The following is a 461,373-nucleotide window of genomic DNA, read 5'->3' on the forward strand; positions in this document are numbered from 1 at the left end:
ATAGCCGCGCTCGGTATCCAGCGGTACCCGCTTGCCCGTCAGCGCTTGAGTGAGCGCGGCCGAGTGAGCACCGCAGGCAATCAGCACGCGCCGCGCGGCCAATGTGCCTTCGCCGGTGTGCAGCACTACACCGTGACCGCTGACGGTGCCCCCGGTGACCCGTTGTTGATGGAAGCGAACCCCTGCGGCCTTCGCGGCGTGGACCATCGCTTGTACCACTGCGAAGGGGTCAACCACATGCGCGGTTGCCGGGAAGAACAGCCCACCCGCGATATGCTCACTCAGCTGAGGCGCAGCGGCCTGTACGGCCTTGGCGCTCCACCCGTCCACGGGTACATTCTGTGCGCGCATGCGTGCTGACAGGCTATCCATATCGTCGCGGGCTTGCGGCTGCTCATACACCAGCAGCGAGCCCTCGTGCCGAAGCAATGCCGGTTGGCCGATACTCGCCAGCAGGCGCTGCCATGCGGCCAGGCTGCCTTCATTCAGCGCGCGTAGCCCAGCGACCGTACGGCCGAACGGCGCGGGGCGCAGGTTGAGCAACAGTCGTACCAGCCAAGGGGTAGCCTGCGGCAGGTAGCGCCAGTCCAGCCGCAGGGGGCCCATCGGGTCCAGTAGCATCCCTGGCAGGCGCTTGAGGATCGTGGCGTCGGCGATCGGGAACACCTGCTCGGTCGCCAGGTGCCCCGCATTGCCATAAGAGGCGCCACGGCCTGGCGCCTGCGTATCCACCACGTCTACCTTCAGCCCCTGACGGGCCAGCTTCAAGGCACAGGCAACACCGACCACTCCGGCCCCTACAACAATGATGTCCACCTGGCTTGGCGAAGACACGGTATTGGATAATCCCATGGGCTCGGTACCGGTCACGCGAGGTTGTGCTGGGCGGTCCAGCTGGCGTACCAACGGGCGAACAGGCGGTACTGGCTCTCGGCGTAGTGGCGCTGGGCGTCACTCAAAGCATCGGTTTCGTTGAAGTGAAGGCGGTATTCCAGGTCGCCATTGAGCACCATCAAATGCTTGTAATAAAGCACCAGGTCAGTGCCTTCATCGAAGGAGGACAGCACGGCGAGCGCCGCCTCCAGTTCTGTGGCCAATTGCCGAGCCTTGGCGTCGCCCTCAGCGGCCTGTTTGCTCAGCGAAACCAGCTGCAGCACCTGGCGGGGCAAGGCATTGCCGATCCCCGTAATGGCGCCAGTGGCATTGCAGTTGACGAAACCATGCACCACTTGAGTATCGACGCCGACCATCAGGGTTACGCTTTCATCCCGGGAGGTAATGTGCTCGGCGGCATAGCGCAGGTCTGCCGCGCCGCCGAACTCCTTGAAGCCGATCAGGTTGGGGTGCGCCTGGCGCAGCTCGAAAAACAGGTCCGCGCGGGTGGCAAAGCCATAGTAGGGGCTGTTATAGATCACTGCCGGCAAGTCGGGAGCCGCTTGCAGCACCGCTGCAAAGTGGGCCCTCTGGGCAGCGGCGGAAGACCCGCGTGACAATACCCGCGGGATCACCATCAAACCCTGGGCCCCCACTTTCGCCGCATGCTCGGCATGGGAGACCGCTTCGCGGGAGTTCACTGCGCCGGTGCCGACGATGGTCGGCACACCGGCGGCGGTCAGCCGGGCCACGCCTTCCTGGCGCTGAGCTTCGGTGAGCAAAGGCCAGTCCCCCATGGAGCCGCAGTACACCACTGCGCTCATGCCGATATCGACAAGCTCCCGGCCCTTGGCGACCAAGGCGTCGAAATCCGGTGTGCGCGACGGCGTGCAAGGAGTCATCAGGGCAGGGATGCAACCACTAAAGATCGACGGGTTCATGCGGGTTCTCCGGAAGGTGCGGCAAGGTAAAGGTATGAAGCGCTCAGATGCCCCAGGCGAAAGGGTCCTGCTCGTCGATCAATAGCGTACTGTCGGCGGTAAGGTAAGCCTGGCCGGTAATAAAGGGGCGGATGCGTTCGCCGTCCCACTCGTAACGTGCCTCGAAGCGGCTGCCGGTAATGCTGGCCTGTACCCAGGTTTCCCCGGCGGCCAGCTTGCCGTCCGCCGCCAGGCAGGCCAGCTTGGCGCTGGTGCCTGTGCCACAGGGAGAGCGGTCGTAGGCTTTGCCGGGGCACATCACGAAGTTGCGGCTATGGGCACGAGCGTCATCGGCGAACAGCTCCACATGGTCGATAAGGGCACCGCCTTCGCCGTGGATGCCTTGGGCGTCGAGCGCCTGGAGCAGTGCCCAGGTGTACGCCGTGAGTGCTTCGACGTTGTTCAGCTCAAGGCGCTGACCATGATCGGCCACCAGGAAGAACCAGTTGCCGCCCCAGGCGATATCACCATAAACCTCGCCATGGCCGGGCAGCGTCACCGCGATGTGCTGTCGATAGCGCCAGGCCGGGACGTTGCGCACGGTAACAGCGCCGCCCTCGTGCAGCGTCGCCTCTACCAGGCCCACTGGAGTGTCGATCCGGTGCACGCCTGGCCCGATCCGGCCCAGGTGATACAACGACGCGACCAGGCCGATGGTGCCGTGACCGCACATGTTCAAATAGCCGGCGTTGTTGAAAAAGATCACGCCGCACGTAGCGCCCGGCGTTACCGGCTCGCAATACAGCGCGCCAACCAGCACGTCGTTGCCGCGAGGTTCCAACAGGCACGCACGCCGCCAGTGATCATGCTGCTCACGAAGGGCGTCACGTTTTTCCGCCATACTGGCACCAGGCAGTTCAGGGAAGCCGCTCATTACCAGCCGCGTAGGCTCGCCGCCGGTGTGGGAGTCGATGACATGAAGGCGGTGCATGGAAGCTCCGGATTGGCAAAGAGGTGCCTAAGGGTGCGCGTACGCGAGGGCGAATGGCTTGATGCGTTTACGCCATCGAAATGACGATTTCAGCACAATCGCTCGGGCGAGCGCGGGCTTGGCCATGGACAATCCGCATCGAAGGGCCGCAAGCTGTCGCTTTGGATACCATTCAGTCAGGCCAAGCCATGACCCCCGGTTCGCTCGCGACGTTGTTTCAACCCGGTACCTCAAAGGGCCTCGATAACATGGACGCATTGCTGGTGGCCGTGGCGCCCTTGCTGCCGTTACTGGATGTAGTGCCCAATGCGGCCATCTTTTTGAAGGATACCGATGCGCGCTATGTGCTCGCGAACCGCGCTCTGGTGGAACGCTGCGGGCACAAGCACGCTGAACAACTGCTCGGCAAAACCAGTGCCGAGGTATTTCCCGCGCAACTGGGGCCCGGTTATACGGAACAGGACAGGAAAGTACTGCAGCAAGGGCTGGTATTGGAGGACCAACTGGAGCTGCATTTATATGGCTCGCGGGAACCTGGCTGGTGCCTCACGCATAAATGGCCCCTGTATGCTCGCAGCGGCGAAATTCTCGGCCTGGCCGGTATTTCTCTGGACCTGCAGTCCGCCAGCGAAACCCACCCGGCCTACCAACGGTTGGCCGCCGTTGATGCCTATATTCGTGAACACTTTGACCGACCGGTGACACTCGCAGCGCTTACCGAAATCGCTGGTATTTCTATCGCGCAGCTGGAACGTTACTGCAAGCGGGTGTTCCATCTCACGCCGCGGCAAATGATTCAGAAAGTACGCCTGGAGCACGCACACCGCTTGCTCGGTACGGGCCTGCCCATCATCGAGGTAGCGTTGCGCTGCGGTTACACCGACCACAGTGCCTTCACTCGGCAGTTCAAACTGCTCACTGGTTTCACGCCCCGGCAGTACCGGGAGACGAAAGGCAAGTGAACCTTCGGCAAAGCTCCGTTCGTCTGTTGCCTGCACGGAATGCATACTCAAAAAGTGAATTTCAACGGAAGCGATCGGGTCAAGAACTATGAATGCTGGACATTTGTAGGGGTTACTATCATGACTATCGAAGCCGATACACTTGAGCAACTCACCCGTACCTTGCAACAACATGGCATGAAGCTGGTGTCTGATATTCACTTCACCAGGGCACCGTACCGCCATAATCACCGCTGGGTTTGCATCGTCGAATAACGCCGTCGCATTAGTTTGCGCTACGGGTTAAATCTTGACCTTCAGGTCTTTGACCGAGTGCGCACGTTGTTCGTCCAGCGAATTGTAATAGGTATTCTGGGTGGTGCTGAGGCTGTTGTGACGAAGGTCTGCTTGTAGGTCTTTCATGTCGCGATGCTTGGCGTCAAAGGTTGCTGAAGTGTGGCGCAGCCAATGCAGCGAAGCCGAACGTAACTGATCGATCTCGTCGTCGCTCCAGCCCTCGGCCTTCATTCGTAGCAACGAACGATCGAATACCTCTTGCAACAGCCCACGAATATGCCTGTCCGACAACCCAGCGCGGCCCTTGAGCGTACTGATCAGCGGCAGCTTTTCATGGGGTGAGGGCAGGGGAGAAAGCTGACGATAATGCCGGTATCGCACCAAGTACGTTTGAACATAGTCATCCCGCACGCTGATTTTCGCCGCCTTGTTACCTTTACCTACTACATGTAGCCACCAGTGCCCGCGGCTATCGCGGCGAAAATCCCCCATCGTGGGCGCCCAGTTATCCCGGCCAACCAGATCCGAAATACGCAAGTACATGGCATAGAGTGTAGCAACAATGAACAAGGTGCGTTCATGCGCAGGGTTTTCCTGTGCCATGGTTTCCGCTGTTTCGATAACGAAGTTCCACTGCAGCTGAGTAAGCGAGCGTGACGCGACATCCACGGTATTGCGCTGCTTGTAGATAGACTTCTGTTTGACGGCACGGAACGGATTGACTTCAGTAAGGCCTTCGTCGATTGCATGCTGGAAGAAACTGCCGCACACCGCAAATACTTGAGCGACCGAGCCCTGGCTCATCTTGTAGACCGCAGGAGGGAGGTCGGCCATGCTTTCCGCTGCGATCTTGCGCTCACGTTTGGCGATGGTGACGCTGAACGGGCGCCAGGCCGGGTTGGCGGTATAGGTATCGGAGGCAAGCGCCTTGCGGCCACCCTGGCGAATGAAGCGGGATTTCACCACCGGGCCGACCCAGGCCGCAGGCGGGTTGAGGCAGAACTCCATAAATGCCTCGGCATCGCGCCGGCGTAGTTCCAGCAGGGGCTTGCCGGCGACGAGGAGGGCCCATAACAACAAACGTTCCACATGGGTACGATAAGATGTGAACGTTGCTTCGTTGCCCGCATAGGATTTAAGGAAGCCCCGAACCGCCTGATAACTTTCAACAGGGCGGGTTTGTTCATCGCACTGATGGAGGAACGCAAGTACCGGTGCGCGCTCGCCCGTCATGTTCATGAAGTGCAAATCAAGAAAGCGATCATAGGTATCGAACAGAGGTAACGGGCGGGCTGCCATATGGCGGTGTCTCAAAGGCGATAAAACGTGGAACAGGGTGCCTTGAAAACGAACAAAATGCAATATCCGGGTCTGGTAGTTATCGGATATTACATTCGTGGCAGGGGCTCTTTCGGACGCCCTAGTTGGCTTGTAAATCGCTCTCGTGTCAAGAGTAAGCGGCAATAACTCCTTGAAACGCCACTAGTCTCGTTTTGACGCATTTAGTGAGAAATATGGCAGACATGTACTTCCAAGGAACCTCCAGCGGCCTTTTTTATCCCTTCGGGCCAGCCTTAAGGTACTAGTGCTTACCGAATGCTCGGCTATGCAATCAAAAATCAATCGACTCAGCGTACATTCGAGTGCGTTGGAGCCAGCGTGCCGTGCACATCTCAACACTTGCCGCTGCGCCGTGATTAACACGTTGCCTGTGCAGTGCACGGTATGCAATGTTTCGCACGTTTGAAGCACGCTGCAGACCGGACAGCTTGGCGACCGTGGCAGGTTGCGTGAGGTCGTGCTTCAAAGATGAACGTGTGCGCTCAATCAGTGGCGAGCGGTGAGCGGTGAGCGACAGCACCTGGTAGCACGATCTGCCGCAGCCAGGAGAGTTCGGTACTATGCGGAAGGTACCGTGAGGTTGGCCAGGCTCCAGCTGTTGAGGCAGGAGTTGGGCAACGGAGCATGAGCCGTAATCGGCCTCGTTCCAGGCGTCTCACTGAGGGTGCGATATTGTAATATCAGGTTACCGATAATGCACATTATGTTAAATCATATGTCAGAGCGGTTCTAAGTACGCCAGGATCGTCGATGATGTCGGCTGTGCCCTGCACCACCAAGTGCGCACTGCATCCAGACACAATTGCGACCCGGGATGGGATTTGCCTTGGCTGCACCGGGGACCGCGCCTACCCATACAAGCCCCGAGCCAAGACCCAGATCGCTGTCGATCATCGTCATGGATCGATTGGGTGCCGCTTCGTCCCCCAGGCGAAGCTTTGCATCGCGTACGGACACCGCGCCGGAGGAAGCAGTCGGGCTCAGGGCGCCTAGTCCTGCCGCTAAATGTTCTTGTCCAGGAAGTCATGAATAACAGGGATGATTTCCTTGGCATGCGTTTCAAGCGCGAAATGGCCGGTGTCATATAAACGAATATCCGCCTTGGGCAGATCACGCTTCCAGGCCTCGGCGCCGGCTGGAAGGAAAAACGGATCGTTCTTTCCCCAAACTGCCAGGAGCGGTGGATGATATTGGCGGAAATACGTCTGGAAGATTGGGTACATCGCCACGTTCGACGCGTAATCCAAAATAAGGTCGAGCTGGATCTCGGCATTTCCAGGCTGCGATATATGCAGCCCTTCAAGCGTGTACCCATCAGGCGATACCGAACTCTTGTCGACCACCCCTTCAAGGTATTGCCACTTGATCGAGGCCGGAGTCGGAAAGTCGCTTAGGGCCTCCCGATTGCGTTGCGTCGGCTCCAGCCAGTACTTTTGGATAGGTGCCCAGCTATCACCCAAGCCCTCCTCGTAAGCGTTGCCATTTTGAGAAATGATTGCACTCACCCGCTCAGGATGCGCAACAGCCAAACGCCATCCCACTGGCGCACCGTAGTCGTGAACCATGAGCGCATATTTTTCCAGCTTTAGCTGCTCGGTAAATTGCCCGATCGTTTGTGCCAGTTGCGCAAAAGTGTAGGCGTATTCGCCCCGTGGAGGGGCTTCGGTGAACCCAAACGCGGGTAGGTCAGGGGCGATCACATGATAGTGGTGAGACAGCGCAGGTATAAGGTCACGGAACATGAATGACGAGGCGGCGAAACCATGGAGCAACAGAACGGTAGGTGCCTTGGGGTTGCCTGCCTCACGATAGAACACTTTCACATCACTGACCTGTTCGTACCGGTAATGAACCGTGCTATCAAGAGTGGCAGCTTGGGCACCGCCGGCAGGAACTGCCGACACTGCTGCGGCCGGGATCGATTTGGAGGGTTTCATAGTGACACCTCTGTAACCGCTTAATGTGTTTTTGAAGGTTACCCAGCATTGTGGTAACCTGTCAAACGTAATTTAAGGGGTTACATTAGAATGAATTCCACCAGCATGCCCGATGCACTCTTTTTGGCTGACAACGTTGCCCTCGACTTCATCAACAGTGAGTACGGCGTGGGTGACCAATCCCACGATTGCTTTACCGATGATCTGAGCGTCATCCGCTGGCTCAGGCTCGCGGGTTTAACGCCGGAGAACGATGAGGACGAAGCACCGAAAGGACTCATGCGCAAAGCCCGCGACCTTCGCGAATCTCTGAGGAGTGTGGTGCATGCAGCCATAAAGCACTCCCCAGCAGACCTAACCCTCATCAACGATGTGCTTGAGGCAGGTCGTCCAATAAGCAAATTGAAATGGGATGGCGAGGCGAGGGAATTTCGAATCGTCTGCCACCCCAGGGACGGGAGTCCGATCAGCTTACTGTGGCCTGTGGCTAACGCTGTGGTGCATCTGGTCACGAGCGATAAGTTTGAATTCGTACGCCACTGCGAGGCACACGATTGCGTTCTGCTGTTCCATGACTTGAGTAAGTCCCATCGGCGACGCTGGTGCGATATGGCCACCTGCGGGAACCGTATGAAGGTGGCAGCGTTTCGATCCAGGAAAAATCCTCGATCGAGCGGATCGCAATAGCCGGAAGAGCCGCCAGAGCGCCCTCCTCCTCTGAGTAGAGCATTTCAACCGAGTTGCTATACCCTGAGGCTTTCAGGTCGACAAACCACTGGGAATGTTGCACCGTTTTATTCGCAGAGGGATTACCAGATGCTACTGCCAGATTTCGAAAAGCTTTTTCACGCTGCGATCCGGATTACCAGCGTCCCGGAGGTCATGGCGGCCCTGGCGTCGGTCACTGCGGGCACGTCAGGCGACTACGACGGTGTACCCAAGGTTGTCGTCAAACAAGACAGTATTGCCATCCGCGCCGGGGGCGGCGTGTATGCAATATCTGGTGAACGCCAGGCCATTGAGCTGCTTATCAAAACCATGGTCGCCCTTGATACCAGTGGTAAGGAGGAGCGCTTCAATGTCTTTCGTGAAGCTGCTACACAGCTGTGGCATGCGAAACGATACTTGCTGACATACGAGTACCAGAAGGCCAACCTGGCCAAGCTCGCCGAGAATCCCGAACTGCGACAACGCGCCGTAGCCAACCTGGACAGAATCGCGATAGTGAACGGTGAATCGCCTCAAGGCGAAGAGTGGCGCGCGCTGCTTCGAGGCGATTTTCAGGAAATGTTCGACCTTGTAATGAGCCATGGCGAACACGGTAGCGACCTTCGTCGCTATTCGCCTGTTACAGGATTTATCACAGAGGAAGAACGCGGTGAGATCCATGCCAGGATCATGGGGCGAGCGCTGCCGCCATCAGCTGGTTGAGCCAAGTGGCGGCGTACACGAGGTAGCACCCCTACCCCGCATTACTCACCGACCGCTAGTAGCACAGGAACGTCGCAATATGCCTTTACACCGTCCGAGCCGTTTTTTGCTGGCTTGTGTGCTTCCGTCAGTTTGCTTGGCCGATACCTTTGAAATTGACCCTCACAGCGAGAGCCTTTATCGGCAGGCAGTGCCGCATCTACAAGAGGCGGACAGAAGCCTCGGGGCTGTGGATCTCAAAACACCAGCCCCCGAAATACAGGCAACAAATCGCTCGTTGGGTGCGATGGCCAGCGCGGAGCTACAGATCGCCGCTCCCTTGCTTGAACAGGCCGCAGCGCTGGAACATCCGATTGCCCAATACCGCCTCGCTCTGATCTATCTGGGGTACTTCCCTCAAGGCAACCAGGAGAAGGCCTGTACATTGCTGGAAAAAAGCCTGAGCCACGGCTTTGCTCCTCCGGCTGTGGCGATTGAGTCAGCATGTTATGCCTACGCCGACACGCCTGAATATCAGGCTGCTTTAGAAGCCATGCAAGTACCTGCGCCATCCTATGAACGCTACTTTCCACAACCTGCCATGAATCTGGCTTGCCGTCGTGAGGAGGCTTCCGGGGCAGGGTTTCAATGGGCAACCAGCCGTGACTATCAAGCAGAAATCCTCTGGCTGCTTGGGGCGCATAATCGCGCGCAGCGCTCGGAATATGCGCAAAAGGCTGTCGATATCAATGGTTGCTACAAAGCCCAGCGTTGGCTTGGGAAGCCGAAGTCATCAGCGGGATAAAACTTGTGAGAACGCTATCGTGTTGACTCACTGAAATACCTGTCCAGCTGACCTCTTGAGCTCAACCAAAGCGAGAGGGCTATTTTCTTCCCGGCGGCGACGCTTTCATTCCATATTTTTATTGGAATCATGGTCGTCGGCATCGGCTCAATCCTTATGGTTGTATGGCGCATGGCAAGCCTACCGGTCGACGTTTTGCGCCAACACTCATGAACTCAATCAACCCTGGTTATCCAAACCACGGCCGATGACTGACGGTGAGATAAACATGATCGAGCGCTCTCAAGTGAATGTCGCCAGCGGGACCGATTTGCCACCTACTTCAACCCCACCGCTCAGCCCAGGGCGCACAAACCTGAACCCGAGCGACGAGCCGGGTATCGACGAGCTTCCGGACAACGAGGGTGAGGCGCCGGATGACGTATCGCCTACGCCCTATGAAGAGGGGGTACCCGATATGGACCCGGACAATGCCGAACTGGATGACCAACCGAATCCGCGCTGACCACAAGCATACGTAGCAGCAGGGCTTGCCCGCGACCTGGCGTTGGCCGCCAAACCGGTCGCGGCCAGGGCTTAGCGACCTTCACCGGTTCCCACCTTTATGGCGCTTGCACCGCTCGGAGCAATAACGCACATCGTCCCAGCAGCGCGCCCATTTCTTGCGCCATGAGAAAGGGCGGTTGCAGGCAGCGCAGTCCTTGGTAGGTAATTCGCTTTTTTTCATAAGCATGAGTGGCTCAAGCAGGCAGTGCTCATTCCACAACCCCCTCATCCTTCAACCGCTGAATCGCGCTGTTGCTCATCCCCAGTTCGGCAAGCACCGCCTGAGTGTGCTGCCCAAGGTTTGGCCCTTGCCAGTTTACGGTTCCGGGGGTCTCCGAGAGCTTTGGAACGATCCCTGGCATTTTGACTGCAGCGCCATCTGGCAATTGAGTGTCCAGAATCATGCCGCGTGCCTGGTAGTGAGGGTCGGCGACGATATCGGCAACGGAATAGATGCGGCCCGCGGGTACCTCGGCTTTTTCCAGTGCCTCAAGCACACGTTCGATTGGCAGTTTGGAGCTCCATTCACTGATGGCCCGGTCAAGCAAGTCACTTTCGGCAGCCCTGCCGTCGTTATGGGCAAATGCGGGGTGCTGCGCCAAATCGACTCGGCCGATCGCAATCATCAGGCGTTTGAAGATAGGATCGCTGTTGCCGGCGATGACCACATAGGCGCCGTCAGCAGTTGGATAGGTATTGGACGGCGCAATGCCCGGCAAGGCGCCGCCGCTGCGTTCGCGGACGTGGCCGAGCATCGCGTATTCGGGTACGAGGCTTTCCATCACATTGAACACGCTCTCGGCCAGGGAGACGTCGACGACTTGACCATCACCCTGCCCTGTCTTCACTCGAAGCAGCGACATCAGCGCCCCCATCACCGCATGCATCGAGGCCAGTGAGTCGCCGAGGCTCACACCCATCCGAGCCGGCGGTGAATCCGGGCTCCCGGTGGTGTAACGGATGCCTCCCATGGCCTCGCCAATCGCACCAAAGCCTGGGCGATCGCGGTATGGGCCGGACTGCCCATAACCTGAAATACGCACCAAGGTCAGCTTCGGATTGAGCGCGTGCAGCACGTCCCAGCCCAGGCCCAGCTTTTCCAATGCACCGGGACGTAAGTTTTCTATAAGCACATCGGCGCTTTCGGCCAATTGCTTGACGATCTTGATCCCTTCAGCGGACTTGAGGTTCAGCGCCAGGGACTTTTTGTTCCGGGACTGGAGATACCACCAAAGGGATGTGCCGTTGTGCAGTTTTCGCCACTTACGAAGAGGGTCGCCCTGCTCCGGGGTTTCAATCTTGATCACCTCGGCGCCAAACTCGGCCATGATCCGTGCCGCGAAGGGTGCAGCAATGAGCGTTCCGACCTCAATGACGCGGATTCCGCTAAGAGCAGTCATGGTGCAGCCTCAATGTTTCCTGGAATTTGCACCAAGACTAGAAGCTAACGAGAGCGAAATTCCAACCTCGGATGAAAAAGGCGCCAGACACCTCACCTAGGTACCGAAATCCGGCCATTCCCCAATGGCCAGGAAGGCGACCTGCGGCACCAACACAATCGCTAGCATCGTATCGACATCCACAAGGCCCAGCCCGCCCAACCCTGCGCCTACGCACACAGCCGTTGCGGTCCCTACGCCGGTCCATAGCTTGGACAGTTTCCTCATGTGGCACCTCTCGTCGCGTACACTGTATGGATAAACAGTATACGGGTATCGCGAGCAGGTCAATGGGCTGCAGAGGGGCTTTGTACGAGCGGTATTCAGCGCCCTGCCGGCACGGGAAAACGACTATTCACTCGGCATCCGCGCGCAACATCCTTAAGATACCGGCCTTGATTTGTTACCGTCGTGCCCATGAAAACTCTGATTGCTGTACTAGCTTTGTTCCTTTCTACGGCCCTGCCCGCCCTCGCCTCCCCGCCTGCGACCTTTACCGAGGCCAAGGTTGTGGCTAAGCAGCAGGTCTACCTTGACCAGGCCAACAGCGCCATGGGTGAGCTTTACTGCGGGTGCCAATGGTCATGGACGGGCAAGTCCGGCGGCCGCATTCACCCCGAATCATGCGGCCTTCAGGCCAGGAAGCAGGAAAGCCGTGAAACCCGCGTGGAGTGGGAACACATCGTGCCGGCGTGGACGTTCGGTCACCAACGTCAGTGCTGGCAGAATGGCGGTCGAGAGCATTGTATCGACGACGACCCGGTGTTCCGTGCGATGGAGGCGGATCTGTTCAACCTTTACCCGTCAGTAGGCGAAGTCAACGGCGACCGCAGCAATTTCAACTACGGGATGGCGTCAGGGGTTGCGCCCCAGTACGGCCAATGCAAAACCAAGGTTGATTTTGATGGGCGGGTCGCCGAGCCACGCGATGAGGTCAAAGGGCTGGTCGCCCGCACTACTTTTTATATGTTCGATCGTTACAACCTGAGCATGTCGAGGCAGCAGCAACAACTGCTCATGGCGTGGGATAAGCAGTTCCCCGTGACGCCATGGGAGCGGGAGCGCAACACGCGTATTGCCGCCATCATGGGCCACCCGAATGCCTTCGTGACGGGCGAGCGGTCCTGGACCGAAGGCTACAAGCCGGTTGGCGACGGGGTGGTGGTTCCGCTCACTCGCCCCACAGCCAAGCCAGCACCTGCGGCTGATGCCAGCGGGCCCGAAACCACCGGGATGGTTATCGGGAACAGGAACAGCCATGTGTACCATCTTCCCAGCGGGTGCCCGAGCTATGGCAAGGTGGCGCCGAAGAATCAGGTTGCGTTCAAATCCGCAGCTGAGGCGCAAGCAGCCGGGTTCCACAAGGCCGCAGATTGCCGTTAGCTTTCACGCACAGGGCAACCTAGCTTCCAAAATGCGCAAACTTCCCACTGAAGCGCTTGGCCAGTGGGTTGGCGAGGTCGCCGTGTTTGCTGGTACCCAAGCCCAGCTCGACCAGGGCTTCGGCTAGCTTGACAGCGGCTGCCACGCCATCGACTACCGGGAGCCCTACCCGCTCGCTTACCCTGGCCGCCAGGTCCGCCATACCGCCGCAACCCAGAACAATCGCCCCGGCGCCTTCGTGGTCCCGGGCGTGCAGGGCATGTTCGGCCACTCGTTCCACCAGACCTTCCGGGCCTAGCGCCTCCAGTTCCAGCACAGCGATATCCACACAGCGCACCGAGGTACAGTGCTGGCCCATGCCGTAGTTGCGTAACAAGTGCTCGGCGATGATGCGCGTGCGGGTCAGCGTGGTGACCACGGCGAAACGCGTGCATATCAGACTTGCAACGTGGAAGGCGGCTTCGGCTATGCCAATCACCGGCCCCCGCGCCAGCTCACGCGCGGCCAACAGGCCCGGGTCGCCGAAGCAGGCGATGATATGGGCGTCATATCCAGCGGCCACGCCCTTGCGTACTTCCTCCAATACGCCCACGGCTGCAATGGCTTCGTCGAAGTGCCCTTCGATGGATTCGGGCCCATCGGCCGGGCGGCAGGCAATGATGTCAGTGCCCGGGCGGGCGACCGCTCCTGCGGCACGGGCAATGCTGGCCGTCATGCGTTCGTTGGTGTTGGGGTTGATAACCTGGATTCTCATGATGGCTTGTGACTCAGCGCTTGAAGAGGCTTTTGAAATCCGGCTCGATCACAGGGCTTTCCTCGACCTGCAGGCTGGCGCGGATGCTTGCAAGGTGCTTGCTCATCCACTTCGCAGCAGCCCTGCCTTCCCCTCGCTCCACTAGCTGGAGCAACTCGAGATGGTCCCCACATTCACAACCCACGCTACGACGCGATCCATAGACGGCGATGATCAACGAAGCGCGGGTGGTCAGGTGGGCGATCTGCTCGGTGAGCACCTGGTTGTCGGCCAGGGCCACCAACTGCACATGGAAGCGCGCCGACAACTGGATGGCTTTGCTGTGCAGGCCGGCGCGTTGTGCACAATGCTCTTCCTCCACAAGGGCGCGCAATCCCGTAAGTTGCGCAGCACTGGCTTGGGCTGCCACTGCGGGCATGAGCGCCGGCTCGATGACCTCGCGCGCCGCGAACACATCCTGCGCCTCCTTGGCGCTGGGTTGCGCGACTTCGGCACCACGGTTCGGGCGTAGCGTGACCAGACGTTCAAGTGCCAGGCGTTGCAATACCTTACGAATGCCAGTACGGCTGACCTCGAACACCTCCGCCAAGGCGTCTTCGGGCAGCCGGGTTCGCGGCAACAACCGGTGCTCCACGATCGCCTCGAGGATGTCCTGATAGATCTGCTCGTCACGGCTCAAGGCAGGGCTGCTGACAGCGGGGCCGGCGAGGAAAAGGTGAGCGTTCATAGGTGCGCTTGGCGAGAGTGTGATGAGGATCGTATACAAACGGTTCGACGCTGACTAGCTCTGTAACCTCCCATCAACGCGCCCAGCTCTTTGCACTGACTGCGTGCGCAAGCGCCCTTTAACCGCGCACAGCTAGCTTTAGATCCTCATTCCGGCCTCCATCGAAAGGTGCCATTTCAGGCCAGAGCCCTCGGATTTTCCGGCCACGGCGTTATGTGGCATGCATTCTGCCTCCCTGAATCGTATACAAAAATGTCAGCTTCCGTACGCAGTCTCCGGAGCGGCACTCACCCAGGGAGAGGCACGCAATGACCCCAGACCTTCCGAAAGGCTATAGCCCCCGCTTGTGCAACCAGGACCTGCGCCCGATACCGCAGACCTGGACCTGGTACAACATCTTTGCGTTCTGGATGAGCGACGTGCACAGCGTGGGCGGCTATGTGTTCGCCGCCAGCCTGTTCGCCCTGGGCCTGGCCAGCTGGCAGGTGCTGATCGCGCTGCTGATAGGCATAGGCATCATTCAGGTGATTGCCAACCTGTTGGCCAAGCCCAGCCAGCAAGCCGCAGTGCCGTACCCTGTCATTTGCCGCCTGGCATTCGGGGTGTTCGGGGCGAATATCCCCGCCGTGATTCGCGGGCTGATCGCCGTGGCCTGGTATGGCGTGCAGACCTACCTGGCCTCGAGCGCGCTGATCATCGTGGTACTGCGGTTCTTCCCGTCCATGGAGAGCTTTGCCCAAGCCCAGTTCGCAGGGCTGTCGTACCTCGGCTGGATGGGTTTCCTCACACTGTGGATGATACAGGCGGCAGTGTTCTGGACCGGCATGGATTCCATCAGGCGCTTCATCGACTGGGCCGGGCCGGTGGTCTACGCGGTGATGTTCCTGCTCGCCGGTTGGATTGTATGGAAAGCCGGTTGGAGCAACATCAGCTTTACCTTGTCGGAAAAGAGCCTGAGCGGTTGGGAGGCGTTTGGCCAGGTGGTGATGGCTACCGCGCTGGTGGTGTCGTATTTCTCGGGGCCGACCCTGAACTTCGGCGACTTCAGCCGTTATTGCCGAAGCATGGCGGATGTAAAACGCGGGAATTTCTGGGGCCTGCCGGTGAATTTCCTGGCGTTCTCGCTGGTAACCGTCGTGATCGTCTCCGGCACCCTCCCCGTCTTCGGCGAAATGCTTCATGACCCCATCGCCACGGTTGGGCGTATCGACAGCAGCGTAGCGGCACTGCTTGGGGCGTTTGCCTTTGTCACCGCAACCATTGGCATCAACATCGTCGCCAACTTCGTGTCCCCGGCCTTTGATTTCGCCAACTGCGCACCCAGCAAAATCAGCTGGCGTACAGGCGGCATGATCGCCGCGGTGGCGTCGATCTTCATCACGCCCTGGAACCTGTTCAACAACCCGGAGGTAATCCATTACACCCTGGACGTGCTGGCGGCATTCATCGGGCCGCTGTTCGGGATTTTGCTGGTGGATTACTACGTGATCAAAAAGCAGCAAATCGACGTGGATGCATTGTTCAACGACGCTCCCACGGGCCGTTACTGGTACACCAATGGCTTTAACCCGGTAGCGATCAAGGCGCTGTTGGCGGCTACCGTTATCGGGCTGGTGTTTGCCTTTGCGCCGTGGTTCAAGCCGATCGCCAACTTCGCCTGGTTCACCGGTTGTTTCCTCGGTGGCGTGTGCTACCTGGGGCTGGCACGGCGCGAGGTGAAACACCTGGTACCGGCAATGACGTGAACGCCGTTTGTTTGCAGCTTCCTGTAAGCGGGGTGCTGTACAGGGAGGGAGCGCTTCGGGTTGATGGCAGAAGGCTATCCACCGATAATCGCGTTCCTTTCAACCCCGCAAGGATCCGCTGTGAAAAAACTGTACCTGGCCTTCCCGATTTGTGCATTGCTGTTGCAAGGTTGCGGCATGACCATGCCCCGCTATGAACCTAGCTACCAGAATGTTCAGCAGCTCAAGCAAAACGCCCCGATGCAGCCTGTCCGCGAAACGGAGGTGGACGCTGATCCCGGCCAGGACTCGTTGGTGGTTCGCCTGAACCCGATCTCCTCCCCGGAGGGCAGCGTTGCTCTGCATATCCAGGCCGCCATCAACGATGAGCTACGCCGCGCCGGCCTGCTGGACCCACGCGCAGACCGCCAACTAGAGGTGCACGTAGTAAAGAGCCAACTGGATTCAGGGGTAGCAAACGGTGCCGGCGAATTGACCGCACACTTCACCCTGCGCAGGGGCAATCAGGTGCTGTATTCGGCAACCAAGGATGCGCACCAAAGCTGGGATAGCAGCTTCTTCGGCGCCATTGCCATTCCTGCTGCGGCAAACAACTACAACCCTATGGTTCAGAAGCTGCTTATGAGCCTCTACAGCGACCCGCTGTTCCTGCAAGCACTGAAGTAACCAAGAAGGCTGTTCGGAAAGAGAAAAAGAGCCGCCAACGCGCGGCTCTTTTATCAGCCTTACGCGCGAGGTACCCGGGGCGCCAGAGCGGAATACTTCATGCGATTGCTCTCCACCCAGTTCTTGAGCAGCGCGTTGACTTGCCGGTCAAAGGTGTCGGTAACAGCGGCCTTGGGGGTGTTACCGGCCAGAGGGAGGAACCAGATGCCCAGCCAGGTATTCACGGCATCGTGATTGCTGGCTTTGCCCGACGCTTGGCCATGGTCGTCCACCGCTTCCAGGCTCACGGTGTACTGGTCAGTGGCCAGGGCCGGGATGATCGTGAAGGTAAGGCCGCTGATCACCGCCAATACCATCTGGCCACCGCTTGGCGCGTGATTGTAGACCTTCAGCCGAAGGCTGTAATCGCCCGGCTGCTTGTCGAATTCATCGAAAGTCACTCTGCCGAACAGGCCTGATTCGCTTAACACCCGCTTGAGCTCGGGCTTGAGCATGTCCCGGGCTTGCGGCACTTCAGTGGCCTTGGCGTTCCCGGGATCGCCCTGATAGAAATCGAAATCCACATAAACGTTTGGCTTGTTGGCGTAGCTGGCCATCGACGGCAGGTCTACGGGTGCCACTTCATCCTTGGTGAAGCTGGCGCATCCCCCAAGGCTCACTGCCATGGCCAGGCCTATGGCTTTTACGAACTGCATATCAACTTCCTTGCGTGATAATAACAAGCGCTTCGCTTGAAAGCGGTCGGCAGTCTACAGCGACGCAAATCATTTCAAAAGGCCACCATTCATTATTGTTTCAACTTTGACACAACACCCACGCCTGACTATACCCACCTCTCCTTTACAACATCGGCGCAAAGCCGGGGGTGGGTCATGGTACGGTTCAATCACACTGGCCAGCCCCATGCCCTACCCGTTCCCCCAGCCTTGGCGTGGGCCGTGACGCTCGCCGTGGGCAGCCTGGCAGCGTCGCCTTCCTTCGGCGCCTGCGGCAGCAGCGGCAGCACGATAATCAGCGGCGCCAGCACCGGCCCTTGTGCGCTCGTCGCCGGCAGCACGCTCAGGATCACCAACAGCGGCAAGCTCAGCAGCAGCGCTGGCCCGGCCATCACTGCAGACGGCGTAAGCGGCACCCTGGAAATCGTCAATGGCGGCATGCTCTCGGGCACACCCGGTATTTCACTGACCAACAGCACCCTGGAAGGCGGCATCACCAACTTCTTCAGCGCCACCCTGGCCGTTGCCAGCAATAGCGGCACCGCGATAGTGATCAAGGACACCCGCTTGAGTAACGGCCTGGACAATCACGGCACCATCACGTCCGGTAATGCCGCGGGCAGTGGCCTTGATATTCAAGACAGCATTGTTGGCTCGCTGCGCAACATCGGCAATATCAATGCCGCAGAGTACGGGCTGCGCTTGCGAGACAGCACCATCAACGGCAGGTGGTCCAACAGCGGCGGGGTGAAAAGTGGTGGAACCGGCGTGGCGATGGACAGCAGCATTGTCCATGGGGAGGTGATCAACACCGGGGATCTCACGGCTGGTCGGCATGGCATGACCCTGACCGGGTCGAGGGTGGACGGTGATGTGCGCGCCTGGGGCATCATCAGTAGCGGCGCGGACGCCCTGCGAGTGGTCGACAGCTATATCGGTCGGGACCTGATCACCCGAGGCACTCTTACCGCCGATAGTCATGGCGTGCGGCTCTCCGGAGGGCGGTTGGCTGGGGACCTGGTGAACCAGGCCGTAATTACTGCGGCCAGTGGCATCACTCTCAGCAGCAGCCTGACGCGAGGTAATGTGGTCAACGAGAGCGCTATTAACGCCTCCAGCGAAGGGCTGGCGCTCTACACGGCTACGGTGAAAGGCACGCTGCAAAATATCGGGGACATTTCCCTTGAAGAGGGTGTAGGCCAGGGCAACGGCGCTTCCCAGGCCGCGCTGGGCGTTCACGCCACTTCGGTCATCGGCGGGATTTACAACAGCGGCAGCATCAGCAGCGCCGATCGACTGGCAATACAGGTGGACACGGCCATCATCACCCACCGCGGCATCAAGAATTCCGGCGGTACTGTTAGTGGGCGCACTGGGCTGTTTATCGACAACTCAAGCGTTAGCGGCGGATTTAGCAACACAGGCACCATTTTCGGCGTGGGCGACCTTGGCCAGGCCAACGGCGTGCGCGTTCGGGACAGCCACGTCACGGGCAATTTCACCAACGCGGGGGTCATCAATAGCGTCAACGGTTCTGCGATTCGCTTCGATAACAGCGCCATGGTTGGCACTATTACCAACAGCCGCCAGCTCGTCGGCAGCAACGGCCTGCGCCTGCAAGGCACCAACGTAGACGGCAGCATCAACAACAGTGGGGATATTCGCGCCAGCGTCTTGGGCATCGCACTATTCGATAGCGATCTTAGCGGCGACCTGATCAACACGGGCACGATTACCGGTACAGGCATGGGCATACGCTTGAGCGACAGCACCGTGCGGGGCACCCTTCGCAATGGCGGCGCGGTCGCCGGGCAGTACGGCATCAGCCTGCGCAATACCAGGATTACTGGCGGGATCGACATCAGCGGCAGTGTACTGGCCCACGCGGTGAGCGGTTATGCAGTGGACATCGACAAAAACTCGAGCGTGCCGCAGCTACGCATCAGCGGCGATGACACCGCGCGGTTCAGCGGCGCCGTGCGCACGGTGGCCACGCCCGTGCTCATCACCAGCGGCAGCACCTTTACGTTGCAGGACGGCAACCGCTTCGAAGTGCCGACCTTCGAGAACCGGGGCACCGTGGCCGTCGCCGCAGAGGGGCCGAACCGGGATGACCCGGGCCTGCCGCCCCATGCAGCGGTGGCAACCATTCAAGGCAACTACCTGCAAACCAGCGCCGCGACCTTCAGTACCCAGGTGGCTGACGGCGCCCGCTATGGCCAGCTTGTGGTCAGCGGCACTGCGACCCTGCCGCATTTGGCCAAGGTATACGTGGACGTAGCCAACCCCACGCAGTCTTTGAGCGTCAGCAAGCTGGATAACGTGATCTCCGCCGGTACACTGGCGTCGGACGGCACCTACACGGTCACCAGCAACTCCCAATTGTTCAACTTCAGCGGTGTGAAAGACGCCAATACACTGGACCTCAAGCTCGCCGCCAAAAGCAGCACCGGCGCCAGCGACGCCCTGCGCAGCACAGGCGCCGGTAACAAGGCTTCGGGCGCCGCGCGAGTGCTGGATAGGCAGTTTGCCCAAGGTAGCAGCAGCCCGCTCACTAACTACTTTGTCACCGCCACCTCCCAGGCCGAAGTGGCCCGTGCGGTGTCTCAAAGCCTGCCGCTGACCAACGCCTTGCCGGCCAGCCAGTTCATGGTTGAACAGATCACCGATACGCTGCACGAGCGGATGAGCGAGGCGCCGCTGTCGGCGGCCGGTTTCGTTCAGCCGGCAAGCGGTGTCTGGATCAAAAGCTTCGGGGCGCGAATGGCTGATAATCAGGGCGGCGCCAGTAACGGCCTTGCCACTAACGTAGGCGGCACGCTGTTTGGCGCCGAGGCGACCCTCTCCCGCACTACCCGTATGGGCGTGGCCTTTGCCTATGGCGACAGCCAGGCCAGCGATCTGGGCGCGAGCCGCGGCCGCAACAATCAGCTGGAGCTGTACCAGCTCAGCGCCTACGGTAGCCATCTGCTCGACGACGTAACCGAACTTAGCGTGCACGCCGGCATGGGCCATAACCAGAGCGACGGCAGCCGAACGCTGAGCTTTGGCGGCAGCAACAGCCAGGCCAGTGCCAAGGTTGAGAGCCAGATCTTCACCGGCGGCGCGGCCCTGACTCGGCGCTGGGCGCTCAGCGAAGCCACCACCCTCACCCCGTCCCTGAGCGCCGATTACACGCGGGTAAACGAAGACGGCTACCGCGAAAGCGGCGCCACCAGCCTCGCGCCGCTGCTGTTGGAGGTAAAAGCCCGCACCACCGATCAGCTTCTGCTGGGCTTCGATACCCGGCTCAGCCACAGCATTAGCCCTGGTACGCAGATCAAGGGCAAGCTGGGCGTGGCCTACGACGTCATGGACGAAGGCAACGTGGTTACCGCCGCCTTCGCCGGCGCGCCGGGGCAAACCTTTCGCACTCCTGGTAGCGACCTCGGGCCGTGGGTGCTGCGCGGCGGCCTGGAATGCAGCTCGGTAGGCCGCACGGGTATCAGCCTGTCGTTTACCATGGACATGCAAACACGCGCCGGCTACACCGAGCAGGTTGGTCAGGTGCGGTTGGAGGTGCCGTTTTAGCCATTAACAGGTTTTCAGTAATCTAACAACGACGGCTTCAACGGCAAGCCGTCGGCGTGCCCACCTCCCCTACTTCAACCGGGCATTCTCGGCGTGACGTTCAGCCTTCACGGTTTCAGGGGTGGTGCGGTTTTCGATGGCTTGCTGCTTGGTCTGCTCGTCACCGCCTACAACGTGGTCCACGTCGTTCATCAGCGCTTCGAAGCCTTGCCGTGCAACTTCGGTCTTGTCGTTCTTCTTCGACTTGCCTATCTCGCTGCTGGCCATACCCGCGTTTTTGTGAAACTCGCTGTCCGTGGCGCCAGGCAGCAACGCGGTTACGGTCACGCCGGTGCCGCGGAGCTCCTGGCGCAGTGATTCGGCGAAGGAAAAACCAAAGGCCTTCGACGGTCCATACACGGTTTCATAAGGCGTTGGTTGCGTCGCAGAAATGGACGAAGTGATCAGAATACGGCCCGACTTATTGGCCACCATGTGCGTCGCCACCCGCTTGGCCATGTGGACGGTGCCAGTGATGTTGATGGCGATAAGCTTGAAGTCATCCTCAAGCGTGTTATCAAGGAAGGCGCCGCCCTGGCCAATCCCGACATTCAACGCCGCGGCGTCCAGTGGCCGGTCCAGCGATACCACATGGTTCCATAGCCCTTCAACGCCTTCGTAGGTGGAGGCATCCGCCTGGTAGGGATAGCACTGCGCACCCATCGAACGGAGTTCCTCGGCGGCCTGGTTCACTTTGTCGCTGGAACCGGAAATAACCAGGTCGAAGCCGTTTTGCGCGAACTGCTTGGCCAGTTCAAAGCCGATGCCAGATGAACCTCCGGTAACCAAAGCCAAGGGGCGGCTGGATGTCATGCATTCTCTCCTCGATAGGTAAACATTGCCCTTGCCGCGCTGCGGTCGCGACAAGGGGGCTATTTATCTGAAAGGCATACCCGCAAATTGATCCATGAACTTGCCCTCCGTCTTTAACAGCCGAGCGCTTGCGCGGCCTCGGTCAGCGAATCCACCACCACATCCCAGGCTTGCTCAGGGCCAAGGTCGGTAGCCTGCTGTGCGCCATGCTCGGCGGGGCGCCGCACAAACACGGTTTTCATACCAAGGGCGCAGGCTGCCGCCAGGTCACCGTTGTGCGCGGCGACCATACCTGCCTGCCCGGGCGCCACACCTACCGCTTTCACTGACTTGAGATAGGCCTGGGGTTGAGGCTTGTAGGTACCCGCGATTTCGGCACCCACAATCACGTCCCAAGGCAGGCCCGCAAACCTGGCCAGCCTGAGCATTCCGGCGATATGCCCGTTTGAAAGCGCGCCAATGGCAAATCGGCGCTTGAGCCGGCTCAGCCCCTCCACAGCATCCGGCCACGGGTCGAGTTGTTCCCATGCCGTGTTCAGTTCGTCCAGCTCAGTGCCACCGATAGCCCCAAAATCGGCACCGTGGCGTGCCAGCACCGTTTCGAGGCTCTCACGATTAAGTACATCAAGCGTCACGAAGGGCCGTTCACCGGAACGCACGCGTTGCATGGAAGGCTGATAGAGCGCGCGCCACTGATCGGCGAACTCCAGCGGATCAACCTTCAAACCGTGACGCCGCAAAAATGGATCGGATGCTCGCGCAACTCCGTTTCGCCAGTCCACGACCGTGCCGAATACATCAAAGCCTAGGAAACGCACTTCTTCGAGTTCTGCCATCACATGCTCCACGGTGTGTGATTGCTGGGGGTTATCCGCTTGAACGGAACGCCGCAGGCAGGGATCTGAATGTCTTCAGCGAAGCGCCTTGGCACTGTGAGCGAAGGCATCGCCCAGCCGATCCCGGGAGCAGCCGTATGTTCCACCTTATGTTCAGCGCACCATGCCTGTATGTGATCCTGCGCTTCATTTCGCCCATGCCTTGGCCAGTACCGGCCAGGCTTGCCGCTGCGCTATTACTGCTGCTTGCCTCCCAGTATCACCTGTACGCCAGGTTTTCTTCTGGCAGTGTGTTCTCGCCCGAATTCCCTAGGCCGGTAGTGATGTTCTTCAACTGGGCATTTGGCGCCATTCTGCTGATCGCGGTGCTGCAGGTCCTGGTCGACGCCGGGGCATTGCTCACCATGCTGATGCGCCGGCAATGGCTGACTATCCCCTCCACGCTTCGCTACGCCCTGGGTACGGCGGCGCTGTTGCTCGCTGGGGTTGGCGTGCACCAGGCCGTGCGGGTGCCGCCGGTAAAGGATATCGAGGTGGCCATCGAGGGCCTGCCCATGCAGTTTGATGGCTACAGGCTGCTGCAACTGACCGACATGCACATCAGTCGGCTGTTCGACGAGCCGTGGGCACGCGCGGTGGTGGAGCGCTCGAATGCGCTGGGTGTAGACCTGATCGTGATCACGGGCGACCTGATCGACGGCCCGCTCGCGGCGCGCGTACGCGATGTGGAACCACTGCGCAGCCTTCATGCCCCCGATGGGGTTTATGTCATCCCCGGCAACCACGAGTACTTTTTCGACAATGAAGCGTGGATGCGCTACTTCGTCTCGCTAGGCATGAAGCGCCTTGAAAACAGCCATGCGCTGATCGAGCGTGATGGCGCGCACCTCGTATTGGCCGGTGTCACGGACCTCAGCGCACCCCGCGCCGGGCTACCTGGCCCTGACCTCGGGCGGGCCCTCGCTGGAGTGCCACACGCGGCTCCGATCATCCTGCTCGACCATCAGCCGCGCAATGCGCGACTCGCCGCGAGCCAAGGCGTGGCACTGCAGCTGTCCGGCCATACCCATGGCGGCATGATCCGCCCACTTGACCGGATTATCGCCAATGCGAACGAAGGCTTCGTTTCCGGGTTTTATCAGGTAGCCGGCATGCAGCTCTACGTTAACAACGGCACAGCCCTCTGGCCCGGCTTCGCCCTGCGCCTGGGCGTGCCTTCGGAGCTCACGCGTATCACGCTGCGGCGCGCAGCGGGCCCCGCCTGAAGATCACACCACGGCTGTGCCGCGCATCCCTGAAGGCCCGACGCCGAATTTCGAGCGATATTCACCGGGGGCCAGCCCGGTGATTTTCCTGAAGGTCGCGCGAAACGCCGCGGGGTCCTGGTAGCCCACGCGCCAGGCGATGTGGTCGACCGTTTCCTTGGTCAGTTCGAGCAATTCGCGCGCCTTCCCTACTCTCAAGTGCTGGCAATACTGCGTGGGGCTCAACCCGGTCGCGGCCCGGAAACGCCGCAGGAACGTACGCTGCTCAAGGCCTGCGCGTTGTGCCATGGCATCCACGCACGCCTGCGTGGCTCCGCTGCTTTGCAGCCAGTGCTGGACCTTCAACACTGCTGCGTCACCGTGAGTGAACACAGGCGCAAAGTTGCTGCCGCACTGTTGCGAGCTGGCGCTGTGTTCGATGACCAGAAAGCGCGCGGTGCTTGCCGCAATGCTAGGGCCCAGCAGGCGCTCGACCACGCGCAGGCCCAGTTCGGCCCAGGCCATCAAGCCAGCCGTGGTAATGACGTCGCCATCGTCTACGATGGGTTTATCCGCATCGACCCTTACCTTGGGATAGCGCTCGCTCAAAAGCCCTGCCTGGGTCCAATGGGTGGTGGCTGCCCTGCCGTCAAGCAAGCCGGTCTGGGCAAGTACGAACGCGCCAAGGCATACCGTGCCCACGGTGGCCCCAGCTGCATGTTGCGCCAGCACCCAGCGTGACAACCCCTCCATTGCCTCGGTTCCGGGAAGCCCTGTGAGCGAGGGTGGTATCAACACCGCGATCAGCGGCCCAGGCTTAACCCAAGCAAAGCTCTGGAATACGCATTGAGGCTGGTCGTCAGGGCCTGCCCGCCAGTGGCTGACGCGCAGCCTGGGCAGGTGCGGTGCAGCCTGTTGCTCCACCATGCGGTTGGCCACTTCAAACAGGTCGGTAAGCCCGTGAATGGCGGCGCTTTGTGAACCGGGGTACATCAGCAGCCCGATGTCTGCGATTGCCCGTTCTACGCTCATTGTCAGTTTTCCCTCGCATTATGTCGCTGCGGCCAATCCCCAACGGCATAGGAACCTTCAATACTGGTATCCCACACAGCACACTCTCAAGAAGGAAACCGCCATGGCCAAATCAGCGCTTATCGTAGTTGATATTCAGAACGACTACTTCCCGGGCGGCAAATGGCCGTTGGTCGGCGTGGAGGCGGCCGCCGATAATGCCGCAAGAATCATCGAAGCCACCCGCGCCGCAGGGGCTCCGGTGATCCACATTCGCCACGAATTCACCAGCGAAGCCGCGCCTTTTTTCACGCCGAACTCCGAAGGCGCCAAGCTGCACGCGAAGGTGCTCAACCAGCCGCAGGAGCCTGTGGTGCTCAAGCATTTCGTTAACTCGTTCCGCGAAACCGAGCTCAAGCAGCTGCTTGATGAACTGGCCGTCGAGGCACTGGTGGTGGTCGGCGCAATGAGCCACATGTGCGTCGACGGAATCACCCGGGCTGCTGCCGACCTGGGTTATGCCGTGTCGGTGGTCCATGACGCCTGCGCCAGCCGCGACCTGGAATTCAACGGCACCACCGTTCCCGCTGCCCAGGTGCATGCCGCGTTCATGGCGGCATTGGGATTTGCCTATGCCACGGTGATTTCCACGGAGGAATATCTGGGCAAGGCCTGAGGCAACGCTCCGCTGCGTTGCTATGGTTAGGGAGCTATCCCCGTAAGTGCCTTCCTAACCTTTTTAAAGGAGTCATGATGAACATCGACTTGAGCGGCAAACGCGCGCTGGTCACCGCTTCCACCGGCGGTATCGGCTATTCCATCGCCAAAGGGCTCGCGCAAGCGGGCGCGACCTTGGTGCTCAACGGCCGCAGCGATAAATCGGTCAACGAGGCGGTGACCCGACTGCAGGCGGACGTCCCCGGCGTTTCGGTATCCGGCGTGGCGGCCGACCTGAGCAACGCCGAGGGCGCGGTTACCCTGGTCAGCGCCGTCGGCGCCATTGACGTGCTGGTCAACAACGCCGGTATCTACGGCATGCAGGATTTTTTCGAGACAGGCGACGACGTTTGGGACCAGTACTGGGCCACTAACGTAATGTCCGGCGTGCGCCTGAGCCGCGCCCTGCTCCCCGCGATGGTTGAGAAAGGCTGGGGCCGGGTGGTGTTCATCTCCTCAGAGTCGGGGCTCAACATTCCCGTGGACATGATTCACTACGGCCTCTCCAAAACGGCCCAGCTCGCCCTTTCACGGGGGTTGGCCAAACGCGTGGCGGGCAGTGGCGTGACCGTCAACAGCGTATTGCCAGGGCCCACCTTGTCCGACGGCGTGGCCGGGATGCTGCAGGCCGAGGTCGAACGTACCGGCAAGCCGGTGGAGGAAGTAGCGGCTGATTTCGTCAAGGAACACCGCCCTACCTCGATCATTCAGCGCGTGGCAACCACTGAGGAGGTGGCCAACATGGTGGTGTATGTGTGCTCGTCCCAGGCCAGCGCCACCACCGGCGCGGCGCTGCGGGTAGATGGGGGCGTAGTGGACGATATCGTCTGAAGCGGGAAGGTCGACGTTCAAGACGGTGGTATCCAGGCACGGGTGCCATCCGTTTTACGCATAACAGGTATCAAGAGAGCTTCGATACTTTCATATTAGGATATTCCAAGAAGTACCTTCAGAATTTGTTTTTAGACAGATACGATCCAGACACATAGCAACTCACAACGTGAGACCGGATCGCTCATGCCCCTTACCCAAAGCTCTTCACATACGCTTACACGGACCAACCGGCGCTGGGCCGCACCGGATTTTGCCTTGCGCCTCCTCAGCCCCCTCGCCCTTTTGTTGGTTTGGGAAATCGCCTCGCGTGCCGGCTTGATCCCCAGCCGCGTGATCGCCGCGCCCAGCCAGATTGGCGATACATTGTGGGAGCTGCTGCGCAGCGGCGAGCTGCAACACCACCTGCTGATTTCGCTCAGGCGCGCAGTCACTGGCTTGAGCATCGGTGTGGTGATCGGCGCGAGTATCGCCTTGATCACCGGGCTTTCCAGGCGCGGTGAAGTGATCCTCGATTCCCCCATGCAGATGCTGCGCACCATCCCCTCGCTGGCGCTGGTGCCGCTGTTCATTCTGTGGTTCGGTATTGGCGAATTCACCAAGGTGGCGCTCATCGTGATGGGTACCACCTTCCCCATTTACCTGAACCTGTTCGCGGGTATCCGCAATATCGACCCCAAATTGATCGAAGCAGGCAACACGCTGGGCCTCAATCGTCGCGAAATGATCTGGCATGTGATCCTGCCCGGCGCCCTGCCCTCCTTCTTCGTGGGCCTGCGCTACTCACTGGGCATCTCATGGTTGGCGCTGGTGTTCGTGGAGCAGATCAACACCACCGCCGGCATTGGCTATCTGGCCAGCGACGCCCGGGACTTCATGCGCACCGATGTCATCGTCATCTGCCTGTTGATCTACAGCCTGCTGGGCCTGGTCATTGACAGCCTGATCCGCACCCTCGAACGCTATGCGCTGGTGTGGCGCCCCTCCTTTGTAAGGACCTGACCGATGAATGCTCACAGCAAGCTTGAGCGCGCACCGGCGGTAAGCCTGCGCGGCGTGGTCCGCCAGTTCGGCGACAACCGGGTGATCGACGGGCTGGACCTGGACATCGCCCCTGGCGAGTTCGTGGCCCTGCTTGGTGCCAGCGGCTCGGGTAAAACCACATTGCTGCGGTCGCTGGCCGGGCTGGACCCTATCGAAGGCGGCGAGCTGATCGCCCCTGCCGCCCGTGCAGCCGTGTTCCAGGAACCTCGGTTGATGCCGTGGAAGCGGGCGTGGAAAAACGTGACGCTGGGCCTGCGAGCGGATAACGCCAAGGCGCGTGCGATCCAGGCCCTCAATGAGGTAGGGCTTGGCCATCGGCTGCAGGCCTACCCTGCCACCCTGTCGGGCGGCGAATCCCAGCGCGTGGCCCTGGCACGTAGCCTGGTGCGCGAGCCCGAACTGCTGTTGCTTGACGAGCCCTTCGCTGCGCTGGACGCGCTGACCCGCATACGCATGCATCGGCTGATCATTGAATTGTGGCAGGCCCATACGCCAGCGGTACTGCTGGTGACCCATGACGTGGACGAAGCCATTTTGCTTGCGGACCGTATCATCGTGCTGCACAACGGCCGCATCGCTGATGCCCTCCCCGTAAAACTGGCACGCCCTCGCGACAACGGGCAGGCGGGTTTCAATGCCCTCCGTACACGGCTGCTGGAACTGCTGGGTGTGGAGCAGGACGACCCCGGCCATGACCACAACCCCTTTATCAACCCCGGCTACCCGCTGAGCGCCATCGCTATTTAGCTGCGGTTACATAGCATCACCGTATCACCGAAGACCGACCCCTTTCCTGGTGGAGGCCGTACACAACGACCCCGACATCAGGACGCTCGCATGGCCCTACCTCTACACGCTTCCACCCCCGTGTCGTACCTCAGCGCGGATGTACTGGTCATCGGCGGCGGCCTGGAAGGCACCTGGGCGGCTGTGGCCGCTGCCCGTGAAGGCGCGCGCGTGGTGCTGGCCGAAAAGGGCTATTGCGGCACCAGCGGCGTCACCGCCACGGCGGGCCCAGGGCATTGGTGGGTACGCGCTGAACAACGCCAGGCGGCCATCGAAAAGCGCGTAGCGAGCGCCGCCGGGCTTGGGGATGCCAGCTGGATGGCGCGGATTCTCGACACCACCTGGCGCACCCTGCCCACTCTCGACCGGCTGTACCGCTTCCCTCGCAACGAGCAAGGTGACAAACAATACCGCGCCCTGCGTGGCCCGGAGTACCTGCGCGCCATGCGCCAACTGGCGGTGGAGCATGGCGTTACCCTGCTGGATCACAGCCCTGCACTGGAACTGCTCAAAAACGACCACGGTGAGCTGGCCGGGGCCCGTGGCTGGCAACGGCAACGCGGCGGTGAATGGCAGGTAGTGGCCCCTGCGGTAGTGCTGGCCACGGGCGGATGCGCGTTCCATTCGCGCCTGCTGGGCAGCCGCAACAACACCGGGGATGGTTACCTCATGGGCGTAGAAGCCGGCGCCGAGCTGTCTGGGATGGAGTTTTCCAACTATTACTGCGTTGCCCCGGCCAATAGCACCATGACCCGCTCGATGATCTACACCTTCGGGCGCTATTTCGACGCGCGTGGCGAGGAACTGCCCATCGGCTCCGGCCCTGGGTTCAATGACTCCCTGGCCCGGGCGCTGCTGAGGGGGCGCGTGTACTGCCGGCTGGACCGCATTCCCCCAGACATTCGCGCGCGGCTGCCCTATGTACAGCCGAACGTGATGCTACCGTTCGACCGCCAAGGCCTGGACCCCTACCGCCAGGCGTTCGAGGTCACCCTCCACGGCGAAGGCACCATTCGCGGCGTGGGCGGCCTGCGCCTGATGGACAACCAATGCCAGACCCACGTGCCAGGGCTGTTCGCTGCCGGCGATGCGGCCAGCCGTGAAGCGGTCACCGGCGCGATTTCCGGCGGCGGCGCAGTCAATTCTTCGTGGGCGCTGTCCAGCGGGCAGTGGGCTGGGCAAGGCGCTGCACACTATGCCATCGCCCACCGTTCGCCTGCCCGGAAGAACCATGGCACAGCACAGCAGGTGCCAGCATGATCGAACTTATCCTCAGCGACCGCTGCACCGGTTGCATCGCTGCGTAGCGGCCTGCCCCAGCGACGTGATCGCCGCCGGAGCCCAGGGCAAGGCGGTGATCGCACGCCAGGCGCAGTGCCAAACCTGCTTCATGTGCGAGCTGTACTGCCCCAGCGATGCCATCTACGTGCACCCCGACTGCGAACAGCCCGTGGCCGTCAATCCGGATGAAGTCCGCGCCAGCGGCTTGCTCGGCCAATACCGCCGCGATTCCGGCTGGGGCGAATGGGCCAGCGACCCGCGCTTCGCCAATCAGCACTGGCGCATGGAAGAAATCTTCGCCCTTGCCCGCCAGCCCACCTCAGCGACCCAGCCCTGACAAGGAACCCTGCCATGTTCAACCGTACCCTGATGACCGCCCTGCTCGGCTGCACGCTACTGCTGGGCAACACTGCTCAGGCGAACGACCTCGAACCCCTGCGCGTCGCCAATCAAAAGTCCTCGCTCAAGCTACTGCTCAATGCCGCTGGCGAGCTGGATAACGTGCCCTATCGCATTGAGTTCTCGGAATTCGCAGCAGCCGCGCCCTTGGGTGAAGCGCTGAACGCGGGCGCAGTAGACATCGGCGCCCTTGGCGATGCGCCCTATGTGTTCGCGCTTGGGGCTGGCGCACCGCTCAAGGTGGTCAGCATCACCCACGCCGAGGGGCGTTTCAGCACGTCCATCCTGGTACCCAAGGATTCGCCGCTGCACACCGTGGCCGACCTGAGGGGCAAGCGCATCGTCACCAACCGCGGTTCGATCGGGCATTACCTGGTGATCCGCGCGCTGCAGGACGCCGGGCTTAAAACCTCGGACGTGACCTTCGTCAACCTGCTGCCCACCGATGCGCGCAGCGCGCTGGAAAGCGGTAACGCCGATGCCTGGTCTACCTGGGACCCGTACACCACCATTGCCATTACCCAGAACGGGGCACGCATTCTGCGCAAAGGAGACGACCTGCTCACCAACCATCTGTATATGGCAGCTACCAGCCAGGCCATCACCGAAAAGCGCCCGCAGCTGGACGACTTCGTGCAGCGGGTCGACCGCGCATGGGAATGGGTGAACACGCACCCTCGTGAATACGCTCAGGCCCAGGCCAAGGTCACTGGCCTGCCGCTAGACGTGCACCTGGCCTCGGCCAATGCCACGAAATTCGAACCCGTGGCGATCACTGATGCAGTGGTTGCCAACCTGCAGAAAACTGCAGACATCTACCGAGACGAAGGCGTTCTCAACCACCCTGTGGACGTGTCCAAAGGGTTTGACGAGAGCTTCAACGCTGTCCGGCAGCTGTCCAGCAAAACCGTCGCCACTACCACCCCCTGAGCGCGAGCAGCAAATTTTTACCTCTTCGTCCTCAAGGAGCTTCAACATGACCACATCTGTGAACCAGCAACTGGCCGACCTGCACGCCGAACGCCTGCGCACCTGGGAGCCAGCCGCCCTCAAGGTCAATATTGACCAACGCCAGCGCCTGGTTAACGAGGCGCTGGGCAAAACCTTTGTAAAAGCGGGCGACACCCTCGAACCCTTCGAACTGCTACCCGTGGAAGGCGGCACACTCTCCCTGGACCAACTGATCGCCGATGGCCCGGCGGTGCTGGTGTTCTTCCGCTTCGCCGGTTGCCCCGCGTGCAACATCGCCGTGCCTTATTACGATCGCCATCTACGCCCCGCCTTGCACGCACGGGGGGTTCCCCTCGTCGCGGTCAGCCCGCAGGTACCCGAGCGCCTGGTCGGCATCAAAGAGAAGCACGGGCTCGCGCTTCAGGTGGCAAGCGACAAGGGCAATACCCTTGCACGGCGGCTGGGCATCCTCTACAGCTTCGACGAGCCCTCGCGCCAGGCCGCGCTATCCAAGGGCCGGGCCATTGGTGAGGTGACCGGCACCGGTACCTGGGAATTGCCCCAACCCACCGTGGTGGTGATTGGCGCCGACCGCAAGGTGCATTTTGCCCAGGTGAGCCCGGACTGGCTCAACCGTACCGAAGCCGAGCCCATCATCGAGGCCGTGGACGCTGCATTGAGCACACGCCGCCCGCAGGCCCTGACCGCTTGATGCGTTAACCCCTTCTGCGGCGCCGGCCGACCGGCGCCCATTGAAACCACTGCATAAGGATGCGGCCCTACATGCGTTCGCAAGGATTCGTTCGTCCCGAAAACCGTCTGCCCTTTGCCTTGTCATTGCTGTGCCTGGCCATGCCGATGGACAGCTGGGCTGAAGACAACCCTGACAAGGACCCCGTACTGAGCACCGTGTCGGTCATCTCCACTGGCACCCGTAGCCAAACCTGACCGTTGCCGAAAGCCCTTCCCCCATCGACATCATCAGTGGCGATGAAATTCGTAAAACCGGCAAGGCCAGCCTGCGTGAAGCCCTGGGCCGGATCGTGCCGTCGTTCAGCGCACCGGCCCAGGCCGGCGGAGGCACCTCGTCGTCGGTGCGCCCGGTATCGATCCGCGGCCTGAGCGGGGATCACCTGCTGGTATTGGTGAACGGCAAGCGCCGGCACAACACCGCCGTTTACAACAACTTCGCGCGGATCGCCAGCGGCAGCGTGCCGGTGGACCTGGACCTGATCCCCATCTCCGCGATCGAGCGCATCGAGCTGCTGCGTGATGGCGCCTCGGCGCAGTACGGTTCCGACGCCATCGCCGGGGTACTCAACATCATCCTCAAACGCCAGGACAGCGGCGGCAGTGCCAGCTACACCACCGGCCAGCAAGAAGACAAACCCGGCGACCTGAATCAGACCGGCCTCAACGGCGGCTTTGCCCTGGGGGAGAACGGCGGCTTTCTCAATACTTCGCTCGATATTCGCCTGCAGGGGCCTTCCTATGCCGCCGGCGATGCCGAGGGCCCCTGGTATTACCCGGTGGTCAATGGCCAATCGGTGCCCTTCGGTACTGCAGGCGCCACCGCCGACCCTCGAGAAACCACGGTGGACCGCTTGCTCGAAAAGGGCTACGGCCGCTCCAACCGGGACGAGGTGTACAACTTCGCCTACAACGCCGAGCTGCCGATTCATGACCAGCTGTCGCTGTATTCGTTCTCTACCTACAGCGACCGCAAGATTGTGGACACCCGCGGCAGCTTCCGCGCCACCAGCCTGTCCTCTATCCCTGAGATCTACCCGGATGGCTTCCATGCCCAGCGGCTGATCGACGAAAAGGACTTCCAGTTCGCCTTTGGTGGCAAGGGGTACGTGGCAGGTTGGGGCTACGATCTGAGCACCACTTATGGCAAGGATGATGTGCGCCTGGGGGCGCAGAACACGCTGAACTCATCACTGGGCCCGAGCAGCAAAACCTCGTTCTACCTCGGGGCGCTGGAATTCGAACAGTGGACCACCAACCTGGACTTCACCCGGCCGTTCGAGCTTGGCCTGCCCAAACCGGTGCAGCTGTCCACGGGTGTAGAGCACCGCTGGGAGAAGTACAGCCAAGGCGCCGGCGAGCCGGATTCCTACCGGGACGGCGGTTATGTGTACCCGGTTGGCAGCCCCCGCGCGGGGCAACGGCCCACCGCCGGCCTGCAATCCTTTACCGGAACGTCAGTGGCGGATGCGGGCTCCCTGGACCGGGACAGCTACGCGTTCTATGTGGATGCGGGCACTAACCTCACCGACCGCCTGTACACCAGCGCGGCGTTCCGGGTGGAGCATTACGACGACAGCTCGGGCAACACCGCCAGCGGCAAGCTCGCCACCCGCTATGAGCTGGCCCCGGGCCTGGCGCTGCGGGGCACCCTCAACACCGGGTTCCGCGCCCCCTCGCTCGCGCAGCAAACCTTTTCAGTGACCCAGAACACCAGCGTACGGCTGGCAGACGGCAGTACCCAAACGTTGTTGGCGCGATACCTGCCGCCCAGCACTGCGGCGGCGCAGGCTTTGGGCGCCAAGGACCTCGAACCGGAAAAGTCCACCAACATCAGCCTGGGGGTGTCCTGGGAACCCACGCGGGACGCGCGGATCACCCTCGACGCCTACCGCATCGAGATCAAGGACCGCATCGTCAAGAGCGAGATCATCCGCGACACCGGCACTTCCACGGCGGTGCGCAGTGCGCTGCAGTCTCTGGGTATCAACGACCTTTACTCCGCGCAGTACAACATGAACGGGGTGGACACCCGCACCGAAGGCGTGGACCTGGTGAGCGAACTGCACCAGGACTACGGCCGCCTGGGCAAGGTGCGCTGGTCGGCGCTGTACAGCTACAACCACACCACTATCCGTGACATCAAGCAGAACGGCACGGTGAACGGGTTGCTGGGCAGCGACTACGTGATTTTCGGCCACCAGGCGCAGACCGACCTCACCGAGGGCAGCCCGCGCGACAAGCTGATCCTGGGCAGCAACTGGCGCCTGGGGGACTTCATCACCGACCTTCAGCTCACCCGCTACGGCAAGTACACCGAAGCCGGCACCACCGCTGCGGCCGACCGGCAGTTCGGTGCCAAGTGGATAACAGACCTGGACGTGACCTATCTGGTGACGGACAGCCTGTCGGTGTCCCTGGGCGCCAATAACCTGTTTGGCATTCGCCCAGACAAGCAACAGGCCAACGCGGTACTGACCGGCTTGGGCGCGGCCAATCCCAGCGAAATCAACAACCCCGACGAATACGGCAGTTTCAGCCCCTATGGGCTTAACGGCGCGTTCTATTACGCGCGTGTTTCCTACGACTGGTAATAACAAGAGGACGTCACCATGCCTTCACCCAACGTAGTCGCACTCACCGGCAGCCTGCAGGTAACCCCCCTGGAGCCCACCCTTGGGGCGGAAATCACCGGCATTGACCTGAGCAAACCGCTGTCCCCGCTCCAGCGGGACGAAGTGCATGGCCTGCTGCTCAAGCACAAGGTCATTTTCTTCCGGGACCAGCACATCACCAGTGAACAGCAGATCGCCTTCGCCCGGCAGTTCGGCGAGCTGTACGTTCACCCCACCACCCAGCAGGAAGACCAGGCCAGGCCCCAGGCACACCTGATCACCGCAAGCCAGGCGAAGGAAGCCTATGGCGATTCGCGCAAGGGCCGCTGGCACACAGATACCAGCTGGATGCTCAAGCCGACCTATGGTGCGGTGCTGCGCGCCGTATCCCTGCCCGCGCTGGGAGGCGACACGGTATGGGCGGATGCCGGCCTGGTGTATCGCGGCCTGCCGGAGGAGCTCAAGGCGCGTATCGACAACCTGTACGTGACCCATAACTTCAAGCCGGCGCTGGACAAAGTGGGGCACAACTATCCGATCCTCGCCCACCCCTTGGTGCGCACTCACCCCGAAACCGGCGAAGACGCGCTGTTCATCAACTTTTCCATGTCGCCCCAGGTGATCGGCTGGTCCGTGGAGGATAGCCGCGCCCTGGTGGCCGAGCTGCTCAAGGCGTTCAGCCATCCGGAACACCAGGTGCGCTTCAAATGGACCCCCGGTACCGTCGCCTTCTGGGACAACCGCGCCCTGCTGCATTACCCCGTGTACAACTACGGCGACTTCGACCGGGTGATGGAGCGGGTGCTGATCGCCGATGACGATATTCCGCACCGGGTACGTGCCCCGGGCGCTTCCTTTTCTTCACAGGTATGAACCCATGACCCAACGCCAGCTTCACTTCGGTGCCATCCTCACCGGTGTCGGTTCCCGCCAGAACGAATGGTTGCACCCGGACATTCCAGGAAACGCGAGCATTGATATCGACTGGTACAAGCAACAGGCCCAGGCGGCCGAGGCGGCGAAGTTCGACTTCGTGTTCATCGTGGACAGCCCCTACATCACGCCAGCCTCTGCGCCACACTTTCTCAACCGGCTGGAGCCGCTCACGCTGCTCTCGGCGCTGGCAGGGGCCACTGAGCGGATTGGCCTGGCGGCCGCCGTCGCCGAAGGCATCTTCGCCGGGGTGGATAATTTCGAGGACGCCAAGGAGTACTACCGCGACATCAAGCGGCGCGTTGCCCAGGCCGGCCGCAACCCCGACGAGGTACTGTTGATCCCCGGCATTTCCCCACTCATTGCCGACACGGACGAACAGGCACTGGCCCTTCAGGCAGAGCGCGAAGGCACGCTCGACCTTGCCAAGGCGCTGGTTCAACTCGGCCGGCCTTTCAATTATCACGATTTCAGCCAATACAACCTGGATGGGCCCTTCCCCGACCTGGGCGAACTTGGCAGCAACGGCTACCGTGGCCATGCCGAACGGATCAAACGGGTGGCCCGCGAGCAGCAGCTCACGGTGCGACAGGCGGCTGTGCGTTTCGGCCAACCCTTCTCCACGTTCGTGGGCTCGGCAGTCACAGTTGCGAACGAGATCGAGCGCTGGTTCCGCGAGGAGGCAGTGGACGGCTTCAACATCCATGTGGGCCCTCCTGACGAATTTGCTCGATTCACTGAGGAGGTACTGCCCATCCTGCGCGACCGTGGATTGTTCAGGCAGCGCTACGAAGCGCGGACGTTGCGAGGGCATCTGGGGTTACCAGTGCGATCGAATCGCTACGCCCCGGTACTTGAAGAGGTCACGTACGCATAGGCCATGCGCCAGATCCGGCGGGTTGCCCTGCAGCCCGCTTGCGCCTGCCTCAGTGTTTCGAGATCGGAATCAGTGAAGCCCCCTTCCCGCGAATTGTCCTGCCCTCTGCACGTAGTAGAGTGCCTGCAAGCCAGCCACCGACCTCTCCGGCGGCAGAACGCCCTCTCAGGTAAGGACATCACCATGCAGCCCATCCACAAATACCTCGCCCCTGCCTTGAGCTTCAATGGCGGCTACGTCGATACCGTAGGCTTCATTGCGCTGCAGGGCTTGTTCACTGCACACGTGACCGGGAACTTCGTGACGCTGGGTGTGAGCATTGTGCACGGCACGTCCGGGGCGGTCGGAAAGCTGTTGGCGTTGCCTGTGTTCATCGCCGTGGTCGGGCTCACCCATGTGGCTGCCCTGCAGCTGCACAAGCGAAACCTGGCTTCATTGCACCTGTTACTGGTCGCTCATGTGATCCTGCTGGGGTTGTTCGCCGCGTTCGGAATCGCATTCGGCCCCTTCAGCAATGCGGACAGCGCCCTTGCGCTGGTGACCGGGATGACCGGCGTGGCGGCGATGGCGATACAGAACACACTGTCTCGTCAGCACCTCAAAACGGCGCCGCCCACAACGCTCATGACCGGGAATGTCACCCAGGTTGCAATCGACGTATTTGCTTTGATCGGGCTCAAGGATGAACAGGAACGCCAGGCCATTCGCTCACGCCTGAAATCCATAGGCGCGAACCTTCTGGGGTTCACCCTCGGCTGCATCAGCGCGGCACTCATGTACCTTGCGGTCGGGTTGTGGAGCCTGGTGCTGCCGGTTGCGGTGGCCGCATGGGCGAGTATTGCGGCCTATGGAGGTTCGAAGCCCGCGCTATAACTTCATCTCACGGCGTGCCAGGATCGGCCAATGGCGCCGGTTGATCCACACGCTCGGCCAAGGCATCGGCGAAGTCGTCATCGAGCGCGTCGATATCGTCTTCGGCATCGTCGAGATCGTTGAGAGGCGACTCGTCTGCAAGCAGCGGCCAAGGGTTGCCAGGCACGGGAAACCCGCGCGGAGGAAGGATGGAATGTTCCGTGTTCATGGTGGGGGCTCCGGATCGGGACAACTGTCCTGTATTAGTCCACGTTTTGAGCCGGGCGTTGCGTGCCCTCCTGAATGGACGGCCCTTTGGCCACCCCGAGCACTCGGTTGATCTCGCAAACCACCTGCCTCGTGGCGTCTTCTATCTGCCCTTCATTGCGACACAGCACCCAGCCGTGGGCTGCGATCGCGCGCTCGAACGCCTCGGTAGCGGCAATATGCTCTTTGAGGTGATAAAGCACCGTGCTTCCCAGGCCGCGCGAGCGCGCCGCTGCCCGTGCCCATGAAATCTCGGGGGCGGTCACCACGCCCACATGCAGGTCTGGCACCTGTACGTGTCGCTCGAGGTTCAGCCCGAGGATGTCCGCAAACGGCACCAACCGGCGAAACGCCGCATCAGACGGGTACCAGCGGTCGATCAGGATAATACTGTTCTGTGGCTGCCTGGGCAGCACGTGCCGGGAAATCCAGGCACGGCTGTCGGCAAAGCGTTCACACACCTGCCATTCAAGTTCGCGAGCGGGATGCCTTGCAAGCCGGTTCACCAGGGCCATGGTTTCGGCCCGGTAGGGGTCGCTTTTGCGCTCGCATATCCGCACAACCTTCTTGCCTTCAGCCCGCAGTGCCTGGGTTACCGCTTCAAGCAAGGTGGTTTTGCCGGCACCTTTGGGCCCATCCAGAGAGACAAACAGCGGGCGATTCATTCAACCTTTCCTCTGGACAGCAATGGACGGGCCCGCCGCACAAAGCCGACGCTTCAGGCGACCGCTTCCCGGCTACTGCTGGCCACGTTGGTATGGCGCAAGGTGGGCAACAGGAACGCGATGGCCAGCACGCACGCAGCCACCAGCATCACGAAACCGCCATCCCAGCCGAAGTGGTCCACGGTATACCCCATAGCGGCGCTGGCCGCTACCGAGCCACCCAGGTAGCCAAACAGCCCGGTGAACCCTGCAGCCGTACCGGCGGCTTTCTTGGGTGCCAGTTCCAGCGCCTGCAGCCCCACCAGCATCACCGGGCCGTAGATCAAAAACCCGATGGAGAACAGCGCCGCCATGTCCACAACCGGGTTACCAGGCGGGTTGAGCCAGTACACCAGGGTGGCGATGGTCACCAGTGCCATGAACACCACGCCGGTCAAGCCACGGTTGCCGCGGAAGATCTTGTCACTCATCCAGCCGCACAGGAGCGTGCCGGGAATGCCCGCCCATTCATAGAAGAAGTAAGCCCAGGAGGTGGTGTCTACCGTGAAGTGCTTGGCCTCCTTGAGGTAGGTGGGTGCCCAGTCCAGCACCCCGTAGCGCAGCAGGTACACGAATACGTTGGCCAGCGCGATGTACCACAGCATTTTGTTGCGCAGCACGTACTTCACGAAAATCTCTTTCGCGCTGAATTCCTCCTCGTGGCTGGCATCGTAGCCTTCGGGGTAGTCGTTCTTGTACGCCTCGATGGGTGGCAAGCCCACCGACTGGGGCGTGTCTCGCATGGTCGCGAAGGCAAACACCGCCACCAGCACCGCCACGGCCGCGGGCACGTAGAACGCAGCATGCCAGTCGTTGGTCCAGCCCAGGCCCAGCAGGAAAAGCGGCCCGATCAGGCCACCGCCCACGTTATGCGCCACGTTCCAGGTAGACACCACACCGCCGCGCTCTTTCTGCGACCACCAGTGCACCATGGTGCGGCCGCTGGGTGGCCAGCCCATGCCCTGGGCCCAGCCGTTGATAAACAGCAGCACAAACATGATGGTCACGCTGGACGTGGCCCAGTGCGCGAACCCGAAAAGGAACATCACCGCCGCCGACAGCAACAACCCGAACGGCAGGAAATAGCGCGGGTTGGAGCGATCGGACACCAGCCCCATCAGGAATTTGGAGAGGCCATAGGCGATGGCGATGGCGGAAATGGCCAGCCCCAGCTGCCCTCGTGTGTAGCCCTGCTCCTCGATCAGATAAGGCATGGCCAGCGAGAAGTTCTTGCGCAGCAGGTAATACCCGGCATACCCAAAGAAAATACCGGCGAAGATCTGCCAGCGAAGGCGGCGGTAGGTGCTGTCGACGCGGTCATCGGGTAACGGCGTGCGGTGCGCTGCGGGGCGGAAGAATGCAAACATCGTGTCTCTCCAGCTGTTTTTATTGTATGCGAAAGCGAATATTACATTTTCATTACAGAAAAACCCAAAGCTTTTTCATGGCTCGGAATGTTGGAAAGTGAACCATTTCTAACCTTTGGATCACCGGATCAAGGAGCTGCAAGCGGTTCTCAGACTGCACGATCACAGCCCAGGGCTGTCACTTTCTGAACGACTCATACCCTCTCAGGAGACCCCTCCATGGCTGAACATCATGTGCTGATAGCCGGCGCCAGTGGCGTGATCGGGAGTGCCGTACTTGCCGCTTTCGAACAGGAAGGATGGCAGGTCACTACTGTGGGGCGCGGGGAGCCGCCTGCGTCCCACGCGCATATCAAGGCTGACTTGCTGGCAGGCGGCTCGCTGAACAACGCCAGGCCGATGCTGAAAAGCGTTACCCACGTGTTTTACAGCGCGCTGAAGCCCAACCCGGACCCAGGTGCAGAGGCCGACGAAAACGCGGCGATGTTCGAGAACCTTATCGAGGGCGTGCTGATGGCCGGCGCTGCATTGGAAAGGGTGACGTTTGTTCAGGGCGGCAAGGTCTATGGCGCCCATCTTGGCGTGTACAAAACCCCGGCGCGCGAAGACGACAGCCGCCACTTCCCGCCCAACCTGTACTTCCGCCACGAAGACTTCGCCAGGTCGCTGGAAGCTAAAGGCATCAAGTGGACCGCCCTTCGCCCGGACATCGTGATAGGCCACTCACAAGGTTCTGCGATGAACCTGGGCAACCTGATCGGCCTTTATGGGGCACTGTGCAAAAAAACCGGCACCGCCATGCAGTTCCCCGGGCCGGAGCGGGCCTACCGGCATGCCTTGGTAAACCTCACCGCTGCCGAGTTGATCGGAGAAGCTGCTGTGTGGGTAGTCAAAAACAACGCAGACGGGGCCTTCAATATCACCAATGGCGACGTGATGCGCTGGAGCCATGTGTGGCCCAAGCTCGCGGCCTGGTTCGGGCTGGAGGTGGGCGAGCCTCAGCCGATTTCGCTCCAACAGCGCCTTGAAGCGTTGCAGCCGGTGTGGAAGCAGTTGGCAGAAGAGGAGCACCTGGCTCAGCCAGCCGCCGACAAGATCGCGCTGGGCGCCTTTGGCGACTTTATTTTCCATGTGGAAACGGACGCTATCTTCGATGTCACCAAGGCCCGCCAGGCTGGCTTCAGTGCGATGACGCTTCGCTCCGACGAGGTGCTGCTCAAGCATCTAGAGGGCATGCGGGAACGTCGGCTTATTCCTTGACCGCCTAGACACACGTTTTCCCCGGGAGCACAGCGCCATGAAGCAGATCCACGCAGGCGTATTGAACGTAGCGTACCTTGAATTCGGCCCTGCAGAGGGGCCGGCCGTGGTGCTGCTGCACGGCTTTCCCTACGACGTGCGCGCCTATGGCGAGGTAGCGGCTACGCTGGCCACGGCGGGGTGCCGATGCATCGTGCCGTGGCTACGGGGGTACGGCGACACGCGCTTCATTTCCCCGGCCACCCCCCGCTCCGGCGAGCAGGCGGCGCTGGGTGCAGACCTGCTGGCATTGCTCGACGCGCTCAATCTGAAGCAGGCGGTGCTGGCGGGCTACGACTGGGGCGGCCGGGCCGCCTGCGTGGTGGCCGCACTCTGGCCGGCGCGGGTGGCTGGCCTGGTGAGCTGCGAGCCTGGCTACAACATCCAGAACATCGCCCAGGCAGGCGAGCCTTCAGCCCCGGAGGTGGAACAACGCTTGTGGTACCAGTATTACCTTCACAGCGACCGGGGTTATGCCGGGCTGGACGCGAACCGGGATGCCTTCTGCCGGCTGCTGTGGCAGCTGTGGTCACCTACCTGGTGCTTCACGGACGGGCAATTCGAAGCCACCGCCCAGGCCTTCCGCAACCCGGACTTCGTCGAGGTGGTCACCCACTCTTATCGGCACCGCTTCGGCCTGGTGGAGGGCGATCCACAGTACGCGCCTATCGAGCAACAACTGGCGCAGCAACCCGCTATCGCCGCACCTACCGTCATATTAACGGGCGCCCGTGACGGCGTTACCGCAGCTCAGAATGAGCACCAGGCGTTCAGCCGGTTCAACGGCCGGGTTCGTCGGCTGATGCTCGAAGGCGTCGGCCACAATGTGCCGCAGGAAGCGCCTGTTCAGTTCGCCCAGGCCGTGTTGAGCCTCATCCAATCCTGACGCCGCCATATGGCTGGCGTTGCCTCGACGCTAGCCGACGGGTGCGCCTAAAATACGGCCTTTAACGTTTCAGCTCTAAGTAAGGATTCGGATGTCTGTTCTTGAAACACCCACCCCACCCGCCTCCACACGTACCGTCGCTCAGGTGGAAGCCGCCATGGCGTTGGGCAGCTTTGCCATCGGCACCGGTGAATTCGCGATCATGGGCCTTATGCCCGACATTGCCAGCAACCTGCAGTTGAGCGAGCCCCAGGTCGGCCATGCCATCAGCGCGTATGCCTTGGGGGTAATGGTCGGCGCGCCGGCGTTGGCTATCCTGGGCGCCAAGCTGCTACGTAAGCATATGCTGCTGCTGTTGATGGCCCTGTATGCGATTGGCAACCTGGCTACAGCGTTCGCGCCCTCCTTCGCTGGGCTGGTTGCCTTTCGTTTCATCAGTGGCTTGCCCCACGGGGCCTACTTTGGCATTGCTGCCGTAGTAGCTTCCAGCATGGTGCCCAGCAACCAGCGGGCCGGTGCTGTCGCGAGAGTGATGATGGGGCTCACCCTGGCCATGCTGCTGGGTAACCCGATCGCTACGGTGCTGGGGCAATTCTTCGGGTGGCGCGCCGCCTTTGTGCTAGTGGGGTTGATTGCACTAAGCACCATCGTGCTGGTGTGGCATTTCGTGCCGCAGCGGGACGATGAGCAGCGCAGCGACCCGCGCAAAGAGCTCCAGGCCTTCAAGCTGCCACAGGTATGGATGGCGTTGTCGATTGCCGCTATTGGCTTTGCTGGCATGTTCTGCGTGTTCAGCTACCTGGCGCCGACCATGCTCGAGGTCACCGGTGTGTCATCCCAGTGGATTCCATTCGGCCTCGCGGCGTTCGGGCTGGGCGGCATCATCGGTAATATTGCCGGCGGCAAGCTCTTCGATCGCATGCAATTCCGCGCGGTAGGCGTTGTGCTGGTGTGGTCCATCGCCGTGTTGCTGTTCTTTACCTTTGCCGCCCACGCGCTGTGGTCGGTGCTGCTGGGTATCGGCCTGGTGGGCACCATGATCGCCATGGCGGCGCCATTGCAGATCCGCCTGATGGACATCGCCCACGAAGCACCCAGCCTCGCTGCGGCCTCCAACCATGCGGCGTTCAACCTGGCCAATGCACTCGGGCCGTGGTTCGGGGGCATGGCGATCACGGCCGGCATGGGCTGGACCAGCACGGGCTATATCGGCGCGGCCACAGCCCTGGCCGGCCTGGGCCTTTATTTCATCGCGCGACGGATGAAAGGCGGGCGTTGAAATTTGCCCTTAGAGCCCGTCCGTAAACGCCCCGAGACGTTCCAGATAGGCGTGGTTCGTCTCGGTACCATCCTGGCGAGCCTTGAATCGGGCCCACACTTCGGGCTCGAACCGGCTGATGGACACAATATTCTTTTGCGACAGCAGGATGGTGAAGCCGATCTCCCTCCCGCTCAGCTCCATGTCTTCAACCACGGCAGAGTAGTCGGTGGTATAGGTGACCTTGAGCGTGTCCTTGTCTCGGTATCCGCTCATTGTCGGCACTATCTCGAAGTCCTCATCCATCAGGCCTGCTTCATGCAGGTCTCCGACCGACGACACGCGGCCAACGTAAACCTTCCTGTCTTCCATCGAAAACATGTACAGGCTGTCTCCATCACTGATCGAACCCAGCAGGTGCTTGGTGAGCGGAGGGAGCGGCACCAATGAATTAAGGACCAGCGCTTTGGCCTTCGCGGGCCCTATCCGGTACCTGACCATAAGCAGGAAGGGGAACACCCGAGGGAACAGCCAGGCGAAAAAGAAGGACAGGACAGACGCCTGGCCAAAGAACACCCAGAGCGATGCGCCTGCCTCGTCAGCGATACCATAGCGCACCAGAAACGCCCTGATGTACTTGGCATAGTCTGCATAGTCGGGTGTGACGTACTGAAAATAGGCGTGCTTGCTGGCGTACAACAACGCGAAGCTGACGATGGCAGCGATGGCAAACAGGAAAAGGCCGGTTTTGGCGATCAGCATATAAAGCAGCTGGCCATCGTAGCGGCTAAGAGTAGCCTGGTGGTAGATGCTACCGTGGCAGTAGATGTAACCGCTGACAAGGATCGGAAGAATGAGCAGTAGGCCCATCAGCCATTAGCCACAATCTTCTTGGCCTTTTTGCTGGCTGCGATGAAATGCTCGTTGCTGAGGATTTCTTTCGAGTCGATCGACATTCCCCCGCGAGGGCTGACCCGCAGGGTCTGCAGATCACGCAGCGCGTCGAGCAACTTTCTCTCTCGCTTACTGGGCTTCCAAAGCAGTCCAAGCATCTTTGTTCCTCACGGTGGGAGGCCATGGCGGTAAAAACCGGGCGGCGCCATGACGTTCTGGTCCGGGGCACTATACCACATTGCCGTGCCCGCGAAATGTGCCCTACGGCGCTTCAGGCCACAGGCCGCAGCGGCAGGCTGGTGCCCGTGAGATCCAGGCCCGCCGCGGTCGCGGGCTTATCATCAGCGCCCTTTCCGCTGGCAACCTCCAGGGCGGCGAGCTGATCCAGGGACAGGCTCAGCGCCGTGGCGCCCAGGTTGTTCCGGCACTGGTCAAGGTTGCGGGGGCCTATCAGAGGGATCGTGCCGCGGGTCAACACCCAGGCAATCGCCACCTGATCAGGCGTGACCTGCAGGTCGCTTGCGATGGCCAGCACCGCGTCAACGGTGGCGGTGCGCTTCTCGCTGTTTTCGGCCTGGAATACCTTGCCGCCCAATGCCTCGGCCCGGCCGGTTTCGCCTTTGCGGTATTTGCCGGTCAGTACCCCGCCACCGAGGGGCGACCAGGTAACCGGCGCAATGTTCAGGGCCTGGCATGCTTGGAGCACATCGGCTTCCGGCTCACGGTGGACCAGGCTGTATTCGAATTGCGCCGCAGCGATCGGAAGTGCGCGGGTCAATTCGGCGAGGGTAGCCGCGCGCGCGAGCCGCCATGCGGAGAAGTTCGATAGGCCCGCGTAGATGATCTTGCCTGCCCGGCTCAGATCATCCAGCCCCCGCACGATTTCTTCCGTCGGCGTGAGCGCGTCTGGGTTATGGACCCACAGCAGATCGATACGATCGGTGTTCAGTCGCTTCAGGCTCGCCTCTACCGAAGCGATCATCGCGCGGCGGCTATTGCCGGTCGATAGCCGCCCCGGCGTTGGCTGCGCCCCATAGGTGTATTTGCTGGCCAGCAGAAACCGTTCGCGGCGGCCTTCCAGCGCTTTGCCCAGGTACTCCTCGGACTGGCCGAACTGATAGACATCAGCGGTATCGAGAAAATTACCTCCTGCGTCCTCATAAGCCTCGAGGATCCGCAGGCTCTCTTCGAACGTTGCGCCATGGCCCCACTGCGTGCCGAAGTTGGCCGTGCCCAGCGCGAGCTCCGAAACCCGCACCCCGGTATTGCCCAGTAGCGTGTAGCGCATGGCGTTCCCCTGCGAAGCGTAATTGAGAGTTTTTGATGATAGGCATAATCCTAACGATCGTAAAGCGGTTGCTCGATGGGACCCATGAGCGCTTGAAGGCAAGAATCGCGTAACTTCCTTTATTGGATTAAGCCTGTAATATTACGAGCACCATTCATCCCGACGCGCTCGGACACCGGGTGAGGTTTCTACGTCATGGACGCCAAAGTCACCGCTGCCGTACAGCAGCCGGATACCCCCATCACCCGTGCCACGCGCAACAAGGTCCTGCGGCTGGGGCTGCTTGCCGTGGGAATTGTCATTGTCGGGTACACCGCGCACTGGTGGCTGAGCGCGCGCTTTGTCGAGGGCACCGACGACGCCTATGTCGGTGCCGAGGTCACGGTGATCAGCGCCAAGGTTGCGGGCTATATCAGCGAGGTCGCGGTGAGTGATAACCAGTTTGTGAAGGCTGGCGACCTGCTGGTGCGCATTGATGTGCGGGACTATCGCACTGCCCTGGCCAAGGCCGACGGGGCTGTCGCTGCCCAGCAGGCTACCTTGGTCAACCTCGATGCCACCGAGCAATTGCAGCAGGCCTTCATTCGCCAAGCCTTGGCGCAGCTTGACGCGAGCGCCGCCGAAACGCAGCGCGCGGGAAATGATCACACCCGCTACCAGAACCTGGTACGTACCCAGGCGGTGTCCGTGGAAAACGCTCAGCGCGTGGAGGCCACCTGGAAGACCGCGCGCGCCGACAACGCCCGTGCCGAAGCGGGACTGTTAGCGGCAAGGCGTCAACTGGACGTGATAGAAAGCCAGCGAGGCCTGGCGCGAGCGGCCATGCAGCAAGCCCAGGCGGAGCGGGATCAGGCGCAACTCAACCTTGGCTATACCGAGCTGCGCGCACCGGTGGACGGCTATGTCGGCAACCGCCGTGCCCGGCTTGGCGCGTATGCGGCGCCGGGTAGCCAGCTTGTATCCGTGGTGCCCGCGCAGGGCCTGTGGGTTGACGCGAACTTCAAGGAAGACCAGCTCGCACAGATGCACGTTGGCCAGCCAGTGAGTATCCGCGCCGATATCCTTCCCGGCCGCGAGTTCCACGGCCACCTTGAAAGTCTGGCGCCTGCCACCGGCGCCCAGTTCAGCGTATTGCCTCCAGAGAACGCCACCGGCAACTTCACCAAGATCGTCCAGCGGGTACCCGTGAGGGTCCGGCTGGACAGCCGGGACGCGATATTCGGCGCCTTGCGCCCTGGGCTGTCGGTGGAAGCGCGCGTCGACACCCATCCAGCCGAAGTACCCGAGGCTAACCCATTGGCCACCCAGCGATGACTGCCCCGGCGCCTCTGAGCACCGGGAAGAAAGTTGCCGCATTCGCGAGCATGTGCGTGGGGATGTTCATTGCCCTCCTCGACATCCAGATCGTTTCAGCCTCGCTCAAGGACATCGGTGGCGGCCTGTCCGCGGGTGCCGATGACACAGCCTGGGTGCAGACCGCCTATCTCATAGCAGAGATCATAGTAATCCCCATGTCTGGCTGGCTGTCGCGGGTGATGAGCACGCGTTGGCTATTTGCCGTCTCGGCGGCGGGTTTCACCCTGACCAGCCTGTTGTGCGCGCTGGCGTGGAACATCCAGAGCATGATCGCATTCCGGGCACTGCAGGGGTTCCTCGGTGGTTCGATGATCCCGTTGGTGTTCACAACGGCATTCATGTATTTCACCGGCAAACAGCGAGTGATCGCCGCCTCTACCATCGGCGCCATTGCCTCGCTGGCGCCCACGCTGGGCCCAGCGGTGGGAGGCTGGATCACTGACATCTCCTCATGGCACTGGCTGTTTTACATCAACCTGGTGCCGGGTCTGTTCGTCACCCTCACGGTGCCTTTGCTGGTAAGGGTCGATCAGCCCGAGCCAGGTTTGCTCAAGGGCGCCGACTATCTGGGCATGGGATTGATGGCAATGTTTCTGGGCTGCCTGGAATACACCCTGGAAGAAGGCCCCCGCTGGAACTGGTTCAGCGACAGCACCATCGCTGTTACGGGCTGGGTCAGCGCCATCAGCGGCTGCCTGTTCATCTGGCGTTGCCTGGTGATCAGCGCGCCGATTGTCGATATGCGCGCTTTGCGTGACCGCAACTTCGCCTTGGGCTGCCTGTTTTCGTTTGTTACCGGGATTGGTATTTTCGCCACGATTTATCTCACGCCGTTGTTCCTGGGCCGCGTACGCGGCTACGGCTCACTGGATATCGGGCTGGCGGTGTTTTCCACAGGGGTTTTCCAGTTACTGGCGATACCGGTGTATGCCCTGCTGGCCAATCGTATCGACCTGCGCTGGATTCTCATGCTCGGGCTGGCGCTGTTTGCGCTGTCCATGTGGGATTTCTCGCCCATCACACACGACTGGGGCGCCAAAGAGCTTTTGCTGCCCCAGGCCATTCGAGGGTTTGCTCAGCAGCTCGCCGTTCCACCGGTAGTAACGCTCACGCTGGGAGCGCTTGCCCCGGACCGGCTGAAATTCGCTTCCGGCCTGTTCAACCTGATGCGCAACCTGGGCGGCGCGCTCGGGATTGCTGCCTGCGCCACGGTGCTCAACGATCGTACCAACCTGCATTTTCTACGCCTGGCCGAGCACCTCAATGTCCGCAACGAGTCGATGAACCGCTGGCTTGATCAGTTGACCGTTCAAGCGCAGGCCCTGGGGTTCAACCCTCTGGATGCCAGTGACTTCGCACTGCGCCAGCTATGGGCGATAACGTGGCGGGAAGCGCAAACGCTCACCTTTGCGGATGCGTTTCTGATGATCATGGTGTGCTTCTTGATCGCCATTGTGCTTGTGCCTTTAATGCGTAAGGTGCAGCCGCCGAAGCAGCCTTCCGCCGACGCCCACTGACCGGGCTCCTTTAGTTGGCAGCAGCCCGCCCCGTTCCTCTTTCAACCTTGCGCAAGCTCTGTCACAAGCCCCGGTGTTATGCTCCCGTCCTTTTCAGGGCCAACCCCCCCCTTGCCCGCGTGTTCCCGTGCCTGTTACGGGCCTGGCCAGCTGAAATCGAGCGAACCTTGCCCCCGCTGTTGTGGCCTACACCACAGGCAACAAGCCTTCGAATAACTGTTTTATGTACCTGGATAGAGTCGCTGATGAACAAGACTGTCGAGTACCGCGCTGCGTCTGACTTTCTTGTCGGAGAGGGCGAAATGTGTGGCCTGATCCGAGGCAAGGACTGGTCCGCCACGCCGCTCGGCCCGATCGACTCCTGGCCACAAAGCCTGAAGACCACAGTGAGCCTTTGCCTGGCGTCCAATTTCCCCATCAATATCATGTGGGGGCCCGAGCACATCCAGATCTACAACGACGGATACCGGGCGATCTGCGGCGCGTCGCACCCGCAGGCATTGGGCGAACCCTATACCGTGACCTGGGCCTCTGCCTGGCCTGCAATCGGCCAGCCGTTCGCCAACGCCTTGGCGGGCAACACCTCGTACTTGGAAAACCAGCGCATGTTCCTGTCGCGCAATGGGTACCTGGAAGAAACGTTTTTCACCTTTTCCACCAGCCCGATACGGGACGAAACCGGTGGCATCGGGGGCCTGTTCCACCCGGTGACCGAAACCACCCCGACCATGCTTAGCGAACGCCGAACGCGCGCTTTGCGGGAGCTTCATGCGGCCTTGGCAGATATCCGCGCCACCGCGCTGATCCCCAACGCATCGCTCGCGGCGTTGCAGCCTTATGCGTTCGATCTGCCTTTTCTGGCGTTCTACCAACTGAACACCGAAGGCAGCGGTTATAGCCTGGTTGCACACAATGGCGTCGGCCCGGGCCACGGCCTGCCGGCTCAGCTATTACCTGACACCCTGCAGCCCTTTGCCGTCTCGGCGGCCATGGGCTCGACGCACCCGTGCCCGGTCTCTGACCTTTTCCCCATGTTTACTGGCACCACCTGTGGGCCTTATGACCAGGTACCGGACAACGGTTTCCTGCTCCCGCTGTGGGTACCGGGCGATGCATTGCCGGTCGCCGTCGTGCTGGCCGGTGCCAGCGCACGGTTACCGCTCACCAAGGCGTACGAAGACCTCTATTCGCTGCTGACCGTTACGCTGAGCGCGGGCTACGCGAATGCGCGGTTCTACGAGGAGGAACGTGAGCGGGCCGAAGCCCTGGCGGCCCTGGACAAGGCCAAGACGACGTTCTTCTCCAACGTCAGCCATGAGTTCCGTACCCCTCTCACGTTGATGCTGGGCCCACTTGAAGATGCCCTGCTTCACCCTGAAGACCTGCCGCCCCACCAATTGGAGCGCTTGACCCTTGCTCACCGCAGCGCGTTGCGGCTGTTGAAGCTGGTCAATTCCCTGCTGGATTTCGCCAGGCTGGAATCCGGCCGCGCCGGGGCAACGTTCCGGGAGGTCGACCTGGGCGCTTTCACCGCCGAGCTTGTGAGCAATTTCGAGTCAGCGTGCGAGCGCGCGGGTATCGACCTGCACATCAGCATTCCCGCTGTGCCGGTACCGGCCTTCATCGATCAGGAGATGTGGGAAAAGATCACCCTGAACCTGCTGTCCAACGCGTTCAAATACACGCTGAGCGGCGCGATCCATGTGAGCGTTACCTCCATGGCAGGCTCGGCGGTGCTCACCGTGCGCGACACCGGCGTGGGCATTGCCGCCGAAGACCAGCCTCTGGTGTTCAAGCGCTTTCATCGGATCGAACACCAGGTTGGCCGAACCTTCGAAGGCACTGGAATCGGCCTGGCTTTGGTCGATGAGCTGGTCAAGCTGCACGGTGGCACCCTTGGGCTGGAAAGCGCCATCGGGGTGGGCTCTACCTTCACCGTAAGAATTGCGCTGGGTTCAAGCCACCTTCCTTCGGAGCGGATAGGCGCAGAGCCCAGCTTGTCGTCCACCGGCATTCGGGCACAAGCCTATGTGGAAGAAGCCCTTCGCTGGCTACCTGACGCCAGCCCCGGCGAACAGCATGCGCCTGCTGCGCCCAATGCCGATGCATCACGCCCGCGGATACTGCTGGCAGACGACAACGCCGACATGCGCGGCTATATCGCGAGCATCCTGGGTGGTGCGTCCTACGAGATCGAAGCGGTCGACAACGGGCTCAAGGCGCTGGAAGCCGCCAGGGCCCGGGTGCCTGACCTGATCCTCAGCGATGTAATGATGCCCGGCCTGGATGGCTTTGCCTTGCTGCAGGCCGTGCGCAACGATCCGGCCTTGAGCAATGTGGTGTTTATCCTGCTGTCGGCGCGCGCTGGCGAAGAAGCGCGCGTGGAGGGGCTGAAGGCGGGCGCCGACGACTACCTGGTGAAACCGTTCAACGCCCGCGAGCTGAGAGCGCGCATCGATGGTGCGATACGCCTGGGCCAGCAGCGCGTGGAAGCGCACCGACGTGAACAGGCGCTGCACGACAAAGCCAGCCGCGAGCGCGAGGCACTGGTGGTGCAGTTTCACCAGATGCAGAAAACCGAAACCATCGGGCAGCTCACCGGCGGTGTGGCGCACGACTTCAACAACCTCCTCACGCCGATCTTCGCCAGCCTGGAAATGCTCAAGCGGCGCTTCAACGATGATGATCGCGCCGTGCGGATCGCCTCGGCGGGGCTGGAATCGGCCGAGCGGGCCAAGGTGTTGGTCAGCCGGTTGCTTGCCTTTGCGCGCAAACAAAACCTGGACGTGCGCCCGGTCGATCTCAAGCAGCTGATCCTCGGCATGCAGGACTTGCTCAAGCGCTCGATCGAGCAGGATATCGCGCTCGAGTTCAGCCTTGGCTCGCCCAGCCGGCTTGCCCTGGCCGACGCCAACCAGATGGAACTGGCGCTGCTCAACCTGTGCCTCAACGCCCGGGACGCCATGCCTAACGGCGGCACGCTGTCCATAACGCTGTCGGAAGTCCAACTGCCACAGCAAGTGAACACCCTTCCTGGCAGTGATGATTACCTGCAGATCCTGATCAGTGATAACGGCGCAGGGATGGACGAACAGACGCTGGCCAGGGCCATCGAGCCGTTTTTCACCACCAAGGGCGCCAAGGGTACCGGGCTGGGTTTATCCATGGTGCACGGCGTGGTAGCGCAACTGGGGGGGCAGTTGCTGATTGAAAGCCAACCGGGCCAGGGCACACAGGTTCGCGTGCTGCTTGCGGCAAGCGAGGCGCCGGCAGCGGTCCAGGCCCCCGCAGCACTAGGCACCGAAGGGGCTGCTGGAAAAGCCACGATACTGGTAGTGGACGACGAAGCGTTGGTGCGTATGACGGTCGCCGAAATGTTGGGCGATGAGGGTTACATCATCCACGAAGCCGACTCCGGTGAACGCGCCTTCGAGCTCGTGCGCCAAGGCCTGTCGCCCGACCTACTGATCACCGACTTCAAGATGCCAGGCATGAACGGTTCAGAGCTGGCAAACAAAGTGCGGTCGGTTGCGAACCAGGTTGCCGTGCTGGTGATAACCGGCTACGCGGAGCTGGAGCTGGAATGGCCAACGCTGCCCAAACCCTTTGCGTACGCGGCCCTGCTGGAACGGGTACGCGAGCAGCTCGGCCAGAAGAGCGCAAAGGCTTAAGCATAGTCATTTTCAGTCTTTGGTATATACCAAGAGGCACCGTATAAAGGCAGCACTTCACGAGCTACGCAAGGCTGCCGTTCGATGTCTTCGCTGAAAATCATGCTGGAATATTTCCACCCCTGGCCTAATTCGGCGGGTTTCTACGTCGCCCGGGAGCGCGGCTGGTATGCCGAGGCGGGCCTGGACGTGGAACTTCGGGTACCGGACCCCGAGCGCGGCGACAGCCTGCAGTATCTGCTGGAGGGCCAGGTGGACCTGGCAGTGTTCCCCAGCAATCGCCTGCTGGTACGGCGCGATCAAGGGCAACCGCTCATAGGTGTAGCGGCAATCAACCATGACGGATTGGAAGCCATCCAGACCCTCACCGATTTCGCCATCGAGCGGCCGCAGGACCTGATGGGCAAACGCTTGGCCATGAACCCTACCCCACGGGGCCTGGCGATGGTCCGCCACCTTGTGCGCCAGGACGGCGGCGACCCGGACGCGCTGATAATCGTGGATGCTGGCACCCGCGAGCTGCGCCCCGAGGAACTCGCCGCCGGTGTGGCGGATGCAAGCTTTGGCGGTTATTGGGCCTGGGAAGCGCTGATGGACAGCCCCATCCTCGCCGAGCGGCGGCAGGTGTGGCCGGTGAGCCAATGGGGAGCCCCGCGCTATCACAGTTATCAGCTTGGCGCCCAAGAGCAATGGATTGAGCGCAACCCTGAGGCGCTGCGCGCGTTCCTGGCCGCTACCGAGCGTGGTTTCAGGGCCGTGGCCGAGCAACCGCTGCGGGGGTTGGCCGCTTACGAACGGGTGATTCCGTACTTCCCGGCGCGGTTGATCGAACAATCGCTGGCCCACGTTGCGCCTACCTGGCTGCATGAAGGCCGCTGGGGAGAACAACGGCAGGCGCTGATCGAGCCCTACGCGCTGTGGCTACATCAGCATGGGATTCTCGGCAATGCGGCCGTATGGGCCGATGCCTTTACCAATGACTTCCTGGCGGAGCCGCAGCCATGAGCCAAGTGGTGCACAGCCACGGCATGGCGGGAGAGCTCGTTGCACCCGCCTGGCCGATGCTCGCCGAAGCTCAGGTAAAAGAGGTATTGCTTGACTTCCCTCAGCTGGGCGAGCTTCAGGCACTTCATTGGCATAGCCCGCGGCCGTTCTCGGCTGCGGCGTTGGCCACCACGGATACCGGCGAGTGGTTCATCAAGCGCCACCACCCCAGCGTACGGACGGTAGCCGGGCTGGAGGAAGAGCACCGGTTCATCGCTCACCTCCGGCAACACGGGTGCCCGACACCTCAGGTTCAACGCGCCACAAACCAGCACAGCGCTATCGAGCGCCACGGCTGGACGTATGAAATCCACGCCCGTGCCCAAGGTGGCGATCGCTATCGCGACGCCCAATCCTGGGAGCCGTTCCAGCATCCCGCCCATGCCGAGGCTGCGGGTTATGCGCTGGCGCAGTTGCACCGGGCCGCGGAAGGTTATGAAGGTGAAGAGCGGACCGCCAGCATGTTGGTGAGCCGGCCCTGCTGGCTGGGCAGCGCAGACCCGTTGGGCACTGTCGAAGCCCAGGCCAGCTGCCTGCCGGGGCTGGCGCGCTACCTCGCCAGCCGTGACTGGCACCGTGAATTGGCCGCGCTGTTGCCCTTGCAGCAGGCCGCGCGTGAACACCTTCAGGCACAGCCGCCCTTGTGGACGCATAACGACTGGCATGCCTCCAACCTGCTGTGGGCCGAAAGCCCCGGGGCACACGAGGTGGCGAGCGTATTGGACTTTGGCCTGTGCGACCGCACGTTCGCCCTCTACGATCTGGCGACTGCCCTGGAGCGTAACGCTATTCCATGGCTCGGGCTTGATCAGGGCATAACGGTGCAGGCCGATCTCGCCACGGTTGACCGGTTGCTCGCCGGCTACGCCCGGTCGCGGCCACTGACCGCCGCTTCAATAGATGCGCTCATTACACTGCTGCCGATGGTGCATGTGGATTTTGCACTGTCCGAGGTCGCGTATTTCGAAGGCGTACTTAACGATCGCAGCAACGCAGATGTGGCCTGGGAGGGTTACCTGTTGCGCCACGCGCACTGGTTTGCCGCAGAAGGTCAACGGCTATTGGCCCACTTGCACCTGCGCCGCGGAGACTGGCAATGACCCAAGGCACTCCTGACCTGTTGATCAGCGCGGCCGAGCTTTACGCGCGCATGGGCGCCCCTGGCCTGGTCATTCTCGATGCAACCGTGGACCTTCAAGCGCCCCGCTTCGATGGCGACTATCGCACGCGCAGCGGCTATGAGGGGTGGGAACAGGCCCATCTACCTGGCGCACTCCATGCCGACCTACTCGAGGCGCTGAGTGATCCTGACGCCGGCTACAGCTTCGCCATGCCTGCCGCAGAGGCGTTTGCCGAGCAGCTGAAGCGGCTAGGCGTAGGCCCGCACAGCACACTGGTGCTGTACGACAGTGCCGATGGTTTCTGGGCGGCGCGGTTGTGGTGGATGTTGCGCAGCGTCGGCCTCCCTGCATTTATCCTCGACGGCGGTTTGCCGCTATGGCGGCATGCCGGCCTGCCCCTGCACAGTGGGCCAGTAGATAGCGTACCGGCCTCCGAGGCACCGCCCGTACAGCCTGACCCACGAGCCTGGGCTAGCCAGGAGGAAGTGCTGGACATCAGCCAGGGCCGTGCGCCGGGCCAGCTGCTGTGCGCGCTGTCGTCGGGGGTATTCGATGGTAGTGCAATCACGCGCTATGCCCGCCGCGGGCACATCCCCGGCAGCCTCAATCGCCCGGCCCGTGACCTCTACCAGGCCGACCACCGTTATCAGCCGGCCGCCGCATTGCGAGCTGCGCTGGGTGAAGCCTTGCTGGCTGACAACGCTCGGCTCGTTTTGTACTGCGGCGGGGGCATTTCCGCTGCCGCCACCGCAGTGGCACTTACGCTTTTAGGGCGCGACAACGTTGCCCTGTACGACGGCTCCCTCCAGCAATGGAGTGCCAACCCCGCCTTGCCAATGTCCACCGGAGCAGCTCCGGCCTGACTGCCTGCCACAGGCACGCGTACACTCCGCACCCTCGCTCGCCCCTGCAAACGGGGCAGGCGCGCGCGCACCGGAACGACTTGATCATGGAGCTGCCTTGATGTTGCATCACCTACCCTTCCCGGCCCGTTTGCTGTTGACCGGTATCGCCCTGGCCTCGGCCGGCGTGGCGGCAGACGATTCCACCACGCTTGGCACCGTGACGGTGGTCGGCGACGCGGCAGATGGTTACCAGGCACCCACTGCCTCGGTGGCGGGCGGCGATGACGCGGCACTGCTAGACACTCCAGCCTCCGTGTCGGTGTTCAATACCCGGCTTCTGCAAGACCAGCACGCCCGCCTGCTCAGTGACGTACTGCGTAACGACGCCGCTGCCGGCCAAAGTTATGCGCCAGTGGGCTACTACGAAAACTTTGTGCTGAGGGGGTTCTCGCTGAACGCGGCCAGCAGCTACAAGGTGAACGGCTTCACCATCGCCGGTGAGCAGAACGTCGCCCTTGAAAACAAGGAGCAGGTCGAGGTGCTCAAGGGCCTGGCCGGCCTGCAGAGTGGCGTGAGCGATCCGGGTGGCATCATCAATTACGTGACCAAGCGGCCGCGTGACGTGCGCTCGGTCACCGTTGCCACCAACCAGGACGGCGAACGCTCCCTGGCGGTAGACGTGAGCAGTTGGTTCGGCGCCGAGCAGCAGTTCGGGGTACGCGCCAACCTGGCTCATGAGGATCTGCGTTCTTACGTTGACCATGCCGATGGCGAACGGGATTTCGCCTCGCTGGCCGTGGATTGGGCCATCGACCCGCGTTCCACCTTGCAACTGGACGTTGAATATCAGGCCCAGGAGCAGCGTTCGGTTCCCGGCTATCAACTACTGGGCGGTACCGACGTTCCCCATGGCGTAAACCCCCACGACCTGCTGGCTGATCAAGGCTGGGCGAAGCCTGTTCGCATGGACTCGCTCAACGCCAACGGCCGCTATACCTACCTGCTGAGCGATGACTGGACCGCGCGTTTTGGCCTGGCCCATAGCCAAGTGGTGATCGACGACTACAGCGCCTTCCCATGGGGCTGCTACGGGGCGGCCAGCTGTGCGAACGATGCGGTGCCCAATTACTTCAGCCGCGAGGGCGATTACGACATTTACGACTTCCGCAGCCCCAACGACACCCGGCGGATCGACGAAGCCCAAGCGTCACTTTCCGGCCGCTTCAACACTGGCAGCCTGCTCCACGAGCTGGAACTGGGCCTCAGCGCCCAGCGGCGCACCCTGGACAGCCATGAAGAAATCAACGAATGGGTAGGCAGCGGCAACCTGTACACCGGCGCCGTCAGCGTGAGCCCGTACAGCGGGAGCCTGGGCCCCAGCTATCGACACCTGGACAGTCGCCAGTATGGCTTCTCGGTGAATGACCGCGTTCACTTCGGCGAGCATTGGCAACTGGCGCTCGGCGGGCGTGAAGTGCTGCTCGACGAGAAAACCTTCAACAGCGACGGCGATACCACTCGCCATACCCGTGAGTGGAAATTGCTCCCCAACCTGGCGGTGATCTATCAGCCCTGGGCCAATACCTCCTTCTATGCCCGCTACAGCAAGGGCCTCTCGCTGGGCCGCGAGGCCGATTGGTACACCACCAATGCGGGCGAAACCCTCGCACCGACCGTGTCACGCCAGGTGGAACTGGGCGTGAAGCAGGACTGGCAGCGTTTGAGCCTGACTGCGGCGGTATTCCAGATGCACCAGGGCTACCAGTATTCCCAGGCCAACAGCGACGGCACACTCACCTTCGTGCAGCAGGGCGAGCAGAAAAATACCGGTGTGGAACTGACAGCCAGCGGGCGCGCCACCGAGCAGCTGCAACTGACCGCCAGCGTGGCGGCGATCCGCGCCCGCGTAAGCGGCAGCGGCACTGATGCCTACGATGGCCACCAGGCGATCAACGTACCCAAAGTTCGCGCAAGCTTCTACGGGGATTACAGCGTGCCGGGCATCGAAGGCCTGGCCTTGCTGGGCGGTGTGCAATACAGCGGCAGCAAATATGCAAACCGCGCCGGTACGGTGAAGGTCGGCGATTATGCCGTGTTCAACGCAGGCAGCCGCTTTACCACGCATATCGACGGCTATGAAACTGTGTTCAGGCTGAGCGTGGACAACCTGTTCAACAAGGCATACTGGCGCGACGTTGGCGAATACATGGGTGACGGCTACCTGTTCCCCGGCGCGCCGCGTACTGCGCGCTTGTCCGCCACGGTCAATTTTTAAGGAAAACGGACATGTCCAACCTCGAAATACTCGCAGTGGTGGTCAACGTGCTCGGCGTATGGCTTACGGCTCGGCGCACGCCGTGGTGCTGGCCGGTGAACGTGATCGCGGTGTTGCTGTACGTGTGGATCTTCTATGACGTGAAGCTGTACTCGGACATGCTGCTGCAGATGGTCTTCGTGTTCATGCAGGGCTATGGTTGGTGGCGCTGGCGCTCGGGGCAGGTGGATGAAGGCCGTGTGCATGTAGACCGGTTGCCGGCGTCCACCGCACTGGCAAGCCTTGCCATTGGCGGGGTGATTGCGCTGGCGCTGGGCGCGGGCATGGCGCACTTTACCGACGCCGAGGTGCCCTGGCTGGACGCCACCCTCACCGCGTACAGCCTGGTGGCCAGCTATTGGGCAGCGCGCAAATACGTAGCCAACTGGTGGCTGTGGATCGCCTTGGACGCGGTATACACCGGGCTGTATTACCATAAGGATCTGCCGCTCACCGCCGCGCTCTACGCTGGTTTCATCGTGCTCGCGGTGTATGGCTTGCGGGCGTGGCAGCAAGACCTTGCCGCCCACCCAAGCGCTACCCAACCGGCGCAAGCCCTGCCATGACCATCAAACCCGCCAACGCGCAATACCTGCGCATTCATCACGCGCTTGCCGCCGACCTCGGTGCCGGCCGCCTGCTCGCTGGCGAGCGTTTTCCTACGGAGCGCGAACTGGCCGAGCGCTTCGGCTGCACGCGGGTAACGCTGCGCCAGGCGCTGCAGCGGCTGGAGGCCGAGGGGGTGATCTACCGGGGCCATCGCCGGGGCTGGTTCGTCTCGCCCGCGCCCATAGCCTATGACCCCACGCGGGTGACCGGCTTCATGGATTACGTCAGCGCCCAGGGCCGTGAACCACGCACTGAAAGCCTGCTGGCCGACCGTCGCCAGGCCGAGCCTGGGCTGGCGGCGCGCATGGGGCTGGACGCCGGCGCCTGGGTCTATCACCTGGAGCGGCGACGCTGGGTGGATGGTCGCCCTGTGTTGTTGGAAACCAACGTGCTGACAGAAGCCTGGTGCCCAGGATTGCTCGATATGCCGTTGGGCAGTTCACTCACCGAAACGCTTCGCCACCGTTACCAGCGGGTACAGGCCCGTAGTGAAATCACCCTCAAACCGTGCCTGCTCGATGAGGCACAGGGCCAGCTGCTGCAACTGGCAAGCGGCTCCGGTGGCCTGATGCTCGAACGTTTGTGCCGCGACGCCAACGGCACAGCGGTGGAATACGATCGCGAATACTGGCGGCCGGACGCGGTGGAAATACGCCTGGAAGTGGGCCCCGCCCAGAGCTGAAGCCCTTAGGCCGGTTGCCCGAGAATAGCCTTCAGCAGCCCGGGAAACCGGGCTTCCATCTCTTCGCTCCTGAGCGAATTCATATGGGTGGTGCCCACATTGCGGGTGTGCACCAGCCCCGCCTCACGCAGCACGCGAAAGTGATGAGACACACTGGATTTGGGCCGGCCGCCATCCAGTTCACCGCACGAAGCCTGCGCCACGACCGACAGGCAGCGAACGATTTCCATGCGCACGGGGTCACTTAAGGCGTACAGCACGCGCTCGAGGACGAAGGTTTCGGGTTCCGGGTGTTTGTAAGGTCTCATGGCGCCGATGATACCGAGGGGCTTCAATTAACGCCATATTTCGAATACTATCGAACAATCGCACCAACGACTCAGGAGTCACTGCATGGCAACGCTGTTCGAACCCTACTCCCTCAAGGACGTTACGCTGCGCAACCGAATCGCTATTCCGCCGATGTGCCAATACAGTGCCGAGGACGGCGTAATCAACGAATGGCACCACGTGCACCTGGCCAGCATGGCCCGCGGCGGTGCAGGCCTGGTGGTGGTGGAAGCCACGGCGGTCGCGCCGGAAGGCCGGATCACCCCCGGCTGTGCAGGCATCTGGAACGATGAACAGGCCCAGGCCTTCGTGCCGGCCGTGCAGGCGATCAAGGCCGCAGGCTCGGTGCCGGGGATTCAGATCGCCCACGCCGGCCGCAAGGCAAGCGCCAACCGCCCGTGGGAAGGCGACGATCACATGGCCGCTTCCGACCCTCGTGCGTGGGAAACCATCGCGCCGTCGGCCATCGCGTTCGGTGCCAACCTGCCAAAAGTACCTCGCGCGATGACCCTCGAAGACATCGCCCGCGTGAAACAGGATTTCGTCGACGCTGCCCGCCGCGCCCGTGATGTTGGCTTTGAGTGGATCGAACTGCACTTCGCCCACGGGTACCTGGGCCAGAGCTTCTTCTCCGAACACTCCAACCAGCGCACCGACGCCTACGGCGGCAGCTTCGAGAACCGCAGCCGGTTCCTGCTGGAAACCCTCGCCGCCGTTCGTGAGGTGTGGCCGGAAAACCTGCCGCTCACTGCCCGTTTCGGCGTGATCGAGTACGACGGCCGCGACGAGCAAACCCTCGAAGAGTCGATCGAACTGGCTCGCCGCTTCAAGGCCGGCGGGCTCGACCTGCTGAGCGTTAGCGTCGGCTTCACCATCCCCGACACCAACATCCCGTGGGGCCCGGCCTTCATGGGCCCGGTGGCTGAACGTGTACGTCGCGAGGCTGGCTTGCCAGTGACGTCGGCCTGGGGCTTCGGCGCGCCGCAACTGGCCGAAGAAGCAGTCAAAGCGGGCCAGCTGGATCTGGTGTCCATCGGCCGCGCACACCTTGCCGACCCCCATTGGGCCTATTTCGCCGCCAAGGAACTGGGCGTGGACAACGCCTCGTGGACACTCCCTGCGCCTTACGCCCACTGGCTGGAGCGCTATCGCTAAGTAATACCTTCAGGTGTACCACCCGCGCCAGGTTCGCCTGGCGCTTGTCTCGTTCGCATTCGCGGTATGATTGCGCGTCCTTTCTTGCGCCCGAGCCCCATGTTCAGCATTAGCCACCTCGTAACCCCTCCTCCGGAATCTTTCGCCAGCCAGGTACAACAGTTGGCGATCGATAACCTCACCACCCTTGGCAGCGTGGCGATGGTCCCCAGTAACCCGCTGTATCCCCTGTATCAATATGGCCTGGGTCTTGAGGTGCATCACTACCTGCAAGCGATGGACGCAGGCACCGATCTGCAAGTCGAGTTGCTGCTGGCGCTCGATGCGCAGAGCCCCGACCAGGTGCTGGGCTTTGCCCTGTTACTACCGGCCACAGGCGCGCCCGATGCCTGCACCCTGCTCTATCTGGCTGTTGATTCAGGGCATCGCCGCAAGGGCATCGGCCGAGCGTTGATAAGTGCCGTGGTGCAGCGCTACCCACACACCGAAGCTGCCTGCCTGGTGTCCACTTTAAGCTGGTTCAAGGCCCAAGGCTGGTACGCTGTAGGTACCAGTGGGCCGCAGGTGGTGGTCAATACCCACCCGGTGCGTACTGAGGGGCATGTTAAGCGGCTGGATGTGGCGCCGCTTTACCGAACGCTCGAGGTGCAGCAGATTCATGCCTATTTGCTCAAACAGCATGGCCGCAGGGCCATGGCGGATGCCGAAAAGCAAAGGGATTACCGGCTTGATCAGCTGGAGCGTCAGGTAAAGCAACATGTGGAGGCTGGGCCGCAATAGCGTCGATCGGTGCTCTCATGCCCCGGTGGTGGCCAATGCTTGCGCCAATGCCGTGCTTGCCCGCTGTGCCGCCGCTGCATCACCTGCCTCGCCCAGCAGCTGTGTAACTTCGTGCAACTGCGCCTCGCTCAGGCCTACTCGCAGGCTGGCGCTCATGTGCGCGCGCAACTGCGATTCAACGCCCGGCGTCGCAGCCAGCGCGCCCACCGTGGCCAGCTCGCGGCTGCGCCAGTCGAGGTTGTCCCGCTCGAAGATGTCGCCGAACAGGTGAGCCTGAAGGAACCGGTTAATCACCGGTGCAAACTCAAATAACGGGCCCTTCACCGGGCTGCCGGAGATCGTGGTCTGGTTGGCCGTGCCCGCTGCCAGCAAAGCCTCACCCGTAGGCATACCTCGGCCCGGCTCGCGCCCCGGTTCATCGTGCACGCCTCGCTGCTGGCGAGCTTCTATGACCTTCATCATCTCTCCGAGGGCGTTGAGGCTGCGTGGGAAACCTACGTAGGCATACAGTTGCACCAGCACCTCCCGAGCCTCGCTCACGCTCAGCCCGGCATCCAGCCCCTGGTTCAATGCCATGTTCAACCTTGCTAGATCACCGACTGCCATGCTGGCGGCGATCAGGGGAATTGCTTGCTGCCGCGCTGAAAGGGTTTGCGCTACGGGTGCGTCCGGCAAGCGCCCTGGCGCCACTTTCGGTGCCACACCCTCGCCAAGGTATTGCGCCTCGGTCACCTGCTCGGCCCAGGTCACCACGCTGCCTTCCTCGGCTTCGGCAATGGCAATGTGGGTCATTCCACTGGTGGGCGTGGCGCCGTGCCAATGGCGCACGTGAGGCGGAATCCACACCACGTCCCCGGGGCGGATCTCCTGGCGAGCGCTGCCCGCTTGCTGTACGTAGCCGATACCCGCGGTGACGATCAGTGTTTGCCCCAGCGGGTGGGTATGCCACGCCGTACGCGCGCCAGGTTCGAAGGTGACCGTGGCGCCGCTTACGCGCGCCGGCTCATCCGCCTTGAAGGGGCCGTCTACCTGCACCGTGCCGGTAAAATAGTCCTGCGAGCCCCGCACCGGGGGTTGCGAACCCGCAGCAGAGATACGAATGCTTGCAGCGTCCCGGCCCGAGGCCTCTGCGGTCATCAGCGAAAGCGCCATGAGTGGGGCAATCAGTGGCTTCATCTAGCGTGCTCCTGGCCTGAAAGGAAAACGGGCGTTACCCATTCAATGAGCACAGGCTAGGTGAGAGACTTGGAGGGGACTAGACCGCTAGATCAACATGGACTTATGAGCAGTGCTCATCAAGGCATGGCGTCTGCCGCAGCCTTTGGGGGCGGTGAACCGCCCTCAGGCGTGCCAGCAGCGGTACCAGCCGTCCTGCTCGCTCACACGCAGGTCGATCTGGTAAAGCTCGGAGAGCCGTGCACTGGTAAGCACCTCGGCCTTCGGGCCGTCCGCCACGATTTGCCCCTTGGCCAACAGCACCACCCGTTCGATTTCCGGGATGATCTCGTCCAGGTGATGGGTGGTGATGATCATTGCATGTTCCGGCCCGCAGAAGCGCCGAAGCAGGTTGAGCATGCCTAGGCTGGCACCCATGTCCAGGCCATTGGCCGGCTCGTCGAGGATCAGTGCGCGCGGTTGATGAACCAGTGCCCGCGCCAGCAGCAGCCTACGCTTCTGCCCGGTAGACAGCCGTTGGAACATGGTGGATTCGTGCCCGGCCATCTCCACCGTGGCCAGCAACGCCCGCGCCTGATCACGCTGCGCCTCGCTTGCCTGAAGGTGCCCATGGGCGCCGATGGCGCCGAAGAAGCCCGAGGTCACCACATCCAGCGCTGGCGTGTGCGGGGTGTAATCGTCCTGCAGGTCCTGGGACACGAAGCCCAGCCGGCTGCGCAGGTCCCACAGGTTCACGTTCTGGCTGCCGAACAGCTTCAGGTGGCTGCCTTCCCTGTCCAGCGGGTACAGCTCCCGGGTGATCAGCTTGAGCAACGTGCTCTTGCCCGCGCCGTTGGGGCCAAGAATGGCCACTTTTTCTCCAGCGCCAATGTGCAAGGAAAAGCCATCCAGCACGCGGGTCTGCTGCTGAAAGGCGGTGACGTTGTGGAAGTCGATCATCTAAGGCTCGCGTCACGGAAACTGTCGGGACACAGACCTTAGAGGGGAAGGCGGTGTTGGCTCAAGGAAAGTTTTTCCAGGCAGGATGGAATTCAGGTCAGCTTTCAGGGCCGGTATTGATAGCTTCATGCTGACGTGGATACTTCCTGCCGCGATCACCGTTCACTTTCCAAACGCCTGAACTGATTATTTCGCCCACGCGATTCCATCGCTTCGCTGCCCTGCGCAGAATCGGCCGCTTGCGTGCAAACAACAAGAGAAGCCCATGGAAACGAGCATTGAACAACAGGTGTTGACGGCCGCCCGGCAATTGGTCGAAGCGTTTGGCGGTAACGACACCGAGGCGTATTTTGCGGCGTTCAGCGAGGACGCTACCTTCCTGTTCCACACCACCCCCGGCGTGCTGGAAAGCCGCGCGGCCTATCGCGCGTTGTGGGACAGCTGGCAGCAGGACGGTTTTCGTGTGTTGAGCTGCGAATCCCGCGAGCCCCGCGTGAGCGTTCAAGGCGACGTTGCGATATTCATGCACGAAGTCGCCACTCGGCTGAGCGTGGGGGGTGAAGAGGTGGAGTCGCTGGAGCGCGAAACCATCGTGTTCCGCCAGCTTGCCCCCCAAGGCCCTTGGCTGGCCTGCCACGAGCACCTGTCGGCGATGCCTGTGGCGTAATGGCTAGCCGCAAGCGCGGCCCCCCGCAGACGAACGGCAGGCGCGGCCCAGTTGGAGCCACCCGCTCTGCGACGGCACTTCCAACACCCGGGGCCACGCTCGCACCGAAAGCTATCTCAGGGCGCCATCTAGCCTGGCAATGATTGGCCGATACCGCTTCATGCCTACTTCTGGAGTGTGCCGCATGTCGCTTCGTAAAATCGGGATCGCGCCCCGGGCTGCCTTCGGGTTTGCCACCATCGCATTGTTCATGGCCGTGCTTGGCCTGCTCAGCCTGCGTTCCATGTCGCAGCTCAACGACAACACACATGAGCTGGCGGACAACTCGCTGGCTTCGACACGCCTGCTCGGCGACCTCACCGACACCGTAGGCCGCTACCGCACCATGTCGTACTTTGTGCTGGTTAACCGCGCCAAGGCTGACGTGGAAAGATCCAGCACCCGCATCAGCGAACTGACCGCCCAAGGCCAACGGCTGATCGACAAGTACGCCGCGCTGGTGGTCGCAGGTGAAGAACAGCAAGACTTCGACAAACTCAAACAGCTGCATGGGCAATACATTGCGGCACTGGATCGCTTGCGCCAGGCTTCACTGGCGGGCCGCGAAAGCGAAATCGCGCCATTGATCTCCGGTGAGCTCAAAACCGTTTCTGACCAGATCACTCCAGTGCTGAAACAGCTGACCGACCTCAACCAGCGAAACGGGGACCAGGCCGTTGAAATATCGCAAGGCAAATACGAAGCCGCGCGTTTGCTGGTGTCGTTGATGCTTGCCGCCGCCTTCGCGCTGACCATCGTGCTTGCCCTTGTGCTTACTCGCAGCATCGTGCGCCCGTTGCAGGGTGCCGTGGCGTTGGCAGAAAAAGTTGCCGCGGGCGACCTCACCCAAGCCATCAGGCCAGAAGGCCGCGACGAAGTTTCACGCTTGCAGGCCGCGCTGGCCCAGATGCAGGACAACCTGCGCGGTACCCTTTCACGCATCAGCGGGTCGGCGACACAGCTGGCCTCTGCCGCCGAAGAACTCAACGCCGTGACTGAAGAAGGCTCGCGCGGGCTGCAGCAGCAGAACGACGAAATCGAGCAGGCCGCCACCGCCGTGAATGAAATGACTGCGGCGGTCGAAGAAGTCGCCACCAATGCGGTATCTACCTCCACCGCTTCGCAACAATCCAGCGGTGCCGCCGTGGACGGCCAACAACGGGTGAGCCAGACGGTCGAGGCTATTGTGCAGATGAACCAGGACGTGGAGGCCACTTCCGAGCAGCTTCGTGAGCTGGCCGAGCGCACCCGGGACATTGGCAAGGTGCTGGATGTGATTCGCGCCATTGCCGAACAAACCAACCTGCTGGCCCTGAACGCTGCCATTGAAGCGGCCCGTGCAGGTGAAGCCGGACGCGGGTTTGCGGTGGTAGCCGATGAAGTACGCGCATTGGCACACCGCACTCAGGAATCCACCCGCGAGATCGAAGCCATGGTCAGTGGCATTCAACATGGCAGCGGCCAGGCGGTTGCGTCCATGCACACCAGCAGCGAACGCGCCCGCCTCACGTTGGAAGCGGCCCGCAGCGCTGGCACGGCCCTGGAGGAAATTACACGCAGCATCAGCGAGATCTCCGAGCGCAACCTGGTAATCGCCAGCGCCGCCGAAGAGCAAGCCCAGGTAGCGCGGGAGGTAGATCGCAATCTGGTGAACATCCGCGACCTGTCGCTGCAGTCTGCTGCCGGCGCCAACCAGACCAGCGCTGCCAGTCACGAACTGTCGCGCCTTGCGGCCGAACTGAACGAGATGGTGGGGCATTTCAAGGTGTAGTTTGTGCCGGCTCCCAGTGCTCATTACCGCACTGGCCGCAGGCCGGCCAGCCTTCCACGTCCGCGGTGGCCGTATAGCCGCAGCGGTTACAGGCCAGTAGCTCGGTTTGCGCTGGCGGCTGGGCATCGGGCAACGGCGGCAGCAACGACAGCCCAGGCCTGGGCTGCACGTACCGCAACAAGGTAAAACGGCCGGTAGACTCAAGGTACACCCGGCGCAGTTGGCCCAGCTGCTCCACACCTTGAGCGCGCAGTTCGGAATGCACCCGGTCCAGGCTGAGGCCGGCCTTGTTGAGTTCGTCCATCAGCAAACGGCCGTCGGCCAGCAACAGTGTGACATCCCCCTGCACCCGCACCTCGACGGCGCGCCATCTGAACGAGGCCGTGGATAGTCCGCGCTGGAACACCAAGGCACACACTAGCAATACGACTGCGGGCAGCACGCCTTGACTGGGCGTTTGCAGCGGTGCGCCGATGGCGGCGCCGAGGGTGAGCATTACGGTCAGCTCCGAGATGCTCAGCTGCGCGGCCATGCGTTTGCCCAGCAGCCGCATCACGATGAACAGCGCGACGTACACCACCAGTGCCCGGCCCACTACCTCCAGCAGGAACAACCAGGGCGCGTTGCCTACCAACAGGCGATGCAGGGTCGCGGCCGCATCGGCGCTCATTGGGTAAGTACCTGCGCGGCCGGCTCCCATTCCCTGGCGCTACAGCGTGGGCAAACAGCGGGTGGGTTGTCATCCTGGCGATAGCCGCAGGATGAACAGCATCGGGTGTGTTCCACGGCCGCCTCGCGCCGCAGTACTTCATCGATACTTGGCAGGATGCACAGGCCGGGCTCTGGCTGGTCGGCACGCACCAGGGTCAGCTTGCCGGAGGGCTCCAGCCAGGCTCGGCTCACCTGCCCCAGGTGCTGCACCTGGAAGTCGCGCAACAGGGCATACAGCTTTTCCCGGGACAAGCCCGCCTGCTTAAGAGCGGGCAGCACCAGCGCCCCTTGGCTCACGACCAGGTCGGGGCCACCCGACACCGCCCTGGCAACCCGTGCATTCTTCATGCTTAGCGCAACCACGGCCCGCTGGATGGAGATCAGTACCGCGATGATTACCAGCGGCGGCAGCAGGCCGCGTTCCTGGGCTTGCAAGGGGATGCCGACCGCGCCAGCCAGGGTGACCACGATCGACAGCTCAAACAGCGTGTACTGCGAGACCACCCTGCGGCCAAGCAGGCGCATGCAGTACATCAGCATCCAGTACAACACCGCCGCTCGGCCGCAGATCTCGAGCAACATCCACGGGCTGGCCTCACCGAACAAAAACCTATGCCACTCCACGGTCCATTGCCTCCAGTACGTATCTGGAGTGTATGAGCTGCTATCGGATGGCCGGGTTCGTTTTATATCGGCCGCTTAGCCCTTGCTGAGCCAGCGAGCGCACCATTGGGTGACCCGCGGCATGATTACGAACACCACAAGCCCCACAATGCACGCCGTGATCAACATGTTGCTCGGCAGCGTGCCGCCCAGTTCGGGATAGCGCTGGAACAATGGCCGCCACAGCATGGGAATAACGATGGACAGTGGCAGGATCACGGCATAGCTGATCACTGCCTGCTTCCATTTCGGGGGCTGCGGGCCAGCGCCGCGAACCGGGGTAAACCAGAATTCCGCGTCGCTGTGCACCAGGGGGTGGTCGCCATCCTCCAGCAGTGGCAGCACTTCTGCGACCAGCCCCTGCCGTTCGCCAGAGTCGATCCAGGTTTGCAGTTGCTCGGCGCTGGCGAAGCGCAGCACGGACGTGAACACCTGGCTATCGGCGGCGGGCCGTATCACGTTTACACCCAGGTGCCCCGGTTGCCCCCGCGCCGCTTTCACTGTGCGTTTGAGCCAGGCCTCGTACGCAGGTTGCTGGCCAGGCCGGACCTTGTGGTTGATTACCAGCGTAACCACACTGTTGGGGCCGGCTGGCCCCGGCACTGCAGGCGCTTGCAGTGGCTCGGCAGAGGGCTCTTGCAGAGGCAAGGGTTGGTCGACCATGAGGGCGTTTCCTGATACGTGAAAACCACCAGTGTGAAACTCTGGCCCTCTGCAGGATTGTACGGGCGTGCTGCCTTTGGCTTTCTACCCGGCCGGTTTCAGCCGACGCTGAATGATCTCGAACAAGGGGCTGCCTGGGCGGGCCAAGGGATCCGGCGCGCCGGCCTCGATCGCTTTCCAATAGGCCCAGGGCACGGGCCGGGTACCCAGCTCGTAATCCATCCCGTCCCAAGCGTCCTCCCGGAAAGCGTAGAAGGCCCAGTGCAACCCGGACTGTTCCGCAACCTCCAGCACATCGGTGAGGTACCCCCCACACCCCGGCCACCTTCGCAGGCATCCGAATTCGCCCAGCACCAACTGCTGCGGTGGTACCCCAACGCGCCGGGCCCAGCCGGTGAAACTGCCCAGGTAATCCGCCACCCGTGCCTTGCCCCAGAATTGCTGGTGCTCGGCGAACGGTGCCAGCCCTGGGTAGGCATGCAATGGCCGGTTGAACATGGACGGGTCGCTGGTGGCCTTCCACGGTTCGTACATGTGAACGCTATACAACACGTTGGGGTCAGCCAGGGGCACTGGCCAATAGCCGAAACTGTCGGCGGCGGCATACCACCCGGCGTCGACCATGATGGGTGTGTGCGGGTCTACTTCGCGTATGGCCTTCACCACCTGCGCATAGAAGGCCGGCAGATCGCGGCCGGTGCCTTGCCTGGTGGCGTACCAGGCATGCCCGTCTGCCTGGGGCGCGTGTTCGGCCAGCCCGCCCTGACGCTCCGGCGCGGGCTCATTGATCAGGTTGTATCCCGCGACAGCAGGGTGATCGCGTAACGCGCGCGCCAGATCTTGCCAGAACGTGGTGGCGGCGCGCCAGTTGCGGGTAGCGGCCCATAAACGGTCGTCAAAGCGCCCGCCGTTGTTCTGGGACCAGCGCATCAAGGGCAGCGAGAGCGGCGCGATCACCACCCTCAGCCCGGCCTGGTGAGCGCGGTCGAGCGTACCGATGAGGGTTTGCAGGTCGGCGTTGGTGAGGCCCTTGTAGCCATCCGCGTTGCCCATAAGGAAATCCACCTGCCCTGCCGGCCACTTGTCGTAGGCCAGGCGCACCCAGGTGGCGCCTGTGGCGGAAAGGGCCTCGAAATAGCCCTGCCCGGGCGGCAATCGGTTGAAGCTGTTGGCGCCTCGCTGGGGCGTTGCCCAGAAGGCCATGAGGTCGGCGGCCCAGAGGCCGGGGCTGGTGGGCCACAGCAGGGCGATGGCCAGAAAGATCGCTTTGCGCACGGGAATGCCTGTCGAAGGGATGCAGGGGCGCTGACTGTACAAAACACCTGAGGCCAGGGATGCAGGACGCCGCTGAAACGCTTGTGGGAAAGAGGGAAATATCTCCCCTGGGCAACGCGGAACCCAAACCATCGACCAACGGCGGCTTGACGGACCTTGCGGAATGCGGTTTCCTGAAACCGGTTTCAACCTGTCCTGAACAAACACAAAAGGATGACAGGCCTGTGAATGGTTCTTCTCCCGCACGCCGTGTAACCATGCACGACGTCGCTCGCCACGCTGGCGTTTCCAAGGCAAGCGTCTCCCGGTTCATCGGCGAGGACCGCGGCTTGCTGTCCGAGGGCATTGCCCAGCGGATCGAAGCCGCGATTGCCAGCCTCGGCTACCGCCCCAACCAGATGGCCCGCGGCCTCAAACGTGGGCGCACCCGCCTCATCGGCATGTTGATGGCCGATATCCGCAACCCCTATTCCATCGCGGTGATGCACGGTGTGGAAACCGCCTGCCGACAACACGGCTACAGCCTTGTGGTGTGCAACACCGACCGCGACCCGGACCAGGAAGCGCGACAGCTCGAAGCGCTGCATGCCTACAACATTGAAGGGCTGATCGTTAACACCCTTGGGCGCCATCCCGAGCAACTTCGAGCGTTGCAGAGCGACATGCCCATCGTGCTGGTGGACCGCAAGCTGGAGGCCCTCGGTACCGACCTGGTAGGGCTCGATAACGCCGGCGCCGTGAACATGGCTCTTGAGCACCTGTTGGAGCAGGGTTATCGGGACCTCGCGCTGGTCATGGAACCGGCGGAAGGTGCCAGCTCGCGCAGCGAACGCCGCGCCGCCTTCGATGCTGTCGTTTCCAGTTCGGCAGGGGTGCGCGGCCACGTGATGCAAACCGGCCCCGACCTGCAAGGCGCCCTCGCCCGCTTTCTTGGCGCCGGTGACCACGGGCCCAAGGCGGTGTTTTGCGCCAATGGCGTAGCCGCGCTCGCCACCACGTTTGCCCTGCGCGAAGCCGGGGCCCGGCTGTTCGAGGATGTGGGGCTTATTGCCCTGGATGACCTGGACTGGTACCCCTTGGTAGGCAGCGGGATTACCGCCCTTGCACAGCCCACGGATGCCATCGGCCGTACCGCCTTTGACTGCCTGGTACGCCGGCTGCGGGGCGATCCGGGGCCCAATAGGCAGATTGACCTTCCTGCACAGTTGGTCGTGCGTGGATCCACCCCCCGGCAACGCAGCTAAACTCAACGAACAAGGCGCGCCGCGGGTGGGAACGAGTACCCGGCCAACGCGTCGTACTACGAAATGAAACCGGTTTCAGAGGATAACAATAATGCATCAGCCCGTTTCCATCAGCCTGTCCAGCTTCGGCGCGGAATACGTTCGCAGTCGCGGGCAGGCGCCCTGTTTCGAACTGCTTTCCCACGCCGGTGCCACCCATGTAGAGCTGCGAGAGGAGCTGCTGGAGGCCAACCCGGACCTGCCCGCCTATGCCAGCCTTGCGGCCGAGCTAGGGCTGACGCTGGTGTACTCCTCGCCGCTCGAGGTATGGCAGCCAGACACCAACTACCCCAACCCCGCCCTTACCGAGGTGTTGGTGGCCGCGCAGCGCGCCGGCGCGATCTGGCTCAAGACCTCTTTAGGCCATTTCACGCCCAATGCAGACCTCAAGGCGCTGGCTGCGCTGCTCAAGGATTCCCCGGTGCGGTTACTGGTCGAAAACGACCAGACCGCCCAGGGCGGCCGGATTGAACCGCTGGTTCAGTTCTTTGCTGCGGCCCGGGTACGCGGCGTTCCGGTGGGGATGACCTTCGACATTGGCAACTGGCAATGGCAGGCACAATCAGCCCTCGGGGCCGCAGGCCAGCTAGGCCAGTACGTGGAGTACCTGCATTGCAAGGCAGTGCGCCTGAGCCCTGCGGGCAAGTTGGTGGCGGTGCCGCCAGAGGCACGCGACCTGTCGAGTTGGGCCAGCCTGCTGCGGCGTTTCCCGGCCGGCATCGTACGTGCTATCGAATACCCCCTGCAGGGCGATGACCTTGCCGGCGTTGTGAAACAGCGGGTCAGTGAACTGGCAGCGCTGGGCACTCAGCGGGAGGCCACCCATGCCTGACTACGACATCCTCGGTTTCGGCGAAACCATGGCCATGTTCGTGGCCGATGAATATGGCGACCTGGCTAAGGTCGGGCGTTTTCACAAGCGCATCGCCGGTGCTGACAGTAACGTTGCCATTGGCCTGGCGCGCCTGGGGCTGAACGTGGCCTGGCTCAGCCGCACGGGAGCGGATTCCTTCGGCCGCTTTGTCGTGGATAGCCTGGTGGCCGAAGGCCTGGACTGCCGCTTCGTGCGCACCGACCCACATCGCCCTACCGGCTTCCAGCTCAAATCCAGCGAAGCCGACGGCCGCGACCCCGCCGTCGAGTATTTCCGCCGTGGGTCGGCGGCCAGCGCCATGAGCATGGCAGACGTAGACCCCTCTTTACTGCAGGCGCGGCACCTGCACGCCACCGGCATTCCTCCGGCCTTGTCGGCCGACGCGCACGAACTTTCGGGCTACCTGATTGCACAGATGCGTGAACGCGGGCGCAGCGTGTCGTTCGACCCTAACCTGCGGCCATCGCTGTGGCCCAACGAGCGCACCATGATCGACAGCATCAACCACCTCGCCTGCCAGGCCCACTGGGTGCTCCCGGGGTTGGCCGAGGGCCGCCTGCTGACAGGGCGTGAAAACCCTCCCGACATCGCTGCCTGGTACCTGGACCATGGTGTGGAGGCCGTGGCCATCAAGCTGGGCCCCGAAGGCGCCTATTACCGTACTGCCCAGGCCGAGGGCATGGTGGCAGGGTTCCCGGTAGCACGCGTGGTGGACACCGTGGGTGCTGGCGACGGGTTCGCCGTGGGCGTGATCAGCGCGCTGCTCGAGGGCCAGGGTTTTGCCCAGGCCGTGCGCCGTGGCAACTGGATCGGCAGCCTGGCCGTTCAAAGCCCCGGCGATATGGAAGGCCTGCCCAGGCTGGAGCAGCTACAGGCTGCGCGGGCGCAACTGCAAGGCTAGTCGCTGGAATACACCGACCTACAACAATAAGTGGAGTGTGATCATGAGTGCATTGAAACTGGCCAGCCGTCGCTGGTGGTACCTGATGCCGGTGGTGTTCATCACCTACAGCCTGGCGTATCTGGACCGCGCCAACTATGGCTTTGCCGCCGCGTCAGGGATGGCCGAAGACCTGCACATCACACCCGGCATGTCATCGCTGCTGGGCGCGCTGTTCTTCCTCGGGTATTTTTTCTTCCAGGTGCCCGGCGCGATTTATGCCGAAAAGCGCAGCGTGAAGAAATTGATCTTTGCCAGCCTGATTCTCTGGGGCGGGCTTGCCAGCCTGACGGGTGTGGTCACCGACGCCTATTGGCTGATCGCCATTCGCTTCCTTCTCGGCGTAGTCGAAGCCGTGGTGATGCCCGCCATGCTGGTGTACCTGTGCCACTGGTTCACCCGTGCCGAACGGTCCCGCGCCAATACCTTCCTGATCCTCGGCAACCCGGTAACCATGCTGTGGATGTCGGTCGTATCCGGCTATCTGGTGCAGCACTACTCCTGGCGCTGGATGTTCATCATCGAAGGCCTGCCAGCGGTGATCTGGGCCTTCATATGGTGGAAGCTCGCCGATGAGCGCCCGGCTCAGGCCAAGTGGCTGAGCGTGCCGCAGCGCGAAGCCCTGGAAAGCGCCCTGGAAGCCGAACAGCAAGGCTTCAAGCCGGTCAAGAACTACGCCGAGGCGTTCCGTTCGCCCAAGGTGATCCTGCTGTCAGTGCAGTACTTCTGCTGGAGCATCGGGGTCTACGGGTTCGTGATCTGGCTACCGTCCATCCTCAAGAAAGGCCAGGAAATGGACATGGTTCAGGCCGGCTGGCTGTCGGCCCTGCCTTATCTTGCCGCTGTCATCGCGATGATCCTGTGCTCATGGGGCTCGGACAAGCTGCAGAAGCGCAAGCACTTCGTGTGGCCGCCCCTGCTGCTCGCCGCCCTGGCGTTCTATGGGTCTTACGCGCTGGGCAGCACGCATTTCTGGTGGTCCTATGCACTGCTCACTTTCGCCGGGGCCTGCATGTACGCGCCCTACGGGCCGTTCTTTGCCATCGTGCCCGAGATTCTCCCAGGCAATGTAGCCGGTGGCGCGATGGCGTTGATCAACAGCATGGGCGCCCTGGGTTCGTTCGCCGGCTCCTGGATTGTCGGCTACCTCAATGGCAGCACGGGTAGCCCTTCGGCGTCGTACCTGTTCATGAGCGCGGCCCTGGCGATCTCGGCAGTGCTCACGCTGTGCCTGCGTACCCGCGATGTAAAAACCCGGCCCACCCGCGTGGCCGCTCGAACTGCTCACGTGTAAGAAGGCAACCTGATGAACAAGCATGTCGTGGTTTACAAGCAGCTGTCCGCGCCCCTGATGGAACGATTGCGGGCCGCTGCCAGGGTCACCGTGATCGATGATGTGAAGGGGGCAGGCTATGCCGCCCTGCGTGACGCCCTGCCCACCGCCCATGGGCTACTCGGTGCCAGCCTGAGAATTGATGGTGAGCTGCTTGATCTGGCACCCCAGCTGGAGGTGATTTCCAGCGTGTCCGTGGGCATCGACAACTACGATGTGGCGGCACTCACTTGCCGGGGCATCCAGCTTACCCATACGCCGGACGTGCTGACCGAAACCACCGCCGACACCGGTTTTGCGCTGTTGATGGCCACGGCGCGGCGTGTGGTCGAGCTGGCGCGCTGGGTACGCGACGGGCAATGGCGGGCCAGCCTGGGGCCGGCGCACTTCGGCACCGACGTGCATGGAAAAACCCTGGGCATTGTGGGCATGGGGCGTATTGGCCAGGCCTTGGCACAGCGCGGGCACTTCGGCTTCAACATGCCCGTGCTGTATCACAGCCACCGGCCGCGCCCTGAAGTTGATCGCCGCTTTGGTGCCCGGCACTGTTCCCTGGACGATTTGCTGCGCGGCGCGGATTTCGTATGCCTGACCTTGCCGCTGACCGACGCAACCCGGGGGCTGATTGGCGAGCGAGAATTGGGGCTGATGAAGCCGGGCGCGATTCTGATCAACATTGCCCGGGGCCCCGTGGTGGATGAGCCCGCGCTGATCGCCGCACTGGAGCAGGGCCAACTGCGTGGGGCCGGGCTGGACGTCTTCAGTCAGGAACCTGTCAGCCCTGACTCACCCTTGTTGCGGATGGACAATGTGGTCGCTACCCCACATATCGGGTCGGCCACTGACGAAACCCGGGAGGCCATGGCCGCATGTGCCGTCGATAACCTTCTGGCGGTATTGTCAGGGCAACCGGCGCTCAACCCCGCCAACCAGCCGCAGCGCTGAACGCAAGGCCCGCAGTTTGGCCAGGGGAGCGCTGGCTGCTAAAGTAGCGCGCCCCACCGGCCTTGCGTTGGCCGGCCTTCTTGCCTGCGGAACACCCCCTTGCCATGACTGCCTTGGTTGTACTTCGTTTTTTTCACTATTTCGCGGTGCTGAGCCTGTTCGGTGTCAGCGTATTCAGGCCCCTGCTCCTGGCAGGTACGCCGCAGCTGCCCGCCCTTCGCCAGCGCATGGACCCGGTCCTGTGCCTGGTGGCGTTACTGGCATTTCTCAGCGCAGTGGGTTGGCTGCTCGCGGCCAGCGCCGGCATGGCGGGCGACTGGCACAGCGGCATTCAACCCGCCACGCTGCGCACGGTATTGTTCGAGACCGCCTTTGGCCGCATATGGGCCGCACATGTAATCATCTGCCTGCTGCAATTGATCTGGTGGCGGTTGCCAGGCCAACGCTCGCCGTTGCCCGCGATTGCGCTGTCTGTGCTGGCTATCGCCACGCTTGCTCCGGTGGGCCACACCGGGATGTTGAGCGGCGTTGCGGGCACACTGCTCGCGCTCAACCAGCTGCTGCACCTGGCCGCCACGGGCGGATGGGTCGGGGCGTTGTTGTTACTGGGCTGGATTGCCGTGCAGCCCCGGGGCTTGCGGCCGGGCGCGCTGGCACTTGATTTTGGCCGCTACGGCCTGCCGATGGTTGGGGTGATCGCCATTACCGGCCTGCTCAACCTCTGGGCAATCACCGGCACACTCCTGCCGGGGGCAAGCCCCTTTGCCACGGTGTTATGGATCAAGCTGGCGGCGGTCGCAGGGATGTTGGCGCTTGCGCTGTGGCACCGTGCGCATGCCCTGCGAGCGCGCGAAGCGAACCTGAGGCTCACGCTGGGGCTCGAATGGCTATGTGGGCTGGTGGCGCTGCTGGCAGTGGCCTGGCTCGGAACGCTACCGCCGTCCCTCTGAAAACTGAACTCACGAGGCACCCATGAAGATCGGCCTGATCGCGGACACCCATGGCTTGTTACGCCCGGAAGCCCTGGCGGCGCTGCAGGGCTGCGATCACCTGATTCATGCCGGGGACATTGGCAAGCCGGAGATTCTCGATCGGCTGCGTGCCATTGCCCCGCTCAGCGTGGTGCGTGGCAACAACGACCGGGGCTTGCCCTGGGCCGATGCCCTCGCGGATCACTTGTTGCTCGACCTTGGTGGGCTGCGGATCTACCTCACCCATGAACTGGCCGACGTGCCCTCGCCGGTGCCCGGTGCGGCCAACGTGGTAGTGACCGGCCACTCCCACAAGCCGCTGATCGCGCACAGGGACGGCGCCTTGCACATCAACCCGGGCAGTGCGGGGCCGCGGCGGTTCAAGCTGCCGGTTTCGGTCGCGCTGCTTGAGCCGACCCCAGCGGGGCCGCACGCCCGGCTCGTCCCTCTGGGCTGAAGGTCATACCGCGCAGATGTTGCTGAAGCCCGGCCATCTCCGCCAGCAACCCCTGGAGCGTCGCTTCGCCACGTTCCATGGCCTCACAGCGATCGACCAGCGCTGCAGCGCCCACGATACGTGCCCCGCCCTTCACCCGGTGTACCACGTCGTCGAGTTCCGGCGAGGCTGTGGTGAGGCCCTGCAGCCGCTGGTAATCCTGTGCAAGCGCTTGTAAAAGGCTGTCTCGTAACCGGCGAGCCGAGGTCACGCAGCCTCCGGCCAGGCTTAGCAGTGCCTCCGGGCTGTCATGAGCGCGCGCCGTGGGCCCCGTGACGGTCGCTGGCAATGCTGGCGCAAGCGCGGCCGCCAGCGCTTCCAGCCCCAGGGGTTTGCCTAGACACTCGTCGATGCCGGCTTCACGGCAGCGGTCGCGCTGGTCACCGCTGGTATCCGCAGTGCACGCTAGCAGGCGGCAGCGCCGTAACCCCTTGCGCTGTTCCTCCAGGCGAATGGCACGCGCCAGGTCGTAGCCATCCATCCCCGGCATTTCACAATCACAGATCACCGCGTCGAAGCCTCGATGGCTGCACCATTCCCGCAGGCCGTTCGCGCCGTCCTCCGCCACGGTCACGCGGTGGCCCAGGTAACTGAGCTGTTGAGCGAGCAGCAAACGATTGGGCTCGTGGTCGTCCACCACCAACACGCTGATGGGCGCCTGCGTACTGGCGGCCAGGGTGCTGGGCGGGGCTGGCGTTTCAACATTGCAACGCGGCAGCCGAAGGCAGGCTTCCACTCGGCTGCCCTCGCCTTCCCGGCTGGACAACTCCAGCCCGCCCCCCATCATCCGGCACAGATGATGGCTGATGGACAACCCCAGCCCGGCCCCTGTGCGGCCCGACAACTGATGGTTGCCGGCCTGTTGGTAAGGTTGGCAGAGGCGGCGCAGGTCCGATTTGGGAATACCGATGCCGGTATCCTGCACCACCAGCCTTATAACGAGCTCGTTGTGTGCGGGCTCTGCCGTCAGATGTACATTCACCCGCCCCTGACGGGTAAACTTGATGGCGTTGCTGAGCAGGTTGCCCAGCACCTGCTGAAAACGCAGGGGGTCAAGTACTACGCCCCATCTCGTATCCTGCTGAACGGTAAGCTCCAGCTGCAGGGATTTCTCCCGCGCCCGTGCCTGGTAAAGCTGCACGGCCTGACGCGTCAGTGCATCCACTTCCACGGGCCGGGGATTGAGGTTCAGGTGCCCGGACTCGATACGGCTGATGTCCAGGATATCGTTGAGCAGCTCCAGCAGGCCGCTCGCGGACTCGGACGCCACCCTCAGCGCCAGCATATCCAGCTCGCCGGTCTCGGCTTTACGCCGTGCCAGTTCCAGCATCCCCAGAACCGCGTTCATCGGCGTGCGTATCTCGTGGCTGGCCGTGGCCAGGAAGCGGGACTTGGCCCGATTGGCCGAGTCGGCCTCTTCCTTGGCGGCCTGCAAGGCATCATACAGACGCTGGCGCTCGGTAATGTCGATCCACCCGCCGATCAGGCCCATGATGTTGCCGCTGCTGTCGCGGTACGGGAGGATCCAGTGGAACACGGTGAGTTCGCGGCCATCACGCAGGCGGAGCTGCCGATCTTCGACGATAGGCTGCCCGTCGGCGATCACCTGGAGGTACAGCGCTTCGTATTCGGCCGCCTGGTCGTGGGCCAGGGGTATGCGCGTGACCCTTTGCCCGATCACCGCGCCGCGCTCTACCCCGAGTGCGAGCAAATAACTGGCATTACAGTCCAGCAGGCATCCTCCACGGCTGCGTACGTACACCGGATGCGGGGTGCCGTCGATCATCACGCGCACGAATTCCAGCTGATCGGTTAGTGCCTGCTCGGCGGCCCTGCGCCGGCGTACCTGTCGCCGCAACAGGCGAATCCACACCACGGCCAGCAGCAGCATCGCTCCCGCCACGGCAAAGGCCGGGACCAGCCACCTCGCCTGCGTGGGCCACTCTGGTTCCACGTGAATTTCACTGCGCCAACGGCGGGCCATGGTGTCTAGTACTGCGGGCTCGAAGCTTAGTAATGCCTGGTCAAGTATGGCCGGCAAGGCCTGTTGCCCATAGGCCACTGCAAACCCGTACCGCCGCGGCGGCAGCGGCAACACGCTGCCGATGCGCCAGGATTTCTCTGGGCTGCCCGCCAGCATGGCGCGTGCCTGTTCGTAAGGCAGCACCGCCGCCCGAGCATGGCCCGCCGTGATCGAATCCAGGGCATCGCGGGCCGTGGCGGTTTCTTCCCACCGGACATTCGGCCAGCGGGCTGCCAACGTAGGGGTCGACGCCAGGGAGGCCGGTACAGTAACGACCTGCCCCTCCCAATCGGCCAGCCCCTCGGCGCGCTGCGACCTGCCGTTGCTTACCAGCACCGGTACGGTACTCAGCCATGCCCGGGTGAGGCGCAGGCTACCCTGCGCCTCCGCGTCCGAGGCCATGGCGGCGGCGAGGTCCACTTCTCCGTGCTCCAGCGCCGCCACCAGGGCAGCATGGGATGTTAGCGGAACAGGCTCGAACGCAAGCCCGGTGCGCTGGCCGATACGCGCCAGGAGGTCCGCAGCCAGGCCACTGAATTGGCCTTGGGCGTTTTGAAAGCTCAGCGGCGCGAATTCACGCAGATAACCAACCCGCACGCGTGGGTGAGCGTCCATCCAGCGCCGGGCCTCGGCGGTCCACGTCAGCGTGGACGCTTCACTGAGCCGCGCCGCGCCGCGGCCCCAGGTGTCAGTGACCTCCTTGCGCCACACGGCAGGGGCGCTGGCAAGGCACGCGTTGACCAGCCCGGCCAGGCGCGTGTCGCTGGCGCGCAGAAGGAAGGCAACGCCGCTTGGCCGCGGTGGCAGGAAACTGACTTGTTCGCGCCCGGACAACGGGCTTTGCGCCAGCTGCGCCGCGACCGCTGGAGCATTGCCCAGCGCCGCGTTTACCTGCCCCACCGCAACCGCCGCCAGGCCGTTGAGCAGCGAAGGCACCGCTGCCGGTTGATAGTCAGGCGCCAGCTCGGCCAGCTCCGCTTCACTCACGTAGCCCTCGGGGATGGCAATGGTCCCGCCGCGCTGCTCGGGGAGGCGGTCGGCGCGCCGCACTAGCACGGGCTCGTCCGCGGCATACGGCCGGCTGCGGACAAGCCCCGGCAGGTCGGCTTCTTCGGCGTAGGCGGAGGTCAGCATGTCGACGTCGCCGGCTCGCAGCGCTGCCACTGCGGCGCTGCGCTCGGCATAGGCCTGGATGCGCACCTCAAGGTGCAACTGTTCGGACAGCAGACGTATGTACTCGGCACTGACGCCCTCATAGTGCTGACCATTGCCGAGCTGATCGAAGGGCGGGGTGTCGGGCCGCGTAACCCCAACCTTTAACACCCGCCTGCGCCAGAGCCAGCGCCTGTCTTCATCCGGCAGTTCAAGCCGGGCGATGGCTTCGGTGCCCGCGGCCAGCCGGGAATGCAACGCCGGCTGTTCGGCGCACGCCAGCGGAACGGCCAGGCAGGCCACGAGTGCGAGGCCAAGCAGTACTGCCCGCCGGGTCGAGTGGCGCCTTGAGATCAACACAATTGATGCCTCCGGGCGATTTCCGCCAGTGCAACGACTGAAGGAACACCCAGCTTTTCCATCAAGCGGTATTTGTAGCTGCTTACGGTCTTGGCGCTCAGGGCAAGGTGCTGGCCGATCAAGCGGTTGGTGTATCCCCGTGCGAGGTGATGAAGCACGAGGATTTCCCGGTCGCTGAGTTCGGCAAGGCACTCGCGCTCGGTGCGCAGCGAATCCTGGCGCCGCACGCTGCTGTAGGTAACGTCGGGGAAGTAGCTGTAACCCTCCCGCAGGGCCCGCACGGCCTTGCGCAGCTCGGCAAGCTCGTTGTTCTTGGCCACGAACCCGCAGGCGCCGGCCTTCATGCAGCGAAGGGAATAGAATTCCGCCGGCAGAGAGCTCAGCACCAGGACCTTGGTGGGCAAGCGCAGGCTGCGCAACCGCTGGATCACCGTAAGGCCATCCAGCAACGGCATGGAGATATCGACGATTGCAAGGTCTGGCAGCGCCTCCCGCGCAATCTGCAGGGCCTGGCGGCCGTTGTCGGTTTCGCCCACGATGTCCACGCCATCCTGCGCCAGCAACAGGCTGACACTGGCCCGTATGAAAGGATGGTCGTCGACGATGATTGCCCGGTACATGGGACACCTCCTTGGCTATAACCGCCTATCGCGTGACGGGATAGGGATTATTCGGCAGTAGCCTTAAGGAGTCTGTAGGACGCGTCCGAGCTGGTTGTAGGAAAGGTGGAAGAGGTGTAAGCGTCCGGCCAAGTCACCTACCGAACTCCGGCATTAGGGGTTGGTGGAGTCTGCCTCGGCGAAATACACGAAGGTATCGGCGCCGGCGGCGCCCCAGAGTTTGTCCGCGCCCTGCCCTCCCGCGATAAGGTCATGTCCGGCACTGCCCTTGAGCTCGTTTGCAGCATCATTGCCAATCAGGTAGTCATTGCCCCCGCCGCTGAATGCCTTCTCGATGTTCACCCCGGTTTCGTCCCGGTAGCTCATCACGGTGTAGCCGGTGGAGGCCTCGGCGTACTCATTGGGGAAACCGAGTTCGAGGTCGTAATTCACCGGGTGAGAAAGGTCCAAGTTGTGGCCAAGTTCATGCACCAATACTTGCCCGCCATAAGTGTTGACGGTTGCCTGAGCATTGTCCTGGTCGTTAGCGCTCACGTGATACCAGGAATCGCCATCATGCGAACCCCCTGCAGGGTAATAACCAAAGGCAGTTGCACCGAGGTCAGCCGAGAAGTTAGCAAGCGACAGATGGCCCTCGCCACCGCTGGGCGCTTCCTTGAAGGTCACATTTACAACGTCTGCCCATGAACGCATGGCCAGTTGAGCCTGCGCTTCCTGATTGGCTGAAAAGGCGCTGAAGTGCCCCAGCGTGGTGTCATAGTTGGCGGGTTGTACCTGAGTGAAACTGTATGTCAGCGCCACTGTACCGTTATTGTTGGGATCGGTGATGCTATAGCCAGAGTCGCTGATTTCCGCGGCCGCCTCGTCCACGGTATGCGCTGGCGGATCTACCCAATGGCTGCGGGTGCGGCGCCCTGCGGGCTGAGGCCTGCTGCCGATAAAGCGTGATGGGCGCCTTTGATTTCAAGCGCACACCAGCTATACCCAGAAGCTTACCTACCGAGCGCAGGGTTGCCCTATGCATAGCCTCCACCCTGGCCAGAATGGGCAGTCGGCCACGTTACCTCATCGTCCCCACCCGCTCCCGCCCCTGTGCCGGCTAAGCCTGGCGATTGTACTGGCGGCGGCCGGCTTACCCGCCGAAAACGCCCGAGCAGAGGCCTGTGAACGACGCACTACCGTACTCGATGGTGTAAGCCATGTGGCGTGCGTGCTCAATGCCGACGAGCAGCTGCAGGTTACCCGCAAGGGCACGCTAAGCGTACCGGGCGGCGCTGCGTTGTCGCTAGGCGAAGGCGCCACGGCCAGACAGGTGCTCAACAGCGGGGTGATTTCCGGTGACGATGGGGTGGTGGTGGGGAATGCCGGGCTGAGCGGCACGTTGTTCAACACCACGTTGGGTGAGATCAAGGGCAGCCACTCTGCTGTGACCGTATCAAACAGCACCCTCGGTGCATTTGCCAATGCGGGCAGTCTCTCCATCGCCGGCACCCTCGAGGGCAACGCCTCGGCGGTGTCAATCGTTGACAGCACCATCAACCATAACCTCAATAATTCCGGAACTGTGACGGTAAAGGACGACGCTGGGTATACGGGGATGTACCTCTCCGGCGACCTCATCAAGGGCGATTTCAAGAACAGTGGCACAATTGATGGCCATTACTATGGGTTGGTTATCGAAAAAACCACGGTCCAGGGGTCTTTCAACAACAGCGGCACCGTGACCGCTGGCTCTGCCTTGCTTATTGACACTGCAGAGTTCGGCGGTAATTTCATCAATAGCGGCCAGATAGACAATACCTTCATTCTCAACCACGTCACCATCGGCGGCAGTTTCATCAATACCGGGGTTATTGATGCCCTGGACTACGCCTACATCAGGGACAGCCATATCGCTGGCGACCTTATCAACACCGGCTCCCTTAGGGCCGGTTCCGGTGCGGGCGTGAGTGCAAACATCAGCGGGAGCCTCATCAACACCGGGTCAATATGGGCTGGCGCTCTCAGCTTTATGATCTCAGGTGCTATCAAGGGCGGAATCTACAACTATGGACTTATCGAGGGCGGCGGCGATGGCGGCAGCGGGGCTGTTGTCACCGCGCACGCGCCAGTGCTAGTCAATGCAGGGGCTGTCACCGGTTTTACCAATGGAATGGGGATCGGCAATGGCGCGCATATAGGTAAACTGATCAACAGCGGCACCATCAGCGGCTATATAACTTCCCTGGGAGTCAGCGAAGACGCGGCTCTGGGTTCGGTTCATATTGTCGGCGACCATGCCCGCTTTGATGGCTGGGTCGATGCGCCGAACGTGCCGTTTTACGTGGACAAAGGTGCAACCTATCGGCTGCTGGCCGAGGATGACCTGACGGTCAAATCATTCAGCAACCACGGTACAGTGGTGCTGGGGGCGCCTAACGACAGTCGCCCAGGCCCTTCGACCATTACCGGCGACTTCAAACAGGTGGCGGGTGGCGCACTGCATACGGAAGTCGTCGATACAACGCACTACGGTCAGCTGGTTGTCTCTGGTACGGCTACCCTTCCCACCCATGCGCGCATCGATGTCGACCTCACCCAGGCCACCCTCCCGCTTGAGGCAAGCCGGCTGCAGGACGTACTCAGCGCGGGTACGCTGGTATCAGACGGGACCTTCACTGTCAGCAGCAACTCCACCCTGTTCAACTTCGGGGCGATAAAGGACGGCAACACCCTGGACCTCACACTGGCGGCAAAAACCACTAACGGTGTGCAAGGTGTTGCGCAGGCCGCGGGCATGGGCCATGCGGCAGCCGCCGCGCGGGTAATCGACCAGCAACTGGCCAAGGGTAGCGCCAGCGCCCTCACCCCTTACTTTGTGTCCGCAACCAGCACGGCCGAAGTGGCCAGCGCCCTGACCCAAACCCTGCCGTTGGGCAATGCCAGCCTGCGGGCCAGCCAGGCGGCGATTAGGGAGATCACCGAGGCGCTGCAAGATCGCCTCGTTCCGGTTGCCAGCCAAACCCTAAGCCTTCAGGCGGCCCCTACCCTGTGGTCCAAGCCCTTCACTAGCCTGGCCAACGGGCGTTCAGGCAACGGTAACAGCGGCAGCAGCGGGCAAATGATCGGCATGGACACCCACGTCTCGCCCACGCACCGGGTGGGCCTGGCATTCGCCTATGCCAACGGCACTACCCAGGGCGATGCCTTGGGCAGCGGCCAGAACAGCCAGCTGGACCTGTGGCAGTTCACCGGCTACAGCGCCTACACCCTGGCCCCGGAGACCGAGTTCATGCTGTATGCCGGCGCCGGCCACAACCGCGTACAGGGCGAGCGCAGTTTGGCGCTGTCCGGCGTGAGCGGCGATGCCAAAGCTGATTTCGATAGCCTGGTGGCCACCGTCGGTGCCAGCCTCGGCCATGCTTATACCCTCAGCGAACGTACCCGCGTGGTCCCCTCGCTGCGGCTGGACTACAGCCACATTCGTGACGAAGGCTACCGCGAGCAGGGGTCGAGCAGCATCGCGCCGCTGCTGCTGACCGTAGATGGCCGGGAGACGGACCAGCTGATCGCAGGGCTGGACGGGCGGCTGGAGCACCAGTTCAGCCCAAATAGCACCCGCCTGCGGGTTGATCTGGGCGTGGGCATGGATTTGCTCAACGACCCCAACTACGTCACCGCACGCTTTGCCGGCGCCCCCAGCCAGCGGTTTGAAACCCGCAGTGAGCAGGCCAGCCAATGGCTGGTGCATGGCGGGCTGAGCCTGGTCACCCCGCTAACGGCGAGCGGCGCGGAGCTGACAGTCAATTACAGCACCCAGGTGCGAAGCGACTACACCGATGCAGCAGCAACGGTGGCGGTGAAGGTACCGTTCTGACAGGAGGCGCTATGAGACAGTAACGGAGCTATCTACTCCGTCAAGACCGACGAAGGCCTCCTTTCGATAGCACCGATCTTCTTCGGTCACCCCTGGTCACTTTCCTATGCGAGATCAGAAAGGCAATTTCCTGGGCCCCATGGAAATGAGCATTGCGCTTATGGTTTCCGGATTCAATTCGTGGGGAGGGACCCAAGAAAGCAAAAACTGGCCAGTAGACCCTTTGACTGTACCGGCATTGCCAAACATAAAACGTTGGGGAGACGCCCCAGCCGACCGCTTCGAGCTGCTGCTTAACGGAAGAGGTTCCGCGAATTCCCTGAAGAGGGGCGCTCAAGGGAGCATTGGCAGTTGCGTTGTGGTCTATGGGACAGGCCCCGAAGGATGTTTCCTCATGTTGGACACTGCCGTACCTGCCCTGCCCCCCGACCTTCATTACGTCGACGATAGCCAGCCGGGTATCCGCCGACGCAAGCTCAGGGGCAAGTTCGTGTATTTCAGCCCTGATGGAACGCGCATCACCGACCCTGAAGAAATCCGCCGGATCAATGCGCTGGTGATACCGCCCGCTTACCAGGATGTATGGATTTGCCCCGACGCTCGTGGCCATTTGCAAGCGACCGGTCGGGATGCAAGGGGGCGCAAGCAGTACCGGTATCACGCGCGCTGGCGCGAATTGCGCGACGAGAACAAGTACAACCGCATGCTTGCCTTCGGCAAAAGCCTCCCTCGGGTGCGGCGCCAGTTGGAGGAGCATCTGGCAACGCCGGGATTGTCGCGCAACAAGGTCATGGCGGCCGTGATTTCGCTGCTGGACGCGACCCTGATCCGGGTCGGCAATAGCCAATATGCCCGGGACAACCAGTCCTACGGCCTGACCACGCTGCTGAACGAGCACGTGGAGGTGAAAGGCAGCGCTATTGCCTTCCAGTTCCGCGGCAAGAGCGGCGTGGAGCACCAGGTGAGCCTGAAAGACAAGCGCCTGGCGCGGATCATCAAGCGTTGCATGGACCTGCCTGGCCAGCACCTGTTCCAGTACCTGGACGACAATGGCGAGCGCCACCACATCAGCTCTCACGACGTGAACGAATACCTGCGCGGGCTGCATGGCAGCGATTTCACCGCCAAGGATTACCGCACCTGGGCCGGCAGCGCACTGGCGCTGGCCATGCTTCGCGAGCTGCACTGGCAACCCGAGCCGGACGCCAAGCGGCATATCGTGGAAATGGTCAAACACGTGGCGCGCCAGCTTGGCAACACCCCTGCGGTTTGCCGCCGTTGCTACATACACCCCGCAGTGCTCGAGCGCTTTGTGTTGGGCGAACTCGCGAAGCTGCCCAAGCCCAGGCAGCGTAAAGGCCTGAGGCTTGAAGAAGTTGCGCTGGCGACTTTCCTGGAAAACCTCGCCGAGGTAGCCGACGCGCAGGTGCAGCAGGCGAGCTGAGCCTCCACCACCGATCGCGAGCGACCTGCGGGTCAGGACGCTCGCGATCACACACCGTACTGCTACTGCGTAGGCGCCGGCCCCTTGCCGGGATCATTCTTGTCGATCGGGCGCGGGGCTTCGCCTTGCTGATTCAACTGCTTGTGCTTCTCCCCTACATCGCCGGCCTGCTCGGGCTTGTGATCGAGGTCTTCGCGTTGCGATTGCTTGTTCATGGTCATGCTCCGGACGGTTCATGCATTGGGCAACAGCACATGCGCAATGTTTCCTCTGAACTCATCGCCCTGGCCGCCAGTCCGCATAAGAGTGACGTTTATGAGGCAAACCCGGATGCACATCTCGCTCGAAAAACAAGTAGCACTCGTGACGGGCGCCAGTTCGGGCCTGGGCTACGCCGCCGCCAAGGCACTGGCCGCAGCAGGTGCGGCCGTAGTGATCAACTACAATAGCCACGCCGAACCTGCCGAGGACCTGGCGCAGGCTATCCGTGACCAGGGTGGCCAGGCCATTGCCGCGGGCGGCGACGTGAGCGATGAGGCGGACGTGGAAAAGCTGTTCGCGACCGCAGTAGACACATTTGGGGCGCTGGACATTCTTGTGGCCAACTCCGGCCTGCAGAAGGACGCACCGATTGCCGAAATGAGGCTGGAAGACTGGCGCAAGGTCATCGATGTGAACCTGACCGGCCAGTTCCTGTGCGCGCGCGCCGCGCTGCGGCAATTCGCCCGCCAGGGCCCGCGGCCGTGGGTATCCCGCGCGAACGGCAAGATCATCCACATGAGCTCCGTGCACCAGGTGATCCCCTGGGCGGGCCACGCCAACTATGCCGCGTCCAAGGGTGGGGTAGACCTGCTCATGCGCACCATCGCTCAGGAAGTTGGCGAACTGCGCGTGCGCGTCAACGGCATTGCGCCTGGGGCCATTCGCACCGCAATCAACGAAAAGGCCACCGAGGGCGACGCCGAGGCCAACCTGCTGAAGCTCATTCCGTACGGCCGCGTGGGCGACCCCGACGACGTTGCCAATGCGATCGTATGGCTGGCTTCAGACCTGTCCGACTACGTACATGGCGCGACGCTGTTCATCGACGGCGGCATGAGCCTGTATCCAGAGTTCCGGAACAATGGATGACGCGCGCAAGATCGCCCAGGTCCCCATTCAGCGCCACGGCGTGATTGGCAACATGCGGGCGCTGGCCCTGGTGGCCGACACCGGCAGCATCGATTACATGTGCTGGCCGGAATTCGACAGCCCTTCGCTGTTCAGCGCCCTTCTGGACACGCCCGCAGCGGGAATTTTCGAACTGGCGCCCCGTTTGCCGGACGCGCGGCGCCTGCAGATTTACCTGCCTGGCAGCAACATCCTGCAAACCCGATGGCTCAGCCGCGACGCCGTAGTGGAGGTCACCGACCTGATTCCCGTGGTCCCTGATGCAGATGCGTTGCCGCTGCTGGTGCGGCGAGTAACGGTGGTCCAGGGAGCGGCAACCATTCGAATGCGCTGCAGGGTGCGTCACGACTACAGCCGCGCTGATACCCTCGCCACCGCTGACGAGCGTGGCATAGTGTTCAGCGCCGAGAACCAACCGCCCGTCCGCATCAGCGGATCGGTGCCCTTGCGGCTAGCGGAACAGACTGCCGTCGCTGAATTCCAGCTGCACGCCGGTGAAAGCGCCGAGTTCGTGTTCGGTGGTGCGGACGATGAACGCGTGGCCCCGGGGCATGCCGATCGCCTGCTAGTGGAAACCCTGGCCTTCTGGCGGCACTGGTTGCGCAAGAACACCTATCGGGGCCGTTGGCGCGAGAGCGTCGAGCGTTCTGCACTGGTGCTCAAGCTACTGACGTCTCGCAAACATGGCGGCATTCTTGCGGCGGGCACCTTCGGCCTGCCTGAGTTGCCTGGCGGCGAACGGAACTGGGATTACCGCTATTGCTGGATCCGCGACGCGTCGTTCACTGTGTATGCGTTCATGCGGCTGGGCTTCAGCGATGAGGCCAATGCGTTCGTTCGTTGGGTTCGCGCACGGGTCAGTTCCTGCTCCAAAGACCCGGAGCCCTTGCGCATCGTGTACGGCATTGCCGGAGAGAAGGAGTTTCCCGAGCACAACCTTGATCACCTGGCGGGCCACCTTGGCTCCCGCCCGGTCCGCATTGGCAATCAGGCCTACGAACAGAAGCAGCTCGACATTTATGGCGAGCTGATGGATGCGGTGTACCTGGCCAACAAGTATGGAGAGGCCATTTCCCATGAAGGCTGGGAAAATTGCCAAAGGCTTATCAACCAGCTCTGCGAAGCCTGGCACGATACTGACGTGGGTATCTGGGAGATGCGCGGCCCGCCGCAGCACTTCCTGCACTCACGGCTGATGTGCTGGGTGGCGCTGGACCGCGCCATTCGCCTGGCCTACAAGCGCTCCCTGCCCGCCCCGTTCGAGCGCTGGGACGCCGCCCGCCAGGCTATCCATCACGATATCTGGGACAACTTCTGGAATGCCGAAGCGGGGCATTTCGTGCAGCGCCTGGGCAGCACCGAAGTGGATGCCGCGATGTTGCTGATGCCGCTGTTTCGTTTTGTGGGCGCCACAGACCCGCGTTGGCTGGCCACCTTGAACGTGATCGAGCGTGACCTGGTGCGCGACGGCATGGTGTATCGCTACCGTAATACTGAAGGCACCGATGGCCTGAGCGGCGATGAAGGCGCGTTCACTGCGTGCTCGTTCTGGTACATCGAATGCCTGGCACGGGCGGGCCAGCTGGACAAGGCTCACCTGGAATTCGAACAGCTGCTGCGTTATGCAAACCCTCTTGGCCTTTATGCCGAGGAATTCGACCGTAATGGCCGCCATCTGGGTAATACCCCGCAGGCACTGAGCCACTTGGCGCTGATCAGCGCCGCCACCTTCCTGGACCGCAAACTCAGCGGCGACAGCAGTAATTGGCAACCGTAAAGAGGAACCAGACGATGCAAAGCGAACTTGAAAAAGTAGTACTCACCCGTCTCCTTCACGCTCACCCGCAAGGGCTGGGCAAGGAAATACTCGATGATCATCGGGGCGCCGAGCAGGTTGAACTGTGCATCAAGAACCTGCGCGAACGCGGGCTGATCCACAGCCCAGAGGAAGGCAAACTGGTGTATCCGGTGAAGCTGAGCTCAGCGGGCGTAGAGGCTGCCAAGGCCTTCGAACCGCAGTAGCGTGGCCCAGGAGGCGCCCGTGCACAGCCGGGCGCCCCCGTGAAAGCAGAAAACCAAGGGTTTTTATCAAGTTTTCATCGTTTTCACTGCCTGCCCGGCTAGGCGCCACAGCGGGTTACAGGCGATACTTGGCATCCGTTTTTACCAATCCTCTTGTAGTCCTTTTCTTAATAGGACGAAGGATAAATACGGAATTAAATTGTCCAATCCGCGTCTCTAGAGTTAAGGCGTGTGTATGCACGTCACCAAGGCCGGATATTTAGCAAGGAATCAAGGAGCATTAAATGCTGATACTCACCCGCAAGGTCGGCGAAAGCATCGTCATCAATGACGATATCAAGATCACCATCCTTGGCGTGAAAGGAATGCAGGTTCGCATCGGCATCGACGCGCCAAAGGATGTACAAGTTCACCGTGAAGAGATCTTCAAGCGCATCCAGGCCGGCACTCCGGCGCCGGAAAAAGCAGGGCAATAACGTTTAGCCTTCGCTTATCGTTTCTCGCACATGCCGGGCTCTGCCCGGCTGGGCCACCTTCTTCCTCCCGGACCCTTCATGCGTAATCGCGGTGCCCTGATCCTTTCATTGTGGTTGCTCAGTGTACCGGCATGGGCGGTTCAACCCGGGGACCCGATCACCCCGTGGACACTGCTCGATCAATTCGACCGGCCCTTTACCCTTGATGCCGATACCCATGTGTTGTTGGTGGCGCGCAGCATGGCCGCAGCGCGCCTGGTGAACGCGGCGCTGGATGCAGCGCCATCCGGGTATCTGGAAGGCCGGCATACTGCCTATATCGCTGATATCGAACATATGCCCACAGTGGCCCGAGCCTTTGCGATCCCTGCCATGCGCTCGGCGCGCTATCGCATTTTGCTGGACGGGGACGGCCGGGTGGCGCCTCGGTATGAAGGTGCCCGCGAAGGGGTGCAGTGGCTGGACGTGCGGGATGGCACCCTGCAGGCGCAGCAGCAGTTCAATGATGCGGCGCAGTTACGCCAGGCGCTGGAGCACCTGAACCAATAGCCGGTAGCCCGAAGCGGTTAACCGAAGCGCGCGAACAGTTGAGCCACAAACATCCGGATGGCCTGCTCAGGCCCGTACACTTGGCCAAGGTACTGATCAGCGGCTCGCACATGCTGACGCAGCCTGTGTTTCACCCCCCCGCTGCCCAACACCGCTACCAAGGTAGATTTGCCCGCGTCCTTGCCCACATCCTTGCCCAGGGCAGCATCGGGTAGGCCGCGGTCATGGAGGTCATCGAGCAGCTGGAACGCCTGGCCAAGCTCCATCGCGAACGCACCCAGCGCCCTGCGTACCGTGTGGGAGGCCCCCGCTCCTATCGCCGCCATCTGCAGGGTGGCATCGAACAGCACTGCGGTTTTCAGCTCATTGGTGCGCGCGATGGCGTCGGCGGTGCGAGCTTGCCGCCCCTCGCGCAGGTCTTCGTACTGCCCTTTCACCAGCCCTTGGCTACCCACGGCCCGGGACAGTTCCACTACCAGGGCTGCGCGGCGGTCCGCTTCCAGGTCCACGGCGCCAAGCAGCCCGAACGCACGGCTTAGCAAGGCGATGGCTGCGAGAATAGCCACGTCTTCGCCGAAGGTCAGGTGCAGGGTGGGCCGGCCCCGGCGCAAGCGTGCGTCGTCCATGCACGGCAAGTCATCGAGCACCAGCGAGGCGGCGTGCACCATTTCTACCGCGCAGGCCATGTCCAGCATTGCCGGGCGGGTTTCCCCCAGGCCTTGCGCAGCCAGCAACAATAGCAAAGGGCGCACGCGCTTGCCCGGTGCCAGTGTGCTCTCGCGCATGGCCATGGCAAGGAGCTCCTGATGGCTGCCAGGTTCCGGCAGCAGCGCTTGCAAGCGGTCTTCCACCGACAGGCGCAGCGGCCCCCAGGCGCAGGTTGGGCGGTCATCAAGCACGGCGAGGGGGGTGGGCGTCATCCGGGGCAATCCTTTATGGCTGTAAACGGCTATGTTTAAACGCAGGGGCCGCGCAGGCACCACGCCTTTGCCGGGCCCGGGGCGGCTGGCATTAAACGCCGCCCGCCCAGCTCAGCGCCCCGAGGGCAAGGCCGGCACTAAATTTCGAGGTTGACGCGCACGCTGGGGAACGCCTTGCCACCGGCGCTGCCTTAACAGCGCGCGGACGCTATACCAACCCTCTACAAAATAGCCGACCCTGCATAACTGACAGTGGATTTTCAGGAATACTCCCGGAGCCGCGATGAATCATGTGGATCTGCTTGACCGAAAGAACGATCACCTGGAGATCGTGCTGGATCCGGCACGCGCGAAAAGCAGTGGGCGTACGGGCTTCGAACATTGGCACTTCGAGCATTGCGCCTTGCCTGAACTGGCTCTGGATGCCGTGGACCTGAGCACATCATTCCTGGGTAAGCCGCTGCGTGCCCCCGTGTTGATCAGCTCTATGACAGGCGGCGCCAGCCGTGCCCGGGAGATCAACCATCACCTGGCCGAAGCCGCGCAAACGCTGGGGCTTGCCATGGCGGTGGGCTCTCAGCGGGTAGCGCTGGAGACCGGGGCGGACCGAGGGCTTACCCGGGAATTGCGCCAGCGCGCCCCGGACATCCTGCTGCTGGCCAACCTGGGCGGCGCGCAACTGCGTACGCCCGCAGGGCTGGACCTGGCGCGCCGGGCCGTGGACATGATCGCCGCCGATGCCCTGATCATCCACCTCAACCCCCTCCAGGAGGCGGTTCAGCCCGGCGGCGACAGCGATTGGCGTGGTGTGGCCGATGCCATCGCGCAGGCCGTTGTCCGGCTTGAAGTGCCGGTGATCGTCAAGGAAGTAGGCAGCGGGCTCAGTGCGGCGGTGGCCGTACGCCTGGCCGAGGCGGGGGTCGCGGCGCTGGACATCGCTGGTATGGGCGGTACGCACTGGGCGGCAGTGGAGGCGGAACGCGCGACCACGGCCGCTGAAAAAGAGATCGCAGCCGCCTTCAGTCAGTGGGGTATACCCACCTCGGACGCCCTGCGCGCCGTACGCCAACGCCTGCCGCAAATACCCTTGATCGCCTCGGGCGGCATCCGTAACGGGATCGACATGGCCAAGGCAATCGCACTAGGTGCGGACCTGGCGGGCCAGGCGGCGGCGGTACTGCGCAGCGCCACCGACTCGCCAGAGGCCGTAGTTGCGCACTTCCAGGTTGCCTTGCGCCAACTGCAGATCGCGTGTTTCTGCACAGGCTCTGCCAACCTCGCACAGCTCAGGCAGGCGACGCTGGTACGGGAGGCGCCCGCTCCGTGACTCATTTCGGCGTGGTTGCGCCACCCTTGTTCAGCCATTTCCAAGCGTTGCAAGCCCTGGCCGGGCGGCTTATCGACCTTGGCCATCGGGTGACCTTCTTCCAACAACTGGAAGCAGGCGCCTTGCTGCGCGACAACCGCATCGCCTTCCATCCACTGGGGCTCGATAGCCATCCGCCCGGCAGCCTGGGCCTGGTGCTGCGCCATGCTGCTCGCCCCGCCGGGCTGGCCGTACGCCGGGTGATCCGCGACATGGCGGCCAGCACCGACATGCTCTGCGCCGAGCTTCCCGAAGCGCTCACAGCGTTGCGCGTGGATGCGTTGATCTGCGATCAGATGGAAGCCGCCGGCGGGCTGGTGGCTGAGGCGTTGGGGTTGCCGTTTGTATCGGTTGCCTGTGCCCTGCCGGTCAACCGCGAGCCTGGCATGCCCCTGCCGGTCATGCCGTTTCCATGGGAGGACGACCCGCGCATGCTCAAGGTGTATGGCACCTCTGCGCGCATCTATGACGCGCTGATGGCGCCCCACGGCCGAGTACTGGAAAAACGTGCCAAGGCCTTTGGGCTACCGCCTCGGCGTGGGCTGCACGAGTACTTGTCCAACCTGGCCCAGCTCAGCCAGACCCTGCCTGGCCTGGACTTTCCCCGTCGGGCCTTGCCGGCCTGCTTCCATCACGTTGGCCCGCTGCGCACCCCCTCTCGCCTGCTCGCCGACGATCAACCCTGGCCGGTGGAGCGCGAGCGCCCTTTCGTCTTCGCGTCCCTGGGTACCCTGCAAGGCCATCGGTACGGCTTGTTCCGGCGCATCGCAAAGGCCTGCAAGGCAGTCGACGTTCAATTGCTGATCGCCCATTGCGGTGGCCTCGATGCAGCCCAGAGTGAGCGACTGAAGCGGCTGGGCGCCACCTGGGTCACCGACTTTGCCAACCAACCCCAGGTACTGCGCCAGGCAAACGCCGTGATCAGCCATGCCGGCCTGAATACCGTCATGGACGCCGTGGTGGCGCGAACGCCTATTCTCGCCCTGCCCGTGGCGTTCGATCAGCCGGGGGTGGCCGCGCGTGTGCAGCATGCGGGCCTTGGGTTGCATGCCTGGCACCGTAGCCGCTGGCAAACGATCGCGCAGCGGCTGGACGTGTTGCTGAGCGAAGGCGAATTCAGCGGCCGGCTGGCTACCCTTGACCACGAGCTGCAACTGGCCGGCGGTGCGCAACGCGCGGCGGCGATCATCGAACAGGCGGTAACCCGGCGCCGCCCCGTGTATGCCGAGCCCGTACCATGAAGCGCACCTGGGATCTGATACTGGTGGGCGCGGGCCTGGCCAATGGGCTGATCGCCTGGCGCCTGCGAATGGCCCGCCCCGAGCTGTCGGTGCTGACCATCGAACAGGCGGCAACCCTGGGCGATGCCCACACCTGGTCATTCCATGAAAGCGACCTTTGTGCCGATCAGCTCCGCTGGGTCGGTCCGCTGGTAAGCCATCGCTGGCCGGGGTATCAGGTCCGCTTCCCCAATTTGCAGCGTACGTTTGCGAGTGCCTACTGCAGCATCAGTGGTGAACACTTTGCCCGCACGATTACCGCAGCCCTGGGCCGCAACCTGATGTTGGGCGCCACGGTGCAGCGGCTCACCCCGGACACCGTACAACTGGGCAGTGGCGAGACCCTGCATGCGGGTGCCGTTATCGATGGCAGGGGGCTGGAAGCTTCCGGCCACCTGCGCTTGGGGTACCAGCGTTTTCTGGGGCAGGAGGTACGGCTGGCAACCCCCCACGGGCTGGCGCTGCCCACCGTGATGGATGCCAGCGTGGCCCAGCATGACGGTTATCGCTTCGTGTACGTGCTACCGCTGGCCGAAGACCGGTTGCTGATCGAGGACACCTATTACACCGACGGAGGCCAGTTCGAGCCGATGCGTTTGCGTGAACGGGTGAGCGCGTATGCGCAAGCGCAGGGCTGGACGATCACCGAGGTTATACGCGAGGAGCAAGGCAGCCTGCCCATTGTTCTGGCCGGGCGCTTCGAAGCGTTCTATGCCCAAGGCAACGGCGTGGCGCGCAGCGGCCTGCGGGCGGGGCTGTTTCACCCGGTCACCGGTTATTCCCTGCCCGAAGCGGTGCGCCTGGCCGACCTGATCGCCGCCACGCCCTCCTTTGACAGCGACGCCCTTCAAGCCGTGCTCTACCGCTATCGGCGGGCACTGTGGCGGCGCCAGCGTTTCTTCCGGCTGCTTAACCGCATGTTGTTCCTGGCGGGAACGCCCCACAACCGCTGGCGCGTATTGGAACGCTTCCACCGCCTGGCGCCCGGGCTGATCCAACGCTTTTATGCAGGCACGCCCACGCTGGCCGACAAGGCACGCTTGCTCCTGGGCAAACCGCCCGTCCCCGTGGGGCCTGCGGTAAAGGCCATGCTCGATTACGCTCCACCTGTACAGGAAGAACCATGACAGACACCCCAGTGACGGTGGTGACAGGCGCAGGTTTCGGTGGCCTGGCGCTTGCGATCCGCCTTCAGGCCGCAGGCCGGCAAACCGTGCTGCTCGAGGCCCGGGACAAGCCGGGCGGCCGCGCCTACGTGTATGAAGACGAAGGCTTTGTATTCGATGCCGGGCCCACGGTGATCACCGACCCCACCGCAATTGAAGAGTTGTTTCAGGTGGCGGGCCGACGCATGGCCGACTACGTGGAGTTGCTGCCGGTCACGCCGTTTTATCGGCTGTGCTGGGAGGACGGCAGCCGCTTCGACTACGCCAATGATCAGGACGCCCTGGAGCGACAGATCCATGGGTTCAACCCGGCGGATGTCGAAGGCTACCGGCGTTTCCTCAAGTATTCCCGAGCGGTGTTCGAGGAGGGCTACCTCAAGTTGGGTAGTGTGCCTTTTCTGTCATTCCGCGACATGTTGCGGGCCGGCCCCAGCCTGGCTCGGCTGCAAGCCTGGCGCAGCGTTTACGGCATGGTGTCGAAATTCATCAAGGATGAGCGCCTGCGCCAGGCGTTTTCGTTCCATGCCCTGCTGGTGGGTGGCAACCCGTTCGCTGCCTCGTCCATCTACACCCTGATCCACGCGCTGGAGCGCGAGTGGGGCGTGTGGTTTCCTCGCGGCGGCACCGGCGCCCTTGTACAGGGGCTGGTGCGGCTGTACCAGGACCTCGGTGGCCGGTTGGAACTGAACGCGAAAGTAAGCGCCATCGACACCCACCACGGGCGGGTGAGTGGCGTTCGCCTGGCGGATGGCCGCTCCATTCCCGCCGTCGCCCTGGCCTCCAATGCGGACGTGGTGAATACCTACAAACAGCTGTTGGCCGCGCATCCCCGCGGCCAGCGCCACGGCAAGGCCCTGGCGGGCAAGCGGGCAAGCAACTCACTGTTCGTGCTGTATTTCGGCCTTGATCGGCTGCAGCCCGGGCTCGCGCACCATACCGTGTGTTTCGGCCAAAGGTACCAGGGCCTGATACAGGACATCTTTCATGGCAAGCACTTGGCGGACGACTTCTCGCTGTACTTGCATGCCCCTTGCGTAACAGACCCGTCCCTCGCCCCGCCGGGCTGCAGCGCCCACTACGTGCTCGCGCCGGTGCCCCACTTGGGCAATGCCCCCCTGGATTGGGCGCAGGAAGGCCCGCGGTTGAGAGAACGCATCTTCGATTACCTTGAAGAACGCTACATGCCGGGCCTGCGCAGCCAACTGGTCACCAGCCGCATGTTCACCCCCGAGGATTTCCGCGACCAGCTGGGCGCGCACCTGGGCTCGGCCTTCTCGCTCGAGCCCTTGTTACGGCAAAGCGCGTGGTTCCGCCCACACAATCGTGACGATGAAATCCCCAACCTTTACCTGGTAGGCGCCGGCACCCACCCCGGGGCTGGCGTTCCCGGTGTGATCGGCTCGGCCAAGGCCACCGCCCGGCTGATGCTCGAGGACCTGGCACCATGAACCAGCCGTTGCTCGATCATGCCAGCGAGACCATGCGCCAGGGTTCCAAGAGCTTTGCAGCCGCGTCCAGGCTGTTCGACCCGCACACACGCCGAAGCGCGCTGCTGCTGTATACCTGGTGCCGCCACTGTGACGACGTGATCGACGGTCAGGTGCTGGGGCACGATGGCCTGCCGCCGCCACCGGGTGAAGCCCTGGCGCGCCTGGAGCAACTGCGGGAAACCACCGCGGCGGCCTACCGTGGCGAGCCCGTGAGCGACCCGGCGTTCGCGGCGTTTCAAGCCGTAGCACGCGAGCACGGTATCGAAGCCCGCCACGCCTTCGCGCACCTGGATGGCTTCGCCATGGACGTGGAAGGCCGGCGCTACGAAACTTTGGAAGAGACGCTCGAATACTGCTACCACGTCGCCGGGGTGGTGGGGCTGATGATGGCGCAGGTGATGGGCGTGACCTCCCCAGCCGTTCTTCAGCGGGCCTGCGACCTTGGGCTTGCGTTTCAGTTGACCAATATCGCCCGCGACATCGTGGAGGACGCTGGCGTGGGGCGGTGCTACCTGCCACACGCCTGGCTGGAAGAACTGGGGATACCGGAGGCCGAGCTTGCCGCGCCGGCGTATCGCCCGGCCCTGGCCATCCTGGCGAATCGACTGGTCGAAGCTGCCGAACCTTACTATGCCTCCGCAGTGGCCGGCATCGGTGCGCTACCGCCGCGCTGCGCCTGGGCAGTGGCCACGGCGTTGGAAGTGTACCGGGCCATCGGCCTGAAGGTACGCGCCGCGGGCCCGGCTGCCTGGGACAAGCGCCAGGGGACGAGCAAGAGCGAGAAACTGATGTTGCTGGGCAAGGCACTGTACACCGCAGGCCGCGCGCGCTTCACCCACCACCCGGCCCGGCCACAGGGGCTATGGGCGGCCCCAGCCTAGTGATGTTCTGTGATATCCCCGCCTGGCGCGCGTGGGATCTGCCGCCGGTGGGAAGCGGCGGGGCCGGCCATCCGGCGATAGCCCTCCCATTCCCGGGCTCCGCCTTCGGCTTCCCCCGGTCCCACCGGGTTCATCCTGATGCCTCAAGGAGCTTGCTCACCTGTGGGAAGCGGGCGAAGCTCGCGAATCGGCCTGGAGATCGGAAGGCCGGAGTTTGCGTAACCGCTGCTTCAGCTTGGCAACAGGCGGGGCATACAGAAAGCCGAACGACACGCACCCTTCCTTGCCGCCTACCGCATGGTGCAGCCGGTGTGCTTGGTACAGGCGCTTGAGGTAACCGCGCCGAGGCAGGTAGTTCATGGGCCAGCGGCGATGCACCAGCCCGTCGTGGGCGATGAAGTACAGGGCGCCGTAGGCGGTCATGCCGGCACCGATCCACTGCAGCGGATAAGCACCGCTCGTTCCGTAGGCGATCAAACCGATGGCGATCCCGGCGAACACCACTGCATACAGGTCGTTGCGCTCGAACCAGCCAGTGCGCGGCTGGTGGTGGGATTGATGCCAGCCCCACCCCCACCCATGCATGATGTATTTATGAGCAAGGATGGACACCCCTTCCATTGCCACCACGGTCATCAACACTATCAGCGCTTCAAGCATTCGCGAGCTCCTCGACAGCCGTTGGGCAACCCTTGGGCCCTGGGGTTCCCCCGGCTGGCCGGAACGTCAAAGCCAGCCTTGCTGCAGCGACTCGATCGCCATGGGCCGGGCGAAGTGGTACCCCTGCGCCTGGCCGGTGCCCATTTCGCGAAGCAGGTTCAGGGAGGCGGCATCCTCCACGCCTTCCGCCACGACGGACAGCCCCAGCGATTCGGCCATGCGCACGATCGCCCGCACGATCGCCCGGCTGCGGCTGCTGGAGGTGAGTTCAAGGATGAACGACTTGTCGATCTTCAGGCCCGTGAAGCGGAACTGATGCACATAGCTGAGCGAGGAGAACCCCGCGCCGAAATCATCCAGCACCACCGACATGCCTTGGTCCGCCAGCTTTTGCATGCTCTGGCGCGCCAGCTCTGGTTCGGCCACCAGAGCGCCTTCAGTGAGCTCCAGGCATACCCGTCCAGGGCTCACGCCGTAGTACCCCAGCAGTTCGAGCACTTCATCGGCAAATTCCGGGCGGGTGATGCTGTAGCTGGAGCAGTTCACGTGAACCGGCGGCCAGTGACCGTTTTCCGGCCGCGCTAGGATGGTTGCCACGCAGCGCAACATGTACAGGTCCAGCCGGCCGATCAGCCTCAGGCCCTCCAGTGCCGGGAGAAACGCCCCGGGCGCCAGCACCTGGCCGTCGGGCTGGCGCCAGCGGATCAAGGCCTCCAGCGCCACCAGCCTGCCGCTGGCCACATCGACGATAGGCTGGAAATACGGCACCAGCTCCTCATTGCCCTTGAGCGCATTGCGTAGCGCACCTTCGCGCTCTACCTGGTCGGAAAATTCGCGTCGCAGCTCCTGGTTGAACACCGCGTAGCTGTCCCGCCCGCCGTTTTTCACCCGATACATCGCGGTATCGGCGTCCCGCAGCAGGTCGGCAGGTTCCTGGTGGAACTGCTCATCGGCGCTCACGATGCCAATGCTGCACGAAGAAAACACCGCCTGGCCGTCGATATGGAACGGCAAGTCGAAGGCGGCAAGGATGCGCTCGGCGATACCGACCGCCACATCCACCGGCGCCTCGGGCGCGAGCACCGCAAACTCGTCACCGCCCAGCCGGGCCAGCAGGTCAGTGTCACGCAGGCAGCTGCGCAAGCGCGCCGCGGCTTCCATCAGCAACAGGTCGCCAAAATGATGACCCCGGCTGTCGTTGATCAGCTTGAAACGGTCAAGGTCCAGGAACATCACTACCAATTGCCGGCCTTGCCCACGGAAGTCCTGCCACGCCTGGCCCAAACGGTCCTGGAGGTGGCTGCGGTTCGGCAGGCCGGTCAATGCGTCATGGGCGTTCTCGTGCTGCAACTTGGCGTTGGCCAGGTCCAGTTCGCGGGTGCGATCCTGCACCCGGGCTTCGAGCTTGAGGTTGGCGGCGTGCACGGCTTCGGCGGCGCTGCGCCGGGCGAGCGCGGTGTCGATATGCCGAGACACGAACGTGAGCAGCTCCTGGTCGCGCAAGGTGTAGCGGATCTGCGGGATGTAGCTTTGCACCACCAGCACGCCACGCACCTGCTCGTCATCGAACAGCGGAATGCCCAGCCAGGATTGGGAGCGCACCGGGTCATTGTTGTTCTGAATCTCGCCGGCTTCCATCAGCCGGCTGGCGTCATCGAAGTCGATGAGGCACGGGCGCCGCTGGCGGATCACGTACTCGGTCAACCCCCGACGGCCACGCCGAGGCTGCGGGCGAACGGACAGCACTTCGTCAATGTAGTACGGGAAGGTCACTTCATCCTGAGCGATGTCGTACAACGCAATGTAAAAGTTTCGGGCGTACAGCAGCTCACCCACAATGGCGTGCAGGCGTGAGAACAGCTCGGCCATGTCGCCTTGTTGGCTCGACAGTTCGGCGATCTGGAACAAGGCGCTTTGCAGGTGTTCGGCACGCTCGCGCTCCGTCACTTGCTGGCGCAAGGCATCGTTGAGCTGCGACAGCTCTCGCGTACGCTCGGCCACCGTGCGCTCCAGGTGAGCGCGGTGGAGGATGCGGTCAAGGGCCATGGCCACGTGGCGCGCCACCACCAAAAACAGCGCACGGTCCTCCTGGCTGTACACCCGCTCCACGTCATACACCTGCATGGCGATCATGCCGAAGACCTGGTCCGACGCGTTCTTGAGCGGCGCGCCCATCCAGAACTCCGGCTTGTGGCCCACGCAATGGAAGCGATTCTGCGCGCTGGCAAGGGCGATGCCGGCGGCGTCGATGAGCATTGGCTGGCCCGATGTCAATACATTGCCGGTCAGGGACAGCCGCTCGGGATCGAGGTATTCGTTGGCGTCGGCCTCCACGGCTTCCGTGTCAGTGGTGTCCACGTAGTAGGGATAGGTGACTTGCCCCGAGCGCTGGTCGTACAGCGCCAGGTAGAAGTTCTCCGCGTCGATCAGGTCTGCCAGCTGGCGGTGCACGCCCACCATGAAGCTGGCCCGGTCATGCGTGGAACTGGCCAGGTTGGTAATGCCATACAACACGCGCTGGGTATGCTGAGCGCGTATCAGCGCATCACTTTGCAGGCGCAGGCCCAGGCGCATGGCCAGGTCGATGAATTGCGGGTTGTCGCGGTCACTTTCGCTTACCAGCAGCCAGCCCAGAACGCTCTCGCCACGGCCGGTGGCCCAGCGATGCAGGCGTTCACGCTGGCAGTAGCCGTCAAGCTGAGCCTCGTCCAGCGCACCAGGCCAGCTTGCGGGCGCGTCGCCACGCCCAGCGAGCAGCAACTGCTCCCCAGCCCGATAGAATGCCCATGCCCTGTCCCGGGCTTGCTCCCTTGCCTCATCCAGCAAACGGGTGAGGCTTGGCAACGTCGAATCCTGCGAACTCATGCATGCTCCAAGCTGTACCCACGGGGTCCATCATCCTGTCACGCGTGCCGCTATGGCCAGGGGCCATCACTTTTTTCAGTGCTGATACTACATGCATAAAACGTGCGCCCGCTAGCGGGACCGCACGTTCAAGGCCTTACAAGCGACAAGTGCGCTTATTGAAGCGCTTCCCGCTCGCGCTGTTCATGGGACTTGATCACCCGCGCCCGGCTGTTGGCAAGGTGAACGCGCATGGCCGCGCGGGCGGCGTCGTAGTCGCACCGGGCAATCGCGTTGTAGATGTGTTCATGCTCGCCCACCAGCCGGCTATGCGCCTGTTGCCGATCCAGCCGAGCGATCGCCACGGTATTGAGCCGCGCCCTGGGGAACATGCTGGTGCCGAAGTGCGTGACGATTTCCACAAAATAGCGATTATTGGTGGCGTTGGCGATCTGCAGATGGAACTGGAAGTCCGACACCAGCGAGCTGCCGGTATCACTGGCACGTTCAAAACGCTCCAGCGCCTCGCCCAAGGCTGCCAGTTGCGCGTCGGTACGCCGCAGGGCGGCAATACCGGCGGCTTCCACTTCGAAACTCATGCGCACATCCAGGATGGCCACCACGTCCTGCAGGGTCACAATGGTGGAAGGGTCCAGCCTGGGGCTGGCGCTGCCTGACGCATTGAGCACGAAGGTACCGATGCCACGCCGCGTTTCGACCAGCCCTGCCACTTGCAGCCGGGACAGTGCCTCGCGGACCACCGAGCGGCTCACGCCTCCGGTCTCCATCAATTCCACTTCACTGGGGAGCTTGTCCCCCGGTTTGAGCGCGCCCTCGCCAATACGCCGGGAAAAGTCATCGACCAGTGCCTGGGCAAGGTTGCGCGGGCGGCGGGGCAAGCCGGGGGAAACAGGAAGGTCGGTCGCCAAGGCGTTCTGCTTATATGAAAACAAGATGGCCACATCATATAGGAACGTATGGGCCTGTTGCCAAAGTTGGACAACAGGCCCTTCCCGCCCTCTCATCAGTCCTTCTTGTGGCCTGGGAGTACCGCGCCAAGCACTTGGCGTGCCGTCTGCACCAGGATGCCGGCTTCGTCAGGGTCACCCTTGAGCAACGCCGAGGCAAACTTCTTCGCCTGCTCGAGTTTGATATGGGGCGGCAACGGCGGTACGTTGGGGTCGGTCTTGAATTCGATTACCACCGGCCGGTCACTGGCCAGCGCTTCTTCCCAGGCACCGGCCACCTGTTCGTCACTGTTGACGAAAATACCCTTCAGGCCAATGGATTCGGCAAATCGGTAATACGGCACGTCCGGAATGTTCTGGGAGGCCTCGAACTTGGGGTCGCCTTCCATCACGCGCTGTTCCCAGGTGACCTGGTTCAGGTCCTCGTTATTGAAGACCGCGCAGATCCACCGGCCGTTGGCCCATTGGCGCCAGTACTTGGCCACGGTGATCAATTCGGCCATGTTGTTCATCTGCATGGCGCCATCGCCCACCAGGGCAATCACCGGCTTTTCGGGCCAGGCGAACTTGGCGGCAATGGCGTAAGGCACCGCGGCACCCATGGATGCCAGGCCGCCGGACAGCGAGCACTGCATACCCCGGCGGATCTTCAGATCACGGGCGAACCAGTTGGCGCAGGACCCGGAATCACTGGTGATGATGGCCTCGTCGGGCAGGCGCGGCGACAACTCGTACACCACGCGCTGCGGGTTGATCGGGTTGGCATGCACCAGCGCACGCTTGGTGAGGGTGTCCTCCCAATCGGCGCGCCAGCCTTCGACGCGCTTGCGCCACGCGCTGCGGTCCTTGTCCAGCAGCAAGGGGATCAGCGCTGTGAGCGTTTGCGCCGCATCCCCGGTGAGGTTCACCTCCATGGGGTAGCGCAGGCTGAGCATGTCGGGGGCGAGGTCGATCTGCACCCCACGGGCGTGGCCTTCCTTGGGCAGGAACTCGGAATAAGGGAAGCCTGAGCCGATCATCAACAAGGTGTCGCATTCCATCATCAGCTTGTAGCTCGGTTCGGTCCCTAGCAGGCCGATGGAGCCGGTAACCCAAGGGAGGTCATCCGGGAGCACTGCCTTACCCAGCAGGGCCTTGGCCACGCCCGCGCCAAGCAGTTCGGCGACCTGGGTCACCTCATGGGCCGCGCCCAAGGCACCGGCCCCTACCAGGATGGCCACGCGTTCGCCGCTGTTCAGCACATCCGCGGCGCGTTGCAGGTCGTGCTCGTACGGCACCACCCTCGGTTGGCTGTAGCCCACCCCGGAGTGCACCGTGCCATGGGCCCGCGCGGGCTCGCTATAGGGTTCTTCCTGGAGGTCGTTGGGCAGCACCAGGGCAGTCACCCGGCGCTCTCCCACGGCAGTGCGGATGGCGCGATCCACAAGGTGGCGCACCTGCGAGGGGGCACTGGCCTGTTGAACGAACGCCCCTGCCACGTCCTTGAACATGGATACCAGGTCCAGCTCCTGCTGGTAATGCCCCCCCAGCGCGGTACGTGCCTGCTGGCCGACGATGGCTAGCACGGGCATATGGTCCAGCCGTGCGTCGTACAGGCCGGTGATCAAATGGCTGGCGCCGGGCCCGGAGGTTGCGATGCACACGCCCAGTTCGCCAGTGAACTTGGCGTGCGCACTGGCCATGAATGCGGCCATTTCCTCATGCCGGGCTTGAACGAACTCGATTTTGCCGTTGGCCCGCGCCAGCGCGCCGAAGACACCGTTGATACCGTCACCGGGGTAGCCGAATATCCGCCTTACCCCCCACTGGTACAGCCGTTCCACGAGAAAATCACCGACGGTCATGCTGGCCATGAAAACCTCTCTTTCACCCGGTACGTTTGGGTTCTAGACCGTTGCGGCGTGCGCGGTGGTTCCATTTTTTTCCGAAAGCCTTCGGCATTGGCTAGAATCGCCGCCCTTTTCATTGCCCGAGCCCCGCCCATGGAAGCCAACGCCCTCCTCCAATTGCGCCAGTGCCTGCAGGCCGCCCTCGCTGCGCGGCCGGTCGAGGCCCAGCGATTGCTGCATGGGCGCGGGCGCCGCTTTCCGGGGTTGGAACAGGTGACTGTGGACTGGCTCGAAGGTGTGCTGCAGGTCACGCTGTTCAAGGCGCTGGAGGGTAACGGCCGCGATTGCCTGCTGGCCCTGCTGGAGGAAATAGCGGCGTCTGCCGAATGGTTGGCGGCAGGGCTGGACGGGCTGTTATTGCAGGAGCGTTACCTGGACGGCAGCCCATCCACATGGGTTGCCGGCGGCGCCACTGGCCCCCGGCTGATTCATGAAGACGGGCTGGCTTACTGGATCGACCCCGGGAAGGCGCAGAACAGCGGTTTCTTCCTGGACATGCGCGAGGGCCATCGCTGGGTACGCAGCCACGCGGCCGGCAAGCGTGTACTCAACCTGTTTGCCTATACCTGCGCATTTTCCGTGGCAGCCATCGCGGGCGGCGCAAACAGTGTGGTGAACCTGGACATGTCCAGCCCGGCGCTCGCACGCGGCCGGGACAACCACCGGGCCAACGGCCATGCCTTGGACGCCGTCAGTTTCCTGCCCCACGACCTGTTCAAATCCTGGGGGAAGGTGGCACGGCAAGGCCCCTACGACCTGATCATCATGGACCCACCTTCTTTCCAGCGCGGGAGTTTCATCCTCACCCGCGACTACCCCAAAGTCATGCGCAAGCTCGAGGGGCTGTTGACGCCCAACGGGGAGGTACTGGCGTGCCTGAACGACCCGGCGCTGCCTGCCTCGTTCTTGCTCGATGCCATGGCCACAGAAGCACCGGCGCTGGAATTCGTCGAGCGCCTGGTAAACCCCGAAGCGTTCGCCGACATCGACCCGCAGGCCGGGCTCAAGGTGCTGGTGTTCCGCCGGCGCGATTGTTGATCAAAGTGCAAAGCACGCTATTCATTTTCTGCAGGGGCGGCCGATACAGCTGGCACAAGCGACACGCTTATCCATTTCCCAGTTATCAGGCCTGCCAGCCCCCTTATGAGCTTTCCACCGATCAACCGGCTATTGCCCCAGCGCTGCATCCAGCGGGGTATCTTCCTGCTTCCGCTGGGGATACTGCTGGTTGCGGTGGTGCTGGCCTGGTGCATAGGGCACCTTGACGTACGCCACGCCAAGCGCGAGATGCGCGCCGACGTGCGGCTACGGCTGGGTGCGGTCAGTGCCCAGGCCCAAAGCCAGGTGCGCTCGGCGTTCAGCGAAACCGAGGGGCTGGCGCAGCTGATTGGCATTGACGGTGACATCAGCCCTCAACGCTTCGCCGGCATGGTGCGGCAGGTGACCGGCGTGCTGCCTTACCTTAGCCATATCGCCCTCGCCCCGCAGGATGTGGTACGCGATGTTTACCCGCGGGAGGGCAACGAAGACGTGATCGGCCTGGATTTCCGTACCGTGGCCGATCAGTTCAAACTGCTGGAGCAATCTCGCCAGGCACGCCAGAGCGTGCTCGCCGGGCCGCTGGAGCTTCACCAGGGCGGGCAGGCGCTGGTGTATCGTCGCCCGGTATTCACCACCGGCCATCTGGGCAAAATCCAGTACTGGGGCACACTGTCGGTGGTGGCGCGGGTGGACGGCTTGCTCGAAGCCGCTGGCATCACAACCCAGGCAGAGTTGGACATTGCCTTGCGGGGCCAGGACGGCCTGGGCAAGGACGGCGCCATGATCTGGGGTGACCCTGCGCTGTTCCAAGGCCACAACGTATTTGCCGACATCGAAGTACCCGGTGGCCAGTGGCGGATCGCTGCCAGGCCCCGGGGCGGATGGCCATCGGTGGGCCTGCTGGATTCACGCCTGTTCACTCTTTGCCTGGGCGCCGGCCTATTGCTGTCGTTGTTCTGCGCCCAGCTTGCGCGTGGCCACTTGTTGTTGAGCCGCCGCAACCATGACCTCAAGCGGGAAGTCAGCGAGCGTCAGCAGGCCGAAGCCGAGCTGGCCCGCATCGCTCACTTCGACAACGTGACCCACCTGCCCAACCGCGTGCTGTTCAGGCAGCGGCTCGATCACGCCGTGGATGCCGGGGCCGAGAACGGCGGCTTTGCGGTGCTGCTGCTGGACATCGACGGGTTCAAGGTGATCAACGATACCTTGGGCCATGCCCTGGGCGACCTGCTGTTGTATCAGGCCACTCAGCGCCTGGCTCAGCACATCCGGCCCAACGACACCCTCGCCCGGTTGGGCGGTGACGAGTTCGGCTTCATTCTCCAACACCTGGGGGATCCGGCCCAGGCCGCGCCCATCGTGCAGCGGCTGGTCAACGCGATGCAGCAACCGTTCGATCTGGACAGCAATGCCGCACTCGTCTCGGCCAGCGTGGGTGTGGCGCTGTATCCGCTGGATGGTCTCAGCGCAGCTGACTTGCTGCGCCATGCCGACACGGCGATGTACAGCGCCAAGGAAGCCGGCCGCAACGACTATCACTTCTACCAGCCAGCGATGACGTCGGTGATCCACGAGCGCGTGGTGCTGGAACATGCCCTGCGGCGGGCCTTGACCCACGAAGAATTCGAGGTGTGGTACCAGCCCAAGGTGTGCTTGCGCACCGGTGCCATTGCCGGCGCCGAGGCATTGCTGCGCTGGCGCGACCCGGTGCAGGGCATGGTCTTCCCGGATGTGTTCATACCCGTGGCCGAGCGCACCGGGCTGATCATTCCCATTGGCGTGTGGGTGCTCGGCGAAGTGTGCCGCCAGCAGCGGGCCTGGCGCGAGCAGGGCGTTTTCGAGGGCCAGGTCGCGATCAACGTGGCGGCTCCGCAGATTGACCGCAGCGATTTCGTGGCCAGCGTTCGCGCAGCCCTGGAGCACAACCGGCTACCGGCCGCCGCGCTGGAAGTGGAGGTCACCGAAAGCCTGCTGATGGAAAGCCAGGAACGGGCGTGCGAGGTACTGGCCCAGCTGCAAGCGCTGGGCGTGCGCACCGCCATCGACGATTTCGGCACGGGGCATTCGTCACTCGCCTACCTCAAGCTGTTACCGGTAAACCATCTGAAAATCGACCGTGCATTCATTCGCGACCTGCCAAGCGATCGTACCTACGCAGCGATTACCGAAGCGATCATTGCGCTGGGCGATGCCTTGCAGTTCAGCGTAACGGCGGAAGGTGTGGAAACCGCCGAACAGATGGAATTTTTGCGCCAGGCGGGCTGCGCCTATGGGCAAGGCTATTACTTCGGCCGCCCCATGCCCGCAGAAGCCTTCGCGGCCTGGGTGGCCCAGCGGCTGCAAAGCGCCGCGCTTACCCGCTGACAGGCGCTGTGGGACCAGGCGCCAGCCTGGGTTTCACCCGGCTGCCACACCCCACTGCAAAAAAGTATCAGTGTGCGTGCTTGCCCGGCGTTGTTTCCTGAACGAGGCGGGAGTGTAATCGTTGCCAGGCATACGCCCCCGCTTCCTTGCGGACAAAAAAAACAATAACCGGCCCCGGCATGCCTGGGGCCAGAGGAGAGCACGATGCGCACTTCGGTTCACGCTTCGGTATCTGGCATGGCACCCGCCTTGATCGCTACCTGCTGCCTTGCCCTGATCGGGCCAGCCATGGCGGCAGACACGCTGACCATCGCTACGGTCAACAACAGCGACATGATCCGCATGCAGCGGCTGTCCAAAAGCTTTGAAGAGCAGCACCCCGAGATCAAGCTGAACTGGGTGGTGCTGGAAGAAAATGTGTTGCGGCAGCGCCTCACTACCGACATCGCTACTCAGGGCGGGCAGTTCGATGTGCTGACCATTGGCATGTACGAAGCCTCACTCTGGGGCGCGAAGAACTGGCTGGCGCCCATGAAAGACCTACCCGCCGCCTACAAGCTCGACGATGTATTCCCTTCGGTGCGCGAAGGGCTTTCCGTCAACGGAACCCTCTACGCCCTGCCGTTCTACGCTGAAAGCTCCATCACCTATTACCGTACCGACCTGTTCAAGGCCGCTGGCCTGACTATGCCCGAGAAGCCAACCTGGGACCAGATCGGCGAGTTTGCCAGCAAGCTCACCGACAAGAGCAAGGACCAGTACGGCCTGTGCCTTCGCGGCAAGCCAGGCTGGGGTGAAAACATGGCGCTGATCACTACCCTGGCCAACGGCTACGGCGGTACCTGGTTCAACAGCCAGTGGGCGCCCCAGTTCACCAGTACCGCCTGGAAAGACGCGCTCAACTTCTACGTCACCAACATGAAGAAGTCCGGCCCTCCCGGCGCCTCGAGCAACGGCTTCAACGAAAACCTGGCGCTGTTCAACAGTGGCAAGTGCGCCATCTGGGTCGACGCAAGCGTGGCCGGCTCCTTCGTGACCGACAAATCCCAGAGCAAGGTGGCAGACAGCGTGGGCTTCACCTTCGCGCCGCACCAGACCACCGAGAAAGGCACGTCGTGGTTGTATTCCTGGGCGCTGGCCATCCCTGCCAGTTCGAAGAAACAGGAAGCCGCCCGCACCTTCGCCACCTGGGCCACGTCCGAGGACTACGCCAAGCTGGTGGCCGAGAAAGACGGCATTGCCAACGTCCCGCCGGGCACGCGGGCTTCCACCTACAGCGATGCCTACATGCAAGCGGCGCCGTTCGCCAAGGTAACGCTTGAGTCGCTGAAGATGGCCGACCCGGCCAGCTCAAGCGACAAGCCCTACGTGGGCATCCAACTGGTGACTATTCCTGAGTTCCAGGCCACCGGCACCGCGGTGGGCAAGATCTTCTCAGGCGCCCTCACCGGCCAGACCAGCGTGGATCAGGCGTTGGCCGCCGCCCAGGCCAGCACCGAGCGCGACATGAAACGCGCCGGCTATCCGAAGTAACCATTACCTTCCCACGGGGGCCCTGCCACAGGGCGTCTGGCCCCCCGGGTTCAACAAGGTACGCGATCATGACTGCATCTACCCTCAAGGCCGACCTGGCAACCCCTCGCCAGCCCAACCGTCGCCTGTTCCGCAACCCCGGCTGGTTCCTCGTCAGCCCCTCGGTCATCCTCTTGCTGCTGTGGATGATCGTGCCCCTGGCGATGACCGTGTATTTTTCGCTTATCCGCTACAACCTGCTGTACCCCGGCGAAAACGCCTTCGTAGGGCTGGAGAACTTCAGCTTCTTCCTCACCGACAGTGGCTTTCTGCCTGGCGCCTGGAACACCGTGGTGCTGGTGGGCAGTGTGCTGCTGATCAGCGTGGTGGGCGGCGTGCTGATCGCTGCCCTGCTCGAAGCCAGCGACTTCATCGGCCGTGGTGTGGTGAGGGTGATGCTCATCTCGCCGTTCTTCATCATGCCCACCGTGGGCGCGCTGGTGTTCAAGAACCTCATTTTCCACCCGGTGTCGGGCATTCTCGCCGCGGTGTGGAAATTCTTCGGCGCCGAGCCGGTGGACTGGCTCGCGAACTACCCGCTGCTGTCCATCATCATCATTGTGGCGTGGCAATGGCTACCTTTCGCGATCCTCATCCTGATGACCGCCATGCAGTCGCTGGACCAGGAGCAGAAAGAAGCCGCACGGCTGGACGGCGCCGGCCCCCTGGCGATCTTCTGGCACCTCACCCTGCCCCACCTGGCGCGGCCAGTGGCCGTAGTGGTGATGATCGAGACCATCTTCCTGCTGTCGGTGTTCGCCGAGATCTTCACCACCACCAACGGCGGCCCGGGCTTTGCGTCCACCAACCTGGCGTACCTGATTTACAACCAGGCCCTGGTGCAATTTGACGTGGGCATGGCGTCGGCCGGCGGCCTGATTGCCGTGCTGATTGCCAACATCGCCGCCATCGTGCTGGTTCGCATGATCGGCAAGAACCTGACCGACAAGGGCTGAGGCCACCACCATGACTACCCTCAAACAAACCCGTCGGCTGCAAAGCATCGCCTTGGGCTCGCTGTCCTGGCTGATCGCGGCGGTGATCTTCTTCCCGATCTTCTGGATGGTGCTCACCAGCTTCAAGACCGAGCTGGACGCCTTCGCCACGCCGCCGCAGCTGTTCTTCACGCCAACGCTGGAGAACTACCTGCACATTCAGGAGCGAAGCGATTACTTCCACTTCGCCTGGAACTCCGTGGTGATTTCCTTCAGCGCGACCCTTCTGTGCATGCTGATCGCGGTGCCGGCGGCCTACTCCATGGCCTTCTACGAAACCAAGCGCACCCGCAAGACCCTGTTGTGGATGCTCTCCACCAAAATGCTGCCACCGGTAGGTGTACTGATGCCCATCTACCTGCTCGCCAAAGGCGCTGGGCTGTTGGACACCCAGCTGGGGCTGGTGATCATCTACACATTGGTGAACCTGCCGATCGTGGTGTGGATGGTGTACACCTACTTCAAGGACATCCCCAAGGACATCCTCGAAGCCGCCCGCCTGGACGGCGCCACGCTGTTGCAGGAAATGGCCCGGGTGCTGCTGCCCATCGCCAAGGGCGGGCTGGCCTCTACCGTGCTGCTGTCGCTGATCCTGTGCTGGAACGAGGCGTTCTGGTCGCTCAACCTCACCAGCTCTCAGGCGGCGCCGCTTACCGCGCTGATCGCCTCTTACTCCAGCCCCGAAGGCCTGTTCTGGGCCAAGTTGTCCGCGGTTTCCACCCTGGCCTGCGCGCCCATCCTGATTTTCGGCTGGATCAGCCAGAAACAACTCGTGCGCGGCCTGTCGTTCGGCGCAGTCAAATAACAAGAAGGAGCCTGTCATGGCGACGTTGAAAGTACGCAATCTGAAAAAAGGCTTCGAAGACCTGCAAATCATCAAGGGCATCGACCTGGAGGTGCGCGACCGCGAGTTCGTGGTGTTCGTGGGCCCATCGGGATGCGGTAAATCCACCCTGCTGCGGCTGATCGCCGGGCTGGAGGACGTGAGCAGCGGGCAGATTGAACTGGACGGGCGCGACATCACCGAGGTCACCCCGGCCAAGCGCGACCTGGCCATGGTATTCCAGACCTACGCGCTGTACCCGCACATGAGCGTGCGCAAGAACCTCTCCTTTGCCCTGGACCTGGCCGGCCAACCCAAGCAGGACATCGACCGCAAGGTAAACGAAGCCGCGCGGATCCTGGAGCTGCAGCCATTGCTGGAGCGCAAGCCCAAGCAGCTGTCCGGGGGCCAGCGCCAGCGCGTGGCCATCGGCCGTGCGATCGTGCGCAACCCGAAGATCTTCCTGTTCGACGAACCGCTTTCCAACCTCGATGCCGCCCTGCGGGTACAGATGCGCCTGGAGTTGTCGCGCCTGCACAAGGAACTGCAGGCCACCATGATCTACGTGACCCACGATCAGGTAGAAGCCATGACCCTGGCCGACAAGGTGGTGGTACTCAATGCAGGGCGCGTGGAACAGGTAGGTTCGCCGCTGGAGCTCTATCACCATCCGGCAAACCTGTTCGTGGCGGGCTTTTTGGGTACGCCGAAAATGGGCTTCCTCAAGGGCCAGGTTAGCCAGGTGTTCAACGACGGTTGTGAAGTGCTGCTCGATGCCGGCACCCGTATCACCCTGCCGCGCACAGGCCCGGGCCTGGCCGAAGGCAGCCCGGTGACCGTGGGCATCCGGCCGGAGCACCTTGAGCTGGCCCAACCCGGCCAATGCCAACTCAGCGTGGTGGCTGACGTGAGCGAGCGCCTGGGCAGTGATACCTATTGCCACGTGCGCACCGATGCCAGTGAGCCCTTGACCCTGCGCATTCGTGGCGACCTCAGCAGCCAATATGGCCAGCGGCTGAGCCTGCACCTCGATGCCCAGTATTGCCACCTGTTCGACGCCAACGGCCTGGCCGTGGCGAACCCTATGCGCGCGGCCGCCTGACGTTCGGAGCCTTCATGACCACTACCCCTCTCACGCTGCGCCTGGATGCATTGGACGACCTCCCTGACGAGGTGAAACGCCCGTCCTACCAACCCGAACTGCTGGTGCAAGGCATCGTTCACATTGGCGTGGGCGGCTTCCACCGCGCGCACCAGGCGTTTTATACCGATGCACTGATGAATCAGGGCAAGGCCCTGGACTGGGCCATCTGCGGCGCCGGGCTGCGGGCCGAGGACCGCAAGGCCCGCGACGACCTTGCCGGGCAGGACTACTTCTTTACCTTGTTCGAGCTGGGGGACACCGACGACACCGAAGTGCGCGTGGTCGGTTCGATTCGAGACATGTTGCTGGCTGAAGAATCGTCGGAGGCGCTGATCGAGCGATTGGCCAGCCCGAACATTCGTATCGTATCGCTCACGATCACCGAAGGCGGTTACTGCATCGACGACAGCACCGGCGAGTTCATGGCCCACTTGCCGCTGATCCAGCATGACCTTGCGCACCCTGATGCACCCAAGGCTGTATTCGGCTTCCTCTGTGCAGCGTTGCAACGGCGGCGCGCGGTGGGCATTCGCCCGTTCACGGTGATGTCCTGCGATAACCTGCCGCATAACGGCCAGGTCGCCCGCAAGGCCTTGCTCGCCTTTGCCCGCTTGGCGGGGGACAACTATGGTGCTGGGCTCGCACAGTGGATCGAGCAGCAAGTGGCCTTCCCCAATGCGATGGTGGACCGCATCACGCCGATGACCAGCGCCGCGCACCGGCAGCAGTTGCTGGAGCGCCACGGTATCGACGACGCATGGCCGGTGGTGTGCGAGCCCTTCGTGCAATGGGTGCTGGAAGACAACTTCTGCGACGGCCGCCCGGCCTGGGAAGACGTGGGCGTGCAGTTCACCGAAGACGTGACGCCCTACGAGGAAATGAAGATCAAGCTGCTTAATGGCAGCCACCTGGCACTGACCTACCTGGGCTTTTTGCGCGGCTACCGCTTCGTTCACGACACCATGAACGACCCGCTGTTTGTGCAGTACATCCGCGACTACATGAACCTGGACGTCACACCACAACTGGCGCCCGTGCCTGGCATCAACCTTACGGACTACAAAAACACGTTGATAGAACGCTTCTCCAACCAGGCCATTGCCGACCAGCTGGAACGGGTGTGCTCCGACGGCTCTTCGAAATTTCCCAAGTTCACCGTACCCACCATCAACACACTGATCCGCGACGGGGGGGCTTTGAACCGCGCGGCACTGGTGGTGGCTGCCTGGGCGCTGTACCTGCGGGGCGTGGACGAGAAAGGCCAACGTTATGCCATTCCCGACCCTCGCGCCGAATTCTGCCAAGGCCTGGTAGCAGAAGATGACGGCCTGGCCGAGCGCTTGTTGGGCGTGGTGGAAATCTTTGGCCAGCAGATCCCGGCATCGCCGGAATTCGTCGCAGCATTCGAGGCCCAACTGCACCAGTTGCGTACCTACGGCGTGGAAGGCGCGTTGCGCGCATTGGTGACCCTGTGAGGAGAGCGGCATGTTTCTAGGGATTGATTGCGGGACCCAAGGCACCAAGGCATTGGTGCTCGACGCCGCGAGCGGGCAAGTGCTTGGGCGCGGCGCGGCCGAGCATACGCTGGTGAATGAGCCCAACGGCCGCCGCGAGCAGGACCCGGCAGAATGGGTGCAGGCATTGATCACCGCCTGCCGCCAGGCGCTCGCCGAATCGGGCGTGCCAGGAGAGGCAATCCAGGGGGTGGGGGTGTCGGGCCAGCAACACGGTTTGGTGCTGCTGGATGAAAAGGGCGAGGTGCTGCGCCCGGCCAAGCTATGGTGCGACACCGAAAGCACCCCTGAAAACGACCGCTTGCTGGCCGAACTAGGCGGTAGCCAGGGTTCGCTGGAGCGGCTGGGGTTGGCGATCGCGCCGGGCTATACCGTGTCCAAGCTGCTATGGACGCGGGAGCAATTCCCTGGCGTGTTCGAACGGGTCCGCAGCGTGCTCCTGCCCCATGACTATCTCAACTTCTGGTTGAGCGGCCAGCGCTGCAGCGAATACGGTGATGCGTCGGGTACCGGCTATTTCAATGTACGTGAACGCGCGTGGGACTACGCGCTGCTGGACCGCATCGACCCCAGCGGCCGCCTGCGGTCGGCGCTTCCCACACTGGTCGAGGCGCGTCAGGCCATCGGGCCGGTGAGGCCTGAAGTGGCCGCGCAGTTAGGCATCAATCCCAAGGCGGTGGTGGCCAGCGGCGGCGGGGACAACATGATGGCGGCCATTGGCACCGGGAACATCCAACCGGGGCTGTTCACCATGAGCCTGGGCTCCTCGGGGACGGTATACGGCTTTACCGAAACCCCGGTGGTGTGCGAAGAGCCCGCCGTGGCGACGTTCTGTTCGTCCTCGGGCGGCTGGCTGCCGTTGATCTGCACCATGAACCTCACCAACGTCACCAGTGCCGTGCGCGGCTTGTTCGGCCTGGACCTGGCGGCGTTCAATCAACAAGTCGCCCAGGCGCCGATCGGCGCGGACGGGGTGTTGATGCTGCCGTTCCTCAACGGTGAACGGGTGCCTGCCCTGCCCCATGCCACCGGCGCGCTATTGGGCTTGACTGCCACTAACCTGAACCCGGGGAACCTGTGCCGCGCGGCTGTCGAAGGCACCACCTTCGGCCTGCGCTACGGCCTGGACCTGCTGCGTGCCGCGGGCATGCACAGCGCTGACATCCGCCTGGCCGGCGGCGGCGCGAAAAGCGCCGTGTGGCGGCAACTGGTGGCCGACGTAATGGCAACTCCGGTGATTTGTACCGTAGAGCCCGAGGCGGCCGCCCTGGGCGCGGCGATCCAGGCCGCCTGGTGTGCGGGCGCGGGGGAACTGCAAGCACTGTGCGAACGTTGTGTGCAGTTGGATGCCACTACCCGCTGCGAGCCGCACCCAGAGCACGTGGCGGCGTATCAACCCGTTTACGAACGCTACCGCCAGCACATACTTTCGTTGGCAACATAGGGCTTGCAGGCTTCGCCTGATGCCCAGCCCCTGCATCCGGCGAAGCCCTCGAAACTCCTTCAACTAACAGCCAAGTAGCAAACTCCATCCGATATTTACTTAATCGACTTCAGGCTCTATTCTCTAGTTACACACTTCATCAGCCGGAGCCGAAAACCATGTCACGACTTGCCGAATTCCGCGCTGCCGAGAAAGCCCTACAAGAGCAACTCGCGCAGCTCGAGGTAATGAAAAACGATGCAGGGCTTAAACGGGAAATCGAATTCGAGCAGAAATTGCTCGGCCTGATGAAGGATTATGACAAGAGCCTGCGAGATATTATCGCCCTGCTGGATCCGGCCAAGTCATCCTCTTCTCGCGCTGCCGCTCCGGCTGCCGCCCCAAAAACTCGCCGGGCGCGCGTGGTGAAGGTTTATGAAAACCCGCACTCGGGTGAACTTATCGAAACCAAGGGTGGCAACCATCGTGGCTTGCGCGCCTGGAAAGACCAATACGGCGCCGACACTGTTGAAGGCTGGGTGCGCCGCTGAACGGTATTATGCTTCACGCTTTTTTCACAGGGCTACGCGCAGGATGAAGGTCGCTGAAGGAACAGCGCCCCATATGCCCGCTTCGGCGGGCTTCTTCTTTTCTGCCCCATGGCAGCCGTTGTATGGCCTTGCGCCCCGCGTCGTACCCCCTCTCGCAGAACCGCCTCATGGCTTGCATGTATCAGGAGTAACTTCATGACACTCACCACCCTCGACACCGTTTCGGGCGTTACCGCGCAGCCGGACGCCGCTACCCAGGGCTTCGTGTTCAATCACACCATGCTCCGTGTAAAGGACATCACTCGCTCGCTGGATTTCTATACCCGTGTACTGGGGTTCAGCCTAGTGGAAAAACGGGACTTCCCCGACGCTCAGTTCAGCCTCTACTTTCTTGCGCTGGTCGAGCGCGACAGCATTCCGCAAGACGATGCCGAGCGTAATCGCTGGATGAAGTCGATCCCCGGCGTACTTGAACTAACCCACAATCACGGTAGTGAAAACGACGCCAGCTTTGCCTATCACAACGGCAATAGCGACCCACGCGGCTTCGGTCATATCTGTGTGTCGGTGCCAGACATTCACGCCGCTTGCGAGCGTTTCGAACAACTGGGCGTGACCTTCCAGAAACGCTTGAGCGATGGCCGCATGAAGAGCCTTGCGTTTATCAAAGACCCGGACGATTACTGGGTGGAAATCATTCAACCCACGCCATTGGCCAGCGAATAAGCGATTAGCGCCGGGGGCTGTGCTCGAACAGCCCTAACTGTTCTCCGGTCAAATCGCTGAAGTCTTCCCCTATAAACGGCAAGATGGCGTCGGCCACAGGCTGTAACTGGCGGCTGATGTAATGTTCGTAATCGAGCGGCGCCTTTCGCGCTTCCAGTGGTTCCGGCCCTTGGGTGGTCATGACATAACTGATCCAGCCGCCCCGTTGGTATTGCGCCGGGCGGCCGTGGGCATGGTTGTAGGCATCGGCCAGGCGGGCTGCCCGAACATGGGGCGGCACGTTACGGACATAATCGGCCAAGGGTCGCCGCAAGCGCTTGCGGTAAACCAGCAGCGGGTCCAGCGCCCCGGCGCGGGTCCGCTGAACGTACTCCCGAACATAGTTCTGGCAAGGTTCGCCCGTGAACACCTTCAGGTACAACGCCTGCTGAAACTCCCGGGCAAGCGGTGACCAGTCGGTGCGTACGGTTTCCAACCCTTTGAACACCATATGCGGGCCTTCGCCGTCGGCTTCCACCAAGCCTGCGTAGCGTTTCTTGCTGCCTTCCTCCGCGCCACGAATGGTGGGCATCAGGAAGCGTTTGAAATGCGTCTCGAATTGCAACTCCAAGGCGCTGGTCAGGCCGAGCGTGCCCGCCAGATGCTCCCGCCACCAGTGATTGACGTGCGCTACCAGACGCGAGCCGATGGCGCGGGCTTCGTCCTCGGTGTGTTCGCGCTTGAGCCATACGAAGGTGGAATCGGTATCCCCGTAGATCACGGTATACCCTTGGGCTTCGATCAGCTCCCGGGTTTGCCGCATGATTTGCTGGCCGCGCAGGGTGATGGAGGATGCCAGCCGAGGGTCGAAAAAGCGGCAACCAGGCGAGCCGAGCACGCCGTAGAAGGCATTCATGATGATCTTCAACGCCTGGGCCAGCGGCACGTTGCCGTCGCGTTTGGCCTGCTCGCGGCCTTTCCATACTCGATCGACGATGGTGGGCAGTGCGTGGCAGTCGCGGGAGAACCAAGCGTCGCGAAAACCCTCGACCGCCTTTTCCGGAGCGGCCAAACCCTCGATCAACCCTACCGGGTCAATCAGGAACGTGCGGATGATCGAGGGGTACAGGCTTTTGTAATCCAGCACCAGTACCGAGGCGTACAACCCGGGCCGTGAATCCATCACGAAGCCACCGGGGCTGGCCTGCGGCATACGCTCGCCCCGGTTGGGGGCCACACGGCCAAGCCGATGCATGGCGGGCAGGTAAAGGTGGTCGAACGCCGCCACGGATCCCCCGTTGCGGTCGACCGGCAGGCCGGTGACGCAGGCACGCTCCAGCATGAAGGCCAGCAGCTGGGTGTGGTCGAAAATCCGCGTGACCAGTTCGCAATCGCGCAGGTTGTACCGCGCGAGCGCCGGCTTGTCCTCGGTAAACATGCGTTCGATGGAGGCCAGGCGCTGGTACACGTTATCGATAGCCTTGCCCTCGCCCAGCAAGGTCTGCGCAACGTGCTCGAGGCTGAACGATTCGAACCGCCAGAACGCCGAGCGAAGGCCCTCGATGCCGTCGATGATCAGGCGCCCCGCCGCCGATGCGAAGTAATGCGCATGTTCCGGATGCTCCCGCCAGCTCATGGCCTGACCACCGCGCCCGGGTAGCAGCGGTACGCCATAGCGCCGGCTGTGCTCGTTCAGGATGCGCAGGTCGAACTGCACCAGGTTCCAGCCGATGATGCCGTCCGGGTCATGGTCGGCGAACCAGCCATTCAAGGCAGTGAGCAGCGCAGGCGTATCGGGAAAGTACTCAAGGTGGAAATCCGCCTCGGCCGGTTGCAAGGGGCGCGCACCCAGCATCATCACCACACGCTGGCCGCAGCCCTCCAGGCCTATACAGAACAGGTTGCCGTGCCGGTCCGTTTCGATGTCCAGCGACACCATCTTCAGCTGCGGGCGGTAGGCCGGCGCCGGGCGCACATCACCCCGCCAGGTGTCGTCGCCCGAGGCATGCGCCATAAAGGAGACCGGGGCGGTTATGAAGCGCTCCATCAGGTACCGGTCAGCGGGGCGCACGTCTGCTTCATACACATCGACCCCGCACTGGCGCAGCCGCTGCGCTAGGTCCAGCAATTGCCGGTAGTGCAAGCAGTACAAGCCAGCTACCGGCCGGTGACGAAAGTCCTTCAGAGACAACGCGCGGATCGACACCCCCGCTTCGCCTGAGATCAATTGCTCAGCGCGTGCCTGTTGGGCCTGCGGCAGGAAGGCTACTTGCGGCTGACACGGCAAGCGCAGGCACAACGGGCCGTCATCGGTGGCCAGCCAAAGGGTAACCTCGGTGCCCTCGGCCGTATCGGCCCAATGGCGGGTGAGGATGAAACCATGGCGCAGGGGCAACGCGAAGTCCTCGCAAGGGGGCTGGCAAGTTTACCCGCCCTTCCCCGCTGCCGACAGGTCAGGGTGAAATGGGGTCACTGGCCGGAAAGGTTTCGTCTACTGCATGGTCGACCTTGTCGTGCCCCTTGCCTTCCTCACGGGTTTTCACCCCCGTGCTACCACATTCGCAACCGGCCATGGCGCAGGGCTCGCCGTCCAGGTGATCGACCGAACAGGCCACGCAGCAGTACCACTGCCCTTTTACTTCAACCCCTTCGGTGTGCTCGGCGGTGCAGTCGCAGCCGGAACAGTTACATGTCTTGTCTGCCATTTCAGTCTCCAGGCGCTGGGTGTAAGGCGGTGAGCCTTTTCGTTACGGCCTCAAGGTTATGAATGGCGCGGCGCAGGGGAAGTTTCCAATAATGCAAAAAGCGATGCCCCTTTTCAGGGGCATCGCCTGGGCTTGCAACGGTGTTACTCAGTAGCGCTGGTACTGCGAACCGAATTCCTTGCGGTTGTCGGCGACCAGTACGGCTTTGTCCTTGGCGGCCGGTTGTGCCTGGCTGGCGACAACCTTGGCGGCAGCGGCGGTGGCGGTAGCAGTGTGAGCGATCATCGAAGGCTGCTGAGGCACGGCATAGGCACTGGCGGCGGAAAAGGCTGATACGGCGAGGGCAAGGGCGATGGCACGTTTCATGGTGAAGCTCCTTCAGGGGGTGGGTAACTGTGTGTGGAGTAACCTTAACCGCCCTCGCCGCCGCCGGGAAAATCAACGCGCGCATAGTAAACATCAGCGTGGATGATACATCGGTGCTACAAGCTGAATTGTCGTACCTGCCGTTCCAGCGCCTGCGCCAGCCGCTCGATTTCCTCGGCACTGCGCGATGCGCCGGCGATACCGTGGTTCGCGTGCTGCGCCATCTGTGCGATACGCTCCACGTTGCGCGCCACGTCCTGGCTGGCGGCCGATTGCTGTTGCAGGGCAACCGATATCTGATCTACGGCCGCGATGATCTTTCCTGAACCGCCGCGAATATGGTCAATGGCCTGATTGGCTGTCTGCGCCAGGCGCAAGCCGTCGTTCACCTGCTCTACGCCAACCTCCATCTTGCTGACCGCCTCATGCGCACTGCTCTGGATCTTCTGGATCATGTCGCCAATTTCCTGAGTGGACTTGCCGGTACGCTGCGCGAGCAGGCGTACCTCGTCCGCCACTACCGCAAAACCACGGCCCTGTTCGCCGGCCCGGGCCGCCTCGATGGCGGCGTTGAGGGCCAGCAGGTTGGTTTGCTCGGAAATGGCCGTAATCACATTCACGATGGAGGTGATCTGCTCGATCTGCCGGCCCAGTTCGGCCACCTGGTCGGCGGACGTCTGCACCGTTCCGGCGATCTGCCCCATGCTTTGCAGCGTTTGCTGGATAACCGCCCCGCCCTCGTGAGATTGCTGTCCGGAGTCGGCGGAGATGTCCCTGGCCTCGGTGGCGCTGCTGGCCACATGGCTGATGCTGACGGTCAATTGTTCAACGGTTGCCGCCATGGTAGCGGCCGAGCTGGACTGGTCCTGCGCGGCATTGGACAGGTCATTGGAGGTGGAAGCGATGTTGCGCGCTGCCACCACCAGGTTCTGGCTGCCTGACAGAATTTCATGAATCATCTCCCGCAACCGCTGCTGCATGGCCGCGAAAGCGGTGTAAAGCTGGCCGATCTCGTCGCTGGAACGATCATCGATACGTTGGTCCAGGCGCCCGGCGGCAATGCTTCGGGCAACTTCGATCGCACCGCTGATACGGCGGCGAATGGAAGCCGATAGGCCCGCCGCAATGCCCAGCGCCAGCAAGGCGGCCAGCAGCCCGCCGACGATAAGGCTGCCCAGCGCAAAACGTTCCGCGCCCTGCAGGGCCTCACTGCGCGTGCCAAGCAACTTTTGCTCATCGGCACGAATGTCCGCCAGCAACGCGCGCATGCCGTCCATGTGCGTCTTGTCCTGGCGGGCAATAATCCGTTCGGTCAGGGCGCTCAGTGGCTGGGTGCCACCGTTTACCTGCCGGCGCAGGGCCAGGGTGCCTTCGATGTCCTGGTTCAGCCAGGCTTGCTGAACACCGCGCAGGTCGTCCAGTCGCTTCTGTTGGGTGGGATTGTCGGAGGTGAGCTTCTTCAGTTCGGTCCAGGCCTGTTCGAAGGTCTGCCGGCCCTGATTATAGGGGCCGAGGAAATCATCCTGGCCTGTGAGGGCAAAGCCGCGCATGCCTGTCTCGATGTTGAGCAAGCCTTCGAGGGCCTGATCGGCCCGTCCCATCACCTGATAGGTATGGATGGTCCAGTCCACGTTGTCGTTGACTTGAGAAAACCCCTGCCGCGCCACTACCACCAGTACCACAATGATAAGGATGATCACGCCGAAACCGGCGCTCAGTTTCTGGGTGATCGAGAGCTTCGACAGCATGAGAAATCCTCTGGCGGAATACGGCGTGAACACTCAGGCCGCGCTAGAGACAACTGTAGCTGCGTTACAGCGGTTGGTATCCCGGCCTGAGCCGGCCATATCTCCTGAGTGGCGCAAGCGCAGCGCCACCCAGGTGGGTATTTCCCCCGATCACTTCTTGTCGCGGATCTCTTTGATCACCGAGTTTTCGCGATTGACCATCACATACTTGCCTTTGATCTCTACCCATTGGGCGTTGTCATCAGGGGCCGTCAGGCCTTTTTCCTTCCAGTTATGGATAGCGGTATCGTCACGGGTGTACATGTCCGGGGCCTTGTCACCGTTGGTATAGCAGCGGCCATGGCCGAGGAAGTCGGTCCATACGGCGTCGGGCTTGCAGTCGCCGGGTTTTTCGTCGGTGGCGTTTGCCATCAGTGGGCTGAGGCACAGCAGGCCAGCCAGTACTACCGCATATCGTTTATCGCGCATCATTCACCTCGTCTCAGGCGGGCAACCGGCCCACTTTCCGAAGGCCCGGCCATCAGCCGAACCCCTTTGCGTATGGAAGCCGCCGGGGCCTGAAAGTTTCTTCGCCGCGCAGGGAAAACCGAACCGGGCAGCAGCCGCTTGCACGTCAGGCTTGCAGCAGCCGTGGGCGCCGTTAAAATCAATGCCCGGCTGACCCCCTCCGCCCTACCGAGTAAAGCCGCACATGCCCGACAGCGCCCCTCTGCACCTGATCAACGACAGCAGCCGCTACCGCCTGCTGCTCGATGCCGTTACCGATTACGCCATTTACATGCTGGGCCCTGATGGGCGGGTTACCAGCTGGAATACCGGCGCTCGCCGGTTCAAAGGCTATGAAGAGGCAGAAATCCTCGGGCACCACTTTTCCCGTTTCTATACCGAGGAGGACAAGGCTGCGGGCTTGCCCGATCGCGCGCTCGCCATTGCAGCCCAGGAGGGGCGGTTCGAGAACGAGGGCTGGCGCGTGCGCAAGGACGGCACCCGCTTCTGGTGCCACGTAGTCATCGACCCCATCTACTCATCGGGAGGCGCGGTGCTGGGCTATGCCAAGGTCACACGGGACCTGACCGAGCGGCGCTTGGCCGAGCAGGAACTGCGTCGCAGCGAGCAGCAATTCAGGCTGCTGGTCCAAGGCGTGGTGGATTACGCCATCTACATGCTCGACCCCACAGGGATGATCACCAACTGGAACGCTGGCGCACAGCGCATCAAGGGTTATCTGCCCGAGGAAGTGATCGGCAAGCATTTCTCGATGTTCTACCCCGCGCCCGAGCGCGAGCGCCAGGAGCCGCAGCGCGGGTTGCGCACCGCATTGGCCGAGGGCCGCTTCGAGAATCAAGGCTGGCGGGTGCGCAAGGATGGCACCACCTTCTGGGCGAACGTAGTGATCGACCCTATCCATAACGAGTCGGGTGAGCTGATCGGCTTTGCCAAGGTCACGCGGGATATCACCGAATCCCGGGAGAAGGAGCTGGCACTGGAACAGGCTCGCGAAGCGTTGTTCCAGTCCCAGAAGATGGAGTCGCTGGGCCAGCTCACCGGCGGCATCGCCCACGACTTCAACAACCTGCTGATGGTGGTGTTGGGTAGCCTTGAGATCGTGCGCAAACGGCTGCCTCATGACCCGCGCATCACACCCTTGCTGGAGAACGCTATCCAGGGGGCAGAGCGCGGCGCATCGCTGACCAAACGCATGCTGGCCTTCGCCCGTCGCCAGCAACTCAGCCTGGCCCAAGTGGACCTCGGCGCAGTCATCCGCGGGATGTCCGAGTTATTGCAGAGTTCGATCGGGCCACGCATCCATATTGAAACGCGCTTCCCGCTGTCTATCCGCCCGGTAATGGCCGACAGCAATCAACTGGAACTGGCTGTGCTCAATTTGGCGGTAAACGCCAGGGACGCCATGCCAAACGGCGGCACCCTGACGATCGAGTTGCGAGAACGAGCAGTGGCCAACGATACGCTGGGCGTGCCAGCAGGCAGTTATATGTGCATGTCCCTGCGCGACACCGGCGAAGGCATGGATGCCGCCACGTTGGCGCGGGCCACCGAGCCGTTCTTTACCACCAAAGGGATCGGCAAGGGGACCGGGCTGGGGTTGTCGATGGTTCATGGCCTGTGTGAGCAGAGCGGCGGCAAGTTCATATTGCACAGCACACGCCCCGGCGGCACTACCGCAGAGCTTTGGTTCCCTGTGGCCACGGGTGAGGAAAGCCCCGTTGGCCCGGCCCAGCCTGCCGGCGAAGCGACCACCACCGTAGGCCAACGTGTGATTCTGGCCGTTGACGACGACCCGCTGATCCTCATGAGCACCACTGCCATGCTGGAAGACCTGGGTTATCAGGTAATCCCGGCAGCCTCGGCAGAGCAGGCGATGGCGCTGCTGGAGCAACACGGGGCGGCCGTAGATGCGCTGGTCACCGATAACATGATGCCCGGCTTGTCGGGTGTGCAGTTGATCGATCGCGCCCACCGTTGCCTCCCATCCTTGCCTGTCGTATTGGTCAGCGGCTTCGGAGAAGACACCGACGCTGCCCCAACCGTGGTGTCGCAGCTGGCCAAGCCGTTCGACCAGGCCATGCTTGCGCAGGTGCTGGCGAAGCTGTGGTAGGGCTCCTACCGGGCCACCGGGCGGTCCTGCTCTACTTCAAACCCGGTGTCCACGCTGACCACCACCGATAATCCGGGGCGCAGGCGGCGAACCTCGGGTTGGTCAGGATCCACAATAATGCGCACGGGGATCCGTTGGGCAATTTTTACGAAGTTGCCGGTGGCGTTGTCGGCCTGCAGCAGGCTGAACTCTATGCCGGTGGCCGGCGCGATTTCCTGGATTTTCCCGGTAAAGCGCCTGTGATCGAGGGCGTCCACGGTAAAGCTCGCCGGCTGACCGATGCGCATGTTGGCCATCTGGGTTTCCTTGAAATTGGCGATGACCCACGCCGTGTCCGGTACCAGAGCCATCAACTGCGCGCCCGAGTTTACCCACCCGCCAAGGCGCACCCCGATCTGGCCCAGTTGCCCATCGCGTGGGGCCGTTACCCGGGTATTGTCAAGGTCGATGCGCGCCAGTTCCAGCGCCGCCACCGCGTTGCTCACCGCCGCCTCCAGCGAATCGCGGTTTACGTCCACGCTGCGCAAGTCTTCCTCGGCAATTTTCACCGCCGCGTTGGCTTGTGCCAGGCTGGCCTTCGCCTCGGCAGCGGCCGCCCGGCTGACGTCCAGCTCGCTGCGTGAGATCGAGCCATCAGGGGCCAGGGCCAGGCTACGCTGCAGGTCGGCGGCGGCCTTGGTGGCCTGCGCCTGGGCGCTGCCTACGGCGGCCTTGCGCTGCTCCACGGTAGCCTGTGCGCTGCGCTTTTGCTGCCGGTTGTTGGCCAGCGCCGCCCGCTGGGACGCCAGGTTGGCTTCAGCCTGGGCCAGGCGCTGGCGATAGATGCGATCGTCCAGCCGTACCAAGAGGTCCCCGGCTTTCACGAACTGGAAATCCTGAACCGGTACCTCGAACACATAACCGCTGAGCTGTGGGCTGATAAGGGTGACCTGCCCGCGCACCAAGGCATTTTCGGTGCTCTCGATCGCGCTGGCGAACGGTGGCAACTGCCAGGCGTAAAGCACCACCATCACCCCTAACAGGGCAAGGCTGCCAAAGGTCAGCGCGGACAATATCTTCGTGCGCCGGGGCCGCGTTTCGGCCACCCGGTCAGTGGGCGGTGTCTGGCCCTCCGGGGTAGCGGCGATGGCGGTGGTCGTAGTGGCTTGCGGCGTGGACTGCGTGGTGTCGGTCATGAACGATTGCCGGAAGATTGGGCGCTGGCTGCCTGGGCAGCGCGGGCATTACTGGCGAGCCAGAGTACGCGTATGGACATCCAGATCAGCGTAAGGATCGCGATGATCGCAATCAGCATGAACACATCGTTGTAGGCCATCACGTTCGCTTCGCGAGTGGCGGCATTGGCCAGTACGCGCAGGCCTTGGATGGCGCGCGCCTGGGTGTCGGCGATGGCTTGGGCATAGCTTGCCCCTGCGCTGCTCACCCGCGCAGCCACACGAGGATCGGTGGCCACCAGCTGCTCGACGATATGACTGGAGTGAAACTTCTCCCGGGCCACTTGCCAGGTGCCCAGCAAAGCGGAGCCCAACAACCCGCCCAGATTCTGGGCAATCCCGAATAGTACGGAAAAGCTCACCAGGTTGCGTGGGTTGGCAATGACGTTGCGAGTACCCAGCACCATGGTCGGGCCAAGGAAGTAGGTGCTGCCGAAGGCGAGCAGAAACTGGCTTACATACAGCTGAGGTGGCCGTGTGAGGTTGTTGGAAAAGCTGTCCATCAAGGCGCCTATCGCCATCATTCCCACCGACACCAGCAGCGGGCGGAACAGATGGTCAGGGTGAATGGTGAGCGCGCTGATCGCCAACCCCGCCACGCTGCCGATCAGCATCACCACGTACAGGCTGAACAATTGCTCGCTGCCCATGTTCAGGTACTGCATGAAGCCGACCGCGCCGGTGGATTGTTCCGAGGTGACCATACGGATCAGCACCACCGCCAGGCCGAGCCGCACTATGGGGCCGCTACCCAGCCAACGGGTCATCAGCAATGGATTGCGGCGGTTATGCTCGATGCACAGGCCGGCGAGGATCAAAACGATAGCGGCGGCCAGCGCTATGCCAATCCAGGGCGCTTCAAGCCACCATTCGATTCGGCCCAGGGACAACACCGCAACCAGCAGCCCCACCCCCGGCGCGAGTAAGGCGAACGTGAGGAAATCCAGCGGCTCGAAGGTATGGAAGCGGTCCCCTGGCGGCAGCTTGAGCCAGAACACACACGCCAGCGCGGTGGTTGCCAGGCCCAGCTCGAACAGGTAAAGGCCGCGCCATTCGGCAATCTGCAGAAGGTCTTCAGACACCAACCGGGCGAGCGGCAGCGCAAGCTGCGCCGTGCCCAGGCCCAACACCAACGCCTTGAGGCGCCACTTCGCCGGCAATGCCTGGATCATGTAATACAGCCCCAGCGAGCTGAGCGCCGCGCCCACCATGCCATGGGCCGCGCGTACGGCTATGGCCGAGCCCAGATCGTTGACGAACAGGTGCGCCAGGGTCACTACCACATACAGGCCCAGGAACACCTCGGTGAAGGCCCGCAGCCCGAACTGCTGGCGAAACTTCACCAGCAGCAGGTTCATGGTCACATTGGTCATCACATAGGCGGCCGGCAACCAGGCTATTTCAGCACTGGTAACCCCCAGGGCGCCTTGCAGGTACACCAGGTTTGCGGTCACCAGCGCATTGCCAAGCCCTCCGGTGATACCGACCAGCAACCCCACCAGGGCATAAGCGATCCGGCGAGGCGTAGGATGCAAGGGCGTCGACGGCGAGCCTGGCATCGACGGCCGCTCGTGGGGCTCCCATTCACGGGGTGCGTACCGATCCATACCCTTACCTGAAGTTGACTGTGGCTTAGTAGCGGCGCGGAACAAAAAGTTTCGGCCGTGATGGCTTCACCCATCCCTGGCAATGCGTGGAACCTCATAGGGTATTTCTTCCTCCCCGCAAGCCCAAGGTGGAATGTTTGCCCTGCCCAGTGGCGGACCCTCGCGTGAAAAGAGAAAAAAACTCTACCTTTGCGGGCCTAGAATTATTCCCATGCAGCTTCAGCAACTCCCCAATAAACACAAGATCGAGGGTTGTAGAACGTGGACGCCGATGAACCGCTACGCCTGCACGTGCCTGAGCCATCAGGCCGACCAGGGTGCCAGACCGACTTCAGTTACCTTCAGCTGCGCCCCGCCGGCAGCGCCCGTAAACCCCCCGTTGATATTGACGCACGCGACACTGCCGACCTGGCAGTGGGCCTGGTGCGCGTACTCGACGAAAACGATCAGGCCGTAGGCCCCTGGGCCGAACCGGTCGCTATGGAAACGCTCCATGCCGGCTTGAGAACCATGGTCAAAACCCGGGTATTCGACACCCGGATGGTGACCGCCCAGCGGCAAAAGAAAATGTCTTTCTACGTGCAAAGCCTCGGCGAGGAAGCCATTGGTACTGCCCACGCCTTGGCACTGCGCAACGATGACATGTGCTTTCCCACCTACCGGCAGCAAAGCATCCTGCTGGCGCGGCAGGTACCGCTGTTCGAGATGATCTGCCAGCTGTTTTCCAACGAATGCGACCCGCTCAAGGGCCGTCAGCTGCCGGTGATGTATTCCAACAAGGCCGCGGGCTTCTTCAGTATTTCCGGCAACCTGGCTACACAGTTCGTACAGGGCGTAGGCTGGGCCATGGCCTCGGCGATCCGCGGCGATACCCGCATTGCATCGGCCTGGATCGGTGACGGCTCTACCGCAGAATCGGACTTCCACACCGCCCTTACCTTCGCACACGTGTACCGCGCGCCGGTGATCCTCAACGTGGTGAACAACCAGTGGGCGATTTCCAGCTTCCAGCACATTGCCGGCGGCGAGGCAACGACCTTCGCCGGCCGTGGCGTGGGCAGCGGGATCGCCTCGCTGCGGGTGGATGGCAACGATTTTCTGGCCGTGCACGCCGTTTCCCGCTGGGCGGCGGAGCGCGCCCGCAGCAATCTGGGCCCAACCCTGATCGAGTGGGTGACCTACCGCGCCGGCCCGCACTCAACCTCCGACGATCCCAGCAAATACCGCCCCGCCGATGACTGGGCCCACTTCCCGCTGGGGGACCCGATCCTGCGCCTCAAGCGCCACCTGATTGCCCTGGGTGAATGGTCCGAGGCCCAACACGAGGCCCTGGTGGCCGAGCTCGAGCAGGAGGTGATCAGCGCCACCCGCGAAGCGGAGCGCCATGGCACCCTCGGCGGCGACGCGTATGCCAGCGCCGCGACCATCTTCGAGGACGTGTATCACGACATGCCTGCGCACCTGCGCCGCCAGCGCCAGCAGATGGGGATTTGAACACATGAACAGCCCACAACAGATCGACCATCCAAGCGTCTCGCAGGACACCCGGGCCATGACCATGGTGCAGGCCATCCGCTCTGCCCTGGACGTGATGCTCGAACGCGACCCTACCGTAATCACCTTCGGCGAAGACGTCGGGTATTTCGGCGGGGTGTTCCGCTGCACCGAGGGCTTGCAGGCCAAATACGGTACAAGTCGTGTGTTTGACACGCCCATTTCAGAAAGCGGGATCGTCGGAGTGGCGGTAGGCATGGGTGCGTACGGGCTGCGCCCGGTTGCCGAAATCCAGTTTGCCGACTACGTGTACCCGGCCTACGACCAGCTCACCTCAGAGGCCGCGCGCTTGCGTTTTCGTTCCGCAGGCGACTTCACCGCGCCGATCACGGTGCGCATGCCGTGCGGTGGCGGGATCTACGGCGGGCAAACCCACAGCCAGAGCCCGGAAGCCATCTTTACCCAGGTGTGCGGGTTGCGCACCGTGATGCCGTCCAACCCCTATGACGCCAAAGGCTTGCTGATCGCCGCCATCGAATGCGATGACCCGGTGATCTTCCTGGAGCCCAAACGCCTGTACAACGGGCCCTTCGACGGCCATCACGATCGCCCGGTGACCGCCTGGTCCGCCCATGCAGCCAGCGCCGTGCCCGAAGGTTACTACCGGGTACCGCTGGACAGCGCTGCGGTGGTGCGCACCGGCAGCGAGGTGACGGTGATCACCTATGGCACCACCGTGCATGTGGCTCTCGCGGCCGCCAGCGAGACCGGCGTGGACGCGGAAGTGATCGACCTGCGCAGCCTCTGGCCACTGGACCTGGACACCCTGGTGGCCTCCGTGAAAAAAACCCGCCGCTGCGTGATCGTGCATGAGGCTACGCAAACCTGCGGGCTGGGCGCCGAGCTGTTGGCCTTGGTTCAGGAGCACTGCTTCTATTGGCTCGAGGCGCCTATCGAACGGGTGGCGGGCTGGGATACCCCCTACCCCCACGCTCAGGAATGGGCTTATTTCCCCGGCCCCACCCGCGTGGGCGCGGCGCTCAAGCGCGTGATGGAGGTGCGTTGATGGGCCAGCATGTGATCAAGATGCCCGACATTGGCGAAGGCATCGCCCAGGTGGAACTGGTGGAGTGGTACGTGAAGGTCGGGGATACGGTTACCGAAGACCAGGTGCTGGCCGACGTGATGACTGACAAGGCCACCGTGGAAATCCCCAGCCCGGTCTCTGGCCAGGTTGTCGCCCTGGGCGCTGTGCCCGGGCAAACCATGGCCGTTGGCAGTGAGCTGATCCGCCTCGAAGTGGAAGGCGCCGGCAATCTCAAGGTATCGGCAACGCCTGCACCTGCAGCGGCGTCGCCTGCTCCGGCTGATGCTGCGCCACCCCCTCAGCCGGTGGTTACGCCTGAGGTAGTGGCCAAGGTGCCAGAGCCCAAGGTGTCGACCGAACGCCCGCTGGCCTCCCCGGCCGTGCGCAAGCGCGCCTGGGACGCCGGGATCGACCTGGCTGCCGTCAAAGGTAGTGGCCCGGCGGGGCGCATCGTTCACGCCGATCTGGATGCCACCCAGCAGCGGCCCGTTCAAGGGCTGGCCTGCGCCACCAAGGACGATATCCAGGCAGTGCCGGTGATCGGCCTGCGCCGCAAGATCGCCGAGCGCATGCAGGAGGCAACCCGCCGCGCCGCGCATTTCAGCTATGTGGAGGAGATAGACGTTACCGCGTTGGAAGCGCTGCGCCTGCAACTCAACGGTAAATGGGGCGAGGCGCGCGGCAAGCTCACGCTGCTGCCGCTGCTGGTGCGCGCGCTGGTGGTTGCACTGCGCGATTTCCCCCAGCTCAACGCTCGGTACAACGACGAAGAACAGGTGGTGGAGCGCCACAGTGCGGTGCATGTCGGCATCGCGACCCAAGGCGACAACGGCTTGCTGGTACCTGTGCTGCGCGATGCCCAACAACAGGACCTGTGGGGCAATGCGCGTGAAATCGCCCGTATCGCAGCGGCGGCTCGCCACGGCAAGGCGGAGCGCGAAATCCTCTCGGGGTCGACCATCACCCTTACCAGCCTCGGCGCGCTGGGGGGTATCGTTTCCACGCCAGTGCTGAACCTGCCGGAAGTGGCCATCGTGGGGGTGAACCGGATGGTCGAGCGGCCAATGGTAGTGGATGGCCAGATCGTGATCCGCAAAATGATGAACCTCTCCAGTTCGTTCGACCACCGGGTGGTGGATGGCATGGACGCTGCCCGGTTCATCCAGGCGATACGTCAGCTCCTCGAACAGCCCGCCACCCTTTTCATCGAATAAGGCCCGACCATGCACACGCTGGAAACAAAACTGTTGGTCCTGGGCGGCGGCCCGGGTGGTTACGTCACGGCCATTCGCGCCGGGCAGTTGGGCATACCCACCGTACTGGTGGAGGCTGAAGCGTTAGGCGGCACCTGCTTGAACGTAGGCTGCATCCCATCCAAGGCGTTGATTCATGTGGCCGAACATTTTCATCAGGTGAGCGAGCCTACCCCATTCGGCGTCAGCGCCTCGAACCCGCAACTGGACCTCGCGAGCGCCGTGGGCTGGAAGAACACCATGGTCGACCGGCTTACCAGCGGTGTTGCCGCTTTGCTGAAAAAGCACAACATTACGGTGGTCCACGGCCATGGCACGCTGGTGGACGGTAAAACGGTGCAGGTAGGCGACACCCGTATCCACTGCAAGCACCTGGTGCTGGCCACCGGCTCGCGCAGCGTTACGCTTGCGGGCCTGCCGCTGGGCGGGGCGGTCATCGACTCCACAGCAGCACTGTCCCCTTCCAGCCTGCCTCGCCATCTGGCAGTGATTGGCGGCGGCTATATCGGCCTGGAACTGGGCATCGCTTACCGCAAGCTGGGCGCGCAGGTCACGGTGATCGAAGCGCAGCCCAGGTTGTTGCCAGCCTACGACACCGAACTGAGCCAACCCGTGGCCCAGCGGATGAAGCAGCTGGGCATCGCCACCCTTGAGGGCCATGCAGTAGAGGCTTATGACGCCGACGCACAACGTTTGAGCGTGCGCGGGCCAGGCGGCGAGCCAGTGGCGCTGGAGGCCGACCGTGTGCTGGTGGCGGTAGGGCGCACACCTCGCACCGAACGCTACGGGCTGGAGGCGCTTGATCTGGCCATGACGGGGCGGGCTATCAAGGTAGATACCTGTTGCCGCACCAGCATGACCGATGTGTGGGCCATCGGCGATGTGACCGGCGAACCAATGCTCGCGCACCGGGCGATGGCGCAAGGCGAGATGGTGGCCGAGCTCATCGCGGGGCACCGTCGCGAGTTCACGCCCCGGGCGATCCCGGCGGTGTGCTATACCGACCCGGAAATCGTGGTGGCGGGGCTTACGCCGGAACAGGCCGGCAGCCAGGCGCTGGTTGCCAGCTTCCCCTTTGCCGCCAACGGCCGCGCAATGACGCTGGGCGCGACTACCGGCTTCGTGCGGGTGGTGGCACGCGAAGATGACCACTTGATCCTCGGTTGGCAAGCCGTGGGCCCGGGCGTGTCGGAATTGGCAGCTGCCTTCAGCCAGTCTCTGGAACTGGGCGCGCGGCTTGAAGACATCGCCGGTACCATTCACGCCCATCCCACCTTGGGCGAAGCGGTGCAGGAAGCGGCAATGCGCGCGCTGGGGCATGCATTGCATATCTGAAATGGACCGTCAGGCGCCAGAACCCGCTGCATAGAGCGGCTGGCGCCATTATCAAAAACGGTGATTGTTGCCAGCACAGTGTTCAATTTCTCGAACGGCGCGTGAGGCGGTTTACTAACCCCAACGAAAAGCCACTTCATCACCCAACGAGGACACGAACATGAAAACCGCATTCGCCATCGCCGCCCTGACCGCTGTATTCGCCACTGGCGCCTTTGCACAGGATGGTGCCGACCGCGCCGTTACCGCTAATTTGCCGGTCGAAACCTACCACTACGGCATGCAGCTGGATGTCCAGAAAATCATCTCCAAGACCGACGTCAGCAACAAAAGCGGCGTGGTACCGGTGACCATGGTTTACCAGGACAGCAAAGGTGAGCTGCACAAGGTGCAATACCTGCAACAAGGCGGCTACGACGACCGCGCCAACGGTTGAACCACCGCGTTGCACCCAAAGCCCCGGCCCTCCCGGGGCTTTTGCTTTTGCGCGCAGGTGTCGGCCCGCGCACCTTCGATTTGACGTTCCTACCTTGGCATGCTTTCCTTACGCCTTTCGTTCGGGTGCCCTTCGCAGGGTGAAACGGGAAACCGGTGCGCCGCAAGGCCAGTCCGGTGCTGCCCCCGCAACGGTAAGCGAGTGCGTTTCCAATCCACTGTGCACAGGCATGGGAAGGGGGAACGAACCGGCCGGCTTCTGCCTGCCCCTCGCAAGCCCGGAGACCGGCCCGATCGACATCATTGACACCTGCGGTGGGCGGGCTGTCCGATCTCCGCTGTGCGGAGGCTCGGCGCCTGCTCGTCACTCACCTGAGGGAAGCGCCATGTCCGCCCATACTGCTAGCCACGTTATTACTCGCCCCGCCTCCACCCTTGCGCAACGCGTTACCGCGGCGTGCTTCGCTACCCTGCTCGGCGCCGGGCTGGTGTATTTCGCCGGTTTCTCACACATCCCCGCCGTGCACAATGCCGCCCATGACACCCGCCACAGCGCAGCCTTCCCTTGCCACTGAGGGCATGTTCATGATGACGCGTATTCTGCGCACCGCTGGCTTCGCCGGCCTGTTCGCGGCCCTGCTGCTCACGTTCATGCAAAGCCTGTGGCTCAGCCCGTTGATCCTTCAGGCTGAAACCTACGAGACCGCAGCACCGGCTACCCATGAGCACGGGGCTCTGGGTGCCGCCACCCATGAGCATGAACACGAAGCAGCGGCGTGGGAACCCGAGGACGGCTGGCAGCGCTTGCTGTCCACTACAGGCGGTAACCTGGTGGTCGCGGTGGGCTTTGCCCTGATGCTGGCCGGCCTGTACACCCTGCGTGCACCCGGGCGCACCGCCGAGGGGCTGCTATGGGGCCTGGCGGGCTATGCGGTGTTTACCCTCGCGCCTACCCTGGGGCTACCGCCGGAATTGCCAGGCACTGCAGCGGCAGACCTGACCTCGCGTCAGCTGTGGTGGATCGGTACGGCAGCGTCAACTGCCGTCGCGTTGGCGTTGATGGTGTTTTCCCCGAACTGGCTGCTGAAAATAGCGGGTGCGGTATTGCTGGTCATCCCGCACATCATCGGCGCACCGCAACCGCCCACTCATGAAAGCCTGGCCCCTGAAGCGCTCGAGCATCAGTTCCGCTGGGCCGCGCAGGCCATCAACGTGGTGTTCTGGCTGGCGCTTGGCCTGGCCAGTGCCTGGTTGTTCCGTCGCGCCCCGCAGGCCTGACTCCAGTGAGTACGCGCGCCTGGCTGGTGGCCGGTTTCGGTTGCCGTCAGGGCTGCCCCGTATCGGAACTGCAAGGGCTGCTCAATCAGGCATTGGCACTGGTCGGCGCCAGCGCTAGTGAACTGCGCGGCATCGCGACGCTCGAGCGCCGCCTGGACGAGCCCGGGCTAGTGGCCCTGGCCGGGCGCTTGATGATGCCCCTGGGCGGATATTCTGCCGTTGCCCTGGCGCCGTTCGAACCGCTTTTGAGCCAACGCTCGGAGGTGAGCTGGCGCCATACCGGCTGCCATGGCGTAGCGGAAAGCGCCGCGCTCGCCCACTGCCAAGTGCTGAGTACGCTGTCGCCTCGCCTGCTGATCACCCGCCAGTGTTCTCCGCAGGCCACGGTGGCCTTGGCTTCAACATGAAGAATGCTCAACTATTCCCGGGATAAGGGCTTGTGCAATGACGGTCTATTTTATTGGCGCCGGCCCCGGCGACCCGGATTTGATTACGGTCAAGGGCCAGAGGCTGATCCGCAGCTGCCCGGTGATCATCTATGCCGGCTCGCTGGTGCCCGAAGCATTGCTCGCTCAACACACTGCACAACGGGTGGTGAACAGTGCCGAGTTGCACCTGGAAGCAATCATCGAAGAGATCGCCGCCGCCCATACCAAAGGCTTGGACGTTGCCCGGGTGCATTCCGGTGACCCCAGCCTGTATGGCGCGATCGGCGAGCAGATCCGTTGCCTGCGCGCGCGGGGCATACCCTACGAAATTGTGCCTGGCGTAACGGCCGTGGCGGCCTGCGCTGCCCTGCTGGGCGCCGAACTTACCCTGCCCGGTGTTTCGCAGACTGTGATCCTTACCCGCTACGGCACTCGCTCGCCAATGCCTGCCGGCGAAGCGCTGCAAGACCTGGCCCGGCATGGCGCGACCATGGCGGTCCATCTTGGGGTAAGCCATCTTGCGGCTATCGTGGAGGAACTGACGCCCCACTACGGACGGGACTGCCCGATCGCCGTGATTCACAAAGCCAGCTGGCCGGAAGAGGATTACGTCACGGGCACGCTAGGCGATATCGTAATCAAGGCCCAAGCCAAGGTGTTCAAGCGCACGGCGCTGATTCTGGTTGGCCGGGTGCTGGGCAGTGAAGTGTTCGAGGATTCCGCCCTCTACCGCGCCGGGCGGGCGCACCTGTACAGGGCGGAATAAGACGCTGGCGCCCCGCCCTAGGTGCTGGCGCCAGCCTGCGAAGGACGTCTCGCCCTGCCCACAAACTTACTCAGTAGTAAGCATTCTCGCGGTTGGTATGGTCGGTCACATCGCGTACGCCCTTGAGCTGCGGGATGCGCTCGAGCAGCGTGCGCTCGATGCCTTCCTTCAGGGTAACGTCCGCCTGGCCACAGCCCTGGCAACCACCGCCGAACTGAAGCACCGCCACGCCATCTTCTACCACTTCGATCAGCGTGACCTGGCCGCCGTGGCTGGCCAACCCGGGGTTGATCTCGGTTTGCAGGTAGTAGTTGATGCGCTCGTTGATCGGGCTGTCCTCATTGACCATCGGCACCTTGGCGTTAGGGGCCTTGATGGTCAGCTGGCCGCCCATGCGGTCGGTGGCGTAATCCACCACGGCGTCATCGAGGAAGGGCTCGCTCACGGCGTCGATCCAGGCGGTGAAGCTTTTAAGGCCCAGCGGGGTATCGTCGGGCTTTTCTTCGCCTGGCTTGCAGTAGGCGATACAGGTTTCCGCGTACTGGGTGCCGGGCTGGGTGATGAAGACACGGATGCCGATGCCCGGGGTGTTCTGCTTGTTGAGCAGGTCGCCCAGGTAATCCTGGGCGGCGTCGGTAATGGTTATGGTGCTCATGTAGGTTCCTCACAGACTTGCGCGCAGTTTACGGCAAAGCGTGCCCTTGAGAAAGTCCTAGTAATTTTGTCGGGAAAGCGTCGGGGCCGACGGGGCTCGGGCCCCGGCGATCCAGGCTTTCATCCGGTGGTACAAGCGCTTTTCAAGCCACTGGTAACTGAGCCATGAGGTGGCGAGGATCATCGGGACACAGAACACGCCAAACACCAGATAGGGGTTCACACCCAAGCGCTCATAGATAAACCAGCCGGCGTACAGCACCAGCAAGTGCACCAAGTAAACCGAGTACGAACAGTCGCCCAGTGTCTTCAGCACCTTGCTGTGAGAGAACCGTGGTTCCAGCGCCAGGCACGCTGCCACGATACCAGCGCTCGGCAAACCCCAGTTCAACAGCCGGTTGGTGGGCTCAAGTTGATAGATCATCGTACAGCTAGCAGCGATGATCCCGAGCGGCAACCATAAGCCCTTGACGATCCAGCCCCGGCGCCAGGCAATGCCCAGGGCGATGCCCAGCAGGAACTCATAGATGATGTTGTTGGCGTAGAAGCGCCCTGACCACCCTAACCGGCTGAAGGCTTCGCTCCCCACCACCAAGGCGATGGCCACGAATACAGCGCGCCAGGCGCGAGGCGCGAGGAATGCCAACGAGAACACCACGTAGAAGAACATCTCGTAATTCAGCGTCCAGCCTACGTTCAAGGTTGGGTACAAGCCATAGCCCCCGGGGTTTTCAGCGGGTATGAACAGTAGCGAAAGGATAAACGTCGGCCAGTTCACGGCCCCGTGAGGCATGGAATGGCCGGCAAGGTACAACAGCAGCCCCATCGCCACGGTGTAGAACCAGTAAGCCGGAATAATCCTAATGGCGCGGTTGAGCAGGAACTCCCGCGCCTGCATCGGCTTGTCGTAGGTGGAGAGGTAGATCACTAGCCCGCTGATCACGAAGAAGATATCCACCCCAACCGACCCTTTTGCAGCGAACAGGTGCCCGACCGGGCCCGCGGCTTGAAAATTGAAGAAGATCTGCATGAAGTGGTGACATACCACCATCCATGCGGCGATCGCGCGTAGTGCCTGTATCGAAATCAACATCAGGGTTACCTTTGCCTACTAATCACTCCCGCGCTTTGAGGCGCGACTTCATAGTTGGGACTGACACAAGGCTGAAAAGGTCGGAGATTTCATCTTTCGCTCAGACATTCGGCACAGGCGAACATGAGCAGGATTCATGCAAAGGGCAGGCATGATGTAAAGCGTCTCAGGTTTGCTATCATCGCTGCCTTTACCGCCCGCACCAGAGCCCTTCTCCATGACTGACCGCCAAGCTCGCCTGACCGCCCTCAACGACGCGCTGAAATCCCGCATTCTGATTCTCGATGGCGGCATGGGGACGATGATCCAGAGCTACAGGCTCGAGGAAAGCGATTATCGCGGGGAGCGTTTCGCGGACTGGCCCAGCGACGTGAAGGGCAATAACGACCTGCTGTTGCTGTCGCGGCCGGACGTTATCGCCGAGATCGAGGCGGCCTACCTCGATGCCGGCGCGGACATCCTGGAAACCAACACCTTCAACGCCACGCGGGTATCCCAGGCCGATTACGGCATGGAAACCCTGGTATACGAACTGAACGTGGAAGGCGCCCGTGTCGCACGGCGGGTGGCGGACGCCAAAACCTTGCAAACGCCGGACAAACCCCGCTTCGTTGCCGGCGTGCTGGGCCCCACCAGTCGTACCTGCTCGCTTTCCCCGGATGTGAACAACCCCGGCTACCGCAACGTAACCTTTGACGAACTGGTGGAGAACTACACCGAGGCCACGCGCGGGCTGATCGAAGGCGGCGCGGACCTGATCCTGATCGAAACCATCTTCGATACGCTGAACGCCAAGGCGGCGATCTTTGCGGTCCAGGTTGTGTTCGACGAGCTTGGCTTCGAGTTGCCGATCATGCTGTCGGGTACCATCACCGACGCTTCCGGCCGCACGCTCTCGGGGCAAACCACCGAGGCGTTCTGGAACTCCGTGCGCCATGCCAACCCCATCTCCGTGGGCCTGAACTGCGCACTGGGCGCTCGCGAGCTGCGCCCGTATCTGGAAGAACTGTCCAACAAGGCCGATACGCACGTATCCGCGCACCCCAACGCCGGCCTGCCCAATGCCTTCGGTGAATACGACGAAACCCCGGAGCAAATGGCCGAAACGGTCGAGGAATTTGCCCGCAGCGGCTTCCTCAATATTGTCGGCGGCTGCTGCGGCACTACCCCTGCCCATATCGCCGCCATTGCCAAGGCCGTGGCCGCGCACCCACCGCGGGCCATTCCGGACATTCCACGGGCATGCCGGCTCTCGGGCCTGGAGCCGTTCACCATTGATCGGCAGTCACTGTTCGTGAACGTTGGCGAGCGTACCAACATCACCGGCTCGGCGCGTTTCGCCCGTCTGATCCGCGAGGAGAACTACACCGAAGCGCTGGAAGTGGCCCTGCAGCAAGTGGAAGCCGGGGCTCAGGTGATCGACATCAACATGGACGAGGGCATGCTGGACTCTCAGAAGGCCATGGTGACGTTCCTCAACCTGATCGCGGGCGAGCCGGACATCTCCCGGGTGCCGATCATGATCGATTCCTCCAAATGGGACGTGATTGAGGCAGGCCTCAAGTGCATCCAGGGCAAGGGGATTGTCAATTCCATCAGCATGAAGGAAGGCGTGGAGGCCTTCATCCACCATGCCCGCCTGTGCAAGCGCTACGGCGCGGCAGTGGTGGTGATGGCGTTCGACGAACACGGCCAGGCAGATACCGAGAAGCGCAAGGTGGAAATCTGCGCGCGGTCCTACGACATCTTGGTGAACCAGGTGGGCTTCCCGCCCGAAGACATCATCTTTGACCCGAACATCTTTGCGGTCGCCACTGGCATCGAAGAACACAACAACTATGCCGTGGACTTCATCAACGCCTGCGGCTGGATACGCGACAACCTGCCCTACGCGCTCACCTCCGGTGGCGTGTCCAACGTGTCCTTCTCGTTCCGTGGCAACAACCCGGTGCGCGAAGCGATCCACTCGGTATTCTTGCTGCACGCGATCCGCAATGGCCTGACCATGGGTATCGTCAACGCAGGCCAGCTGGAAATCTACGACGAAATCCCCGCCGCGCTGCGTGACCGGGTTGAAGACGTGGTGCTCAATCGCAGCACCGAAGCCACTGAAGCCTTGCTGGCCATCGCCGATCAGTACCGTGGCGACGGCAGCACCAAGGAAGCGGAAACCGAAGAGTGGCGTGGCTGGGACGTGAACAAGCGGCTTGAACACGCCTTGGTCAAAGGCATCACCACCTACATCGTCGAGGACACCGAGCTCTCTCGTCAGGGCTTCGCCCGCCCTATCGAGGTAATCGAAGGCCCTTTGATGAACGGCATGAACGTGGTGGGTGACCTGTTCGGCGCGGGCAAGATGTTCCTTCCGCAGGTAGTCAAGTCCGCCCGGGTCATGAAACAGGCGGTGGCCCACCTGATTCCGTTCATCGAAGCCGAGAAAGGCGACAAGCCAGAAGCCAAGGGGAAAATCCTCATGGCCACGGTCAAGGGCGACGTCCACGACATTGGCAAGAACATCGTTGGCGTGGTGCTGGGCTGCAATGGCTACGACATCGTCGACCTGGGCGTGATGGTGCCGGCGGAGAAAATCCTGCAGGTGGCTCGCGAGGAGAAATGCGACATCATCGGGCTGTCGGGCCTGATCACCCCGTCCCTGGACGAGATGGTCCACGTTGCCCGCGAAATGCAGCGCCAGGATTTCCACCTGCCCCTGATGATCGGCGGCGCTACCACCTCCAAAGCGCACACGGCGGTGAAGATCGAACCGCGTTACAGCAATGATGCCGTGGTGTACGTCACCGACGCCTCGCGGGCGGTGGGCGTGGCTACCCAGCTGCTGTCCAAGGAGCTAAAGCCTGGCTTCGTGGAGCGTACACGCAAGGATTATGTCGAAGTGCGCGAGCGCACTGCGGCCCGTGGCAACCGCACCGAACGCCTGAGTTATGCCCACGCCGTGGCCGCCAAGCCGAAATGGGACTACCAGCCTGTGCAGCCGACCTTTACCGGCGCGCGGGTGCTGGACGACATCGACCTGAACGTGCTGGCCGAATTCATCGACTGGACGCCGTTCTTCATTTCATGGGACCTGGCGGGCAAGTACCCGCGCATCCTCACTGACGAGGTAGTGGGTGAAGCTGCCACGGCGTTGTTTGCCGATGCCCAGGCTATGCTGCGCAAGCTTATCGACGAGAAGCTGATCAAGGCCCGCGCCGTGTTCGGCTTCTGGCCCGCTAACCAGGTGGCTGATGACGATATCGAGGTGTACGGCGATGACGGCCAGCCGCTCGCCATGCTCCATCACCTTCGCCAGCAGACCATCAAGCCCGACGGTAAGCCGAACTTCAGCCTGGCGGATTTTGTGGCGCCGAAAGCCAGCGGCATTACTGACTACATGGGCGGGTTCATCACCACGGCCGGCATCGGCGCCGAAGAGGTGGCCAAGGCCTATCAGGACGATGGCGACGACTACAACTCGATCATGGTCAAGGCCCTGGCTGACCGCCTCGCCGAGGCCTGCGCCGAATGGCTGCACCAGCAGGTGCGCAAGGAGTATTGGGGCTATGCCCAGGACGAAGCGCTGGACAACGATGCGCTGATTCGCGAGCAATACCGCGGCATCCGCCCTGCCCCTGGCTACCCGGCCTGCCCGGACCATACCGAGAAAGGCACGCTGTTCGAATTGCTCGATCCACAGGGTGACAGCGGCGTGACGCTCACCGAGCATTACGCCATGTTCCCTACTGCGGCCGTGAGCGGCTGGTATTTCGCGCATCCGCAGGCGCAATATTTTGCCGTGGGCAAAGTGGACCGTGACCAGGTAGAGAGCTACTCCCGGCGCAAGAACCAGGCGCAGGCGGTCAGCGAGCGCTGGCTGTCGCCCAACCTGGGGTATGAGCCAAGCTGAGGCCCGGGTTCGAGGGTAGTAGCCCTCTAACCCTGTGGGAAGCGGGCGGAGCTCGCGAATCGGGTATCAGTGCGCGATCGCCCAGAAGGCGATCGCCGCTACCACCAAGATCACCATGAAGGCGGTGGCCCAGGTATCGATGTTCCGGGGGGTCTTCTTGTGCTTCACGGAAAGATGGCGCATGAAAGCTACCTTTATTGTTATGGAGGTACGTTCGTCCCAGTGGATTGGACGTCACCCACAGTCAAGCGCACCATGGCCATGAATGCCAATTCATCCCGTCGGAACCTTCCCGCGTTCTATATCGGTATTAGCTATTTCCTTATAAAAAAACTTCGCTTTAGTGGATAAGGCAAAACGGGTATCTTCCGTCGGCTCTGAAAAGAGTGCGCAACCGTGAGCGCAGACCAGCCTGAAGACAGGACACCTATGTACGTTTACGACGAGTACGACCAACGGATCATCGAGGACCGCGTAAAGCAGTTCCGTGACCAGACCCGCCGCTACCTCGCCGGCGAACTCAGCGAAGAAGAATTCCGCCCGCTGCGCCTGCAGAATGGCCTGTATATCCAGCGCTTTGCCCCCATGCTGCGTGTGGCGGTGCCCTACGGCCAGCTCACCTCGCGCCAGGCGCGCATGCTGGCCAGGATCGCTCGCGACTACGACAAGGGCTACGCCCACATCAGTACTCGCCAGAACGTGCAGTTCAACTGGCCGGCGCTCGAAGACGTGCCCGAGATTCTCGCCGAGCTGGCCACTGTGCAGATGCACGCTATCCAGACCAGCGGCAACTGCCTGCGCAACGTGACCACCGACCAGTTCGCCGGTGTGGCTGCCGATGAGGTGGTGGACCCACGCCCCTGGTGCGAGATCGTGCGCCAGTGGACCACTTTCCACCCCGAGTTTGCGTACCTGCCACGCAAGTTCAAGATTGCCGTCAACGGCGCCAACAGCGACCGCGCGGCGATCGAAGTGCATGACATCGGCCTGGAGCCCGTGCGCAACGCTGCCGGCGAGCTGGGCTTCCGTGTACTGGTGGGCGGCGGCCTGGGCCGCACGCCGATCGTGGGCGCGTTCATCAATGAGTTCCTGCCCTGGCAGGACCTGATCAGCTACCTGGACGCCATCCTGCGGGTGTACAACCGCTACGGCCGCCGGGACAACAAGTACAAGGCCCGGATCAAGATCCTGGTCAAGGCGCTTACCCCGCAAGTGTTCGCGCAGAAAGTAGACGCCGAAATGGCGCACCTGCGCGGTGGCGAAACCACGCTGACCGAGGCGGAAGTTGCCCGTGTCGCCGGCCACTTCGTGGACCCGGCCTACAAAACCCTGGAAGACATCCCGCAAGTGCTGTCCCAGCTCGAGGCCGAGCACCCGGGCTTCGCCCGCTGGCGCCAGCGTAACGTGTTCGCCCACAAGCGCCCCGGTTATGTAGCGGTCACGCTGTCGCTCAAGCCGACCGGCGTGGCCCCTGGCGACCTCACCGACAAGCAGCTCGATGCCATTGCCGACATGGCCGACCGCTACAGCTTTGGCCAGTTGCGTACGTCCCATGAGCAAAACGTGATCCTGGCCGACGTGGAGCAGTCCCAGCTGCATGCATTGTGGCTTGAAGCGCGTGAATCCGGCTTCGCCACGCCGAACATCGGCCTGCTGACGGACATCATCTGCTGCCCCGGTGGGGACTTCTGTTCGCTCGCCAACGCCAAGTCCATCCCGATCGCCGAGTCCATCCAGCGCCGCTTCGACGACCTGGATTACCTGTTCGATATCGGCGAGATCGACCTTAACATCTCCGGCTGCATGAACGCCTGCGGCCACCACCACGTAGGCCATATCGGCATTCTGGGCGTGGACAAGAAAGGCGAAGAGTTCTATCAGGTGTCCCTGGGTGGCAGTGCCAGCCGCGACGCAAGCATCGGCAAGATCCTGGGCCCCTCCTTCGCCCAGGACGACATGGCCGACGTGATCGACAAACTGATCGATGTCTACGTGGAAAAGCGCACCGAAGACGAGCGCTTCATCGATACCTACCAGCGTATCGGCATCGAACCCTTCAAGGAGCGCGTCTATGCAGCGAATCATTAAGAACAACCAGGTCGTCGACGAAACCTGGCACCTGCTGCCCAAGGACGTGACCCTGGACGAGCTGAGCAACTGCGACGACTACATTGTGCCGTTGAACCTGTGGCGCGAGCATGCTCATGCGCTCAAGGCACGTGATGGTGGCCTGGGTGTGTGGCTGGACGCGGACGAGGAAGCGGAAGAAATCGGCGAAGACGTGGGCCAGTTCCAGGTGATCGCCTTGAATTTCCCGGCGTTCACCGATGGCCGCAGCTATTCCAACGCCCGCCTGTTGCGCGACCGCTACGGGTTCAAGGGGGAACTGCGGGCCATTGGCGACGTACTGCGTGATCAGCTGTTCTACATGCACCGCTGTGGCTTCGATGCCTTCGCCGTTCGCCCGGACAAAGACCCGTACGAGGCGCTGGAAAGCCTGAAGGACTTCTCTGTGACCTACCAGGCTGCCAGCGACGAGCCCCGCCCGCTGTTCCGTCGCCGTCACGGCTAGAAACACACTGGCGGGGCCCTGTTTAGCCTGGGTGCCAAGTGGCGCGGGCTAGCCCAGGTTCATCAGTTGCCGGGTCAAGCGCAGCGCGAGCGCATCCAGCTCCCGCTCGCGCTGTTGGCTGACCCAATCGTAGGCCTGCCGCAGTTGCTGCTCACTCAAGGTTGGCAACGGTTGGCCGGGTTCCCAGGCCAATTCGGGCAACGCGATGCGTAGCCCGTCCAGGGCAGCAGGAACAATCGCGGGTACCTCCGGGTGTTCACCGGATACCGAGAACAGATAATCCGCCGCTGCCTGCCAGCGTTCACGCACCGGCTCGAATGCGGCGGCCCGGCCGTTCTCAAGGTAAGTGCGAAAGCCGGGGCGCTCTGCAACCCACGCTGCGAATGCCTCTTCGGTGTCCTCCTGCAGCACTTGTACCCCTACCCGTTGCGCTGTAGCACCGCTGACCCGGGTGGTATAACGCATGCCCCGAGCAGGAGGCAGGCCAAGCACCCCCTCCAGCTTGTTCAGCAGATAAAAGCGCACTTCCACTTCGTCCAGCCCCTCGTCGAGCTGCTCGTCGTGGATATCGTCGAGTGGATCAAGCGGTGGCGCGGTCGCCGGCTCGGCGAGCCCCCCGGCGCGTGCTACCCGGGCGCGGGTTATGCGCCGCGCAAGGTTGTCCACCAATGCACGGCGCCACAGGCCGCGCTGATAAGCGAGCAGGTCACGCAGCGGAGCATCGCCGCTGCCTCGGGCAGTGCTGATTCTGCGCCACGCCTCTACTTCAAACTCCATTTCATCCAGAGTGAGCGCCACGCCGTCACCGCAAGTACCTTGGGTATCCTGAGTCATGGAGAACAGCCTGTCCCGTAATGCCGCCAACCCGGGCCTGGCGTCTTGCCCGGGAATCAGCCAGGTTTGCACCAGGTCCCATGCCCGCCGCCGGGTAACGGCCGGTTCGCTGAAATAATTGGCGGTATTTACCACGTGGCTCAGTAGCTGGTAAAACTCCGCGGCTTGAGGCTCTGCCCGCTCGGATCTGATAAGCGCGGCCAGCTCCACCGGGCAGTCGGTCAGCCATTGCTCGGGATCATGTTCCGCCACCATGTCGTCCACATCCGCTTCTTCGAAGTACTGAATGCTGGCCCGGCGCAATACAGCACGGCTTTCCTCCGAGAGCGGGTTGCCGTCAAAATTAAGAGACATACCGTAGTACGGGGACTCGACGTCTTCGGGAGTGTCTCGAGCCAGCTGCACGAAATGCGTATCCGCCAGCTCCGGCAGCTGCGCGATTGCATTGCCCGACAGGTCGATTTCAATGAGGTGGACCGGATCCAGGTTCATCAGGTCGATCAGGCCAGGTGGCAGTTCGTTGATGCGCGTATTGCTCAGCTCCAGCCAGCTCAGATTGTGAAGGTTGCCAATCACCGGGGCTCGCTGCAGGGGGTTGCTGGCCAGGCTTAGCTCTTCCAGCTGGGTCAATTGGTTGAAGCCATCAACGGTTTCGTCGCCCAGTGTAATGCTGTTGTCCTCAAGCCCCAGCGACGTCAGCCGCGGGAACCGGCGCAGCAGCTCCAAATCCGCTCGGGTGAGATTGAAACCACTACCGGCCACGCCCAGATAGTTAAGCGTCGTGGACAACGGCATGACGGCGTCGACGACCGTTGCTAGGCTGCGGCGCCCGGTATAGTCGAGCCTCAGGCGGGCCAGTCGGCTCAGCTGGTTCAAACCGGAGGGAAGCTCGGACAAGGGGTTAAAGCTCAAGTCCAACAGGGAGATGTTCGGGAAGCCGGCCAGGAACCCGTCGTTGACCTGACTGATCCGCATGTCCACTAGCACCAGCCGCTGAACATGGGGCAGTCGCACATTCAATGCAGGTAGCTCGCTTACCCGGAGCCCGCGCAGGTCAAGGCCGTAGCCCAACCCACCTATCGCGTATGTCGATTCGCGCCGCTGCCATACACTGATGATCTCCCCAGCCACGGCCTGGCGGTTTTCCCGTTCCTGGCCGGCGTTTTCCCCAACCACGTCCCTGGCACGAGCTACCCACGTCTGTAGGTCCAGGCGCAACCGGGCGAGATCAGCATTGAGGCTTTCAAGTGCTACGGTCGCAGCCTCACCGTGACCGAGGCTGGCACGCAATTCCGTCATCTCTGCCTGGCTCACCTCGGGATAGAGGGCGCGTAATGCAATCACGAAGGGATGCAGCCCACCCCGTGGGGTTTCCAGCAACCGCCCACGGCCGCTGAGTTCATACCCTACGGCGCCGTTCGCCTGCCGGGTGGGCGCGCGGAAAAACCGACGATTGTCGGCGCGCAGGCCCAAGAGTGAACGCACGGCGGCCCGATCCGCCAGCGCCTTTTCTGCCAGCGCCCGGCGAAGCCCATTGGCATCGGTCACCGCCTCTGTAAACGCCGGGCGCAAATTATCTGGGACCGTGGCGCACAGTGCCTCTTCAAGTGATGTCTGTGGGCTCAGTTCGAGCCCCTGATCATCGAACGCTTGATAGCGTTGGCCGTTACGGGCAATGACCCAACGGGTGGTTTCCCCCTCGCCAGCCTGTTGCACCAGCCCGCCGTGAAATCCACCTTCGCGCAGCTCCAGCCGCATGGGTTGCGCCCATTCGCCCAGGCGAGGCCAAAGGCCCATCACCAGGCGCTCCCGGTCCACGCTGAACTGGCCACTGGCGAGCGCGTCACACGCCCGGGTCACGCGCCATTGCCGGAGGGACTCTGCCGCCAACTCGCCCATGGCAGCCGGTACGCGGCCCGCAGCCAGTGCCTGGCGCTCTTGCCCCGTGCGGCCGCGGAGCAGCGACTCTACCGCTTCGGCGGTGAGCCCAGGAAACTGGCCGAGTAATGTTCGGCGTTCGGCATCCGTCGGCGCCGGGTCGGTAGTCAAGCGATCCACCAATGCGCCCCGCTCGGCATTGAGCACAGCGGCCCAGTGCTGCCCAAACGCCTCGTGCACTGGATCGGGCGGCACCAGCGAGGTTTCTATGCCGAGGATCGCCTCGACGCTGTCAGTCCCCAACTGGCCCATCAAGTCGGACGCCCAGGCACCACTTTCCAGGGCCTGCGCCGTCAAGCGAACCGGCTGCATACTGTCAGCAGGCCCAAACAGGTAGGTGGCCTCGCCCGATTGGTACTCCAGCCCCCGCTCGGCTGGCCAGCCGGGCAGTGACCGCAATGCTGCAACCAATGGCGCTGGTACGTGAGCCATGCGCCGGGTAGTGCGTAGCGCTGCCACTGTTGAATCCAGCGTTTGCTCGGCCAAGCGCTGGCGGAGCAAGCGCGCGAGTGCCGCTGGGGCTCCGCTGCCGTTCAAGTGTGCCCGTCGCAACTGCCCATCGCTGATGCCCGCCAGGCGCTGTGCCTCAATGAGCGTTCTGGGTGGGAGGTCCTCGTAGCCGGGGTTGAAACGGCAGATAAGGTCCGCGCCTTCCCATTGCGCCGGGTTCTCGTGCGGCGCCCGCCACGCCCCGGCCCCATCGCCCACGAGCGCTGGCGCGTAGCCTCGGCTTTCGGCCGCGCGAAGCGGCGCATGGGCTTCGCCGGAGGTTGCGTAAACTTCGTGCAGGCGGCCATCCATCCGTACCCACGCCCGGCCCTCATGCCGATAAATACCTGCCGCATCGGGTTGAACACTGGGTGGGGGAAGGTCCTGCGCGCGGAAGTCGTCCATGTCCGGGCGCCACAAGCGAACCTGACTGTCAGCTCCCGTGACCGGCACAAGATCACGGTCGAACGTGGTGGCCTCCGGGGTCGGCGTGGGCCGCTTGCCCAACCCCAGGAACGTGGCGTTTTCAACCGCGCCAAACAGGTGGTCTATGGCGGCATGGGAATCGCCTGCCTGCCAGGCCTTCACCCCTTCGTACACGCTGTAGACACTTTGCGCCAAGACGATGCCGTCCACTACCAGGTTGATCCCTGGCAGCGCCGAGCCAACCATCAGCGTCAGGCTTATGCCCAGTTGCTCGCCGATCGCTACCCAATGGGCATAGCGTTCCATAGTGTCACGATGGTCCAACTCGCCGGTCGGTACAGCCATCGCTGCCGCCTCTGCCAGGGTTTGCTGTGCCCAGATCCGATAACCTTCCTTGAAGGGGTCCCCTGCCAGTGGCACCGGCGTCCAGGAGAGATGCGGGGGTAGCCAACCGGCCGGCGCCAAGGCTGCTTCAACTGCGGCGATAAACTCAAGCCGGCGCGGGAGCGGGACGAACCCCGCGAAAAACTTCAGGTAGTCCTTGTTCCTCAGCCGTGCTCCCAGCGCCGTGACAAAAGCCTGTGCATGAGGGTACTGGCGGACCGGGCCATCGGGGTCACCCGGAATGTAAGCCACCACAGGCTGCGCTGTGGCGGACTCTGCCTGCGCGGTAAATACCCATACACCTGACAGCGAGAAGTCGAACAGCCCCAGGCGATGAGCGCGCGCCGGGATTGCCGCCGCAGCTGGCGCAAGCCCCCAATGGGCAAGCAGTGAATGCCCTACGCTGCCTAGCTCTTTTTTCAGAGAAGCGACGCAGGCGTCGGCTTCAAACGCTGTGCGCTGGCTGTCCACCACCCGCCACGGCAAGGGCGGTGGCAGGCCTGCGTCTTCGTCACGCTCGGGCAGCGAGACAGGAATGTGATCGGCTAGCGCCTGTTGAAACCGCCCGCCCAGATCCAGCGCCCGGCAGCGCCTGGCAAACGCAGCCGGGGTGAGCGGGAGTGGGTGCGCGGTGTCGGGCTGCCCGTCGGCAGTGAGCCCGGCGAACAATCCGGAGCCCTGGCCATAGGCCCCGGCGTCCGTATCCTGGACGTGGAAATTGAGCAACGCCGCTTCAAGCAAGGTGCGGTGTACAGGCGGCCGGCTGCCAGCGGGGTCTACCCAGTACAGCACGGCCCGGGTGGGATCGATGGGTACGCCTGGCACTGAGGCGAGTTCAGCACGAAGGCGTTCAAGCGCAAAGGGGTGAAGTATCGGCAAGGCCGCACTGGCTTGCTTGAGTTGTTGGCGGGCGGTTTCGGCTGCGTGCGCGAGGGCGTGAAGGCCCTGGCGCTCGTCGGTGGTGGCGTGGTGCAGCCACGGCGGTAGCCGAGCGGCCACGAAGGCCTCATGCGCAAGCGGTGCGGGTGCAGAAGCAGTACGGGCGGGGTCAGTCATCGGAGCCTCCTTTCTGGGAGGCCCGATATTAGGAAGCGCCCATCACGGCATGGGGTACATATGGCTTACCAGAACCGCGCCCCGCCCAGCTTGCTCCACAAACGTACAACTGCCTGCTCGACCGACCCGCTGGCTGCCAGCCCCACCCGCTCTGTCAGGCTTTTGCGCTCGGCGTAGTGCAGATGGAACAGCTCGGCGGTGCGCGCCTTTTCGGCCAGGTATTCGTCGCTGGTCTTGATCTCGTCAACCAGCTTGCGCTCCAGCGCTGCAACGCCTAGCCACACTTCACCCGTGGCAACCTCGTCGATGGACAGTTGCGGGCGGTAATGCACTACGAAGTTCTTGAACAGCCGGTGGGTGATGTCCAGGTCCTGCTGGAACTTCTCCCGCCCCTTCTCTGTATTCTCGCCGAATACGGTCAAGGTGCGCTTGTACTCACCGGCGGTGTGCATCTCCACGTCGATGTCGTGCTTGCGTAGCAGGCGATGAAGGTTGGGCAACTGGGCGACCACACCGATCGACCCCAGCACGGCGAAGGGGGCACTGACGATTTTCTCGCCGATGCAGGCCATCATGTAGCCGCCACTTGCCGCGACCTTGTCCACACAGACGGTGAGCGGCACGCCAGCCTGGCGGATCCTTGCAAGCTGGGAACTGGCCAGCCCGTAGCTGTGCACCATCCCCCCACCGCTTTCCAGGCGCAGCACCACTTCGTCCTTGGGTGTGGCAAGTGTCAGCAGCGCGGTGATTTCGTGGCGCAGGCTTTCAGTGGCCGACGCCTTTATATCGCCATCGAAATCGAGCACGAACACGCGCCCCCGGGTGTCCGCGACCTTGGCTTTGGCCTTGGCTTTGCGTTCGGCCTTTTCGTTCTTGGCCTGTTGCTTGCGCAGGCGTTTGAGGCCGTCCTTGTCAACCAGCGCGGCCTCGAGGCGCTCACGCAAACCTTTGTAAAGGTCATTCAGCCGGGTGACCTGCAACTGGCCGCCGCCCTTGCGACGCCCTTTTCCTCGCAAGGAGGCAATGCCGGCGAGCACCACCAGAATGGCGATGACCAGCGTGACGGTACGGGCAAGAAAGCCCAGGTATTCGGAGAGAAACTCCACGGTGACTCCTGCAGCGGGTTGAAAACGTTCATCAGCATACCGGCGAGCGTGGCGGGACGATAGCGGGCACGCCATCAAGGCCCGCAGCCGCAACGAACCGGCGGGACGAAAGCTGTGAAACAAGCTTTTGAAACGACCGTATGAATTTCGTTGACAGCCTTATCCTTCGCTTCTACCCTGCCTCACAATTGCATTGCACAACGGCGGCGGCAGCGGTGGGCACAGCACATGGGTAACCTGTACCTGATACGGCATGGCCAGGCTTCGTTCGGCGCTAGTGACTACGACGTGCTCTCCCCAATCGGCCAGCAACAGGCCGAATTATTGGGGAAGTTTCTGGCCGCTACCGGGTTGCGCCTGCATCACTGCTTTGCCGGCAGCCTGCGCCGCCAACAGGATACCGCCCGCCATGCGCTCGCCCAGCTTCCGGATCCCCCTGCCCTCCACACGCTCGGTGGTTTCAACGAATTCGATGCCCAGGGGGTAATCAAGGCGCTATTACCCGGCCTGCTTGCGAGCGAGCCTGACGCGCTGGATATCCTGCGCAACGCAGCTGAACATCCCGCAGCGTTTCAGCGGCTGTTCGAGCAGATCGTGGCATTGTGGCTAGAAGGCGCCGAAGGCACCGCGGCGACGGAGAACTGGGCCGGCTTCCTGGCGCGCACCGCTGCTGCGCTGGAGGCCGCACTGGAGCGGGCCGGCCCGGGGGAAAACATTGCAGTGTTCACCTCGGGCGGCGTGATCACCGCCCTGCTGCACCGCTATACCGGGCTTGCCGCCAGCGAAGCCTTCCGCCTCAACTGGCAGATCTACAACAGTTCGATCAGCCACCTGCGCTTCCACGGCACGGACATCACCCTGGCGTCCTTCAACGGCCATGCGCACCTGCAGCTGGCGAACACCCCCGAACTCATTACCTGGCGCTAGCGCCGACACCCACCTGACTGAACAGGACCTCTCCATGAGCGACGTAAACAAAGCCATCCAAACCATGCAATCGAAGTTCAACCCGGCAGCCGCCGCAGGCCTGGACCTGGTGTTCGGTTTCCGCATCGACGACACCAAGCACTTCAACCTGGTCGTCAAGGACAGCACCTGCAACATCCAGGAAGGTGAAAACCCGGACGCCAACGTTACCCTGGTGATGGACAGCGAGACGCTGGAAGGTATCGTGAGCGGTGAAACCGACGGCATGCAGGCCTTCATGCAAGGCAAACTGCGCGCTGAAGGTGACATGATGCTGGCCATGAAGCTGAGCGAACTCTTCCCGGTCTGATCGCCACAGGGGTGCCCGCGACTATCGTCGCGGGCGCCTTTCACGTTTAGCCGAGCAATGCCAGAGTAAGCCGCAAGCGCAATGCATCCAGCGCGTGGGTGCAGTGCTGATTCAGCTCGTTACTGAGCACATACGCCTGCTGTTCACTCAGCGCCGGCTGCCCCGGCCTGCCATCGGGAAGCCGCCATTCCACGGTTGGCTCGACAGCTTCCAATGCAGCAAGGGCCGTCGACGACAGAGGCTGGGTTACCGCCTCCCCGGCGGCCAGGGCCAGCACATGCGCGAGAGCCTCGTCGTAAGGTTCCCGGGCGTGTTCGAAGTCCGCCGCGTAATGCCGTTCAAGCGCTGATCGCCAGGTCTGCTGGTGGTTGGTCAGCCATTGGGCGAAGGCGTCCCTGCTATCCAGGGTGCGTACCTGCCGCATGATCGCGCCCATGGTGTTTTCACTCACCAGCGCTTCATACAGCCGCTCGCTCACCGGTGGCAAGTCGAGCTCGAGGCGCAGCCTTTGGCGTAATACCAGGCGCAGTTCCACTTCATCCACGCCCAAGTCCAATTGCTCCAGAGGCAAGTCGTCGGCCAGATCCGCTGCCGGGTCCGCCGCTTCCCGGCCGTCTCGCCTTGCCTCCCGAGCGCGTACCAGGCGTTGCGCCTGGGCATCTAGCAGCGCCTGGCGAAACTGTTGCCGGGCGACCACTGCCGCGCTTCGTAACGCTGTATCTGCGCCGCCCTCGGATGAGCCGGCCAGGGCCTCCCACACCCGCACCTCACCCTCGAACTGGTCCAGCGTCAGCACCACGCCGTCGCCGCAGGTCGCCCGTGCCTCAGTGGCCATGTCATACAAACGATCGCGAAGCTCGGTAATTCCCGGCTGTGCGGGAATCACCGAAGGCACGAATCGCTCGGCCAGCGCCCAGGCGCGCCCGGCCACCTCCTGCCGCTGCGCGGGTGTGCCAGCGCGAACGTAAGGCGCGGTGCGCACCACTTCACTCAATACCTGATAGAAGCTTTCGGCACCCGGCTCTTCCCGGGCCTGCAGGATGCGTTGCTGCAACGGCGCGGGGCAGCCCTCCAGCCACAGATCCGGTTGGTCGGCGCCATCGGCCACCGGCTCGAATTCCAGGCCAGCGTGATCAAGTTGAGCGACGGCGGCCTCATTCAGCGGATTGGCGTCCAGGTTGAAGTAGAGCAAGGTAGCCCGGTTATCGCCCCGGCGTGCCCGGCGGAAGAACTCGGTAGCGGAGAGGTCGGGCAGTTGAGTGATCCGGTTCCCTGCCAGGTTGATATAGCTCAGCCGCAGCGCTGGCGCGGTCATCAATTGTTCAAGGCCAGCCGGCACGGCCTGCAAGCCCGCGTCGGTGACGGACAGCCACTGCAACCTTGACAAACCTTGCACGCTGGGCGGCAAACCCAGCGGGTTGCGGTCCAGCGACAAGCTGACCAGGTTCGTCAGTGAGGTAAACGCACCCTGGCGCTGCTGTGTCAGCTCAAGCGCATTGTCGTCCAGCTCGAGCTCCCTCAGCCAGGTGAACCTGGGAATACGTTCAAGCAACGCTGCGCTCGGGATGCCCGGATTGGCCGAAAGGTCCAGCGACTGCAGCGTCGCTTCGCAAGGCGCCAGCCAATCGAGTATCCCGTCGGCAATATGGCTGTCCATATCCCGAAGGTGGATTTCGCGCAGCTGGTTCAGCCAGGCGGGGCCTTGCGGCAACTGCCGCAGGGGGTTGCCCGCCAGCGACAGTATCCGAGCGTTTGGAAACAGCGCCAGAAACCCCGCCGCTATGCTTTGAAGGTTCATGTCTGTGAGGTCCAGCTCCAGCACGTGGGGGAAAGTGATGGTGAGCGCCGGCAGGCTGGTGCCCACATGGAGATGCCTCAAGCTCAGGCTATAACGCGTCTGGCCATCACTGTACCGGGCTTGTGTGGCCACGTGTCGGTGCTGCCAGCCATGGATCAGTGCACCTGCCGCTACCTCTCGGGCTGTTTGCGTGATGGATGACGCTTGGCCAGGCCCTTCGCTGGTCGAGAGCCAACGGCCGAGCTGGAGACGCAGCTCATTCACCTCCGTATGACGGCGGGCGAGTTCCTCCAATGCCGCCGTGCCTTCGCCCAACTCCCGACGCAGGGCTTGAAGGGTTCCAAAATCGGTATCCGGATAGAGCTGGCGCAGCAGTTGGGCAATTACATCCGGGTTCGAGGCCCAGGCGCCGCGCCCGCTCAGCGGATAACCCAACCGACCATCTGCCAGCCGCGAAGGTGCTCGGAACACCGGCCGCGTATCAGGCGCCATACCGAGCAAGGCGCGGACCACAGGGCGGTGTGCCAAGGCAAGGTCCACCATGCGACCGCGCAGCGCGGCGGCATTCCATTGTGCGGCCGCCAGCCCCGGGTTTGAGCGCATCAAGGCCTTGCTCACAACCGCCTCCACGCTATCAGCGCTACTCGAAGGCTGCCCAGCTTCGATATAGGCGCCGTTGGCCGCGCGTTCAATTCGTAAGGCAGCGCCGGTTACAGGCCCCGCCCGGTGCAACAGCAACCCGCCGGGGCCCTGGGAATACAGTTCGATGGCAACGCCCTGGGGCCAGCTCTCAAGCCGCGGAAGCAGCCCTGTCAGCAGCGCTTCGTGGTCCGCGCCGGGCCTGCCATACGCCAGCGCCTCGCACGCCAGGCTCAGGCGCAGGTCGCGCTGGGCCCCGGCAGCCAGCTCTGCCACGGCCAGTGGCACCCTGCCTTGGTCCAACTGCGCGAGCTGCCGTCCCCCGCAGGTGCGAAGCAGTTCATCCAGCACTTGCGGGGGTAATCTTGGGAATTGCCGGGCAACAGGTGCTGCTGCCATTGGCATGGGCGCCGTTCTTCCCCAGCTATCGACGATGTCCGCCCGCTGTGCCTCCAATACCGCCACCCAGCGCTCGGCAAGCCCCTGGCGTGCCGCTTCCAATGTGCTCCAATCGCCAATGATAGGAGCGAGGTCAGCGGTAGACAGCGCTCGAACCAGCTCGGACAGCCAATTGCCCTGCGTAAACGAGGTAACGTCCAGCTGCACCGAGCGCAGCGCGGCGGGATGCAGCGCAGTCGTCTGGCCGTCTGGCCATGCCAGCTCCACGCCCATATCCTCCGGCCATCCCGGGAGGCGGGAAAGCGTACGCACTATAGCCGGGTGAGCCGCGGGTAAGCTGTACTGCCCACGCAAGCCCGCGATGGCTTGGTCTACCCCGCGCATCCCAGCGCGGCGCTGAAGGAGGAACCGCAACAGGCCGGGCATGGGTTCGTCACGCAATGCCGTACGTTGGAGGTCGGCCACTTGAACGTCCGCCAGACGCAGGGCGAGCGAGACGTCACTTTCATCCAATCCCTGCGCCTCCGCTCCGCCACGCCGTACCAGGGTGTCCGCATTCCAGGCACCCGGTTGTTCGTATTCACCCCGCCAGCCGCCGTGGCCATTGCTGAGCAGGCGAGGAACCACGCCTCGATACCCTTCCGGGGCGAGCACCGCTGCCTGCCACCGGGTAGCATCCGCCGCTACCGGCACGTACCGCCCTCCCATTCGCACCCAGGCCTGATGGCCAACCCGGACGACGCCTTCGCTCGATAACGGCCCCGCCCCCTCGGGTGCCGCCTCGCTGCCCAGCAGGTGCATGTCAGGTACCCAGAAGCGGATCTGGCCATCCTGCCGGGTAATCAGCTGCAGCCGCCCGGCGAACGCCTCGGTCTCGTTGGCGCCGGGCCTGTCAGGCCCTACTGTAAGCGTGCCGGCGTTTTCGGCGGCTCCCAGCAACAACGCCCGGGCGAGACGCTCGTCGCCGCGCCCGAGCGCCCGGGAGGCATCGAACACGGTGTGCAGCAGTTGCACCATCGAATACACCCCGATCGCCTGGCCAATGCCGGGGATGAATGACAGCACGAGAAGGCCGAGTTGCTCACCCAGCGCTATCCATCGCTGGTGCCTGGCCTGCGCGGCGGCACGGTCGATCCTGGCCGTAGGTACCGCCAGTACAGCGGCGTTGGCCAGGGTTTGCCTGGCCCAGCTGGCGTAGCGCTCGGAAAACAAATTCTCCATAGGTAGATAGGTGAGCTTTACCGCCGGCGTGGGGAAAGGCTGCTGATGTTCAATCACGCGCACAGCCAGCTCAAGGGCTTGCAGGGGGTTCGCTACGGTAGCGTAGAGATTGCTGAAGTCATCCAGCGGTGGCCCTTCCACTGCCCGAATGAATGCCTGTTCATGTTCAAGGCCGACAAAACCTGCCATGAATCGCAGGTAGGCTGGGTGGCCGAGGCGCTCGTGCAGGTGCGCCGCCATGGCATCGACACTGACGAATTCCATGAGGGGGTCGTGTGGGTCGTTGGGGATGTACAGCACACAGGCGCGGCTACTGGGGCGGTCTCGCCCTGTGCCAATGACCAGCACCCGATCCAGTTCGAAACCTGCCAGCTGCAGCCGCCAGGCTCGAGCGGGCACGGGGCTGACCTCTTCGCCGGCCACGCCCCAGTTGGCCAGCATCGCTTCGCCAACCGCGCTCAGGTTGCCCTTTAGCCGGGCGATACAGGCTTCCGCCCTCAGCCCATCACGGTCGGCTTCGGCAAATCGGCGAGGCAAGGACGTACCTGCCGGGTCGGGTGTTACCGGGAGTTGCGCGGGCAGCTGAGCGGCTAGAAGCGCCGCAAAGCCCGCGCCCAGGTCGGCCTCCCGACACGCCCGGGCGAACGCCCAGGGCTCCAGCGCAAGGCGCTTGGCCGGGTCGGGCAGAGCTGCGCCAGCGCTGTCACGGTATAGCCCGGAGGCGGGGCCGAATGCGCCGGGTAGGGTGTCGTCTTCGGCGAAATTACGCAGGGCCGCTTGCAGCAAGGTGCAGGTGAGCGGTGGTTGCTCAGGATTGGGGCTTACCCAGTAGAGTACCGTGGTGGCGGGATCGGCTTGTGGCTCATCCGCATCGGTCAACAGGCGGATCAAGGCATTGCGCGCGTATGCCTCGTACTGCGGCAAGCTGCGCGCCGCTTCCTCCAGCGCGGTTCGTGACGTTTGCGCCTGGGCGCAGAGGGTATGCAAGCGTTGCAGGTCATAGGCGCTTGCCTTGGCGAGCCAGTCGGGGAGGCGGTGGGCAATCACAGCTTGATACAAGGCATGCGGTGTCTGAGGTACTGGCATGGGGCGGCTCCTTGGCAAAGGGAGCGCCAAGGCTAAGGACCGGAACCGGCCAGGCGAGGTACTTATTGAAGGCGTGTGGCGAAGGAGCGGCGCGGGCTGCGCCGCTCGGGAAGGCTGGGCTTAAAAAGCGCGGGCTCGGTGCGCACTATGCCCACCGAACATTGCACCACGGCCGAACGCAGGAGTTTCGAGCTGGGTACGCAGCTCGGCGATCAGGTTGCTGATGTCGCGACTGCTGGCGAAACGGTCCGGCGATACGCCTTCAGCCAGCAGACACACCTTTCCGGTATGCAGCTCCTCGATACGAACGGTAAAGCATTCGTCGGCGGCTTGCTCACAGGTGCAGGCCAGGGGCAGAAACGCCCCCTCAACGATGCCTCGGATTTCCAGCGGGCTGAGGCCTATGGTTTTCATGACGTAACTCCTCGGGGCAGTGGCCGGGACCGCGAAGGCGATGAAGCGAAACGGCGCATCAATTCCCGGGCTTGCCTTCAAGTTATAGACCCGGCGCCATCGCGGGGCAAACCCCGCCGACAGCTGCAGCGCGTGCCTGCCAGCATCACACGCGGGGGGCTTTTCCGATGACCGCAAGGTTCTCTCGAAAAAGCCTTTCAGCACGTCTGTTCCGCACCTGTTCGACGAGGGCCCACTGGTCTAAAAATTCCTCAAGCAGATGAAACACATACAGGAGCGAGGGCTCCGAAAGGTATACCCAACGTCAGGAGAAGGCCGGCATGACCAAGCCAACCAACCAATACCAGATGCAAAATCCCTTGACTCAGTACCCCGGCCCGGAATTCGAGCAGCAGCCGCAGCCCGCGCCTGGCCTGGATGCCCACATGAGCCCCAAGCCCGACCACGGCGAAGCCACTTACAAAGGATCAGGCCGGCTTGAGGGCCGCAAGGCGCTCATTACCGGGGGAGATTCCGGTATCGGCCGGGCCACTGCTATTGCCTACGCACGTGAAGGCGCAAGCATTGTGATCAACTACCTGCCTGAAGAGGAACCCGACGCTCGTGAAGTGGTGCAGCTGATCGAGAGCGAAGGCGGTAAGGTGGTCACTATCCCCGGCGACCTCAAGGATGAAGCCTTCTGCAAACGGCTGGCCGCTGATGCCCACAAGGCCTTGGGCGGGCTGGACATCCTGGTGAACGTGGCCGGCAAACAGACGGCCCGCAAGCACATCGACGACGTGGACACGGACCAATTCGACGCCACCCTTAAAACCAACCTGTATGCGCTGTTCTGGCTCTGCAAGGCCGCAGTACCCCTATTGCCGGCCGGGGCGACCATCATCAACACGGCCTCGATCCAGTCCTATCAGCCCTCCGCGACCTTGCTGGACTACGCCACCACCAAGGCAGGAATCGTAGGCTTCACCAAGGCCCTGGCCAAACAGGTGATCGGCGACGGCATCCGGGTGAACGCTGTGGCGCCTGGCCCGATCTGGACCGTGTTGCAGCCAAGCGGCGGCCAGCCTCAGGAAAAGATCCCGCAATTCGGCTCGCAAACCCCGATGAAGCGCCCAGGCCAACCGGCCGAATGCGCGCCGCTGTACGTATTCCTGGCGTCGCAGGAATCGAGCTACATCACGGGCGAAGTCTTCGGCGTAACGGGCGGCAACCCCCTCCCCTGATCGCCGTCCCGTTCTTTGAGATAAGCCGCCAGCGCCCGAACGCCCACCTCGGCGCTGGCGCTGTGCCCGGCCCAGGCGCACGCCAGCATCAGGTTGCGAGGCAGCCCGAAGTCTTCAACGGTGAAGCCCTGAGCATCCCGGCCCAGCGTGTCGCAGGGGATCTGATCACGCAGGCTACCTTGCGCCTTGAACCACGCCCACACAGGTTTACCCAAGGCCGTGGCCATGCCCACCTCGAACACGGTGCCGGAATCCGGCTCCTGCCCACGAAACGGGTTCAGGTTCGCCAACACGGCATCGCTTCGGTGGATCAGCGCAACGTTCTGCTCGTATATCCACTGCGCTGCCGCTGGCCCGGCAAGGGTAGGGGGCAACTGGTTATCAAGCGGGTACACGCCTTCGAGGCCCGCCTCGGCGCACAGGGCCTTGAGATGATTACCGCGCTCGAGCGCATCGGGCTCAAAGACGTCGAAGCCGGCCAGGTACACCGTGTGCATGATTTCCCTCCCGAGGAAAAGGTTCAAGCGCCGGGTTAAAATAGCCCGTCCGCTGGCGGCTCGCCGGGTACGGTGGTCAGGCCGTCTTCCAGCCCCAGTCGCCTCAGCAAGGCCCGCGCATCATAGGGCGCGTGTACCTTCACGTCGTTATCGAAAAAACAGAACACATCACGGCTTTTCCGTGGCCGAGGCCGGGCCGTGCTGAGGGTTTTCGCCGCCTTCACTTGCCGCCCCTGGCTCCACGTCTCGATCCGCGCCTGCCAACGGTCCAGTGCGCCATCCGAGTAGCCGCTTTCATACAGCTTGGCGTCTCCGTGCAAGCGGATGTACACAAAGTCTGCGGTAAGGTCTTCCGCGTACGGCCACTTGCCGGCCGTGTCGGCGACCACCAGGGCCACATTGTGCCGCCTTAGCAGCGCCACGAATTCTGCCGTGGCGAAGCTTTCGTGGCGAATTTCCACCGCATGACGCAGCGCACGGCGTTTGGGGATGTCTAGGTAGCCAGGCTTGTGCAAGCGCCCCTCGGCCTTCTCCGCCAAGGCCCTGGCCTGGGCGCCAGTGCGGGGCAGCAGCTGCAAGAATGCCTCGAACCGTTCTGGATCGAAACGGAAGTTGGGCGGGAACTGCCATAGAAAAGGCCCAAGCTTTTCCTTGAGCTGAAACATCCCGGAGGCATAAAAATTGGCCAGCGGGGTTTCAATTTCTTTCAACCGGCGTGTATGGGTGATGTACCGCGGCCCTTTAACGCTGAACATGAAGCCTTCAGGCGTAGCGGCATACCATTCGGCATAGCGATCCGGGGCTTGCAGCGCATAGAACGAGCCGTTGATCTCGATCCCTCGCACCGCGCGGGAAGCGAAGGCCAGCTCGTTGGCCTGGGTAAGGCCCTTGGGATAGAAGTCTCCGCGCCAGGGCGCGTAGCGCCAGCCGGAGATGCCGATACGGATGTCAGCCACGGAGGTTTGCTCCTGCGATGGGATGCTCAATCGGACCGATGGCGCCGGCAGGCGGTTCAACCTGGGGAACTCCCTGCGCTGTGAACGGCCAGTAAAAGGAACCCATGCCAAGCGAGGCCGTGATGGAAGCGCCCTTTGACCTCAAACGATTCCACGACGCCCAGGCGCCGGTGTACGCCCAGGCGTTGAAAGAGCTACGTGCCGGCCGCAAGAGCAGCCACTGGATGTGGTTCATTTTCCCGCAACTGTGCGGCCTGGGCCGCAGCGAAACGGCGCAATTTTACGGCATCAGCGGCTCGGCCGAAGCCGTGGCCTACCTGGCCGACCCTGTGCTCGGCGCCCGTTTACGGGAGTGCTGTAACGCGCTGCTGGACCATACCGGCAAGCGTGCAGAAGCCATTTTTGGTGAACTTGACGCGCTCAAGCTGCATTCGAGCCTTACCCTTTTCTCACGTGCTTCCCCTGGCGACCCGTTGTTCGCCGCCGTGCTTGAGCAATATTTCAGCGGCGAAGAAGACCCTAAAACGCTGGAATTGCTGGTTTCCTGAACGCGCATCGCGCGCCACGCTTCCTATCGTCACCCTCGACGGAGCCGTTGGATTCTCATGAGTATTTCAACCAAGCCACTCGCTACGCCCCCTTGTGCCCTTGCCAGCGCCCTGCTCGAGCGATACGTCGCCGTGCGCCAATACAGCGAGCGCCTGGCGGTGCCGCTTAGCGCCGAGGACATGGGCGCGCAGTCCATGTCGGATGCCAGCCCGACCAAATGGCACCTTGGCCATACCGCCTGGTTTTTCGAAACTTTCCTGCTCACCCCAGGGTTGCCCGGCTATCGCCCGTTCGACCTGGCCTTCGCTTATCTCTTCAATTCCTATTACGAAGCGGTCGGCCCGCGCCAGCCTCGGCCGCAACGGGGCATGCTCACCCGGCCCCCGGTGGAGCATGTGCTCGCCTACCGCAAGCACGTCGACCACCACATGGTCACGTTGCTGGCAACCGACCTGAGTGCTGAGCAACGGTCGATGGTGGAGCTGGGCTTGCAGCATGAGCAGCAGCATCAGGAGCTGATCCTGATGGACATCCTTCACCTGTTCAGCCTTTCGCCACTGGCGCCGGCCTATGATCCGGCCTGGCCCAAGGCGCCGGTGGGCCGGCCCGGGCGTTTCCGCGCCCATGCTGGCGGCCTGCTGGAAATCGGCCACGACGGCACTGGCTTCGCCTTCGACAACGAGGGGCCCCGTCACCGGCAATGGCTGGAGCCCTTTGAAATCAGCGACCGGCTGGTCACCAACGGCCAATGGCTGGAATTCATCGCCGCAGGGGGCTACCGCACTCCGGCACTGTGGCTGTCCGAAGGCTGGGCGACCGTGCAAGCCCAGAGTTGGGAGGCGCCTGCCTACTGGCGCCGACAGCCCGAAGCCCGGGAAGACATTGCCGCCGGCTGGCAGGTGATGACCTTGCGCGGCTTGCAGCCCCTGGACCCCAACGCGGCGGTGACACACGTGAGCTATGTGGAAGCGGCAGCCTTTGCCGAATGGGCTGGTGCACGGCTGCCCAGCGAAGCCGAGTGGGAAGTAGCGGCGATGGCCGGGTTGCTGGAACAGGCAAACGATGTGGCCTGGCAGTGGACACGCAGCCCGTATATCGCCTACCCGGGCTTTCGCGCGGCGGCCGGCGCGGTAGGCGAGTACAACGGCAAGTTCATGGTCAACCAGATGGTGCTTCGTGGCGGCGCCAGCATCACGCCGCGCGGGCACAGTCGCGAAACGTATCGCAACTTCTTCCCCTCCAGCGCCCGCTGGGCCTTCAGCGGGCTGCGACTGGCCCGGGACAGCCGCGGCTCACGCTCCCTGGGCGGGACCCGGGACACGTTGGCCGAGGTGCCGCAACCGGTGTCGGAGCACACCGAAGACCCCGGCCTGCAAGCCGATGTGCTGACGGCGATGCGGTCGAGTCCGCGCCAGCTTTCGCCCAAATATTTCTATGACGAAGCGGGCTCTCGGCTGTTCGAAGACATCTGCAATACCCCCGAGTACTACCCTACCCGGGCCGAGATCGCCCTGCTGCAACGGTGTGCTGGCGAAATCGCCACGCTGTTGCCACCAGGTGCCGCGCTGGTGGAATTTGGTGCCGGTGCAAGTGAGAAAATCCGCCTGCTATTGGATGCCGCGCCACACCTTGCCGCCTACGTGCCCATCGATATCTGCGCCGATGCGCTGCAGCGAGCCAGCAATCAGCTGCGCGAAGCTTATCCTTCACTCAAGCTGATACCGCTGGTGGACGACTTCACTCGCGCCCTGCGGTTGCCCGAGCAGATCGGCAAATGCCCTCGCGTGGGATTTTTCCCTGGATCGACGCTGGGCAATTTCACGCCGGACGAGGCGATCGCCTTCCTGCGGGGTGCGCGGCGATTGCTTGGCCGTGGCGCCAGCTTCATCGTAGGTGTGGACCTGGTCAAGGCTCCCGAGATTCTTGAAGCTGCGTATAACGATGCCGCGCAAGTCACGGCCCGGTTCAACAAAAACCTGCTGGTGCGAATCAACGGGGAGCTTGGCGCGGATTTCAACGTGGACCAGTTCCGGCACGAGGCACGTTGGAACAGCGCTGCCCAGCGGATAGAAATGCATCTTGTAAGCACCACGGACCAGGCAGTGACCATTGCCGGTGAGCGCTTTATGTTTGCCGCACAGGAGAGCCTTCATACGGAAAACTGCCACAAGTTCACCGCGGCTTCGTTGACCGGGCTGGCGGCCCAAGCCGGGTGGAAGGTCAGCCATCAGTGGGTGAGTGATGCGCCCGAAGTCGCGCTCTTCCGCTTGGTGTAGCGTGCCAACAAGGGCGGTTGGCCATTAAGGGCCGATCGTCCGACAATCTGATTGAATTTTTTGCGTTTACTGCTTTCTGTAGGTCATACAGGGAGGAATGAGTCACCCATGAGCGCAAAACTGTTTGTCATCGATTACACCCAGCACGGTACCCCCAAGTCTTTCATCATTCGGGCCGACAGCATGGATAACGCCGAGGCCTGGCATTGGGCAAGTTGTGACGCCGGCGTAGGCCGCATCGGCCGCTACGGCCTGGAAAAAGTGCGCAAGACCAGCAAGCCGATGGCCGAGAAGTTCGGCATTGAAAGCGTGGTGTGGCGCCAGGCCTGAACGCTTTCGCTTTTTTGTAAGCCCCGCGCGTTGCCGGGCTATTCCATTCAGCACAGTAGTGGCCGCCCGATCAGAACAGCCACGGATGATGTTCGGGCAACTCACCGGTTTCCAGTGCGCGCACCAATTGCTGGGGATGAAACACCCAAGCCTTGCGATCAAAGGCTTGTTGTAGTTCGCGCCAGCTGACCCGCGGCCCGCAACAGCAGAACTCTAGGTTGGGCAATAGCGCCGGAACCACATGCATGCCCTTTTCGGCGGCCAGCAATTCGAACTGGAACCGCTCTGCGGCGGTGAAGCCCAGGAAGTAGATGCGAGGGCTGGAGCCGCCTCTGCTCCTTGCCAGTGGGTCGGGCGCCTCAGGCGCAGAAGCTTCCTCGAGCCAATCGGCGCCCACCTGTACCTCCACGATGCGCGCCTTGGAAAAACTGGCAAATGCGCCGGTGTGCTCGCGCCCTTGCACGCCAACCGTATTGTGCTGCCAATACAGCAGGCTGTGCTGGGTGAGATCACCGCGCAGGCTTTGGTAGGCGAACGTAATGGGCGGCGCCTGGCGGCGGTGTTGATAACGCATGTCCATGCCGAAACTGTCGCCTTCAATTGAAATTGCAGATGAAGGTATAGGCGCCGGTACCGCCATATCAAAGGCTTTAAGCCTTAAATAGTTGTAGGAAAATTTACCGAAACCGGGACATGTCGTGGGAGAGCCTTCCCCGGAGCACAGGAAAGATAAATAGCCACTTGCCATCATCCAGGCGATCAGGCATAAAAGGCGCCGTTTTCTCCAAGGATGGTCGTGATGCGCGTTGTTTCCTGGGTACTTGGCGCCCTGCTTGTGGCCCTGCTCGCCTTGCTGGGTGTGGTGCTGTATTTCACCGCGTGGCCGAACTTGCCGGCCTACAGCCCACCTTCGCGTGTGGAATACCTGCCCCAATGGAGCGAGGCCGACCGGCAAGCCTATTACCTCACGCCCCAGGGAACCCAGGTCAAAGGCTTGCGCTATCAATGGTTCACGGCGCTGGAACAACCGTTCTCCGCAACGCCGTTCGCGCTTCAGGCCAACCTGGGGCGGTTTGGTTTCCTCTTCGATACTCAGCGCAGTTCCGCCAACACAGGCCGCTTGCCAGTAGGGTTCACTCAACATGTGAACCCTGCCGATGGCCAGCGTTACCTGGACATCACCTGTGCGGCCTGCCATACCGGCGAGCTGCGCTACCAGGGCACCGCGGTGCGAATCGACGGCGGCACCGCCCAACACGTACTGCCTTCTACCGTACCTACCCTGCGCGGCGGCAGCTTCGGCCAGGCGCTGGTGGCCAGCCTGGCGGCCACGGCCTACGTGCCCTGGAAGTTCGACCGCTTCGCCCGCAAGGTGCTGGGCGATGGCTACCCGCATGGCAAGAACGAGCTGCGAAGCCAGCTTCGCCAAACACTGTTCACCTTCCTGGGGGCCGCCTGGAACGACACGCACCGGGGCCTGTATCCCGTTCAGGAAGGCCCTGGGCGCACCGATGCGTTCGGGCGCATCGCCAACGCCGCCTTCGGCGACGGGCTTACGCCGGCCAATTACCGCCAGGGCAACGCGCCGGTGGACTACCCCCAGCTGTGGGACATCTGGACGTTCGACTGGGTGCAATGGAACGGCTCTGCCCAGCAACCGATGGCGCGTAACATCGGTGAATCCCTTGGCGTGGGCGCTACCCTGGAATACCGGGACGCGCAAGGCCAGCCACACACCGGCGATGACCGTTACCCCTCCAGCGTGCGTGTGAACGATCTGCACCTGATCGAGGAAACCCTGCAACGGCTGGCTCCTCCGGCCTGGCCTGAGGATGTGCTCGGGCCTGTGGATCTCACCCTTGCCAGTCAAGGGCGCGCGCTGTTCGAGGAGAATTGCCACACCTGCCACGTGCCGCACACCGAGATGAAGAATGGCCGCCCGGTGGCGACGCTGCGCATGCTGCCGACCCAGGTGATCGGTACCGACCCCGCAGCAGCCGATAACATCGCGGACCACCGCTTCGACTTGAGCAGCCTGAACTGGACCGCCGAAGACCTGGCTGGCCTGAACGTGGTAACCGCACCCCAGCAAGTGGACCTTCATAGTGTTTCCGTCGCCATGGGCCTGGCCTGGGTGACCGCGTTTGTGGAGCGCCGGGCGTACGCTGACGCGGGCATCCCCCTTGACCAGCAAGGCCGAATGAACGGCTTCGACCTGCCCATCGGCGTGCGCGAGCTGCGCGCCTACAAGGCGCGGCCACTGGCGGGCGTCTGGGCTACCCCGCCCTTCCTGCATAACGGCTCAGTACCTACGATCTATCAATTGCTGTCCCCCCAGGACGAGCGCGCCACCACCTTCTACCGTGGCACCTTCGATTACGACCCGCAGCAGCTGGGCTACAAGACCGAAGCGTTTGCGGGTGGCTTCCTGTTCGACACACGCATCGCCGGCAACCGTAACAGCGGCCACGAATTCCGCGACGGGCCTCAGGGCAATGGCGTGATCGGCCGGCTGCTGCAGCCCAGCGAACGCTGGGCCCTGCTCGAATACCTGAAAGTACTTGGTGGCCCGCTGGAGAAACACCTGCCATGACCGGACGTACGTTGTTCATTTCGCGCAAACGCGGCCGCATCGTTGCCGCCTGGTTGTGGTTTGGCCGAGTGCTGGCCTGGCTGCTGGCAGCGTTGTTGATACTAGGCGCCGTTGGCTGGGGTGGCAGCGCGCTCTGGTATGCCTTGAAGTTCTCAGGGCCCGTGGCCGCGGTGGAACAGGTGCCGCCGGGCGAGGCGGCGATGACCCAGGACATCATCCAGACCGCCATACGGATCGTGGACAAATACCGTACCGACACCCGCTACCTGCGCGATGCCCATGCCAAGGCCCATGGCTGCGTGCGCGCCGAGTTAAGCGTGGACGGCGACCTTCCCGCTCAGTGGCGCCAGGGGGTGTTCAGCGAACCGGGTAAAACCTGGCAGGCCTGGATGCGGCTCTCTAACGGCAATGCCTACCCCCAGTTCGATAACATTTCCGACGCACGCGGCATGGCGATCAAGCTGCTGGACGTGCCGGGCACGCCGCTGCTCGCCAGCCAACAAGCGCGCCATGAGCAAGACTTCGTCATGTTCAACCACCCCAACTTCTTCGTCAGTGACGTGGCAGAGTACCGGCAGAACATTGCCGCGCAAGCCGAGGGCAAGCGCGCCATGGCCTTCTTCCCGTCGTGGGACCCGCGTACCTGGCAGATCCGTCACCTGTTCATTGCCTTTGCCACCCTGAGCAAGGCACCCGACACGCCGGCCGACGCCACCTACTACTCCGTGGCCCCCTACCGTTATGGCAGCGCCAACGCCAAGTTCCGGGTAATTCCCGAGCCGTCGGCGTGCCCTGCCTACAACCTGCCGGCCATGAACCGGGACCAGCCCAACTTCCTCCGGGGCGCGCTGTACCAGCAGCTGTCCACGGACCGCCAGCCTGCCTGTTTCGCCTTGCAGGTCCAGTTGCAGGACGCCAACCGTTACATGCCACTGGAAGACACCAGCGTAGAGTGGAAAGAAAGCGATTCGGCCTTCCGCACTGTGGGGCACCTGCGTCTGCCACCGCAGGATTTCGACACGCCCGAACAGAACCTGGCCTGCGATAACATGCGCTTCAGCCCCTGGCACAGTATCGAGGCGCACCAGCCGCTGGGCGGCATCAATCGCCTGCGCAAGGCGGTATACGAAGCCGTGGCCGACTACCGCAACGCCCGCAACGCGGCCCAACACTAGGAGCGACGCTGCCGGCGAGCATTGCACCGGCGTCACAGGCTCGCCAGAATGGCACCCCTCAACCTGTTGAACCGGTGCCAGCATGATCGAAGTAACCGAAGTGTCCATCGCCCAGCTGCGGGCGGCGCTCGAGGCGGGGACAACCACCGCCGTCGAGCTGGTGCAGGCCTACCTGGCCCGCATCGAGGCCTACGACGGGCTGGCCACCGCCACCCGGCTCAACGCGGTGGTGGTGCACAACCCCGAGGCGCTGGCCGAAGCGCAGGCCAGCGATGAACGTCGGCGCCGTGGCGAAACCCTCGGCCCACTGGATGGCATCCCCTACACCGCCAAGGACAGTTACCTGGTCAAAGGGCTGACCGCCGCGTCTGGCAGCCCTGCCTTCGCCGACCTGGTCGCCTATCGCGATGCCTTCACCATCGAGCGTTTGCGAGCTGCCGGAGCGATCTGCCTGGGCAAGACCAACATGCCGCCCATGGCCAATGGGGGTATGCAGCGGGGCGTGTACGGCAGGGCCGAAAGCCCTTACAACGGCGACTACCTCACTGCCCCGTTCGCCTCGGGTTCCTCCAACGGCGCGGGCACAGCCACCGCAGCCAGCTTTGCCGCGTTCGGCCTGGCCGAAGAAACCTGGTCCAGCGGTCGAGGGCCGGCCTCGAACAACGGCCTGTGCGCCTACACGCCCTCACGTGGTGTGATCTCGGTGCGCGGCAACTGGCCACTCACCCCCACCATGGATGTGGTGGTGCCGTTCGCCCGTACCATGGCCGACCTGCTGGAAGTGCTGGACGTGATCGTGGCCGAGGATACCGATACCCGTGGCGATCTTTGGCGCTTGCAGCCCTGGGTGCCCATTCCATCCGTAGCCGACGTGCGTCCCGCCTCTTACCCGGCACTGGCCGCTGAACCGGGCGCGCTCGCCGGCAGGCGTTTCGGCGTGCCGCGCATGTACATCAACGCCGACCCGGATGCTGGCACCAGCGAAGCACCCGGCATCGGCGGCCCCACCGGGCAACGCATTCATACCCGAACCACGGTGATCGCCCTGTGGGAGCAAGCCCGCCGGGCACTGGAAGCCGCTGGCGCCGAGGTAGTGGAAGTGGACTTCCCGCTGGTGTCCAACTGCGAAGGCGACCGCCCCGGCGCGCCCACGGTGTTCAACCGAGGGCTGGTATCGAAAGAATTCCTCCACCACGAACTGTGGGACCTCACGGCCTGGGCGTTCGACGATTTCCTGCAGGCCAACGGCGATCCGAAGCTGAACCGGCTGGTAGACGTCAACGGCCCGCTGATCTTCCCTCATGACCGGGGCACCCTGCCCAACCGTGAGGGCGACCTGGCGGCCGGCATGGATGAATACGTGCGCATGGCCGAGCGCGGCATCACCTCGTGGGACCAGATTTCGACTGTGCCCGACGGCCTGCGGGGCCTCGAAGCCACACGCAAGGCCGACCTGGAAGACTGGATGGCAGAGCGAGGGCTGGATGCCGTGGTGTTCCCCACCGTGGCCGATGTTGCACCCGCCGATGCCGACGTGATCCCGGCCTCGGCCGACGTCGCCTGGAGCAATGGCGTATGGGTGGCAAACGGTAACCTCGCTATCCGGCACCTGGGCGTGCCTACGGTGACGGTGCCCATGGGGGTAATGGCTGACATCGGCATGCCCGTAGGGCTGACCTTCGCTGGCCGCGCGTACGACGACACCGCGCTGTTGCGTTTTGCCGCCGCGTTTGAAGCCACCGGCAACCGCCGCCGCATCCCACCGCGTACGCCGCCGCTTGCCTGAGACGGGCGCTGAACCACCGTTTTGCCTACGCTTGCACGACAACACTGGCCATGATTGCCGAGGTAGCTCAATGCAAATGCCCGTAAACCGTTTCAAAGCCCGCTTGGCGTCCCGCGAGCCGCAATACGGCCTGTGGGCCGGTTTCGCCAATGGCTATGCCGCCGAAATAGCCGCCAGTGTGGGCTATGACTGGCTGCTGATCGATGGCGAGCATGCGCCCAATGGGGTCGCCAGCGTCCTGGCGCAACTGCAGGCCGTGGCGCCGTATGCCAGCGCGCCGGTGGTGCGCTCGGTCAACAGCGACCCGGCACTGATTAAGCAGTTACTGGACATCGGTGTGCAAACGCTCATGGTGCCCATGGTGGAGACGGCCGAGCAGGCACGCGCCATCGTGCGGGCCATGCGCTATCCACCGGCAGGCATCCGGGGCGTGGGCGGCGGCCTTACCCGTGCCACCCGCTGGGATGGAGTGGACAATTACCTGGCCACCGCCCATGAGCAGCTGTGCCTGATTGTGCAGGTAGAATCGCGCCTGGGCGTGACCAATGCCGCTGAAATCGCCGCGGTCGAGGGTGTGGACGCCGTGTTCGTGGGGCCAGCCGACCTGTCTATCGGCCTGGGCCACCCCGGCAATCCGCTTCATTCAGAGGTGCAGGGGCAGATCCGCCAGGCCATCGACGCCACCCTTAACGCCGGCAAGGCGTCGGGGATCCTGGCGCCTATAGAAGCCGACGCGCGCCGCTATAGGGAATGGGGCTGCAACTTCATCGCGGTGGGCATCGACATCAGCCTGCTGCGCACCGCCGCTCGGGCCAATCTGGCGCTGTACCGGAACGAGGAATTACCGGTGGGCACTTCGAGTACCTATTGAGGCGGCAGAACGATCCAGCATGGCCTTACCGTGTATCACCGTCTATGAGTTGCTCCCGGGTGATGGCAGGAGGCCAAGCGGGGGCGCTTGCTAACGCAAGGAAGTCAGGACCTGAAGAAGGCGGGAATAAAATTGGTAAAGCTGGGCAACAGCGATTGCCAAAGGGCCCAAGCGATAATCTACGCCCCTGCAAGCCGAAGTTGATAGAGCACAACACCCCAGATCGCTTACGCCTTCTCCACTAAATAATACATGCATTCTACTGCCCAGCCTCCAGTCCAGATTCTTCGGCATCCAGGCGATGGCACTCGGCGATCAAGGCGCTAAGGCTAGTATCAACAAAGGCTTCCCCTGGCCCCATCACACCCAACTTGGCTCTCATTCGGGGAAGTGTTCGGGCCAGTGCTGGCCCATTGCATAAGGAATGCACCGTGGCATTGCGAGTATTGGTGGTAGGCGCGTATGGGAATTTTGGGCGGATCATCAGCGACCACTTGAATCGTATTCCCGGGCTTGAGCTGGTGATCACCGGCCGGGCCCCCCGCAAGCTCGACGCCCGCCTTCGCGAGCTGGAACTGGCTTCCGGCGTTCGCCACGCCGGATGGTGTGGCGATGTACTGCTTCCCGGTTTCGCCCACGCCTTGCCCGGGTTGAAGCTCGATTGGGTCATTCACACCGGCGGGCCGTTCCAGGGGCAGCTTTACAGCGTTGCCGAGGCCTGCATTGCCGCCGGGGTGAACTATTGCGACCTGGCGGACTGCCGGGCTTTCGTCAACGGTATCGGCACGCTCGATGAGCAGGCACGTAACGCTGGCGTAGCGATACTGAGCGGTTGCAGCTCGGTGCCAAGCCTTTCGTGTGCCATTCTCGACCACGTCATGGACCGCTTCTGGCGAATTGACTCGATCGAACATGGCATTTCATCCTCAGCCAAAATGCCTGGGCTCTCGACCGTAGAAGGAGTGCTGGCCTACGCGGGGCGGCCAATCACCCAGTTGCGCGGGGGTAGCGTTTACCCGGTGACCGGCTGGCTGGGCCTGACGTTAAAGCGTTTGCCCGAACTGGGGTGGCGGCTGGTCTCCAATGTGGACGTGCCTGACATGGATATTCTCGCCAGCCGCTACGGTGCACCTCGGCTTGCCTTCAAGGCGGGGCCGGGCCTTATGCTGGGCGCAGTCGCCAATGGGTTATTGGCCATGGCCATCAAGGCTGGTTTGCTACACAACCCTCTTCGCTGGGCAAGGCGCCTGCACCGCCTGGGTACCCGCTTCGAAGGTCTGGGCGATGGCAAAAGCGCCATGTACCTGGACGTAAGCGGCGTAGGCACGGACGGGCAGCCGATGTTGCTCCAGTCACAAGTGACCGCCTACGACGACAAGGGCCCGGAAATCCCTAGTTGCGCCGCTGTTGCGTTGATGATCAAGGTTGCTGCTGGTTATCGTCCCCACCCGGGCGCGCGGCCCTGCGTAGGTGAAATTACCTTGAACGAGTACCTCGATGCCATCGCTGCGCCCGAACAGGTGCGCTTCGACCTCCGCCACACCCGGCAGCGGCCCTGACATGATTTACCTTTGGGTGAAGTACCTGCACATCATCGCCGCCGTGTTTCTGTTCGGTTTCGGCATGGGTTCGTTTCTCTACCTGATCGCCGCACGCCGCACCGGCGATGCCAGGCTGGTCGCCGGTGTAGCGACATGGGTGGTGCGGTTCGACAACTGGATCACCACACCTGCCGGTGTGCTGCAACTGGCTACAGGGTATGCGCTGGCCAGCATGGCCGGTTGGCGGCTGAGCCAAGGCTGGCTACTTGCGGGCCTGGTGATTTTTTTCAGCGTAGGAGCACTGTGGCTACCAGTGCTAGTGCTGCAAAACCACATGCAGCGACTCGCAGCCAGCGCTGTGTTATCGGGCGCCCCTCTGTGCGAACGGTTCGATACGCTGTATCGGCGCTGGTTCTGGCTGGGCGTTGCGGGCTTTGCCGGCATGTTCTTCATTGTGCTGGTGATGACCACTAAAACGTTGCCATGGCCGTAGTAACGCACAAGCTCCGGCGCTCACATCGGCGGGGTAATCCCGTCCTTGCCCACCAGTACCGATTGCGCCTGAGCGCCCCCGTGGTCATCCGGCACGGCGAATACGATTACATGAGCCTTGGCCGGCGCGCTGGCGCTGAGCAGCGAAGTGTCGGCCGGATCGATGCGCACAATCGGCACGCCGTCCGGCACCACAATGGTTTTCTCGCCGTCGGGGTAGGTGACCGTCAGCCGGCGGCCTTGGGCGACTTTCACCGCGCCCACGGTTCCATTGGTCATGGTGGCCTGGGCGCCTTCGGCACTTTGCCACGGCCGGTGCCCTTCGCCGCTGCCTCGCAGGCTGGGCGCGAATACATGTACTTCCAGGGCTTTGAGGGTGCCGTCAGGTTGCGCCACGGCGGCCGTCCCGATGTAGCTATCAGCCGTGATGTCCGCAGGGCTGGCCAACGCGATGCTACGCACGGTGGTTTGCGGCGTGAGCGCCACGGTGATGGCCTGGCCGGCGGCGGTGGTCAGCCGCAGCTGGTTGTTCTCGACCGCGTCCAGCGTACCGCGGACCTTTTCGACCATTCCTGGAGGGACGGCGGCAAGGGCCGCCGTGGACAGTAACAAGGCAAGCAAAGGGGCCAGGCGCATGATCGTCCTCTTTCAAGTGGGGGCCGAGGGCTAGGGCTAGCCTCTGTCGCCAGTGATACGCACCAACTCGTCACCTTCGAACCGCAAGTAGTGATACATCCCCGAATTGGGGCCGTAGGTCCACTCCTCCACGGGCAGCTCCAGCCGACGGCCAATGCCGCCGCTCACACGCACCGAGCCTTGGGGCGAACGGCTCATGGGCTCACCGCATTTGCGCAGCACCTCGCCCATGCGGTCGTGAACAGAAATGAGCGCACTGTTGCAGCGTAGCGTGTCATCGGCGCAAGCGAAGCCGGCGCAGAACAATAATGCGCCGGCGAACAGGGAAAGAGAGGGTTTCATGGGCCACCGGTCAGGTCAGGAACACCATGCCATCTTAACCGCTACTGTCGCTCGCTTCAGCTTGGCGGGCATTCACGCCCGCACCGCTTGATAAAGTGCCCGGATCAGGTCCGATTGGGTGATGATCCCGACCAGGCGCTGCCCTTCGTCGATGATCGGGATGTGCCGATGGCCGTTCTCGGAAAACACCGGCACCAAGTCGATCAGCAAGCGGTCATGGCTGGCCACGCGAACGGTGCGGGTCATGATCTGGCCAACCGTGCGCGCCTGCGCAGGCTTGGGGCGCACCAGCGAACGGAGGCGCCAGGCCATACCCTCGTGTACGTCCAGATCAATCTGCCGCATAAAGTCGGCAACCGTGACGATGCCCAGCAGGTGCTGACGCCCATCCACCACTGGCAGAGCCTTGATCCGGTGCTTGCGCATGAGGGCCCAGGCATCGCGCAGCGGCATCTCCACCCTCGCGGCCACCGGGTTCGCGCTCATCACATCGGCACAACGCACCTTGCCCATGGTGCGTTGATAGGCCAGGGCTTCCACTTCTTCGAGCAGGGCTTCAAGGTCGTCCCGGCTGATGTCCAGCACTTCGTTGTGGCGGGCGAGCACGGCGTCGAGGTCGCTGCGCTGCAACCGGATGCCCCCCTCACCCGTAGCGGGCGCAGGCGGCGCGGCCCGATGAAGGTGCGGCCATGGGCGGCGGGTAAGGTTGTTGTAGAGCAGGCCGGCCGCCACCAACAGCAGCGAATCGAGCAATACAGGCGTGACGGCAAACATGAAGCGATCGCACCCCATGAGCACCATCAGCAACGCCGACGCGCCGCCGGGCGGGTGCAGGCATCGCAGGGCAAGCATTACCGCAATGGCCAACCCCACCGCCAGCCCAGCGGCCAGCGAGGCATCCGGCACCCACTTCATGCAGGCGATGCCTACCAGTGCCGACAGGGTATTACCGCCTACCACCGACCAGGGCTGTGCCAGCGGGCTTGAAGGCACCGCAAACACCAGCACCGCACTGGCGCCCAGCGGTGCGACCAGGGCAAGAGCGAGCAGGCTGTGTTCATGGGCCAGGCCACCTTCGACCCAGCTTGCCGCCAACAGGGCGACCAACAGAATGCCCAGCGCAGCGCCGAGGCTGGCGCGCACTTTTTCGCGGCGGTTGATCGGTTGCGGCGCGGGCCACAACGCCCGGGCCAAAGCCAGCAGGCGTGGCTGGCGTGAGGAAGGTTGGGGGTGTTCGGGAACAGGGGCAGGCATAGGCAACCAACATGGAAGACGAAGATAACCGGGAGAGCCGCCAGTGGACCTGGCTGTGCCGGCGGAGCGGCGGGGATTTTAGCGTGGCTTGAGACTATCGGCACCTGCCGGGTTCGGTCGCCGCGTTATGCCTTTCCCCGGCTCCGCCGGGTCCCACAGAGCGTCCGCCCGGATGTAGGCGTAGGCGCAGCCGGCGAACCTTGCGAAATACTCAGCCAGCAGTGGCGGTCAGCACCACTACAGCGATGCGCTCGGCGTTGGCGTAGCCTTCCAGTTCCAGGTCTTCGCCGAACACATCCGGGTCGATTTCTTCGTACTGCCAGTGGCCATCGAAGCCTTCAAGCACCTGGCGAGCGCCTTCAAGGAACGGGTCCTGGCCCTTCACGATGGCCACACCGGTATACAGCAATACGGTCCCGCCAGTGGCCAGGCGCGGCAGCGATTCGGCCAGGATGCGCAGGGACAACGCACTGCCAAGCCCCGCGCCGCCGTCCCGGTAGGCCCGGCCTTTCGGGTCTTGCATATAGGGCGGGTTCGCCACGATGAGGTCGAACGTCCCCTCTACCCCACTGAGTACATCGCCGGGTTGCACCTGCAGGCTGTCGGCGCCAGCCAGTTGCGCATTAATCCCGGCCAGGCGCAGGGCGCCGGGGTTGATGTCGGTCCCCCATACCTGCGCCCCCGGGCAGGCTTTGGCAATCACCAGCGCCCCCGCACCGCTGCCGGTACCGATGTCTACTGCCCGCGCGGGCGGAGCGGGCCGTTGTGCCAGATGCGCTTCGATGCTACGCGCGAAGCGGTAAGTGTCTGGCCCGAAGAACACTGCATCGGCGGCGTCCGTCGGGTAGCCGGAGTGCAACAGGCGTTGATCGCCCAAGGTGGAACAGCGCAGCGTGCTACGCCAGAAGCCCGGGGTGTCCGCCACAATCACGCCCACGGCGCGCAAAGCCTCCAGCAACTCGGCTGGCAGCAGGTTGGCCGCAAACGGACGGTTCCAGCCGAACGCATCGCGCAAATCCGAACCCGGGCCGGGGTCACGATCCAGGTTGCGTTGGTGGGTCAAGGGCGTGGGAGTGATGAAGCGGTACTGCTGCTCGGCGAGGTAGCGCCCCAGGGCAAACACAGCGCTGCCCTCCTCTACCGGCGCCAGCCCTTCAAACGCCTGCACCATGGTCATCGGCCTACCCCCGGCTCACCGGCCAGTTCGCGCGCATACAAACGCGTGGCATAAAGGCCGGCTGGGGTCGCATGGCATTGGGGCGACAGGAAAGGAATCAGCCGCTCCAGGCGTGGCAATGGCCCGGGCTCAGCCAGGGCGGCCTGCACCTGGGTGCGCTCCTCAACGCTGGGGCCGGCCGCCTGAGCCAACGAGGTGGCCAAGGGGTGCTGCCGAAACTTCAAGCGGAACGGGTTATCAGTCCCGCGCCGCTGGTTGTTTTCAGGCACATACCCATCGGCGATCCAGTCGGCCAGCAACTGCTTTTCGTACGCGCTGAACACGCCGAACATCGCCGCGCCCGGGCCATCGATCAGCTGCCAGAAGCGGCTTTCGCTCGGATCGGCCTTGCGCTTGATCCACCCCTTGCGCTCCAGCGCCGCAAGGAACGGGCGAATGCCACCGGGCTCGGCCAGCCACTGGTTCACCGTTCTGCCTTCCACCTTGCAGTAATCGGAGTGCATATGCTGGGCGAACACTTGTTTGCGTTCGAGCATCGCGATCAATTCTTCTTCGAGGTCGAACGCCGCGATGGCCGCGGTGGTGCCCGTACCCAGTTCATTGAGCTGATAGCCGGCACGCACACGCCGAATGAAAGCTTCTTGCCCAACCGTGGGCATCAGTTCAAGCAGGCTGTGGGCGGCCTTTTGAGCGTGCCCGGTGCTGGCGTTATCAATGGTCACGTGGAGGGTGAAATAGTACGGGTCGATCCCCAGTTCGTTCAGTTCGAACGAGGTGATCAACAGGTGCAGCGGTAGTTGTTCGTAACCCAGGTTGAAGCCGATCACTTCAGGCATCAGGTCTTTGCCGAGCGCGCCCAGCGCCAGTTGGATGGCACCCTGCACGTAGCAGTCGTCGTCCAGGTCGGCGTGCGGCTCGCACTCCAGGTCGGCGATCAGCTTGCGGTACAGCACCACGTGGTTCTGAGCCGGTTCGCCGTCGCCCAGCTCTTCGAGGTAGGTGCGGATCAGCCCATGATAGCGGCCGTCGGCCCAGTGGCTGAGCGTGCCGTACAGCCACGCGCCGTCCACCAGCTTGGTGGGTGCCACGGCCCGCAGGAAATATAACGCGTGGGCGCGACAGGTGAAGAACCGTCGCGGCGCGCCCTCGTGGCGTGCCTTGAGGTAACTGGCGTACTGCTCTGCCACACGGGCAGCATTGCCAGCCACCCACTGCTCGAGCGCATCGAAGTGCTCGGGCAAGCCGCCCGGCACCTGTGCGGCTTCTTCGAGCCGGTCGCTCAGGTAGGCCCGCGCCGCGTCAAGCGTGTCGCCTTCCGGGTGGCGCATCAGGGCTTGATAGAGGTCCCTTGCCGGCGTGGTAGCCGGCAAGGCATGGGAGTTCGAGCAGGCAAGGTTTTGCAAGGCAGTCATAGAGCAACTCGAATACGCTTTATAGTGCACGTTCGAGCGCCGCCGCCCTCAGGAATTCCTTGCCCGGCGACGATGGCGGATGAATGGCCGCTTCTCTACCTTTGCGCGATTACTCGAAAATAGCCACGGCGCGCACGAACCCTGCGCTGGCCTTTTTGATCTTGTAGGGGAAGCAGCTCACGGTAAATCCGAAGGCCGGCAGCGTGTCCAGGTTCGCCAGCTTTTCCATCTGGCCGTAGCCGATATCCCGGCCCGCCTTGTGGCCTTCCCAGATGAGCGAAGCGTCGCCGGTGGCGGCAAACCGCTCCCGCGTGTACTTGAACGGCGCGTCCCAGCTCCAGGCATCGGTGCCTACCACACGCACGCCGCGGTCCAGCAGGTAAAGGGTGGCCTCGCGGCCCATGCCTACGCCTGCGTCCAGGTAGCCCGGCTGGCCGAACAATGCCCCCGCCCGGGTATTCACCAGCACAATGTCCAATGGCTGCAGCGTATGGCCGATGCGTGCAAGTTCGGCCTCTACTTCGGCGGCGGTGACCACGTGGCCGTCTTCCATGGCACGGAAATCCAGCTTTACCCCGGGGCGCAGGCACCAATCCAGGGGCAGTTCGTCGATGCCCCAGGCGGGCGTGCCGCCATCGGTGGTGGAGGCGTAATGCCAGGGCGCGTCCATGTGGGTACCGCTATGGGTGGTGATCTGCAAGCGCTCGGCGGCCCAGCTTTCAGCCCCCGGCATCTGGTCGATGGTCAGGCCGGGGAACATGGCGGCCATTTCCGGCCAGCCTTGCTGGTGGTCCATGTATTCGATGTGCGGCAACAACGGTGGCGGGTCGGTGTACGGGTTATTTTCAAGGGTGACGGACAGGTCAACGAGGCGACGTTCAGACGTCATGTCACTGAACTCCATGCAAGGCGCGTTTCGGCGCCGGGGTGAGATTGAGGGCATTACGCACCAGTGCGCTGGCGGTACCATCGTGGCGCAGGCCCAAGGCCCTCGCCCGCGGCGCGCGTAGCACGGGGTAGGCGCCAAACAAACGTTCAAGCTCCGGGTCGGGGTCATAACGCAACCGTGCGCGGCCCGCCTCTCCGTAGCGGTCAGCCAGCGCATCCACTACCTCGGCGATGGACAGTCGCAACACGGGTAACTGCCACACGCGGCCGGCATCGGCTGGCACGCCTGCAACTTCGGCGGCGCGGATGAGGTTGTCGGCGCAACAGTTCACCGACATCCACCAGGCAGTAGCCTGGGGCGACACGGGGCAGGTATAGGGCTGCCCCGCCGCGTAACTGTGCAACAGCTCACTCATGAACGCCGAGCGCAGGCCGTTGGGCGCCGGCGGGCGAGCGACGATGCCGGGCAGGCGCAAGGCGCGGCCATCCACTTCGCCCCGCCGGGCGAGGTCCTCGATGGCGATCTCGATCATGCGCTTATGCGCCCCGTAGCTTAGCGCCGGATGGGCCGGGGCCTGTTCGTCCATACGCACGGGCATTGCCGCGCCGTACACCGCCACGCTGCTGGCAAATACCAGTACCGGGGCGTTGCTTGCCTGGCGTAATTGCTCAAGCAGCTCCAGGCTAGCGAGCAGGTTCACCTGATAGCCCAGCGGATAATCCCGCTCTGCCGTGCCGCCGGCAATGCTCACCAGATGGAACACCACGTCGATGCCGTCGGCCAGCACGCGGCGCAGCAGCGCGGCATCCGCAACACTGCCCTCGTGCCTGCGAACGCGAGGGTCCTCCAGGGCCGCGTCAAACCGGGTATCGAGCAAGCGCAGCAGCGTCAGGCGCTCGCCTCGCACATGCCCCTGAGCGAGCAGGCGACGGGTCAGCGCCTGGCCCACGAAGCCGTTGGCGCCGGTGATCAATACACGCATGGGTCGCTCCTCAGGCCTGAGCCACCCGTTGCTCGATCGCCCCGAACAGCAGGCTACCGTCGGCGCCACGCGCCTCCATACGTACGCGGTCACCGAAACGCATAAAGCCGGTGACAGGGGCGCCGGACGCGATCATCTCGATGGCACGGCGCTCGGCAATGCACGCCGAGCCTACGTCCCGGTTGCGATTGGAGACGGTGCCAGAGCCGATCACTGTGCCGGCGCCAAGGCGGCGAGTGAACACGGCGTGAGCAATCAACTGATCGAAACCGAAGGTCATCTGCCCGCCGTGGGGGTGGCCGAACCATTGTTCGTTCCACTCCACCCGCAACGGTAAGTGCACCCGGCCGTCGCGCCAGGCATCGCCCAACTCGTCGGGTGTAACCGCCAGCGGCGCGAAGGCCGACGACGGCTTGGCCTGGAGGAAGCCGAAGCCGGTGGTCATTTCCCGCGGTGCCAACGCACGCAGGCTCACATCGTTGAGTTGCAGAATCAGCTTCACATGGCCAAGCGCACGTTCGGCCGGGCACCCCAGCGGCACCTCGTCCACCAGCACGGCGAACTCACCCTCAAAGTCGATGCCATGGCTTTCGCTGGGCAGCCGGATGTCGTCGCGCGGCCCCTGGAAATCATCCCCCGCGCCTTGATACATGAGGGGGATACGGTCCGCACCTTCGATGGGCGGCAGGTTGAAGGCCTTCTGCATCAACTCGCCATGGCTCATGAAGGCCGAGCCATCGCACCATTGATAGGCGCGGGGCAAGGGCGCCATGGCCTGGCGTGGCTCGAAGGGGAATGCACCGTGGCAATCGCCCCGCTCCAAGTGCTCGGCCAACGCACGCAAGGCGGGTTCGCATTCATCCCAGCGCTCGATGGCCTGCTGCAGGGTAGCGGCAACAGGGGCTGCATCCACCGCCAGGGCCATGTCACGGCTCACCACCACCAGTCGCCCGTCGGGGCGGCCGTTTTTCAACGTTGCCAGCTTCATCGTGCAGCCTCCAGGTTCGCCAGGTCATCGGCATAGCGGCCATCCAGCAGCACGAACAGCATGCGGGCGGGCTGTTCGGTTCTGTTGCTCCAGGCATGGTTGGTGCCGCGCTGCACCACCACATCACCACGGGTAAGGTGAATTTCCTCGTCGTCCAGTACCAGCCACAGCTCACCTTCAAGCAGTACGCCATAGTCCAGGGTTTCGGTGCGGTGCATCAGGGCGTGACGGGAGGTGGCATGACCGGTGCCCGCCTGGGCCTGGCCGATTTCCGCGAACGCGGCGGCCGCCGCTTCAGGCGACAGGCCGCTGTGCTGGCTGTCCGGCGGAATATCTACCACGCGCAACACACTGCCCTGGGGTGTCGGGCCGAGCTTCAAGGGGCGATCGCAGGGGTCACCGGAATTGTCGATAAGTACGGGGCTTCCCTGGCTGTTCCACAGTTCATGGAACACAGTGCCGGGCACCGCTTGCAACGGAAATACATGGGGCGTGGGTGCGGCGTCGATGGCGACAGCGCGGCCCCGGGCATCGTGCCCGGTGATCACGCGCTTGAACGTAGGCAAGGCAGGCATGATGTGTCCTTGTTTTTATGAAGGGGTGTGAGTACCGGGTTGAGAGCTTCCCGGGGCACCCGCGCCACGAACAGCGTGAAAGGTCTGATTATCGGGCGCGGGCACCTGGCTTTCCGGCGCTGGGTGCACGCCGTGGCTCAGTTTCAAACAGCACAGGCCGATCAGCACCTGCACCCCGGCGACCACCACCAAGGCCATGGGCAAGCTGGCGGGCACGCCACCGGTAAGCGCAAGCACCACCAAGGGGCTGGCAAACTCGCCAGCGAAAATGGACGCAGTAAACAGCCCGCTGGCCTTGCCCCGCTGAGCGAAGGGCACCCGGGCCATGATGGCGCCGATGAGGTTTGGCAGCATCATGCCTACCCCTACCCCGTTCAGTGTCACCGCTGCAGCCACTTGCACAGGGCTACCAGCCAGCGCCAGCCAGGCACCACCAGCACCGGCGCACACAAACGCCAGCAACATCGCCCGGCTGGTGTGTTGGCCCAGCCAGCGGTAGCTCAAGGCGCCGACCACCACGCCCAGCTGGTTGGCCGCCATGGTGGCGCCGATCTGTGCAGGGTTGTCTACGCCCAGCAAGGCAAGGCGAAAGCCGCCCTGGATAGGCACGATAAACAGGCTCACCCCAGCGATCACCGCGAGCAGGTAGAAGGCCTGCAAACCGGACCAGGCGCTGCCGCCCTCGGCAAGGTGGCCTGGCTGAATAGCCCCAGGGCGTGGCTCCCACAGCAGGCGCAGCACCAGCGGCAGGAATATCACCCCACTGGCATACAGCCAGAACGGCGTGCGCCAGTTCTGCTCACCCAGCGCCCCACCGACGCCCATGAACAGCGCGGCGGACAACGAGGTGGCGACCATCTGCAAGGCGAACAGGCGTTGTCGGCGCGTGCCGCTGTAGTAGTCCCCCATGAGGGTGGTGCAAGCGGTCATGATTGCCGCCTCGGCCAGGCCGATGCCGGCACGGCTGGCCACGATTGCCGGCAGCGATGGCAGCCACAGGGGCAACAGCCCGCACAGGCTGTAGAGCATCAGCGCCAGGCACAGCAGCGGCTTGCGCCCGAAGCGGTCGGCCATCAGCCCGGCGAACGGCGCCAACACGGCGACGACCAGCGCAGGGAGCGTAAGGCTCAAGGGCACCAGCACAGCGGCGCCCGGCACGACGGCGAAGTGGGCCTGCATGCGAGGCAACACCGGAGCCAGTAGCACCGCACCCAACACCGGCAAGCAACTGCCGAGCAGCAACAGGGCTGATTGTGGCCAGCCGGCCACACGCTCACCGTTCATGGGTGGCCTCCAGGGCTTTGGGTGGAAGGGGTAGCCGGCGCTCGGGGCGTGGTGCCTCTTGACTGGCCTGTGCTTGCGGCTGCACCTGGCCCTGGCGAGCCTTGGGCAACAGGAAGCAGGCCAGCGCCGGCAGCAACACCAACGCGCCCACCATGTTCAACACGAACATGAAGGCCAGCAGCACGCCCATGTCCGCCTGGAACTTGATCGGCGAGAACATCCAGGTGCCCACTGCCACCGCCAGGGTGATACCGGTGAGCATCACCACTCGGCCGGTGAAGCGCAGGGCCCGCTGATAGGCCTGCGACAGGCTGGCGCCCTGGCGCATTTCGGCCAGCACAATGGTCATCACATAAAGGGCGTAGTCCACGCCGATGCCCACGCCCAGCGCGATCACCGGCAACGTCGCGACCTTGATGCCGATGCCCAGCCACACCATCAGTGCCTCGCAAAGGATGGAGGTGAGCGCCAGCGGTAGCACCGCGCACACCACGGCGCGCCACGAGCGGAAGGTCACCAGGCACAGCAGCACTACCGCGCCATATACCCACCACAGCATTTCCCGGCTGGCCTGGTGCACCACGATGTTGGTGGCCGCCTCGATCCCGGCGTTGCCCGCGGCCAACAGGAACTGCGCGTTCTCGTTGTCGTTGTCATGGGCGAACTGCTGCACGCTGTCCACGACCCGGGCGAGCGTGTCGGCCTTGTGGTCGGTGAGGTACGCATACAGGGTGAGCAGGCTGCAGTCTTCGTTGTACAGGCCGCGCGGTGCACCGGCGGTGACCATGTTCAGGGTGGCCTGGTTGTTCACCAGCTCGTACCACTTCGGGCTGCCTTCGGACAGGCCTACCAGCACACGGCGGTTGAGCAGCGCCAGCGAGTTGGTGGAATCCACCCCCTCCAGCCCGCGCAGGCGCCAGTCGAGCTGGTCCACCCGGCGCAGGGTGTCGTAACTCGAGCAACCACCCGGCGGGGTTTTAACCATCACCGCAAACACGTCACTGCTGGCGCCGTAGTGGTCGGTCATGTAGGCGCTGTCACGGTTGTAGCGCGAGTCGGCGCGCAGCTCGGGCGCGCCGGCATCCAGGTCACCGACCTTCAGGTGCAAGCTGGTGAGGTAGCCGCCGATGGCCATTACCGCCGCCACCGCCACCGCCCCCATTGCCCAGCGCGGATGCGTGAAGCGGTCCAGAACCGCCCACAACCCTTTTATCTCACCCTCCTCGGCTGCGCTTTCGCCGCGCAGGCTGCGTTGCGCCGCATGAGCGCTCACGCCCAGGTACGACAGCAGCACCGGCAGCAGAATCAGGTTGGTGAAAATCAACACGGCCACGCCCTGGCTGGCGATCAGCGCCAGGTCCTGAATCACCTGGATCTTGATTACCATCAGTACGGCGAAGCCCACCGCGTCGCACAGCAGTGCGGTAAGCCCTGCGAGGAACAGGCGGCGGAAGGTGTAGCGGGCCGCGACCAGGCGGTGCATGCCCCGGCCCACGTCCTGCATGATGCCGTTCATTTTCTGCGCGCCGTGGCTGATGCCGATCGCGAACACGAGGAACGGCACCAGTACCGAGTACGGGTCCAGCGCATAGCCGAGCATCGGCAACAGGCCCAGTTGCCAGATCACCGCTACCAGTGAGCAGCACAGCACCAGCAACGTGCTGCGCAGGCAGCGGGTGTAGGCAAACAGCACCACGGCCGTGATCACGATGGCGGCAGCGAAGAAGGCAAGGATCTGCACCAGCCCGTCGATGAGGTCGCCCACCACCTTGGCAAAGCCGGTGATGCGCACCTCGGTATGGGCGTCCTGATACTTCGCCCGCAGCGCTTCCAGCTCACTGGCAAAGGCGTGATAGTCCAGCGGCTTGCCGTCAGAGGTGGTGGTCAGCAGCGGTACATACAGAATGCTCGAGCGTTGGTCGAACGCCACCAACTGGCCGATTTCATTGGAGCGCTGCACGTTCTGCCGCAGCGCCGCCAGGCTTGCCGCCGCGCCGTCGTAACCGTCCGGGATCACCGGGCCGCCTTCCAGGCCCTCTTCGGTCACGCCCACCCAACGTACCGATGGCGTCCATAGCGAGCGCATGTAGGCGCGGTCTACGCCCGGCAGCAGGTACACCTCGTCGTTGAGCTTCTGCAGGGTGGCCAGGTAGCCAGGGCTGTAGATATCCCCGTCGCGGTTGGCCACGCTGATCCGCACCGCGTTACCCAGGCCCGACAGCTCCTGGCGGTGTTCCAGATAGTTGGCAATGAACGGGTGCCCGGCCGGGATCATCTTCTCGAAGCTGGCATTGAGCGTAAGCCGGGTGGCTTGCCAGCCCAGCAGTGCCGTGACCAACAGGCACAGCACCAGCACCAGCCGGCGGTGGTTGAACAATGCGCGCTCCAGCCAGGAACCGGACGCTGCGTCGAAGTCTTCCAGGCGCCCGCTTTCTGGGCTGGCGCCGGTGGGGGAATGGCTCAGCATCGGTTACTCCGTAGAAGGCTGGGTGGCTGAAGGCATGGCAATGCGGGACGGGCCACCGAAACCCACGGCTACCAGGTTGCCGTCACGGGCCTCGATGGCCGCGGTCAAGGGTGGCCCGGGCTGGCTACCCAAGGGCCGCGCCACCGCCCCATCGGTAATTTGAAGCAGGCCGCCCGCCTGATTGATCACCAGCGTGCCTGCAGGCCGCGCCACCAGCGCATTCACTGATACGGGAATGGGGTTGGTCACGGTGTCGAATTGCTCGGTGCGTGGATCGAACGCCAGCAGGCTGCCACGCAAACCGCCCAGCAAAATGCGCTGGTCTGGCAACGCGCCCAAAGCAAAGAAACTGCCTTCGTATGGCGTGGGTACCGCGTCGAAGTGCGCGCCGTCGTGTGCCGAACGTAAGAACAAGCCTTGCTCGCCAGCGACGTACAGCGCCGCGCCTTGCCGTTGGATGGCGTACAGATGCAGCCCTTGCGGGTTAGGCAGCCGGCCCATCCAGGACTGCCAGGTAGCGCCGCCATCTTCGGTGGCCATGGCCAGGCCGTAGGCGCCCACAACCACACCATGGCGGGCATCGCTGAAACTCAGCGCCAGCCACGGCTTGTCGGCACCGTCGGCCACTAACCGTTTAGCCGCGCCCAGCCGGGCTTCGTCGCCTGAGGCCTGGGCGGCGTTCAGTTCCAGCCGTGCGACTTCGGTGCCGTCCAGCTGCAGAGCCCAGTGCTCGCCGCCGTCGTCGCTGTGCAACACCACACCCGCGTGGCCGATGGCCCAGCCCTGGCGGTTGTCGACAAAGCGAACGGCGGTCAAGGTATTGGTCACTGGCACCGTGGCCGGGCGCCAGCCATTACCGTTGTCGTCGGACAGCAGCACGGTGCCCCGCTCGCCCACCGCCACCAGGCGATCGCCGGCGCGGGTAATGTCCAGCAGCACCGCGTGCAGCCCTTGGGCGGCGGCGGGTTTGGGCGCGACCGCAGTGGCAGCATGGACCGGGCCGGCGAGCAGCGCGCCCGCGAGCACGGCAAGGGCAATCAGCCTGTTGGCGTTCATCTCAGCGCACGCCTTCGCCAGCGAGGGCGTCAGGGGTGAACACGCTGTCCTTGTAGGCATTCACTACTCGGTACTGTTCGCTCTTGCCGGCGAAGATGTCACCGGTAAACCAGGCGCCCGAGAGCAGGTCGTAGAAGCCGTTGGTGAGGGTGACCACGCCTGGTAGGTCCGGCAGCACTACCGGGGTGGTCCAGAGCGCCTTGGCCAGCTGGTTCTGCGCGTCGTAGCGCTCGCCCAGCACCGCAGCCCAGGTGTCCTCGTCCACGTAGTAGGTGCTGCGCGGCATCACATGGCGCTTGCCCGCCTTGAGGGTGGCTTCCACTACCCACACGCGGTGCAGTTCCCAGCGCAGCGCGGAAGGGTTCAAATGGTGCTCGCCCAGCAGGTCGGTGGGGTTGGCAGCCGTGAACACCTTGTTGGCGTTGTACGGGATGTAGAGCTCTTTCTTGCCTACCAGCTTCCAATCGAAGCGGTCCAGCCGGCCGTTGAACACATACAGCTCGTCGAAGCTCATCACGCCCGCCGTGGCCGGGGTAGGCGTGTCGCAGCAGGCGTTGGGCAGGCGGCGCACCCGGCGCTGGCCCGGCAGGTAGGTCCACACGCCCGCGTTGTCGGCGTTGATGTTTTCACGGCCGGTGATGGCTTCGCCGGCACGCAGGGGTGGGCCATCGTTCACCATGCGAATGGACCAGAAGGTGCCGTCTTTCTTGCCGCCATCGGGCAGGTACCACGGCATCTGCATGTCGGCACGCGAGTCGTTGGTGAGCACGTGCTTGCCGTCGGCGGTGGTCAGGTATTGCGTGAAGTTGGCGTGCCAGGACGCACCGCGCCAACGCAGCAGGTGGTTCCACATCACCTCCACGCCCGCCTTCGGGATCGGGAACGGAATACCACCCTGGGCGTTTTCCGGCATGGCGCCGGCGGAGCCCTCGGTCAACTTCGCGCCAGTGGCGTTGGCGTAGGTCGCGTCATACACCGCCTGGGGTGCAGCGGCGGTGCGGTGGGTGGCATACACGTCGATCTTGTAGCTGTCCGGGTACTTCTTGAGCATGGCCTTGGTGCCTTCGGACAGTTTGTCCGCGTACTGGGCCATGTTCTGCGCAGTGATGGTGAACAGGGGTTTTTCGCTGGCGAAGGGATCGCTGCGCTTGCCGTCGCCACCACCGGCCTGCACCAGCCCGCCGCTCCAGGCCGGGATGCTGCCGTCGGCGTTGCCGGCCCGCTCGGCGCCCAAGGGCGTGAGGGAGGTTTTCAAGGTGTCGGCTTCGGCGGCGCTGACGGCGGCCTGCGCCGGATTGGCCAGGCAGGCGGCAGCCAGTAAAGCGACCGACAAGGCACTCAGGCGGTGGCGAAGGTTCATGGACAATCCCCTTTATTGTTAGAAAGTACGGCTGACGCTGAACGCCAGGAAGTCACGGTCAATCAGGCTTTGTTCGAAGGTGTAATTGCTGCTGGCGTCCAGGAAGGTGTCGCTGCGGCCGTAGTAATGCGTGTAGGTCAGCCCCACGTTCCAGGTATTGAGGTAGTTGCCCTTGATACCAATGTTCAGGTCGCCGCCACGGTTGGCGCCAAAGCCGGTGCCCAGCGCCATCGAGGCGCCGTGGGTGTAGCTGGCACCGATCGGCACGCTCACGTCCCAGCCAGGGAAGGCCTGGCGGTACATGGGCTCGTACACGGTGCGCAGGCTCCACGCATCGCGGTCGGCGTTGGGGTCTACGGCATCGGCGTTGCGGGTTACGCTGAGCACGCGGTTCCAGGCAATCTCGCCCACGAAGCTGGCTTCCTGGGACACGAACGACGGGCCCAGGCTGGCCAGCCAGGAGAGGTTGGCGTGCAGCGTGTGGCCGGTGGCATACACCGCGTCGTCGGCGTCGTTGGATACGCCCTCGCCCGCCACCAGGTTGCTCTGCAGGGTGGACGCCAGCGGCTGATGCCAACGGGTGGACAATTCGCCAGCGATGTTGAATTGATCAAGCGTGGTGGAGAAGCTCGCGCCTACCGCCTCAATCCCTTCCGGGTACGCCCAGTAGTAATTGCCGGCGTAGCCGCTCACCGGGTTCAGGTTGGCGAAGTCGGGCCGCACGATCAGCTGCGGGCTTTTGTCGTGGAAGCGAATGGCATAAAAGCCGAAGTCGTAGTTGTCAGTGCGCCAGCGCAATTGCACTCCGCCCTGCCCCGAATCCTTCGCCTGCTTGGTACTGCCACGGTAGAACGCCAGCGGCCCGGCACCAGGGAACAGCGGGTCGCCCACGATCAACCGCTCGTTGCCGTCGCCGAAGAAGTCGTCGGTAGAGAAGTAACTCCCCGAGGCGGGCAGGCGGTTGGCTTCCCACTCGAACTGGTAATAGGCGCCAATGCTCACATCGGGCGTGAGTTGCAGCTGGCCGGACATCTGCTTGACCGGGCGGATCAGTTCCTTGAACTGGGTGTTGGGCACAGACAACCCCTTCACCACGTCGATCGGTGCCATGCCGCCGGCAATGCCGTTCATGCCGTAGAACAGGCTTTCGCCCCACTGCATGGCGTATTGGCCCAGGCGCGCCGAGGCCGGCATTTCACCCACGTCCCCTTTGGCGAACACGAAGGCATCGAGCAGCTCGGCCTTGCGCCCGTGGAGGGTGCGGGTGCCGTCAGGGAAGTCATCACCGTCGAAGCTATTGATGCGATCGGCGGCGTTGTTGTCAGTGTTGCGGTTATAGGCATCGTCGTACCAGGCCGCGCCGCTTATCCGGGCGCCGACGTTCTGGTAGGTGATGTCCATTTCCGACAGCACGTCCACACGGCTGGAGATCAGCCCCTTGTCGAAATTGCGGTCGCCGTCGTCCAGGTTCAGCGAGGTGCTGCCTTCGGTGAGCCGGTCGGACTGCCCCTCGGTACGCCAGGCGGCGCTGTACTTGAGGGTGTTGTCCCAGCGAATGCGCAGGTCCGGGTTGCCCGTGTCGAACTCGAATGCCTGGCTGTGCCCCGGCGCCCCCAACAGGGCAGCCGCCACCAGCGCTGCGGCCGGGGTAAGCGCGCAGCCAGCCCCTGCCCCGCGCAGCCCAAGCCGCGCGGCGGATATACGAAGTGCCATGGTGATTCCCTCGTTTTTATTCTTTTTTAAGGCGTCTCATCCGTAGGAAGCGGGCGCAGCTCGCGAATAGATTTATGGCCCCTATTCGCGAGCTTCGCCGGAGAGCCGGCCTCCCGCTTCCCACAAAGCTAGGCTGTCAAGCTCTTAGGCGGCTCAGACAGGCTGCGCGGTGAGCTCCAGCATCCGCTTCACCAGCCCGATCCGGTCGAACGCCCGGTCCTGTTGCATTTCCTTGTCGCCGGCCAGCACCGATTGCTCGCTGATGAACTTGCAGCGTTCGAAGCGCCGCGCCATGAAGCGCTGGAGTTGTTCCTCCAGGGTGCCGCCGGCGGTGAGCTCCTCGCCCAATACCACAGCGTCTTCGATCGCCATGCCGGCGCCCTGGCCCAGGTGGGGCGTGGTGGCGTGGGCGGCGTCGCCGATCAGCAGCACGCGGCCGCGGTACCAGGGCTCGTCCACGAACACCACTTCCATGGGCTTGTAAACTACCTGGCTGCTGTCCACGATCTGCTCGCGCAGCTCGCCGATGATCCCGCCGAAACCGGCCAGGCGAGCACGCATCTGCTCGGCCAAGGTGGTGGCGTCCATCCAGGGGTTTTCGGGTTCGTGGGAGGTCAGGAACATGTACATCAGGTTGCCGGCCAGCGGCACCAGCCCGGCGTTGCCGGCAGCGCTCTGGAAGTTCGCCAGGTGGTCGATGTGCGGCGCCCGAGGGAAATTGTGGCGCCATACGGCTTGCCCGGTGAAACGCGGTGTGTAACGGTCGCCGAACAGCAGGCCGCGGATCTGCGAGTACAGCCCGTCGGCGCCGACCACCAGGTCGTAGCGGCCACTGCTGCCATCGGTGAACAGCACATCAACGCCGTCCGCGTCTTGGCTCAGCGTTTCCACGGCCAGGCCCAGGCGGATGTTCGCGCCCAGGTTGCCGGCGGTGTCGCTGAGCACATGGTGCAGTGCCAGGCGCGAAATACCCACGTTCGCCGGGTACTGTGGGCCGGCCAGGCGCTGGCCGGGAATGCGCGCCAAGGTTTGCCCTTCAGGGCCGTAGATGGCGACGTCCTCGAAGGGGTACGCCGCGCCCAGGTAGGCATCGAGTACGCCCAGCCGGGACATTTCCCGCACTACGTTGCTCTGCTGGATAATCCCCACACCGTACACGGTCCACTCGGGCTTGAGCTCGATCAGGTCGACTTTCAACCCCTGCCGGCGGAGCGAAATGGCCGTACACAGGCCACCGATCCCACCGCCCACGACCAGAACATTGTTCACTGAACTCATGGCTTGACTCGCTTGTTTTTATTGTGGGTCGTTGATGCCAGCCTGGCACCGCGCCGTTTGATCGGCATTACGGCGTATCTGGCACCGATTTGACTAATCGCATGTTCGGATGGGATGTATCGCCGTTCGCGATACCTCGGCCGCTCCGTTTTTTTACGTTTCCAACCACACCTCGCCCCCCTCCACGTGGTGGCTGACGGCGGTCAGGTGCTCATCCAGGCACGGCCCGTACACACAGCGGCCATCCACCGGATCGAAGCGCGCGCCGTGGGCGTAGCAGATGATCCAGGCGCCGTCGGCCGAGAGGTAACGGTCCTTGCGGTATTCCAGCGGTACGTCCAGGTGCGGGCAGCTGTTGCGATATACCCGCACCTGGCCTTGATGCAGCAATGCGAACACCTGGTCGTGGCCGGCGCCCCAAGGGTCGAACCCTCGGGACTGGCCTTCGCTCAGTTGCGCCAGCGCACACAGGCGCGTTACACCTGCCATAGCGCTTAGCCTTGCTTGGGTGGCGGGCCGCTCGGCGCCCACTTCTCACGGCTGGAGAACAGGAACAACTGCGAGTTGTCGGCGGACATGGGTGCGAACCGCGCGGCCCAGGCGTCGTCGTGCTTGTCCATGTCGGCGTCGTACTCGATGTGGCAGCCCAGCGGGCTATTGAAGTACCAGAACCAGTTGCTGCCGAACAGGTGACGGCCCGGGCCCCAGAAGCTGGTCCAGCCCTTGGCCGCGAAGCGTTGGCCGGCAAGCAGAACTTCGGTGCCGCTGCCCATGTGGAAGGTGAAGTGCTCGCAGCCTTTCATGTGCGGCGGGGTCTGGATCATGAACAGGCAATGGTGATCGTCCGAGCCTGCCGGGCGCATGAACGGCCCTACGCCTACGAAGGTGTCGGTGATGCGGAAGCCCAGGCGATCGGCATAGAACGCGCCAGCCTTGGTGGAATCGGGCACGAAATACACCACATGCGACAGCGTGCGCGGCTTGGCCTCCATGTCCGGTGAAATGCCCACCTGGTTCAGCGGCCGCTGGGGCTCGCTGCCCGGGGCGTTGGTGAGGTCCGCCGGGGCGATGATCGGCCGCCGCTGCGCCACCTGGAAGGCGATATGGAAGCCCATGTCGTCCACGCTGTGCAGGCTGCCATCCGCATCGCGGCGTACTTCGCGGTCGCGGGCCAGTTCGTCCTCGATCGCGGCCAGGTCTTCTGCGCTGGCTACTGCATAGATGGTTTCACGCAGCGACGGCGCCGGGCCGATGGCTGGCGGCAGGCTCGCATCATCGGCCCGGCGAATGATAATGGCGGTACCGTCCAGTGCTTCAAAACGCCCGCCGTTGCCGTCCAACCCTACGGGGTCCAGCCCGTAGTCACGCAGGCAATCGGTACAGGCCTGGATGTCGTCGACACCGAAGACCAGTGCGTCTAGGCCGATGATATTCATGCGAACCACTCCGTTCTTGTAATTGGAATCGGCGCCTGGCCGACTTGGAACAGAGCCTGAACGGTGGGCGATTAGCTGACCAATCGTGTGTAAGGATGCGATGTATCGCGCGGGGCGATACCTGAAGCGAACCGTTGACCCACCCCGTAGGAGTAGGCGCCGGCCTGCGAACTGCTGCTCTTCGGGCCATTCCGGGCGCAGCTGGCGAACAGAAACAACCTAGTGCCCCACGCGATACCTCCTATCCCCGGATACGATTGGCAGCGATACCCCGGCCTTCCTTATGGTGCAGTGATGCGCGCCTGCCCTCTTCAGCGCGCGGCCCTTTCGCAACGCACAAGGACAACAAGAAATGTTCAAGTACTTCCCCACCAATTACGTGTGGAACCTCTCGGTAGACCTGGCCATTGAAATGGGCGCCCGCATGGGCGAGATCGAGGAGATGTGCGCGCCGCTGCAGGAGGCTGCCAAACAGCCGGACAAAGCCGGCACCGAGGCGTTCCGGGAAACCTGGGCGAAAATGGCCGACAAGCTGTGCGGCCTGGCCGAGGAAGACGAAAGCGCCGGGCGGTTGCTGTCCGCTGGCGAGAAGTACAACCGTGCGGCCACCTATTACCTCACCTGCGAGCGCTTGCAGGCCCACGGCGCGCCAGGTCGGGCTGACCTGTACCAGCGTTTCCTGAGCACCTTTGCCCGCGGCATCGCGCTGTCGAAAGAGAATTGCGAACGGGTGGAAATCCCCTACGAAGGCGCTCACATCTCTGGCCTGCTGGTTCGGGCCGAAGGCGTGGAAGGGCCCGCGCCACTGCTGGTGCAGGTGAACGGCCTGGATTCCACCAAGGAAATGAAATACCGCGTGGGCCTGCCTGCGTGGCTGGCCAAGCGGGGCGTGTCTTCGCTGATCATTGACCAGCCAGGCACCGGCGAAGCGCTGCGCCTGCATAACCTTACCGCCCGTTTCGACAGCGAGCACTGGGCCAGCCGCGTGGTGGACTGGCTGGAAACCCGCGCGGATGTAGACCCCAAGCGCATCGGCATGGAAGGCGTGTCGCTGGGCGGTTACTACTGTCCTCGCGCCGTGGCCTTCGAGCCGCGTTTCGCCTGTGGCGTGGTGTGGGGGGCCAACCACGACTGGCGCGACGTGCAGAAGCGTCGGCTGGAAAAGGAAGGCGACTTCCCGGTGCCACACTACTGGGCCCACGTGCGCTGGGTGTGGGGTGCGAAGGATCAGGACGACTTCATGGCCATCGCCGAGAACGTGCACCTGGACGGCGTGCTCGACCGCATCAAGGTGCCCTTCCTGGTCACCCACGGCGAAAAGGACTCGCAGATCCCGCTCAAATGGGCCCACCGCACCTATGAGCAACTGGTCAACAGCCCTCGCCGGGAGCTGAAGGTATTCACCGAGCGCGAAGGTGGCGTGCAGCATTCCAGCTTCGACAACAGCATCAATGCTGGCCAGTACATCGCTGACTGGGTGGCAGAAGTGTTGGGCGGCCGGGTCGCGTAGGCACTCGGCATTCACCCCGCCTCTTGGGTCTGCTAAGGTGGCGCCCCTTATCCATGCCAGCACACAGGGGGCCCCTTGGCCGCGCTCGAAACCCTCACCGCCGACCTCTTCGAAGTGGACAAGCGCCTGTCGCTCAAGCCCGTCACCGATTTCAACGCCTACCTTCGAGGGGCCTTCGGTGACGGCCCTTGCACCTGTGTGCGCTGCCAGCAAAACGGCGGAAACGACAGCGGCTACACCCTGCGCCATACCTTTGTGTTCGCGGGTGCCCAAACCCACCGCCGCTTCGCCAATACCAGTGCCAGCGATGTGTTGTTGATGCTGAAGAAGGCGTGGCTCTCCTATACCAAGGCAGAACTGCCCACTACCGGCGCGCTGGACGTTGATACCGTACAGAGCTTCGTGGAGCCTGGCCTGCATGAACGGTTGCTGCCATTGTTGCGGGCTAGTGGGTTGGTGAGTGAAGTAGACGGCGAGTTGATGCTGAACAAGCCGATGGAAGGCTAAGCAAAAAGGCGAGAGGTAACTTCAAATATCATAGGTTTTTGGGTATACCGGGGAGCCATATACGGGGGCCGCCGCCGTCATACTTCCTACGGATTTCTCGGTAAGCTCAACCAGTTCGCCAAAGGTCTTTACGTTTCTAACAGCATCACTATCCAACGTGACGTTCAGTTTTTCTTCGATCTTCTTGATCAACGCCGGAAGACTGAACCCATCTGCAAGCCCACCGGGAATCAGTGTTTTTGACGTGATAGAACTGCTTAGTTGCTCAACAAGTATTGTTTTGATATCTGCTTCATAAGACATGATCGTTTCCTTTCTTAAGGTTCAGGCGCAGGTCAGGCCTTTGCACTTCGGTGTGCCGATACCGCGGTCCAACCTGCCGGTTGCATTATTCTTCACCTTCGTTGATTGCTGCGCACCGCTATGTCAATATCCAGCGCCAAAGTCCATGAGGGCATTATTGAGCTCAAGGCTGGTAGATTCCCGGACCGAAGCCATCATCATCGACCATGCGCTCAAGGCTGTATCCAACCAACTTTGAATTCACAAGCTGTACAAGACTTCCAAAGCTGTTGGCCTGCTCACGCTCCGCGACATTTAAAACAATCTTAAATTTCTGTTCTATCTTATTCAGTATTTCGGGAAAATCGAGTGCATCCGGCAGGGCAATTGGTAGATGCGTCGAGGGTATAAGGAAGCTCGTCAACTGCTCGGCGAAGATTGCCTTGATGTCTGATTCCACGGACATAGATGTTTCCTCCAATGGGGTAAGGACATCCTGACACGACCGACACGTGCCCAACACTAACAACTCTGCCAGGTTTCCTTTCCGTCCGTCGCCCTACCCTTCGTCCAACCCCAACACTTTCAAGCGCCGATAAAGCGTCCGCTCACTCAGCCCCAAATGCGCCGCCAGTGCCGTGCGCGAGCCGTGGAAGCTCGCCACCGCCTGCGCCAGCCTGTCGGGCCGAGCTGTATGGGCGATGGGTTACGTAACAGTTTTTTTGATTATGATCTGCAGAAGATCACCCACTGTTTTGGCTTTTACAGCTTCATCTTCGGTAATTTCTATGTTGAAATTACCATCCAACTCCTGGATCACTTCCACATAATCAAGCGAGTCGGCACCCAAGTCGGAAATTAAAGCCGTTGATGTAACTTTCTCGTTTTCAAGATTTAGTTCTTTCGCAATGATCTCTTTAGCCTTGCGCTTGATTTCCACGATTTCCTGGGTGCGCTGCTGTTCCGCCTCGACCCTCGCCGCCTCGATTTCCTCCGGGCTCAGATAACCTTTTGCTTTAATCAGATTGACAATGTCATTAACGGTCCTGACTTTTTCTGCCTCCTCATCTTCAATCGAGATCTCGAACGCCTCTTCCAGCGACATAGTAATTTCGATCGCATCAAGTGAGTTTGCGCCAAGATCGCTCGCCAGTTCAGCAGCCGGGACAACTTTATACTTATCGACATTAAGTTCGTCGCTAATTATTTTCCTGACCCTATCCTCGATATCTGACACGGTATTTCTCCCACTGAGTGATAAGGAGATTCTGTGCTACCGCTTTCACCCATAAAACTGGCAACTCTGCCAGGTTTTCGCGCCGCCCGTCGTCTCACCCCTCATCCATCCCCAATGCCTTCAAGCGCCGGTACAGAGTGCGTTCACTCAGCCCCAAATGGGTCGCCAGCGCCTTGCGTGAGCCTTGGAACCCCGCCACCGCCCGGGCAAGCGTGTCCTGCTCGCTTGGCAGGGATGCCAGCGGCAGCTCATCCATGGGCAAGTCCCGCCGGCGAATCACCCCATCGCTGGCCATCAGCTGTGCGCGCTCCAGCACGTTGCGCAGCTCTCGAATGTTTCCTGGGTAGCGATAGGCCTGCAGCCAAGCCATGGCGTCGGCGGAGACCTGCCACGGCGTGCCTTGCGCTGTGCGGCGCAGCAGGCTGTCGATCAGCAGCGGCAGGTCTTCGGCGCGCTCGCGCAAGGCTGGCAGGCGCAAAGTGAACGCGTTGATGCGGTAATACAGGTCCTGGCGGAAGCTGCCCGCCGCCACCATTTCGGCCAGCGGCTTGTGGGTGGCGGCCACCAAGCGAAAGTCCGAATGCAGCGTGCGCAGGCTACCCACGGGCCGGAAGCTGCCGGATTCGATCAGCCGCAGCAGCTTGGCCTGGGTGGCCAGCGGCACTTCGCCAATCTCGTCGAGGAACAACGTGCCGCCATGGGCGGCTTCCGCCAGCCCGGTCTTGCGGGTGGCGGCCCCGGTGAAGGCACCCTTTTCGTGTCCGAACAACTCGCTCTCGAACAGGGTCTCGCTCAAGCCTGTGCAATCGACCACCACCAACGGCCCGCCTGCCCTGGGACTGGCCGCATGCAGGGCGCGGGCGAACAGCTCCTTGCCTGTGCCGGATTCACCCTGCAGCAATACCGGGATCTGCGACGGTGCGGCCCGCTCCAGGTCGGCAAGGGCACGCTGGAAGGCGGGTGCGCGCCCTACCAAGCCGTGCTCGCTGGGCTGGGCCGCCGCCACGTCCAGCGAACGCAGCCGTTCTACGTAACCCAGTAATTCGCCGCCCTCGCCATACAACGGGCGCAGTTCCACGTCCACGTGTTCGGGCCCGCGCGGCGTGTGGTGAACATGCAACACCCGCTCCGGCAGGCGCGTTTCCCGCGCCTTGCGCATGGGGCAATGCTCGCCGGCACGGTCGCACGGTACGTTGTACCCGTGCGACACCTGATGGCAGGTGTGGCCGATCGGCGCCTGGCCGCGCTGGCCGAACTGCTGCCGGTAGGCACGGTTGGCAGCGACGATATGGTAAGCCGTGTCCAGCACGATGGCAGGCAGCGGGTCATGTTCCAGGTAGGCGCTCAACGCCAGAGGATCGAAGGTGGTCACGGGGAGTTCCATTGCAGGCAGGCGGGGAAATACTGCCACTGACTGCCAAACACTGCCAGCACCGCTGCCTCAAGTGGCAGTTCCATGAAGCGCGGTAGGCGCTTGACCCAGCAAACGTTGGCTTGGCTGGATGGCACAGATATTGAGTTACCCGACCATCGGCTGCGGTCACCCTCGCCGTTTTGGAGCCCTCATGATGCACCTGCAAACCGACGCCTACCGGGTGGAAGCGTTCTTCGACCCGGCCACGTGCAGCCTGAGCTATCTGCTGCTCGAGCGCGCCACCCAAGCCTGCGCGTTGATCGATGCCGTGCTCGATTACCAGCCCGCCACCGGCCAGACCTCTACGCTGAACGCTGACAGAATGATCGCGCGGGTGGGCGAGCTCGCGGCCCGGGTTGAGTGGATACTCGAAACCCATGTGCATGCCGATCACCTGAGTGCCGCCAGTTACCTCAAACAGGCCCTGGGCGGGCGGATCGGTATCGGTGCCCGCGTGGTCGAGGTGCAGGCTGCCTTCAATCGCTGGTTCCCGGGCACGGACGACACAGCGCCGTTCGACGAGCTGTTCACTGACGGTGAGCTACTGACGCTTGGCAATTTGTCGATCGAGGTACTGCATACGCCCGGCCACACGCCAGCCTGCGTCAGTTACCTGTTCGCCGACCCCGGGCAGCCCCTGGCGTTCGTGGGCGACACGCTGTTCACGCCAGACTACGGCACCGCCCGCTGTGACTTCCCGGGCGGCGATGCCCGCACGCTGTACCAATCGATCCAGCGGTTGCTGCGCCTCCCAATGCACACCCGGCTGTTGCTGTGCCACGACTACCGGCCAGAAGGCCGTCCGTTGCAATGGCACACCACGGTTGCCGAGCAGCAATCCGGCAACCGCCATGCGAACGCCTGTATCAGCGAGCAAGCCTTCGTGGAAATGCGCAAAGCGCGCGACGCCACCCTGTCGATGCCAGCGCTGATGTTGGCCGCAGTGCAGGTGAACCTGTGCGCCGGCGAACTGCCCCCCGAGGAAGCCAACGGCTTGCGTTACCTGCGTATTCCCCTCAATGCCTTCAAGGACACCCCATGACCCACACGCTACCCGTTCACGACGTGGTAATCGTCGGCGCAGGCGCCGCGGGTATCGCGACCGCCGCCAGCCTGCTCCAGCGCGCCCCCGGGCTGGACGTACTGCTAGTCGACCCCGCCACCGAACACTTCTATCAGCCGGGCTGGACCCTCGTCGGCGCAGGCGTGTTCAACCAGGCCAGCACTCGCCGCGAGACTGCCACGCTGATTCCGCCAGGCGCGAAGCTGCTGCAAGCCGCGGTGATCGGGTTCAACCCCGCTGATAACCAGGTATTGCTGGCGAACCGCCCCGCGCTGGGCTATCGCCAGTTGGTTGTGTGCCCAGGCCTTGTGCTGGACTGGGCCGACATCGATGGCCTGGAAAGCACGCTTGGCCAGCACGGCGTGACCTCGAACTACCGCTACGATCTGGCCCCCTACACATGGGAACTCACCCGGCAGCTGCGCAACGGCCGGGCGCTGTTCACCCAGCCCGGCATGCCGATCAAATGCGCCGGTGCGCCGCAGAAGGCCCTTTATCTGGCCTGCGACCATTGGCGCCGGGAAGGCCGTCAGGGCGCAGTGCGGGCCGAGTTCCTCAACGCCAACCCCAGCCTGTTTGGCGTGGCCGCCTATGTACCTGCGTTGCAGCGATATATCGAGCGTTATGAAGTGGACCTGCGCCTTCGCCATCGGTTGGTGGCAGTGAACGGCCCCCTGCGGCAGGCCACGTTCGAAGTCACTGCCAGCGATGGCAGCACCCATGAGGACACGCGCGCGTTTGACCTCCTGCATGTGGTACCACCACAGTGCCCACCCTTGGCAGTGAGTGGCAGTCGCTTGGCGGACGCCAATGGGTGGCTGGATGTAGACCCGCACACGCTGCGCCATCGCCGATTCGCCAACGTTCATGGGCTGGGGGACGTCATCAATACCAGCAACGCCAAAACGGTCGCAGCGGCCCGCAAACAGGCGCCGGTGGTCGCGCACAACGTGGCGGCAGCCCTGGGCAAGGCACGCGGCACGGCCCGCTACGACGGTTACGGCGCGTGCCCGCTCACGGTTGAACGCGGCCGTATCGTGCTGGCCGAATTTGCCTATGGCGGTGCGCTGGCGCCCTCCTTCCCCCAATGGATGCTCAAGGGCACCGAGCCTACCCGCCTGGCGTGGTGGCTGAAGGCCCACGCCCTGCCGGCGCTGTACTGGCACGGCATGCTGCGCGGGCGGGAATGGCTGGCCCGGCCCACGCTGGAAGCGATGCCGTGACGCTGGCCTATCTGGCCAGCGGCCTGGGCGCGGTGGCAGGCCTGGTGTTGGGGCTGACCGGTGCGGGCGGTGGTGTGTTGGCGTTGCCGCTGCTGGTATTCGGCCTCGGCCTGAGTATTCCCCAGGCCGCCCCTATCGCACTGCTGGCGGTGGGGTTGTCTGCCCTGCTCGGCGCGGTGATCGGCCTGCGCCAACGCATCGTGCGGTACCGGGCCGCGGCGTTGATCGGCGCCTGTGGAATCGCCACCGCGCCGCTCGGGGTGTGGCTCAGCCATCGCCTTCCCGCGGTGCCGCTGGCAGCGTGTTTCGTAGCCGTACAAACCTGGGTGAGCGTGCGTTTATGGCGGGGCGCTGACCCATCGGAGCGGCCGTTAGCTCAATGCCCTTGCCGATTGGACCGCAGCACCGGCCAACTGCACTGGACCACCTCGTGCGCGCAAGCGCTAGCAGGGACCGGCGCTCTGGCAGGCGTGTTGTCGGGCCTGCTCGGGGTGGGCGGCGGCTTCGTGATCGTGCCCGCGCTGCGGCGTTATACCGACCTGGAAATGAACACTGTGGTAGCGACATCCCTGGCGGTGATTGCCCTGGTCGCACTGGCCACCGGTGGCGCAACCATGGCCAGCGGCGTGGCTAATAGCGAACTCGCCCTACCCTTCGCAATGGGGAGTGCAGCGGGCCTTCTGCTTGGCCGCCGGTTAGCCCCTCGTTTCAGCGGGACCACCCTGCAAAGGGCATTTGCCCTGGCAGGCTTCGCTGCAGCCGTGGCGATACTGGCAAGAAGCCACATTTTCGGCTGATTTTGCCGTATATCGGAGCGGTACGCACCGTTTGTAAATCCAATGGAATTTTGCGCGCCATACAAGGCTCCGTTAAGTCGGTAATGATCAACGGGATTGATTGGAAATGCCTACGCCAACGCTTTTCGTCATCGACTATCGCCTTCACGGCGCACCCAAGAGTTTTGTGATCCGCCTCGACCGCATGGACAACGCCGAAGCGTGGCATTGGGCCAGTTGCGATGCGGGGGTCGGGCACATACCTCGCCACCGTCACGACAAGATAAAACGCACCTCCAAACCTATGGCCGAGAAGTTCGGGATTACCGACGTGCGCTGGCGCGCGGCGGGTATGCAGCCACCCGTGGAAGCGCCAGTGGCCGACCGCGCCGCCGGTTAGCCACAACGGCCGCGTAGTAGCAGGCCAGACACAACCCCGGCGAATGCAGTGCCGGGGTTTTTTACACCTGCCGATCGGCACTGGTGTTCCCCCTTTCCTCAACTACCGTTGTATCGCCGCTAATACAATGAGCGCCGAGGCGGCCGGCCGCGCCCTCACGTTCCCCCCCGGCTTTCAGGAGCTACTGCCATGCCTCTTATTTACGATGCCCGCGACTACGGCGCGGTTGGCGATGGAGCCACGGACGATACCCAGGCCATCCAGGCCGCCATCGACGCCGCAGCCGAGACCGGGGGCCAGGTTTACCTGTCCAGGGGCACTTACGTGGTGAGCGGTGACACCTCCCAAACCTCCGGGCCGTGCCTTATCCTGCCGAGCGGCGTGAGCCTCGTCGGGGATGGCGCCGCCGACACAAGCCTTAAACTGGCCAACGACTGGAGCAAACCCGTCACCGGTATCGTGCGGGCCGCCATGGATGCACAGGACGTTGGGCTGTCTGACCTTACGGTGGATGGCAACAGCGCCCATACGAGCGGGCGCGTGGATGGCTTCAGTACCGGCGCCGGCCCCTGGGACAGCGGCACCACCACCGCCGTGACCGTGAGCGGTGTGACGTTTACCAACTGCAGCGGCAATGGGCTGAACGCGCAACAAGGTACCTTCGCCCTGAGCGTGACCGACAGCGTGGCGACCGGCAGCGGCCTGGACGGCTTTTATGCCCACCTTGTAGGCACCGCCGAGGGTTATGTGGACGCGGGTGGGTTCCAGGACAACCTCAGCGAAGGCAACGGCCGTAACGGCTTTACCTTGTTGCTGGACAATTACCGCACCACCCTGGCCGACAACGACGCGCTGGAAAACGGCGGCCGCGGCATTCTGGTCGAAGGCCAACCAGGCGAAGCCTTCTCTGAACGGGTGGTGCTCACCGGTGGCGAAATCGCCGACAACGGGGCCGAAGGTCTGCTGCTCAAGCTCACCGACTTCAGCCGGGTGAGCAACGTGACCGTGCACGACAACGGTGGCGCGGGCATCGGCTTGTATGGCTCCAGCGCTAACACGATCGCGGGCAACGTGCTGTACAACGACGCCAGCACCTTCGGCAATGCCGAGGTGGTACTGCAGGCCTCGGACGATTCGGACGTGGGCGCCGTGGACGCTGTCACCGGCAACGTGGTGTACAACAACCTGATCGGCGGCGGCAACGCCAGCTATGCGGTGTCCGAACGCAACGAAGACATCACAGGCTTCAACACCGTGTTCGATAATTACTTCAGCCGCTTCGGCGATCCCGCCACGGTGTTCTACGGCACCGACAGCAGCGCCTTCAGCAATAACGACAACCTTACCGTGGCCGGCACCGCCGGCAATGATGTGCTGGCCGCCACCGAAGCATCCGATACGGCGCTTTACGGCTTCGGGGGCAACGACCGGCTCACCGGCGGCCTCTACGACGACGTGCTGTACGGCGGCGCCGGGGTGGACCGGCTCACCGGCGGGGCCGGCGCGGACACCTTCCGTTTCACTCGCGCCAGCGACAGCGTACGGGGCGCCAACGACCTGATAACGGACTTCGTCGCCGGCGAAGACAAGCTGGACCTTGCCAGCCTTGGCTACAGCGGCCTGGGCGATGGCCACAACGGCACCTTGCAGCTCAGCTACAACGGCAGCCTGGGGCGGCACTATTTGCGCAGCCTGGATGCCGACAGCGACGGCCATTACTTCCAGCTGGCGCTGGTGGGCAACGTCAACGAGATACAGGCCAGCGACTTCGAAACCCTGGTGCAGGGCACCTCAGGCCGCAATACCCTCACCGGCAGCGATAATGGCGAAACGCTCAGGGGCCTGGCCGGCGCGGACACCCTCAGCGCCGGTGCTGGTAATGACTATGTGATTGGCGGCGCGGGCGCCGACCAGCTCACGGGCGGCGACGGCAACGACGTATTCGTGTTCGACGCGCTGCGCGACAGCTATGCCAACGGCACCCGGAGCGTGGACAATAGCGACACGATCACCGACTTCCGCTACGACCATGACGTGCTTGACCTCTCGGCGTTGCGCTTCACCGGGTTGGGCACCGGCTATGACCACACCCTGGAAGCCACACGCACGGGCGGTGACATGGTGCTGCAGTCGCTGGAAGCCGATGCCAACGGCAACTACTTCAAGCTGGTGCTAGAAGGCGTGAGCTATATCAACAATGCCGCGATCCGCTTCGGTGCGCCCACGACCACGCACTTCAATGCCGAACCCACCAGCTACGACGATTACTACATCGATGAACCCACCGCCAATGACGACACCCTGGTGGGCTATTACACCAATGATCGCCTCAACGGCCTGGCCGGTAATGACACCCTGCGCGGGGAAGCGGGCGACGACATGCTCGATGGCGGCGCCGGCAACGATACGCTCGACGGCGGAAACGGCAATGATCAGGTGGCGGGCGGCCGGGGTGATGACACCTTGACCGGTGGCAGCGGCAACGATGTGTTGACCGGCGGTGCTGGCCTGGACCAGCTCACTGGCGGCTCGGGAGACGATACCTTCCGCTTCCTCGCCTCCACCGATAGCGCGCGCGGGATGAGTGACGTGATCACGGATTTCGATGCCAACCATGATCGGCTGGATGTGGCCGCGCTGGGCTATACAGGCCTGGGAAGCGGCCGCGACGGCACCTTGAAGGTGAGCTACAGCGCCACGGCCGACCGCACCTATGTGAAAGACTTCACTGCAGGCGCAGACGGCGAGCGGTTCGAGATCACCCTTAACGGCGACCTCAGCCATGCGCTAAACGCCGATGCGTTCGTATTCGCACCGGCGCCCGAGCAGGATCTCGCCTTGCTAGGCGTGGCCGCTTGAAGCCATTCCCGGGGTTCCCCCGGCCCTACACTCCGGAGCCGGGTGAAACCCGGGAATTATCCGCCGGTATCAATACCGCCAGATCACATCCACAAACGCCCGGTGCATGTAGCTGTCCACCTGGCTGCCGTAGGCATCACCCAGCTTGAACACACCGCCGCGCAAGCGCACGAGGGCCGAGGGCTCGTCGATGGATTGGCTTAGCGACGCTGGCAACAGGCCCTGTTTGAAGTAGCGGGTGACTACGAGGTCCAGCTCCTGGCCCAGGTCTTTCTCGCCATCGCGCAGGGGCAGGCTGCTGCTCGACAGCAGGTCACCGGTGCCGCTGTCGTATTCGTTGTCATACGCGGCAACGCCACGGCTGGTGATGCCCTTGTCGCCGTCCACGCGCCAGAAGCGGTGGTAGATCAGGCTGGCGTCGTAGTCTTCACGCAGGGTCCATGAACCGAACAGGGTGGCGCTTTGCAGGTTGGTCATGTCGCCGCGGAAGGCTTCGCCGAAGCGGTGCACACGGGAGTTGATGCCGGTGTAGGTAGAGCGGTTGCTCTCCAGGCCGTTCTGCTCGTATTCGCCGCTGGCGCGAGCATAGGCTGCACCCACCTGCCAGCTTGGGTCCAGGCGCAGGCGCAGGCCAAGGTCGGTGGCCCAGCCGCTCACATCGCTGTGGCTGGAAGCTTCGCCCGGCAGGTTGCCGTTGCTGTCCAGGCTGTTCACCTTGTCGTGGTTACCCTTCAGGCCAGTAAGGCTGGCCCAGTAGTTCCAGGTGTTGGTGTTGCGGCGGGCATTGTAGGCGTCGCTGCTGGCTTCGATGCCGAACCAGGTCAGGTCGCCGTTCTGGGTCTTGTCCAGCGGGTCGCTGGCCTGGCCCACCCGAGCGTAATCCAGGCTGCCGTTATCGCGGGTGTGGTGCGCACGCACGCCGACCCACTGCCCGGGGTTCCACTGCCAGGACGCATCGGCGAACAGGTGCAGGCGATCCTTGTCGGTGGGCGACAGCTCTTTCAGGTCGGTGCGGTAGTCGCTGAAACGCTGGGCCGTGCCCAGGTTGGCCTTGAGCAAGGTGGTGTCGAAGGTCCACGCCAGGGCTTCGATATTGGTGTCGCGCCACTGGCCGTCGTCGTTGCGCAGCCGCTGGCGGCCAAATTTCAGCTGCTCGCCCGGGTACGGAGTGAGGCCGCGGTAGCCCACCCAGAACTCGCGCATGGCCAGGTAGCTTTTTTTCGGCTCACGGTCGCTGTTGCTGCTTTGCGCGGCCTCGCTGGTGTCCTGCTGCAGTGTGTCGGTTTCGACAATGTCCGTCGCCGTGACCGCCTGCCCCATGGCATAGGCGCTCCAGGCGCCCCGCTGGAAATACGCCCAAGGGCGCAGGTCCAGGCCCAGCCCGTTCACGTCGCCGTGGGCTGCGGTCCCCAGGTCGCGATCCCCTTCCGTTTGCGCTGTGGCCTTGATCTCCAGGCCAAACTGGCTACCGTCTGCGGTAGCGGCCATGGCGGGTAGCATCCAGGCCAGGGAACATCCAAGGCCGACCCCGGCCGAAACCCACTGCTTCATCTTCAATCCTTGTGCATTGGCAAATAGTTATACGTCGCCGGATACACTCGCGGCTGCGTGCGGCGGCGATGATAGCTTTCAGCCAGTGCAGTGCATACCCCAATTATTCGCGGCAACGGAACGTTTTCATGACCACAGCCAATGTTTCAAGTGTTTGGGCCTGGCCCCTGGCCCGGTTCCGCGATGCCCTTGCCGGCCTGGAACCGGTCCCCAGCTGCGGCGCAACTGCAGCCGTATGTGGCGACCTGGGGCTGGCGTTGATCGTGATGGCCCTTGGCAAAAGCCAGGCGCGCGAGGCGCACCCTGCTCGAGAAATACTGCTGGCCGAAGCACGCGCCCTGCTGCCAGTGCTCGCCGCGCATGCTGATGGCGATATGCGGGACTTTGGCCGCTTCATCGAAGACCTGCCCCATACCGAGCCCGAGGATGCCCAGCGCCAGCGTGACGTCGCGGTGCTGGTGAGCCGCACTCACCAGGCCGCGCACGATATACAGAAAGCGCTGGAACTTGCGGTGACCGCCCTGCCCCTGGCAACCCCCAGCCTGCGCTGCGACGTAAAGGCGGGGGGCTTGATGCTGCACGCCAGCGTGCACGCCTTGCTGCTCAACCTCGCCGAAGACGCCCCACTGCTGCAGGACCACGGCCGCACCGATTACTACGAGGCGCAACGAGAGGCACTGGAACAACGTGCCGACGCGGCTGCCCGGGGACTGCGTACGAATTGACTGTCAGAAGTCGTAACGCGCCGTAGCCCCGAGGGTGCGTGAGCCACCGAGCAGGCCTTCATAACCGCCATTGCCGGCAGTCCAGAGCGTGGTGTAGTAGGTTTTGTCGAAGGCGTTTTTCAGCCACAGCGACACGTCCCATTGCCCTTCCCCTGCGTCCCCGCGCAGGCCCACCGAAAAGTTACTGATGGCGTAGGACGGGATTTGCGCGTACTCCGAGTCCTCGACCGTGCCCACCGCGTGGGAGCGCAAGGCCCAACTGGCGGTCACGTAGGGCTGTAGCCCGTTCGCCAGCTGCCACTGGTACTGGCTGTTGGCATTGAAAATCCATTTGGAGGCGCCTACCACGGTGTGCCCGGTGAGGTCGCAGGACGCTGGCGCGCCCGCTTGCAGGCTCACTTCCGGTGGGCAAGGCGCATCCTTGTACGACAGGTAGCGCACATCGTTGTAGGAGCCGTTGACGTTCAGGGTCAAGCCGCGCAGCGGAACCCAGGTACTTTCCACCTCTACCCCGCGGGAGCGCACGGAGCCCGCGTTAGTCAGGTACTGCACACGGTTGTCGCTGTCGTAGGCATTGGTCTGGTAACCGTTCACCTGAGTCCAGAACAGGTTGGCGTTCAACTGCAGGCGCCGATCCAGCAGCGTGCTTTTGAAGCCAAGCTCGGCGTTGTTTGCCCGTTCGGTGCCGATCAACAGCGAATCCGCGCCAGCAGCAGGCGCGGTGCCCACTGCCAGGTTGACCCCACCCGACTTCTCGCCATGGGACAGCGTGGCGTAGCCCAACAGGTTGTCATTGAAGTGGTAGCTGAGGTTGAGCAGCCCCGACGGGCTGGCGGTGTACTGGTTAAGGTCGCCGGAGTCATACGCCCCGGCACGGCCCACACGCGCCGCTGCGGCGGCACCGCTTACTGTGGCCCCGCCCACCGGCGCATCGCGGGTCACCCAGGCACTTTTTTCTTCATAGGTGCCGCGCAGGCCGGCGGTGAAGTCCAACCGGGGCGTGAGGTGCCAGGTGCCTTGGGCGAACAGCGCGAAGCTATCGGTTTCGATGTGCCCATTGCCGATGCTGCTCACATTGGCCAGTGCGCCGGGTGCCGTGCCGTTCCAGATATCGGCCTGGGGCCCGTAATAGCTGAAGGCTTGGTTGTCCAGGTCGGAGCCGAAGTAGTAGGCGCCCACCACGTAATCGAACGCACCGCCGGTGGGCGACGCCAGCCGCAGCTCCTGCGACCATTGCTTGTCCTGCACCGATACCCCGGCGTTATAGGCAGCGGTAGTGTTCAAGCCGTCATCGTTGCGAGGGGTGAAGTCCCACCAGCGATACGAGCTCACCGAGGTGAGGGTGAAATCGTTGGCCAGCTTCCAGTTCGCTTCCAACGAGGTGCCGCCCTGGAACACGGTCACCTGCTGCGGCCCGTTGAGGTTCACCTTGCGGTCGGTGCCGTCCACCAGCGTGGCGCCTGCGGCCGCAGCACGGCTTTCATACAGCTTCACACCATTGATGGTCGGGCCGGTACTGTAGAGCACTCGGGTGCCGGCCGATGAATCCTCTTCGTTGTAATCGGCGATCCAGCGCAGGTTGAAATCCTCGCTGGGCTTGTACAACAACTGCCCGCGAAAGCCTTGACGCGCACCGCCGTTCAGGTCGTGGCCGTCGTATTCGTTCTTGATGTCGCCGTCGCTGCGGGTGCGATAGGCTGAAATACGCCCAGCGAGGGTTTCGCTTAATGGCCCCGACAGAGTGCCCTTGGTTTGAAAATAGCCGTCCTCGCCCACTGAGGTTTCAATGCTGCGCTCGGGGGTGAAGCTGGGCGCCCGCGTGCCGATGTTGATCACCCCGGCCGTGGTGTTCTTGCCGAACAGCGTGCCCTGGGGGCCGCGCAGCACTTCCAGTTGCTCGATGTCCATCAGGTCGAACACGGCCATGCCCGGCCGCCCCAGGTACACGTTGTCCAGGTACAGCCCCACGCTGCCCTCCAGGCCATCACTGGCCGGATTGTTCCCCAACCCGCGGATCGACACGCTGGACTGGCGCGCATGCATGTAGGCCACGTTCACACTGGGCACCAGTTGCTGCAGGTCCTGGATGCGGTACACCCGCTGGGTTTCCAGCGTTTGCCCGTTCACCACTGACATCGGCGTGGGCACGTCCTGGGCGCTTTCTTCACGGCGGCGGGACGTTACGGTGACGGTTTCGAGATGATCCTCCGCCCGGGGGCTGTCGGGGGCAGTGACGTCATCGGCAGCCAAGGCGCCCGTGGCACTGGCGGCAAGCAATAACGCCAGCGCGAGGCGGCTGGGGCGGGCACCGGGTGGGCCGCTGAGGATCGCAGGCATGACAAGCTCCTTGGTCATCTAGTTATTCCATCCAGATATATATTTAGCTTTTCTTAAATATTTACTGAATAAGGCGATGACTTTATAAAGAGCGCCACCCCTTCAGGCAATTGCATTTGCCGGATACTTCGGATGTGAATCATGCATATCGATCTGCGTCAGCTGCGCCACTTCCTTGCCCTTCACGAGCACCGCAGTTTCGTGGCTGCCGCCATGGCGGTTAACCTTTCCCAGTCGGCGTTCAGCCGCAGCATCCAGGCGCTGGAGCATCTGGTGGGGCACCAGTTGGTGGATCGCGCCCAAAAGAACCTTCCGCCCACCAAACAAGGGCTGGTAGTGCTGGAACACGCGCGGCGGCTGGTAAGCGGTGCTCATCAGCTATGCAACGAAATTGCCCAGCTCAACGGGATTGAGGCGGCGGAGCTGCGCTTTGGCTGCGGCCCGGCGCCCGCAGCCGGGTTGGTGCCCCGCGCCATCGGCCGGTTTATCGAACGCTACCCACAGGCTCGGGTGAACCTGCAAGTGGAGGACTGGCAGAGCCTGGCGCAGCGGCTGTTGGCGCAGGAGTTCGAGTTCTTCGTGGCTGACACGCGCCAGTTCGAGGCCGACCCGGACTACGAAACCCTGCGCCTGCAGCCGCGCAAGTGGCACTTCTGCTGCCGCCAGGGTCACCCCCTGGCCGCGCTGCCCTCGGTGCCCCCCGCCCGGCTGTTCAGCTACCCGTTGGCAGTGACCATCCGGCCGCCGAACCTGCGCAAGGTGATCGTGGACCTCAGCGGCAAGCCTGACTACGTACCGAGCGTGCAGTGCGAGCACACGGCCAGCTTGCTGTCGGTGGTGCTGCATTCCGATGCCATCGGCATTTGCGGCGCCTATAACGACGCACTGGCCAGCGCGGGTGGCCGGCTGGTACGCCTGACCGTGCAAGGGCTGGACCCCTCCAGCGAAGAGACCTACACCCGCTACGGCGTGGTGTACCGCAGCGGCCGAAGCCTGTCGCCGATGAGCCGGGCGATGATCGACTACATCCGCCAGGTGGATGACGACATGCACGACCAGAGCGATGCACTGGCGCGAATGGCGGTGTAAGCCCGGGGCCGTGCATTACCCCTTCGGGAGCCTCCCATAGGTGTGAGACCTGGCGATAGCCAGGGAATGCGTGCGAATGCTCCTTATCTGCCATGCACGCCACGCATCAAACGTATTCACCGAATGCGCTTGAGACATCGCGCCTTGGGCGGCGAAATAGCGGCACCTGCCTTACCGGAACCGCTTACATGACCGCCCCCAGCCTGCCTCCCGTACGCAACGTGTTGTACATCATGTGTGACCAACTGCGCCGCGATTACCTGTCCTGCTATGGGCATGCCCACTTGCATACGCCGAACATCGACCGCCTGGCCGCCGAAGGCGTGCGCTTCACCCGGGCCTACACCCAAGGCACCATCTGCGGCCCCTCGCGGATGTCGGCCTACACCGGGCGCTACGTCAGCAGCCACCAGGTGAGCTGGAACGCCGTGCCACTCCCCCTCGAAGAATTGACCATCGGCGACTACCTGCGCCCGGCAGGCATTCGCACAGCGCTGGTGGGCAAAACCCACGCCACCCCCAACGACGCCGCGCTGGCCCATGTGGGCGCCGATTCGCAGAAACAGGCTCAACTGAGCGAAGTGGGCTTCGAAGCCTATATGCGGCACGACGGCATCTACCCCGACGCGCCAATCTTTGCCGACAAACGCGACAGCGCCCCCTACACCCATTACCTGCGCGCGCTGGGCTACGACGGCGAAAACCCGTGGCACAGCTGGGCCAACGCCGCGGCGGGCGACAACGGCGAAGTGCTCAGCGGCTGGCACATGCGCAACGCCCACCTGCCGGCGCGGGTGGCCGAGGCGCATTCGGAAACCGTGTACACCACCGATTGCGCCATCGAGTTCATCCAGGCCCAGGGCGAGGCGCCATGGTGCTTGCACCTCTCCTACATCAAGCCGCACTGGCCCTATCTCGCACCGGCGCCCTATCACGCGTTGTACGGCGCCGAGCATGTGCAGGCGCCGGTTCAACCGGATACCGCAACCCTGAGCGATCACCCGGTGTATGCCGCGTTCCGCCAGCACCAGGAAAGCCAGAACTTTTCCCGGAACGAGGTGCGGCTGAACGTGGTGCCGACCTACATGGGCCTGATCAAGCAGATCGACGACCAGTTGGGCCGCTTGATTGAAGTGCTGGAGCGCAGCGGCCGCTGGAACGACACGTTGGTCGTGTTCACGTCCGACCATGGCGACTTCCTCGGTGACCACTACCTCGGTGAAAAAGAGTTCCTGCTGGAACAGGCCGTGGGTGTGCCATTGATTGTGCGTGACCCACGCCCCGCCGCCGACGCCACCCGTGGCACGGTGGAGCATCGGCTGGCGGAGACCATCGACGCGCTGCCCACCTTTCTCGAGGCGCTGGGGTTGCCTTCAGCCCAGCACCGCCTGGAGGGCCGCTCGCTTATCCCGCTGCTGCATGGCCAGCCAGTGGCCTGGCGCGACTATGCCATTGCCGAATACGACTACGCCTTTCAGGCACCGGCACGCGAGCGCCTGGGTCAGCCCATCGACCGTTGCCGCATGACCATGGTGCGCAGCGAGCGCTGGAAGTACGTGGCCTATGACGGCTTCCGCCCGCAGCTGTTCGACCTTGAGAACGACCCCCACGAGCAGCACGACCTGGGCGCCGATCCGGCCTATGCCGCAGTGCGTGAGCAGCACCTGGGTTACCTGTTCGACTGGATGCGTGGGCTCAAACGCCGTACCACCATCAGCAATGAGGAAGTGGATGATCGCGCCCGCCGCTTCCGTTATGGCGAGCCTGAATCTGCCCGGATGGTACCCATCGGCGTGTGGTGACGTTTGAACAGCCAGGTAAATGGTTATTTCTTTACGGAATAAGCATTTACCTGAACCTTCTTGGACGACATAACGGTTTACCTCGCACAATCCACTCCGCTCAAACCCGCACCGCGCAAGGACGCTCCATGGACCTCCGGCAACTCCGTTACATCATCGCCTTGAACGACTACCGCAGTTTCGTTCGCGCCGCTGATGCGATGGGCATCACGCAACCGGCGTTCAGCCGCAGCATTCAGAGCCTGGAACAGGAATTCGGTTGCCAGCTGGTAGACCGCGCAGACAAAGCCTTGCGCCCCACCCCGGAAGGGGAAGTGTTGCTGGCGCATGCGCGCGATCTGGTCCAGGGTGCGGCCCGGCTCAGCAGTGAGGTGGGCCAGATGACCAAGCTGGATGCCGGCCAGGTACGCTTCGGTTGCGGCCCTTCGCCGGCCGGGACCGTGGTGCCTCAGGCGCTCACCCGGTTCCACCGGCAACGCCCCGGCATTCAGTTGCACTTTGTGGTCGATAACTGGGAGCGGCTCGGCCGCGCGCTGAACCGCGACGAAATCGAATTCTTCATTGCCGATATCCGCCCCTTCGAGGCCGACCCCGCTTTCGATACCCAACCCTTGGCTCAGCGAAGCGGGCGGTTCTTCTGCAGGCCTGGCCACCCATTGGCCGGGCGAAGCACCTTGAGCGCCGCCGATGTATTTGCCTACCCGCTGGCCTGTGGCCTGATCCCGCCGGGCGTGCGCAAGGTAATGGCCAACCTGTGTGGCAAGCAGGATTTCACTCCGCATTTTCAGACTGAATATTTCCCTGCATTACTGAGGATCGTTCAGGAAAGCGACGCCATCGGCCTGAGCGCGCAACACAACTGCGCCGAAGCGCTTGCCCAAGGCGGCATCCAACGCTTGCGCTGGCGCAACCTTCCCCCGGCCTTGGGGGCACTGCGCGCCCATTGTGGCGTGGTCAGCCGCGCGGGCTATCGCCTGTCCCCCGGGGCTCGCGCCTTTATCGAAACCCTGGTCGCCGTCGACAGCGAAGTCGCTTGACCCCTATCTGATCCACCGCGAACGAGGCCCCGCTGCCGTGACCCGATCTGCTGCTCTTCACCGCCCCGGCTCACCCGGCCGGGCCCTGCCCATGGCCGTTATTGGCCGCCGCTTGCTGCCCTGGTTGCTCCCACTGGGCCTGCTGGTGTTGTGGTGCGCGGCCAGTAAATGGCACTGGACCAGCAAGCAGGTGCTGCCTGCCCCTACGTTGGTATGGCAAAGCGCGGTGGAACTGGCCGGTGGCGACCTGTGGCTGAACCTATGGATCAGCCTCAAGCGGCTGGCGGCTGGCGTAGCGGCCGGCGTGCTGGGCGGGGCATTGCTCGGCGCCTGGCTAGGGAGCCAGCGGCTGGCCGAGCGCATGGTGTTGCCCACCTTCATCGCCCTCGCCCAGGTACCCACGCTCGCGTGGATTCCACTGTTCATGCTGTGCTTGGGCATTGGCGAAGCCCTCAAACTGGTGGTGTTGGTCAAGGCCGTGGTAGTGCCGGTAACCCTGCATACCCTGGTGGGCGTACGCGATGCACAGCCACGGCTGCGCGAGGCCGCAACGGTGCTGGGCCTGAGCCGTTCGGAGCGGATCAGGTTACTGATGATCCCCGCAGCCCTGCCTGCCTTCCTGGCGGGTGTGCGGCTTGCAGTGGCGGCAGGTTGGGCCTCGCTGCTGGCCGTGGAGTTGCTGGCGTCCAGCGAGGGGCTGGGGTACCTGATGGTGTGGGCGCGGCAGCTGTTCATGCTGGACATCGTGTTCGTGTGCATCGCGGTGATCGGCCTGCTCGGCCTGGTCATGGACCGCGGGCTAGGCGCGCTGGAGCGGCGCCTGGTGTTCTGGCCGCACCCGGCTATCGCTCAATTGCGGGCTGGCACCGCCACTGGCCCGCGCTGGCAGCCCTGGGTGTTGCCGCTGGTATTGTTCGCTGCCTGGCAAGCAACCTCGCGCCTGGGTTGGGTAAACCCCGAGTTGCTGCCTTCTCCCCTGCGAGTGGCCCAAGCCATTGCTTCGGGCACAGCCGACGGCAGCTTGCCCCAGGCATTGCTCACCAGCCTCACCCGTGCGTTGGGAGGGCTGACCATCGGCGCGGGGCTAGGGTTGGCGTTCGGCCTGCTGTTGGGGCTGTGGCAGCCGGCACATAAGTTGTTTGGCGCCACGTTCAGTGGGCTGCGCCAGGTGGCGATTTTTGCCTGGGTACCGTTGATTACCGCCTGGTGCGGCCGGGGCGAGCCTGCCAAATGGGCCTTTGTGGCACTGGCCGCGTTTTTCCCGATGCTGATCGCAGCCCAGCGCGGCGTCGCCCAACTGCCACCTACCCTGATCGAAGCCGCCTGCGTACTGCGGCTCAATCGTAGGCAGCGGCTGGCACGGCTGGTGCTGCCGGGCTGCGCGCCGTCCTTGTTCGCCGGCCTGCGGGTAGCACTGATTTACGCCTGGCTGGGCACTATCGGCGCCGAATACTTCATGCCTTCCAACGGGGGCATCGGTAGCTTGATGATCAGCGCCCAGCAATTGCTGCGCATGGACCAGATTCTCGCCGGCATGGTGCTGGTTGGCCTTACCGGCGGCCTGCTCAACGCCCTTGGGCAAACGCTCGAACGCCGCGCTACGCGCTGGAGGCATGCTTGAACGCACCCTTGGTCCGCTTCGCCCACGTAGGCAAGCATTTCCCCGTCGACGGCAGCACGCTGGAGGCTATCCGCGACTTCAACCTGGACATCGCCGATGGCGAATTCATCGCCATCGTGGGTGCCAGCGGCTGCGGCAAGTCCACCTTGCTGCGCCTGCTGATCGGGCTGGACACGGCCTTCGAGGGCCAGATCCTCGTCGATGGCCAGCCGGCCGCCGGCGTGGGGGGCGATCGCGGGATCGTGTTTCAGGAACACCGCCTGTTCCCCTGGCTGACAGCCGCCGAGAACGTAAACCTCGGCCTGGCTGCATCGCCGCTGAATGCCCGGCAACGCCAGCAGCGGGTGGATGATCATCTGGCGCTGGTTGGCCTTGCAGCGTTCGCCAACGCGTACCCGCATCAGTTGTCGGGCGGCATGTCACAACGGGTGGCCATCGCCCGCGGCCTGGTGGCCAGCCCGCGCATCCTGCTGCTGGACGAGCCTTTCGGCGCGCTGGATGCGCTCACGCGCCAGCAGTTGCAGGACGAACTGCTGCGCATCCGCGCCAAGGCCCGAATCACCACGCTGCTGGTGACCCACGACGTGGAAGAGGCGCTTTACCTGGCAGACCGCGTGGTGGTGATGGCGCCCCGGCCCGGCCGTATCAAGCGAGTGGTAGAGGTTGCACTGCCCCACCCCAGGGTTCGCAACAGCTTCGGCTTCCAGCAACTGCGTGATGAACTGCTGCACGAGCTGACCGAAGACGGCCCGTGGCAGGCGCCAACACAGGACTACATCACCGCGCTGCCGCTGACTGCGTTCGCTTTGTGAACGCCAGGTTACTCCTGGATGAATGCGAGCAGGTCCGCGTTGATAACGTCCGGGTGGGTGGTACACATGCCGTGGGGGTAGCCGCTGTAAACCTTGAGCGTGCCGTGCTTGAGAAGGTTGATCCCCAGCTGTGCCGAGTCGGCGAAGGGCACGATCTGGTCGTCATCCCCGTGCATCAGCAGCACCGGCACCTCGATGCTTTTCAGGTCTTCGGTGAAGTCGGTTTCCGAAAACGCCTTGATGCAATCGTAGTGAGCCTTCGCACCGCCCATCATCCCCTGGCGCCACCAGTTGAGCTTGATCCCTTCGGACACGTCGGCACCGTCGCGGTTGTAGCCATAGAACGGCGTGGGCACTTCCCGGTAAAACTGGGCGCGGTTGGCGACCAGCGCGGCGCGGAAGCCGTCGAACACGTCCAGCGGCAGCCCGCCCGGATTGCTGGCGGACTGCACCATGATGGGCGGCACTGCCCCGATCAATACGGCCTTGGCCACATGCCCGGCGCCATAACGAGCCACATAGCGCGCCACCTCACCACCCCCGGTGGAATGGCCTACGTGAATGGCGTCCTTGAGCTGCAAATGGGCGACCAGCGCGGCCACGTCGGCGGCGTAGGTGTCCATTTCGTTGCCGTGGGCCGTTTGAGTGGAGCGCCCGTGCCCGCGACGGTCATGGGCGACCACGCGGTAGCCTTTGGCAAGGAAGAACAGCATCTGCGCATCCCAGTCATCCGCGCTGAGGGGCCAGCCGTGGTGGAACACGATCGGCTGACCGGTGCCCCAATCCTTGTAGTAGATCTGGGTGCCGTCTTCGGTGGTGAAGGTAGTCATGACGAAGCTCCTGGGCGCGTAAGGGTAGGATTCGCTGCCAGGGCAACGCCGCTGCCCATGACCACTGCCGAACCTCCAGCGTAGCGGTTGGGGGCCGAAAGAAATTGTACGGGTGTGCTATTGGTCTGCCTGGGCTCACTCGCGGTTCAGGGCGAGTCGCGGTAATCGCCTGGCCCTGATGGCCTTCTGCCGCGCACCCGCATGGAACTCCCGCCGCAGACACCACCCTAAGCCTCGTCTACGTACTGGCACCACGCTAGTTATCTGGTTAAGGATGTAATTTCCATGGCTTCAAACACCCTTTCGGCCGCCGCACAGCCTGGCGGTGGCCAGCGTGCGCCCGCGGCGCGGTTGATCTTTATTTCGGTGCTGGTCGCCACTATGGGTGCGCTCGCCTTTGGTTATGACACCGGCATCATCGCCGGCGCCCTGCCCTTCATGACCCTGCCCGTGGCGGAAGGCGGGCTGGGCTTGAACGCCGTGACGGAGGGCCTGGTAACGGCCTCGCTGATCGTAGGCGCGGCGGTGGGCTCGCTCGCCAGCGGCTATTGCTCGGACCGCTTCGGCCGGCGGCTCACCCTTCGCCTGCTGTCGGTGTTGTTCATTGCCGGCGCGCTGGGCACGGCCACGGCGCCCTCGATTACGTTGATGGCGGCGGCGCGCTTTGTGCTGGGCATCGCCGTTGGCGGCGGCTCTGCCACGGTGCCGGTATTTATCGCGGAAATCGCTGGCCCTTCGCGGCGTGCCCGGTTGGTGAGCCGCAACGAATTGATGATCGTCAGCGGCCAGTTGCTGGCGTACGTTCTGAGCGCGCTGATGGCCGCCCTGATGCACACGCCCGGCATCTGGCGCTACATGTTGGCAATTGCCATGGTGCCGGGGCTGTTGTTGCTGGTGGGTACGTTCTTCGTGCCGGCATCACCGCGCTGGCTCGCCGCCAAGGGGCGCCTGGACGACGCTGAAGCGGTGCTGGAACAGCTGCGTGACAGCAAGGCTGATGCCGAGCGCGAACTGGCCGAACTCAAGGCCCAGAACGAACAGGGGCGGCATCGCCCTGCGGTCAAAGAGCTGCTGCGCCAGGGGTGGGTGATCAAGCTGCTGCTCATCGGCATCGGCCTGGGCTTTACCGCACAGCTCACTGGGGTGAACGCTTTCATGTATTACACACCGATCATCTTGAAGAACACCGGCATGGGCACCAACGCTGCGCTCACCGCCACGATCGGCAACGGTGTGGTGTCAGTGATCGCCACGCTGCTCGGCATCTGGGCCATCGGCCGTTATGGCCGGCGCCACTTGTTGATGACCGGCCTGGTGGTGGTCGTGCTGATGCAGGCGGCCCTCGGCTGTGTGCTGCAGTTCATGCCGCAGAACCTCACCCAAAGCTACGCCGCGCTGGCCTGCATCCTGGTGTTCCTGTTGTTCATGCAGATGTGCATTTCACCGGTGTATTGGTTGCTGATGTCCGAACTGTTCCCGGTGCAAGTACGCGGCCTGCTGACCGGTACCGCCGTGTCGATGCAGTGGCTGTTCAATGCTTCGGTTGCCTTTGCCTTCCCCTTGGCGATCCATACCCTGGGCAACCCCACCTTCTTTATGTTCGCCGCGATCAATATCGGTTCGCTGGTGTTCGTGTTCCTTTGCCTGCCGGAAACACGCGGCAAGTCGTTGGAAGCCATCGAGAAGCACATGAAAAAGGCGCTCTAAGCGAAAAGAGCCAGGCCTGGGCACCAGCGGTGCTTCAGCCGCTACCCGAGGTTTGCTATGCTCGCCGCGCCAGCATCGGGCCATACCCTGCACCCGAGCTGCCGCGGGCGGACAGCTGAGTCCGAACTATCCGGAGCTCTTTGTTGTGCGCCACCCTTTGTCCTCACTACGCGGGCGCTTGCTGACCCTCGTGCTGGCAAGCACCGTGCCCCTGGCATTATGTGCAGCCGTTGCCCTGTTCATGTTGCTGCGCAACGAAGAAAGCCAGGCCATCGCTCGGGCCCTGGAGGCCAATCGGCAAACTGCAACCGCAGTGCAAGTGACCCTCAACCGCTCTTTCGCGGTGCTGGCAGCCGTTGCCGAGTCTCCCTTGCTCGACAGTGACGACCTGGGCCCTTACAACCAGGTGCTGGGCCGGGTACTGCCCCTGATGCCGGGCTGGCACTCGATGCTGATCGCTACGCCCGAGGGCCGCGTGGTGAGCCGAGTGTCCCCACGGCCGACACCCGGCCCCACCCGTCCCGTGGAGCCCCTGAGTTTCAAGGAAATGGCCGAGCACCCGAGGCCCATTGTCGGTCAGCTGGGCAAGGGCCCCTCGGACACTTGGGCAATACCGCTACGGGTACCGGTCCTGCGCAATGGTGCCCTGCGCTATGTGATCACCGCACCGTTGTTGCCGCAGAACATCGCCGAGGTGCTGGCCCTGTCGCAGTTACCCAAAGGCTGGACCGTGGTGGTGTTCGATAACAATGGCCGGCGCATCGCCCGTGAGCCTGCCGCCGGGTTTGCCGTGGGCGATCAGGTGTCGCGGGAGCTTAGCGCCCTGGTGGCCAGGGGCCAAAACGAAGGCACAGGTGTCAGCCATACCTCCGATGGCGACGAGGTGTACACCGCCTGGCTGCGCTTGCCTGAGGCCGGCTGGACCGTTGCCACGGGGATCCCCACGGCAGAGGTGAATGCGAAGGTGACCAAGGCCCTGCTCCTGTATGGGGGTGGGCTGGCCTTGTCGCTGTTGTTTGCCACTGTGGCCGGGCTGCTGGCGGCGCGCAGGATCAACCAGCCCATGGCCGGCTTGCGCAAGGCGGCGCGGGCGGTGGGCCGTGGTGAAATTCCGCAGGTGCCGCGCACGCCTATCAAGGAGATCAGTGACGTGGGCGTTGCCCTCGAGGCGTCCGCCGTGGCGCTCCGGGCCAGTGAACGGGCCCGCGACGAAGCCGTTGCCCGGCTGGAAACCGCCCACCAGGGGCTGCTCGCGGCGGACCGACGCAAGGACGAATTCATCGCTACCCTCGCCCATGAACTGCGCAACCCCCTGGTACCGGTCGGCCAGGCCGCGGCATTGTTGCGCTCCGTCAGTGCCAGCCCCGCGCAACGGTCGCACAGCCTGGCGGTGATCGACCGCCAGGTGGGCAACATGGGCCGCTTGCTGGATGACCTGCTGGACGCTTCTCGCGTGAGTTTCGGAAATATCCCCCTGCGCCTCGAACCTCTGGAGTTGAACGCCGTGCTGCATGACGCACTGGCCTTTATCAATAGCCGGGCCCGGGACAAACAATTGCAGGTGCGTGCTTCGTTTTCCGCCGACCCCTTGCCGGTGGAGGGCGATGGTTTGCGCCTTCAGCAGTTGTTCGTGAACCTGCTCGACAACGCTGTGAAGTACACCCCGGCGGGCGGTCAGGTGCGGCTCTCCCTGCGCAGGCTTGATGGTCAAGCCCGCGTGGAGGTCGCTGACAGCGGTATCGGCATCGCGCCGGAAAACCTCGCTCAGGTATTCCGCATGTTCGGCCGGGTCGCCGGCCCCGGTGTCGACGCTGGCGGCTTGGGTGTGGGCCTGGCATTGGCCAAAAACCTCGTCGACCTGCACGGCGGGGAGCTTCAAGCCGCCAGTGACGGGCTGGGCCAGGGGAGCTGCTTCACCGTCACCCTGCCCTTGGCCAACCCCGTCGTGAGCGCCGTGGCTGCGGCAACGGAACCCGCCGCGGAGCTGAGCCCGGGCCGGCGCGTACTGGTCGCCGATGACAATCAGGACATCGCCTTCACACTGCAAGCGCTGCTGGAGATGGAAAGCCATGAGGTGCGAATGGCAGCGGACGGCCAGCAAGCGCTGGACCTGTGCCGGGACAGCCTGCCGGAGGTAGCCGTGCTGGATATCGGCATGCCCCGCCTGGACGGCTACCAGGCTGCGGCGGCCATCCGCGCCTTGCCGGGCGGCGAAGGTGTGTATCTGATCGCCGTGTCGGGCTGGGGCCAGGCCGAAGACGTGCGCCTTGCCGAAGCTGCCGGCTTCGATCGTCACCTTACCAAGCCAGCGGACCTGGACCTGCTGCTGGAGCTGGTGGCCAGCGCCCGCCGCTGAGTGCACCGCTCGTCCCTGTTTGCGGATTGCCGCGAACGAGTTTGAACTTGAGTCGCGCGGGGTCACTCAAGTTAATAGCAGTACAGAAATCTTTCTTCAAAGGCCCGATAATGGACGACCCCGAAACAACCCGCGGAGCATCGGCAATTCCGGTTGTGGAAGAGGTGCTGACGCTTTCCAAAAGAAAGATTCACACCGGCACTGTTCGCATCGAAAAAACCGTGGAAACTCGAGACTACCTGATCACCGAGAGCCTGCGCCGCGAAACAGCTGCAGTAGAGCGGTTTCCTTGTGATACGGAAGTGGACCCGAACAACCCGCCGCAGGTAAGAGTTGAAAACGGCGTGACAATTATCCCGGTACTGGAAGAAGTATTGGTCGTTGAAAAACGGCTGATGCTGAAGGAAGAGCTGCATGTTCGACAGACCGTTAGCGAAGTTACAACAAGCCAGCCAGTGACTTTGAAAAAAGAACAGCTGACTTTTAACAGAAGCGACAGCCTGGAACACACCGACAGCGAAGAACCACAAGGGTCTTCCGCGTCTGCGCCTGACTCATCCCTTACGTGAATCGAGGTACACATGAAGCATACTCTTGTAGCGGCATTCGATGACCTGAGCACCGCTCAGGCCGCCAAAGCCCAACTGCTGCAGCTCAACATCGCCGATAGCAACATCGAGCTGTCGACGGCTGACGCCACCGCCCAAGGCTCCGTGCCGGCCAGCGAGACCTCCGCCACCACCATCGGCGACGCGCACACCGGTGACGGATCCTTTGGCGACAAGGTCAGCCATTTCTTCAGCTCGCTGTTCGGTAGCGACGACGAAGGCCAGCCTCACCGCTATAGCACCGCCTACCCCGAAGCCTACCGCCGGGGGGCAACGCTGATTACGATCACCGTTGCCGACGATCTGCAGGCAGACCAGGTAGAAGACATCCTGGAAGCGCAAGGCGCCATAGATATCGATGAGCGTTCTGCAACCTGGACCGATGGGGCACCCGGAGGGACGGCCCAGGCGGGGTTGTCACATGTAGCGGGCACCCACCTGGACGCCGGGACAACCGCGCCGGTGAACGCCACGGGCATGACAGCCGACCTTTCCGACAATACCGCGATCCCGGTGATCGAGGAACAATTGCGGGTGGGTAAACGTGAAGTGAACACCGGCCGCGTACGCGTGGTAACGCGGGTGACCGAGCGCCCAGTTGAAGAAACCGTGAGCCTGCGCGAGGAACACGCCAGCATCGAGCGTCGGCCCGTGGACCGCGAGGCCACTGCCGGCGAATTGAACGCCTTCAAGGAAGGCGCCCTCGAGATCCAGGAAACCGCCGAAGAAGTGGTGGTCGACAAGTCGGCCAGAGTGGTTGAGGAAGTAAGCGTCGGCAAAATCGCGACCGAGCGCAAGGAGACCGTGCGCGACACCCTGCGCCGTACCGATGTAGACGTGGAAAGCCGCCAAGGCGAACTCAGCAAGGCCGCCGCGTCGTCCGAACGCAACAAACCACTGGACCGGTAGTTATAGCACCTGCACACCGAGGCCTTGCCGATAGGCAGGCCTCTTGCCAGGGATAAACACCGGACACCAGCTCACCGTGATATTCCATTGCTGAAACGCTTCACCCACGCTATACAGTCTGCACAACTCCAAAAAAGGTGTGCGTCATGACCGTATTCAAACTGCTCGTGGCCCTCGGCGGCCTGGCTGCAACCTCACAGGCGTTCGCCTGGGACTACACCCTTCTCGATGCCCAAACCGGCGCCAAGGCCTTCAAGGTCACCAGCGCCGAGCTGGGTGTCACCTCGGGCAAACCCTTCTCCATCACGATGCGCACCCTGCATGGCGGCCGCCAGGAAGGGGTAAGCGTGGTCGACATCGACAATGGCACCCTCAAGCTGACCGTGGTGCCCACGCGTGGTATGAACGTGCTCAACGCCTCGGTGGGCAAGGTACGCATGGGGTGGGATTCGCCCGTAAAGGAAGTGGTTAACCCGGCGTTCGTCAACCTCACCGGCCGTGATGGGCTGGGCTGGCTCGAAGGGTTCAACGAACTGGTCACCCGCTGCGGCTACGAATGGGTGGGCCACCCTGGCGTGGACAATGGCGAGCTGCTCACCCTGCATGGCCGCGCCGCGAATATTCCCGCCAGCACCGTGACCCTGCACATCGACGAACAACCGCCCTACGCCATTACCTTGCGCGGCGAACTAAAGGAACAAGCCTTCAAGAAAGTCGATTTCAGCGTGGCCACTGAACTGGTAACAGTGCCTGGCAGCACCCGCTTCGACCTGAACGACACCCTCACCAACAATGGCGATTATCCCAAGGAATACCAGGCGCTTTACCACAGCAACTTCAGCACGCCGTTCCTCGAGGAAGGCGCGCGGTTCGTAGCACCGGTCAAGCAAGTGTCGCCGTTCAACGAAAAAGCCAAGGGCGATCTCGCTACCTGGGACACCTACCGCGGCCCAACCCGCGACTATGACGAGACCGTCTACAACGTGGTGCCTTACGCCGATGAAAATGGCCATACGCTGACTGTGTTACACAACAAGGCAGGCAACCTGGGCGTGTCAGTGGGCTTCGACACGGGCACCCTGCCGGTGTTTTCGCTCTGGAAAAATACCGACACCCAAGGCCAGGGGTATGTAACGGGCCTGGAACCGGGCACCAGTTTTTCTTACAACCGGCATTATCAGCGCCCGCTGAATCTGGTACCCAAGATCGGACCCGGGGAACAGCGGCAGTTCCGCATCAGCTATAGCCTGCTCGCCGATAAAGCCCAGGTGGATCAAGCCGTTGAGGCCGTACACGGGATCCAGCATGGGCGGGCAAGCGAAGTTCGGCAGGCGCCGCTGGTGGACCTGCCCCACTGACCGACAGCCCTCGCCGCGTTTGGCACGGCACTTGCGCTGGGCCAGATGTTTGCTATGCCTAAGGGTCCATGGTGTTTCATCACCCCGAGGGCAACGGAATGTCGGAACAAAAGAAAATGAGCGTCGGTCAGCTCACCATGCTGACCGCCGTCAACATGCTCGGCTCCGGCATTGTGATGTTGCCCTCGAAACTGGCCGAGATAGGCGCCATTTCGATCCTCTCCTGGCTTATCACGGCCACCGGTTCGCTGGCGCTCGCCTATGCGTTCGCCCGCTGCGGCATGCTCAGCCGAAAAACCGGCGGCATGGGCGGCTATGCCGAATACACCTTCGGCAAGGGCGGAAACTACATCACCAACTACACCTACGGCGTATCGTTGCTGATTGCCAATGTGGCGATCAGCATCACCGCGGTGGGTTACATCCAGACGCTGTTCGCGGTGGAACTCAACTCGCTCCAGGTAGGCCTGGCGACCATTGCGTTGCTGTGGCTCACCACGTTCGCCAACTTCGGCGGCGCACGTATCACCGGCAAGATCGGCGCCGTGACCGTGTGGGGCGTGATCGCACCGGTGGTGTTCATCTCGACGGTTGGCTGGTTCTGGTTCGATAAAAGTATCTACGCCGCGGGCTGGAACCCCCACGACAAGACAATGTTCGAAGCCGCAGGGGCCTCGGTCGCCATCACGCTGTGGGCGTTCTTGGGGCTGGAATCGGCCTGTGCCAATACTGACGCGGTGGAAAACCCTGAAAAAAACGTTCCGATTGCCGTACTGGGGGGCACACTCGGGGCCGCGGTGATTTACATCGTGTCCACCAACGTGATCGCCGGCATCGTCGACAACCCGGAACTGGCCAGTTCCACCGCGCCGTTCGGGCTGGTGTTCGCCAAGATGTTCAACCCCATGGTGGGCAATCTGGTGATGGGATTGATGGTGCTCGCCTGCGTCGGCTCGCTGCTGGGCTGGCAGTTCACAATCGCCCAGGTGTTCAAAAGCTCTGCCGACACTGGGTACTTCATGCCGATTTTCGCCAAAGCCAACAAGGCCGGTACGCCTATCGTGGGCATGCTGGTGCTGCTGGCGGGGCAAACCGCGCTGGGCTTTCTGACCATCAGCCCGGACTTGAGCAAGCAATTCGACATCCTGGTGAACCTGGCGGTGGTCACCAACCTGGTGCCCTACATCCTGTCGATGGCAGCGCTGATGACCCTGCAGAAGGTCTCCAACGTACCGCCCAGGCAGGCACTGATCACCAACATCGTGGCCTGGGTGGCCGCGGCCTACAGCTACCTGGCCCTGTACAGCTCTGGGGAACAGGCGCTGATGCTGGGCGGGGTGGCGACCATCTTCGGCTACACGCTGTTCGGCTTCGTCAACAACCGGCTGATCCGCCTGGAGGCGCTCAACAACAGTGTGCCCACCCAAACCGTCAGCGCACAGCACCTGGAAGGCGAGCCGGTGCCGGTGAACCACCTTGATCAACGCCTGGAGGCAAGACCATGACCGACCACAGCCGACTGCTCGGCATGCTCGCCCTGCTGATCAGCAGCGCCCCGGACAAGCGCACCGTGTTCGGCCGAGCGCTCAACCAGCTCATCACCGACGTTGAGGACCGCGCCATCAGCGTGCTGGTGTCCGAGAGCCTGGCGGATGCGACGTCGATCCTGCACTCGGACCCCGCCATCCAGTGCGTACTGTTGAGCTGGGAGATGGACACCAGCGACGGCAACCAGGAATGCATCCGGTTACTCACCGACCTCAGGGCGCGCAATACCCGGGTGCCGGTGTTCCTGATCAGCGACCGCAGCACGGCGTCGACCATTCCGCTGATCGTGATGCAGCACGCCGACGACTTCATCTGGCTGCCCGAAGACACCAGCCGTTTCCTCAGCGGCCGCATCTTCGCGGCGATCGAACGTTACCGGCAAGCGGTGCTACCACCGATGCTCGGGGCGCTGCTGAAGTTCGCCCGGGGTTATGAATATTCCTGGCACACCCCCGGGCATGCCGGCGGCACAGCCTTCCTCAAAAGCACGGCGGGGCGCGCGTTCTACGAATTCTTCGGGGAAAACCTGCTCCGTTCGGACCTGTCCATTTCCGTGGGCGAGCTCGGCTCGCTGCTGGATCACAGCGGCCCTATCGGCCAAGGCGAACGCTACGCGGCGAAGGTGTTCGGGGCCCATCGCACTTACTACGTCACCAATGGCTCGTCCACCTCCAATCGGGTGATCCTGATGGCCAGCGTGACCCGGGACCAGATCGCCCTGTGCGACCGGAACTGCCATAAATCGGCCGAACATGCGATGACCCTTTCGGGGGCAATCCCAACCTACCTGGTGCCCACGCGCAACCGCTACGGAATCATCGGCCCGATCCTTCCGCAAACCTTGAGCGCGGACAGCGTCAAGGCGGCAATTGCGAGTAACCCTTTGGTACGGCCTGGGGTAGACCCCACCCCGATCCATGCCATCGTGACCAATTCGACCTACGACGGCCTGACCTATAACGTCACCCGCGTAGAGCAACTGCTGGGCCAGAGCGTGGACCGCTTGCATTTCGATGAGGCCTGGTATGGCTATGCCCGCTTCAACCCGTTGTACCGGGACCGCTTCGCCATGCACGGTAACCCAGGGGACCATGATCCCTCCGGGCCTACCGTGTTCGCCACCCAATCCACCCACAAACTGCTGGCGGCCCTGTCCCAGGCGTCGATGATCCATGTGCGCGATGGGCGCAACCCTATTCCCCATGGCCGCTTCAACGAATCCTTCATGATGCATGCGTCCACCTCGCCCAATTACGCGATCATGGCGTCGTGCGATGTGAGCTCGGCGATGATGGAAGCGCCCAGCGGGCAGATCCTCACCAGCGAATCCATTGAGGAAGCGGTTGCTTTCCGGCAGGTGATTTCGCGGATGCACAGCGAGCTGGCTGCCACCAACGACTGGTTCTTCACCTGCTGGCAACCTCCCACCGTGGCCGTGGACGGGCAGGCGGTCCCCTTCCATGAAGCCGACCCGGCCAGGCTCAAGGCCGACCCGAACTGCTGGGTGTTGCACCCGAACGAGGTGTGGCACGGCTTCGGCGATATCGAGGACGGGTACTGCATGCTCGACCCCATCAAGGTATCGGTACTCAGCCCAGGCATGGGCGATGATGGGGAATTACTGGACTTCGGCATCCCCGCCTGCGTGCTCAGCGCCTACCTTGGGCACCAGGGCATCGTGGTCGAGAAAACCACGGACTTCACCATCCTGTTCCTGTTCTCCATCGGTATCACCAAGGGCAAATGGGGCACGCTGGTGAACGCGCTGCTGGATTTCAAGCGCGACTACGACGCCAACCTCGAACTGGAACTGTGCCTGCCGGAGATGCTCTCAGCCAACCAGCAACGCTACACCGGCATGGGGCTGCGCGACCTGGCCGAAGAGATATTCGCGGCAATGAAAGAGAACCGGGTGACCGCCACCATGGCCAAGGCGTTCGGCATGTTGCCCCAGGCCGAGTTCAGCCCGGTGGAAACCTATGAACGCCTGGTGAAGAACCAGGTAGAACGCGTACCGCTGGCCGAAGCGGCCGGGCGCATCGTGGCCACAGGCATCGTGCCCTACCCGCCGGGGATTCCATTGCTGATGCCCGGCGAGAACGTGGGCCCCGCAGACGGCCCCTTCCTGGCCTATCTGAAGGCGCTGGAAAGCTTCGATACGTCATTCCCCGGGTTCGCCCATGACACCCACGGCATCGAAAACGAAGGCGGCCGTTATTACCTGCTGGTATTGACCGAGGAGGCCAGCGTTCAATAGTGCCTACAAGGCGGTGACGCTCGGCGCAAGCAGGGCCCTGGCAATTCTTTGCACAGTGGCCCTAAAGCAAACGCCGAAAGCGACGATAACTACTTCGAAGGTTATCCAGGCCACACCCGGCGCCGCCAGGGCCGGAAGCCAAGTACATCACCGCTGCCCTGAGGATTTCGTCATGTCGTTGACCGTTAACACCAACATTGCTTCCCTGACCGTACAGAACAACCTGAACAAGGCTTCGTCCGCCACCAGCACCTCGATGACTCGCTTGTCCTCGGGCCTGAAAATCAACAGCGCCAAAGACGACGCCGCCGGCCTGCAGATCGCTACCCGTCTGACCACCCAGATCAAAGGCCTGACCGTTGCGACCAAAAACGCCAACGACGCTACCTCGATCGCCCAGACCGCTGAAGGCGCACTGCAAGAAACCACCAGCATCCTGCAGCGTATGCGTGAACTGGCTGTTCAGTCGCGTAACGACTCCAACAGCACCTCTGACCGTACCGCTCTGCAATCTGAATTCAGCCAGATGAGCGACGAACTGACCCGTATCTCCACGTCGACCACCTTCGGTACCGGCATGAAGCTGCTTGACGGTTCGGCTTCGGGCCTGCAATTCCAGGTAGGCGCCATGACCGGTGACGACCAGCACATCGACCTGGGCATCAGCCTGAACGCTTCGGCCTCCGGCCTGGGTGTTGCCAGCGTAGCCATCACCGGTGCCGACACCAGCGGCGCACACACCGCGATCGACTCGGCCATCAGCGCCATCGACGCCGCATTGAACACCGTGAACACCACCCGTGCCGACCTGGGTGCCAAGCAGAACCGTCTGGAAAGCACCATCAGCAACATCAGCAACATCATCGAGAACGCTACCGCCTCTCGTTCGACCATTCAGGACGTTGACTTCGCCGCTGAAACCGCTGAGCTGACCAAGCAACAAACCCTGCAACAGGCTTCCACCGCGATCCTGTCCCAGGCCAACCAGATCCCGTCCGCTGTACTGAAACTGCTTCAGTAATATCGGCCGCTGGTTGACGATGAGCCCCGCTTTCGAGCGGGGCTTTTTCGTTTTTGTCCGCGGTATCCGCCCGGGGCCGAAGGCGGCATACTGCCGTATTCGCTGACGTTACGCTTCCCCGGGAAAGGACCGCTTCTTGACCACGATCAACCTTGAAACGCTGAACACTCCTGTGCCGGTTGTGGGCATAGGCGCATCCGCCGGCGGCCTGAGGGCGCTGGAGCACCTGCTTCATGCCCTGCCGGCGGACAGCGGAAAAGCGTTTGTGGTGATCCAGCACCTTTCGCCCCAGCGCCCTACCCTGCTGGCCGAACTGATCGGCCGGCATACCACCATGCCCGTCCTGGAGGCGCGCCCCAGCGTAAGGGTCAGGCCAAACCATGTGTATGTCATTCCGCCCGGGCACGATCTGGTCCTCGAAGACGGCCGGCTGCAATACCTGCCGCGGCGGCAGAATGGCGAGGCTACGGCGGTGGACACATTCTTTTGCTCGCTGGCGCGCGAGCGCGGCGCGGAGGCGGTTGGCATCGTGTTGTCGGGAAGCGGCCACGACGGCCTGCAAGGCTGCCAGGCGATCCTCGAAGCTGGCGGTTTCACCCTTGCGCAGGCACCGGAAGAGGCGGAATACCCCAGCATGCCCGCCTCTGTCATCGCCGCCGGCCACGCCAGCAGTATCTCGCCAGTGACAGAGATGCCCGAACGCCTGCTCCGGGGCGCGTCGCAGTCCAACGCCGTGATCAGCGCCCTGGACTCGATCATCAAGACCATCCGGGCAACCACCGGGCATGACTTCGGCCACTACAAGAAAAGCACAATTGCCCGGCGCATCGAACGGCGCATGAGCGTGCACCGCATCGGGGACCAAAGGGCCTACGCGACGTACCTGCAAGCCAACCCTGGCGAAGTACCGCTGCTGTTCAGCGAAATGCTCATCAACGTGACCCAGTTTTTCAGGGACCCGGAAGCGTTCGAGGCCCTGAAGCAGAACATCCTGCTACCCCTTCTGCAGAACCAGCCGCAAGGCTACGTGTTCCGGGCATGGGTAGCCGGGTGCGCCACGGGCGAAGAGGCGTATTCGCTGGCGATCATTCTTCAGGAGCTGCGCGATGAGCTGCGCGGCCGCTTCGATATACAGGTCTACGCTACCGACCTGGACGGCCATGCCATACAAGTGGCGCGGGCGGGCCTGTATCCGGCTGCCATGGCGAACCAGCTCACGCCGGCACGCCTGGCGCAGTGGTTCACCGAAACCGAGGGCGGCTATCAAGTGCGCGGCGCCTTGCGCAAGCTTATCGTGTTCGCCGAGCACAACCTGGTCAGCCACCCGCCCTTCACCCGGCTGGACCTGCTGTGCTGCCGCAACCTGATGATCTACCTGGGCGCGCACCTGCAACGGCAGCTGATTCCGATGTTCCACTACGCGCTCAAGCCCCATGGCGTGCTGCTGCTCTCGCCCTCCGAAAGCATCGGCCACCATGCCGAACTGTTTAACGCCATAGACCGCCGCTGGAAGATCTACACGGTGGTGAAAACGCTGCATACTTCAGTATTGAAAAGCGAAACCCCGAGCAGCCGAGTGCCCGATCAGATGAAAAAAAGCTTTGATCAGACGCCCAGGATCAACCGGATTTCCAGTGTTGAGAACCTTACCCGGCGCATGCTGGTGAACGACTACGTGCCCGCTTCGGTCGCCACCGACCTGCGTGGGAACGTGGTGTACGTACATGGCGATACCAGCGACTTCCTCCGCCCCGCCCCCGGGCGGGCGACACTGAACGTGGTCGACATGGCCCGTGATGGCCTGCGTGCCGACCTGCGCGCAGCCGTTCACGCCGCAGCTGCCAGCACGGACGGCGCGCCTGTACGGCGGCAGGTACGACAGCCCGGCAACGACGTTCCCGGCGTGGCACTAAGCGTGCGGCTGCTGCCTGCTACACTGGATGACGAGCGGCTGTTGTTGATCAGCTTCGAACCGCTGCCCAGCGAAGCCGTCGAGCTGACCACCACGCCGGCGGCTCTGAGCGACGGCGAAGCCAATGAGGTGATCCTGCTCGAACAGGCCCTGGCCCACACCCGTGAGCATCTGCAGGCGACCATCGACGAGCTGCAGATTTCCAACGAAGAGTTCTGCTCCACCAATGAAGAGCTGCAATCGGCCAACGAAGAGCTTCAATCCACCAACGAGGAGCTGGAAACCTCCCGCGAGGAGTTGCAATCGGTCAACGAGGAGTTGATCACGGTCAACGCCGAGCTGCAGGCCAAGGTCGAGCAGCTCGTCGACATGCAGAACGACATGAAAAACCTGCTCGACAGTATTAGGGTAGGCACGATCTTCCTGGACACCCAGTTGCGCATTCGCCGCTTTACCCGCGATGCAGTTACCATTTACCGGTTGATCGCCGGCGATGTCGGTCGCCCGCTGGGCGATATCACCTCGCAATTATTGAACACCGACCTTACCGGCCCCGCGAGAAACGTGCTGGAAACGCTGATCCCCTTCGAATGCGAAGTGGGCACTCGCCAAGGCCACTGGTTCCTTGCGAGGATCATGCCCTATCGAACGCTGGACAATGTGATCGAAGGAGTGGTAATGACGTTCCACGACATCACCAGCAGGGTGACGGTGGAACGATCGGTGCAAGCCGCCCGGGCCATGGCCGAGGCCATCATCGATACGGTGAAGGCGCCTTTGCTGGTGTTGAACGATGACTTGACGGTAGTCTCGGTCAGCCAGTCCTACCTGGAAGCATTCGGCGTGCGCGGTGAGCAGACCGTCAATCGGCCGTTCGGCGAGCTGAGCGATGGGGTATGGCAGGTAGACAACCTGATTGACGCGCTGAAAGCGATTTCCGGCAACGACAGCGTCCTGACTGATTTTTGTATAAACGTATGTTTACCCGCTACCGGGCGACTGGAAGTCAGGCTCGATGCCAGGAGAGTGCCGGGTGACAATACCCGGCCCAACTTGATTTTGGTAACGATGCAGATCAGCCGGCCCTCACTACGAGGCCACCATGAAGAAGCTGCCGGAGATAGTTGAGAGCAGTATCCGACAGCGCGCCGAACGCGCGCTTGACGAATTTCCCATTACCGAAGAAAGCCGCGTCTGGCGTGACCTTCAGCTGCATCAGGTTGAACTTGAAATGCAGAACGAGGAGTTGCGCCGGCTGCAGGGGGACCTGGAGTCCTCCAGAGACCGCTACCTGGACCTGTATGAGCAGGCGCCGGTGGGTTACCTGGGCCTGTCGGCCAGCGGTATGGTCGAAGGGGCCAACGCCCGTGCCGAGCAACTGCTGGGCGTGTCGCGCAAGCAATTGCTCGGCCGGCGTTTCGATCGCTGGGTACACCCCGGCGACCGTGCGCAATGGACGGCGCTGTTCGTCCGCGCCTGCCGCGACATGCGCGCCCATACTGCCGACCTTACCTTGCTGCGCAATGACGGCCAGCCCCTGGCTGCCCACCTGGACTGCGTGAGGCAGCACGGCGGCGCCCGCCACGTGCGCCTTACCTTGACCGACATCAGCGAGCTGCGCCGCGCCGAAGCGAAACTGGCCCTGGCCGCCAACGTATTCACCCATGCCCACGAAGCAATCATGATCACCGACGCGGTGGGCACCATTCTGGACGTGAACGAGGCGTTCCAGACGATCACCGGCTACTGCCGCCACGATGTGCTTGGCCGCAACCCCCGCATTCTCGCCTCGGGGCAAACCCCTCGCAGCACGTACACGGCGCTATGGCAGGCGCTGCACGAAAAAGGGTTCTGGAAGGGCGAAGTGTCCAACCGCCGCAGCGATGGCCGCTTGTTCATTGCCGGGCAGACCATTACCGCCATCCATGATGACAGCGGCGAAGTGCGCAACTTCGTCTCGTTGTTCACGGATGTCACACAACTGCGTGAACACCAGGCCCGGCTTGAGAAGATCGCTCATTATGACGCGCTAACGCAGCTGCCCAACCGCGTGCTGCTGGCCCAGCGCATGCAGCAGTTGCTGGGCCAGGCCCATGCCAGCGGAGGCAGCCTGGCCGTCGTTTACCTGGACCTGGACGGTTTCAAGGCAGCAAACGACCAATATGGCCATGCCACCGGGGACCGTGTGCTGATCGTGGTCGCACAACGCATGAAGAACACCCTGCGCGAAGGCTGGCTGGCGTCGCGCCTGGGCGGAGACGAGTTCGTGCTACTGATCCCGGGGCTGGAGGATCATCAGCACAGCACGCCAATCCTAGAGCGTATTCTCAAGACCATCGCCGAACCCATTGAAGTTGATGGGGTTACATTGCAGCTGAGCGCCAGCATGGGTGTGACGTTCTACCCCCAGCCACAGGAAGTGGGCCCGGACCAGCTGCTGCGGCAGGCAGACCAGGCCATGTACCAGGCCAAGCTGGCCGGCCGGGGTTGTTACTACTTCTTCGACCAGCAATTGGAGCAGGACCTGCTCGCACGAAATGCCCGGGTGGAACGTATCGTCCAAGCCATGAACCAAAAGGAATTGGTGCTGTACTACCAGCCCAAGGTGAACATGCGCAGCGGCAAGGTAGTCGGCGTAGAAGCGCTGATTCGCTGGCAACACCCGGAGGAAGGCCTGCTGTTACCCGAAACGTTCCTGCCGTGCATCGAGAACGACAAAGTGTCCCAACTGGTAGGGGAATGGGTGATCCGCCAGGCGCTGGAGCAAACCCGGCGCTGGGCCGACCATGGCTGTGCGCTACCGGTGAGCGTAAACATTGGCGGTTGGCAGCTGCAACAGCCGGATTTCGTCGAGTTCCTCAAGCACCAGCTGTTGGTGTGGGGCAATGCGCCCGATGGCATGCTTACCATTGAAATTCTTGAAACGAGCGCGCTCAGGGACATGGACCGGGTTTCGGAGACCATCGTGGCCTGCCGCAAGATCGGCGTGCGCTTCGCCCTGGATGACTTCGGCACCGGCTACTCCTCGTTGAGTTACCTCAACCGGCTGCCGGTGAGCCAGTTGAAGATCGACAAGAGCTTCGTGCAGGACATTCCAGAGGCGAACGACAACCTGTCGATCCTTCAGGCCATTACCGGCCTTGCACACGCCTTTGGCCGTGAGGTGATCGCCGAAGGCGTGGACAGCTTGTACCAGGGCGTGCGGTTGCTGGAGCTGGGCTGCGACCATGCTCAGGGCTTCTGCATTGCGCAGCCTATGCCCGCCCAGGAAATCGAAGGATGGATGCGGGCATGGGCGTCGCCTGAAGCCTGGCGATTGCAGCCTCAGCTATAGCGCGCGTTGTAGACACAACGCGCTGCAAATGGACGAAACACGCAGGCATTTCGGGAGCGTAGCAACCTGTAATATTTCGTATCAGACAAACACTGATAGTAGCCAGCCCAACCTGTATCCAAGGAGGCTACACAGTGTTTCCCCAAATCCTGCGGTCGTTGTCCATTCTCAGCCTGTCCGTAAGCGCTGCCCATGCCGCCGATACGGTCACCCTCGACACCCCAAGGCTGGCCAGTATCGACAACTTCCGCGATATTGCCGGTACTACCTCGGCCTACACCACCGCCATGGACGGCACCATGCGCGCCGGCGTGTTCTACCGCTCCAACGCGATCACCCCTTCCGCTGCCGACCTGGCCACCCTGAACGGCCTTGGGATCACGGCGGTGTATGACCTGCGCACCGCCAGTGAAATCGCCGCCACGCCAGACACCCTGCTTGACGGCGCCAGCTACACCAACATCGACATCATTGGCAGCGCAGCCTCGGGCTCGAACATCACCAGCATCTCGGTAAGCAGCGCCGCCAATGCGATGGCCTTGATGCAGGAGACCAACCGCAGCTTTGTGAGCGATGCCGGCATGCGCAGCCAGTTCTCGGTGCTGTTCAACGACCTGGCTGCCGTGGATGGCGCCGCACTGTTCCATTGCACCGCCGGCAAGGACCGCACCGGCTGGACCACCGCCGTACTGCTGAGCATCGCCGGGGTGGACAGCAGCACTATCATGACCGACTACCTGGCTACCAACGATTACACCGCAGCCCGCGTAGCGGCCACGTTGGCGGCGATGCCGGCGAGCATGGCGGCCATCTACGAACCCCTGCTCACCGTGGATGCCAGCTTCCTGCAGGCGGGGCTGGACGAAGTGACCGCCGAGTACGGCAGCATGGACAACTACCTCAAGCAAGGCCTGGGGCTGTCCCAGGAAACGATCTACGTGCTCCGCGCCAAGATGGTCTATTACAACAGCCTGCCGGGCCAGGCCGAACTGCTGGGCAACTCCGCTGCTGGCGCATTGCTGTTGCAACAACTGCAAAACACCAGCCTCTCGGGCAACTACACCGCTTACAACTACTACCTGCAGTCGGCGCTGGACGCGGGCAGCCTGGGGGGTGTGGAGGCTACGGTGGGTGGCCAGGTGCACGCCGATGCGGCCAGTTACCTGTTGCGTCAGCCGGGCCTGGTCGAGCAGGCCGCAGGGGCGTACACCAGCGGCATCAGCCTTAAAAGCGGCCAGCGTCAGCTATGGACCGCAGGGCTGGCAGGCTACCTGGGCACAGACGGTTCGGCGCACGCCGCCAGCAGCAATGAACACACCCAAGGCACCTTGGTGGGGCTGAGCCAGCGGTTTTCCGAACAGCTGAGCGGGTATGCGGCGTTCGGTTATAGCCGAGGCACCGTGGGCGGCGCTGGCGGCGAAGCCGACACCGACCTCACCTTCGGCACCGCCGGGGTGCGTTTCGCGCCCAACGGGCTGGAGCGCGGCCTGTATGTGGCCGCCGATGCCAGCGCAGGCTGGGTGGACTACAACAGCAAGCGTGCGCTGGGCGGTGGGCTGGGCACGGCCAAGGGCGACACCCACGGCAACCTGACGAGCGCCACCCTGGCCCTGGGCTATCGAGCGCCGCTGGGTGCCGTTAGCCTGGAACCCAGCCTGGGCCTGCGTGCAAGCCATCTGAGCCTCTCCGGCTTCCAGGAAAAGGGCAGCGAGGTGGCATTAGACGTGGACGGTACGCGGCAAACCCGCCGCAGTGCCTTCGCCAACATCAAGGCGGCGTTCGCGCCGGTGGGGCTGAGCGGTGGTTGGCAGCTGGTGCCAGGCGTATCCGTGGGGTACGAACACGTGCTGGGCGATCACCAAGTGGAGAGCGAGGCGGGGCTGCTGGGGCTGAGCGTGGAGCAACGGGCTGCCTATGCCAACCGCGATCAGTTCAACGGCGCGGTCGATATGACAGCCAGCCTGGGTAACTTCAGCCTGGGCGCGCAAGCCGGCGCCACGGGAGGCGGCGACAGCCACGGGTTCAGCGGTAGCCTTAAAGCCGGTTACCAGTTCTGACCCTGCGGGTAGCCTGAGCGTGCCAGCTCAGGCTACCAACGTGCCAGGCCCTTGCGTACGTCCTGAGGGCGCACGCCGTAGGCTTGCTGAAAGTACTGGCTGAACCGTCCGACATTGGTGAAGCCCAGCCTCAGGGCCACCTCGCCAATGGCAACTGCCGGCTGTTGCTCCAGCACGTGGCGTGCATGCTCCAGGCGCACTTGCCGCTGGTACGCCACGATGCTCATGCCGGCGAAGCGGCGAAAACCGTCCTGCAATGCCCGCAGGCTTACGCTGGCCAGCCCCGCGAGCTCAGTACCGCTGACCATCACGCTCGGGTGCGCTCGCAAGTAGTCCATGGCAAGCTTTACGTGGCGCGGGGCAACACTAGGGCCGGGCCGCCGAAGCGCCTGGGTATGGGTGTGCGGCCATGCTTCCAGCACAGCGTCCACGAGCATTTCACGCAAGCGCTCGGGCATCAGCACGCTGGCGTTCACCAGCGAATCCGCCTCGGCACTGGTGGCAAAACGTACCAACGCTTTGATCCCGTCGAAAGCAGGCTGAGCCAGGTCCACCATGGGCTGGAAGTGCACAGGCTTGGCCACGGGCGCACCTAACAGCACGGCCAGCCGCTCGGTGAACAGGCTACGCCGCACCGACAGCCCATACTGGCCGTGACCGTCGACCATGCGCACAGAGCGTACCTGGGCTTTTTCCACAGCCAGCCCCGCCTGAGCACTCCCAACCGCCTGGGTGGCCAGGTTGAACACGATGTGCCCTGCAGTGGGTAGCACGAAGGTGATCTCATCTGCCATGCCGGGCAGTTCGAACGCAAAGTCCCCGCCATACACCATACGGCGGAAGCTCACCCCCTCGTAACGGCCGTACACGCCTGCAATCCGAAGCGGCTTTTCAACGGGCGGCATGCCCGAGTACAGGTGGCCGAACGCTTGGGTGAACAGCCGGCCGAAGTCGTCGGAGGCCATGTCATCGGAGCGGATGACGATCTGCTTGCGCATGGGGGCTACGGTCATGTGGTGCTGTCAGCTCAGAAAGGGCACGGCCCGGCACGCTAGCAGCCGCTTGTGACAAGCATGTGACGGCAAGCGACCGGGTGCCTCAAGAAATCCGCGACCTGGGCCGATATGTGCGCATTAGGCCGGAGGGTTCGGCCTGTCACTGCCAAAACGTCAGCGCGCCTGCCGCGCGCTGGCAGGGATGAATGCAATGGGTAAACGCCTGGTTGAACGACTTGTCACCCTGATGAGGGTGCCGAGCGATAACCCGCGCCTGCTCAAAGCGCAGTTCGTGGCGTTGTCCCGCCAACTGCCAATGATGTACTTCGTGTTGCTGATCAACACCTGGGCCCTGGCGTTCACTCACCTGGCGTCGGCCCCGGCGTGGCTGACGCTGGGTGTGCCTGTAGTCATGACCCTGGTGTGCTGCAGCCGAGCCGTGATGTGGTGGCGCCTTACCGATACGCCGCCCGATGCAGCCATGATCGCCGCGATGCTGGGGCGCACTAACCGGCTTGCCGTTTTCATCGCGATTGGCTTCACGGCCTGGTCGCTCGCCCTTTACCCCTACGGTGGGCCGTATGCCCAAGCCCATGTGGCGTTCTTCATGGCAATCACGGTGGTGGTGTGTATTTTTTGCCTGATGCACCTGCTCCCCGCCGCCCTGATCACTACCGCCGTCGTGGATCTGGCGTTCATTGTGTTTTTCGCCTCCACCAAAAACCCCACCTTCATTGCCACTGCAGTAAATATTTCTCTGGTATCGATAGCGCTGCTGATTGTGCTGCAGAGCAACTACCGCAACTTCACCAGCTTGATCAACGTGCAGGCCCGCACCGAGCAGTTGAGCGACGAGAACCTGCGGCTGGCCAATCAGGACAGCCTTACCGGCCTGCCAAACCGCCGGCAGTTCTTCAGCGCCCTCGATCAGGCATTGGAGTTGGCCCATGCCGAGGGCAGCCGCCTGGCAGTGGGGATCATGGACCTGGACGGGTTCAAGTCGGTCAATGACCTCTACGGTCATGGCGTGGGTGACAAGTTGCTGGCTCAGGTGGCTGAGCGCTTGCAGCGCCTGGCAAGCCCCTCGGTGCATGTCGCCCGCCTGGGCGGCGATGAATTCGCGCTGATCCTGAGCCAGGGCCTGGACAACGACGCCCTCGCCGCCTACGGCGCCCAGGCATGCGAGGCATTGCAAGCGGAGTTCTCGCTCAACGGCCTGTCGATCCAGATCGGTGCAACCCTGGGTATCGCCACTTATCCGCAAACGGCTCGAACCGCCAGCCAGCTGTTCGAGTACGCCGACTACGCCCTTTACCAGGGCAAGCGGCAGAATGCGGGCACGGCGTGCCTGTTCTCGGCGGCGCATTACACCCAGTTGCATCAGGACGCGGTGACCGAGCAAGCCCTGCGCCGGGCCAACCTGGAGCAGGAGTTCTATGTGCAGTTCCAGCCCATCCTCGATGCGCATACTCAGGCTACAGTGGCCTTCGAAGCGCTGGCGCGGTGGAACAGCCCGGAGCTGGGCGCGGTGTCGCCGGCGCGGTTCATTCCGGTGGCCGAGCGCAGCGGGCTGATCACTCGCCTCACCCTGCCCTTGCTGCGCAAGGCGTTGGAACAGGCGCAAGCGTGGCCTTCGCCGGTGCGGTTGTCGTTCAACCTGTCTGCCCACGATTGCGCTTCCTGCGAGAACGTGGGGCTGATCGTTGGGGTGATTCGCAACAGCGGGTTCCCACCTTCGCGGCTGGACCTGGAGATCACCGAAACGGCCATCGTGCATGACCTGGAACAGATGCACCGGGCCATTGGCCATTTCCGCCAACTGGGCTGTGGCATCGCTCTGGACGACTTTGGTACCGGCTACACCAACCTGGGCCAGCTGCATGCGCTCGCCCTGACCAAGGTCAAGATCGACCGCAGCTTCGTCAAGAACATTCAGGCCAACCCGGCCAGCTACAAGATCGTCAAATCGTTGGTCGCGCTCACTCAGGACATGGGCCTGGAATGTGTGATCGAAGGGGTTGAAACGGCGGCCGAGATGACCGCGCTCACGCGGCTGGGCTGCACGCTGGTGCAGGGTTTCCTGTTCAGCCGACCGATGGAATTTACCGATACCCTGGCCTGGCTGGGCGCCGCCGAGGTTGCCGAGCGCCCCGGCAGCTCCCGGGCCGCCCCGCCGGCCTAGGCGGCGCACACCTGAGTCTTGCCCCGCGCGCTGAGCGCCAGCGCCACACCACTGGCACACACCAGCGCAGCCCCCAGCAACAGGCGCGCGCTGGGTGCCTCGGCGAAAATCAGGTAACCGAGCAGGCAAGACCACACCACGCTGGTGTATTCCAGTGGCCCGACGATGGACGCCGGCGCCCAGCGGCAGGCTTCGAGAAAACAGTACTGGGCCAGGTAGATCTGCACGCCCAAGGCGATCATCAGCCCCCACTGCCAGAGCGAAGCGGGCGTCTGCCAGGTCATCAGGGCGCCGCTGCCAAGGGTGAACACCGTGCCGGTGACCAGCAGCTGGACAGCGGCACTGTCCTGGGCGCCGCTCTTGCGCGTGTACACCACCGTCAATGCCCAGAACAGGCCTGAACCCAGGGCAATCAACGACGGCACGGGGCTGAGCGCCCCGCCAGGGTTGGCCGCGATCATACTTCCCACGATGCCCGCCAGCAGGGCCAGCCATCTGTAGCCGCGCACCGTTTCACCCAGCATGAACACCGACAGCACCACAATGAGCAGAGGGGCGGTGCAATACAGCGTGGTCACCGCGGACAACGACATCTGCCGTGCCGCGAGGAAAAAACACCCCATGGACAGGAACTGCAGCACGCCCCGCAACGCCATTGATTTCTTGTGGGGGCTAGCAATGGCCGCTGACACTGAACCGCGCTGACTGACCGCCAAGGTGATCACCAGCATTACCACGCTGCGCATGAACACCAGTTGCCACAATGAATAGTCCGCCTCCAGCCATTTCACCGTGGCATAGGTAAGCGAATAGATCCCGTAGCTGGCGCATGCGAACGCCACGCCCAAGTACCTTCGGTTTGCAGTAAACGTCATCCGCTGCCTCCTGTCGGTTGACGCGGCGCGGGGGTAGCCGTCGCCGCGGGACAGGTTCAGGATTAACAGCTAGTTAACTGGTCTACTACCATGAGCAAGGAAAATCACGCCACACGGGCCCGGCTGGTTGCCGAGGGCCTCAAGTCCATGCTGATCAACGGCTACGACGGGATCGGCCTGAACGCTATCCTGGACGCCGCCGGCGTGCCCAAAGGTTCGTTCTACTATTTCTTCAAAAGCAAGGAAGCCTTCGCCACGGCCGTGCTGGACGCCTACGAAAGTCATTACTTCAACACTCGCAGCGCACTGTTCAATGACCGGTCCACCAGCCCGTTGCAGCGCTTGAAGCAATACTTCGACGAAGCCGAGCGCATGCACCTGGCCGAAGCGCCGCTGGGTGGCTGCCTGTATGGCGTGTTCGGGCAAACCGCGAGCGCCCGCAGCGCGGCCTTCAGGCGGCGCCTGGCGGCGGTGTTCAACCGTTGGGAACATCAGATCCAGCAACTGCTGGAAGAAGCGCAGGCCGCAGGGGAAATCGACCCCACGCTGTGCCCTCAGGAAGCGGCGGCGTTTCTGATCGAAGCGTATGAAGGGGTATTGATCCGGATCAAGGTCGAGGGCAATCCGGCGGCGTTCGAACGGTTCAAGCGCTTTGCGTTTGCGGCATTGGAGGTTCGGAGGTGAAAGTTCCCAGGCTTCGCCTGGTCCCACATGTTTCAGCCTGTAGGACTGGGTGAAACCCGGGAACTCTAAGGGTTAAGCGGACAATTTCTGGCTGAAGGCGTCCTCCGCAGTGCCCATATCAAGCCGGTCGGCGTTCATCACTTTGTTCCAGGCGGCGACGAAATCCTGCACGAACTTTTCGTTGCCGTCGGCCGCACCGTACACCTCTGCCTGGGCGCGCAGTTCCGATTGCGAGCCGAAGATCAGGTCCGCGCGGGACGCAAACCACTTGGGCTGGCGGGTCTTGCGGTCCAGGCCCTGGAAGCGGTTCTTGTGCTCGGTGGGGTTCCACTCGGTGTTCATGTCCAGCAGGTTCACGAAGAAGTCGTTGGACAAGGTGCCCACACGGTTCGTGAATACGCCGTCCTGGCTGCCGTCGGCATTGGTGCCCAGCACGCGCATGCCGCCCACCAGAACGGTCATCTCCGGGGCACTGATGCGCAGCAGGTGTGCCTTGTCGACCAGGGCTTCCTCCGGCGCCATGAAATGGGCCTCGTGATAATAGTTGCGGAAGCCGTCGGCCAGCGGGCGCAGCGCTTCGAACGAATGGGCATCGGTCCACTCTTCCAGTGCGTCCATGCGGCCAGGCGTGAACGGCACTTTGATATTTACACCGCCTGCCCGAGCGGCCTCCTCGATGGCGGCGCAACCGGCCAGCACGATCAGGTCCGCCAGGGATACCTTCTTGCCACCGGCTGCCGCGCCATTGAACGCAGTCTGAATATCAGTGAGCTTCTGCAGCACGTGGGCCAGCACCGGCGGGTTGTTTACCGGCCAGTCTTTTTGTGGCGCAAAGCGGATGCGCGCACCGTTGGCACCGCCTCGTTTGTCCGAACCACGGTACGTGGAGGCTGACGACCAGGCGACATACACCAGTTGGGACGGCGCAATGCCGGTTCCGAGGATCTGGTGCTTGAGCGACGCGATGTCCGCCTCGTCGATCACCGGATGATCGAGTTCGGGGATCGGGTCTTGCCAGATCAACGTTTCCTTCGGCACCAGCGGGCCCAGGTAGCGGCCGGTCGGGCCCATGTCACGGTGGGTCAGCTTGTACCAGGCACGGGCGAAGGCATCGGCGAACTTGCCGGGGTTGGCGAGGAAATCACGGGAGATTTTCTCGTAGATCGGATCGAAGCGCAGCGCCAGGTCAGATGTAAGCATGGTTGGCTTGCGCTTCTTGTTCGGGTCGAACGGGTCGGGCACGATTTCCGGCCCATCCTTGGCAACCCACTGCTTGGCTCCCGCAGGGCTGGTCGTCAGTTCCCACTCGAAGCCAAAGAGGTTTTCGAAGAAGTAGTTGGACCACTGGGTGGGGGTCTGGCTCCAGATCACTTCCAGGCCCGAGGTGATGGCATGCGCGCCTACGCCGGTCTGGAACTTGCTGCGCCAGCCAAGGCCTTGGTCCTCGATCACCGCGCCTTCAGGCTCCGGCCCCATCAGCGACGGGTCGCCTGCACCGTGGGTTTTCCCGAAGGTATGGCCGCCGGCAATCAGCGCAACGGTTTCTTCGTCGTTCATGGCCATGCGGGCGAAGGTTTCGCGAATGTCGATGGCCGACTGCTTTGGATCAGGGTTGCCGTTCGGGCCTTCAGGGTTTACATAGATCAAGCCCATCTGCACTGCCCCCAGGCCGGGGTGCAGTTGACGCTCGCCGCTGTAGCGTTCGTCACCCAGCCAGGTACCTTCAGGCCCCCAATACAGCTCCTCTGGTTCCCAGGTGTCGGAACGGCCGCCAGCGAACCCGAAGGTCTTGAAACCCATGGATTCGAGCGCAACGTTGCCGGTGAGCACGAACAGGTCGGCCCAGGAGAGCTTGCGCCCGTACTTTTGCTTGATCGGCCACAGCAGGCGCCGGGCCTTGTCCAGCGAAGCGTTGTCGGGCCAGCTGTTGAGTGGAGCGAAGCGTTGCTGGCCACCTGCCGCGCCGCCGCGGCCGTCGGTGATGCGGTAGGTACCGGCGCTGTGCCAGGCCAAGCGAATGAACAGCCCACCGTAATGGCCGAAGTCGGCCGGCCACCAATCCTGGGAATCCGTCATCAGGGCATGCAGGTCGGCGATCACTGCATCGAGGTCAAGCGACAGGAATTCCTCGGCATAGTTGAAATCGCCGCCATACGGGTTAGACCGTGGCGAGTGCTGGTTCAGCGAGGTAAGGCTCAGAGCTTCAGGCCACCAGTCCCGGTTGCCGGGTTTCTTTCGCGGGGCACCATGGCCGAATGGGCATCCGCCCCCCTCTGCTTTTTCTTGTGTGTCGGCGCTCATGCATTGCTCCTATGTGGCAGCTGTTCAGGTCGGCTAATCGACGTAGCGCCATCGTGGGCGCTTCGGAAAAACGTTAGCACCCGACGCGAGGGTCCACAAACGCGCCGGTTGCACCAATCCGTCAGGCACGCCAGCACCTTGGTAGGGCGCAACCGCTCTAAATCGGCGGCTACGGGCTCACGGCCTCACGAATCGGCTCATAGCATAGGCTTTGGCTATCGAAGCGATAGCACGGGCGTGCTGCGATCACCGCGTGCCGCTGTCTACATCGGCGAGCGTGGAAGGCGCTTCGCGCGGTACCCGGCAGGCGGCGCGGTTGCGGCCGCTGTGTTTGGCCAGGTACAACAGCGCGTCGGCGGCCTTGATCAACCCTTCCGGGGTGGTTTCTTCCTTGGCCGGCGTAGTAAGGGCAATGCCTGCGCTCACGGTAACGATGCACAGGGGGTGGTCACTGTGCGTCAGGTTCAGCCCGCGAATGTCTTGCAGGATCTGCTCGGCCACGCTCGCGGCGCCCGCTGCGTCGGTGTCTGGCAGCAAGGCCGTGAACTCTTCGCCGCCGTAGCGCACCGCCAGGTCCGCAGGGCGTTTGAGCGCCTGCTGGATCGCGGCGGCGACCTGGCGAAGGCAATCGTCACCGGCGGCGTGGCCGTAGCGGTCGTTGTAACGCTTGAAGTGGTCAACATCCAGCATGATCAGCGCCAGCGAGGTGCCCTGCCGCCTGGCGCGGGCGATTTCCTGCCCCAGCGCCTGGTCGAGACGGCGGCGGTTAGCGATTCCTGTAAGGCTGTCGGTCATGGCCATATCGCTGACGGTCTGGTGGGCAAGCCTGATGGCTTTTTCGGCTCTGATGCGCTGGCGCAATTGCCGAAGCACCAGCGCGCCAAAGGCCGCGAGCACGCCGATGAGCAGCAGTAACACCAGGCCCGTCTTGAACAGATCCGCGCGCCAGGGCCCTACAAAGGACTGACGCGACAACCCCGCTTCCACCACCAGCGGGTAGCGCTCCAGCGCACGATAGCCATATAGCCGCCGGGTACCGTCGACTACCGCCTTCACTTCCGCCACCCCCACGGTGGCCAACGGCAGGTAGCGCTTGAAGATTTCGCTTTCCTTGAGGCTTTGCCCTACGACTCCCGGGTCGAACGGCCGGCGGACCAGGATGGTGCCGTTGCGCAGCGCCAGCACCAGCGCGCCGCGGTCGTCGATCTTGAACGCGCCGTAGTAATCCACGAAATAGCTGACCTTGATCGTGCCCAGCAGCACCCCGGCAAACTCTCCAGCCGGGGTGTTCAACCGCCGGGACACCGGAATAATCAGCTCCCCTGTGGATCGGCTACGTACAACTTCGCCGATCCGTACGTTCCGGTCGGCATGGGTGCGGTGGTAAATGAAGTAATCGCGATCGGCGTTGTTGGCGGTGTCCGGAGGCTGGTCCTTGTCGGTGACCACCCATTGGCCTTCCGGCCCGTAGATGAACAACCCATGCAACTGCGGCATCACCTCGGCCTGCTCCCGCATCAGGGCGTGGATACGGGGGACATCCATCTGACTCAAACCATCGCCTTCCACGCGCTCGCGAAGTTCGCCGGTAAGGATGTCGACCTGGCGGATCGCGTCCTCGGCATGCTGGGCAGTGGCGCGGGCAAGGTTGGTGACCGAATTCTCCGCAGTGGCATACGCCTGGCGATAATCGCGCCAGGCGCGCCAACCCTCTACTGCGGTGAAAGTGAGGATGACCAGCAGCATGAACGTGAGCGTCAGGCCGAAGGTCGCGCCGGGCTGATCCAGCCGTGCGATCAACGCGCGCACGGCAGGCCGGGGTGACAGCGTCGGGGCTTTGCGTCCAGGCATATCGGCTCCGTGGCGGGTCGTGCCCTGGCATGGCGCCAGGTGGGCGTGCCAAGGGTTAGAGGTGAGTATGCAAGCAAGATTCCGTGGGTCGTGTATTGCGATAGCCGCAGGGGGCACCGATGAACCTGCGGCCGGTCGCGGCCGAGGCGCGCTGCTACAGGGCAGGCTCACCGTTCACGGGTAGCCGCCCTGGCGCCCGCTCCTCCCCAGGGCTGCGGTCGAAGTAGCGTTTGTACTCGCGGCTGAACTGCGAGGTGCTTTGATAGCCCACCCGGTGCGCGGCCTGGGCCACGCTCATGCCCTCGCCTGCCAATACCTGTTGCGCCTTGAGCAGGCGCAGGCGCTTGAGGTACTGCACAGGCGACAGCAAGGTGCTGCGCTTGAAGTGCTCATGAAAGGTGGACGGGCTCATGTTCGCGCACTCGGCGAGCCTCTCTACCGTAAGCGCCTGGTCGTAGTGGTCGCGCAGATACTGCAGTGCGGCGCCAATGCGGGCGAAATGGCCCTGCTGCTCCACCAGCGCGCGCAGCACGCCTGCCTGCGGGCCACGCAGCGCCGTATACAACACCTCCCGCACCCGCGCCGGGCCCATCACTTTGCAATGCTGCGGATCGTGCAGGCAGCGCAACAGCCGCTCCACGGCATCGCGCATTGGCGCGTCCAACGCAGCGGACGTCATGGACTCGGGCGTCTGCGCTTTCACCGAGGCATCTGGCGGCAGCGCCATGGCCTGCACCAGCTCACTGATTACCGCGCGGTCGATCGCCACCGCCACGCCATACAAAGGCTCACGCACCGTGGCAAAGGTTTCGCACATGAACGGCACCGACAGCGCCTGCACCAGGTAATGGCCGGCGCCATATTCCAACGTGCGCGGCCCCAGCCGGGCCAGTTTGCTGCCCTGGGCGAGGATGATCAGGCTGGGTTCATAGATCTGTGGGCTGCTGGCCACGTAGTGGTCCCAGCTCATCGCCTGCACGCCCGGCAATCGGGTGTCATTGAAGCCTGGCGCAGGGGCCAGCGGTTCGATCAGTGAAACCAGCGTGAGGTTGGCGTCGTTATGTAGCGTGGGTGACATGATGGCTCGGCAGAGGATTGGACATGCGCATCATCGCAGGTTTGCCCGCCTCAGCGCAGCCTACGCGACAGGTTCGGAGGAATAGGCACCACACCCGGAGGAATGTCCATGGCCCGCCAGTGGTCGGCCCGGGAAAATGGCCGCCTTTCACAGCAACCTCAAGAGGGCACTTTATGTACACCGCTATCGGTTATGCCGCGCAAACCGCCACCACCCCTCTCGCCCCCATGGCCTTCAACCGCCGCAGCCCCCGCCCGGACGACGTGGCGATCGAGATCCTGTACTGCGGCGTTTGCCATTCCGATATCCACCAGGCCCGCAATGAATGGGGCATCGCTGTGTATCCACTCATGCCCGGCCACGAAATCGTCGGCAAGGTAATGGAGGTAGGCAGCAACGTGAGCAAGTACATGGCTGGCGACCTGGTGGGCGTGGGCTGCATGGTGGATTCATGCCGCCATTGCGAAGCCTGCTCGGCCAACCTTGAACAGTACTGCCTCGAAGGCCCGACCATGACCTACGCCACGCCGGACCGTGTGGACGGCAGCAACACCATGGGCGGTTACTCCAGCAGCATTGTGGTAAGCGAGCACTTTGTGGTGCGCATTCCAGAAAAACTGAACCTGGCCGCCGCTGCCCCGATCCTCTGTGCAGGCATCACCACCTATTCGCCGCTCAAGCACTACGGTGTAAAGGCTGGCAGCAAGGTGGGCATCCTGGGTATGGGGGGCCTGGGCCACATGGGCATCAAGTTCGCCAAGGCCATGGGCGCCGAGGTAACCCTGTTCACCCGTTCGGCCAGCAAGGCAGAGGAAGCCCGCCGTCAGGGCGCCGACCATGTGATCGTGTCTACCGATGCCACACAAATGGCCGCTGCAGCCGGGCGCTTTGATTTTCTGCTCGACACCATCCCGGTCCAGCACGACCTCAACCCGTACCTTGAAACCCTGCGCTTCGATGGCGTGCACATCCTGGTAGGCCTGATCGAGCCCGTGGACCCTGCCCTGCATGCGGCCAACCTGGTGCTCAAGCGGCGAGTATTGGCTGGCTCGCTGATCGGCGGCATCGCCGAAACCCAGGAAGTGCTGGACTTCTGCGCCGAGCACAACATTACCTGCGACATCGAGATGCTGGACATCCGCAACATCAACGAAGCGTTCAGCCGCATGATCGCTGGCGACGTGAAATACCGCTTCGTGATCGACATGGCCACCCTCAAGGCCTGACCGCTACGCCTTTGAACGTCTGCGGCCTCCCGCCCTCAGAGAATCATGGCTCCCCGGCGGGAGCGTCCGTTCACTTATCAACAAGCGAGGTTGGCATGAAGATCCTGATGGTCCTCACATCTCACGATCAACTGGGCAACACCGGAAAGAAAACAGGCCTGTGGCTTGAAGAGTTCGCCGCGCCCTGGTACGTGTTCAAGGACGCAGGCGCCGAAGTGACACTGGCATCGCCCAAGGGTGGCCAGCCGCCCCTGGACCCTAAAAGCGATGCCGAAGACGCCCAGACCGATGCCACCCGGCGCTTCCGGGGGGATGAACAGGCCAAGGCCGCCCTGGCGAACACCCTACCTCTGGGGGAAATCGACCCCTACAACTTCGATGCCGTGTTTTACCCCGGTGGCCATGGGCCGCTCTGGGACCTGGCCGAGGACAAGGATTCGATCACCGTACTTGAAGCGTTCTACGCAGCGAACAAGCCCGTGGCTGCCGTGTGCCACGCCCCTGGCGTGTTCAAGAACGTGAAGGCTGCGGATGGCCACCCGGTGGTGAAAGGCAAGCGCGTGACTGGCTTTACCAACAGTGAAGAAGCAGCCGTGGGCCTGACCGATGTGGTGCCCTTCCTGGTGGAGGACATGCTCAAGGAAAAAGGTGGCGAGTATTCCAAAGGCGCCGACTGGGGCAGCTATGTGGTCCAGGACGGCCATTTGATCACCGGGCAGAACCCGGCCTCCTCCGAGGCCACCGCCAAGGCACTGCTCAAGCGCGTGGGCGATGAGCTGAACGGCTAGGTCTCATCCGGCGGGGCCTGGGTTGGCCCCGCCCCCCTCTCAGTGGTTGGCTTGATCCACTAGCGCGCGGTGATCACCGACAGCTTGGTGATCCCGGCCCGCTCGATAGAGGCCATGGCCTTGGCGACGGCGCCATAGTTGGCACTGTCGTCGGCCTGCAGTTGTACCCGAACGTCCGGGTTCTTCTGCCGTGCTGCCTGAAGGTTGTTCTCCAGCAAGTCGGGGCTGATGGCGTTCTTGTCCATGAACCACTGGCCCTTGTCGTCGATGCTCACCACCAGGGGCTCCTTCTGCTCTACCGGCGCGACCGCCTCGGTCTTGGGCAGGTTGATCGGGATGGAGTTAGTGAGCAGCGGCGCGGTGACGATAAACACCACCAGCAGCACCAGCATCACGTCCACCAGTGGCGTGACGTTGATTTCACTCAGTACTTCGTCGCTGTCCTGGGTAGAAAACGCCATGTCACACCGCCTCCTTTACAGCGTGGGCGCTTTGCAGCCCCTTGCGCGCCGCCGGGTGCACCAGCACGCGGAACGCACTCTTCTGCGCCAGGCTGTAGAAGTCATGGGCGAAGTCGTCCAGGTCTGCTGCCTTGAGCTTGAGGCTGCGCAGGAAATAGTTGTAAACCAGCACCGCGGGCACGGCCACGGCGATCCCGACCCCGGTGGCGACCAGTGCCGCGCCAATCGGCCCGGCGACTGTTTCCAGGCTGGCCGAACCGGCCGCGCTGATGCCCTTCAGCGCTTCCATGATCCCCCACACCGTCCCGAACAGGCCAATGAACGGCGACGTACTGCCGATACTCGCAACCACGGCCAGGCCACTTTCGAGTGATCGGCGCTCGCGCACGATCTGCTGACGCAGGGCCCGTTCCAAGCGATCCTGATGGTTGATGGCATGGGCCAGATCACTCGGGCCATGGCCCTCGCCGGTGTGCAACGCGGCATAGCCGGCCTGGGCTACGCGAGCAGCGGCGCCGGGCTCGCTGTGGCTCAGCTCGGCGCCGGCTTCAAGGTTGGGCGCGGCCCAGAACCCTTTGAGAAAGCGCCGGTCCTGCCCCTTGAGGCGGGCGAACTGAGCGGCCTTGAGCAGGGCCAGGCCCCAGGTGATCACCGAAAAACCGATCAGCAGCCAGATAACGGTGCTTTCGACAGAAGCGGTAGGGGATGCAAGTGTCATGGAAACTATCCTCGAAAAGGGTGCGCGGGTTCAGCGGATCTTGAAGTCGATAGGCACGGTCACCCAGCCTTCCACAGGCTGGCCGCCCTGCTTGGCGGGTACGAAACTCCAGCGCTTGACGGCTGCCACGGCGGCGTCGTCGAGCTGCTGGCGGCCCGCGCTTTGTTGCACCTGGATTTCGGCCGGGCTGCCGCTGGGCAATACATGCACCCGCAGCAGCACGGTGCCTTCCCAATTGCGGCGCTGGGCCAGCGCCGGGTACTCGGGCGCCGGGTTTTCCAGGTAGCCGGCACTGGCCGACGGCGGTGTTATCGGGGCGGGCGCAGGCGGTGCGACGGGCGCGGCCACCGGAGCGGGTGCGGGCGCCACGGGTGGCGGCGCTGGCGCAGGCTTCGCAGCCTCCGGCGGCGGGGCCTTGGGTGGCGGCTTTATCACAGGCTTTGGCTTGGGCACCGGCTTGGGTGCGGGCTTGGCGGCCAGTTCATCCACCACCGGGGGTGGCGGCTCTACAACCGGCGGCGGCGGTGGCGGCGGTGGCACCGGCGGGGGTTGCTCCACGGGCGGCGCCGGCCGGCTGAATTCAATCGTCATCGGCGGTATTTCAGGTGGCACCACGGGCAGTACAGGCGTGGGCGTTTGCAGCGCCCAGTACAACACCCCGCCGTGCAACGCGGCGGCCAGCCCGGCCAGCAGCCAGGCTTCCCGGCGGCTGGTGGGCAAGCGCGGCACCGCTTGCAGCCTTGACTGTGCCAACGCCGCAGGCGCTGCCCGGCCGCTGCCTTTGGAAGGCACCGGGACGTCGGGCTGGGCAAGCGGCGCGGCGCGAGCGGCTGAATGAACGTTCGCCATTGAAAGGCTCCTTGGCTGGCTATGCGCAGCGATGATGGAGTGGCGACGTTATCTCTCGAAGGAACCAAAATTGCTGAATTGATAACCTGCAGGCATAAGGCGTCATACCGCTGTGCTCAAGGCCCTGAAATACGGGGCCACGCCCGCCTGGTTTCATTGCTCATGCCCGCGCCGCATTCGAAAAATGCTGCAGAGGCATAGGCCATGATTGATCTGGGTAGGACCGGGCGCGAGCCCGGGAATGACTGAAGCCAAATAACATTTCGCTGGCTGCGCCAGCTCCTACGGTGCGAAAAAGGTTATAAGAAGATGCTTCTTGATTATTGGACGGCATAACCGATGGACGGCAGCATGCCGGCCGTTAGCGCACTATCGGCCCTTGCTACTCGCACGAGCGAATGCCCCGAAGCGCTGGCACCAGTAGCGGTCGACGAACCGCGGCGCCACGGCATTCATTCGAGCGAAGACAACATGCAAAGCATTCATGGGGACACTTTCAATCCGTCACGGGTGGCCCAGGCGATCTGCGCCGTGCTGGCCCTCGGGGCCACGCCACTGGCCAGCGCGGCGAGCGATACCGCCACTGACCAGCCCACCGCCGAGCCGAAGCTGCAGGCCGTGACCGTGACCGCCACCCGCCGGGAAGAGACGCTGCAGTCGGTACCGGTGGCCGTGACGGTGGTGGACGGCGAACAACTGGAGCGCGACAACCGCAACGGGGTCGCCGCGCTGGCCCAGCAGGTGCCTACCCTCAACTTCCGCACCAATGCTTCAAACAAGGACACCGCGCTGTTCATCCGCGGCGTGGGCACTATTTCCACCTCCCCGGGCGTAGAACCTACGGTCGCCACGGTTATCGACGGCGTTGTGTATGGCCGCCCGGGCCAAGCCACGCTGGACCTGCTGGACCTGGAACGCGTGGAGGTATTGCGCGGCCCACAAGGTACCCTGTTCGGCAAGAACGCTTCGGCCGGGGTGCTGAACATCGTGACCAAGGCACCCGAGGAAGCCTTCCACGGCTACATCGACCAAGGCTGGTACACGGGCAATGAAAGCCGCACCCGCTTCGGCATTGGCGGCGCGCTGATCCCGGGGGTGTTGAAAGGCTCACTCACTACCTTGGTGAGTAGCTACGACGGCAACGTCGACAACAAGGCCAACGGCCAGGAGGTCAACGGTTACAACCACCGTGGCGCGCGCGGCAAGCTTGAATTCACCCCCAATGATGACCTCACGGTTACCCTGGCCGCCGACTACATGACGGCCCACGACGACGCGGCCAATGGCGTGATCAGCCAGGTACTTACCCCGGCCTTCGGCACTGCATTGGCCCCGGTGTCCGCCAGTAGCCACAACCAGAACATCGTCAGCGATTACCGCAGCCATGTGGAGGACACCAACAAGGGCCTTTCGGCGCAGGTGGACTACGCGTTGGGCGACTTCACCCTCACGTCGATCACCGCCTGGCGCGGTTGGGACAACACCCAGTGGCAGGATGGCGACCGCCTGGCGACTGTCAGCACCGCCTACCCGGGCACCGAGGACAAGGGCGAACTGAGCTACGACCAGTACAGCCAGGAGCTGCGCCTGGCCTCGCCCAAAAACCAGTTCGCCGAATACGTGGCCGGGCTGTATTACATGCACGCCAAGGATGACGAAACCTACCGGCGCGACCTGGTTACCACCACAGTTACCCAGCGCGGCGTGGCCGACTACGGCACTACCAGCGACAGCGTGGCGGCCTTCGGTGCAACCACCCTGCACTTCACGCCGCGGTTGCGCGGCATCGTAGGCCTGCGCTTTACCCACGATTACCTCGCCTACGACCATCGCCGCACATCCACGTCCGCCACTACAGTGAGCGGCATCCAGCCGGGCACCCGCAGCGATGGCTCGGTGGACGAGGACGGTTGGTCCGGCCGGCTGGGTGTGCAATACGACCTTACCGACAACGTGATGAGCTACCTCACCTACTCGCGAGGGTACAAAGGCCCTGCCTACAACGTGTTCTTCAACATGCAGCCGCGGGACACCGACGCGCTCAAGCCCGAAACGTCCAATACCTGGGAACTGGGGATAAAGGCCACCGCCTGGAACGATCGCCTCACCGCCAACGCGGCGCTGTTCCACAGCGATTACGACAACTACCAGGCCAACTTCTACGACACCGTGGCCGGGCAGGTGGTGACCCGCTTGATCAATGCCGGCAGCGTCACCACCCAGGGCGCCGAGCTGGACCTCGCCGTGCAGGCCACACGGCAGCTGACACTCTCTGCGGCGCTGGCCTACACCCACGCCCGTATCGACGAGTTCGCCTGCCCGGCCGGCGCGGCAGCGTCCTGCAACGTGGATGGCAAACCCCTGCCCTTCGCCCCGGACTGGAAAAGCTACGCCCGTGCCGACTACACCATCCCCTTGGACAACGGCCTGGACATCGAACTGGGCACCGACTACAGCTGGCAGAGCGAAGTGCAGTACGACATCAGCCAGAACCCGGACACCAAACAAGGCGCCTACGGCATCTGGAACGCCAGCGCTGCCCTCGCCGACTACAACAACGGCTGGCGCGTGGCGCTGCTGGGCAAAAACCTTGCGGACAAGTCCTATTCGCCACTGCTGGCCAGCGGCACCGGGTACATCTACCGGGCGGTGGCGCGAGACGATCGCCGTTACTTCGGCATTCAAGTACGCAAGGATTTCTAACCCATGTCACGCTCTGATCGTCAGCTGAGCCTGGGCGCGTTTCTCATGGCCACGGGGCATCACCTCGCGGCCTGGCGCCACCCCGCGGTGCCCCCGGAGGCGGGCCTGGACATCGCTCACTATCGACACCTGGCCCAGGTTGCCGAGGCGGCGTGCTTCGATTTGCTGTTCGTTGCCGACAGCGTGGCCGCCGCTACCGGCGACATTGCCAGCCGCATGGCCCGCTCGGACCACTTCGAACCCCTCACGCTGCTGTCGGCGCTGAGCGGCGCCACCGAACGCATCGGCCTGGTGGCCACCGTAACTACCAGCTACAACGAGCCCTACCATGTGGCGCGCAAGTTCGCTTCGCTCGATCACTTGTCCGGCGGGCGTGCGGGCTGGAACCTGGTGACCTCCGATGCGGCGGCCGAGGCGTTCAATTTCGGCCGCGACGCCCATTGGGGCCATGCCGAGCGCTACCAGCGGGCCGAGGAATTCCACCAGGTGGTGACTGGTTTGTGGGACAGCTGGGCCGATAACGCCTTCGTGCGCAACAAGGCCAGCGGGCAGTATTTCCAGCCTGAGCGCGTGCGAACCCTCGACCATGCGGGGCCGCACTTTCAGGTGAAGGGCCCGCTCAATGTGGCGCGTTCGCCCCAGGGGTGGCCGGTGGTGTTCCAGGCCGGTGCGTCCGAAGCGGGCCGGGCGCTGGCGGCGCGAACCGCAGAGGTGGTATTCACCGCGCAGCCGGACCTGCCCTCGGCGCAGCGCTTTTATGCCGACCTCAAAGGGCGCCTGGCGGCTCATGGGCGCGTTGAAGATTCGCTGAAGATCATGCCGGGCGTGTACGTGATCGTTGCCGACTCGGAGCGTCAGGCCCGGGGCACCCATGAGCAGTTGCAGGCGCTGGTGGAGCCTGATGTGGGCATTGCCCTCCTAGGCCGCATGCTGGGTAACTTCGACCTTTCGGGCTACCCGCCGGATGGCCCGCTGCCCCAGCTGCCCCTGACCGATTCCGGCCAGCGCAGCCGCCAGCAACTGCTTACGCAACTGGCCGACAGCGAAGGCCTCACCCTCGCTCAACTCGGCCAGCGGATCGCCGGCGGTCGCGGCCATCTCACCTTGGTGGGCACCCCGGTACAGGTGGCGGATCAGATGCAAGCCTGGTTCGAAGGGCGCGCCGCCGATGGCTTCAACTTGCTGCTACCTTACCTGCCGGGCGGGTTGGAAGACGTGGCTCGGCTACTGGTGCCTGAGCTCCAGCGGCGTGGGCTGTTCCGCCAGGCCTACACTGGGAAAACCTTGCGCGACCACCTGGGGCTGGCGCGCCCGGTGAACCGGCACTTTCTGTGAAACCTCATAAAAAAGGACGCACATGACTTACCTTGCTTCTGCTGACCGTTACGAACGCATCCCTTACCGCCGTGTGGGCCGCAGTGGCCTGGTGCTGCCCGCCCTGTCGCTGGGCCTGTGGCACAACTTCGGCGACAGCACACCGATCGAGCGCCAGCGCGCCCTGCTGCGCACGGCCTTCGACCTGGGCATCAACCACTTCGACCTGGCCAACAACTACGGCCCCCCCTATGGCAGCGCCGAGACCAACTTCGGTCGCCTGCTGCGGGAAGATTTCAGCGCCTACCGCGACGAACTGATCATTTCCACCAAAGCCGGCTGGGATATGTGGCCAGGGCCGTACGGCCAGGGCGGCGGCTCGCGCAAATACGTGCTGGCCAGCCTCGACCAGAGCCTCAAGCGCATGGGCCTGGATTACGTGGACATCTTCTATTCACACCGCTTCGACCCGGACACGCCGCTGGAAGAAACCGCTAGCGCCCTGGCGACCGCCGTGCAGCAGGGCAAGGCGTTGTATGTGGGGATCAGCTCGTACTCGGGCAGCAAAACCCGGGAAATGGCCGCCTTGCTCACCGACTGGAAGGTGCCGCTGCTGATCCATCAGCCCGCCTACAACCTGCTTAACCGCTGGGTAGAAAAGGACCTGCTGGAGGCCACTGACGAGCTCGGCGCTGGGGTGATCGCGTTCACACCATTGGCCCAAGGCTTGCTTACGGACAAGTACCTCAATGGCATCCCGGCCGACGCTCGGGTGAACCAACCCGGCGGCCAGTCATTGCGGGCTGATCACCTGTCCGAGGACAACCTGGCCCATGTGCGGGCGCTCAACGAGATCGCCAAGGCTCGCGGCCAAAGCCTGGCGCAACTGGCCCTGGCATGGACCCTGCGCGATCCGCGGGTGACCAGTGCCCTGATCGGCGCCAGCCGGCCGGAGCAGATCATCGAAAACGTGGCGGCGCTGGATCGGCTGGACTTCACGCCGGAGGAGCTGGCCGAAATCGACCGCTTCGCCGTGGAAGGCAAGATCAACCTCTGGGAAAAGCCATCGACCGCCGAATGAACATCCGAACCCTCATCACTGTAATCACGGTTGCCCTGGGCCTGGGGGCCCAGGCTGCCAGCGCCGATACAGCGGCGCCCCAAACGTTGCGAATCGGCTACCAGAAGGGCTCCATCGCGCTAGTGCTGGCCAAGGAACACCATCTATTGGAAGAGCGTTTTCCCGATACGCGGGTGCAGTGGCTGGAGTTTCCGGCGGGGCCGCAAATGCTGGAAGCTCTGAACATCGGCAGCCTGGACGTGGCGTCAACGGGAGATATACCGCCGCTGTTCGCCCAGGCGGCCGGCGCCGACCTGGTGTACATCGGTGCCGAGCCTGCCAAGCCTGCGGCGGAAACGCTGTTGGTGCCTATCGGCAGCCCGGTCCACAGTGTGGCGGAACTCAAAGGGCACAAGGTGGCGCTGCAGAAGGGCTCCAGCTCGCACAACCTGGTGCTGCGCGCATTGGCCAAGGCCGGGTTGGCGTTTACCGACATCACCCCGGTGTACCTTAGCCCCGCCGACGCCCACGCGGCGTTCGACCAAGGCAGCGTAGACGCCTGGGCGATCTGGGACCCGTATGCGTCGTTGGCGTTGGCCGAAGGCAAGGCGCGCTTGCTGGCCAATGGTGAAGGGCTTGGGCTCAACGGCCCGCTGTACACCGCCCGCAGGGCATACGCTGAAGCAAACCCCGCATTCGTTACCGCCTTGCTAAGTGGCCTCACAGACGCCGAAGCCCTGACCCGCACCGAGCGGGAAAACAGCTTGGATATCCTCACCCGTAGCATGGGGCTGGATAGAAACGTGGTAGCCCATTACATCGACAACCGCCCGCCCTCCCCGGTCGGCCCGGTTACTTCTGAGGTAGTGACCACGCAACAGCAAACGGCGGATTTGTTTTTTGCCGCGCACCTGTTGCCGCGCAAGCTTAATGTGGAACAGGTGGCCCGTTAGGATTTAACGCACCCGCACCGCAATACGGCCGCCCTTCATGGTGGCGGCCAGTTGCCTGGGTAGGTCGGCCACGAGAAATTCCCGTGGGTGCCCTAGCACTTCATTGAACGGAATGCCGAAGCCCACCAGCGCAGGCGTGCGCTCGTTCAGCTCGAGTTCGGTGGTGTTGTGTTTTCTGATCGTCGCGGTCGCCATGCCGCCTCCCTTCGTTCAACCTTGATTGCTCTCGATCAAGGTATCGGCGAGAGGGGCGCTGCGCTGTAGACCGGTTATCGGAACGGCCGTGGTGATGCATTGGTCCCGAGCGGGCCTGTCCGGACCGATCCACCGGCCGGCCATCGCAGACCTTGTCAGCACTGCGATGCGCCTGCAGGCGTAATGCCTTCCCTGACAAACTGACAGCTACTCCAGTTTTGTATAAAGCTCCAACATGAAGCTTCAGTCCTTACATAGAGGTGAGTAATCATGGTCAAGCGCCTTGGCTCCGACCTGTTGGCAACCGATGCCACAGGCAGTTCGATTTCTTGCGCCGATCCGTTTGGCTACCCGAGCCACAGTATTGAATTTTTCAAAAGCACCCGGGCAGAATCTGTGAAGGGTCACTATGCCTTGGGTGCCGGACGCCGCGTATACAGCTCTACGCTTAAACGGCTACTTCAACCAGATAGGGCAAGCCCCTTTATGACTGGAGAACTGAATAGCTATGCTTATTGCTTGAACGACCCTATCAATCGCGAAGATCCGTCTGGTCAATGGTCATTGTTTTCCTATATACGGCGAGTGGCAGGCTTTGGCTCCAAAGCGACGAAGACAGTCCCTGCAGTGGTATCCGAGGAACGGGGCATAAACAGGTTCATAGCTTCGGTAAGCCATGCTCGCGGCAGGTACCCCCAGAAGCCGCTCGAACACTTTGACCTTAGCTACTCAAGAAACCACCTAAAGCTCTACTCCGACAAAAACTATTTCGGGAATGCTATCTCCTCAGACAGTCCTGACTTCCTTGAAGCAATGCATCAAAATTCCACCTATCTATTCGTCATGAGTAGCGAGGGCAAAATGTTTGTTCACTCCCGCACAACCATCACGCCTTTTCACCCTGGTATAGCCGATAAATATGCAAAAGGAAAATCCATAATCGCTGCAGGAGAAATATTAAAAAAAGATAATTTCGATTTCACGCTTAGTTCTTATGCTCCATTTTATAACACTCACAGTTCGAACCTTGACCATCCCAAGACAGTGTTAGCTTCGCGCGGAGCTAGAGTGACGACTGTAGATAAACTGGGCTTCTGGCCCTAGTGATGGCTGCAATGCCGAGCTTGCCTTGCTTAAAAGCAAGGCCCGTCTATCCGGACCTTGCTATGCCAGCAACCGCTCACGCCACCGGATCGTGGCTCACCCCCAACAGCCCCACGTCGGTTTGAGCGCCATCGGCAAAGATGAAGTTGTCCGCGCTGGGTAAATCGTCGGCGTCACCGAAGATCTTCACCTCGAACCGTCGGCCCTGGGAGTCGGCGTCGAGGCTACGCAGGTAGATGCGGTCCGGGTTGCTGTCGGTGATCAGCTGCAGGGTGCCGTCGTGGCCGTTGCCCAGGCTGGTGAAGCCCAGGGCGGAAACGTCGATCATGTCTTCGTACACCGAGAAGTCAGTCAGCGTGTCGGTGAACAGCTGAGTGCCGCTGCGGTAGCTGTCGCCGATGCCGGTGTAGCGGTAAACGTCCTCGCCAGTGTCGCCGGCCAGCGTGTCGCCGCCCGCCCCGCCGAGCAACACGTCGTCACCTACGCCGCCGCGCAGGGTGTCCGCGCCATCGCCACCCCTGAGTACGTTATCCCCGGAATTGCCCACGATCACGTCGCGGCCGCTGGTGCCAGTGTAGGTGAGGTCCTGGGTAGGCGCGCTGCTGGTGGCTACGCTGTTATCGGTGTGGGCAAAGATCACGCTCGTGTCGGTAAGGTCCGACACATGGTCGCCCTGCAGCAGGATCTCGAAGTGTTTGCCGTCGGCATCCTCCTGGTAACTCTTGAGCACGGTTTTCTCGCCATCGGCGCTGCGCACTACCTTCAAGGTAGTGCCGCTGCCGTTACCGAAGCCCGTAAAGCCCAGCGCGCTTAGGTCGATCTGGTCGCCCGCGCTGCCGTCAAAGCTTACTAATGTGTCCCGGGTGACCGTGCCATTAGCCACGTTGCTGCGCAGGCTGTCCGAAAGCTCGGTGTACACGAAGGTGTCCGCGCCATCGCCGCCATTGAGGGTATCGCCTCCGGTGCCGCCTTGCAGCCGGTCATCGCCCCCGGCGCCACTGAGGTTGTCGCGGTTGAGGGTGCCTCTGATGGTTTCCGGCAACGCCAACCCCGTGTGGTAATCCATGCCGGTGGTGAGCCACTGGAAGCTGCCGGTGGTGAGGCTGGTGTAGTGGCCTTGCAAGCCCAGCTCGAAGCGGTTACCGCTGGCATCCGCGTCGTAATTCTTCAGGTAGGTAACGTCACTGGCGGCGCTGTACACCAGCTTGACCGTACTGCCGTGGCCGTTGCCCAAACCGGTGAAACCCAGCGCCGTAAGGTCGAGCCGGTCCTGGCCCACGGTGAAATCGGTGATGCGATCGGCATGGGTGGTGGTGGCGTTGCGGTAGCTGTCCATGAGGCTGGTGATGCGGAACACATCCGCCCCCGCGCCGCCGCTGAGCCGGTCACTGCCCTCGCCGCCCACAAACGCATCGGCATTCGCGCCGCCCACGAGGCGGTCATTGCCGCCGCCGCCATAGAGCTGGTCCCGGGTGATATCCCCGGTGAGGCGGTCTGCGCCATCGGTGCCGTATTGGAGGATGAAGTAGTCGTTGTTGCGGTCAACGCTGTGCGCGCCGGTGACCGTAACCGCCCAACTGGTGGTGGTGACTACGTTGTTTTCAATGGTGTTGTGGTCGCCGGAGTCGATTGGCTCGACGATGCCGTAGAACGAGTACCGGCCGCCGGTCACGATATTGCCGCTTACGGTAATGTTTTCAGCGATGGAAGCCGGGTTCCCCTCCCAGCCTTGCACGGCAATTTCGATCTGCCCCTCCCCTTGAAGGGAGTTCCCGTGCACCTCGTTGTACGTGATCGAACCTTCCCGCGAGGTGTCGCTGGAGATCCCATACCAGCCGTTTGCGTAGGATTCCACGCCGTTGACCAAGTAGCCCTCGACACCTACCAGGTGTACGCCGTTGCCGCCGTTGTCATGCATCACCCCGCCATCGACGGTGGCAATGCTGGTATTGGACAAGGAGCTGTCGCCCTCGTACAGCAGGACGCCGTCCTGGCCATTGCCGTAGGCGTCGCAGTCCCTGAGAACGATTTCGCCACCGATGTTGAAACCGCTGCCGTTGTTGTTCAGCGCGACGGTGTCTTCGATGAAACTGTTGTCCTGGCCATCGGCGAGCACCCCGTCCAGGCCGTTGCCGCGGGCGATGCAGCTGACCAGGTTGAAGGTATTACCCAGGCCGCCCAGGTTGAAACCGTTGCCGCTGGCATTGGCGACTTCCACGCCGGTAAGGAATACCGAGTCGTTGCCGCCGCTGTACCACCCGTCCACCAATCCAGTGCCGGCCGCGCCGTCGATGGTAAGGCCTGTCGCCCCCACAAACTCGCCACCTACCCTCACGATACCTTCCACGTCTTGAGCGCCGGCCGCCAGGGCGATCACCGTCTTGCCGATCCCGTCACCTTGAAGGAACACGCCGCTATCGACCAGTAGACAACCCCCTTCGGCCGCCGAGCCCGGGCTCACCAGCCAGGTGCCGGTGGGCAGGTACACCCGGCTGCCCTCCGACGCGCTCGCGGCATCGATGGCCGCCTGGATTGCAGCCGTGTCGTCGGTGACGCCATCGCCCTTGGCGCCGAAATCACGCACATCATAAACCGTTGCCATAGTGCCTCCTGTCCACGGAGCGTTCGCAACGAGAGGAACAGGCAGGTGAGCGCTGCGCGGTTGCCATTAAGCCTAGGCACCGGGCGCTTATGAAGCAGCTTTAACGACCAGCGGGCCCGCCCATGCGGCCTCGGGCTAAAGCAGCCGAGCCAGGCGATAAAAAAAAACGATACCCACAGTAATGCTTCGCAGACGACAAGCCGTGTGTCTGGCCATTACCTTGCCCTGACCGCCTTTTCCCAGGGCGAAGATGCCGGCGCTTCGACCGGTAGCACAACAATGACAATTCAGGGTGGCTTTCATGCAAACCAACGCACGTGTCGACGTGAAACAGTGGATCGACGATCGTCCCGTTTCGCCGCAACAATGGCTGGTGCTCGCGCTGTGCTTCTTCATCGTGCTGTTCGATGGCGTGGATGTCGCCGTCATGGGCTTTATCGCGCCTGCCCTGATGCAGGACTGGGGCCTGAGCAAAGCGGCCTTCGGCCCGGTGATGAGCGCGGCGATGTTCGGCCTGGCCGCTGGCGCCATGCTGGCCGGCCCTTACGCCGACCGGTTCGGCCGCAAGAAAGTGTTGCTGCTGGCGGTCACCTGTTTCGCGGTACTGAGCGTGGCTTGCGCCTTTGCCCGCAACCCCTATGAGCTGGCCATCCTGCGCTTCCTCACCGGTATCGGCCTGGGCGCCGCGATGCCCAATACCACCACCCTGCTCTCCGAATACCTGCCCGAGCGCTATCGCTCGCTGCTGATCACCCTGATGTTCACCGGCTTCAACCTGGGCTCGGGCGCTGGCGGCTTCGTCGCGGCCTGGCTGCTGGGCACCCACGGCTGGCACTCGGTGCTGATGGTGGGTGGGATCCTGCCGCTGCTGCTGGTACCTTTCCTCTGGCTGTTCCTGCCAGAGTCGGCCCGATTCCTGGTGGTCAAGGGCGCCCCTTCACAAGCGATCGCCAAGCTGCTCAACCGTATGGGCGGCCACTTCACCGGCGCCGAGCAGTTCTCTTCCCCAGAACCTTCGGTGGTGCACCGCGCCCCGCTGAGCACGCTGTTCAACGAGCGCTTCCGCATGGGCACGCTGGCCCTGTGGCTTACCTACTTCATGGGTTTGATGGTGATTTACCTCACCATGGGCTGGCTGCCGACCCTCATGAAAGAGTCGGGCATTTCGGTCGAGCAAGCCGCACGCACCACCGGCCTGTTCCAGATCGGCGGCACCATCGGCGCGCTGGTAGTGGGCTTCATCATGGACCGTCGCCAGCCGAACCGCGTGATCGCCGGGGCCTACACCCTGGGCGCCCTGTGCATCGCCTCGCTGGGCTTCGCCGGGCTGGAATCCACCCTGATGATGATCGGCGTGGCAGCAGCGGGCTTCTTCATGAGCGGCGCGCAAACCGGCCTTAACGCTTTCGCTCCGGGCTACTACCCTACAGAGGCACGCGCCACCGGCGTGAGCTGGATGCTAGGCGTTGGCCGCTTCGGCGCCATCTTCGGTTCGATCATTGGCGGCGTGGTACTGGCCATGGGGCTGAGCCTGGTGACCCTCTTCATCCTGCTTGGGGTGCCGGCGCTGTTTGCCGCGCTGGCTATCCTGGCCAATGCCAAGGCCGCACGGCGCGCTTCGGCACAGGCTACACAAGCTGTTGTAACTCATTGATCCAAAGGAACTAGTCATGGCACGAATCATCGGCGGCCTCGCGGTCTCTCACACTCCCACCATCGGCTTTGCCGTGGATCACAACAAGCAACAGGATCCCGCGTGGGCGCCGATCTTCGAAAACTTCGGGCCCATCTGCAAATGGCTCGAAGAGCGCAAGCCGGACGTGCTGTTCTACATCTACAACGACCACGTGACCTCGTTCTTCTTCGACCACTACTCAGCGTTCGCGCTGGGTGTGGACGAGCGCTACGAAGTGGCCGACGAAGGCGGCGGGCCACGCGACCTGCCAGCCATCGAAGGTCACGCGGCGTTGTCCCGGCACATCGGGCAAAGCCTGATGGCCGAAGAATTCGATATGTCGTTCTTCCGTGACAAGCCTATCGACCATGGCTTGTTCTCGCCGATGTCCGCCCTGCTGCCGCACACTGACGGCTGGCCGGTGAAAGTGGTACCGCTGCAAATGGGCGTGTTGCAGTTCCCCATCCCCAGCGCCAGCCGTTGCTACAAGCTGGGCAAGGCGCTGCGCCGGGCGATCGAGAGTTTCCCCGAAGACATAGACGTGGCGATCGTGGCTACCGGCGGCGTGTCGCACCAGGTGCATGGCGAACGCTGTGGCTTCAACAATACCGAGTGGGACGCGCAGTTCCTCAGTTCACTGGTGCACGACCCCGAGCCGCTGACCCAGATGAGCATCGCCGAATTCGCCACCCTCGGCGGCCTGGAAGGCGCCGAAGTGGTGACCTGGTTGATCATGCGCGGCGCGCTCTCGGCCAACGTTGACCTGCTGCACCACGGCTATTACCTGCCGTCGATGACCGGCATCGCCACCCTCATCCTGGAAAACCAGGCGCGCCCGCTGCCGGTGGACCTGGCCGAACGCTACCGTGCCAAGGCTGGTGAACAGCTCAAGGGCATCGAAGCGCTGGAAGGCACCTATCCCTTCGACCTGGCCCGCAGTGCCAAGGGCTACCGGCTGAACCGCTTCCTGCACCAGCTGATCAAGCCCGAATTCCGCGAACGCTTCCGCGAGGAGCCCGAAGCGCTGTTCGCCGAGCATGAACTGAGCGACGAAGAACGCGAACTCGTGCGCCGCCGCGACTGGCGCGGGATGATCCATTACGGCGTGATCTTCTTCCTGCTGGAAAAACTCGGCGCCGTGGTGGGCACCACCAACCTGCACATCTACGCCCACATGCGCGGGCAAAGCCTGGAAGATTTCCAGGCCACCCGTAACCAGAAAGTGCTGTATTCGGTGGCGGGCAAGGAACCGGCGAAGTCCTGACCTATCTCGCCTGCAGCGGTGGCCCCGTCGCAGGCAAGCCTTGCTGCTACGGGGAGACCGGCCCGGCAGGGCCGCAGGTACAGCGGTCAGTCAAGCTCCCCCCTTCACCACCCTCCTTATCTCTTCCATCAACGCCTGCGCCGCCGGGGAATGCAGGGCGTTGGCGCGGTGGATCAGGCCGATGGCGCGGCTGGTGTGGCGTAATTGCAGCGGCAGGCGTTGCAGGCTGCCGTCTGCAATCTCATATTCGAGTTGGTGCGCAGACACCGCGGTGAGCATGTCCGAGTTCATCAGCAACCCCCGAATCAGCGCCAGGTCGCCGGTTTCCACTACCGGTACAGGCGGCTCCAGCCCCATCGCCTCGAAAAACCCTTCCAGCAATTGCCGCGCGGGTGTTGCCGCTCGGGGCAGCACCCAGCGGGCGTTGGCCAAGTCGGCGGGGCTTACGCCCTGGTCCAACAAAGGGTGCCCCCGCTGCGCCAGCACCACCATCTCCTCGTTCAGCAAAGCCTCGCTGTGAAGGTCCGAAGCGTAGTCGTTGGGCCGCAGCGCGCCGAGGATGAAGTCCAGCTCGCCTGCGCGCAATTCGCTGGCCAGCCACTCGAAGGGGCTTTCGTGGGTGGCGATACGCACCTGAGGGTGGGCCTGCAACAGCGCGGTGATGGCCTGGGGCAGAATGCGGGTGCGGCACAACGGCAGCGCACCGATGGTCACCACGCCCTGCACGTTGCCCTGCAGGGCGGCGAGGTCGGCGTCGATATGGCGCAGCTCGTTGAGCGCCCGGCGGATCGGCACCAGTATGTCGGTGGCCATGCGCGTGGGCAGCAAACCGCGCGGGGTTCGCTCGAACAACACCTGGCCGCTGCCGCTTTCCAACACCTTCAGCGCCGAGCTCACCGCCGGCTGGGTCAGGCCGAAATGGCTGGCCACGGTTTGCATGTGGCGGCTGGCGCACAGCCGCACGAACACTTCGAGGCGCCGGGCATTGAGCAGGTACAGCGGCTCTGCGCCTGTGGTATCTCCCAGAATGGCCGGCACCGAGGCAAGGTCATCGAGTGCTGCCCTGGCCCGTGGCATCACCCGCTTGCCGTATTCGGTGAGCAGCATGCCGTTGGCGCGCCGCTCGAACAGCACGGCGCCCAGGCGCTGCTCCAGATCCGCTACCGCCCGGGTAACCACGGACTGCGCCCGATACAGCGTTTCGCACGCGCGGGAAATGCTCCCCAGCTCGGCCACCCGCACAAACGCGCGGATTTGCATAAGGTTTGGAACGTCCATCGGATCACCCGGGCCAGCCGCAGCCACCCCCATAAACTTCGATAATTAAAACGCATACCCGTTGTAAGCCATCGCATTATGCCAGCGCGGCGCCACATGCAAACCTTCCTTATCGAACGAGGAGCCGTCCATGTCTGAATCCAACAAGAAAACAGCGCTGGTAGTCAGCGCCCATTCCGCCGACTTCGTATGGCGCGCGGGTGGGGCCATCGCCCTGCACGCCCAGCAAGGCTACGACGTTCATATCGTATGCCTGTCGTATGGCGAGCGCGGCGAATCGGCCAAGCTGTGGCGCAAGGGCGCGGACATGACCGAAGCCAAGGTGAAGGAATCTCGCCAACGCGAAGCCGAAGCCGCCGCCAGCATCCTGGGTGCCACCGTCGAGTTCTTCGACCTGGGCGATTACCCACTGCGCATCGACAACGACGCCCTGCTGCGCCTGGCCCGTGTGTACCGCCGCGTACTGCCTGAATTCGTGCTCAGCCACTCCCGCCTGGACCCGTACAACTACGACCACCCCCGTGCGCTGGCACTGGCCGAAGAGGCCCGTATCATTGCCCAGGCTGAGGGCTTCGACCCAGGCCAGCCGATCGTCGGCGCGCCACCGGTGTACAGCTTCGAGCCACACCAGCCCGAGCAATGCGGCTGGTGCCCGGACGTGCTGCTGGACATCACCTCGGTGTGGGAACAGAAATACGCCGCCATCCAGTGCATGGCCGGCCAGGAACACCTGTGGGAGTACTACACCCGCGTGGCGCTGCAGCGCGGCGTACAGGCCAAGCGCAACGTGGGCATCACCTCCACCAAGAACATCCAGTACGGCGAAGGCTACCAAAGCGTCTTCCCACGGGTAACGGAGAACCTGGGATGAGCGCGCTGATCGGCAAAACTGGCGTGGTGGTGCGCAACATCGAGCGCACCGATGGCGCTGCGCTCAAAGAATTGGCCACCCTGGGTGTGGCGACTGTGCACGAAGCTCAGGGCCGCAAGGGCCTGCTGCGCCGTGACATCCGCCCCATCCAGCAGGATTTCGGCATCGCCGGTAATGCCATTACCGTACTGGTAGCACCGGGCGACAACTGGATGTTCCACGTCGCCGTGGAGCTGTGCCAGCCCGGCGACATCCTCGTGGTAGCGCCCTCCTCGCCGTGCGCCGATGGCTACTTCGGTGACCTGCTGGCCACCTCGCTCAAGGCCCGTGGCGTTGCCGCGCTGGTGATCGATGCCGGCGTGCGCGACACTCGCACCCTTCGCGAGATGGGGTTCCCGGTGTGGTCCCGGGCCATCAGCGCCCAAGGCACAGTCAAGGAAACCCTCGGCTCGGTGAACATCCCGCTGGTGTGCGGCGATCAGCTGATCCACCCCGGAGATGCCATCGTGGCGGACGACGACGGCGTGGTAGTGGTGCGCCGCGCCGAGGTGCAACCGGTACTTGCCGCAACCCGCAAGCGTGCCGAAGTAGAAGAGCAGAAACGCGTGCGCCTGGCCGACGGTGAACTGGGCCTGGACATCTACAACATGCGCCCACGCCTGGCCGAGAAAGGCTTGCGCTACGTGGACCGCCTTGAAGACCTGGAGGGCTGAGCCATGGCTCAACGCGCCATTCCCTGCCTGATGATGCGCGGTGGTACCTCCAAGGGCGCGTACTTCCTGGCCAGCGACCTGCCGCAAGACCCAGCCCTGAGAGACACGGTATTGCTCGCGGTGATGGGCTCGCCCGACCCGCGCCAGATCGACGGCATTGGCGGCGCCGATTCGCTCACCAGCAAGGTGGCGATCATCGGCCCCTCCGAGCGCGCCGATGCCGATGTGGATTACCTGTTCGGCCAAGTAGTAGTGGCCGAACCGCGGGTGGATTACGGACAGAACTGCGGCAATATTCTCGCCGGCGTCGGCCCATTCGCCATTGAGCGGGGGCTGGTATCTGTTACGGGTGACATGACCCTGGTGCGTATCCACATGGTCAACACCGGGCAGATCGCCATTGCACAGGTGCCTACCCAGGGTGGCGAGGTGTGCTATGAAGGCGCCGCGCGCATCGACGGCGTACCCGGTACCGCCGCGCCGCTGCTGGTTGAATTCACCGACGTGGCCGGCTCCAGCTGCGGCAGTTTGCTGCCCACTGGCAATGCCGTAGACACCTTTGACGGCATCGAGGTGACCTGCATCGACAATGGCATGCCGGTCATTGTGATGCGCGCCAGCGACCTGGGCGTGACCGGTTACGAAACCCCCGCCGAGCTGGACGCCAACGACACGCTCAAGCGCCGCATCGAGGCCATACGGTTGCAGGCCGGGCCGTTGATGAACCTGGGCGATGTAAGCCAGCGCACCGTGCCGAAGATGTGCCTGGTGGCGGAGCCGCGTGACGGCGGCGCCATCCATACCCGCAGTTTTATCCCCCACCGCTGCCATGCCTCCATCGGGGTATTCGCGGCCGTGAGCGTGGCCTCGGCCTGCTTGCTGGAAGGTGGCGTCGCCAGGCAGCTCGCATTCGTACCGGCCGGCGATAGGCCGCTGCTCTCGGTGGAACATCCCGGTGGCGAATTTACAGTAGAACTACACCTGGACAACGGCCAGATCGCCGGCTGCGGCTTGCTGCGCACGGCGCGGCTGCTGTTCGACGGGAAGGTGCAGATACCCCGGGGGGTTTGGCTGTAAACCTGTGCAATGCATCACATGCAGTACCCACCGCGAAACACAAAAACAAAACGCGAAGGTCCTTCAATGAAAATGCTTGGCAAGCTGTACATTCAGGTATTGATCGCCATGGTCCTGGCCATCGCGCTGGGGCTGCTGGCACCCAGTGTAGCGGTCAAGATGCAACCCTTGGGCACCGCGTTCATCGCCCTGCTCAAGATGCTGCTGGGGCCGATCATCTTCTTCACGGTAGTGCGCGGCATCGCCCATATCGGTGACTTCCGCCGGCTGGGGCGGATCGGGGTGAAAACCCTGGTGTACTTCGAAGTGGTCAGCACCTTGGCCATGATCGTCGGTTTCGTGGTGGTCAGCCTGGTTCAACCCGGCGCCGGGCTGCACGCCAACCTCGATGGCAACCTGTCCCACGCAGTGCCCAAGCTAGCAGACAGCCAGTTCAACACCGTGGACTTCTTCCTCTCGATCATTCCCAAAACCCTGGTGTCGGCGTTTACTGGCGATCAGATCCTTCCCGCACTGTTCGTTTCGGTATTGGTGGGCATCGCCCTGGCCGCCTGCGCCAAACCGGACTGGATCGGCCTGCGCCTGCTCGACGAAGGCCAGACTGTGGTGTTCAAGCTGCTCAGCTACATCATGCGGCTGTCACCCCTTGGCGCATTCGGCGCCATGGCGGCGGCCGTGGGCAGTTATGGCCACTCCACGCTGCTTTACCTGCTGCGCTACATCCTCACCTACTACGCCAGCGTGCTGATTTTCATCTTCCTGATTCTCGGCAGCGTGGCTGCGCTGGCCGGGCTGTCGCTGTTCAAGATCCTCAAGATCATCAAGGAAGAAGCGATCATCGCCATGGGCACCGCGTCCAGCGAAGCCGCCTTCCCGCGCCTGGTGACCAAGCTGGAGAAAGCCGGCTGCGACGAGGCCGTGGTCGGCTTTGTGTTGCCAGCCGGTTACAGCTTCAACATCGACGGTGCTTGCATCTACATGGCCTGCGGGCTGGGCTTTCTGGCCCAGGCGACTGACACCCCGCTCTCTATCGGCCAACAACTGAGCCTGTTAGGGGTGATGTTGCTCACCAGCAAGGGCGGTGCGGGCGCCGCCGGTGGCGCCGTGATCAAGCTCGCCGCCACGCTGCAATCGGTGAAACTGCTACCGGACGGCGCCATTGGCCTGCTGTTTGGCATCGACCGGGTGCTCGCCATTGCCACTTCCACCGTGAACGTGATCGGCAACAGCGTGGCGGTGTGCGTGATCAGCCGCTGGGAAGGCCTGTTCGATCGCGACCGCTTCGAAGCCTGCGCCCGTGACGCCGGCGCGCCCCAACTGGAAAGCCCCGCCGAAGCCCCAATGCCCCTGCAAGAGGAATTGAAATGAGCACTGCTACCCTGCCCCGTATTGCATTGATCGGCTTCGGCGAAGCCGGCGGTATCCTGGGCACCGACCTGGCCGCCCAGGGGGTGGCGGTCAGCACCTACGACCGCCTCGTGTTGGAGCCCTCCAGCCGTTCGCTGCTGGAAGCCCGTGCCGCTGCTGCTGGCGCGCGCCTGGCCGAAAGCGCGGCCCAGGCCGTTGAAGGGGCTACCTGGGTCATCTCGGCGGTGACCGCCGGCTCTGCGTTGGACGTCGCCCGCGAAGTGGCACCGGTGTTGGGCTCAGGCCAGTTGTTTATCGACATCAACTCGGTGGCGCCCAATACCAAGCGCGCCGCGCGCGCGTTGATTGAAGCCACCGGCGCCGGCTATATCGACGCGGCAGTGATGGCACCGGTGCCGCCGAAACGGCTGAAAACGCCGATCCTGCTCGGCGGCGCTCAAGCGGCGGCCTTGGTGCCGGAACTGACGCAGCTGGGTTTCAACGTGCGTGCGGTAAGCGAGGAGATCGGGGTAGCTTCGGCGATCAAGATGTGCCGCAGCATCATGATCAAGGGCCTGGAAGCCCTTACCGCGGAATCCATGGCCACCGCGCGCCGCTACGGCGCTGAAGACGAAGTGCTGCGCTCGTTGCACCAGAGCTTCCCGGAGATGGGCTGGAACGACCAGCAGCCCCACTACCTGATCAGCCGAATCGCCGAACATGGCCGCCGCCGGGCCGAGGAAATGGAAGAAGTGGCCAAGACCGCTGCCGATGTGGGCGTTACCCCGCACATGAGCCAGGCGACCGTGCTGGCCCAGCGCGGGCTGGTGGACGCCATGGCAGCGCAAGGCCTCAACTATGCGGCGCTGGAGCCTTTCGACTGGACCCGCCTGGCCGACACCCTCGCGCACCTCGGGTAGCGCCGCGTAGCGTCAAGCTTGCTATAGTTCCCCCCGCCTGCGCCGTTGTGACGCATCCGGGGGAAACATGAAAGACATCGCTATCGTGCTGTATCCAGACATGCTCATGCTGGACATGGCCGGGCCGGTGGAAGTGTTTTCCATTGCAAACCGCTACCTGGGCGAAGATCAGCGCTACCGCATTTCTACCCTCGGCACTACGAGTGCGTCAGTGCGTGCCTCCAACGGCATAACCTTGCAAGCCGACCTGCTTCTGAACGACGCCCCCACCGCCTGGGACCTGTTGCTGGTGCCCGGTGGCCCAGGTGCCTATAACGACCGGCATGAAACCGCCGTGCCCTGGTTGCGCGAAGCTGCCCGGGCGTCACGGCGGCACGGGTCGATCTGCACCGGCGCGTTTGTGCTGGGCGAGGCTGGCCTGCTCGACCACCGCCACGTCACCACGCACTGGCACTACATCAGCCGCCTGAAGCAGCGTTTTCCCCGGGCCGATATCGAAACCGACAAGATTTTCGTGAAGGATGGTGAGTTGCTGACCTCCGGCGGCGTCACGGCGGGTATCGACCTGGCGCTTTCCGTGGTGAGCGAAGACCACGGCCGGCAGATCGCGCTGGATGTGGCCAAAGTGCTGCTGGTGGTGATGCAGCGCCAGGGCGGGCAGGCGCAGTTCAGCCCGCTGGTGGCTGCGCCTGCCAAGGAGGACTCACCGATCGCCCGGGTGCAGAACTACGTGCTCGAGCACCTCGAGCAGCCCTTCTCTGTCGAACGCATGGCGGCCCTGGCTGCCCTCAGCCCGCGCCATTTCGCCCGGCTGTTCAGCCGGGAGGCCCATACCACCCCCATGGACTTCGTGCAGCGGGCCCGGGTAGACCGTGCCCGGCAATTGCTCGAGAGCAGCGACCTGCCGCTCAAGACAGTGGCATTCCGCAGCGGTTTTGGCAGTACACGGCACATGCGGCTGTCCTTCAGCGAGCGGCTTGGGCTGACCCCGGACCAGTATCGGCGGCAGTTCACGTAGCGTTCGTAGGGCCAATGGCCGTATTGGGCCCCCGGTTGGCCGTTTTACGCCCCTGTTGCCAATAACGGCCCGCGCGTCAGCTGCCACCATTACCCGAACGGAACGACCGCGCTCCCTCGGAGGACCATCATGTCGGCGTCTGTCGCCTGGGCGCTGCTTGCCACCCGAGCAAGCGGCGCCTGCCTTTTGTTACTGATGTATGGCTGGCCTGCGGTAAGTGGCTGGTATCGGATTCTGGACACAAGCTCAGCCCCCATGGCGCTGAGCAACGCGCTGGCCCTGGGCCTGGGGCTGTTCACGAGCGCGGTGTGCCCCTGCCTCGTAGCGCTGGGCGTATGGCCACGATGGGCTGCCTTGGCCGTGGTGGGGTGGCTGGGCACACTGCTGGCTTGCGGCGAAGCGCACCTCAGCGCCGCCACCCTGGCGGTGTTGTTCGCCGTGCTCGCCTTTACTGGGGCCGGGCCGTTTACGCTGGCCGCGGCCCTCGGCCAACGGCGCCAGGTTAGCGAATTGCCCAGCGCGGCGGCGCAGCGCCAACGCGCAACCGCGACCGCAAGGCACTAAGCGCCCGGCCGCGACAGGCCGATCGGTGTGCTATCGTCTGGGCCACTTGCCCAGGCCGTGCATGCGCACCGGAGGTAGCCCGTTGCCCGCCATTCGCAATCCCGTGCGTCGCAAATTCTTTGCCCTGTTGGGCTTCTCGGCACTGAACTGGGCCGGCATGAGCATCGCGGTGGCCTATGGCTGGGCCCGGGCCGAAGCCTTGGGGCCGTCGGCACGGTTGTGGTTGCACGGCGGCGCCACTCTCTGCGTGCTGTTGCTGCTCGGTTGGGTGTACCTGTTTCTCACCCTGCGCCGCGCGTTACTGCAACGCTCGAACCTTCTCAACCAGTATGCCTTCGAAGCCGAGCACGACCCGCTCACGGGCCTGATCAACCGGCGCGGCTTCAACCTGCACTTGGACCTGACCCTGGCCCATGCTCGCAGGGAGCAACGGTCCGTGACCCTGCTGTACCTCGACCTGGACGGCTTCAAGGCGATCAATGATCGCCACGGCCATGCCACTGGCGACCGGCTGTTGCATAGCCTCGCCGAGCGGTGGCAGGACACCGTACGCGACGACGAAGCCCTGGCCAGGCTGGGTGGAGATGAATTTGCGCTGCTCGCCTACGGTAGCGGCCCCGGCGTGGAGCTGCTGGCGCAGCGGCTGATCGACCTCGCCGTGGGCCCGCTGCTGGACGACCATCCCGAGAGCCTGGTAGGGGTGAGTATCGGCATGGCGGTGTTCCCTGACCATGGCGATGACCGCCGCAGCTTGATCAATGCCGCCGACCGCGCCATGTACGCCGCGAAAAGCCAAGGCAAGCGGTGCTTCTGTTGGGCGCAATGAACGGGCGCCTCCCATAGGTTACGAGGCCATCAGCGCCAGGCCATAAAAAAGGAACTCCAACCGGCGCGGCTGGCTCAACCCAGTGACCGCCCCACAGGAGTTACCCATGGCCCGAATTAACCGTTTCGCCCTTTGCGCCGCCGCAGCGCTGGTCAGTAGCCTCGCCCTGGGCCAGGCCGCGATGGCAGCCCCCACGTATAAATTGGAAAAAGTTGCCGAGTTCGATCATCAGGTCACGGGCGTGACGGCCAGTGAAAGCGGGCGGATGTTCGTGAACTTCCCGCGCTGGACCGAAGACACCGAAACCTCGGTGGCCGAGCTACTGCCCAATGGCGACCTCAAGCCATTCCCCGATGCCAGCTGGAATGCCTGGCGCAATGCGCGCCAGGACAGCATGACGCCAGGCGACCACTGGGTATGCGTGCAATCGGTGGTGGCTGACAAGCGTGGCAGCCTGTGGGTGATCGACGCCGGGGCGCCGGCCCAGGCCCAGGTGGTGCCGGGCGCGCCCAAGTTGGTGCAGATCGACCTGGCCAGCAATCGCGTGGCCAAGGTGTACCCTTTCGGCCCGGATATTGCGCCTCAGGGCAGCTATCTCAACGACGTGCGCCTGAGCCCGGATGGCAAGTTCGCCTATATCACCGACTCCGGCACCAGCGGCGCGATCGTGGTGCTGGACCTGGAAACCGGCAAGGCGCGCCGCGCGCTCGATGGCGCCCCCAGCACCCAATTCGAGAAAGGCGTGATGGTCAAGGTGGACGGCAAGCCACTGCAGCGCCCGGACGGCCGCGGCGTGCAGTTCTCGGCAGACGGCATTGCCCTGTCGGCCGACGGCGGTACGCTCTATTGGCAGGCCGTGAAAGGCAATACGCTTTACAGCATCGACACTGCGGCCCTGCGTAGCGCCAGCATTGCCGAGCTTTCCGGCAAGGTGCAAACCGTGGGCGAGAACGGCCCGGCCGACGGGTTATTGCTCGATGCCCAGGGCCGGCTTTATATCAGCTCCGTCGAGGATCACTCGATCAAGGTTCGCCAGGGCAGCGAGGTCAAGGTATTGCTGCAAGACAAGGGCATGCGCTGGCCCGATACCTTCACCCAGGGCCCGGACGGCACTGTTTACGTGACCGATTCCCGGATACCGGACATGAGCTTCTACAACCCGAAACAAGGCCCGGCCTTGGAAACCACCTTGTACAAGATCACCGCCAAGGATTGACCTACCGCTACTTCAGGCACACCCACAGGCCAATGACGGGTTGGCCGCTTCGCCGGCTGGCGCGCTCAAGGCAAAGCCTTCATCCAGCCAGCCGGTGATCCCGCCGAGCATTTCCTTGACCGCCAAGCCCAGTGCCGCCAGGCGCACCGCGGCGCGGTGAACGCCGTTGCAATGGGGGCCGGCGCAGTACACCACGAAAAGCGTACTCGCCGGGTACCCTGCCAGCCGTTCGCGGGTAAGCGTGCGGTGCGGCAGGTTGATCGCACCGGGAATATGGCCCGCGGCAAAGAGGTCCGTGCTGCGAACGTCCACCAGTACGTAGTCCACCTCTCCGGCTTGCTGGCTGGCGTACACGTCCGAGCAATCGGTTTCGTACGCCAGGCGGTTACTGAAATGCATCAACGCCACGGAAGGCAACGCGGCGGGGGTATGGCTGACTAGGCTCGGCATGGTAAGGCTCCTGGTTTTGAAGGGCCTACTGTATTTCCACCGGCGCTGCGGCTACAGTGGCGGCTTCGACATCCATCGGTAAGTTTCCGCCAAATGAACACTTCCCCCGGCCTTGTCGCAATCCTGGCCTATGACGGCCTCTGCACGTTCGAATTTGGCATCGCGGTCGAGATCTTCGGCTTGGCGCGGCCGGAATTCGACTTCCCTTGGTACAACCACCGCATTGTGGCGGCCGACAGCGGACCCATGCGCGCAATGGGCGGTATCCAGGTGATCGCCGACGTGGGCCTCGATGCCCTGGCCGAGGCGGACACCATCGTGATCCCGGGCTGGCGCAACCGCGATGAGCGCCCGCCAGCGGCCTTGCTCGAGGCCATCCAGGCGGCCCATGCGCGGGGTGCCCGGCTGGTGTCCATTTGCTCCGGGGTATTTGTGTTGGCGGCCGCGGGGTTGCTCGACGGCCAGCGGGCCACCACCCATTGGCGCTATACCGACGAGCTGGCCGAGCGTTACCCCGCCATCGAAGTGGACCCCGACGTGCTGTACGTGGACGCCGGGCAGATCATCACCTCGGCCGGCAGTGCCGCCGGCATCGATGCCTGCCTTCATTTGGTCGCCCGGGACTTTGGCACGGCAGTGGCCAACAGCGTGGCGCGTCGGCTGGTGATGGCCCCGCAGCGGGCTGGCGGCCAGTTGCAGTTCATTCCTGCGCCCGTGGCGCGCAACAGCCGCAACGACCTTGCCCAGGTACTGGACTGGGCTCGGCAGCAACTGCATAAACCCCTCAGCGTGGCGGCCATGGCCGATCGCGCGCTGATGAGCGAGCGCACCTTCCTGCGGCGTTTCACCGAAACCACTGGCCTGGCGCCCAAGGCTTGGCTGCAGCAGTCACGGCTGGCCTTGGCGCGAGAACTGCTGGAAGGAAGCACGCTGCCGCTGGAGCGGCTGGCCGAGCGCTGCGGGTTCGGCTCCATCGAGAGCTTCCGCCTGGCATTCCGCAAGCACAGCGGCCTGGCACCCTCGGCCTACCGGGAACGCTTCGGCCAGGCAAGGGTGCCCGTGATACCTACGCCTCGGGCTGAAGCTTCACTTTGATCCAGCCAGTGTCGTGGCGATCGAACGCCTCGAACGCGCCCACAGCGTCGGTCAAGGGCTCGGCCTGGCTGAGCACCTTGGAAGGGTCCACGCGGCCAGCCAGGGTCAGCTCGATCAGCTTGGGAATGTACTTGCGGTGGTGGCAGTTACCCATGTTCAGGGTGAGATTTTTGTTCATGGCCGCCCCGATGGGGAAGGTATCGAAACCCGGCGGATACACGCCGATGATAGATAGTGTGCCGGCTTTCGCCAGCCCCTCGATGGCCCATTGCAGTGCCTGCGCGGGCGCATCGCCCGGTTGCCATTGAGCATGGGTATGGCTGTGGTCGCCGTGTGAATGGTTGGCGTCAATGCCCACGGCGTCGATGGCACGGTCTACGCCTATGCCTGACGTGAGCCGCTGCAAAGTCTCGACGGTGTTCTCTTTCTCGAAGTCGATAATCTCGGCGCCCAGCTCGCGGGCCCGCTCAAGGCGGTCGGGCAAGCCGTCGATGGCGAACACTCGCCCGGCGCCCATCAGCTTGGCGCTCACGATGGCAAACAGACCCACCGGCCCGCAGCCAAACACTGCTACGCTGTCCCCGTCCTTGATCTCGGCCATTTCGGCGCCAAACCAGGCCGTGGGGAAAATATCCGACAGGGCAATGGCCTGGTCGTCAGTGATGGCGTCCGGGAGCTTGATCAAGCCGATGTTGGCGTAGGGAATGCGTGCTTTCTCGGCCTGCAAACCATGGAAAGGCCCCGTGGCTTTGGGCCCGCCGAAGAACGACGTGCCCGCCGACTTGCCGTTGGGGTTGGCCACATCGCATTGGGCGAAATATCCCGCCCGGCAGTAGGAACAGTTGCCGCACGCGATGGTGGACGGGATCACCACACGGTCCCCGACCTTGAGGTTTCGCACGTCGGCACCCAGCGCTTCCACAATCCCAACGCCTTCATGGCCAAGAATGGTGCCCGGTTGCATGTCTGGAAAGCTGCCGCGAATGAAGTGCAGATCAGTGCCACAGATCGCCGATGCGGTAAGGCGCACGATGGCATCCGTAGGTGCCTGCAACTGCGGGTCCGGGACATCGTCCACCCGGATGTCGCCCTGGCCGTGAAATACCACTGCTTTCATGAGTTACCTCCTACACGCGAATTCGGGAAACGTTTGTAGATAGAGGCAAAGTGGATTCGGGAAGTTTGAAAAAAACCCATGCGCCACGGACCGGCGGCTTTGAAAGGAAAAGGGAACGCCACGGCACAATTGTCAGTCGGTTGATTGAGGGATGTTTTTGGCATCCTCCTGCCTCAGGAGACCGACAATGAAGCTTTCCAATAGATTGCGATACCTATGTGCTGTGCTTGCCTTGGTTGCCGGAGGGAGTTGGGCAGCCAACACGGGTACAGGGAAAGAAACCGCGCCGGCCACACCGGGTCTAGGCGCACCGAGTGGGACTTTCGCCCCCGACGTGCCCACCAAATCTGCTCCCGGCGCCAACGACCCTGCCCGCGCTGACGGCGCGATTGATTTACAACACGTGGATAAAAAGCCGACACACCATACGACGCACAAAAAGACACAGCACAAGCGTACGTCCACACCTGAGAAGAAAGAGAGCGCTCCGCCTGCTACGAAACCCTGAATGCCCGCACTGGCAAGCGAGCCAGTGCTAGTAAGGAGAAGTCGATGGAAATCCGTAAAACCGCCATGGCTGGCCTGGTTCTGGCCACGTCGCTGGCAACCGCAAACGCATACGCCGAAGACACTACAAAGGAAAAGAAAGACACCGGGGTGCATACCGAAATTCGGTCCGGCGCGGCTGAAACGCCTGCGGACGTGAAGGGTAAAGGCGGTGGCATCCTGGACATGGGCCCCGTGAAGCAACGCCCGGAAGATCAGAAATCCGGGAAATCGGAGAAAATGTACGACAACCAGTACGAAACCGATCGCACCAAGAAAAAGGCCGAGTGACTGAGCGCAGCCCAGGTTCTCGAACGCGCTCGTAGCGATATCTGGCAGATGACCTAAGCTTGCAAGCAGGCCGCCCGGGGCGAGGTGGCCAGCTGTGAGGCTGTGCCGCCTACACGTTCCAAATGCGCAGCCTTAGCGATGCGGCAGCACATTCGGATCGGCCACCGGATCTACCCAGTCTTCCGGGCGCTTGTCGTCGTCGGGAGGCCCGCTTGGCACCGGCGCTTGCGCAGGCGTCGAGGGGTCAGGGTTGCCCGGTACCGCAGCGGGGTCAGCAGAGGGTTGCAGTGGGTCCGGCATGGCGGCGCGCTCCATTATGGCTTGGCATCAAAAGCCTGTTTTCGGGAGACCGTTGCCCCCCCGCCCACGTTCAATCTTCGATGGAGCATTACCCGTTTCGCTGCGGTCTAGGAGTACTACCGCCCGAAACATGAGGTAATACAATGCCCCGCCTTCAGCCGCTCGTCGCATTGGGCATCACCCTCCTGGCCCTGCTGGTGGTGCTGCTGGGGGCCTATACCCGGGTCACAGGTTCCGGGCTAGGGTGCCCGGATTGGCCAGGCTGCTATGGCAACATCGGGGTGCCAGACGGAGTGCCCGGTGCCGTGCAAGCCTGGACAGAGATGACCCACCGCTACGTGGCGGGAAGCTTGATGGTGCTGGTTACCTTCCAAGCCTGGCTGAGCTGGCGACGACACGGCTGGCGCGAGCCCGCCGCCTTGATACTGCTGGCGGTGGTCACGTTACAAGCGATGCTGGGGATGTGGACAGTCACCCTCAAGGTGTGGCCTCAGGTCGTCACCCTTCACCTGTTGGGCGGCATTACTACGCTTTGCCTTGCCTATCTTCATTTTCGCCGCCTGCAAGCCAACGCACGCCCATCGGGCAGCCCGCCCCGCTTGCGCCACCTGGCGTGGTTGGGGCTGTTGGCTGTAGGCGTTCAAATTGCTCTGGGCGGCTGGGTAAGCACCAATCACGCTGGCGCCATCTGCCCGTCGATGCCCGGGTGTGGCGCGGTGGCTTGGGCCGCACTGGACTTTTCCAATGCCCTGCAGCTGGGCCAACCGGTGGGGCCAAGCTACCTTGCCGGCAACCTTGGCCTGGATGAGCGCGCCGGGCTGCACATGCTGCACCGCCTCGGCGCGGTTGCATTGCTGGTGATCCTGGCCACGCTCGCCTGGGGCTTGTACCGCCGCGGCCTGCGCCGCCCGGCCGTGGCGATAGTGCTCGCCGGCCTGGGCCAGGCCGTGCTGGGAATGCTTAGCGCCCTGCTTGCCACCCCCATTGCCTTGACCCTGGCGCATACCGGAGGCGCCGCTGTGCTGGCGCTGCTATTGGTGGAAGTGAATCACCGCCTTAACCTTGCCGCGCAGGCAGCCGACCGAGGCGAAGCGCCAGCGCGCTGGCTGCCGCGGCCTTCGCTGCTGCGCGACGCACCGTGACCGGCGGCGCCCATGGGACAGATATTCTCGCGCGGCGCGGACCTGTGGCTCCGCCTTGGGCTGCTCGGGCTGTTCGGTGGGCTGGCCACGGTATTTCTCTGCGCCACGCTGCTGGCACGCTCGGATTACGCCACGCTGCGCGGGTGGACGATCGACCAGCCAGTGCCCTTCTCCCACCAGCACCATGTGGGCGGCCTCAAGCTGGATTGCCAGTATTGCCATACCAGCGTGGCCACCAGCGCGCAGGCGACGTTGCCGCCCACCGAAACCTGCATGACCTGCCATTCCCAAGTGTGGACCAACGCCGACCTGCTGGAGCCGCTGCGCCAAAGCCTCACCCGCAACCAGCCGCTGCACTGGAACCGCGTGGCGCAGCTGCCCGACTACGTGTACTTCCATCACGACGTGCACGTGACTGCGGGCGTGGGCTGCGTGGAGTGCCACGGCCGGGTAGACACCATGCCGTTGATGCGCAGGGCCGAGCCTTTCCAGATGCAGTGGTGCGTGGACTGCCACCGGGACCCGGCGCCGCGTTTGCGCCCGCGCGAAGCCGTTACCCAGATGGACTGGCAAACCCGCGAGGACCGTCGCGAACTGGGCCAGCGCCTGCTGCGCGAGTATCACATCGATACCCGCGACCTGACCTCTTGCAGCGTTTGCCACAGGTGAAGCCATGACCGTGCGCACCTTCGACCCCCAGCTCTCCGGCAGCATGCCGACCGACGCCAGCGGCTTGCGCTACTGGCGCAGCCTGGACGCCATGGTGGACTCACCCGAAGCACTGGCGCGGCTGGAAGCGGAGTTCCCGGAGGCGGCGACACCCGAGGGCATGGACCGCCGGCGCTTCCTGCAACTGATGGGCGCTTCGCTGGCGTTGGGCGGGCTGGCGGCCTGCGGGCCGGCGCCGGACACAGCCGTGCCTTATGTGTTCCAGCCGGAAACCATCGTCCCAGGCATTCCGCGCTGGTACGCGACCTCGGTGTGCCTGGGCGGCTACGCCCAACCCGTGCTGGGGCGTACCCACGTGGGCCGGCCCACAAAGCTGGAGGGCAACCCCGACCACCCTGCCAGCCTGGGCCGCTGCGATGCCTTCACTCAGGCCGCGATCTTGCGCTTGTACGACCCCGACCGCGCCCCGGCGCCGCGCAACAAGGGCCAGGAAAGCAGCTGGCAGGCGTTCGCCTTGCACCAGCAAACAATGCTGCCGGCCCTGGACGCCCAACAAGGCGAAGGTTTTCACGTACTGATCAGCGGTAACACCTCGCCCACCCTTGCGCGCCAGCTGGAAGCGTTCAAGGCGCGCTGGCCGAACATGCGAACTTATCGGCACGAGCCCTATGAAGGCCTGCGCTACGAAGCAGCCCAGGCAGCGTTTGGCCGCCCGCTTGAAACCCGCTTGCACTTGGACGCCGCCGAATGGGTGGTTGCCTTCGACGACGACCTGCTCGGCCCCGGCCCGTGGCAAACCGCCCACGGCCTGGCCTGGGGCCAACGACGGGCGGCCGCAGCCGGCGGTAACGGCGAGGCCCGGCTGGTGGTACTGGAACCCGGAAGCAGCCTGACCGGCGCCAATGCCGCCGAGCGCAAGCGCATCGCCCCCGGCGAACAACGGGCTTATGTGCACGCACTGGCGGCAGCCTTGGGCGAAACACCTGCCGGCGCCCCGCTGAGTAATGAAGATCAGCAGTGGGTGCAGCGTCTGGCCGAGGGCCTGACGGCTCGCAAGGGGCGTTGCCTGATCACCGCGGGCGCCTATGCGTCCATTGATGTGCAAGCGGCGGTGCATCGGTTGAACGCTCGGCTCGGCAACGTGGGCCGTACCCTCAGCTATAGCGCGCCAATACCCTTGTTGAGCCTCGCTGGCGCGCCGATGGAGAACCTCCCCGCGCTGGCCCAGGCCATCCGTGACGGGCAGGTGCAAACGCTGCTGGTGCTGGACAGCAATCCCGCCTTCAACGCACCGGGCGAGCTCGACTTTGCGACCCTTATGGAAAAGGTACCGCTGCGCCTGTGCGCCAGCCTGTATTACGACGAAACCGCTGCCCTGTGCCATTGGCACCTGCCCCTGAGCGACGCGCTGGACAACTGGAGCGACGCCCGCGCTGTGGATGGCAGCCTGTGCATACAACAGCCGCTGGTATCGCCTTTCTACAGTGGCAAGGCACTGGCCGAAATCCTTCCGCTGTTCGCAGGACAAGCGAGCGCCGACGCGCTCACTGAAGTCCGCAAAACCCACGCCGCGCTCAACAACGACACTTGGCGCAAGGCGCTGGAGCTGGGCTTCGTGCAAGGCAGTGCGTTACCCGCCATCGAAGCCGAAGCCGCCCCCCTGCGTTTGCAAGCCGAGCCTCCCGCCCAAGGGCTGCAGGTGATCATGCGCCCGGACCCGACCGTATGGGACGGCCGCTTTGCCAACCTGGGCTGGCTGCAGGAACTGCCCAAGCCGATCAGCCAGCTCACCTGGGCCAACGTGGTCGCCATGGCACCCGCGCTCGCCAGCGAACGGGGCCTGGCCAATGGCGACCACGTGACGGTGGCCATAGCGGGCAAGTCCCTCACGGGGCCTGTGTGGATCATGCCCGGCCAACACGAACACACGCTGGTGCTGTATGCCGGCCACGGCCGCCACCGTGCAGGCAAGGTTGCCGATGGCGTAGGCTTTTCCATCACCCCGCTACAAACGGCCTTGTCGCCGTTCCAGCGTGACGGCGCCGAGCTGACAGCTGTTGGCGATCACCAGCGCCTGGCCAGCACCCAATTGCAGCACGACATGGGCCCCACTGACTTGATCCGCCAGTTCACCCGTGACGAACTGACCCAACCGCCGGTCGCGCCTGAGCCGCAACCGTCGCTGTACCCGCCGATCCCGGCCAGCGACACCCGCTGGGGCATGCTGATCGACCTGGATCAATGCATCGGTTGCAACGCCTGCGTGGTCGCCTGCCAAGCTGAGAACAACATTCCCGTGGTAGGGGTGGATGAAGTGCTCAAGGGCCGGCAGATGCACTGGCTGCGGGTGGACCATTACTACGAAGGCGCGCCCGAAGCACCCGCTTCGCACTTCCTGCCAGTGCCGTGCATGCACTGTGACCAGGCCCCCTGCGAGGCCGGCTGCCCGGTGAACGCCACAGTACATGGCACCGGCGGGCTGAACGAGATGGTCTACAACCGCTGCATTGGCACCCGTACCTGTTCGTCGTTCTGCCCTTACAAGGTGCGCCGGTTCAACTGGCTGGACTGGACCGCCGAGGACAGCGCCTCGGTCAAGGCCCAGCGCAACCCCAACGTAACGGTGCGGGCCCGTGGGGTGATGGAAAAATGCACCTACTGCGTGCAGCGCATCAGCGAGGCGCGGATCACCGCGCGCAAGGAAGGCCGCGCCGTGGCTGACGGCGAAGTGGTCACCGCGTGCCAACAAACCTGCCCGACCCAGGCCATCACCTTTGGCAACCTCGCCGATAGCGGCAGCCGCGTGAGCCAGGGCAGAAACTCGGTGCGCCACTACGGGCTGCTCGAAGAACTGAATACCCGGCCCAAGACCACCTACCTCGGGGAAATCAACGATACCCCTGCAGCGGAGGACAGCTGATGGCCGATACCCCGCACTTCCTGCCCCTGGACATGCCCGCAGGTGCGGTGACCGCGCAGGTGATGGACATCCCGTTGCGGTTCAGCCAACGCCGCCGCTGGTGGATGCTGCTCGGCGCATGCTCCGCCCTGCTGGGTGTATTCGTGGTTGCGGTGATCGTGCTGTTCACCCGTGGGGTGGGCGTGTGGGGCAGCAATACGCCGGTGAACTGGGCGTTCGACATCCTCAACTACATCTGGTGGTTGGGGATCGGCCATGCCGGCACGTTCATCTCGGCGCTGCTGCTATTGATGGAGCGGCCGTGGCGCAACTCCCTTAACCGCTTGGCCGAACTGATGACCTTGATGGCGGTGTGCTGCGCCGGGCTGTACCCGATCATGCACCTGGGGCGGCCGCAATATTTCTACTGGATCGCGCCCTACCCCAGCACACTTGGCCTGTGGCCTCAATTCAAAAGCCCCACCGCCTGGGACTTCTTCGCCGTGCTCAGCTACCTGATGGTGTCGGTGCTGTTCCTCTACATCGGCGCCATACCGGATTTCGCCGCCGCGCGCGACCGTGCCAAGGGCCGTGGCCAGCAGGTGGTGTACGGCATTCTCGCCATGGGCTGGCGCAACGCCGCGACCCACTGGCGCTACTGGCACCAGGCGTATCGAGTGATCGCCTTGCTGGCGGTGCCGCTGGTGTTCTCGGTGTCCAGCGGCTATTCGTTCCTGCTCAACCTGGGGCTGGCGGCAGGCTGGCACTCCACCGTGTTCCCACCCTACTTCGTGGCCGGCGCAGTGTTCTCCGGCTTTGCCCTGGTAGCGCTACTGGCCTGCGGGGTGCGCCGATTGCTGTTGCTGGACAACCTCATTACCGCGCGCCACCTGGACATGCTCGGCCGGTTGATCCTGGCCACCGGCTGGCTCACCGCCTACGGCTACCTGGCAGACATTTTCATGGCGTTCTATTCCGGCGAGGCCCAGGAGCGCGAGGTTACTCTGGCGCGCATGGTCGGCCCTACCGCGTGGAGCTTCTGGCTGGCGATCTTCTGCAACGTAGTGGTCCTGCAAGCCTTGTGGTGGCCTTGGGTACGCCGCCACGCCGGCTGGCTGAGCCTGATCGCGCTGGCAGTGTTGGTGGGCATGTGGTGCGAGCGCTACATGTTGCTGGTAACGCCGCAAACCCGGGACTTCATGCCCTCCGCCTGGAGCGATGCCTACAGCCCCACCTTCTGGGAAGTGGCGCTGTTCATCGGCACCTTCGGGGTGTTCGGCGTGCCGTTCTGCCTGTTCCTGCGTTTCGTGCCCATGGTGTCGGCCTTCGAAGTGAAGCAGGCGCTGTACCGTAGCCGGGAGGGCGCATGAAGACCGAGCCCACACCCTACGGCCTGCTGGCCGAATTCCACAGTGCCGAGGCCCTGATTACGGCCTGCGAAAGCGCGCGCGCAGCGGGCTACCGGCGACTGGAAGCCTTCAGCCCTTTCCCGCTGGAGGAGCTGGACGCGCCGCTGGGGCTGAACGACCGCCGGGTACAGGCGTTCGCCATCGTCGGCGGGGTACTGGGCGCGGCGTGCGGCTTTGGCCTGCAGGTGTATGCCAACCTGGACTACCCGCTGAACATCGGTGCCCGGCCCTTGATCGCACTACCGGCCTTCATGGTGATTACCTTCCTGCTGGCTGTGCTGTTCGCCTGCCTGGCCACGGTGCTCGGCCTGTTCATGCTGTGCCGGTTGCCGCGGTTGCACCACCCGCTGTTCGATGCCAGCGCCTTCGCCGGCGCTTCCGACGACCGCTTCCTCTTGTGCCTGCTGGCTGACGACGTGCATTTCCACCTGGCTGATACCCGCGCCTGGCTCGCCGAACGGGCCGAGTCGGTGACGGAGGTGTGGCAATGAACGCGCTGCTGCGAACCGGCATCGTATTGGCCGTTCTGGTGGGCGTGGCCGGGTGCGACAACCTCGAGCGCCAACGCAAGTCCCGGGACCAGGCCGCGAGTGACTTCTTCCCCAATGGCCAGGTGCAGCAGGTACCGCCGCGTGGCACCATCGCCCGCGGGGATGGCGCCCGCCAGCAAACCCTGGCCACCCGCCCGGCCATGAGTGCCGAGCTGCTGCAACGGGGCCAGGACCGCTATCAGGTGTATTGCACGCCCTGCCACGGGCTGGCCGGCGACGGCCACGGTACCGTGGTAGCGCGTGGCTTCCCGGCCCCGCCCGACTTCACCGAGCCCCGGCTACTGGCGATGCCCGACGGTTACTTCGTGAATGTGATCACCAATGGCTACGGGCAGATGTACAGCTATGCCGCGCGAGTGGCACCGGCCGACCGCTGGGCCATTGCCGCGTACATCCGCGCGTTGCAATTGAGCCGCCATGCGCCTGCGGCGCAGCTCTCGGCCGAAGATCGCCAGGCCTTGGGGGCAGCGCCATGAACCGCACACCCTTGCTGGCACTGTTCGGCGTGATCGCCGTGCTCGTGGTGGGCGCGTTCTTCGATGGCCGCGGCGTGCTGGGCGCCGGGCTTAGCGCGGCGGTCACCAGCGTGACCCTGGCGTTGGGTTGCCTGCTATGGCACCTGCTGATGCCGCTGATTCGCGGGGAGTGGCGAACCACCCTCACCCCCAGCCTGGCGATTGGTATGGCCAGCTTGCCCTGGGCACTGCTGGGCCTGCTGGTGCTGGCGCCGGCCGCGTGGCTGTTGTACCCCTGGAGCCAGGCGGGGGCCGAGGGCTTCCGCGGCTTGTGGTTGCACCCGTTGAGCTTCGTTGCGCGGGTGCTGATCTATGCCGGGCTGTGGTGGTGGCTGGCCGGCTGGGTGAACCGCGGCGTGGGCGAAGCGCGAGCGGGCTTGGGCCTGATCGTGCTGGTACTGAGTTTATCCGCAGCGGGGATCGACTGGCTGATGAGCCTGGATGCGGAGCTGGCGTCGACCATCTTCGGTTTATTCTTCGTGCTGCGCGCGCTGCTAATGGGCCTGGCCTGGGCAGGGCTTACCAGCGGGCCACATAGCCAGCGGCTGCTGCGCGGGCTGCTGGTGGGCGCCTGCATCTTCTGGGTGTACCTGCAGTTCATGCAGTACCTGATTGTGTGGGCCGGCAACCTTCCGCGGGAAATTCACTGGTATCTGGAGCGCACGGCCCACGGTTGGGGCACGGTCGGCGGCCTGCTGGCACTCACCCAGGCGATCATGCCGCTGGTGCTGCTTACCCTGCCGTGGGGCAAGCGGCCGAGGGCGCTGCGCTGGGCCAGCGGCCTCACGCTGTTCAGCGGCTTTGTGGAGAGCGCCTGGCTGGGCCTGCCCTCGGTCGGGCTGGCGCCTTCGCTGTGGCTGCCGCTGGCCTGGCTGGCATGGGCCGGGGCAATCGCTTCGCTCACCTTGTGGAGGCGCCGCCATGAAGCATGATCAGCCCGGGGTAGAGCCTGATGCCATTTCGGTGCGCGGCATTCTATGGACCGCCGCTGGCTTGCTGGTCATGCTGCTGGTGAGTGCCACGGTGATCGCCGTGATCATGCATTACTACCCGGTGATCTATCAGCGCAACCAGCCCCCGCTCACCCAGGTTGAACAGCAACGCGCACCGCCGCCCAAGCCAAACCTTGAGGTAAACAGCCCGGCTGAGGGCGAGCATGTCGTTACTGCGGGCCGGGAAAAACTGCAAGGCTACGGCTGGGTACCCGGGCAGCCCGGCGTGGCGCATATCCCCATTTCCCGCGCCATGGAAATGCTCGGCCAACAGGGCTGGCCATCACAAAAGCCGGGTGGTGCGCCATGATTCGCCAAGCGCTGTGGCTATGCATACTGTTACTTGCGCCGGGGCTCGCCGGCGCGGTGGAGGGCAAGCTCGTGTCGCCGTTTGCCGCTGCGGGCATCGATGATCACCTGGGCAAGCGACTGCCGCTGGACGCGCCCTTCACCGATCAGCACGGCGCGGCCGTTACCCTGCGCCAATACAGCGGCAAGCTGCCAATGGTGGTGGTGCCGGTGTACTTCACCTGCCCCAACGTATGTTCGGCGCAGCTGGCCAACCTGTTCATGCTGTTGGCCGCGCTGGATTACCAGCCCGGTCGGGATTACGAGCTGGTGGCATTCAGCTTCAAGCCGGAAGAAACACCCGCCGATGCCGTCGCCCAGCTCAATGCCCTGGCCCGCCGTTGGCCCGAACTGGCGAGCAGCACGGCTGTGCATTTCCTGGTAGGGCCCGAAGCCTCAAGCGCCGGCCTGGCTCAGGCCATGGGCTTCCGTTATCGGCTGGACCCTCAAGCCGGCGAATACGCGCACACCTCCGCCATCGCCGCCGTCACCGCAGACGGCACCCTCGCCCGCTGGCTGTACGGGCTGGGCTATCAGGCCAGCGACCTGCGCCTGGCCCTGACCGAAGCGGGCCAGGGCAAGGTGGGCAGCCTGGGCGATCAGCTGCTGTTGCTGTGCTTCCACTATGACCCACGCACCGGCGCCTACGACAATCTGGTGATCAAGGCGCTTCAGGTTGGCGGCGTGCTCACCTCGCTGCTGCTGGGAGGGGGCATTGCCATCGCCGTGATGCGTGAACGCAGGAGGGCCACCGGGTGAACGGATTCTTCGCACACATGTGGCCGATGGCAGGCTCCGCCTACGCCAGCCGGGTGGACTGGATGGTGATGACGTTCACCGGCGTGATGCTGTTGTTCGTGGTGCCGGTGGTGGTGTGCCTCGTTGTGTTCACCTGGCGCTACCGCGAAGGGCGCGAGGCCGTGCGCGACAGCACCGCCATCGGTAACCACAAGCTGGAGATTGCCTGGATCGTGATCCCGTTTATTGCGGCCATGATCCTCTTCGGCCTGTCGGCGCGGCTGTTCTTCGAGGCCCGCACGCCGCCGGTGGATGCGCTGGAAATCCAGCTCACCGGCAAGCAATGGATGTGGAAATTCCAGCACGCCAGTGGTCAGCGGGAGCTGAACGCGCTGCACGTGCCGGCAGGGCGGCCGATCAAGCTGAACATGATTTCCGAGGACGTGATTCACAGCTTTTACATCCCGGTAATGCGCGTGAAGCAGGACGTGCTCCCGGGCCGTTATACCCAGATGTGGTTCCAGGCCGACCAGCCGGGCACCTATCAGGTGTACTGCGCGGAATTCTGCGGCACCGACCACTCCGCCATGTTGGCCAAGCTGGTGGTGCAAACCCCGGCCGATTACACCCGCTGGCTGGGCGTGGCCGACGCGCCCGGCAGCCTGGCCGAACAAGGCGAGGCGCTGTACCAGCAAATGGGCTGCAGTGGTTGCCACGGGCCGTCGGCGGCGGTGCATGCGCCCAAGCTCGAAGGCTTGTACGGCCGGCCCGTGCCGCTGGCCGACGGCAGTGTGGTAACCGCCGATGCCAGCTACCTGAGGGACTCGATCCTGCTGCCACAAAAGCAGGTAGCCGCCGGCTACGCGCCGATCATGCCCACTTACAGCAACGTACTGGACGAGGACGCCGTGGTGCGCCTGGTCGCCTACATTCAATCCCTTGGTAACACGGAGCCGCCTCGATGAATGCCCACACCCCGGTGCCCAGCTATCTCGAGGCCGGCCACAGCCTGCGCTCCTGGCTATTGACCACGGACCACAAGCGCATCGGCGTGCTGTACATGCTGGCGGTGACGTTCTTCTTCTTCATCGGCGGGCTGGCTGCGGGGGTGATCCGGGTAGAGCTGCTTACGCCCGATGGGGATGTGCTGTCCTCCGACGGCTACAACCGCGCCTTCACCCTGCACGGGGTGATCATGGTGTGGTTCTTTCTCATCCCGTCGATTCCGTCGGTGCTGGGCAATTTTCTGGTGCCATTGATGATCGGGGCCAAGGACATGGCACTGCCGCGAATGAACCTGGCCAGCTGGTACCTGCTCATGGGCGGCGGCTTGTTCACGCTGTTTGCCTTGCTGGCGGGTGGCGTGGATACGGGCTGGACCTTCTACACGCCGCTGTCCACGATGTTCAGCAACGGCCATGTGGTGGCGGTGATCGTGGGCGTGTTCGTGACGGGCTTTTCCTCGATCTTCACCGGCATCAACATCGTGGTGACAGTGCACACCATGCGCGCGCCGGGCATGACCTGGTTCCGCCTGCCGCTGTTCATCTGGGCGCTGTACGCCACCTCGGTCATCCTGATTCTGGCCACGCCGGTGCTGGCCATTACCCTGGTGCTGATCGCCGCCGAGCACCTGTTCAAGATCGGCATCTTTGACCCCGCCCTGGGTGGCGACCCCTTGCTGTTCCAGCACCTGTTCTGGTTCTACAGCCACCCGGCGGTGTACATCATGCTGCTGCCAGGCATGGGCGTGGTGAATGAACTGATCACCGCGGCGGCGCACAAGCGGGTGTTCGGCTACGGCTTTATCGCGTTTTCCAGCATCGCCATCGCCATCCTGGGCTTCATGGTGTGGGGCCATCACATGTTCGTGGCCGGGCAGTCGATGTACGCCAGCCTGCTGTTCTCGCTGCTGAGTTTTCTCATCGCCATTCCCTCGGCGATCAAGGTGTACAACTGGACGGCCACCCTCTACAAAAGCCGGCTGGCGATCACCGCGCACTTCCTCTATGGCTGCACCTTTATCGCGCTGTTCCTGCTGGGTGGCTGCGCAGGGCTGTTCGTGGCGCTGCTGGCAGCGGACCTGCACGTGCATGACACTTACTTCGTGGTGGCGCACTTCCACTACATCATGGTGGGCGCGGCGGTGTCGGCGTTCTTTGGCGGGCTGCACTTCTGGTGGCCGAAGATCACCGGGCGCATGTACCCCGAAACCCTGGGCAAGCTGGCGGCGATCCTGATTTTCCTAGGGTTCAACCTTACCTTCCTGCCGCAGTTCATACTGGGCTACGACGGCATGCCGCGCCGGTATCACCATTACCTGCCCGAATACCAAGTGCTTAACGTGCTCTCCACTGCGGGTGCGGGGGTGCTGGCGGTGGCCTACATGTTGCCCTTCTGTTACCTGCTGTGGTCGTGGTACCGGGGGCCCATTGCCCCGGCCAACCCATGGGGCGCCGCCGGGCTGGAATGGAAGGTAGCGTCGCCGCCACCGGAGCATAATTTCGAGCACATCCCCACCGTGGACTTCGAAGCCTACGATTACCCGCCGGAGGCCACCCATGGCCGGGATTGAACGGGCCGTTACCGAGCAGTTCGTCAGCGAGGAGCAACGCCGCGAGGCAGTGCATCAGGGCATGTGGTTGTTCCTGGCCACTGAAACCATGATGTTTGGCGTGTTGCTGTTCGCCGCCACCTACTTTCGGCTCGCCCACCCGGCCGCCATTGCCGAGGCGGTGGAGCACTTCCACTACCTGCTCGCCGGGGTGAACAGCGCGTTGCTGCTTACCAGCAGCCTGACCGTCACCCTCGCTTTGTACGCCGCCCGCGCCGCCAACCGCCGTAGCGTGCAGAACTGGCTGCTGTTGGCCAGCGCGCTGGCTGCGGCGTTTCTGGTACTGAAGGGCTTCGAGTACCACAGCGAATTCGAAGAAAAACTGCTGCCGGGTCAGGCCGACAATCCCTTGCAGGCGCCGCCGGCGAAGATGTTCGTAGGGCTGTACCTGGTGATCACCGGCGTGCATGCCCTGCACGTGACGGTGGCAATCCTCTTCGCCCTGGGCATCTACTGGCGGCTACAGGTCGGCCGGCTGCGCATGCCCGAACGCTACCTGGTGCTGGAAACCTTCGCCCTGTACTGGCACGTGGTCGACATCATCTGGATCTTCGTCTACCCCACCCTTTATCTGATAGGGAGGCCTGCATGACACTGCCGCGCTTGCTCCTCGCCTACGCCGCCGGCATGGCGCTGCTGGGCATTACCATCGCCATCGCTATCTCCCCCCTGCCCTTGCGCCCGGTATGGATGTTCGCCTGCGCCACCTTCGAAGCCGTGCTGGTGCTCGGCTGTTTCATTGAGCTGCAACGCAGCAGCCCACTGGTACAGGTATTCGCGCTGGGCACTGTGTTTTTCTTTCTGATCCTGTTCGGGATGACGCTGATGGACCTGTGGAAGCGGATGGGGGGTGGGTAGGCTTCACTCATGGAAAATGTTGACGAAGCTCAATTGTTCAGGAAGCGCCAGATGGTATTAACGGAAGCACCTGGCCGCTGAGCTCCACACATGCCCTTACATGCAATGAATCTTTCATCCATTCCCGGCTTAAAGCACGGTTTCGGGCTAGGCGACGAGCCTCAATCGAAAGCGGCGATCATTTTTGCAAACCAGGCGAACGGTGCAGTTGTTTCTCAACAAACCGCGAGTCCAGCTCGCACCCAGTCGCCCTCAGACTCGGTATTTAGCCAGCTGCCCTGCTGCTTGGGAATCGCCACTGCCGACTGTCTGCCTATCCTGGTTAGTAGCGTCAGGCAACCTTTCATTGCGGTCATTCATGCCGGCTGGCAAGGCCTGTTCCAAGGAATAATCCGCAACTCAGTCGAGGCTTATACAAAAGCGGGGATCGAAACCCGTGCCTTACAGTTCGCGGTAGGTCCACACATCGGCCCATGCTGTTACGAAGTGTCAGCTTCGTTTGCCGAAACGATAGAACGTAGGCACTCCTCGGTATGGTCGAACTCCACGCCCCCTTGGTCTCTGGAACGTGATATCTCCCAGCTTCCGGTGCCCATGAGAGCCGCCAAGGCATACGGGGATGGCCTTTGGTTTGATCTACGCCGTTACGCCACATGTCTTTTCCAGGATGCACGTATCAGGCCTGAGCAGATCACGTGGACCGGGCACTGCACTTACTGCTCCGAGCTTTCCTTGGGTAGCTATAGACGACGCCAGCACCATAACGAAGCAAAGCGCTTCCAGCGCTCCTGGATCTGCCTCTCGGCATAACCTGAAACTCTCGGCCCTTCCGGGCCGGTCGCGGCCAAGGCACGCTGCTACAGATGTATCCGTCGCCCTCGTCAGAGAAAGCAACAAACGACTGTCTTCCGGGAGGACCGGCGCCCCCACACGTTCAGCGCGGTTGTCCAAGGAGATGATCAATGGGATGTTGAAGCGGGCTTATGGACGCCTGTCGAGGTGATTCGCAAGCTCCGCCCGCTTCCGACAGAGCGCCCAGCGCGGCCAACTGCGAGAAGCAACTGTCTTGAGCGGTTTCCTTATGCCTTATTCGCGAGCTACGCCTGCGGCTCCGCCCGCTTCCTACAGGTGAGTGAGATCCCTCAAGGTGCTTGACAATCTCTCTGTAGGAAGCGGCGGGGCCGGCCATCCGGCGGTAGCTCGCGAAGTGCCAAGAACAAAGTCAGCAACACCTTCTTCCAGTGTGCTTTTAGCCCCCTTGTTAGGCTCAGGCTTTTCCAGGGAAGGCTCACCCATGGCAAGATACGGCAGTAAACGGTTGCGGGCGGGACGCTACTCCGAGACAGGCCGCATCTATCTCCTCACCACAGTCACGCTTAAACGAGCGCCGCTATTCACCGATTGGTATTCAGGACGCTGCATCGCCCGAGCGTTGAAAGCCGAACACGACGCCGGGCGCGTTCATAGCTTCGCTTGGGTAGTAATGCCCGATCATTTGCATTGGCTGTTTGCGCTCCAGCATGGCGACCTGTCTTCACTCGCCTGCCGAATCAAAGCCGCCTCGGCGCTGGCGATCAATGCTCATCTCGGCCGCCCGGGGCCGGTATGGCAGAAGGGCTTTCATGACCGAGCACTTCGCAGGGAAGAAGACCTGAAGGTCGCGGCCCGCTACGTTGTTCATAACCCCGTTCGCGCGGGATTGGTCGCCAAGGTTGGCGACTACCCGCTGTGGGATGCGATGTGGCTATGAAACCTTCGCGAGCTCCGCCTTCGGCTTCGCCCTGCTCCCACAGGGTTCGGTGCACTTTGAACTCAATCCCAGGGGCCGGGCATCCGGCGAGAGCTCGCGAAGAGGCCACAGACCCTTTTTAGCTCTGCCTGTCTACCACCCCCCACCCAACGCCGCCACCAGCTGCACACTGGTCACCAGTTGCGTGCTCACCAGGCTGAGCAGGCTTTGCTGTTCGCTGAGCAGCGTGGCTTGGGTGGTGGCGACGTCGAGGTAGTCGATCTTGCCGGCTTCGTACTGGTCGGCAGTCACGCGGGCGGATTCGGCGGCGGCTTGGGCGGCGCGGGTGCGGGCGGCGAGTTCGGGGGCCTGGGTGCGTAGCTGCACGAGGTAATCCTCCACTTCACCGATGCCGGTGAGCACGGTTTGCCGGTAGCTGGCAACCTGAGCGTCGTAGGCGGCGCGGGCCTGGTCGACGCTGGCGCGAGTGGCGCCGAAGTCCAGCACGGTCCCGGTCAAGGACGGCCCGATGGACCAGAACCGCGTGGGCGCGTTTATCAAGCTGGCCAGGCTAGTGGCTTGATAGCCACCGCTGGCGCTGAGGGTGAGGTCCGGGTAATACGCTGCGGTGGCCACACCGATGGCCGCATTGGCCGCGGCTAAGTTGCGCTCGGCGGCGGCGATGTCGGGGCGGCGCTCCAGCAGCTGGCTGGGCACCCCTACAGGCACGGCCGGTACCTTCCACGCCCAGGCATTGGGCCCGCTGGAGGGTAAGGCTGCCAGGCTGAACTCGGCCGGCGCCTTGCCAATGAGCAAGGCAATAGCGTGCTCGTATTGGGCCCGCTGCCACTGGTAATCGAGGAGCGTGGCGCGCGCGCTTTCCAGCTGGGTCTGCGCCTGGGCCAGGTCGGCGCGGGAGGAAATCTGCTCTTCGTACTTGTTGCTGATCACCTTCAGGTAACGCTCATATGCGTTCACGGTATCCCGGTAGAGGTCCAGTTGCTGGTCCAGGAGGCGCAGCTTGAAGTAGTCCTGGGCCAGCTCGGATTGTGCGCTCAAGGTGGCAGCGGCAAGGTCGGCGGCGCTGGCCTGGGCGCTGGCGCGGTCCTCCTCCACCGTGCGGCGCAGCTTGCCCCACAGGTCCAATTCCCAGCTGGCGCTCAAGGTGGCGGAGTGGGTGTTGCTGGCGCCGCCCTGGCTGGTGGAATAGGCGCTGGAGGAACTGGTGGCCGTTTCGCTGCGGGTGCTGTCCAGACTAGCGCTTACCGACGGCAACAGGTCCGCCTTCGACGCGCGGGTCAATGCCAGCGCCTGGCGGTATTGGGCTTCGTACTGGGCCACGGTCTGGTTGCTCAGCGCCACCTGGTCCATCAGCGCATCGAGCGTGGCATCGCCGTAGATCGTCCACCAGCGGCCTTTGGCCTGGTCGTCCTTCGGTGCGGCGGCGGTCCAGCCCGCGGCCTCCTTGAACACCACTGGCGCCACGGTCGCCGGGCGTTTGTAGTCAGGGCCCACCATGCAGCCGCCGAGCACGGCCAGCAATAACAGGGAGGGGGCGAATCGGAAAGCGGCAGGCAACTTCATAGCGAACTCTCGGGGGCCAGGCGGCGAACACGGGTATTCCACAGGCGGCGCGTGGCGCGGCTCAAGCGGTCGAAATAGAGGTACAGCACCGGCGTGGTGAACAAGGTCAACAACTGGCTGAGCGCAAGCCCACCGCAGATCGCCAACCCCAGCGGGCGGCGCAGGTCAGCATCACCGCCGCTGGCCAGGGCCATGGGCAAAGCACCGAAGAACGCGGCCAGCGACGTCATCAGGATGGGCCGCAAGCGCTGGCGGCAGGCTTCGAGGATCGCCTGCTCCGGGCTCATGCGCTGTTGCCTTTCGGCGATCAGCGCGAAGTCGATCAGCATGATGGCGTTCTTCTTTACGATGCCGATCAGCAGCAGGATGCCGATCAGCGCGATCACCGTGAGCTGGGTGCTGGTGATCTGCAACAACAGCAAGGCACCCAGCCCCGCCGACGGCAGGGTGGAGAGGATAGTGAGCGGGTGGATGTAACTCTCGTAAAGCACACCCAGCACGATGTACACCGCCACCAGCGCGGCAAGTATCAGCCAGGGCATGCTGGCGGCGAGCGAGGCGCTGGCCGCAGCGGTCCCGGAATAGCTGCCGTGCACCGTGGCAGGCAGGTTGATCCCTTGCAGCGCGACCTTCACCGCGGCCTGCGCGGCTTCCAGGGTAACGCCGTCCGCCAGGTTGAAGGCCACCGTGCTGGTGGCCGACTGCCCGGCGTGGGCCACAGACAGGGGCGCCTCGGCGCTGCTGAAGCGGGCGATGGCTGAGAGCGGCACCTGGGCCCCGCTGTCAGTGACCAGGTACAGCTGGCGAAGCACCTCCGGGTCCTGGTTGTAGCGGGCAGCCACGTCCATGATCACGTAGTACTGGTTGAGCGTTCGGTACACGGTTGCCACGTTGGCCTGGCTGAACGCATTGCCCAGGAAGGTATCTACGTCGTCTACGTTCACACCAAGGCGCGTGGCGGCGGCACGGTCGATGGTCAGCATCACTTCCTGGCCACCGGTCTGGGCGTCCGAGTCCACCGAGGTGAGCTGAGGCAGTTGCCGCAGCGCTTGCTCGACCTTGGGGGTCCACTCACGCAGTACGGTGAGGTCGTCGGCCTGCAGGCTGAACTGGTAGGTCGCGTTGGCGCTGCGCCCGCCGATGTGCAGGTCTTCAAGGGGCATGGCGAACATCTGGATGCCCGCGTGCTTGCTGTAGGCGGCGCTCAGGCGGTTGGCAATCTGCTGAGCCGTGGCGTGGCGCTGGTCGAAGTCTTTAAGGCGAATGAACAGCTGGGCAGTGTTGCGCGAGCCAAAGCCGCCGCTGCCCGTGGACGCCATCACCGCCGCCACGTCCGGGTCCTTGGCCATGGCCTGGGAGATTTCCAGAATGTAAGGCTTGAGCGCCTGGTAGGAGATGTTCTGGTCTGCCCGGATCGCCCCCATCAGAACGCCGGTGTCCTGACTGGGGAAAAAGCCCTTGGGCACCACGGTGTAGAGGTAAACGTTCAGCGCCAAGGTCAGCAGCAGGCTGAACACAGCAAGCAGCCGATGCCGCATTACCCAGGCGAGGGCCTCCAGATACAGCGCCTGAAGGTCGTCCAGCACGCCTTCGATCCAGCGGTACAGGCGTGGCACCGGCCGATTTGGGGCCGCCGGGCGTAGCAGGGCCACACACAGTACCGGCGTGATGCTCAACGACACCACCATGGAAATGCCCAGCGCGATGCTGAGCGTGACCGCGAACTCACGAAACAGCCGGCCGACGATGCCGCCCATCAGCAGCAGCGGAATGAACACGGCTACCAGCGACACCGTCATCGACAACACGGTAAAGCCCACTTCCTTGGTGCCTTGCAAGGCCGCGCGCAGCGGTCGCATGCCCCGCTCCTGCCAGGTAGCGATGTTTTCCAGCACCACGATGGCGTCGTCCACCACAAAGCCTGTAGCGATGATCAAGGCCATCAGCGACAGGTTGTCCAGGCTGTAACCCAGCACATACATGGCCGCGCAGGTACCTACCAGCGACACCGGCAGCGCCACGGCCGGGATCAGCGTGGCGCGCAGGTTACGCAGAAAAACAAACACCACGGCCACCACCAGCAGCACGGCCAGTAGCAGGGTTTTTTCGGTGTCGCGCAGGGAGGCACGAATGGTGGGCGAACGGTCGATCACCTTCACCAGCTGCACGTCGCCGGGGAGCATCGCTTGCAGTTGCGGCATCAGCGCGCTTACCGCGTCGATGGTTTCCAGCATGTTGGCGCCGGCCGAACGGGTAACTCCAAGCGTTACCGAAGGCTGGCCGTTGTAGTAGCCGCTCACGTACACGTCCTCCACGGCGTCGTACACATTGGCCACGTCCTTGAGGTGCACGGCCGCGCCGTCGTTGTAGCCCACGATCAGGTCACGGTAGTCGGCGGCGGTTTCCAGTTGCTGGTTGCTTTCAATGGCCCAGCTTTGGTCGCTCATCTGCAGGGCGCCCAGCGGCTTGTTACGCGTGGCGTTGCCGATGGCGGTGCTCACGCTGCTCAAGCTGATGCCGGCGTGGCTGAGCTGCTGCGGCTGCACGTCTACCCGCACCGCGGGCAGCGAGCCACCGCGCACCGATACCTGGCCCACGCCCTGCACCTGGGCGATTTTCTGTTGCAACAGGCTGGAGGCCAGGTCGTACAGCTGGCCGGCGTCGCGGCTGGCGGAGGTCAGCGCCAGCATGACCACCGGGCCATCGGAGGGGTTGGCCTTGTGGTAGGTGGGCAAAGATTTCATCGCGCTGGGCAACAGGCTGCGCGCGGCGTTGATTGCAGCTTGCACGTCGCGCGCGGCGCCGTTGATGTCCCGGTCCAGGTCGAACTGCAGAATGATGTTGGTGGAGCCCTGGCTGCTGGTGGACGTCATTTCCGTTACCCCCGCGATCTGCCCCAGGGTGCGTTCCAGTGGCGTGGCAACCGTGGCAGCCATGGTTTCGGGGCTGGCGCCGGCAAGGCTCGCTTCCACCATCACCGTGGGGAAATCCACCTGGGGCAGCGGCGCCACCGGCAGCAGGCTGTAACCCAGCGCGCCGAGCAGCAGCAACGCCAGGGTCAGCAGCACCGTGGCCACCGGCCGGGCGATGAACACACGGCTCAGGTTCATGCCGGGCTCCGCGCGCTCAGGCGGCGTCGCAGGCGCTCAGCCAGGCTATCGAAGGCCAGATAGATCACCGGCGTGGTGAACAACGTGAGCAACTGGCTCAACAACAACCCGCCCACGATCACCAGGCCCAGGGGCCGGCGCAATTCCGCGCCAGCGCCGGTGGCGAGCATCAGCGGTACCGCGCCCAGCAGCGCGGCCATGGTGGTCATGAGGATTGGCCGCAAGCGAAGCAGGCAGGCGCGGTGGATCGCGTCCTGCGCCGAAAGCCCCTCTGCCCTGCCCTGCAAGGCGAAGTCCACCATCATGATGGCGTTCTTTTTCACGATGCCGATCAGCAGGATCACGCCGATCAGAGCAATCAGCGAGAAATCACTGCCGCTGAGCAACAGCGCCAGCAACGCCCCGATCGCCGCCGAGGGTAGCGTGGACAGGATGGTCAGCGGGTGAATGTAGCTTTCGTACAGCACGCCCAGCACGATGTACATGGTGAGCAACGCGGCGAGGATCAGCCACAACGTATTGGCCGACGCCTGCTGGAACGAGGCCGCCGCGCCCTGGTAGCGCAGGGTTACCGAGCTGGGGGCGTCCACTTGTTGCATGGCCGCATCCACGGCCTTTTGCGCATCTTCCAGGGCATAGCCGTCGGCAATGTTGAACGACACGGTCACCGCCGGGAACTGCCCCAGCCGGTTCAGGGACAGTGCGCCGGTGCGCTGGCTGATCCGGGCGATGGTGCTCAGGCGTACCAGGCCTGTGGTAGTGGTGGTACTCGTGGTGCTTGTACTTGAGCCGGTAGTGGTTGTGGCCGTAGTGGTCGAACTGGTGCTGGTGTTGCTCGCCGGCGCCAGGTAAATCTGCTCGAACGCCGCCATCGACTGCTGGAACTTGCCCGGCACTTGCAACACCACGCGGTACTGATTGGCCTGGGTGAAGATGGTAGAAATCAGCCGCTGGCCAAACGCGTTGTACAGCGCCGTGTCCACGTCCGCAGCGGTAATGCCGTAACGGGCGGCGGCCTGGCGGTCCAGGTCCACGTAGGCGGTAAGGCCCTGGTCCTGCAGGTTGTCGATCACGTCGCGCAGTTCCGGCCGCTGCTGCAAGCTGGCCATCAACTTGGGCAACAGCGCGGCGAGGCGGCTGCTGTCGGCGTCATCCAGGGTGAACTGGTACTGGCTTGGGGTGAGCTGGTCATCCACGCTCAGGTCCTGGGCGGCGACCATGCTCAGGCTGATGCCGGCCACGGCCTTGCTTGCCGCGTTCAGCCGCTCGATTACAACGCTCGCGCGGTCGTCACGCTCATCGAACGGCTTGAGCTGGATCTGCAAGCGCCCGTTGTTCAGGGTGGCGTTGGTGCCGTCCACGCCCAGCGTGGACGAGACGGAGGTCACGGCGGGGTCTTGCAACACCACCTGCACCAACGCAGCCTGGCGCCGCGCCATTTCATTGAATGACACGTCCTGCGAGGCACGGCTGAAGCCCTGGATCAGCCCAGTGTCCTGCGCCGGGAAGAACCCCTTGGGTACCACCAGGTACAGCAGCGCCGTGAGCACGAACGTGCCGAGCGCTACCAGCAACGTGATCCGCTGGTGCGCCAGCACCCAACCCAGGCCACGGTCATAGGCGGCAGTGAGGCGGGTGAACTGGTGTTCACTCCAGCGGGCGAAGCGGCTCTGCTCCTGAGGCGCCACATGCTTGAGCAGGTAGGCACACAGCATCGGCGTGAGGGTAAGGGAGATCACCATGGACACGAGAATGGACACTGCCAGGGTGATGGCGAACTCGCGGAACAGCCGCCCGACCACATCGCCCATGAACAGCAGCGGGATCAGCACAGCCACCAGCGAAAAGGTGAGCGAGATGATGGTAAAGCCGATCTCGCCCGAACCCTTTAGCGCGGCCTCCATAGGGCTGTCGCCTTCCTCCAGATGCCGGGAAATGTTCTCCACCACCACGATGGCGTCGTCGATCACAAAGCCGGTGGCGATGGTCAGCGCCATCAGGCTGAGGTTATTGAGGCTGAACCCGGCCAGGTACATCACGCCGAAGGTGCCCACCAGCGACAACGGCACCGCCGCGCTGGGAATAAGCGTGGCGGTAAGGTTGCCCAGAAACACGAAGGTCACCATCACCACCAGGGCAATGGACAGCGCCAGCTCGAACTGCACGTCATGAATGGACGCGCGGATGGTTTGGGTGCGGTCGGCCAGCACCTCGAGTTTCACGCTGTCGGGCAAGGCCTGGCGCAGGGCCGGCAGCTGCGCCTCGATCGCGTCCACCACCTGGATCACGTTGGCGCCGGGCTGGCGCTGCACATTGATCACGATGGCCGGCTGGCCATTGGCGGTCGCTGAGAGGTAGGCGTTTTCGCTCCCGTCCTCGGTGCTGGCGACGTCCCGCAGGTACAGCGCCGCGCCGTTTTCGTACTTGAGCACCAGCGCGCCGTACTGGCCGGCGTCACGCAGCTGGTCGTTGGCGTCGATGGTGATGGAATGGTCCGGGCCGTCGAAGCCGCCTTTGGAGCCATTCACGTTGGCGTTGTTGATGGTGTCGTACACGTCCTCAAGCGTCAGGCCGTGGGCGGCCAGCGCGGCGGGGTCGGCATTGATCCGCACCGCGGGCTGGTTGCCCCCGGCCAGGCTCACCAGCCCTACGCCGTTGATCTGCGAGAGCTTCAATGCCACGCGAGTGTTGATCAGGTCCTGCACCTGGGTAAGTGGCAGGCTGTCGGAGGTGGCGGCCAGGGTGATCACTGCCGTGTCCGCGGGGTTCACCTTTTTATAGGTCGGCGGGTTGGGCAAGTCCGACGGCAGCAGGCTGTCGGCAGCGTTGATCGCGGCCTGCACTTCCTGCTCGGCTTCATCCAGCGAAAGCGTAAGCGCGAACTTGAGGGTGATCACCGAGGCACCGGCGGAGCTGGTCGAATACATCTGCGACAGCCCGGCCATCTGCCCCAGTTGGCGTTCCAGCGGCGCGGTAACTGAAGTGGCCAGCACCGTCGCGCTGGCGCCGGGGTACAGCGCGGTGACTTCGATGGTGGGGTATTCCACTTCCGGCAGCGCCGAGGTGGACAGCAGCCGATAGGCGAACAGGCCGGCGAACAGTACTGCCATCATCAGCAGCACCGTGGCAACCGGCCGCTGAATAAACAGGCGGGACGGGTTCATTGCGCCGCCCCGCCGCTGGCGACCTCGGTGGGCTGCTCCACCGTCACCTTGATACCCTCGCGCAGGTGGTCGATGCCGCGGGTTACCACGCGTTCATCGGCCTGCATGCCAGTGAGGATGGCCGTGCGGTCATCCACCACCGGGCCGGTGGTCACGCTGCGGCGCTCGATGCTGCCGTCGGCCTTCACCACATAGATGAAGTTGCCACTGGCGCCCAGCTGCACCGCCGCCGACGGCACCGTAACCGCCTTGGTCAGCACGTCGGTTTGCACCTTCACGTTCACAAACTGGTTGGGGTACAGCGCATCGTTCGGGTTGGTGAACTGGGCCTTGAGCTTGATGCTGCCCGTGGCCGTGTCGATTTCGTTGCTGATGAACTTCAATTCGCCACTGGCAATCTCAGTGTTCTGCTGCGCGTCCAATGCCTGCACGGGGAGCTTTTCGCCCTTGCGCAGTTTGGGCAGCAGCGTCGCCAGTTGCGCCTGAGGCAGGCTGAACGTCACCGCGATGGGGTCGGTCTGGGTCACCGTCACGATGCCGGTGGTGTCACTGGCATGCACCATATTGCCTGGGTCCACCAGGCGCAGGCCCACGTAGCCGTCGATAGGGGAAACGATGCGGGCGTATTCCAGGTTCAGCCGGGCCGCGGCGATCTGCGCCTGATCAGCCTGCACGGTGCCTTGGTATTGGCCCACGGTAGCCGTTTGGGTGTCCAGGTCCTGGCGGGCGAGCGAATCCTTATCGAACAGCCGCTGATAGCGGGCCAAAGTAAGCTGGGCGCTCTTGAGCAGGGCCCGGTTTTCGGCGAGTTCGCCTTGGTACTGGTCCAGCGTGGCCTGATAGGCACGGGGGTCGATCTGCGCCAGCAGCTGGCCTTTTTTCACCTTCTGGCCTTCGCTGAAATACACCGCCTGCAGTTGCCCATCCACACGGCTGGTGACCGTGACCGAGGCATTGGCGATCACGGTGCCCAGCGCCTGCTGGTACACAGGCACGTCTTGCGTGCGGGCCTCGCCGGCCGCCACGGTCACACTGCCGCCGCCCTTGGCAGCCCCGGCCGGCGGCTTGCCCCCGGGCCCCGGCGCGCCAGTAGCTGCAGGCGCCTGTTTGAAGGAATGCCACACGCCAAGGGCGGCGAACGCCACGGCCAACACGGCCGCCACGGCGAAGAGGGTGCGAAGGGTGCGCCTTGAATGCTGGGCCATCTGTTGCTCACTGCTGATCGAGTACGAGCAAATGATGGGGTGCAAATGTGCAGGGAAAATGGAGTTTGCCGGCATGGGTTGATTAGGCCGCCGGCAGGGGCCTAAATAGCCGGGCCATCCACCGTATGTATCTGCCATGAAACTCAGCATTTCCAGCAAACTCTTCCTTGCCGTGTTCGCCAGCGTGCTGCTGGTGATCATCAGCATGGGCATGGCCAGCAACTGGAGCTTCGGCCGTGGCTTCCTCGGCTACCTCAATGAGCTGGCTATGCAGCGGGTAAGCTCGCTGGTACCGCGCATGACCGACGCCTACCAACGCGAAGGCAGCTGGGAGTTCTTGCACAACCATCCACAGCGCTGGTTCGATCTGCTGCGCCCGGAGCCACCGCAAAGCTACGAGGAGCACGAACAGCGGCTGCCGCCCGCCTCGGACCTCACCGGCACGGTATTTCGTATCGCCTTGCTTGATGAACGGCACCAGCGCGTGGCGGGTTATCAGGCCATTGCCGCCGACGCCTTGCTGCAACCGGTTGAGGTGGGCGGGCGCACCGTCGGCTGGCTGGCCGTATCGCCTTTCCAGAGTGTGAGCGAAGCCGGTGGTGAACGTTTCCAGCAGTACCAGCTGCGCACCAGCCTGGCGATGGGGGCTGTGTCTCTTCTGCTGGCAATGTTAATCGCACTGTGGATTTCCCGCGTACTGCTGGCGCCGATCAAGCGTGTGGCCGCCGCCACCCACCGCCTCGCTGCCGGGGATTACAACAGCCGGGTCGCGGTGGCGGCCCAGGACGAAGTGGGGCAACTGGCGCGGGACTTCAATCACCTGGCACACACCCTGGAACGCAACGAGCAGGTACGCCGCGAGTTCATGGCCGACGTTTCCCACGAACTTCGCACGCCGCTGTCCATTCTGCGGGGCGAGCTGGAAGCCATCGAAGACGGCGTGCGTACCCTGGACCACAATTCGGTAAAAAGCCTGCAGGGCGAAGTGCGCATGCTGAGCAAACTGGTGGACGACCTCTACGAACTGTCCCTGGCAGACGTTGGCGCCCTCGCCTACCGCAAGCTGCCCTGTGACCTGGCCGAACTGCTTGGCGATTGCGTCGCCAGCTTCCAGGAGCGTTACGCCGAACACGGCCTGACCATGGAGTTGGCAATCCACAGCGACCCCTTGCCGGTGCAAGCGGATGATCGTCGCCTGCGCCAGCTGTTCCATAACCTGCTGGAAAACACCTTGCGCTACACCGACCGCGGTGGCGAACTGCGGCTAAGCGCGCGCCGGGAGCAGAACACCGTACGGGTGGATTTCCTCGACTCCGCGCCCGGTGTGGATGCAGCCCAGCTGGAGCGACTGTTCGAGCGGTTCTACCGCGCCGAGGGTTCACGCAGCCGGGCCAACGGTGGTGCCGGCCTGGGCCTGGCGATCTGCAGTAGCATTGCGCAGGCCCACGGCGGTAGCCTCACCGCCGCCCATTCACCCCGCGGCGGGCTTTGGCTCACCCTGCGCCTGCCACTGGAGGGCTGAGCAATGGATCATCCTGTTCTGGTTGTTGAAGACGAACCCAAGCTGGCCACGCTGTTGCGCGATTATCTGCAGGCCGCAGGCTACCCGGTGCAATGCGTGGCCAATGGGTTGGAGGTGGTGGCCGCGGTGCAGGTGTACCAGCCGTGCCTGGTGCTGCTGGACCTGATGTTACCCGGGCGCGATGGGCTTGAAGTGTGCCGTGAGGTACGTTCCTTCAGTGCGGTGCCCATCATCATGCTCACCGCCCGCATGGAGGAAAGCGATCGCCTGCAGGGCCTGGACCTGGGTGCGGACGACTACATCTGCAAACCCTTCAGCCCGCGCGAGGTAGTGGCCCGGGTCAAGGCGGTATTGCGCCGGGCGCCGGCCCAGTCGAACAACGACGCCGTGGCCAGGCTGGTGATCGACCATAGCGCCCACACCGCGACGTTCGACGGCGTGCTGCTGGACCTCACCCGCGTGGAGCTGCGCCTGCTGGACACCCTGGCCGGCGCCCCTGGCCGGGTATTCTCCCGCGATCAACTGCTCGACCGCCTCTACCCCGACCGCCGTATCGTCACCGACCGCACCGTGGACAGCCACGTACGCAACCTGCGCCGCAAACTGGCCCAGGCCAGCGCCGCCGACGATCCGATCCAGTCGTTGTACGGGGTGGGGTACAAATGGCAGTTGTGACGCTCCGATTCCCGGGCCCTGTCGGCCCCGGTCCCACCGAGTGAGCGCTGCGTTAGCTCAACAAATCGTGCAACACCGCTTCCAGCTCGGCTGCCTTGAACGGCTTGGCAAGCAAAGGCACACCGGGGAAACGTGCCCGCACCTCGCCGCCTGCGTAACCTGAAGCGAACGCGAAGGGGATGCCGCGTTGCTGCAGCGTGTGCGCCACCACGAAGCTCGGTTCGCCGCCGAGGTACACGTCCAGCAGCGCCAGGTCGAACTCGCCGCTTTCGGCCAGCCATTGACCGGTATCCAGCGACTGCGCCACCTGCACGCCATGGCCCACGCCCACGGATTCGAACAACGCCTCTACGAACAGGCTCACCAGGGTGTCGTCTTCGACCACCAGCACCCGAAGGTCCTTTATACGGTCAGCCCAAAGGGCGCCGGTTGCTTTCATAAGAAAAACTCTGCCGCTGATACAGGTAGGGCCCGTTGAGTTTCATCAGATGTGTGAACTACGTCAATATCGGGGGAATCAAAACCGCTGATTGCTACGAGAATAGCGATGGTAGGCCCCTACGCCGGGCCGGGCTCCAGGTTACGGTCTGGCACTGGTCCATTACCTCCCGGTGGGCCGGCCTGGTTGCATCGGGCGTGCATGTCGGCCAACGCTCCCCCTGCCTCCCCTGTCCAGTAGTACAACCGCGCTTGCCGCACAATCACCCAGGCAAAGGATAATTGCTCCCCCGCCCCTTCCTCGAACTCCTCAGGCGTAAACACATGCACATCCAGCGGGTGCATCACCCCAAACAAACACGCACAAACCGCCCGCCGCCGCGCCGGCTTCGAAAGCCGTGTCCGCTGAATGACAAACACGTCCAGATCGCTGCCCTCACGGGCCAGGCCGACCGCATAAGAGCCAAAGGTGCCCACCGCAATCGGGGCGCATCCATCCACGATGCGCGACATAATCCTCTGGATATCCCCTTCACTGAGCATCAGGCCACCCGGTAGCTGACTGTCAGCAGAATGTCGTTGAACATCGAGGCGTTCAGGCGTGTATGGCCATCGCGGGAGACTGCGACCATGGGGGGAATGCCAACCTCTGGTACGCTGAGCGTAAAGGTGCCAGGTTGCCCGGCCTGCCCGGTTACACCACCAAGTGCCGCGACAGCGTTGCCGCCAGGCAAAGGCGGCACCTGGCGGATCGATACAGGAGCGGCAGTCCCACCGACACGGCCAAACGTGGCGTCGGTGATCTGCGTGCCCTCCGGCGGTACCTCGGTCAGCATCAGGTTGATCGAAATATCGGTAATGGCGGCAGCGCCGAGATTGGAGAACGGGAAAACATTGGCCTCCAATGGCAATGTCAGCACCTGCTGCGTCGCCCCCGTGTCCGCGGGGTTGAAAAATGCATACCAGGCGTCGCCGAAATTACTGCGCACACTTAGCAGAAACTGCTGCGGCCCTACCGGCCTGAGGGCCTGGCGCACCGCCTGCGGATCGCCCCCCGCCGAGCGAGCCGAATAACGCAGGTGCAGTACAACATCGGTGACGGTGGAGAGGTCGAAGCTGTTGTCGCGCGGGTCGAGCTCCAGGGTCCAGGTGCTGATCACGCCCTGCCCTTCGCACGGCAGCCAGCGTTCGTCGCGCAAGTTCACATCGAATAGCCCGGCGTCGTTCTGGCCGTGGCTGGTGCAGATAGTGGCGGTGGCTGCGGGCAGGCTGGCAGCGAACGCCGGTGCCGTCGCAGCATCGCGCGCAAGTACGGGTGTGTACGGCGATACCGGCGGTTGCACGCGCACCTTGGCCCGGGTCAGGGTCAGGTTGGCGTTCACGCCGGTGTAGGGGCCGGTGACGCATGGCACCGTGAGCGCTACCGAGCGCAGTCGGCGGAAGTATTGGCCAGGGTGGTCGCGATCAAACAGCGATTCATCTAGCGTGATATCGCAGGTGCCTGCCTGTAATAGCTGGATCAGCGCCATGGGTTGAGTCAGCGCCAGTGAAACGTGCTTGACCAGTTCGAGCTCGCGCGTATTCGCTTCCAGGTATTGGGCCTGCATGCGACGCAGGTCGAACAGCAGGCTTTCTCCCGCCGTAAGCCCCTTGTGCTGGGCATCCCAGTAACCGTACTGGACGAAGCTACCCTGGCTGCCGAGTTCATATTCATACGCCGCCTGGGCCTGCTGGGCCAGCGTGAAGGCCAGTTGGTAGGCCTGGGTGTGCACGGTGGTCAGTTGCGTGAGCATCCAGTCGTACAGCTGTTCATTGGTGTATTTGCCGGTCAGAAAATCACTGACGGCGCGGGCGTTGGTAATTTGCCGGGCTTGCAAAGCCACTTCGCTATTGGCCATGGCCAGCCTGTCGTTGGCTGCGGCGATCTGGCTGTCGAGCTGGGCCAGTTCGGCGGCGGCGAGGTCTTTGTGCAGGTTCCATTCGTCCATGCGTCGCTGGTAGCTGCCCAGGGTCGCAGCCATTGCGGCGCCTTCGCTCAACACGCCGGCAGTACCCCGCTGGGCTGCGGCCGCAGAAGTCACCGAGGCCGCCACTTGTGCACCGCTCACGTCCACCAGCGAGGTCGGGCTGCCTGCCCAGCCTGTCGCGCCGAAGGTAAGGTGTGGGGTGAGGTGGGCGACGCTCGCGGTAAGGTCCAGCGTAACTGCCAGGCCGTTAAGCACCGTCGCTTGAAGCTGCAGGGCGGTCGCGGCAGATTCCCAGGCATTCATGAATTCGATGCTGGCATAAAAGCTATGGCGAATTTCCACGGCAGCCTTCTGGCCCTCCAGAGCGGCAACCTGGTTAGCGGCCTCCTCCACGGCGCGGGTCTTGATGTCGAGCAGGCGCGTGAGGATATCGATGTCCTGATTGGCGCGCAGCACAGCGAGCGCCTCGGCGTCCCCTTTTTCCAATACTGCGAGCACCACAGCACCGTAGCCGCGTACATCGTTGGTCAACTCCAGGGCGCGCTCCAGGTATACGGAGAACCGGTACACCGGCGTAAAGGCCGCCGCTGCGCCGATCGCGCCGGCGCCATAAGCCCCCTGCCCCATCACGTTCAAAGGATTGATTGGCGGAGCGTACAGCGGCAACGGCTGGGCAACGCCCTGTAGGTTCAGGCAATGGCGGATCTTGTACAGCCGGTCGGCGACCCTGTCCCAATAAGCAAGCAGCCGGTCGTTCGGTGGGATACAGAAAAACAGCGTGGACAGGGTTGGCAGGTCCGGCGCCTCGCTCACGGTATCCTCAACCTCCAGCGCAGGCGATGGCGCAGCGATTACATTTTCGATGGCCACTAGCACATCGGAGAATTCATCCACCCCGGCCTGGATCTGGGCGTAGGTCGTGGCGTCGGGTCGGGTGGCGAGGTCGCTGTCGCGCAGCCGTACGTGCTCAGGAAGCGGGCCAAGAATGAGCTGAGCGAACACATAGAGCTGCTCAGCCTGGGCGACCTTCTCCATGGTGTATTGAACGTAGAGAGCGTCTCCCCAGGCGATGAGGTTATCCACGAACGTCATCACGGTGGCCTTGGCGTAGGCGCCAATGCGCAGCCGCGCGATACGGTGGGGGTCGAACGGGTGCGCCAGCCAGTCCTGAAGCGCGGCGGCGGTGTCCGGGGCCGAGCCGCCTTGGTGGGGGGTGGTCGACAGCGTGGTCAGGATGTTCTGGATCTGCTGTGCAAGCCAATCGTTGGCATTCATTTCATAGAAGGGCCGCGTGCGCCAAAAGTGGCTCGGCACCGGCGCGGTATCGGGATCGGTGGGGTCGAAAATATAGTGCAACCAGTGCATTGCGCCCTCGTACCGCTGGTTGCGCATGAGCTGCGTGGCCACAAGCATCGGCGCGTGGTAGAAGAGCTCCCAGTTATATTGGGCATAAGCGCCGCTGACGCTGAAATCCACCTCTTCGAGCGGGTACGGCGCCATCACCGGCGCTTTCGGTGCGTACACCGTGGCGAAGTCGAAGCTCGCCTGGCCACGTACGGCTTGCGGGTCGATTTGCAGCCTGCGCTCCATCAGGCGGTCGATACCGCCAAGTTCAAGTTCGCGAAGGAAGGTGCGTGCGAAGGGATGATAAAACGGTGTAAAGGCGTAGTTGGTATTCCACTGCGGGATATAGGCCAGCTCGTCCAGTTCCTGAGGCGAACTCGACACCGTGTAATAGTGCGGGCTGACAAAGAAGGTGCGCGCCGGGTCTGCAATAAAGAACGGGCCTGCGGAATCGAACAACCGGTCATCCATCGTAACCACCAACCGCTGGCTTTCGATGGTGCCGAGCAGGGTCACCGATACAGGAGCCCCTTGGCTTCCGGGCAGGGCCAGCACTGCCAGCGGGTTGACCGGCCCCGGTTCGGGGCCATAGCACACCAGTTCCTGACCACGGAACCGGTAATTGGGGGCCGTCGTCAAGGTGTTCGGGAACTGGTTTTTCGGTGTGACCAGTGCGTAACTGGGCTCTTGCGACAGGTCGATGGAGGCGGCGGCAGGCAAGGAATTCTCTGAATACACCGCCAGCGGTGAATCTGGCGTGCGCAATTCGCCGCTGGACATCAGCACACTCGAATACGTGCCGCTGCTCACCCAGTGCACATCGAGGTACACCTCGAGCTGAAGCGTGGACCGCGGGTCCGCATAGGCGCGGAATGTATAGGCGAGCGCTGGCTCCTCGTTCGCGACATAACATTTTTCGGCATAGACGCGTTTAGCCTGCCACTGGCCTGCGCTCAATTCGCTCATGGCGAATTCAATGGCCCAGAATTTCGCCGCCGACGGCGCGCTCGAGGGGGTCGGTGTTCCATTACTGGACGTCGGGATGCTCTGAGTGCCCGCTTTCTCAGAGATCTGCTTAAAGATCGGCCATACCAGATGCAGGCGCTGGTCCCACACGAACGGCACAATCTGATCGGCTGCGATGTCCAGGCTCAGTGCCTGCCAGGCGCCCCAGCCGCCGGTGCCCAGCGCCCCTTCGGCGCGGCTGCGGTAGTACCACCTGGGCGGTGCACCCCGGGTGCGGGCAAACATATGCAAAAGGTGCGATCCGTCGGCGCGGGTTTCGCGATAGTGGGCGCAAACGACAAGGTTCCTCACCTCTACCAGTTTGCGCAGGTAGTGCTCGAACGCCGCAGTGGTCGCATCCGCATCGCAGTCGCTTTGCCTGAGTTCGTTTTCGAGGTCGATAAAGAATGGAGACTTGTCGGTGCGCAACTCCGGTAGCAGGTAGTTTTCGGGATAGAGAAATACTTGGCGGTTGGCCTGCCAGTACCGGAACTGGCTCCTCCAGGACCATTGATTCCATCCAGGGTCGGCAGTCGCTTCCACCGTAACGCCCACGGCCAGGCCAAGAAAGCACTGCTGCACGAACTGCTGGAGCGCCAGGGTGGCCTCCAGCAACCGTGTGGTCATGCCACAGGCACACATGCCCGGATCTATAAGGAAGCGGTTGAAAATGTCATCGCCGTTGAGCAGTGGCGGTGATAGCTCGGCCGCTGCGCCTGGCCCCAGAAGGTAGGCCACCAAGGCATCACGGCGTCGTTCGCGCAAGCTGTCCTCAACCGGCTGTACGGCGCTGAACCAGGTCGAAGGCGCGTATTGGGCCTGAAAAATGCCCATGGCCGCGGATGCACTGGCGACAGCCGAGGGTGAGGTGGCAATCTGTACCAACGCGGCGGCGCTGATGCGATAGCGCGCCGTTGTGTCGAGCGCTACACCGATGGCCGTGAGCATGCCAATGTCAGCCAGCGTGCCGGGCTGGGTACCTGCATCCAGGGTGGGCGCCTTCACCGCCAGCGCGTTCGCAAGCACGGTGAGGTCAGGGATACTGGCATTCAGGGCAACCGCCAGGGCCCCGTCATCGTTAGCGATAGCCGCAGAAAGATCCGCGGGCAACGCAAGTGTCCAATCGCCCAATACATCGAACACCCTGGGCCCGCGGGCGTTTTGCCGGCGATCGAGTTGCAGCGCCTGGAGCAGGCGTTCGAACGGGAGATAAACGCTATTGGCTGGAACAGTGAGCGGCAGCGCCGCCGGATTCAGCCAGTTGAACGCGATGGCGTTGCGTATCAGGAACGAAAATTGAGGTGTGGTCGGCTTTAGCGCATTGAACATTGAAGCCGCCTTGGCGATGCGAGTGAAGGCATCTACCAGTGGCTGGAATTGCCCGGGGTTCACGCCGCCGGTTTGCGTCAGCAACTGCGCGAGCATTGCAGCCGGCAGCGGCAGCACCCCAGTACTCACAAGCGCGGGCGTTATTACGTCGGCGGTAACCCGGATGGCCGCCGCCAGTGTGCTCACGAACAGGGTTTGTACCGTAGCGGGGTCGGTCTGGGCTGCAGGCGCGAGCTTCACGATTGCATCCCGGATCGACTGCAATAGCGCCCCGGCCTGGGTCGCTGTGAACGTCATTGCGCTCTGGCTGGCCGAGCCATTGCGCAGCAGATAGTCCAGGTCGTGCAGGCCAAGGCTAGTTGATTGCAGCAACGCCAGCCGGTGCAAAAACGCCGCGGTGTCGGCGGGTGTGCCACCAAACGCCGGCGCTGTGCCGGCCGGCAGCGCATCGCAGAGCGTCATCCACACCACCAGGTCACGAACACTCAGTGACAGGGCAGAAGCCAGCCGGGCGTGCCGGAATAGCACATTCAGGCCATCGAGGGACAGCTCCATGGGAACGCCCTGGGTAGCCGCGATTGCCGACACATCGTCGACGCTCAACCCCAGCGCTGCCTTGATGGCGTTAGGCTCGACCGGGCCACCGGGCAATGCAGTAGCCTCGACAAACACCGCAGCCCAGGATGCCAACAACGTTGGGCTGCGAAACGCGCTGGTGTAGGTCGAGGGTACAGTGGCCTCCACTTCGCCGAGGTGGCTGATCACGTCATGGGTGGGCATCGGCCCCCAGAAACTCAACAGGTCCTGCAGTGGCAGTTGCAGCGGGTCGCGCAAGGCCAGCGCATCGGAGAGGAACACCAGGAACGCATCGTCAAGCGTGCCATTTGCGCTGCTGAGTGCCCAATCCAGTTCCCACATTGTCAGCTCGCTGGACGCGCATAGGCGCAGGAAGCGATTGGCCCGGTCGAGCACCGAAGCGTCGAGCCCCTCGAAGGTCATCAACGCGGTATCGCAGCTTGCGATGTTCGGGGTGTCTTGATTGGAACCGAGTTTGAGGGTCACATTGCCGCCTGTGACCCAAGCCACTTCCAGTAACTGGCACAAACCCGCGAAATCAAGGTTCGCGCGGTTCAGCAGCACAGGCACTTTCGACAGGGCGGTGATCCAGTCCGCCGGCGCCGGGCTTAGCAGCTGCCGCGTTTTGGGGTCGTATACGTTGGCCGGGGTGGCCTCGGCGTTGAAGCCCCAACGCGCCCAGGCGGGGTGGGCGTCGGTTCCGTTGATCACCGCCTGCTGGTTCGGGTCAAGGCCAAGCCGAACGGACGCGCCCGCCGCCGCACTGGTGTTCCCGCACAGGCGCATAACCGTCTCCAGCGGCGTACCCAGTGCCTTCAAAAACGCTGTTGTCCGGGCAAAGGGCAGGTCGAAGGGCAGCGTTAGCGGGAATACTGCAGCCGCTGTTTTATCGTAGGCCGCTTGCGACACTTGCTGGGGCAAGGCACGCCGCTCCGCCACGGTACCCATGGTCTGGACAAGGGTCACCGGCACCGTGGGCGGTGCTATCGCCGATTCCAGCAGTTCATTGACCACGTCAATGTAAGGCAGCGTGACGTCCGTATTGCTGCATCCCAGGGCAATGAACTGCAGGTCGGGCCGGCGCGAGAATAGTGCGGTGAGGGCCCCGCGTTGTTTGAGCCACTGCAGCAGGTCCACGAAATAGGCAGCGGGGCTGAGCACCGAGCGGCATTGGGTGCATTCACAATAATCGAGCGAACCGAACAGCGCCTGCAAATCCGGCAAGTTGGCCAGCGAGCCCGGCTCCGGCACCGGCGAAGCCATCAAGGCAACCGTGGTGCCATTGAGCGCGAGGTTGTAGCGCCCGAACGCGGACAATGCGCTGGCGTATCGGGCCCGCGCGCGCACCCACGCTGCACGGGCGCGGGAGGCGCTGCCGAGCAGTGGCGCCATCTGTGAAATAAAAGGTGCGCGGCCCTTCAGGTAAACGGCCTGCGCCGACAGGTACCCCGCACCCTTGAGGGCCTCCACCGCCGCATAGTGGGGAGACAGCAGCGACAACCGTTGCAGGGCCTTGAGTGACTTGAGCGCCTGGGGGGAAATCTCGAGTTTATTCTTGGCCACATAGGGGTCGATGTGGGTACGGCGCAGGTTGAATGCAGGGTTCGCGCTCAGCACCACCACCAGCTCTTCCCTGGCCGGAAATGAGGAGGCCTGGGCCTTGATCAGGCCACCAAGGAAGGTCGTGGTCAGGTAGCGCGACGCGAACCGCTCGGCCAGTGCCTTGGCGAAGCGGGCGATGCGCTGCGCCGGGGTGTCGTCGGGAAAGACCGGCGCAATGGTCAAGGCCTGCGGATCGATTTGCTCGATTCTCGCAACCCACTCCGCCTCCTCGAGCAGGGCCAGTGCCTGCACGCTGTCGAGGGTGCCTTGTGCAAGACGCTGCATGGTGTCCCTCACGAGCGGTAAGTTACCGCCGAGTAATTCACTGGCGTTGAGCGCGGCGTTGAGGGTTGCCAGCTGCGCCTTGGTCAGCGACTTATCGGCACGCAAGACTTTCCAGGTCGTCCCTAGCCGCTTCCCTGACGCGGCATAGGCGTGGATAAACGCCGTGCTCACCGCAGCGGCCACGCCGGCCGCGCTCAATACGTCCTCAAGCGGCGTTTTGCCGCGGATGTAAGGCGTAGCGCCCGCGCGCTGGGCCCGCAGTACATCGAGTTGCGCCAATTCAAAGGCTTGTTTCGCTTCATAGGTCGCAGGTAATACATTGGCGGCGACTGCGGCACTCAGCGACTGCGCAAGGGACGTGCTCGACTCCCCCAGCACCCCGGCCAGCACCTGCGCCATAAAGGCGTCGTCGATGCCGGCATCAGGCAGGCTTGCCAGGGCGGTACCTAGAGGGGCCGGAATGCCCTGACTGAAGAGGCCATACAGCGTGAGGTCGCTGAGCCCGTTGGGCGCTGAGAGGCGATGCGCAAGGTATAGCCGGGCGACGTCGGCGAATTCAGCGCCGCTGGCCTTCGCGACAAACGTCAGCTCGTGGGCGTCCTTATTCTGTTTGAGGTCCGTGAGCGGGGTGTTGAACAAGTGCCGTTCGACTCTGCCGTTCAGCAGCGCGTAAGCCGATGGCTTTGGTATACCGCCGGACCTTGCGGTGGTCAGGTTGATTTCGACACTCGCCTCGGCGTTGAAGATTACCGCCGACTCCGCGGCGACCGCTCCATCGGCGCCCAACAGTTGCACGACCAGGTTCAGGGCATTCGTTCGCGGGTACACCAGGATGAACGCGCCGGATTTATCCGTGGCCGCCGATACAAGCGGTAAGCGGTCACGCAGCCGCTGGGAAAACAGCGACAGCTGTGCACCGGCGATGGGCGCGCCTTCTGCATCCACGACTGCGCCGTGAACACTGCCCTGACTGGCGCCGTTGTGCGCTGCGCCCTGTTTGAGTTCAATGTCCATAACGGCATCAGCCTCGATGATGTGCTCACTGCACCGTGGGATCGCCCCACTGCGCGCCGGTCGGATACGGGTTGTTCTCGTCGGTCTCGATCTCGAGCACAGGATTGGACCTGGCCATATGCTCACCCATCAGGCCGTCGAACCCGTACGACAATGCGCCGATGATCCCGCCTAGAACCGCGCCTGGCAGGGCCCCGATGCCATCTGCGGGGGCACCCATTTCCGCGCCGATAAGCGCCATGGTGCCCACGGTGGCAAGGAACCCCGCCCTTCTCACGGTAGTGTGGTCGCCGCCTAAACGCCTCACCGTGCTTTCCACCACCTTTGGTACGACTATGGCCGCTATCTGAAGACCGGTGCTGCGCACATTCCCCGGGGAACCGCCCAGGCTGCCGTGCTGTTCCACGGTAACGGGTGGCTTGGGGGCTGTCGTTTTGACCGGCTCGAGGCCATTCGCTCCACGTCGGAACACACTGGGCTCATTTGCACGGACAGGCGGTGCCGGAGGCTTACGAAAGTCCGGAGGGGTATCAGGCACGCGGGTAGGCGCCGCGCCGGCCTCGTCGAGTTGCGCAGCAGACTTGAACACTTCGGTCTTCGCCGCGTCCGGGGGCAACCCGCCCTCTCGGAGTTTGTAAAAGGACTTGACGTCTTCGAACCAGCTGCTCGGTGTGGCTGCGCGTTTGCTGCCGACGGTAGTTGCACCGCTTGAGGTGATTTTCACGACCGATTCAGTGGTTTTGCCCCCGGAGGTCGTCTTCACCTTCTGGCCGTTCTGGCCCGCGGGGTGGTAGTCGTCCATGTGGGCACCCCATTGGGCCCGGTTGATCGCTGCCTCGACCTTCTGCGCTGCCGGATCGTTGTATGCGTTGGGGTCTCGGGTGCTGATTGCGTTAGCTTCTTTATACTGCGGTGCGGTGTTACGCCGATCCCCTACCTTTTTTGTACGCGGCGCCACCTGATGCACATGGTCGCCCTTCACTTTTTCATAGGCGCCTGTTTCAGGCTTCTTGGGTTCCGTTCCCTGGGGGTCGATCAGGTTCACCGGGTTGCAATTGCTGAAACCGTAGAGGTTAACTGCGGCAAGAGGATCGCAGCCGGTCCATCGTCCTAACCAGGTAGCGCAATACCTGGCACCGTGATAACTCAACCCGCTTTCTTCGTCGCGCTCCATGCCCGTGTAGCGATAGCGCTTCAGGCTGGCTTCAACGGCGCTGCGGCCCGCCTGATACGAGGTGTTTCCGTATGGGCAATATTCTTCGTATGAAATCACTTGAGCGGCGCCATCGAGTTCCACACACGTCGAACCCAGATGGTTGCTTAACTGGTAGCGAATGAGCTGTGTCGGCGAGCCGTCATCGCCGTGCGTGCGCGTTTCTACCAAGGCAACGCGTTGCCCGCCTTCCCTAACGTGCAGCGTTTCCCGCTCCAGCGTAACGGCCCCGCTGTTGTCGTAACTTCGATATATCTCAAACCCACCCAGATAAAACCGCTCGTTGCGCTTGATGCCCTCTGGCGTTTCGGTGACTTTGCGGGCGCGTTGCCCCGTGCCGTCGTAGATGTAGTACGTCCGCTCGCCCTGTTGCAGCACGCCATCGCTGTCACTATTGCTGAGCGCTTGCCGTTGGGACATCCGCAGCTGATCCTTGAAATTCCACTGCATCGCCTGCAACTGCGGCATTGAGGTCATGCTGCCGTGCTTGTCATGACGGTAGGTCTCGCTCAGGGTCTGGGTGCCGCTCAGGGTGGTTTGGGTCAGCCGATTGCTGACCTTGCCCGCCTCAAGGAGGCTGGCTTCACCGTAGGCATACGCACGCGTCCACCCTGGGTGGCTGGGCTGGCTACTGCGGTGAATCAACTTCAGGAAGTTACCGACGGCGTCGTACTGGTACTGCTCGGTATAGTTCCCCATCGCGTTGCCGTCGCCGGGGCTCAAGTGGCCAATGCGAGGCGCGTCGTGGTAGGAACTGGCCGTTGGCGGTAGCGTCGCGCCATTGCCGCCCTGGCCCAGGTGTTCACGGCCGGTGGCCTGCGTCAGGCGATAGAGGGCGTCATAGGTGTAGCCGTTGCTCGGCTCCACGCGCTGGTTGCGGAAATAGACAGCCTGCTGGGCGTTATCGCGGATGCTGGTGAGGTTACCCACCGGATCATAGGTATACCCGATACTTTGCACTTGGCAGCCGGGCCAACCCGCGGGCGGCGGCTGGGGGCAATCCCCCGTAAAGGCAGCAGGGTCGCGCCGGGTGAGCAGCCGTGCCAGGCGCAATGTGAGGGGATCATAGGCGTAGGAAGTTCGCGCGCCATTGCCATGGTCGATTAGCGTGCGCTGGCCCTTGGCGTCGTAGTCGATGTTCGTGATAAAGGGCGTCTCGCTTGCGCCGCCGCGCAGCTTCACGGCAATGCCCTCAAGTAAACCCGTGGCGTTGTAACTCAAGCGCGTGATGCTTGCGTCCGGTGCCGTAACGACAATTGGCCGGTTAAGGGCATCGTATTGCGTACTGACGGCAAAGGCCTCGCCCATGGGTGGCGGTGCAGTCCAATCCGGCAATAGCCTATGGTCCACGACGAACTGCCGGCGCGCACGCAGCAGGTTGCCCTTGAAGTCATAGGCTTCCCGAAGCCCGGACACCGGGTTCACGTCCATGTGGGTGACCACGCCCGCCGTATCGCTGATTGCATAAACCCGCGTGCGAAGGTTCAGCGCCACGTCGCCCGGCAGCCCTTCGCCATAAACCCAACGGTGGTAACGGACCTCGGATAAGGTAGCAGGATCGGAATTTACGTTGTCAGTACCCTGCACGAACACATCCGTCGGCCGACGCAGTACGTCGTATGCAGTCCGGTGGTTGTGCCCCCGGGCGTCCCAGGCGCGGATAGCATTGCCCATCACGTCGCTCAGGGTCCAACGCTCGCCAGCCTCCATGCTCGCCTGATGCACAATACCGCCGAGCATCTCGTAGTCATACGCCACGACCCTGCGATCAAGGGCGTCCGTCACCGACCGTTGCAACCCTTGGACATCAAGCTCAGTACGGGTCAAATATTTCCCGGCGGCGGCGTTGTCGGCAACCGCGAGGAAGGCTCGCCCTAGCGTATCGAAGTAGCGGATGCCCGGCGTATTGGCGTGGGCGGCTGCCTTGATCGCAGCGCCCTGCTCCTCCACATCCGCGGCTGCGCCAATGCGTTGGGCATACCAGGTAGGTGAAAACTCGCTGCGGGCGAGCAAGCCCAAAAAGCCACTCACGTCAGGGTCCGAGGACGGGTCGGCCACGAGCACCGTATCAGTTGCGTCCCACGTGTACTGATGCCAAGGGTCGAAGACGACTTTTTCGTAGGTGTGGTCCGGGTGCAGCGTGGCCACGGCACGCCCCATCGGATCATAGAAAATGATAGGGCTGACACCTGCCTGCACACCGAACTCGAACTGGTGACCTTTTACGGCCAGCGCGCTGAAGAACGGCTCGTACTGGCGAACCGGCCGGCCCTTGTTGTTGAAAAGGGTCCAGCCACTGCCCACCCAACGGGGGTCAATGACCGGGCCGCTCGCAGCGACGGGGCCCGGTTCGGCGTGAACTTTGTGCTGCACCGTCCGGCCGAGGCCATCACCGTAGGCAAACCCAAGCTGGATCCTGCTCACTTGCCCTTGTCCAAGGTCGCTGGCATGGGTCTCCCTCGAAAGCGTCGCGGCAAACACCGGCAGCCATCTCGAAGGGTCGTCAGGAAAGGCCCTGCGCGAGCGCAAGAACCGCAACGGGTCGTAGACAATGCGGGTGGTGGCCGAACCCAGTAATGTCGTAGCCAGCATATGAGGGTCATCAGCGGCCTGGAAAGTGTCGAGCTCGGCCACGGTAAGGTCGGCGGTAAAGCCGGTAAGCGAGTCCCCTCGCTGTTCAGTGGTTTTGCCCATCACGGCAACACCTGCAACCCTTCCCAGCACATCGAACGCCACGGCGCTGCGATTGCCATTGGCGTCGGTCACGAGCAGTGGGGATAACACGCGATAGTCATAGGTTGCCGTGACTGAGTTGCCGACGGCATCGGTACTTTGCACAGGCAACAGATCCTGCCCGTCATAGTTGACCGACGTTGCATGGCCAAAGGGATCGACCGTGCAGCGTGGCATATAGAAATGCGCCTGTGCCTCGGCTTGCTCGGCGGCAGGCGTGGCCGCGGTCGGCAGGTGAAAGACGCGGCCGGAGGGTTGCCACCAATGGCCATCGCCGTCCAGGTCGGTATAGCCACCGCCATCCCCGGTGACGCTTGCAAGCACATCGGCGGCCACGGGCAAAAGTGCTGCCCCGCCCCGCCGGTAAACCCGGGAAACCAGACCGGGGGTGAATACGAGTTGGAAATGGATCGCCGGCAAAGCCAGCGATTCGAGGGTGCCCAGGGCAAGGCGCGCGTTCGTCTCGGAAGCGGCGGCACCCATATCGTCGGGCCGATAATAAGCGCGCGTGCGGGCGATCATCCGTCGGTACGTTTGTCCTGTATCAACGGGCACGGTATCCGGCCCTTCGAAAGGGATATCGTGCGCGCCGTCGCCTGCGGCCTGAATGGCGTCGGCCAGTTGCGCGAACCCTAGAAGCGGCGCAACGCCGGCCGGGGCACCTGACCGCGGCAATTGCAGCAGTTCATAGCGGCTCGATTGCGCGAGGGCCGGCGCGCGGTACGCGTCCCGTGTAAGCACGGCGTTGGTGTACGTAGCGTCCTCGCAGGTACCGAGCGTTGCCGCTTGCGTGTGTTGGTCTTGAGGTGCGAGCGAAGGGTCCAGATACCGCCGCCCATAGGCAACCGCTGCTGACCGCAATACGTTCCCGTACGAATCGACCGCCAGCGTCAGGGCGTGGGTTACCCTGGGGTCGCAGGCAGCCCTCGCGCCGGGTGGCGGTGCAGCCGGGTCCACCAGTTGGTTGTCGAGCACGGTGTACAGCGCACGTTCATAATGGAAGTCGATGGCCTCCCGCGCGTGCGCCACGAACACCCCGTAGCGATTTACGCCCTGCGGTTGCAGGGCTTCTACTGTGTAATTTCGTTCCGAGGTGCTGTACGGGCGGTCAGCCGCGGCGGTGCCATCGAGCGCGTAGATTTCCTGGCGCAGGATGGAACCGGTCAGTGCCCGGCAGGCTTCGCGCATTTCCTGGGGGGAAAAGTTCCACGGCACGCGACTGCCGTCGGCCAGCAGCACGGTGCCAGGTAACAACGTGTCGTCGAGCAACAGGGCTTGTTTGTCCGCCTCGCTCAAGCCCGCAATGGCGCCGCTGCGGTCGCCTTCGTCGTAGTACTCCGAGGCGAACTGCCTGGAAACGATCGACTCACCGAAGTAAGCACCGGTGTGCAACCAGGTTCTGGTGCACACCGGCGGAGATGAATACGCAGGGTCTTGATTGCTCGGCGGTGGGAAAGCGCTGTCTGGCACGACCGCGCTGATCTCCTCGGTGTCCCACTGGTCCACACGGCCAAAGCCGCGAAATTCCCGCTCCACGCCGTCGTAGTAGCCATGATGGTAGGCGTAGCGCGTACCAAATCGGCTTCGGCTGATGTAGTCATAGACATGCACCTGTTCGATTACATGCACGGGGAACGGCAGGCGGGTCAGCCAAGGTATGCCGGAAAGCTTGTCGGCGACATAGAAGCGGGTGGAGGGTGCGTACTTGATGACTGTCTCCGTCCCCATGTTATTGCGCGCGCGAACCAGTAGATGAGGCTTGTGGCCACCCAGCAGGTCGATGTAGCGCATGGGCCGGGACGCCGTTGCAGGCGCTGGCGATGACCACAGCAGGCACGCGGTCCCATTGCCGAGAAGGTCCATGACGGTCGCCGACGAGGCGGTATCGATGGCCGGGAAATGTCCAAGGCTGCGCCGGCTTCCCCAGGCATTGCCGGACTGGTTGAAGTACAGGTGGATCGCATTGTTGGCGAAATAGAGAATGTCTGCCGTGCCGGACCCGTCAATGTCGGCCAGGCGTAGCCGTGTGCCATCGAACAGATCAGCGCGGTCGAAGCGCGGCGACCCGGCCATCGTGACCTTGGCCCCGAAGCGGCCATAGCCCACATTGGGCCAGTAGCAGACGTCCCCGTTGCGGATGCGAACCAGGTCAGTCAGGCCATCCCCGCACATGTCGGCGAGAAAGATGGATTCGGTGCTGTCGCGCAACACTAACTGAGGCCCTGCTTCCTGATTCAGCGACCGGGGCACTCGCTGCCCAGCCGCGAAGCCATTGGTCGATAAGGAACCATACCAGCAGAACGCGTTGTCCTCGGTGACAAGCAGGTCGGGGAACCCGTCACCTGTCAGGTCGATAAACCGCAGGTTCGGGTTGCTCCAGTGCAGCACCGGGAGCGATAGGAAGCACTTGAAGCGGGCCCAGCCCTGTGTATCGGTGCGTTCGAAATAACCGGGGGTGGGGCCGTCGAACGCCACGACAGCCAGTTCGCCTTCGCCCGAGAGGTCCATCAGGTGCACGTGGTCGCCGTTCAAGGAGGCAGGCGAAGGTTGGCGAGCCACGCGCTGCATCGGCCCGAAGTGCGGCCGGACCACTTCGGTACCGGCGATGATGGAGTGGTTGCCTGGGCTCAGATTGGCCTTGTAATACCAACTGCCACCCTGTTCAGCGAGGATGCCTGAAACACCTTCACCGTTCAGGTCCACCCAGCGATAGGTGGCGTCGCTGAGGCCCGTTGGCAGGTTGCGCACGCTTTCTGCGTCGAGGTCGCGCACGGTCTCGTCGATCTCGGCTTGGGTATAGTCGAACTCGAGCGGTGGCAGCGAACTTGCCCGGTAGCCGGCGGCGCCATCACGCACGTAGCCGGTCTGGGTCGCCGAAAGCAAATACGCGTAAAAGGGCAGTGTGGTATCCGCTAATGGGCCGGCGGCATGTTCCAGAACGGTTGCACACACCAGGCAATCGAGCCCGACGTTCGCTTCCCCGGCAAAATGATGAAACATCAGCACGCGCCGGCACAGTCGATAGGAACGGACTTCGAAACCCGCGCGATAACCGGAGAACGGATCAGCCCTGCAATTCCAGGCTTGGGAGGCGTCCTGGGGTACTGGGGCCAGCGAATCGTGTTCGCCGTAATCCAACACCACTTCGAAACACCAGTCGCTGGGTAGCGGGGTTGGTTCGAGGGCGGTCAAATCCGGCCGATAAGGCACCCGGTTGCCGTAGCGGATGCGTTTGAGGTAACGCTGCGCGGATCGGGTCAGGTCCGTGCGATTGAGCTCCGGAGCCAGGGAAAGGTCGACGCCTGCCGAGTTTTCTGGCTTGTACTCGTAGATGATGGCGTTGCCCTTGTCGTCATGGCTTTCGCAGATCAGCCAGCTGAAGATGCGGCCAGTGTCGAGCGGGTCTGCAATTCGGCTTTGTGCCGTTCTGCCATACCAGGTAGTGATGTTGTTTCTGGAAATCGAGCGCCAGAAGGTATCCGCCGGGCTTGCGGTGTTCACCCAGTGTTCGATACGCGCGAACAAGCCCTCTACGCGCGGGCGGTAGCGGTGGATGGCGTACGAAGCGCCATAAACGGTACGCGGCGGCAGGATATCGCGCAGCCAGGCATCTCCGACACGTAGCAGAACGGGCACCAGGTCTTCAGCACCCGAAAGCATGAAGGCGTCGGTGGCGTCTTCATCCCGGTACTGCGGCAACCCCTTCTGCGTTTTACGGGAAACTGCGGGAAGCGACAGGCTCCAGCCGAAGCCGAAGGGCCCATTGCCCGCGGCAGAGTCGTAGGTGATTGCCAATTGCGGACCAAAGCCGGAGCGTCCTGCAGACGTAAGGATGGGGACCGACATCGAACCCGTTCCGGTAACGGGGTTGGCGACAAATTTTTCACCCATCCCGTGGATGGCGCCGCCGCCTTTGGGCAAAACGATATCGGGGGCCAGGCCGCGATCGTGGGGTCGGTCCGTGTCGCCGTAATTGTGTACAGTACGCTTCATCGGTCCCCTCCCGCATGAGCGGATAGGCTTGAGAAGTGTATCACCGATCCTGAAAACCGCTTCGGTCCCAGGGAGTATCGGACGATCGATGGAGCGCGACAGCCGCCTGTGCCACTGGTCGAGCGGCACCTGCACACGCCGAACCAACTGGCCGCGCGAGCCCTCCACCGATAACCCTTTTCTTGAGGTTCGCGCCGTGAAAGCCATTCGTATCGACCACTTCGGACATGAAGACGTCATGCACCTGGAGGATGTGCCTATGCCTTCGCCAAACGCTGACGAACTGTTGATCAAGGTCACTGCAGCGGGTGTAAACCCGGTGGACTACAAGATCCGCGAGGGCCAGTACCCGGCAGTGGGCGAAGACGCCTTGCCGCTGACCCTGGGCCGCGAGGTGGCGGGCACAGTCACCAAGGTCGGCAGCGCGGTGGCGGGTTTCAAGCCAGGCGACAACGTATTCGCCATGATCGGTGCCGATGGCGGCTATGCCGAGTATGCGCGGGTGAAGGCCACCAATGCAGACCGCATTCCGAAAGGGATCGACGAGGTGACCGCCGCGGCTATCCCCCTCGCCGCACTCACCGCCTGGCAGGCCCTGTATGACCATGGCGACCTCCAGGCCAACCAATGCGTGTTGATCCATGGCGGCTCGGGGGGTGTGGGCCACTTCGCCATCCAGTTTGCCAAAGCCACCGGCGCCGAAGTGTTTGCCACGGGCTCAAAGGCCAGCCTGGCGTTCATGAGGCAACTGGGCGCCGATCACGTGATCGACCACAAGGCCGGGCCGTTCGAAGACGAATGCCCGCCGCTGGACCTGGTAATCGACCTGATTGGCGGTGAAACCCAGAAGCGCTCCTGGGCGGTGCTGCGCGAGGGCGGCCGGCTGGTGTCCACCTTGCAGGCGCCAGACCTCACCCTGCCGCAGGCGCAGGGCAAACACGGCCGCCGCTTTACCGTGCGGCCCGACGGCAAACAGTTGCACGAGGTGGCGGCATTGATCGTGGCCGGGCAGGTAAAACCTTACGTGCACCGGACGTTCAACCTGGAAAATGCCGTGGATGCGTTGCATTACCTGGCCACCGAGCATGTGGAAGGCAAGATCGTGCTGCGGGTGGTTTAGCTGATGCCTTGAATGTGTTCCAACCGGGATCACTGCCCGCCCTTCGTGCACACAAAGGTAGCCGCCGGTAACCAAACGGCGGTTGCCCCTTCCCTGCGTATTTCTTCTTAAACCCCGACGTTTCAGTGACCTGCGCGCAGCTGCGGCATGTTGGCACGCGCCGTGCTTTATTGCATACATGGATAATTGGATACATAAATACAAAGGCGCTTCCATGTCGGAGTCATCTCACTTATTGGCCCGCCCTCCTGTCACCGCCGAGGAGGAGGCCTACCGCTACCTGCTCGATGCCATTTGCCAAGGGCGTTTGCGCACCGGCGACAGGCTGATCGCCGAGGACATCGCTGGCGAGATCGGCATGAGCCGCATGCCCGTGCGCGAGGCTTTCCGCCGCCTGGCCGCCGAAGGCCTGGTGACGTTGAGGCCTAACCGCGGTGCCATCGTGAGCGGCCTTAACCTCGACGAAATGCGCGAAGTGTTCGAAATGCGCAGCGCGCTGGAGGGCCTGGCGGTGCGCCTGGCCACCGCGACCTTGACCGACCGGCAATTGACCACGCTGGAGCGCATGCTTGACGACATGGACGAGGTGCGCGACGACAGCGCCGAGTGGGTCAGCCGCCACCGCGCCTTTCATGAGTACCTGTGCAGCCTGGCGATGCGCCCTCGCCTGCTGCGCCAGATCGGCGCGCTGTATTCGGTGATCGAGCCGCACATGCGACTGTGGCTGCAGCACGTGGACAAACCCCTCAGCGCTCGCCAGGAACACGCCGAAATCCTCACGGCGCTGCGCAGCCGCAATGCGGTGCTGGCGGAACGCGTGGTATGCGAGCACATCGAGGGCACCGTCCCGGCCCTGCTGAATTTTCTTGAGGCAGCGGGCACCTGAGACCCGTGACGCCTTGCTTGTGAACTGCCCCGGCAACCCTACCCCATGGAGCTGAACATGTTCGAACGCAGGCTACCCCTGGCCGTGATGGCCCTTACCTTGGCGGCTACCCTCGCCACTCCGCTCAGCCAGGCTGCCCCGGTGGTGCCGGATCGCTTGCAGCACAGCGACAAGCTGGTGTTCTGCGGCGGGATGGATTCGCCGCCGATGGGCTTCTATGACCCTAATCAGAAGCTTGTCGGCGTGACCGTCGACCTGGGCGAAGCGATCGCGAAGCGGCTGGGCAACAAGCGGATCGAGTGGCGGGTCACGCCCTTCTCCGGGCTGATCCCGGCGTTGCTCGCAGGCCAGTGCGACATGCTGGTCGACCAGTTGTTCGACAAGCCTGAGCGGCGCGAAGTGATCGACATGGTCAATTACATGTACTCGAGCCAGGCCGTGGTGGTCGCCAAGGGCAACCCCCAGGGCATCCATACCCTCGATGACCTCTCTGGCAAAAAGGTCGCGGTACTCAACGGTTCCACCATCCGCACCTTGCTCGACACCCATAATCAGGTGCTGACCAAGGCCGGCAAGCCGCCCATGAACATCGTGGTGTACAACACCGACACCGACGCCTTCCAGGCCCTGCGGATCAACCAGGCCGCGGCGTACGGCACTACCGTGGAAACGGCGGGCTACTACCAGAGCATGGCGCCCGAGCTTTTCGAGGTGGGTGTGCCCGCCTTTGCACGCATTCTTACCGGGCTGGGCATTCGCAAGGATGACCCGCAGATGAGCGCGGCAGTGACCGAGATTCTCAAGGACATGCGCGCCGACGGCAGCTACCAGGCCATCCTGGCCAAGTGGCACATCGAAGGCGACACACTCGATTGAGGTAAGCGCTGATGAACTTCAATTGGGACATTTTCTGGCATTACCTGCTGCAGCCGAGCGACATCTACCTGTACGGCCTGTGGCTTACCCTCACCATCAGCGTGCTCGCCATGCTGCTGGGCTGCACGTTGGGCTTGCTGGCGGCGCTGATGCGCCTGTCGCGCAACCCGTTGCTGCAATACCCGGTGCGCTTCTACGTGTGGCTGATGCGGGGCACGCCCTTGCTGGTACAGATCGTATTCCTCTACACCGCGCTGGCGGCGGGCGGGATCTTCCGCTTCGAGGACCTGAACCTGGGCCTGTTTACCCTGCCGGGCAACATCCAGGCCGCCATCATTGCCCTGGGGCTGAACGAAGGGGCATATATGGCAGAGATCATCCGCGCCGGTATTGGCGCAGTGGATCGCGGCCAGTACGAAGCCGGCCGCTCGCTGGGCATGACCTTCCCGAAGCTGATGCGACGGATCGTGCTGCCGCAGGCGTTGCGAGTGATCGTTCCGCCGATCGGCAACGAGTTCAACGTGATGCTCAAGAACACCACCCTGGTGAGCGTGATCGGCGTGCCGGAGCTACTGCTCAGCACGCAGATGGTGACCTCGGCCACCTTCAGGGTGTTCGAGCTGTACCTGGTGGTGGCGATCTACTTCCTGGCGCTGACCACCGTGTGGGGGTTTTTCCAGCGCTGGCTGGAGCGCCGCTTCGGCAAGGCAGACGCCCATGCCTCGGCGCCGCGCCGGCTGTTCGGCCGCCACACCATGAAACTTTTGAGGGGGCGCTGAGATGCACAGTGACATCGTGATCCAGGCCCGGGACGTCCATAAGGCGTTCGGGGAACTGGAGATTCTCAAAGGGGTGAGCCTGGACGTGCGCCGCGGAGAAGTAGTGGTGCTGATCGGGGCGTCCGGTTCTGGCAAGACCACCTTCATTCGCTGCATCAACCTGCTTGAAGACATCCAGGCCGGCAGCATACGAGTGAACGGCGCGCTGATGGGCTACCGCGAGCGGCCCGACGGCCGCCTCGTTCGTGACTCGGAGCGCAACATCGCCCGGCGCCGGCGGGACATCGGCATGGTGTTCCAACGCTTCAACCTGTTCCCGCACATGACCGCGCTGGAAAACATCATCGAGGCGCCCATCCAGGTACTGGGTGTGGCGCGTGACACGGCGGTGGCCGAGGCTCGCACCCTGCTGGCGCGGGTGCGCCTCACCGAGAAAGCCGACCACTACCCCGCGCAGCTTTCCGGTGGCCAGCAGCAACGGGTTGCCATTGCACGGGCGTTGGCAATGAAACCGCAGGCCATGTTGTTCGATGAGCCCACCAGCGCGCTGGACCCGGAAACCGTCGGCGAAGTGCTCGAGGTAATGAAGGCCCTTGCCGAGGACGGCATGACCATGGTGGTGGTGACTCACGAAATGAGCTTCGCCAAAGAGGTGGCAGACCGGGTGGTGGTGCTGCACCAGGGGGAACTCATCGAGGAAGGGCCGCCGGCGCAGGTCTTCGGCAACCCTCATCATCCGCGTACGCGGGAATTTCTCAGCCGGGTGCTGTAAGCGCCTTGAGGTGATCGTCCTATGCTGTCGTTTTCCGCACATCAATACCCTTACGCCTCACAACGCCAGAGCGTGTTCGCCCGCCGCGGCATGGTGGCCGCTTCCCAACCTTTGGCCGCCGAAGCCGGCATCGCTATTCTGCGTCAGGGCGGCAATGCCATCGATGCGGCCATTGCCACGGCGGCGTGCCTCACGGTGGTCGAACCTACCGGATGCGGCATCGGTGGCGATGCCTTTGCCTTGGTTTGGCATAAAGGCCAGTTGCACGGCCTGGACGGCAGCGGGCACGCACCAGCCGGGCTGTCCATCGAGGCAGTAAAGGCCGCCGGGCACGAACGCATGCCGGCTCATGGCTGGCTACCCGTCACCGTGCCCGGCTGCCCCTCAGCCTGGGCCGAGTTATCGCGCCGCTTCGGCAAGTTGCCGTTCGCGGCGCTGATGGAACCGGCGATCGAACTGGCCGAGGGCGGTTTTCCCGTTTCCCCTACGGTGGCCAGGCAATGGGAAATCGCTCGGGTGGGTTTCGAGGCCAGCCGCCAACCTGCGCTGGAAGGCTGGTTCGATACCTGGCTCATTGAAGGCCGCGCGCCCCGGGCTGGGGAGCTGTTCCGCAACCCCGGGCAGGCACTCACCCTTAGGGCCCTCGCCGACAGCGAATGCGAAAGCTTTTACCGTGGCGAGCTGGCGCAGCGGCTGGCGGCCTATGCCGACACCACGGGCGGCTACCTCAAGGCCTCGGACCTTGCGGGCTACCGCGCCAGCTGGGTACAGCCGATCAAGACCACCTACCGGGGTTACGACGTGTGGGAGATCCCGCCCAGCGGGCAAGGGCTGATCGCGCTGATGACCCTGAACATTCTGCAAGGCTGCAGGTTTGATCACCGCGACAGCCCCGCAACGTGGCACACCCAGCTGGAGGCCATGAAAATGGCCTATGCCGACGGCCTGCACTACATCACCGACCCGGCGCATATGCGCGTAGCCGCCGCCGACCTGCTCGGCGAAGGTTACGCGCAGCGCCGCCGTGCCCTCATCGGCGAACAGGCCGCCGAGCCCTTGCACGGAGACCCTCACGCCAGCGGCACGGTATACCTGGCCACCGCCGACGCCGAGGGCAACATGGTGTCCTTTATCCAGAGCTGCTATCACGGCTTTGGGTCCGGGGTGGTGCTGCCCGGCGCCGGGATCTCGTTGCAAAACCGTGGCGAAGAATTCAGCCTCGACCCCGCTCACGCCAACCATCTGGCCCCGGGCAAAAAGACCTTCCACACGATCATCCCGGGGTTCATCAGCCAGGGAAGTGTGCCACTGGGGCCATTCGGGGTGATGGGCGGGTACATGCAGCCTCAGGGCCACGTGCAGATGGTCATGAACCTGGTGGATTTCGGCCTCAATCCCCAGGCAGCGCTGGATGCCCCCCGCTGGCAATGGCTGGGGGGGCGCAAGGTGGGCATCGAGCACGGGGCCCCTGCCGAGCTGACCCGGGCGCTGGCGCGGCGCGGCCATGAGGTGGAAGTGGCCCATGACTCGCTGGACTTCGGCCGCGGGCAGATCATTCTGCGCGACCCGCACACGGGCGTGCTGTGCGGGGGCACCGAGCCCCGCACGGACGGGCATGTCGCGGTGTGGTAACGGCGTCAATCAGCGCCGAGGTTTTCGTCTTCGGTGCTTTGTGTATTTCCGCTGCGGCTCGGCTGCTTCTCAGCGTCCGGCTTGCCGCCGGTAATACCGCTACGGGCGTCTTCCGGGCGCCCTGGCAAGCCGCGTGCGTCTTCCTTGGAATCGCGGGTGGGCCATTTATCGGTGATGGGGGTGTCTTTCATCGGAGGTCTCCTCGACGTTTTCGAACCGTAAGCGTTCGAGAACGCCGAGGCGCCGAGAGTTCGCCCGGGATGGCCGGTTATTCGTAAAACGGCTCGACGGTCACCCGTTCGCCCGCGAAGAAGCTGTCGGCCACCAGCCGCAGCGGCTGGGTGTCCATGTCGCGCGCGCCGGCGTCGATCAACTGATGGAAATGTCGGTAAAGGGCCGGGTACTCGCCCTCCTCCGACAGCGCCTGGGCCACACCATCGATGCTGAGGCTGGCGCCGCCGTGGTCCAGGCGCAACACGGCGTTATCCGCTTCCAGCTCAATGCGCCAGAGCTCGTTATGGTCATGGTCGAAATCCAGATCCACGCTCACTGGCAGCCCTTGGGCATTGGTGAGCGAGAGCGTGGCGGCAATGGGCGACTGGCAGTTCTGGGGCACCCGCAGTTCAGCCTTGCTCACGAACAACGGTGAAGGCAGCAGCTCTGTGACGATAGACAGCGCGTTGATTCCCGGATCGAACACCCCCAGGCCACCGGCTTGCCAGATCCATGTTTGGCCGGGGTGCCACTTGCGCACGCTCTCCTTCCATTCCACCCGCACGGCGTTGAGGTTGCGCCCCGCCAGCCAGGCACGGGCCGCTTCCACACCCGGGGCGAACCGCGAGTGCCAGGCGAACAACCCGCCTACCCCCACGCTCGCCGCTTGCTCGACCAGCGCCATGGCTTCGCCGAGGCTGGCGCAAGGCGGCTTTTCAACCAATACGTGTTTGCCTGCGGCCAAGGCCTCGCGCACCAAGCCATACCGGCCTTGGGGCGGGGTGCAAAAGGCGATGGCGTCCAGTTCGGGCAATTCGCGGAGCATGTCGCCCAGCGAGCTGAAATTGGCCACGCCCGGGCACGGTTGCCCTTGGGTGGCGACCGCTACCAGGGAAAACGCCGGGTTGGCCTGGATCGCCGGCACGTGCTGATCCTGCGCAATCTTCCCGTACCCCACCAAGCCAAGACGAATCGGCTGCATCGAACACTCCTGTTTTGTTGTTGTAGAAGGCCTTCACCTGTTGGAATCCTCTAATCCTGTAGGAAGCGGCGGGGCCGGCCATCCGGCGCCAGCTCGCGAAAAAAATGACTATTCGCGAGCTGGCGCCGGATGGCCGGCCCCGCCGCTTCCTACAAAGGTACGCAGTTAGCGCTCAGAAAGGCTTTGTTCCTGACAGATCAAGCGAAGCGTCGATGGTAGTCGGTCTTTGCAACAATTGCCGCCACTTCCAACTTCAATACCGTGGCTTCACCGCTTTCCAATCGCTCTTGTAGCGCTGCATCTGGCGTACGTCGTCGCGCTGGCGGATGCCGCAGCTGAGGAATTGATCGTGCAGCTTGGCCAGTTGCTCATGGTCCAGCTCAACGCCAAGGCCGGGCGCGCGGGTGATGGCCATGCAGCCGTCTTCGATGGCCAGCTTGCCGCCCTTGATCACCTCCTCGTCGGGCTCCTGCCAAGGGTAGTGGGTATCGCACGCGTAGCCCAGGTTCGGCGTGGCGGCGGCCACGTGGGTCATTGCCATGAGGCTGATGCCCAGGTGGGAGTTGGAGTGCATGGACACGCCCAGGCCAAAGGTGTCACACATTTTGGCCAGTATCTGGGTATCGCGCAGGCCGCCCCAGTAATGATGGTCGGCCAGTACGATCTGCACGCTGTTCAGGGCCACGCTGCGGCGGAACTCGTCGAAATCGGTCACTACCATGTTGGTCGCCAGCGGCAAGCCGGTGCGGCGGTGCAGTTCGGCCATGCCGTCCAGGCCGGGGGTTGGGTCTTCGTAATATTGCAGGTCGTCACCCAGCAGCTCGGCCATGCGGATGGCCGTGTCCAGCGACCAGTTGCCGTTGGGGTCGATGCGCAGCGGATGGTCGGGGAAGGCGCGTTTCAGCGCCTTGATGCAGGCCACTTCGTGTTCAGGCTCCAATGCGCCCGCCTTCAGCTTGATGCTCTTGAACCCATGGGCTTCGATCATCCGAGCGGCTTGCGCCACGATCTGTGTTTCGCTCAGCGCTTCGCCCCAGTTGTCTGCCGGATAGGGCGAATCCACATGCTGGCCGTACTTGAAGAACAGGTAGGCACTAAACGGCACGCGGTCGCGCAGCGCCCCGCCCAGCAGGTCCACCAACGGCACATTCAACGAGCGCGCCTGCAGGTCGAGGAAGGCCACCTCGAATGCCGAATAGGCGTTGCTCACAGCCTTGCTGGCGTGGGAGCCGGGCGCCAGTTCGGCCCCTGCCACGCTCGCTGGCTTGTGCGCCGCCACCGCGGCCTGCACTACCTGGCGCAGAGCGTTGAGGTTGAACGGGTCCAGCCCGATGAGTTGCGCTTGTACGGCCTGCTGGATCGCCAGCGCGGGGGCATCGCCGTAGCTTTCGCCCAGTCCGATATAGCCGTTGTCGCTTTCCACTTCGATGATCGAGCGCAACGCATAGGGCTCATGAATGCCGCTGGCATTGAGCAGCGGTGGGTCGCGGAAAGCAATCGGAGTAACGGTTACGCGGATGATCTTCAAGGTCGAGGCTCCCGGTTCAAAAGGTTGATAGCCGCGTCAGGCGGTCACGGGCGAAGGCTTGCCGCCGCCCAATTGTTGTTTGCCGGCACCCGGTTTGCCTCGGGCGAACATCACCACCACGGCCGCCAGCACCGAGGTAATGGCCAGCCCATACATGCCGCCCTGGATCGAGCCGGTGGTCTGTTCCAGGAACCCGAACGCCGTAGGGGCCACGAAGCCGCCGAGGTTGCCGATGGAGTTGATCAGCGCGATGACCGCCGCGGCGATACGGGCATCCAGATAGCCCTGCGGCAACGGCCAGAACAGCGCCGAGGCGGCCTTGAAACCAATGGCCGCGAAGCAGATGGCAACGAAGGCGAACACCGGCCCGCCCGTGGTGGACATGAACATCCCCAGCGCCGCGATCAGTAGCGTAAGCGCGCACCAGGCTTGCTGATGGCGCCACTTGGCGGCGAGCGCAGCAAAGCCATACATGGCGACGATGGAAATGAGCCAGGGAATGGAATTGAGCAAGCCGACTTCGAAGTCCCCCAGGCTGCCCATTTTCTTGATCATGCTGGGCAGCCAGAAGGTGGCGCCGTAGATGGTCAGGGCTACAGAGAAGTAGATGAAGCAAAACAGCACGATCTGCCGGTCTGCCAGTAGGCGAACGATCGACGGCCGCCCTCCCCGCTCGGCTTCACGCGCGGCCTGTTCGGCGGCGATGGCGCTGGTGAGGGCTTGCTGCTCCTCAAGGGTGAGCCACTTGGCTTCCCGGGGGTGAGATTGCAAATGCAGCCACACGAACCCGCACAGCACCACCGAGGCAAAACCTTCGATGAGGAACATCCATTGCCAGCTGTGCAGCATCGGCAAGCCGAGGCTCAACAGGCCACCGGACACTGGCCCGGAAATGACCGAAGCGATGGCCGAGCCGCTCAGGAACACGGCCATGGCCTTGCCACGCTCGGCCGCCGGTAGCCATTGGGTGAAGTAATAGATGATGCCAGGGAAGAAGCCCGCTTCGGCGGCACCGAGGATAAAACGCAGCACGTAGAAGCTGGTTTCGCCTTTCACGAAGGCCATGGCCATGGCCGCCACACCCCAGGTGAGCATGATGCGCGCCAGCCAGGCGCGGGCGCCGTAACGCTGCAGCAGCATGTTGGACGGCACTTCGAACAAGGCGTACCCGATGAAAAACAACCCGGCGCCCAGGCCGTAGGCGGCTGCGCCGATACCCAGGTCGGCTTCCATGTGGCTGCGCACGAAGCCGATGTTGACGCGGTCGATGTAGTTGACGATGAACATCACCACGAACAGTGGCAACACGTGGCGCTTGACCTTGCTCGCCGCCCGGGCGAGCACGTCCGCCTGCACGGCGCTTTGGGGCTGGTTCACTGGGCATCTCCCGCTATTGTTTTTTTGGGTCGGCCGCATCCTGCTGGATACACCCCGATGATGGACGCCCGTATTGTTGCGGTCTAATCTAGTTTGGCTCTCGATTGATACCCGGAATGAATCAGTGTTTGAACTCGCTCAGCTTCGCTGCTTCACCGCTGTAGCCACGGAACTCAACTTTCGCCGCGCGGCGGAGCGCTTGAACATGACCCAGCCCCCGCTCAGCCGGCAGATCCAGCTGCTCGAGCATCAACTGGGCGTGGCGCTGCTGACCCGCAATACCCGAACGGTGGCACTGACGGCGGCCGGCCGGGCATTTTTTCTGGAAGCACAGAACCTGCTGGAGCGCGCCGAAATGGCGGCCGTTTCCGCACGGCGCTTTGCCGCCGGGGATATCGGGTCGGTGAGTGTGGGGTTCGTGGGCAGCGCGGTGTACGAATTTCTGCCCAAGGTGATCGCCGAGGCACGGGTACAACAGCCTCATGTGAACATCGCCCTCACGGAGATGAACACCGCACAACAGCAGGAAGCCTTGCGGGCCCGCCGCCTGGACCTGGGCATTGCACGCGCGCCGCTGCCCGAGCCAGGGTTTTGCAGCGAACGGCTGGTGCGCGAGCCGTTCGTGCTGGCGGTGAACGCGGCGCACCCCCTTGCCAAACAAGCTCGGGTAGAGATCACTAACCTGCAAGGGCAGCCGTTTCTGATGTACTCCCACGCCGCCTATGCCCCGTTCAATGAACTGCTCACCGGCATGTTTCGTTCGGCTGGGGTGACGCCGGATTACGTACAATGGCTGGGCTCGTCATTGACCATACTGGCCTTGGTGAACGCCGGCCTTGGGTTGGCCTTCGTGCCCCGCTGCGCCACCAATGTGGTGTTCAAGGACGTGGTGTTCCACGAGATGGAACTGGGTGAGGGGGTGCAGAGCGAGCTGCACCTGATCTGGCGGGAGGACAACGACAACCCCGCGTGCGGCATGTTGATACAGGCCATACGCGGGGCGGTTTGAAGCACCCCGGCGCCCTTATTCGCGGACCTTGTGGGAAGTGGCGGGGAGCCAAGGCTTACAACGAGAAGCGCTTCACCAGGCCGTTGAGGTCGGTCGCCAGCCGTGCCAGTTCGTGGGTGGCAACGCTGGTTTGCTGGGCGCCAGTGGCGGTTTGTACCGACAAGTCGCGGATGCTCACCAGACTGCGGTCCACTTCACGGGCCACCTGGGCCTGCTCTTCCGAGGCGCTGGCGATCAGCAGGTTGCGGTCGTTGATACTCGCCACGGCTTCGGTAATTGCGCCAAGGGCCTGGCCGGCGGCATTGGCCTTGTCCATGGTGGTGCGGGCGCGCTCGGCGCTGTGCTGCAAGGCGTCTACAGTCAGCCCGGTGCCTTGCTGGATGCTACCGATCATGTTCTCGATTTCACGGGTGGATTCGCCCGTACGGTGAGCCAGTGCACGCACTTCATCGGCCACCACGGCAAAGCCGCGCCCGGCGTCGCCGGCACGCGCCGCTTCGATCGCGGCGTTGAGGGCCAGCAGGTTGGTTTGTTCGGCGACCGCGCGGATCACGTCCAGCACCGTGCTGATGCTACGGGTTTGGGTAGCCAGTGCCGCGGCGCGCTCGGAGGCGCTCATCACGTCGTCAGTGAGCGACTGGATGGAGGCAATGGCGTCGGTCAACTGCACCCGCCCTTGCTCGGCCGATCGGCTGGAAGCCTGAGACGCTTCAGAGGTGGACACCGCGTTGGTGGCGACCTCTTCCACGGCGGCGGTCATCTGGTTCACCGCCGTGGCGGCCTGTTCGATCTCGTCGTTCTGGCGCTGCATGCCACGGGTGCTCTCTTCCATCACCGCGCTCATTTCCTCGGCAGCGGCGGACAGCTGCTGAGCCGATTCGCCAATCTGGCCAATGGTCTGGCGCAGGTTGGCTTGCATGGTGCCAAGAGCGGCAAACAGTTGCGTGGCTTCATCATCGCCTTCGCGCTGGATGGTGCCGCTGAGGTTGCCCTGAGCAATGCCATCCGCAAAGCCGACCGCCTGGCGGATCGGCGTAATGATGCTGCGCGTGAGCGTAAGGGCCAGTACCAGCGTGGCAGCCAGCGCGGCGATGATGGCGCCGATGATCACGCTGCGTGCGCTGCTGTAGGTGTCATCCGAATAGGCGGCTGCGTGGGTGGCGCCCGCCTGGTTGAAATCGCGAAGGGCCGACAGTTTTTCGTTCAGCACCGGGCCCAGGCCGGAGAGCGCCTGGTTGATCGGGCCCATCACACTCTCGGGTGCGCTGGCTGCGATGGAGCGCTGGCGCTCATCGAGCTTGCTGGCGTACTGGCTGAAAGTGTCCCGCGCCGCGTTGAACACCTGACGTTCCTCAGGGCTTGCAATCAACGCTTCGTATTGCTGCAACAACCGCTTGATGTCCTGGATGGACGCAGCCACCAGCTCATCGCTCTTGCGGTAGGTCTCCGGGTCCTTGAAAGCCAGCTGGCGCAGGGATTCCACGCGGATGCGGGCGAAGCTCAGCGCGATGTTATCGGCGGTCGCCTGGCTCTGCATCCAATGGTTCTCGACGGTCGCGCCCGAGGCACGGATCGCGGCCATCTTCATCAGGCTGAAGGCGCCAACGGCGGCCAGCAACAACGCCACCAAGGCGAAAAACAGCAAGGTACGGTGGGCAATCTTTATTTTTCTGAGCATGGCAAGGGTCCGAGGTAGGCGGCGGGCACGCGGGCAGGTTTCCAGTGCTTCGTATATCGGCCTCCCACCGTCGAACTTTAGCCACAGGCCCAAGCCATGCCTTAATTGGGCAACAGCTCCACGCCCCACTCGCTGCGCACCAGCCGCAGGTATGCCGCCCTGGCCGCCGGGGTGAGATTGTGCGCGTAGAGCTCGGCCACTTGCGTGCGTATACCGGGGATGGTCTGGTTGATGCCCGCGATCACCGCGCGGCCCAGGTCACTGTTGGAGCATGCGAAATAGCCATACATAAAGGCCGGCGCGCCCTTGAGTGGGTAGGCACGAAGCGCCAGCGGCGTGGCCTTGGGCTGCTTTTGCAGGTAGTTGATCTCGCTGGGGTAGGCCAGTATGCCGTCCAGCCCGTGCTCGTGAGCGGCCATCATGCTCACCAGGCCGCCGAGCTGGTCCTTGGAGTAACGCCGGAACACCGACGGGCTGTCCTTGTAGGTGTCTATGACAGGGTCCACCGAAGCGCCATATCGCCTGCCGCCCAGTATGCCAAGGCGGAAAGTACCCGCCGCCAGCAGGCCGGCAAGGTCCACGGCGCTGTCCGTTGCGGGGGGCTGTGAATGGTCGGCCGGGACGAACAGCTGAATGGGCAGCATCATCAGGTAAGGCTCGCTGAATACCATGAACCGTTCACGCGCAGCCGTTTTCAGAAAGCCGGCGAAGCACACGTCGCCGCGGGTTTTCATTTCCTGCTCGATCCGCTGGTAATTGGGCGGGACCGCCTGAAGCTGATGCTCGTAATTGCCAAGCCTGCTCACGGCGATGCCCTGAGCGTAATCGCCTACGCCGTGCTCAGGACCGGTGACCATGAACAGCGGGGGGAAATCCACGGTCATCCAACGCACGGTGGGCTTGACGCCGCTCACTCCCGTAGCCAAGGCGGTGCCCTGCACCAGGGCAAAGGCCAGCGGCAGCAGACGACGCTTACAACGCATTCGGTTCGGTCCCAGGCAGTGATGTAGCTTTGAAGCCTAGGCGCGGTTGCCGGCAAACACCACTTTTGGTAACAGGGATAAAGCTTCATGTAACGGGGCCGATACGCTTGCACGCCGCCCTGCGCCTTGACGATCGCGCCAGGCATCTGGGCAGGCGGCCACCCCGGACGGAATACTATAAATGCCCGAAGTCCCCACTCATTACGCCAACCTGCGGGTGGCGCGCAACGCCCCGCCGGAAGTCATCCGTGCCGCGTACAAGGCGCTGATGCAGAAGCATCACCCAGACCGAAACCCGGGAGATACCGACGCGGAACGGATTGTGCGACTGATCAACGAGGCGTACTCCGTGCTCAACGACCCCGAGCAGCGGGCGCGGCACGATGCATGGATCGCTTCGCAAAAGGAACAGCGCCTGCGTACGCAGCTGGCACAACTGGGGGCACCCGGCAAAGCCACCGTCAAGCCAGCTTCTCCCACCCCTCGCCGCGTTTGGGTTGGCCTTGCGCTGGTACTGGCGTTCGCCTTGGGTGTGGGATTGGCCAGCCAGTTCACCAGCCAGGCCAAGCCGCCCGCTACCGTTTCATGGCGGCGCTGAACTGCCTGACACTTTCGGGAATTATCGCTTCAGGCGTGAGTCTATGAACATTACCCGGTGTTCCCAGCGACTTGGGAGCCTAACTTAACGCTGATTCGCAGCGGTAACGAGGAGCCTCCATATGCCGACGCCTCATCTTGACGACCTCCATGCACCGACCTGGCGCCATATGCTCGAAGGCGTCAACAAGGCCGCAGACTACGTAGAGATCCGTGAGAGCGCGGCCAAGGCGACGGGTTACCTGCGGTGCCTCACGGACTTCGGCCTGGTGAACCTGGGCCAGCGCAAGGCCATGGCCGAGCGGATCGATACCGTTTCCACCCAACGGCTGGAGGCCCTGCGCCGGGCGGCGTCGGGTTCGGCCGACCCTTGGTGATAGTGGCCCTTCGCCCAACTTTCGTTAGAGAATGCACACAAGTCATAAGTTCTGTAACGGATCCAACACGTTCAACTAGCGGATCCACAATTAGTTGAACTTCGGGTTACTTTTTTAATAAAGAACCGCTTGGCTACGCCGATACGTCCCATAGCAAAAGGGGACATAAGCCATGCCACATTACAATCACACCACCGCTTCATCTCGCACACCCGCTGCATTTTTCCGCGCCGACCGCGCGCTGCTCGCTGCTGCCTGCGCCGCCATCTGTGGATGGGCGGTATCGCTGGCCTGGTTGTGGATGGCGTGATCCCTGTAAAACCTACGTCAGAACGTTTGTCCCAGTGAGAACTGGAACACCTGGGTTTCGGCGCCGTCGGGCTTTTTGATCGGCAGCGCCAAGCTGAAGCTCAGCGGGCCCAGCCCTGAATACCAGGTCACGCCCACGCCCAGGGACGCGGCCATTTCGCTGAAGTCCACCCCACCGCAACTGCCCGTCGTCGCCAGGTAGCACTTGCTGCTGAACACGCTGCCGCCGTCCATGAACAGGCTGGTACGCACCGACTTCTGGTCCTTGATGAATGGCAGTGGGAACAGGTACTCCACCCCGCCGGTAATCATGATGTTACCGCCCAGCGCATCGGTGTCGCGGTCGCTGTAGTACGCCTGCCCCATGCTGCTGTAGGCACCGGTTGCCGGGGTGCTGCGCGCGCCCAGGGTACTGTCCTTGAAACCGCGCACCGAGTTCAGGCCACCGGCCAGGTAGTTCTCGTAGAACGGCAGCCCGTCGGTGCCGCCGTAGCCGCCGCCATATCCGAGCTTGGTGTGGAACCGAATAGCCTGGCTATCCCCCACTGGCGCGAACACCTGGCCCGAGTAGTCGAGCTTGTAGAACTGCAGGTCGCTGCCCGGGAGGGTGGCCATCAGGCTTACGTTCTGGGAATAGCCCTTGGTGGGCAGCGTGCCTCGGTTCAATGCCGACTGGGACCAGCCCACGGTGGCCTTGAAGTTGGTGAACTCGGTCCCCTCGCGCTGCACAAAGTCGTACAGCTCGTCGGCGCTATAGGTGCCCAGTTCGATGGAGTCGTGCTGTACGGACAGGCCATAGGTCAGGCGCGAGGTTTCGCTGATCGGGTAGCCCAGGGTGATACCGGTGCCCAGGCTGTTGATCGAGTAGTACGAAACGTCGTCATCGTCGTAGAGCTTGCTGTAGTCGGTGCTCTTGTAGAACACGTTGTAGCCCAGGCTCACCCCGTCTGGCGTGAAGTAGGGGTTGGTGAAGCCAAAGTTATAACTGCTCTGGTACTCCGACCGGGTAAGCCCGATGCTCACCTGGTTACCGCTACCCAGGAAGTTGCTCTGGCTGATCGAACCACCCAGGATCAGCCCCGCGCTCTGGGCGAAGCCCACGCTGGCGGTGATCGAGCCGGACGGTTGTTCTTCCACGGTGTAGTTCACGTCCACCTGGTCGTCGGTGCCAGGCACCGCCGGGGTTTCGACGTTCACTTCCTTGAAGTAGCCCAGGCGCTCCAGGCGGGTCTTGGACTGGTCGATCAGGTAGGTCGAAGCCCAGCCGCCTTCCATCTGGCGCATTTCACGGCGCAGCACTTCGTCTTCGGTCTTGGTGTTGCCGCGGAAGTTCACGCGGTTCACATAGGCGCGCTTGCCCGGGTCCACCATGAAGGTGATGTCCACGGTGTGGTCGTCGTCGTGGGGCTGCGGCACGCCGTTGACGTTGGCGAAGGTGTAGCCCTCGTTGCCCAGGCGGCGGGTGATCAGGTCGGAGGTGGAGGTCATCACCTTGCGCGAGAACACCTGGCCGGGCTTGACCAGCAGCAGGTTCTGGATCTGGTCCTCGGGCACCTTGAGGTCGCCGCTGAGCTTGACGTCGCGAACCTTGTACTTCTCGCCTTCGTTCACGTTCACGGTGATGTAGACGTGCTTCTTGTCCGGGGTGATCGACACCTGGGTGGAGGCGATGTCCATGTTGATGTAGCCGCGGTCCAGGTAGTACGAGCGCAGGCGCTCGAGGTCACCGGACAGTTTTTCGCGGGCATACTTGTCGTCGTTCTTGAAGAACGACAGCCAGTTGGTGGTCTTGAGCTCGAACAGGTCGACCAGGTCTTCCTCGGCGAAGACGGTGTTGCCCACCACGTTGATGTGCTGGATGGCCGCGACCGTGCCTTCGTTGATCTTGATCTTCAGGCCCACGCGGTTGCGCGGCTGGGTCACCACTTCGGTGTCCACGGTGGCCGAGTAGCGGCCCTGGGCCACGTACTGGCGCTGCAGCTCGTTGCGCACGCCTTCGAGCGTGGCGCGCTGGAAGATCTCGCCTTCGGCCAGGCCGGACTGTTTCAGGCCCTTGAGCAGGTCTTCGGTGGAGATGGCCTTGTTGCCTTCGATCTCGATGCTGGCGACCGACGGCCGCTCCACCACGTTGATCACCAGGACGTTGCCGTCTCGGCCCAGCTGAATGTCCTGGAAGAAACCGGTCTTGAACAGCGCGCGCGTGGAATCCACCAGCTTGCGGTCATCGGCCTGCTCGCCCACGTTCAGGGGCAGGGCGCCAAAGACGCTGCCGGCGGATACCCGCTGCAGGCCGTTGACGCGAATATCGGAGATGGTGAAGGACTCGGCGTGGGCGGTACCGGCAAACAGCACGGCCGCCACCAGGGGCAACAGCGAGACGCAGCGCATACGAGTTTATATCCAGTTGGCACACTCCCCTCTCAGCCCGGACATGTCCGGAACAGCCGATAAGGAGCAAAGTTTCGTCACCGCCATGCGGTGTACGCTGTTATCAAGCGGCGAACAGCTTACTGCACTCACCTACAGGTGAACTTGTCGGGTTTGTTGGCCCGCGTACAAAGCGCAATACAATCAACCAGTCAATGTTGATAAATAACCGTCGGCTCACCGACTGCGGTTGAAACAGACGCGCAGGTGAAGTAACTGTCACCTTCACAGGTGTGAATTTCATATTCCGGCTTGCCGCCCTTCGCCTCGCCTGTGCCGTCGTACCTGAGCACCCTGGTCACCTCCTGAAACCTCAGCGTTCCGGTACCGTTGTGCGAGGGGCCGGTGAGCACGCTTACTCGCCGAAACCAGCCCGAGCCTGCCTGGGCCTGGCTGAAACTGTGCAACATGGCTTCGAAGCGCTCCAGCCTGGAGAACGCCCATAGGGTTTGTTCGCCTTTTTGCTCGCCGCCTTCGCAGCCAGTGAACACGAACAGATTGATCGAGGGATCGTCTTCGCAGAAGAAGTCATACGGCAATAACCCGCCGACCATCTTGCTGCCCGGCACGAAGCCTTTTTTATGCACCAGAAACATTCGCTGCCCCATGACAATGCTGTCAAACAGATTAACCGGACAGATGAAACCACAGCAGAAGGCGAAATAACTATCTAGCGTTTATATTGGATCAAACCCGAACTGATACAAACGGGCACCGTGTAGCACGTTCAGATACCTCCTCGTATAAGGTGACGCTTATACGCCAGCAACTTCGATGTTTTTTACATTCTGCTACACAGCCTCGCCTTAAGTTCACCGCAGCGTTGCCGATACATCGGCATCGAGCTTTCTTGGGCTGCGTCTTGCGCCCGGCTCTCACTGCCCCTGCAAGGTATTTATGAAACTGACATTGGGAAAGAAGCTGGCGCTGTCTGCCAGCGCCGCGTTGCTGTTGGTGGGCATCAGCCTCACCGCCACCCATTACGTTGAGAGCAAGAACACCCTCGAAGCGTCCATTGCCGCACAAGTCAGCAACACTGGAAAGGTGTTCGCCGCCAACGTGAGCTATTGGCTCACCAGCAAACAGCTGGCCATGGCATCGGTAACAGCCACGGGCAACCCTGCCGACCTTCCCCTGCAGCTCGAACAGGCGAAGGTCGCCGGTGGCTTCGACAACGTGTTCCTGGCTCGCCCGGACGGCTCGCAGATCAACGCCAACCACGTAAGCCTGCCCGCCGACAACAACGACCCACGTCGCTGGAAGTGGTACCAGCAAGCCATGATCAACCCGGGCGAGGTGTACTTCTCCACGCCTTCGATCGCCGCCGCCACCCAGAGCTTCGTGCTGTCGCTGGGCAAGGTCCTGAGCTACAACGGCGAAACCCTCGGTGTGCTCGGCGCCGATGTGAGCATGAGCGAAATTCTTGGCCAGCTTAAGCAAATCAAGCTGCCGGGCAACGGCTCGGCGTTCTTTGTGGACCGCAATGGCACCATCCTCGGCCATACCGACCAGGGCGTGCTGGACAAGCCGGTGACCAGCCTGTACCCGGCGCTGACCTCGGCGAACCTCGACGCGCTCTCGGGCAGCGACGGTGCCCGCTTCCTGCTCACCGACCGTGGCGAACGGCTGTATGTGGCGCCGATCAACCATCAGCACCAGAAACTGATCATGGTGCTGGACCACGAGGCCCTGCTCGCACCGCTGCGCACCAGCCTCTGGGTAGCGCTCGGCACCTTGGCGGTGATCCTGGTGATCTCGCTGCTGGTAGTGAACGCCTTGTGCGTATGGTTGTTGCGGCCACTGGGTGCCATGTCGCAAGGCCTGCAAGTGATTGCCAGCGGCGACGGCGACCTCACCCAGCGCATCGCCCTGCAATCGCGCGACGAAGTGGGCGAGCTGGGCCAGCACTTCAACCAGTTCGTGGGCAGCCTGCACACCCTGATTGGCCATGTGCGCCAGCAGGCGGTGGACATCGACCAAGAGTCGACCAAGGTACTGGACCGCAGCAGCGATTCGGCGCGAAGCCTGGGCCAGCTGCAGGAAGAGCTTACGCTGGTGGCCACGGCCGTGACTGAAATGGCCAGTGCTACCCAGGAAATCGCCGGCAACGCCGAGCGCACCGCAAGCTCCGCCCAGCAATCTTCGGCCAGCAGCCTGAAAGGGCTGGAACTGGTGCGTAAAACCCAGGGTTCCATCGGTGACCTCTCAGGCGAGATCAATGCCGCCACTGCGGTGGTGAACGAGCTGAGCGAGTATTCACAGTCCATCAGCAGCGTGCTCACCAGCATCCAGGGCATTGCCGAGCAAACCAACCTGCTGGCGCTCAACGCGGCCATCGAAGCGGCGCGCGCCGGCGAACAGGGCCGTGGCTTTGCCGTGGTCGCGGACGAAGTGCGAATGCTGTCCCAGCGCACCCAGGAGTCGACCAAGTCGATCCAGAGCACAGTGGGCAATATCCAGCGCATTACCCAGGATGCAGTGAACCGCATGGCCAGCAGCACCGGCCTTGCCGAGCGCAGCGTGGCCGACGCGCAACTGGCCTGCGCATCGCTGGAGGCGATCACCGCTTCGGCCGACGAGATCTCGGGCATGTCCCAGCAGATCGCTTCGGCTGCGGAGGAGCAGTCTTCGGTGACAGAAGAAATCACCCGCAACGTGGTCACCATCCAGACCCTGGGCGAAGACCTGGTAGACATCGCGCAGAGCGCCGAACATCAAGCGCGCTTGCTTCAAGAGCGCGCTGGGGACCTGAACGGCAAGGTGGCGCGGTTTATTCTGTAAGGCCGTTTGGCGAGGCGCCTTGTGGGACCGGGCATAGCCCGGGAAGGGTTCGGAACGGGCGTGGCATCAAGCTCAACACCCCATCCCGGGACAACCGATACCGGTCGAAATCCGCCGCCAGCACGAGGTTGCCGCCGTATGCGGCGGTGGCCTCCTGGCGCAGGTCCTCGATGGACAGCCCCTGCCGGGGGCTGGCCTGGTAGCGCGGGCTGAAGTGGGTGAGCACCAGGTTAGGCACTTGTACCTGTTCGACAAAGGCGGCAACCGCTGCGGCGCTGCTGTGCCCGTGATGGGTTTTGCCCTTCGCGACCTCGGCGGTATAGGTTGCCTCATGCACCAGCACCTGGGCGCCCACACAGGCCTCGGCCAGGCGTTGCGGCTCACTGTTATCGCCCGCTACCACGATGCACTGAGTGGGTTGGTCGAAATGAACATAGTCAGCGCTGTGTAACACGCGCCCCTGGTACTCGACGCTGCCGCCACGCATCAACGCGCCCCAGGCGGGGCCCCGCTCGATACCGTCGGCCAGCAGCTTATCGCGCTCGAGCCGTGGCTGCTGCGCGTGCGCTGTGAGCCGGTAGGCATACGACGGCACCCGATGGGCCAGTACCGCAGCACTTACCACCACTTCAGCATCGCGCCATTGCACGCCGTCCACCAAGGTTTCGGTGGCGTGGAAGCGCAGCTCGAACGGCAGCCAGGTTTCGGTGAGCTGAAAGGTGGCCCGCAGCCACGTTTCGATACCGTCAGGCGCAATGATATCCAGCGGTCGGGTTCGCCCCTGCAGCCCGGCGCTGGCCAGCAGGCCAGGTAGCCCATAGCAATGGTCCCCATGGACGTGGGTGATGAATATTCCGGCCAACCCCTGCAAAGACAGCGGTGTACGCAACACCCGATGTTGGGTGCCTTCGCCGCAATCCACCAGGTACCAGCCCTTGCCTTGCCCTGCCAGCACTGCCAGCCCGCTGACGTTGCGCGCGCGGGTTGGCGTGCCGGACGAGGTACCCAGAAACAGCAGTTCCATGCGCAAGCTCCCGCGCAAAAACAACAGTATGCCACCGGCTGCCGGAGGCTCGGGGTGTACCGCCGAAAACCACCTATAGTGACACTATGACTACCGTCACCTTTCGCTTCTATGCGCACCTCGAGGGCTTTCTGCCCAGCCAGCGCCGTGGCCGTGCGTTCGCGTGCGCCTGCCCGCCCCTGGCCACGGCGCGCCATATGATCGAAGCGCTGGGTGTTCCGCACACCGAGGTTGCACTGTTGCTGGTCGATGGACAGTCCGTAGGGCTCGATCAACGCCTGCAGGGAGAAGAGCGGGTGACCGTATACCCCAAGTTCGAGCAGTTGGACATCAGCCCCATCACCCCCTTGCGACAATCGCCGGCGGGCCCTCCCCGCTTCGTTGCCGACGCGCATCTGGGTGGCCTTGCCAGGCTGCTGCGCATGGCGGGCTTCGATACGCTGTTCGACAACGCCGGGGCAGATGCCACCCTGGCCGCCACCGCGCGACGCGAGGCGCGCATCTTGTTGACCCGCGACCGGGACCTGCTCAAGCACCGTGCCGTGGCACATGGTTGTTATGTACATACCCTCAAGCCGACCGCCCAACTGCGTGAGCTGTATGACCGCCTGGACCTTCACGCCAGCGCTCAACCTTTCAGCCTTTGCCTGAACTGCAATGCCGCCTTGCGGGAAGTGAACCGGCAGGACGTGCTCGACCGGCTGCCGCCCCGTGTGCGAGAGCGGCAGCAACGCTTCCTCACCTGCCTGCACTGCCAGCGGCTGTACTGGGAGGGTTCGCATTGGCGGCGGATGAACGCGCTGTTGGCTTCGCTTACGGAGCCTGGATGACTCGATGTTTCGTATCCACCACCTTTACCTGCCTTTACAGACCCTTTACCGCCATCGGGTGTAGAGTTTCCCTCTCAGCAACGTTGGCTCACCTGTGACTACCGCCATGAGCAGAATCGATCCCGTCTCCACTGTCGCCGCCGCCTTTCTCCTGTTGTTGATCGCCCTCACCTCCTGGGCTCGCGCTGAACTACCCGGTGCCACGCTGGCCTGGCTCGGAGGCCCGGTGATGGAGGTGACTGCCTCTTGTGTGCGCTCCGAGGGCAACCGCCACCTACCCGCCGCCTGCTGAAGGCTTTTAGAACTGCAACAGGTTCATCGCGTCGAGGATGGCAGAACCGCCCAGGCCGGTGAGCGAGAGCATCACCGCGCGCAGTAGCGGCTCTTCGGAATACGGCGCGAACGCCCCGGTGCGCAGGTCCTTGATGCGTTGGCGCAGAAGGTTGAGCTGTCCCACGGCTTCCTCACGGGTTCTTTTCCCCAGCAGTGTGCTGTCGGCAGTGAGGCCGCGGGCCTCGACAGGTATACCTTCAAGCAGACACTGGTCCAACCGCCCTAATGCCACGTTGCGCGCGTGCTCGGCCGCGCGCCGCAAGGTGAGTGCGGAGCCGAGCAGGATCAACGCATTGAGCACCAGGATCAGCGTACTGCTAAGCGGGGCCGACCAGTTATCGAAAACACTGCTGCGAGAGGCCATCAGTACCAGCATGACCAGCGTGGGCGCATATATCAGCCGGTTGACCGCCGAGGTCCGTTTGGCGATCAGGGTCAGGTCGAGGTAATCATCCAGGCACGAATGCTTCGACTCTATCATCGTACCTGCCCAGCGATTGCGTAACGCCTTGGGCCAAATGAGGTAATTGCTGCTCAGTTGGCGGATGAACCGGCTAAGCAGCAGATTGGCATCCATTACCCAGAACACCAAAATCTGGAAAGTGATCGTAGACGCCCCCCAACTCCAGAGCCACACTCCGGAGGAGTCACCGCGTATGGGAATGTCTTCCACAGGGACGATCACGTACAGCGCGCTGGTTAGAACGAGAAATACCCAAGTCAACAATAGCGCACGGATCATGCGGGCTGGCATGCTTCCGGCCAACCTGTGCTCGATCCATAATCGCAGCAGCGACCGTGTTACCTGTCCCTCCGCTGCCGCGCTTTTAAGGTGCATACGAGGTATACGCTTGCTTGCAAGCCTGGTCATCTGGCTACGGGCCAAGGGGAAAAAGGTTCGGTACAAAAACCGACCAATAGCGGCCCAACCGCTTTGCGGCACTGTGCCCGAGAGGCGGGGAGCGCGGTAACGATGCCAGAGTTGGCTGAACGTGAGGGATAAACGCTCAAGATCCACTTCCAAGTCGTACAGCCGCTCGATTTCCCGGCGGTTCTGACTCAGCTTGCGCCATGCCCAGGCTAACGACGCCAGTGAAATCGCGGCGGCCAATAACCTCAAGACTACCGTGGGCCAGGCACTGATTCCTTCGAAAAGGAACATCGGTTCACCCAAGCCCTCCCCGGTGAGCCAGGCCCGGTTCTGGTACCCCCACAACAGTGCCAGGGCGAATAACAAGGCCGGAATCACGACGTACCAGCCGGCACCTCCATCGCCCAAGTGTTTGCGCCCTCCATTACCCAACGTCGCTTTCACCTGCTGCCGGTTGCGCCCTTGGCACCAACCGCCTACCAAGGCAGTAATTCCGGCAAGCCAAAGAAGCTCTACTTGCCAATAACGCGTAGCGAGCCAAGCGAAAAACATTGCAGCTGAATAGAGCACCAGGGGTGCTCGCTGAGCCCAGCCCGCCCGTTACTCGCGGGGGTTACTGCGGTCGTGTCCGCTGCGCCACCAGGCGAGTACCCCACCCACTGCCACTAGCAACAGGCTCAAAGGGCCTGCCAGAAAAAACGATTGAGCCTGGCCGAGCCAATCCCGAATGCGCGGCGACACTTCCACATAAGCCGCTGGTGAGGGATCCTGGAGGCATTGCAGGGCCATGATGTCCTGCGCCCGCACTCTGCCGCCCTTGTCAGCCAGGCTTCCCACCGAGCAACTGGCCGGACGCTGCCGATCCAATGTGCTTGTCAGAGGGATGAAGCCACTGGCCCCTATTTCATAGATCCCGGGTGAGAGGAGCGAGGATTTTGAGTAATCGAACTTCCCGCGTTTGGCTTCGAACCCCTGGGGCGCCAGTGCGGCCATTACCGCAATGTATACCGCGCTTTGCAGACTTTCTCGAAACGGCGGCACATCCTGCTGCAACGCCCGGGTGAGCGTGAGGCCGTAGGGCGCGGCAAGTACCAGGTTGCGGGTAATCTTCGCCTGGCCCTGCTGAAGCATCCGCGCATCCAGGTCGGTCGAGAAATAAACCTTGGTTGGCATTCGGCTTTTAAGCGCTTGCAGCGCCAGCAGCTTGTCGTAGGTGTCCTGGCCGAAAATGCCAATGGCACCGATCCCTTCTCCACCCGCGTCCCGCTGGGCCTTGTCGAGCCGGGCGATGTGGTCCGCCAGACGGCGCATGTAATCGAGCTGGCCATTGCCGTCAGCGGTTTCCTGAGCCATTGTCGCCGGCGCAGATTTATCCGCCGAGTTCGTCTTGGGCGCGGCGGCTACCTTTTCTGGAAGCCGTCCATCCAAGCCGCGAAAGTAGCCGAAACGGAGCACCCACTGGTCAATTTCCTGCCTCGCCAACGTGCTCAGTACAATTGGAGGATTTGGCGAAGGGTCGTTTTCGGGAAGCAGGCCGGCGCGCCTGGCGAGCTGGTTCTTGAAGCTTTCGATCAATGCTCGGCTATAGAAGCTATCCCATTCGGTAACGATGGCCACACGATTTGATTTTTCCCAGCGCCCGGCCGGGCATTTCAGGTTGGGCGCCATGGCAGATGTTCCCCCACATTGCAGGGCGAGCGCTGGGTCTACGTGACGGAGCTTCAGTTCCTCGAGAAGCAAAGATGCCATGGTGCCGTCGTCGCTCACTGTACGCAGAAGCTTCATCACGGCAGGATGATCGAGCTTGGCCCGGGCGCTGGGCTCGTCCGCGCCTTCCATCAGTCGCGTCCGTTCCGCCGTGGCCAGCGGTGAGTAGATTTCCAGCTGCTGGGGTACGGTCTGCCCGTCGGTGCTGCGTAGTGCCGCCTCCTCGTGATACATCTTGCGCAGCAAGGCCGAACTCGAAGGGCCGATCACCTTCAGGGGCCCATCTGCTTCATTGAGGGTTAGCGCCAAATGACCGTGCCAAGCCAGAAACATCTTAAAGTTAGTTCTGTGCGCAAGTGTTCCAGGCTCGCCAGCGGTTTATCCCCAAGCGCATCTTCTTTTAACCAGAACACCACTGTGCGCGCTGCCGGGTCCGGTATCTCATCAATCGTGAGCGGAGGGTCGAAGGGATCCGGGCCAAAGGCTTCATAGGGGATCTCGGCCGACGTCCCGGCAACATTATGGCGAAGGCACCGAATATGCCCTTCATCCAATGGCACCCGGCGGCTGGTTTTGAATCCGGCCAGGATGGCATAGCGAATACGTCGCCGCATCTCCACCTCGTCCGCGTAGGCGGAGCCGCGCACCAAAGCCACCATGACATTGGGCGGCCTGGCGGTTGCCGGGGGAGCCGCCGCCATCTCACCGGCGATATCGGATGGAAGGACCAGCGTCGGGATGCAGGGCTCGCCGCTAATCGTCCCCGAGGGCTGGCTTTTCGTGTCCTTGATCAGCCCCCGATAACGAATCAGCGCATCAAACGGGTCCTGCCACAACCGCGCATCGATCGGGGGCTGCGTTACTACCGGCGGGCTCGCCGGTCGTGCATCCACAAACGGTTGCCGTTGCAGCACGAACGTTGAAATCGCCAGGCTTACCAATACCGCCCCGCCAGGCAGCCAGAACGAAAGGCCCCCGCTACTTTCCTTGTTGCTCTCCATTGGCTACTCCCGTACACACCGCCTTCCAGGCGACATGCAGCGGTCCCATCCACGGGTTGGTGAGGTACCAGCTCGTACTGCATCGATGTGACCTTGCCCATCGACGGCATACACATAAACACGTTGAACGCTGGCCTCGGCGGCCACTTGATCTGCCTAGGGACAGCGGACTACCGGTAGGGCACTGGGGCGGGCCGGGGGGTTTGGCACGTCAGAGCATAGGCGATGGGCAACAACCGGGCAGGCAAATTTGCTGAACTTTGCCGGCGCCTGCGCTTTCCCAAAACAAGACGCCCGGCAACGGGCCACCCCCTGAACACACCTGAAGGAGCCCTCCCATGAGCGACCGTCTCACTGGCAAACGCATACTGGTCATTACCTCCAACACAGGCATCGAGCGCGACGAACTGCTGGCGCCGCTGAAGGCGCTGGGCAACGAAGGCGCCACCGTGACACATGCCTCGGTCGAAGGCGGTACCACCCAGACCTTCGTTCAAGACACCGAGAAAGACCGCACGGTGGAGTCGACTGCCAAACTGGCTGGGCTCGACGCCGCCGATTTTGACGCGCTGGTGATTCCTGGCGGCACCGTGAACGCCGATACCCTGCGCCAGGATGCCGATGCGCAGCGCCTGGTGAAGGCGTTCGCCAGCGCCGGCAAAACCGTGGCAGCTATTTGCCATGGGCCTTGGGTATTGATAGACGCAGGCGTGATTGAAGGCAAAACCCTGACCTCATACGCCAGCGTTCGCACAGACCTGCTCAATGCCAAGGCTGCCGGGTGGGAAGACGTCGAAGTGTTCAAATGCGGCGCCAACGGCTGGACCTTGATCACCTCGCGTACCCCTAAGGATCTGGACGCGTTCAACACAACGCTCATCGAGGCACTGCAAGAGGCCTGAGTACGCTACAGCTTCCCGATGCCCGCTGCTATGCGGGCATTTTTCTTGCCGCCTGGAACGTAAGCGAACAACTAGCGAAGCGGCAACTTATAACGCTTGGCGATGAAATAACAACAATCAGTTACTTAGGGCGCTAAACTAAAGCAAGCCAACATAACCATAATAAGTATTTCAAATAAATAAATAATCAGATTACGGACCGCTTATCGGGAGCGGATAAACAGGTGGAACAAAACCCACCGCTTACTTGGTCAGAGATAATGTCCCGCTTGTGGGGCATCCAAACTTGAGACTAGGAGTGCATCATGGCCAAGACCGGAAATAGCAATCCAGGCAACTTTGCAAACGATCGGGAGAAAGCATCCGAAGCGGGCAGAAAGGGCGGACAGTCCTCCAGCGGCAGCGTTTCCAGTGACCGCCAGAAAACATCCGACGCGGGCCGCAAAGGTGGCCAGAGCAGTGGCGGCAATCGTAAAAGCTGATTCATGACAGTCGGGAAGGGCGACGAGCGTTGCCCTTCCTCCCCGGCCCTGTCCTTTCAGTATCCTTCCTGTTTTCAGCTCCCGCCGCTTCGCTTCATTTGACCCTCCCTACCTTCACTGATATAACGCCGCCGCGGATTCGACCTGGGCTGCGCCGCCGCTCGCCGCCACCTGTAGGTACAGACCTGACCACCTGTCCTTTTGTGGCGCAAACCCCCGTTCCAAAGCCTGTCCCGAGCCGGGAAGCCTGAACTTTCCCGCTTCGCTGGTTTCAGTTCATCTCAAGACGCTCCGGCAGCTGGCCTTGTGAACGCCAGGTGCACGGCTCAACCGCGTCGAATCGAAAAAAACTGACCCACAGCCCGACAATAAACAGGACCGCGGCCATGACGGATAACACCGTTGCAGTAACACCGGAACACACCACCCCAGGCACAGCCAACGTCCAGCGGTTAAGCTTGTTCGTTTTCGCCCTGTTCTTCATTTTCGGCGGTATCACCAGCCTGAATGACATCCTGATTCCCAAACTCAAAAGCCTGTTCAGCCTCAGCTATGCCGAGGCGATGCTGGTGCAGTCTTCGTTCTTCCTGGCCTATGCACTGGCCTCTATTCCGGCTGGGTTGTTGATCGCCCGGATCGGCTACATGCGCGCCGCCTCGATTGGCCTGATTACCATGGCCGTGGGCTGCGTGATGTTCATCCCGGCGGCCCTCGTGGGCCTGTTCGGCGCCTTCCTCGTTGCGCTGTTCGTGCTCGCCATCGGCGTAACGGTGGTGCAGGTGGTGGCGAACCCACTGATCTGCCTGCTTGGTGACAAGCAAACCGCCCACAGCCGGGTAACCTTCGCGCAGGCGTTCAACTCTTTGGGCACAACCATTGCCCCGTACCTGGGCGCCATGCTGATCCTGGGCTCGCTCAGCCAGGTAGACCCCGCCACGCTGTCAGGCTCCGCCCTGGCAGCCTACCTGGCGGAGGAAGCCAAGGTCATCAGCAACACCTACGCCGGCATCGCCCTGGCGCTGGTGGCCGTGGCCATGCTGGTGTGGCAGCAACGCAAGCAATTGCCGGTCTCGGGCGCCAGCGAGGGCGCAAACCCGCTGTCGGCGCTAAGCCTGCTGAAGCAGCCCCGTTTCGCCTTCGGCGCCGCCTGCCTGTTCTGCTACGTGGGCGCGGAAGTGGCCATTGGCAGCCTGCTCACCAACTTCCTGATGCAGGACAGCACCTTCGGCTTCGACGCAGAGCTGGCAGGCAAGCATGTGGCTTATTACTGGGGTGGCGCCATGGTGGGCCGTTTCATCGGCGCTGCCCTGCTGCGCAGTTTTGCACCCGGGAAAGTACTGGCCTGCGCGGCCTTGATGGTGATCGCCCTGATCGCCAGCGCCGCGACTACCCACGGTGCCGTAGCCGGCTGGTCGATCCTGGCCATCGGCCTGTTCAACTCGGTGATGTTCCCCACCATTTTCGCACTGGCCTGTGAAGGCCTGGGCAAACGTGCCGCCGAAGGTTCGGGCCTGATCTGCTGCGCCATCGTGGGCGGTGCGATCGTGCCGCCGCTGACTGGCTTTGCCGCCGACCTGACCACGCTCGGCTTCTCGCTGGCCGTTCCGGCTGTGTGCTACGCGGTCATCGCCGCCTATGGCTGGTACGCCCGCCGCCCCGCTGTGGCGTAACACCGTGTGCCCTGCGCTGCGCCGCGAAATCCTCGCTGGCGCAGCGCCCCTCCTCGGGCTACACAACAGAGGCATAAGGTTATATCCAACGGTTCTTTGTCTTCCAAAGGTTTTGCCTCTCAACTAGCGCTCATTTTTTCGAGCCGGAGATGTGGGTGGAACACTATGAAGCGTTGGTGATCGGGCTGGGCGCCATGGGCGCGGCCACGATCTACCAGTTGGCCAAGCGCGGTATAAAAGCCGCTGGCATCGATCGCCATCACCCTCCTCACACGTTTGGTTCAAGCCATGGCGACACCCGCATCACGCGGTTGTCTGTGGGCGAAGGCGCGCAGTACGTGCCCATCGTTCGCAGGGCCCATGAAATCTGGCGCGAACTGGAAGCACTGACGGGCGAGGCACTGTTCGGGCAATCCGGAGTACTGGTACTCACCTCCAGCCCCGACTTCGACCCCAGCGACAAAACAGACTTCACCCTACGCACCCTCGGCCTTGCCAAAGCCTACGGGATCGAGCACCAGGTACTCGATGCCGCGCAGATTCGCCAGCGCTTTCCCCAGTTCGCGCACGTGCGGGACGATGCCATCGGCTACTTCGAACCCGAGGGCGGCTTTCTGCGGCCCGAACGTTGTATTGAAGTGCAACTGAGGTTGGCCGAGCAGCACGGCGCCACGCTGTACAAGGGCGAGACCGTCACCGGCATCCGCTCCGATGACCAGGGCGTGACCGTCACCACTGACCAACGCACACTGCGGGCTGACAAAGTGGTGATGGCGGCGGGCAACTGGGCCGGCGCGCTGGCAGGCGATCCAGTCGACTCGCTGCTGACCGTGTACCGCCAGCAACTGTTCTGGTTCGAAACCGAGCCTCAGGCGGCGCTGGTCGGTGCTTCGCCTACCTTCATTCTTACCCATGGCCGTGGCGACGATCACATCAACTATGGCTTCCCTGCCCTGCCTGGCGAAGGCAGCTTGAAAGTCGCCACCGCCCAGTACCACACGCCCTCCACGCCGGACACCCTGGACCGCACGGTGACAGCGGCGGACGGACAGGCCATGTTCGAGCGGCATGTGCGTGGGCGTATTACAGGTGTCACCGGCCGGGTGGTCAAATCGGCCGTGTGTGCCTACACAGTGACGCCCGACCGGCATTTCATCATCGACGCGCACCCTTCGTTGCAGCACACCCTGGTGGTGTCCGCATGTTCCGGCCATGGCTTCAAGCATTCGGCGGCACTGGGCGAGGCATTCGCACAATGGTGTACCCAAGGCTCGACCGAGCTGGACCTTTCTTCCTTTTCCCTCAAACGCTTTGGAGTTGAACGATCATGAAACGCCTCGCGCTTTCGCTGGCCTTGCTGGCCGCCATGGGCACCGCCAGTGCTGAAACCCTGAAGATCGCGGTGGTGCCGATCCCCCATGCCGAGATCCTTGAATTCCTCAAGCCCGAGTTGGCGAAACAAGGCGTGACGCTCGATGTGAAGGTGTTCAGCGACTACATCCAGCCTGATCGCCAGGTGGACGAAGGGCGCCTGGATGCCAATTACTTCCAGAGCAAGCCCTACTACGACGCCTACAAGAAAGATCGCCCCGACAGCGATCAGGTTCCGGTGGTAGCGGTGCACATCGAGCCCTTCGGTGCGTACTCGAAAAAGATCAAGTCCATCGCCGAACTGCAGGACGGCGCCACGGTTGCCATCCCCAATGACCCGACCAACTCCGGGCGCGCGCTGTTGCTGATCGCCAAACAGGGCCTGATCACGCTCAAAGACCCGAGCAACATCATGGCCACGGCCGGGGACATCACCAGCAACCCCAAGCACCTGAAATTCAAGGAGCTGGAGGCGGCCATGCTACCTCGGGTGCTGAACCAGGTGGACATGGCCTTGATCAATGCCAACTACGCGCTGGAGGCCAAGCTCGAACCCCATAAAGATGCGCTGTTCATCGAAAGCTCCGAGTCGCCCTACGCCAATTACCTGTATGTGCGTCGCGACAAAGCAAACGATCCCGCCGTGCAAAAGCTTGGGGCGCTGCTGAACTCCCCGCAGGTCAAGCAGTTCATCCTCGACCGCTACCACGGGGATGTAGTCCCGGCGTTCTGAGGGCATTGATCGCTGACTGCACCACCCCTTCAGAGAGGGCGGAAAACGGGCCTGTCGCCGGCCCGTTCCGCCCTTTTTCATGCCCGCTGGATGACCGTTTCGAGCGATTTACAGCTGAAAAACGCTGTCATAGGATGTCGTACAAATTTCATTTCTGAATGTTACAGAAATGGGAAACCGGTAGTACGGTAAATAAAAAGAACAAAGGAGCCACTACATATGACAGTACACGTCCCTCCACGCGTTCAGCCCGGCGCAAGGCCTATCGTTCAAGAACAATCACGCATCAGTAAATACCGATGGGTGATTTGCGCGCTGTTGTTCATTGCGATCGGCATCAACTATATCGACCGACAAATGATCGGCATCCTCAAGCCCACCCTCGCGGCGGAACTTAAGTGGTCCGAAACCGATTACGCCAATATCGTGTTCTGGTTCCAGTGCGCGTATGCAATCGGATTTATTACATTCGGCCGTTTGATAGACAAAGTAGGCGTGCGGGTCGGGTATGCGCTCGCCTTTACCGTATGGACCTTTGCAAGTATCGGCCACGGGCTGATCACCACCGTCACCCAATTCGCCATCGCACGCTTTACGCTGGGCTTCGGTGAATCCGGCAGCTTCCCGGCAAGCCTGAAAGCCGTGTCGGAATGGTTCCCGCAAAAGGAACGTGCCCAGGCCACCGGTATCTTCAACGCCGGTACCGCCATGGGCCCGATCATCACCCCTCTGCTGGTACCGGCCATCACCCTGGCGTGGGGCTGGCGCACCGCGTTCATTTCCATCGGCATCGTGAGCTCCCTGTGGCTGGTGGCGTGGCTGCTGATGTACCGTCGCCCTCACGAACACAGCAAAGTGAGCCGTGAGGAACTGGCATACATCCAGTCCGACAGCACCCCTGTTTCGGCCAAGCCAGCGGCACCGGTGAAAATCTCCTGGTTCAAGCTGCTGACCTTCCGCGAAACCTGGGCCTACGCGGGCGGCAAATTCCTCACTGACCCGATCTGGTGGCTGTACCTCTTCTGGCTGCCGGACTTCCTCGGTAAAACCTACGGGCTGAACCTCAAAAGCTTCGGGCCGCCATTGATCGCGATCTACGTACTGGCAGACCTGGGCTCGATACTCGGTGGCTGGGGCTCGTCACGGCAGATGAAAAGCGGCCGCACCGCGAACGCTTCCCGCAAGACCACCATGCTGCTCTGCGCCCTGGCGGTTACCCCGATCGTCACCGCGCAGTTCGTCTCCAGCTTGTGGCTGGTAGTGGGCATCATCGGCATCGCCGCTGCCGCGCACCAGGCCTGGTCGGCGAACCTGATGACCCTTCCCTCGGACATGTTCCCCAAGGAAGCCGTCGCCTCGGTGATCGGTATCGGTGGCATGGCCGGGGCCATGGGTGGCATGCTCATGACTACCTACAACGGGTACATTCTTGAAGTGTTCAAGTCCTACCAGCCGATCTTCATCGTGGCGGGCAGTGCCTACCTGATCGCGATCGTGGTCATCCACCTGCTCACGCCACGGCTCAAGCCGGTTACGCTGGACCGTATCGCCGTCACCTGACCTGTTGATTTTTCATCGAACCACCCTTGCTGCGTCGCTGGTCGGCGCAGCTTTTTTTTGGCCGGACAAAAGCCTTGCTGCTACGCAAGAACGAAACCCGCCTGTAGCAGCGTGCCTTGGCAGCGACCGGCCCGGGAGGGCCGCAGGTTTGGCGGGGCCCTATCGCGGGCAAGCCTTGGCCGCGACCTTCCTCGCAGCGCAGCGGTCAAAGGTGTGCCCCGGGCTGTGCCTGCGTGGTCTAACTCGCACTTTTGACCTGGCTGGAGCCCGCCCGATGTCTGCGTTGCACCGCTTTATCGCCTTCCTTGACCAGGCGCGCCGCGCCGTTGTGCTGGTCTGGAGCACCTCGCGAGCCCTGTTCATCGGGCTGGTGATCGCTACCGTGTTCGCCGGCATATTGCCCGCCCTGGCCGCGTGGATCGGCCAGCAGATCGTTGACGCCGTGCTGCATGCCATGGACCTTCACACACGCCAAGGTCACGCGCCGCTATGGCCGGTGCTGCGTTTTGTGCTGGCCGAGGCCGGGGTACTGGCGGCACTCGCCGCCGCGCAGCGAGGGCTGTCGGTGCAACAGTCATTGCTGAGGGTGCAGCTGGGACAGAAGGTCAACCTGCTGATCCTGGAAAAAGCCCAAACGCTGGCGCTGCTGCAATTCGAGGACTCGGAGTTCTACGACAAGCTGGTGCGCGTGCGCCGCGACGCGTCCACCCGCCCACTGGGGCTGGTAACCAAATCCCTGGGGCTGATCCAGAACCTTGTGTCGCTCACCAGCTTCGCCGTACTGCTGGTGCAGTTCTCGCCATGGGCACTGGCGATTCTGGTGGTGGCCGCCCTTCCCGTGTTTTTCTCGGAAACCCACTTCTCCGGCGATGCCTTCCGCCTGTTCACCCGTCGCGCGCCCGAAGCGCGGCAGCAGAATTACATCGAGGCGCTACTGTCGCAGGAGGCGCATATCAAGGAAGTGCGCCTGTTCGGCATCGCCCCGCTGCTACTGCAACGCTACCGCGACACCTTCGCGCGCCTGTACGCCGAGGACCGCCGCCTGACCCTACGCCGCGATGGCTGGGGGTTCGGGCTTGGGCTGCTGGGCACCCTGGGCTTTTACCTGGCGTATGCCTGGGTGGTGCTCGATACCATCGACGGGCTTATCACCCTCGGGCAGATGACCATGTACCTGGTGCTGTTCAAGCAAGGCCAGGCGGCCATCAGTTCCAGCCTGAGCGCCATCGGCGGCTTATATGAGGACGGGCTGTACCTCACCAACCTGTACGACTACCTGGGCCAGCCCGTGCCCGCCAATACCGGCGCGCTCACCCAAGGCGCCCTGCCCGGCGATGGGTTGAGGTTCGAAGGGGTCGGCTTCACCTACCCCGGCGCCACCCAGCCCGCGCTCAGCGACATTGACCTGCACCTGGCGCCAGGCCAGAGCGTAGCGCTGGTAGGCGAGAACGGTTCGGGCAAAACCACCCTGATCAAATTGCTTACCCGGCTTTACGCGCCGAGCACCGGGCGGATTCTGCTGGACGGCAGCGACCTTCAGGCCTGGGACCGCGACGTGCTGCATGGCCGCATCGGAGTGATTTTCCAGGACTACCTGCGCTACCAGATGAAGGTGGGCGAAAACCTGGGCGTTGGCGATGTGGCCGCATTCACCGACGAGCAGCGTTGGCACGAAGCAGCGGACGCGGGCATGGCCGCGCCCTTCATCGAGCGCCTGTCGCAGGGGTACCAGACACAGCTGGGCAAGTGGTTTATAGGCGGCCAGGAACTGTCCGGTGGGCAGTGGCAGAAAATCGCCCTGTCGCGGGCGTACATGCGCCGCAACGCGGACATTCTGATTCTGGATGAGCCGACCGCGGCATTGGATGCGGCGGCCGAGGCGGCTGTATTCGACCGCTTTCGGGCGTATGCCCAAGGGCGCATGAGCGTGTTGATTTCCCACCGGTTCTCCAGCGTTCGAAACGCCGGGCATATCCTGGTGCTGGACCAGGGGCGCATCCTGGAGCAGGGGGACCACGCCAGCCTAGTCGCGCAAGGTGGCCGCTACGCCCGGCTGTTCGACCTCCAGGCCCAGGGCTACCGATAGGTCGGTCAGGCGTTGCCCGTTACCAGCCCCATCGCACGGGCCAGGAACGGCGCGGTTCGGCTCTCACGGCTGCGGGCCACATCGGCAGGCACTCCACAGGCCACCAGTTTACCGCCCGCTTCGCCAGCGCCCGGCCCGATGTCCATCACCCAGTCGCTGTCGGCCACCACCCGCATGTCATGCTCTACCACGATCACCGTGTGGCCGGCGTCCACCAACCGATGCAGTTGCACCAGTAAACGGTCCACGTCCTGAGGATGCAAACCCGTGGTGGGCTCGTCCAACACATACAGCGAGGCGCCACGGGCACTGCGCTGCAGCTCGGTAGCCAGCTTGATGCGCTGGGCCTCACCGCCCGACAACTCCGTGGCGGGCTGGCCAAGGCGCAGGTACCCCAGGCCGATATCACGCAGCACTTCCAATGAGCGTCGCACCGCAGGTTCACCGGCGAAAGTGTCCAACGCGTCTTCCACAGTGAGTTTGAGCACCTGAGCGATATTCAGCCCCTGCCATTCGATGGCCAGCGTTTGCGGGTTGTAGCGGTCGCCATGGCACACCGGGCACGGGGCGTAGACGCTGGGCATGAACAGCAGCTCGACGCTGACGAAGCCCTCACCTTCACAGGTATCGCATCGGCCCTTGGCAACGTTGAAGGAAAACTGCCCCGCGTCAAAGCTTTGAGCTTGCGCTGCCGGGGTAGCGGCAAACAGCTTGCGCACGGCGTCGAACAGGCCGGTGTAGGTGGCCAGGTTCGAGCGGGGCGTGCGCCCGATGGGTTTCTGGTCCACCGGCACCAGGCGCCGTAGCTGCTCCACGCCTTCCACCACCCTGCCCTCGCTGGGCCGGGCCGGTTCGGCCTCGAGCGCCTGCTCCTCATCCGTAACCACGGCCGCGGGCTGCCCCAGCTGCTCGCTCACCAGCTCCAGCAACGCCTGGCTGACCAGGCTGGATTTGCCTGAGCCGGACACACCGGTAACCGCCACCAGGCAGCTCAACGGAAAGGCGGCATCCAGCTGGCTGAGATTGTTGCGGGTAATACCTTCAAGGCGCAGCCAACCCTGCGGCGGGCGTGGCGGCCGGCGCCGGGGCTGCTGGTCGGCGAACAGATACGCCGCCGTGCGCGACGCCGCCACGCCTGCCAACCCGGCAGGAGGCCCGCTATACAACACTTCCCCGCCCCGTTCCCCGGCGTCCGGGCCTACGTCCACCAGCCAGTCGGCGCGGCGCAGGGTATCCAGGTCGTGTTCCACCACAAACACCGAGTTACCCGCCTGTTTCAGGCGCTCCAACGCATCCAGCAGTGCCTGGCTGTCGGCCGGGTGTAAGCCGGCGGAAGGCTCGTCCAGTACGTAGATCACACCGAACAGCTGGGAATTGAGCTGCGTTGCCAGCCGCAGCCGTTGCAGCTCCCCCGGCGATAACGTGGGCGTGCTGCGTTCCAGGTCCAGGTAGCCCAGCCCGAGTTCCAGCAATGTACCCAGGCGTTCCAGCAATTCATGGGCAATGCGCTGGGCCGCCAAGCGTTTTTCGATCGAGAGGTTGGGCGTGTGTCGTACTTCCTTGCCACTGGCATGGGCACTGCCACCGCTGGCCACGCGCCGGTCGCGCGCCTCCCGGACCTGGGCGTGGCTGAGCACGTCGCCGCCAGCCTCGCCCTCGCTCAGGTAGGCCGCGCTCGCCACAGGGGCCAACAGCGTGGCCAATGCCTGCAAGGGCAGCCGTGACAGCTCGGCGATATCCAGGCCGGCGAACCGCACACTCAGCGCCTCGGGCTTGAGCCGCTTGCCGTCGCAGACCGGGCAGGGGCTGGCCCGCATGAACTGCCCTACCCGCTTACGCATCATGGCGCTCTGGCTGTGGCTGAACGTGTGCAGCACATAACGGCGCGCCCCGGTGAAGGTACCCTGATAGCTGGGCTCCAGCTTGCGCTTGAGCGCCTCCCGGGTTTGTGCCGGGGTAAGGCCGGCGTACACCGGCACAGTGGGCGTTTCTTCGGTGAACAGAATCCAGTCCCGCTGCGCCTGGGGAAGGTCTCGCCAGGGAACGTCAACGTCATAGCCCAGGGTTACCAGGATGTCGCGCAGGTTCTGGCCTTGCCAGGCCGTGGGCCACGCGGCCACGGCCCGCTCGCGGATCGTCAGCGAAGGGTCGGGCACCAGCGAGGCTTCGCTCACGTCGAACACCCTGCCCACCCCGTGGCAGTGCGCACAGGCGCCCTGGGGGGTATTGGTGGAAAAATCCTCGGCGTACAGCATGGGCTGCCCCGCCGGGTAGCTGCCAGCGCGCGAGTACAGCATGCGGATCAGGCTGGACAGTGTGGTTACGCTGCCCACCGACGACCGCGCGCTGGGCGACCCCCGCTGCTGCTGCAACGCAACCGCCGGGGGCAGCCCGTCGATGCTGTCGACGTCAGGCACGCCCGCCTGATCGATCAGGCGCCGCGCATACGGGGCCACCGATTCGAAATAACGCCGTTGCGCCTCGGCATAAATGGTGGCGAATGCCAAAGACGACTTGCCCGATCCCGAGACGCCACTGAACACTACCAGTGCATTTCGTGGCACATCCACGTCGACATTCTTGAGGTTGTGCTCGCGGGCGCCGCGCACCTGCACGAAGCCACTCCCCGGCACATGGCGGGGCTGATCAGCCGTTGAAGTCATCACGGATCCTTGCAAATGCGAACGTGTGTTCGATCCACGCAAGGCCGTGTTCGTTCACCGCCTGGGCGGGGGGCCTGGAAGGATGAGCCCGGGACAACCCGCTGAATCAGCGGATACGAGCGAAGGGGAAAAACAAGGCGAGGGGGGTGGGCTACGCCGGCAGCGCCTGGTGCCGCCCAAGGGCACCAAATTCGTCTGCCAGCCCGGTGACCTGTTCGCGTCAGGGCTTGATGGGCGCCTCGGTCGCAGTCGTGACAAGGTGCGATTTGGCGGCCCTGCGTTCTTCGCTCACCATGAACTGGGGCGTGGCCGCGCAGCGGTATTTGACGCCCTTGTTCATAGGCATCGTCGCTACGGTTTCAAGGCATTCGGCCCGTGAGGAATACGCGGTAGGCCGACGTTCTTCCAGGCACCCTTCAGACGCGGTGCACATACTCATTACAACTACGAACACACTCATCATTTGCCAACACTCCCTTGCGAGGCCAGACGGACATCTTTGGAAAGGTGGCCAGATGATGCACAGCGCTTCGGGGGAAAACAATGGGGGCGAACATACCGGTCGTCGGGAATGTGGCGATTTGCCAACCCGTTCCGGTTTGCGTTTATAAGTTGTTGGTTTGGCTGAACTTTTCCAAAGTGCCACCAACTGATAAAGGTTCTCTTTTCGGCGTTGAAAGCGGATTCCCGCCGCCAAAGCTCCGCCAGTGGCACTTTGCCTAGGTCGGTTGTTTTGGCGCCGAAACAAAGCGGGGGTTTGGTAGATGTTCCGGATACAAAGCCAAGCGGCCGCCGGGCGTAACGGCGGCCGCTTTTTCAGGCCGTCGTCAGGTGCTGTGCCAAGGCTTTTGCCTGTGCCGCAACATCATTTACCGCTGTACTTTCCCACCACATGCCACGCAGCGGCGGGCCCATGGCATACAGCACCGTTGACGCGATTCCTGACGCATTGCGCACCGCTCCTTGTGCGTCAGCATCGATCCCCAGCGCCAGTGGGCCGGGCCGTATCAGGCCGCGGGCCAGCAGTTGCCGCGGCAACGGCTTGTCCACGCGCCGCCAGTCGTATTCGATACCGCTGGAATTGATCAACGCCGCCGCGTGCACAACGCTTGCGGCCGCCTCCCCACGCCGGCGCAGGTTCAGCGCTACCCCTTCGGCCACAGGCGTTACGCTCTGCAGCGAAGCCGCGGCGATCTCAAGCCGCCCCGTTCGTTGCCACTCGGCGAGAAGGGCCGCGCCCAGCGGTGGCGAGCGATGGTGGTGGGTTTCCCACCAGGGGCGCAGGTGGCGCACGAACTGCCTGCGCTGGAAGTCGCTGGCCTGGCTCCACAGGCGGGCCACATGCTGGCGGACAGTATCGAGTGGCGCTTGCCAATCCACGCCCTCAGACATGGCCAGGCGGCATTGCTCACGCAGCGCTACCGATAGCTGCCGGGGTGTGCGCACCGCGGGTTGTTCGCTGAGGAAGTCTGGCCAGGCGGGCGGTTGCCGACGCGGCTGCGGTAACAGCCCATGGCGCGAGAACACCCGCACTGGCCCTCGATGGCCGGCCTGGTGCAAGGACATCAGTGCGTCGATCATGGTCAACCCCGCCCCCACGATTGCGACGGTGCCGTCGGTGGGTATCTGCCGCAGGGCAGCCACGTCCCACGGGTCCAGCCCGGTTATGGCCGTAGCGCCATCTTGAGTGCGCCGGGTGCGGGCTGCGGCGAAGACACCCGTGGCCAACACCGCCAACGGCGCCTCCCAACACTCGCCGCCCTCCCCCATGACCCGCACCAAGCCGGGTTCGACGACCAGGTCCGTCGCTTCGCCACGCACATGGGTCACGCGAGAGTAAGGCGCAGCGGCTTGCGCTTCGGCCAGCCGCTGCCGCGCATACCGGCCAAACAACCCGCGTGGCGGAAACAGTTCGGCAACTGGCACGCGCTGCCCTGCCGATTCCGGCCAGCCGCCGGCCGCAATATGGTCAGCCAGCCAATGAGTCAAGTCGTCGGGAGCGTCAGGGTCCACGCTCATCCGTGCGGCATTGGCATTGAGCGTATGGCCCAACGCCACCGCACTGTAGGCTTCGCCGCGACCAAGCTCGGCACGCGGTTCGAATATCACGATATGCCGCGCGCCTGGCCGGCGCAGCAGCTGCATCGCCAACAGCGCGCCGCTCAGGCCACCGCCAACAATCACTACATCGGCACGCTTGCCGCGCTCCACTGCATCCCCAGCCTCGATCATTGCACCGCATCCTTCGCTGTCGATGGTTGATCCGGCATGGTACCCCGGGCAGTGTCGGAATGTTTCGCCGCTTCGCTTGTCCATTCTTCGACCCAGCCCTGGCCGGCAGAGCAACAATAATAGTCATCGGCCCTGCCGCGCCCGGCCCCCTCTCCGTTTGCCCAGAGGTTCGACCATGCGCTGCCTCGCTTCCTTTATGTGCCTTGCTGTGTTGCTGTGTAATGCCATCCCGGCCCATGCCGAGACCGTGAGCGCCCGCGCCGAAGACAAGGCGCAGGTACTGGAAGAAAAAGCCGCCAGCGACACGCCTCCGCCGCCCCAGGCAACGTTGAGCAAAACGGAAGTGCAAGCCGTGGACCCTGCCGGGCAGGAGTCGGTGGACGATGCCATTACCTGCCTGGCGCGCACGGTGTATTGGGAAGCCAAAGGCGGCAGCGAAACCAACATGGAGGCCGTGGCCAGCGTGGTGATGAACCGGCTGGGCCGCGAGGGCTATGCCAACACCGTGTGCGGCGTGGTCAAGCAGGGGTCGGAACAGAAGAACTGCCAGTTCTCCTGGTGGTGCGATGGCCGCGCCGATCAGGTGCAGGAAGAGGACCGCTACCAGTTGGCGAAAGCCATCGCCGGCAAGGCGCTGAACCAGCAACTGCGAGACACCACCGGCGGCGCGCTGTATTTCCATGACCGGCGGATAACCACCGACTGGACCAAGCGCTACCGGCGCACAGCCGAAACGGACAAGTTCGTGTTCTATGCCCCACGCAGCTGAGCCGAGCGCACGAAGTAATGGCTAGGGGGCCCCGAACAGCATGGTCCAGTAGATACCGTTCTGGCTGTTGGGGTCCGCGTTGTATCCGGCGCCGACTTGCGTGAACAAGGGGTTCATCAGGTTGGCGCAGTGCCCCGGGCTGGCAAGCCATCCGGCCATGGCGGCTGAAGGCGAGCCCTGCCCGGCGGCGATGTTTTCCCCCACCTGACGCCCGCGATAACCCGCGTCGCGCGCGCGGTCATAGGGCGTATCGCCGTCTGGATCGGTGTGGCTGAAATAATTACCCCGAGCCATGGCCTGGCTGTGCGCTAGCGCAGCGGAGCCCAGTGCCGGGCTCCAGGTCAATGGCCGGGTTGCACCGAAGCGTTGCTGGCCACACAGCCGCGGCCGCGCTCTTGCTGCGTTCACTTGCGCCAGTAGCGCTTGGGCGGTCGCACGCGTGTCGCCCAAGCGAGCATCGAGCAGCGGCTGCGCCAGCAGCACCCGCCATTCATCCCCTGCGTGGCTGAGGCCGATATCGGTGTATTGGCGGTCAAGCAATGCCGCGCAGTAACTCCCCTGAAGCATCTGGAAGGCAGCGCCGGCATCCACCGGGCCGTCCAGGCGAATGGCGCGCACGGCGGCTGCCTGGTAGCCGGCCTGCTTCAAGCCTTCACGCAAACCGCCGCCGTAGCCAGGCGGCACCGCAAGGCCGGCCTTGAGCGCAAGCGGCGGTAGCGCTGAAACCGGCGCACCACCGCAGCGGCCCGGATGGGCGCGCAAGGCATTGATGGCCGAGAGCAGCTGTTGCTCGCCTGCCGCCTGCGCAGGCATGGCGACGATGGCGAGGCACAGCGATGAAAGCGGGAACAGGCACAACGAGGCGATACGATTGATCAAGCGCATGGGCACATCGAAACGAAGTGAAAACACCGACCTTGGCCGGAACAGACTTGGCCCCTGCCCTGTTGATGCAAGGCCCGGCGCAAAGTGGGCGGTTGGACCTGCCGCTTCGGTTGGAGTTCAGTTGTGTCAGGGGGAGGAGTACGGGATTTCTATTGGTTGCCTCGAGGTGCCCCATTGGGCTTCTCCATGGCTGGGGAAGCACCAGCGCTGTGCAAAAAATTCCCGCCAACCCCGGTTTTGACCCCGTATTCATGGCCATGCAGCATTGGTATGAAATCTGCTTTGCTTTAAAAGCGCACCGTGAAATATCGATTTCACAGCTATGAAACCATAGTCCTCCGTGCGCGCCCTGGCACGCGAGGCAACGATGCGAATACTGGTAGTCAACGTCAACACCACCGAATCAATGACCCGTGCCATCGGCAAGGCTGCACAAAGCGTTGCCCTGCCAGGAACCGAGATCATCGCCCTCACCCCCCGCTTCGGCACGCCCAGCGTCGAGGGCAACTATGAAAGCTATCTGGCAGCGGTCGCCGTCATGGATGCCGTGAAGCAATACACCGGCCCTTTCGACGCGATCATTCAAGCCGGCTATGGCGAACATGGCCGCGAAGGCTTGCAGGAGCTGTTCGAGGTGCCGGTGGTGGATATCACCGAGGCCGCTGCCAGCACCGCGATGTTCCTCGGGCATCGCTATTCGGTGGTCACTACCCTGGATCGAGCGGTTCCGCTGATCGAGGATCGTCTGCTGGTTGCAGGGCTGACCCGCAGGTGCGCATCGGTACGCTCGACCGGCTTGGGCGTGCTGGAACTGGCGTCGGAACCCGCGCGGGCCGTCGAAGCGATCATCGCGCAATCGCGGCTTGCTATCAGCGAAGACAAGGCGGAAGTCATCTGCCTGGGCTGTGGAGGCATGGCCGATCTGCTTAGCCGGGTGCGTCACGCCACGGGCGTCCCAGTCATAGATGGCGTTACCGCCGCAGTGAAAATTGCCGAATCGCTGGTGCAGCTGGGCCTGAAGACCTCGAAGGTGCGCACCTATGCACCTGCCCGCCCGAAGGTCATCAAGCCCTGGCCCGACTCCCTGTAATAACCACTATCACTCATGCCGCCCATTCAGGCGCAGCGGCTCACTGCCGCAAGGGGACACCATGTCGTCACTCGAAAAAGACGTTAGTGTCAGCGCTGCCTCGGTAGAGGCGTCGGCTACGCTTGCCAGCACGCTGGACAAGATCGGTTTCAGCCGTGCTCACAAATGGATACTGCTGTTGGTCATCTCCGGCGTGTTCTTCGATGTGATCGAGCAAAATGCCGTGGGCATCGTCGGCCCTAGCCTGCGCCAGGCGTGGGGCCTCAGCTCGGGCGAGATCGGCCTGATCAACTCCGTGACCTTCTTCTGCATGAGCATTGGCGGCATCGTTGCGGGGGCCATGGCCGACCGCTTCGGCCGTCGCCCGGTGCTGATGCTCAACCTCGCTATCTATTCGGTGGGCGCCCTGCTGTGCGCCATGGCGCCAAATTACACCGTGCTGCTGATCTGCCGTGGCTTGGTGGGGCTGGGCCTGGGGGGAGAACTGTCCACGGCGATCACCATGCTCGCGGAGTTCACCGCAACCCGCCATCGTGCCAGGGCGGTGTCGGCATTGAACGTGGCCGGCGGCGGCCTGGGCAACTTCGTGGCACCGCTGTATGGCATGTTGGTGTTGGGCGCTCTGGCCCCTCTTTTTGGCACGCCCGAGCAGGGGTGGCGCTGGGTGTTCGGGCTGCTGGTGCTGCCGGTTATCATGATGACCGTGTTGCGCCGCTACCTGCCGGAGACACCGCGTTTTCTGCTGGCCACCGGGCAGATCGATGAATGCAACCGTACTCTCACACTGCTAAAGCGCGGGCGCCTGGCCAAGCGCAACGAAGTGATCGAGGTAGAGCGATTCGTACAATCGACCGGCGACGTCGCGTTGCGCAACCGCGAGAAAACAAGACTCTCGGAAATTCTCTCCCGACGCTGGCGCCAGCGCACCATCGCCGTATCCATCACCTACTTCATGGGCCAGGCCGGGCAGATCTCCATCCTGACGCTGATGCCAGTGATTCTGGTGTCTCAAGGCTTCAGCGTGGTCGCCGGTATCGGATATACGGCGGTAATGCAGGGCGGCAGCCTGATCGGCGCACTCGTAGCCACCTGGTGCAACGGGCGCTTCAAACGCCGCTCGGTAATCGGCTTCAGCGCGCTGGGAGCAATGTGTGCCGCCATCCTGTTCGGTCGTTTTGCCGGCGCCGCTACCTCGGTATTACTGCTGGGGGCCCTGTTCCAGTTCTTCATCCTGCTCTTCAACACCACCCTTTGGAGTTGGCTGCCAGAGCTATACCCTACCCGGATCCGGGCGTTCGGCGCCGGTACGGTGAAGTCGATCGGCAGCTTGGGAGCCGTGGTCATGACGCCCATCGCCGGCGTGATCTTTGACAAGGCCGGGCTCAATGCGATCTTCGTGACTCTGGCGGTGCTGTACCTTATCGCCCTGCTGGCGTCGCGCTTCGGTCCGGAAACCTTCGACAAATCCCTCGAAGAGCTGAGCGAATGACCCCGTATTTCGGAACAAGAGAGAACCACGATGATTGATTTTCGCGTGGCCGCTACCGGCCACAGCATCAACTACCTGCCCGAATACATCGCAGTACAGCAAGGCTTTTTCGCTGACGAAGGGCTCCGCGTCGAAGCTATCGTTCCCCAGCCCTGGGACCGCGTGCTACCAGAGATCGAGCAGGGTACTTCCCATGTCGCGCTTGGCGGCATCTGGGTGCCGATCATGTATCACGGGCGCGGTAAGGCGTTGGTGCCATTTGCGCAGATGTCTGCGCGTTGCCCATTGACGCTGGTAGGGCGCCAGCGAGGCGCATTCGAGCTGGCACAACTGGGCGGCAAGACTGTGCTGGTCGCCGGTGGAAACGGTTCGAGCCACGGCATGATGCTCGACCTGTTGCTGGCCGAGCAGGGCATCGACCTGGCGAGTGTCGACTTTGTTTGTAACCTGTCCGGCAAAATGCTGGCTGAGCTGTTCGTCGGTGGCTTGGGCGACTATCTGCTCACCGATCCGATCACTGCCCTGCGACTCACCCGTACCATGGATGCCCACGTGGCCGCACCGCTAGCGCAGCTGGGCGGGCCGATTCCCTGGAGCGTCTACTACAGCGCCGCAGGCACCATGGGCGATGATCCAGGCCTGCAAGTGAAGTTCACCCGCGCACTGAGCCGCGGCATCCGCTACGTGATCGACACCCCTGCCGAGCAGATGCGCGAATTGCTCGTACAGGCGTTTCCCGCCAGCAATATCGCCGACCTGATTACCTTAGTGAATAACCTGCGTAAATGGGGCATGTGGGACAGCGCGCGCATCAACCCCGCTTCCTGCGCCCGCTGGCAACGCGCAATTGCGCTCGCCAATCTGATCCGCCAGCCGCTGCCTTACGAAGCCTTGGTCAATAGCCGAATAGCCGATCTGGCGATCGGCACTTGAAACAAGGGCCGCTTTAGAATTCACCCATCTGTTCATGCAGCGCTTCGGTACGGCTCAAGCGGTCACGGCCCGCCCGGCCCGACTTTGCGAACACCGCACTGATCAACAGATGGCAGACGGCAATGGCGGCGACGTGATTGTCCAGCGGCCCTGGCGCTTCGCACGCACATTGCAGATGCCAGGTCACCTGCGCGTTGGTGGCCAGGTACTCATCACTCAGCAACAACACCTTGGCGCCACTTACCACGTATTGCTCCAGCAACGTACGTAGCACGGCGGGCCTGCGCCGCACACCGAACACGACCACTACGTCATTGGCACTTACGGCAGTCAAATACTCAGCGAAGCTACCGCCGCCGCCGGTACCTGCGAACATCTGGACATCTTCTTTGACCTGAAAAAGCTGCCACTGGAAATACATGGCCAGCGGCTGGCTGGCCCGAAACCCCATGACCCATACCTTGCGGGCCGCGAGTAGCGCCTGGGCGATATCGGTGATGGTGTGTTCGCTGAGACGCGAGAAGGTACGGCGAAGATTTTCCTGCCCCTGCTCGGCATGGGCGGCGAGGCTGGAACCCTGTATTTCAGCTGCCCTGTCGGAGAGGTACAGCGCGGAGCCCGCCTGCTTCTCCTCGCGCACATGCCGACGCGCGGCCTCGTAGTTGCTGTAGCCGAGGCGGCGAACGAAACGCGACACCGTAGCGCTGGAAACCGCAGCCAGCTTGGCCAGTTCCGCTGCGGAATAGCTGGCCAGCTCACCGGGAAAGTCGAGGATGAACTCAGCCAGGCGCTTTTCGGTAGGATGCAGAATGGACAGGTTGTCCCGCACGCGACCAAGAAAGGACGGGGGCTGGGGTGCATTCGTCATCGCGGCAAACTCTCGAGTACGGCAGGGAGGAGCGCCATGTTATACATTTGCCAGCAATGCTGTCAGGACACATCTTTGGGCGCGTGGCAGGAGGAAAAAACCCGGACGTCCCGGCGCTCTCCGTCTAAGTCAGAGAAGCGGCCGTCATTTCCATATCGGCTCCCAGCCGGGACAGCCCCGGCTGGGCCCTTCACCCGCCCGCATCGCTACGCAGCCGCAGCCTCCTGATGCCCGCCCGCCACACCCAGTAGCGCTAGCTCTGCCAAATCGCTATCGGGCTGAGCAAACACGAACGCGGCATTGGTCAGCGTCTGGCTCAGGTCGCCCCTGAAGCTGACCTCGAAGCGCTCGCCTTCTGCATTTGCGTCGAAGCTTTTGAGGTAAGTCGTGGTTCCATCATCGTTCACCATCAAAGCCAGGGTGCCGTCATGGCCGTCGCCCAAGCTGGTGAAGCCGAGCGCGGACACGTCGATGCGGTCGGTGAAGACGTCGAAGCCGGCAATACGGTCGCTGAAGTTCTGCCCTTCGTCGCGGTAGCTGTCGCTCAGTGAGGTGAATCGGTAGGTATCGGCCCCCTCAGAGCCAAAGAGGATGTCGCGGCCAGTGCCGCCATCAAGGATGTCGTTACCAAGCCCTCCGTACAGCCGGTCATCGCCCCCCTTGCCTAGTAATTCGGTGGTCACACTGCCAGCAATGTAGGAACTCGAGTCATCTGCGCCTTCGAACACATAAGGCGCGAATAACAGGTGGTATTCGTCTAGCCGCCCGCTCAGGTCACCGTCCAGCGCGAGCGCGAAGCGGTGGCCTTCTGCGTTGGGCTCCAAGCTCTCCAGGTAAGTACGGTTGGCTTCGGCGTCTACCCGCAAGGCCAGTGTATTGCCGTAACCGTCGCCCAGCCCGGTATACCCCAGCGCCGCAAGGTCGAGCACATCTCGTATCGGGTTGAAATCGGTGATGTGGTCGCTGAAGCTTTCGCTGTCGGTACGGTAGCTGTCCTCCCTTGAAGAGAAGCGGAAGACGTCGCTGCCCGCGCCACCGCTAAGCTGGTCACGGCCGCCACCGCCATCGAGCAGGTCGTTCCCCGCCTGCCCGGAAATGGCTTCATCCGCAGCGGTGCCTACTATCAGGTCGTTGGTGTCCTGCCCGTTGATGTGGCGCAAATGGCCAACCGGGTCGCCGAAGCTGGTATCCAGCGTGCCGTCTGCGTTAAGCCGCAAGGCGGCGAAGCCAGCGTTGCCGTCGGCGTTGTAAGCAGCTCCGGTCAGCAGGATTTTGCCGTCATCCAGCACATTGATGGTTTGCGCCCCATCGCGACCGCCCTCAAAGTCGAACATGGCCTTGCCGCCATCGCCGAAGCTGGTGTCCAGGCTGCCGTCCGCATTCAGCCGAACCACGCTGAAGTTGAAGTTGCCATCGCCCACTTCGTTATCGCCATGGTCGCTGGTGCCGGCGATCAGCAGTTTGCCGTCCGCTTGCTGCGTCACGACCCGGGCGTAATCGTTGCCATCGGCCACGTCCACGGTCACGGTGCCATCGGTACCGAAGCGGGTGTCGAGTGTGCCGTCTGCATGGTAGCGCGTGAGGCTGAAATCGGCGGTTCCGCCGGGGTACCGGTAACCGGCGAGCAGCACATCACCGTTGGATTGCAGGGCCAGCGACGTTTCGGTGATGACGGGCATCCCGTCCGGCAAGGCGAAGGTGGCAATGCCGCCCTGGCCAAAGGATTGGTCGAGGATACCTTGGTCGTTGAACCGCACCAGGGTGAGGGTGGTATCGCTGCGGGTGCTCGCCAGTAGCGTGCCGTCGGCGAGCGCTTGCACGCTGGAGTAGGCAGGCGCGTCGCCTTGCGCGGGGATGGCCACCGACAACAGCTCGGACGGCCGATCATTAGGGATGCCGCCAAGCGCCAGGATGCTCAGGTTATAGGTGCCGCTGTCATACAGGATCTGGCTGGTCAGGATATGGCCATCGGGCTGCGTAGCCAGGTCACCGCTGTCACTGACAGGCACCACAGCGGGAAGTCGCTCAATGCCGTCGTGGTCGTAGCTGAAGTTGCGTTGGCCGTCGGGCGTCAGGCTTACCACCGCGTAATCCGCGCGGTCGCCGTCGGAGGTCAACCCTACCATCTGCACCGTGCCGGCGCTGGTGATAGCAACACTGTGGCTGGAGTCATTGAGGCCTGTAACATCGACAAGGGTTTTGCCGGTGCGCAGGGGAGTAGCTGGCAGGGTAATCGAAGAGGCAGAAATCATGACAATCTCCGGATCCCAACGAAAGAGGTCGGGTGTGCCTCAAACGGTAGTTGGGAATAAGCTCATACCGAGGGCGCTTCGTCTGAATAACCACGGCGCCATCGCCTGAAGGCCGTAACCTTCAAGCGGGCGCCCCGTTCCCCTACCCCACCAGGTCCACCGAGCGGAGCTCATCGACACCTACCATCCGCACCTCGAAGTCAGACGTGCCGTTGGCATCCTGGCTGCCCTGCAGCACGCCATCGGCGAACCGCACCTCACCGGTGGCATCGGCACTGAACGCCGCGCTGCCGATAAACTTGAAGCCGTCCATGGCCGCTGTTTGCGGATTGGCATCCAGGCCGGTGAGATCGATCTTGTCGCCCTCGGCCTCACTGAACCCCTCGATCTGATCGCCCGCGGCGCCCACGCCCATGTCGTGCCACGCACTGAACCGGTATACATCGGCACCGCCACCACCTACCAAGGTGTCGCTACCGCCCTTGCCATCGAGCACGTTGTTCCCCGCGTTGCCCGTCAGCGTGTTATCCAGGGCATTGCCCGTGCCGGCCAGCGCCTTGTTGCCGGAAAGGTCGAGCTCTTCGACGTTGTTGCCCAACGTCCAGCTCACCGAACTTTGCACGGTATCGACATGGGCTGTGTTGGCGTCGGTTTCGGTCACGGTGTCGCCAACGTTGTCGACGATATACAGCGTGCTGCCCGTGCCTTTGCCGATCAGGGTATCGGCGCCCACGTCACCGTTGAGCACCTGGCTTTCCGAGCCGGTCGCCACCAGGGTATCGGCGACGTCGGTGCCCTGTATGCGCCCATTCTGGTTCGAACTCGAGGCGGTGATGGCGCCAGGGTCGTTGTTGTCGCTGGGGTTGCCCTTGTAACCCAGGTCATTGGCGATGTAATCGGCCAAGCGCTGGCCGACGATTTCCGCCGACTCTTCGTGCAGGTGCCACACGTCATCCGGGTATGTCACCGGGTCCACCTCCTGGCGCAGGGGCAGGTCGGTGTAGTCGACGGCGAGTTGTACGTCCGCGCGCTCGGCGGCCATGGCCTCCTGGGCGTGCCGCACATGCACGGTGCCGTCGACAATGCCGGCGATCTTGCTTTCGGAATAGCCACGGTAGCGGGCGCCGTCTTCGGCATAGTGGCCGGTTTCCATCAGGTAAACCGTGAAGTCCCCCAGTTGTGCATGCAGGTAGTCGAACACCTTCAAGGTGGAGGCTTTGTACAGGGCTTCTGCCGCCGTCTTGTCGCTGGCCCTGGCGATTGCCTGGGCGCCCTCCTCGCCTTGCCCCCAGATGATGTCCAGGTTTACCGGGTCGGTCTTGCTCAGGGTCGCGATCTGGCTTTTGAGCAGGTCCACGGCCCGGGTAAGCACAGGCCCCGGCTTGTTGGTGTCGGTGAACCACCAGCTCAGGGCCTTCTCCGCGGCCGTATCTGTAGAAAGCCCGGTGACGGTGGTGCCGCCAATGGCGATGTCCACGGGGTTGCCGTTGGAATCATTGAACTGGCTGCGCACATCCAGAGGCGTGTAGCGGCTCAGGTCCTTGACCAGTTCCGTGATGCCCGACTGGCTGTCGTCTTCGGTCACCCGCATCAGGCGTGCGTTGGACTGGCCCAGGGTAGGCAGGAATTCGATGCCCGCGGTGGTGTGCGGGGCGAATACGAAGTCGCTGGACGTCAGCGCAAGGTTGCCACTGAGGGCGACTTCGAAGCGATTGCCATCGCTATCGGCATCGTTGGTTTTGATGTATGTCTTGTTGGAGGAGGCGCTGTACGTTGTGTACAGCGTATGCCCGCTGCCGCTGCCAAGCGCGAAAAAGCCCAGGGCGCTGACGTCGATCTTGTCCTGGCCGCGGACGAAATCGAAGATAGTGTCGGTGGCCGTCACGCCGCCGGAATCATAGTCGCGGTAGCTGTCCAGCATTTTGCTGAAGCGGAAGGTATCGGCGCCGCCCTGACCATAGAGCGAGTCCTTGCCCGCGCCGCCGTCGAGCGTGTCATTGCCATCCCCGGCCTTGAGGGTGTCAGTGCCGCCCAAGCCAAGCAGCGTCTCGCCACTGGCGGTGCCCACCAGGCTGTCGTTGCCGCTGGTACCGGTGAGGTTGGTGCCGGAGCTAGTGGCGAAGATGAACTTGCTGGCGCTCAGGTTGCTCAACTGGTTGCCCTGTAACGAGATCTCCAGGCGTTCCCCAGCCGAATCCGCCACGAAGGACTTGATGTAGGTCTTGCTGCCATCAGTGCTGGTGCTCACCTTGACGGTGGTGCCGTAGCCATCACCCAGGCCGGTGATACCCAGCGCAGAGAGGTCGATGCGGTCGGTGCTGAAGTCCTTGATGAGGTCGCTGGCCACCGTGCCGCTGGTGGTACGGTAGCTGTCGCTGCGGGCGGTGTAGACGAAGGTGTCGGTGCCTGTGCCACCGGTCAGCGTATCGACACCCGCGCCGCCGGTCAGGCGGTCGTTGCCACCCATCCCTTCGATGCGGTCCTTGCCTGCCAGGCCGTTGATGGTGTTAGCCGGGCCGTCGCCTATCAGAACGTCGTCGCCCGCCGTGCCATTGAGCGGGTTGGCCACGGCGGCCGCTGCCAGGGCGGTGACTGCCACTGCGGCAACCAGGTTCAGGGCATCGAGCTTGGCAGTGGATGTTTTGGCAAACACGAAATTGGACGCCTTGAGGCTGCTCAGGTAATTGCCGGTCAGGCCCAGCTCAAAACGCACGCCGTTGGCGTCGGCGTCAAAGTCCTTGAGGTAGGTGAGGTTGCTGGTTGCGTTGTAAGAAACGTTCAGGGTGTTGCCGTGCCCGTTGCCCAGCCCCGTGAACCCCAAGGCCGCAACGTCGATTTTGTCGCCGCTGGCGCTGAAGTCGGTCACCGTATCCTTGGCCGTTACACTGGCCGTGCGATAGCTGTCAGTGGCGGCCGTGAAGCGGAAGGTATCGCTGCCCGTGCCGCCGATGAGCTTGTCCACGCCTGCCCCGCCTACGAGCACATCGTTGCCGCCTGCGCCATTGACCGTATCCTTCCCGGCATAGCCCATCAGGGTTTCGCCGGCACCGGTACCCAGCAGGTTATCGTTGCCGCTGGTGCCAAGCAGCGAGCCCTGGTCGCCGCTCACCGTGCTACCGTCGCCGTAGAGCGCCGTTTCACCCCGGGAGACATGGCTGATGGTGTTATTGACCAAAGTGTTGTGGTCGGTGCCTTTTTCATTCACTTCGGCCACGCCATAGGTGGACCGGTCGCTGCCGACGATGGTGTTTCCCTGGATCAGGTTATTGCTGCCATTGAAGTAGTCACCGGACGCCCCACGGCTATCGTCATACGACTGAATCACCACTTCCGGGGAGGTCACGGCCAGGGAATTCTTGTGAATGGAATTGTTCAGCAGCTCCACGTCAGAGCTGCCGTACAGGCGGACGCCGGAGCGAGCATTGTCGTGGATATCCACCCCGCTGACGGTCACATCATGGACCAACTTGAGCAACACCCCCTCGGCCTTGTTGCCATACACGCTCCCGCCACTGATGACGATGTCGTTCGGTGCGGCGAGGTCTTCGTCACCGCGCTGTAGCACGATGCCGGTGCTGCCATTGTTGTAGGCGTTGTTGTCGCGCATGGTGAAATCGTTGGTGCTGGTCACCACGTTGAAGCCGTGGCGGTCATTCCCGTAGCTGGTGTTGTTCACGAACGAGCTGTTCACCAGGTAATCGGCGACGAAGCCGTCCAGGCCGTTCCCATGCGCCACGCTGTTCTTGAGGACCATGTTCCAGGTCTGTTCATGGGGATCGAAACCATAACCCGAGCAGTTTTTGACTTCGACGCTGTCGATGGTGACATTGGAATCGTGCCCGGCTTTGCCAGGAATGTAACCGTTGAACCAGCCGTCGATCTTGCCGGTTGTATTGGCGCGGTTGCCGTCGATGGTGAGGTCCTTGATCCCGAAATCGTGATTCTGCTCACCGTACTCCGAGCGGATCACGCCAGTGATCTTGGTATCGGAACCATCCGCAACCTTGATGACTGTCTTGCCCATTCCAGCACCGTACAGCTGGACGTTATTGCGCAGCATCAAACAGCCATCGCCGGGTTCGTCCCCTGCAGAAACCACATAGGTACCGGCAGGGACATACACCTGTCCACCACCTGCCTTGTACGCCGCCTCGATAGCGCGTTGAATGGCCTGGGTGTCGTCTGCAGTGCCATTGCCTTTCGCTGAATAATCTTTCACGTTATAAATCAAGGGGTTGATCTCCATGATGGGCTGGCATCGAAAAATGGTTACGTGCGGGTTGCTCACGCAGGTATTCGTTTCTCTCGCTGATGCCTTTTCTGGCATTAAAAAATTGAACAAAGCCGTGGTTAACTTTTAATGGCGTCAATATTCTTGGAACTTACGGCGCCACTCATCGAGAATGGCTCTCTAGATAATCAACCTCACTTCCAGATACCCTATGCCCCAGGAACTTTAAATTCGCTTTCATCGGGCATGCAGTACTACTCCGACGCCGGATTTAATCGCGGAAAACCTTTATATATCAATGGTCCACGAAGTTTTTTGATGTTCATATTACTGCAATAAGTGATTGCAAATTGCGATCAGCAACTGACCAAGGGGATGGTGGCATATTAGTTGGTTATGTGTGAGTTCATTACTGCCTTTCCCGGGTACCATAGTCGCAAGTCTCGGAGATAGCTAATAACTGTGCCCAATTAACTGCGGGAGCAAATGTCAGATAACTTCGGCGGGATGAATGGACGGCAACAGAAGGTCACGGCTCGCACGCCGGCCTACGTGAGCGAAGTGCTATGCCTGAAGATGTGTAGCGTGGGCGGACGCCCGTAGAGGTATGGCGCAAGGAGGATGTCGACCTGATGATCAGCCATCTCGGCTCGCAGGCCTTGGAGACAGCAAGAAGCGGCCGGATGGCCCCGCCGCTTCGCTTGAAGTTCACGCGTGTTGGTGCATTCAGGACCCGCTGTTGGCCTTCCATTGCCCGCCTTCGACGATTACCGCCGCCGGGTCGGTGCCAGGTGCCAGCTTGTCCCGTACGTACTGGTCATAAAGCTTGAGGAGGTATTTCTCCTCACCCAGGCGGGCCAGTTCGGTGTTCACCCAATCCCGCAGTTCGCTGTTGCCTTTCTTCACCGCCGGCGCGATAGGTGCTTCGTCGCCCAGCGGCTGCGGCAGCAAGCGGTAACCCGGATGTTCCTTCGCCCAGCTGAACAGCACGAGATTATCCTGCGCATAGGCATCGCCCCGGCCATTGGCCAGCGCCTGCAGGGATTCGGAGTTCTTCTCGAACTTGAGCAGTTTCCAGTCCGGGTGATTGCGGGTCAGCCACAGGTCGGCGGTGGTACCCGTGGTCACGATGATGGTTTTGTCCTTGAGCTCGTCCAGCGCTTTTACCGGGCTGCCTTCGGGGACAAGGGCCTGCACCGCGACGCGCAGGTTGGGGTTAGTGAAATCCACCACCTGCTGGCGCTCGGGGGTGACCGTCATGTTCGCCAGGATCAGGTCTACCTTGTCGCTCTGCAGGAAGGGAATGCGGCTGGCCGGCTCCACCACCACGAATTCCACCTTTTTCTCGTCGCCGAGCAAGTCCTTGGCAAAGCGCTTGGCAAGGTCGGTGTCGAAACCGACGTAGGTGCCCTTCTCATCCACGAAACCGAACGGTGGCTTGTCGCTGAACACACCCACCACCAGCTTGTCCCGGGCTTTGATCGAGGCGATCGAACCGGCGGGCGCAGTGGCGGTGCTGGCGGCCTTGGGCGCTTCGGCCTTGTCGCACCCGGCCAGCAGGCCCAGGGCGAACAAGGGGAATAACACGGCAGCTTTGACACTCATGAGGCTTTCCTTCCTGGCAGGTTTTCTACGTAAGAGAAGCGTTCCAGAAACTGCTGCGCGCGTGCGGTCTGCGGAGAACTGAAAAAACGCTCGGGGTCGTTCTGTTCGGCGATGCGGCCACCGTCCATGAATACGATTCGGTCGGCCACCGCGCGGGCGAAGGCCATTTCGTGGGTGACGATCACCAGGGTCATGCCGCCCTTGGCAAGGTCCAGGATCACTTGCAGCACTTCCTTGACCATCTCGGGGTCCAGGGCAGCGGTGACTTCGTCGAACAGCATCACTTTCGGGTTCATGCACAGCGCCCGCACGATCGCGATGCGTTGTTGCTGCCCGCCCGACAGTTCGCGGGGCCACGCCCGGGCGCGCTGGCCCAACCCTACCCGCTCCAGCAACGCCATGGCCTGTGCCTGGGCCTCGGCGCGGGGCCGGCCCTGTACGCGTAGCGGCCCCAGCAGAATGTTGTCCAGCACGGTCATGTGGGGGAACAGGTTGTAGCTCTGGAACACCATGCCCACCTGCTGACGCACACGCTGCCAGTCGCTGTCGGCGGTGAGCGCTTCTCCCGCCAGGCGCAGGGTGCCGCCATCGCCTTGCTCCAGGCCATTGAGGCAGCGCAGCAAGGTGCTTTTGCCGCAGCCGCTGGGGCCGAGGATCACGATCACCTCACCTTCATGCACGTGCAGGTCCACGCCTTGCAACACCGGGGTGGCGCCAAAATGTTTGGTGAAACCGGCCAGCTCGATCAATGCGCTCATGAATGATTCCAGCGTCGTTCCAGGCGCCGCGACACGCTCGACAGCGGGTAGCACACCAGGAAGAAGAATACGAAAAGAAACCCGTAGATCAGCACCGAGGCATAGGTGCGCTCGATGATCTGCTGGCCCACCTTGGTGATGTCCACTACCCCGATCAGCACCGCCAGCGAGCTGGTCTTGATCACGCGGGCGTACACGTTGATCACCCCGGGGGTGATCCGCTTCACGGCCTGTGGCAACAGCACCCAGGCATACAACTGGCTCGAGCGCAACCCGATGGCCAGGCCGGCGTCCCGCTGGCCGCGGGGCAACGACTGCAGGCCCCCGCGTACCACCTCGCCCACTTCCGTAGCGCCCCACAACCCGAGCACCAGCACGGCGCAGGCGAATGCCGGCAGGTTGATCCCGAGCATGATGGGTAGCCCGAAGAACCCCAGGTACAGCCACACCAGCACCGGTATCGCCCTGAACAATTCGAGCCAGGCGCGCAACACGGCACTCAGCCAGCGCACCTGCAGCGTGCGGCCGATGCCTTGTAGCGCGCCGAGCACCGTAGCCAGCACGATGGCCAACGCAGAAATACCCAGCGTACGCGCCGCGCCGGTGGCCAGTTGGGGCGCGGCCTGCCATAGCAGTTCAAAACCCGTAGTGGCCACGTTGCAGCCTCCGTTCCAGGTGCCCCAGCAAGAGGGACAGCGGTAAAAACAGCAGCAGGCACACGCCAGTCAATACGGCCAGCATTTCGTAGGTTTTGTAGTAAAGCGCGATGTAACCCTTGGTGGTGTAGAGCAGCTCCGGCACCGCCACGGCAGACACCACCGTGGTTTCCTTGAGCAGGAAGATCACATTGGCGAACAGTGCCGGCAGGCTGAAAGTCCCGGCCTGGGGCAGCACTACATAACGCAACAACTGCAAACGGCCCAATCCGATCGCCAGGCCCGATTCAAGCTGCGCCTTGGGCACCGCTTCTACACCGGCGCGCAGTACTTCGGTCAAGTACGCCCCGCCCAGAAACGTCATCGCGATGATGGCCGAGGCAAAGCCACTGACCTGAACGCCCAGGCTCGGCAGCGCGAAATAGATGAAGAACAACTGGATAAGCAAAGGCGTATTGCGGGCGAGTTCCACGTAGCCCCTGACTGTTATCGCCGCACCCGGCACGCCCAGCACCAGCGCCGCGTTGGTCAGAAGCGAAACGGCCAGGGACGCGGTGATCGCTAGGCAGCCTACTTCAAGGGTCATCAGGGTGGCGGCCGCAAAACTCGGCAGCGTCGACAGTATGAACGCGACGTCGAAGGTCATCAGCGCAGCGCTCCAGGGAACGACACTGCGATAGAGAAGGTCCGGCAAACAGGCATTTCACACGCCCTTGGGCTAGAGGCAACAGGAAGAAAGTGATTGTTTTTAATAGCTTATTGGAAGTTATTACGGTGCAGTAATACCTGTTTCGCATAAGCATAGAGCGGTCGCTTGTCCAACCCTTGCGAAGCGGGCCGTCAAGGGCCGGGGGAAGAGAGGGAAAGGCATCGCCTGATGGCACTTTCTTGTATCATTCTGCGAATGGTTCTTGTTAACCTTCGCCACCGCTTCGCAACCGCTGGGTTGCGCGCGCCTGCTGTCTATTCAACAAGGAGTCCCAGATGGGAACAGGCAACGCCCGCCTGGCGCCGACCGGCCGCCAGCTCTGCACCATGGTTTCGCTACTCGGCCTGATGGCCTTGGGCGCGCAAACCGCCCAGGCCGCTACTGTGTTCGATACGCCAGACACCACCTATAAAGGTGAGATCAACGCACAGGGCCCTCGTGGCACCGCAATTACCGCAGGCAGCGAAGTGCAGCTGCAGGGGCGCGACTTCAAGCCGGGGCAGCGGATTACCCTCATGCGCGGCAACACCGTGCTGAACACAGATGCCTACGTGGCGGATGAAAAAGGCACCTTCAACGCCAGCCTGAAGGTGCCGGCCGATGCCGCGGTGGGCTTGCAGCCTATCCTGGTGGCGGTCAGCAACCCGTCGGCCGCTGCAGTGTTCCCGCTGAAAGTGTCGCCGGTGGTGCCGGTGTCCAATACCGAGGCCTACAAGCAGGTCAGCGCCAAGCTGGCACCCGGGCTGTATCAGTCTGCCGTGAGCGCCAAAACCGGCGCGGTGTTCGTGACCTCCGCCGTGGGCCGCCCGCCGGTGAAGGCCTCCGAGCTGCTCAAGCTCAACGGCGAAACGCTCGCCGTGGAAGCCCGTATCACTCCGGCTGCCGCGCCTGGCAGCGACGACGGCAGCGTGTTCGCCGTGTATGGCGTAGGTGTGGACGACCAGAACGGCAACGTGTGGGTCACCAACACCCGCCAGAATGCCGTGGCGGTGTACCGGCAGGCCGATCTTGGCCTGGTGAAGCAGTTCGCCCCGGGCACCGTAGCCCACGCCCGGGACGTAGTGATCGACCCCACGCTGGGCCGCGCCTTCGCCTCGGCGACCGGCACACCGGTGATTGCCATGTTCGACACCAAAACCCTGGCCGAGCCCACCCCGATCCAGGTCAAGTCGCTGAAATGGGGCAGCCAGTTCTCCGTCGCCAGCCTGCACCTGGACGCCGCAGCCCACAAGCTGTACGCCGTGAGCCTGAGCACTGAAGAAGCCGCGGTAGTGGATGCCAAGACCGGCACGGTAGAAAAGGTGATTCCAGTGGAAGGGATCAAGATGGCGATGGGCGTAGCCTATGACGCCAAGACCAACCGCCTGTTCGTGGCCGCTCAGGGCAGCGACAACCTGGCCATCGTCGACCTGGCCAGCGGCAAGACGCTGCACCGCGTGAGCACTGGCGCCGGCCCGCTGAACGTGGCGTTCGACCCGGTCAAGCGCCTGGCGTACGTGACCAACCGCGTGTCCGGCACCCTCTCCGTGGTAGACCCGGACGGCAAGCTGGTCGCCAACCTGCCCGACGGCACCTTCCCCAACCATGTGACCGTGGACGGGAAAGGCAACGTTTACGCCGTGAACAAGGCCAAGGGTCAGGACGACGCCGAAGGCGATCGCATCACCCGCTTCACCCCGGTGAAATAAGCTAGTTCCCTCGGCTGAGCCCGCCCAGCCGGCTCGAGATCGCCTGCATGCCTTGCCCCAGCTCGCGCAGGGCACTGGCATCGCGGGCGCCCTCCTCGCTGGCCGTGTGAATCCGCACGGCCAGTTCGTTGATCTCATGGGTCACATGGCTTTGCTGCTGCGCCGCCACGGCAATCTGCTGGGCCCGCTGCACGATGTCATCGAAACTGTTCACCGTGGTGCCTAACGTCCCCGACACGCCACTGGCCTGATGCACCGCTTCACGGGTGCGCTCGGCACCGTTCTGCATGGTGGTCACTGCCACCGTCGAAGCCTGACGCAACTGGGTGATCATCTCCTGAATCTCGTTGGCAGAGGTTTGCGTACGGCCTGCCAGGGTGCGCACTTCGTCGGCCACCACGGCAAACCCTCGGCCCTGCTCTCCGGCGCGCGCGGCTTCGATAGCGGCATTGAGGGCCAGCAGGTTGGTTTGCTCCGAAATGGATTTGATCACGTCCAGCACGCTACCCACACGCTCGATGTCGGTGCCGAGCCGGGTGATTGCTCCTGCCGCGCCATTGATGTCGCCAGCCAGTGCTTCGATCGACTGGCTGTTGCGGTGTACCTGCGTCTGCCCATCCTGGGCGTCCACCAGCGAGCGGCGGGCAGTCTCCGAGCAGTCACTGGTGTTTCGCGCCACCTCGCTGGCACTGGCGGACATTTCAGTCACCGCCGCGGCCAGCAGGGTGTTGTCTTCGCGCTGCGCTTCGGCCCGTTCGGCCAGCCCGCTCGACAAGTGGGCGAGCGCGTTGGCCTGGGCCTCCAGCGATACCGATTCGTCGGCGATGCGCTTAAGCATGTCGCGCAGGGAGCCTGCGTAGCGGTTCACCGCCGCGCGCAGGGCGCCGATTTCGTCGGCCCGGCGGATGTCCAGCTCGGTGGCACCCTGCCCGCCTTCGCCGAGGCGAGCGATCTGGGCGGTGGTTTCTTCCAGCTGCGACAACAGCCGCTTGCCGGCGAACCAGGCCAGGCCCAGCAACACGGCCAGCAGTGGCAGCAGGAACAGCATCATTTGTTGGGTGAGCTCATTGGCCAGGCCCACTACCCGCGCCTGCGGTGTGACCAGGCCGATGCGCCAGCCCGTGCTTTCCATGGTTTCCAAGGTGACGTAGGCCGGCCCGCCCAAGCGGCCGTCGTCGTCCAGGTACAGGGTCGCAGGTGCGGTGTTCTTGTTGCCGAGGCTGGCCGCTACCGGTTGCAGCCAGGGCATGGCCTTGGCCAGGTTGGCCATCGTCGGCAGGCTGCCTTTGTCGCCCCTGGCCTCGGGGAAGAACAGCACGTTGCCGCTTTGGTCCACCGCGAAGGCGTAACCACCCGTCACGTTGCCCTTGGCCTTGAGGAAGTCGGCCAGGCCGTCCAGCTTCAAGTCCACGGTGGCCACGCCGGCAAACGCACCATTGGCCAGGTAGGGCACGCTGCAAGTGGTCATGGCCACGCCGCTGATCGGGTCCTGATAAGCGTCGGACCATACACAGCGGCCGCCAGGCGCCGTGCGCGCGCCGGTGTACCAAGCTTCGGCGTGGTAAGGGGCCGCCTGGGCACCGTTGTACTCATCGGAGTAGTCCAGGCCGTTGCTGGCATTGCGCGCCCAGAAGAAACTCCGCCGCTCCACCTCGGGGGTAAAGGCATTAGGCTCGGGCCACAGGCCACCGCCGGCAATGGCACGGTCGCCCTGGCTGTCGATCACGCCCGGCAGGTTGGCCTTTACCAGCGCTTCATCGTGAGGAAGGCTTTGCGCCAGGTGCGCTACCGCGGCGGTGGTCCCTTCGATACGGTTGAGCTGCAGCGCCAACTGCCGGGTGATGGCGCTTGCGGACTGCTCCGCCGCCTCAGTGCCGGCCGCGATCAGCCTCGGTTTGCCGCCGATGGCCATTACCGCGTAGATCGCCAATGCGGTAAGCGCGAGCAGGGCCAGAATGCCGAAGGTCATGCGCCCGGCGATACGCGTGGGTAAAAGGGCCATAGGGGCTCCAGAACAGGGGGTGTCTGGAGGGTGTTACGGCTGCGGTTGGCAAAGGTTGAGGGTGCGCGGCGGGAGATGGCGTGGGGGGCGACGGGCGGGTATGGGTGGCGGGCGACGCGCTATCCAAAGCACCGAACCGCTTGGCAAAATCTATCATTTGGAGCAAACTAGACCTATCAAATGATTAGAGCGATATCAGGAACCACTATGGACATCTCATCGCGCATCTATCACCCTGCCCCACCCATTCGGCCGGGCCTGTGGTACAGCCTTGGCATTCCGGAGCGGGGAGAACCGCTCTATCGGGCCTTGCATGAAGGCTTCTCCGTTTCAGTATTGGATCATCTATCTGTTGCCATCGGTGTTGCCAAGAACGCTTTGGCCTCGTATGCATTGATCCCTTCCGCCACGTTGCAACGCCGATTGAAAAGCAAGCGCTTCAACACTGAGGAAAGTGATCGCTTGTACCGGCTGGCTCAAATATTGAGTGCGGCTTTCGAACTGTTCGAGGGTGACGAAGTAGCCACTCGGCATTGGCTATCCGAGCCAGTGCGGGGCCTGGGTGGGCGACGCCCGATCGAGATGGCGCGAACCTCGGCGGAAACAACTGCTGTGCTGGACCTCATTGGGCGCTTGGAGCATGGGGTAATCGCGTGACCCGGATTTATCGCCTGGTGAAGAAAAAATGGAGCGCACATGCATTCGATGGAGAGGGAGCCAAACGTTATGGCGGTCGGTGGAACAGCAAAGGTTTAGCGTGCGTATACGGCGCGGGTAGCGAATCGCTGGCGCTTCTGGAGGTTCTTGCACATTTGAGCGACGCCGAACTGGCCCACCACTATGCGATGTTCGAAATGGAGGTCGATGACAACCTGGTGCTCTACGCCGATATAACTGAACTACCCAATAACTGGCGAGCCGAACCCGCTCCATTGGAAACTGCAAGCTATGGCGATACCTGGCTAGCCTCCGGCCAGAGTCTTGCCCTTGGGCTACCCAGTGTTATTGTGCCGCGCGAATGGAATTACCTGCTTAATATTGAGCATCCTGCGTTTGCCAAGGCTGCGTCAGGAGCACGGCTGCTGAATTTCGATCTGGACACTCGGTTGCTATAGAGCCTCAACCCCCAATCCACACGATACACGCCGACAACGTGACCACGGACCCCAGCGTGGACAGCAGAATCACCCGGGAGATAGTGCCGGCTTCACGCTTGTAGTATTCGGCGATCATGAACGGCCCCGTGCCGGTAGGCAGCGCGCTCAGCAGCAGCGCCGAGTGGGCCCACAGCGGGGGCAGCACGAACACCTTGAAGGCCAGCCAGCCGGTGATCAGTGGCTGGCCCACCAGCTTGAGCAGCACCAGTGGCCAGGCACTCTGGCTGGCCGGCTTGCCCGGGCGGGCGAGGAACAACCCCAGTGAGATGAGCGCGCAGGGCGTGGTCGCCGCTGCAAGCATGTCCAGCAGCTGGGTGACCGGCGCTGCCAACCCCAGGCCAGTACTGGCCCAGAACGCGCCTGCCACGGGTGTGACCACCAGCGGGTTTTTCAACAGCGCCGTCGTGACGGCCAGGCCCGCCCGCGCTAGGTTCGGCTCCGCTTGCAAGCCCACTTCCACCAGCGTGACGGCCACCGCAAAGAGCACGCATACCACGATCAGCGATGAGATAAGGGCCGGCTCCAGCCCCGAAGGGCCCAGGACCATCAGGCACAACGGTATGCCGATATACCCGGTGTTGGCATACGCCGCGCTGAGGCCATCGATGCTGCCCTCCACCAGGCGCTGGCCCCGGGCGACTTTCCAGGCCAGCGTGCCGGAAAACACCGCCATGCAGCCCAGCCCGAAACTAAGGATAAAGCCCGGCTGCCAGTTCTGCGCCCACACCGCCGTCGCGGTCACCTTGAACAGCAGCGCCGGCAGGCACAGCCACACCACCAGTTTGTTCAGTTCCGACGCCGCATGCTCGCCCAAGCGGCGGGTGCGCCCGGAGGCATAGCCGAGCAGGATTAAAGAAAAGATGGGGGCGATTACAACAAGTACGGTGTTCATTCAGGTAGCCATATCCAGGGACAGCCGAGCCTAGGGCAGGCCCCGCCGGTTTGTAAACCGCTCAAGGGCACGGGTTCTGCGCCGCCTATGTAGCCGTGCGGTATGCCTTCCTCGATTGGGCACCCCATAAACCCAGTGAATAGCGGTGTGATTGTTTTGCGCAGCGGTCTAGGGTTGCAAAAAAACAACAGGAGGTGCGGCATGGCGGCGCAAGTGCGATTCCAGCAGACAGGCAACCTGGGGTGGATCACCCTCGACAACCCCCCGGTGAATGCGCTTAGCCAGCCGTTACGTGCTGGCCTGATGGCAGCGCTCGAGCAAGCAGCGCAGGCCTCGGGCCTCGATGCCCTGCTGTTGCTGGGCACGGGCCGGCTGTTCTGCGCAGGTGCCGACATCAAGGAATTCAGTGCGCCGCCCATGGCCCCCGCCCTACCCGACGTGATCGCTGCAGTGGAAGCCTTTAGCAAACCGGTGATCGCGGTGCTGCATGGCAGCGCCCTCGGTGGCGGGTTGGAGCTGGCACTGGGCGCGCACTACCGCATCGCCACCGCCGATACGTCGCTGGGCTTGCCCGAAGTGAAGCTGGGGCTGCTGCCGGGTGCCGGTGGTACCCAGCGGCTACCCCGTGTGGTCGGTGTGCCCAAGGCGCTGGACATGATCGTCAGTGGCGCCCCTATCACCGGTGAAGCGGCCTTGCCAGCTGGCCTGGTCGATGCCCTTTATGAGGGTGATGCGGTGCAGGCGGGAACAGCCTATGCCTGCAAACTGCTCAGCCAGGGAGGCGGGGTGCGCCGCACGGGTGAGCGCACCGCAGTTCTGGAGGGCAATGACCCGCAGGCCTACTTCTCGGAACAGAAGGTGAGCGTAGAGAAGCGTTTTCCCGGCCTGTATTCTCCATTGCGCTGCGTGATGGCGGTGCAAGCCTCGGTACAGCTGGCGCTGGCCGAGGGGTTGAAACGCGAGCGCGAACTGTTCATGGAGTGCCTGCAGTCCCCGCAACGGGCCGGGTTGGTACATGCCTTCTTCGCAGAGCGTGAAGCGAGCAAGGTGCCGGGCGTTACCGCGGACACACGCCCCTGCCCCGTTGAACACGCTGCCGTGGTGGGCGGCGGCACCATGGGCGTCGGGATCGCGCTGTGCTTTGCCAACGCAGGGCTGCCGGTGAAGTTGCTGGAAGTGGATGAAACAGCGCTTGCACGCGCCTTGCAACGTGCACGCGACACCTACGCCGCCAGCGTGAAGCGCGGCAGCCTCAGCCCCATCGATATGGAGCAGCGCCTGGGCTTGATCGAAGGCGTTACCGATTATGCAGCCCTGGCCGATGTCGACGTCGTGGTTGAAGCGGTGTTCGAGGACATGGCGGTGAAGCATCGCGTATTCGAGACGCTGGACGCCGTGTGCAAGCCCGGCGCCCTCCTCGCCTCCAATACGTCCTCCCTGGACCTGAACGAGATCGCCACCGCCACGCGCCGGCCGGAGGACGTGATCGGCCTGCATTTCTTCAGCCCTGCCAACGTGATGCGCCTGCTTGAAGTGGTACGTGGTGCCCGCACGTCGCCCGAAGCGTTGGCCACCGGGCTTGCATTGGGCAAGCGGCTGAAAAAGGTCAGCGCCGTGGTGGGTGTGTGCGATGGCTTCGTGGGCAACCGCATGCTGTTCCAGTACGGGCGCGAGGCGGAGTTCCTGCTCGAGGAAGGTGCCACGCCCGAACAGGTTGACGCCGCGCTGCGCGGCTTCGGCATGGCCATGGGGCCGTTCGCCATGCGCGACCTTTCCGGGCTGGACATCGGCATGGCGATCCGCAACCGCCAGCGCCAGCAACTGCCCCCGAACTACCCGCTGCCTTGCCTGCTGGACCTGCTGTTCGAAAAAGGCATGCTGGGGCAGAAAACCGGCTGTGGCTTTTACCGCTACGAAGGCGGCGCACGTACGCCGCTGCCTAACCCCGAGCTGCCAGCATTGCTCGACGCCGCTTCCCGCCAGCAAGGCTTAGCGCGGCGCGCCTTGAGCGATGAATACATCCTGGACCGAACCCTTCTGGCCTTGGTGAACGAGGGCGCGAAGCTGCTGGACGAAGGGATCGCCCTGCGCGCCAGCGACATCGACCTGATCTACCTCAACGGCTATGGTTTCCCGGCATTTCGCGGCGGCCCGATGTTCTATGCGGACACTTTAGGCCTGGGCACCGTGCTGGAACGCATCGAAGCCTTCCACCGCGAGCTTGGCGCCTGGTGGGAGCCCGCGCCACTGCTAAAACGGCTGGCCCGCGAAGGCGGCACCTTTACCGGCAAGGGGGCCAGCGCATGAACGACGCCGTTATCGTTTCAACCGCCCGCACCGCTATCGGCAAGGCGTTCCGCGGCGCGTTCAATAACACCCACGGCGCCGTATTGGCTGGCCATGTGGTCAGCCATGCGCTGGCCCGCGTAGACCTGGACCCTGCCCTGATCGAAGACTGCGTACTGGGCTGCGGCCTGCCCGAGGGTGCCACCGGCAAGAACATCGCTCGGTTGGCGGCCGTGCGCGCCGGGCTGCCGCTGAGCGTGGGCGGCGCCACTGTGAACCGGTTCTGCGGGTCGGGCCTGCAAGCGATCGCCCAGGCTGCCCATTACATTCGCGCCGAAGGAGTCGCCGCCATGATCGCTGGCGGTGTGGAATCGATCAGCCTGGTACAGCCCACCCTGAATCCGAACGGGATACAGGAGGCCGGCTTGTATCAGTTGAAGCCCGACCTCTGGCTGCCCATGATCGACACCGCGGACATCGTCGCCCAGCGATACGGCATCAGCCGCCAGGCCCAGGACGAATACGCCCTGCTCAGCCAGCAGCGCACGGCCGCTGCTCAGCAGGCCGGGCGCTTCGATGCCGAGATCGTGCCGCTGGCCAGCGTGCGCCAAGTGACCGACAAGGCCAGTGGGGAAACGCGAGAAGAAGCGGTGACCCTTACTCAAGATGAATGCAGCCGTGCATCCACCACCCTCGAGGCATTGGCCGCGCTGGCGCCAGTGCGCGGCGCCGATCAGTTCGTCACTGCCGGCAACGCCAGCCAGCTGTCGGACGGCGCCAGCGCCTGCCTGCTGATGGACAGCCGCGTTGCCGTACAACAGAACCTTGCCCCGCTGGGCATTGTGCGGGGCTTTGCGGTGGCTGGCTGCGAGCCGGACGAAATGGGCATCGGCCCGGTGTATGCCGTGCCCAAACTGCTGAAGCGCCACGGCCTGACCGTGAACGATATCGACCTGTGGGAGCTGAACGAGGCGTTCGCCTCCCAGGTGATCTATTGCCGCGACCGCCTCGGCGTCGACCCTTCGAAGCTGAACGTGAATGGCGGCTCCATTGCCATCGGCCATCCCTATGGCATGACCGGCGCCCGCATGGTCGGCCATGCCCTGCTCGAAGGGCGGCGGCGCGGTGCGCGCTATGTCGTCGTCACCATGTGCATTGCCGGCGGCATGGGTGCCGCCGGCCTGTTCGAAATTGCCTGACTACACGGGGTAGACATGGACATTCATTACACCGAGCAACAACTGCAGTTTCGGCAAGAGGTAGAGGCGTTTCTGGCCGAGCAATTGCCAGCGCCTATTGCCCGCAAGGTATTGCTGGGCAAGCGCCTGGCCAAGGCAGACATGCAAGCCTGGCACGCCATCCTTGCCGCAAAGGGCTGGCTGGCCAACAGTTGGCCGGCGGAACTGGGCGGCACCGGCTGGGACCCGATCCAGAAGCATATTTTCGACGAAGCCTGCGCGGCGGCAGGCGCGCCTCGAATAGTCCCGTTCGGGGTGAACATGGTGGCCCCGGTGATCATCCGCTTTGGCACCCAGGCGCAGAAGGATTTCTACCTGCCGCGCATACTGTCGGGCGAGCACTGGTGGTGCCAGGGCTACTCGGAGCCCGGCGCCGGCTCAGACCTTGCCAACCTGAAAACCCGCGCGGTGCGTGAGGGCGAGCATTACATCGTCAATGGCCAGAAAACCTGGACCACCCTTGGCCAGTACGCCAACTGGATTTTCTGCCTGGTGCGCACCGATGCCCAGGCCCAGCCGCAGCGTGGCATTTCTTTCCTGCTGATCGACATGGCCACGCCGGGCATCACCGTACGGCCGATCATCACTCTGGACGGCGAGCACGAAGTCAACGAAGTGTTCTTCGACAATGTGCAGGTGCCGGTAGCCAACCTTGTGGGTGAAGAAAACCAGGGCTGGACCTGCGCCAAGTACCTGCTCACCCATGAACGCACCGGGCTGGCCGGCATCGGTACGTCAAAGGCGGCCCTGCGCCAACTCAAAAAAGTGGCGGCCCAGGCGCAAAGCGGCGGCAAGCCCATGCTCGAAGACCCGCTGTTCCGCGCCCAGGTTGCCGACGTGGAAATGCAGCTGCGGGCCATCGAGATCAGCACCTTGCGCATCTGCGCAGCGGCCAGCAACGGCGGCGTGCCGGGTGCCGAAAGCTCGATCCTGAAAGTGAAGGGCACCGAGATCCGCCAGGCAATTTCCCACTTGTTGCGCAAAGCCATCGGCCCCTATGCCCTACCATTGGTAGAGGAAGAACTGGAGCTGAACGACAGCGAACCGCCGCTTTATATGGAAGACAGCGCGCCGCTGGCCAGCGAGTACTTCAACCTGCGCAAGCTGTCGATCTTCGGCGGGTCCAACGAGATCCAGAAAAACATTGTCACCAAAATGATTCTTGAACTCTAAGGGGCGCGCCATGGACTTCAACCTCAGCCAAGAGCAGCAGATGCTGCAAGACACCGCCGCGCGGCTGGTGCGCGATCAATACACCTTCGAAGCCCGCCAGGCCCATGCCGCCACCGCGCTGGGCTATTCCCGTGACTTCTGGGCGCAGTTGGGCGAGCTTGGCCTCACTGCGGTGCCGTTTGACGAAAGCGTGGGTGGCATGGGCGGCAGCAGTGTCGACCTGATGCTGATCATGACCGAACTCGGCCGCGGCCTGTGCCTGGAGCCCTATCTGCATTCGGTAGTGTTCGCCGGCGGGCTGCTCGCTCAGCTGGGAACGGCCGAACAACAGGCCCGCTGGTTGGGGCCGGTGGCGAGCGCCGAGGCACAGCTAACCGTGGCGCTCGAAGAGCCCCATAGCCACTATTGCCTGAACCACGTGGAAACCCGGGCCGAGGCCGTGCCCGAAGGCTATCGGCTGAGCGGGCGCAAGGTGGCGGTGATCGCAGGCCATAGCGCCGATGCAATCTTGTTGAGTGCCCGCACCCACGGCGAGCCGGGAGATGAAACCGGCATCAGCCTGTTTGTGCTGGCGCCCGATACCCCTGGCGTGCGCCGCCGAGACTACCCTACCGTGGACGGCCCGCGCGCCTGCGAGCTGTTCCTCGAGGGTGCCGTGGTGCCGGCCAGTGCCATGCTGGGCGAAGTGGGCCAGGCGTTCGATGCCCTGCGCTATCAACAGGGCCGCGCCATCGCCGCGCAATGCGCCGAGGCGTTGGGCAGCATGCAGGCGGCCTGCGCGTTGACCCTGGACTACCTCAAAACCCGCAAACAGTTTGGCGTGCCCATCGGCAAGTTCCAGGTACTGCAACACCGCATGGTGGACATGCACACCGAGCTGCAACAGGCCACCTCCATGGCCATTCTGGCCGCCTGCGTGGCCGACGAAGCCGACAGCCTCGAACGCTCCCGTACCCTGGCCAACGCCAAGTTCATCTGCAGCCGCGCCGGGCGCTTCATCGCCGAGCAGGCGATCCAGTCTCACGGCGGGATTGGCATGACCTGGGAATACGTGCTCGCCCACCACGCCAAGCGGCTGGTGATGCTCAGCCATCAGTTCGGCGATGACGATCACCACCTCAAGGCGTATGCGGCGATGATGGACATGGCTGTGGCCTGACATTTGTTCCCGGGCTACCGCTTGGTCCTACGGTGAAAACATGTAGGACCAGGCATAGCCTGGGAATGAACCGAATCACTCCACGCCTCAATCCGGTTCGGCCCACGCTTACCCCGCACCACTTCGGAGCCGCTCAATCGCCTGCCCATCAGCACTCGCCGCGCCAACCCGCCATGCAGGGGCACTCCACGCAAAAACCTGACCTGTTGGCCAGCTAATTGCTTTATCAGGGCCAGCCACCCTGAACGAGCCTGCCATGCCTTCAACCGCCACCAGCCCGCGCCTGCATCTGCGCCAGATCACCAAGCGCTACCCGGGCTGCCTTGCCAACGACGCCATCGACCTGCGTATCGACGCCGGGGAAATTCACGCCTTGCTGGGCGAGAACGGCGCAGGCAAAAGTACCCTGATGAAGATCATCTATGGGGTCACCCAGCCGGACAGCGGCGAGATCCTCTGGGAAGGCGAGCAAGTGCGCATGCGTAACCCGGGCCAGGCGCGGGCATTGGGCATCGGCATGGTGTTCCAGCACTTTTCGCTGTTCGAAACCCTCACCGTGGCACAGAACATCGCCCTGGCCATGGGGCCCGGGCAAACGCCAAAGCAGCTGGAGCCGCGCATCCGTGAAGTGTCAGCCCGCTACGGCATGAGCCTGGCTCCGGAGCGGCTGGTGCATAGCCTGTCCATCGGCGAACGCCAGCGGGTGGAGATCATTCGCTGCCTGATGCAAGACATCCGCCTGCTGATTCTCGATGAGCCGACTTCTGTGCTTACCCCGCAAGAAGCCGAAGACCTGTTCGTGACCCTCCGGCGCCTGGCGGCCGAAGGCTGCAGCATTCTGTTCATCAGCCATAAGCTGGGCGAAGTCCGCGCCCTGTGCCACAGCGCTACGGTGCTACGGGCTGGCCGGGTATCAGGCCAGTGTGTGCCCAACGAGAGCACCGACCTTGCACTGGCGCGGATGATGGTCGGCGATGCCGAAGGGCTGGAAACCGACTACGCGAAGGCCACCGGCGGCGTTGATTTCCTCAACGTGCAACAGCTCTCATGGCACAACCCGGATCCGTTTGGCTGTTCACTGAAGGCGGTGGACCTCGCTGTACGCAGGGGGGAAATCGTCGGTGTCGCCGGCGTGGCTGGCAACGGCCAGGACGAACTGCTGGCGCTACTCAGCGGCGAACGCACCCTCGCCATGGCCGATAGCGCTTGCGTGCAGTTCGCCGGCAAGCCGGTGGGTGGCCTGCGCCCCGATGCCCGACGGGCCCTGGGCCTGGGCTTCGTACCCGCCGAGCGCCTGGGCCATGGCGCGGTACCCGACATGAGCCTGGCCGATAACGCCCTGCTCACGGCCTTCGGCCAAGGGCTGGTCAGCAAAGGTCTGGTCCAGCGCGGCAAGGTCGTGCAACTGGCCGAAACCATCATCGAGCGGTTCGGGGTTAAAAGCGCCGGAACCCACGCGGCAGCGCGAAGCCTGTCGGGCGGCAACCTGCAGAAATTCATCCTCGGCCGGGAAATCCTTCAACAGCCTCGCTTGCTGGTGGCAGCGCATCCCACCTGGGGGGTGGACGTGGGCGCGGCGGCAACCATTCACCGTGCCTTGATCGCCTTGCGCGACGCTGGCGCGGCAATCCTGGTGATTTCCGAAGACCTGGACGAGCTGTTCCAGATCTGCGACCGCCTCGGCGCGCTCAGTGGCGGGCGCCTCAGTGCCCTGAAGCCAACCACAGAGACTACCCAGGTGGAACTGGGTAGCTGGATGGCCGGCCGCTTCGAGGCGATGGCACCCGCGCACGATTCTCCCCTTTCACCGGCCATGCCCGCATAACGGAGCCTGTCATGCTGCTTTCCCTCGAACCCCGCGGCCAACAGTCCCGCGCCATGCTGTGGCTGTCGCCCGTGCTGGCCGCAGTGCTTACCCTCGCCTGCGGCTCGTTGCTGTTCATGGCCCTTGGGCAAGACCCTTTGATCACCCTGCATACCTTGTTGATCGACCCCGTCAGTGACCTGTACGGAGTGTCTGAACTGCTGGTCAAGGCCACGCCCATCATGCTGTGCGCATTGGGCCTGGCGGTGGCGTACCAGGCACGGATCTGGAACATCGGCGCCGAGGGCCAGTTGCTGATCGGCGCCTTGGCCGGCAGCGCCGTGGCCGTGCACATCCTTGAGGTACAAAGCCGCTGGGCATTGGTGCTGGTACTGGCAACAGGCATGCTCGGCGGCGCCCTTTGGGCCGGCCTCACCGCCTGGTTGCGCACGCGGTTCAACGCCAACGAGATCCTCACTAGCATCATGCTCAACTACGTGGCGCTCAACCTGTTGCTGTATGGCGTGCACGGCCCGCTGAAGGACCCGGCCGGGTTCAACTTCCCGGAATCGGCCATGTTCTCCGACGCCACCCGCCTGCCGGTGCTGTTCGAGGACGGCCGCGCCCATGCCGGCGCGTACTTCGCCCTGCTCGCGTTGGTGGCCGTGTGGGTGTTGCTGCAACGCAGCTTTCTGGGTTTCCAGATCAAGGTGCTGGGCCTGGACGGCCGTGCCGCCGCCTCGGTGGGTTTCAGGGAAAAGCGCCTGGTGTGGCTGGTGCTGCTGCTCAGCGGCGGGCTCGCGGGCCTGGCTGGCGTGTGCGAGGTCACCGGCCCTATTGGCCAGTTGGTCCCGCAAGTGAGCCCCGGCTATGGTTACGCCGCCATTACCGTCGCCTTCCTGGGACGGTTGCACCCCGTGGGCATCGTGTTTGCCAGCGCGCTCATGGCGCTGCTGTACCTGGGCGGCGAGAGCGCGCAAATGAGCCTCAACCTGCCGCAGGCGATCACCCAGCTGTTCCAGGGAATGATGCTGTTCTTCCTGCTGGCAAGCGACGTACTCATCCTCTATCGCCCCCGCCTGAACCTGAGCTGGGCCCGCCGCCGCGCGGCTGTCGTTACCGCTGGAGCCGCCTGATGGACATCGACCTGCTGAGCAATGTGTTTTACGCCATGGTGCGCACCGGTACGCCGCTGTTGCTGGTGGCGCTGGGCGAACTGGTGTGCGAGAAAACCGGCGTGCTCAACCTGGGCCAAGAGGGCATGATGCTGTTCGGCGCCGTGGTGGGGTTCATTGCTGCCTACAGCACCGGCAACCTGTGGCTGGGGGTGATGATGGCGATGCTGGCGGGGGTGTTGCTGTCGTCGCTGTTTGCCTTGGTGGCCTTGGCGTTCAATGCCAACCAGGTGGCCACCGGGCTGGCGCTGACCATCTTCGGCGTAGGGCTGTCCACCTTCGTAGGTGCGGCCTGGGTGGGTAAGCCGCTCAGTGGGTTCGAACCCATCGCCCTGCCCTGGCTCAGTGAACTGCCCGTGGTGGGCCGCATGCTGTTCGGCCAGGACCTGCTGGTGTACCTGTCCTTCGCGCTGTTCGCGCTGGTGGCCTGGGTGCTGCTTAAAAGCCGCCTCGGCCTGATCATCCAGGCCGTGGGCGAGAACCCCGATGCCGCTAGCGCCATGGGCCTGCCGGTGCTGCGCGTGCGCACCCTGGCGGTGCTGTTCGGCGGCGCCATGGCCGGGCTGGCTGGCAGCTATCTATCGCTGGCCTACACCCCCATGTGGGCCGAAAACATGAGCGCCGGCCGCGGCTGGATCGCCCTGGCCCTGGTGGTATTCGCCAGCTGGCGAGTGGGCCGCCTGCTGCTGGGTGCCTACCTGTTCGGCCTCGCCAGCATCCTTCACCTGGTGGCCCAGGGCGTGGGGCTGAACATCCCTTCCAACCTGCTGGCGATGCTGCCGTATGTGGCGACCATCGTGGTGCTGGTGTTGTTGTCCCGCGATGGCCTTCGCACACGCCTGTATGCGCCGGTTTCGCTAGGGCAGCCTTGGCAACCCGGGCACTGAACCCGTAGAGTACGCCCCCTGCGCCTGCCCTCACCGGCAGGCGCCCCTGGATCAGCAGACAGGGCAACACTGAGCTGGCTTCCCTCACATTCACTTCAGAGGAGCCGGCCACCATGCCTGCCATCCGTACCTGGTTGAAAAACCCCCTCGCCGTGTTTACCGGCAACAACCTGAGCGCCGAAGGCGGCCTGGTGATCGCCAACGGCGTGATCGAACAGTTGCTCGCCCCAGGTGAACACCCTGCCCTGCCCTGTGATCAGATGTTCGACGCTCGCGAGCATGTGCTACTGCCGGGGCTGATCAACACCCACCACCACTTCTATCAAACCCTTACCCGCGCGTGGGGGCCGGTGGTGAATCAGCCATTGTTCCCCTGGCTGCAAACCCTCTACCCCGTATGGGCGCGGCTGACCCCGGCGCAGCTGGCACTGGCGAGCAAAGTAGCGCTGGCCGAGCTATTGTTGTCGGGCTGCACCACCGCAGCCGACCACCACTACCTGTTCCCCGATGGCCTTGAAGAAGCGATTGACGTGCAGGTCGAGGCGGTGCGCGAGCTTGGAATGCGCGCCATGCTCACCCGCGGTTCGATGAGCCTGGGCCAGGCGGACGGCGGGCTGCCGCCGCAGCAGACGGTGCAGCAGGGCGAGGCGATTTTGGCGGACAGCCAGCGGCTGATCGAGCGCTACCATGAGCGCGGCGATGGCGCCCAGGTGCAGATTGCTCTGGCGCCTTGCTCGCCGTTTTCGGTCACCCCGGAAATCATGCGGGCCAGCGCAGACATGGCGCAGCGCCTGGACGTGCGGTTGCATACGCACCTGGCCGAAACTTTGGACGAAGAAGCCTTCTGCGTGCAGCGCTTCGGCCTGCGCACCGTGGATTATCTCGACAGCGTGGGCTGGCTGGGCCCGCGCACCTGGCTGGCGCACGGCATTCATTTCAACCCCGAGGAAATCACCCGTCTGGGTGCTGCCGGCGTGGGTATTTGCCATTGCCCTACGTCCAACATGCGCCTGGCTTCAGGCATTTGCCCAACGCTGGAGCTGATGGCGGCCGGGGCTACCATCGGCCTGGGTGTGGACGGCTCGGCCTCCAACGACGGCTCCAACCTGATGCTCGAAGCCCGGCAGGCGCTGTACCTGCAACGCCTGCGCTATGGCGCCGAACGCATCACCCCCGAGCTGGCACTGGGTTGGGCCACCCGGGGCTCGGCAGCACTGTTAGGGCGCACGGACATCGGCGAACTGGCGCCGGGCAAGCAGGCGGACCTTGCGCTGTTCAAGCTCGACGACCTGCGCTTTTCCGGCAGCCATGATCCGGTCGCTGCGCTGCTGCTGTGCGGCGCCGACCGTGCCGACCGGGTAATGGTGGCCGGCCAGTGGCGGGTTATCGGGGGCCAGATCGAAGGCCTGGACGTATCAGGCCTGATGGCCGACCACCGCCAGGCGGCACAGGTGCTGGTCAACGGCGCCTGATACGCACTCTCCTGTCCCCTTGGTCAGCTTTTTGCATTCTCCCTGGCAGCTGACACCTGATAACAAAACCACCCGAGACGGAGCTTGTAATTGTGCAAAAACGCCCTTTGAAGAAGTTGTTCACCGCCGTGGCCGCTGCCATGGCCGCCACGCTGACCCTGGCCGCCAGCGCGGCGCCGTTGAAGGTGGGCTTTGTGTACGTGGGGCCCATCGGGGACCATGGCTGGACCTACCAGCACGAACAGGGGCGCAAGGCGCTGCAAGCGCAGATGGGGGACAAGATCACCACCAATTTCGTGGAAAACGTGGCCGAAGGGGCCGACGCCGAGCGGGTAATCCGTGACATGGCCAAGGACAAGTACGACCTGGTGTTCACCACCTCGTTCGGCTACATGAACCCCACCGTGAAAGTGGCCAAGCAATTCCCCAAGGTGATCTTCGAGCACGCCACCGGCTACAAGCAGGACAAGAACCTGGGCACGTACCTGGCCCGCACCTACGAGGGCCGCTACGTGGGCGGCTTCCTGGCGGCGAAGATGACCAAAACCAAGAAGATCGGCTATGTGGCCTCGTTCCCGATCCCCGAGGTGATCCGCGACATCAACGCCATTCAGCTGGCCCTGAACAAGTACAACCCCGGGACCGAACTGAAAGTGGTGTGGGTGAACTCCTGGTTCGATCCGGGCAAGGAATCCGACGCGGCCAACGCGCTGATCGACCAGGGCGCGGACGTGATCTTCCAGCACACCGACAGCCCCGCCCCTATCCAGACCGCCGAACGCCGTGGCGTGTACGCGGTGGGTTATGCCTCGGACATGGCCCACTTCGGGCCAAAGGCCGTACTGACCTCCATCGTCAACAACTGGGCGCCGCACTATATCCAGACGACTCAGGCGGTGATTGACGGCACCTGGAAGTCCCAGGACTTCTGGGGTGGCCTGGCCGACGGTACCGTGGAGCTGCCGATCAGCGACGTGGTGCCCGCCGACGTGAAAACCGAGGCCGAGCAGCTGATTGCCAGCATCAAGAGTGGTGAGTTCAAGCCGTTCACCGGGCCGATCAAGGACCAGGCCGGGGCAGAGAAGATCCCGGCGGGCAGCAGCGCCAGCATTGCTGACCTTGCCTCGATGAACTACTACGTTGAAGGCCTGACCGCGCAACTGCCGAAATAACGCTGCCCGCGCGGCCGCCCGCAACCAGGGCGGCCGCCCATTGGTGCTTTCAGGACAACCCGCATGAACACCCTTCCGATCATCGACATCGCCCCGCTGTACCAGAACGATCCGCACACCACTGCCCAGGTATCGGCCGCCATCGACCGCGCCTGCCGCGAGTGGGGCTTCTTCTACATCAAGGGCCACCCCATCGGTGCCGACCGCATCGAAGCGCTGACGAAGGCCGCGAAGACGTTCTTCGCCCTGCCGCTGGAAGACAAGCTGCGCATCGACATCACCCATACCCGCCACCATCGCGGCTACGGCGCCATCGCCACCGAGCAGCTGGACCCTGCCTTGCCCAGCGACTTGAAGGAAACCTTCGACATGGGCCTGCACTTGCCGGCCGATCATCCCGAGGTGCTGGCCGAGAAACCCTTGCGTGGGCCGAACCGCCACCCCGCTTTGCCGGGCTGGGAAGCGTTGATGGAGGCGCATTACCTTGATATGCAGGCATTGGCTCAAACGCTGCTGCGGGCGATGACGCCAGCACTGGGCGTGCCCGAGGACTTCTTCGACCAGCGCTTCACCCAGCCGGTGAGCGTGTTCCGGATGATCCACTATCCGCCGCGCCATACCGCCACCTCGGCCGAGCAGCAAGGGGCCGGCGCCCATACCGACTACGGCTGCATCACCCTGCTTTATCAGGACAACGCCGGCGGCCTGCAAGTGCGCAACGTGAATGGTCAATGGATCGACGCGCCCCCGATCGAGGGCACGTTCGTGGTGAACCTGGGCGACATGATGGCGCGCTGGAGCAACGCGCTATACCTGTCCACGCCCCACCGGGTGATCAGCCCGCTGGGCGTAGACCGCTACGCCATGCCGTTCTTCGCCGAGCCGCACCCTGATACCGCCATCGAGTGCCTGCCCGGCTGCCAGAGCGCAAGCAACCCGCCGCGCTACCCGGCCACGACCTGCGCCGAGTTCCTGCTGTCGCGCTTCGCCGACACCTACGCTTACCGGCGCGAGATCGAAACCACACCTTGAGGCAGCGAGGCTGCAGTGTCGGGTTCCGCCTCAGCCTGGGGCTCGGCGCTGTAGTACACCTTGGGCACGCCCCACAGAATCAATGCCACAGCCACCAGGCTGATAACACTGAGCAGGTACAGCGCCGGGGTTGCCGCGCCGGTGAGGTCACGAATGCGGCCGATCATGAATGGCGCGATGATCCCGCCCAGCTGGCCCAGGGAATTGATCAGGGCGATACCCGCCGCCGCCGCCACACCGCTGAGGAAGCGCGGCGGTATTGTCCAGAAGATGGGCATCCAGGCGATGATGCCGGCCATGATCAAGCTCAGCCCCACCATCAGCGGCAGCAGCTGCCCCGCAGTGACTGCGCACAACAGGTAGCCACCGGCGCACAGCAAGGCGCAGGTCGCCATGTGCCAGCGCCGCTCGCCGCTACGGTCCGAGCTGTAACCCATCAGCAGGTTCACCACCACCGCCACCAGGTACGGCACCATGGTCAGCCAGCCGATATGCAAGGTGTCGGTCACGCCAGCGCTGCGGATCAGCTGGGGCATCCAGAACAACAACCCGGTGAGGGCCATTACCAGGCAGAGGTAGATCGCGCTCATTACATAGGTAGTGGGCAAGCGCAGCAGGCTGGCCATGGAGGGTTTGCCGGCCGGCTTCACGTCTTCGGCCATGCGCTGGGCCAGCAGGCGCTTTTCTTGCGCAGTGAGCCAGGGCGCATCTTCGATACGGTCGCTCAGCAGCCAGAACACCACGCCACCGAGCAATATCGAGGGCACGCCCTCTAGCAGGAACAGCCATTTCCAACCTGCCATGCCCATGGCGCCGTCCATGTGGCCCAGGATCAACCCCGCCAACGGCCCACCAACGATGCCGCACAGGCAGATCGAGCTTTTGAAATAACCATTCACCCGCCCACGGCGGCTGCTGGGGTACCACTGGGTGAAGTAATACAGCACGCCGGGCACGAAGCCGGCCTCCATCACGCCGATGAGAAACCGCAAGGTGTAGAACCAGAACTCGCTCTGCACAAACATCATGCAGGCCGAGGTGATGCCCCAGGTCACCATGATGCGGGCAATCCACACCCTTGCGCCGATCTTGTGCAGCAGCACGTTGCTCGGCACCTCGAACAGAAAGTAACCCACAAAGAACAAACTGGCGCCCAAGCCGTACACGGTGTCACTGAAGCCCAGGTCGCTTTGCATTTCCAGCTTGGCGAAGCTGATGTTCACACGGTCCAGGTAGGCGAAGAGGAAACAGAGAATAAAGAGCGGGACGATGCGCCAGTTCACCTTGCGATACAGCGCATCTTCAAGTGAACGGGCGTCAACCGCGTGGGGCGCGGCAGCAGGTATGGCCATGGAACACCTCTTGTTATTGTGGGTGCCGACGTACCGGGTACGGCCCGGAATGACCATATAGTAATACTAATTACTGCCTTCGCCAGTTCCTCGCGGCGCCAGTCGTCAGGCCGGGGCTTTACGGCTCAGCAGCAACATCGCACCCGCCAATGCCAGCAGCGAGGCGCAACAGCGGCTGAATATCGCTTGGGCCGAAGGCCGCTTCAGCAATTGGCGCAGGTGGACCCCAGCACAGGCATAGAGCGCGATGGCTACCCATTCCAAGAAAAGGAACGCTGCGCCCAGCTGCACGAACTGCGCCGCGAAGGGTTGCCCTGCACTTACGAACTGAGGCAGGAAGGCGGTAAAAATTAGTATGGCTTTTGGGTTGCCTGCCGCGACCAGAAACTCCTGCCGTGCCATTTGCCAGGCGGTAGGAGTGCCTACGGTGGCGCCTCCGGTCTCGACCCCGGCCCCGCTGTTCCAAAGTTGCCAGGCGAGGTAAAGCAGATACGCCGCGCCCACCATTTTCACCAGCATGAACAGCGTGGCGGACGCCTGAATCACTGCCGCCAGGCCCACCGAGGCCAGCCCGATCATCGCAGCGAATGCTGCCAGCCGGCCGACGCCCGCCCAGCAGGCACGGCTAAAGCCATAGTGGGTCGCGTTATGTACCGACAACAGGTTATTGGGGCCTGGGGCCAGGTTCAGGGCGAAGCAGGCGGGCACGAACAGCGCCCAGGTAGACAGGTCCATGTCGGTGCCTTTGCAGGGGTCGGGTTGCCAAGAGTAGGCCTTCGCAAAGGCTCCCCACAAGGCCTGCAACCACGGCGCTTGACGCCCGCCTGGCGCATTCAGGCTTTGCAAGATTAACCAAACGTTACACAATCGCGGCTTTTTTTATGGGCCGCCCTGCTCTTTCAGCGGTTTGCGGCCGTGCTTGAAGCCTTGCTCACGGAGACCCCGAATGACTCAGCAGGCCACTGCCACCCAAGCCACCCCCGCCGCGCAGGCGCGCTGGGGCCGAGACGAAACCACCTGGATGCTGGGCCTGTTCGGCACCGCCATCGGCGCCGGTACGCTGTTTCTGCCTATCAACGCCGGCGTCGGCGGGTTCTGGCCGCTGCTGATCCTGGCACTGCTGGCCTTCCCGATGACGTACTACGCGCACCGCGGGCTTACCCGTTTTGTACTCTCGGGCAAAGATGGCGCGGACATCACCGGCGTGGTGGAAGAGCACTTCGGCAAGAAAGCCGGAACGCTGATCACGCTGCTCTATTTTTTCGCGATCTTTCCCATCCTGCTGATCTACAGCGTGGCCCTTACCAACACCGTGGGCAGCTTTCTTGAGCACCAGCTGCACGTCACGCCACCCCCTCGCGCGGTGCTGGCCGCCTTGCTGATTGTGGGGTTGATGATCGTGGTGCGCTGCGGCGAGGCGGCCATCGTGAAGGTGATGAGCCTGCTGGTGTACCCGTTCATTGCCGCGCTGGTATTGCTGGGGCTGTTCCTGGTGCCCCATTGGACCGGTGGCATCCTGGCCACCGCGGGCAACGTACCGCCTGCGGCCTCTCTGGTGCATACCCTGTGGTTGGCCATTCCCGTAATGGTGTTCTCGTTCAACCACTCGCCGATCATTTCGGCCTTTGCCGTGGACCGCAAGCGCGCGTGGGGAGATGCCGCCGAACCGCGCTGCAGCCGGGTACTGGCACGTGCCCACGGGTTGATGGTAGTGACGGTGATGTTCTTCGTGTTCAGTTGTGTGCTGGTGCTGTCGCCCGAGCAACTGGCGGAAGCCAAGGCGCAGAACCTCTCCATCCTTTCGTACCTGGCCAACCACTTCAGCAACCCGACCATCGCCTTTGCCGCGCCGATCATTGCCGTGGTCGCGATCGCCAAATCCTTCCTCGGCCATTACATCGGCGCCAGCGAAGGCCTGCACGGGCTGCTGGCCAAGCGTGGGCGCGGCGCCAGCAAGGGCCGGGATCGCATGGTGGCGGTAGCCATGGCGGTGGTGTGCTGGGCGGTGGCAACCCTCAACCCGAGCATCCTGGGCATGATCGAAACCCTCGGCGGCCCGGTGATCGCGGCCATCCTGTTCCTGATGCCGATGTACGCCGTGCGCCGTGTACCCGCCCTGCGCCAATACGCCGGCCAGTGGTCCAACGTGTTCGTGGTGGTGATCGGCCTGGTGTCCATTTCGGCGTTGGTGTATTCGCTGGTGTGAGGCCTCTCGGCCAGAGGAAAGGGGTACCCGTGGGAGAAGGCGAAGCCTACGAATATTCCCGGGGCTAATACACAAACCCCTGCCCCAGCTCGGCCTGCATCCAATCCAGAAAGCGCCGTACCCTCGGGAAGTTGGCGTGGGCGCGGGGGAATACGAGGTGGTGGGCGGTGATCGCGGCGCTTAGCCCCTCGCCTACTTCCACCAGGCTGCCGCGCGCCAGATAGGCCTGGGCGAGCAAGGTGCTTTCCAGCGCAAAACCCAGCCCATGGCTGGCGGCTTCGAGCGTCATGTAGGAGCGGTCAAAGCTCAGCGAGTACGGCTGCTCCGGCCGGGCCAGGCCATGCTGGGCGAACATCTGCGGCCATTTCACCAAGGTCGCTTCGGAGAGAATCAGCGGCGCGTTCAGCAGGTCGCCCATCCGCCGCACTGGCCATTTTTCCAGCAACCCGGGCGACGCCAGCACGGCGATCCGCTCCTGGGGCACCGTGCGTACTTCGAAACTGGGCCAATTGGGCAGCCCATGGCGGATGTCCAGGTCGATCTTGTCGCGGCTGAAGTGCAGTGATTCATACGAACACGACAGGTTGAGCTGAATGTCCGGGTGGCTTAGGCGAAAGGCCTCCAGCCGGGGCATCAGCCACAGCAGGCCGAAGCTGGGCGAGGAATGCAGGCGCAGGCAATCCAGGCTCTGGTCGCTGGTAGCCCGCTCGGTGGCGACGGTCAGGCTGTGCAGCAGCCCGGACACATCCAACAGGTACTGCTCGCCTACTGGCGTGAGCGTTACGCCCCGGGCGGTGCGCAGGAACAACGGGCGGCCGATCAAGGCTTCCAGGTTCGCCAATTGATGGCTCACGGCCGAGGGCGTGAGGTTGAGCACTTCGGCCGCGCGGGCAACGTTGCCGAAGCGCGCAATCTGCTCGAAGGCCTGAAGGGCTTTCAGCGGTGGCAAGGCCATAGGGTTGATATCGGTAACGGGCATGATTGTGGTTCTTGTGGTGAAAGTGGCGCGTTGCAACGCCTCTCCATTCAAGCACTGGCTCGCATGACTGGCGAGTGCTGAATTTTTTTCAGCATCAAGTGAACGGGGCTGCCTTGCTGGCCTAGGGCGGCAAGCAGAAGCTGAGGCCATCGATTCGAACGGATCGACCCTACAACAACAATCAGAGGGTGCTCTCATGCTTCTCCAAGGCAAGGTTGCAATCATCACCGGCGCCGCCTCCGCTCGCGGCATCGGCCGCGCTACCGCCATCGCCTTCGCCCGCCACGGCGCGCGGGTGGCCATTCTCGACCTGGACGCCGCCGCAGCCCGCGACGCCGCTGCCTCCCTGGGCGAAGGGCACCTTGGCCTGGGCGCCAACGTGGCCGACGAAGCCGCTACGCAAGGTGCCGTGGCCCAGGTTCTCGAGCACTTCGGGTGCATCGACGTACTGATCAATAACGCTGGCATCACCCAACCCTTGAAAACCCTGGACATCCGCGGCAGCGACTACGACAAGGTGCTGGACGTGAGCCTGCGCGGCACGCTGCTTATGTCCCAGGCGGTGATCCCTGCCATGCGCGCGCAAGGCGGCGGCAGCATCGTGTGCATGTCTTCGGTGTCCGCCCAGCGCGGCGGCGGCATCTTCGGTGGCCCCCACTACAGCGCGGCGAAGGCGGGCGTGCTGGGGCTGGCCAAGGCGATGGCACGGGAGTTCGGCCCGGCCCAGATCCGCGTCAACTCGATCGCGCCGGGGTTGATCCACACCGACATCACCGGCGGCCTGATGCAGGATGAACGGCGCCACGCCATCATCGAAGGCATCCCGCTGGGCCGCCTGGGTGCGGCGGACGACGTGGCCAACGCCGCGCTGTTCCTGGCCAGCGACCTCTCGGCCTACCTCACCGGCATTACCCTGGACGTGAACGGTGGCATGTTGATTCACTGAAGTCGCCGCGGTTCTGTATCAGCGATGGGCCGGGCGCCTCACCCGGCCAGCGATAACAACAAGAGATCAGACCCATGACCACCCTCACCCTCGAAGCGGCCACGAGCGTTCGCTCGTCCGCGTACCGCAAAACCGCCTGGCGGCTGATGCCCTTCCTGATGCTGTGCTACCTGTGCGCCTACCTGGACCGGGTAAACGTGGGCTTCGCCAAGCTGCAGATGATGAACGACCTGGCCCTGAGCGAAACGGTGTACGGCCTGGGTGCTGGCATGTTTTTCATCGGCTACTTTTTCTGCGAAGTGCCCAGCAACATCATCCTGCACAAGGTGGGTGCGCGCCGCTGGATTGCCCGCATCATGATCAGCTGGGGGCTCATTTCGGCGTTGTTTGCCTTCGTCGACACCGCCTGGCAGTTCTACACGCTGCGGTTCTTCCTCGGTGTCGCCGAAGCGGGCCTCGCACCCGGCCTGCTGCTGTACCTCACCTATTGGTTCCCCTCCTATCGCCGGGCGCGCATGACCGTGCTGTGGTTCGTGGCCATTCCGCTGTCGGGGATGATCGGCGGGCCGCTGTCGGGCTGGATCATGACCCACTTCGCTGGCTTGCATGGCTGGGCCGGCTGGCAATGGATGTTTGCGCTCGAAGCGGTGCCCACGGTACTGGTGGGGATACTGGTGCTCAGCTATCTCAAGGACGGCGTGCATCAGGCCACGTGGCTGGACGATGAAGAAAAGGCGCTGATCAGCCGGGAGCTGGCCGAGGACGAGCAGAAAAAAGTCACTCACGCCTCCCCCGCCGCCTTCATCCGCGACCGCCGCTTGTGGTTGCTGGCAGGGATCTACTTCTGCGTGGTGATGGGCCAGTACGCGATCACCTTCTGGCTGCCTACCCTGGTACGTAATGCCGGGGTGTCCGACCCGCTGCACATCGGCCTGCTCACCAGCCTGCCATACCTGTGCGCCATTGCCGCGATGCTGCTGGCCGGGCGCAGCGGCGACAAACACCGCGAGCGGCGCTGGCACCTGATCGTGCCAATGCTGGCCGGCGCCCTGGGCCTCACCTTGGCCGCGGTAATGGGCAACAACGTGGTGCTGTCGATCCTCAGCCTGTGCCTGGCCGCTGCCGGCGTGCTGTCCGCTTCATCAATGTTCTGGATGCTGCCTACCACCTTGCTGGGGGGCGTGTCCGCCGCCGCCGGCATCGCCGCGGTCAACAGCTTCGCCAACCTGGCCGGCTTCTGCTCCCCCTACCTGATCGGCTGGATCACCACCAGCACCGGCTCCAGCGCGATCGGCATGTACCTGATCACCGGCGTGCTGTGCTTCGGCGCCAGCCTGGTGCTGCGCGTACCCGCCTCGCTGGTCAACCGTTAAGCCACTGGAGATTCCCATGAGCGCTTTACCGAATATGCTGCCTACCCTGCAGGCCCGCGCCCACAACATTCGCCGCCACGCCCTGCGCATGGGCCAGGTACAAGGCCAGGGCTACGTTGGCCAGGCCCTGGGCGCCGCCGACCTGCTGGCCGTGGCGTACTTCCACGCCATGCGCTACCAGCCCCATGACCCTGAGTGGGAAGGCCGTGACCGCTTCTACCTGTCCATCGGGCACTACGCCATCGCACTGTACGCAGCGTTGATCGAGGCCGAAATCATTCCACTGGACGAGCTGGAAACCTACGGCGCCGACGACAGCCGCCTGCCGATGTCAGGCATGGCCGCCTACACCCCGGGCATGGAGATCACCGGTGGCTCGCTGGGCCACGGGCTGGGCATCGCAGTGGGGGCGTGCCTTGGGCTCAAACGCAAAGGTTCGGACAGCTTCGTGTACAACCTGCTGTCCGATGGCGAGCTGAACGAGGGCTCCACCTGGGAAGCGGCGATGTCGGCGTCTCACTGGCGGCTGAACAACCTCATTGCGATCGTGGACGTGAACAATCAGCAGGCCGACGGCCATTCCAGCGAAGTCCTCGCCTTCGAGCCCATCGTCGACCGTTGGCAGGCCTTCGGTTGGTTCACCCAACGGGTGGATGGCAATGACCTGGATGCACTGGTCGCCGCTTTCGACGCCGCGCGCCTGCACAGCGGCCGGCAGCCGCGAGTAATCATCTGCGATACCCGCATGGGCAAGGGCGTGCCCTTCCTGGAGGCCCGGGAAAAAACACATTTCATTCGCGTGGACGAACATGAATGGGACCAGGCGCTGGCGCTGCTGGACCAGGAGAAAACCGTATGAGCACCTTCAAAGCCCCGGCTTCCACCGGCAAACGCCTCACCACCAGCGCGATGATCGCCTCCATTGCGGCAGAGGGCCAGGCCACCCGCGCCGCGCCGTTCGGCCACGCGCTGGCCGCACTGGCGGACGAACGCAGCGACATCGTCGGCCTCTCGGCGGACCTGTCCAAATACACCGACCTGCACATCTTCGCCAAGGCGCATCCTGACCGCTTCTATCAGATGGGCATGGCCGAGCAGTTGTTGATGAGCGCCGCCGCCGGCATGGCGCGCGAAGGCTGTGTGCCCTTCGCCACCACCTACGCGGTGTTCGCATCGCGGCGCGCCTATGACTTCATCTGCATGGCCATCGCCGAAGAAAACCTCAACGTGAAGATCGTCTGCGGCCTGCCCGGGCTCACTACCGGCTACGGCCCGAGCCACCAGGCCACCGACGACCTGGCCATCTTCCGCGCCATGCCCAACCTGATGATCGTCGACCCTTGCGATGCGCTGGAAATCGAGCAGGCTGTACCTGCCATCGCTGCCCACCAAGGCCCGGTGTACATGCGCTTGCTGCGCGGCAACGTGCCGCTGGTGCTGGACGAATACGGCTACCAGTTCGAGATCGGCAAGGCGAAAACCCTGCGCACCGGCAATGACGTGCTGATTATCTCCACCGGGCTGATGACCATGCGCGCGCTGGAAGCGGCCGAGCAGCTGCGAGCGGACGGCATCGACGTGGCCGTGCAGCATGTGCCCACGATCAAACCCCTGGACACCGCGAGCATTCTGGCCGAAGCGCGCAAGCCAGGGCGGCTGGTGGTGACCGCCGAAAACCATTCGGAGATCGGTGGCCTGGGCGAGGCGGTGGCCGGCGTGCTGCTGCGTAACGGCGTGACCCCGACCTTCCGCCAGATCGCCCTGCCGGACGCCTTCCTGGATGCCGGCGCCTTGCCGACCCTGCACGACCGTTACGGCATTTCCACCACCGCCGTGTGCGCGCGCATCAAAGCCTGGCTGTGATATGAGCACGGCGCACTTGCTCCACCCGGCGTACCGGTTGTTCTTGGACGAGCCGCCGGAGCCGTGGAACCTGGCGACGCTGGAGGCGATACGGGCGCGCCTGCACGCAGGTTTCACGCCGCGCGCCCACGCTCAGGGAGAAGAGCACTGGGTACCCGACGGGCCACGGCTGCGGCTATACCGTCCGCAGCCGGAGGTGGTCAAACCGCCGTTGGTGGTGTACCTGCATGGCGGTGGGTTCGTGCTGGGCTGCCCGGAAATGGCCGATAACTACCTCAACGAACTCGCCCGCGCCATGGGCGTGGCGATCGCGGCGGTGGACTATCGGCTGGCGCCGGAGCATCCCTTCCCTGCCCCGTTGAACGACTGTGAAGCGGCGCTGCGCTGGGCGGTCGCCCATGCCGACACCTTAGGGGTAGGGACGGACGCGGTGGTGCTGATGGGCCATAGCGCAGGCGGCGGGTTGGCGGCGGCATTGGCGCTGCGGCATCAATCGCAACCGTGCTGCCAACTCGCCGGGCTAGTGATGATCTACCCCATGCTGGATCACCGCACCGGCGCGCCAGGCCAACCGCTGAACCGTAACGCCGGCGCCTATGGATGGAGCGCCGAACCCAACCACTTCTGCTGGGAATGCCTGCGGGGGGATTACCCGCTCAACGACAGCCGCCTGGGGGAATTTTCCCCCGCCCTGGCGCCAAGCCTGGCCGGCCTGCCGCCCACGTTCATTGCCGTGGGCGCGTTGGATTTGTTCGTGGATGAAGCGATGCATTTTGCGTTGCGGCTAAGCCATGCCGGAGTGCCCGTTGAAGCGCGGTTATACGCTGGCGTGCCCCACCTGTTCGATCAGTACCCCGGCCCGGTCACGGACCAGTGCGTGGCCGATACCCGCACCGCGTTGGGGACCTTCCTCGACGGCGCGGCAAGGTCATTTTCGTAGCAGCAGGCCCGGGCCACGCTGGCTTGCCCATTTGGGCACCTTCCTCGGCGGCGTGGTTCAGATGCCTCGGTAGGCTTGGCATCAGGCGCACAGGCCTGCCTTTCGGGGAGGCAACGCATGAACACATCGGCCGCAAATCTCAAGGCTTTGGTCATCGGCGCCAGCGGCGCCATCGGGGGCGCCTTTGCCCAGTTGCTGGAGGAAGACAGCCGCTACGCAGAGGTTATCCGCCTCGGCCGAACCACCGAACCGGGCCTGGACCTTACCGCGCCGCAGAGCATCAGCGAAGCCGCAGCTGCGCTAACCCTGGAGGGCCCGTTCGACCTCATCATAGTTGCCAGCGGCATCCTCCATGGCGACGGCTTCATGCCGGAAAAATCCCTCGAAGCCATCAACCTCAACCAACTGCTCGCAACGTTCCAGGCCAACACGTTCGGCCCGGCGCTGGTGCTGCAGCAGTTCTTACCCTTGCTGACGGCCGACGGCGTATTCGCCGTGCTCTCGGCCAAGGTCGGCAGCATCGGGGATAACCGCCTGGGCGGCTGGTACAGCTATCGGGCATCCAAGGCGGCGCTGAACATGCTGATCAAAACCGCCGCCATCGAAACCGCCCGCCGCTGGCCGGGCAAGCGCCTGGTGGCGTTGCACCCGGGCACGGTCACTTCAAACCTGTCCAAACCCTTCCGCCCCCAGGCCCGCCCACCCCGGGAAGCAGCCGCCGACATGCTGCGGGTACTAGAGGGTTTGGGCGCGAACGACAGCGGCGGGTTTTTCAGCTACAGCGGGGAACGGTTGCCGTGGTAGCTCCTTGGCGTCATTGCAGGGTGAGGGGCTCAGCGCTTGGCTCACGCCCCGCCCAAAATGCTAACCTGCCCCCGCCTCACTCACTTGACTGGATGGAGCCTTCCCGCATGCGTTTTACTTTCGCCCTTTCCCTGCTGGCCGCCGGCGTGCTGGCCGGGGCCCCTCTGGCACAGGCGTCTACGCTGATCTATTGCTCCGAAGCGAGCCCGGCGGGCTTCGACCCGGCGCAGTACACCTCCGGCACCGAATTCGATGCAGCGGCCGAAACCGTGTTCAACCGGCTGGTGCAATTCAAGCGCGGCGGCACGGAGCTGGAACCGGGCCTGGCGACGGGTTGGGATGTGAGTGCCGATGGCAAGACCTACACCTTCCATCTGCGTCAGGGCGTGAAGTTCCACACCACCGCGTACTTCACCCCAACCCGGGGCTTCAATGCCGACGACGTGCTGTTCACCTTCCAGCGCATGCTCGACAAGGAGCAGCCATTTCGTAAGGCCTACCCGAGCGAGTTCCCCTACTTCACCGACATGGAACTGGACCAGAACATCGCCGAGGTGAAGAAGGTCGATGACCACACGGTGGTGTTCGTGCTGAAGAACACCGACGCCGCGTTCGCCGCCGACCTGGCCATGAGTTTCGCGTCTATCCAGTCCGCCGAATACGCCGCGCAGTTGCTCAAGGCCGGCCACCCCGAGCAACTCAATCAGCAGCCGGTGGGCACCGGGCCGTTCGTGTTCAGCCGCTACCAGAAAGACGCCGTTATCCGTTACAAGGGCAACACCGCGTACTGGAAGCCCGAGGACGTGAAGCTGGATGAGCTGATTTTCGCCATCACCCCGGATGCCGCAACGCGGTTGCAGAAACTCAAGGCTGGCGAGTGCCAGGTGAGTGGCTACGCTCGGCCCGCCGACCTCGCTGAAATCAAGAAAGACCCCAAGCTCAAGGTGCTGGAACAGCCCGGCTTCAACGTGGGTTTCCTGGCCTATAACACCCAGCACCCGCCACTGGATAAGCCCGAAGTGCGCCAGGCGCTGGACATGGCGATCAACAAGCAGGCCATCGTGGATACCGTGTTCCAGGGCGCGGGCCAGGTGGCGCAGAACGTGATGCCGCCCACCCAATGGTCCTACGACAGCAGTATCAAGGGCGCACCGTACAACCCTGACAAGGCCCGGCAACTGCTGGCCGCGGCCGGGGTAAAGCCCGGCACGCAAATCAACCTGTGGGCCATGACCGTGCAGCGGGCGTCGAACCCCAACGCGCGGCAGTCGGCGCAGATGATCCAGCAGGACTGGGCCAAGGTGGGCATCAAGGCCAACATCGTGAGCTATGAATGGGGCGAGTACATCAAGCGCGCCAAGGCGGGCGAGCATGACGTGATGACCTACGGCTGGACCGGCGACAACGGCGACCCGGACAACTGGCTGGGCGTGCTGTACGGCTGCAGCGCCATTGGCGGCAGCAACTATGCCCGCTGGTGCAACAAGGACGTGGATGGGCTGTTGCAGAAAGCTCGCACGCTCACCGACCGCAACGAGCGCAGCCAGCTGTATGGCCAGGCCCAGCAGATCATCCGTCGCGAGATGCCGGTTTCCCCCATGGCCCACTCGGTGGTGTCGCAACCTATGAGCACTCGCGTGCAGGGCTTCAAGATCAACCCGTTCGGGGTCACTGGCTTCTACGGCGTTAGCCTGCTGTAACGGGCCTTACCCCATGGCCATGCACACACGGTTACGGCCGTTGTGCTTGGCCTCGTACAGCGCCGCATCAGCCTTGGCCAGCAGCACCTGGGCTGCCGTATCCGGCGCACCGCAGGCAGCGCCGAGGCTGGCGTACACGTCGAGCATGCCAGCCTGCGTAGTGAAAGGCTTGGCGGCGATGTTCGAGCGCACCCGTTCGGCAATGGTGTGCAACTGCTCTACTGCGGTCACCCGCGACACCACGGCGAACTCCTCGCCACCCAGCCGCAGCAGCAGGTCATGAGGGCGCAGGCTGGCGGCGATACGCCGGGCGGCTTCGATAAGCACTTCGTCCCCGATGGCATGCCCATGCTGGTCGTTGACCTGCTTGAAATGGTCCAGGTCCACGTACAGCACGCCCAGCAGTTCGTTGCCATGGCGAGCGATGTCCTGCTCCCCGGGGTAAAAATGCGCCAGTGCCGAACGGTTCCAGATCTGGGTCAGCGGGTCGAGCAACGCCCGGCGCTTTTCACGGGTGACCGCAGCGCGCAACTGGCGAGTGTGCTCGCTCAACCCCTTGAGCTGAAGATAACCCTCCACCAGTTGCGCAAGGTCACGCAGCCGCGCCTCTTCGTCAGGGGCCAAGGTGCGGGACGAGGAACTGAGCAGGCATAGGGTACCTACGGGCAGGCCGGAACGCGCGATCAAGGGATGGCCCGCATAAAAGCGGATATTGGGCGCGCCGGTGACCAGCGGGTTGTCGGCAAAGCGCTCGTCATCGCGGGCATCCGGCACAACCAGTGTTTTGGCAGGCTCGAGAATGGCATGGGCGCAGAAGGAGATGTCTCTCGACGTGCTGCAGGCTTCCAGCCCGACCCGGGCCTTGAACCACTGGCGGTCCTTGTCCACCAGGCTGATCAGCACCTGCTCCACCTTGAACAGGTCCTGGGTGAGGCGCACCAGCGAGTCCATGTAGGGATCGGCGGGCGTATCGAGCACGTGGAGATCGTCCAGCGAATCCTGGCGTTCGGCTTCCCGAGGGTGCAACGGAGCGACGAGCATGTGAAATGTCCGGCTGGGCGCGCATCCTGTGCATGGAACAACGAAGTACCGATCGCACGGCGGGGCGGCCCCGTTTCGCTCGGCCGGCAAACGATAGCACATTGCTACGCGCCCATGCCTCAGTGAATACGTGCTCGAAGGTACCTGGCTAGCCCTTCGTTTCCATCAGGCAGTTGCCCCCATCCACTACCAGTACTTCCCCGGTGATGTAGCTGGCTTCGGGCGAAGCCAGGAACGCCACCGCCGCCGCCACTTCGGCCGGCCGCCCTGCCCGGCCGATGGGCACGTGAGTGGCGGCATGCGCTTCTTCCGGCGTGCTGGACGCCGTCGCGATCCAGCCCGGGGCCACGCTGTTGACGGTGATGCCCTGGGCAGCCACTTCCAGGGCCAGGGCCATGTTCAGCCCGACCATTCCCGCCTTGGCCGCGCTGTAGGCCGCTTCCCCCGGGTTACTGCCGCGGGTGCCGGTGGTAGAGCTTACGTGCACGATACGGCCATACCGCCGCTCGAGCATACCCGGGAGCACCGCCCGGGTGAGCAGAAAGGCACTGGTGAGGTTGCGGTTCAGCGAGAGGTTCCAGCTGGCAAGGTCCATGGAGGCCACTTGGGCATAAGGCTCGGGGCTGCCCTGCATGGCCATGCCTGCGTTGTTCACCAGCACGTCGACCTTCCCCCAGCGAGCGTGGGCCCACGCCGCGAACACCGTGACTTGCGCCTCATCGGTAAGGTCGGCCGGCTGGCCCTCGACGGTAAAACCCTCCTCGCGAAGTTCGGCCACCCGCTCGGCGATACGCGCACTGCTGGCGGTGATAATCAGCCGAGCGCCTTCCTTGCCCAATCGGCGGGCAATGGCCATACCGATACCTTCGGCACTCCCCGCTCCGCTCACCAGGGCCACCTGGCCTTCCCATGTGCGCTCGCTCATTGCATTGCTCCTTGAATGAATGGTTCGCAGGCTGGCGCCTGCGCCTACAGGCCGAATGTTCGCGACAAGCGGCGGATCGCGTACCCAGGCATGGCTAAACCACGCCAAAGGCCTGCCGATATAGAGGGCATTCGGCCCCTGCCTGCCTGTTTATTCAAGAGCCCTGTTTGATGCTGCTGTTTCCCAACCTTGCCCATTCTCACGTTCAGATCGCCCGCCGCGCCATGGTGGTGGTGTCGTCGCTGATCGGTGCGCTGTTTTCGCTGGCCGTGATCACCCTGTTCGTGATTGCCGGGCAGGAAAACCGACACCAGATGGAACACAGTGAATCCGATGCTCGCCGGGCGCTGGACGCGAACCTTGACCTGTTGGCCAGGGCTGTCAAGGATTATGCCTTCTGGAACGACGCTTACGTTCACGTGGGCCACCCTCGTATCGACCTCGCCTGGGCCTATGACGGAGACAACATCGGGCCATCGCTGTACCTCAATTATTCCCTGGAAGGCGTGTTTATCGTTGCGCCGGACACCGCCACTCGCTACGCCATCGTGGGTGGGCACTTGAGCGAAGTGCACGCCCGCGATTTCCTCGGCGGCGAGCTGGAACCGCTGCTTGCCCAGGCACGCCAGCAAAGCGCCAATGAACTGCCCGGCTACGGCTTTTACACCGTGAACGGGCAGCCGGCCATCGTTTACGCTGCGGTGATCAAGCCCACGGAGCTGCCGCGCAAGGTGAAGCCCGAGTCGCTGCCTTACCTGGTGTTTGTGGACGTGCTGGACACGGTCAAGCTCAACCACTGGGAACAGAACTACGGCCTGCAGAACCTGAAGGTAGACCTTTCGGGCGCAACCGACAGCCGGCCAAACCTCGTGGTGCAAGGCGCCACGGGGGGCGCACTGCGGTTGCGCTGGGCGCCCGAAAACCCCGGGGACAAGTTTCTACGTTCGGTGCTGCCGGTGCTGGCTGTCACGGCGCTTGCGTTCGCAGTGCTCATGGCGTGGATCTACCGCTCCGGGCTTGTGGCCGCTGGCATGATCGACGACAGCAAGGCCCGCCTGGCCCTGAGTGAGGAACGCTTTCGTGCCGTGGCGGAGGCTTGCTCGGACTGGATCTGGGAAACCGACCGCGACGGTCGGCTGGTCTACCTCTCCGAACGCTTCGACGTGATTACCGGCTATGCCCGGGAGGCCTGGCTGGGGCGCACGCTGTGCGAGCTGCTCACATTTGACTGGAAGGCGTTCAACCGCATGGCGCTGGAACCCGGCGCCGCCGGCAGCCGCAAGCTGGAAAGCAGCCACCTGGACAGCCTGGGGCGGCAGCGCTGGTGCAGCCTGTCGGCGCGCGTGGTGCGAAGTGGCGATCGCATCAGCGGCTACCGCGGCACGGTCTCGGACGTTACCGCCGAGACCGAAGCACGGGCGCACATCAAGCACCTGTCCCAGCACGATGCCCTGACCGGCCTGGCGAACCGAAGCTACCTCCATGGCTATCTGCAGAAACACCTGCAGGCGGGCTCGCGCTCGGATAACCCCTTGCTGCTGCTGAGCCTGGACCTGGACCGCTTCAAGCCTATCAACGACACCCTGGGGCACGCCGCAGGCGACCAGGTGCTGTGTGAAGTGGCGCGGCGCTTGCGCAGCGCGGTACGCGACAGTGACCTGGTGGCTCGGCTGGGTGGCGATGAGTTCGTGATCGTGGGCAGCGACCTGCCGCTGGGTTTCGACGTGGAGCGGTTCTGTTCCCGCCTGTGCGAAGCGGTTGCGCAGCCGCTGCTGGTCGAAGGCCACGAGGTGTCGGTCGGCGTAAGCATCGGCGTGGTGCTGTCGCCCCATGACGGCGCCCAGGCCAGCGACCTGCTGCGCTATGCCGACATCGCCTTGTATGAAGCCAAGGGCGCGGGGCGTAACAATTGGCAGTTCTACGCCGCCGAGATGAACCAGCGCGTGCTGGAGCGACGCCGCGTGGAAACCGACCTGCGTCAGGCCCTGCGCGGCGATCAGCTGTTCCTGGAGTATCAGCCTCGTTTCGATTTGCAAGGCAACAAACTCGCGGCCGCCGAGGCGCTGGTGCGTTGGCGGCATCCGGAACGCGGCTTGTTGCCGCCCGGGCAGTTCATCGGGGTTGCAGAAGAGTCCGGCCTGATCGTCGCAGTCAGCGACTGGGTGCTCAACACCGCGTGCAGGGAGGCCATGGGCTGGCGGGTACCGCTCATGGTGTCGGTCAACCTCTCGTCCGTGGAATTCCAGCGTGGCGACCTGGTGGCGCGCGTAGAGGCCGCGCTCCAGGCCTCTGGCTTGCCCCCGGGCCGGCTGGAGCTGGAAATCACCGAAAGCGTATTGCTCAACGATGCCAACCAGGCGTTGCTGACGATGCAGCGGCTCAAGGCCGTTGGCGTACGGTTGGCCATGGACGATTTCGGCACCGGCTACTCCTCGCTCAGCTACCTGCGGGCCTACCCCTTCGACGCGTTGAAGATCGACCGCAGCTTCATTTCCGACCTCGGCGGTTCGGTGTCGAGCCAGGCGATCATCCAGGCCATCATCGACCTGGGTAAGGCACTGACACTCACCGTAACCGCCGAGGGGATTGAAACGCAGGCGCAGCGCGAGGCGCTTCTGATGATTGGCTGCGAGCAGGGCCAGGGCTACCTGCTGGGGCGGCCGATGCCCGCCGAGCGCTTCAGGGCCCTCTTCGAAGGTGCCGGCTGCACCGTGTGAAATCTCTGCTACGTTGTACGATGTCCGCCAAGTGGCGGCATCACCACAACGATATAAAAACAAGGGAAGCAAGGGATGAAAGCATCGAAGGTATTGGTTGGCTTGGCGTGCCTGTATGCCGGCATGGTTGCCGCCGCTACGCCGGAGCAGGACGTGGAGCAAGCAGTGGATCAACTCACCCAGGCCATGTGGCACAAGGACATTCCCGCGCTGAAGGCGCTCACCGCAGACAACCTCAGCTACGGCCACTCCAGCGGCAACGTTCAGGACAAGCAGGCCTTTATCGCCGACATCGAAACCGGCCGCAGCGGCTTCAACAGCCTGAAAATGCTCAACCAGAAAATCATTCTCAGTGGCGACACCGCGCTGGTGCGCAATCACTTTTCCGCGGAGGCGGTGAACAGCGGCAAAGTGGTACCCACTGAAATCGAAAACTTCCAGGTGTGGCAGAAGCAGCACGGCAAGTGGCTGTTGATCGGCAGGCAAGCCTTCCGCTTCTAGCCTTTGTGCGTGCGGCTGCGCTGAACTCGCACCGTTGTCCGGCAGTCATCATATCGACACGTAAAGGCCGCATGCTCCCCGCCAGGGGGCATGCCTTGGCCTTGCCGCCGGGGTTACAGGGTCAGCACGAAGGGAGGACGGCCGCATGGGTGCGAAGGAAGCCATCGATACCACTGCCAAAAGCATCAAACGACGGGCCACGGTGATTTACCGTCGCGATGAACAGATCCTCTTCGTGCGCAAGCGAAACGCCAAATGGAACCTGCCGGGGGGTCGGGTGGAAGCGAACGAAACCCCTCTCCAGGCGGCCCTGCGGGAGATGAGCGAGGAAACCGGGCTTGAATTCGACGAGCTGGCCTTCGTATCGGAATTTACCGAAGACAGGGTCATCCACTTCCTGTTCGAAGCGCCGCAGCCCCTTTCCAAGAAGCCACGGCCCTGCAATGAGATCGACGATTGCCGCTGGTTCAGCGCCAAGGACGTGACCAAGCGCAAGGTACGCGGGCCCATTCGTTCGCTGCTCAAGCAACGCGAAGCGCACAAACCTGAGCTGTCATACAACTGACATATTTGTGAAGCAATATCGCAATGCTTCACGATGACGATCTGGACCGGGTTTGGCGAAACCCCCATGGAGGAAATCGATGGCCCTCTCGCATGAGACATTGCGCAGTCAGATCCAGAAGGCGGCCCCTGTGCTGCAGCGCCTGGACGAAGAAATGGAACGTATCGAATTTGATCCCTTGCGCCCTGCCAGCGTGGCCTCGGCGCGGGTGAAGGTCGAGCAGCTGATCGATACCCTGCTTGTGGACTTCAAGGGCAAACCGATCCTGGGCCCTCTGGCCGTTGCCCTCAAGGCGCAGTACCTGGAGGCGATTCACGCCCGCGTAGTGGACGCTCGCCACGCGGCCTGAACTACTCCGTAGCTGGCCATATCCGAGTGCAGCCGAACCCGCATCACGAGCGAACGATTCGCCTGCCTCGGCGCTCTGAGCAACAACGCGGCACCGCCGCCTGCCTGAGCGCCTGCCAATGACCACCGCTACCGCTTCACCCGCGCACGCCCTGCGGCGTGTCATCACTACTCCCCTGCTGTTGCTGTTCATCCTGGGCGACGTGCTCGGTGCCGGGGTATATGCCTTGGCTGGGACCATCGCGGCCCGGGTGGGCGGGGCCATCTGGGCACCGTTGCTGATCGCGCTGTTTTTTGCCCTGCTCACTGCAGCCTCCTACGCCGAGCTGGTGACCAAATACCCCCGCGCTGGCGGCGCGGCCGTGTTTGCCGAGCGGGCCTTCGGCAAGCCGCTGCTGTCATTTCTGGTGGGCTTTTCCATGCTGGCTGCTGGGGTTACCAGCGCCGCAGGGCTGGCCAAGGCCTTCGCCGGGGACTACCTGGGCGCCTTCGTGCACTGGCCTGCCGGCTGGGTCGCGGCGGGCTTTCTGATCGCCGTGGGGCTGTTGAACGCCCGCGGCATCAAGGAATCTTTGAGCGCGAACCTGGTAATGACGCTGGTGGAGCTCAGCGGGCTGGTGCTGGTGGTCATTGCCGCCGCCTGGTACACAGCCAGCGGCCAGGCAGAGCCCGCACGCCTGCTGGAAGTGGACGCCAACGCGCCGGCCACGGCGATACTCGGGGCGTCCTTGCTGGCGTTCTATTCGTTCGTGGGCTTCGAAACCTCGGCGAACCTGGCTGAAGAAGTTCAGGACGTGCGCCGTGTCTACCCTCGCGCACTGTTCAGCGCCCTGTTGATTGCCGGTGCCATGTACCTGCTGGTAGGCGCCGGCGCGGCGCTGGTGTTGCCGGTGGACGAACTCAAGGCGTCCAGTGCCCCGCTGATGGAAGTGATCGCGGCCTCCGGGCTGGGCATACCGCCCCGCTGGTTCGCGGTGATCGCATTGATTGCCGTGGCCAACGGTGCGCTGCTCACGATGATTATGGCCAGCCGGCTGACGTACGGCATGGCGCGTGAAGGCCTGCTACCGCCTGCGCTCGGCCGGGTACTGCCGCAACGGCGCACCCCTGGCTGGGCCATTCTGGCCACAACCGTGGTTGCTATAGCGCTTACGTTCACCAGCACGCTGGAAACCCTGGCCGAAACGGTGGTGTTGTTGCTGCTGTTCGTGTTCCTCAGTACTAACGTGGCGGTGCTCGTTCTCAAGCGCGACAAGGTGACCACGGACCACTTCAGCGTGCACTGGGTATTCCCCGCGCTGGCGGTGTTGTCCTGCCTGCTGCTGCTTGCCCAGCAAGGGCCGGCCACCTGGCTGCGCGCGGGGCTGATGCTGGTGTTGGGGTTGATGCTGTATGGCGCAACCCGCTGGAGCCGTACCCAAGCCACACACTAGCGCGCGTTCAGTAGTCCACCTTCCCCCGCCCCGCCTTGATGGTGCCGCACTTGCCCTTGGCATCGAGGCGGCGCACTTTCGAACCGCGGGTCGGTTTGGTGGGGCGGCGGGCTTTCTCTACATGGATCGCACCTAGAATCAACTCACGCAGCCGGGCCAGGGCATCGGCGCGGTTCTGTTCCTGAGTGCGGTATTGCTGCGCCTTGATCACCACCACGCCCTCGCTGGTGATCCGGCTGTCACGCAGCGCCAGCAGGCGCTCCTTATGAAACTGTGGCAGCGAAGACCCATGTATGTCGAAGCGCAGGTGTACCGCGCTGGACACCTTGTTCACGTTCTGCCCCCCGGCACCCTGCGCACGGATGGCGCTGAGCTCTATCTCGTGGGCCGGCAGGTGAACGGTATTGGAAATTTCAAGCATCTGGGGCTTCCGGTCTGCGAAGGCGCTACGGTGACTTACGCGCCTGTTTTGAGCAAGCAGGGATCCAGACAGGCCATCCAAGGCTGCCATTTCAGGCCCATGAAATGACGAAGCAGCAGCTTAGTGCGACCAACGGCTATACCGTTCATCGCCGCACTATGTGGATTCGTACCGCTTTGTACCGCTGGTTAAACGTCGCAAATTCCTTGACAGCCGGTACATTCGTGCCCGCGGAGACAGCTCCGATTGAGAGTTGACGCCATTATTTCGCCTTTTCAAACGTTAGCATGCAAAGCAACGAGGCGGCGTTCTGCTATACAAGTTATGGATCCACCCTCGGAGCCGGTGGGTTCTCCGCGACCAGCGCCCTTGCATCAGTAAGGCCACGGGTCACGCTTATACACAGGATCAAGGCAGGCAGTTAATGGACAACATCGTAGTCGCCGATAAAACCACCAGCGAAATTTCCAGCCGCGCCTGGGGGGACCTCCAGCTTGGCCAACCCGGGGTGGTGCAGATCCCCGTCCCGCCTGAACAGGTCGCTGCGGTGGCTCGAAATGGCCAGGACGCCATCGTTACACTCAAGACTGGCGAACGGGTCACCGTCGGCAACTTCTTCAACGCAACCGCCGAGGGCGTGCGCAGCGACATGGTGTTTCAAGGCCAGGACGGCGTGCTCTGGCAGGCGCAATACAGCGCCGAAGCGTTCAACGGTTTCACATTCACTGAGCTGCCTTCGATCGACACCCTTTTGGCCGGCGCGGGGGTGGTCGGCAGTGCTACACCTGAATGGGCAATCGCGGGGCTGGGCGCCCTGGGCGCGGGCGGCGCCACGGCAGCGGCCACCGGCGGGTTGGCCAATAGCGGTGGTGGCGGCGGCGCAGCGCCGGCCGATACCACAGCGCCAGACGCGCCGGGCTCCCTGAGCTTCAGCAGTGATGGCCTGACCTTGAGCGGGCTGGGCGAAGCCGGCGCCACGGTCACGGTCAACGATCCCTTCGGTAACCGACTGGGCAGCGGCGTCGCAGGTGCGGACGGCCGCTTCGCAATTGTGCTCACCTCCCCCCAATTGAATGGCGAAACGGTCACGGTGGTACAGGCCGATGCGGCCGGGAACACGTCTCCAGCCGCCAACCTGGTAGCCAGCGACGTCACCGCGCCGAGCGCTCCTGCGAACCTGGCCCTGGACGCTACCTTGAGCGTGCTCACGGGTACCGCCGAAGCCGGCGCGACAGTGACCGTGCGCGACGCCAATGGCACCGTACTCGGAACGGGCGTGGCCGCAGCGGACGGCAGCTTCAGCCTGGCCCTGGCGCCCGCGCCGGGTGCCGGGGCGGCGTTGAGCGCCAACGCAACGGACCCGGCGGGCAATGTCTCCGCCGATGCCAGCCTCAACGCGCCCGCCGCGCCGCCGGTGCCCGATACCACTCCCCCACTCGCGGCGACCGACGTGGCCATCAGCGGGGACGGTACCCTGCTCAGCGGCCGAGGCGAGCCCGGCGCCGTGGTTACGGTATTCGACCCGGTGGGTAACGTACTGGCCACCGGTACCGTGGCCGCCGATGGCACCTTCGACCTTCCGGTGGTGCCGGGCATCATCAGCGGCCAAGTGCTGCAGCTGATCCTCACCGACGCTGCGGGTAATGTCTCCCCCAATTTGCCGGTCCAGGCGCCGGACCTGTCCCAGCCGGCACCGCCCAGCAACCTTGTGGTCAGCGCCGACGGCCTCAGCCTGACGGGTACAGCCCGGCCCGGCGCGCGGGTGCTGGTACGCAACACCAGCGGCCAGGTGGTGGGTTCCGGGCGCAGCGCCCTGGATGGCACGTTCACCATCGCGCTCGATGCACCGTACACAAACGGTCAAGTGTTCGACGTCACTGCCACCGATGGCAATGGCAACAGCTCGGCGCAGGCTTTGGTCACGGCACCCGATTCAACGGTGCCGGGCGCTGTCACCGACCTGGCAGTGAGCAGTGACGGGCTGGCGCTTTCCGGGCAGGGTGAGGCCGGGGCCACGGTCACGGTCACCAACGCCTCAGGTACTGTGCTTTCCACCGGCACCGTGGCCGCCAACGGTACTTTCGTATTGGCACTGAGCCCCGGCGCTGCCGTGGGCGCCGCGCTTACCGTGCGCCAGGCCGACCCTGCAGGCAACCTGTCGCCCGACGCCACAACAAGCGTGCCGGCAGCCGCTCCGGTGACTCCGGCCGCGCTGGTGGTAACCACCGATGGCCTGACGGTGACCGGCGCCGCCACCCCCGGCGCCACGGTGGAAGTACGTGCCGCCGACGGCACGTTGCTGGGCAGCGCCGTGGTCGCCACAGACGGCACCTTCAGCGTAGCGCTGAGCGGCGCTCAGGTGAATGGCCAACTGCTGGACGTCGCCGTGCTCGACAGCAACGCCACCCCTTCGGTTACCGCGATCCTGGCCGCGCCGGACACCACGGCCCCGGCTGCCGCTACACAGCTAGCAATCAACCCCAACGGGGCCCTGCTCAGTGGCCGTGGCGAAGTCGGCGCCCTGGTGACCGTGCGCGACGCAAACGGCGCGGTGGTGGGCACGGCTACGGTCAATACCGTGGGCAGCTTCGCCGTGGCGCTGAGCCCCGTTCAGATCGACGGCCAGGCCTTGCAAGTTACCCTCGACGATGCGGCCGGTAACGGCTCGGTGGCCAACGGCATCACCGCGCCGGACGTCAATGGGCCCCTTCTGCCTGAAGCGTTGGCGCTCGACGTGACAGGAACGCTGTTGAGCGGCCAAGGCGAAGCCGGCTCGACGGTCAGCGTACGCGACGCCAATGGCACCTTGCTGGGCAGCGCCGTGGCTGACGCCGATGGCCGCTTCGAAGTGACCCTGGCAAGCGCCCAGATCAACGGCCAGGCCTTGCAGGTAAGCGCCGTGAATAGCGCGGGGCTCGTCTCCGGCCCGGCACCGTTCATCGCGCCAGACATTGCCCCACCCTCTGCCGTCACAAATCTTCAAGTGAACGCCCAGGGCCTGGTGCTCACCGGCAGCGGCGAAGCGGGCGCTACCGTGACAGTGCTCGATGCCAACGGCAGCCCGCTGGGCACCGCGCTGGTGGCCCCCGACGGCAGCTTTAGCGTTACGTTGAGCAGCCCGCAAGTGGCGGCCGAAAGCTTGACGGTATGGGCTACCGATGCCGCCGGCAACATCGGCACCGGGGTGCCCTTGACGGCGCCAGACGCTACCCCGCCGGCCGCCCTCGGCAACCTGGCGATTTCGGCCAACGGCAGCCTGGTCAGCGGTAATGGCGAAGTTGGCGCAACGGTCACTGTGAGCGATACCGGCGGCAATGCCCTGGGCACCTCTGTGGTCGGCGCCAATGGCCGCTTCGAAGTGACGCTGGGCACAGCCCAGGTGAACGGCGAAACGCTCAATGTGAGCCAGGCCGATGCCGCCGGCAATGCCACTGCGCCAGCGCCCTTGACCGCGCCGGACATCGTTGCACCGGCGGCGCCGACTACGCTCACGTTCGCCAACGACGGCAGCAGCCTCAGTGGTGTGGGCGAGGCATTCGCGACCATCCGCGTGAGCACCCTGCGTGGCGTGCTACTGGGTTTCACCACGGCCAGCGCCACCGGCAGCTTCACCGTGAACCTCACCCCCGCCCAACTCAATGGGCAGGCCGTGCAGGTGGAACAGCAAGACGTCGCCGGCAACCTCTCCACTCTCATCAGCACCACTGCTCCGGATACCTCCGCCCCCGCGTCGGTCGATAACCTCCTGCTCAGTGGCAATGGCGCCACCCTTACGGGCACCGGCGAAGCGGGTGCCAGCGTTACCGTGAGCAATGCCACAGGCACCGCACTGGGCACTGGCACCGTAGATGTGAATGGCAACTTCAGCGTTATCCTGACCCCGGCCCAGTTGAATGGCCAGGTGCTGACCGTGACCCAGGCAGATGCCATAGGCAATACGTCCGGGCCGGCCACGGTTAACGCGAGCGATATCACCGCGCCGGCCGCCCCGACCGGGCTGGGTGTGGATGCTACCGGCCTGTTGCTCAACGGCACGGCCGAACCCAATGCCGACATAGAAGTACGCGATGCCAACGGCGCCCTGTTGGGCAGCGGCAGCGCCGACAATAACGGCGCATTCTCGATCACGTTGAACACCGCCCAGCTGAACGCTGAGGCGCTGCAGGTGACCGCCGCCGATGCCGACGGCAACGTCTCGCAACCCGCCGGCATCAGCGCGCCCGACACTACTGCGCCGATAGACGTGCGCAACTTGGCGATCAGCCCGGATGGCACCACCCTCTCCGGGGTTGGCGAAGCCGGTGCCATCGTACGCGTGACCAACGCCGCCAACGTGCTGTTGGGCACCACAACTGTGGGCCCTGACGGGGTATTCACCCTTACCCTCACCCCCGCAGCCACAGCCGCGGACGTGCTCACCGTGAGTGAAGCCGACCTGACCGGGAACGCCTCCGGTGCCGTTACGCTGGCCGGCCCCAACGGCACGCAGGTCACCACCCCCGGCAACCTGGCGCTGTCCAGCGATGGCTACACCCTCACGGGTACGGGCTTGGCAGGCACAACGGTGAACGTGACCGACGCCAGCGGCACCAGCCTGGGCACCGCGCTGGTGGGCAGCGCGGGCACCTTCCGCTTGCTGATGCGCAGCGCTCAACTTAACGGCCAGCTACTTCACGTTACCGCCAGCGATGCCAATGGCACCACCTCGGTCGCTACCACCCTGGTCGCCGCCGACGCGACTGCCCCGGATGCACCGTTGAGCCTGGCCAGCGCCAGCGGCGGCAGCGTGATTACCGGGCGCGGCGAAGCGGGCGCTACCGTTACCGTGAGCGATGCCAGCGCAACGGTGCTGGGCAGCGGCGTGGTTGGCGGTAACGGCGCCTTTACCGTGGCGATCAACCCGGCGCAGCTCAACGGCCAGGTGCTGACCGTGGTGCAGACCGACGCCGCGGGCAATGTCTCGCAAACCAACACTCTCGTAACCGCAGACCTGCAAGGGCCGGCAGCCGCCACAGGCTTGGCGGTGAACACCTACGGCACCGTGGTCAGCGGGCTTGGCGAAGCCGGGGCCACGGCCACCGTGCGTGACGCGGCGGGCACAGTGCTGGCCACCGGCACGGTCAACCAGAGCGGCGTGTTCCAGGTTACCCTGCCGATTGCCCAGAACACCGGCGCGGCGCTATCGGTTCAACTCACCGATGCGGCCGGGAACGTCTCGCCCGCCAGCAGCGTCGGCACGCCCGACAACACCGCGCCCAACGCGGTGACCGGCCTGTTGATCAGCGCCGACGGCAGCAGCCTTTCCGGGGTGGGAGAGCCCGGCGCCACCATTGCAGTACAAACCGCCAACGGTACCGTGCTGGGCACTGGGCTGGTGGACCCCAACGGCGTCTTCACGGTCACGCTCAACCCTGCCCCGCTCAATGGCGAAACCCTGGACATCACCCAGACCGACGCCAGTGGCAACCCGTCGGTTGCGGCCAACCTCATCGCGCCAGACATCAGCCCACCTGCCGCGCTCAGCGGTGTAGCGATCAACGCGGACGGCATAACGGTCACCGGCCACGGCGAACCCGGCGCAACGGTCTATGTGCGAGCCGTGGACGGCACCGTTCTGGGCACGGGCCTTGTGGGCAGCAGCGGTGCCTTCAGCGTGACCCTAGGCACGGCACAGCTCAACGCGCAGGTGTTGACCGTGAACCAGGAAGACCCACCCGGCAACGAAGGCCCGGCTGCCAGCCTCACGGCGCCGGACACCACAGCCCCGGCCAGCCCCAGCGACCTGGCGTTCAACGGCAGCGGCTTGCAAGTGAGCGGCCGTGCGGAAGCCGGCTCGGTGGTCACCCTGCGCGATGCCCAGGGGAACGTGTTGGGCAGCGCCACTACCGCTGCCAATGGGCTTTTCGTCGCTGCCTTGAATGCGCCGCAGCTCAATGGCCAGGCACTGACGGTGACGGCCAGTGATCCCGCCGGCAACATGTCGGCCTCGGCGCCATTGCTAGCCGCAGACCTTACAGCCCCTGCAGCGGTAAGCGGCCTGGCCGTTTCCACCGATGGCGCCACGTTGACCGGGCTGGGCGAAGCCGGATCGACCGTCATGGCCACCGCCACCGACGGTACCGTGCTGGGCAGCACCACGGTGGGCAGCGATGGCCGCTTCACCTTGGCTATAACGCCCGCCGCCACGACCGGGGACACCGTGGCGGTCACCGCCTCGGATGCCGCCGGTAACGCTGCCATCAGCATCCCGGTGATCGCGCCAGGGCCGCTGGCCCCCAATGTGGCCAGCAACCTGGCGTTGAGCAGCGACGGCCTCACCGTGCAAGGCAGTGCCGACCCAGGGAGCTTGGTGCGGGTATACAGCGCCAGCGGGCAATTGCTCGGCACCGGGCTGGCAGGCAGCGATGGCGCCTTCAGCGCGCCGTTGACAGCCGCCCAGCTCAACGGCGAAGCCCTGACGGTCATTGCCACGTCCACGGATGGCACCAATGCGGCGCCGGCTGACCTGCTCGCGGCGGATGTGACAGCGCCCACCGCTGTCACCACCTTTAACCTCGCCCGGGACGGCGCCTCGTTGACCGGTTTCGGCGAAGCCGGGGCCACATTGCGCGTGCTGGCCCAAGGAGGGCTGATTCTTGGCACCACCACCGTGGCCGCCGACGGCACGTTCGCGGTCACCCTGGTGCCGGCGCAGCTGGCGGGGCAATTGCTCACGCTCAGCCAGGTAGACGCGGCCGGCAATGAATCGCTGGCCACCACCTTCCTCGCGCCCGACCTGGTGGCGCCCACCGTAGCGGCCAGCCTGTCGTTGAGCCCGGACGGCGCCGTGCTGTCCGGTACGGGGGAAGCTGGTGCCACGGTAAACGTGCTGGATGCCAGCGGCACCCTGCTGGGCACGGGCACTGTGCGCCTGGATGGCACCTTCCAGCTGGCCCTGGTACCGGCCCAGGCCAATGGCCAGGTGTTGTCAGTAACCTTGACCGACGCGGCAGGCAACGCCTCCTTGCCCGCAACGCTTACCGCGGTCGACTCTACCGCTCCAGGGGCGGTATCAGCGTTGGCGATAGGCGCCGATGGCGCGAGCATCAGCGGGCGCGGCGAAGCGGGCTCTATCGTCACGGTTGCGGACGCCGACGGCAACGTGTTGGGCACCGCCACGGTGGGCAGCACGGGCGCCTTCAGCCTGGTGCTGGGCACGCCCCTGCTCAATGCTCAGGTATTGACCTTCACCCAGGCCGATGTGGCGGGCAATGTGTCCCCCTCTGCCAACCTGACCACGGTGGACCTCACCGCCCCCGATGTACTGACCAACGTGGCAATCAACGCCGCAGGCGCGGTGGTGAGCGGCAGAGGCGAAGCCGGCGCGACCGTGACCGTGCGCGACGCGGCCGGCACGCTGCTGGGGAGCACGGTGGTACTGGCCAACGGCAGCTTCGTAGTGGCGCTGACCCCGCCGCAGATCGACAACCAGGCGCTCACCGTGCAGCAGGCGGACCCGCCAGGGAACATCAGCCTCCCGGTGCAGATCGCGGCCCCGGACCTTACCCCGCCCAACCTGGCCACTAACCTTGCCCTCAACAGCACCGGCGACCAGCTCAGCGGCACTGGCGAGCCGTTGGCCAGCGTGCGTATAACCCTGGCCGATGGCTCCGTGGTGGGCACCGGCAACGTGGACGCCACCGGTAATTTCCTCATCACCCTCACCAACCCGGCGGTCAACGGCGAAGCCCTGCTGGTGCGGCTGGGCGATGCGGCGGGCAATCTTTCGCCGATCGCCACCTTGAGCGCGCCGGACATCACCCCACCGGCCGCCGTCGCCAACCTGCTGATCGACGCCGCGGGCGCCGTGCTTACCGGCACTGGCGAGCCCGGGGCTACCTTGGTGGTAAGCAACGCCAACGGCGATACCCTGGCGTTGGGCACGGTTGCCGCCGACGGCACCTTTGCCGTGGCCCTGACCACACCGCAGCTCAACGGCCAGCGGCTGAGCGTGATCCAGCAGGACGCCACCGGCAACCCGTCCACCTCAGCCGGGTTGAACGCGCCCGACCTCACCCCGCCGGCTGCGCCCACGGTCGCCGCCCTGACGCCGGACGGCCTGACCCTCAGCGGTAACGGGGAAGCCCGCGCGGTGATTCAAGTGAGCGCCGCCGACGGCACCGCGCTGGGCACGACCACGGTCAACAGCGACGGAACCTGGAGCCTTACCCTGGGCACCGCCCAGCGCAATGGCGAGCTGCTGACGGTGACCCAGACCGACACCGCCAACAACGCCTCGCCCGCCCTGCCCTATCAAGCCGCAGACAGCACAGCGGCGGGAGCGGTCAGCAACCTGGCGATCAACGCCGATGGCCTGCTGTTGACCGGGCTGGCGGAGGCCGGCGCGGTGGTCAGTGTGAGCAGTGCCAACGGGACGCTGCTGGGCACCGCCACCGCAGGGCTCGATGGCCGTTTTGCCTTTATCCTGCCAACCGCGCAATTGAACGGCGAAACACTCAGCGTGGTGCAGACCGATGCCGCGCTCAACACCTCGACGGCCGCCAGCGTAACAGCGCCGGACATTACCGGCCCGGCGGCCCCGACCATCACCAGCCTTACCGGCAATGGCACCGTCCTGGCGGGTACCGCGGAAGCGTTGGCCACCGTCACGGTGCTGGCCGCCGATGGCACCACGCTGGGCAGCGGCACCGCAGATGCCAACGGCCTCTACAGCATCACTTTGAGCCCGGCCCAGGCCAACGGCGAAACCATCAGCCTGGTCGCCACAGACGTGATCGGCAACGCGTCCCTCCCTTTGCCGTATGTAGTGGCGGACATCACCGCGCCAGCGGCGGTCAGCGACCTGGCGGTCAGCAATGACTACACCACGCTGGCGGGCCACGGCGAGCCGAACGCGGTAGTGACCGTGAGCCTCGGCGGCGTCTCGCTGGGCACCGCCACCGTCGACGCCAACGGCGCCTTCGTGATCACCCTTACCGGCCCGATCGCTGCGGCTGATGTATTGAGCGTGGTGCAGCGGGACGTGGCCGGCAACCCGGCAACCGCCGCCACCCTCACCGTTGCAGCCGTGCCGCCACCCCCTGCACCCACAGCGCTGGTGCTGGCCGGCGATGGCGCCTCCCTGGCCGGTACTGCCACGGCGGGAAGCCTGGTGAAGGTCTATGGCGCCACCGGCACCTTGCTGGGCAGCGCCACTGCGGCAGGCGATGGCAGCTTCAACGTGTCGCTCTCAGCGCCACAAATCAACGGCCAAGTGCTTGGCGTCACCGCCAGCACCCAGGCCGGCGGCGAGTCCATACCGGCGGCGGTGACGGCAGCCGATACCACGGCTCCGGTCGCCCTCACTGATGTAGCCATCAATGGCACCGGCGCTGTCGTGACCGCCCGCGGCGAAGTGGGTGCTACCGTGACCGTACGCGCGGCGGACGGTACGGCATTGGGCTCCGGCATCGTAGGGGCTACGGGCACCGCGACCGTAGCGCTCGTTCCGTTCCAGGCCAACGGGCAGGCGCTCACTGCCACCCAGACCGACCTGGCCGGGAACACCTCGACGGCGGTGGCAATCACCGCGCCGGACATTACCCCTCCCACCGTCCCTGCCTCCTTGGCGCTCACCCCCAACGGGCTGACGCTGACCGGCACAGGCGAGGCCGGCGCCATCGCCCGTGTGCGCGATGTCGGCGGTACCTTGCTGGGCACCGCCACCGTGGCCGCCAATGGCACCTTCTCGGTCACCCTCGGCAGCGCCCAGCTCAACGGCCAGGCCTTGAGCGTGACCCTGACGGACGCTGCCGGCAACGTGTCGATTGCCGCTCCCCTGGTGGCCGCAGACATCACCGCGCCAGGCGCATTCACGAACCTACAGCTAAGTACCAATGGCTTGCAGCTGAGCGGAAATGGCGAAGCGGGCGCCACGGTAAGCGTGACCAACAGCGCCGGCACCGTGCTCGGCACCGCACTGGTGGGGTTAGCCGGCACCTTCACCGTGCAGCTCAGCGCCGCCCAGCTCAATGGCCAGGTACTGACCGTGCGCCAGGCGGACCTGGCGGGTAACGCCAGCACAGGTAGCGTCACCGCCAGCGACGTCACCGCGCCCACCGCACCTGCCAGCGTGGCGGTGGCCGCCGATGGCAGCGCGGTCACCGGCACTGGTGAAGCGGGTGCCACCGCGAGCGTCTATAGCGCAAATGGCACTTTACTCAACAGCGCCACCGTGGGCGGCAACGGGCTGTTCTCGGTAGCGCTGAGCCCCGCCCAGGCAGACGGCCAGGCCCTCACCGTGCGGCTTACCGACGCCGCTGGCAACGCCTCCTCCCAGGCGAGCGTGACCGCGCCGGACATCACCCCGCCCGCCGCCCCCACCACAGCGGTTGTCGGGGCAAGCGGTACGGTGGTCACGGGTACTGGCCTTGCCGGCGCGCGTATCTTCGTGCGCAGCGCGTTCGGTGTACTGCTGGGCAGCGCGACGGTCGCTGCCAACGGCACCTACTCGGTGGCCCTGACCCCGGCGCAGATCAACAGCCAGGCCCTGAGCATCACCCAGGTGGACGCGGCAGGTAACGCGTCCACCGCCGTGAGCGCCACGGCACCAGACCTTACGCCGCCTACCGCAGCCACGGCACTGGTAGTGGCCGGCGACGGCAACAGCCTGAGCGGTAGCGGCGAAGCGGGCAGTACCGTCACGGTCCGCAGTGCTGCGGGCGTTACCTTGGGCACCGCTACGGTGGCGGCCAATGGCACCTTCAACGTGGCGCTGGGCAGCGCGCAGATCAACGGCGAGGTGCTTACCGTTACCCTGCGCGACAGCCATGGCAACCTGTCCACTACCAGCAGCGTGACCGCCCCGGATGTGGACGTGAACCGCCCGGTGGTGGCCAGCGACAACCTCACCACGGCAACCGTAAACCTTGCGCCTGTAATGACCACCCGCAATTACGCAGACAGCTTCACCACGGTGCTCAACGGGTTCAACAAGGTGTTCAACTTCACGGTTGCCAGCGGCACCAGCGTTGATCCCACCCTTACGCTTTCCACCACAAGCGCCCTGGCGCTCTATAACGGCGCCACGTACACCCTCCAGGTGCAGGACGCCAGCGGTAACTGGGTCACCCTGGGCAACGCCTCCAATGGCGCCTTGCTGAACGTGCTCCTGCTGGCCGGCCAAGGCGTGGTGGTGGACATTGGCACGCTGCTGGGGGGCAACTATCGCCTGGTAGTAGCCAGCAATGGCATCGGTGTGCTGACCACCGTTACCAGCAACCTGCAGCTGGATATCACCGGCCTGAACCAGTTCAATGGTACGGCTGGGGCGGTACTCAACGGCAACGTAGTCACCGACGTTGGCACCGATGGCACCGCCGATGTAACCGGGCCGGACAACGGCGCGGTTGTGCAGGTGTTGCGCAACGGCGCGTTCGTGAGCACCGCCGGCGGCACCACCGTGCAAGGCCTGTATGGCACCCTCACTATCGATGCCCAAGGCAACTACACCTACACGGCCAACGGCAGCGTAAGCAGCGTGGGCAAGGTGGACGTGTTCACCTACCAACTGGTACACCCCAATGGCCTTACCGACACCGCCAACCTGTATGTACGTATCGACAGCCCACAGGCGGCCGAAGTATGGAACAGCGGTAACCTGGCCGCGCCGGCAACAGTGGTGGATGCCACCTTCGACGTGGCCAGTAGCTCACTGACACTCGCCCACAAGGTCACTACCACCACCAGCGCACTGGGCAGCATTGCTGTCGTGCTAGGGGGCGGATCGGGGACTTTCTCCTTCAGCGTCGCCGCCGATACCGTCAGCGACCTGACTATTACGCTGTCGGCCTCCAGCCTGTTGTCGCTGCTGGGCTCCATTGTGCTGGGCCTGTACAAGCTCGATCCCGCCACCGGGCAGTACGTGCTGGTACAGGCGTGGGGCGGCGCCTCGCTGCTCACCCTGGGTAGCGGCGTCGCCGGCGCCACCATGGATGATCAGACTGCGGGCACCTATCAGGTGCGATTGTCCACTGGCGGCATTGGCCTGCTGACCACAGTGAACGTAGGCCTGATCAACGTTGCCACCTACAACAACCAGTTCACGGTAGGCAGCTACACCCCGGTCACCGGTAACCTGGTCACCGATACCGCTGGCGGCGGCGCGGACGTGTTGGGCTCGGCCTATACCTTCCTCAGTGTGCTCGCGGCTGGCAGCTACGTAACGCCAGGCTACAACGGCACGGCCATTGCCGGCACCTACGGCACGCTGCTGGTGAAAGCCGATGGCAGCTACACCTACACCCTCAACGCCGGGCTGACGGGGTACGCGGTGGGGCATCAGGACGTGTTCACCTACGCCCTCACCCACCCCAACGGGACCGTGGACACCGCCACCCTCACCGTGAGCCTGAATCAGGCAGGGGCTGCAGTGGCGGCCAGCACCTTCAGTACGCTCAGCGTGGCGAGCGACGCTGATGTGCACTCCGCCGTGGCCGCCAGCAGCACGGGCGAGACCTTGCAGGGCACCAGCGGCGACGACACGCTGGATGGCTCCCACGGTGGCGCCATCACATTGGCCGGCGGCGCGGGCAACGACACGCTGATCATCGTCGACCAACAGTTCGCGTCGGTGGACGGTGGCACTGGCACCGACACCCTGGTGTGGGGAGGCGGCGCGGCCAACATCGACCTGGCCAACCTGGCGGCGCGGATCCATAACATCGAGGTGATCGACCTCAACACCACAGCGCCGGTGAACCTCACCCTGAGCCTCTCGGACCTGGTCAGCGTGCTGTCCAGCGACAACGACACGCTGATGATCAAGGGCAACGCCCAGGACACGGTGCACGTCACCGGGCAATGGGACGCCGGTGGCCTGCATCAGGTAGGCGGCGTGGATTACGTGCAATACAGCCCCCAGGAGGACCCCAGCCATCACCTCTGGGTACAGAGCGGTATCCAGATGGTTTGACACCAAAAGGACAGTGCCGCCCCGGCCCGGCAACCTGCCGGGGCGGCCATCACAGTAAGGGACAGCGGTGATACCAGGCTTGAACACGGTTACGCGCACATCGGCAATGCTGGCCTTCGCCATGCTTGCCTTGAACGCTCCGGCGCACGGCGCGCCGGAACACATTGACCCCGCGTTGCTGCGGGTGAGCCCTCACCCCAGCGGCGAGGACACCGCCCAGCGGCGGCCCACCCCCGCCTTGCGCAGCGTGATACCCGCCGGCGGCTTCGACCTGAGCGAGGCGGTACGGCTGGCGGTGGAATGGCACCCCAGTATTGCCCAGGCGGTGAGCGTGCTCTATCAACAGGGCGAAGGCATCAATACCGCCGAAGCGGGTTACTACCCGCAGGTGTCCGGGGGTATCAAGGGTGGGCTGGACAGTGGCTATGACGGTGAACGCGGCAGCCAGTCCCTGAGCCTGTCGCTCAAGCAGATGCTGTACGACTTCGGCAAGGTGGACAGTGCGGTCACTGCCGCCCGCGCCAAGGCGGCTCAGGCCCAGGCGCAGCTGTTGCTCACCATCGACCAAGTGGCCCGGGACACGGCCTATGCCTACATCGAAAGCCAGCGCTACCGGGAACTGCAAGCCACGGCCGAAGCCCAGTTGCAGGGGCTGCAGAGGATCGTGGAACTGGCCCGGCAGCGCAGCGACATGGGTGCCAGCACCCGGTCGGACGTGGTGCAGGCCGAGTCCCGCGTGGACGGCGGGCGCGCTACGCTGCAGGAATATCGCGCGGCCTATGCCCGCTGGCAGGCCACCCTGGCCAACCTGCTGGGCCGAGCCACTACGCCAGATGGCGATGACACCCCGCCCACCGGCCTGGCCCAGGCTTGCGAAGCGGCCGACCCGAACAACGGCACCGACGCCTTGCCGGCCGTGCTGGCAGCCTTTGCCCAACGCGACCAGGCCCAGGCCGAGCTTGCCCAAGCCCGTGCCCAGGCCTACCCCACGGTATCGCTGGAGCCTTCGATCAACCATTACCTGGACAACAACTACAACAAGGACAACCCCTACCTGGACCGCACCCAGGCCGGGATCTACATCAATGTTGAGGTACCGATCTACCAGGGCGGCGCCACCAGCGCGCGTACCCGTGCCGCCGGTTACGCCCTGGGTGCCGCCGATGCTGCCGAGGACGCGGCGCGCTTGCAGGCCCGTCAAGGGCTGGCCGAAGCGCGGGTGCAAACCCTCAGCCTGAGCAATCGCCTGGAAGCGCTGCGCCGCCGGCAAGGCAATATCACCGAGGCCCGCGAGCTGTATGGCCGGCAATACCTGGAACTGGGCACGCGACCGCTGCTGGACCTGCTCAATGCCGAGCAGGAGATTCACCAGGCCCGCTTTGACCTCACCAATACCCGTGAAGACCTGCAGCGGTTGCAGGTCGACTGCCTGTACAACAGCGGTGGCATGCGCCGCGTATTCGCCCTTGAAGGGCGCAACCTTCAAGGCGTGGAGGTATTGCCATGATCGAAGCCAGCCAAGTGCCTGCCACCACCGCACCGCCGCAGGACTTCCAGCCGTGGATGTACGCGATCCTGCTGGTAGCCCGGCATTACCGCCTGGATGTCTCCCCTGAAAGCGTTCGCCTGGCCTCGCTGCACCGCGATGAACCGCTGGAGCAGGTGGTGCGCCAGATGGCACGGCAAGCCGGGCTTACCGCCAAGTTCAGCGGCCCCGACACGCGGGTATTGAGCCGCTGGCGCATGCCGCTGGTGGTGGAGCTGAGCGACGGCCAGGTGGGCGTGGCCCAGGGCCTGGGCGCGGACGGCGAACTGGGCGTGGTGTTCAGCGGCGACCAAGGCCTGCAAAGCCGCCTCAGCCTGGCCGAGCTGAGCGGCCAGCTGCGGCGGATATTGGTACTGCGGCCCAGCCGGCCATTGGCCGACGCGCGCACCGATGATTACGTGGCGCCCTACGACGAGCACTGGTTCCGCCGCATCGTGCTCAAAGACCTGCGGCCCTACGGGCATGTGATGCTGGCCTCACTGGTGGCTAACCTGCTGGGCATGGCCGGCGTGCTGTTCTCCATGCAGGTGTACGACCGCGTGGTACCGGCCGAATCCCTTCCCACCCTCTACGTGTTGTTCGGCGGGGTGATGCTGGCGGTGACGTTCGATTTCGTGATGCGCCTGATGCGCCTGCGGATCACCGACCTGCTGGGCAAGCGCGCCGACCTTCGTGTGTCGGATGTGGTGTACGGCCACGCGCTGCGCCTGCGCAACTCGGTGCGTCCGCGCTCCACCGGTTCGTTCATTGCCCAGCTGCGTGAGCTGGAGCAGATCCGCGACCTGATCACCTCCAGCACCGCAACCGCCTTGGCGGACGTGCCGTTCTTTTTCCTGTTCGCCGTGGTGTTCTACCTGATTGGCGGCCCGCTGGTGGGCATCCCGCTGGTAGCGCTGCTGGCCATGCTTATCCCCGGTGTGCTCTGCCAGCGCCGGCTGGCCCGGCTGGCCAACGCCAACCTGCGCGAGTCCGCGCTGCGCAACGCCATGCTGGTGGAAAGTATCCAGGGGCTGGACGACCTCAAGGGCCTGCAAGCCGAGCAGCGCTTCCAGCAACAGTGGAACCGCTACAACGCCGCCTCCGCGCAAAGCAGCCTGGAGCTGCGTACTCTCACCAATACCTTGGTGACCTGGACCCAGAACGTGCAGAACGCGGTGTTCGCCGTGGTGATCGTGATCGGCGCACCCATGGTGATCGGGGGCGACCTCACCACGGGTAGCCTGGTGGCGCTGTCCATGCTGGCCTCACGCATGATGGCGCCCATGGCGCAGCTCACCAGCGTGCTCACCCGCTGGCAACAGGCGAAGGTGGCGCTGCAGGGGCTGGACCGGCTGATGCGCTTGCCCGTGGACCACCCTGAAGGCAGCAGCCGCGTGCACTTGCCGGCGATCCGCGGCGACTATGCGCTGGAACAGGCCAGCTTTCGCTATAACCCCGAAGCACCCCCTGCCCTCACGGTGGCCAGCCTGCGTATCCGCCCCGGCGAGCGCATCGCCATCCTGGGCCGCAACGGCGCGGGCAAGTCTACGTTGCTGCAGGCATTGGCCGGCAGCATGGACCTGGCCACCGGGCAGGTGACCTTGGACGGCATTGCCATCAATCACATCGACCCCGCCGATTTGCGCCGTGATGTGGGCCTGCTGCTGCAACAGGCGCGACTGTTCCACGGCACCCTGCGGGAGAACCTCACGCTCGGCGCAGGACTGGCCAGCGATCAGGAACTGGTTGCCGCACTGGCCGCCACCGGCGCGCTGGACTTCGTGCGGCAATTGCCCAAGGGCCTCGACCATCTGCTGCATGAGGGCGGGCTGGGGCTGTCCGGCGGTCAGCGGCAAAGCTTGCTGCTGGCCCGGCTGCTGGTGCGTCAGCCCCAAGTGCTGCTGCTGGATGAACCGACCGCCGCGCTGGATGACGTGACCGAACGCACCTTGCTTGAAGACCTGGGCAAATGGAGCCGCGGCCGTACCCTGATCGTGGCCACCCACCGGGTGAGCGTGCTGCAACTGGTGGAGCGGATCATCGTGGTAGACAACGGCCGTATCGTGATCGACGACACGCGGGACGCTGCCCTTGCGCGCTTGCGCCAACCCGGAGGGCCCCAGGCATGAAGCAATTGATACCGGTTACCCCCGTGGCGAAACCCGCCGACAGCCCCTCTTACCTGGACGGCAGCGACGACACCGCGGTGGTGCGCGCCAGCCGGGTGGTATGGGTCACCGCCCTGGCGCTGGGGGCGTTTCTGCTGTGGGCGGCCAATTTCGAAGTGGTGGAAGTGTCCAATGGCACTGGCAAGGTAGTGCCCAGCTCTCGGGAGCAGGTGATCCAGTCCCTTGAGGGCGGGATCGTCGCCGCACTCAATGTGAGCGAAGGGGATGTGGTACAGCGCGGTGACGTGCTGGCCCAGCTGGACCCCACCAAGAACGAATCCAATGTGGGTGAAAGCGAAGCCAGGTACCGCGCCGCCCTGGCCAGTGTGGCGCGGTTGCAGGCCGAAGCCAGCGACCAGCCGCTGAGCTTCCCGGCGTCGTTGCAGGGCTCGCCCGATCTGGTCCAGAGCGAAACGCAACTGTACACCAGCCGCAAGCGCGGGCTGCAGGCCACCCTCAAAGGGATCAACGAGTCTCTCGCGCTGGTGCGCAGCGAACTGGAAATCACCGAAAACCTGGCCAAGATAGGCGCCTCCAGCCGGGTAGAAGTGATCCGCCTCAATCGCCAGCGCTCGGAACTGGAACTCAAGGCCAACGAGGCGCGTTCCGAATACGTGGTGCGCGCCCGTGAGGAACTGGCGAAGGCCAGCGCCGAAGCCGACAGCCTGGCCCAGGTGATTCGCGGCCGTGCCGACTCGCTGTCCCGCCTCACCCTGCGCTCACCCGTGCGTGGCGTGGTGAAAGACATCGAGGTCACCACGCTAGGGGGCGTGGTACCGCCCAACGGGCAGTTGATGCAGATCGTGCCCATGGACGACCGCCTGCTGATCGAAACCCGCATCGCCCCGCGGGACATTGCCTTCATCCACCCGGGGCAGTCGGCCAAGGTGAAGATCACCGCCTACGACTACTCGATCTACGGCAGCCTGGACGGCACGGTGGTCAACATCTCGCCAGATACCTTGCAGGACGAGGCCAAGCCGGAGGTCTTCTACTACCGCGCCTACATCCGAACGGCCGATGACGTACTGCGCAACAAGGCCGGCACCACCTTTCCGATCGTGCCGGGGATGATCGCTAGCGTGGACATCCGCACCGGCGCCAAGACCGTACTGGCCTACTTGCTCAAGCCGCTGAACAAAGCCAAGGAGGCGTTGCGCGAGCGCTGATCAGTTACCGGCCAGCCGCGCACCGCGGCCTTCGATCAGCTCCTGGGTTTCGAAGCGTTTCCATTCCCGCGCGATTTCGTTGTAGGGCATGAAAATACTTACCCGGGGCTGGTCGGCCAGGTCTGGCCGGTGCAGTGCTTGCAGGTCGCCCTTGGTAAGGTAGGCCACGTTGATACCGACCGCCTCGCCGTCCGCGGCGAACACTGGCCCGCCGGACATGCCCTTGGCGGTGGGCCCGTTGTGGGTGCCATACATCACGTTATCCGTGGCGCTCAACCGCACCATGGCCGGCAGGGCCTTGCCCGCGCCGGTGATAGGCACATAAAGGGAGTTGTAACCCACCGCAGTCAGCGTTTCGCCCGGCACATACTGGCGCCACTGCGGCGCATGGTCGGCCTTGTGGCGGAAGAACTGCACATCACCTTTTCCCTGGTGAACCGAACCTGACAGATAAGGCACATGCTTGACGGTGACCGCGTAGTCCTCGTTCCACTGCACGGCGCTGCCCATCAACATCAGGGGTAGCGGCCCGCCGGAATGAACCACGAAGGCTTGGTCGTAAACAGGGTCCTTGAGATAAGCGGTTGGCACTCCATTGCACCCGCTGAGCAGCACGCAGGCTGCCAGAAGTGACTTGAAGGGAAACATGGTGATGGCTACTGGCTAGTTGTTGTTGAAGTGGCCCGAATATGTCAGTGAGCCATCATTGGTGCCAGCACCTTTTGTCTGGATCCATGCGGGCTAAAGGTTCGGATCCACAATATCTAGCGGGCAACTTATTTAGTGCGCATTACAACCACCCGGAAGCCCTGTTTCAGAGCGGTTTAAGCGGCAATTCAAAATATTTTTAACGGATCCAAGATGAGCGGATCCCATATTTGTCAAGTAGGATCCAGCCGAACGGTCATATGCTTTTCCGGGCTTTGTGCGCTCTCCCGTAGAATTTGCCCCGTTAGCTGACAAACCTGACAGGTAAGCGTCATGCTGGCGTACCGTTAAACCCGCTATAAGGCGGGGTACCCTTTCCCTCTTTTTATAAGCTGCCCCATGCAAAAGCCCCTTCGCCTGTCGATCGCCTGTGCTGCTGTGGTTCTTCTCGTGTGCGCCGCCTGGTGGTTGAGCCGTCCTGCCCGAGCCCCAGCCTCACCGGCGAAGGCGGCCGCCGTACCGGTAAAGGTGATCCAGGTGGCGTCGGCTGATGTGCCACAACTGGTGTCGGCCATTGGCACGGTTACGCCGCTGCAAAGCGTCACCGTACGGGCGCAGGTAGATGGCATCCTCACCCGCCTGTGGGTGAAGGAAGGCCAGTTCGTAGACAAGGGGCAACTGCTGGCAAGCATCGACGACCGCGCACTGCGCGCCAGCCTCGATCAGGCCATGGCACAGGCGGCGCAAACGCGGGCGCAATTGAAAGTGGCCGAAGTCGACCTCAAGCGTTACACCGAACTCGCCCAGGACCGCAGCATCCCGCGTCAGCAGCTGGACCAGCAGCAAGCGCTGCACGACCAACTCCAGGCCACCTTGCAAGGCAACGAGGCCGCAGCTGCGGCGGCGCGGGTGCAACTGTCCTATACGCAGATCCGCTCGCCGCTCGCCGGCCGCGTTGGCATCCGCGCCGTGGACGAAGGCAACTTGCTGAGGGTGAGCGATGCCCAGGGCTTGTTCAGCGTGACCCAGCTCGACCCTATCTCGGTGCAGTTCGCCCTCCCCCAGGCCCAGCTGCCCACGCTTCAAGGCCTGCTCAGGGCACCGGAGCAAGCGGCTGTGAGCGCCTACGCCGGTGGCGACATCAATGGCGGCGAGCCACTCGCCCAAGGGCGCCTTAGCCTCATTGATAACCAGGTATCCAGCACCACGGGCACGGTGAAAGCCAAGGCGCAGTTCGCCAACGGCGGGCAAACCCTGTGGCCGGGCCAACTGGTGAATGTACGGCTGCAAACCCTGCTGCGCCGCAACGCCTTGGTGGTGCCTAACGCCGTGGTGCAGCGCGGCGTGAACGGCACCTATGTGTACCGCCTGCAGGGTGAAAAAGTGGAAAGCGTACCGGTGAAGGTCGTGGACCAGGCCGGCGAACGCACCGTGATCGAAGGCGTAGCAGCGGGCGATACTCTGGTAAGCGACGGCCAGTCCCGGCTCAAGCCCGGCACGCGGGTAGATGTGCTGCGTGACCCGCCGCCCGCGAATGCCGCGACGGCCGAGGCTCAACCATGAGCGGGGTGCGCTCACCGTCGGCCTGGTGCATCGACCACCCGATCGCCACCCTGTTATTGATGTTTGCCCTGGTGCTGCTGGGCGGCATCGCCTTCCCCCGGCTGCCCGTGGCACCGTTGCCCGAAGCGGAATTCCCGACCATTCAGGTAACGGCCCAATTGCCCGGTGCCAGCCCCGAGACCATGGCTTCCTCGGTAGCCACGCCGCTGGAGGTGCAGTTCAGCGCTATCCCCGGCGTCAGCCAGATGACCTCTACCAGCGCCCTCGGCTCCACCACCCTCACGCTGATGTTCACCCTGGACAAGAACATCGACTCTGCCGCCCAGGAGGTGCAAGCGGCGATCAACACCGCGGCGGGGCGCCTGCCTCAGGATTTGCCCAACCTGCCCACGTGGAAAAAAGTGAACCCCGGGGACAGCCCTGTCCTCATCCTGGGCATCAGTTCGGCCCAGCTCACCGGCCCGGACCTGAGCGATCAGGTGGAAACATTGCTCGCCCGGCAGATCAGCCAGATCGACGGCGTGGGCCAGGTGAACATAACCGGCCAGCAACGCCCGGCGATTCGCGTGCAAGCCCAGGCGGACAAGCTTGCGGCCGTGGGCATTACCCTGGCGGACCTGCGCGCGGCCATCCAGGCCGGCAGCCTTAACCTGGCCAAGGGCGCGCTCTATGGCGACACGCGTATCTCCACGCTGGCCGCCAACGACCAACTGTTCACCCCTGCCGACTATGCCGACCTGATCGTGGCCTACCGTGACGGCGCCCCGGTGCGCATGCGGGACGTGGCAAAGGTAGTGGCGGGGGCTGAAAACGACTACGTACAGGCATGGTCGGAGAACCAGCCCGGGGTGAACCTGGTGATTTCACGCCAGCCCGGCGCCAACATCGTAGATACGGTGGACCGCATCCAGGCCGCGTTGCCCGGGCTGCAGGCCATGCTGCCGGCTTCGGTGGACATCAATGTGCTCACCGACCGCACGCAAACCATCCGCGCTTCGCTGCACGAAGTCGAACTCACCCTGCTGATCGCCATCCTGCTGGTGGTGGCGGTGATGGCGCTGTTCCTGCGCCAGCTGTCCGCCACCCTGATCGTTTGCGCAGTGCTGGGGGTATCGCTGGTGGCCAGCTTCGCCTGGATGTACGTGCTGGGCTTCAGCCTCAACAACCTCACACTGGTGGCCATCGTAATCGCGGTGGGGTTTGTAGTGGACGACGCCATCGTGGTGGTGGAAAACATCCACCGTTACCTGGAGCAAGGGCTCAGCCGGCGCGAAGCGGCCATTCGCGGCAGCAGCGAGATCGGCTTCACCGTGGTGTCGATCAGCTTTTCGCTGATCGCGGCCTTCATTCCGCTGCTGTTCATGGGCGGCGTGGTGGGGCGGCTGTTCAAGGAGTTCGCCCTTACCGCCACGTCGACCATCCTGCTGTCGGTGCTGGTGTCGCTGACCCTGGCGCCGACGCTGGCGGCGCTGTACATGAACGCGCCCAAACACCGCGCCCATTCTCGGCAGACCTTCTCGGAACGGTTGCTGGCCGGCTATGAACGGCTGCTGGGCAAAGCCTTGGACCATCAGCGCTTGATGCTCGGGATATTCGCCGTGTCCCTGGGGCTGGCCGTGGCCGGCTATGTGTTCATTCCGAAGGGATTCTTCCCCGTTCAGGACACAGGTTTTGTGCTGGGTACCAGCGAAGCGGCGGCGGACACCTCCTACGGGGACATGGTCGCGCGCCACCTGGCACTGGCGAAAATCGTGGCGGCGGACCCGGCCGTTCGTACGTTCTCGCACTCGGTAGGCGTGACCGGCAGCAACCAGACCGTGGCCAACGGGCGCTTCTGGATTTCCCTCAAACCCCGCGAAGACCGCGACGTGACCGCCAGCGAATTCATCGACCGCATTCGCCCGCAACTGACGCAGGTGCCCGGGATTGTGCTGTACCTGCGTGCCGGGCAAGACATCAACCTCAGTTCGGGCCCCAGCCGCAGCCAGTACCAGTATGTGCTCAAGAGCAACGACGGGGACGCACTGAACCTGTGGGCGCAGCGGCTGACCGAAGCCCTGCGGGAAAAACCCGCCTTCCGCGACCTGTCCAACGACCTGCAGCTGGGCGGCAGCACCACGCCTATCGAGATCGACCGTGCCGCCGCCGCGCGGTTTGGGCTCAGCGCCAGCGACGTGGACCAGGCCCTGTACGATGCCTTCGGCCAGCGCCAGGTGAGCGAATTCCAGACCCAGACCAACCAATACAAAGTGGTGCTGGAGCTGGACACCGCGCAGCGCGGCCAGGCCGAGAGCCTGAATTACTTCTACCTGCGCTCGCCGCTCACCGGCGAAATGATCCCGCTGGCCGCCCTGGCCCATGTGGGCACGCCGCGCAGCGGGCCGCTGTCCATTGCCCACGACGGCATGTTCCCGGCCGCCAACCTCTCCTTCAACCTGGCGCCGGGGGTGGCCTTGGGCGATGCGGTCACCCTGCTGGAAACCACCCAGCGTGAGCTGGGCATGCCCGCCAGCATCAGCGGTACGTTCCAAGGCGCCGCCCAGGCCTTCCGTAGCTCACTGGCGAGCCAGCCGTGGCTGATCCTGGCGGCGCTGGTGGCGGTGTACATCATTCTGGGCGTGCTGTACGAGAGCCTGGTGCACCCGCTCACCATCATCTCTACCCTGCCCTCTGCCGGCCTGGGCGCGGTAGCGTTGCTGTGGGCAGCTGGCCAGAGTTTCTCGATCATGGCGCTGATCGGGCTGGTGCTGCTGATCGGCATCGTGAAAAAGAACGGCATCCTGCTCATCGACTTCGCGCTCAACGCGCAGCGCAATGACGGCCTGGCGGCGCGCGAGGCGATCCGCCAGGCCTGCCTCACGCGCCTGCGGCCTATCGTGATGACCACCCTGGCGGCACTGCTGGGCGCGGTGCCACTGATGCTGGGCTACGGCGCCGGCGCGGAGCTGCGCCAGCCGCTGGGCATCGCCGTGGTAGGCGGGTTGTTGGTGAGCCAAGCGCTGACGCTGTTCACCACGCCGATCATATACTTGCAGCTCGAACGCTTGTTCCACCGCCGCGCCGCCGTCGCGCCCGGCTCAGCTCCGGAGGGCCGCCATGCGCATCCTGATCATCGAGGATGAAGAAAAGACCGCCGATTACCTGCACCGAGGCCTCACGGAGCAGGGCTACACGGTGGACGTGGCCCATGACGGCGTGAACGGCCTGCACCTGGCGCTGGAGCTGGATTACGCGGTGATCGTGCTGGACGTGATGCTGCCCGGCCTGGACGGCTTCGGCGTGTTGCGCGCCTTGCGCGGGCGCAAGCAAACCCCGGTGATCATGCTCACCGCGCGGGAACGCGTGGAGGATCGTATCCATGGCCTGCGCGAAGGCGCCGACGACTACCTGGGCAAACCCTTCTCGTTTCTGGAGCTGGTGGCCCGGTTGCAAGCGCTTACCCGCCGCAGCGGCGGCCACGAGCCGGTGCAGATCAGCGTGGGCGATTTGTGGATCGACCTGATCAGCCGCAAGGCCCTGCGCGCCGGCCAACGGCTGGACCTCACCGCCAAGGAGTTTTCCCTGCTCACGGTACTGGCGCGGCGCCAGGGGCAGATCCTCTCGAAAACCGCCATCGCCGAAATGGTGTGGGATGTGAACTTCGACAGTGACGCCAACGTGGTGGAAGTGGCGATCAAGCGGCTGCGGGCCAAGCTCGACAACCCCTACGAGGAGAAGCTGCTGCACACCATTCGCGGCATGGGCTATGTGCTGGAACGCCGGCATGCGCACTGACTCCATCGCCTTTCGCCTGGGTGGGTTGTTTGCCCTGGTTGCGCTCGGGGTGTTCGTGGTCATCGGCGGCGCGCTGTACCGGCAGGTGGACAAGAGCCTCGACATATTGCCCAACGCCGAACTGGAGGCCCGCTACAGCGTACTGGAGTCGGCGATTACCCGCTTCGGCGACCCGGAGCATTGGGCGCGCTTGCACAACAAGTTGAACCTGCTCAGCGAAGAAGACAAACGCCTGCACTTCTGGGTGGTGAGTGGCGACCCCGCGTATGAATATGGGCAGCCCGATGCCGCCACCCGGGGGCTGGCCAATGGGCCGTTGGGCATTCACGACTGGCAGCGCCCCGACGGCACACCGCTCAAGGTACTGGTGAGTACCCTGCCCGGCCACGATCAGCGGCCGGCATTGCGCTTCCTGATCGGCATCGACGTGGACAACGTGCGGCAAACCCACCATGACCTGGCCATGGCCTTGATCGGCTGCGCCGCGCTGGGGGTGTTGCTGGCCAGTGCGCTCGGGTATTGGGTGGCGCGAATCGGCCTGCGCCCGCTGCGCCGCGTGTCGCGCCAGGCGCAGCAACTGGCGCCGCCAAAACTGTCCGGGCGGCTGCGCCCCAGCCACCTGCCGCCCGAACTGGAGCAACTGGTGGACGCGTTCAATGCCGCCCTGGAAAGGGTGGAAGGTGCCTATCAGCGGTTGGAGTCGTTCAATGCCGATGTGGCCCACGAGCTGCGCTCGCCGCTGACCAACCTGATCGGGCAAACCCAGGTGGCACTCACCCGTGGCCGCAGCGCCGAACATTACTTCGAGGTGCTGCAATCCAACCTCGAAGACCTCGAACGCCTGCGCAACATCATCAACGACATGCTGTTCCTGGCCCGCGCCGATCAAGGCGACCGCGCCCGCAATCTGGTTACCAGCAGCCTGGCCGAAGAAGTGGCGGCATCCCTGGACTACCTGGATTTCATTCTCGAAGACGCCGGCGTGACCGTACGCGTGAGTGGCGACGCCCAGGTGCGGGTGGAACGCAGCCATCTGCGGCGGGCGCTGACCAACCTGATTCACAACGCCGCCCAGCACAGCCAGCCGGGCGAGGTGATCGACGTCACGGTACTGGCCGAAGGCGAACAGGTGAGCGTTGCCGTCAGCAACCCCGGCCCGCCCATCGCTGACGAACAATTGCCATTGCTGTTCGAACGCTTCTACCGCGCCGACGCCGCCCGCCACAACGAAGGCGGCAACCATGGCCTAGGCCTGGCCATCGTCAAGGCCGTGGCCTCGCTGCATGGCGGCAGCGTGTTCGCGCGCAGTGGCGGTGGGGAGAATACCTTTGGGTTGAGTTTGCCGGTAACTGGCCGCGTGGCTTGAAAACTCTGGAACCGGGAATGTTCGCAGGCTGTCGCCTACTCCTACGCAATCCGCGAAGGTAGCCCTACCACCTCACCTGCCCGTCGATGCAAGTGCTCACATGCCCACCCAGCCAGATATCCTTGCCGCTGCGCTCCACGTACACCCGCCCGGCACGGCCGAGAACGGTGCCTTGGCTGACGACGAAACGGTTCGGCGCCAGGCCTTCGCGGTACAGCCATTGAGCGATGCCCGCATTCAAACTACCCGTCACCGGATCCTCGGGCATGCCGTCATCGGCGATAAACGCACGCACTTCGAATTGCGCCTCGCCGCCGTCCACCGCTTCATTCCATGGCGCAAACACACCGATGGCCAAGCCTTTGAGCGCGGCGTAATCAGGCTCCAGCCCGAGTACGGTGGGCCGATCCCGCAGGCGCAGCGCCAGCCAGCCGGCGCCGTTGTCCACCCACTCGGCGGAAACAACCTCGGTCGGGTCCAGCCGCAAGCCGCGGCAGGCCCGCTCCAGTTCATCGCGGGTCGGGGAGCCCGAGCGCAACAATGGCGGGCATACGAATGCGAGCTGGCCTGCTTGCCGGCGAACCCTGACCAGACCGACACCGCACTCCTGAATGATTTCCTTGGCCTGCGGTTTTCCACCTGCTTCAAGCCACGCATGGCAAGTACCCAGCGTAGGGTGGCCGGCGAACGGCAGCTCGCGAACCGCAGTGAAGATACGCACCCGGTAATCCGCCCCTACCGTAGTGGGCGGTAGCACGAAGGTGGTCTCGCTGAGGTTGGTCCAGCGGGCGAACGCCTGCATCTGCTCGTCGCTCAGGCCCTCGGCGTTCAGCACCACGGCCAGGGGGTTGCCCAGCAACGGCGTGGCGGTGAAGACATCGACTTGCTTGAAGCTGCGGGGGCGGGTTGGCATTGATTCGACCTGATATCTGACAGAGAAAATGATCCTACCCTATAGCCGCGAACGCAGTATCGCGCCCGCCCGACGAGTTTGAAGCTCAAGGAGGCCTCTCTGATCTGAACACGCCACCCAGCCGGACTCAGACGAAAAACGAAGCTACACCTTCGTTTTCGAGCCAAAGCTCCCGGTCTCCGTAAAAACGAAACTAAACCTTCGATTTACTCGTGAGCCCTTGGTCTAGACTCCCCTCATCCCCGTCCGATGGTAGCCGCGCATGTGCCAACACCACCCACGCAACCCCATCCTTTGCCTTATCCCTCCTTACCTGCTGGACCAGATCGCCCGCCATGGCAACAAGGCGCAGCGTGATGCGGCATTGAGTACGCGCGCCAAGGACAACACGTTCCGCTCGCTGCGCATGGCGGCGCAGCCTACGCGGGCCCGGGCGCAGGCAGCCACGGCGTTCGTGGGCAAGCGACGGTCGATTTATACCGCAGACGGAACCGAAACCCTGCCTGGCACCTTGGTGCGCGGCGAAGGGCAGCCGGCCAGCGGTGACGCGGCCGTCGACGAAGCCTATGACGGCCTGGGCGCGACCTTTGATTTCTTCGCCGAGGTGTTCGACCGCAACTCCATCGATGATGCGGGCCTGGCGCTGGATGCCACCGTGCATTTCGGCAAGGGCTACAACAATGCGTTCTGGAATTCGGCGCAGATGGTGTTCGGCGACGGCGACGGGCAGTTGTTCAATCGCTTCACCGTGGCGCTGGACGTGATCGGCCATGAGCTGGCCCACGGGGTGACGGAGGACGAAGCCAAGCTGATGTATTTCAACCAGTCCGGCGCGCTGAACGAGTCCATGTCGGATGTGTTCGGCTCGCTCATCAAGCAATACGCCCTCAAACAAACCGCCGAAACCGCCGACTGGCTGATCGGCGAGGGCCTGTTCACCAAGAAGATCAACGGCGTGGCGCTGCGTTCGATGAAGGCCCCGGGCAGTGCCTTCGACGACAAGCTGATCGGCAAGGACCCGCAGCCTGGCCATATGGACGACTTCGTGCATACCTTCGACGATAACGGTGGCGTGCATATCAATTCCGGCATTCCCAACCACGCGTTCTACCAGGTGGCCACCCGCATCGGCGGGCCGGCGTGGGAGAAAGCCGGGCGTATCTGGTATGACACCCTGCGTGACCCGCGCCTGCGGCCTAACATGGGCTTTTTGCGGTTCGCCCGCATCAGCTTCGACGTGGCTGGCCGCTTGTATGGCGTTGGCGAAAGCCCGCAGCAAGCGGTGAAGGAAGGCTGGGCGGCGGTAGGGATCGCGCTATGATGATCGCCTTGAGCTGAACCACCCGGGAGCCATGCACCATGCGTATTTCGTTCTGCGAAACCGGCGGGGTAGCGGTTTTCCCCGGCCTGAGCAAGCCTCGCACCCTGGAAGTGGACACCCTGCCCCCGCCCGATCAACAGGAGCTACGCGGGCTTGTGGAAGCTTCGCGGTTTTTTGCCTTGCCACGGGGGGAACAACCCACGCGGGCCCCAAGGGGCGCCCAGCATTACACCCTTACCGTGAGCGAAGGTGAACGCGAGCACACGGTATGCGTGCTGGCCCCGGTGGCAGCCGGGCCGTTGCAGGGGCTGGTGCAGTGCGTGCGGCGGCATATCAATGATTGAGCATGCCGCCACAGGCTAAAACGGCAGGGTCACCCGCAACGTAGCCGCTTGGGCACTGTAGTCACTGCGAGTCTGCACATCGTAACTCAGCGACAGCTCCGCCCCACGTGGCAACGGCGTGGCGAAGCTCAGGCCGCCGCGCATCAGCCAGGGGCTGGCCTCGCTGCCGGCGGTGGTAAAACGCTGCCCCGGCGCGCCGGCGAAACTGGCGGTAGCGCTATTGTCGGCGTTGATCAGGTCGTACCCTACTCCCACGTTCAGGCTCAGCCGCGCGCCGTTTGGGCTGAAGGCATGCTCCAGCCGGCTGTCTAACCCGGCGATCAGCTGGTCCGTCTGGCGCGCATCCACCTTGAGCAGCAAGGGCGCCAGCGCGCTCACGCCGCGCTCCTGATAGCTGTCATCGCGGATATGGCTGTAGTCCAGCCGCAAGGCCGGCACCAGGCGGGTGGCTTCACTCAACTGATAGGCATGGCCCAGGCTGCTGCCTACGGTAGCGATCAGGCTGGTGTATTGAGCTTTGGCATCCCCGTTCAGCCCGGCGATATCCAGGTTGCGCTGGCCATTGATGGTGTTGCGGCCAGCACCGGCGTACAGCATCAGCTCGGTGTCGGGCGCCAGGGTATAGGCGTTGTAGCCGCTGAATTGCCACAGGTCCAGGCGGCTGTTTTGGGGGGAATCGAGCGCGGCCCCCACGGCATCGCCCTTGGCATAGGCGAATGCCAGGCCCACCCGCTGGCTGGGTGATACGCGCGTATCGATGCCGATCACGGTGCCATTGTTGCCGCTGCGGGCACCTCGGCCTTGGCCAGCGAGGGTATTGAACGATCTGGACCAGAATTGCGCCGGTTGCCCCGGGTTGAACCCCGCGCCCGTCGAGGTGGGTAGCAGGCGGGTTTGCAGGGCGTCGCTCATCTCCATCAAGGCGGCCTGGCTGGCACGCAAACCAGCGTTGCCGAGCGGCACCGTCTGGCCCAGGCTGCTCGCCACTTCTGCGGTGCTGCCCGCGCTCACAAAATAAGGCGTAAGCGCACTCGCGCTTCCTTGGCTGATCTGTGCATCCACCACTGCGGCCACGCTGGCCAGTTCACTCCGGCCAGCGGCTCCCACTGCGGCGCGTACGCCGTTGGCGGCACGGGGCGCAAGCGTGAGGTCGACCGTGTTGCCATCCTTCACCGCGCCAAAATCGAACAGCGCCGAATTACTAGTCACGCTGTAGGTGCCGTCGGATTTCAGGGTGCCAGCGCTGAGCACATTCTGCAGTTGCGCCACCTGGAACGGCTGGGTGGCGCTGGCCACGTCCACGTCAATGCGCGCCGCGCTGGGCAGGGTTGCCGTGCCGGTGACCACCAGCTTGCCGTAGTGGGTGGCGTCGTTCACCTCGGTGCGTAATACCCCGCTGCTGCGCTGGGTATAGGCCCCAGTAATGGTTGCCGGCTCGGCAGCACGGCTGGCGGGCGCCTGCAACACCAGCGTGCCGCGGTTTACCAGGCTGTCCACGGTCCAGCGGTCTTCTGCCTCAAGGGTGTAGCGGGCTGTGCTGTACACCGTGGCCGTGGTCGCAGGTGCATACACCTCCCCTTCGAAGCGCGCATGGTCACCTGCGAGGTAGAGCGCGTCCAGCCGGCTGTCGCTGTCCACGTACAGGGCATACCCACCTTCCCGGGCAGCGATCGACCTGAGTTCACCAGCCCTCCGTCCACTTGCGTATTCAACAGACGCAAGGCATTGCGCCCCGCCGCCAGGAAGCCGGTGTTCACCACTTGCCCTTCGATATGTGCGTCCACGAGCACGATCGCATCGTCGCGCCCCTGCACCGCGCCACGGTTGCTGAGGTTACCGCCGATACGGCCGTTGACCATCATCAGCCCATCGCCCACGGTTTGCCCAGTGGCCAAGCCGCCTAACAACCGCCCGGTATTTATGAAGTTGCCGCCAATTTCGGTGTCGTTCAGGCGTATGCCCTGGTAGCCGATGGCATAGCCACTGTTGAGCACATCGCCGTCGATTTCGGTGCCGAGGGAGGTGATCAGCCCGTATCCGCGCGGGCCACCATTGAGCGTGCCTGAGTTGACAAGGTTGCCGGTCACGGTGCCGGCAATCATTTCCAGCCCCGCATGGCCCGTGTTAGAGGTTAAAAAACTGCCGCGATTGCTCAGGTTGCCGCGGACAAAGGTGTTGTCGAGCAACAGCGCAGTAATGTAACTGCGGATGGTGCCACTGTTTTCCAGGCCGCCCAGGGTGCTGTAGCGAATGGTGTTCTGGCTGTAGCCAATGATTTCACCGGCGTTGCTCAGCCCGCCCCGCAATGTCGAACCGTTGATGAACAGGCCTTGGGTGGTGCCGTTGATTTCGCCAGTGTTGCTCACCCTGCCCTGCACGGTGGTGGACAGGATGCTCACACCCTCCAGCCCGCCCATCACACCTGAATTGAGCACGTCCTTCTTGATCAGTGCGTTAGCCAGCGCCAGCCCGGTGTTACCGGTGGCCATGTTGCCAGCGTTGCGTATCGAGCCGTCCAGGGTAGTGCCGTTGAGGTACAACTCCATCGTCCCGGCTTTCGTGTTGCTGAGGTCACCTGTCACCCGGCTTTCGAACACCCCCACGCCGCCTTGCACTGTGCCGCTGTTGCTGAGCGAGCCCTTCAAGGTGCTTTGCAACACCTCTACACCGTAACCGTTCTGCGGCGCTGATATCTGCCCGGCGTTAATAACGTTGCCGGTGAACGTGCTGCCGCTGATCCTCAAGGCACTGCCCGTAAGGCTTACCATTACTCCGGTGGCTGTGTTCTGCAAAGTTCCTGTGGCGGTGGTGCCGTTGATCACCACGGCCTGATCGCCGCTCAACGTGCCGCTGTTGTATAAGCGGTTGCCCCCCGCCGTGGCATGGTCCACGGTGACCGCCGCCCCGCTGCCCACGGTGATAGAACCGTCCTGGGTAACCACCAGGTTCTTGTTGCGCCCCAGCACACACGGCTCGGTGACTGCTGTATTGACTGTGCCACTGGCACAGGTGGCATAGGCCGGCTCGGCAGTGATCAGCGCGGCAAACAGGGCGATGCTGAGGCCGGTAGCGATGAATGGAGGACGAGAAACAGGTGCGCAGGCCAACTGCCGAGGCTGACCAGGGTTGACGTTGTCCATGACACGACCCTGCCTGCTAGAGGTGAAACCAAGGTATAGGCAGGTGCCGGGGATGTGTCAAAAGCAATACAAAGCCTTCTGCTGGCCGGTGTGTTTGACGACAATTGTAAAAATCAGTTGATAAGCATTATCATTTGGCACCTTTTTGCGAACCGTGCCTTTCATGACCCGCAGCGCAGCACTCGCGGGCGCCCCTCTGGCGGCGCTCTACCAAAACCACCACGGCTGGCTGCAGGCTTGGCTGCGCAAGCGCACCGGCTGCCATCATGATGCCGCCGACCTGGCCCAGGACACTTTCCTGCGGCTGCTCGCCCGGGAGCAGGAGCTGTGGTTGCTGCGCGAGCCCCGGGCCTATCTGGCGACGGTTGCGCATTCGCTGCTGGTGAACCGGTGGCGACGGCAAGCCATCGAGCGCGCCTACCTTGAGGCGCTGGCGCAACAGCCGATCGCCATGGCGCCCTCGCCGGAAGCTCGCGAACTGGTCATCGCTACCTTGCTGGAGGTCGACGCTCTGCTGCGGGCTTTACCGGCCAAGGTGCGCACTGCGTTCCTGCTGTCGCAGCTCGACGGCCTGGGGTACCGGGAAATCGGCGAGCGGCTGGGGGTCTCCGAACGCATGGTGAAGAAGTACATGGCGCAAGCGATGCTGCATTGCCTCACCGCGGTACAGGACTGACCCATGGCCACCTCCCATGAACAATTGGCCCATGAGGTATTGCAGCAGGCGGCTCAGTGGTTTGCGACGCTCCAAGGTGAGCATGGCACGGGCGAACGCGCCGCCTGGCAGGCGTGGATGAATGCGCGCCCCGAGCACCGCCAGGCGTGGAACCGTGTGGAAGCCATCAGCGGCCAGTTCGCACGTATTCCACAGCCGGCAGCAGCGCACCAGGCGTTACGCACAGGCGTGAGCCGGCGTCGGTTACTCAGCATCGGAGCGGTGCTGAGTGGCGGCTGCCTTCTGGCGATGGGCGAACGTTCCGTGGCCTGGCAGGCGATGCGGGCCGACCGCAGCACCGCAGTCGGTGAAATCCGCCAGGTGCCTTTGCCCGGCGGCGCGCGCCTGTGGCTCAACACCCGAAGCGCGGCGGACCTGAGCCCTGACAGCATCACCCTTTACCGCGGCGAACTGCTGCTCGAAGGCGCCATGGGGATGCGCCTGGGCACTCCCGACGGCAACCTGCGCCTGGATGGGCAACGGGTCGGCCTGCGTGAATACCCAGGGCATACCGAGGTCATCGCCTATCAGGGGACTGTTACAGCAGAGGCTGGAGGCACCCTCCTGGTCGGCCAGCGCGGCCGGTTGCGCCGTGACGGGTTGAGCCCGCTGGGCACGCTGAATCCGGGAGCGCAAGCCTGGACCCATGGTGTCCTCCAGGCCGATAACATGCCGCTTGGGGCATTCATTCAGGAGCTGAGCCGTTACCAACACGGCTATCTGGGGTGCGACCCCCGGGTCGCCGGGCTGCGCTTGGTGGGCGCGTTCCCCCTGGCCGAGCCCGAACGGATCTTCGCCGCGCTGGAGCGTACGTTGCCAGTGACCGTGCGGCGGCCGTTGCCGTGGTGGCTCACAGTGCAGCCGCGCCAGCCCGTGGCGTAAAAAAAGTCAGCCGGGTGGTTCCCTTTTCCGGCGCTCGCGTGGCTTACAGGCAAAGGGCCTCGTGTGGGCCCGCAACGCTGATAAAGGATGTGACGCATGCCCCCTCTGCCCCTTCGCCGGTTGCCCGCGCGGTCGCTGCCCATTGCCCTGCGCGCCGCCCTCCTCGCTGCACCTGTGCTGGCTATCCAACCCGTTCAGGCACAAACTTCGCCCAACGCCGAGCGCGCCGCCGGCCAGGCCTATGCCATTCCTGCCGGCCCGCTGTCGTCTGCCCTGAGCCGCTTCGCCAGTGAGGCTGAAATCCTGCTTGCAGTGGACGCCCAGCTGACCCAAGGCAAGCAAAGCCCGGGCGTACAGGGTAACTACAGCGTGGACGAAGGGCTGGGCAACCTGCTCCGGGGCACGGGCTTGCAAGCCGTGCGCGACAGCGGCGGCAACTACAGCGTGATCGACCTGCCCAGTGGTGATGGCGTTACCCTCGGCACCACCACCGTGCAAGGCTTCGCCTTGGGTAACGCGTTGGGCAGCATGGAGGGCTACAACGCCACTCATAGCAGCGTGGCGACCAAAACCAGCCTGCCGCTGGCCGAAACCTCACAAACCGTTTCGGTGGTTACCCGCCAGCAGATGGACGACCAGGGCTCGCGCACGGTTGCCCAAGCGGTTCGCTACACCCCAGGCGTGATGAGCAGCCCCTACGGCGCCACCACCCGCTACGATTACGTGGCCATGCGCGGCATCAATGACGGCTCGGTGGACAATATCTTTCTGGATGGGCAAAAGTTGCTGGGTGACAGCGGCACTTACAGCAGCCTGCAGGTAGACCCATTCTTCATCGAACGGATCGACATCCTGAAGGGGCCGTCTTCGGTGCTGTACGGCCGTAGCCTGCCCGGCGGCCTCGTGGCCCTGACCAGCAAGAAGCCGGAGTTCCAGAGCCGCCGCCATCTGGAGCTGTCCTACGGTAGCCAGGACGAACGCCAGGCCGCTCTGGACCTGACCGGCCCGCTGACGGACAACGTGGCCTACCGCCTGGCCGGCGTGGCACGCAAGGCCGGCAACCAGGTCGATGGCGTGGACGAAGAGCGTTACGCGCTGATGCCCTCCCTGAGCATCGACCTGGCCGAAGAAACCCGCCTCACCCTGCTGGCCATGCTTCAGCACGATCCCTCCAGCGGCTACCACGGCGGCCTGCCTGCCAACGGGACGGTGACCTCGTTCAATGGCCAGCGGATATCACGCTCGTTCTTCGAAGGTGACGACAACCTGGAGCGGTTCAAGCGCGACCAACAGATGCTGGGTTATCAGCTGGAGCACCGTTTCAACGATGTGGTTTCGGCCCGGCAGAACCTGATGTACGTGGACTCTCGCGTCGATTCGCGGCAGGTGTACCAGTACGGCTATACCACCAGCGCCGGGGACCTGTACCGGGCATACACCGGGGCCAACGAGGTGTTGCACGCCTGGAGCCTGGATAACCAGCTGCAGTTCGAATTCGACACCGGCTGGCTGAGCCACACCCTGGTCACAGGCCTGGATTACCAACGCCGGTGGGCCAAGGTGGACTACGACAGCGCCGGCGGTGCGCTCACGTCGAGCAACCCCTATACCGACTACACGCCGCCCGCCGGCCTGACCACGGCGCACCAGTACGATGAAAGCCGCCAGCTGAAACAAACCGGCCTTTACGTACAGGACCTCATCAGCCTGGACCGCTGGCGTTTCTCCCTGGGGGCACGCCAGGATTGGGTAGACGTGGCATTCCAGCACACCCAAGACGCCTATTACGGCAACCAGTCCGATCATGACAAGGACCGCCAGTTCACTGGCCGCGTGGGCGTGCTGTATGCCTTCGATAACGGCGTTTCGCCCTATGTAAGCTATTCCGAATCCTTCAACCCGAACACCACCAGCGCGTACAATCAGACCGCCACGGGCTGGGACCTGGCCCTGCTCGAACCCACCAAGGGCAAACAATACGAAGCGGGGGTCAAATACCAGCCGCCCGGCACCGATAACCTGTTCACCGCGTCGGTATTCGAACTCACCGAATCCAACCTGGCCAGCAAGGATTCCAACGAAAGCTTCTACCGCGCGGTCGGCGAGATCGAATCACGCGGGGTGGAGCTCGAAGCGCGGGTCAAGCCGGTGAAGGATCTGGACGTGGTCGCCAGCTACACCTACCTGGACGTGGAATACACCAAGGACTTCGTCGGCACCGCCGGGGTCAACAACAAGGGCAACACCCCTACCGCCGTCGCGCGCAACATGGCCTCGCTATGGGCGAGCTACCACTTCAGCGAAGACGCACTGGCGGGCCTGCAACTCGGCGCCGGCGTGCGTTACTTCGGGCGAAGCTGGGCCGACGCCGAAAACACCCTGCGCATCCCCGCCTACACCCTCTACGACGCATTGGTGGGCTACGACCTGGGCCAGGTGGGCCTCAAGGGCGTAGGCGTGCGGGTGAACCTCAACAACCTCACCGATGAAAAATACGTGGCAGCGTGCAACAGCCTGTACCAGTGCTACTACGGCGAAGGCCGCAATGTGATGGCGACGGTGAGTTACGACTTCTGAGGCAACGCCCTGAATGTGGCTGACTGCGCCTTGGGATTGGGCTGGCCATCCGGCGGAGCCTGGGACTGGAGTATGACTTTGGATTCCAGTGGCCACGGTTGGTCAGGTCACCGCTGAGGCTGACCAGGGTTGATGTTGTCCATGACACGACCCTGCCTGCTAGAGGTGAAACCAAGGTATAGGCAGGTGCCATGGATGTGTCAAAAGCCATACATAGGTAGCCGCTGGCCGGTGCCTCGCTTTCGGCAAACTTCCACTTCAACAAAAGTACTGGGAGGCCTTCAGCTAGATGGTAGCCCGCCGTGACGTGGCGGATACGTACCTTGGCGGGTCAGACTGTAGATTCAACATCGTCTCGTAATAAGTGGGAGGGGGAGCGCTCGAGGAATTGTTCCGGTGCAGGCTCTGCATGGAAATGCCGTCGCTTGCTATGGCAGTTGCCCGGCGGTGCAACCGAATGGCTGAGCGCATGAACAGAGCGACCCCGGTACCTATGGAAACTACGAGCGAAACCGCTGCAAGCGGCCCAAGCAAGACCGCCAGGTTGTTCTCGCGCGACATCAAGACAATCGTTGCAAACCCGAGGCCTGCGGCCCCTAATGTGGAAGCCACAAACACTGCTGCCAGTGCGGCTTCACCTGATGGGTCATTCTGGCTCACGGGCTGCCCGGCACAATAGCAGTAGCTATTTATTCCGCCCCTGCCAAAAGGGCTTTTGTCATCGGCGGATGTAAAGCGCATCAGAGGCGGTGAAAACAACCGTCGGCCATTCCCCAGCAAGTAAGCTCCGTGACTTTCCTGCCGCTGCCCGGTGAACGCGACAGCGCACCGCATAGGGTTGAAGCCATGCCCAAAAGGCGTATAGGCCCATCGTGCTTTCTGCTTGCGAGTAAACGTACTTGACACCGAAGCGAGCAGATCTGTCGAGATCAATACAGCGGCGTTGTTAACAAGCCCAGACATTTCGAATACCCGGTATGACGTGTCGCACCATCTGACCCTGATTTTTTGCCCGGTGCTACCTGACAAACTATCAGGCCACGTCGAGATCGCTTCCTTTGCGCCCCTACTGAACCTCCTCCGGCTTGACCACCACCCAGTTCTTGTCAGCCGTTACCGGCAGGCCTTCAGCCTTTTGAGCGTCGGCGTTCTGTTTGATCATGCCGTTGAGCTGGTCCATGTATTTGGCTTTGCGGTTGATCCACAGGTGGATGCCGCCTTTGCCTACGTCCACGCTGTGGAACAGCATGTAACCGTCGCTGGAGGGTGTGTCACCGGCCACCAGCACGGGTTTTTTCCATTGGTCGATGTAGGTGAGGATCGCCGCCTGCTTGCCGGCCATCCAGGTCGCGGGTGTCCATAGATAGGGGGTGAGCTCCAGGCCGAGGTTAGCTTCGGGCTTGTAAGTGCCGGCGCTGATCTGCTTGCGCGCCGTGGTGAGTTCACCGGTATCGCGGTTTTTCAGCAGGGTGGTTACGCCGATCACGTTCTGGGGTTTTACGTTGTAGCCGTATTTGGGGTCTGCGGCGACCATCCGCACAAGTTCTTCCGAGGCTGCGGTCATCACATACACCTCAATGCCGTTTTCCATCAGCTTGTTGTAGAGCTCGGTCTGGCCGGTGAACACCTTGGGCGGTTGCACTTCCATCGCGGTGACTTTGTCGCCGTCGAAGTAAGTGGCAGGGATGGGCTTGCCATACGCCATCAGTTCATCCACGTACCCTTTCAGCTCTTTGAGGGTGAAGCCGGAAAATACCTGGGCCACCCACGGGTAGCACACCATGTCGTCCACTTCGCACAGGCGATAGTAGTAACTGAACAGGCTTTCCTTGTGCTCGGCGGTGTCCTTGAACGGCATCAGCTTGAGCGAGGGGTCCAGCTTCTCCCGGGTCAGCACGCCTTTCATTTCCAGAAACGGCAGCAGCGACTCTTCCAGGTCATAGCGGTAGCTGGTGTTGTCCATGTCGAACACCGCGTAATTGCCCTTGTTGGCGTTGGCGGCGATCATGGCGTCCAGCTGTTTGGCCGCTTCGGGCGGCCAGTGCTTGAGTTCGGTGGCGGCAAGGGCGGGCCCTGCGAGGGCCAGGCAAATCGCAGCGGCAATCAGCTTCATCGGTATGCTCCCCGGGAGATGTCAGCACCCTAGCAGAGCCCTGTGACAAGCATGGGCTGGCTGCGACGATGGCCGTTCCGTTTACGCCACCGGCTTCTACAACCCGTGCTCAGCTGGCAGCCGCGGCCGGCCCGGCTTCCTCCTGCGCTGCGGTGTAATGCTGCAAATGCGGCAATGCCGCGCCCTCTTCGGTGAACAAGTGGCAGCGGCCGCCGGTCACGCCGATAGCCAAGGCCTGGCCAGCGGTGACCGCCAGGTGGCCCTCGCCCTTCACTGTAAACTCCTGGCCGTCGACAGCGACCGCGTGGGTAAAGGTTTCCCCGCCCAAGTGCTCTACCACAATGGCCTGGGCGGCGATGCGGGCATCACCCTGGCCGTTGGCGTACAGGTGCTCCGGCCTCAAGCCCAGGGTGAGGCTAGCCCCGGGCTGCACGCCGTCTGCCCGCACCGGCACTAACAGCCGTTCCCCGCCGGGCAAGCTTACGTGCACGCCTTCGGGCCCGACCGCGAGCACCGGCACCTTGAGGAAACGCATCTGCGGCGAACCGATGAACCCGGCCACAAACCGGTTGCGAGGGTGGTGGTACAGCTCCAGCGGCGAGCCCACTTGCTCGATGCCGCCCTTGTTCAGCACCACGATCTTGTCAGCCAGGGTCATGGCTTCGACCTGGTCGTGGGTCACGTAGATCATGGTGGCTTGCAGTTGCGCATGCAGCTTGGCGATCTCGATGCGCATCTGCACCCGCAGCGAGGCATCGAGGTTGGACAGCGGCTCGTCGAGCAGGAACACCTGAGGCTCATGGACGATGGCCCTGCCGATAGCCACCCGCTGCCGTTGGCCGCCCGACAGTGCCTTGGGCTTACGCTGCAGCAGCGGCTCAAGCTGGAGGATGCGCGCGGCGTTATGTACTTTTTCCTCGATACGGGCCTTGTCCACTTTCTGCATCTTCAGGCCGAAGGCGATGTTGTCGTACACGCTCATGTGCGGGTACAGCGCGTAAGACTGAAATACCATCGCCACCCCGCGGTCGGCGGGCTCCAGGGCGGTGACGTCGCGCGTGCCGATGTGAATGCTGCCCGCGGTGATGTTCTCCAGGCCCGCGATGCTGCGCAGCAAGGTGGACTTGCCACAGCCGGACGGCCCCACGAACACCACGAACTCGCGGCTCGCAATGCTCAGCTCGATGTCATGCAGCACCTTGATGTCGCCGTAGGCTTTTTCCACGCCATGCAGGCTGAGCTCGGTCACAGTCGTTACCCCTGATTCTTGTTCTGGATGGGCATTGCCCGCCCTGCAAGGCGGGTGTGTAACGAAGCCGCAACTGGCGGCTTGACAGGCAAGCAATTCACTCTACGATCATTTGTAATTCCAAAAATACAAATGTCAAGGAGCAGCCATGCGCGCAGCCTACATTCACGGGGTGCGAGACGTTCGAATCGCCGAACGGCCCCAGCCAGTCCCGGGCCCGGGCGAGATACTGCTCAAGGTGAGCGCGGTGGGCATTTGCGGCAGCGACCTGCACTACTACAAGGAAGCCGCCATCGGCCACGCCCGTATCACCCAGCCGTTCATCTGCGGGCATGAGTTCGCCGGCTACGTGGTAGGCGACCACCCCCAGCATGATCTTGCCGACGGGCAGCTCGTAGCCGTTGACCCCGCCAAACCCTGCGGCCATTGCGAATGGTGCCACCGCGGCCACGTCAACCTGTGCCCGCACGTACAATTTCTGGGCTCGCCGCCCAACCTGCACGGCGCCATGACTGAGTACATCGTAGTCTCGCCAAGCCAGATCTACCCGGTGCCACCCAACTTCACCAACGTGCAGGCGGCGATGCTCGAACCGCTGGGCGTGGCGATCCATGCCATGGACCTGGCCAAGACCAAACGTGTGCTCGAAACGGTGGCAATCATCGGTTGCGGGCCGATCGGCCTGTGCCTGTTGCAGTTGGCGCGCATGAGCTGCAAGGACGCTATCTACGCCATCGACCCCATCGACTATCGCACCGACAAGGCCGCGCAGTTGGGGGCCACCAAGGTAGCGGCGCACCACAGCGCCATCGCCGAGTGGACCGACGGCCGCGGCGTAGACCTGGTGCTGGAGGCGACCAACTCGCCGGAAGGTTTCCAGATCGCCGCTGATACCGCGCGCATCGGCGGCCGGGTGGTGCTGGTGGGCATTCCCGACGGTGACCAATACACACCGCTGAGCGCGTCGGTGCTGCGGCGCAAAGGGCTGGACGTGCGCATGTCCCGGCGCATGGGCCATGTGTACGACCGCGCGATCAAGCTGGTGGCCGATGGCCGGGTGGATGTGGATTGCCTGGTTACCCACCGCTTCGAATTGGGCCGCGCTGCGGACGCCTTCCAGTACCCCGCCGAGTTCATCGATGGCGCGTTGAAGACCGTCATCCTGCCTAATCCGGATTAATGCCACCCACCCCCACGTGACGTTCACCCACAACAATAAAAGAGAGGTTGCGTACATGAACAAGCCTGTTTGCCGGGCCCTGGCCCTCGGCCTAGCCCTGGGCAGCGTCGGTGCTCACGCCTGGACGCTCGAAGAAGCCGCCAAGCCGTACAAGGGCACTACCATCAAGGCGATTTTCCTCGACCGCCCCGGTTACGCCGCTGCCATCAAGCTATTGCCACAGTTCGAAAAGGCCACCGGCATCAAGGTCAGCTACGAAACCGTGCCTTACGAAAACAGCCGCGAACGGGAGGTGCTGAGCTTCACCTCCGGCGACGAGCTGGACGTGGTGCTCACCGACGTGGTGTGGATCGGCGAATTCGCCGGCAATGGCTGGCTGGAGCCGGTCAAGACCTTCACCGGCAACAAGGCGCTGGCCGACCCGGACCTGAAGCTGGACGGCTTTTTCCCGATCCTGCTCAAATCCTTCGGCGGTTGGGGCGATGAACTGTACGGCCTGCCCTTCGATAACTATTCCGGGCTGCTGTTCTACAACAAATGTCTGCTCAAAGACGCCGGCTTCGACAAGCCACCGGCCACCTGGGACGAGCTGCTGCACACCTACGCGCCCAAGCTCACCGACGCTGGCAAGGGGCAGTACGCCTACGCGCTGCAATCACGACGGGGCGAAACTCAGTCCGCCGACAGTTTCATGCGCATGCTCTGGCCCTTCGGCGGCTCGCTGCTGGACGCCAACTTCAAATCCAACCTCAATTCGAAGGAATCCCAGGCCGGCTTGCAGTTCCGCCAGGACCTGATGAAGTTCATGCCGCCCGGCATCGTCGATTATGACCACAACGAGGCGGTGAACGCCCTGGCCCAGGGCAAGGTGGCGATGATCACCGAGTGGTCAGCGTTCTACAGCACCTTGGCCGACCCGAACAAATCCAAGATCACCAGTTGCCTGGCCGTGGCCACCGAGCCCAAAGGCCCCGCCGGGCTGAAGCCTGCGCTGGGCGGTTTCTCCCTGGGCGTGAACGCCAACAGTTCGGAAGATAAAAAAGCCGCCGCCTGGCTGTTCATTCAGTGGGTAACCTCCGAAGCCATGGCCAAGCCTTACCTGGAAGCCGGTGGCGTGAGCGGGCGCACCAGCGTGTACAAAGACGCTGACGTACAAAAACGCTACCCCTTCGTGCAGCCCATGGTGACCTCATGGGAAGGCGGCGTACCCGATTACCGCCCGCGCTTCCCTGAATGGCCGGAAGTGTCCGAGGTAATCGGCGAGCATGGCACCGCCATGATGTTGGGCAAGGCCAGCGTGAGCGACGGCGCCAAGACCATTGGCGCCCGCGTGGAAGACATCCTGGGCAAGGCCGGTTACTACAAAGGCGACAAGCCCCTGCGTAAATGACCGGAACCGGCGCCTTGGCTTCCCAGCCTTGGCGCCATGGTTGCACACACTTGCGGAGGAACGCCGGCATGCCGGGCAAACCTGTACGCGAACTGGGCCCTGCCCTGTGGAACAACACCCGCGCGGCGCTGGCGTTTCTGGCGCCAGCCACGGTGGCGCTGGCACTTATCGGGATATTCCCCACCGTGTTCGCGCTGGTGAACTCGTTCCGCCAATACAACCTGGCCCGGCCTAAAGACCCCACGCCGTTCATTGGCGTGGACAATTACCTGAGCGTGCTCCAGGACCCATCCTTTTGGGCGGCGCTGGGCCGCACGTTCAGCTTCTTGCTGACCGTGCTGCCCGTTCAGCTGGCACTGGGCTTGATCATCGCGCTGTTGCTGCACAAGCCTGGCTTGAGCGGCTTCAAGTTGCTGGCGCGGATGAGCCTGGTGGTGCCACTGGCCACCGCGCCGGCCGTGGCGGGCTTGATCGGGCGGCTTATTTTCAACCGGGACTTCGGTGTCGCCAATGCCCTGCTGGGCATGGCCGGCGCCGGCCCGGTGGAATGGCTGGGCGACCCGCTCAATGCCTTCTTCGCCGTGGCGCTGATGGACATCTGGCAGTGGACGCCCTTCTGCGCGCTGGTGCTGCTGGCGGGCCTGACCATGGTACCCACCGAAGTGGAAGAAGCCGCGCGGCTGGAAACCCGCAGCCGCTGGCAGGTGCTGCGCTATGTGCAACTGCCCTTTTTGCTGCCCAGCGTGACGGTGATTCTGATCCTGCGCACCGCCGACGTGCTGAAGATGTTCGACACCGTGTTCACCATGACCCGAGGCGGCCCGGGTGCGGCCACGGAACTGGTGAGCGTGTACATCCAGCGCGTGGGCTTTCGTGTGTTCGATCAGGGCGTGGCATCGGCTCAGGCGATTCTGCTGTTGATCGTCACCATCGTACTGGCGCGGCTGTATATCCGATTCGTTTACCGGGAGGTTTGACATGAGCACCTTGGCTACGCCCGCAGGCGCGGCGCACAGCATTGCACGCCCCCGCATCCGGATTCATGCCTGGCACCTGGTGGGGCTGTTGGCCATCGTGCTGTTCGCCGTGTTCCCGTTCTACTGGATGGTCGCCACCAGCATGAAAACCCAGGCCGAAGCCCTGGCGTCGCCGCCGGTTTGGCTGTTCACCCCACGGCTGGATAACTACACCCAGGTGCTGTTCCAGCGCGACGTGCTGAGCAGCCTTGGCAACTCACTGATTGTGGCCTTGAGCACCACGGCGCTGGCGGTGGGGCTGGGCACCCCGGCGGCGTATGCGCTGGCGCGCTTCGAATTCCGCGGCAAGCAGGATTTGTGGTTCTGGTTCATCACCAACCGCATGCTCAGCCCGATTGTGGTGGCGCTGCCGGTGTACCTGATGGCGCGTACCCTCAATTTGATCGACACCCATCTGGTGCTGATCCTGGTGTACCTGACCTTCAACCTGCCGATCGTGGTGTGGATTTGCACCGATCAGTTTCGCGGCGTGCCCAAAGACCTGGACGAAGCTGCGCGGCTGTCGGGCGCCTCGCGCTGGGCGATCTTCTGGCGCATCGCGCTGCCCTTGGCCATGCCGGGCGTGGCGGTGTCAGCGATCTTCTCGTTCATTTTCTCCTGGAACGAACTGTTGTATGCCCTGGTGCTTACCCGCAACAACGCCCGTACCGCGCCGGTGAGCGCCACCAGTTTCATGAGCGGCTACGACTTGCCATGGGGCGAAATCACCGCAACCGGCACGCTGATCGTGTTCCCGGTGGTGATTTTCGCGTTGATGGTTTCGCGGCATCTGGTACAAGGGCTGACCATGGGCGCGGTGAAATAGCGCGCACGCATTACGGGCCAAGGGAACACACCGTGCACATTCGTCCACCTGATTTTGCAGACGCCGACACGGTCAACGCCGAAGACCAGCTGAACATCCGTATCGCCTGGTATTACTACGTCACCGACATGACCCAGCAACAGATCGCCGACCGCTTCGGCATCACCCGCGCGCGGGTCAACAAGGCGCTGGCCGCCAGCCGGGAAAACGGCGTGGTGCAGATCCGCATCAATTCGCCGCTGGCCAGCTGCGTGGCGCTGGAGCACCAACTTCAGGATCGCTATGGCCTGCAACGGGCAGTGGTGGTGCCCACGCCGGATGACCCGCGGATGATCTTCCGGGTGCTCGGGGTGGGCGTGGCGCCGCGGGTTCAGGACCACGTAGGCGAAGGCAGCATCGTTGCCGTGGGCTGGGGCCGCACCCTGCGCGAGGCCGTGCGCGAGCTGCAGGGCCGCGCGCTGCCGGGGGTTACCGTGCTGTCATTGCTGGGCGGGCTTCACTATGGTTCGGCGAACAACACCGTGGAGATCGCCTCCAGCCTGGCCGGGCTGTTCGGTGGCGAGTACTACTACCTCGCGGCGCCGGTGTTCGCCCCTTCCGAGCATTACCGCGACATGATCCTGGCCGAGGCCTCGGTGCAGGCCGTGCTGGGCAAGGCGAAGCAGGCCGACCTGGCGTTATTGACCGTGGGCGACCTCACCGAGCGCTCGTTGATGCTGGAGCTGGGGCTGGTGAACCCGGAAGACGGCGACAGCCTCAAAGCTGCTGGTGCCGTGGGCGACCTGCTTGGCCGCTGGTTGAACGCCAACGGTGAGGAAGTGGACCACCCCCTCAACCGCCGCGCCGTGTCCATCGAGCTGGAAGACCTTCGCCGCATCAAGCACGTGGTGCTGGTGTCCGGCGGGCCGTACAAGGCCGAGATCATCCGCGCCGTGCTCAAGCGCGGCTTCGTGCATGAACTGGTGATTGATGAGGCAGCGGCGCAGGAGTTGTTATAGCCGCTGTTCCTGGCTACCCGGGAGGGCCGGCCCCGCCGGTCCCACAATGTGATCATTACCTCCTGAGCCCAGCCAACCGCGGATACAGCGGCCGCAAGGCGGGATAAAGGTCGCTGTACACCGCCAGCAGTTCGGCGTGAAATGCCCGCTCCGCAACATTAGGCAGGAGGGTTTCGCCACCTTGGGTCATTGCCGCCGCTGCGGAAGCGAAGTCGGCGTACCAACCCGCGCCCACGGCGGCGGCGATGCCGGCGCCGAGGCTGGAAGCTTCCTGGGTGGTGGCCCGCACCACGGGCCGGTCGCAGATGTCAGCCACGATCTGGCACCACAAACGGCTGGCCGCGCCACCGCCGATGGCCACGAACTGTTCCACCGTACCGCCAGTGCTCTGGAGCACCGCCCGCGTGGCCACCGCCTGCTCCAGGGCGATGCCTTCGAGCAGCGCACGGTAGATCTCGCCACGGCCATGTTCCGGCCCCAGGCCCAGCAGGCAACCTCGTGCCTGGGCGTCCCACCACGGGTTCATCACCCCATTCCAGTACGGCAGCAACAGCAACCCACCACTGCCAGGAGGCGCCTTCGCGGCTTCAGCTTCCAGCATCGGCAAGCAACTGGCCGGGTCCAGCCCGAAGAATTGCCGCACCAGGGTGTTTACCAACAACGTACCTGCACGCAGCGAAGTTTCCAGCACATAGCCCTGACGGTCGATCGCGCACATTGTGCGAAAGGCGGGGTCCACCGCTGGCGTTTCACAGTACAGCCCCGACACCACGGCGGTACCAAGGTTAAGGTAGGCGGTGCCAGGCCGCACCATGCCCACCCCCAGCCCGCCCGCCTGGCCATCGCCGCCGCCCGCCACCACTGGTGTACCGGCCGGCACGCCGGTGGCGGTGGCCGCCTTCGTACTTACTTCACCTATCACATCACCCGGCGCCATAGCCTGAGGAAACGCCTGCGCGGCCACCTTGCCAGGGAGGGCATCGAGCACTTCCGGCGCCCAGCGGTGCGCGGCGATGTCAAAGGCGCCGAAGGGGTCGGCGCTGGCCCAACTGGTCGCAAATTCACCGGTAAGCTGGCGCACCAGCCAGGCGTGAGGGTCATACACGTGAGCAACCTGAGCGAACAGCTCCGGCTCGGCGCTGGCCATCCACGCCAGGCTGTAGATCGCCGGCGACCAGTCATAGGGTTTGCCGGTGAGCGCATGCAAGCGCTCGCGCCCTACCCGCTCGGCCACACCGGCCACTTGATGCTGGCGGCGCTCGTCCAGCCACAACAGCGCCGGGCGCAACAGGTGGTCTTCGGCGTCGGTCACTGCGAGGGTTTCACGCTGGTTGACCACCGCCAGCGACGCCACAGTGTGCCCGTTCAGTTGCACCATCAATGCTTGAAGCGCCGCCTGGGCCGCCGCCCACCACTCATGCGGGCTTTGCTCATAAGCTCCAGGTACGGGTTGCTGCAGCGTGAGCGGTGCCCGGGCTTGGGCAACCAGGTTGCCCGCAGGGTCCCACGCTATAGCCTTGCAGGTAGTTGTACTCAGATCGATGCCGATAACGACGTTGGCCATGGGCCGCCCCTGCGCTGGTTGTTATTTTTGGATAGCAACAGCCTAGCGCAACGCCGAGCCCCCCACCGTACCCAGGCATCAGCTTTCGAGGGGCCAGCGTTCAAGTACCTGCACAAATCGCTTGAGCCAGGCGTTGGCCTGGCTGCCATCCAGCGCACGGTGGTCGATGGTGAGAGTGACATAAGCGCGCGGCCGCACTTGTAAGGTATCGATGCCGTCCACTTCCTTGACCACCACCCGCTTCTCCAGCGCGCCAATGCCCAGGATCGCCGATTGCGGCTGGTTGATGATGATGGGCGTGGCCAGCAGCGTGCCGGCCACCCCATGGTTGGAGAGCGTGAAGGTGCCGCCTTGCAGGTCGGCGGCCCTCAAGCGGCCGGCGCGCGCGGCTTCTGTCTGCTCCTGCAAGCGCCGGGCGATACCCAGCAGCGAAAGCTCCTGCACCCGATGAACCACCGGCACCACCAGGCCTTCATCACCCAGGGCAGTACCTACGCCTATGTTGATGTCTTCGAACAACTCCAGCTCATCGTCATGCCAACGGCTGTTCACGGCCGGCGCGGCGGCCATGGCCTGGGCGGCAGCGGCGAGGAAATAGGCGGTGAAGGTGAGCGCACCGCCCTGCTCGGCGAACCGTGCCTTGTGCGCGTTGCGGTGGGCGATGATGGCGCTGAAATCGGCTTCCACCATGGCAGTCACGTGCGGAGCGGTACTCACCGAGCGCTGCATGTGCTCGGCAATCGCCCGGCGCATTGGGCTGTGGGGTATGCGCGCTGCCACGCGGGGGCCGGAGCCTTCCACAGGGACTGGCGCCGGCTTCGCAGCGGGTTGTTCCAGAGCGGCGACTACATCGGCCCGGGTCAGCCGCCCGCCGCGCCCGGTGCCCCGGCCCTTGAGCTGTTCGGCGCTCAGGCCGTTGTCCGCCAGCAAGCGGCGCACTGAAGGCGACAGCCGGGTTTCGACCGGGTTGGCGAGCGGCTGCGGGGCAGGCTGGGGTAACGTTGCCTGCAGCGGCCCCACGCTCACCCTGCCTAGCACGGCGCCGGGTTCGGCGGCCGCGCCTTCCTCCAGCACCACCCGCAAATACCCGGCGCACGGCGCGCACACTTCCACCACCACCTTGTCGGTTTCCAGCTCCGCGACCGGCTCGTGTTGGCTGACCTCGGCGCCAGGGCCCTTGAGCCAAGTGCGCAGCACGGCGCGGGTGCCTTCCTGCTGCAACGGGGCAAGGATGTTCTGATGATCCAGTGTCATGTCGTTCATCTCAAAACCCCAGCAGTTCGTCGAGCCTGGCCTGGATGCGCGCGACCGACGGCAGTACCGCTTCGAGCAGCCTGGGGTGATGAGGGCTGGGGATGTCGGGCATGGTCAGCCGGGACACTGGCGCGTCGAGGTCCAGGAAGGCTTCGTCGGCCACTACCGCCGCCACCTCGGCGCCGAAGCCAGCGGTGCCCAAGTCTTCATGCACGATGAGGCAGCGATGGGTTTTGCGCACCGAGGCCAGTACCGCTTCCCGGTCCCAGGGCATCAACGTGCGCAGGTCGAGCAGGTCCACGGGCCTGCCTTGTGCGGCCGCCTCGCAGCGCTCCACCATCGCGCCCCAGGCCACCACGGTAATGCCATCGCCGCTGAGCACCTGGCGGGCCTTGCCGAACGGCAGCGTGAAGTTGTCGCCGGGGTAGCAGCGGCGTGCAGAGGCCGCGTCGAGCATGGCGCGATGCTCGAAGAAGATCACCGGGTCGTTACCGCGCAGGGCCGTGCGCAGCAGCCCTACGGCGTCCTCGGCGTTGGAGGGCACGGCCACCTTCCAGCCGGGTGAGTGCACGAACTGCACTTCGTTGGTCTGGCTGTGCCAGGGATCGCCGCATTTAAAGAAGCCACCGGCGATGCGCACCACCATGGGCGCGGCGAAACGGTTATGGGTGCGCCAGCGCAGGGTGCCGCAGTCATTGAGCTGTTCCATTGCAGGGTCGGCATACTTGCGAAATTGTATCTCGGGTACCGGCACCAGCCCCGCCAACGCCATGCCCACCGCACGCCCGATGATGCCCTCCTCCGACAAGCTGGTGTCGAACACACGCTGCGCCCCGTGCTTTTCCTGCAAGCCCAGGGTTACCGCGTGCACCCCGCCTTTGGGGCCGATGTCTTCGCCGAACAGCACCACCCGCGGGTTCACGGTTAGCTCGTGGTCCAGCGTGCGCCGGATCGCGGCCACCATGTTCACACGCTGCCCGTCGGGGGTAGCGGTTTCGCTGGCGGGCGGCGGCTGATAACCCTCGGGCCACTGGCCGCCGCGCTGTTGCAGGGTACCGTCGAAAAACACATGGTCGGTGACGCGGGCAGGGTCGCTCAGAGGGCGGGCTTCGGCCTGCTCACACGCTTGGTGCATGGCTTCGGCGGCCTGCGCTTCCAGCCCGTCCCAGGCCTTGGCGCTGAGGTGGCCGGGTATCAGCAGCTCGCGCAGCCGGGGCAAGGGGTCGCGGGACCATTCGCGCTTGATCGTGGCCGCCGGTTTGTAGGCTTGCGTGTCCTGGAAGCTGTGGCCCTCCAACCGGGGCACCGTCAGCCGCAGCAGGCAAGGGCCCCGACGGGACCGCACATACTCCACAGCCTCAGCGATCAATGCGGCGCACTGCTCTGGCTGGCTGCCGTCCCCCGATAGCACGTGCAGGCCCTGGAAGCTGGCGAGGTTGCGGGCGATATCGCCACCCGGCGTTTGAAAGGTCGACGGTACGGAAATGCCGAAGCCGTTGTCCTCGATGTAAAACAGCATCGGCAACAGCTGGGTGGTAGCGATAGTGAGCGCGGACCAGAAGCCATTGGTGGCCACCGAGCCATCGCCCCCCAGCACCACGCTGATCGCGCGTTCATAGCCTGGCTGCTTGAGCACCTTGGTGCGGTATTCCAGCGCCTGTGCCCAGCCAGCGGTGGGCGTGTACTGGGCGCCTACCCCGCCGCACATGGGCAGCGCCGCCACGCCGCCGGGGTTGGGGTAGTTGAACACCACGCCAATGTCGCGCCCATCCGAGTAGCCTCCGGCCCGCGCCATGGACGAGCCTAGCGCGTCGGCAAGTTCCACGCCCAGCGCCAGCAACAACGGTCGCGAGCGGTAGTAACCACAGGCAGCGTCGTGAGGGTCGGTGAGTTGTAAACCCAGGAGTATCTGCGCCAGGTCATGGCCCCGCGCCGAGAACTGGTATAGCACCTTTTTCTGCGGCACCAGGGTTTTCTCTTCCAGCTCATCCAGCCCGCGTGACACCTTCAACAGGTACGCAACCCGCGCCCAGTCCGGGGCGGCCGTGGCCAGCGGGGCGGCCTGCGCTTCGCTCTGTAATACCGTCATCTTGTTATTGTCCCTAGCGGTAGAGGCGTAAGCACATGCTAGGGACAGCGGCGGAGAATAGGCTTTTTATTTTTCCCCGTTTAGGGCAGATTCGAGCATGAACCTGTTCGCTGAGCCCTATATGAATAACAAACATCAGCCAGATCCCCATTCAATGAAAATCCTCGCTGCGCTACAGGAAGATGGCCGCCTCTCCGTGCAGGACCTCGCCAACCGCATCGGCCTGTCGACGACGCCCACGTGGAAGCGCCTGAAGGCGCTTGAGCTGAGCGGGGCCATCCAGCGCTATACGGCGGTGATCGACCGGGCCCAGGTAGGCTTGGCCACCTGCGTGCTGGCGGAGATCAACCTGGCACGGCATGTGGAAAACGTGGTGGAGGCCTTCGAACAGGCCGTGCGCGACTGCCCGGCTATCGTGGAGTGTTACAGCACCACCGGCCAGGCGGACTACGTGCTCAAGGTGGTCACGCCCGACATCGCCCGCTACGACGCCTTTTTGCATGAAGTGATCTTCAAGCTGCCCGGGGTGAATGACATCCGCTCGGCCGTGGTGCTGCGCGAGGTCAAAAGCCACGGCGCCCTGCCGGTATAGCGAGGCCCGAATATGAGCGCCTACCCTTCCACACCCGACGGCCGTTACTTCGTGGTCAGGGGCCGCCTGTGGCGGTGCAGCAATCCAGCCTTGCCCGAAGCGACCCGAGCCGAGTACGTGAAGGCACTGATGAATGCACGCCGGGCGGTAAAAACCGCCAAGGCGTCGGAAGATTCGGCCGCGCTGAAGCGGGCCCGCGACCAGGTGAATGCGGCCAAGGTGGCCCTGGGCGAACGCGGCCCGGTGTGGTGGGACGACGGCGCCCCGGACTTCAACCGTTATCTGGTGAAGAACAGCCCGTATGCGCAGTGGTATGCGAAAGCGTTCGGCCTGTAGCTGTATCAGCGCCCTTGTTCGCGAGCTACGCCTTCGGCTGCGCCCGTCTTGTATGGTAGTACTTGAAGGGAGGAGGAGGGACAACGCCCGATTCTGACTGTTAGCCGCAGTACAGACCGTGGGAGATATCGCCCCTCCTCCTTTCACCCAAGCGCCGATAGAGAATGCTTTGGCTCGACCAACGATAGGAACAAGCTTGCGCCTCTGGGTGGCCCTTCAAGTGCTTCAGACCATATCCCGGAGATAAGCTCATGGCAATGCGCGCTTGCGTCTTACAACCGATCGTGGGCGTCGATGTCGCCAAGGCCGAACTGGTGATCTATCACGCTGCCGAAGAACAGCTCGTCACCATCCCCAATACCAAGGCCGCCATCAAGAAATGGCTCAAGGCGTTGCCAGCCAATGTGGCAGTCGCCATTGAAGCCACCAACATTTACCACCTTGAATTCTGCGACCTGGCACACGAATCGGGCTGCACTATTTACATGGTCGGCGGGTATGAACTCAGCCATTACCGTAAAGGGGTGGGTGTCCGTGCCAAAACCGACCCGCTGGACGCTCGGCTGTTGGCGCGCTACCTCAAGAACGAGGGCGATGACCTGCATCCCTGGGTGCCACCTACGCCGCTTTACCGCAGGCTGCTCAGCCTGTTTCGCCGGCGCGCCGCGTTGGTTGCCGCGCGAGTCGCCCTGGTACAGAGCTGGTCGAACGAGCCCCTGCTGAAAGCCGCGTTCGCAAGCCATGTGAAAGCGATGTTGAAGCTCGAAGCGCTGGTTGAGAAAACCATCAAGGACCTCCTCACGGAGGTCGGCTTGCTTGGTCAAATAAAACGCTGCATGAAAGTGGAAGGCATCGGGTTTCTGACTGCCGCCCGCCTGATGGCCAGCTTTCAGCGAGGCCACTTCAGAAGTTCTGATGCGTTCATCGCGTTTCTGGGAATCGACCTGCGTGTTTCGAGCTCCGGCCAGAAGGATGGCCGCCGCTCGTTAAGCAAGCGCGGCGACTCGGAAGTCCGCCGGTTGCTGCATAACGCGGCCATGGCAGCGAGCCGCACTGGCGCCTGGAAGGCCTGGTACGAAGCACGCAAGGCTCGAGGCTTCAGCACAACCGCAGCATTGGTGATGTTGGCGCGCAAGCTTGCCCGGGTAGTGTTCGCTTTGCTCAAGGACCAGAGTGAGTACCAGGCCAAAGCGGTGTAAAGGGTGAGGTAAGCCGCAAAGGGAATGAGCTCGGCGGTGCGCCAATTCACAGGCTTCGCCGGACGGCCGGCCCCCAGCTCCCACAGGGGCCGCGCTTGCCTTGCTGATAGGCCTGCCTTTGCCTTGGCGGGCGCAAGTGTGACCATGCGCGCGATATCGAAGTCGCCAGCGCGGGTGGAGCCTTGCGCCTGGATGGCAGGGACTTGCCGTTTGAAGCCCGGTTCATTCGAAGACAAGAGCTGCAAAAAACCTAGGCATCAACCATAGAATCTCCCACAGGGTTCATGCTGATACCCTAAGGGCGCTCATTCACATGTAGGAAGCGGGCGTCAGCTCGCGAATAGATTTTAGTGATGCACCCTTCGCCAGCTACGCCTGCGGCTCCGTGAGAGCAGGCGCTACGAACCGGATGGATCACGGAATCCCACGCAAGGCCTATTCCCCAATTACCACCCGTTCGAACCGCCCGGCCAGCAGCGTATAGGCCGCGATGCCGATTAGGCCGTGGGCCGCAACGAACCAGAGGGCGGCGTTGAACGAGCCGGTGGAGGCCACGAAGAAGCCGATCACCACAGGGGTAACGATACCGGCGATATTGCCGATGCCGTTGAACACGCCGCCGCTCAAACCCACCATGCCTTTGGGCGCGGTGTCGGACAGCACGGCCCAGCCTACCGCCGCCAGGCCTTTGCCGAAGAACGCCAGCGCCATGAGGGCGATGACCATCCAGTTGGCGTCCACGAAGTTGGCCGACACCAGGCTGGAAGCCAGCGCCATGCCGATCACGAACGGCGTTTTGCGTGCCCGGGAAGGATGCACACCCTTGCGGATCAGGTAGTCCGACACCACCCCACCCAGCACCCCACCGGAGAAGCCGCAGATGGCCGGCAGCGCGGCCACCCAACCGGCTTCCATGATAGTCATGCCGCGGCCCTTGATCAGGTAGATCGGGAACCAGGTGATAAAGAAGTAGGTGAGCGCGGTGATGCAATATTGGCCCAAGTAAATGGCCCAGAGGGTGCGGCTGGTGAACAGCTGCTTCACCTCCTGCCACTTGAGTTTGGGCTTTACTTCACGGCGGGTGGTTTCCAGGTCCACCAGGGCACCGCCCTCACGCATGTAGCTCAGTTCAGCCTCGCTCAGGCGCGAATCGCTGAAGGGCTCGCGGTACAGGGCGAACCAGAACACTGTGGCCACCAGCCCCAATGCGCCCATCCACAGGAACACGTGCTCCCAGCCCCAAGCGTGGGTGAGCCAGGCCATCAGCGGGGCGAACACCACCACGGCCATGTACTGGGCGGAGTTGAACAGCGCCGAGGCGGTACCGCGTTCGCTGGTGGGAAACCAGCACGACACGATGCGGTTGTTGGCCGGGAACGCGGGGGATTCCACCAGGCCGAGCATGAAGCGCATGCCGAACAGGGTGATCGCCGCCATCGAGCCTACCAGGCCGATCCAGCCCACCGTGCCCTGCAGCATGGTGAACACGGACCAGAGGAACAGGCTGCACCCGTACACCCGCCGCGCGCCGAACTTGTCCAGCAGCCAGCCCCCGGGGATCTGCCCCAAGGCGTAGGCCCAGGCGAAGGCGGAGAAGATCATCCCGAGCATGATCGGGTCCAGGCCCAGGTCTTTCACTACACCGGTACCGGCGATGGACATGGTGGCGCGGTCGGCATAATTGAGCACGGTGACGATGAAGATCAGCGCGAGGATCACGAAGCGGCGGCGGCCGACCCGTGCCTGGGCAATGGGTGCGGCCATTGAGGCGGTTCTGGCGGTCATGGCGGTCTCCGGCCTCCTTCAAGGGAGGTTTATTGTTGGAATCGGTGTAGCCCTGCAAGCCCAGCGTAGGAAACCCAGCCATGCGCGTCTAACATAGATACTGAATGGATCAATACAAGAATTGAATCGTGGAACTGCATCAGCTTCGTTGTTTCGTCACCGTGGCCGAAGAGCTGCACTTTGGCCGCGCCGCCAAACGGCTGTTCATGACTCAGCCGCCCCTCAGCCGGCAAATCCAGTTGCTGGAGCGTTCGCTCGGGGTCACGCTGCTGGAGCGCAGCAACCGCCAGGTCAAGCTCACCGTCGCCGGCCGCCACTTTCTACGGGACGCCCGACATGTGCTGAGCTACTCCGAACAGGTCGGT

369 protein-coding genes, 4 pseudogenes and 1 riboswitch (2 of these 374 cut by a window edge) are annotated in these 461,373 nt (G+C 63.4%); of the genes and pseudogenes, 230 read left to right on the forward strand and 143 right to left on the reverse strand.

Annotated elements, in window-relative coordinates; all coding sequences use genetic code 11:
- The 3 genes in view from AC3Z8Y_RS11920 to AC3Z8Y_RS11930 are tightly spaced (at most 43 nt apart) and all read right to left on the reverse strand, a layout consistent with a single transcriptional unit that may run on beyond the window.
- On the reverse strand, positions 1-852 hold the 5' portion of the coding sequence (locus AC3Z8Y_RS11920; protein WP_490089872.1) for an NAD(P)/FAD-dependent oxidoreductase. Its footprint begins 426 nt before the window's first position; 852 of the gene's 1,278 nt are visible here — the first part of the coding sequence; it begins with the start codon at positions 850-852; its stop codon lies beyond the left edge, outside the window.
- A 14-nt stretch (positions 853-866) separates the two neighbouring features.
- Positions 867-1,814: a dihydrodipicolinate synthase family protein gene (locus AC3Z8Y_RS11925; protein ID WP_490089873.1), complete on the reverse strand. Its 948-nt coding sequence runs from the start codon at positions 1,812-1,814 to the stop codon at positions 867-869.
- Positions 1,815-1,857: 43 nt separating this feature from the next.
- A complete protein-coding gene (locus AC3Z8Y_RS11930) occupies positions 1,858-2,784 on the reverse strand; it encodes a 4-hydroxyproline epimerase (protein WP_490089874.1) in 927 nt (308 codons plus the stop codon).
- 248 nt (positions 2,785-3,032) lie between these two features.
- Here AC3Z8Y_RS11930 and AC3Z8Y_RS11935 point away from each other — a divergent pair, with 248 nt between their 5' ends.
- Together AC3Z8Y_RS11935 and AC3Z8Y_RS11940 are read left to right on the forward strand one after the other, a co-directional pair.
- Positions 3,033-3,746: a PAS domain-containing protein gene (locus AC3Z8Y_RS11935; protein ID WP_490089875.1), complete on the forward strand. Its 714-nt coding sequence runs from the start codon at positions 3,033-3,035 to the stop codon at positions 3,744-3,746.
- Positions 3,747-3,866: 120 nt separating this feature from the next.
- Entirely contained in the window at positions 3,867-4,001 is a 135-nt protein-coding gene (locus tag AC3Z8Y_RS11940; protein WP_263974685.1) for a hypothetical protein, read from the forward strand.
- Positions 4,002-4,028: 27 nt separating this feature from the next.
- Here AC3Z8Y_RS11940 and AC3Z8Y_RS11945 read toward each other — a convergent pair whose 3' ends face one another.
- Together AC3Z8Y_RS11945 and AC3Z8Y_RS11950 are read right to left on the reverse strand one after the other, a co-directional pair.
- Positions 4,029-5,321, reverse strand: a complete 1,293-nt coding sequence (locus AC3Z8Y_RS11945) for a tyrosine-type recombinase/integrase (RefSeq protein ID WP_490089988.1) — start codon at positions 5,319-5,321, stop codon at positions 4,029-4,031.
- A gap of 1,043 nt (positions 5,322-6,364) precedes the next feature.
- Complete coding sequence (locus AC3Z8Y_RS11950) at positions 6,365-7,300, reverse strand: alpha/beta fold hydrolase (protein WP_490089876.1); 936 nt, start codon at positions 7,298-7,300, stop codon at positions 6,365-6,367.
- A gap of 90 nt (positions 7,301-7,390) precedes the next feature.
- Here AC3Z8Y_RS11950 and AC3Z8Y_RS11955 point away from each other — a divergent pair, with 90 nt between their 5' ends.
- From AC3Z8Y_RS11955 to AC3Z8Y_RS11970, 4 genes are all read left to right on the forward strand, one after another.
- Positions 7,391-7,987, forward strand: coding sequence for a CGNR zinc finger domain-containing protein (locus tag AC3Z8Y_RS11955; RefSeq protein WP_490089877.1), 597 nt, complete (start codon positions 7,391-7,393; stop codon positions 7,985-7,987).
- A 129-nt stretch (positions 7,988-8,116) separates the two neighbouring features.
- A complete protein-coding gene (locus tag AC3Z8Y_RS11960) occupies positions 8,117-8,731 on the forward strand; it encodes a hypothetical protein (RefSeq protein ID WP_490089878.1) in 615 nt (204 codons plus the stop codon).
- A gap of 79 nt (positions 8,732-8,810) precedes the next feature.
- On the forward strand, positions 8,811-9,515 hold the full coding sequence (locus AC3Z8Y_RS11965) for a hypothetical protein (RefSeq protein WP_490089879.1): 705 nt from the start codon (positions 8,811-8,813) through the stop codon (positions 9,513-9,515).
- Positions 9,516-9,783: 268 nt separating this feature from the next.
- Positions 9,784-10,020, forward strand: a complete 237-nt coding sequence (locus AC3Z8Y_RS11970) for a hypothetical protein (RefSeq protein ID WP_490089880.1) — start codon at positions 9,784-9,786, stop codon at positions 10,018-10,020.
- An 81-nt stretch (positions 10,021-10,101) separates the two neighbouring features.
- Here the strand turns inward: AC3Z8Y_RS11970 and AC3Z8Y_RS11975 are convergent, their stop codons facing one another.
- From AC3Z8Y_RS11975 to AC3Z8Y_RS11985, 3 genes are all read right to left on the reverse strand, one after another.
- Complete coding sequence (locus AC3Z8Y_RS11975; protein ID WP_490089989.1) at positions 10,102-10,242, reverse strand: DUF2256 domain-containing protein; 141 nt, start codon at positions 10,240-10,242, stop codon at positions 10,102-10,104.
- 28 nt (positions 10,243-10,270) lie between these two features.
- Entirely contained in the window at positions 10,271-11,461 is a 1,191-nt protein-coding gene (locus AC3Z8Y_RS11980; protein WP_490089881.1) for a CaiB/BaiF CoA transferase family protein, read from the reverse strand.
- 96 nt (positions 11,462-11,557) lie between these two features.
- Positions 11,558-11,728: a hypothetical protein gene (locus AC3Z8Y_RS11985; protein WP_490089882.1), complete on the reverse strand. Its 171-nt coding sequence runs from the start codon at positions 11,726-11,728 to the stop codon at positions 11,558-11,560.
- Positions 11,729-11,917: 189 nt separating this feature from the next.
- Here AC3Z8Y_RS11985 and AC3Z8Y_RS11990 point away from each other — a divergent pair, with 189 nt between their 5' ends.
- Positions 11,918-12,883, forward strand: coding sequence for an endonuclease (locus tag AC3Z8Y_RS11990; RefSeq protein ID WP_490089883.1), 966 nt, complete (start codon positions 11,918-11,920; stop codon positions 12,881-12,883).
- A 19-nt stretch (positions 12,884-12,902) separates the two neighbouring features.
- Here the strand turns inward: AC3Z8Y_RS11990 and AC3Z8Y_RS11995 are convergent, their stop codons facing one another.
- Entirely contained in the window at positions 12,903-13,637 is a 735-nt protein-coding gene (locus AC3Z8Y_RS11995; RefSeq protein WP_490089884.1) for an aspartate/glutamate racemase family protein, read from the reverse strand.
- A 13-nt stretch (positions 13,638-13,650) separates the two neighbouring features.
- Complete coding sequence (locus tag AC3Z8Y_RS12000) at positions 13,651-14,364, reverse strand: GntR family transcriptional regulator (RefSeq protein ID WP_490089885.1); 714 nt, start codon at positions 14,362-14,364, stop codon at positions 13,651-13,653.
- Between the two features lie 308 nt (positions 14,365-14,672).
- Between AC3Z8Y_RS12000 and AC3Z8Y_RS12005 the strand changes: the two genes are divergently transcribed.
- Both AC3Z8Y_RS12005 and AC3Z8Y_RS12010 read left to right on the forward strand, forming a co-directional pair.
- Positions 14,673-16,109, forward strand: coding sequence for an NCS1 family nucleobase:cation symporter-1 (locus AC3Z8Y_RS12005; RefSeq protein ID WP_490089886.1), 1,437 nt, complete (start codon positions 14,673-14,675; stop codon positions 16,107-16,109).
- 120 nt (positions 16,110-16,229) lie between these two features.
- Positions 16,230-16,775, forward strand: coding sequence for a hypothetical protein (locus AC3Z8Y_RS12010; RefSeq protein ID WP_490089887.1), 546 nt, complete (start codon positions 16,230-16,232; stop codon positions 16,773-16,775).
- Positions 16,776-16,834: 59 nt separating this feature from the next.
- On the opposite strand, the gene AC3Z8Y_RS12015 is transcribed toward AC3Z8Y_RS12010, so the two are convergent.
- A complete protein-coding gene (locus tag AC3Z8Y_RS12015) occupies positions 16,835-17,470 on the reverse strand; it encodes a hypothetical protein (RefSeq protein ID WP_490089888.1) in 636 nt (211 codons plus the stop codon).
- Between the two features lie 177 nt (positions 17,471-17,647).
- Here AC3Z8Y_RS12015 and AC3Z8Y_RS12020 point away from each other — a divergent pair, with 177 nt between their 5' ends.
- Complete coding sequence (locus tag AC3Z8Y_RS12020; protein WP_490089889.1) at positions 17,648-21,061, forward strand: autotransporter domain-containing protein; 3,414 nt, start codon at positions 17,648-17,650, stop codon at positions 21,059-21,061.
- A 69-nt stretch (positions 21,062-21,130) separates the two neighbouring features.
- Here the strand turns inward: AC3Z8Y_RS12020 and AC3Z8Y_RS12025 are convergent, their stop codons facing one another.
- Together AC3Z8Y_RS12025 and AC3Z8Y_RS12030 are read right to left on the reverse strand one after the other, a co-directional pair.
- On the reverse strand, positions 21,131-21,913 hold the full coding sequence (locus tag AC3Z8Y_RS12025; RefSeq protein WP_490089890.1) for an SDR family NAD(P)-dependent oxidoreductase: 783 nt from the start codon (positions 21,911-21,913) through the stop codon (positions 21,131-21,133).
- Between the two features lie 113 nt (positions 21,914-22,026).
- Positions 22,027-22,749: a haloacid dehalogenase type II gene (locus tag AC3Z8Y_RS12030; protein WP_490089891.1), complete on the reverse strand. Its 723-nt coding sequence runs from the start codon at positions 22,747-22,749 to the stop codon at positions 22,027-22,029.
- Between the two features lie 137 nt (positions 22,750-22,886).
- Here AC3Z8Y_RS12030 and AC3Z8Y_RS12035 point away from each other — a divergent pair, with 137 nt between their 5' ends.
- Complete coding sequence (locus AC3Z8Y_RS12035) at positions 22,887-24,014, forward strand: metallophosphoesterase (RefSeq protein ID WP_490089892.1); 1,128 nt, start codon at positions 22,887-22,889, stop codon at positions 24,012-24,014.
- Positions 24,015-24,017: 3 nt separating this feature from the next.
- On the opposite strand, the gene AC3Z8Y_RS12040 is transcribed toward AC3Z8Y_RS12035, so the two are convergent.
- Positions 24,018-25,025: a GlxA family transcriptional regulator gene (locus tag AC3Z8Y_RS12040; RefSeq protein WP_490089893.1), complete on the reverse strand. Its 1,008-nt coding sequence runs from the start codon at positions 25,023-25,025 to the stop codon at positions 24,018-24,020.
- Between the two features lie 103 nt (positions 25,026-25,128).
- Between AC3Z8Y_RS12040 and AC3Z8Y_RS12045 the strand changes: the two genes are divergently transcribed.
- The 13 genes from AC3Z8Y_RS12045 to AC3Z8Y_RS12105 all read left to right on the forward strand — a co-directional run bounded on the left by AC3Z8Y_RS12045 (position 25,129) and on the right by AC3Z8Y_RS12105 (position 37,061).
- Positions 25,129-25,680, forward strand: coding sequence for a cysteine hydrolase family protein (locus AC3Z8Y_RS12045; protein WP_490089894.1), 552 nt, complete (start codon positions 25,129-25,131; stop codon positions 25,678-25,680).
- Between the two features lie 77 nt (positions 25,681-25,757).
- On the forward strand, positions 25,758-26,552 hold the full coding sequence (locus AC3Z8Y_RS12050; RefSeq protein WP_490089895.1) for an SDR family NAD(P)-dependent oxidoreductase: 795 nt from the start codon (positions 25,758-25,760) through the stop codon (positions 26,550-26,552).
- Between the two features lie 186 nt (positions 26,553-26,738).
- Positions 26,739-27,554 carry an ABC transporter permease gene (locus AC3Z8Y_RS12055; RefSeq protein ID WP_490089896.1) on the forward strand — a complete coding sequence of 272 codons (816 nt, stop codon included), beginning with the start codon at positions 26,739-26,741 and terminating at the stop codon, positions 27,552-27,554.
- Between the two features lie 3 nt (positions 27,555-27,557).
- A complete protein-coding gene (locus tag AC3Z8Y_RS12060) occupies positions 27,558-28,343 on the forward strand; it encodes an ABC transporter ATP-binding protein (protein ID WP_490089897.1) in 786 nt (261 codons plus the stop codon).
- A gap of 90 nt (positions 28,344-28,433) precedes the next feature.
- Positions 28,434-29,642, forward strand: a complete 1,209-nt coding sequence (locus AC3Z8Y_RS12065; RefSeq protein WP_490089898.1) for an FAD-binding protein — start codon at positions 28,434-28,436, stop codon at positions 29,640-29,642.
- Positions 29,614-30,000 carry a 4Fe-4S dicluster domain-containing protein gene (locus AC3Z8Y_RS12070; protein ID WP_490089899.1) on the forward strand — a complete coding sequence of 129 codons (387 nt, stop codon included), beginning with the start codon at positions 29,614-29,616 and terminating at the stop codon, positions 29,998-30,000. The genes AC3Z8Y_RS12065 and AC3Z8Y_RS12070 overlap by 29 nt, the downstream gene beginning before the upstream one ends.
- A gap of 14 nt (positions 30,001-30,014) precedes the next feature.
- A complete protein-coding gene (locus AC3Z8Y_RS12075; protein WP_490089900.1) occupies positions 30,015-30,992 on the forward strand; it encodes an ABC transporter substrate-binding protein in 978 nt (325 codons plus the stop codon).
- A 46-nt stretch (positions 30,993-31,038) separates the two neighbouring features.
- Positions 31,039-31,725, forward strand: a complete 687-nt coding sequence (locus AC3Z8Y_RS12080; RefSeq protein ID WP_490089901.1) for a peroxiredoxin-like family protein — start codon at positions 31,039-31,041, stop codon at positions 31,723-31,725.
- Positions 31,726-31,796: 71 nt separating this feature from the next.
- A complete protein-coding gene (locus tag AC3Z8Y_RS12085; protein ID WP_490089902.1) occupies positions 31,797-31,961 on the forward strand; it encodes a hypothetical protein in 165 nt (54 codons plus the stop codon).
- A gap of 47 nt (positions 31,962-32,008) precedes the next feature.
- Positions 32,009-34,357, forward strand: coding sequence for a TonB-dependent receptor plug domain-containing protein (locus AC3Z8Y_RS12090; RefSeq protein WP_490089990.1), 2,349 nt, complete (start codon positions 32,009-32,011; stop codon positions 34,355-34,357).
- Between the two features lie 18 nt (positions 34,358-34,375).
- On the forward strand, positions 34,376-35,251 hold the full coding sequence (locus AC3Z8Y_RS12095; RefSeq protein ID WP_490089903.1) for a TauD/TfdA dioxygenase family protein: 876 nt from the start codon (positions 34,376-34,378) through the stop codon (positions 35,249-35,251).
- 4 nt (positions 35,252-35,255) lie between these two features.
- Positions 35,256-36,188 (forward strand): LLM class flavin-dependent oxidoreductase, encoded by a 933-nt coding sequence (locus AC3Z8Y_RS12100; RefSeq protein ID WP_490089904.1) that lies wholly within the window; start codon positions 35,256-35,258, stop codon positions 36,186-36,188.
- A gap of 183 nt (positions 36,189-36,371) precedes the next feature.
- Complete coding sequence (locus AC3Z8Y_RS12105; protein WP_490089905.1) at positions 36,372-37,061, forward strand: YoaK family protein; 690 nt, start codon at positions 36,372-36,374, stop codon at positions 37,059-37,061.
- Positions 37,062-37,068: 7 nt separating this feature from the next.
- Here the strand turns inward: AC3Z8Y_RS12105 and AC3Z8Y_RS12110 are convergent, their stop codons facing one another.
- From AC3Z8Y_RS12110 to glpT, 3 genes are read right to left on the reverse strand one after another with little or no spacing between them, the layout of a single operon-like run.
- The gene (locus AC3Z8Y_RS12110; protein WP_490085972.1) at positions 37,069-37,269 is read right to left on the reverse strand and encodes a hypothetical protein; all 201 of its coding nucleotides are present in this window, start codon (positions 37,267-37,269) and stop codon (positions 37,069-37,071) included.
- A 34-nt stretch (positions 37,270-37,303) separates the two neighbouring features.
- On the reverse strand, positions 37,304-37,972 hold the full coding sequence (locus tag AC3Z8Y_RS12115) for a dTMP kinase (RefSeq protein WP_490085973.1): 669 nt from the start codon (positions 37,970-37,972) through the stop codon (positions 37,304-37,306).
- Between the two features lie 53 nt (positions 37,973-38,025).
- A complete protein-coding gene (gene glpT / locus AC3Z8Y_RS12120) occupies positions 38,026-39,378 on the reverse strand; it encodes a glycerol-3-phosphate transporter (RefSeq protein ID WP_490085974.1) in 1,353 nt (450 codons plus the stop codon).
- A 219-nt stretch (positions 39,379-39,597) separates the two neighbouring features.
- Here glpT and AC3Z8Y_RS12125 point away from each other — a divergent pair, with 219 nt between their 5' ends.
- The 3 genes from AC3Z8Y_RS12125 (at position 39,598) to AC3Z8Y_RS12135 (ending at position 42,842) form a co-directional block, all read left to right on the forward strand.
- Positions 39,598-40,638 (forward strand): SDR family oxidoreductase, encoded by a 1,041-nt coding sequence (locus AC3Z8Y_RS12125; RefSeq protein WP_490085975.1) that lies wholly within the window; start codon positions 39,598-39,600, stop codon positions 40,636-40,638.
- Between the two features lie 37 nt (positions 40,639-40,675).
- Complete coding sequence (locus AC3Z8Y_RS12130) at positions 40,676-41,563, forward strand: alpha/beta fold hydrolase (RefSeq protein ID WP_490085976.1); 888 nt, start codon at positions 40,676-40,678, stop codon at positions 41,561-41,563.
- A 91-nt stretch (positions 41,564-41,654) separates the two neighbouring features.
- Positions 41,655-42,842 (forward strand): MFS transporter, encoded by a 1,188-nt coding sequence (locus AC3Z8Y_RS12135; protein ID WP_490085977.1) that lies wholly within the window; start codon positions 41,655-41,657, stop codon positions 42,840-42,842.
- Positions 42,843-42,851: 9 nt separating this feature from the next.
- Here the strand turns inward: AC3Z8Y_RS12135 and AC3Z8Y_RS12140 are convergent, their stop codons facing one another.
- From AC3Z8Y_RS12140 to AC3Z8Y_RS12150, 3 genes are all read right to left on the reverse strand, one after another.
- Entirely contained in the window at positions 42,852-43,691 is an 840-nt protein-coding gene (locus AC3Z8Y_RS12140; protein ID WP_490085978.1) for a hypothetical protein, read from the reverse strand.
- Positions 43,691-43,873 (reverse strand): hypothetical protein, encoded by a 183-nt coding sequence (locus tag AC3Z8Y_RS12145; protein WP_181118254.1) that lies wholly within the window; start codon positions 43,871-43,873, stop codon positions 43,691-43,693. The genes AC3Z8Y_RS12140 and AC3Z8Y_RS12145 overlap by 1 nt, the downstream gene beginning before the upstream one ends.
- 113 nt (positions 43,874-43,986) lie before the next feature.
- Positions 43,987-45,003, reverse strand: a complete 1,017-nt coding sequence (locus tag AC3Z8Y_RS12150; RefSeq protein ID WP_490085979.1) for an aldo/keto reductase — start codon at positions 45,001-45,003, stop codon at positions 43,987-43,989.
- A gap of 195 nt (positions 45,004-45,198) precedes the next feature.
- Between AC3Z8Y_RS12150 and AC3Z8Y_RS12155 the strand changes: the two genes are divergently transcribed.
- The 9 genes from AC3Z8Y_RS12155 (at position 45,199) to AC3Z8Y_RS12195 (ending at position 58,162) form a co-directional block, all read left to right on the forward strand.
- Positions 45,199-46,317 (forward strand): HlyD family secretion protein, encoded by a 1,119-nt coding sequence (locus AC3Z8Y_RS12155; RefSeq protein ID WP_490085980.1) that lies wholly within the window; start codon positions 45,199-45,201, stop codon positions 46,315-46,317.
- Positions 46,314-47,876 (forward strand): DHA2 family efflux MFS transporter permease subunit, encoded by a 1,563-nt coding sequence (locus AC3Z8Y_RS12160; protein ID WP_490085981.1) that lies wholly within the window; start codon positions 46,314-46,316, stop codon positions 47,874-47,876. Before AC3Z8Y_RS12155 ends, AC3Z8Y_RS12160 begins: the two co-directional genes overlap by 4 nt.
- A gap of 245 nt (positions 47,877-48,121) precedes the next feature.
- Positions 48,122-51,547 (forward strand): response regulator, encoded by a 3,426-nt coding sequence (locus AC3Z8Y_RS12165; protein ID WP_490085982.1) that lies wholly within the window; start codon positions 48,122-48,124, stop codon positions 51,545-51,547.
- An 84-nt stretch (positions 51,548-51,631) separates the two neighbouring features.
- A complete protein-coding gene (locus AC3Z8Y_RS12170) occupies positions 51,632-52,552 on the forward strand; it encodes an ABC transporter substrate-binding protein (RefSeq protein ID WP_490085983.1) in 921 nt (306 codons plus the stop codon).
- Entirely contained in the window at positions 52,549-53,691 is a 1,143-nt protein-coding gene (locus AC3Z8Y_RS12175) for a phosphotransferase enzyme family protein (RefSeq protein WP_490085984.1), read from the forward strand. Before AC3Z8Y_RS12170 ends, AC3Z8Y_RS12175 begins: the two co-directional genes overlap by 4 nt.
- The gene (locus AC3Z8Y_RS12180; RefSeq protein WP_490085985.1) at positions 53,688-54,575 is read left to right on the forward strand and encodes a sulfurtransferase; all 888 of its coding nucleotides are present in this window, start codon (positions 53,688-53,690) and stop codon (positions 54,573-54,575) included. The genes AC3Z8Y_RS12175 and AC3Z8Y_RS12180 overlap by 4 nt, the downstream gene beginning before the upstream one ends.
- A gap of 100 nt (positions 54,576-54,675) precedes the next feature.
- Entirely contained in the window at positions 54,676-56,832 is a 2,157-nt protein-coding gene (locus AC3Z8Y_RS12185) for a TonB-dependent siderophore receptor (protein ID WP_490085986.1), read from the forward strand.
- 11 nt (positions 56,833-56,843) lie between these two features.
- Positions 56,844-57,437, forward strand: a complete 594-nt coding sequence (pnuC, locus tag AC3Z8Y_RS12190) for a nicotinamide riboside transporter PnuC (protein WP_490085987.1) — start codon at positions 56,844-56,846, stop codon at positions 57,435-57,437.
- The gene (locus AC3Z8Y_RS12195; protein ID WP_490085988.1) at positions 57,434-58,162 is read left to right on the forward strand and encodes a UTRA domain-containing protein; all 729 of its coding nucleotides are present in this window, start codon (positions 57,434-57,436) and stop codon (positions 58,160-58,162) included. Before pnuC ends, AC3Z8Y_RS12195 begins: the two co-directional genes overlap by 4 nt.
- A 5-nt stretch (positions 58,163-58,167) precedes the next feature.
- Here AC3Z8Y_RS12195 and AC3Z8Y_RS12200 read toward each other — a convergent pair whose 3' ends face one another.
- Positions 58,168-58,470 (reverse strand): ArsR/SmtB family transcription factor, encoded by a 303-nt coding sequence (locus tag AC3Z8Y_RS12200; protein ID WP_490085989.1) that lies wholly within the window; start codon positions 58,468-58,470, stop codon positions 58,168-58,170.
- Positions 58,471-58,555: 85 nt separating this feature from the next.
- On the opposite strand from AC3Z8Y_RS12200, the gene AC3Z8Y_RS12205 reads away from it, so the two are divergent.
- The gene (locus AC3Z8Y_RS12205) at positions 58,556-59,647 is read left to right on the forward strand and encodes an NADH:flavin oxidoreductase/NADH oxidase (protein ID WP_490085990.1); all 1,092 of its coding nucleotides are present in this window, start codon (positions 58,556-58,558) and stop codon (positions 59,645-59,647) included.
- A gap of 99 nt (positions 59,648-59,746) precedes the next feature.
- Positions 59,747-60,427 (forward strand): GNAT family N-acetyltransferase, encoded by a 681-nt coding sequence (locus AC3Z8Y_RS12210; RefSeq protein ID WP_490085991.1) that lies wholly within the window; start codon positions 59,747-59,749, stop codon positions 60,425-60,427.
- Positions 60,428-60,442: 15 nt separating this feature from the next.
- Here the strand turns inward: AC3Z8Y_RS12210 and AC3Z8Y_RS12215 are convergent, their stop codons facing one another.
- Both AC3Z8Y_RS12215 and AC3Z8Y_RS12220 read right to left on the reverse strand, forming a co-directional pair.
- Complete coding sequence (locus AC3Z8Y_RS12215; RefSeq protein ID WP_490085992.1) at positions 60,443-61,603, reverse strand: (R)-mandelonitrile lyase; 1,161 nt, start codon at positions 61,601-61,603, stop codon at positions 60,443-60,445.
- Between the two features lie 165 nt (positions 61,604-61,768).
- Positions 61,769-62,542: an ABC transporter ATP-binding protein gene (locus AC3Z8Y_RS12220; protein WP_490085993.1), complete on the reverse strand. Its 774-nt coding sequence runs from the start codon at positions 62,540-62,542 to the stop codon at positions 61,769-61,771.
- Positions 62,543-62,807: 265 nt separating this feature from the next.
- Here AC3Z8Y_RS12220 and AC3Z8Y_RS12225 point away from each other — a divergent pair, with 265 nt between their 5' ends.
- Both AC3Z8Y_RS12225 and AC3Z8Y_RS12230 read left to right on the forward strand, forming a co-directional pair.
- Positions 62,808-63,209 (forward strand): YybH family protein, encoded by a 402-nt coding sequence (locus AC3Z8Y_RS12225; RefSeq protein ID WP_490085994.1) that lies wholly within the window; start codon positions 62,808-62,810, stop codon positions 63,207-63,209.
- A 184-nt stretch (positions 63,210-63,393) separates the two neighbouring features.
- Complete coding sequence (locus AC3Z8Y_RS12230; RefSeq protein WP_490085995.1) at positions 63,394-65,019, forward strand: methyl-accepting chemotaxis protein; 1,626 nt, start codon at positions 63,394-63,396, stop codon at positions 65,017-65,019.
- Here AC3Z8Y_RS12230 and AC3Z8Y_RS12235 read toward each other — a convergent pair.
- From AC3Z8Y_RS12235 to AC3Z8Y_RS12250, 4 genes are all read right to left on the reverse strand, one after another.
- Positions 65,009-65,689: a DUF421 domain-containing protein gene (locus AC3Z8Y_RS12235; protein WP_490085996.1), complete on the reverse strand. Its 681-nt coding sequence runs from the start codon at positions 65,687-65,689 to the stop codon at positions 65,009-65,011. The genes AC3Z8Y_RS12230 and AC3Z8Y_RS12235 overlap by 11 nt on opposite strands.
- On the reverse strand, positions 65,686-66,354 hold the full coding sequence (locus AC3Z8Y_RS12240; protein ID WP_490085997.1) for a DUF421 domain-containing protein: 669 nt from the start codon (positions 66,352-66,354) through the stop codon (positions 65,686-65,688). Before AC3Z8Y_RS12240 ends, AC3Z8Y_RS12235 begins: the two co-directional genes overlap by 4 nt.
- A gap of 75 nt (positions 66,355-66,429) precedes the next feature.
- A complete protein-coding gene (locus AC3Z8Y_RS12245) occupies positions 66,430-67,056 on the reverse strand; it encodes an antibiotic biosynthesis monooxygenase (protein ID WP_490085998.1) in 627 nt (208 codons plus the stop codon).
- 84 nt (positions 67,057-67,140) lie between these two features.
- Positions 67,141-68,259: a glycoside hydrolase family 5 protein gene (locus tag AC3Z8Y_RS12250; RefSeq protein ID WP_490089991.1), complete on the reverse strand. Its 1,119-nt coding sequence runs from the start codon at positions 68,257-68,259 to the stop codon at positions 67,141-67,143.
- 329 nt (positions 68,260-68,588) lie between these two features.
- Here AC3Z8Y_RS12250 and AC3Z8Y_RS12255 point away from each other — a divergent pair, with 329 nt between their 5' ends.
- The 7 genes from AC3Z8Y_RS12255 to AC3Z8Y_RS12285 all read left to right on the forward strand — a co-directional run bounded on the left by AC3Z8Y_RS12255 (position 68,589) and on the right by AC3Z8Y_RS12285 (position 75,134).
- The gene (locus AC3Z8Y_RS12255) at positions 68,589-69,575 is read left to right on the forward strand and encodes a LacI family DNA-binding transcriptional regulator (protein ID WP_490089992.1); all 987 of its coding nucleotides are present in this window, start codon (positions 68,589-68,591) and stop codon (positions 69,573-69,575) included.
- A gap of 91 nt (positions 69,576-69,666) precedes the next feature.
- Complete coding sequence (locus AC3Z8Y_RS12260) at positions 69,667-70,446, forward strand: AP endonuclease (RefSeq protein WP_490085999.1); 780 nt, start codon at positions 69,667-69,669, stop codon at positions 70,444-70,446.
- Positions 70,439-71,389, forward strand: a complete 951-nt coding sequence (locus tag AC3Z8Y_RS12265) for a sugar kinase (RefSeq protein ID WP_490086000.1) — start codon at positions 70,439-70,441, stop codon at positions 71,387-71,389. The genes AC3Z8Y_RS12260 and AC3Z8Y_RS12265 overlap by 8 nt, the downstream gene beginning before the upstream one ends.
- A 43-nt stretch (positions 71,390-71,432) precedes the next feature.
- Positions 71,433-72,722, forward strand: coding sequence for an MFS transporter (locus tag AC3Z8Y_RS12270; RefSeq protein WP_490086001.1), 1,290 nt, complete (start codon positions 71,433-71,435; stop codon positions 72,720-72,722).
- A 12-nt stretch (positions 72,723-72,734) separates the two neighbouring features.
- Complete coding sequence (locus tag AC3Z8Y_RS12275) at positions 72,735-73,706, forward strand: 2-hydroxyacid dehydrogenase (RefSeq protein WP_490086002.1); 972 nt, start codon at positions 72,735-72,737, stop codon at positions 73,704-73,706.
- 104 nt (positions 73,707-73,810) lie between these two features.
- A complete protein-coding gene (locus tag AC3Z8Y_RS12280; RefSeq protein ID WP_490086003.1) occupies positions 73,811-74,656 on the forward strand; it encodes a CopD family protein in 846 nt (281 codons plus the stop codon).
- Between the two features lie 22 nt (positions 74,657-74,678).
- Positions 74,679-75,134 carry a metallophosphoesterase family protein gene (locus tag AC3Z8Y_RS12285; RefSeq protein WP_490086004.1) on the forward strand — a complete coding sequence of 152 codons (456 nt, stop codon included), beginning with the start codon at positions 74,679-74,681 and terminating at the stop codon, positions 75,132-75,134.
- Here the strand turns inward: AC3Z8Y_RS12285 and AC3Z8Y_RS12290 are convergent.
- The 3 genes from AC3Z8Y_RS12290 to AC3Z8Y_RS12300 form a co-directional block, all read right to left on the reverse strand.
- A complete protein-coding gene (locus AC3Z8Y_RS12290; protein ID WP_490086005.1) occupies positions 75,058-78,708 on the reverse strand; it encodes an ATP-binding protein in 3,651 nt (1,216 codons plus the stop codon). The genes AC3Z8Y_RS12285 and AC3Z8Y_RS12290 overlap by 77 nt on opposite strands.
- On the reverse strand, positions 78,702-79,328 hold the full coding sequence (locus AC3Z8Y_RS12295) for a response regulator transcription factor (protein ID WP_181117564.1): 627 nt from the start codon (positions 79,326-79,328) through the stop codon (positions 78,702-78,704). Before AC3Z8Y_RS12295 ends, AC3Z8Y_RS12290 begins: the two co-directional genes overlap by 7 nt.
- Positions 79,329-79,481: 153 nt before the next feature.
- Entirely contained in the window at positions 79,482-80,198 is a 717-nt protein-coding gene (locus AC3Z8Y_RS12300; RefSeq protein ID WP_490086006.1) for a M10 family metallopeptidase C-terminal domain-containing protein, read from the reverse strand.
- 148 nt (positions 80,199-80,346) lie between these two features.
- Here AC3Z8Y_RS12300 and AC3Z8Y_RS12305 point away from each other — a divergent pair, with 148 nt between their 5' ends.
- Together AC3Z8Y_RS12305 and AC3Z8Y_RS12310 are read left to right on the forward strand one after the other, a co-directional pair.
- Positions 80,347-83,184, forward strand: a complete 2,838-nt coding sequence (locus AC3Z8Y_RS12305) for an autotransporter outer membrane beta-barrel domain-containing protein (RefSeq protein WP_490086007.1) — start codon at positions 80,347-80,349, stop codon at positions 83,182-83,184.
- A gap of 394 nt (positions 83,185-83,578) precedes the next feature.
- Positions 83,579-84,628 (forward strand): DNA topoisomerase IB, encoded by a 1,050-nt coding sequence (locus tag AC3Z8Y_RS12310; RefSeq protein WP_490086008.1) that lies wholly within the window; start codon positions 83,579-83,581, stop codon positions 84,626-84,628.
- A 62-nt stretch (positions 84,629-84,690) separates the two neighbouring features.
- Here the strand turns inward: AC3Z8Y_RS12310 and AC3Z8Y_RS12315 are convergent, their stop codons facing one another.
- On the reverse strand, positions 84,691-84,843 hold the full coding sequence (locus AC3Z8Y_RS12315; RefSeq protein WP_490086009.1) for a hypothetical protein: 153 nt from the start codon (positions 84,841-84,843) through the stop codon (positions 84,691-84,693).
- A gap of 115 nt (positions 84,844-84,958) precedes the next feature.
- Between AC3Z8Y_RS12315 and AC3Z8Y_RS12320 the strand changes: the two genes are divergently transcribed.
- The 5 genes from AC3Z8Y_RS12320 (at position 84,959) to AC3Z8Y_RS12340 (ending at position 88,845) form a co-directional block, all read left to right on the forward strand.
- Entirely contained in the window at positions 84,959-85,759 is an 801-nt protein-coding gene (locus AC3Z8Y_RS12320) for a glucose 1-dehydrogenase (RefSeq protein WP_490086010.1), read from the forward strand.
- A complete protein-coding gene (locus AC3Z8Y_RS12325) occupies positions 85,752-87,575 on the forward strand; it encodes a glycoside hydrolase family 15 protein (protein WP_490086011.1) in 1,824 nt (607 codons plus the stop codon). Before AC3Z8Y_RS12320 ends, AC3Z8Y_RS12325 begins: the two co-directional genes overlap by 8 nt.
- A 14-nt stretch (positions 87,576-87,589) precedes the next feature.
- Positions 87,590-87,820: a hypothetical protein gene (locus tag AC3Z8Y_RS12330; protein WP_181117569.1), complete on the forward strand. Its 231-nt coding sequence runs from the start codon at positions 87,590-87,592 to the stop codon at positions 87,818-87,820.
- Positions 87,821-88,104: 284 nt separating this feature from the next.
- Positions 88,105-88,296: a carbon storage regulator CsrA gene (csrA, locus tag AC3Z8Y_RS12335; protein WP_181117570.1), complete on the forward strand. Its 192-nt coding sequence runs from the start codon at positions 88,105-88,107 to the stop codon at positions 88,294-88,296.
- A gap of 78 nt (positions 88,297-88,374) precedes the next feature.
- On the forward strand, positions 88,375-88,845 hold the full coding sequence (locus tag AC3Z8Y_RS12340) for an FAD/FMN-containing dehydrogenase (protein ID WP_490086012.1): 471 nt from the start codon (positions 88,375-88,377) through the stop codon (positions 88,843-88,845).
- A 17-nt stretch (positions 88,846-88,862) separates the two neighbouring features.
- Here AC3Z8Y_RS12340 and AC3Z8Y_RS12345 read toward each other — a convergent pair whose 3' ends face one another.
- Positions 88,863-89,765 carry a polyprenyl synthetase family protein gene (locus tag AC3Z8Y_RS12345; protein ID WP_490086013.1) on the reverse strand — a complete coding sequence of 301 codons (903 nt, stop codon included), beginning with the start codon at positions 89,763-89,765 and terminating at the stop codon, positions 88,863-88,865.
- A gap of 283 nt (positions 89,766-90,048) precedes the next feature.
- Between AC3Z8Y_RS12345 and fni the strand changes: the two genes are divergently transcribed.
- The 5 genes from fni to AC3Z8Y_RS12370 are packed head-to-tail and all read left to right on the forward strand — an operon-like array spanning position 90,049 to position 95,948.
- A complete protein-coding gene (gene fni / locus AC3Z8Y_RS12350) occupies positions 90,049-91,092 on the forward strand; it encodes a type 2 isopentenyl-diphosphate Delta-isomerase (RefSeq protein ID WP_490086014.1) in 1,044 nt (347 codons plus the stop codon).
- Positions 91,089-92,372, forward strand: coding sequence for a glycosyltransferase (locus tag AC3Z8Y_RS12355; RefSeq protein ID WP_490086015.1), 1,284 nt, complete (start codon positions 91,089-91,091; stop codon positions 92,370-92,372). The genes fni and AC3Z8Y_RS12355 overlap by 4 nt, the downstream gene beginning before the upstream one ends.
- Entirely contained in the window at positions 92,369-93,538 is a 1,170-nt protein-coding gene (crtY, locus tag AC3Z8Y_RS12360; protein ID WP_490086016.1) for a lycopene beta-cyclase CrtY, read from the forward strand. The genes AC3Z8Y_RS12355 and crtY overlap by 4 nt, the downstream gene beginning before the upstream one ends.
- Positions 93,535-95,025 carry a phytoene desaturase gene (locus tag AC3Z8Y_RS12365; protein WP_490086017.1) on the forward strand — a complete coding sequence of 497 codons (1,491 nt, stop codon included), beginning with the start codon at positions 93,535-93,537 and terminating at the stop codon, positions 95,023-95,025. The genes crtY and AC3Z8Y_RS12365 overlap by 4 nt, the downstream gene beginning before the upstream one ends.
- The gene (locus AC3Z8Y_RS12370; RefSeq protein ID WP_490086018.1) at positions 95,022-95,948 is read left to right on the forward strand and encodes a phytoene/squalene synthase family protein; all 927 of its coding nucleotides are present in this window, start codon (positions 95,022-95,024) and stop codon (positions 95,946-95,948) included. The genes AC3Z8Y_RS12365 and AC3Z8Y_RS12370 overlap by 4 nt, the downstream gene beginning before the upstream one ends.
- A gap of 156 nt (positions 95,949-96,104) precedes the next feature.
- Here AC3Z8Y_RS12370 and AC3Z8Y_RS12375 read toward each other — a convergent pair whose 3' ends face one another.
- From AC3Z8Y_RS12375 to AC3Z8Y_RS12390, 4 genes are all read right to left on the reverse strand, one after another.
- Positions 96,105-96,608, reverse strand: coding sequence for a sterol desaturase family protein (locus AC3Z8Y_RS12375; RefSeq protein ID WP_490086019.1), 504 nt, complete (start codon positions 96,606-96,608; stop codon positions 96,105-96,107).
- A gap of 66 nt (positions 96,609-96,674) precedes the next feature.
- On the reverse strand, positions 96,675-99,473 hold the full coding sequence (locus tag AC3Z8Y_RS12380) for a sensor domain-containing phosphodiesterase (protein ID WP_490086020.1): 2,799 nt from the start codon (positions 99,471-99,473) through the stop codon (positions 96,675-96,677).
- A gap of 155 nt (positions 99,474-99,628) precedes the next feature.
- Positions 99,629-100,405, reverse strand: coding sequence for a FadR/GntR family transcriptional regulator (locus AC3Z8Y_RS12385; protein ID WP_490086021.1), 777 nt, complete (start codon positions 100,403-100,405; stop codon positions 99,629-99,631).
- A gap of 71 nt (positions 100,406-100,476) precedes the next feature.
- Positions 100,477-102,273: a thiamine pyrophosphate-requiring protein gene (locus AC3Z8Y_RS12390; RefSeq protein WP_490086022.1), complete on the reverse strand. Its 1,797-nt coding sequence runs from the start codon at positions 102,271-102,273 to the stop codon at positions 100,477-100,479.
- A 129-nt stretch (positions 102,274-102,402) separates the two neighbouring features.
- Between AC3Z8Y_RS12390 and AC3Z8Y_RS12395 the strand changes: the two genes are divergently transcribed.
- The 10 genes from AC3Z8Y_RS12395 to gloA all read left to right on the forward strand — a co-directional run bounded on the left by AC3Z8Y_RS12395 (position 102,403) and on the right by gloA (position 114,462).
- Complete coding sequence (locus AC3Z8Y_RS12395; protein WP_490086023.1) at positions 102,403-103,347, forward strand: class I SAM-dependent methyltransferase; 945 nt, start codon at positions 102,403-102,405, stop codon at positions 103,345-103,347.
- Positions 103,348-103,452: 105 nt separating this feature from the next.
- Entirely contained in the window at positions 103,453-105,714 is a 2,262-nt protein-coding gene (locus AC3Z8Y_RS12400; protein WP_490086024.1) for a putative bifunctional diguanylate cyclase/phosphodiesterase, read from the forward strand.
- A 237-nt stretch (positions 105,715-105,951) separates the two neighbouring features.
- Positions 105,952-107,247, forward strand: coding sequence for an ABC transporter substrate-binding protein (locus AC3Z8Y_RS12405; protein ID WP_490089993.1), 1,296 nt, complete (start codon positions 105,952-105,954; stop codon positions 107,245-107,247).
- 68 nt (positions 107,248-107,315) lie between these two features.
- A complete protein-coding gene (locus AC3Z8Y_RS12410) occupies positions 107,316-108,242 on the forward strand; it encodes a carbohydrate ABC transporter permease (RefSeq protein WP_490086025.1) in 927 nt (308 codons plus the stop codon).
- 10 nt (positions 108,243-108,252) lie between these two features.
- The gene (locus AC3Z8Y_RS12415; RefSeq protein ID WP_490086026.1) at positions 108,253-109,086 is read left to right on the forward strand and encodes a carbohydrate ABC transporter permease; all 834 of its coding nucleotides are present in this window, start codon (positions 108,253-108,255) and stop codon (positions 109,084-109,086) included.
- 16 nt (positions 109,087-109,102) lie between these two features.
- Positions 109,103-110,206 carry an ABC transporter ATP-binding protein gene (locus AC3Z8Y_RS12420; protein WP_181117585.1) on the forward strand — a complete coding sequence of 368 codons (1,104 nt, stop codon included), beginning with the start codon at positions 109,103-109,105 and terminating at the stop codon, positions 110,204-110,206.
- Between the two features lie 14 nt (positions 110,207-110,220).
- On the forward strand, positions 110,221-111,723 hold the full coding sequence (locus AC3Z8Y_RS12425) for a mannitol dehydrogenase family protein (protein ID WP_490086027.1): 1,503 nt from the start codon (positions 110,221-110,223) through the stop codon (positions 111,721-111,723).
- 10 nt (positions 111,724-111,733) lie between these two features.
- A complete protein-coding gene (xylB, locus tag AC3Z8Y_RS12430; protein WP_490086028.1) occupies positions 111,734-113,206 on the forward strand; it encodes a xylulokinase in 1,473 nt (490 codons plus the stop codon).
- A gap of 158 nt (positions 113,207-113,364) precedes the next feature.
- Complete coding sequence (locus tag AC3Z8Y_RS12435; protein ID WP_490086029.1) at positions 113,365-113,736, forward strand: histone-like nucleoid-structuring protein, MvaT/MvaU family; 372 nt, start codon at positions 113,365-113,367, stop codon at positions 113,734-113,736.
- Between the two features lie 195 nt (positions 113,737-113,931).
- Positions 113,932-114,462, forward strand: coding sequence for a lactoylglutathione lyase (gloA, locus tag AC3Z8Y_RS12440; RefSeq protein WP_490086030.1), 531 nt, complete (start codon positions 113,932-113,934; stop codon positions 114,460-114,462).
- Positions 114,463-114,466: 4 nt separating this feature from the next.
- Here the strand turns inward: gloA and AC3Z8Y_RS12445 are convergent, their stop codons facing one another.
- The 6 genes and pseudogenes from AC3Z8Y_RS12445 to AC3Z8Y_RS12470 form a co-directional block, all read right to left on the reverse strand.
- Complete coding sequence (locus AC3Z8Y_RS12445; RefSeq protein ID WP_490086031.1) at positions 114,467-116,836, reverse strand: DNA polymerase II; 2,370 nt, start codon at positions 116,834-116,836, stop codon at positions 114,467-114,469.
- A gap of 58 nt (positions 116,837-116,894) precedes the next feature.
- A complete protein-coding gene (locus tag AC3Z8Y_RS12450; protein WP_181117591.1) occupies positions 116,895-117,146 on the reverse strand; it encodes a metallothionein in 252 nt (83 codons plus the stop codon).
- Between the two features lie 147 nt (positions 117,147-117,293).
- A complete protein-coding gene (locus AC3Z8Y_RS12455; RefSeq protein ID WP_490086032.1) occupies positions 117,294-117,512 on the reverse strand; it encodes a hypothetical protein in 219 nt (72 codons plus the stop codon).
- A 116-nt stretch (positions 117,513-117,628) separates the two neighbouring features.
- Positions 117,629-118,492, reverse strand: a complete 864-nt coding sequence (locus AC3Z8Y_RS12460; RefSeq protein WP_490089994.1) for a methyl-accepting chemotaxis protein — start codon at positions 118,490-118,492, stop codon at positions 117,629-117,631.
- A pseudogene (locus AC3Z8Y_RS12465) lies at positions 118,484-119,260 on the reverse strand (CHASE3 domain-containing protein); the annotation flags it as partial. The pseudogene AC3Z8Y_RS12465 and the gene AC3Z8Y_RS12460, both read right to left, overlap by 9 nt.
- 150 nt (positions 119,261-119,410) lie before the next feature.
- Complete coding sequence (locus tag AC3Z8Y_RS12470; RefSeq protein WP_490086033.1) at positions 119,411-119,728, reverse strand: RcnB family protein; 318 nt, start codon at positions 119,726-119,728, stop codon at positions 119,411-119,413.
- A 223-nt stretch (positions 119,729-119,951) separates the two neighbouring features.
- Between AC3Z8Y_RS12470 and AC3Z8Y_RS12475 the strand changes: the two genes are divergently transcribed.
- Positions 119,952-121,877: a hybrid sensor histidine kinase/response regulator gene (locus AC3Z8Y_RS12475; protein ID WP_490086034.1), complete on the forward strand. Its 1,926-nt coding sequence runs from the start codon at positions 119,952-119,954 to the stop codon at positions 121,875-121,877.
- Positions 121,878-121,882: 5 nt separating this feature from the next.
- On the opposite strand, the gene AC3Z8Y_RS12480 is transcribed toward AC3Z8Y_RS12475, so the two are convergent.
- Both AC3Z8Y_RS12480 and AC3Z8Y_RS12485 read right to left on the reverse strand, forming a co-directional pair.
- Positions 121,883-123,052, reverse strand: coding sequence for an HlyD family secretion protein (locus AC3Z8Y_RS12480; protein ID WP_490086035.1), 1,170 nt, complete (start codon positions 123,050-123,052; stop codon positions 121,883-121,885).
- Complete coding sequence (locus AC3Z8Y_RS12485) at positions 123,049-124,698, reverse strand: MFS transporter (protein ID WP_490086036.1); 1,650 nt, start codon at positions 124,696-124,698, stop codon at positions 123,049-123,051. The genes AC3Z8Y_RS12480 and AC3Z8Y_RS12485 overlap by 4 nt, the downstream gene beginning before the upstream one ends.
- A gap of 261 nt (positions 124,699-124,959) precedes the next feature.
- On the opposite strand from AC3Z8Y_RS12485, the gene AC3Z8Y_RS12490 reads away from it, so the two are divergent.
- The 9 genes from AC3Z8Y_RS12490 to cobM all read left to right on the forward strand — a co-directional run bounded on the left by AC3Z8Y_RS12490 (position 124,960) and on the right by cobM (position 132,774).
- Positions 124,960-126,192, forward strand: coding sequence for a 3-methyl-2-oxobutanoate dehydrogenase (2-methylpropanoyl-transferring) subunit alpha (locus tag AC3Z8Y_RS12490; RefSeq protein WP_490086037.1), 1,233 nt, complete (start codon positions 124,960-124,962; stop codon positions 126,190-126,192).
- Between the two features lie 4 nt (positions 126,193-126,196).
- Positions 126,197-127,258, forward strand: a complete 1,062-nt coding sequence (locus tag AC3Z8Y_RS12495; RefSeq protein ID WP_490086038.1) for an alpha-ketoacid dehydrogenase subunit beta — start codon at positions 126,197-126,199, stop codon at positions 127,256-127,258.
- Positions 127,258-128,493: a dihydrolipoamide acetyltransferase family protein gene (locus AC3Z8Y_RS12500; RefSeq protein WP_490086039.1), complete on the forward strand. Its 1,236-nt coding sequence runs from the start codon at positions 127,258-127,260 to the stop codon at positions 128,491-128,493. The genes AC3Z8Y_RS12495 and AC3Z8Y_RS12500 overlap by 1 nt, the downstream gene beginning before the upstream one ends.
- A 9-nt stretch (positions 128,494-128,502) precedes the next feature.
- Complete coding sequence (gene lpdA, locus AC3Z8Y_RS12505) at positions 128,503-129,867, forward strand: dihydrolipoyl dehydrogenase (protein WP_490086040.1); 1,365 nt, start codon at positions 128,503-128,505, stop codon at positions 129,865-129,867.
- A gap of 160 nt (positions 129,868-130,027) precedes the next feature.
- On the forward strand, positions 130,028-130,303 hold the full coding sequence (locus AC3Z8Y_RS12510; protein ID WP_181117601.1) for a DUF2790 domain-containing protein: 276 nt from the start codon (positions 130,028-130,030) through the stop codon (positions 130,301-130,303).
- 106 nt (positions 130,304-130,409) lie between these two features.
- A riboswitch (cobalamin riboswitch) is annotated at positions 130,410-130,610 on the forward strand.
- Between the two features lie 78 nt (positions 130,611-130,688).
- Positions 130,689-130,877 (forward strand): CbtB domain-containing protein, encoded by a 189-nt coding sequence (locus AC3Z8Y_RS12515; RefSeq protein ID WP_490086041.1) that lies wholly within the window; start codon positions 130,689-130,691, stop codon positions 130,875-130,877.
- Positions 130,878-130,887: 10 nt separating this feature from the next.
- Positions 130,888-131,580, forward strand: coding sequence for a CbtA family protein (locus AC3Z8Y_RS12520; protein ID WP_490086042.1), 693 nt, complete (start codon positions 130,888-130,890; stop codon positions 131,578-131,580).
- Positions 131,581-131,585: 5 nt separating this feature from the next.
- Positions 131,586-131,987, forward strand: coding sequence for a cobalamin biosynthesis protein (locus AC3Z8Y_RS12525; RefSeq protein WP_490086043.1), 402 nt, complete (start codon positions 131,586-131,588; stop codon positions 131,985-131,987).
- Between the two features lie 37 nt (positions 131,988-132,024).
- A complete protein-coding gene (gene cobM, locus AC3Z8Y_RS12530; RefSeq protein WP_490086044.1) occupies positions 132,025-132,774 on the forward strand; it encodes a precorrin-4 C(11)-methyltransferase in 750 nt (249 codons plus the stop codon).
- A 70-nt stretch (positions 132,775-132,844) separates the two neighbouring features.
- On the opposite strand, the gene nfuA is transcribed toward cobM, so the two are convergent.
- Together nfuA and AC3Z8Y_RS12540 are read right to left on the reverse strand one after the other, a co-directional pair.
- Positions 132,845-133,429, reverse strand: a complete 585-nt coding sequence (nfuA, locus tag AC3Z8Y_RS12535) for a Fe-S biogenesis protein NfuA (protein WP_490086045.1) — start codon at positions 133,427-133,429, stop codon at positions 132,845-132,847.
- 57 nt (positions 133,430-133,486) lie between these two features.
- A complete protein-coding gene (locus tag AC3Z8Y_RS12540) occupies positions 133,487-134,521 on the reverse strand; it encodes an acyltransferase family protein (protein ID WP_490086046.1) in 1,035 nt (344 codons plus the stop codon).
- Between the two features lie 217 nt (positions 134,522-134,738).
- Here AC3Z8Y_RS12540 and metH point away from each other — a divergent pair, with 217 nt between their 5' ends.
- The 3 genes from metH (at position 134,739) to AC3Z8Y_RS12555 (ending at position 140,997) form a co-directional block, all read left to right on the forward strand.
- Positions 134,739-138,425, forward strand: a complete 3,687-nt coding sequence (gene metH / locus AC3Z8Y_RS12545) for a methionine synthase (RefSeq protein WP_490086047.1) — start codon at positions 134,739-134,741, stop codon at positions 138,423-138,425.
- Between the two features lie 429 nt (positions 138,426-138,854).
- Positions 138,855-140,513 (forward strand): nitrite/sulfite reductase, encoded by a 1,659-nt coding sequence (locus tag AC3Z8Y_RS12550; protein WP_490086048.1) that lies wholly within the window; start codon positions 138,855-138,857, stop codon positions 140,511-140,513.
- Positions 140,497-140,997, forward strand: a complete 501-nt coding sequence (locus AC3Z8Y_RS12555; RefSeq protein ID WP_490086049.1) for a DUF934 domain-containing protein — start codon at positions 140,497-140,499, stop codon at positions 140,995-140,997. Before AC3Z8Y_RS12550 ends, AC3Z8Y_RS12555 begins: the two co-directional genes overlap by 17 nt.
- A gap of 48 nt (positions 140,998-141,045) precedes the next feature.
- Here AC3Z8Y_RS12555 and AC3Z8Y_RS12560 read toward each other — a convergent pair whose 3' ends face one another.
- The gene (locus tag AC3Z8Y_RS12560) at positions 141,046-146,124 is read right to left on the reverse strand and encodes a dermonecrotic toxin domain-containing protein (RefSeq protein WP_490086050.1); all 5,079 of its coding nucleotides are present in this window, start codon (positions 146,122-146,124) and stop codon (positions 141,046-141,048) included.
- A 65-nt stretch (positions 146,125-146,189) separates the two neighbouring features.
- Complete coding sequence (gene sohB / locus AC3Z8Y_RS12565; protein WP_490086051.1) at positions 146,190-147,230, reverse strand: protease SohB; 1,041 nt, start codon at positions 147,228-147,230, stop codon at positions 146,190-146,192.
- Between the two features lie 228 nt (positions 147,231-147,458).
- Here sohB and AC3Z8Y_RS12570 point away from each other — a divergent pair, with 228 nt between their 5' ends.
- Both AC3Z8Y_RS12570 and AC3Z8Y_RS12575 read left to right on the forward strand, forming a co-directional pair.
- The gene (locus AC3Z8Y_RS12570) at positions 147,459-148,157 is read left to right on the forward strand and encodes a histidine phosphatase family protein (protein ID WP_490086052.1); all 699 of its coding nucleotides are present in this window, start codon (positions 147,459-147,461) and stop codon (positions 148,155-148,157) included.
- 34 nt (positions 148,158-148,191) lie between these two features.
- Positions 148,192-148,506: an SCP2 sterol-binding domain-containing protein gene (locus AC3Z8Y_RS12575; RefSeq protein WP_490086053.1), complete on the forward strand. Its 315-nt coding sequence runs from the start codon at positions 148,192-148,194 to the stop codon at positions 148,504-148,506.
- Positions 148,507-148,552: 46 nt separating this feature from the next.
- Here the strand turns inward: AC3Z8Y_RS12575 and AC3Z8Y_RS12580 are convergent, their stop codons facing one another.
- Positions 148,553-153,649 (reverse strand): dermonecrotic toxin domain-containing protein, encoded by a 5,097-nt coding sequence (locus AC3Z8Y_RS12580; RefSeq protein ID WP_490086054.1) that lies wholly within the window; start codon positions 153,647-153,649, stop codon positions 148,553-148,555.
- A gap of 120 nt (positions 153,650-153,769) precedes the next feature.
- Positions 153,770-154,063: a DUF1652 domain-containing protein gene (locus AC3Z8Y_RS12585; RefSeq protein WP_490086055.1), complete on the reverse strand. Its 294-nt coding sequence runs from the start codon at positions 154,061-154,063 to the stop codon at positions 153,770-153,772.
- Positions 154,064-154,383: 320 nt separating this feature from the next.
- Here AC3Z8Y_RS12585 and AC3Z8Y_RS12590 point away from each other — a divergent pair, with 320 nt between their 5' ends.
- Positions 154,384-155,286, forward strand: coding sequence for an SDR family oxidoreductase (locus AC3Z8Y_RS12590; protein ID WP_490086056.1), 903 nt, complete (start codon positions 154,384-154,386; stop codon positions 155,284-155,286).
- Here the strand turns inward: AC3Z8Y_RS12590 and AC3Z8Y_RS12595 are convergent.
- Positions 155,235-155,783, reverse strand: coding sequence for a nucleoside 2-deoxyribosyltransferase (locus AC3Z8Y_RS12595; RefSeq protein ID WP_490086057.1), 549 nt, complete (start codon positions 155,781-155,783; stop codon positions 155,235-155,237). The two genes, AC3Z8Y_RS12590 and AC3Z8Y_RS12595, sit on opposite strands and share 52 nt — an antisense overlap.
- Positions 155,784-155,818: 35 nt before the next feature.
- Positions 155,819-156,739 carry a DUF72 domain-containing protein gene (locus AC3Z8Y_RS12600; RefSeq protein WP_490086058.1) on the reverse strand — a complete coding sequence of 307 codons (921 nt, stop codon included), beginning with the start codon at positions 156,737-156,739 and terminating at the stop codon, positions 155,819-155,821.
- A gap of 122 nt (positions 156,740-156,861) precedes the next feature.
- On the opposite strand from AC3Z8Y_RS12600, the gene AC3Z8Y_RS12605 reads away from it, so the two are divergent.
- The 3 genes from AC3Z8Y_RS12605 (at position 156,862) to AC3Z8Y_RS12615 (ending at position 159,894) form a co-directional block, all read left to right on the forward strand.
- Positions 156,862-157,287 (forward strand): DUF1810 domain-containing protein, encoded by a 426-nt coding sequence (locus tag AC3Z8Y_RS12605; RefSeq protein ID WP_490086059.1) that lies wholly within the window; start codon positions 156,862-156,864, stop codon positions 157,285-157,287.
- Positions 157,288-157,344: 57 nt separating this feature from the next.
- The gene (gene egtB, locus AC3Z8Y_RS12610; protein WP_490086060.1) at positions 157,345-159,564 is read left to right on the forward strand and encodes an ergothioneine biosynthesis protein EgtB; all 2,220 of its coding nucleotides are present in this window, start codon (positions 157,345-157,347) and stop codon (positions 159,562-159,564) included.
- Between the two features lie 108 nt (positions 159,565-159,672).
- Positions 159,673-159,894, forward strand: coding sequence for a DUF6555 family protein (locus AC3Z8Y_RS12615; RefSeq protein ID WP_490086061.1), 222 nt, complete (start codon positions 159,673-159,675; stop codon positions 159,892-159,894).
- Between the two features lie 70 nt (positions 159,895-159,964).
- Here AC3Z8Y_RS12615 and AC3Z8Y_RS12620 read toward each other — a convergent pair whose 3' ends face one another.
- Positions 159,965-160,474, reverse strand: a complete 510-nt coding sequence (locus tag AC3Z8Y_RS12620) for a hypothetical protein (RefSeq protein ID WP_490086062.1) — start codon at positions 160,472-160,474, stop codon at positions 159,965-159,967.
- 219 nt (positions 160,475-160,693) lie between these two features.
- Here AC3Z8Y_RS12620 and AC3Z8Y_RS12625 point away from each other — a divergent pair, with 219 nt between their 5' ends.
- The 6 genes from AC3Z8Y_RS12625 to AC3Z8Y_RS12650 all read left to right on the forward strand — a co-directional run bounded on the left by AC3Z8Y_RS12625 (position 160,694) and on the right by AC3Z8Y_RS12650 (position 168,353).
- Positions 160,694-162,487, forward strand: a complete 1,794-nt coding sequence (locus AC3Z8Y_RS12625) for a di-heme-cytochrome C peroxidase (protein WP_490086063.1) — start codon at positions 160,694-160,696, stop codon at positions 162,485-162,487.
- A complete protein-coding gene (locus tag AC3Z8Y_RS12630; protein ID WP_490086064.1) occupies positions 162,484-163,662 on the forward strand; it encodes a catalase family protein in 1,179 nt (392 codons plus the stop codon). Before AC3Z8Y_RS12625 ends, AC3Z8Y_RS12630 begins: the two co-directional genes overlap by 4 nt.
- A gap of 82 nt (positions 163,663-163,744) precedes the next feature.
- Positions 163,745-165,448 carry an amidase gene (locus tag AC3Z8Y_RS12635; protein ID WP_490086065.1) on the forward strand — a complete coding sequence of 568 codons (1,704 nt, stop codon included), beginning with the start codon at positions 163,745-163,747 and terminating at the stop codon, positions 165,446-165,448.
- Positions 165,449-165,518: 70 nt separating this feature from the next.
- Positions 165,519-166,319, forward strand: a complete 801-nt coding sequence (locus AC3Z8Y_RS12640) for an HpcH/HpaI aldolase family protein (protein WP_490086066.1) — start codon at positions 165,519-165,521, stop codon at positions 166,317-166,319.
- 431 nt (positions 166,320-166,750) lie between these two features.
- Positions 166,751-167,878, forward strand: a complete 1,128-nt coding sequence (locus tag AC3Z8Y_RS12645; protein WP_490086067.1) for a saccharopine dehydrogenase family protein — start codon at positions 166,751-166,753, stop codon at positions 167,876-167,878.
- Between the two features lies 1 nt (position 167,879).
- Complete coding sequence (locus tag AC3Z8Y_RS12650; protein ID WP_490086068.1) at positions 167,880-168,353, forward strand: DUF2269 family protein; 474 nt, start codon at positions 167,880-167,882, stop codon at positions 168,351-168,353.
- 20 nt (positions 168,354-168,373) lie between these two features.
- Here AC3Z8Y_RS12650 and AC3Z8Y_RS12655 read toward each other — a convergent pair whose 3' ends face one another.
- The 17 genes from AC3Z8Y_RS12655 to AC3Z8Y_RS12735 form a co-directional block, all read right to left on the reverse strand.
- Entirely contained in the window at positions 168,374-168,991 is a 618-nt protein-coding gene (locus AC3Z8Y_RS12655) for a hypothetical protein (RefSeq protein WP_490089995.1), read from the reverse strand.
- Positions 168,992-169,024: 33 nt separating this feature from the next.
- Complete coding sequence (locus AC3Z8Y_RS12660; RefSeq protein ID WP_490086069.1) at positions 169,025-169,330, reverse strand: DUF2845 domain-containing protein; 306 nt, start codon at positions 169,328-169,330, stop codon at positions 169,025-169,027.
- 72 nt (positions 169,331-169,402) lie between these two features.
- The gene (locus AC3Z8Y_RS12665; RefSeq protein ID WP_490086070.1) at positions 169,403-170,584 is read right to left on the reverse strand and encodes an HPP family protein; all 1,182 of its coding nucleotides are present in this window, start codon (positions 170,582-170,584) and stop codon (positions 169,403-169,405) included.
- 211 nt (positions 170,585-170,795) lie between these two features.
- Positions 170,796-171,755: a methyltransferase gene (locus AC3Z8Y_RS12670; protein ID WP_490089996.1), complete on the reverse strand. Its 960-nt coding sequence runs from the start codon at positions 171,753-171,755 to the stop codon at positions 170,796-170,798.
- A gap of 2 nt (positions 171,756-171,757) precedes the next feature.
- The gene (locus tag AC3Z8Y_RS12675) at positions 171,758-173,173 is read right to left on the reverse strand and encodes an iron-containing redox enzyme family protein (RefSeq protein WP_490086071.1); all 1,416 of its coding nucleotides are present in this window, start codon (positions 173,171-173,173) and stop codon (positions 171,758-171,760) included.
- Between the two features lie 109 nt (positions 173,174-173,282).
- Complete coding sequence (locus AC3Z8Y_RS12680) at positions 173,283-174,062, reverse strand: cyclase family protein (protein ID WP_490086072.1); 780 nt, start codon at positions 174,060-174,062, stop codon at positions 173,283-173,285.
- Between the two features lies 1 nt (position 174,063).
- Positions 174,064-175,044 carry an NAD-dependent epimerase/dehydratase family protein gene (locus AC3Z8Y_RS12685; protein WP_490086073.1) on the reverse strand — a complete coding sequence of 327 codons (981 nt, stop codon included), beginning with the start codon at positions 175,042-175,044 and terminating at the stop codon, positions 174,064-174,066.
- 10 nt (positions 175,045-175,054) lie between these two features.
- The gene (locus tag AC3Z8Y_RS12690) at positions 175,055-176,032 is read right to left on the reverse strand and encodes a fumarylacetoacetate hydrolase family protein (protein WP_490086074.1); all 978 of its coding nucleotides are present in this window, start codon (positions 176,030-176,032) and stop codon (positions 175,055-175,057) included.
- On the reverse strand, positions 176,029-176,607 hold the full coding sequence (locus tag AC3Z8Y_RS12695) for a cupin domain-containing protein (RefSeq protein WP_490086075.1): 579 nt from the start codon (positions 176,605-176,607) through the stop codon (positions 176,029-176,031). The genes AC3Z8Y_RS12690 and AC3Z8Y_RS12695 overlap by 4 nt, the downstream gene beginning before the upstream one ends.
- A 15-nt stretch (positions 176,608-176,622) precedes the next feature.
- A complete protein-coding gene (locus AC3Z8Y_RS12700) occupies positions 176,623-177,891 on the reverse strand; it encodes an MFS transporter (RefSeq protein ID WP_490086076.1) in 1,269 nt (422 codons plus the stop codon).
- On the reverse strand, positions 177,881-180,358 hold the full coding sequence (locus AC3Z8Y_RS12705; RefSeq protein WP_490086077.1) for an efflux RND transporter permease subunit: 2,478 nt from the start codon (positions 180,356-180,358) through the stop codon (positions 177,881-177,883). The genes AC3Z8Y_RS12700 and AC3Z8Y_RS12705 overlap by 11 nt, the downstream gene beginning before the upstream one ends.
- Positions 180,359-180,361: 3 nt before the next feature.
- On the reverse strand, positions 180,362-181,414 hold the full coding sequence (locus AC3Z8Y_RS12710; protein WP_490086078.1) for a WD40/YVTN/BNR-like repeat-containing protein: 1,053 nt from the start codon (positions 181,412-181,414) through the stop codon (positions 180,362-180,364).
- A 1-nt stretch (position 181,415) separates the two neighbouring features.
- Positions 181,416-182,774, reverse strand: coding sequence for a DUF1329 domain-containing protein (locus tag AC3Z8Y_RS12715; RefSeq protein WP_490086079.1), 1,359 nt, complete (start codon positions 182,772-182,774; stop codon positions 181,416-181,418).
- Between the two features lie 18 nt (positions 182,775-182,792).
- Positions 182,793-184,487, reverse strand: coding sequence for a DUF1302 domain-containing protein (locus AC3Z8Y_RS12720; RefSeq protein ID WP_490086080.1), 1,695 nt, complete (start codon positions 184,485-184,487; stop codon positions 182,793-182,795).
- 153 nt (positions 184,488-184,640) lie between these two features.
- Positions 184,641-185,765 carry an FAD-dependent oxidoreductase gene (locus AC3Z8Y_RS12725; protein ID WP_490086081.1) on the reverse strand — a complete coding sequence of 375 codons (1,125 nt, stop codon included), beginning with the start codon at positions 185,763-185,765 and terminating at the stop codon, positions 184,641-184,643.
- A 153-nt stretch (positions 185,766-185,918) separates the two neighbouring features.
- Positions 185,919-186,254, reverse strand: coding sequence for a Rieske (2Fe-2S) protein (locus AC3Z8Y_RS12730; protein WP_490086082.1), 336 nt, complete (start codon positions 186,252-186,254; stop codon positions 185,919-185,921).
- A gap of 5 nt (positions 186,255-186,259) precedes the next feature.
- Positions 186,260-187,201 (reverse strand): VOC family protein, encoded by a 942-nt coding sequence (locus tag AC3Z8Y_RS12735; protein WP_490086083.1) that lies wholly within the window; start codon positions 187,199-187,201, stop codon positions 186,260-186,262.
- A gap of 352 nt (positions 187,202-187,553) precedes the next feature.
- Between AC3Z8Y_RS12735 and AC3Z8Y_RS12740 the strand changes: the two genes are divergently transcribed.
- The gene (locus AC3Z8Y_RS12740) at positions 187,554-188,711 is read left to right on the forward strand and encodes an alpha/beta hydrolase family protein (RefSeq protein WP_490086084.1); all 1,158 of its coding nucleotides are present in this window, start codon (positions 187,554-187,556) and stop codon (positions 188,709-188,711) included.
- A gap of 75 nt (positions 188,712-188,786) precedes the next feature.
- On the forward strand, positions 188,787-189,218 hold the full coding sequence (locus AC3Z8Y_RS12745; RefSeq protein ID WP_490086085.1) for a hypothetical protein: 432 nt from the start codon (positions 188,787-188,789) through the stop codon (positions 189,216-189,218).
- Positions 189,219-189,239: 21 nt separating this feature from the next.
- Here AC3Z8Y_RS12745 and AC3Z8Y_RS12750 read toward each other — a convergent pair whose 3' ends face one another.
- The 5 genes and pseudogenes from AC3Z8Y_RS12750 to AC3Z8Y_RS12770 all read right to left on the reverse strand — a co-directional run bounded on the left by AC3Z8Y_RS12750 (position 189,240) and on the right by AC3Z8Y_RS12770 (position 192,121).
- The gene (locus AC3Z8Y_RS12750; protein ID WP_490086086.1) at positions 189,240-189,521 is read right to left on the reverse strand and encodes a hypothetical protein; all 282 of its coding nucleotides are present in this window, start codon (positions 189,519-189,521) and stop codon (positions 189,240-189,242) included.
- A 163-nt stretch (positions 189,522-189,684) separates the two neighbouring features.
- Positions 189,685-189,966 (reverse strand): hypothetical protein, encoded by a 282-nt coding sequence (locus tag AC3Z8Y_RS12755; RefSeq protein ID WP_490086087.1) that lies wholly within the window; start codon positions 189,964-189,966, stop codon positions 189,685-189,687.
- A gap of 93 nt (positions 189,967-190,059) precedes the next feature.
- A pseudogene (locus AC3Z8Y_RS12760) lies at positions 190,060-190,176 on the reverse strand (helix-turn-helix domain-containing protein); the annotation flags it as partial.
- Positions 190,177-190,206: 30 nt separating this feature from the next.
- Positions 190,207-190,737: an acyl carrier protein gene (acpP, locus tag AC3Z8Y_RS12765; RefSeq protein WP_490086088.1), complete on the reverse strand. Its 531-nt coding sequence runs from the start codon at positions 190,735-190,737 to the stop codon at positions 190,207-190,209.
- A 94-nt stretch (positions 190,738-190,831) separates the two neighbouring features.
- A complete protein-coding gene (locus AC3Z8Y_RS12770) occupies positions 190,832-192,121 on the reverse strand; it encodes a sigma-54 interaction domain-containing protein (protein WP_490086089.1) in 1,290 nt (429 codons plus the stop codon).
- A 181-nt stretch (positions 192,122-192,302) separates the two neighbouring features.
- Here AC3Z8Y_RS12770 and AC3Z8Y_RS12775 point away from each other — a divergent pair, with 181 nt between their 5' ends.
- From AC3Z8Y_RS12775 to AC3Z8Y_RS12795, 5 genes are all read left to right on the forward strand, one after another.
- Positions 192,303-193,193, forward strand: coding sequence for an MBL fold metallo-hydrolase (locus AC3Z8Y_RS12775; RefSeq protein WP_490086090.1), 891 nt, complete (start codon positions 192,303-192,305; stop codon positions 193,191-193,193).
- Positions 193,190-194,437 (forward strand): NAD(P)/FAD-dependent oxidoreductase, encoded by a 1,248-nt coding sequence (locus tag AC3Z8Y_RS12780; RefSeq protein WP_490086091.1) that lies wholly within the window; start codon positions 193,190-193,192, stop codon positions 194,435-194,437. Before AC3Z8Y_RS12775 ends, AC3Z8Y_RS12780 begins: the two co-directional genes overlap by 4 nt.
- On the forward strand, positions 194,401-195,234 hold the full coding sequence (locus AC3Z8Y_RS12785) for a sulfite exporter TauE/SafE family protein (RefSeq protein WP_490086092.1): 834 nt from the start codon (positions 194,401-194,403) through the stop codon (positions 195,232-195,234). Before AC3Z8Y_RS12780 ends, AC3Z8Y_RS12785 begins: the two co-directional genes overlap by 37 nt.
- 106 nt (positions 195,235-195,340) lie before the next feature.
- On the forward strand, positions 195,341-195,613 hold the full coding sequence (locus AC3Z8Y_RS12790) for a DUF6555 family protein (protein WP_181117651.1): 273 nt from the start codon (positions 195,341-195,343) through the stop codon (positions 195,611-195,613).
- Positions 195,614-195,802: 189 nt separating this feature from the next.
- A complete protein-coding gene (locus AC3Z8Y_RS12795) occupies positions 195,803-198,472 on the forward strand; it encodes a M10 family metallopeptidase C-terminal domain-containing protein (RefSeq protein ID WP_490086093.1) in 2,670 nt (889 codons plus the stop codon).
- Positions 198,473-198,541: 69 nt separating this feature from the next.
- Here the strand turns inward: AC3Z8Y_RS12795 and AC3Z8Y_RS12800 are convergent, their stop codons facing one another.
- Entirely contained in the window at positions 198,542-200,023 is a 1,482-nt protein-coding gene (locus tag AC3Z8Y_RS12800; protein ID WP_490086094.1) for an alginate export family protein, read from the reverse strand.
- Between the two features lie 128 nt (positions 200,024-200,151).
- On the opposite strand from AC3Z8Y_RS12800, the gene AC3Z8Y_RS12805 reads away from it, so the two are divergent.
- Positions 200,152-200,748, forward strand: a complete 597-nt coding sequence (locus AC3Z8Y_RS12805; protein WP_490086095.1) for a cyclodeaminase/cyclohydrolase family protein — start codon at positions 200,152-200,154, stop codon at positions 200,746-200,748.
- A gap of 3 nt (positions 200,749-200,751) precedes the next feature.
- On the opposite strand, the gene AC3Z8Y_RS12810 is transcribed toward AC3Z8Y_RS12805, so the two are convergent.
- The gene (locus AC3Z8Y_RS12810; protein ID WP_490086096.1) at positions 200,752-203,085 is read right to left on the reverse strand and encodes a TonB-dependent receptor; all 2,334 of its coding nucleotides are present in this window, start codon (positions 203,083-203,085) and stop codon (positions 200,752-200,754) included.
- 141 nt (positions 203,086-203,226) lie between these two features.
- Here AC3Z8Y_RS12810 and AC3Z8Y_RS12815 point away from each other — a divergent pair, with 141 nt between their 5' ends.
- The 5 genes from AC3Z8Y_RS12815 to AC3Z8Y_RS12835 all read left to right on the forward strand — a co-directional run bounded on the left by AC3Z8Y_RS12815 (position 203,227) and on the right by AC3Z8Y_RS12835 (position 209,446).
- On the forward strand, positions 203,227-204,174 hold the full coding sequence (locus AC3Z8Y_RS12815; protein WP_490086097.1) for a LysR family transcriptional regulator: 948 nt from the start codon (positions 203,227-203,229) through the stop codon (positions 204,172-204,174).
- Between the two features lie 188 nt (positions 204,175-204,362).
- Positions 204,363-205,976, forward strand: a complete 1,614-nt coding sequence (locus AC3Z8Y_RS12820) for an alkaline phosphatase family protein (RefSeq protein ID WP_490086098.1) — start codon at positions 204,363-204,365, stop codon at positions 205,974-205,976.
- 128 nt (positions 205,977-206,104) lie between these two features.
- Positions 206,105-207,013, forward strand: coding sequence for a LysR family transcriptional regulator (locus AC3Z8Y_RS12825; RefSeq protein WP_490086099.1), 909 nt, complete (start codon positions 206,105-206,107; stop codon positions 207,011-207,013).
- Positions 207,014-207,104: 91 nt separating this feature from the next.
- Positions 207,105-208,634 (forward strand): ABC transporter permease, encoded by a 1,530-nt coding sequence (locus AC3Z8Y_RS12830; protein WP_490086100.1) that lies wholly within the window; start codon positions 207,105-207,107, stop codon positions 208,632-208,634.
- On the forward strand, positions 208,631-209,446 hold the full coding sequence (locus tag AC3Z8Y_RS12835) for an ABC transporter ATP-binding protein (RefSeq protein ID WP_490086101.1): 816 nt from the start codon (positions 208,631-208,633) through the stop codon (positions 209,444-209,446). The genes AC3Z8Y_RS12830 and AC3Z8Y_RS12835 overlap by 4 nt, the downstream gene beginning before the upstream one ends.
- An 8-nt stretch (positions 209,447-209,454) precedes the next feature.
- Here the strand turns inward: AC3Z8Y_RS12835 and AC3Z8Y_RS12840 are convergent, their stop codons facing one another.
- Positions 209,455-210,276 (reverse strand): alpha/beta fold hydrolase, encoded by an 822-nt coding sequence (locus tag AC3Z8Y_RS12840; RefSeq protein WP_490086102.1) that lies wholly within the window; start codon positions 210,274-210,276, stop codon positions 209,455-209,457.
- A gap of 285 nt (positions 210,277-210,561) precedes the next feature.
- On the opposite strand from AC3Z8Y_RS12840, the gene AC3Z8Y_RS12845 reads away from it, so the two are divergent.
- The 11 genes from AC3Z8Y_RS12845 to AC3Z8Y_RS12895 all read left to right on the forward strand — a co-directional run bounded on the left by AC3Z8Y_RS12845 (position 210,562) and on the right by AC3Z8Y_RS12895 (position 229,343).
- On the forward strand, positions 210,562-211,983 hold the full coding sequence (locus AC3Z8Y_RS12845; RefSeq protein WP_490086103.1) for a sugar porter family MFS transporter: 1,422 nt from the start codon (positions 210,562-210,564) through the stop codon (positions 211,981-211,983).
- A 145-nt stretch (positions 211,984-212,128) separates the two neighbouring features.
- Complete coding sequence (locus AC3Z8Y_RS12850; protein WP_490086104.1) at positions 212,129-214,339, forward strand: hybrid sensor histidine kinase/response regulator; 2,211 nt, start codon at positions 212,129-212,131, stop codon at positions 214,337-214,339.
- Positions 214,340-214,449: 110 nt separating this feature from the next.
- On the forward strand, positions 214,450-214,908 hold the full coding sequence (locus AC3Z8Y_RS12855; protein ID WP_490086105.1) for a YsnF/AvaK domain-containing protein: 459 nt from the start codon (positions 214,450-214,452) through the stop codon (positions 214,906-214,908).
- A gap of 12 nt (positions 214,909-214,920) precedes the next feature.
- Entirely contained in the window at positions 214,921-215,856 is a 936-nt protein-coding gene (locus AC3Z8Y_RS12860; protein WP_490086106.1) for a YsnF/AvaK domain-containing protein, read from the forward strand.
- Positions 215,857-216,002: 146 nt separating this feature from the next.
- Positions 216,003-217,214 carry an aldose 1-epimerase family protein gene (locus AC3Z8Y_RS12865; protein ID WP_490086107.1) on the forward strand — a complete coding sequence of 404 codons (1,212 nt, stop codon included), beginning with the start codon at positions 216,003-216,005 and terminating at the stop codon, positions 217,212-217,214.
- 98 nt (positions 217,215-217,312) lie between these two features.
- Entirely contained in the window at positions 217,313-218,719 is a 1,407-nt protein-coding gene (potE, locus tag AC3Z8Y_RS12870; protein ID WP_490086108.1) for a putrescine-ornithine antiporter, read from the forward strand.
- Positions 218,716-221,019: an Orn/Lys/Arg family decarboxylase gene (locus AC3Z8Y_RS12875; RefSeq protein ID WP_490086109.1), complete on the forward strand. Its 2,304-nt coding sequence runs from the start codon at positions 218,716-218,718 to the stop codon at positions 221,017-221,019. Before potE ends, AC3Z8Y_RS12875 begins: the two co-directional genes overlap by 4 nt.
- Positions 221,020-221,191: 172 nt before the next feature.
- Positions 221,192-222,040: a flagellin domain-containing protein gene (locus tag AC3Z8Y_RS12880; protein ID WP_490086110.1), complete on the forward strand. Its 849-nt coding sequence runs from the start codon at positions 221,192-221,194 to the stop codon at positions 222,038-222,040.
- A 136-nt stretch (positions 222,041-222,176) separates the two neighbouring features.
- Positions 222,177-225,080, forward strand: coding sequence for a chemotaxis protein CheB (locus AC3Z8Y_RS12885; RefSeq protein WP_490086111.1), 2,904 nt, complete (start codon positions 222,177-222,179; stop codon positions 225,078-225,080).
- On the forward strand, positions 225,055-227,286 hold the full coding sequence (locus tag AC3Z8Y_RS12890; protein WP_490086112.1) for a putative bifunctional diguanylate cyclase/phosphodiesterase: 2,232 nt from the start codon (positions 225,055-225,057) through the stop codon (positions 227,284-227,286). Before AC3Z8Y_RS12885 ends, AC3Z8Y_RS12890 begins: the two co-directional genes overlap by 26 nt.
- Before the next feature lie 134 nt (positions 227,287-227,420).
- Complete coding sequence (locus tag AC3Z8Y_RS12895) at positions 227,421-229,343, forward strand: tyrosine-protein phosphatase (protein ID WP_490086113.1); 1,923 nt, start codon at positions 227,421-227,423, stop codon at positions 229,341-229,343.
- Between the two features lie 32 nt (positions 229,344-229,375).
- Here AC3Z8Y_RS12895 and AC3Z8Y_RS12900 read toward each other — a convergent pair whose 3' ends face one another.
- Positions 229,376-230,356, reverse strand: coding sequence for an AraC family transcriptional regulator (locus AC3Z8Y_RS12900; RefSeq protein WP_490086114.1), 981 nt, complete (start codon positions 230,354-230,356; stop codon positions 229,376-229,378).
- A gap of 193 nt (positions 230,357-230,549) precedes the next feature.
- Between AC3Z8Y_RS12900 and AC3Z8Y_RS12905 the strand changes: the two genes are divergently transcribed.
- The gene (locus AC3Z8Y_RS12905; RefSeq protein WP_490086115.1) at positions 230,550-232,520 is read left to right on the forward strand and encodes a putative bifunctional diguanylate cyclase/phosphodiesterase; all 1,971 of its coding nucleotides are present in this window, start codon (positions 230,550-230,552) and stop codon (positions 232,518-232,520) included.
- Here AC3Z8Y_RS12905 and AC3Z8Y_RS12910 read toward each other — a convergent pair.
- Positions 232,517-233,395 (reverse strand): DMT family transporter, encoded by an 879-nt coding sequence (locus AC3Z8Y_RS12910; protein WP_490086116.1) that lies wholly within the window; start codon positions 233,393-233,395, stop codon positions 232,517-232,519. The genes AC3Z8Y_RS12905 and AC3Z8Y_RS12910 overlap by 4 nt on opposite strands.
- A gap of 90 nt (positions 233,396-233,485) precedes the next feature.
- Here AC3Z8Y_RS12910 and AC3Z8Y_RS12915 point away from each other — a divergent pair, with 90 nt between their 5' ends.
- Complete coding sequence (locus AC3Z8Y_RS12915; RefSeq protein WP_490086117.1) at positions 233,486-234,079, forward strand: TetR/AcrR family transcriptional regulator; 594 nt, start codon at positions 233,486-233,488, stop codon at positions 234,077-234,079.
- Positions 234,080-234,151: 72 nt separating this feature from the next.
- Here AC3Z8Y_RS12915 and katG read toward each other — a convergent pair whose 3' ends face one another.
- The 3 genes from katG to AC3Z8Y_RS12930 form a co-directional block, all read right to left on the reverse strand.
- Positions 234,152-236,380: a catalase/peroxidase HPI gene (gene katG / locus AC3Z8Y_RS12920; RefSeq protein WP_490086118.1), complete on the reverse strand. Its 2,229-nt coding sequence runs from the start codon at positions 236,378-236,380 to the stop codon at positions 234,152-234,154.
- Between the two features lie 246 nt (positions 236,381-236,626).
- Entirely contained in the window at positions 236,627-238,231 is a 1,605-nt protein-coding gene (locus tag AC3Z8Y_RS12925; protein ID WP_490086119.1) for a sensor domain-containing diguanylate cyclase, read from the reverse strand.
- A gap of 154 nt (positions 238,232-238,385) precedes the next feature.
- Positions 238,386-239,309 carry an AraC family transcriptional regulator gene (locus AC3Z8Y_RS12930; RefSeq protein WP_490086120.1) on the reverse strand — a complete coding sequence of 308 codons (924 nt, stop codon included), beginning with the start codon at positions 239,307-239,309 and terminating at the stop codon, positions 238,386-238,388.
- A gap of 173 nt (positions 239,310-239,482) precedes the next feature.
- On the opposite strand from AC3Z8Y_RS12930, the gene AC3Z8Y_RS12935 reads away from it, so the two are divergent.
- Positions 239,483-240,535 carry an NAD(P)-dependent alcohol dehydrogenase gene (locus tag AC3Z8Y_RS12935; RefSeq protein ID WP_490086121.1) on the forward strand — a complete coding sequence of 351 codons (1,053 nt, stop codon included), beginning with the start codon at positions 239,483-239,485 and terminating at the stop codon, positions 240,533-240,535.
- A gap of 95 nt (positions 240,536-240,630) precedes the next feature.
- Positions 240,631-241,323: a type 1 glutamine amidotransferase domain-containing protein gene (locus AC3Z8Y_RS12940; protein WP_490086122.1), complete on the forward strand. Its 693-nt coding sequence runs from the start codon at positions 240,631-240,633 to the stop codon at positions 241,321-241,323.
- Between the two features lie 59 nt (positions 241,324-241,382).
- Here the strand turns inward: AC3Z8Y_RS12940 and AC3Z8Y_RS12945 are convergent, their stop codons facing one another.
- From AC3Z8Y_RS12945 to AC3Z8Y_RS12955, 3 genes are read right to left on the reverse strand one after another with little or no spacing between them, the layout of a single operon-like run.
- On the reverse strand, positions 241,383-241,784 hold the full coding sequence (locus AC3Z8Y_RS12945) for an ExbD/TolR family protein (protein ID WP_490086123.1): 402 nt from the start codon (positions 241,782-241,784) through the stop codon (positions 241,383-241,385).
- A 1-nt stretch (position 241,785) separates the two neighbouring features.
- Positions 241,786-242,502, reverse strand: a complete 717-nt coding sequence (locus AC3Z8Y_RS12950) for a MotA/TolQ/ExbB proton channel family protein (RefSeq protein WP_490086124.1) — start codon at positions 242,500-242,502, stop codon at positions 241,786-241,788.
- Between the two features lie 30 nt (positions 242,503-242,532).
- Positions 242,533-243,351, reverse strand: a complete 819-nt coding sequence (locus AC3Z8Y_RS12955) for an energy transducer TonB (protein ID WP_490086125.1) — start codon at positions 243,349-243,351, stop codon at positions 242,533-242,535.
- Positions 243,352-243,822: 471 nt separating this feature from the next.
- Between AC3Z8Y_RS12955 and AC3Z8Y_RS12960 the strand changes: the two genes are divergently transcribed.
- The 4 genes from AC3Z8Y_RS12960 to AC3Z8Y_RS12975 are packed head-to-tail and all read left to right on the forward strand — an operon-like array spanning position 243,823 to position 249,381.
- The gene (locus AC3Z8Y_RS12960) at positions 243,823-246,054 is read left to right on the forward strand and encodes a TonB-dependent receptor (RefSeq protein WP_490089997.1); all 2,232 of its coding nucleotides are present in this window, start codon (positions 243,823-243,825) and stop codon (positions 246,052-246,054) included.
- A gap of 3 nt (positions 246,055-246,057) precedes the next feature.
- Entirely contained in the window at positions 246,058-247,389 is a 1,332-nt protein-coding gene (locus AC3Z8Y_RS12965; protein ID WP_490086126.1) for an LLM class flavin-dependent oxidoreductase, read from the forward strand.
- 22 nt (positions 247,390-247,411) lie between these two features.
- Positions 247,412-248,449, forward strand: a complete 1,038-nt coding sequence (gene mgrA / locus AC3Z8Y_RS12970; RefSeq protein WP_490086127.1) for an L-glyceraldehyde 3-phosphate reductase — start codon at positions 247,412-247,414, stop codon at positions 248,447-248,449.
- A complete protein-coding gene (locus AC3Z8Y_RS12975; protein ID WP_490086128.1) occupies positions 248,446-249,381 on the forward strand; it encodes an aliphatic sulfonate ABC transporter substrate-binding protein in 936 nt (311 codons plus the stop codon). Before mgrA ends, AC3Z8Y_RS12975 begins: the two co-directional genes overlap by 4 nt.
- A 3-nt stretch (positions 249,382-249,384) precedes the next feature.
- Here the strand turns inward: AC3Z8Y_RS12975 and AC3Z8Y_RS12980 are convergent, their stop codons facing one another.
- Positions 249,385-249,576, reverse strand: a complete 192-nt coding sequence (locus tag AC3Z8Y_RS12980) for a hypothetical protein (RefSeq protein WP_490086129.1) — start codon at positions 249,574-249,576, stop codon at positions 249,385-249,387.
- A gap of 270 nt (positions 249,577-249,846) precedes the next feature.
- Between AC3Z8Y_RS12980 and AC3Z8Y_RS12985 the strand changes: the two genes are divergently transcribed.
- Positions 249,847-250,680 (forward strand): RHS repeat-associated core domain-containing protein, encoded by an 834-nt coding sequence (locus AC3Z8Y_RS12985; RefSeq protein WP_490086130.1) that lies wholly within the window; start codon positions 249,847-249,849, stop codon positions 250,678-250,680.
- Between the two features lie 76 nt (positions 250,681-250,756).
- Here the strand turns inward: AC3Z8Y_RS12985 and AC3Z8Y_RS12990 are convergent, their stop codons facing one another.
- Positions 250,757-253,282 carry a M10 family metallopeptidase C-terminal domain-containing protein gene (locus AC3Z8Y_RS12990; protein ID WP_490086131.1) on the reverse strand — a complete coding sequence of 842 codons (2,526 nt, stop codon included), beginning with the start codon at positions 253,280-253,282 and terminating at the stop codon, positions 250,757-250,759.
- Between the two features lie 301 nt (positions 253,283-253,583).
- Between AC3Z8Y_RS12990 and AC3Z8Y_RS12995 the strand changes: the two genes are divergently transcribed.
- Together AC3Z8Y_RS12995 and AC3Z8Y_RS13000 are read left to right on the forward strand one after the other, a co-directional pair.
- Positions 253,584-254,936 (forward strand): MFS transporter, encoded by a 1,353-nt coding sequence (locus AC3Z8Y_RS12995; RefSeq protein ID WP_490086132.1) that lies wholly within the window; start codon positions 253,584-253,586, stop codon positions 254,934-254,936.
- A gap of 16 nt (positions 254,937-254,952) precedes the next feature.
- Positions 254,953-256,221 carry a gallate dioxygenase gene (locus tag AC3Z8Y_RS13000; RefSeq protein ID WP_490086133.1) on the forward strand — a complete coding sequence of 423 codons (1,269 nt, stop codon included), beginning with the start codon at positions 254,953-254,955 and terminating at the stop codon, positions 256,219-256,221.
- A gap of 90 nt (positions 256,222-256,311) precedes the next feature.
- On the opposite strand, the gene AC3Z8Y_RS13005 is transcribed toward AC3Z8Y_RS13000, so the two are convergent.
- Positions 256,312-257,499 carry a LysR substrate-binding domain-containing protein gene (locus tag AC3Z8Y_RS13005; RefSeq protein WP_490086134.1) on the reverse strand — a complete coding sequence of 396 codons (1,188 nt, stop codon included), beginning with the start codon at positions 257,497-257,499 and terminating at the stop codon, positions 256,312-256,314.
- A gap of 130 nt (positions 257,500-257,629) precedes the next feature.
- Between AC3Z8Y_RS13005 and galB the strand changes: the two genes are divergently transcribed.
- From galB to AC3Z8Y_RS13050, 9 genes are all read left to right on the forward strand, one after another.
- Positions 257,630-258,370: a 4-oxalmesaconate hydratase gene (galB, locus tag AC3Z8Y_RS13010; RefSeq protein WP_225773885.1), complete on the forward strand. Its 741-nt coding sequence runs from the start codon at positions 257,630-257,632 to the stop codon at positions 258,368-258,370.
- Complete coding sequence (locus tag AC3Z8Y_RS13015; protein WP_490086135.1) at positions 258,367-259,083, forward strand: 4-carboxy-4-hydroxy-2-oxoadipate aldolase/oxaloacetate decarboxylase; 717 nt, start codon at positions 258,367-258,369, stop codon at positions 259,081-259,083. The genes galB and AC3Z8Y_RS13015 overlap by 4 nt, the downstream gene beginning before the upstream one ends.
- Before the next feature lie 3 nt (positions 259,084-259,086).
- A complete protein-coding gene (locus AC3Z8Y_RS13020; RefSeq protein ID WP_490086136.1) occupies positions 259,087-260,160 on the forward strand; it encodes a 4-oxalomesaconate tautomerase in 1,074 nt (357 codons plus the stop codon).
- Positions 260,161-260,226: 66 nt separating this feature from the next.
- Positions 260,227-261,528 (forward strand): cation:dicarboxylate symporter family transporter, encoded by a 1,302-nt coding sequence (locus tag AC3Z8Y_RS13025; protein WP_490086137.1) that lies wholly within the window; start codon positions 260,227-260,229, stop codon positions 261,526-261,528.
- Positions 261,525-262,427, forward strand: a complete 903-nt coding sequence (locus tag AC3Z8Y_RS13030) for an NAD(P)-dependent oxidoreductase (RefSeq protein ID WP_490086138.1) — start codon at positions 261,525-261,527, stop codon at positions 262,425-262,427. Before AC3Z8Y_RS13025 ends, AC3Z8Y_RS13030 begins: the two co-directional genes overlap by 4 nt.
- Before the next feature lie 67 nt (positions 262,428-262,494).
- Positions 262,495-263,445 (forward strand): GlxA family transcriptional regulator, encoded by a 951-nt coding sequence (locus AC3Z8Y_RS13035; protein ID WP_490086139.1) that lies wholly within the window; start codon positions 262,495-262,497, stop codon positions 263,443-263,445.
- 129 nt (positions 263,446-263,574) lie between these two features.
- Positions 263,575-264,009, forward strand: coding sequence for a hypothetical protein (locus tag AC3Z8Y_RS13040; protein ID WP_490086140.1), 435 nt, complete (start codon positions 263,575-263,577; stop codon positions 264,007-264,009).
- An 82-nt stretch (positions 264,010-264,091) separates the two neighbouring features.
- Positions 264,092-264,835 (forward strand): GGDEF domain-containing protein, encoded by a 744-nt coding sequence (locus tag AC3Z8Y_RS13045; protein ID WP_490086141.1) that lies wholly within the window; start codon positions 264,092-264,094, stop codon positions 264,833-264,835.
- Positions 264,836-264,941: 106 nt separating this feature from the next.
- Complete coding sequence (locus AC3Z8Y_RS13050) at positions 264,942-266,051, forward strand: L-dopachrome tautomerase-related protein (protein ID WP_490086142.1); 1,110 nt, start codon at positions 264,942-264,944, stop codon at positions 266,049-266,051.
- 12 nt (positions 266,052-266,063) lie between these two features.
- Here the strand turns inward: AC3Z8Y_RS13050 and AC3Z8Y_RS13055 are convergent, their stop codons facing one another.
- Positions 266,064-266,501 carry a rhodanese-like domain-containing protein gene (locus AC3Z8Y_RS13055; RefSeq protein ID WP_490086143.1) on the reverse strand — a complete coding sequence of 146 codons (438 nt, stop codon included), beginning with the start codon at positions 266,499-266,501 and terminating at the stop codon, positions 266,064-266,066.
- Positions 266,502-266,594: 93 nt separating this feature from the next.
- Between AC3Z8Y_RS13055 and ftrA the strand changes: the two genes are divergently transcribed.
- Positions 266,595-267,596: a transcriptional regulator FtrA gene (ftrA, locus tag AC3Z8Y_RS13060; RefSeq protein ID WP_490086144.1), complete on the forward strand. Its 1,002-nt coding sequence runs from the start codon at positions 266,595-266,597 to the stop codon at positions 267,594-267,596.
- Here ftrA and AC3Z8Y_RS13065 read toward each other — a convergent pair.
- Entirely contained in the window at positions 267,568-268,713 is a 1,146-nt protein-coding gene (locus tag AC3Z8Y_RS13065; RefSeq protein ID WP_490086145.1) for a zinc-dependent alcohol dehydrogenase, read from the reverse strand. The two genes, ftrA and AC3Z8Y_RS13065, sit on opposite strands and share 29 nt — an antisense overlap.
- Before the next feature lie 552 nt (positions 268,714-269,265).
- Here AC3Z8Y_RS13065 and AC3Z8Y_RS13070 point away from each other — a divergent pair.
- Positions 269,266-269,550, forward strand: a complete 285-nt coding sequence (locus tag AC3Z8Y_RS13070; protein ID WP_490086146.1) for a hypothetical protein — start codon at positions 269,266-269,268, stop codon at positions 269,548-269,550.
- A gap of 132 nt (positions 269,551-269,682) precedes the next feature.
- On the opposite strand, the gene AC3Z8Y_RS13075 is transcribed toward AC3Z8Y_RS13070, so the two are convergent.
- A complete protein-coding gene (locus AC3Z8Y_RS13075) occupies positions 269,683-269,850 on the reverse strand; it encodes a hypothetical protein (protein ID WP_490086147.1) in 168 nt (55 codons plus the stop codon).
- A 143-nt stretch (positions 269,851-269,993) separates the two neighbouring features.
- Between AC3Z8Y_RS13075 and AC3Z8Y_RS13080 the strand changes: the two genes are divergently transcribed.
- The 15 genes from AC3Z8Y_RS13080 (at position 269,994) to AC3Z8Y_RS13150 (ending at position 284,335) form a co-directional block, all read left to right on the forward strand.
- The gene (locus AC3Z8Y_RS13080) at positions 269,994-270,992 is read left to right on the forward strand and encodes a COX15/CtaA family protein (protein WP_490086148.1); all 999 of its coding nucleotides are present in this window, start codon (positions 269,994-269,996) and stop codon (positions 270,990-270,992) included.
- A 12-nt stretch (positions 270,993-271,004) separates the two neighbouring features.
- On the forward strand, positions 271,005-271,661 hold the full coding sequence (locus tag AC3Z8Y_RS13085; protein ID WP_181111821.1) for a cytochrome c3 family protein: 657 nt from the start codon (positions 271,005-271,007) through the stop codon (positions 271,659-271,661).
- 4 nt (positions 271,662-271,665) lie between these two features.
- Complete coding sequence (locus tag AC3Z8Y_RS13090) at positions 271,666-274,581, forward strand: TAT-variant-translocated molybdopterin oxidoreductase (protein WP_490086149.1); 2,916 nt, start codon at positions 271,666-271,668, stop codon at positions 274,579-274,581.
- Positions 274,581-275,930 (forward strand): NrfD/PsrC family molybdoenzyme membrane anchor subunit, encoded by a 1,350-nt coding sequence (gene nrfD, locus AC3Z8Y_RS13095; protein ID WP_490086150.1) that lies wholly within the window; start codon positions 274,581-274,583, stop codon positions 275,928-275,930. Before AC3Z8Y_RS13090 ends, nrfD begins: the two co-directional genes overlap by 1 nt.
- Positions 275,927-276,460: a DUF3341 domain-containing protein gene (locus AC3Z8Y_RS13100; protein WP_490086151.1), complete on the forward strand. Its 534-nt coding sequence runs from the start codon at positions 275,927-275,929 to the stop codon at positions 276,458-276,460. Before nrfD ends, AC3Z8Y_RS13100 begins: the two co-directional genes overlap by 4 nt.
- Positions 276,457-276,996 carry a c-type cytochrome gene (locus AC3Z8Y_RS13105; protein WP_490086152.1) on the forward strand — a complete coding sequence of 180 codons (540 nt, stop codon included), beginning with the start codon at positions 276,457-276,459 and terminating at the stop codon, positions 276,994-276,996. Before AC3Z8Y_RS13100 ends, AC3Z8Y_RS13105 begins: the two co-directional genes overlap by 4 nt.
- Positions 276,993-277,967 carry a hypothetical protein gene (locus AC3Z8Y_RS13110; RefSeq protein ID WP_490086153.1) on the forward strand — a complete coding sequence of 325 codons (975 nt, stop codon included), beginning with the start codon at positions 276,993-276,995 and terminating at the stop codon, positions 277,965-277,967. The genes AC3Z8Y_RS13105 and AC3Z8Y_RS13110 overlap by 4 nt, the downstream gene beginning before the upstream one ends.
- A complete protein-coding gene (locus AC3Z8Y_RS13115; RefSeq protein WP_490086154.1) occupies positions 277,957-278,337 on the forward strand; it encodes a hypothetical protein in 381 nt (126 codons plus the stop codon). The genes AC3Z8Y_RS13110 and AC3Z8Y_RS13115 overlap by 11 nt, the downstream gene beginning before the upstream one ends.
- Positions 278,334-279,134: an SCO family protein gene (locus tag AC3Z8Y_RS13120; protein ID WP_490086155.1), complete on the forward strand. Its 801-nt coding sequence runs from the start codon at positions 278,334-278,336 to the stop codon at positions 279,132-279,134. The genes AC3Z8Y_RS13115 and AC3Z8Y_RS13120 overlap by 4 nt, the downstream gene beginning before the upstream one ends.
- Complete coding sequence (gene coxB / locus AC3Z8Y_RS13125) at positions 279,131-280,078, forward strand: cytochrome c oxidase subunit II (RefSeq protein ID WP_308812134.1); 948 nt, start codon at positions 279,131-279,133, stop codon at positions 280,076-280,078. Before AC3Z8Y_RS13120 ends, coxB begins: the two co-directional genes overlap by 4 nt.
- The gene (locus AC3Z8Y_RS13130; RefSeq protein ID WP_490086156.1) at positions 280,075-281,688 is read left to right on the forward strand and encodes a cytochrome c oxidase subunit I; all 1,614 of its coding nucleotides are present in this window, start codon (positions 280,075-280,077) and stop codon (positions 281,686-281,688) included. Before coxB ends, AC3Z8Y_RS13130 begins: the two co-directional genes overlap by 4 nt.
- Positions 281,675-282,319: a cytochrome c oxidase subunit 3 gene (locus tag AC3Z8Y_RS13135; RefSeq protein WP_490086157.1), complete on the forward strand. Its 645-nt coding sequence runs from the start codon at positions 281,675-281,677 to the stop codon at positions 282,317-282,319. Before AC3Z8Y_RS13130 ends, AC3Z8Y_RS13135 begins: the two co-directional genes overlap by 14 nt.
- Positions 282,316-282,585: a hypothetical protein gene (locus AC3Z8Y_RS13140; RefSeq protein ID WP_490086158.1), complete on the forward strand. Its 270-nt coding sequence runs from the start codon at positions 282,316-282,318 to the stop codon at positions 282,583-282,585. Before AC3Z8Y_RS13135 ends, AC3Z8Y_RS13140 begins: the two co-directional genes overlap by 4 nt.
- Before the next feature lie 105 nt (positions 282,586-282,690).
- Positions 282,691-283,395 (forward strand): purine nucleoside phosphorylase YfiH/LACC1 family protein, encoded by a 705-nt coding sequence (locus AC3Z8Y_RS13145; RefSeq protein WP_490089998.1) that lies wholly within the window; start codon positions 282,691-282,693, stop codon positions 283,393-283,395.
- A gap of 484 nt (positions 283,396-283,879) precedes the next feature.
- A complete protein-coding gene (locus tag AC3Z8Y_RS13150; protein WP_490086159.1) occupies positions 283,880-284,335 on the forward strand; it encodes an REP-associated tyrosine transposase in 456 nt (151 codons plus the stop codon).
- 132 nt (positions 284,336-284,467) lie between these two features.
- On the opposite strand, the gene AC3Z8Y_RS13155 is transcribed toward AC3Z8Y_RS13150, so the two are convergent.
- The 4 genes from AC3Z8Y_RS13155 to AC3Z8Y_RS13170 are packed head-to-tail and all read right to left on the reverse strand — an operon-like array spanning position 284,468 to position 293,377.
- A complete protein-coding gene (locus AC3Z8Y_RS13155; protein ID WP_490086160.1) occupies positions 284,468-285,898 on the reverse strand; it encodes an efflux transporter outer membrane subunit in 1,431 nt (476 codons plus the stop codon).
- A complete protein-coding gene (locus AC3Z8Y_RS13160; protein WP_490086161.1) occupies positions 285,895-289,008 on the reverse strand; it encodes an efflux RND transporter permease subunit in 3,114 nt (1,037 codons plus the stop codon). The genes AC3Z8Y_RS13155 and AC3Z8Y_RS13160 overlap by 4 nt, the downstream gene beginning before the upstream one ends.
- A complete protein-coding gene (locus AC3Z8Y_RS13165) occupies positions 289,005-292,172 on the reverse strand; it encodes an efflux RND transporter permease subunit (RefSeq protein WP_490086162.1) in 3,168 nt (1,055 codons plus the stop codon). Before AC3Z8Y_RS13165 ends, AC3Z8Y_RS13160 begins: the two co-directional genes overlap by 4 nt.
- On the reverse strand, positions 292,169-293,377 hold the full coding sequence (locus AC3Z8Y_RS13170) for an MdtA/MuxA family multidrug efflux RND transporter periplasmic adaptor subunit (protein WP_490086163.1): 1,209 nt from the start codon (positions 293,375-293,377) through the stop codon (positions 292,169-292,171). The genes AC3Z8Y_RS13165 and AC3Z8Y_RS13170 overlap by 4 nt, the downstream gene beginning before the upstream one ends.
- A gap of 136 nt (positions 293,378-293,513) precedes the next feature.
- On the opposite strand from AC3Z8Y_RS13170, the gene baeS reads away from it, so the two are divergent.
- Both baeS and AC3Z8Y_RS13180 read left to right on the forward strand, forming a co-directional pair.
- A complete protein-coding gene (gene baeS / locus AC3Z8Y_RS13175; RefSeq protein ID WP_490086164.1) occupies positions 293,514-294,899 on the forward strand; it encodes a sensor histidine kinase efflux regulator BaeS in 1,386 nt (461 codons plus the stop codon).
- A gap of 3 nt (positions 294,900-294,902) precedes the next feature.
- The gene (locus AC3Z8Y_RS13180; RefSeq protein WP_490086165.1) at positions 294,903-295,574 is read left to right on the forward strand and encodes a response regulator; all 672 of its coding nucleotides are present in this window, start codon (positions 294,903-294,905) and stop codon (positions 295,572-295,574) included.
- Between the two features lie 52 nt (positions 295,575-295,626).
- Here the strand turns inward: AC3Z8Y_RS13180 and AC3Z8Y_RS13185 are convergent, their stop codons facing one another.
- The 4 genes from AC3Z8Y_RS13185 to AC3Z8Y_RS13200 form a co-directional block, all read right to left on the reverse strand.
- Entirely contained in the window at positions 295,627-296,013 is a 387-nt protein-coding gene (locus tag AC3Z8Y_RS13185; RefSeq protein WP_490086166.1) for a response regulator, read from the reverse strand.
- A 119-nt stretch (positions 296,014-296,132) separates the two neighbouring features.
- Positions 296,133-296,555 carry a nucleotidyltransferase domain-containing protein gene (locus AC3Z8Y_RS13190; RefSeq protein WP_490086167.1) on the reverse strand — a complete coding sequence of 141 codons (423 nt, stop codon included), beginning with the start codon at positions 296,553-296,555 and terminating at the stop codon, positions 296,133-296,135.
- Positions 296,555-305,134, reverse strand: coding sequence for a Tc toxin subunit A-related protein (locus AC3Z8Y_RS13195; protein ID WP_490086168.1), 8,580 nt, complete (start codon positions 305,132-305,134; stop codon positions 296,555-296,557). Before AC3Z8Y_RS13195 ends, AC3Z8Y_RS13190 begins: the two co-directional genes overlap by 1 nt.
- A 25-nt stretch (positions 305,135-305,159) precedes the next feature.
- Positions 305,160-313,073, reverse strand: coding sequence for a SpvB/TcaC N-terminal domain-containing protein (locus tag AC3Z8Y_RS13200; RefSeq protein WP_490086169.1), 7,914 nt, complete (start codon positions 313,071-313,073; stop codon positions 305,160-305,162).
- An 88-nt stretch (positions 313,074-313,161) separates the two neighbouring features.
- On the opposite strand from AC3Z8Y_RS13200, the gene AC3Z8Y_RS13205 reads away from it, so the two are divergent.
- From AC3Z8Y_RS13205 to AC3Z8Y_RS13230, 6 genes are all read left to right on the forward strand, one after another.
- Positions 313,162-314,193 (forward strand): NADP-dependent oxidoreductase, encoded by a 1,032-nt coding sequence (locus tag AC3Z8Y_RS13205; protein ID WP_490086170.1) that lies wholly within the window; start codon positions 313,162-313,164, stop codon positions 314,191-314,193.
- Between the two features lie 214 nt (positions 314,194-314,407).
- Entirely contained in the window at positions 314,408-315,079 is a 672-nt protein-coding gene (locus AC3Z8Y_RS13210) for a GntR family transcriptional regulator (protein ID WP_490086171.1), read from the forward strand.
- 57 nt (positions 315,080-315,136) lie between these two features.
- Positions 315,137-315,955, forward strand: coding sequence for an ABC transporter substrate-binding protein (locus tag AC3Z8Y_RS13215; RefSeq protein ID WP_490086172.1), 819 nt, complete (start codon positions 315,137-315,139; stop codon positions 315,953-315,955).
- Between the two features lie 11 nt (positions 315,956-315,966).
- Complete coding sequence (locus AC3Z8Y_RS13220) at positions 315,967-316,734, forward strand: amino acid ABC transporter permease (protein ID WP_490086173.1); 768 nt, start codon at positions 315,967-315,969, stop codon at positions 316,732-316,734.
- A 1-nt stretch (position 316,735) separates the two neighbouring features.
- Positions 316,736-317,506 (forward strand): amino acid ABC transporter ATP-binding protein, encoded by a 771-nt coding sequence (locus AC3Z8Y_RS13225; protein WP_490086174.1) that lies wholly within the window; start codon positions 316,736-316,738, stop codon positions 317,504-317,506.
- A gap of 21 nt (positions 317,507-317,527) precedes the next feature.
- A complete protein-coding gene (locus AC3Z8Y_RS13230; protein ID WP_490086175.1) occupies positions 317,528-319,138 on the forward strand; it encodes a gamma-glutamyltransferase family protein in 1,611 nt (536 codons plus the stop codon).
- A 5-nt stretch (positions 319,139-319,143) separates the two neighbouring features.
- On the opposite strand, the gene AC3Z8Y_RS13235 is transcribed toward AC3Z8Y_RS13230, so the two are convergent.
- The 4 genes from AC3Z8Y_RS13235 to AC3Z8Y_RS13250 form a co-directional block, all read right to left on the reverse strand.
- Positions 319,144-319,329 carry a hypothetical protein gene (locus AC3Z8Y_RS13235; RefSeq protein ID WP_490086176.1) on the reverse strand — a complete coding sequence of 62 codons (186 nt, stop codon included), beginning with the start codon at positions 319,327-319,329 and terminating at the stop codon, positions 319,144-319,146.
- Between the two features lie 77 nt (positions 319,330-319,406).
- Complete coding sequence (locus AC3Z8Y_RS13240) at positions 319,407-320,333, reverse strand: Gfo/Idh/MocA family protein (RefSeq protein ID WP_490086177.1); 927 nt, start codon at positions 320,331-320,333, stop codon at positions 319,407-319,409.
- A 253-nt stretch (positions 320,334-320,586) separates the two neighbouring features.
- Positions 320,587-321,861: a glucarate dehydratase family protein gene (locus tag AC3Z8Y_RS13245; RefSeq protein ID WP_490086178.1), complete on the reverse strand. Its 1,275-nt coding sequence runs from the start codon at positions 321,859-321,861 to the stop codon at positions 320,587-320,589.
- A gap of 36 nt (positions 321,862-321,897) precedes the next feature.
- Positions 321,898-323,238 carry an MFS transporter gene (locus tag AC3Z8Y_RS13250; RefSeq protein ID WP_490086179.1) on the reverse strand — a complete coding sequence of 447 codons (1,341 nt, stop codon included), beginning with the start codon at positions 323,236-323,238 and terminating at the stop codon, positions 321,898-321,900.
- Between the two features lie 124 nt (positions 323,239-323,362).
- Between AC3Z8Y_RS13250 and AC3Z8Y_RS13255 the strand changes: the two genes are divergently transcribed.
- Positions 323,363-324,247 carry a LysR family transcriptional regulator gene (locus tag AC3Z8Y_RS13255; protein WP_490086180.1) on the forward strand — a complete coding sequence of 295 codons (885 nt, stop codon included), beginning with the start codon at positions 323,363-323,365 and terminating at the stop codon, positions 324,245-324,247.
- 55 nt (positions 324,248-324,302) lie between these two features.
- Here the strand turns inward: AC3Z8Y_RS13255 and AC3Z8Y_RS13260 are convergent, their stop codons facing one another.
- Positions 324,303-325,925, reverse strand: coding sequence for a methyl-accepting chemotaxis protein (locus AC3Z8Y_RS13260; RefSeq protein ID WP_490086181.1), 1,623 nt, complete (start codon positions 325,923-325,925; stop codon positions 324,303-324,305).
- Between the two features lie 101 nt (positions 325,926-326,026).
- The gene (locus AC3Z8Y_RS13265) at positions 326,027-326,908 is read right to left on the reverse strand and encodes a hypothetical protein (protein WP_490086182.1); all 882 of its coding nucleotides are present in this window, start codon (positions 326,906-326,908) and stop codon (positions 326,027-326,029) included.
- A 181-nt stretch (positions 326,909-327,089) separates the two neighbouring features.
- Between AC3Z8Y_RS13265 and AC3Z8Y_RS13270 the strand changes: the two genes are divergently transcribed.
- From AC3Z8Y_RS13270 to AC3Z8Y_RS13280, 3 genes are all read left to right on the forward strand, one after another.
- The gene (locus tag AC3Z8Y_RS13270) at positions 327,090-327,506 is read left to right on the forward strand and encodes a J domain-containing protein (RefSeq protein WP_490086183.1); all 417 of its coding nucleotides are present in this window, start codon (positions 327,090-327,092) and stop codon (positions 327,504-327,506) included.
- 121 nt (positions 327,507-327,627) lie between these two features.
- Positions 327,628-327,882 (forward strand): hypothetical protein, encoded by a 255-nt coding sequence (locus AC3Z8Y_RS13275; RefSeq protein ID WP_490086184.1) that lies wholly within the window; start codon positions 327,628-327,630, stop codon positions 327,880-327,882.
- A gap of 172 nt (positions 327,883-328,054) precedes the next feature.
- The gene (locus AC3Z8Y_RS13280; RefSeq protein WP_181111785.1) at positions 328,055-328,192 is read left to right on the forward strand and encodes a hypothetical protein; all 138 of its coding nucleotides are present in this window, start codon (positions 328,055-328,057) and stop codon (positions 328,190-328,192) included.
- A 17-nt stretch (positions 328,193-328,209) separates the two neighbouring features.
- On the opposite strand, the gene bamA is transcribed toward AC3Z8Y_RS13280, so the two are convergent.
- The gene (bamA, locus tag AC3Z8Y_RS13285) at positions 328,210-330,579 is read right to left on the reverse strand and encodes an outer membrane protein assembly factor BamA (RefSeq protein WP_490086185.1); all 2,370 of its coding nucleotides are present in this window, start codon (positions 330,577-330,579) and stop codon (positions 328,210-328,212) included.
- Positions 330,580-330,770: 191 nt separating this feature from the next.
- Positions 330,771-331,214, reverse strand: a complete 444-nt coding sequence (locus AC3Z8Y_RS13290) for a hypothetical protein (RefSeq protein WP_490086186.1) — start codon at positions 331,212-331,214, stop codon at positions 330,771-330,773.
- A gap of 301 nt (positions 331,215-331,515) precedes the next feature.
- On the opposite strand from AC3Z8Y_RS13290, the pseudogene AC3Z8Y_RS13295 reads away from it, so the two are divergent.
- Both AC3Z8Y_RS13295 and AC3Z8Y_RS13300 read left to right on the forward strand, forming a co-directional pair.
- A pseudogene (locus tag AC3Z8Y_RS13295) lies at positions 331,516-332,541 on the forward strand (HAMP domain-containing protein); the annotation flags it as partial.
- Positions 332,542-332,685: 144 nt separating this feature from the next.
- Positions 332,686-333,399, forward strand: coding sequence for a methyl-accepting chemotaxis protein (locus AC3Z8Y_RS13300; RefSeq protein ID WP_490089999.1), 714 nt, complete (start codon positions 332,686-332,688; stop codon positions 333,397-333,399).
- On the opposite strand, the gene AC3Z8Y_RS13305 is transcribed toward AC3Z8Y_RS13300, so the two are convergent.
- Entirely contained in the window at positions 333,389-334,423 is a 1,035-nt protein-coding gene (locus tag AC3Z8Y_RS13305) for a ribonuclease Z (RefSeq protein WP_490086187.1), read from the reverse strand. The two genes, AC3Z8Y_RS13300 and AC3Z8Y_RS13305, sit on opposite strands and share 11 nt — an antisense overlap.
- Positions 334,424-334,509: 86 nt before the next feature.
- Between AC3Z8Y_RS13305 and AC3Z8Y_RS13310 the strand changes: the two genes are divergently transcribed.
- Both AC3Z8Y_RS13310 and AC3Z8Y_RS13315 read left to right on the forward strand, forming a co-directional pair.
- Complete coding sequence (locus tag AC3Z8Y_RS13310) at positions 334,510-335,253, forward strand: Mut7-C RNAse domain-containing protein (RefSeq protein WP_181118386.1); 744 nt, start codon at positions 334,510-334,512, stop codon at positions 335,251-335,253.
- A gap of 106 nt (positions 335,254-335,359) precedes the next feature.
- The gene (locus tag AC3Z8Y_RS13315; RefSeq protein ID WP_181118385.1) at positions 335,360-335,545 is read left to right on the forward strand and encodes a hypothetical protein; all 186 of its coding nucleotides are present in this window, start codon (positions 335,360-335,362) and stop codon (positions 335,543-335,545) included.
- A gap of 6 nt (positions 335,546-335,551) precedes the next feature.
- Here AC3Z8Y_RS13315 and AC3Z8Y_RS13320 read toward each other — a convergent pair whose 3' ends face one another.
- The 3 genes from AC3Z8Y_RS13320 to AC3Z8Y_RS13330 all read right to left on the reverse strand — a co-directional run bounded on the left by AC3Z8Y_RS13320 (position 335,552) and on the right by AC3Z8Y_RS13330 (position 339,165).
- Positions 335,552-336,340, reverse strand: a complete 789-nt coding sequence (locus AC3Z8Y_RS13320) for a hypothetical protein (protein ID WP_490086188.1) — start codon at positions 336,338-336,340, stop codon at positions 335,552-335,554.
- Positions 336,341-337,057: 717 nt separating this feature from the next.
- Entirely contained in the window at positions 337,058-338,497 is a 1,440-nt protein-coding gene (locus tag AC3Z8Y_RS13325; RefSeq protein ID WP_490086189.1) for a hypothetical protein, read from the reverse strand.
- Positions 338,464-339,165: a hypothetical protein gene (locus AC3Z8Y_RS13330; RefSeq protein WP_490086190.1), complete on the reverse strand. Its 702-nt coding sequence runs from the start codon at positions 339,163-339,165 to the stop codon at positions 338,464-338,466. The genes AC3Z8Y_RS13325 and AC3Z8Y_RS13330 overlap by 34 nt, the downstream gene beginning before the upstream one ends.
- A gap of 338 nt (positions 339,166-339,503) precedes the next feature.
- On the opposite strand from AC3Z8Y_RS13330, the gene AC3Z8Y_RS13335 reads away from it, so the two are divergent.
- The 7 genes from AC3Z8Y_RS13335 to AC3Z8Y_RS13365 all read left to right on the forward strand — a co-directional run bounded on the left by AC3Z8Y_RS13335 (position 339,504) and on the right by AC3Z8Y_RS13365 (position 347,969).
- On the forward strand, positions 339,504-340,067 hold the full coding sequence (locus AC3Z8Y_RS13335) for a type 1 glutamine amidotransferase domain-containing protein (RefSeq protein WP_490086191.1): 564 nt from the start codon (positions 339,504-339,506) through the stop codon (positions 340,065-340,067).
- Between the two features lie 305 nt (positions 340,068-340,372).
- Entirely contained in the window at positions 340,373-340,549 is a 177-nt protein-coding gene (locus tag AC3Z8Y_RS13340; RefSeq protein ID WP_490086192.1) for a con-10 family general stress protein, read from the forward strand.
- A 386-nt stretch (positions 340,550-340,935) separates the two neighbouring features.
- Positions 340,936-342,219, forward strand: coding sequence for a sugar MFS transporter (locus tag AC3Z8Y_RS13345; RefSeq protein ID WP_490086193.1), 1,284 nt, complete (start codon positions 340,936-340,938; stop codon positions 342,217-342,219).
- A 149-nt stretch (positions 342,220-342,368) separates the two neighbouring features.
- Complete coding sequence (gene solA, locus AC3Z8Y_RS13350; RefSeq protein WP_490086194.1) at positions 342,369-343,550, forward strand: N-methyl-L-tryptophan oxidase; 1,182 nt, start codon at positions 342,369-342,371, stop codon at positions 343,548-343,550.
- Positions 343,547-344,323 carry a MetQ/NlpA family ABC transporter substrate-binding protein gene (locus tag AC3Z8Y_RS13355; protein ID WP_181117932.1) on the forward strand — a complete coding sequence of 259 codons (777 nt, stop codon included), beginning with the start codon at positions 343,547-343,549 and terminating at the stop codon, positions 344,321-344,323. The genes solA and AC3Z8Y_RS13355 overlap by 4 nt, the downstream gene beginning before the upstream one ends.
- Positions 344,324-344,542: 219 nt before the next feature.
- Positions 344,543-345,883, forward strand: coding sequence for an MFS transporter (locus AC3Z8Y_RS13360; protein WP_490086195.1), 1,341 nt, complete (start codon positions 344,543-344,545; stop codon positions 345,881-345,883).
- 274 nt (positions 345,884-346,157) lie between these two features.
- Positions 346,158-347,969 (forward strand): ABC transporter ATP-binding protein, encoded by a 1,812-nt coding sequence (locus AC3Z8Y_RS13365; protein WP_490086196.1) that lies wholly within the window; start codon positions 346,158-346,160, stop codon positions 347,967-347,969.
- Positions 347,970-347,974: 5 nt separating this feature from the next.
- Here the strand turns inward: AC3Z8Y_RS13365 and AC3Z8Y_RS13370 are convergent, their stop codons facing one another.
- From AC3Z8Y_RS13370 to AC3Z8Y_RS13380, 3 genes are all read right to left on the reverse strand, one after another.
- Positions 347,975-350,632, reverse strand: coding sequence for an excinuclease ABC subunit UvrA (locus AC3Z8Y_RS13370; RefSeq protein ID WP_490086197.1), 2,658 nt, complete (start codon positions 350,630-350,632; stop codon positions 347,975-347,977).
- A 220-nt stretch (positions 350,633-350,852) separates the two neighbouring features.
- Positions 350,853-351,095 (reverse strand): hypothetical protein, encoded by a 243-nt coding sequence (locus AC3Z8Y_RS13375; RefSeq protein ID WP_181117935.1) that lies wholly within the window; start codon positions 351,093-351,095, stop codon positions 350,853-350,855.
- A gap of 353 nt (positions 351,096-351,448) precedes the next feature.
- Positions 351,449-352,864, reverse strand: a complete 1,416-nt coding sequence (locus AC3Z8Y_RS13380; RefSeq protein ID WP_490086198.1) for an FAD/NAD(P)-binding protein — start codon at positions 352,862-352,864, stop codon at positions 351,449-351,451.
- Positions 352,865-353,039: 175 nt separating this feature from the next.
- Between AC3Z8Y_RS13380 and AC3Z8Y_RS13385 the strand changes: the two genes are divergently transcribed.
- On the forward strand, positions 353,040-353,633 hold the full coding sequence (locus AC3Z8Y_RS13385; protein WP_490086199.1) for a cell wall hydrolase: 594 nt from the start codon (positions 353,040-353,042) through the stop codon (positions 353,631-353,633).
- A 21-nt stretch (positions 353,634-353,654) separates the two neighbouring features.
- Here AC3Z8Y_RS13385 and AC3Z8Y_RS13390 read toward each other — a convergent pair whose 3' ends face one another.
- Positions 353,655-354,518, reverse strand: a complete 864-nt coding sequence (locus tag AC3Z8Y_RS13390; protein WP_490086200.1) for a CAP domain-containing protein — start codon at positions 354,516-354,518, stop codon at positions 353,655-353,657.
- A 367-nt stretch (positions 354,519-354,885) separates the two neighbouring features.
- Between AC3Z8Y_RS13390 and AC3Z8Y_RS13395 the strand changes: the two genes are divergently transcribed.
- The 3 genes from AC3Z8Y_RS13395 (at position 354,886) to AC3Z8Y_RS13405 (ending at position 358,030) form a co-directional block, all read left to right on the forward strand.
- A complete protein-coding gene (locus tag AC3Z8Y_RS13395; protein WP_490086201.1) occupies positions 354,886-355,608 on the forward strand; it encodes an aspartate/glutamate racemase family protein in 723 nt (240 codons plus the stop codon).
- A gap of 61 nt (positions 355,609-355,669) precedes the next feature.
- On the forward strand, positions 355,670-357,097 hold the full coding sequence (locus tag AC3Z8Y_RS13400) for an MFS transporter (RefSeq protein WP_490086202.1): 1,428 nt from the start codon (positions 355,670-355,672) through the stop codon (positions 357,095-357,097).
- 30 nt (positions 357,098-357,127) lie between these two features.
- Positions 357,128-358,030: an ABC transporter substrate-binding protein gene (locus AC3Z8Y_RS13405; RefSeq protein WP_490086203.1), complete on the forward strand. Its 903-nt coding sequence runs from the start codon at positions 357,128-357,130 to the stop codon at positions 358,028-358,030.
- 13 nt (positions 358,031-358,043) lie between these two features.
- Here AC3Z8Y_RS13405 and AC3Z8Y_RS13410 read toward each other — a convergent pair whose 3' ends face one another.
- The 7 genes from AC3Z8Y_RS13410 to AC3Z8Y_RS13440 all read right to left on the reverse strand — a co-directional run bounded on the left by AC3Z8Y_RS13410 (position 358,044) and on the right by AC3Z8Y_RS13440 (position 369,046).
- Positions 358,044-358,898 (reverse strand): MurR/RpiR family transcriptional regulator, encoded by an 855-nt coding sequence (locus AC3Z8Y_RS13410; RefSeq protein WP_490086204.1) that lies wholly within the window; start codon positions 358,896-358,898, stop codon positions 358,044-358,046.
- A 206-nt stretch (positions 358,899-359,104) separates the two neighbouring features.
- Complete coding sequence (locus AC3Z8Y_RS13415) at positions 359,105-361,150, reverse strand: M10 family metallopeptidase C-terminal domain-containing protein (RefSeq protein WP_490086205.1); 2,046 nt, start codon at positions 361,148-361,150, stop codon at positions 359,105-359,107.
- 142 nt (positions 361,151-361,292) lie between these two features.
- Positions 361,293-365,381 (reverse strand): M10 family metallopeptidase C-terminal domain-containing protein, encoded by a 4,089-nt coding sequence (locus AC3Z8Y_RS13420; protein ID WP_490090000.1) that lies wholly within the window; start codon positions 365,379-365,381, stop codon positions 361,293-361,295.
- A 726-nt stretch (positions 365,382-366,107) separates the two neighbouring features.
- Positions 366,108-366,986, reverse strand: coding sequence for a transporter substrate-binding domain-containing protein (locus AC3Z8Y_RS13425; RefSeq protein WP_490086206.1), 879 nt, complete (start codon positions 366,984-366,986; stop codon positions 366,108-366,110).
- A complete protein-coding gene (locus AC3Z8Y_RS13430) occupies positions 366,983-367,744 on the reverse strand; it encodes an amino acid ABC transporter ATP-binding protein (protein WP_490086207.1) in 762 nt (253 codons plus the stop codon). The genes AC3Z8Y_RS13425 and AC3Z8Y_RS13430 overlap by 4 nt, the downstream gene beginning before the upstream one ends.
- Positions 367,741-368,400, reverse strand: coding sequence for an amino acid ABC transporter permease (locus AC3Z8Y_RS13435; protein ID WP_490086208.1), 660 nt, complete (start codon positions 368,398-368,400; stop codon positions 367,741-367,743). The genes AC3Z8Y_RS13430 and AC3Z8Y_RS13435 overlap by 4 nt, the downstream gene beginning before the upstream one ends.
- Positions 368,381-369,046 carry an amino acid ABC transporter permease gene (locus tag AC3Z8Y_RS13440; protein ID WP_490086209.1) on the reverse strand — a complete coding sequence of 222 codons (666 nt, stop codon included), beginning with the start codon at positions 369,044-369,046 and terminating at the stop codon, positions 368,381-368,383. The genes AC3Z8Y_RS13435 and AC3Z8Y_RS13440 overlap by 20 nt, the downstream gene beginning before the upstream one ends.
- A 338-nt stretch (positions 369,047-369,384) precedes the next feature.
- On the opposite strand from AC3Z8Y_RS13440, the gene AC3Z8Y_RS13445 reads away from it, so the two are divergent.
- The gene (locus tag AC3Z8Y_RS13445) at positions 369,385-370,797 is read left to right on the forward strand and encodes an ATP-binding protein (RefSeq protein ID WP_490086210.1); all 1,413 of its coding nucleotides are present in this window, start codon (positions 369,385-369,387) and stop codon (positions 370,795-370,797) included.
- A gap of 1 nt (position 370,798) precedes the next feature.
- Here AC3Z8Y_RS13445 and AC3Z8Y_RS13450 read toward each other — a convergent pair whose 3' ends face one another.
- Positions 370,799-372,067, reverse strand: a complete 1,269-nt coding sequence (locus tag AC3Z8Y_RS13450; protein WP_490090001.1) for a methyl-accepting chemotaxis protein — start codon at positions 372,065-372,067, stop codon at positions 370,799-370,801.
- A gap of 126 nt (positions 372,068-372,193) precedes the next feature.
- Positions 372,194-372,799, reverse strand: a pseudogene (locus tag AC3Z8Y_RS13455) (cache domain-containing protein); the annotation flags it as partial.
- Between the two features lie 207 nt (positions 372,800-373,006).
- On the opposite strand from AC3Z8Y_RS13455, the gene AC3Z8Y_RS13460 reads away from it, so the two are divergent.
- Together AC3Z8Y_RS13460 and AC3Z8Y_RS13465 are read left to right on the forward strand one after the other, a co-directional pair.
- Complete coding sequence (locus tag AC3Z8Y_RS13460; protein WP_490086211.1) at positions 373,007-373,456, forward strand: Xre family toxin-antitoxin system antitoxin; 450 nt, start codon at positions 373,007-373,009, stop codon at positions 373,454-373,456.
- The gene (locus tag AC3Z8Y_RS13465) at positions 373,453-373,914 is read left to right on the forward strand and encodes an RES family NAD+ phosphorylase (RefSeq protein WP_490086212.1); all 462 of its coding nucleotides are present in this window, start codon (positions 373,453-373,455) and stop codon (positions 373,912-373,914) included. The genes AC3Z8Y_RS13460 and AC3Z8Y_RS13465 overlap by 4 nt, the downstream gene beginning before the upstream one ends.
- 4 nt (positions 373,915-373,918) lie before the next feature.
- On the opposite strand, the gene AC3Z8Y_RS13470 is transcribed toward AC3Z8Y_RS13465, so the two are convergent.
- Positions 373,919-374,848 (reverse strand): AEC family transporter, encoded by a 930-nt coding sequence (locus AC3Z8Y_RS13470; protein WP_490086213.1) that lies wholly within the window; start codon positions 374,846-374,848, stop codon positions 373,919-373,921.
- Between the two features lie 201 nt (positions 374,849-375,049).
- Between AC3Z8Y_RS13470 and AC3Z8Y_RS13475 the strand changes: the two genes are divergently transcribed.
- The 10 genes from AC3Z8Y_RS13475 to AC3Z8Y_RS13520 all read left to right on the forward strand — a co-directional run bounded on the left by AC3Z8Y_RS13475 (position 375,050) and on the right by AC3Z8Y_RS13520 (position 388,246).
- The gene (locus AC3Z8Y_RS13475; protein WP_490086214.1) at positions 375,050-377,155 is read left to right on the forward strand and encodes a 3-hydroxyacyl-CoA dehydrogenase NAD-binding domain-containing protein; all 2,106 of its coding nucleotides are present in this window, start codon (positions 375,050-375,052) and stop codon (positions 377,153-377,155) included.
- Complete coding sequence (locus tag AC3Z8Y_RS13480; protein WP_490086215.1) at positions 377,152-378,333, forward strand: acetyl-CoA C-acyltransferase; 1,182 nt, start codon at positions 377,152-377,154, stop codon at positions 378,331-378,333. The genes AC3Z8Y_RS13475 and AC3Z8Y_RS13480 overlap by 4 nt, the downstream gene beginning before the upstream one ends.
- Positions 378,334-378,348: 15 nt before the next feature.
- Positions 378,349-379,545 (forward strand): acyl-CoA dehydrogenase family protein, encoded by a 1,197-nt coding sequence (locus tag AC3Z8Y_RS13485; RefSeq protein WP_490086216.1) that lies wholly within the window; start codon positions 378,349-378,351, stop codon positions 379,543-379,545.
- A gap of 10 nt (positions 379,546-379,555) precedes the next feature.
- Complete coding sequence (locus AC3Z8Y_RS13490; RefSeq protein WP_490086217.1) at positions 379,556-380,704, forward strand: acyl-CoA dehydrogenase family protein; 1,149 nt, start codon at positions 379,556-379,558, stop codon at positions 380,702-380,704.
- A gap of 256 nt (positions 380,705-380,960) precedes the next feature.
- Positions 380,961-382,529, forward strand: a complete 1,569-nt coding sequence (locus tag AC3Z8Y_RS13495; protein WP_490086218.1) for an ABC transporter ATP-binding protein — start codon at positions 380,961-380,963, stop codon at positions 382,527-382,529.
- Positions 382,530-382,540: 11 nt separating this feature from the next.
- A complete protein-coding gene (locus AC3Z8Y_RS13500) occupies positions 382,541-383,644 on the forward strand; it encodes an ABC transporter permease (RefSeq protein WP_490086219.1) in 1,104 nt (367 codons plus the stop codon).
- On the forward strand, positions 383,644-384,570 hold the full coding sequence (locus tag AC3Z8Y_RS13505) for an ABC transporter permease (protein ID WP_490086220.1): 927 nt from the start codon (positions 383,644-383,646) through the stop codon (positions 384,568-384,570). The genes AC3Z8Y_RS13500 and AC3Z8Y_RS13505 overlap by 1 nt, the downstream gene beginning before the upstream one ends.
- Positions 384,571-384,683: 113 nt before the next feature.
- The gene (locus AC3Z8Y_RS13510) at positions 384,684-386,042 is read left to right on the forward strand and encodes an 8-oxoguanine deaminase (RefSeq protein ID WP_490086221.1); all 1,359 of its coding nucleotides are present in this window, start codon (positions 384,684-384,686) and stop codon (positions 386,040-386,042) included.
- A 140-nt stretch (positions 386,043-386,182) separates the two neighbouring features.
- Positions 386,183-387,214, forward strand: a complete 1,032-nt coding sequence (locus AC3Z8Y_RS13515; protein WP_219854598.1) for a BMP family ABC transporter substrate-binding protein — start codon at positions 386,183-386,185, stop codon at positions 387,212-387,214.
- 63 nt (positions 387,215-387,277) lie between these two features.
- Positions 387,278-388,246, forward strand: a complete 969-nt coding sequence (locus AC3Z8Y_RS13520) for a 2-oxoglutarate and iron-dependent oxygenase domain-containing protein (RefSeq protein WP_490086222.1) — start codon at positions 387,278-387,280, stop codon at positions 388,244-388,246.
- Here the strand turns inward: AC3Z8Y_RS13520 and AC3Z8Y_RS13525 are convergent.
- Together AC3Z8Y_RS13525 and AC3Z8Y_RS13530 are read right to left on the reverse strand one after the other, a co-directional pair.
- Positions 388,216-389,598, reverse strand: coding sequence for an MFS transporter (locus AC3Z8Y_RS13525; protein ID WP_490086223.1), 1,383 nt, complete (start codon positions 389,596-389,598; stop codon positions 388,216-388,218). The two genes, AC3Z8Y_RS13520 and AC3Z8Y_RS13525, sit on opposite strands and share 31 nt — an antisense overlap.
- Positions 389,599-389,703: 105 nt before the next feature.
- Entirely contained in the window at positions 389,704-390,333 is a 630-nt protein-coding gene (locus AC3Z8Y_RS13530; RefSeq protein ID WP_490086224.1) for a LysE family translocator, read from the reverse strand.
- 211 nt (positions 390,334-390,544) lie between these two features.
- On the opposite strand from AC3Z8Y_RS13530, the gene AC3Z8Y_RS13535 reads away from it, so the two are divergent.
- The gene (locus tag AC3Z8Y_RS13535) at positions 390,545-391,804 is read left to right on the forward strand and encodes an aromatic amino acid transport family protein (protein WP_490086225.1); all 1,260 of its coding nucleotides are present in this window, start codon (positions 390,545-390,547) and stop codon (positions 391,802-391,804) included.
- A 64-nt stretch (positions 391,805-391,868) separates the two neighbouring features.
- Here AC3Z8Y_RS13535 and AC3Z8Y_RS13540 read toward each other — a convergent pair whose 3' ends face one another.
- Positions 391,869-392,783 carry a LysR substrate-binding domain-containing protein gene (locus AC3Z8Y_RS13540; protein WP_490086226.1) on the reverse strand — a complete coding sequence of 305 codons (915 nt, stop codon included), beginning with the start codon at positions 392,781-392,783 and terminating at the stop codon, positions 391,869-391,871.
- Between the two features lie 196 nt (positions 392,784-392,979).
- Here AC3Z8Y_RS13540 and AC3Z8Y_RS13545 point away from each other — a divergent pair, with 196 nt between their 5' ends.
- The 7 genes from AC3Z8Y_RS13545 (at position 392,980) to AC3Z8Y_RS13575 (ending at position 400,409) form a co-directional block, all read left to right on the forward strand.
- Positions 392,980-393,729, forward strand: coding sequence for an SDR family NAD(P)-dependent oxidoreductase (locus AC3Z8Y_RS13545; protein WP_490086227.1), 750 nt, complete (start codon positions 392,980-392,982; stop codon positions 393,727-393,729).
- Positions 393,730-393,803: 74 nt separating this feature from the next.
- A complete protein-coding gene (locus tag AC3Z8Y_RS13550; protein WP_490086228.1) occupies positions 393,804-395,102 on the forward strand; it encodes an MFS transporter in 1,299 nt (432 codons plus the stop codon).
- Positions 395,103-395,118: 16 nt separating this feature from the next.
- The gene (locus AC3Z8Y_RS13555; protein ID WP_490086229.1) at positions 395,119-395,961 is read left to right on the forward strand and encodes a transketolase; all 843 of its coding nucleotides are present in this window, start codon (positions 395,119-395,121) and stop codon (positions 395,959-395,961) included.
- On the forward strand, positions 395,958-396,965 hold the full coding sequence (locus AC3Z8Y_RS13560; protein ID WP_490086230.1) for a transketolase family protein: 1,008 nt from the start codon (positions 395,958-395,960) through the stop codon (positions 396,963-396,965). Before AC3Z8Y_RS13555 ends, AC3Z8Y_RS13560 begins: the two co-directional genes overlap by 4 nt.
- 1 nt (position 396,966) lies before the next feature.
- On the forward strand, positions 396,967-397,905 hold the full coding sequence (locus tag AC3Z8Y_RS13565; RefSeq protein WP_490086231.1) for an alpha/beta hydrolase: 939 nt from the start codon (positions 396,967-396,969) through the stop codon (positions 397,903-397,905).
- Positions 397,906-398,022: 117 nt separating this feature from the next.
- A complete protein-coding gene (locus tag AC3Z8Y_RS13570) occupies positions 398,023-398,709 on the forward strand; it encodes an SDR family NAD(P)-dependent oxidoreductase (RefSeq protein ID WP_490086232.1) in 687 nt (228 codons plus the stop codon).
- Positions 398,710-398,816: 107 nt separating this feature from the next.
- On the forward strand, positions 398,817-400,409 hold the full coding sequence (locus tag AC3Z8Y_RS13575; protein WP_490086233.1) for an ABC transporter substrate-binding protein: 1,593 nt from the start codon (positions 398,817-398,819) through the stop codon (positions 400,407-400,409).
- Between the two features lie 6 nt (positions 400,410-400,415).
- On the opposite strand, the gene AC3Z8Y_RS13580 is transcribed toward AC3Z8Y_RS13575, so the two are convergent.
- Positions 400,416-401,450 carry a sensor domain-containing diguanylate cyclase gene (locus tag AC3Z8Y_RS13580; protein ID WP_490086234.1) on the reverse strand — a complete coding sequence of 345 codons (1,035 nt, stop codon included), beginning with the start codon at positions 401,448-401,450 and terminating at the stop codon, positions 400,416-400,418.
- Between the two features lie 148 nt (positions 401,451-401,598).
- Positions 401,599-402,375, reverse strand: coding sequence for an SDR family NAD(P)-dependent oxidoreductase (locus tag AC3Z8Y_RS13585; protein ID WP_490086235.1), 777 nt, complete (start codon positions 402,373-402,375; stop codon positions 401,599-401,601).
- A 170-nt stretch (positions 402,376-402,545) separates the two neighbouring features.
- On the opposite strand from AC3Z8Y_RS13585, the gene AC3Z8Y_RS13590 reads away from it, so the two are divergent.
- The 5 genes from AC3Z8Y_RS13590 (at position 402,546) to AC3Z8Y_RS13610 (ending at position 407,939) form a co-directional block, all read left to right on the forward strand.
- Positions 402,546-405,092, forward strand: a complete 2,547-nt coding sequence (locus AC3Z8Y_RS13590; protein WP_490086236.1) for a bifunctional diguanylate cyclase/phosphodiesterase — start codon at positions 402,546-402,548, stop codon at positions 405,090-405,092.
- Between the two features lie 75 nt (positions 405,093-405,167).
- Positions 405,168-405,593, forward strand: coding sequence for a nuclear transport factor 2 family protein (locus tag AC3Z8Y_RS13595; RefSeq protein ID WP_181116426.1), 426 nt, complete (start codon positions 405,168-405,170; stop codon positions 405,591-405,593).
- A 145-nt stretch (positions 405,594-405,738) separates the two neighbouring features.
- Positions 405,739-406,158 (forward strand): NUDIX hydrolase, encoded by a 420-nt coding sequence (locus AC3Z8Y_RS13600; protein ID WP_490086237.1) that lies wholly within the window; start codon positions 405,739-405,741, stop codon positions 406,156-406,158.
- Positions 406,159-406,237: 79 nt separating this feature from the next.
- On the forward strand, positions 406,238-406,507 hold the full coding sequence (locus AC3Z8Y_RS13605) for a hypothetical protein (RefSeq protein WP_490086238.1): 270 nt from the start codon (positions 406,238-406,240) through the stop codon (positions 406,505-406,507).
- A gap of 118 nt (positions 406,508-406,625) precedes the next feature.
- A complete protein-coding gene (locus AC3Z8Y_RS13610) occupies positions 406,626-407,939 on the forward strand; it encodes an APC family permease (RefSeq protein ID WP_490086239.1) in 1,314 nt (437 codons plus the stop codon).
- 7 nt (positions 407,940-407,946) lie between these two features.
- Here AC3Z8Y_RS13610 and arfB read toward each other — a convergent pair whose 3' ends face one another.
- On the reverse strand, positions 407,947-408,360 hold the full coding sequence (gene arfB, locus AC3Z8Y_RS13615; protein ID WP_490086240.1) for an alternative ribosome rescue aminoacyl-tRNA hydrolase ArfB: 414 nt from the start codon (positions 408,358-408,360) through the stop codon (positions 407,947-407,949).
- A 424-nt stretch (positions 408,361-408,784) separates the two neighbouring features.
- Here arfB and AC3Z8Y_RS13620 point away from each other — a divergent pair, with 424 nt between their 5' ends.
- The 4 genes from AC3Z8Y_RS13620 (at position 408,785) to AC3Z8Y_RS13635 (ending at position 426,174) form a co-directional block, all read left to right on the forward strand.
- Positions 408,785-421,312 carry a BapA/Bap/LapF family large adhesin gene (locus AC3Z8Y_RS13620; protein WP_490086241.1) on the forward strand — a complete coding sequence of 4,176 codons (12,528 nt, stop codon included), beginning with the start codon at positions 408,785-408,787 and terminating at the stop codon, positions 421,310-421,312.
- A 106-nt stretch (positions 421,313-421,418) separates the two neighbouring features.
- Entirely contained in the window at positions 421,419-422,819 is a 1,401-nt protein-coding gene (locus AC3Z8Y_RS13625; protein ID WP_490090002.1) for a TolC family outer membrane protein, read from the forward strand.
- Positions 422,816-424,966 carry a type I secretion system permease/ATPase gene (locus AC3Z8Y_RS13630; RefSeq protein ID WP_490086242.1) on the forward strand — a complete coding sequence of 717 codons (2,151 nt, stop codon included), beginning with the start codon at positions 422,816-422,818 and terminating at the stop codon, positions 424,964-424,966. The genes AC3Z8Y_RS13625 and AC3Z8Y_RS13630 overlap by 4 nt, the downstream gene beginning before the upstream one ends.
- Positions 424,963-426,174 carry an HlyD family type I secretion periplasmic adaptor subunit gene (locus tag AC3Z8Y_RS13635; protein WP_490086243.1) on the forward strand — a complete coding sequence of 404 codons (1,212 nt, stop codon included), beginning with the start codon at positions 424,963-424,965 and terminating at the stop codon, positions 426,172-426,174. The genes AC3Z8Y_RS13630 and AC3Z8Y_RS13635 overlap by 4 nt, the downstream gene beginning before the upstream one ends.
- On the opposite strand, the gene AC3Z8Y_RS13640 is transcribed toward AC3Z8Y_RS13635, so the two are convergent.
- Complete coding sequence (locus AC3Z8Y_RS13640) at positions 426,175-426,822, reverse strand: S1 family serine peptidase (RefSeq protein ID WP_490086244.1); 648 nt, start codon at positions 426,820-426,822, stop codon at positions 426,175-426,177.
- A 399-nt stretch (positions 426,823-427,221) separates the two neighbouring features.
- On the opposite strand from AC3Z8Y_RS13640, the gene AC3Z8Y_RS13645 reads away from it, so the two are divergent.
- Genes AC3Z8Y_RS13645 through AC3Z8Y_RS13660 form a run of 4 tightly spaced genes read left to right on the forward strand, consistent with a single transcriptional unit; the run spans position 427,222 to position 433,525 of the window.
- Positions 427,222-428,385 (forward strand): efflux RND transporter periplasmic adaptor subunit, encoded by a 1,164-nt coding sequence (locus AC3Z8Y_RS13645; protein ID WP_490086245.1) that lies wholly within the window; start codon positions 427,222-427,224, stop codon positions 428,383-428,385.
- Positions 428,382-431,507: a multidrug efflux RND transporter permease subunit gene (locus AC3Z8Y_RS13650; protein ID WP_490086246.1), complete on the forward strand. Its 3,126-nt coding sequence runs from the start codon at positions 428,382-428,384 to the stop codon at positions 431,505-431,507. Before AC3Z8Y_RS13645 ends, AC3Z8Y_RS13650 begins: the two co-directional genes overlap by 4 nt.
- Positions 431,482-432,159, forward strand: a complete 678-nt coding sequence (locus tag AC3Z8Y_RS13655; RefSeq protein WP_490086247.1) for a heavy metal response regulator transcription factor — start codon at positions 431,482-431,484, stop codon at positions 432,157-432,159. Before AC3Z8Y_RS13650 ends, AC3Z8Y_RS13655 begins: the two co-directional genes overlap by 26 nt.
- Positions 432,149-433,525 (forward strand): heavy metal sensor histidine kinase, encoded by a 1,377-nt coding sequence (locus AC3Z8Y_RS13660; RefSeq protein ID WP_490086248.1) that lies wholly within the window; start codon positions 432,149-432,151, stop codon positions 433,523-433,525. The genes AC3Z8Y_RS13655 and AC3Z8Y_RS13660 overlap by 11 nt, the downstream gene beginning before the upstream one ends.
- A 64-nt stretch (positions 433,526-433,589) precedes the next feature.
- Here the strand turns inward: AC3Z8Y_RS13660 and AC3Z8Y_RS13665 are convergent, their stop codons facing one another.
- On the reverse strand, positions 433,590-434,438 hold the full coding sequence (locus tag AC3Z8Y_RS13665) for a PhzF family phenazine biosynthesis protein (RefSeq protein ID WP_490086249.1): 849 nt from the start codon (positions 434,436-434,438) through the stop codon (positions 433,590-433,592).
- A gap of 262 nt (positions 434,439-434,700) precedes the next feature.
- Between AC3Z8Y_RS13665 and AC3Z8Y_RS13670 the strand changes: the two genes are divergently transcribed.
- On the forward strand, positions 434,701-435,759 hold the full coding sequence (locus AC3Z8Y_RS13670; RefSeq protein WP_490086250.1) for a M4 family metallopeptidase: 1,059 nt from the start codon (positions 434,701-434,703) through the stop codon (positions 435,757-435,759).
- A 38-nt stretch (positions 435,760-435,797) separates the two neighbouring features.
- On the forward strand, positions 435,798-436,103 hold the full coding sequence (locus AC3Z8Y_RS13675; protein ID WP_490086251.1) for a protealysin inhibitor emfourin: 306 nt from the start codon (positions 435,798-435,800) through the stop codon (positions 436,101-436,103).
- Positions 436,104-436,118: 15 nt separating this feature from the next.
- On the opposite strand, the gene AC3Z8Y_RS13680 is transcribed toward AC3Z8Y_RS13675, so the two are convergent.
- Together AC3Z8Y_RS13680 and AC3Z8Y_RS13685 are read right to left on the reverse strand one after the other, a co-directional pair.
- Positions 436,119-437,021, reverse strand: a complete 903-nt coding sequence (locus AC3Z8Y_RS13680; protein ID WP_490090003.1) for an autotransporter outer membrane beta-barrel domain-containing protein — start codon at positions 437,019-437,021, stop codon at positions 436,119-436,121.
- Between the two features lie 563 nt (positions 437,022-437,584).
- Complete coding sequence (locus AC3Z8Y_RS13685; RefSeq protein WP_490086252.1) at positions 437,585-439,243, reverse strand: hypothetical protein; 1,659 nt, start codon at positions 439,241-439,243, stop codon at positions 437,585-437,587.
- Positions 439,244-439,406: 163 nt separating this feature from the next.
- Here AC3Z8Y_RS13685 and AC3Z8Y_RS13690 point away from each other — a divergent pair, with 163 nt between their 5' ends.
- From AC3Z8Y_RS13690 to AC3Z8Y_RS13700, 3 genes are all read left to right on the forward strand, one after another.
- Positions 439,407-439,919 carry a sigma-70 family RNA polymerase sigma factor gene (locus AC3Z8Y_RS13690; protein WP_490086253.1) on the forward strand — a complete coding sequence of 171 codons (513 nt, stop codon included), beginning with the start codon at positions 439,407-439,409 and terminating at the stop codon, positions 439,917-439,919.
- A gap of 3 nt (positions 439,920-439,922) precedes the next feature.
- On the forward strand, positions 439,923-440,840 hold the full coding sequence (locus AC3Z8Y_RS13695; protein WP_490086254.1) for a DUF4880 domain-containing protein: 918 nt from the start codon (positions 439,923-439,925) through the stop codon (positions 440,838-440,840).
- Positions 440,841-440,936: 96 nt separating this feature from the next.
- Entirely contained in the window at positions 440,937-443,417 is a 2,481-nt protein-coding gene (locus AC3Z8Y_RS13700) for a TonB-dependent siderophore receptor (protein WP_490086255.1), read from the forward strand.
- Between the two features lie 285 nt (positions 443,418-443,702).
- On the opposite strand, the gene AC3Z8Y_RS13705 is transcribed toward AC3Z8Y_RS13700, so the two are convergent.
- The 3 genes from AC3Z8Y_RS13705 to AC3Z8Y_RS13715 all read right to left on the reverse strand — a co-directional run bounded on the left by AC3Z8Y_RS13705 (position 443,703) and on the right by AC3Z8Y_RS13715 (position 446,779).
- Complete coding sequence (locus tag AC3Z8Y_RS13705; protein WP_490086256.1) at positions 443,703-444,380, reverse strand: RHS repeat-associated core domain-containing protein; 678 nt, start codon at positions 444,378-444,380, stop codon at positions 443,703-443,705.
- A 103-nt stretch (positions 444,381-444,483) separates the two neighbouring features.
- A complete protein-coding gene (locus AC3Z8Y_RS13710; RefSeq protein WP_490086257.1) occupies positions 444,484-445,530 on the reverse strand; it encodes a haloacid dehalogenase-like hydrolase in 1,047 nt (348 codons plus the stop codon).
- 109 nt (positions 445,531-445,639) lie between these two features.
- Positions 445,640-446,779, reverse strand: coding sequence for an ABC transporter ATP-binding protein (locus AC3Z8Y_RS13715; RefSeq protein ID WP_490086258.1), 1,140 nt, complete (start codon positions 446,777-446,779; stop codon positions 445,640-445,642).
- A 148-nt stretch (positions 446,780-446,927) separates the two neighbouring features.
- Between AC3Z8Y_RS13715 and AC3Z8Y_RS13720 the strand changes: the two genes are divergently transcribed.
- The 5 genes from AC3Z8Y_RS13720 to AC3Z8Y_RS13740 all read left to right on the forward strand — a co-directional run bounded on the left by AC3Z8Y_RS13720 (position 446,928) and on the right by AC3Z8Y_RS13740 (position 452,189).
- On the forward strand, positions 446,928-447,959 hold the full coding sequence (locus tag AC3Z8Y_RS13720) for a zinc-dependent alcohol dehydrogenase (RefSeq protein WP_490086259.1): 1,032 nt from the start codon (positions 446,928-446,930) through the stop codon (positions 447,957-447,959).
- Positions 447,960-448,014: 55 nt separating this feature from the next.
- Entirely contained in the window at positions 448,015-449,349 is a 1,335-nt protein-coding gene (locus AC3Z8Y_RS13725; protein ID WP_490086260.1) for an ABC transporter substrate-binding protein, read from the forward strand.
- A 68-nt stretch (positions 449,350-449,417) separates the two neighbouring features.
- A complete protein-coding gene (locus AC3Z8Y_RS13730; protein ID WP_225773765.1) occupies positions 449,418-450,326 on the forward strand; it encodes a carbohydrate ABC transporter permease in 909 nt (302 codons plus the stop codon).
- 1 nt (position 450,327) lies between these two features.
- The gene (locus AC3Z8Y_RS13735; RefSeq protein WP_181116501.1) at positions 450,328-451,191 is read left to right on the forward strand and encodes a carbohydrate ABC transporter permease; all 864 of its coding nucleotides are present in this window, start codon (positions 450,328-450,330) and stop codon (positions 451,189-451,191) included.
- 32 nt (positions 451,192-451,223) lie between these two features.
- Positions 451,224-452,189, forward strand: a complete 966-nt coding sequence (locus AC3Z8Y_RS13740; RefSeq protein WP_490086261.1) for a sugar-binding transcriptional regulator — start codon at positions 451,224-451,226, stop codon at positions 452,187-452,189.
- A gap of 55 nt (positions 452,190-452,244) precedes the next feature.
- Here AC3Z8Y_RS13740 and AC3Z8Y_RS13745 read toward each other — a convergent pair whose 3' ends face one another.
- From AC3Z8Y_RS13745 to AC3Z8Y_RS13755, 3 genes are all read right to left on the reverse strand, one after another.
- Positions 452,245-453,753 carry a xylulokinase gene (locus tag AC3Z8Y_RS13745; protein WP_490086262.1) on the reverse strand — a complete coding sequence of 503 codons (1,509 nt, stop codon included), beginning with the start codon at positions 453,751-453,753 and terminating at the stop codon, positions 452,245-452,247.
- A 78-nt stretch (positions 453,754-453,831) separates the two neighbouring features.
- On the reverse strand, positions 453,832-455,016 hold the full coding sequence (locus tag AC3Z8Y_RS13750; protein WP_490086263.1) for a 2-oxo acid dehydrogenase subunit E2: 1,185 nt from the start codon (positions 455,014-455,016) through the stop codon (positions 453,832-453,834).
- A gap of 1 nt (position 455,017) precedes the next feature.
- A complete protein-coding gene (locus AC3Z8Y_RS13755) occupies positions 455,018-457,096 on the reverse strand; it encodes an alpha-ketoacid dehydrogenase subunit alpha/beta (protein WP_490086264.1) in 2,079 nt (692 codons plus the stop codon).
- Between the two features lie 121 nt (positions 457,097-457,217).
- Here AC3Z8Y_RS13755 and AC3Z8Y_RS13760 point away from each other — a divergent pair, with 121 nt between their 5' ends.
- The 3 genes from AC3Z8Y_RS13760 (at position 457,218) to AC3Z8Y_RS13770 (ending at position 459,223) form a co-directional block, all read left to right on the forward strand.
- Positions 457,218-457,688 (forward strand): Lrp/AsnC family transcriptional regulator, encoded by a 471-nt coding sequence (locus AC3Z8Y_RS13760; protein WP_490086265.1) that lies wholly within the window; start codon positions 457,218-457,220, stop codon positions 457,686-457,688.
- Between the two features lie 12 nt (positions 457,689-457,700).
- Positions 457,701-458,024, forward strand: coding sequence for a hypothetical protein (locus AC3Z8Y_RS13765; protein WP_490086266.1), 324 nt, complete (start codon positions 457,701-457,703; stop codon positions 458,022-458,024).
- A gap of 251 nt (positions 458,025-458,275) precedes the next feature.
- Entirely contained in the window at positions 458,276-459,223 is a 948-nt protein-coding gene (locus AC3Z8Y_RS13770) for an IS110 family transposase (RefSeq protein WP_490086267.1), read from the forward strand.
- A gap of 435 nt (positions 459,224-459,658) precedes the next feature.
- Here the strand turns inward: AC3Z8Y_RS13770 and AC3Z8Y_RS13775 are convergent, their stop codons facing one another.
- Entirely contained in the window at positions 459,659-461,008 is a 1,350-nt protein-coding gene (locus AC3Z8Y_RS13775) for an MFS transporter (RefSeq protein WP_490086268.1), read from the reverse strand.
- A 128-nt stretch (positions 461,009-461,136) separates the two neighbouring features.
- Between AC3Z8Y_RS13775 and AC3Z8Y_RS13780 the strand changes: the two genes are divergently transcribed.
- Positions 461,137-461,373, forward strand: the 5' portion of a protein-coding gene (locus AC3Z8Y_RS13780; RefSeq protein WP_490086269.1) for a LysR family transcriptional regulator. 663 nt of this gene lie beyond the right edge of the window; 237 of the gene's 900 nt are visible here — the first part of the coding sequence; its start codon is at positions 461,137-461,139; the stop codon falls past the right edge of the window.

This window comes from Pseudomonas sp. 3MAES_34.3B (assembly GCF_058145875.1).

What these genes read in the sequence shown, in the direction of transcription:
- AC3Z8Y_RS11925 (WP_490089873.1), bottom strand. Translation starts at nt 1,814, where the DNA reads ATGAACCCGTCGATCTTTAGTGGTTGCATCCCTGCCCTGATGACTCCT.
- AC3Z8Y_RS11930 (WP_490089874.1), bottom strand. Translation starts at nt 2,784, where the DNA reads ATGCACCGCCTTCATGTCATCGACTCCCACACCGGCGGCGAGCCTACG.
- AC3Z8Y_RS11935 (WP_490089875.1), top strand. Translation starts at nt 3,033, where the DNA reads ATGGACGCATTGCTGGTGGCCGTGGCGCCCTTGCTGCCGTTACTGGAT.
- AC3Z8Y_RS11940 (WP_263974685.1), top strand. Translation starts at nt 3,867, where the DNA reads ATGACTATCGAAGCCGATACACTTGAGCAACTCACCCGTACCTTGCAA.
- AC3Z8Y_RS11945 (WP_490089988.1), bottom strand. Translation starts at nt 5,321, where the DNA reads ATGGCAGCCCGCCCGTTACCTCTGTTCGATACCTATGATCGCTTTCTT.
- AC3Z8Y_RS11950 (WP_490089876.1), bottom strand. Translation starts at nt 7,300, where the DNA reads ATGAAACCCTCCAAATCGATCCCGGCCGCAGCAGTGTCGGCAGTTCCT.
- AC3Z8Y_RS11955 (WP_490089877.1), top strand. Translation starts at nt 7,391, where the DNA reads ATGAATTCCACCAGCATGCCCGATGCACTCTTTTTGGCTGACAACGTT.
- AC3Z8Y_RS11960 (WP_490089878.1), top strand. Translation starts at nt 8,117, where the DNA reads ATGCTACTGCCAGATTTCGAAAAGCTTTTTCACGCTGCGATCCGGATT.
- AC3Z8Y_RS11965 (WP_490089879.1), top strand. Translation starts at nt 8,811, where the DNA reads ATGCCTTTACACCGTCCGAGCCGTTTTTTGCTGGCTTGTGTGCTTCCG.
- AC3Z8Y_RS11970 (WP_490089880.1), top strand. Translation starts at nt 9,784, where the DNA reads ATGATCGAGCGCTCTCAAGTGAATGTCGCCAGCGGGACCGATTTGCCA.
- AC3Z8Y_RS11975 (WP_490089989.1), bottom strand. Translation starts at nt 10,242, where the DNA reads ATGAAAAAAAGCGAATTACCTACCAAGGACTGCGCTGCCTGCAACCGC.
- AC3Z8Y_RS11980 (WP_490089881.1), bottom strand. Translation starts at nt 11,461, where the DNA reads ATGACTGCTCTTAGCGGAATCCGCGTCATTGAGGTCGGAACGCTCATT.
- AC3Z8Y_RS11985 (WP_490089882.1), bottom strand. Translation starts at nt 11,728, where the DNA reads ATGAGGAAACTGTCCAAGCTATGGACCGGCGTAGGGACCGCAACGGCT.
- AC3Z8Y_RS11990 (WP_490089883.1), top strand. Translation starts at nt 11,918, where the DNA reads ATGAAAACTCTGATTGCTGTACTAGCTTTGTTCCTTTCTACGGCCCTG.
- AC3Z8Y_RS11995 (WP_490089884.1), bottom strand. Translation starts at nt 13,637, where the DNA reads ATGAGAATCCAGGTTATCAACCCCAACACCAACGAACGCATGACGGCC.
- AC3Z8Y_RS12000 (WP_490089885.1), bottom strand. Translation starts at nt 14,364, where the DNA reads ATGAACGCTCACCTTTTCCTCGCCGGCCCCGCTGTCAGCAGCCCTGCC.
- AC3Z8Y_RS12005 (WP_490089886.1), top strand. Translation starts at nt 14,673, where the DNA reads ATGACCCCAGACCTTCCGAAAGGCTATAGCCCCCGCTTGTGCAACCAG.
- AC3Z8Y_RS12015 (WP_490089888.1), bottom strand. Translation starts at nt 17,470, where the DNA reads ATGCAGTTCGTAAAAGCCATAGGCCTGGCCATGGCAGTGAGCCTTGGG.
- AC3Z8Y_RS12020 (WP_490089889.1), top strand. Translation starts at nt 17,648, where the DNA reads ATGGTACGGTTCAATCACACTGGCCAGCCCCATGCCCTACCCGTTCCC.
- AC3Z8Y_RS12025 (WP_490089890.1), bottom strand. Translation starts at nt 21,913, where the DNA reads ATGACATCCAGCCGCCCCTTGGCTTTGGTTACCGGAGGTTCATCTGGC.
- AC3Z8Y_RS12030 (WP_490089891.1), bottom strand. Translation starts at nt 22,749, where the DNA reads ATGGCAGAACTCGAAGAAGTGCGTTTCCTAGGCTTTGATGTATTCGGC.
- AC3Z8Y_RS12035 (WP_490089892.1), top strand. Translation starts at nt 22,887, where the DNA reads ATGTTCCACCTTATGTTCAGCGCACCATGCCTGTATGTGATCCTGCGC.
- AC3Z8Y_RS12040 (WP_490089893.1), bottom strand. Translation starts at nt 25,025, where the DNA reads ATGAGCGTAGAACGGGCAATCGCAGACATCGGGCTGCTGATGTACCCC.
- AC3Z8Y_RS12045 (WP_490089894.1), top strand. Translation starts at nt 25,129, where the DNA reads ATGGCCAAATCAGCGCTTATCGTAGTTGATATTCAGAACGACTACTTC.
- AC3Z8Y_RS12050 (WP_490089895.1), top strand. Translation starts at nt 25,758, where the DNA reads ATGAACATCGACTTGAGCGGCAAACGCGCGCTGGTCACCGCTTCCACC.
- AC3Z8Y_RS12055 (WP_490089896.1), top strand. Translation starts at nt 26,739, where the DNA reads ATGCCCCTTACCCAAAGCTCTTCACATACGCTTACACGGACCAACCGG.
- AC3Z8Y_RS12060 (WP_490089897.1), top strand. Translation starts at nt 27,558, where the DNA reads ATGAATGCTCACAGCAAGCTTGAGCGCGCACCGGCGGTAAGCCTGCGC.
- AC3Z8Y_RS12065 (WP_490089898.1), top strand. Translation starts at nt 28,434, where the DNA reads ATGGCCCTACCTCTACACGCTTCCACCCCCGTGTCGTACCTCAGCGCG.
- AC3Z8Y_RS12070 (WP_490089899.1), top strand. Translation starts at nt 29,614, where the DNA reads ATGGCACAGCACAGCAGGTGCCAGCATGATCGAACTTATCCTCAGCGA.
- AC3Z8Y_RS12075 (WP_490089900.1), top strand. Translation starts at nt 30,015, where the DNA reads ATGTTCAACCGTACCCTGATGACCGCCCTGCTCGGCTGCACGCTACTG.
- AC3Z8Y_RS12080 (WP_490089901.1), top strand. Translation starts at nt 31,039, where the DNA reads ATGACCACATCTGTGAACCAGCAACTGGCCGACCTGCACGCCGAACGC.
- AC3Z8Y_RS12085 (WP_490089902.1), top strand. Translation starts at nt 31,797, where the DNA reads ATGCGTTCGCAAGGATTCGTTCGTCCCGAAAACCGTCTGCCCTTTGCC.
- AC3Z8Y_RS12095 (WP_490089903.1), top strand. Translation starts at nt 34,376, where the DNA reads ATGCCTTCACCCAACGTAGTCGCACTCACCGGCAGCCTGCAGGTAACC.
- AC3Z8Y_RS12100 (WP_490089904.1), top strand. Translation starts at nt 35,256, where the DNA reads ATGACCCAACGCCAGCTTCACTTCGGTGCCATCCTCACCGGTGTCGGT.
- AC3Z8Y_RS12105 (WP_490089905.1), top strand. Translation starts at nt 36,372, where the DNA reads ATGCAGCCCATCCACAAATACCTCGCCCCTGCCTTGAGCTTCAATGGC.
- AC3Z8Y_RS12110 (WP_490085972.1), bottom strand. Translation starts at nt 37,269, where the DNA reads ATGAACACGGAACATTCCATCCTTCCTCCGCGCGGGTTTCCCGTGCCT.
- AC3Z8Y_RS12115 (WP_490085973.1), bottom strand. Translation starts at nt 37,972, where the DNA reads ATGAATCGCCCGCTGTTTGTCTCTCTGGATGGGCCCAAAGGTGCCGGC.
- glpT (WP_490085974.1), bottom strand. Translation starts at nt 39,378, where the DNA reads ATGTTTGCATTCTTCCGCCCCGCAGCGCACCGCACGCCGTTACCCGAT.
- AC3Z8Y_RS12125 (WP_490085975.1), top strand. Translation starts at nt 39,598, where the DNA reads ATGGCTGAACATCATGTGCTGATAGCCGGCGCCAGTGGCGTGATCGGG.
- AC3Z8Y_RS12130 (WP_490085976.1), top strand. Translation starts at nt 40,676, where the DNA reads ATGAAGCAGATCCACGCAGGCGTATTGAACGTAGCGTACCTTGAATTC.
- AC3Z8Y_RS12135 (WP_490085977.1), top strand. Translation starts at nt 41,655, where the DNA reads ATGTCTGTTCTTGAAACACCCACCCCACCCGCCTCCACACGTACCGTC.
- AC3Z8Y_RS12140 (WP_490085978.1), bottom strand. Translation starts at nt 43,691, where the DNA reads ATGGGCCTACTGCTCATTCTTCCGATCCTTGTCAGCGGTTACATCTAC.
- AC3Z8Y_RS12145 (WP_181118254.1), bottom strand. Translation starts at nt 43,873, where the DNA reads ATGCTTGGACTGCTTTGGAAGCCCAGTAAGCGAGAGAGAAAGTTGCTC.
- AC3Z8Y_RS12150 (WP_490085979.1), bottom strand. Translation starts at nt 45,003, where the DNA reads ATGCGCTACACGCTACTGGGCAATACCGGGGTGCGGGTTTCGGAGCTC.
- AC3Z8Y_RS12155 (WP_490085980.1), top strand. Translation starts at nt 45,199, where the DNA reads ATGGACGCCAAAGTCACCGCTGCCGTACAGCAGCCGGATACCCCCATC.
- AC3Z8Y_RS12160 (WP_490085981.1), top strand. Translation starts at nt 46,314, where the DNA reads ATGACTGCCCCGGCGCCTCTGAGCACCGGGAAGAAAGTTGCCGCATTC.
- AC3Z8Y_RS12165 (WP_490085982.1), top strand. Translation starts at nt 48,122, where the DNA reads ATGAACAAGACTGTCGAGTACCGCGCTGCGTCTGACTTTCTTGTCGGA.
- AC3Z8Y_RS12170 (WP_490085983.1), top strand. Translation starts at nt 51,632, where the DNA reads ATGTCTTCGCTGAAAATCATGCTGGAATATTTCCACCCCTGGCCTAAT.
- AC3Z8Y_RS12175 (WP_490085984.1), top strand. Translation starts at nt 52,549, where the DNA reads ATGAGCCAAGTGGTGCACAGCCACGGCATGGCGGGAGAGCTCGTTGCA.
- AC3Z8Y_RS12180 (WP_490085985.1), top strand. Translation starts at nt 53,688, where the DNA reads ATGACCCAAGGCACTCCTGACCTGTTGATCAGCGCGGCCGAGCTTTAC.
- AC3Z8Y_RS12185 (WP_490085986.1), top strand. Translation starts at nt 54,676, where the DNA reads ATGTTGCATCACCTACCCTTCCCGGCCCGTTTGCTGTTGACCGGTATC.
- pnuC (WP_490085987.1), top strand. Translation starts at nt 56,844, where the DNA reads ATGTCCAACCTCGAAATACTCGCAGTGGTGGTCAACGTGCTCGGCGTA.
- AC3Z8Y_RS12195 (WP_490085988.1), top strand. Translation starts at nt 57,434, where the DNA reads ATGACCATCAAACCCGCCAACGCGCAATACCTGCGCATTCATCACGCG.
- AC3Z8Y_RS12200 (WP_490085989.1), bottom strand. Translation starts at nt 58,470, where the DNA reads ATGAGACCTTACAAACACCCGGAACCCGAAACCTTCGTCCTCGAGCGC.
- AC3Z8Y_RS12205 (WP_490085990.1), top strand. Translation starts at nt 58,556, where the DNA reads ATGGCAACGCTGTTCGAACCCTACTCCCTCAAGGACGTTACGCTGCGC.
- AC3Z8Y_RS12210 (WP_490085991.1), top strand. Translation starts at nt 59,747, where the DNA reads ATGTTCAGCATTAGCCACCTCGTAACCCCTCCTCCGGAATCTTTCGCC.
- AC3Z8Y_RS12215 (WP_490085992.1), bottom strand. Translation starts at nt 61,603, where the DNA reads ATGAAGCCACTGATTGCCCCACTCATGGCGCTTTCGCTGATGACCGCA.
- AC3Z8Y_RS12220 (WP_490085993.1), bottom strand. Translation starts at nt 62,542, where the DNA reads ATGATCGACTTCCACAACGTCACCGCCTTTCAGCAGCAGACCCGCGTG.
- AC3Z8Y_RS12225 (WP_490085994.1), top strand. Translation starts at nt 62,808, where the DNA reads ATGGAAACGAGCATTGAACAACAGGTGTTGACGGCCGCCCGGCAATTG.
- AC3Z8Y_RS12230 (WP_490085995.1), top strand. Translation starts at nt 63,394, where the DNA reads ATGTCGCTTCGTAAAATCGGGATCGCGCCCCGGGCTGCCTTCGGGTTT.
- AC3Z8Y_RS12235 (WP_490085996.1), bottom strand. Translation starts at nt 65,689, where the DNA reads ATGAGCGCCGATGCGGCCGCGACCCTGCATCGCCTGTTGGTAGGCAAC.
- AC3Z8Y_RS12245 (WP_490085998.1), bottom strand. Translation starts at nt 67,056, where the DNA reads ATGGTCGACCAACCCTTGCCTCTGCAAGAGCCCTCTGCCGAGCCACTG.
- AC3Z8Y_RS12250 (WP_490089991.1), bottom strand. Translation starts at nt 68,259, where the DNA reads ATGGCCTTCTGGGCAACGCCCCAGCGAGGCGCCAACAGCTTCAACCGA.
- AC3Z8Y_RS12255 (WP_490089992.1), top strand. Translation starts at nt 68,589, where the DNA reads ATGCACGACGTCGCTCGCCACGCTGGCGTTTCCAAGGCAAGCGTCTCC.
- AC3Z8Y_RS12260 (WP_490085999.1), top strand. Translation starts at nt 69,667, where the DNA reads ATGCATCAGCCCGTTTCCATCAGCCTGTCCAGCTTCGGCGCGGAATAC.
- AC3Z8Y_RS12265 (WP_490086000.1), top strand. Translation starts at nt 70,439, where the DNA reads ATGCCTGACTACGACATCCTCGGTTTCGGCGAAACCATGGCCATGTTC.
- AC3Z8Y_RS12270 (WP_490086001.1), top strand. Translation starts at nt 71,433, where the DNA reads ATGAGTGCATTGAAACTGGCCAGCCGTCGCTGGTGGTACCTGATGCCG.
- AC3Z8Y_RS12275 (WP_490086002.1), top strand. Translation starts at nt 72,735, where the DNA reads ATGAACAAGCATGTCGTGGTTTACAAGCAGCTGTCCGCGCCCCTGATG.
- AC3Z8Y_RS12280 (WP_490086003.1), top strand. Translation starts at nt 73,811, where the DNA reads ATGACTGCCTTGGTTGTACTTCGTTTTTTTCACTATTTCGCGGTGCTG.
- AC3Z8Y_RS12285 (WP_490086004.1), top strand. Translation starts at nt 74,679, where the DNA reads ATGAAGATCGGCCTGATCGCGGACACCCATGGCTTGTTACGCCCGGAA.
- AC3Z8Y_RS12295 (WP_181117564.1), bottom strand. Translation starts at nt 79,328, where the DNA reads ATGTACCGGGCAATCATCGTCGACGACCATCCTTTCATACGGGCCAGT.
- AC3Z8Y_RS12305 (WP_490086007.1), top strand. Translation starts at nt 80,347, where the DNA reads ATGCATAGCCTCCACCCTGGCCAGAATGGGCAGTCGGCCACGTTACCT.
- AC3Z8Y_RS12310 (WP_490086008.1), top strand. Translation starts at nt 83,579, where the DNA reads ATGTTGGACACTGCCGTACCTGCCCTGCCCCCCGACCTTCATTACGTC.
- AC3Z8Y_RS12315 (WP_490086009.1), bottom strand. Translation starts at nt 84,843, where the DNA reads ATGAACAAGCAATCGCAACGCGAAGACCTCGATCACAAGCCCGAGCAG.
- AC3Z8Y_RS12320 (WP_490086010.1), top strand. Translation starts at nt 84,959, where the DNA reads ATGCACATCTCGCTCGAAAAACAAGTAGCACTCGTGACGGGCGCCAGT.
- AC3Z8Y_RS12325 (WP_490086011.1), top strand. Translation starts at nt 85,752, where the DNA reads ATGGATGACGCGCGCAAGATCGCCCAGGTCCCCATTCAGCGCCACGGC.
- AC3Z8Y_RS12330 (WP_181117569.1), top strand. Translation starts at nt 87,590, where the DNA reads ATGCAAAGCGAACTTGAAAAAGTAGTACTCACCCGTCTCCTTCACGCT.
- csrA (WP_181117570.1), top strand. Translation starts at nt 88,105, where the DNA reads ATGCTGATACTCACCCGCAAGGTCGGCGAAAGCATCGTCATCAATGAC.
- AC3Z8Y_RS12340 (WP_490086012.1), top strand. Translation starts at nt 88,375, where the DNA reads ATGCGTAATCGCGGTGCCCTGATCCTTTCATTGTGGTTGCTCAGTGTA.
- AC3Z8Y_RS12345 (WP_490086013.1), bottom strand. Translation starts at nt 89,765, where the DNA reads ATGACGCCCACCCCCCTCGCCGTGCTTGATGACCGCCCAACCTGCGCC.
- fni (WP_490086014.1), top strand. Translation starts at nt 90,049, where the DNA reads ATGAATCATGTGGATCTGCTTGACCGAAAGAACGATCACCTGGAGATC.
- crtY (WP_490086016.1), top strand. Translation starts at nt 92,369, where the DNA reads ATGAAGCGCACCTGGGATCTGATACTGGTGGGCGCGGGCCTGGCCAAT.
- AC3Z8Y_RS12365 (WP_490086017.1), top strand. Translation starts at nt 93,535, where the DNA reads ATGACAGACACCCCAGTGACGGTGGTGACAGGCGCAGGTTTCGGTGGC.
- AC3Z8Y_RS12370 (WP_490086018.1), top strand. Translation starts at nt 95,022, where the DNA reads ATGAACCAGCCGTTGCTCGATCATGCCAGCGAGACCATGCGCCAGGGT.
- AC3Z8Y_RS12375 (WP_490086019.1), bottom strand. Translation starts at nt 96,608, where the DNA reads ATGCTTGAAGCGCTGATAGTGTTGATGACCGTGGTGGCAATGGAAGGG.
- AC3Z8Y_RS12380 (WP_490086020.1), bottom strand. Translation starts at nt 99,473, where the DNA reads ATGAGTTCGCAGGATTCGACGTTGCCAAGCCTCACCCGTTTGCTGGAT.
- AC3Z8Y_RS12390 (WP_490086022.1), bottom strand. Translation starts at nt 102,273, where the DNA reads ATGGCCAGCATGACCGTCGGTGATTTTCTCGTGGAACGGCTGTACCAG.
- AC3Z8Y_RS12395 (WP_490086023.1), top strand. Translation starts at nt 102,403, where the DNA reads ATGGAAGCCAACGCCCTCCTCCAATTGCGCCAGTGCCTGCAGGCCGCC.
- AC3Z8Y_RS12400 (WP_490086024.1), top strand. Translation starts at nt 103,453, where the DNA reads ATGAGCTTTCCACCGATCAACCGGCTATTGCCCCAGCGCTGCATCCAG.
- AC3Z8Y_RS12405 (WP_490089993.1), top strand. Translation starts at nt 105,952, where the DNA reads ATGGCACCCGCCTTGATCGCTACCTGCTGCCTTGCCCTGATCGGGCCA.
- AC3Z8Y_RS12410 (WP_490086025.1), top strand. Translation starts at nt 107,316, where the DNA reads ATGACTGCATCTACCCTCAAGGCCGACCTGGCAACCCCTCGCCAGCCC.
- AC3Z8Y_RS12415 (WP_490086026.1), top strand. Translation starts at nt 108,253, where the DNA reads ATGACTACCCTCAAACAAACCCGTCGGCTGCAAAGCATCGCCTTGGGC.
- AC3Z8Y_RS12420 (WP_181117585.1), top strand. Translation starts at nt 109,103, where the DNA reads ATGGCGACGTTGAAAGTACGCAATCTGAAAAAAGGCTTCGAAGACCTG.
- AC3Z8Y_RS12425 (WP_490086027.1), top strand. Translation starts at nt 110,221, where the DNA reads ATGACCACTACCCCTCTCACGCTGCGCCTGGATGCATTGGACGACCTC.
- xylB (WP_490086028.1), top strand. Translation starts at nt 111,734, where the DNA reads ATGTTTCTAGGGATTGATTGCGGGACCCAAGGCACCAAGGCATTGGTG.
- AC3Z8Y_RS12435 (WP_490086029.1), top strand. Translation starts at nt 113,365, where the DNA reads ATGTCACGACTTGCCGAATTCCGCGCTGCCGAGAAAGCCCTACAAGAG.
- gloA (WP_490086030.1), top strand. Translation starts at nt 113,932, where the DNA reads ATGACACTCACCACCCTCGACACCGTTTCGGGCGTTACCGCGCAGCCG.
- AC3Z8Y_RS12450 (WP_181117591.1), bottom strand. Translation starts at nt 117,146, where the DNA reads ATGGCAGACAAGACATGTAACTGTTCCGGCTGCGACTGCACCGCCGAG.
- AC3Z8Y_RS12455 (WP_490086032.1), bottom strand. Translation starts at nt 117,512, where the DNA reads ATGAAACGTGCCATCGCCCTTGCCCTCGCCGTATCAGCCTTTTCCGCC.
- AC3Z8Y_RS12460 (WP_490089994.1), bottom strand. Translation starts at nt 118,492, where the DNA reads ATGCAGCAGCGGTTGCGGGAGATGATTCATGAAATTCTGTCAGGCAGC.
- AC3Z8Y_RS12470 (WP_490086033.1), bottom strand. Translation starts at nt 119,728, where the DNA reads ATGCGCGATAAACGATATGCGGTAGTACTGGCTGGCCTGCTGTGCCTC.
- AC3Z8Y_RS12475 (WP_490086034.1), top strand. Translation starts at nt 119,952, where the DNA reads ATGCCCGACAGCGCCCCTCTGCACCTGATCAACGACAGCAGCCGCTAC.
- AC3Z8Y_RS12480 (WP_490086035.1), bottom strand. Translation starts at nt 123,052, where the DNA reads ATGACCGACACCACGCAGTCCACGCCGCAAGCCACTACGACCACCGCC.
- AC3Z8Y_RS12485 (WP_490086036.1), bottom strand. Translation starts at nt 124,698, where the DNA reads ATGGATCGGTACGCACCCCGTGAATGGGAGCCCCACGAGCGGCCGTCG.
- AC3Z8Y_RS12495 (WP_490086038.1), top strand. Translation starts at nt 126,197, where the DNA reads ATGAACAGCCCACAACAGATCGACCATCCAAGCGTCTCGCAGGACACC.
- AC3Z8Y_RS12500 (WP_490086039.1), top strand. Translation starts at nt 127,258, where the DNA reads ATGGGCCAGCATGTGATCAAGATGCCCGACATTGGCGAAGGCATCGCC.
- lpdA (WP_490086040.1), top strand. Translation starts at nt 128,503, where the DNA reads ATGCACACGCTGGAAACAAAACTGTTGGTCCTGGGCGGCGGCCCGGGT.
- AC3Z8Y_RS12510 (WP_181117601.1), top strand. Translation starts at nt 130,028, where the DNA reads ATGAAAACCGCATTCGCCATCGCCGCCCTGACCGCTGTATTCGCCACT.
- AC3Z8Y_RS12515 (WP_490086041.1), top strand. Translation starts at nt 130,689, where the DNA reads ATGTCCGCCCATACTGCTAGCCACGTTATTACTCGCCCCGCCTCCACC.
- AC3Z8Y_RS12520 (WP_490086042.1), top strand. Translation starts at nt 130,888, where the DNA reads ATGATGACGCGTATTCTGCGCACCGCTGGCTTCGCCGGCCTGTTCGCG.
- cobM (WP_490086044.1), top strand. Translation starts at nt 132,025, where the DNA reads ATGACGGTCTATTTTATTGGCGCCGGCCCCGGCGACCCGGATTTGATT.
- nfuA (WP_490086045.1), bottom strand. Translation starts at nt 133,429, where the DNA reads ATGAGCACCATAACCATTACCGACGCCGCCCAGGATTACCTGGGCGAC.
- AC3Z8Y_RS12540 (WP_490086046.1), bottom strand. Translation starts at nt 134,521, where the DNA reads ATGTTGATTTCGATACAGGCACTACGCGCGATCGCCGCATGGATGGTG.
- metH (WP_490086047.1), top strand. Translation starts at nt 134,739, where the DNA reads ATGACTGACCGCCAAGCTCGCCTGACCGCCCTCAACGACGCGCTGAAA.
- AC3Z8Y_RS12550 (WP_490086048.1), top strand. Translation starts at nt 138,855, where the DNA reads ATGTACGTTTACGACGAGTACGACCAACGGATCATCGAGGACCGCGTA.
- AC3Z8Y_RS12555 (WP_490086049.1), top strand. Translation starts at nt 140,497, where the DNA reads ATGCAGCGAATCATTAAGAACAACCAGGTCGTCGACGAAACCTGGCAC.
- AC3Z8Y_RS12560 (WP_490086050.1), bottom strand. Translation starts at nt 146,124, where the DNA reads ATGACTGACCCCGCCCGTACTGCTTCTGCACCCGCACCGCTTGCGCAT.
- AC3Z8Y_RS12570 (WP_490086052.1), top strand. Translation starts at nt 147,459, where the DNA reads ATGGGTAACCTGTACCTGATACGGCATGGCCAGGCTTCGTTCGGCGCT.
- AC3Z8Y_RS12575 (WP_490086053.1), top strand. Translation starts at nt 148,192, where the DNA reads ATGAGCGACGTAAACAAAGCCATCCAAACCATGCAATCGAAGTTCAAC.
- AC3Z8Y_RS12580 (WP_490086054.1), bottom strand. Translation starts at nt 153,649, where the DNA reads ATGCCAGTACCTCAGACACCGCATGCCTTGTATCAAGCTGTGATTGCC.
- AC3Z8Y_RS12585 (WP_490086055.1), bottom strand. Translation starts at nt 154,063, where the DNA reads ATGAAAACCATAGGCCTCAGCCCGCTGGAAATCCGAGGCATCGTTGAG.
- AC3Z8Y_RS12590 (WP_490086056.1), top strand. Translation starts at nt 154,384, where the DNA reads ATGACCAAGCCAACCAACCAATACCAGATGCAAAATCCCTTGACTCAG.
- AC3Z8Y_RS12595 (WP_490086057.1), bottom strand. Translation starts at nt 155,783, where the DNA reads ATGCACACGGTGTACCTGGCCGGCTTCGACGTCTTTGAGCCCGATGCG.
- AC3Z8Y_RS12605 (WP_490086059.1), top strand. Translation starts at nt 156,862, where the DNA reads ATGGAAGCGCCCTTTGACCTCAAACGATTCCACGACGCCCAGGCGCCG.
- egtB (WP_490086060.1), top strand. Translation starts at nt 157,345, where the DNA reads ATGAGTATTTCAACCAAGCCACTCGCTACGCCCCCTTGTGCCCTTGCC.
- AC3Z8Y_RS12615 (WP_490086061.1), top strand. Translation starts at nt 159,673, where the DNA reads ATGAGCGCAAAACTGTTTGTCATCGATTACACCCAGCACGGTACCCCC.
- AC3Z8Y_RS12620 (WP_490086062.1), bottom strand. Translation starts at nt 160,474, where the DNA reads ATGGACATGCGTTATCAACACCGCCGCCAGGCGCCGCCCATTACGTTC.
- AC3Z8Y_RS12625 (WP_490086063.1), top strand. Translation starts at nt 160,694, where the DNA reads ATGCGCGTTGTTTCCTGGGTACTTGGCGCCCTGCTTGTGGCCCTGCTC.
- AC3Z8Y_RS12630 (WP_490086064.1), top strand. Translation starts at nt 162,484, where the DNA reads ATGACCGGACGTACGTTGTTCATTTCGCGCAAACGCGGCCGCATCGTT.
- AC3Z8Y_RS12635 (WP_490086065.1), top strand. Translation starts at nt 163,745, where the DNA reads ATGATCGAAGTAACCGAAGTGTCCATCGCCCAGCTGCGGGCGGCGCTC.
- AC3Z8Y_RS12640 (WP_490086066.1), top strand. Translation starts at nt 165,519, where the DNA reads ATGCAAATGCCCGTAAACCGTTTCAAAGCCCGCTTGGCGTCCCGCGAG.
- AC3Z8Y_RS12650 (WP_490086068.1), top strand. Translation starts at nt 167,880, where the DNA reads ATGATTTACCTTTGGGTGAAGTACCTGCACATCATCGCCGCCGTGTTT.
- AC3Z8Y_RS12660 (WP_490086069.1), bottom strand. Translation starts at nt 169,330, where the DNA reads ATGAAACCCTCTCTTTCCCTGTTCGCCGGCGCATTATTGTTCTGCGCC.
- AC3Z8Y_RS12665 (WP_490086070.1), bottom strand. Translation starts at nt 170,584, where the DNA reads ATGCCTGCCCCTGTTCCCGAACACCCCCAACCTTCCTCACGCCAGCCA.
- AC3Z8Y_RS12670 (WP_490089996.1), bottom strand. Translation starts at nt 171,755, where the DNA reads ATGGTGCAGGCGTTTGAAGGGCTGGCGCCGGTAGAGGAGGGCAGCGCT.
- AC3Z8Y_RS12675 (WP_490086071.1), bottom strand. Translation starts at nt 173,173, where the DNA reads ATGACTGCCTTGCAAAACCTTGCCTGCTCGAACTCCCATGCCTTGCCG.
- AC3Z8Y_RS12680 (WP_490086072.1), bottom strand. Translation starts at nt 174,062, where the DNA reads ATGACGTCTGAACGTCGCCTCGTTGACCTGTCCGTCACCCTTGAAAAT.
- AC3Z8Y_RS12685 (WP_490086073.1), bottom strand. Translation starts at nt 175,044, where the DNA reads ATGCGTGTATTGATCACCGGCGCCAACGGCTTCGTGGGCCAGGCGCTG.
- AC3Z8Y_RS12690 (WP_490086074.1), bottom strand. Translation starts at nt 176,032, where the DNA reads ATGAAGCTGGCAACGTTGAAAAACGGCCGCCCCGACGGGCGACTGGTG.
- AC3Z8Y_RS12695 (WP_490086075.1), bottom strand. Translation starts at nt 176,607, where the DNA reads ATGCCTGCCTTGCCTACGTTCAAGCGCGTGATCACCGGGCACGATGCC.
- AC3Z8Y_RS12700 (WP_490086076.1), bottom strand. Translation starts at nt 177,891, where the DNA reads ATGAACGGTGAGCGTGTGGCCGGCTGGCCACAATCAGCCCTGTTGCTG.
- AC3Z8Y_RS12705 (WP_490086077.1), bottom strand. Translation starts at nt 180,358, where the DNA reads ATGCTGAGCCATTCCCCCACCGGCGCCAGCCCAGAAAGCGGGCGCCTG.
- AC3Z8Y_RS12710 (WP_490086078.1), bottom strand. Translation starts at nt 181,414, where the DNA reads ATGAACGCCAACAGGCTGATTGCCCTTGCCGTGCTCGCGGGCGCGCTG.
- AC3Z8Y_RS12715 (WP_490086079.1), bottom strand. Translation starts at nt 182,774, where the DNA reads ATGAACCTTCGCCACCGCCTGAGTGCCTTGTCGGTCGCTTTACTGGCT.
- AC3Z8Y_RS12720 (WP_490086080.1), bottom strand. Translation starts at nt 184,487, where the DNA reads ATGGCACTTCGTATATCCGCCGCGCGGCTTGGGCTGCGCGGGGCAGGG.
- AC3Z8Y_RS12725 (WP_490086081.1), bottom strand. Translation starts at nt 185,765, where the DNA reads ATGAGTTCAGTGAACAATGTTCTGGTCGTGGGCGGTGGGATCGGTGGC.
- AC3Z8Y_RS12730 (WP_490086082.1), bottom strand. Translation starts at nt 186,254, where the DNA reads ATGGCAGGTGTAACGCGCCTGTGTGCGCTGGCGCAACTGAGCGAAGGC.
- AC3Z8Y_RS12735 (WP_490086083.1), bottom strand. Translation starts at nt 187,201, where the DNA reads ATGAATATCATCGGCCTAGACGCACTGGTCTTCGGTGTCGACGACATC.
- AC3Z8Y_RS12740 (WP_490086084.1), top strand. Translation starts at nt 187,554, where the DNA reads ATGTTCAAGTACTTCCCCACCAATTACGTGTGGAACCTCTCGGTAGAC.
- AC3Z8Y_RS12750 (WP_490086086.1), bottom strand. Translation starts at nt 189,521, where the DNA reads ATGTCTTATGAAGCAGATATCAAAACAATACTTGTTGAGCAACTAAGC.
- AC3Z8Y_RS12755 (WP_490086087.1), bottom strand. Translation starts at nt 189,966, where the DNA reads ATGTCCGTGGAATCAGACATCAAGGCAATCTTCGCCGAGCAGTTGACG.
- AC3Z8Y_RS12770 (WP_490086089.1), bottom strand. Translation starts at nt 192,121, where the DNA reads ATGGAACTCCCCGTGACCACCTTCGATCCTCTGGCGTTGAGCGCCTAC.
- AC3Z8Y_RS12775 (WP_490086090.1), top strand. Translation starts at nt 192,303, where the DNA reads ATGATGCACCTGCAAACCGACGCCTACCGGGTGGAAGCGTTCTTCGAC.
- AC3Z8Y_RS12780 (WP_490086091.1), top strand. Translation starts at nt 193,190, where the DNA reads ATGACCCACACGCTACCCGTTCACGACGTGGTAATCGTCGGCGCAGGC.
- AC3Z8Y_RS12785 (WP_490086092.1), top strand. Translation starts at nt 194,401, where the DNA reads ATGGCTGGCCCGGCCCACGCTGGAAGCGATGCCGTGACGCTGGCCTAT.
- AC3Z8Y_RS12790 (WP_181117651.1), top strand. Translation starts at nt 195,341, where the DNA reads ATGCCTACGCCAACGCTTTTCGTCATCGACTATCGCCTTCACGGCGCA.
- AC3Z8Y_RS12795 (WP_490086093.1), top strand. Translation starts at nt 195,803, where the DNA reads ATGCCTCTTATTTACGATGCCCGCGACTACGGCGCGGTTGGCGATGGA.
- AC3Z8Y_RS12800 (WP_490086094.1), bottom strand. Translation starts at nt 200,023, where the DNA reads ATGAAGCAGTGGGTTTCGGCCGGGGTCGGCCTTGGATGTTCCCTGGCC.
- AC3Z8Y_RS12805 (WP_490086095.1), top strand. Translation starts at nt 200,152, where the DNA reads ATGACCACAGCCAATGTTTCAAGTGTTTGGGCCTGGCCCCTGGCCCGG.
- AC3Z8Y_RS12810 (WP_490086096.1), bottom strand. Translation starts at nt 203,085, where the DNA reads ATGCCTGCGATCCTCAGCGGCCCACCCGGTGCCCGCCCCAGCCGCCTC.
- AC3Z8Y_RS12815 (WP_490086097.1), top strand. Translation starts at nt 203,227, where the DNA reads ATGCATATCGATCTGCGTCAGCTGCGCCACTTCCTTGCCCTTCACGAG.
- AC3Z8Y_RS12820 (WP_490086098.1), top strand. Translation starts at nt 204,363, where the DNA reads ATGACCGCCCCCAGCCTGCCTCCCGTACGCAACGTGTTGTACATCATG.
- AC3Z8Y_RS12825 (WP_490086099.1), top strand. Translation starts at nt 206,105, where the DNA reads ATGGACCTCCGGCAACTCCGTTACATCATCGCCTTGAACGACTACCGC.
- AC3Z8Y_RS12830 (WP_490086100.1), top strand. Translation starts at nt 207,105, where the DNA reads ATGGCCGTTATTGGCCGCCGCTTGCTGCCCTGGTTGCTCCCACTGGGC.
- AC3Z8Y_RS12840 (WP_490086102.1), bottom strand. Translation starts at nt 210,276, where the DNA reads ATGACTACCTTCACCACCGAAGACGGCACCCAGATCTACTACAAGGAT.
- AC3Z8Y_RS12845 (WP_490086103.1), top strand. Translation starts at nt 210,562, where the DNA reads ATGGCTTCAAACACCCTTTCGGCCGCCGCACAGCCTGGCGGTGGCCAG.
- AC3Z8Y_RS12855 (WP_490086105.1), top strand. Translation starts at nt 214,450, where the DNA reads ATGGACGACCCCGAAACAACCCGCGGAGCATCGGCAATTCCGGTTGTG.
- AC3Z8Y_RS12860 (WP_490086106.1), top strand. Translation starts at nt 214,921, where the DNA reads ATGAAGCATACTCTTGTAGCGGCATTCGATGACCTGAGCACCGCTCAG.
- AC3Z8Y_RS12865 (WP_490086107.1), top strand. Translation starts at nt 216,003, where the DNA reads ATGACCGTATTCAAACTGCTCGTGGCCCTCGGCGGCCTGGCTGCAACC.
- potE (WP_490086108.1), top strand. Translation starts at nt 217,313, where the DNA reads ATGTCGGAACAAAAGAAAATGAGCGTCGGTCAGCTCACCATGCTGACC.
- AC3Z8Y_RS12875 (WP_490086109.1), top strand. Translation starts at nt 218,716, where the DNA reads ATGACCGACCACAGCCGACTGCTCGGCATGCTCGCCCTGCTGATCAGC.
- AC3Z8Y_RS12880 (WP_490086110.1), top strand. Translation starts at nt 221,192, where the DNA reads ATGTCGTTGACCGTTAACACCAACATTGCTTCCCTGACCGTACAGAAC.
- AC3Z8Y_RS12890 (WP_490086112.1), top strand. Translation starts at nt 225,055, where the DNA reads ATGAAGAAGCTGCCGGAGATAGTTGAGAGCAGTATCCGACAGCGCGCC.
- AC3Z8Y_RS12900 (WP_490086114.1), bottom strand. Translation starts at nt 230,356, where the DNA reads ATGACCGTAGCCCCCATGCGCAAGCAGATCGTCATCCGCTCCGATGAC.
- AC3Z8Y_RS12905 (WP_490086115.1), top strand. Translation starts at nt 230,550, where the DNA reads ATGGGTAAACGCCTGGTTGAACGACTTGTCACCCTGATGAGGGTGCCG.
- AC3Z8Y_RS12910 (WP_490086116.1), bottom strand. Translation starts at nt 233,395, where the DNA reads ATGACGTTTACTGCAAACCGAAGGTACTTGGGCGTGGCGTTCGCATGC.
- AC3Z8Y_RS12915 (WP_490086117.1), top strand. Translation starts at nt 233,486, where the DNA reads ATGAGCAAGGAAAATCACGCCACACGGGCCCGGCTGGTTGCCGAGGGC.
- katG (WP_490086118.1), bottom strand. Translation starts at nt 236,380, where the DNA reads ATGAGCGCCGACACACAAGAAAAAGCAGAGGGGGGCGGATGCCCATTC.
- AC3Z8Y_RS12925 (WP_490086119.1), bottom strand. Translation starts at nt 238,231, where the DNA reads ATGCCTGGACGCAAAGCCCCGACGCTGTCACCCCGGCCTGCCGTGCGC.
- AC3Z8Y_RS12930 (WP_490086120.1), bottom strand. Translation starts at nt 239,309, where the DNA reads ATGTCACCCACGCTACATAACGACGCCAACCTCACGCTGGTTTCACTG.
- AC3Z8Y_RS12935 (WP_490086121.1), top strand. Translation starts at nt 239,483, where the DNA reads ATGTACACCGCTATCGGTTATGCCGCGCAAACCGCCACCACCCCTCTC.
- AC3Z8Y_RS12940 (WP_490086122.1), top strand. Translation starts at nt 240,631, where the DNA reads ATGAAGATCCTGATGGTCCTCACATCTCACGATCAACTGGGCAACACC.
- AC3Z8Y_RS12945 (WP_490086123.1), bottom strand. Translation starts at nt 241,784, where the DNA reads ATGGCGTTTTCTACCCAGGACAGCGACGAAGTACTGAGTGAAATCAAC.
- AC3Z8Y_RS12950 (WP_490086124.1), bottom strand. Translation starts at nt 242,502, where the DNA reads ATGACACTTGCATCCCCTACCGCTTCTGTCGAAAGCACCGTTATCTGG.
- AC3Z8Y_RS12955 (WP_490086125.1), bottom strand. Translation starts at nt 243,351, where the DNA reads ATGGCGAACGTTCATTCAGCCGCTCGCGCCGCGCCGCTTGCCCAGCCC.
- AC3Z8Y_RS12960 (WP_490089997.1), top strand. Translation starts at nt 243,823, where the DNA reads ATGCAAAGCATTCATGGGGACACTTTCAATCCGTCACGGGTGGCCCAG.
- AC3Z8Y_RS12965 (WP_490086126.1), top strand. Translation starts at nt 246,058, where the DNA reads ATGTCACGCTCTGATCGTCAGCTGAGCCTGGGCGCGTTTCTCATGGCC.
- mgrA (WP_490086127.1), top strand. Translation starts at nt 247,412, where the DNA reads ATGACTTACCTTGCTTCTGCTGACCGTTACGAACGCATCCCTTACCGC.
- AC3Z8Y_RS12975 (WP_490086128.1), top strand. Translation starts at nt 248,446, where the DNA reads ATGAACATCCGAACCCTCATCACTGTAATCACGGTTGCCCTGGGCCTG.
- AC3Z8Y_RS12980 (WP_490086129.1), bottom strand. Translation starts at nt 249,576, where the DNA reads ATGGCGACCGCGACGATCAGAAAACACAACACCACCGAACTCGAGCTG.
- AC3Z8Y_RS12985 (WP_490086130.1), top strand. Translation starts at nt 249,847, where the DNA reads ATGGTCAAGCGCCTTGGCTCCGACCTGTTGGCAACCGATGCCACAGGC.
- AC3Z8Y_RS12990 (WP_490086131.1), bottom strand. Translation starts at nt 253,282, where the DNA reads ATGGCAACGGTTTATGATGTGCGTGATTTCGGCGCCAAGGGCGATGGC.
- AC3Z8Y_RS12995 (WP_490086132.1), top strand. Translation starts at nt 253,584, where the DNA reads ATGCAAACCAACGCACGTGTCGACGTGAAACAGTGGATCGACGATCGT.
- AC3Z8Y_RS13000 (WP_490086133.1), top strand. Translation starts at nt 254,953, where the DNA reads ATGGCACGAATCATCGGCGGCCTCGCGGTCTCTCACACTCCCACCATC.
- AC3Z8Y_RS13005 (WP_490086134.1), bottom strand. Translation starts at nt 257,499, where the DNA reads ATGGACGTTCCAAACCTTATGCAAATCCGCGCGTTTGTGCGGGTGGCC.
- galB (WP_225773885.1), top strand. Translation starts at nt 257,630, where the DNA reads ATGTCTGAATCCAACAAGAAAACAGCGCTGGTAGTCAGCGCCCATTCC.
- AC3Z8Y_RS13015 (WP_490086135.1), top strand. Translation starts at nt 258,367, where the DNA reads ATGAGCGCGCTGATCGGCAAAACTGGCGTGGTGGTGCGCAACATCGAG.
- AC3Z8Y_RS13020 (WP_490086136.1), top strand. Translation starts at nt 259,087, where the DNA reads ATGGCTCAACGCGCCATTCCCTGCCTGATGATGCGCGGTGGTACCTCC.
- AC3Z8Y_RS13025 (WP_490086137.1), top strand. Translation starts at nt 260,227, where the DNA reads ATGAAAATGCTTGGCAAGCTGTACATTCAGGTATTGATCGCCATGGTC.
- AC3Z8Y_RS13030 (WP_490086138.1), top strand. Translation starts at nt 261,525, where the DNA reads ATGAGCACTGCTACCCTGCCCCGTATTGCATTGATCGGCTTCGGCGAA.
- AC3Z8Y_RS13035 (WP_490086139.1), top strand. Translation starts at nt 262,495, where the DNA reads ATGAAAGACATCGCTATCGTGCTGTATCCAGACATGCTCATGCTGGAC.
- AC3Z8Y_RS13040 (WP_490086140.1), top strand. Translation starts at nt 263,575, where the DNA reads ATGTCGGCGTCTGTCGCCTGGGCGCTGCTTGCCACCCGAGCAAGCGGC.
- AC3Z8Y_RS13050 (WP_490086142.1), top strand. Translation starts at nt 264,942, where the DNA reads ATGGCCCGAATTAACCGTTTCGCCCTTTGCGCCGCCGCAGCGCTGGTC.
- AC3Z8Y_RS13055 (WP_490086143.1), bottom strand. Translation starts at nt 266,501, where the DNA reads ATGCCGAGCCTAGTCAGCCATACCCCCGCCGCGTTGCCTTCCGTGGCG.
- ftrA (WP_490086144.1), top strand. Translation starts at nt 266,595, where the DNA reads ATGAACACTTCCCCCGGCCTTGTCGCAATCCTGGCCTATGACGGCCTC.
- AC3Z8Y_RS13065 (WP_490086145.1), bottom strand. Translation starts at nt 268,713, where the DNA reads ATGAAAGCAGTGGTATTTCACGGCCAGGGCGACATCCGGGTGGACGAT.
- AC3Z8Y_RS13070 (WP_490086146.1), top strand. Translation starts at nt 269,266, where the DNA reads ATGGAAATCCGTAAAACCGCCATGGCTGGCCTGGTTCTGGCCACGTCG.
- AC3Z8Y_RS13075 (WP_490086147.1), bottom strand. Translation starts at nt 269,850, where the DNA reads ATGCCGGACCCACTGCAACCCTCTGCTGACCCCGCTGCGGTACCGGGC.
- AC3Z8Y_RS13080 (WP_490086148.1), top strand. Translation starts at nt 269,994, where the DNA reads ATGCCCCGCCTTCAGCCGCTCGTCGCATTGGGCATCACCCTCCTGGCC.
- AC3Z8Y_RS13085 (WP_181111821.1), top strand. Translation starts at nt 271,005, where the DNA reads ATGGGACAGATATTCTCGCGCGGCGCGGACCTGTGGCTCCGCCTTGGG.
- AC3Z8Y_RS13090 (WP_490086149.1), top strand. Translation starts at nt 271,666, where the DNA reads ATGACCGTGCGCACCTTCGACCCCCAGCTCTCCGGCAGCATGCCGACC.
- nrfD (WP_490086150.1), top strand. Translation starts at nt 274,581, where the DNA reads ATGGCCGATACCCCGCACTTCCTGCCCCTGGACATGCCCGCAGGTGCG.
- AC3Z8Y_RS13100 (WP_490086151.1), top strand. Translation starts at nt 275,927, where the DNA reads ATGAAGACCGAGCCCACACCCTACGGCCTGCTGGCCGAATTCCACAGT.
- AC3Z8Y_RS13105 (WP_490086152.1), top strand. Translation starts at nt 276,457, where the DNA reads ATGAACGCGCTGCTGCGAACCGGCATCGTATTGGCCGTTCTGGTGGGC.
- AC3Z8Y_RS13110 (WP_490086153.1), top strand. Translation starts at nt 276,993, where the DNA reads ATGAACCGCACACCCTTGCTGGCACTGTTCGGCGTGATCGCCGTGCTC.
- AC3Z8Y_RS13115 (WP_490086154.1), top strand. Translation starts at nt 277,957, where the DNA reads ATGAAGCATGATCAGCCCGGGGTAGAGCCTGATGCCATTTCGGTGCGC.
- AC3Z8Y_RS13120 (WP_490086155.1), top strand. Translation starts at nt 278,334, where the DNA reads ATGATTCGCCAAGCGCTGTGGCTATGCATACTGTTACTTGCGCCGGGG.
- AC3Z8Y_RS13130 (WP_490086156.1), top strand. Translation starts at nt 280,075, where the DNA reads ATGAATGCCCACACCCCGGTGCCCAGCTATCTCGAGGCCGGCCACAGC.
- AC3Z8Y_RS13135 (WP_490086157.1), top strand. Translation starts at nt 281,675, where the DNA reads ATGGCCGGGATTGAACGGGCCGTTACCGAGCAGTTCGTCAGCGAGGAG.
- AC3Z8Y_RS13140 (WP_490086158.1), top strand. Translation starts at nt 282,316, where the DNA reads ATGACACTGCCGCGCTTGCTCCTCGCCTACGCCGCCGGCATGGCGCTG.
- AC3Z8Y_RS13145 (WP_490089998.1), top strand. Translation starts at nt 282,691, where the DNA reads ATGAATCTTTCATCCATTCCCGGCTTAAAGCACGGTTTCGGGCTAGGC.
- AC3Z8Y_RS13150 (WP_490086159.1), top strand. Translation starts at nt 283,880, where the DNA reads ATGGCAAGATACGGCAGTAAACGGTTGCGGGCGGGACGCTACTCCGAG.
- AC3Z8Y_RS13155 (WP_490086160.1), bottom strand. Translation starts at nt 285,898, where the DNA reads ATGAAGTTGCCTGCCGCTTTCCGATTCGCCCCCTCCCTGTTATTGCTG.
- AC3Z8Y_RS13160 (WP_490086161.1), bottom strand. Translation starts at nt 289,008, where the DNA reads ATGAACCTGAGCCGTGTGTTCATCGCCCGGCCGGTGGCCACGGTGCTG.
- AC3Z8Y_RS13165 (WP_490086162.1), bottom strand. Translation starts at nt 292,172, where the DNA reads ATGAACCCGTCCCGCCTGTTTATTCAGCGGCCGGTTGCCACGGTGCTG.
- AC3Z8Y_RS13170 (WP_490086163.1), bottom strand. Translation starts at nt 293,377, where the DNA reads ATGGCCCAGCATTCAAGGCGCACCCTTCGCACCCTCTTCGCCGTGGCG.
- baeS (WP_490086164.1), top strand. Translation starts at nt 293,514, where the DNA reads ATGAAACTCAGCATTTCCAGCAAACTCTTCCTTGCCGTGTTCGCCAGC.
- AC3Z8Y_RS13180 (WP_490086165.1), top strand. Translation starts at nt 294,903, where the DNA reads ATGGATCATCCTGTTCTGGTTGTTGAAGACGAACCCAAGCTGGCCACG.
- AC3Z8Y_RS13185 (WP_490086166.1), bottom strand. Translation starts at nt 296,013, where the DNA reads ATGAAAGCAACCGGCGCCCTTTGGGCTGACCGTATAAAGGACCTTCGG.
- AC3Z8Y_RS13190 (WP_490086167.1), bottom strand. Translation starts at nt 296,555, where the DNA reads ATGCTCAGTGAAGGGGATATCCAGAGGATTATGTCGCGCATCGTGGAT.
- AC3Z8Y_RS13195 (WP_490086168.1), bottom strand. Translation starts at nt 305,134, where the DNA reads ATGGACATTGAACTCAAACAGGGCGCAGCGCACAACGGCGCCAGTCAG.
- AC3Z8Y_RS13200 (WP_490086169.1), bottom strand. Translation starts at nt 313,073, where the DNA reads ATGAAGCGTACTGTACACAATTACGGCGACACGGACCGACCCCACGAT.
- AC3Z8Y_RS13205 (WP_490086170.1), top strand. Translation starts at nt 313,162, where the DNA reads ATGGAGCGCGACAGCCGCCTGTGCCACTGGTCGAGCGGCACCTGCACA.
- AC3Z8Y_RS13210 (WP_490086171.1), top strand. Translation starts at nt 314,408, where the DNA reads ATGTCGGAGTCATCTCACTTATTGGCCCGCCCTCCTGTCACCGCCGAG.
- AC3Z8Y_RS13215 (WP_490086172.1), top strand. Translation starts at nt 315,137, where the DNA reads ATGTTCGAACGCAGGCTACCCCTGGCCGTGATGGCCCTTACCTTGGCG.
- AC3Z8Y_RS13220 (WP_490086173.1), top strand. Translation starts at nt 315,967, where the DNA reads ATGAACTTCAATTGGGACATTTTCTGGCATTACCTGCTGCAGCCGAGC.
- AC3Z8Y_RS13225 (WP_490086174.1), top strand. Translation starts at nt 316,736, where the DNA reads ATGCACAGTGACATCGTGATCCAGGCCCGGGACGTCCATAAGGCGTTC.
- AC3Z8Y_RS13230 (WP_490086175.1), top strand. Translation starts at nt 317,528, where the DNA reads ATGCTGTCGTTTTCCGCACATCAATACCCTTACGCCTCACAACGCCAG.
- AC3Z8Y_RS13235 (WP_490086176.1), bottom strand. Translation starts at nt 319,329, where the DNA reads ATGAAAGACACCCCCATCACCGATAAATGGCCCACCCGCGATTCCAAG.
- AC3Z8Y_RS13240 (WP_490086177.1), bottom strand. Translation starts at nt 320,333, where the DNA reads ATGCAGCCGATTCGTCTTGGCTTGGTGGGGTACGGGAAGATTGCGCAG.
- AC3Z8Y_RS13260 (WP_490086181.1), bottom strand. Translation starts at nt 325,925, where the DNA reads ATGCTCAGAAAAATAAAGATTGCCCACCGTACCTTGCTGTTTTTCGCC.
- AC3Z8Y_RS13265 (WP_490086182.1), bottom strand. Translation starts at nt 326,908, where the DNA reads ATGCGTTGTAAGCGTCGTCTGCTGCCGCTGGCCTTTGCCCTGGTGCAG.
- AC3Z8Y_RS13270 (WP_490086183.1), top strand. Translation starts at nt 327,090, where the DNA reads ATGCCCGAAGTCCCCACTCATTACGCCAACCTGCGGGTGGCGCGCAAC.
- AC3Z8Y_RS13275 (WP_490086184.1), top strand. Translation starts at nt 327,628, where the DNA reads ATGCCGACGCCTCATCTTGACGACCTCCATGCACCGACCTGGCGCCAT.
- AC3Z8Y_RS13280 (WP_181111785.1), top strand. Translation starts at nt 328,055, where the DNA reads ATGCCACATTACAATCACACCACCGCTTCATCTCGCACACCCGCTGCA.
- bamA (WP_490086185.1), bottom strand. Translation starts at nt 330,579, where the DNA reads ATGCGCTGCGTCTCGCTGTTGCCCCTGGTGGCGGCCGTGCTGTTTGCC.
- AC3Z8Y_RS13290 (WP_490086186.1), bottom strand. Translation starts at nt 331,214, where the DNA reads ATGTTTCTGGTGCATAAAAAAGGCTTCGTGCCGGGCAGCAAGATGGTC.
- AC3Z8Y_RS13305 (WP_490086187.1), bottom strand. Translation starts at nt 334,423, where the DNA reads ATGGAACTGCTGTTTCTGGGTACCTCGTCCGGCACGCCAACCCGCGCG.
- AC3Z8Y_RS13310 (WP_181118386.1), top strand. Translation starts at nt 334,510, where the DNA reads ATGACTACCGTCACCTTTCGCTTCTATGCGCACCTCGAGGGCTTTCTG.
- AC3Z8Y_RS13315 (WP_181118385.1), top strand. Translation starts at nt 335,360, where the DNA reads ATGAGCAGAATCGATCCCGTCTCCACTGTCGCCGCCGCCTTTCTCCTG.
- AC3Z8Y_RS13320 (WP_490086188.1), bottom strand. Translation starts at nt 336,340, where the DNA reads ATGCCAGCCCGCATGATCCGTGCGCTATTGTTGACTTGGGTATTTCTC.
- AC3Z8Y_RS13325 (WP_490086189.1), bottom strand. Translation starts at nt 338,497, where the DNA reads ATGTTTCTGGCTTGGCACGGTCATTTGGCGCTAACCCTCAATGAAGCA.
- AC3Z8Y_RS13330 (WP_490086190.1), bottom strand. Translation starts at nt 339,165, where the DNA reads ATGGAGAGCAACAAGGAAAGTAGCGGGGGCCTTTCGTTCTGGCTGCCT.
- AC3Z8Y_RS13335 (WP_490086191.1), top strand. Translation starts at nt 339,504, where the DNA reads ATGAGCGACCGTCTCACTGGCAAACGCATACTGGTCATTACCTCCAAC.
- AC3Z8Y_RS13340 (WP_490086192.1), top strand. Translation starts at nt 340,373, where the DNA reads ATGGCCAAGACCGGAAATAGCAATCCAGGCAACTTTGCAAACGATCGG.
- AC3Z8Y_RS13345 (WP_490086193.1), top strand. Translation starts at nt 340,936, where the DNA reads ATGACGGATAACACCGTTGCAGTAACACCGGAACACACCACCCCAGGC.
- solA (WP_490086194.1), top strand. Translation starts at nt 342,369, where the DNA reads ATGTGGGTGGAACACTATGAAGCGTTGGTGATCGGGCTGGGCGCCATG.
- AC3Z8Y_RS13355 (WP_181117932.1), top strand. Translation starts at nt 343,547, where the DNA reads ATGAAACGCCTCGCGCTTTCGCTGGCCTTGCTGGCCGCCATGGGCACC.
- AC3Z8Y_RS13360 (WP_490086195.1), top strand. Translation starts at nt 344,543, where the DNA reads ATGACAGTACACGTCCCTCCACGCGTTCAGCCCGGCGCAAGGCCTATC.
- AC3Z8Y_RS13365 (WP_490086196.1), top strand. Translation starts at nt 346,158, where the DNA reads ATGTCTGCGTTGCACCGCTTTATCGCCTTCCTTGACCAGGCGCGCCGC.
- AC3Z8Y_RS13370 (WP_490086197.1), bottom strand. Translation starts at nt 350,632, where the DNA reads ATGACTTCAACGGCTGATCAGCCCCGCCATGTGCCGGGGAGTGGCTTC.
- AC3Z8Y_RS13375 (WP_181117935.1), bottom strand. Translation starts at nt 351,095, where the DNA reads ATGATGAGTGTGTTCGTAGTTGTAATGAGTATGTGCACCGCGTCTGAA.
- AC3Z8Y_RS13380 (WP_490086198.1), bottom strand. Translation starts at nt 352,864, where the DNA reads ATGATCGAGGCTGGGGATGCAGTGGAGCGCGGCAAGCGTGCCGATGTA.
- AC3Z8Y_RS13385 (WP_490086199.1), top strand. Translation starts at nt 353,040, where the DNA reads ATGCGCTGCCTCGCTTCCTTTATGTGCCTTGCTGTGTTGCTGTGTAAT.
- AC3Z8Y_RS13390 (WP_490086200.1), bottom strand. Translation starts at nt 354,518, where the DNA reads ATGCGCTTGATCAATCGTATCGCCTCGTTGTGCCTGTTCCCGCTTTCA.
- AC3Z8Y_RS13395 (WP_490086201.1), top strand. Translation starts at nt 354,886, where the DNA reads ATGCGAATACTGGTAGTCAACGTCAACACCACCGAATCAATGACCCGT.
- AC3Z8Y_RS13400 (WP_490086202.1), top strand. Translation starts at nt 355,670, where the DNA reads ATGTCGTCACTCGAAAAAGACGTTAGTGTCAGCGCTGCCTCGGTAGAG.
- AC3Z8Y_RS13405 (WP_490086203.1), top strand. Translation starts at nt 357,128, where the DNA reads ATGATTGATTTTCGCGTGGCCGCTACCGGCCACAGCATCAACTACCTG.
- AC3Z8Y_RS13410 (WP_490086204.1), bottom strand. Translation starts at nt 358,898, where the DNA reads ATGACGAATGCACCCCAGCCCCCGTCCTTTCTTGGTCGCGTGCGGGAC.
- AC3Z8Y_RS13415 (WP_490086205.1), bottom strand. Translation starts at nt 361,150, where the DNA reads ATGATTTCTGCCTCTTCGATTACCCTGCCAGCTACTCCCCTGCGCACC.
- AC3Z8Y_RS13425 (WP_490086206.1), bottom strand. Translation starts at nt 366,986, where the DNA reads ATGAGTGTCAAAGCTGCCGTGTTATTCCCCTTGTTCGCCCTGGGCCTG.
- AC3Z8Y_RS13430 (WP_490086207.1), bottom strand. Translation starts at nt 367,744, where the DNA reads ATGAGCGCATTGATCGAGCTGGCCGGTTTCACCAAACATTTTGGCGCC.
- AC3Z8Y_RS13440 (WP_490086209.1), bottom strand. Translation starts at nt 369,046, where the DNA reads ATGACCTTCGACGTCGCGTTCATACTGTCGACGCTGCCGAGTTTTGCG.
- AC3Z8Y_RS13445 (WP_490086210.1), top strand. Translation starts at nt 369,385, where the DNA reads ATGGGAACAGGCAACGCCCGCCTGGCGCCGACCGGCCGCCAGCTCTGC.
- AC3Z8Y_RS13450 (WP_490090001.1), bottom strand. Translation starts at nt 372,067, where the DNA reads ATGGCCAACCTGGCCAAGGCCATGCCCTGGCTGCAACCGGTAGCGGCC.
- AC3Z8Y_RS13460 (WP_490086211.1), top strand. Translation starts at nt 373,007, where the DNA reads ATGGACATCTCATCGCGCATCTATCACCCTGCCCCACCCATTCGGCCG.
- AC3Z8Y_RS13470 (WP_490086213.1), bottom strand. Translation starts at nt 374,848, where the DNA reads ATGAACACCGTACTTGTTGTAATCGCCCCCATCTTTTCTTTAATCCTG.
- AC3Z8Y_RS13475 (WP_490086214.1), top strand. Translation starts at nt 375,050, where the DNA reads ATGGCGGCGCAAGTGCGATTCCAGCAGACAGGCAACCTGGGGTGGATC.
- AC3Z8Y_RS13480 (WP_490086215.1), top strand. Translation starts at nt 377,152, where the DNA reads ATGAACGACGCCGTTATCGTTTCAACCGCCCGCACCGCTATCGGCAAG.
- AC3Z8Y_RS13485 (WP_490086216.1), top strand. Translation starts at nt 378,349, where the DNA reads ATGGACATTCATTACACCGAGCAACAACTGCAGTTTCGGCAAGAGGTA.
- AC3Z8Y_RS13490 (WP_490086217.1), top strand. Translation starts at nt 379,556, where the DNA reads ATGGACTTCAACCTCAGCCAAGAGCAGCAGATGCTGCAAGACACCGCC.
- AC3Z8Y_RS13495 (WP_490086218.1), top strand. Translation starts at nt 380,961, where the DNA reads ATGCCTTCAACCGCCACCAGCCCGCGCCTGCATCTGCGCCAGATCACC.
- AC3Z8Y_RS13500 (WP_490086219.1), top strand. Translation starts at nt 382,541, where the DNA reads ATGCTGCTTTCCCTCGAACCCCGCGGCCAACAGTCCCGCGCCATGCTG.
- AC3Z8Y_RS13505 (WP_490086220.1), top strand. Translation starts at nt 383,644, where the DNA reads ATGGACATCGACCTGCTGAGCAATGTGTTTTACGCCATGGTGCGCACC.
- AC3Z8Y_RS13510 (WP_490086221.1), top strand. Translation starts at nt 384,684, where the DNA reads ATGCCTGCCATCCGTACCTGGTTGAAAAACCCCCTCGCCGTGTTTACC.
- AC3Z8Y_RS13515 (WP_219854598.1), top strand. Translation starts at nt 386,183, where the DNA reads ATGGCCGCCACGCTGACCCTGGCCGCCAGCGCGGCGCCGTTGAAGGTG.
- AC3Z8Y_RS13520 (WP_490086222.1), top strand. Translation starts at nt 387,278, where the DNA reads ATGAACACCCTTCCGATCATCGACATCGCCCCGCTGTACCAGAACGAT.
- AC3Z8Y_RS13525 (WP_490086223.1), bottom strand. Translation starts at nt 389,598, where the DNA reads ATGGCCATACCTGCTGCCGCGCCCCACGCGGTTGACGCCCGTTCACTT.
- AC3Z8Y_RS13530 (WP_490086224.1), bottom strand. Translation starts at nt 390,333, where the DNA reads ATGGACCTGTCTACCTGGGCGCTGTTCGTGCCCGCCTGCTTCGCCCTG.
- AC3Z8Y_RS13535 (WP_490086225.1), top strand. Translation starts at nt 390,545, where the DNA reads ATGACTCAGCAGGCCACTGCCACCCAAGCCACCCCCGCCGCGCAGGCG.
- AC3Z8Y_RS13540 (WP_490086226.1), bottom strand. Translation starts at nt 392,783, where the DNA reads ATGCCCGTTACCGATATCAACCCTATGGCCTTGCCACCGCTGAAAGCC.
- AC3Z8Y_RS13545 (WP_490086227.1), top strand. Translation starts at nt 392,980, where the DNA reads ATGCTTCTCCAAGGCAAGGTTGCAATCATCACCGGCGCCGCCTCCGCT.
- AC3Z8Y_RS13550 (WP_490086228.1), top strand. Translation starts at nt 393,804, where the DNA reads ATGACCACCCTCACCCTCGAAGCGGCCACGAGCGTTCGCTCGTCCGCG.
- AC3Z8Y_RS13555 (WP_490086229.1), top strand. Translation starts at nt 395,119, where the DNA reads ATGAGCGCTTTACCGAATATGCTGCCTACCCTGCAGGCCCGCGCCCAC.
- AC3Z8Y_RS13560 (WP_490086230.1), top strand. Translation starts at nt 395,958, where the DNA reads ATGAGCACCTTCAAAGCCCCGGCTTCCACCGGCAAACGCCTCACCACC.
- AC3Z8Y_RS13565 (WP_490086231.1), top strand. Translation starts at nt 396,967, where the DNA reads ATGAGCACGGCGCACTTGCTCCACCCGGCGTACCGGTTGTTCTTGGAC.
- AC3Z8Y_RS13570 (WP_490086232.1), top strand. Translation starts at nt 398,023, where the DNA reads ATGAACACATCGGCCGCAAATCTCAAGGCTTTGGTCATCGGCGCCAGC.
- AC3Z8Y_RS13575 (WP_490086233.1), top strand. Translation starts at nt 398,817, where the DNA reads ATGCGTTTTACTTTCGCCCTTTCCCTGCTGGCCGCCGGCGTGCTGGCC.
- AC3Z8Y_RS13580 (WP_490086234.1), bottom strand. Translation starts at nt 401,450, where the DNA reads ATGCTCGTCGCTCCGTTGCACCCTCGGGAAGCCGAACGCCAGGATTCG.
- AC3Z8Y_RS13585 (WP_490086235.1), bottom strand. Translation starts at nt 402,375, where the DNA reads ATGAGCGAGCGCACATGGGAAGGCCAGGTGGCCCTGGTGAGCGGAGCG.
- AC3Z8Y_RS13590 (WP_490086236.1), top strand. Translation starts at nt 402,546, where the DNA reads ATGCTGCTGTTTCCCAACCTTGCCCATTCTCACGTTCAGATCGCCCGC.
- AC3Z8Y_RS13595 (WP_181116426.1), top strand. Translation starts at nt 405,168, where the DNA reads ATGAAAGCATCGAAGGTATTGGTTGGCTTGGCGTGCCTGTATGCCGGC.
- AC3Z8Y_RS13600 (WP_490086237.1), top strand. Translation starts at nt 405,739, where the DNA reads ATGGGTGCGAAGGAAGCCATCGATACCACTGCCAAAAGCATCAAACGA.
- AC3Z8Y_RS13605 (WP_490086238.1), top strand. Translation starts at nt 406,238, where the DNA reads ATGGCCCTCTCGCATGAGACATTGCGCAGTCAGATCCAGAAGGCGGCC.
- AC3Z8Y_RS13610 (WP_490086239.1), top strand. Translation starts at nt 406,626, where the DNA reads ATGACCACCGCTACCGCTTCACCCGCGCACGCCCTGCGGCGTGTCATC.
- arfB (WP_490086240.1), bottom strand. Translation starts at nt 408,360, where the DNA reads ATGCTTGAAATTTCCAATACCGTTCACCTGCCGGCCCACGAGATAGAG.
- AC3Z8Y_RS13620 (WP_490086241.1), top strand. Translation starts at nt 408,785, where the DNA reads ATGGACAACATCGTAGTCGCCGATAAAACCACCAGCGAAATTTCCAGC.
- AC3Z8Y_RS13625 (WP_490090002.1), top strand. Translation starts at nt 421,419, where the DNA reads ATGCTGGCCTTCGCCATGCTTGCCTTGAACGCTCCGGCGCACGGCGCG.
- AC3Z8Y_RS13630 (WP_490086242.1), top strand. Translation starts at nt 422,816, where the DNA reads ATGATCGAAGCCAGCCAAGTGCCTGCCACCACCGCACCGCCGCAGGAC.
- AC3Z8Y_RS13635 (WP_490086243.1), top strand. Translation starts at nt 424,963, where the DNA reads ATGAAGCAATTGATACCGGTTACCCCCGTGGCGAAACCCGCCGACAGC.
- AC3Z8Y_RS13640 (WP_490086244.1), bottom strand. Translation starts at nt 426,822, where the DNA reads ATGTTTCCCTTCAAGTCACTTCTGGCAGCCTGCGTGCTGCTCAGCGGG.
- AC3Z8Y_RS13645 (WP_490086245.1), top strand. Translation starts at nt 427,222, where the DNA reads ATGCAAAAGCCCCTTCGCCTGTCGATCGCCTGTGCTGCTGTGGTTCTT.
- AC3Z8Y_RS13650 (WP_490086246.1), top strand. Translation starts at nt 428,382, where the DNA reads ATGAGCGGGGTGCGCTCACCGTCGGCCTGGTGCATCGACCACCCGATC.
- AC3Z8Y_RS13655 (WP_490086247.1), top strand. Translation starts at nt 431,482, where the DNA reads ATGCGCATCCTGATCATCGAGGATGAAGAAAAGACCGCCGATTACCTG.
- AC3Z8Y_RS13660 (WP_490086248.1), top strand. Translation starts at nt 432,149, where the DNA reads ATGCGCACTGACTCCATCGCCTTTCGCCTGGGTGGGTTGTTTGCCCTG.
- AC3Z8Y_RS13665 (WP_490086249.1), bottom strand. Translation starts at nt 434,438, where the DNA reads ATGCCAACCCGCCCCCGCAGCTTCAAGCAAGTCGATGTCTTCACCGCC.
- AC3Z8Y_RS13670 (WP_490086250.1), top strand. Translation starts at nt 434,701, where the DNA reads ATGTGCCAACACCACCCACGCAACCCCATCCTTTGCCTTATCCCTCCT.
- AC3Z8Y_RS13675 (WP_490086251.1), top strand. Translation starts at nt 435,798, where the DNA reads ATGCGTATTTCGTTCTGCGAAACCGGCGGGGTAGCGGTTTTCCCCGGC.
- AC3Z8Y_RS13680 (WP_490090003.1), bottom strand. Translation starts at nt 437,021, where the DNA reads ATGGAGATGAGCGACGCCCTGCAAACCCGCCTGCTACCCACCTCGACG.
- AC3Z8Y_RS13685 (WP_490086252.1), bottom strand. Translation starts at nt 439,243, where the DNA reads ATGGACAACGTCAACCCTGGTCAGCCTCGGCAGTTGGCCTGCGCACCT.
- AC3Z8Y_RS13690 (WP_490086253.1), top strand. Translation starts at nt 439,407, where the DNA reads ATGACCCGCAGCGCAGCACTCGCGGGCGCCCCTCTGGCGGCGCTCTAC.
- AC3Z8Y_RS13695 (WP_490086254.1), top strand. Translation starts at nt 439,923, where the DNA reads ATGGCCACCTCCCATGAACAATTGGCCCATGAGGTATTGCAGCAGGCG.
- AC3Z8Y_RS13700 (WP_490086255.1), top strand. Translation starts at nt 440,937, where the DNA reads ATGCCCCCTCTGCCCCTTCGCCGGTTGCCCGCGCGGTCGCTGCCCATT.
- AC3Z8Y_RS13705 (WP_490086256.1), bottom strand. Translation starts at nt 444,380, where the DNA reads ATGTCTGGGCTTGTTAACAACGCCGCTGTATTGATCTCGACAGATCTG.
- AC3Z8Y_RS13710 (WP_490086257.1), bottom strand. Translation starts at nt 445,530, where the DNA reads ATGAAGCTGATTGCCGCTGCGATTTGCCTGGCCCTCGCAGGGCCCGCC.
- AC3Z8Y_RS13720 (WP_490086259.1), top strand. Translation starts at nt 446,928, where the DNA reads ATGCGCGCAGCCTACATTCACGGGGTGCGAGACGTTCGAATCGCCGAA.
- AC3Z8Y_RS13725 (WP_490086260.1), top strand. Translation starts at nt 448,015, where the DNA reads ATGAACAAGCCTGTTTGCCGGGCCCTGGCCCTCGGCCTAGCCCTGGGC.
- AC3Z8Y_RS13730 (WP_225773765.1), top strand. Translation starts at nt 449,418, where the DNA reads ATGCCGGGCAAACCTGTACGCGAACTGGGCCCTGCCCTGTGGAACAAC.
- AC3Z8Y_RS13735 (WP_181116501.1), top strand. Translation starts at nt 450,328, where the DNA reads ATGAGCACCTTGGCTACGCCCGCAGGCGCGGCGCACAGCATTGCACGC.
- AC3Z8Y_RS13745 (WP_490086262.1), bottom strand. Translation starts at nt 453,753, where the DNA reads ATGGCCAACGTCGTTATCGGCATCGATCTGAGTACAACTACCTGCAAG.
- AC3Z8Y_RS13750 (WP_490086263.1), bottom strand. Translation starts at nt 455,016, where the DNA reads ATGAACGACATGACACTGGATCATCAGAACATCCTTGCCCCGTTGCAG.
- AC3Z8Y_RS13755 (WP_490086264.1), bottom strand. Translation starts at nt 457,096, where the DNA reads ATGACGGTATTACAGAGCGAAGCGCAGGCCGCCCCGCTGGCCACGGCC.
- AC3Z8Y_RS13760 (WP_490086265.1), top strand. Translation starts at nt 457,218, where the DNA reads ATGAATAACAAACATCAGCCAGATCCCCATTCAATGAAAATCCTCGCT.
- AC3Z8Y_RS13765 (WP_490086266.1), top strand. Translation starts at nt 457,701, where the DNA reads ATGAGCGCCTACCCTTCCACACCCGACGGCCGTTACTTCGTGGTCAGG.
- AC3Z8Y_RS13770 (WP_490086267.1), top strand. Translation starts at nt 458,276, where the DNA reads ATGGCAATGCGCGCTTGCGTCTTACAACCGATCGTGGGCGTCGATGTC.
- AC3Z8Y_RS13775 (WP_490086268.1), bottom strand. Translation starts at nt 461,008, where the DNA reads ATGACCGCCAGAACCGCCTCAATGGCCGCACCCATTGCCCAGGCACGG.